311 protein-coding genes, 2 tRNA genes, 2 pseudogenes and 1 riboswitch are annotated in these 341,863 nt (G+C 67.9%); of the genes and pseudogenes, 167 read left to right on the top strand and 148 right to left on the bottom strand.

Going from position 1 to position 341,863, the window contains the following annotated elements; all coding sequences use genetic code 11:
* The first annotated feature begins 225 nt into the window (after positions 1-225).
* The 8 genes from DES41_RS25235 (at position 226) to DES41_RS25200 (ending at position 8,752) form a co-directional block, all read left to right on the top strand.
* Positions 226-894, top strand: coding sequence for an amino acid ABC transporter permease (locus tag DES41_RS25235; protein ID WP_114470408.1), 669 nt, complete (start codon positions 226-228; stop codon positions 892-894).
* Positions 891-1,463 (top strand): HutD/Ves family protein, encoded by a 573-nt coding sequence (locus DES41_RS25230; protein ID WP_114470407.1) that lies wholly within the window; start codon positions 891-893, stop codon positions 1,461-1,463. Before DES41_RS25235 ends, DES41_RS25230 begins: the two co-directional genes overlap by 4 nt.
* A gap of 8 nt (positions 1,464-1,471) precedes the next feature.
* Complete coding sequence (gene hutI / locus DES41_RS25225; RefSeq protein WP_114470406.1) at positions 1,472-2,689, top strand: imidazolonepropionase; 1,218 nt, start codon at positions 1,472-1,474, stop codon at positions 2,687-2,689.
* A complete protein-coding gene (locus DES41_RS25220; protein WP_114470405.1) occupies positions 2,686-4,071 on the top strand; it encodes a formimidoylglutamate deiminase in 1,386 nt (461 codons plus the stop codon). The genes hutI and DES41_RS25220 overlap by 4 nt, the downstream gene beginning before the upstream one ends.
* Positions 4,068-4,886 (top strand): N-formylglutamate deformylase, encoded by an 819-nt coding sequence (gene hutG, locus DES41_RS25215; protein WP_114470404.1) that lies wholly within the window; start codon positions 4,068-4,070, stop codon positions 4,884-4,886. The genes DES41_RS25220 and hutG overlap by 4 nt, the downstream gene beginning before the upstream one ends.
* 17 nt (positions 4,887-4,903) lie before the next feature.
* On the top strand, positions 4,904-6,265 hold the full coding sequence (locus DES41_RS25210) for an FAD-binding oxidoreductase (protein WP_425466394.1): 1,362 nt from the start codon (positions 4,904-4,906) through the stop codon (positions 6,263-6,265).
* Entirely contained in the window at positions 6,262-7,380 is a 1,119-nt protein-coding gene (hisC, locus tag DES41_RS25205) for a histidinol-phosphate transaminase (protein ID WP_114470402.1), read from the top strand. Before DES41_RS25210 ends, hisC begins: the two co-directional genes overlap by 4 nt.
* 280 nt (positions 7,381-7,660) lie before the next feature.
* Complete coding sequence (locus DES41_RS25200) at positions 7,661-8,752, top strand: transporter (RefSeq protein WP_114470401.1); 1,092 nt, start codon at positions 7,661-7,663, stop codon at positions 8,750-8,752.
* Positions 8,753-8,831: 79 nt separating this feature from the next.
* Here the strand turns inward: DES41_RS25200 and DES41_RS25195 are convergent, their stop codons facing one another.
* The 4 genes from DES41_RS25195 to DES41_RS25180 form a co-directional block, all read right to left on the bottom strand.
* Positions 8,832-9,875 carry an ABC transporter ATP-binding protein gene (locus DES41_RS25195; protein ID WP_114470400.1) on the bottom strand — a complete coding sequence of 348 codons (1,044 nt, stop codon included), beginning with the start codon at positions 9,873-9,875 and terminating at the stop codon, positions 8,832-8,834.
* Positions 9,872-12,088, bottom strand: coding sequence for an ABC transporter permease (locus tag DES41_RS25190; RefSeq protein WP_114470399.1), 2,217 nt, complete (start codon positions 12,086-12,088; stop codon positions 9,872-9,874). Before DES41_RS25190 ends, DES41_RS25195 begins: the two co-directional genes overlap by 4 nt.
* Positions 12,089-13,108 carry an ABC transporter substrate-binding protein gene (locus tag DES41_RS25185; RefSeq protein ID WP_114470398.1) on the bottom strand — a complete coding sequence of 340 codons (1,020 nt, stop codon included), beginning with the start codon at positions 13,106-13,108 and terminating at the stop codon, positions 12,089-12,091. It lies immediately after the preceding gene.
* 112 nt (positions 13,109-13,220) lie between these two features.
* Positions 13,221-13,448 (bottom strand): hypothetical protein, encoded by a 228-nt coding sequence (locus tag DES41_RS25180; protein WP_114470397.1) that lies wholly within the window; start codon positions 13,446-13,448, stop codon positions 13,221-13,223.
* A gap of 133 nt (positions 13,449-13,581) precedes the next feature.
* Here DES41_RS25180 and glgB point away from each other — a divergent pair, with 133 nt between their 5' ends.
* From glgB to treY, 6 genes are read left to right on the top strand one after another with little or no spacing between them, the layout of a single operon-like run.
* Complete coding sequence (glgB, locus tag DES41_RS25175; protein WP_114470396.1) at positions 13,582-15,504, top strand: 1,4-alpha-glucan branching protein GlgB; 1,923 nt, start codon at positions 13,582-13,584, stop codon at positions 15,502-15,504.
* The gene (locus DES41_RS25170) at positions 15,488-17,644 is read left to right on the top strand and encodes an alpha-1,4-glucan--maltose-1-phosphate maltosyltransferase (protein WP_425466390.1); all 2,157 of its coding nucleotides are present in this window, start codon (positions 15,488-15,490) and stop codon (positions 17,642-17,644) included. Before glgB ends, DES41_RS25170 begins: the two co-directional genes overlap by 17 nt.
* Positions 17,641-21,000, top strand: coding sequence for a maltose alpha-D-glucosyltransferase (treS, locus tag DES41_RS25165; RefSeq protein ID WP_114470395.1), 3,360 nt, complete (start codon positions 17,641-17,643; stop codon positions 20,998-21,000). The genes DES41_RS25170 and treS overlap by 4 nt, the downstream gene beginning before the upstream one ends.
* Positions 21,001-21,016: 16 nt before the next feature.
* Positions 21,017-21,715, top strand: a complete 699-nt coding sequence (locus tag DES41_RS25160) for a mechanosensitive ion channel family protein (protein WP_114470394.1) — start codon at positions 21,017-21,019, stop codon at positions 21,713-21,715.
* A 2-nt stretch (positions 21,716-21,717) separates the two neighbouring features.
* Positions 21,718-23,481: a malto-oligosyltrehalose trehalohydrolase gene (gene treZ, locus DES41_RS25155; protein ID WP_114470393.1), complete on the top strand. Its 1,764-nt coding sequence runs from the start codon at positions 21,718-21,720 to the stop codon at positions 23,479-23,481.
* The gene (gene treY / locus DES41_RS25150) at positions 23,478-26,408 is read left to right on the top strand and encodes a malto-oligosyltrehalose synthase (protein ID WP_114470392.1); all 2,931 of its coding nucleotides are present in this window, start codon (positions 23,478-23,480) and stop codon (positions 26,406-26,408) included. Before treZ ends, treY begins: the two co-directional genes overlap by 4 nt.
* Here the strand turns inward: treY and DES41_RS25145 are convergent.
* From DES41_RS25145 to clsB (DES41_RS25125), 5 genes are all read right to left on the bottom strand, one after another.
* Positions 26,398-28,416: a diguanylate cyclase domain-containing protein gene (locus tag DES41_RS25145; RefSeq protein WP_114470391.1), complete on the bottom strand. Its 2,019-nt coding sequence runs from the start codon at positions 28,414-28,416 to the stop codon at positions 26,398-26,400. The two genes, treY and DES41_RS25145, sit on opposite strands and share 11 nt — an antisense overlap.
* Before the next feature lie 82 nt (positions 28,417-28,498).
* Positions 28,499-29,923 carry an alpha,alpha-trehalose-phosphate synthase (UDP-forming) gene (locus DES41_RS25140; protein ID WP_114470390.1) on the bottom strand — a complete coding sequence of 475 codons (1,425 nt, stop codon included), beginning with the start codon at positions 29,921-29,923 and terminating at the stop codon, positions 28,499-28,501.
* Positions 29,924-29,967: 44 nt separating this feature from the next.
* Positions 29,968-30,711, bottom strand: coding sequence for a trehalose-phosphatase (gene otsB, locus DES41_RS25135; protein WP_114470389.1), 744 nt, complete (start codon positions 30,709-30,711; stop codon positions 29,968-29,970).
* Positions 30,708-31,691, bottom strand: coding sequence for a lysylphosphatidylglycerol synthase domain-containing protein (locus tag DES41_RS25130; protein WP_114470388.1), 984 nt, complete (start codon positions 31,689-31,691; stop codon positions 30,708-30,710). The genes otsB and DES41_RS25130 overlap by 4 nt, the downstream gene beginning before the upstream one ends.
* On the bottom strand, positions 31,688-32,944 hold the full coding sequence (gene clsB / locus DES41_RS25125; RefSeq protein WP_114470387.1) for a cardiolipin synthase ClsB: 1,257 nt from the start codon (positions 32,942-32,944) through the stop codon (positions 31,688-31,690). Before clsB (DES41_RS25125) ends, DES41_RS25130 begins: the two co-directional genes overlap by 4 nt.
* A gap of 223 nt (positions 32,945-33,167) precedes the next feature.
* Here clsB (DES41_RS25125) and DES41_RS25120 point away from each other — a divergent pair, with 223 nt between their 5' ends.
* Together DES41_RS25120 and DES41_RS25115 are read left to right on the top strand one after the other, a co-directional pair.
* Positions 33,168-33,485 (top strand): helix-turn-helix transcriptional regulator, encoded by a 318-nt coding sequence (locus DES41_RS25120; RefSeq protein WP_211333071.1) that lies wholly within the window; start codon positions 33,168-33,170, stop codon positions 33,483-33,485.
* Complete coding sequence (locus DES41_RS25115) at positions 33,482-34,783, top strand: type II toxin-antitoxin system HipA family toxin (RefSeq protein WP_114470385.1); 1,302 nt, start codon at positions 33,482-33,484, stop codon at positions 34,781-34,783. The genes DES41_RS25120 and DES41_RS25115 overlap by 4 nt, the downstream gene beginning before the upstream one ends.
* Here DES41_RS25115 and DES41_RS25110 read toward each other — a convergent pair.
* Positions 34,743-35,438 (bottom strand): TetR/AcrR family transcriptional regulator, encoded by a 696-nt coding sequence (locus DES41_RS25110; protein WP_170168289.1) that lies wholly within the window; start codon positions 35,436-35,438, stop codon positions 34,743-34,745. The genes DES41_RS25115 and DES41_RS25110 overlap by 41 nt on opposite strands.
* 89 nt (positions 35,439-35,527) lie before the next feature.
* Here DES41_RS25110 and DES41_RS25105 point away from each other — a divergent pair, with 89 nt between their 5' ends.
* Positions 35,528-37,462: an alpha/beta hydrolase domain-containing protein gene (locus DES41_RS25105; RefSeq protein ID WP_114470383.1), complete on the top strand. Its 1,935-nt coding sequence runs from the start codon at positions 35,528-35,530 to the stop codon at positions 37,460-37,462.
* Here the strand turns inward: DES41_RS25105 and DES41_RS25100 are convergent, their stop codons facing one another.
* A complete protein-coding gene (locus tag DES41_RS25100; protein ID WP_114470382.1) occupies positions 37,463-38,752 on the bottom strand; it encodes an aminotransferase class V-fold PLP-dependent enzyme in 1,290 nt (429 codons plus the stop codon). It lies immediately after the preceding gene.
* Positions 38,753-38,864: 112 nt separating this feature from the next.
* Here DES41_RS25100 and DES41_RS25095 point away from each other — a divergent pair, with 112 nt between their 5' ends.
* A complete protein-coding gene (locus tag DES41_RS25095; RefSeq protein ID WP_114470449.1) occupies positions 38,865-39,764 on the top strand; it encodes a LysR family transcriptional regulator in 900 nt (299 codons plus the stop codon).
* Here the strand turns inward: DES41_RS25095 and DES41_RS25090 are convergent, their stop codons facing one another.
* Entirely contained in the window at positions 39,765-40,658 is an 894-nt protein-coding gene (locus tag DES41_RS25090; protein WP_114470381.1) for an amino acid ABC transporter substrate-binding protein, read from the bottom strand.
* 120 nt (positions 40,659-40,778) lie between these two features.
* Positions 40,779-41,606, bottom strand: coding sequence for an AraC family transcriptional regulator (locus tag DES41_RS25085; RefSeq protein ID WP_114470380.1), 828 nt, complete (start codon positions 41,604-41,606; stop codon positions 40,779-40,781).
* A gap of 71 nt (positions 41,607-41,677) precedes the next feature.
* Here DES41_RS25085 and DES41_RS25080 point away from each other — a divergent pair, with 71 nt between their 5' ends.
* Complete coding sequence (locus DES41_RS25080) at positions 41,678-42,916, top strand: MFS transporter (RefSeq protein WP_114470379.1); 1,239 nt, start codon at positions 41,678-41,680, stop codon at positions 42,914-42,916.
* Entirely contained in the window at positions 42,917-43,666 is a 750-nt protein-coding gene (locus DES41_RS25075; protein WP_245965864.1) for a sulfite exporter TauE/SafE family protein, read from the top strand.
* 4 nt (positions 43,667-43,670) lie between these two features.
* Here the strand turns inward: DES41_RS25075 and DES41_RS25070 are convergent, their stop codons facing one another.
* From DES41_RS25070 to DES41_RS25015, 12 genes are all read right to left on the bottom strand, one after another.
* Positions 43,671-44,174: a 6,7-dimethyl-8-ribityllumazine synthase gene (locus DES41_RS25070; protein ID WP_114470378.1), complete on the bottom strand. Its 504-nt coding sequence runs from the start codon at positions 44,172-44,174 to the stop codon at positions 43,671-43,673.
* A gap of 91 nt (positions 44,175-44,265) precedes the next feature.
* Positions 44,266-44,448: riboswitch (FMN riboswitch) on the bottom strand.
* 63 nt (positions 44,449-44,511) lie between these two features.
* Positions 44,512-45,594, bottom strand: coding sequence for an extracellular catalytic domain type 1 short-chain-length polyhydroxyalkanoate depolymerase (locus DES41_RS25065; protein ID WP_114470377.1), 1,083 nt, complete (start codon positions 45,592-45,594; stop codon positions 44,512-44,514).
* A gap of 15 nt (positions 45,595-45,609) precedes the next feature.
* Positions 45,610-46,023, bottom strand: a complete 414-nt coding sequence (locus tag DES41_RS25060) for a CopG family transcriptional regulator (protein ID WP_114470376.1) — start codon at positions 46,021-46,023, stop codon at positions 45,610-45,612.
* Positions 46,024-46,083: 60 nt separating this feature from the next.
* Positions 46,084-46,998, bottom strand: a complete 915-nt coding sequence (locus DES41_RS25055; protein ID WP_147282957.1) for a DMT family transporter — start codon at positions 46,996-46,998, stop codon at positions 46,084-46,086.
* Positions 46,999-47,017: 19 nt separating this feature from the next.
* Positions 47,018-47,893 carry a sugar phosphate isomerase/epimerase family protein gene (locus DES41_RS25050; RefSeq protein WP_114470374.1) on the bottom strand — a complete coding sequence of 292 codons (876 nt, stop codon included), beginning with the start codon at positions 47,891-47,893 and terminating at the stop codon, positions 47,018-47,020.
* 10 nt (positions 47,894-47,903) lie between these two features.
* Entirely contained in the window at positions 47,904-48,806 is a 903-nt protein-coding gene (locus tag DES41_RS25045) for an NAD(P)-dependent oxidoreductase (protein WP_114470373.1), read from the bottom strand.
* Positions 48,803-49,504, bottom strand: coding sequence for an SDR family NAD(P)-dependent oxidoreductase (locus DES41_RS25040; protein WP_114470372.1), 702 nt, complete (start codon positions 49,502-49,504; stop codon positions 48,803-48,805). Before DES41_RS25040 ends, DES41_RS25045 begins: the two co-directional genes overlap by 4 nt.
* Positions 49,482-50,444 (bottom strand): Bug family tripartite tricarboxylate transporter substrate binding protein, encoded by a 963-nt coding sequence (locus tag DES41_RS25035; protein WP_114470371.1) that lies wholly within the window; start codon positions 50,442-50,444, stop codon positions 49,482-49,484. Before DES41_RS25035 ends, DES41_RS25040 begins: the two co-directional genes overlap by 23 nt.
* A gap of 46 nt (positions 50,445-50,490) precedes the next feature.
* A complete protein-coding gene (locus DES41_RS25030; RefSeq protein ID WP_114470370.1) occupies positions 50,491-51,672 on the bottom strand; it encodes a dihydrodipicolinate synthase family protein in 1,182 nt (393 codons plus the stop codon).
* Between the two features lie 4 nt (positions 51,673-51,676).
* The gene (locus DES41_RS25025; protein ID WP_114470369.1) at positions 51,677-52,840 is read right to left on the bottom strand and encodes a Gfo/Idh/MocA family protein; all 1,164 of its coding nucleotides are present in this window, start codon (positions 52,838-52,840) and stop codon (positions 51,677-51,679) included.
* A gap of 49 nt (positions 52,841-52,889) precedes the next feature.
* The gene (locus DES41_RS25020) at positions 52,890-53,858 is read right to left on the bottom strand and encodes a tripartite tricarboxylate transporter substrate binding protein (protein WP_114470368.1); all 969 of its coding nucleotides are present in this window, start codon (positions 53,856-53,858) and stop codon (positions 52,890-52,892) included.
* Positions 53,859-53,952: 94 nt separating this feature from the next.
* Complete coding sequence (locus DES41_RS25015) at positions 53,953-54,600, bottom strand: TetR/AcrR family transcriptional regulator (RefSeq protein ID WP_056902267.1); 648 nt, start codon at positions 54,598-54,600, stop codon at positions 53,953-53,955.
* Between the two features lie 98 nt (positions 54,601-54,698).
* Here DES41_RS25015 and DES41_RS25010 point away from each other — a divergent pair, with 98 nt between their 5' ends.
* Positions 54,699-56,399, top strand: coding sequence for a thiamine pyrophosphate-binding protein (locus DES41_RS25010; protein WP_114470367.1), 1,701 nt, complete (start codon positions 54,699-54,701; stop codon positions 56,397-56,399).
* Between the two features lie 55 nt (positions 56,400-56,454).
* Here DES41_RS25010 and DES41_RS25005 read toward each other — a convergent pair whose 3' ends face one another.
* The gene (locus DES41_RS25005) at positions 56,455-56,895 is read right to left on the bottom strand and encodes an SWIB/MDM2 domain-containing protein (protein ID WP_114470366.1); all 441 of its coding nucleotides are present in this window, start codon (positions 56,893-56,895) and stop codon (positions 56,455-56,457) included.
* Between the two features lie 357 nt (positions 56,896-57,252).
* Between DES41_RS25005 and DES41_RS25000 the strand changes: the two genes are divergently transcribed.
* On the top strand, positions 57,253-57,747 hold the full coding sequence (locus tag DES41_RS25000; RefSeq protein WP_114470365.1) for an Lrp/AsnC family transcriptional regulator: 495 nt from the start codon (positions 57,253-57,255) through the stop codon (positions 57,745-57,747).
* Here DES41_RS25000 and DES41_RS24995 read toward each other — a convergent pair.
* Positions 57,734-58,606, bottom strand: coding sequence for a DMT family transporter (locus DES41_RS24995; protein ID WP_114470447.1), 873 nt, complete (start codon positions 58,604-58,606; stop codon positions 57,734-57,736). The two genes, DES41_RS25000 and DES41_RS24995, sit on opposite strands and share 14 nt — an antisense overlap.
* 396 nt (positions 58,607-59,002) lie before the next feature.
* Between DES41_RS24995 and aceA the strand changes: the two genes are divergently transcribed.
* The 15 genes from aceA to DES41_RS24920 all read left to right on the top strand — a co-directional run bounded on the left by aceA (position 59,003) and on the right by DES41_RS24920 (position 74,592).
* Entirely contained in the window at positions 59,003-60,334 is a 1,332-nt protein-coding gene (gene aceA / locus DES41_RS24990) for an isocitrate lyase (protein ID WP_114470364.1), read from the top strand.
* Between the two features lie 265 nt (positions 60,335-60,599).
* A complete protein-coding gene (thrS, locus tag DES41_RS24985; RefSeq protein ID WP_114470363.1) occupies positions 60,600-62,507 on the top strand; it encodes a threonine--tRNA ligase in 1,908 nt (635 codons plus the stop codon).
* A gap of 98 nt (positions 62,508-62,605) precedes the next feature.
* The gene (infC, locus tag DES41_RS24980) at positions 62,606-63,205 is read left to right on the top strand and encodes a translation initiation factor IF-3 (RefSeq protein WP_114470362.1); all 600 of its coding nucleotides are present in this window, start codon (positions 62,606-62,608) and stop codon (positions 63,203-63,205) included.
* Positions 63,206-63,360: 155 nt separating this feature from the next.
* A complete protein-coding gene (rpmI, locus tag DES41_RS24975) occupies positions 63,361-63,564 on the top strand; it encodes a 50S ribosomal protein L35 (protein ID WP_056661607.1) in 204 nt (67 codons plus the stop codon).
* 26 nt (positions 63,565-63,590) lie between these two features.
* Positions 63,591-63,950 carry a 50S ribosomal protein L20 gene (rplT, locus tag DES41_RS24970; RefSeq protein ID WP_056661604.1) on the top strand — a complete coding sequence of 120 codons (360 nt, stop codon included), beginning with the start codon at positions 63,591-63,593 and terminating at the stop codon, positions 63,948-63,950.
* Positions 63,951-64,067: 117 nt separating this feature from the next.
* Positions 64,068-65,144, top strand: coding sequence for a phenylalanine--tRNA ligase subunit alpha (gene pheS / locus DES41_RS24965; RefSeq protein WP_114470361.1), 1,077 nt, complete (start codon positions 64,068-64,070; stop codon positions 65,142-65,144).
* Positions 65,145-65,176: 32 nt separating this feature from the next.
* Positions 65,177-67,603 (top strand): phenylalanine--tRNA ligase subunit beta, encoded by a 2,427-nt coding sequence (pheT, locus tag DES41_RS24960; RefSeq protein ID WP_114470360.1) that lies wholly within the window; start codon positions 65,177-65,179, stop codon positions 67,601-67,603.
* A 10-nt stretch (positions 67,604-67,613) separates the two neighbouring features.
* Positions 67,614-67,976 (top strand): integration host factor subunit alpha, encoded by a 363-nt coding sequence (locus DES41_RS24955; protein ID WP_170168288.1) that lies wholly within the window; start codon positions 67,614-67,616, stop codon positions 67,974-67,976.
* A 107-nt stretch (positions 67,977-68,083) separates the two neighbouring features.
* Positions 68,084-68,545: a MerR family transcriptional regulator gene (locus tag DES41_RS24950; protein ID WP_114470359.1), complete on the top strand. Its 462-nt coding sequence runs from the start codon at positions 68,084-68,086 to the stop codon at positions 68,543-68,545.
* 24 nt (positions 68,546-68,569) lie between these two features.
* A tRNA-Pro gene (locus DES41_RS24945) sits at positions 68,570-68,646 on the top strand.
* Between the two features lie 481 nt (positions 68,647-69,127).
* A complete protein-coding gene (gene dusA / locus DES41_RS24940; protein WP_114470358.1) occupies positions 69,128-70,132 on the top strand; it encodes a tRNA dihydrouridine(20/20a) synthase DusA in 1,005 nt (334 codons plus the stop codon).
* A gap of 41 nt (positions 70,133-70,173) precedes the next feature.
* Positions 70,174-71,112 (top strand): 2-hydroxyacid dehydrogenase, encoded by a 939-nt coding sequence (locus tag DES41_RS24935; protein WP_114470357.1) that lies wholly within the window; start codon positions 70,174-70,176, stop codon positions 71,110-71,112.
* Positions 71,113-71,155: 43 nt separating this feature from the next.
* Entirely contained in the window at positions 71,156-72,916 is a 1,761-nt protein-coding gene (locus DES41_RS24930) for a dipeptidase (protein ID WP_114470356.1), read from the top strand.
* A 102-nt stretch (positions 72,917-73,018) separates the two neighbouring features.
* Positions 73,019-74,185 carry a thiolase domain-containing protein gene (locus DES41_RS24925; protein WP_114470355.1) on the top strand — a complete coding sequence of 389 codons (1,167 nt, stop codon included), beginning with the start codon at positions 73,019-73,021 and terminating at the stop codon, positions 74,183-74,185.
* Between the two features lie 2 nt (positions 74,186-74,187).
* Positions 74,188-74,592: a Zn-ribbon domain-containing OB-fold protein gene (locus tag DES41_RS24920; protein WP_114470354.1), complete on the top strand. Its 405-nt coding sequence runs from the start codon at positions 74,188-74,190 to the stop codon at positions 74,590-74,592.
* A 23-nt stretch (positions 74,593-74,615) separates the two neighbouring features.
* On the opposite strand, the gene DES41_RS24915 is transcribed toward DES41_RS24920, so the two are convergent.
* From DES41_RS24915 to DES41_RS24885, 7 genes are all read right to left on the bottom strand, one after another.
* On the bottom strand, positions 74,616-75,224 hold the full coding sequence (locus tag DES41_RS24915) for a MarC family protein (RefSeq protein ID WP_114470353.1): 609 nt from the start codon (positions 75,222-75,224) through the stop codon (positions 74,616-74,618).
* Positions 75,224-76,147, bottom strand: a complete 924-nt coding sequence (locus tag DES41_RS24910; RefSeq protein WP_114470352.1) for a DMT family transporter — start codon at positions 76,145-76,147, stop codon at positions 75,224-75,226. The genes DES41_RS24915 and DES41_RS24910 overlap by 1 nt, the downstream gene beginning before the upstream one ends.
* A gap of 38 nt (positions 76,148-76,185) precedes the next feature.
* Complete coding sequence (locus tag DES41_RS24905; RefSeq protein WP_114470445.1) at positions 76,186-77,628, bottom strand: DcaP family trimeric outer membrane transporter; 1,443 nt, start codon at positions 77,626-77,628, stop codon at positions 76,186-76,188.
* Between the two features lie 124 nt (positions 77,629-77,752).
* Positions 77,753-78,478, bottom strand: a complete 726-nt coding sequence (locus tag DES41_RS24900; RefSeq protein ID WP_114470351.1) for an amino acid ABC transporter permease — start codon at positions 78,476-78,478, stop codon at positions 77,753-77,755.
* 78 nt (positions 78,479-78,556) lie between these two features.
* Complete coding sequence (locus tag DES41_RS24895; protein WP_114470444.1) at positions 78,557-79,312, bottom strand: ABC transporter substrate-binding protein; 756 nt, start codon at positions 79,310-79,312, stop codon at positions 78,557-78,559.
* 305 nt (positions 79,313-79,617) lie between these two features.
* Complete coding sequence (locus DES41_RS24890; RefSeq protein ID WP_114470350.1) at positions 79,618-82,671, bottom strand: FAD-binding and (Fe-S)-binding domain-containing protein; 3,054 nt, start codon at positions 82,669-82,671, stop codon at positions 79,618-79,620.
* Positions 82,672-82,680: 9 nt separating this feature from the next.
* On the bottom strand, positions 82,681-83,379 hold the full coding sequence (locus DES41_RS24885) for a GntR family transcriptional regulator (protein ID WP_114470349.1): 699 nt from the start codon (positions 83,377-83,379) through the stop codon (positions 82,681-82,683).
* Positions 83,380-83,505: 126 nt separating this feature from the next.
* On the opposite strand from DES41_RS24885, the gene DES41_RS24880 reads away from it, so the two are divergent.
* Positions 83,506-84,747, top strand: coding sequence for a pyridoxal-phosphate-dependent aminotransferase family protein (locus DES41_RS24880; RefSeq protein WP_114470348.1), 1,242 nt, complete (start codon positions 83,506-83,508; stop codon positions 84,745-84,747).
* A gap of 37 nt (positions 84,748-84,784) precedes the next feature.
* Positions 84,785-85,762, top strand: coding sequence for a Bug family tripartite tricarboxylate transporter substrate binding protein (locus DES41_RS24875; protein ID WP_114470347.1), 978 nt, complete (start codon positions 84,785-84,787; stop codon positions 85,760-85,762).
* Here the strand turns inward: DES41_RS24875 and lhpI are convergent.
* The 3 genes from lhpI to DES41_RS24860 are packed head-to-tail and all read right to left on the bottom strand — an operon-like array spanning position 85,746 to position 88,768.
* Positions 85,746-86,690, bottom strand: a complete 945-nt coding sequence (gene lhpI, locus DES41_RS24870; protein WP_114470346.1) for a bifunctional Delta(1)-pyrroline-2-carboxylate/Delta(1)-piperideine-2-carboxylate reductase — start codon at positions 86,688-86,690, stop codon at positions 85,746-85,748. The genes DES41_RS24875 and lhpI overlap by 17 nt on opposite strands.
* A 6-nt stretch (positions 86,691-86,696) precedes the next feature.
* Entirely contained in the window at positions 86,697-88,292 is a 1,596-nt protein-coding gene (locus tag DES41_RS24865; RefSeq protein WP_114470345.1) for an MFS transporter, read from the bottom strand.
* A 53-nt stretch (positions 88,293-88,345) separates the two neighbouring features.
* The gene (locus DES41_RS24860) at positions 88,346-88,768 is read right to left on the bottom strand and encodes a hypothetical protein (protein ID WP_114470344.1); all 423 of its coding nucleotides are present in this window, start codon (positions 88,766-88,768) and stop codon (positions 88,346-88,348) included.
* Between the two features lie 133 nt (positions 88,769-88,901).
* On the opposite strand from DES41_RS24860, the gene DES41_RS24855 reads away from it, so the two are divergent.
* Positions 88,902-89,729 (top strand): helix-turn-helix domain-containing protein, encoded by an 828-nt coding sequence (locus DES41_RS24855; RefSeq protein ID WP_114470443.1) that lies wholly within the window; start codon positions 88,902-88,904, stop codon positions 89,727-89,729.
* Here the strand turns inward: DES41_RS24855 and DES41_RS37975 are convergent, their stop codons facing one another.
* From DES41_RS37975 to DES41_RS24825, 7 genes are all read right to left on the bottom strand, one after another.
* Positions 89,730-89,891, bottom strand: coding sequence for a PIN domain-containing protein (locus DES41_RS37975; RefSeq protein WP_147282956.1), 162 nt, complete (start codon positions 89,889-89,891; stop codon positions 89,730-89,732).
* A 304-nt stretch (positions 89,892-90,195) separates the two neighbouring features.
* Complete coding sequence (locus DES41_RS24850) at positions 90,196-91,641, bottom strand: efflux transporter outer membrane subunit (RefSeq protein WP_114470343.1); 1,446 nt, start codon at positions 91,639-91,641, stop codon at positions 90,196-90,198.
* 2 nt (positions 91,642-91,643) lie between these two features.
* The gene (locus DES41_RS24845; protein ID WP_114470342.1) at positions 91,644-92,549 is read right to left on the bottom strand and encodes an efflux RND transporter periplasmic adaptor subunit; all 906 of its coding nucleotides are present in this window, start codon (positions 92,547-92,549) and stop codon (positions 91,644-91,646) included.
* Positions 92,546-92,764: a DUF1656 domain-containing protein gene (locus DES41_RS24840; RefSeq protein WP_114470341.1), complete on the bottom strand. Its 219-nt coding sequence runs from the start codon at positions 92,762-92,764 to the stop codon at positions 92,546-92,548. The genes DES41_RS24845 and DES41_RS24840 overlap by 4 nt, the downstream gene beginning before the upstream one ends.
* The gene (locus tag DES41_RS24835) at positions 92,761-94,791 is read right to left on the bottom strand and encodes an FUSC family protein (RefSeq protein ID WP_114470340.1); all 2,031 of its coding nucleotides are present in this window, start codon (positions 94,789-94,791) and stop codon (positions 92,761-92,763) included. Before DES41_RS24835 ends, DES41_RS24840 begins: the two co-directional genes overlap by 4 nt.
* Entirely contained in the window at positions 94,788-95,291 is a 504-nt protein-coding gene (locus tag DES41_RS24830; RefSeq protein WP_245965862.1) for a MarR family winged helix-turn-helix transcriptional regulator, read from the bottom strand. Before DES41_RS24830 ends, DES41_RS24835 begins: the two co-directional genes overlap by 4 nt.
* A gap of 121 nt (positions 95,292-95,412) precedes the next feature.
* Positions 95,413-96,477 carry a type II asparaginase gene (locus DES41_RS24825; RefSeq protein WP_114470339.1) on the bottom strand — a complete coding sequence of 355 codons (1,065 nt, stop codon included), beginning with the start codon at positions 96,475-96,477 and terminating at the stop codon, positions 95,413-95,415.
* Between the two features lie 197 nt (positions 96,478-96,674).
* On the opposite strand from DES41_RS24825, the gene DES41_RS24820 reads away from it, so the two are divergent.
* From DES41_RS24820 to DES41_RS24810, 3 genes are all read left to right on the top strand, one after another.
* Positions 96,675-97,595, top strand: coding sequence for a heme-dependent oxidative N-demethylase subunit alpha family protein (locus DES41_RS24820; RefSeq protein ID WP_170168287.1), 921 nt, complete (start codon positions 96,675-96,677; stop codon positions 97,593-97,595).
* Positions 97,596-97,666: 71 nt separating this feature from the next.
* The gene (locus DES41_RS24815) at positions 97,667-97,993 is read left to right on the top strand and encodes a hypothetical protein (RefSeq protein ID WP_114470337.1); all 327 of its coding nucleotides are present in this window, start codon (positions 97,667-97,669) and stop codon (positions 97,991-97,993) included.
* A gap of 137 nt (positions 97,994-98,130) precedes the next feature.
* On the top strand, positions 98,131-100,512 hold the full coding sequence (locus tag DES41_RS24810) for a membrane-bound PQQ-dependent dehydrogenase, glucose/quinate/shikimate family (RefSeq protein ID WP_114470336.1): 2,382 nt from the start codon (positions 98,131-98,133) through the stop codon (positions 100,510-100,512).
* 3 nt (positions 100,513-100,515) lie between these two features.
* Here DES41_RS24810 and DES41_RS24805 read toward each other — a convergent pair whose 3' ends face one another.
* Positions 100,516-100,743, bottom strand: a complete 228-nt coding sequence (locus tag DES41_RS24805) for a hypothetical protein (protein WP_114470335.1) — start codon at positions 100,741-100,743, stop codon at positions 100,516-100,518.
* Between the two features lie 63 nt (positions 100,744-100,806).
* Between DES41_RS24805 and DES41_RS24800 the strand changes: the two genes are divergently transcribed.
* Positions 100,807-101,130, top strand: a complete 324-nt coding sequence (locus DES41_RS24800; protein ID WP_114470334.1) for a DUF6172 family protein — start codon at positions 100,807-100,809, stop codon at positions 101,128-101,130.
* A 4-nt stretch (positions 101,131-101,134) separates the two neighbouring features.
* Here DES41_RS24800 and DES41_RS24795 read toward each other — a convergent pair whose 3' ends face one another.
* From DES41_RS24795 to DES41_RS24765, 7 genes are all read right to left on the bottom strand, one after another.
* Entirely contained in the window at positions 101,135-102,271 is a 1,137-nt protein-coding gene (locus DES41_RS24795) for an iron-containing alcohol dehydrogenase (protein WP_114470333.1), read from the bottom strand.
* Positions 102,272-102,355: 84 nt separating this feature from the next.
* On the bottom strand, positions 102,356-103,396 hold the full coding sequence (locus DES41_RS24790; RefSeq protein ID WP_245965861.1) for a VWA domain-containing protein: 1,041 nt from the start codon (positions 103,394-103,396) through the stop codon (positions 102,356-102,358).
* Positions 103,397-103,560: 164 nt separating this feature from the next.
* Positions 103,561-105,657 carry a carboxypeptidase regulatory-like domain-containing protein gene (locus tag DES41_RS24785; RefSeq protein ID WP_147282954.1) on the bottom strand — a complete coding sequence of 699 codons (2,097 nt, stop codon included), beginning with the start codon at positions 105,655-105,657 and terminating at the stop codon, positions 103,561-103,563.
* Between the two features lie 95 nt (positions 105,658-105,752).
* Positions 105,753-106,748 (bottom strand): Bug family tripartite tricarboxylate transporter substrate binding protein, encoded by a 996-nt coding sequence (locus DES41_RS24780; RefSeq protein WP_114470440.1) that lies wholly within the window; start codon positions 106,746-106,748, stop codon positions 105,753-105,755.
* Between the two features lie 25 nt (positions 106,749-106,773).
* Positions 106,774-109,224 carry a CaiB/BaiF CoA-transferase family protein gene (locus DES41_RS24775; protein WP_211333070.1) on the bottom strand — a complete coding sequence of 817 codons (2,451 nt, stop codon included), beginning with the start codon at positions 109,222-109,224 and terminating at the stop codon, positions 106,774-106,776.
* 5 nt (positions 109,225-109,229) lie between these two features.
* Positions 109,230-112,538, bottom strand: a complete 3,309-nt coding sequence (locus DES41_RS24770; RefSeq protein ID WP_114470331.1) for an acetyl-CoA carboxylase family protein — start codon at positions 112,536-112,538, stop codon at positions 109,230-109,232.
* Between the two features lie 34 nt (positions 112,539-112,572).
* Entirely contained in the window at positions 112,573-112,995 is a 423-nt protein-coding gene (locus DES41_RS24765; protein WP_114470330.1) for a PaaI family thioesterase, read from the bottom strand.
* A 114-nt stretch (positions 112,996-113,109) separates the two neighbouring features.
* On the opposite strand from DES41_RS24765, the gene DES41_RS24760 reads away from it, so the two are divergent.
* On the top strand, positions 113,110-114,711 hold the full coding sequence (locus DES41_RS24760) for a sigma-54 interaction domain-containing protein (protein ID WP_114470329.1): 1,602 nt from the start codon (positions 113,110-113,112) through the stop codon (positions 114,709-114,711).
* Between the two features lie 213 nt (positions 114,712-114,924).
* Here the strand turns inward: DES41_RS24760 and DES41_RS24755 are convergent, their stop codons facing one another.
* From DES41_RS24755 to DES41_RS24740, 4 genes are all read right to left on the bottom strand, one after another.
* Positions 114,925-115,980, bottom strand: a complete 1,056-nt coding sequence (locus DES41_RS24755) for an amino acid ABC transporter permease (RefSeq protein WP_114470328.1) — start codon at positions 115,978-115,980, stop codon at positions 114,925-114,927.
* On the bottom strand, positions 115,971-116,957 hold the full coding sequence (locus DES41_RS24750) for an ABC transporter permease subunit (protein ID WP_114470327.1): 987 nt from the start codon (positions 116,955-116,957) through the stop codon (positions 115,971-115,973). The genes DES41_RS24755 and DES41_RS24750 overlap by 10 nt, the downstream gene beginning before the upstream one ends.
* 53 nt (positions 116,958-117,010) lie before the next feature.
* Positions 117,011-118,048 (bottom strand): amino acid ABC transporter substrate-binding protein, encoded by a 1,038-nt coding sequence (locus DES41_RS24745; RefSeq protein ID WP_114470326.1) that lies wholly within the window; start codon positions 118,046-118,048, stop codon positions 117,011-117,013.
* 171 nt (positions 118,049-118,219) lie between these two features.
* On the bottom strand, positions 118,220-118,804 hold the full coding sequence (locus tag DES41_RS24740; protein WP_114470325.1) for a PEP-CTERM sorting domain-containing protein: 585 nt from the start codon (positions 118,802-118,804) through the stop codon (positions 118,220-118,222).
* Positions 118,805-118,920: 116 nt separating this feature from the next.
* On the opposite strand from DES41_RS24740, the gene DES41_RS24735 reads away from it, so the two are divergent.
* On the top strand, positions 118,921-119,745 hold the full coding sequence (locus tag DES41_RS24735; protein ID WP_211333069.1) for an IclR family transcriptional regulator: 825 nt from the start codon (positions 118,921-118,923) through the stop codon (positions 119,743-119,745).
* Positions 119,746-119,756: 11 nt separating this feature from the next.
* Here the strand turns inward: DES41_RS24735 and DES41_RS24730 are convergent, their stop codons facing one another.
* From DES41_RS24730 to DES41_RS24695, 8 genes are all read right to left on the bottom strand, one after another.
* On the bottom strand, positions 119,757-120,977 hold the full coding sequence (locus DES41_RS24730; RefSeq protein WP_114470323.1) for a CaiB/BaiF CoA transferase family protein: 1,221 nt from the start codon (positions 120,975-120,977) through the stop codon (positions 119,757-119,759).
* Positions 120,978-120,983: 6 nt separating this feature from the next.
* Positions 120,984-121,946 (bottom strand): Bug family tripartite tricarboxylate transporter substrate binding protein, encoded by a 963-nt coding sequence (locus DES41_RS24725; protein ID WP_114470322.1) that lies wholly within the window; start codon positions 121,944-121,946, stop codon positions 120,984-120,986.
* A 69-nt stretch (positions 121,947-122,015) separates the two neighbouring features.
* On the bottom strand, positions 122,016-123,182 hold the full coding sequence (locus DES41_RS24720) for an acyl-CoA dehydrogenase family protein (RefSeq protein WP_114470321.1): 1,167 nt from the start codon (positions 123,180-123,182) through the stop codon (positions 122,016-122,018).
* A 32-nt stretch (positions 123,183-123,214) separates the two neighbouring features.
* Positions 123,215-124,054, bottom strand: a complete 840-nt coding sequence (locus DES41_RS24715; RefSeq protein ID WP_114470320.1) for an SDR family oxidoreductase — start codon at positions 124,052-124,054, stop codon at positions 123,215-123,217.
* Between the two features lie 189 nt (positions 124,055-124,243).
* Positions 124,244-126,202, bottom strand: a complete 1,959-nt coding sequence (locus DES41_RS24710; protein WP_114470319.1) for a PhoX family protein — start codon at positions 126,200-126,202, stop codon at positions 124,244-124,246.
* 151 nt (positions 126,203-126,353) lie between these two features.
* A complete protein-coding gene (locus DES41_RS24705; RefSeq protein WP_114470318.1) occupies positions 126,354-128,255 on the bottom strand; it encodes an IlvD/Edd family dehydratase in 1,902 nt (633 codons plus the stop codon).
* Positions 128,252-129,268: a D-erythronate dehydrogenase gene (gene denD / locus DES41_RS24700; RefSeq protein WP_114470317.1), complete on the bottom strand. Its 1,017-nt coding sequence runs from the start codon at positions 129,266-129,268 to the stop codon at positions 128,252-128,254. Before denD ends, DES41_RS24705 begins: the two co-directional genes overlap by 4 nt.
* Positions 129,265-130,059: a FadR/GntR family transcriptional regulator gene (locus tag DES41_RS24695; RefSeq protein ID WP_245965858.1), complete on the bottom strand. Its 795-nt coding sequence runs from the start codon at positions 130,057-130,059 to the stop codon at positions 129,265-129,267. Before DES41_RS24695 ends, denD begins: the two co-directional genes overlap by 4 nt.
* 173 nt (positions 130,060-130,232) lie before the next feature.
* On the opposite strand from DES41_RS24695, the gene DES41_RS24690 reads away from it, so the two are divergent.
* The 5 genes from DES41_RS24690 to DES41_RS24670 all read left to right on the top strand — a co-directional run bounded on the left by DES41_RS24690 (position 130,233) and on the right by DES41_RS24670 (position 135,704).
* Positions 130,233-131,303, top strand: coding sequence for an ABC transporter ATP-binding protein (locus tag DES41_RS24690; RefSeq protein ID WP_114470316.1), 1,071 nt, complete (start codon positions 130,233-130,235; stop codon positions 131,301-131,303).
* 30 nt (positions 131,304-131,333) lie between these two features.
* Positions 131,334-132,668 carry an ABC transporter substrate-binding protein gene (locus tag DES41_RS24685; RefSeq protein WP_114470315.1) on the top strand — a complete coding sequence of 445 codons (1,335 nt, stop codon included), beginning with the start codon at positions 131,334-131,336 and terminating at the stop codon, positions 132,666-132,668.
* A gap of 69 nt (positions 132,669-132,737) precedes the next feature.
* A complete protein-coding gene (locus DES41_RS24680) occupies positions 132,738-133,637 on the top strand; it encodes a carbohydrate ABC transporter permease (protein ID WP_114470314.1) in 900 nt (299 codons plus the stop codon).
* Position 133,638: 1 nt separating this feature from the next.
* Positions 133,639-134,514 (top strand): carbohydrate ABC transporter permease, encoded by an 876-nt coding sequence (locus tag DES41_RS24675; protein ID WP_114470313.1) that lies wholly within the window; start codon positions 133,639-133,641, stop codon positions 134,512-134,514.
* Between the two features lie 134 nt (positions 134,515-134,648).
* Entirely contained in the window at positions 134,649-135,704 is a 1,056-nt protein-coding gene (locus DES41_RS24670; RefSeq protein ID WP_114470312.1) for a sensor domain-containing diguanylate cyclase, read from the top strand.
* Position 135,705: 1 nt separating this feature from the next.
* On the opposite strand, the gene DES41_RS24665 is transcribed toward DES41_RS24670, so the two are convergent.
* Positions 135,706-136,422 (bottom strand): hypothetical protein, encoded by a 717-nt coding sequence (locus DES41_RS24665; protein WP_114470437.1) that lies wholly within the window; start codon positions 136,420-136,422, stop codon positions 135,706-135,708.
* Positions 136,423-136,432: 10 nt separating this feature from the next.
* Positions 136,433-137,458 carry a TRAP transporter substrate-binding protein gene (locus tag DES41_RS24660; RefSeq protein ID WP_114470311.1) on the bottom strand — a complete coding sequence of 342 codons (1,026 nt, stop codon included), beginning with the start codon at positions 137,456-137,458 and terminating at the stop codon, positions 136,433-136,435.
* A gap of 129 nt (positions 137,459-137,587) precedes the next feature.
* Between DES41_RS24660 and DES41_RS24655 the strand changes: the two genes are divergently transcribed.
* On the top strand, positions 137,588-138,424 hold the full coding sequence (locus DES41_RS24655; protein ID WP_114470310.1) for an IclR family transcriptional regulator: 837 nt from the start codon (positions 137,588-137,590) through the stop codon (positions 138,422-138,424).
* A gap of 57 nt (positions 138,425-138,481) precedes the next feature.
* The gene (locus DES41_RS24650; protein ID WP_114470309.1) at positions 138,482-138,853 is read left to right on the top strand and encodes a YciI family protein; all 372 of its coding nucleotides are present in this window, start codon (positions 138,482-138,484) and stop codon (positions 138,851-138,853) included.
* A 128-nt stretch (positions 138,854-138,981) separates the two neighbouring features.
* Here the strand turns inward: DES41_RS24650 and DES41_RS39620 are convergent, their stop codons facing one another.
* The 5 genes from DES41_RS39620 to DES41_RS24630 form a co-directional block, all read right to left on the bottom strand.
* Positions 138,982-139,107 carry a hypothetical protein gene (locus DES41_RS39620; protein WP_281277229.1) on the bottom strand — a complete coding sequence of 42 codons (126 nt, stop codon included), beginning with the start codon at positions 139,105-139,107 and terminating at the stop codon, positions 138,982-138,984.
* A gap of 64 nt (positions 139,108-139,171) precedes the next feature.
* Complete coding sequence (locus DES41_RS24645) at positions 139,172-140,548, bottom strand: phospholipase D-like domain-containing protein (protein WP_114470308.1); 1,377 nt, start codon at positions 140,546-140,548, stop codon at positions 139,172-139,174.
* A gap of 19 nt (positions 140,549-140,567) precedes the next feature.
* A complete protein-coding gene (locus DES41_RS24640; RefSeq protein WP_114470307.1) occupies positions 140,568-141,674 on the bottom strand; it encodes a 5-methyltetrahydropteroyltriglutamate--homocysteine S-methyltransferase in 1,107 nt (368 codons plus the stop codon).
* 135 nt (positions 141,675-141,809) lie between these two features.
* The gene (locus DES41_RS24635; protein WP_114470306.1) at positions 141,810-142,706 is read right to left on the bottom strand and encodes an aldose 1-epimerase; all 897 of its coding nucleotides are present in this window, start codon (positions 142,704-142,706) and stop codon (positions 141,810-141,812) included.
* Positions 142,703-143,629 (bottom strand): SMP-30/gluconolactonase/LRE family protein, encoded by a 927-nt coding sequence (locus DES41_RS24630; RefSeq protein ID WP_114470305.1) that lies wholly within the window; start codon positions 143,627-143,629, stop codon positions 142,703-142,705. The genes DES41_RS24635 and DES41_RS24630 overlap by 4 nt, the downstream gene beginning before the upstream one ends.
* Positions 143,630-143,717: 88 nt before the next feature.
* Between DES41_RS24630 and DES41_RS24625 the strand changes: the two genes are divergently transcribed.
* Positions 143,718-144,503 carry an SDR family NAD(P)-dependent oxidoreductase gene (locus DES41_RS24625; RefSeq protein ID WP_114470304.1) on the top strand — a complete coding sequence of 262 codons (786 nt, stop codon included), beginning with the start codon at positions 143,718-143,720 and terminating at the stop codon, positions 144,501-144,503.
* Here DES41_RS24625 and DES41_RS24620 read toward each other — a convergent pair.
* Complete coding sequence (locus DES41_RS24620; protein WP_114470303.1) at positions 144,500-145,462, bottom strand: LysR family transcriptional regulator; 963 nt, start codon at positions 145,460-145,462, stop codon at positions 144,500-144,502. The genes DES41_RS24625 and DES41_RS24620 overlap by 4 nt on opposite strands.
* 142 nt (positions 145,463-145,604) lie before the next feature.
* Here DES41_RS24620 and DES41_RS24615 point away from each other — a divergent pair, with 142 nt between their 5' ends.
* From DES41_RS24615 to DES41_RS24575, 9 genes are all read left to right on the top strand, one after another.
* Positions 145,605-146,567 (top strand): ABC transporter substrate-binding protein, encoded by a 963-nt coding sequence (locus DES41_RS24615; RefSeq protein WP_114470302.1) that lies wholly within the window; start codon positions 145,605-145,607, stop codon positions 146,565-146,567.
* A 38-nt stretch (positions 146,568-146,605) separates the two neighbouring features.
* Positions 146,606-147,670, top strand: coding sequence for a multiple monosaccharide ABC transporter substrate-binding protein (gene chvE, locus DES41_RS24610; protein ID WP_114470301.1), 1,065 nt, complete (start codon positions 146,606-146,608; stop codon positions 147,668-147,670).
* Between the two features lie 13 nt (positions 147,671-147,683).
* The gene (mmsA, locus tag DES41_RS24605) at positions 147,684-149,231 is read left to right on the top strand and encodes a multiple monosaccharide ABC transporter ATP-binding protein (RefSeq protein ID WP_114470300.1); all 1,548 of its coding nucleotides are present in this window, start codon (positions 147,684-147,686) and stop codon (positions 149,229-149,231) included.
* Entirely contained in the window at positions 149,228-150,451 is a 1,224-nt protein-coding gene (gene mmsB / locus DES41_RS24600) for a multiple monosaccharide ABC transporter permease (RefSeq protein ID WP_114470299.1), read from the top strand. The genes mmsA and mmsB overlap by 4 nt, the downstream gene beginning before the upstream one ends.
* Positions 150,448-151,944, top strand: a complete 1,497-nt coding sequence (locus DES41_RS24595) for a sugar ABC transporter ATP-binding protein (protein ID WP_114470298.1) — start codon at positions 150,448-150,450, stop codon at positions 151,942-151,944. The genes mmsB and DES41_RS24595 overlap by 4 nt, the downstream gene beginning before the upstream one ends.
* Positions 151,945-152,359: 415 nt before the next feature.
* Entirely contained in the window at positions 152,360-153,364 is a 1,005-nt protein-coding gene (locus DES41_RS24590) for an ABC transporter permease (protein ID WP_114470297.1), read from the top strand.
* Positions 153,361-154,368 (top strand): galactofuranose ABC transporter, permease protein YjfF, encoded by a 1,008-nt coding sequence (yjfF, locus tag DES41_RS24585; protein ID WP_114470296.1) that lies wholly within the window; start codon positions 153,361-153,363, stop codon positions 154,366-154,368. The genes DES41_RS24590 and yjfF overlap by 4 nt, the downstream gene beginning before the upstream one ends.
* 7 nt (positions 154,369-154,375) lie before the next feature.
* Entirely contained in the window at positions 154,376-156,115 is a 1,740-nt protein-coding gene (locus tag DES41_RS24580) for an IlvD/Edd family dehydratase (protein ID WP_114470295.1), read from the top strand.
* Between the two features lie 21 nt (positions 156,116-156,136).
* Entirely contained in the window at positions 156,137-157,057 is a 921-nt protein-coding gene (locus tag DES41_RS24575; protein WP_114470294.1) for a dihydrodipicolinate synthase family protein, read from the top strand.
* A 9-nt stretch (positions 157,058-157,066) separates the two neighbouring features.
* On the opposite strand, the gene DES41_RS24570 is transcribed toward DES41_RS24575, so the two are convergent.
* Genes DES41_RS24570 through andAc form a run of 8 tightly spaced genes read right to left on the bottom strand, consistent with a single transcriptional unit; the run spans position 157,067 to position 163,850 of the window.
* Entirely contained in the window at positions 157,067-157,786 is a 720-nt protein-coding gene (locus DES41_RS24570; RefSeq protein ID WP_114470293.1) for an ABC transporter ATP-binding protein, read from the bottom strand.
* Positions 157,786-158,547 carry an ABC transporter ATP-binding protein gene (locus DES41_RS24565; protein WP_114470292.1) on the bottom strand — a complete coding sequence of 254 codons (762 nt, stop codon included), beginning with the start codon at positions 158,545-158,547 and terminating at the stop codon, positions 157,786-157,788. Before DES41_RS24565 ends, DES41_RS24570 begins: the two co-directional genes overlap by 1 nt.
* Positions 158,544-159,506, bottom strand: coding sequence for a branched-chain amino acid ABC transporter permease (locus tag DES41_RS24560; protein ID WP_211333068.1), 963 nt, complete (start codon positions 159,504-159,506; stop codon positions 158,544-158,546). The genes DES41_RS24565 and DES41_RS24560 overlap by 4 nt, the downstream gene beginning before the upstream one ends.
* 29 nt (positions 159,507-159,535) lie before the next feature.
* The gene (locus tag DES41_RS24555) at positions 159,536-160,456 is read right to left on the bottom strand and encodes a branched-chain amino acid ABC transporter permease (protein WP_114470291.1); all 921 of its coding nucleotides are present in this window, start codon (positions 160,454-160,456) and stop codon (positions 159,536-159,538) included.
* A 13-nt stretch (positions 160,457-160,469) separates the two neighbouring features.
* Entirely contained in the window at positions 160,470-161,663 is a 1,194-nt protein-coding gene (locus DES41_RS24550) for an ABC transporter substrate-binding protein (protein WP_114470290.1), read from the bottom strand.
* Between the two features lie 28 nt (positions 161,664-161,691).
* Positions 161,692-162,033, bottom strand: coding sequence for a non-heme iron oxygenase ferredoxin subunit (locus DES41_RS24545; protein WP_114470289.1), 342 nt, complete (start codon positions 162,031-162,033; stop codon positions 161,692-161,694).
* A 1-nt stretch (position 162,034) separates the two neighbouring features.
* Entirely contained in the window at positions 162,035-162,562 is a 528-nt protein-coding gene (gene andAd / locus DES41_RS24540; RefSeq protein WP_114470288.1) for an anthranilate 1,2-dioxygenase small subunit AndAd, read from the bottom strand.
* A gap of 1 nt (position 162,563) precedes the next feature.
* Complete coding sequence (andAc, locus tag DES41_RS24535) at positions 162,564-163,850, bottom strand: anthranilate 1,2-dioxygenase large subunit AndAc (protein ID WP_114470287.1); 1,287 nt, start codon at positions 163,848-163,850, stop codon at positions 162,564-162,566.
* Positions 163,851-164,023: 173 nt separating this feature from the next.
* Here andAc and andR point away from each other — a divergent pair, with 173 nt between their 5' ends.
* Positions 164,024-165,019 carry an anthranilate 1,2-dioxygenase regulatory protein AndR gene (gene andR, locus DES41_RS24530; protein WP_245965857.1) on the top strand — a complete coding sequence of 332 codons (996 nt, stop codon included), beginning with the start codon at positions 164,024-164,026 and terminating at the stop codon, positions 165,017-165,019.
* A gap of 6 nt (positions 165,020-165,025) precedes the next feature.
* Here andR and DES41_RS24525 read toward each other — a convergent pair whose 3' ends face one another.
* Complete coding sequence (locus DES41_RS24525; RefSeq protein WP_245965856.1) at positions 165,026-165,757, bottom strand: Crp/Fnr family transcriptional regulator; 732 nt, start codon at positions 165,755-165,757, stop codon at positions 165,026-165,028.
* Between the two features lie 108 nt (positions 165,758-165,865).
* Between DES41_RS24525 and DES41_RS24520 the strand changes: the two genes are divergently transcribed.
* From DES41_RS24520 to DES41_RS24490, 7 genes are read left to right on the top strand one after another with little or no spacing between them, the layout of a single operon-like run.
* Positions 165,866-166,921, top strand: coding sequence for a porin (locus DES41_RS24520; RefSeq protein ID WP_114470285.1), 1,056 nt, complete (start codon positions 165,866-165,868; stop codon positions 166,919-166,921).
* 11 nt (positions 166,922-166,932) lie between these two features.
* Positions 166,933-169,050 carry an acetate--CoA ligase family protein gene (locus tag DES41_RS24515; RefSeq protein ID WP_114470284.1) on the top strand — a complete coding sequence of 706 codons (2,118 nt, stop codon included), beginning with the start codon at positions 166,933-166,935 and terminating at the stop codon, positions 169,048-169,050.
* Positions 169,047-170,036, top strand: a complete 990-nt coding sequence (locus DES41_RS24510; RefSeq protein WP_114470283.1) for a Bug family tripartite tricarboxylate transporter substrate binding protein — start codon at positions 169,047-169,049, stop codon at positions 170,034-170,036. The genes DES41_RS24515 and DES41_RS24510 overlap by 4 nt, the downstream gene beginning before the upstream one ends.
* Positions 170,037-170,061: 25 nt before the next feature.
* The gene (locus DES41_RS24505) at positions 170,062-171,441 is read left to right on the top strand and encodes a DUF1254 domain-containing protein (RefSeq protein WP_114470282.1); all 1,380 of its coding nucleotides are present in this window, start codon (positions 170,062-170,064) and stop codon (positions 171,439-171,441) included.
* A gap of 1 nt (position 171,442) precedes the next feature.
* Complete coding sequence (locus tag DES41_RS24500; RefSeq protein WP_114470281.1) at positions 171,443-172,774, top strand: DUF1254 domain-containing protein; 1,332 nt, start codon at positions 171,443-171,445, stop codon at positions 172,772-172,774.
* On the top strand, positions 172,771-174,024 hold the full coding sequence (locus DES41_RS24495; RefSeq protein WP_114470280.1) for an alkyl sulfatase dimerization domain-containing protein: 1,254 nt from the start codon (positions 172,771-172,773) through the stop codon (positions 174,022-174,024). The genes DES41_RS24500 and DES41_RS24495 overlap by 4 nt, the downstream gene beginning before the upstream one ends.
* 23 nt (positions 174,025-174,047) lie before the next feature.
* Positions 174,048-175,046 carry a Bug family tripartite tricarboxylate transporter substrate binding protein gene (locus tag DES41_RS24490; protein WP_114470279.1) on the top strand — a complete coding sequence of 333 codons (999 nt, stop codon included), beginning with the start codon at positions 174,048-174,050 and terminating at the stop codon, positions 175,044-175,046.
* A 15-nt stretch (positions 175,047-175,061) separates the two neighbouring features.
* Here DES41_RS24490 and DES41_RS24485 read toward each other — a convergent pair whose 3' ends face one another.
* Together DES41_RS24485 and DES41_RS24480 are read right to left on the bottom strand one after the other, a co-directional pair.
* Positions 175,062-176,018 (bottom strand): PDR/VanB family oxidoreductase, encoded by a 957-nt coding sequence (locus DES41_RS24485; protein WP_114470278.1) that lies wholly within the window; start codon positions 176,016-176,018, stop codon positions 175,062-175,064.
* A gap of 1 nt (position 176,019) precedes the next feature.
* Complete coding sequence (locus tag DES41_RS24480; protein WP_114470277.1) at positions 176,020-177,075, bottom strand: aromatic ring-hydroxylating oxygenase subunit alpha; 1,056 nt, start codon at positions 177,073-177,075, stop codon at positions 176,020-176,022.
* A gap of 90 nt (positions 177,076-177,165) precedes the next feature.
* On the opposite strand from DES41_RS24480, the gene DES41_RS24475 reads away from it, so the two are divergent.
* The 6 genes from DES41_RS24475 (at position 177,166) to DES41_RS24450 (ending at position 182,653) form a co-directional block, all read left to right on the top strand.
* The gene (locus DES41_RS24475; RefSeq protein WP_114470276.1) at positions 177,166-178,011 is read left to right on the top strand and encodes a GntR family transcriptional regulator; all 846 of its coding nucleotides are present in this window, start codon (positions 177,166-177,168) and stop codon (positions 178,009-178,011) included.
* Positions 178,012-178,082: 71 nt separating this feature from the next.
* Positions 178,083-179,264, top strand: a complete 1,182-nt coding sequence (locus DES41_RS24470; RefSeq protein WP_114470275.1) for an ABC transporter substrate-binding protein — start codon at positions 178,083-178,085, stop codon at positions 179,262-179,264.
* 63 nt (positions 179,265-179,327) lie between these two features.
* The gene (locus DES41_RS24465) at positions 179,328-180,203 is read left to right on the top strand and encodes a branched-chain amino acid ABC transporter permease (protein WP_114470274.1); all 876 of its coding nucleotides are present in this window, start codon (positions 179,328-179,330) and stop codon (positions 180,201-180,203) included.
* Positions 180,200-181,168 carry a branched-chain amino acid ABC transporter permease gene (locus DES41_RS24460; protein WP_114470273.1) on the top strand — a complete coding sequence of 323 codons (969 nt, stop codon included), beginning with the start codon at positions 180,200-180,202 and terminating at the stop codon, positions 181,166-181,168. Before DES41_RS24465 ends, DES41_RS24460 begins: the two co-directional genes overlap by 4 nt.
* On the top strand, positions 181,168-181,941 hold the full coding sequence (locus DES41_RS24455) for an ABC transporter ATP-binding protein (RefSeq protein WP_114470272.1): 774 nt from the start codon (positions 181,168-181,170) through the stop codon (positions 181,939-181,941). The genes DES41_RS24460 and DES41_RS24455 overlap by 1 nt, the downstream gene beginning before the upstream one ends.
* Positions 181,934-182,653 carry an ABC transporter ATP-binding protein gene (locus DES41_RS24450; RefSeq protein ID WP_114470271.1) on the top strand — a complete coding sequence of 240 codons (720 nt, stop codon included), beginning with the start codon at positions 181,934-181,936 and terminating at the stop codon, positions 182,651-182,653. The genes DES41_RS24455 and DES41_RS24450 overlap by 8 nt, the downstream gene beginning before the upstream one ends.
* 11 nt (positions 182,654-182,664) lie before the next feature.
* On the opposite strand, the gene DES41_RS24445 is transcribed toward DES41_RS24450, so the two are convergent.
* The 3 genes from DES41_RS24445 to DES41_RS39750 are packed head-to-tail and all read right to left on the bottom strand — an operon-like array spanning position 182,665 to position 183,256.
* Positions 182,665-182,964, bottom strand: coding sequence for an addiction module antidote protein (locus DES41_RS24445; RefSeq protein WP_114470270.1), 300 nt, complete (start codon positions 182,962-182,964; stop codon positions 182,665-182,667).
* Positions 182,936-183,076 carry an addiction module toxin RelE gene (locus DES41_RS39755; RefSeq protein ID WP_342769685.1) on the bottom strand — a complete coding sequence of 47 codons (141 nt, stop codon included), beginning with the start codon at positions 183,074-183,076 and terminating at the stop codon, positions 182,936-182,938. The genes DES41_RS24445 and DES41_RS39755 overlap by 29 nt, the downstream gene beginning before the upstream one ends.
* Positions 183,077-183,109: 33 nt before the next feature.
* Positions 183,110-183,256: a type II toxin-antitoxin system RelE/ParE family toxin gene (locus tag DES41_RS39750; RefSeq protein WP_342769684.1), complete on the bottom strand. Its 147-nt coding sequence runs from the start codon at positions 183,254-183,256 to the stop codon at positions 183,110-183,112.
* A gap of 76 nt (positions 183,257-183,332) precedes the next feature.
* On the opposite strand from DES41_RS39750, the gene DES41_RS24435 reads away from it, so the two are divergent.
* From DES41_RS24435 to DES41_RS24425, 3 genes are read left to right on the top strand one after another with little or no spacing between them, the layout of a single operon-like run.
* Positions 183,333-184,307 (top strand): tripartite tricarboxylate transporter substrate binding protein, encoded by a 975-nt coding sequence (locus DES41_RS24435; protein WP_114470269.1) that lies wholly within the window; start codon positions 183,333-183,335, stop codon positions 184,305-184,307.
* Positions 184,304-184,792, top strand: coding sequence for a GNAT family N-acetyltransferase (locus tag DES41_RS24430; protein ID WP_114470268.1), 489 nt, complete (start codon positions 184,304-184,306; stop codon positions 184,790-184,792). Before DES41_RS24435 ends, DES41_RS24430 begins: the two co-directional genes overlap by 4 nt.
* Entirely contained in the window at positions 184,789-185,895 is a 1,107-nt protein-coding gene (locus DES41_RS24425) for a DUF418 domain-containing protein (RefSeq protein WP_170168285.1), read from the top strand. Before DES41_RS24430 ends, DES41_RS24425 begins: the two co-directional genes overlap by 4 nt.
* Before the next feature lie 230 nt (positions 185,896-186,125).
* Here the strand turns inward: DES41_RS24425 and DES41_RS24420 are convergent, their stop codons facing one another.
* On the bottom strand, positions 186,126-187,067 hold the full coding sequence (locus DES41_RS24420; RefSeq protein WP_114470266.1) for a 2-hydroxyacid dehydrogenase: 942 nt from the start codon (positions 187,065-187,067) through the stop codon (positions 186,126-186,128).
* A gap of 171 nt (positions 187,068-187,238) precedes the next feature.
* Between DES41_RS24420 and DES41_RS24415 the strand changes: the two genes are divergently transcribed.
* The gene (locus DES41_RS24415; protein WP_114470265.1) at positions 187,239-187,730 is read left to right on the top strand and encodes a DUF2306 domain-containing protein; all 492 of its coding nucleotides are present in this window, start codon (positions 187,239-187,241) and stop codon (positions 187,728-187,730) included.
* A gap of 34 nt (positions 187,731-187,764) precedes the next feature.
* Here the strand turns inward: DES41_RS24415 and DES41_RS24410 are convergent, their stop codons facing one another.
* Positions 187,765-188,331, bottom strand: a complete 567-nt coding sequence (locus tag DES41_RS24410) for a hypothetical protein (RefSeq protein ID WP_114470264.1) — start codon at positions 188,329-188,331, stop codon at positions 187,765-187,767.
* A gap of 240 nt (positions 188,332-188,571) precedes the next feature.
* Here DES41_RS24410 and DES41_RS24405 point away from each other — a divergent pair, with 240 nt between their 5' ends.
* Positions 188,572-189,564: a helix-turn-helix domain-containing protein gene (locus DES41_RS24405; RefSeq protein ID WP_170168284.1), complete on the top strand. Its 993-nt coding sequence runs from the start codon at positions 188,572-188,574 to the stop codon at positions 189,562-189,564.
* A gap of 10 nt (positions 189,565-189,574) precedes the next feature.
* Here DES41_RS24405 and DES41_RS24400 read toward each other — a convergent pair whose 3' ends face one another.
* Positions 189,575-190,498: a LysR family transcriptional regulator gene (locus DES41_RS24400; RefSeq protein ID WP_114470262.1), complete on the bottom strand. Its 924-nt coding sequence runs from the start codon at positions 190,496-190,498 to the stop codon at positions 189,575-189,577.
* Between the two features lie 152 nt (positions 190,499-190,650).
* Between DES41_RS24400 and DES41_RS24395 the strand changes: the two genes are divergently transcribed.
* The 7 genes and pseudogenes from DES41_RS24395 to DES41_RS24370 all read left to right on the top strand — a co-directional run bounded on the left by DES41_RS24395 (position 190,651) and on the right by DES41_RS24370 (position 196,653).
* Positions 190,651-191,679 (top strand): amidohydrolase family protein, encoded by a 1,029-nt coding sequence (locus DES41_RS24395; protein WP_114470434.1) that lies wholly within the window; start codon positions 190,651-190,653, stop codon positions 191,677-191,679.
* Positions 191,680-191,690: 11 nt separating this feature from the next.
* Positions 191,691-192,374 carry a 4-carboxy-4-hydroxy-2-oxoadipate aldolase/oxaloacetate decarboxylase gene (gene ligK, locus DES41_RS24390; protein WP_114470261.1) on the top strand — a complete coding sequence of 228 codons (684 nt, stop codon included), beginning with the start codon at positions 191,691-191,693 and terminating at the stop codon, positions 192,372-192,374.
* Positions 192,375-192,392: 18 nt separating this feature from the next.
* Positions 192,393-193,379, top strand: coding sequence for a Bug family tripartite tricarboxylate transporter substrate binding protein (locus tag DES41_RS24385; protein ID WP_114470260.1), 987 nt, complete (start codon positions 192,393-192,395; stop codon positions 193,377-193,379).
* A gap of 10 nt (positions 193,380-193,389) precedes the next feature.
* Positions 193,390-194,322 carry an amidohydrolase family protein gene (locus tag DES41_RS24380; protein ID WP_114470259.1) on the top strand — a complete coding sequence of 311 codons (933 nt, stop codon included), beginning with the start codon at positions 193,390-193,392 and terminating at the stop codon, positions 194,320-194,322.
* A 1-nt stretch (position 194,323) separates the two neighbouring features.
* Positions 194,324-194,692 (top strand): annotated as a pseudogene (gene ligA, locus DES41_RS39250) (protocatechuate 4,5-dioxygenase subunit alpha); the annotation flags it as partial.
* Between the two features lie 99 nt (positions 194,693-194,791).
* Entirely contained in the window at positions 194,792-195,700 is a 909-nt protein-coding gene (locus DES41_RS24375) for a class III extradiol dioxygenase subunit beta (protein ID WP_245965868.1), read from the top strand.
* A 2-nt stretch (positions 195,701-195,702) separates the two neighbouring features.
* On the top strand, positions 195,703-196,653 hold the full coding sequence (locus tag DES41_RS24370; RefSeq protein ID WP_114470257.1) for a Gfo/Idh/MocA family oxidoreductase: 951 nt from the start codon (positions 195,703-195,705) through the stop codon (positions 196,651-196,653).
* A gap of 23 nt (positions 196,654-196,676) precedes the next feature.
* Here DES41_RS24370 and DES41_RS24365 read toward each other — a convergent pair whose 3' ends face one another.
* Complete coding sequence (locus DES41_RS24365) at positions 196,677-197,123, bottom strand: helix-turn-helix domain-containing protein (protein WP_114470256.1); 447 nt, start codon at positions 197,121-197,123, stop codon at positions 196,677-196,679.
* A 157-nt stretch (positions 197,124-197,280) separates the two neighbouring features.
* On the opposite strand from DES41_RS24365, the gene DES41_RS24360 reads away from it, so the two are divergent.
* The 4 genes from DES41_RS24360 to DES41_RS24345 all read left to right on the top strand — a co-directional run bounded on the left by DES41_RS24360 (position 197,281) and on the right by DES41_RS24345 (position 200,961).
* Entirely contained in the window at positions 197,281-198,285 is a 1,005-nt protein-coding gene (locus DES41_RS24360; protein ID WP_114470255.1) for an aldo/keto reductase, read from the top strand.
* Between the two features lie 97 nt (positions 198,286-198,382).
* Positions 198,383-198,847, top strand: coding sequence for a Spy/CpxP family protein refolding chaperone (locus tag DES41_RS24355; RefSeq protein ID WP_114470254.1), 465 nt, complete (start codon positions 198,383-198,385; stop codon positions 198,845-198,847).
* A gap of 106 nt (positions 198,848-198,953) precedes the next feature.
* Positions 198,954-199,646: a response regulator transcription factor gene (locus tag DES41_RS24350; RefSeq protein ID WP_114470253.1), complete on the top strand. Its 693-nt coding sequence runs from the start codon at positions 198,954-198,956 to the stop codon at positions 199,644-199,646.
* 40 nt (positions 199,647-199,686) lie between these two features.
* Positions 199,687-200,961: a HAMP domain-containing sensor histidine kinase gene (locus tag DES41_RS24345; protein WP_114470433.1), complete on the top strand. Its 1,275-nt coding sequence runs from the start codon at positions 199,687-199,689 to the stop codon at positions 200,959-200,961.
* Between the two features lie 27 nt (positions 200,962-200,988).
* Here the strand turns inward: DES41_RS24345 and rpoD are convergent, their stop codons facing one another.
* The 5 genes from rpoD to DES41_RS24320 form a co-directional block, all read right to left on the bottom strand.
* The gene (rpoD, locus tag DES41_RS24340; protein ID WP_114470252.1) at positions 200,989-203,334 is read right to left on the bottom strand and encodes an RNA polymerase sigma factor RpoD; all 2,346 of its coding nucleotides are present in this window, start codon (positions 203,332-203,334) and stop codon (positions 200,989-200,991) included.
* Positions 203,335-203,585: 251 nt separating this feature from the next.
* Positions 203,586-205,427 (bottom strand): DNA primase, encoded by a 1,842-nt coding sequence (dnaG, locus tag DES41_RS24335; protein ID WP_114470251.1) that lies wholly within the window; start codon positions 205,425-205,427, stop codon positions 203,586-203,588.
* A 43-nt stretch (positions 205,428-205,470) separates the two neighbouring features.
* The gene (locus tag DES41_RS24330; protein WP_114470250.1) at positions 205,471-206,229 is read right to left on the bottom strand and encodes a 3-hydroxyacyl-CoA dehydrogenase; all 759 of its coding nucleotides are present in this window, start codon (positions 206,227-206,229) and stop codon (positions 205,471-205,473) included.
* 155 nt (positions 206,230-206,384) lie between these two features.
* Positions 206,385-207,425 (bottom strand): extracellular solute-binding protein, encoded by a 1,041-nt coding sequence (locus DES41_RS24325; protein WP_114470249.1) that lies wholly within the window; start codon positions 207,423-207,425, stop codon positions 206,385-206,387.
* Positions 207,426-207,614: 189 nt separating this feature from the next.
* Entirely contained in the window at positions 207,615-208,166 is a 552-nt protein-coding gene (locus DES41_RS24320) for a phasin family protein (RefSeq protein ID WP_114470248.1), read from the bottom strand.
* Positions 208,167-208,360: 194 nt separating this feature from the next.
* On the opposite strand from DES41_RS24320, the gene DES41_RS24315 reads away from it, so the two are divergent.
* Positions 208,361-208,816, top strand: a complete 456-nt coding sequence (locus DES41_RS24315) for an acyl-CoA thioesterase (protein WP_114470247.1) — start codon at positions 208,361-208,363, stop codon at positions 208,814-208,816.
* Positions 208,817-208,919: 103 nt separating this feature from the next.
* Here the strand turns inward: DES41_RS24315 and DES41_RS24310 are convergent.
* Both DES41_RS24310 and DES41_RS24305 read right to left on the bottom strand, forming a co-directional pair.
* A pseudogene (locus tag DES41_RS24310) lies at positions 208,920-209,306 on the bottom strand (hypothetical protein); the annotation flags it as partial.
* A gap of 50 nt (positions 209,307-209,356) precedes the next feature.
* Positions 209,357-209,581, bottom strand: a complete 225-nt coding sequence (locus DES41_RS24305) for a CsbD family protein (protein ID WP_114470246.1) — start codon at positions 209,579-209,581, stop codon at positions 209,357-209,359.
* Between the two features lie 217 nt (positions 209,582-209,798).
* Here DES41_RS24305 and pncB point away from each other — a divergent pair, with 217 nt between their 5' ends.
* From pncB to DES41_RS24280, 5 genes are read left to right on the top strand one after another with little or no spacing between them, the layout of a single operon-like run.
* Positions 209,799-210,995, top strand: a complete 1,197-nt coding sequence (gene pncB / locus DES41_RS24300) for a nicotinate phosphoribosyltransferase (protein ID WP_114470245.1) — start codon at positions 209,799-209,801, stop codon at positions 210,993-210,995.
* Positions 210,992-212,404 carry a sodium:proton antiporter gene (locus DES41_RS24295; protein ID WP_114470244.1) on the top strand — a complete coding sequence of 471 codons (1,413 nt, stop codon included), beginning with the start codon at positions 210,992-210,994 and terminating at the stop codon, positions 212,402-212,404. The genes pncB and DES41_RS24295 overlap by 4 nt, the downstream gene beginning before the upstream one ends.
* A 13-nt stretch (positions 212,405-212,417) precedes the next feature.
* The gene (locus DES41_RS24290; RefSeq protein ID WP_114470243.1) at positions 212,418-213,401 is read left to right on the top strand and encodes a 2-hydroxyacid dehydrogenase; all 984 of its coding nucleotides are present in this window, start codon (positions 212,418-212,420) and stop codon (positions 213,399-213,401) included.
* Positions 213,394-214,737 (top strand): DNA recombination protein RmuC, encoded by a 1,344-nt coding sequence (locus DES41_RS24285; RefSeq protein WP_114470242.1) that lies wholly within the window; start codon positions 213,394-213,396, stop codon positions 214,735-214,737. The genes DES41_RS24290 and DES41_RS24285 overlap by 8 nt, the downstream gene beginning before the upstream one ends.
* Positions 214,734-215,918: an MFS transporter gene (locus DES41_RS24280; RefSeq protein WP_114470241.1), complete on the top strand. Its 1,185-nt coding sequence runs from the start codon at positions 214,734-214,736 to the stop codon at positions 215,916-215,918. The genes DES41_RS24285 and DES41_RS24280 overlap by 4 nt, the downstream gene beginning before the upstream one ends.
* On the opposite strand, the gene DES41_RS24275 is transcribed toward DES41_RS24280, so the two are convergent.
* Complete coding sequence (locus tag DES41_RS24275) at positions 215,906-216,775, bottom strand: LOG family protein (RefSeq protein WP_114470240.1); 870 nt, start codon at positions 216,773-216,775, stop codon at positions 215,906-215,908. The genes DES41_RS24280 and DES41_RS24275 overlap by 13 nt on opposite strands.
* A 188-nt stretch (positions 216,776-216,963) precedes the next feature.
* Here DES41_RS24275 and DES41_RS24270 point away from each other — a divergent pair, with 188 nt between their 5' ends.
* The 3 genes from DES41_RS24270 (at position 216,964) to DES41_RS24260 (ending at position 218,410) form a co-directional block, all read left to right on the top strand.
* Complete coding sequence (locus tag DES41_RS24270) at positions 216,964-217,161, top strand: CsbD family protein (protein ID WP_114470239.1); 198 nt, start codon at positions 216,964-216,966, stop codon at positions 217,159-217,161.
* Positions 217,162-217,171: 10 nt separating this feature from the next.
* Positions 217,172-217,588 carry a BON domain-containing protein gene (locus DES41_RS24265; protein ID WP_114470238.1) on the top strand — a complete coding sequence of 139 codons (417 nt, stop codon included), beginning with the start codon at positions 217,172-217,174 and terminating at the stop codon, positions 217,586-217,588.
* A gap of 84 nt (positions 217,589-217,672) precedes the next feature.
* Positions 217,673-218,410: a metallophosphoesterase family protein gene (locus DES41_RS24260; RefSeq protein ID WP_114470237.1), complete on the top strand. Its 738-nt coding sequence runs from the start codon at positions 217,673-217,675 to the stop codon at positions 218,408-218,410.
* Here the strand turns inward: DES41_RS24260 and DES41_RS24255 are convergent.
* From DES41_RS24255 to DES41_RS24195, 13 genes are all read right to left on the bottom strand, one after another.
* Positions 218,404-218,892 carry a Crp/Fnr family transcriptional regulator gene (locus DES41_RS24255; protein ID WP_114470236.1) on the bottom strand — a complete coding sequence of 163 codons (489 nt, stop codon included), beginning with the start codon at positions 218,890-218,892 and terminating at the stop codon, positions 218,404-218,406. The genes DES41_RS24260 and DES41_RS24255 overlap by 7 nt on opposite strands.
* Positions 218,893-218,925: 33 nt before the next feature.
* Entirely contained in the window at positions 218,926-220,083 is a 1,158-nt protein-coding gene (locus DES41_RS24250; RefSeq protein ID WP_114470235.1) for a zinc-binding metallopeptidase family protein, read from the bottom strand.
* An 89-nt stretch (positions 220,084-220,172) separates the two neighbouring features.
* Positions 220,173-220,490 carry a BON domain-containing protein gene (locus tag DES41_RS24245; protein WP_114470234.1) on the bottom strand — a complete coding sequence of 106 codons (318 nt, stop codon included), beginning with the start codon at positions 220,488-220,490 and terminating at the stop codon, positions 220,173-220,175.
* Positions 220,491-220,561: 71 nt separating this feature from the next.
* Positions 220,562-221,044 (bottom strand): hypothetical protein, encoded by a 483-nt coding sequence (locus DES41_RS24240; RefSeq protein ID WP_114470233.1) that lies wholly within the window; start codon positions 221,042-221,044, stop codon positions 220,562-220,564.
* Positions 221,031-221,417 carry a hypothetical protein gene (locus tag DES41_RS24235; protein WP_114470232.1) on the bottom strand — a complete coding sequence of 129 codons (387 nt, stop codon included), beginning with the start codon at positions 221,415-221,417 and terminating at the stop codon, positions 221,031-221,033. Before DES41_RS24235 ends, DES41_RS24240 begins: the two co-directional genes overlap by 14 nt.
* Positions 221,418-221,457: 40 nt before the next feature.
* A complete protein-coding gene (locus DES41_RS24230) occupies positions 221,458-221,883 on the bottom strand; it encodes a hypothetical protein (RefSeq protein ID WP_114470231.1) in 426 nt (141 codons plus the stop codon).
* Between the two features lie 93 nt (positions 221,884-221,976).
* Complete coding sequence (locus DES41_RS24225; RefSeq protein WP_114470432.1) at positions 221,977-222,141, bottom strand: DUF1328 domain-containing protein; 165 nt, start codon at positions 222,139-222,141, stop codon at positions 221,977-221,979.
* A gap of 159 nt (positions 222,142-222,300) precedes the next feature.
* A complete protein-coding gene (locus tag DES41_RS24220; protein WP_114470431.1) occupies positions 222,301-223,641 on the bottom strand; it encodes a CHASE3 domain-containing protein in 1,341 nt (446 codons plus the stop codon).
* Between the two features lie 59 nt (positions 223,642-223,700).
* Positions 223,701-224,078 carry a response regulator gene (locus tag DES41_RS24215; RefSeq protein WP_114470230.1) on the bottom strand — a complete coding sequence of 126 codons (378 nt, stop codon included), beginning with the start codon at positions 224,076-224,078 and terminating at the stop codon, positions 223,701-223,703.
* 133 nt (positions 224,079-224,211) lie between these two features.
* Entirely contained in the window at positions 224,212-224,634 is a 423-nt protein-coding gene (locus DES41_RS24210; protein ID WP_114470229.1) for a BLUF domain-containing protein, read from the bottom strand.
* 9 nt (positions 224,635-224,643) lie between these two features.
* The gene (gene folE, locus DES41_RS24205) at positions 224,644-225,381 is read right to left on the bottom strand and encodes a GTP cyclohydrolase I (protein WP_114470430.1); all 738 of its coding nucleotides are present in this window, start codon (positions 225,379-225,381) and stop codon (positions 224,644-224,646) included.
* A 15-nt stretch (positions 225,382-225,396) separates the two neighbouring features.
* Positions 225,397-227,136 (bottom strand): ATP-dependent DNA ligase, encoded by a 1,740-nt coding sequence (locus DES41_RS24200; RefSeq protein ID WP_114470228.1) that lies wholly within the window; start codon positions 227,134-227,136, stop codon positions 225,397-225,399.
* Positions 227,133-228,137: a ligase-associated DNA damage response exonuclease gene (locus tag DES41_RS24195; protein WP_425466389.1), complete on the bottom strand. Its 1,005-nt coding sequence runs from the start codon at positions 228,135-228,137 to the stop codon at positions 227,133-227,135. Before DES41_RS24195 ends, DES41_RS24200 begins: the two co-directional genes overlap by 4 nt.
* 111 nt (positions 228,138-228,248) lie before the next feature.
* Between DES41_RS24195 and DES41_RS24190 the strand changes: the two genes are divergently transcribed.
* A complete protein-coding gene (locus DES41_RS24190) occupies positions 228,249-229,559 on the top strand; it encodes an ArgE/DapE family deacylase (protein WP_114470226.1) in 1,311 nt (436 codons plus the stop codon).
* A 9-nt stretch (positions 229,560-229,568) separates the two neighbouring features.
* Here the strand turns inward: DES41_RS24190 and clsB (DES41_RS24185) are convergent, their stop codons facing one another.
* Complete coding sequence (gene clsB / locus DES41_RS24185) at positions 229,569-230,774, bottom strand: cardiolipin synthase ClsB (RefSeq protein WP_114470225.1); 1,206 nt, start codon at positions 230,772-230,774, stop codon at positions 229,569-229,571.
* Positions 230,771-231,223, bottom strand: a complete 453-nt coding sequence (nudB, locus tag DES41_RS24180; RefSeq protein ID WP_114470224.1) for a dihydroneopterin triphosphate diphosphatase — start codon at positions 231,221-231,223, stop codon at positions 230,771-230,773. Before nudB ends, clsB (DES41_RS24185) begins: the two co-directional genes overlap by 4 nt.
* 163 nt (positions 231,224-231,386) lie before the next feature.
* On the opposite strand from nudB, the gene DES41_RS24175 reads away from it, so the two are divergent.
* Positions 231,387-232,364, top strand: coding sequence for a GMP reductase (locus tag DES41_RS24175; RefSeq protein ID WP_114470223.1), 978 nt, complete (start codon positions 231,387-231,389; stop codon positions 232,362-232,364).
* On the opposite strand, the gene DES41_RS24170 is transcribed toward DES41_RS24175, so the two are convergent.
* Positions 232,357-233,283, bottom strand: coding sequence for a PfkB family carbohydrate kinase (locus DES41_RS24170; RefSeq protein ID WP_170168283.1), 927 nt, complete (start codon positions 233,281-233,283; stop codon positions 232,357-232,359). The genes DES41_RS24175 and DES41_RS24170 overlap by 8 nt on opposite strands.
* A 198-nt stretch (positions 233,284-233,481) precedes the next feature.
* Here DES41_RS24170 and DES41_RS24165 point away from each other — a divergent pair.
* A tRNA-Lys gene (locus DES41_RS24165) sits at positions 233,482-233,557 on the top strand.
* 739 nt (positions 233,558-234,296) lie between these two features.
* Complete coding sequence (locus DES41_RS24160) at positions 234,297-235,022, top strand: DUF5677 domain-containing protein (protein ID WP_114470221.1); 726 nt, start codon at positions 234,297-234,299, stop codon at positions 235,020-235,022.
* A gap of 80 nt (positions 235,023-235,102) precedes the next feature.
* Here the strand turns inward: DES41_RS24160 and DES41_RS24155 are convergent, their stop codons facing one another.
* Positions 235,103-239,134, bottom strand: a complete 4,032-nt coding sequence (locus DES41_RS24155) for a helix-turn-helix domain-containing protein (protein ID WP_170168282.1) — start codon at positions 239,132-239,134, stop codon at positions 235,103-235,105.
* Between the two features lie 943 nt (positions 239,135-240,077).
* Between DES41_RS24155 and DES41_RS24150 the strand changes: the two genes are divergently transcribed.
* Entirely contained in the window at positions 240,078-241,022 is a 945-nt protein-coding gene (locus DES41_RS24150; protein ID WP_245965855.1) for a LysR substrate-binding domain-containing protein, read from the top strand.
* 112 nt (positions 241,023-241,134) lie between these two features.
* Here the strand turns inward: DES41_RS24150 and DES41_RS24145 are convergent, their stop codons facing one another.
* Entirely contained in the window at positions 241,135-241,479 is a 345-nt protein-coding gene (locus tag DES41_RS24145; RefSeq protein ID WP_114470218.1) for a carboxymuconolactone decarboxylase family protein, read from the bottom strand.
* Between the two features lie 49 nt (positions 241,480-241,528).
* On the bottom strand, positions 241,529-242,731 hold the full coding sequence (locus tag DES41_RS24140; RefSeq protein ID WP_114470217.1) for a mandelate racemase/muconate lactonizing enzyme family protein: 1,203 nt from the start codon (positions 242,729-242,731) through the stop codon (positions 241,529-241,531).
* A 445-nt stretch (positions 242,732-243,176) separates the two neighbouring features.
* Here DES41_RS24140 and DES41_RS24135 point away from each other — a divergent pair, with 445 nt between their 5' ends.
* Positions 243,177-244,799, top strand: coding sequence for a tannase/feruloyl esterase family alpha/beta hydrolase (locus DES41_RS24135; RefSeq protein WP_170168281.1), 1,623 nt, complete (start codon positions 243,177-243,179; stop codon positions 244,797-244,799).
* Positions 244,800-245,011: 212 nt separating this feature from the next.
* Here the strand turns inward: DES41_RS24135 and DES41_RS24130 are convergent, their stop codons facing one another.
* The 4 genes from DES41_RS24130 to DES41_RS37970 form a co-directional block, all read right to left on the bottom strand.
* Positions 245,012-246,265 (bottom strand): c-type cytochrome, encoded by a 1,254-nt coding sequence (locus DES41_RS24130; RefSeq protein WP_114470429.1) that lies wholly within the window; start codon positions 246,263-246,265, stop codon positions 245,012-245,014.
* A gap of 51 nt (positions 246,266-246,316) precedes the next feature.
* A complete protein-coding gene (locus tag DES41_RS24125) occupies positions 246,317-248,092 on the bottom strand; it encodes a GMC family oxidoreductase (protein WP_114470215.1) in 1,776 nt (591 codons plus the stop codon).
* Between the two features lie 3 nt (positions 248,093-248,095).
* Positions 248,096-248,821, bottom strand: a complete 726-nt coding sequence (locus tag DES41_RS24120; protein WP_114470214.1) for a gluconate 2-dehydrogenase subunit 3 family protein — start codon at positions 248,819-248,821, stop codon at positions 248,096-248,098.
* A gap of 225 nt (positions 248,822-249,046) precedes the next feature.
* Complete coding sequence (locus DES41_RS37970; protein ID WP_147282952.1) at positions 249,047-249,364, bottom strand: hypothetical protein; 318 nt, start codon at positions 249,362-249,364, stop codon at positions 249,047-249,049.
* A gap of 80 nt (positions 249,365-249,444) precedes the next feature.
* Here DES41_RS37970 and gcvA point away from each other — a divergent pair, with 80 nt between their 5' ends.
* Together gcvA and DES41_RS24110 are read left to right on the top strand one after the other, a co-directional pair.
* Positions 249,445-250,365: a transcriptional regulator GcvA gene (gcvA, locus tag DES41_RS24115; RefSeq protein WP_114470213.1), complete on the top strand. Its 921-nt coding sequence runs from the start codon at positions 249,445-249,447 to the stop codon at positions 250,363-250,365.
* 554 nt (positions 250,366-250,919) lie between these two features.
* The gene (locus DES41_RS24110) at positions 250,920-251,882 is read left to right on the top strand and encodes a LysR family transcriptional regulator (protein ID WP_114470212.1); all 963 of its coding nucleotides are present in this window, start codon (positions 250,920-250,922) and stop codon (positions 251,880-251,882) included.
* Between the two features lie 98 nt (positions 251,883-251,980).
* Here DES41_RS24110 and DES41_RS24105 read toward each other — a convergent pair whose 3' ends face one another.
* Both DES41_RS24105 and DES41_RS24100 read right to left on the bottom strand, forming a co-directional pair.
* Positions 251,981-252,955, bottom strand: a complete 975-nt coding sequence (locus DES41_RS24105) for a Bug family tripartite tricarboxylate transporter substrate binding protein (RefSeq protein WP_114470211.1) — start codon at positions 252,953-252,955, stop codon at positions 251,981-251,983.
* A 22-nt stretch (positions 252,956-252,977) separates the two neighbouring features.
* Positions 252,978-254,183: a M20 aminoacylase family protein gene (locus DES41_RS24100; RefSeq protein ID WP_114470210.1), complete on the bottom strand. Its 1,206-nt coding sequence runs from the start codon at positions 254,181-254,183 to the stop codon at positions 252,978-252,980.
* Positions 254,184-254,769: 586 nt separating this feature from the next.
* Between DES41_RS24100 and DES41_RS38870 the strand changes: the two genes are divergently transcribed.
* Positions 254,770-255,015, top strand: coding sequence for a hypothetical protein (locus tag DES41_RS38870; protein ID WP_211333067.1), 246 nt, complete (start codon positions 254,770-254,772; stop codon positions 255,013-255,015).
* Between the two features lie 5 nt (positions 255,016-255,020).
* Positions 255,021-255,779, top strand: coding sequence for a sulfite exporter TauE/SafE family protein (locus DES41_RS24095; RefSeq protein WP_114470209.1), 759 nt, complete (start codon positions 255,021-255,023; stop codon positions 255,777-255,779).
* A 93-nt stretch (positions 255,780-255,872) separates the two neighbouring features.
* On the opposite strand, the gene DES41_RS24090 is transcribed toward DES41_RS24095, so the two are convergent.
* Entirely contained in the window at positions 255,873-257,069 is a 1,197-nt protein-coding gene (locus tag DES41_RS24090) for a YbfB/YjiJ family MFS transporter (RefSeq protein ID WP_114470208.1), read from the bottom strand.
* 161 nt (positions 257,070-257,230) lie between these two features.
* Here DES41_RS24090 and DES41_RS24085 point away from each other — a divergent pair, with 161 nt between their 5' ends.
* The 3 genes from DES41_RS24085 (at position 257,231) to DES41_RS24075 (ending at position 260,392) form a co-directional block, all read left to right on the top strand.
* On the top strand, positions 257,231-257,719 hold the full coding sequence (locus DES41_RS24085; protein WP_342769683.1) for a Rid family detoxifying hydrolase: 489 nt from the start codon (positions 257,231-257,233) through the stop codon (positions 257,717-257,719).
* A gap of 127 nt (positions 257,720-257,846) precedes the next feature.
* Positions 257,847-259,118 (top strand): SLC5/6 family protein, encoded by a 1,272-nt coding sequence (locus DES41_RS24080; protein WP_114470206.1) that lies wholly within the window; start codon positions 257,847-257,849, stop codon positions 259,116-259,118.
* A gap of 47 nt (positions 259,119-259,165) precedes the next feature.
* Complete coding sequence (locus DES41_RS24075) at positions 259,166-260,392, top strand: MalY/PatB family protein (protein WP_211333066.1); 1,227 nt, start codon at positions 259,166-259,168, stop codon at positions 260,390-260,392.
* Here DES41_RS24075 and DES41_RS24070 read toward each other — a convergent pair.
* The 6 genes from DES41_RS24070 to DES41_RS24045 form a co-directional block, all read right to left on the bottom strand.
* A complete protein-coding gene (locus tag DES41_RS24070) occupies positions 260,319-261,362 on the bottom strand; it encodes a LysR family transcriptional regulator (RefSeq protein WP_114470205.1) in 1,044 nt (347 codons plus the stop codon). The two genes, DES41_RS24075 and DES41_RS24070, sit on opposite strands and share 74 nt — an antisense overlap.
* 214 nt (positions 261,363-261,576) lie before the next feature.
* Positions 261,577-262,152 (bottom strand): thiol:disulfide interchange protein DsbG, encoded by a 576-nt coding sequence (dsbG, locus tag DES41_RS24065; protein ID WP_114470204.1) that lies wholly within the window; start codon positions 262,150-262,152, stop codon positions 261,577-261,579.
* 109 nt (positions 262,153-262,261) lie between these two features.
* Positions 262,262-263,275 carry a YeiH family protein gene (locus tag DES41_RS24060; protein WP_114470203.1) on the bottom strand — a complete coding sequence of 338 codons (1,014 nt, stop codon included), beginning with the start codon at positions 263,273-263,275 and terminating at the stop codon, positions 262,262-262,264.
* Between the two features lie 286 nt (positions 263,276-263,561).
* The gene (locus DES41_RS24055; RefSeq protein ID WP_114470202.1) at positions 263,562-264,230 is read right to left on the bottom strand and encodes a carboxymuconolactone decarboxylase family protein; all 669 of its coding nucleotides are present in this window, start codon (positions 264,228-264,230) and stop codon (positions 263,562-263,564) included.
* Positions 264,231-264,347: 117 nt separating this feature from the next.
* Positions 264,348-265,343, bottom strand: a complete 996-nt coding sequence (locus DES41_RS24050; RefSeq protein ID WP_114470201.1) for a Bug family tripartite tricarboxylate transporter substrate binding protein — start codon at positions 265,341-265,343, stop codon at positions 264,348-264,350.
* Positions 265,344-265,750: 407 nt separating this feature from the next.
* Entirely contained in the window at positions 265,751-266,629 is an 879-nt protein-coding gene (locus DES41_RS24045) for a LysR substrate-binding domain-containing protein (protein ID WP_114470200.1), read from the bottom strand.
* 118 nt (positions 266,630-266,747) lie between these two features.
* On the opposite strand from DES41_RS24045, the gene DES41_RS24040 reads away from it, so the two are divergent.
* Complete coding sequence (locus tag DES41_RS24040; RefSeq protein ID WP_114470199.1) at positions 266,748-267,686, top strand: AEC family transporter; 939 nt, start codon at positions 266,748-266,750, stop codon at positions 267,684-267,686.
* Between the two features lie 43 nt (positions 267,687-267,729).
* On the opposite strand, the gene DES41_RS24035 is transcribed toward DES41_RS24040, so the two are convergent.
* Positions 267,730-268,629 (bottom strand): LysR substrate-binding domain-containing protein, encoded by a 900-nt coding sequence (locus DES41_RS24035; protein ID WP_114470198.1) that lies wholly within the window; start codon positions 268,627-268,629, stop codon positions 267,730-267,732.
* Positions 268,630-268,799: 170 nt separating this feature from the next.
* Between DES41_RS24035 and DES41_RS24030 the strand changes: the two genes are divergently transcribed.
* Positions 268,800-269,657, top strand: a complete 858-nt coding sequence (locus DES41_RS24030; protein WP_114470197.1) for a class II aldolase/adducin family protein — start codon at positions 268,800-268,802, stop codon at positions 269,655-269,657.
* A gap of 102 nt (positions 269,658-269,759) precedes the next feature.
* Positions 269,760-271,082 (top strand): MFS transporter, encoded by a 1,323-nt coding sequence (locus DES41_RS24025; protein ID WP_114470196.1) that lies wholly within the window; start codon positions 269,760-269,762, stop codon positions 271,080-271,082.
* 9 nt (positions 271,083-271,091) lie between these two features.
* Here the strand turns inward: DES41_RS24025 and DES41_RS24020 are convergent, their stop codons facing one another.
* Positions 271,092-271,781 carry a GntR family transcriptional regulator gene (locus tag DES41_RS24020; RefSeq protein WP_114470195.1) on the bottom strand — a complete coding sequence of 230 codons (690 nt, stop codon included), beginning with the start codon at positions 271,779-271,781 and terminating at the stop codon, positions 271,092-271,094.
* Between the two features lie 25 nt (positions 271,782-271,806).
* Between DES41_RS24020 and DES41_RS24015 the strand changes: the two genes are divergently transcribed.
* The 4 genes from DES41_RS24015 (at position 271,807) to DES41_RS24000 (ending at position 275,911) form a co-directional block, all read left to right on the top strand.
* Positions 271,807-272,208 carry a hypothetical protein gene (locus DES41_RS24015; protein ID WP_114470194.1) on the top strand — a complete coding sequence of 134 codons (402 nt, stop codon included), beginning with the start codon at positions 271,807-271,809 and terminating at the stop codon, positions 272,206-272,208.
* 21 nt (positions 272,209-272,229) lie between these two features.
* Positions 272,230-273,246 carry a ketol-acid reductoisomerase gene (gene ilvC, locus DES41_RS24010; protein ID WP_114470193.1) on the top strand — a complete coding sequence of 339 codons (1,017 nt, stop codon included), beginning with the start codon at positions 272,230-272,232 and terminating at the stop codon, positions 273,244-273,246.
* 119 nt (positions 273,247-273,365) lie between these two features.
* Positions 273,366-274,913 (top strand): Rieske 2Fe-2S domain-containing protein, encoded by a 1,548-nt coding sequence (locus DES41_RS24005; protein ID WP_114470192.1) that lies wholly within the window; start codon positions 273,366-273,368, stop codon positions 274,911-274,913.
* Positions 274,910-275,911 carry a PDR/VanB family oxidoreductase gene (locus tag DES41_RS24000; RefSeq protein ID WP_114470191.1) on the top strand — a complete coding sequence of 334 codons (1,002 nt, stop codon included), beginning with the start codon at positions 274,910-274,912 and terminating at the stop codon, positions 275,909-275,911. Before DES41_RS24005 ends, DES41_RS24000 begins: the two co-directional genes overlap by 4 nt.
* Positions 275,912-276,011: 100 nt before the next feature.
* On the opposite strand, the gene DES41_RS23995 is transcribed toward DES41_RS24000, so the two are convergent.
* Complete coding sequence (locus DES41_RS23995; RefSeq protein WP_170168279.1) at positions 276,012-276,842, bottom strand: helix-turn-helix domain-containing protein; 831 nt, start codon at positions 276,840-276,842, stop codon at positions 276,012-276,014.
* Positions 276,843-277,150: 308 nt separating this feature from the next.
* On the opposite strand from DES41_RS23995, the gene DES41_RS23990 reads away from it, so the two are divergent.
* The 5 genes from DES41_RS23990 to DES41_RS23970 all read left to right on the top strand — a co-directional run bounded on the left by DES41_RS23990 (position 277,151) and on the right by DES41_RS23970 (position 285,021).
* A complete protein-coding gene (locus DES41_RS23990; RefSeq protein WP_114470189.1) occupies positions 277,151-278,686 on the top strand; it encodes a tannase/feruloyl esterase family alpha/beta hydrolase in 1,536 nt (511 codons plus the stop codon).
* Between the two features lie 447 nt (positions 278,687-279,133).
* Positions 279,134-281,023, top strand: a complete 1,890-nt coding sequence (locus tag DES41_RS23985) for a tannase/feruloyl esterase family alpha/beta hydrolase (protein ID WP_114470188.1) — start codon at positions 279,134-279,136, stop codon at positions 281,021-281,023.
* 495 nt (positions 281,024-281,518) lie between these two features.
* Positions 281,519-282,481, top strand: coding sequence for a Bug family tripartite tricarboxylate transporter substrate binding protein (locus tag DES41_RS23980; protein ID WP_114470187.1), 963 nt, complete (start codon positions 281,519-281,521; stop codon positions 282,479-282,481).
* A gap of 142 nt (positions 282,482-282,623) precedes the next feature.
* A complete protein-coding gene (locus tag DES41_RS23975) occupies positions 282,624-283,556 on the top strand; it encodes a LysR substrate-binding domain-containing protein (protein WP_114470186.1) in 933 nt (310 codons plus the stop codon).
* 250 nt (positions 283,557-283,806) lie between these two features.
* Positions 283,807-285,021: an aminotransferase-like domain-containing protein gene (locus tag DES41_RS23970; RefSeq protein WP_114470428.1), complete on the top strand. Its 1,215-nt coding sequence runs from the start codon at positions 283,807-283,809 to the stop codon at positions 285,019-285,021.
* Between the two features lie 236 nt (positions 285,022-285,257).
* Here DES41_RS23970 and metW read toward each other — a convergent pair whose 3' ends face one another.
* Together metW and metX are read right to left on the bottom strand one after the other, a co-directional pair.
* Positions 285,258-285,842, bottom strand: coding sequence for a methionine biosynthesis protein MetW (gene metW, locus DES41_RS23965; protein WP_114470185.1), 585 nt, complete (start codon positions 285,840-285,842; stop codon positions 285,258-285,260).
* Positions 285,839-286,972, bottom strand: coding sequence for a homoserine O-succinyltransferase MetX (gene metX, locus DES41_RS23960; protein WP_114470184.1), 1,134 nt, complete (start codon positions 286,970-286,972; stop codon positions 285,839-285,841). The genes metW and metX overlap by 4 nt, the downstream gene beginning before the upstream one ends.
* Positions 286,973-287,412: 440 nt before the next feature.
* On the opposite strand from metX, the gene DES41_RS23955 reads away from it, so the two are divergent.
* Positions 287,413-288,381 carry a Bug family tripartite tricarboxylate transporter substrate binding protein gene (locus tag DES41_RS23955; protein WP_114470183.1) on the top strand — a complete coding sequence of 323 codons (969 nt, stop codon included), beginning with the start codon at positions 287,413-287,415 and terminating at the stop codon, positions 288,379-288,381.
* 214 nt (positions 288,382-288,595) lie between these two features.
* Positions 288,596-289,510 carry a LysR family transcriptional regulator gene (locus DES41_RS23950; RefSeq protein WP_114470182.1) on the top strand — a complete coding sequence of 305 codons (915 nt, stop codon included), beginning with the start codon at positions 288,596-288,598 and terminating at the stop codon, positions 289,508-289,510.
* Between the two features lie 60 nt (positions 289,511-289,570).
* Here DES41_RS23950 and DES41_RS23945 read toward each other — a convergent pair whose 3' ends face one another.
* Together DES41_RS23945 and DES41_RS23940 are read right to left on the bottom strand one after the other, a co-directional pair.
* On the bottom strand, positions 289,571-290,002 hold the full coding sequence (locus tag DES41_RS23945; protein ID WP_114470181.1) for a hypothetical protein: 432 nt from the start codon (positions 290,000-290,002) through the stop codon (positions 289,571-289,573).
* Between the two features lie 50 nt (positions 290,003-290,052).
* Complete coding sequence (locus tag DES41_RS23940; RefSeq protein WP_114470180.1) at positions 290,053-290,514, bottom strand: PaaI family thioesterase; 462 nt, start codon at positions 290,512-290,514, stop codon at positions 290,053-290,055.
* Positions 290,515-290,864: 350 nt separating this feature from the next.
* Between DES41_RS23940 and DES41_RS23935 the strand changes: the two genes are divergently transcribed.
* Positions 290,865-293,165 (top strand): molybdopterin-dependent oxidoreductase, encoded by a 2,301-nt coding sequence (locus tag DES41_RS23935; protein WP_114470427.1) that lies wholly within the window; start codon positions 290,865-290,867, stop codon positions 293,163-293,165.
* 71 nt (positions 293,166-293,236) lie between these two features.
* Positions 293,237-294,142: a LysR family transcriptional regulator gene (locus DES41_RS23930; RefSeq protein ID WP_114470179.1), complete on the top strand. Its 906-nt coding sequence runs from the start codon at positions 293,237-293,239 to the stop codon at positions 294,140-294,142.
* Between the two features lie 67 nt (positions 294,143-294,209).
* Here DES41_RS23930 and DES41_RS23925 read toward each other — a convergent pair whose 3' ends face one another.
* The gene (locus DES41_RS23925) at positions 294,210-294,800 is read right to left on the bottom strand and encodes a cysteine dioxygenase family protein (RefSeq protein WP_114470178.1); all 591 of its coding nucleotides are present in this window, start codon (positions 294,798-294,800) and stop codon (positions 294,210-294,212) included.
* 313 nt (positions 294,801-295,113) lie between these two features.
* Between DES41_RS23925 and DES41_RS23920 the strand changes: the two genes are divergently transcribed.
* From DES41_RS23920 to DES41_RS23850, 15 genes are all read left to right on the top strand, one after another.
* On the top strand, positions 295,114-296,082 hold the full coding sequence (locus tag DES41_RS23920) for a tripartite tricarboxylate transporter substrate binding protein (RefSeq protein WP_170168278.1): 969 nt from the start codon (positions 295,114-295,116) through the stop codon (positions 296,080-296,082).
* Positions 296,083-296,140: 58 nt separating this feature from the next.
* Positions 296,141-296,875: an enoyl-CoA hydratase/isomerase family protein gene (locus tag DES41_RS23915; protein ID WP_114470176.1), complete on the top strand. Its 735-nt coding sequence runs from the start codon at positions 296,141-296,143 to the stop codon at positions 296,873-296,875.
* A gap of 11 nt (positions 296,876-296,886) precedes the next feature.
* The gene (locus tag DES41_RS23910) at positions 296,887-297,348 is read left to right on the top strand and encodes a MaoC family dehydratase (protein WP_114470175.1); all 462 of its coding nucleotides are present in this window, start codon (positions 296,887-296,889) and stop codon (positions 297,346-297,348) included.
* A 31-nt stretch (positions 297,349-297,379) separates the two neighbouring features.
* Positions 297,380-298,495: an enoyl-CoA hydratase/isomerase family protein gene (locus DES41_RS23905; RefSeq protein WP_114470174.1), complete on the top strand. Its 1,116-nt coding sequence runs from the start codon at positions 297,380-297,382 to the stop codon at positions 298,493-298,495.
* Complete coding sequence (locus DES41_RS23900) at positions 298,492-299,640, top strand: acyl-CoA dehydrogenase family protein (protein ID WP_114470173.1); 1,149 nt, start codon at positions 298,492-298,494, stop codon at positions 299,638-299,640. Before DES41_RS23905 ends, DES41_RS23900 begins: the two co-directional genes overlap by 4 nt.
* Positions 299,641-299,654: 14 nt before the next feature.
* The gene (locus DES41_RS23895; protein ID WP_245965853.1) at positions 299,655-300,860 is read left to right on the top strand and encodes a CaiB/BaiF CoA transferase family protein; all 1,206 of its coding nucleotides are present in this window, start codon (positions 299,655-299,657) and stop codon (positions 300,858-300,860) included.
* A 52-nt stretch (positions 300,861-300,912) separates the two neighbouring features.
* Entirely contained in the window at positions 300,913-302,112 is a 1,200-nt protein-coding gene (locus DES41_RS23890; protein WP_114470171.1) for an acyl-CoA dehydrogenase family protein, read from the top strand.
* 99 nt (positions 302,113-302,211) lie between these two features.
* Complete coding sequence (acuI, locus tag DES41_RS23885; protein WP_114470170.1) at positions 302,212-303,195, top strand: acrylyl-CoA reductase (NADPH); 984 nt, start codon at positions 302,212-302,214, stop codon at positions 303,193-303,195.
* A gap of 10 nt (positions 303,196-303,205) precedes the next feature.
* Entirely contained in the window at positions 303,206-304,819 is a 1,614-nt protein-coding gene (locus DES41_RS23880; RefSeq protein ID WP_114470169.1) for a class I adenylate-forming enzyme family protein, read from the top strand.
* A gap of 40 nt (positions 304,820-304,859) precedes the next feature.
* Positions 304,860-305,618: an enoyl-CoA hydratase/isomerase family protein gene (locus DES41_RS23875; protein ID WP_114470168.1), complete on the top strand. Its 759-nt coding sequence runs from the start codon at positions 304,860-304,862 to the stop codon at positions 305,616-305,618.
* 378 nt (positions 305,619-305,996) lie between these two features.
* Complete coding sequence (locus DES41_RS23870) at positions 305,997-307,559, top strand: acetolactate synthase large subunit (protein WP_114470167.1); 1,563 nt, start codon at positions 305,997-305,999, stop codon at positions 307,557-307,559.
* 41 nt (positions 307,560-307,600) lie between these two features.
* Entirely contained in the window at positions 307,601-309,022 is a 1,422-nt protein-coding gene (locus tag DES41_RS23865) for an FAD-binding oxidoreductase (protein ID WP_114470426.1), read from the top strand.
* Positions 309,023-309,146: 124 nt separating this feature from the next.
* Positions 309,147-310,082 (top strand): Bug family tripartite tricarboxylate transporter substrate binding protein, encoded by a 936-nt coding sequence (locus DES41_RS23860; RefSeq protein WP_425466393.1) that lies wholly within the window; start codon positions 309,147-309,149, stop codon positions 310,080-310,082.
* Positions 310,083-310,333: 251 nt separating this feature from the next.
* The gene (locus DES41_RS23855; protein WP_114470165.1) at positions 310,334-311,329 is read left to right on the top strand and encodes a Bug family tripartite tricarboxylate transporter substrate binding protein; all 996 of its coding nucleotides are present in this window, start codon (positions 310,334-310,336) and stop codon (positions 311,327-311,329) included.
* Complete coding sequence (locus tag DES41_RS23850; protein WP_170168276.1) at positions 311,307-312,329, top strand: amidohydrolase family protein; 1,023 nt, start codon at positions 311,307-311,309, stop codon at positions 312,327-312,329. Before DES41_RS23855 ends, DES41_RS23850 begins: the two co-directional genes overlap by 23 nt.
* A gap of 111 nt (positions 312,330-312,440) precedes the next feature.
* Here DES41_RS23850 and DES41_RS23845 read toward each other — a convergent pair whose 3' ends face one another.
* The 8 genes from DES41_RS23845 to DES41_RS39245 all read right to left on the bottom strand — a co-directional run bounded on the left by DES41_RS23845 (position 312,441) and on the right by DES41_RS39245 (position 320,391).
* Positions 312,441-313,286 (bottom strand): DUF4198 domain-containing protein, encoded by an 846-nt coding sequence (locus tag DES41_RS23845; protein ID WP_114470163.1) that lies wholly within the window; start codon positions 313,284-313,286, stop codon positions 312,441-312,443.
* A gap of 18 nt (positions 313,287-313,304) precedes the next feature.
* Positions 313,305-313,637, bottom strand: coding sequence for a DUF3325 domain-containing protein (locus DES41_RS23840; protein ID WP_245965852.1), 333 nt, complete (start codon positions 313,635-313,637; stop codon positions 313,305-313,307).
* Entirely contained in the window at positions 313,634-315,301 is a 1,668-nt protein-coding gene (locus tag DES41_RS23835) for a PepSY-associated TM helix domain-containing protein (RefSeq protein ID WP_114470162.1), read from the bottom strand. The genes DES41_RS23840 and DES41_RS23835 overlap by 4 nt, the downstream gene beginning before the upstream one ends.
* Positions 315,301-315,621 (bottom strand): iron transporter, encoded by a 321-nt coding sequence (locus DES41_RS23830; protein ID WP_114470161.1) that lies wholly within the window; start codon positions 315,619-315,621, stop codon positions 315,301-315,303. Before DES41_RS23830 ends, DES41_RS23835 begins: the two co-directional genes overlap by 1 nt.
* A gap of 10 nt (positions 315,622-315,631) precedes the next feature.
* Positions 315,632-318,058, bottom strand: a complete 2,427-nt coding sequence (locus DES41_RS23825) for a TonB-dependent siderophore receptor (RefSeq protein ID WP_147282949.1) — start codon at positions 318,056-318,058, stop codon at positions 315,632-315,634.
* Between the two features lie 221 nt (positions 318,059-318,279).
* On the bottom strand, positions 318,280-319,245 hold the full coding sequence (locus tag DES41_RS23820; protein ID WP_114470159.1) for a DUF4880 domain-containing protein: 966 nt from the start codon (positions 319,243-319,245) through the stop codon (positions 318,280-318,282).
* A gap of 31 nt (positions 319,246-319,276) precedes the next feature.
* The gene (locus DES41_RS23815; protein ID WP_114470158.1) at positions 319,277-319,798 is read right to left on the bottom strand and encodes a sigma-70 family RNA polymerase sigma factor; all 522 of its coding nucleotides are present in this window, start codon (positions 319,796-319,798) and stop codon (positions 319,277-319,279) included.
* Positions 319,799-319,911: 113 nt separating this feature from the next.
* The gene (locus DES41_RS39245; RefSeq protein WP_245965867.1) at positions 319,912-320,391 is read right to left on the bottom strand and encodes an Lrp/AsnC family transcriptional regulator; all 480 of its coding nucleotides are present in this window, start codon (positions 320,389-320,391) and stop codon (positions 319,912-319,914) included.
* An 842-nt stretch (positions 320,392-321,233) separates the two neighbouring features.
* On the opposite strand from DES41_RS39245, the gene DES41_RS23805 reads away from it, so the two are divergent.
* The 5 genes from DES41_RS23805 to DES41_RS23785 all read left to right on the top strand — a co-directional run bounded on the left by DES41_RS23805 (position 321,234) and on the right by DES41_RS23785 (position 324,952).
* On the top strand, positions 321,234-322,823 hold the full coding sequence (locus DES41_RS23805; RefSeq protein ID WP_211333065.1) for a flavin monoamine oxidase family protein: 1,590 nt from the start codon (positions 321,234-321,236) through the stop codon (positions 322,821-322,823).
* A 17-nt stretch (positions 322,824-322,840) separates the two neighbouring features.
* A complete protein-coding gene (locus DES41_RS23800; RefSeq protein ID WP_114470156.1) occupies positions 322,841-323,314 on the top strand; it encodes a c-type cytochrome in 474 nt (157 codons plus the stop codon).
* Between the two features lie 33 nt (positions 323,315-323,347).
* The gene (locus DES41_RS23795) at positions 323,348-323,875 is read left to right on the top strand and encodes a RidA family protein (RefSeq protein ID WP_114470155.1); all 528 of its coding nucleotides are present in this window, start codon (positions 323,348-323,350) and stop codon (positions 323,873-323,875) included.
* 120 nt (positions 323,876-323,995) lie between these two features.
* Positions 323,996-324,460 (top strand): azurin, encoded by a 465-nt coding sequence (gene azu, locus DES41_RS23790; protein WP_114470154.1) that lies wholly within the window; start codon positions 323,996-323,998, stop codon positions 324,458-324,460.
* A 123-nt stretch (positions 324,461-324,583) separates the two neighbouring features.
* Positions 324,584-324,952, top strand: a complete 369-nt coding sequence (locus DES41_RS23785; protein ID WP_170168275.1) for a nitroreductase family protein — start codon at positions 324,584-324,586, stop codon at positions 324,950-324,952.
* On the opposite strand, the gene DES41_RS23780 is transcribed toward DES41_RS23785, so the two are convergent.
* Both DES41_RS23780 and DES41_RS23775 read right to left on the bottom strand, forming a co-directional pair.
* Positions 324,941-325,390 (bottom strand): GlcG/HbpS family heme-binding protein, encoded by a 450-nt coding sequence (locus DES41_RS23780; protein WP_211333064.1) that lies wholly within the window; start codon positions 325,388-325,390, stop codon positions 324,941-324,943. The two genes, DES41_RS23785 and DES41_RS23780, sit on opposite strands and share 12 nt — an antisense overlap.
* Positions 325,391-325,628: 238 nt before the next feature.
* Positions 325,629-326,417: an IclR family transcriptional regulator gene (locus tag DES41_RS23775; protein ID WP_114470151.1), complete on the bottom strand. Its 789-nt coding sequence runs from the start codon at positions 326,415-326,417 to the stop codon at positions 325,629-325,631.
* 592 nt (positions 326,418-327,009) lie between these two features.
* Between DES41_RS23775 and DES41_RS23770 the strand changes: the two genes are divergently transcribed.
* From DES41_RS23770 to DES41_RS23695, 16 genes are all read left to right on the top strand, one after another.
* Positions 327,010-327,456, top strand: a complete 447-nt coding sequence (locus DES41_RS23770) for a MaoC family dehydratase (protein WP_114470150.1) — start codon at positions 327,010-327,012, stop codon at positions 327,454-327,456.
* The gene (locus DES41_RS23765; protein ID WP_170168274.1) at positions 327,453-328,667 is read left to right on the top strand and encodes a CaiB/BaiF CoA transferase family protein; all 1,215 of its coding nucleotides are present in this window, start codon (positions 327,453-327,455) and stop codon (positions 328,665-328,667) included. Before DES41_RS23770 ends, DES41_RS23765 begins: the two co-directional genes overlap by 4 nt.
* Positions 328,660-329,811 (top strand): thiolase family protein, encoded by a 1,152-nt coding sequence (locus DES41_RS23760; protein WP_114470148.1) that lies wholly within the window; start codon positions 328,660-328,662, stop codon positions 329,809-329,811. The genes DES41_RS23765 and DES41_RS23760 overlap by 8 nt, the downstream gene beginning before the upstream one ends.
* Positions 329,811-330,011, top strand: coding sequence for an enoyl-CoA hydratase-related protein (locus tag DES41_RS39885; protein WP_114470147.1), 201 nt, complete (start codon positions 329,811-329,813; stop codon positions 330,009-330,011). Before DES41_RS23760 ends, DES41_RS39885 begins: the two co-directional genes overlap by 1 nt.
* A gap of 73 nt (positions 330,012-330,084) precedes the next feature.
* Positions 330,085-331,242 carry an acyl-CoA dehydrogenase family protein gene (locus DES41_RS23750; protein WP_211333063.1) on the top strand — a complete coding sequence of 386 codons (1,158 nt, stop codon included), beginning with the start codon at positions 330,085-330,087 and terminating at the stop codon, positions 331,240-331,242.
* Positions 331,242-332,312, top strand: a complete 1,071-nt coding sequence (locus DES41_RS23745) for an acyl-CoA dehydrogenase family protein (protein WP_170168273.1) — start codon at positions 331,242-331,244, stop codon at positions 332,310-332,312. Before DES41_RS23750 ends, DES41_RS23745 begins: the two co-directional genes overlap by 1 nt.
* Positions 332,309-333,526: a CaiB/BaiF CoA transferase family protein gene (locus DES41_RS23740; protein ID WP_114470145.1), complete on the top strand. Its 1,218-nt coding sequence runs from the start codon at positions 332,309-332,311 to the stop codon at positions 333,524-333,526. The genes DES41_RS23745 and DES41_RS23740 overlap by 4 nt, the downstream gene beginning before the upstream one ends.
* Entirely contained in the window at positions 333,523-334,314 is a 792-nt protein-coding gene (locus DES41_RS23735; RefSeq protein WP_114470144.1) for an enoyl-CoA hydratase/isomerase family protein, read from the top strand. Before DES41_RS23740 ends, DES41_RS23735 begins: the two co-directional genes overlap by 4 nt.
* A 12-nt stretch (positions 334,315-334,326) precedes the next feature.
* Positions 334,327-335,289: a Bug family tripartite tricarboxylate transporter substrate binding protein gene (locus DES41_RS23730; RefSeq protein WP_114470143.1), complete on the top strand. Its 963-nt coding sequence runs from the start codon at positions 334,327-334,329 to the stop codon at positions 335,287-335,289.
* Positions 335,290-335,556: 267 nt separating this feature from the next.
* Entirely contained in the window at positions 335,557-336,324 is a 768-nt protein-coding gene (locus tag DES41_RS23725) for a hypothetical protein (protein ID WP_114470142.1), read from the top strand.
* The gene (locus DES41_RS23720; protein WP_114470141.1) at positions 336,325-337,089 is read left to right on the top strand and encodes a hypothetical protein; all 765 of its coding nucleotides are present in this window, start codon (positions 336,325-336,327) and stop codon (positions 337,087-337,089) included. It abuts the gene before it with no gap.
* Complete coding sequence (locus DES41_RS23715; RefSeq protein ID WP_114470140.1) at positions 337,086-338,063, top strand: Bug family tripartite tricarboxylate transporter substrate binding protein; 978 nt, start codon at positions 337,086-337,088, stop codon at positions 338,061-338,063. The genes DES41_RS23720 and DES41_RS23715 overlap by 4 nt, the downstream gene beginning before the upstream one ends.
* A gap of 60 nt (positions 338,064-338,123) precedes the next feature.
* A complete protein-coding gene (locus tag DES41_RS23710; protein ID WP_211333062.1) occupies positions 338,124-338,915 on the top strand; it encodes a class II aldolase/adducin family protein in 792 nt (263 codons plus the stop codon).
* A 23-nt stretch (positions 338,916-338,938) separates the two neighbouring features.
* Complete coding sequence (locus DES41_RS23705; RefSeq protein WP_114470138.1) at positions 338,939-339,730, top strand: SDR family oxidoreductase; 792 nt, start codon at positions 338,939-338,941, stop codon at positions 339,728-339,730.
* A 5-nt stretch (positions 339,731-339,735) separates the two neighbouring features.
* On the top strand, positions 339,736-340,614 hold the full coding sequence (locus DES41_RS23700) for an amidohydrolase family protein (protein WP_114470137.1): 879 nt from the start codon (positions 339,736-339,738) through the stop codon (positions 340,612-340,614).
* Positions 340,615-340,642: 28 nt separating this feature from the next.
* Entirely contained in the window at positions 340,643-341,653 is a 1,011-nt protein-coding gene (locus DES41_RS23695; RefSeq protein WP_114470136.1) for a tripartite tricarboxylate transporter substrate binding protein, read from the top strand.
* Positions 341,654-341,863: the final 210 nt, after the last annotated feature.

The following is a 341,863-nucleotide window of genomic DNA, read 5'->3' as shown; positions in this document are numbered from 1 at the left end:
GGGCAACCTGCGGTGCTCGCGGCCTGGGCGCATTGCACAACTCGCACCACTCACTGCGTTCGTTCAGCTCGGACAAGTGCAATGAGTCAGTTCACGAAGCGCGAGGTTCCCCGCGCCGCCCAGGCCACTGCGCTCCTCGGCGTGGGCACAGGGGTGGGAGCGGGGTCACACACGGGCCATCGCTGCGCTCGGCCGCCGCCCTTCTTGCCGACATGGATTTTTGACATGGATCTGGACTTCTCTCCCGTCTGGGGTGGCTGGGACGCGCTCGCGCGCGGCACGCTGGTCACCATCGAGATCACGGTCTGCGCGCTGCTGCTGGGCTGCGTGCTGGGGCTGCTGGTCGGCATCGGGCGCCTGAGCCCGCAGCGGCGCTGGCTCTACGCAGCCTGCACGGCCTATGTGACTGTGGTGCGCGGCACGCCCTTGCTGGTGCAGCTCTTCATCCTGTTCTTCGGCCTGCCGCATTTCGGCCTGCTGCTGCCGGCCTTCCTGTGCGGTGTGCTGGGCTTGGGCGTGTATTCGGGCGCCTATGTGTCGGAGATCGTGCGCGGCGCCATCCAGTCGATCAACCAGGGGCAGACCCTGGCCGCGCAGTCGCTGGGCATGACGGCGCCGACCGCCATGCGCCACATCATCCTGCCGCAGGCCGTGGTGCGCATGATCCCGCCGTTGGGCAACGAGTTCATCGCGCTGATCAAGAACTCGGCCCTGGTCTCGCTCTTGACCATCCACGACGTGATGCACGAGGGGCAGAAGATCATCAGCACGTCCTACCGCTCGCTGGAGGTCTACTTGGCGATTGCGGCTGTGTACTTCGCGCTCACGGGCACCGTGATGCTGGTGCTGCGGCACTTCGAACGGCGGCTGAGCCAGGGAGGGCTGGTGCGATGAGCGCGCAGGTGCACCGTTTCGACGTGGCGGCATTGCCTGCCACGCCCTGGAAGAACGGCGGCGGCAGCACGCGCGAGATCGCGAGCTGGCCGCCCGGCGCGGGCTTCGAGGGCTTTGACTGGCGCGTGTCGATCGCCAGCATCGCCGCCAGCGGCCCGTTCTCGCAGTTCGCGGGCGTGGACCGCATCATCACGCTGCTCGAGGGCGAGGGCGTGCGCCTGCACGGCGAAGACCTGGACCACCGCCTGGGTACGCCGCTGGCACCCTTCGCGTTCAGCGGCGACGCGCGCATCGACTGCACGCTGCTGGGCGGCGCCTGCAGCGATTTCAACGTGATGACGCGGCGCGGCCGGCTGCGCGCCGTGCTGCGCGTGCTGCACCGCGCGGCCGAGCTGCCCGCGGCCCCGCACGGCCTGCTCTTGGCCTGGCGCGGCCACTGGCGCGCAGGCGGCGAGGCGCTCTCACCCGGCCAGGGCCTGTGGCGGAGCGGTGCCACCACGGGCTGGGCCCTCGACACCGCGGACGCCGATGCGGCCTTGCTGGCCGTGCAATGGCGGGCCGCCCACTAGGAGACTGCATGCCTTCCTTTGACACCCTGCCTTCGGCCGACGGGCTGTGGACCGGCCTCACCGGCCTGGACGGGCAGCCCTGCGCCATCGCCGTGCAGGGCGGCCAGATCGCCTGGACCGGTGCGCCCGATGCCGTGCCGGCCGGGCACGCCGCCCTGCCGCAGCACGCGGGGCAGGGCGCACTCGTCACGCCCGGCCTCGTGGACTGCCACACCCACCTGGTCTACGGCGGCCAGCGGGCCAATGAGTTCGCCATGCGCCTGGCCGGCGCGAGCTACGAAGAGGTGGCCCAGGCCGGCGGCGGCATCGTCTCCAGCGTGCGCGCCACGCGCGAGGCCACCGAAGAGGAACTCTTCGCCAGCGCCTCGGCGCGGCTGCAGAGCCTCTTGGCCGAGGGCGTCTGCGCCATCGAGATCAAGTCGGGCTACGGCCTCGCGCTGGAACATGAGCGCAAGCAGCTGCGCGTGGCACGGCGCTTGGCCACTGCCCACGGCGTGACGGTGCGCACCACCTTCCTGGGCGCGCACGCGCTGCCGCCCGAGTACGTGGGCCGCAGCGGCGACTACATCGACCTGGTCTGCCGCGAGATGCTGCCGGCCCTGCATGCCGAAGGGCTGGTCGACGCGGTCGACGTGTTCTGCGAGCGCATCGCGTTCTCCCTGGCCGAGACCGAGCAGGTGTTCCGCGCCGCGCAGGCGCTGGGCATCCCGGTCAAGCTGCATGCCGAGCAGCTGTCGGACATGGGTGGCGCGGCGCTCGCGGCGCGCTACGGCGCGCTGTCGTGCGACCACATCGAGCACCTCTCGCAAGAGGGCATCGACGCCATGGCGGCCGCCGGCACCGTGGCCGTGCTGCTGCCGGGCGCCTACTACACGCTGCGCGACACGCAGCTGCCGCCCATCGCGGCGCTGCGCGCGGCCGGCGTGCCCATGGCCGTCTCGACCGACCACAACCCCGGCACCTCGCCGGCGCTCTCCTTGCTCTTGATGGCCAACATGGCCTGCACGCTGTTCCGGCTCACGGTGCCCGAGGCCATCGCCGGCATCACCACGCACGCGGCGCGCGCGCTGGGGCTGCAGGCCACGCACGGTGCCATCGCAGCCGGCATGCCGGCCAACTTCGTGCTGTGGAAGCTGCAGGACGCGGCCGAGCTGGCCTACTGGTTCGGCCAGCGCCCCGTGCGCTGCGTGGTGCGGCAGGGGCGGATCGCGGAGGGCGCAGCATGACCCGGTTGTTCGCCACGGATGCGCTGCTGCCCGGCGGTTGGGCGCGCGACGTGTTGCTGCAATGGGACGACACAGGGCGACTCACCGCGGTGCAGGTCGGCATGGTCCGACCCGGCGATGTCGATGCCACCGCAGGCCCGGTGATCCCTGGCACGCCCAACCTGCACTCGCACGCCTTCCAGCGCGGCATGGCCGGCCTGACCGAGTACCGCGGCGCCGCGCAAGACAGCTTCTGGAGCTGGCGCACGCTGATGTACCGCTTCGCGGGCCGGCTCGATCCGGCCCTGCTGGAGGCCATCGCCTTCGGCCTGTACGTGGAGATGCTGGAGGCCGGCTACACCAGCGTCTGCGAGTTCCACTACGTGCACCACGACCGCGGCGGCGCGCCCTATGCCGACGATGCCGAGCTCGCGCTGGCGCTGCTGCGCGCCGCGCAGCGCGCCGGCATCGGCCTCACGCTGCTGCCCGTGCTGTACCAGACCAGCGGCTTCGGCGGCAAGCCGCCGGGGGAGGGCCAGCGCCGCTTCATCCGCTCGACCGACAACATGCTGCGCCTGCTGGAGCGGCTGCATCCGCTCTGCGCCGCGCAGGGCGCGCGCCTGGGACTGGCGCCGCACTCCTTGCGCGCGGTACCGCCCGATGCGCTGCGCGAGGCCGTAGCCGGCCTGCACGCGCTCGGCGCCACGGCGCCCGTGCACATCCACATCGCCGAGCAGACGCAGGAGGTCGACGACTGCATCGCCTGGAGCGGCCAGCGCCCGGTGGCCTGGCTGCTCGACCACGCGCCCGTGGACGCGCGCTGGTGCCTGGTGCACGCCACCCACATGGATGCCGACGAATACCGCCGCGCCGCCGCCAGCGGCGCCGTGGCCGGCCTGTGCCCCAGCACCGAGGCCAACCTGGGCGACGGCCTGTTCGACTGGCCGGCCTGGCAGGCCGCGGGCGGCGCCTGGGGCGTGGGCTCGGACAGCCATGCCTGCGTCAATGCGGCCGAGGAGCTCATGCTGCTCGAATACGGTCAGCGCCTGGCCACGCGCCGGCGCAACGTGATGGCCACGCCGGCGCAGCCGCAGGTCGCGACAGCGATGACGCTGGCGGCCGTGGCCGGCGGCGCGCAGGCGGCCGGGCGCCCGGTGGCGGGCCTGGCCGTGGGCCAGCAGGCCGACTTCGTCACGCTGGACGCCCAGCACCCGGCGCTGGCCGGCCTGCCGGCGGCCGAGATGCTGTCGGCCCATGTGTTCGCCAGCCACCGCACGAGCGCGGTGAGCGCCGTCCATGTGGCGGGCCAGGCGCGCGTGCGCGCGGCGCGCCATGCCGCGCACCAGGACGCAACCCGCGGCCTGGTCGCGGCCCGTACCCAACTCCTCAAGGACAGCCCATGAGCTTTTCCACCACCGAAGCGCCGTTCCGCTTCCGCCAGGGCACCCGCCCGCTGCTGGTTTCCATGCCCCACGTGGGCACCCATGTGCCGCCCGCGCTGGCCGCGCGCTTCACGGCCGAGGCGCGCCAGGTGCCCGACACCGACTGGCACCTGGAGCGCCTGTACGACTTCGCCGATGCGCTGGGCGCCTCGGTGCTCGTGGCCACGCACAGCCGCTATGTGATCGACCTGAACCGTCCGCCCGACGGCGCCAGCCTGTACCCCGGCCAGAACGTCACCGGCCTGTGCCCCGTCGACACCTTCGACGACACGCCCGTCTACCTGGATCCGGCCGACCATCCCGGTGAGGCCGAGATCGCCGCGCGCCGCGATGCCATCTGGCATCCCTACCACGCCAAGCTGGCCGATGAACTGGCGCGCATCAAGGCGCAGCATGGCATCGCCATGCTGTGGGATGCGCACTCCATCCGCTCGGTGCTGCCGCGCTTCTTCGAAGGCAAGCTGCCCGACCTGAACCTGGGCACCGGCAAGGGCAGCAGCTGCGATCCGGCGCTGGCCGAGACGCTGCTGGGCATCGCCAGGCAGGCCACGGGCTACACCAGCGTCCTGAACGGCCGCTTCACCGGCGGCTACATCACGCGCCACCATGGCCGCCCGCAGGAGGGCCAGCACGCCGTGCAGCTGGAGCAGACCCAGAGCAGCTACATGCAGGAGGCGCTGCCCTTCGACTACCTGCCCGCCGTGGCCGCCGGCGTCCAACCGCACCTGCAGCGCATGCTGCAGGCCGTGCTGGCCTTCGCCGAGACGCGCCGGTGAGCGGCTTCATCGAGTCTCTGCGCGCGGCGCTGGGCGATGACGCGGTCGCCACCGGCGATGCCATTGCGCCCCGCCATCTGGCCGACTGGAGTGGCGTGCCGCCCGTGCGCCCGCTCGCGCTGCTGCGCCCGCGCAGCACCGCGCAGGTCAGCGTGGCGCTCCGGCTGTGCACGCAGCACCGCGTGCCCGTCGTGCCGCAGGGTGGCATGACCGGCCTGGCCGGCGCGGCCCAGCCAATGGCGCACGGTGTGGCCTTGTCGCTGGACCGCATGCAGGCCATCGAGCAGGTGGACGCCGCCACGCGCACGTTGACCGTGCAGGCCGGTGCCACCGTGCAATCCGTCCAGGAGGCGGCCAGCGCGCAGGGCCTGCTGTTCGGCGTGGACTTCGGCGCGCGCGGCTCGGCGCAGGTCGGCGGTGCGCTGGCGACCAACGCGGGGGGCAACGGCGTGCTGCGCTTCGGCATGATGCGCGAGCAGACGCTGGGCCTGGAGGTGGTGCTGGCCGATGGCGCGGTGCTGCCCATGCTGCGCCCCATGCAGAAGAACAACACGGGCTACGACCTCAAGCAGTTCTTCATCGGTGCCGAGGGCACGCTGGGCGTGATCACGCGCGCGCTGCTGCGGCTGCATCCCGCGCCCAGCGCACGCGCCACCATGCTGGCCGCCGTGCCCGACTACGACGCCGCGCTCGCGCTGCTGTCGCGCCTGCAGGCGCGGGCCGGCGCCGGCCTGGCGGCCTTCGAACTCATGTGGCGCGACTTCGTGCAGGCTGCGCTGGGTTGGCAGCAGCTGCGCGAGCCCTTCGACGCGCTGCACCCGCTGCTGGCCCTGGTCGACCTCGACGGCCCCGACGCCACACAGTTGCAGGCCGCGCTCGAAGACGTGCTCACCCCGGCCATGCAGGATGGCCTGGTGCTGGACGCCGCCATCGCCCAGTCCGAGGCCCAGGCCCGCGCCTTCTGGAAGATCCGCGAGGCCACGGCCGAGCTGCCCACCCACATGCATCCGCCCGTCAACTTCGACGTGAGCCTGCCCATGGCCGAGATCGGCCGCTTCGCCACCGCCTGCCGCGCCGCGCTCGACGCCCGCTGGCCGGGCCATGCGAGCGTGTTCTTCGGCCACATTGGCGACAGCAACCTGCATGTCTCCACCGACGCATCGACCATCGGCGGCGACGTCGAGGGCTTGGAGCACCTGGTCTACGACCTCGTCGGCGACTTCGCGGGCAGCGTCTCGGCCGAGCACGGCATCGGCCTGCACAAGAAGCCTTTTCTCGGCCGCAGCCGCACGCCGGCCGAGCTCGCGGCGATGCGCGCCATCAAGGGCGCGCTCGATCCGCTGCACCTCATGAACCCCGGAAAGATCTTCGACCGATGAGCACCCCTGACATGCTGGGCCTGGCCCGCCCCGAGGTGCCGCCGCTGCCCGTCTACAACGCCGGCCTGTCGTCGGATGCGGTGCGCACGCGCTACGGGGTGGACCGCATCGCCCGCCTGGGCAGCAACGAGAACCCCTACGGCCCCAGCCCGCGCGTGGCCGAGTCGCTGGCCGGCCTGGCGCAGCAGGTGCTGTGGTACTCGGACGCCGACAGCCAGGCACTGCGCGAGGCGCTGGCCCGGCGCTGCGGCGCCACGCCTGCGCAGATCGTCGTAGGCAACGGCTCCGAGTCCATCCTGCAGATGCTGTGCCTGGCGCTGCTCTCTCCCGGCGAGCGCGTGCTGGCGCAGCGCCCGGCCTTCGGCCTGCACGAGATCTACCCGCGCATGATGGGTGCCGAGGTCGAACTGCTGGACCTCACGCCCGCGCTCGGCTTCGATGTGGATGCCTGGTGCGCGGCGCTCGCGCGCGGCCCGAAGATCGCGATGCTGGCGAACCCCTCGAACCCGGTCGGCTGCATGTTCGACACCGCTGGCTTCGCGCGGCTGCTGGACGCCACGCCGGCCGGCACGCTGCTGGTCGTCGACGAGGCCTATGTGGAGTACGCGCGGCTCACGCCCGGCTTTCCGGATGCGCTGCCGATGCTGCGCGACTGGGGCGGCGCCTGGATCGTCCTGCGCACCTTCTCCAAGGCCTATGGCCTGGCGGGGCTGCGCGTGGGCTACGGCATCGCGTGCGATGCCACGCTCGTGCAGCTGCTGGACCGCGTGCGCACGCCGTTCGGCGTGAACCTGGCCGCACAGCTGGCCGCGCGCGCGGCGCTTAACGACGAAGTGCACATGCGCCAGGCCGTGGCGCGCACCGTGGTGCAGCGCGATGCCATGGTCCGCGCGCTCGAGGCCATGGGCCTGCGCGTGGCGCCCTCGGCCACGAATTTCCTGTTCGTCGACCTGGGCCGGCCGAACGGCCCAGTGAACGAGGCGCTGCTGGCCGCCGGCGTGATCGTCAAGCCCTGGAAGGACGCTGGCTTCACGCAGTTCCTGCGCATCACGGTCGGCACCGAGGAAGACAACGCGCTGTGCCTGCAGGCGCTGCGCAACGCACTGGCGGCCTGAGCGAGCCGTCCTGCATCGGCAGGATGCGCGCAAGGCGGAGCCTCGCGAAGCCGAAGGCGTCCTGGCAGCGTGCCCGAAAAAGTCCGGGCGCTGGACGGCTCGGCTGCTTACATCTTGCGCCAGCGGGCCAGGCGGTTGAGCCGGATCGGCGGGGGTAGTGCGGGGAGAGGCGCCGTGGTTTGCGTGAGGGTCGTCGTGCAGCGGCGACAAGCGGTGTGACAGCTTGCAACACGGTGCTAAGGTGCCGCGCCTCCGTCGCCCGCACCCGCACGCCACCACCATGAACGCCACCGCCCAGCTCGCGCTGACCCTTGCCTGCACCCTTGCCGCAAGCTCCCTGGCGCAGGCCGGCGAAGACTTCCAGGTGCGCTACAACCTGGCCGGAAGCCTGGGCGGCGAGATCTTCGCGCCGCCCGATCTGCAAGGCCTGACCGGCGGCATCGCGCTGACGCGCGTGGACATCCACAAGATCACAGGCAACGACGGCGAGCGGCTCACCCAGACCCTGCCGGGTGGCACCTTGCCGTTGCCGGCGCCCACGCCCGCGGCCCTGTACCCGACCTATGGCCCTGCCACCGGCGTCATCGATGCGCGGGGCTCGCTGGTGCAATGGAACCTGGGCCTGGCCTGGCTCAGCGCGGCACGCTACGGCGGCGGCCGGCTGGCGCTGGCCTTCAACCTGCCGTACGGCATCAAGAAGCAGGGCTTCGGCGCGCAAGCCACCACGCCCACGCTGAACTGGAACCCCGCCGTGCCGGCCGCCACGCAGGCCGCGGCGCAGGCCGGCTTCGACAAGCAGTTCCAGGGCACCGTCGCGGCCATGGCGGCTGCCGAAGGCGGCAACGTCTCCGACATCGGCGACATGGAACTGCACGCCGGCTGGCGCCATGCGGACGACCGGCTGCGCGTGCTGGCCGGCGCCTCGCTGGTGCTTCCCACCGGCCGCTACAACCAGGCCTCGGGCCCGGACATCGGCTTCGGCAACTTCTACACGCTGCGGCCCGTGGCCCAACTGGTCTACCTGCCGCGACCCGACATCGCACTGGCGGGCCGGGTCACCGTGGGCCTGAACACGCGCAACCGCGACAACGACCTGCGCAGCGGCAACTGGGCCAGCCTGGAGGCCGCGGTGGGCACCATGACGCGGCTGGGGCCGGTGGGCGTGCACGTGGTCCATGCCCAGCAGTTCCAGGACGACAGCGGCAACCGCTGGGGCCCCAGCCGCTACCGCTCGACCAACGCCGGCCTGTTCTGGACGACGCGCATCCCGGTGGTGGACACCGTGCTCACGCTGCAGCACATGGCCACCTTGCAATCGCGCAACGCCAAGAACGGCACCTACTCGCAGGTGCGCGTCAGCAAGAGCTTCTGAGCGGGCTCGGCACCGCCTTCCTGTGCCGGGCCATCCCGGCCGGGCGATGGCCCCGGCCAAGCCCTGGCGGCCCCGCGCCTCAGGCCGGCTGCTGGACCACCGACACGCCGTGCCGGCCCAGGCCCAGCGCCGTCTCGGCACCGGGCGCGAGCACGCGCTCCAGGTCAGACGACACCACGAACACCGGCCCCAGCGGCGTCTCGAAACCGTACTCGTAGAAGCCGCCCAGGTAGGCCGCCTTGCGCAGCGTGGCGGGCAGGCCGCCCGGCGCGCCGATCTGCCAGGCCTCGGGCCGCACGGCCACCTTGACGGGGCCGGCCGCCACCGGGTGCCTGGGGGTGAGCCGCAAAGGCCCGAGCGCGACGCGGCCATCGGCCTGGGCATGGGCGGGGAACACCATGGCCTCGCCCATGAACCCGGCCACGAATTCGCTCTGCGGACGGCTGTACAGCTCCTCGGGCGTGCCGCGCTGCGCGATCACGCCGTGGTCCATCACGATGATCTGGTCCGACACCGCGAGCGCCTCGCTCTGGTCGTGCGTGACATAGGCCACCGTGAGCTTCAGGCGCTGCTGGATGGCGCGGATCTCCTCGCGCATCTCGCGGCGCAGCCGCGCGTCCAGGTTGGACAGCGGCTCGTCGAACAGCAGCACCGCTGGCTCCAGCACCAGCGCGCGGGCCAGCGCCACGCGCTGCTGCTGGCCGCCCGAGAGTTCGCTGGGCAGCCGCGCGTTGAAGCCGACCAGGCCCACACCCTTGAGTGCGTCGCTGGCGCGCGCCGTGGCCTCGGGCTTGGTGGCGCCGCCCATGCGCAGGCCGTAGGCCACGTTCTCCACCACATTCATGTGCGGAAAGAGGGCGTAGCTCTGGAACATCATCGAGACGTTGCGATCGGCCGGGCCCAGCGTGGTCACGTCGCGCCCGCCCATGACGATCTTGCCGCCGGTGGGCGACTCCAGCCCCGCGATCATGCGCAAGGTGGTCGTCTTGCCGCAGCCCGAGGGGCCGAGGATGGTGGTCAGCGTGCCCTGCGGCACCTCGAAGCTGATGCCCTTGACGGCCAGGGGCGCGCTGGCGTCCGTGCCGTAGCGCTTGGTGACGTTGTGGAACTCTATTCCGTTCATACCGATTCCATCTTGTGGTGCCCCTGGTGTGCCGGCGTTTTGCGCCGGCCCAGCTTGCGTTCGCCGACGACGAACTGGATCAGCGCGATCGCCAGCGACATCAGCACGATCAGTACCGTGCAGTAGGCCAGCGCCACGCCGTAGTCGCCGTTGCCCACGCGGCCGATGATGTAGGTGGTGGCCAGCTCGTTCTCGGCCGTGACCAGGAAGATCACGGCGCTCACGGTGGTCATGGCGCGCACGAAGCTGTAGACCAGCGCCGCCACCAGCGCCGGCTTGAGCAGCGGCAGCACCACGCGGAACAGCGTCTGCGCGGTGGAGGCGCGCAGCATCAGCGAGGCCTCGTCGAGCGAGCGGTCGAGCTGCTTGAACGCCGCCGTGCCGGCGCGCACGCCCACCGGCAGGTTGCGGAACATGAAGCACAGGATGATGATCAGCCCGCTGCCCGTGAGTTCCAGCGGCGGCACGTTGAAGGCCAGGATGTAGCTCACGCCCAGCACCGTGCCCGGGATCGCAAACGCCAGCAGCGCCGCGAACTCGAAGGCGCCCTGGCCCTTGAACTCGTTGCGCGCCAGCAGCCAGGCGATGAGCAGGCCCAGCGCCGCCGTGATCGGCGCCGAGATGCCCGCCAGCTTCAGCGTCGTGATCAGCGAGTTCCAGGCCGTGCCGGCCCAGACCAGGCCGAACTGTCCCCACTCCAGCGCGAAGGCCGTGGTGAAGTGCTTGAGCGTGGGCGTGTAGTCGCGGCCCCAGGTCTGCACGAAGCCGCCCGCGAACGCGAACAGGTAGACCACCACCGTGAACGCGATCCAGGGCAGGGCCACGCTGTAGCACGCACGGCGCACGCCATCGGGCAGCGCCATGGCGATGCCGGCATCGCCCTTGCCGCTGACCGTGGTGTAGTTCTGCTTGCCCAGCACGCCGCGCTGCAGCGCGAAAACCGCCAGCGCGAAGATGGTCAGCACCCAGGCCAGCGACGCCGCGCGGCCCGCGTCGTACTGCGCCCCGACGATCGCGAAGAAGATGTCGGTGGACAGCACGCTGTACTGGCCGCCGACGATCACCGGGTTGCCGAAGTCGGCGATGCTCTCGATGAAACCCACCAGAAAGGCGTTCGCCAGCCCGGGCTTGAGCAGCGGCAGCGTGACCGTGAAGAAGGTGCGGCGCCGGTCGGCGCGCAGCATCTGCGCCGCTTCTTCCAGGCTGGGCGCGATGCCCTGCACCACACCGCGCATGATCATGAAGGCGATGGGCGTGAAGGCGAACAGCTGCGCCGTCAGGATGCCGGGCAGGCCATAGAACCAGCGCGTGGGCTGCAGGCCGAACCAGCTCTCCAGCAGCTGGTTGACCACGCCGGCGCGGCCGAACAGGAGGATCAGCCCCAGGCTGACGACGAAGGGCGGCGTGATGATGGGCAGCAGCGCAATCACGCGCAGCGGCCCCTGCAGGCGCCGGTTGCCGCGCTCGGCCATCAACGCGATCATGGTGCCGAGGATGGTCGTGCCGGTGGCCGTCAGCAAGGCCAGCAGCAGCGTGTTCCAGGCCACGCCGCAGCTGGTGCCGCCGGCCACGCAGCCCAGGCCCCAGATGCGTTCGGTGAACACCCGCTCGAAGAAGGCGCCGAGGGACCATCCGCCGTCTTCCAGCAGGAAGGCGCCGGCCAGCGCCTTGCCCACCGGGTAGGCGATGAACAGCGCCATCAGCACCCCGCAGCCGATCACCGCGCCCGAGACGAACAGGTCGCCGCGGAAGAAGCCCAGCCGCGCGAGGCCGAAGGCCGCCAGCAGGACCAGCGCCACCAGCGCGACGAAGCCGCCCGCGCCGATGCCGAACTGGTTGGTCGCGAGTTCGCCGAATGCGGTGTTCAGCGCCGCCACGCTCCAGCCGCGCGCGCCGATGGTGAAGCCCGCGATCGCCAGGCCCGCCGCGCCGAGCAGGCCGCCGATCAGCAGCCAGCGCCCCTGGCCGCGGCCCGGCGGCTGCACCGCGCCGACCGCGCAGAGCGCGAGGCCGGCCACGCCGAACAGCAGCCAGGGGCGGTTCTGCCCGAACGCCTGCAGCAGGCCGTTGGCGGCGTCACCGGCAGAGAAGATGCCGGGCAGGGCCTCGTACCAGCTGGTGTCCTGGATGGCATACCAGGGCAGGGCGACATAGGCGAGAAGACCCGCCGCGACACAGATCCAGGCCGCGGCGTTGGGTTTGCGGGAGAGCACTTAGCGCGGCAGCGAGTTGACGTCCTTCTCCCAGCGCGCGATCAAGCGCCGCCGCTCCGCGCTCGCGCCGTACTTCTTGTAGTCGTAGTCGATCATCTTGATCTTCTTGAAGTCCGGCACGTTCGGGTCCACCGCTGTCGCCTTGTTCGATGGCAGCTGGTACTGCTTGGACGCGGCGCCGAAGGCCTGGGCGCCGGGGCTCAACGCCCACTCGTAGAACTTCTTGGCCTGCTCGAGGTTGCGCGCGCCCTTGATGATGCTCATGGAGCCGATCTCGGCACCCGTGCCCTCGCTGGGCGTGGTGGTCTCGACGGGGAAGCCCTGCATGCGCTCCTGCGGCGCGTCGTGCACGAAGCTGATGGACACCGCGGTCTCGCCGCGCGCCACGGCCTTGATCGGCCCGGTGCCCGAGCGCGTGTACTGGCCCACGTTCCTGTGCAGGCCCTTCAGGTACTCGAACGCCTTGTCCTCGCCCATCAGCTGCACCAGCGTGGCGATCATGGTGTAGGCCGTGCCGCTCGATGCCGGGTTGGCGACCTGGATGTCGCCCTTGTACTCGGGCTTGAGCAGGTCGGCCCAGGCCTTGGGCGCGGCCAGCTTTTTCTTGGCCAGCAGCTCGGTGTTGTAGCCGAAGCCCAACGGGCCGGAGTAGATGCCCACGGTCTTGAAGCCGGACTGCTGGGCCTGCTGCTGCGCCCACGGGTACAGCTGCGCCAGCGAAGGCGACTTGTACTCCAGCGTGAGGCCCTGCTCGGCGGCCTGCAGGTGCGGGTCGCCGGTGCCGCCGAACCACACGTCGGTCTTGGGGTTCTCCTTCTCGGCGATCAGCTGGGCCAGGGCCTCGCCCGAGCCCTTGAGGGCGAGGTTGATCTTCACGCCCGTGGTCTTTGCGTAGACCGTGGCGATCATGTTGCACCAGTCGGCCTGGACCGAGCAGATGACGTTGACCTGCTGGGCCGAGGCGCCCGCGCAAGCTGCCAGCAAGGCGCCGGCGAGGAAGATGTTGTGGATGGTTTTCATGGCGCTGCGGCTTGTGCGGAACAAGTGAAACGGCCCGCGGCATCAGGGCTGCGGGCCGCTGCAGAGCCTAGCAATGTGTCAGTGGTGGGACATTGGTGGCAACCCGGGCGGGTCAGCGTACCGGCCTGTCGTGCTCTTCCTCGGGGCTCAGGGGCTGCACGCCGCTCTTGCGCAGCCAGGCCCGGTACTCGCGCCGGCGCTTGCGGCGCTCTTCGTTCCGGGCGCGCCGCTTCATGCGGATGCGCCGGATGAACAAGGCCACCGTGATGGCCGCCAGCCCGCCCAGGATCAGCAGAAAGGACCAGTCGACGACAAACACCTGGCCGATGTCTTCATTCATGGGTGGCGGTGCTCAGCAGGAGGGTCGGGACCCCGGTTGTACCACCGCCGGGTGGCGGTCGCGGCCTTGGCCTACAAGGGCTGCGGCAGCTGTCCGCTCGCCGCGCGCTGCCGCGTCTCCGACAGTGTCTCGGATGCAGCACACCGCAGCCACGCTTTCCACCGACGCCGCGCTGGCGCAACATGACCTGCACTATTTTCGCGAGGGCACGCACACCGCGCTGGCCGGCCGGCTCGGTGCAACGCTGCGGCCGGGCGGGCAGGGGGCGCACTTCGTGGTCTGGGCGCCCAATGCCAGCGCCGTCAGCGTGATCGGCGAGTGGAACGGCTGGCAGGCCGGCGCCGAGCCGCTGGCGCGGCGCGAGGACGGCAGCGGCATCTGGGAGGGCGAGGCCCCCGCGGCCCGCCATGGCCAGAGCTACAAATACCGCATCGTGACGGCCACGGGCCAGCCGCTCGACAAGGCCGACCCGTATGCGCTGGCCGCCGAGCTGCCCCCGGCCACCGCGTCGCGGCTGTGGTCGCTGGAATTCGACTGGAGCGACGCTGGCTGGATGTCGGGCCGTGGCGAGCGCCAGGCCGCCGACGCGCCGATGTCCATCTACGAGGTGCACCCCGGCTCCTGGCGCCGCGACGACGGCCAGTTCCTGGGTTGGCGCGCGCTGGCCCAGGCGCTCGGCGACCATGTGCAGGCCATGGGCTTCACGCACGTGGAACTCATGCCCGTGACCGAGCACCCGTTCTACGGCTCCTGGGGCTACCAGACCACGGGCTACTTCGCGCCCACGGCGCGCTACGGCACGCCGCAGGACCTCAAGTTCTTCATCGACCACCTGCACCAGCTCGGCATCGGGGTGATCCTGGACTGGGTGCCCTCGCACTTCCCGACCGACGCGCACGGCCTGCAGGCCTTCGACGGCACGCACCTGTACGAGCATGCCGATCCGCGCCAGGGCTTCCATCCCGAGTGGAACTCCAGCATCTTCAACTACGGCCGCAACGAGGTGCGCAGCTTCCTGCTGTCGTCTGCGCTGTTCTGGCTGCGCGAGTACCACTTCGACGGGCTGCGCGTGGACGCCGTGGCCTCCATGCTCTACCTGGACTACGCACGCAAGCACGGCGAGTGGATTCCCAACCAGTTCGGCGGCCGCGAGAACTTGGAGGCCGTGCACTTCCTGCGCACGCTCAACGCGGCCGTGGCGCGCGAGCTGCCCGGTGCGCTGGTGATCGCCGAGGAATCGACCGCCTGGCCCGGCGTTTCGCACCCCGCCGATGAGGGCGGCCTGGGTTTCTCGATGAAGTGGAACATGGGCTGGATGCACGACACGCTCAAGTACTTCGGCCTGGACCCGGTCTACCGCAAGCACCACCAGGGCCAGCTCAGCTTCTCGCTGGTCTACGCCTTCCATGAGCGCTTCGTGCTGCCGCTCTCGCACGACGAGGTGGTTTACGGCAAGGGCTCGCTGCTGGGCCGCATGCCGGGCGATGCCTGGCGCAAGTTCGCCAACCTGCGCGCGCTGTTCGGCTTCATGTGGGGCCACCCGGGCAAGAAGCTGCTGTTCATGGGCGGCGAGTTCGGCCAGGGCCGCGAATGGGCGCACGAGGGCGAGCTGGATTGGGCGCAGTCGCGCGAACCCTCGCACGCCGGCGTGGCCAAGCTGGTGGGCGACTTGAACCGCCTGTACCGCGCCGAACCGGCCCTGCACCGCCTGGACTTTGCTTCCGAGGGCTTCGCCTGGGTTGCGCAGGACGACAGCCAGGCCAGCGTGTTCGCGTTCCTGCGCAAGGGAGCCGATGGCGATCCCCCCGTGCTGGTCGTCAGCAACCTCACCCCCGTGCCGCGCTATGGTTACCGGCTCGGCGTGCCGCTGCCTGGCCTGTGGCAGGAACTGCTCAACACCGACGCCCAGGATTACGGCGGTGCCGGCCTGGGCAACTACGGCGGCGTGCACGCCAGCGACGAAGGCGCGCACGGCCACGCCCATTCGCTGGCGCTGACCCTGCCGCCCCTGTCCACCCTGATGTTCCGCCCGGAACCGGATGCCCATGCCGACTGAAGCCCAAGCCGACAAGAAGCCGCGCCGCCCGCGCGCCAAGCCAGCAGCCGCGGTGCCTGCCACCGACTTGCCAGCCGCAGCTGCAGCCACACCAGCCCCAGCCGCGCCCGCCGGGCCGGTGGTGGATCTGCCCGACGAAGGGCAGGCCCGGGCCGTGATCGATGCCGTGCTGCCTCAGGTGGACGCCGGCCGCTTCGCGGTCAAGCGCGTGGTCGGCGAGGCGCTGGCCGTCACCGCGCACGCCTTCACCGACGGCCATGACAAGGTGCGGGTGAGGCTCTGCCTGCGCAAGGAAGGGGCCGACGCCTGGCAGGAAACCGAGATGCAGGCCGTGGGCAACGACGTCTGGTCGGCCGCGTGCACGCCGGATGCCCAGGGCCGCTGGCGCTACACCGTCTGCGCCTGGGTCGACCACTTCCAATCGTGGCGCGCCGAGCTGCTTCGCCGCTTGGACCTGGCCGACATCCTGATCGCCGCGCGTGTGGGCGCCGAGCTCGTGCGCCAGGCCTCCGAGCGCGCCGAGGGCGACGACCGCGCCCGGCTCGCCCGCCTGGCCGAGAACCTGCGCAGCCGTGCCGAGCAGGCCGGCCGCGCCACCATCGCCGAGATGGACTCGGTCTCGCAGGAGGTCGCTTCGATCAAGGCCGCGGCGCTCAGCGAAGACCTGGCCGCGCTGGCCGATCTCTACCCGGACCGCAGCCACGCCGTCTGGTGGAGCCCCGAGGGCCTGCCGCTGGTGGTCGACCGCGAGCGCGCCGCGTTCAGCAGCTGGTACGAGATGTTCCCGCGCTCCGCCGCGCTGGAGGAAGGCCGCCACGGCACCTTCAAGGACGTGCAGGCGCGCCTGCCCTATGTGGCCGAGATGGGCTTCGACGTGCTGTACCTGCCGCCGATCCACCCCATCGGCCGGGCGCGCCGCAAGGGACGCAACAACACGCTGGTCGCCCAGGAAGGCGACGTCGGCAGCCCCTGGGCCATCGGCGCCGAAGAGGGCGGCCACAAGGACGTGCTGCCGGCACTCGGCACGCCCGAGGACTTCCGCGAACTGGTGCGCGCCGCCAACGCGCTGGGCATCGAACTCGCTCTGGACATCGCCTTCCAGTGCGCGCCCGACCACCCCTATGTGAAAGCGCACCCGGACTGGTTCCGCAAGCGGCCGGACGGCAGCGTGCAGTACGCCGAGAACCCGCCCAAGAAGTACCAGGACATCTACCCGTTCGACTTCGAGACGCCGGACTGGCGCGCGATGTGGCTGGAACTCAAGAGCGTGTTCGACCACTGGATCGGCGAGGGCGTGCGCATCTTCCGCGTCGACAACCCGCACACCAAGGCCTTCGCGTTCTGGGAATGGGTGATCACGGCGGTCAAGGCCGAGCACCCCGACGTGCTGTTCCTGGCCGAGGCCTTCACGCGGCCCAAGGTCATGCACCGGCTGGCCAAGCTGGGCTTCTCGCAGAGCTACACCTACTTCACCTGGCGCAACGACCGCCACGAGTTGATGGAGTACTTCACCGAGCTGGCGCACGGCCCCGGTGCCGACTACTACCGCCCCAACGCCTGGCCCAACACGCCCGACATCCTCAACGAGCACCTGCACCACGGCCCAAGGGCCATCTTCATGAGCCGGCTGGTGCTGGCGGCCACGCTCTCGGCCAGCTACGGCATCTACGGCCCGCCGTACGAGCTGCTGCAGGGTGAACCGGTCAAGCCGGGCAGCGAGGAGTACATGGACTCCGAGAAGTACCAGGTGCGGCATTGGGGCGAGCTCACGCTGGACCGCCCGGACAGCATCGCCGGCTTCATCGCCACCGTGAACCGCATCCGCAAGGAGAACGCGGCGCTGCACTCCAACGCCTCGCTGCGCTTCTTCGACACCAGCAACCCCTACCTGATCGCGTACGCCAAGCGCGACGCGGACGGCCGCAACGCCGTGCTGACGGTGGTCAACATCGACGCCACCTTCACGCAGAGCGGCTGGGTCCATGTGGACGCGGCCTGGCTCGGCGCGGACGGCGGCAGCTTCGTGGCAGAAGACCTGCTGACGGGCCAGTCGTTCCAGTGGCAGGATGGCGGCAATTTCGTGATGCTGGTCCCGTCCCAGATGCCGGCACACGTGATCAAGATCAGAGGGAACGCATGAAGAACCCAGAACAGGCGGCCGCTGCCGACAGCGTCCCACACCTGCCCGAAGCGGGGCAGGGCCCGGTCACGCCCGTCACCGACGAGGCCCTGTGGTACCAGGACGCGGTGATCTACCAGCTCAACGTCAAGGCCTTCGTCGATTCGAACGCCGATGGCGTGGGCGACTTCAAGGGCGTGACGAGCAAGCTGGATTACGTCAAGGACCTGGGCGTCAACACCATCTGGCTGATGCCGTTCTATCCCTCGCCGCTGCGCGACGACGGCTACGACATCGCCAGCTACATGGACGTGCACCCGCAGTACGGCACGCTGGACGATTTCAAGGAGATGCTGGCGGAGGCGCACAAGCGCGACCTCAAGGTCATCACCGAACTCGTCATCAACCACACCTCGGACCAGCACCCCTGGTTCCAGCGTGCGCGCAAGGCGCCGCCGGGCTCGCCCGAGCGCGACTTCTACGTCTGGAGCGACACCGACCAGAAGTACCAGGGCACGCGCATCATCTTCACCGACACCGAGACCAGCAACTGGACCTACGACCCGGTTGCCAAGGCCTACTTCTGGCACCGGTTCTTCAGCCACCAGCCCGACCTGAACTTCGACAACCCGGCCGTGCTGGAGGCGGTGTTCGAGGTCATGCGCTTCTGGCTCGACCTGGGCGTGGACGGATTCCGGCTCGATGCGATTCCCTACCTGATCGAGCGCGAGGGCACGAACAACGAGAACCTGCCCGAGACGCACGCCATCCTGAAGCAACTGCGCGCGGCCATCGACGCCAAGTACACCAACCGCTTCGTGCTGGCCGAGGCCAACCAGTGGCCGGAAGACGTGCGCGAGTACTTCGGCGATGGCGACGAGTGCCACATGGCCTACCACTTCCCGCTGATGCCGCGCATGTACATGGCCATCGCGCAGGAAGACCGCTTCCCGCTGATCGAGATCATGCAGCAGACGCCGGACATCCCGCAGAGCTGCCAGTGGGCCATCTTCCTGCGCAACCACGACGAGCTGACGCTGGAGATGGTGACCAGCAAGGAGCGCGACTACATGTACAGCACGTACGCGGCCGACCCGCGTGCGCGCATCAACGTCGGCATCCGGCGGCGGCTGGCGCCGCTGATGGACAACGACAGCGACCGCATCAAGCTCATGAACAGCATGCTGCTGTCCATGCGCGGCTCGCCCATCGTCTACTACGGCGACGAGATCGGCATGGGCGACAACGTGTTCGTGGGCGACCGCAACGGCGTGCGCACGCCGATGCAGTGGAGCCCCGACCGCAACGCCGGCTTCTCGCGCGCCGACCCGCAGCGCCTGTACCTGCCGCCCATCATGGACGCCATCTACGGCTACGAGGCGCTCAACGTCGAGCAGCAGCAGCGCGAGCCCGCCTCGCTGCTCAACTGGATGCGCCGCATGCTGGCCGTGCGCGGCACCAGCAAGGCCTTCGGCCGTGGCGACATGGTGTTTCTGAAGCCCGGCAACCGCAAGATCCTGGCCTACCTCCGCGCCTATGGCGACGAGGTCATCCTGTGCGTGGTCAACCTGTCGCGCTCGGCACAGCCGGCCGAGCTCGACCTCTCCCTGTTCAAGGGCCGCGTGCCGGTGGAGATGCTGGGCCGCACCGCCTTCCCGCCCATCGGCGAGCTGCCCTACCTGATGACTATCGCGGCGCACGGCTTCTACTGGCTGCGCCTGGCCACCGACGTGGCCGTGCCCAGCTGGCACCAGGAGATGCTGCCGGCCGAAGACCGGCCCGTGCTCGTGCTGTTCGACGGCTGGGCCAGCCTGTTCCGCGACCAGGTCGTGCCCTGGCGCATCGGCATGGCGGTCAAGACGCGCCAGCAGTTCGAGAACGAGATCCTGCCGCGCCACATCGAGACGCAGCGCTGGTACGCCAGCAAGGGCACCCCTGTGCAGCGCGCCCGCATGGTGCAGCACGCCCTGTGGGAGCAGGGCGACGACGGTTGGCTGCTGCCGCTGGTGGAGCTCGACGGCCCGGCCGATTCCGTCTACTTCGCGCCGCTCGCGCTGGCCTGGGAGGAGCGTGAGGAAGAGCGCTACCGCGCGTTCGGTCCGGCAGCGGTGGCCCGCGTGCGCCAGCAGGCCGAGGTCGGCTACATGGCCGACGCCTTTGCCGACGAGCGCTTCTGCCGTGCCGTGATCGCCGCCATCGGTGCAGGCCGCGCGCTGGCCACCGGCACCGGCAGCATCCGCTTCGTGGCAACCCGTGCCTTTGCCGAACTGGCCGGTGCCGACATCGCACAGCTGCCCGTGGCGCGGCCGCAGGCGCAGAGCAGCAACACCATCGTCATGGTGGACGAGCGCCTGTTCCTCAAGGGCTACCGGCGCATCCGCAAGGGCGTCAACCCCGAGTTCGAGGTCGGCCGCTTCCTGACCGAGGTCGCGAAGTTCCCCCAGTGCGCACCCGTGGCGGGCGCCGTGGAGTTCGTCGCCGCCGACGGCAGCATCAGCACGCTGGCGCTGCTGCAGGCCCACATCGAGAACCAGGGCGATGGCTGGGCCTACCTGGTGGGCTACCTGGAGCGCCACCTGGAGGAACTGCGCACGCCCGTGGCCGCGGCCATGCCCGACGACGTGCACGGTGCCCACCTCGCGCTGATGCAGACCTTGGGCAGGCGCACCGCCGAACTGCACCTGGCGCTGGGCACGCGCAGCGGCGATGCGGCCTTCGACCCCGAGCCGCTGGCCACGGCCGACGTGGTGGCCTGGCGCGAGCAGACGCAGGCCGACCTGCAGCAAAGCCTCACCCTGCTGCAGACCGGCCTCGGCCGCCTGCCGGCCGGCGTGCAGGACGACGCGCGCGCCGTGCTGGCCTCGAGCACCGCGCTGGCGCAGCGCATCGCTGCGGGCGGCGTGCTGGAGAACGAAGGCCAGAAGATCCGCATCCATGGCGACTACCACCTGGGCCAGGTGCTGCTCACGCGCAACGACTTCGTCATCGTCGACTTCGAAGGCGAGCCGGGCCGCGAGTTCGCCGAACGCCGGGCCAAGCAGTCGCCGCTGCGCGACGTGGCCGGCATGCTGCGCTCCTTCGACTACGCGCGGGCCGTGGCGCTGCGCCAGGCCGCCCACACACCCGAGGAGGCGGCCCCCATGGCCGCGCCGGCGCGCGAGTGGGAGGCCGCCTCGCGCGCGGCCTTCCTGCAAAGCTACCGCGACACCCTGGCCGGCACGCCGCTGGCCATCTCCGACCAGGCGCTGAGCCTGCTCGCGCTGTTCGAACTCCAGAAGGCCTTGTACGAGCTGCGCTACGAGCTCGAGAACCGGCCGGACTGGGTCTCCATCCCGCTCGCGGGCATCCTGGCGCTCGCCCAGCTGCCTGCAGCCTGAACGAAAAGGCAACACCATGGACCAAATCAACGTGATGCTGGAGCCCGTGCGGGCGTTTCTGATCCAGACCGGCGCCTTCCTGCCGCGGCTGGCCATCGCACTGCTCGTGCTGGTGGCCGGCTTCCTCGTGGCCAAGGCCGTGCGCTTCGCGGTCGAGAAGGGCTTGCGCGCGATCAACTTCCACATCGTGACCAAGCGCGCCGGGCTGGACGGCTTCCTGCAGCAGGGCGGCACGCACATCGACACCATCGGCGTGCTGGGCGTGCTGGCCTATTGGGTCGTGATCCTCGCGGCGCTGATCGTGGCCTTCAACGGCCTGGGCCTCACGCATGTCACCGAGCTGCTGAGCCGCGTGATGCTGTTCGTGCCGCAGCTCATCGTGGCGCTCCTGGTGCTGGCCTTCGGCTCGTACTTCGCGCGCTTCCTGTCGAACGCGGTCGCCACCTACTGCAAGGGCGTGGGCATGCGCGACGGCCAGGCGCTGGGCCGCATCGCCTACTACGCCATCCTGGCCTTCGTGGTGATGATCGCGCTGGACCAGATGGGCGTGGGCGGCAGCCTCGTGCGCGATGCCTTCCTGCTGATCCTGGGCGGCGTGGTGCTGGCCCTGGCGCTGGCCTTCGGGCTGGGCGGCAAGGACTGGGCCGCGGCCCAACTGGAGCGTTGGTGGCCGTCCAGGGACGAGCCGCGCGATCCACCCAGCCGGCTGCGCTGACCATGGACTTCGGTGCACAGGTCCTGCCCGCGGGCGGCACGCGGTTCCGCGTCTGGGCGCCCGGTGCGCGCCAGGCCGAGGTGCTGCTGGAGCCCGGCGGCGCGCATGCCATGCAGGCGCTGGCCGACGGCTGGCACGAGGCCGTCGTCCCCGGCGCAGGCGCCGGCACGCGCTACCGCTACCGTTTCGACGGCGGTACGCCGGTGCCCGACCCGGCCTCGCGCTTCAATCCCGACGACGTGCATGGCGCCAGTGCAGTGGTCGACCCCACCGCCTACGCCTGGCAGGACGCCGCCTGGCGCGGCCGGCCCTGGCATGAAGCGGTCGTCTACGAACTGCATGTCGGCGCCTTCACACCCGAGGGCACGTTCGCGGCCGCGGCCGAGCGGCTGGCCGAACTCGCGGCGCTGGGCATCACGGCCATCGAGCTCATGCCGCTGGCGGACACGCCGGGCGGGCGCAACTGGGGCTACGACGGGGTGCTGCTGTTCGCGCCGGAGTCCAGCTACGGCACGCCCGACGACCTGCGTGCGCTGGTCGACCGGGCGCATGCGCTGGGCCTCATGGTGCTCATCGACGTGGTCTACAACCACTTCGGCCCCGACGGCAACTACCTGCATGGCTACTGCCCGCAGTTCTTCAACCCCGCGCACCAGACGCCCTGGGGCGCGGCCATCAACTACGACGGCGAGCACAGTGCGGCCGTGCGCGCGTTCTTCGTGGCCAACGCGCTGTACTGGGTGGAAGAGTTCCATTGCGACGGCCTGCGGCTGGACGCCGTGCACCAGATCCGCGACGACTCGGCCCGGCCCATCGTCGAGGAGGCCGCCCAGGCGCTCGCCCAGGGGCCGGGGCGGCAGCGCCAGGTGCACGTGGTGCTGGAGAACGAACGCAACCAGGCGCAGCGGTTGCAGCCGGCCGGCGCCGCCACGGCCCAGTGGAACGACGACCTGCACAACGCCGCCCATGTGCTGCTGACCGGCGAGACCGACGGCTACTACGCCGACTATGCGCAGGCCCCGGCCGAGCTGTTCGGGCGCGCGCTGGCCGAAGGCTATGTCTACCAGGGCCAGGTCTCGCCGCACCTGGACGCGCCGCGCGGCGAGCCCAGCGGCACGTTGCCGCCCACGGCCTTCATCTCCTTCCTGCAGAACCACGACCAGGTGGGCAACCGCGCCATGGGCGAGCGCCTGGACCGGCTGACCGATGCCCGCCGGCTCGAGGCGCTCTACGCCTGCCTGCTGCTCGCGCCGCACATTCCCATGCTGTTCATGGGCGAGGAATTCGCGGCGTCCACGCCCTTCCTGTTCTTCTGCGACTTCGAGGGCGAACTGGCCGAGGCCGTGCGCCAGGGCCGGCGCGCCGAGTTCCAGCGCTTCGCCGCCTTTGCCGACGAGGCCGCGCGCGCGCGCATCCCCGACCCCAATGCCGCGGACACCTTCGCGCAATCCAAGCTGCACTGGGCCGAGCGCGAGACCTCGCCGCACCGCGAGCGCCTGGCGCTCGTGCGGCGGCTGCTCGCGCTGCGCCACGCGCACCTGGTGCCGCGGCTGGCCGCTGCGCCGCACGGCGGCCGCGCGCTGGGCACGGGCGGCTTCGTGCACGTGGTGTGGCCGCTGGCCGGCGGTGCCCGCTGGGAACTGCAGGCCAACCTGCAGGACGAGGCCATCCAGGCACCGCTGCCCGCGGGCCAGCACATCTACAGCACCCACGCCGGGGCGGACCTCCCGCCCTGGGCCGTTCGCGTCACCCTCCATCCCGCATGACCGCCTCCATCCCCCGCGCCACCTACCGGCTGCAGCTGCACAAGGACTTCGACTTCGCAGCCGCCCAGGCCATCCTGCCCTACCTGCAGGCCCTCGGCGTGAGCCATGTCTATTGCTCGCCCATCACGCGCGCGCGGCCCGGCAGCATGCACGGCTACGACGTGGCCGACCCGCGCGAGATCAGCCCGGAACTCGGCGGCCGCGAGGGCTTCGAGCGCTTCGCGCTGGCCGCGCGCGCGCTCGGCCTGCAGTTGCTGCTGGACATCGTGCCCAACCACATGGGCGTGATCGCCAGCGACAACCCCTGGTGGTCCGACGTGCTCACGCACGGGCAGGCCTCGGCTTATGCCGGCTTCTTCGACATCGACTGGCGTCCGATGGACCCGGCCATGGCCGGCAAGGTGCTGCTGCCCGTGCTGGGCGCGCCCTATGGCGAGGTGCTGGACCAGGGCCAGCTGCAGCTGGCCTGGGAGGTGAAGGAAGAGGGGGAGGCCGGCGGCTTCGTGCTGCGCTACTTCGAGCATGGCTTTCCCACCGACCCCGGCAGCTGGGCCCCGGTGCTGCGGCTGGCCGCGGACCAGGCCGAGGACGCCGACACGGCCGAAGGCCTCACGGCGCTGGCAGACCGCGCCGACGCCGTGCCGCCGCGCGAGGACCGCGGCGCCGCCGGTGCGCGCGAGCGCGCCGTCGCTGCGGCGCGTCTGCGCCAGGGCCTGCAGGACCTGCTGGCGCAGCGCCGCGCCGCCGCCCCGGCCATCACGGCCGCGCTGGAACGCCTGAACCAGGAGCCTTGCCACGACACGCTGCACGCGTTGCTCGAGGCCCAGCCCTGGCGGCTGGGCTTCTGGCGCGTGGCGGCCGACGAGATCAACTACCGGCGCTTCTTCGACATCAACGAACTGGCCGCGCTGCGCGTGGAGTCCGAGGATGTGTTCGAGGCCACGCACGCGCTGGCGCTGGACCTCACGGCCGCCGGCGTGGTCGACGGCCTGCGCATCGACCACCCCGACGGACTGCGCGACCCGGCCCAGTACTTCGCGCGGCTGCAGGACGGCCATGCGCGCAGGCTGGCCCAGCTGCGGCCCGACGCGCCCGCGCCCGCGGACGCGCTGCCGCTTTACGTGGTGGCCGAGAAGATCACGGCAGCCCACGCCGATCTGCCCGCGGACTGGCGCCTGCACGGCACCACTGGCTACCGCTTCGGTGCGCTGCTCAACAGCCTGTTCAGCGACCGCAGCCAGGCCGCCCGCATGGAGCGCGTGTGGCGCGGCTTCACGGGCGCGGAGGGCAGCCTCGAAGACATGGTGTTCGACGCCAAGCTCGCCGTGGCCTACGGTGCCCTCGGGGCCGAACTCAACCTGCTGGCCACGCAGCTCAAGCGTGTGGCGGGGGCCAACCGGCGCACGCGCGACTACGGTTTCACGACACTGCGCACGGCGATCGCGGAGGCCGCTGCCGGCATGCCGGTCTACCGCACCTACGTGGTCGATGCGGCGAGCGAAGAAGACCGGCGCTTCGTCGACTGGGCCATCGCCCAGGCGCGCCGGCGCACGGCGATTGCCGACACCAGCGTGTTCGACTTCCTGCGCGCCTGCCTGCTGGGCGAGCCGACCGAGGGCAGCGGTGCCGACGCGCTGCTGCCGGTGCGGCGCTTCACCTGGCGCTTCCAGCAGTTCTGCGCGCCGCTGGCGGCCAAGGGCGTGGAGGACTGCGTGTTCTACCGCTACCTGCAGCTGGTCTCGCTCAACGAGGTCGGCGGCGACCCGACCGCCCAGGGCCTCACGCTGGCGGCCTTCCATGGCGCCAGCAGCGACCGCGCGGCGCGCTGGCCGCACACCATGCTGGCCACCTCCACGCACGACAACAAGCGCTCGGAAGACGTGCGCAACCGCATCGCCGTGCTGTCCGAGCGGCCGGCGCTGTGGCGGCTGGGGCTGATGCGCTGGCACCAGCTCACGCGCTCGCTGCGCCGCGAACTGCCCAGCGGCACCGCGCCCTCGCGCGACGACGAGCTGCTGCTCTACCAGGTGCTGCTGGGCGTGCTGCCGGACGGAGAGATCGACGCCGAGGCGCTGGCCGCGCTGCGCACGCGCGTGGGCCAGTACATGGGCAAGGCCGCGCGCGAGGCCAAGCTGCGCACCAGCTGGGTGCGGCCCGACGAAGAGTACGAGCAGGCCCTGCAGGCCTTCATCGACGGCCTGCTGGGCCGGCTGGCGCCCAATCCGGCGCTGTCCGACCTGCGTGCGCTGGCCAGGCAGCTGGCCTGGTTCGGCGCGCTCAACAGCCTGTCCATGGTGGTGGTGAAGTTCACCTCGCCCGGCGTGCCCGACATCTACCAGGGCAACGAGATGCAGGACCTGAGCCTCGTCGACCCGGACAACCGCCGGCCCGTGGACTACGCGCAGCGCCAGGGCACGCTGGCCGCGCACGAGGCGCTGCTGCTGGCCGCAGAACCCGACCGGCTCGCGGGCCTGGCGCGCATGTCGGCCACGCCTGCCGACGGCCGGCTCAAGCTCTGGGCCACCTGGCGGCTGCTGGCGCTGCGCCGCGAAGACCCGGCGCTGCTGTGCGATGGCGCCTACATCGCCCTGCGCGGCACCGGCCGCGCGCGCGAACACGTGGTGGCCTATGCGCGGCGCACGGCCGAGGGCTTGCTGGTGGTGCTGGCCGCGCGCCTGTTCGCGCGGCTGCTCAAGAGTGCCGACGCCGCGCCCGTGGGCGAGGCCTGCTGGGGCGATGCGAGCGTCGACCTGACACCGGCCTTCAAGGACTGGAACGGCGGTGCCGGCGATGTGACGGCACTGGAACTCATGGGCCACGTGCAGCGCCGGCTGCCGCGCGGACCGCTGCGGCTGGCCGATGCGCTGCAGGCGCTGCCGGTGGCGGTCTTCTGGGTCGACGCGCGCCAGCCGGCCGTCAGGGCATGAGCGGCTGCAAGCCGGTCGGGCGCTTCAGCGTGTCGTCGGCCGTGGCGATCTCGTAGCGCACGCGGCCCTGCTCCTTGGCGCGGTAGAGCGCGGCGTCGGCCGCCATGACGAGCTGTTCCTGCACGTGTTCGGGCTGGGGCACCAGGCTGGCCACGCCGATGCTGACGCTGATCCAGGGCGACAGCGGCGAGTCCGGGTGCGGCAGACGCGCCTGGGCGATCGCATCCAGGCAGCGCTGCGCGACGCGCGCGCCGGCATGCGCATCGGCATCGATCAGCAGCACCGCGAACTCTTCGCCGCCGTAGCGCATGAGCTTCTCCACCGGCGTGCGCAGGCAGCCCGACAGCACCTGCGCCACGGCGCGCAGCGCGGCATCGCCCTCGGGGTGGCCCAGGTGGTCGTTGTAGCGCTTGAAGTGGTCCACATCGAGCATCAGCAGCGCCAGCGGCTGGTGGTTGCGCAGGCCGCGCGCCCATTCGAGTGCCAGGGTCTGGTCGAACTGGCGGCGGTTGGCCACGCCGGTGAGGCCGTCGGTCAGCGACAGCGCGGCCAGCTGGGCGTTCATGCGTTCGAGCTCCAGCTGCGAGCGCTTGCGCTCGGAGATGTCCAGGTGCGTGCCGACCACGCGCAGCGGCTTGCCGCGGGCTGTGCGCTGCATCACCATGGCATGCGTCAGCACCCAGATCCAGTGGCCGTCGCGGTGGCGGTAGCGGTGCTCCAGCCGGTAGCTCGGGGCTTCGTTGCGCAGGTGCGCGGCGATGGCCCGCTCGGTCTCGGCCTGGTCGTCGCTGTGCAGCAGCGCGCGCCAGAACTCCGCGCTCAGCGGCTCGTCGGTGGGCGGGTAGCCCAGCATCTCCATCTCACGCGCGTTGACGGTGATGGTGTCGTCGGCCAGGTTCCACTCCCACAGGCCCAGGTCGGCGCCGCGCAGGCCGAATTCCAGCCGGCGCGCGCTTTCGCGTTCCGCCTGGGCGGCCTTGCGTTCGGTGCGCTCCTGCAGATGGCGCCGGCCCTGGTGCCAACGCAGCCAGACCGCGCTGACAGCCATGGTGAGCACCAGCAGCAGCAGTTCGGTGCGCAGCTCGGCCCACCAGGGCGCCAGCACGGCGTCGGTGTGCCGGCTCATGTAGACCACGAGCGGCCGGTCCAGCAGCAGCGCGGCCGGCTCCACGGCGCGCAGGGCCATCATGCGCATCTCGCTCTTGCCCACCATGCGGCCTTGCAGCAGGTTGTGCATGCGGCCGCTTTGCATGTGGACGCGGAACAGCGAGCCCGGCTGGTTCAGGTCGAAGCCGATGCGCGCATCCTCCAAGGGAGAGCTCATGATGATGGGCCCGTCGCCGTGTGCGATGGTGGCGCGCGCATCGGGCGCGTAGAGCAGTGCGCGCAGCACGATCTCGAAGTAGTCGACGTCGAGCGACGCGCTGATCACGCCGGAGAAGCGGCCGTCCGTGTCATGCAGCGTGCGCGACAGCACGGTGGTGAAGTTGCCGAGGACGGAGCGAAACGGCGGCGACACGTACAGGGTGTCGGGCTGGCTGCTGGCGCGCACGGTCATGAAGTAGGGCCGTGCGCTGACGTCGCGGTCCGTCAGCTCTGGCTGGCTCGCTGCCAGCACGCGGCCGTCGCGGTCGGTGATCTGCAGGCCGCGCACGCCGGGCATCGCCTCGACCAGCAGTTTCAGCGGGAACGGCACCGACGGTGCGGCGGCCAGGTCTGGCGGCAGCAGCTGGCCGGCGCCCGCCAGCGCTGCGCTGATGGCCTTCAGATGGCGGGTGAGGTGGATCTCGACGGCCTGGGCCTGCCCCTGCAGGCGCTGCATGTCCTGCGCCACGATGCGGTCGCGGGCGCGCCAGCTGACATGCCAGGCCAAGGCCAGCACGAGCAGCCAGGCGAGGGCCCACAGCATCCATTCGCGGTGGTTGCGCCGCCGCAGCAGCAGCGTCACCGGCCCGCGCTGCCGCTGGGCAGCTTCCAGAGGGGCGGAGCCGGTTTCCGGGGATTGCATTGGCCGGCGATTGTGGAATGCTCTGCGCCCGCGTCAAGCGGGGTCGCACCATGCCGTCCCCTGCTTGGCTGAGAAACGGGGCCTACAGGCGCAGCCAGTCGGGCCCGGTCGGCTCTGCGTCGGCGGTCGACAGTTCCTCCAGGAAGGCCTGGCACCACCAGTGCACGTCGAAGCGGCGGATGGTGGCCATGAGGTTCTGGTGGCGGCGCCGGCGTTCGGCCAGGGGCAGCTGCAGCGCGAACTGGATGGCATCGGCCGTGGCCGTGCTGTCGTAGGGATTGACCAGGACCGCGCCTTCGCGCATCTGCTCGACCGCGCCGGCGAAGCGCGAGAGCACGAGCACGCCGGGGTCTTCAGGGTCTTGCGCGGCGACAAATTCCTTGGCCACGAGGTTCATGCCGTCGCGCAGCGGCGTGACCAGGGCCACCCGCGCGGCGCGGTAGAGCCCGGGCAGGCGCTTGCGCGCCATGGTGCGGTGCATGTAGCGCACGGGAACCCAGTCCAGCTCGCCGAAGTCGCCGTTCATGGAGCCGGCCAGGCTTTCCAGCTCGCGCAGGATGTCGCCGTAGGCGTCCACGTCCTCGCGGCTCGGCGCGGCGATCTGGATCAGCGTGGCGCGGCGGATGTTGTCGGGGTGGCGGCGCAGCAACTCGCGGAAGGCGCGCAGGCGCTGCGGCAGGCCCTTGGAGTAGTCGAGCCGGTCCACGCCCACAAGCAGCTGGCGGCGCGAGTATTCCTCGCGCATGCGGCGGTACATCTCGGTGGCGTCGTGCGCATGGGTCAGCGCATCGAACTCCTCCACGTCGATCCCGATCGGGAAGGCGGCGGTGCGCAGCGTGCGCCCGAAGGCGCGCCAGCGGCGGCCGTCGCCATCGCGGTCCTCGGCGCGCGCCTCGGTGGAGGCGTAGCGGTTGAAGTGCTCCAGGTCGGCTTCGCTCTGGAAGCCCACGAGGTCGTAGGCGAACAAGGCCCGGGCCAGCCAGTCGTGCGCGGGGATGGCCGTGAAGATCTGCGGCGGCGGCAGCGGGATGTGCAGGAAGAAGCCGATCTTGTTGCGGCAGCCCAGCGCGCGCAGTTCGCTGGCCAGCGGGATCAGGTGGTAGTCGTGCACCCAGACGATGTCGTCTTCCTTGAGCAGCGGCATGAGCTTGGCCGCGAACAGCTGGTTCACGCGGCGGTAGCCGCCGATGTAGCCGGCGTCGAAGTCCGCCAGGTCCAGCCGGTAGTGGAACACCGGCCACAGCACGGCGTTGGAGTAGCCCAGGTAGTAGGCGTCGTGGTCCCACTGCGAGAGGTCCAGCGTGGCCAGCGTGACGTTGCCAGCCTGCTGCTGGTGCACGGGCGTCTCGGCCGGTGTGGCACCGTCCTCGGGCAGGATCTTGCCGCTCCAGCCGAACCACATGCCGCCGTTGGCCTGCAAGGCGCCGGAGAGGGCCACGGCGAGGCCGCCGGCCTCGGTCTTGCGGGGGTCGGCGACGCGGTTGGAGATGCACACGAGACGGGCCACGCGTTGTTCCTTTTCTTGGCTGGCGTTGGAGGGGATGGTGGATCTCACAGGGCGAGCCAGGCGGCCAGGCCGGCGCGCACGGCTGCGGGGCCGGCGATGCGCTGCTGCGCCAGCGTTTCGCCGGGGCCGACCTTGATGCCCACGCCGCCGAGCTGCTGCGCAACCTGGAAGCCGGGTTCGTCGGTGGTGTCGTCGCCCAGGAACACCGGCTTGCGGCCGGCGAAGGGCGGCTCCTCGAGGAAGGCGCCGAGCGCCTTGCCCTTGTTGGCCAGAGAGGACTTGGCCTCGAACACCATCTTGCCGTGCAGCAGCGTGACGCCGGGCGAGGCTGCGACAGCCGCCTCCATGGTGCGACGGCACAGGTCTTCGAGCTGCGGCGCCTGGCGGTAGTGCAGCGCCACGGCGCCGCGCTTGGGCTCCACGGCCAGGGCCGGGTGGTCGTGCAGCAGCTTCGCCGCGGCCTGCTCCACGGTGTCCAGTGAGGGCGTGGGCAGCAGCACGAGGTTGCCATCGGCGGCGCGGCGCTCGCTGCCGTGCACGCCGGCTGCGGGCAGGTCCAGCGGGTGCAGGAAGGTGTCGATGGCGCCGACGGAGCGGCCCGAGACCACCGCCAGCGCGCCGCCGAGCCTGTCGCGCAGCGCGGCCAGCAGCGACACCAGGTCGGGCGGGATCACGATGGCGTCGGGCTCGGGCGCCAGGTCGACCAGCGTGCCGTCGAAGTCCAGGAACAGCGCGGACGCGTTGGGGTCCAGCAGCGGGGCGAAGGAGAAGTCGGTGGCCTGGGTCATGCGTTGCGGGATGGGGCCTTGTGGCGGATCTCGAGGAAAAGGAAGCAGAGCACGGCCAGCGCCAGCGGCGCCAGGTAGTACAGCGCGCGGTAGGCGAGCAGCGTGCCGATCAGCTGCGCGGGCGCAAGTTGCGTGCCGAGCAGCGCGACGAACACCGCCTCCAGCACGCCGAGGCCGGCCGGCACGTGGGTCACCACGCCGGCCACGGCCGCCAGCAGCAGCACGGTGAGCACGGTCACGTAGTCCACCTGGCCCTGCAGCAGCACGAAGATGGTGCCGGCGATCAGCGACCAGTTCAGGCAGGACATGGCCAGCTGCAGCAGCGCCGTGCGGCCCGACGGCAGGGTGAAGGTGTGGCCGCGCAGCGAGAGGCTGCGCTTGCGTGAGAAGGCGCAGGCCGCCACATAGCCCAGGGCCACGGCGGCCAGCAGGCTGCCTGCGATCTGCAGCACCGCATCGCTGATGTCCCATTCGGCGGGCAGGGCCAGCGGGAACAGCGCGAACGCCAGGCCGCCCAGCAGCAGATAGCCCAGCCAGTTGGTAACCATGCTCACCGCCATGACGCGCGTGACCTGCATCTCGTCCAGCCCAAGCCGGCCGTACAGCCGGTAGCGCGAGGCGACACCGCCGACCAGGGCGCCCATGTTGAGGTTGAACGCGTAGCTGATGAAGGTGACCAGCATCACCTTGGGGGCGGGCAGGCGGTGGCCCACGGCGCGCCGGCCCAGCAGGTCGAAGGTCGAATAGAGCAGGTGGCTGGCGAAGGCGAGCCCGCCGGCAGCCAGCAGCACGGGCAGGGGCAGCTCGCGCAGGGTCTGCGCGACCTCGTCCCAGGCGATGGTGCGCGCCTGGCTGACCAGCAGGTAGCCCAGCAGCGCGAAGAAGGCCAGCCAGAAGCCCTTGCGCAGCCACGGCCACCAGGGGCGCGCGCGCAGGGCCGGGCGGCGCGGAGCCGGCTCGGCGGCGGCCACGGCGCTCATGGCGCTGCCTCGCGCGCCGGCGCGGGGCAGGCTTCGACGAGGCCATCGGTCTCCAGCGCGGGCACGAGCTTGGGGTTGTGCCGCGGCAGGCCGCCCAGCCAGCCCGGATAGCGGCGCAGCACGTGGAACACCACGTAGCTGCGCAGCAGCTGCCAGCCGCTGGGCTCGCCGATGGTGTCGCGGTCGATCTGCTGGCAGGCGTTGTCCACCAGATGGTCCAGCCGCGCGCGCAGGGTCCGGTTGAACGCCTGGTCGTGGATCAGCACGTTGGCTTCCAGGTTCAGGGCCAGGCTCAGCGGATCCAGGTTGCTCGAGCCCACGGTGGCCCAGCGGTCATCGACCACGGCCACCTTGCCGTGCAGCGGGCGTTCGCAGTATTCGTAGACCTCCACGCCCCCGCGCACGAGGTGGTGGTAGAGCATGCGGGCCGCCACCTTGACGATGGGCATGTCGGGCTCGCCCTGCAGGATGAGGCGCACCTGCACACCGCGTTGCGCCGCACGGCGCAGTTCACGGATGAGGCGGTAGCCGGGAAAGAAGTAGGCGTTGGCGATCGTCACATGCTCGCGCGCGGCGCGGATGGCGAGCCGGTAGTAGCGCTCGATGTCGTTGGTGTGCCGGGTGTTGTCGCGGGTGACCAGCATGGCCTGCGCGTCGCCGACCGGCGGCAGCGCGCGGGCGCGCTGGCGCATCATCGGCCGGTGGCGGAACCAGCGGCGCACGCCCTGCTGGTGGCGCAGGCCCTCGGCCAGCATGGCATGCACGAAGCGGTGGATGTCGCCAACCAGCGGCCCGCGGATGCGCACCGAGTAGTCCTGCTTGGCCTGCGGCCCGAAGTCCATCAGGTGGTCGGCCGAGTAGTTGATGCCGCCGATGAAGGCCACTTCGGCGTCGACCACCACGATCTTGCGGTGCATGCGCCGCAGCATGTTGGTGCGCCATTTCCAGATCCGCAGCCCGGGGTCGAACACATGCACGCGCACGCCGGCTTCGCACAGGCTGCCGATGAAGCGGTCCGACAGGTCGGGCGAGCCGAAGCCGTCGATCGTCACGTCGATCTGCACGCCGCGCTTCGCGGCGGTCAACAGCGCCTCGTGCAGGGCCAAGCCAACCTTGTCCTCGAACAGGATGAAGGTCTCCAGCACCACCTCCTGGCGGGCATTGGCAATGGCGTCGAACACCCGCGGGAAGAACTGCTCGCCGTTCTCCAGGAGTTCCAACTCGTTGCCGCTGGTCCAGCGCGTGGCGTTCATGGGTGGTGGTGTGACAAGGGACAGGCCTGAGGTGTACCTTGCCACCGTGCGCGGCCCTGTAGGACAAGGGCGGCTGGGCTTGTGACGCGACGCCCCCAATCTGTACGAAGCGAATAAAAATGCTGCACAAACTATGCTTTGGTGCGTAAATGCGTATTTAAAGGGGCATCTCCACGGCCGAGAGCTAAAATAACTACGCTTCTTCTCTCAAAAGATCATTTCCATGAGCATCGTTGCCCAGTTGACCGACGCCCGCAAACGCATGGGCATGACCCAGGCTGCCCTCGCCGAGGCGGCAGGCCTGTCGCGCATGACCGTCCAGCGCATCGAGAGCGGAGACATCGACCCGCGCCTGTCCTCGCTGCTGGAAATGGGGCGCGTGCTGGGGCTGGAGGCCCTGGCCGTGCCGTCCGTGCTGCGGCCCGAACTGGAGGCCTTCGTCCGCGCAGGGGGGCGCCTGTTGGCCCAACCCGCGGGCGCCGGCGCGCCGCCGTCGGTGGTCGACGCCATCGGCCGCCAGCACGACGGAACACCCCGGTGAGCACCGCCATCCGCTACCTGCGCATGCACCTGCACCTGCCGGACCGCAGCCGCCGGGCCATCGGCTATCTCTCGCAGTACGGCGACATCCTGCGTGCCTCGTTCGACGCCGACTACATCGCCGACCCTGCGCGCCCCACGCTCTCGCTGGCCTTGCGTGGCGAGCGCGAGGACGACACGCGCGCCATCCTTGCCGCGCCGCACGATGCGCGCCTGGTGCAGCTCGGCGGGCGCTGGCCGGCCTGGTTCGCCAACCTGCTGCCCGAGGGCCACAACCGCGAGCGGCTGGCGCGCGAACGCCGCTGCAGCCCCGACGACGAGTTCGAACTGCTGGCCGCCGCCGGCCACGACCTCATGGGTGCCATCGAGGTCGAGCCCGTGCCCGCACGCGAGGGCATTCCCGATGTGGTGCGCCACTGGCACACGGCGCTGGGCCTGGATGTGCTGGAACCCGGCTTCGTCGAGGAGCCCGTGGAGGACGCCGCCGCGCTGCCCGGCGTGGTGACCAAGTTTTCGGCCGTGCAGGACGGCCGGCGCTACGTGGTGCGCCGCCATGGCCAGGCCGGCGCCTTCATCTTGAAGCTACCGACGGCGCGGCACCCCGAGCTGGTCGCCAACGAGATGGCGGGCTACCGCTTGTGCGGGGCGCTGGGCCTGGCCTGCGCCCAGGCCCGCATCATCGCGCGCGCCGACGCCGAACTGCCCGAGCAGGTGCCGTTCGGGCAGATCCTGGCCGTGCCCCGCTTCGACCGCGGGCCCGAGGGGCAGCGCATCCACATGGAAGAGTTCGCCCAGGCGCTGCAGTACCCGCCGCAGCACAAGTACGGCCGCGAGATGGTGCGCGACTACGCCACCATGCTGCAGGTGCTGGACCGCTACTCGGCCCGGCCCGTGCCCGATGTGCGCGAGTTCATGGGGCGCTTCGTCGCGTTCATCCTGATGGGCAACACCGATGCGCACCTCAAGAACTGGGCGCTGCTGTATCCCGACGCGCGCCAGCCCGTGCTGGCGCCGCTGTACGACCCGGTCTGCGTGAGCGCGCTGTTCGCCGAGGTCGGCCCGAACGACTACGCCGTGAACCGCGCCATCGACACGCGCTTGCGCGCCTTCGGCTGGGACCAGCTGGAGGCCATGCTCAAGGCCGCGCGGCTGCTGCGCGTGCCCAACCTGCTGCGCATCGCGCGCCAGCTGGTACGCCAGGCGCAGGCCGACTGGCCTGCGCTGCTGCAGGAGGCGCCGCCCGCGGTGCGTGCGTCGGTCAGCGAGCGGCTGGCCGGCGGCGTGGCGCTGGCGGCTTGACGGCACGAGGCTTCCGGGAGGCAGGCGCCTTCTGCGCCACGCCGGCGCAGTGGTGCACCACCATGGCCGCGATGAAGCGCAGTTGCCGCGCCTCGGCATCGGCGTCGGTGCCGAAGGTGCGGCCCACGCCCAGGCCGCGCAGGCAGGACAGCAGCGTGTCCACCAGCGTCTGGCGGCCTTCGCCATCACCGGCTTCCGGGAAGGTCTCGCCGAACCGGGCGTGCAGCCGGGCGGTCATCGCATCGCGCCGCTGGCCCACATGCTGCAGCACGGTCGGCTCGTCGCTGCAGCCGAAGTAGACCGACCACGCCACGAGAAACCGCGCCGGCGCGTACGAGCGCAGCCACAGGGCCTGCACGAACGCGTGCACGCGCTCCGCGAGCGGCATGCCGGTGTCCGGCCAGATGCCGCCGTCTTCGATGGGCAGCGTGCCCAGGTGGTCGATCAGGTTCAGGATCAGGTCGGCCTTGCTCGGAAAGTGGTGCTGCACGGCGCCCGTGGTCACGCCGGCGCGCTTGGCAATCTCGAACACCGTGGCCGCCTGGAAGCTGCGCTCGCTGATCAGTGCGACGGCGGTGTCCATCACGCGTTGGCGCGTTTCGGTGGAGCGGCTGGCCTGGGTGCGGCGAGGTTTCGGTGGCAGGTCGGTGGGCATCGAACGATTGTCGGGGCCGGCCCGGCCGTTCCATGCCGGTGGCCCAACAATTGCATGTTGCATGCGACCTGTAATGTAAATTCTTTTCTATGACACACTTTCGATTTCCACTGCTGCTGTGTGCCCTGTCTGTCGCGTGGGGCCTTGCCCAAGCGCGCGTCGTCGACTTCAGGACGGTGTCGGTGAAGCCGGCCTTCGAGGGCCGCGTGTTCGGCACGACCGGCGCCTACGAACGGATCGACGCCGTGGCATCCTTCGCCGTCGATCCCAGGTCGGCCCAGCTTGCGAACATCGTGGACATCGGCCGGGCGCCGGTGAACGCGGCCGGCCTGGTCGAGTTCTCCACGCAGGTGACGGTGCTGCGCGCTGCCGATCCGGCCCGGCGCTCGGCCACGCTGCTGTACGAGGTGCCCAACCGCGGGCGCAGCCATGCCATGGTCATGCTCAACCTCGGTGCGGTCAGCAACATTCCCGGCAAGGCGGCCGAGGCGGGCGACGGCTTCCTGATGCAGCGCGGCACCACCGTGGTCTGGAGCGGCTGGCAGAGCGACATCGGGGGTCCGCTGATCAACATGCAATTGCCGGTGCTGGACAGTGTGCGCGGCACCACGCGCGAGCAGTTCGTCTTCGACAAGCCGGGCGCCACCGGCGTGGGCGAGCTGACCTATCCGGCCAGCGATCTGGACCCGGCGCGCGCCGTGCTGACCGTGCGCGCACGCGATGCGGACCTGCCGCGCGTGCTGCAGGGCGCGTTCCGCTACGTCGCGCCCAACCGCATCGAGATCACGCGGCCCGCCGACATGGATGCCGGCGCCATCTACGAATTCGTCTACCCCGCGCAGGGCGCCGTGCCGGCCGGCCTGGCCTTCGCGGCCACGCGCGATCTGGTGTCCTTCCTGCGCGGCAACCCAGGCCATGCGCTGGCCAGCCCGCTGTCGGGCATCCAGCACACGCTGGGCCTGGGCATCTCGCAGTCGGGCCGCTTCGTGCGCGACTTCATTTACGAGGGCTTCAACGCCGACGAGGGCGGGCGCCGGGTGTTCGACGGTGCCATGCCGCACATCGCGGGCTCGCGCAAGACCTACGTGAACTACCGCTTCGCGCAGCCCAGCCGCTATTCGCGCCAGCACGAGGACCACGATTTCCCGGGCGACCAGTTCCCGTTCACCTATGCCGACACCACCGACCCGGTGAGCGGCAACATCGGCAGCCTGCTGTCGGCCTGCCGCGCCACCGCCACCTGCCCGCGCATCGTGCACGTGGACTCGTCCACGGAGTTCTACCAGGCGCGCGCCTATCTGCTCAACACCACGCCGGACGGCAAGCCCGTGCCCATGCCGCCCGACGTGCGCCTGTACTTCGTGGCGGGCGCGCCGCACTTCAACCGCTGGGGCGCTGGGCCCGAGGCCGTGCCGGTCTGCGCGCGGCCGAGCAACCCCTTGAATCCCTCGCCGGTGTTGCGCGCGCTGTACGTGGCGCTGGAGGACTGGGTCGGCAGCGGCAAGGCGCCGCCGGCCAGCCGTTTCCCTTCGCTGGACGACAAGACCCTGGTGCCGCTGGCGCAGCTGCAGCTTCCGCGCATCGCGGGCAGCGTGGCGCAGCCGGCTTACAACCACCTGCAACTGATGGACACCACCGTCCAGCCACCGCTGCGCGGCAAGGCCTACCCGGCCTACGTCCCCGGCACCGATGCCGACGGCAACGACCTGGGCGGCGTGCGCCTGCCGTTCGTGCAGGCGCCGCTGGCCACCTTCACGGGCTGGAATCCGCGGGCACAGGGCTACGGTGCGGGCGACCTGTGCAACGTCTACGGCGGCTACGCCGCGCTGCCGCGCCAGGCCACGCCGGGCGACAGCCGCACGCCGCTGGCCGTGCGTTATCCCGAGGGGGCCAAGAGCTATGTAGAGCAGGTCGACGCCGCCGTCAGCCGCCTCGTGCAGGAACGCTTCATGCTCGAAGGCGACCGCGCGCTGGTGCTCGAGCGCGCGCGCGTTGAAGCTGCCACGGCATTCGCGGCACCCTGATCAGCGCGGGCCTGCAAAGGCCTGCGCGATCTCCTGCGTGACGCGCAGGAAGCGGTCCACATCGGCGGTGCCGTGGCAGTGCAGCGGCGACACGCGCACGGCACCGGCCAGCCCGAAGGACTCCAGCATGCGCTTCGAATACAGGCTGCTCGCCACGCGCTCGTAGACCACCACGCCGCGCTGCTCGTACTCGCGCACGGCCTGCGCGTATTCCAGGCCTTCGATGCCGATGGCCAGGATCAGGTCGCGCCTGGACAGGTCCGCGTGGTCCAGGAACACCTGCACGCCGCGCTGGTGGCGCAGGCCGGGCGCCGCATCGCTGCCTTCGAGCAGGCGTGCCAGCAGCGCGCGCTCGTGCAGTTCGATCTTCTCGATGCCGCGCGCGAACAGCGTGCGCCGGTCCCCGGCCGCACCGGACTGCGCGCCCAGCCAGGCGACGTAGTCGACGATCTCGCTCATGACCGCGAACTGCCAGGGCGCAGCGCTGCCCAGGTCCCAGAAGTCCGGCTTCTTGGCCGCGAGCTTGTGGTGCGGCAGCCGGGCCGCGCGGTCCGACAGCCAGGCCAGGCCCGAGCCGCGGCAGCCGAAGAACTTGTAGGGCGCGATGTTGATGCCGTCCACGGGCGTCTTCGCCAGGTCGATCAGGCCGTGCGGCGCATGCTGCACGGCGTCGACCACGATGTACAGGTCGGGTTGGATGGCGCGCGCGCGCCGCACGATCTCGGCGATGTCAAGCTTGGCGCCCGAGATGTTGGAGGCGTAGATCACGCTGAGCAGCGCGGTGTCGGCATCGACCAGGCGGCAGATGGCCTCCACGTCGACACCGCCCGTGATGGGGTTGGACGGCGCCACGCGCAGTTCGCGGCCGGTGCGCTCGGCATACAACTGCATGGCGTCGAAGGAGGAGGGGTGCTCCAGCACGGTGGTGACCATGTTGCTGCCGGGCACGTTCTCGGCGATGGCGCGCACCATGTCGAACATCGCGCCCGAGGCCGTCAGCGCCGCGTAGACGCTGCCGCCCTCGGCGTTGAGCACGGTGCGCAGGTCCTGCGTGCCCCTGGCCTGCACCTGCTGCAGGAACACGGCGGTTTCGTGGATGCGCTCGGGGTTGTCGGGCACCGCGTCGATGCGGGCGAACTGCTCGACGGCGGCCTTGAGGCGGAACGAGCCGCCCGCGTTGTCGAAGAACAGCCGCTCGCGGCCCGTGATGTCGTGGTCGACGTGCAGGAAGCGGGCCTTGATCTGCGCCTGCAGCGCGTCGGAGAAGAGTTCGCCTTGGGGGGCTGTCATGGGTGGGGTCCTGGTGGAGTCGCCAAATTCTGCGGGGCATGCAGCATTTCTAAAAGCGATATTTATGGATACGATTCAAAGAGGAAAAGTGTTCTTTCAAGGCGTGGCGATGATGACCTTCAAGCAACTCGAGGCGCTCTACTGGATCGGCGAGCTCGGCAGCTTCGCGCTCGCCGCGCACAAGCTGCACACCTCGCAGTCGGCCGTGTCCAAGCGCGTGCACGAGCTCGAGCTGGCGTTCGATACCGAACTGTTCGACCGCAGCCAGCGCTCGGCCCGGCTCACCGAGAAGGGCGAGGAGATGTTCCTGCTGGCCAAGGGGCTGCTGGACCAGCGCAACGCGGCCATCGAGCAGTTCGGCCGTGCCGAGGTCGTCGCGCGCCGCGTGCGCATGGGCGTGACCGAACTCACCGCCATGACCTGGCTGCCGCGCTGGGTCGAGCTGATCCAGGTGCACTACCCGCAGGTCACGCTGGAGCCCGACGTGGACAGCAGCGTCAACCTGCGCGAGAAGGTGCTGGCCGACGAACTCGACCTGGTGGTCGTGCCCGACGCCTTTGCCGACACGCGCATCCCGAGCAAGCGGGTCGGCCTGGTCGAGAGCGCCTGGATGTGCAAGCCCGGCCTGGTGCAGGCCGGCCGGCGCATCCGGCTGCACGAGCTGGCGCAGCACCAGCTGCTGCTGCAGGGCGCGCGCTCCGGCACGGGCCTGCTCTACGACAGCTGGATGAAGAACCTGGGCGTGCAGCCGGCCAAGCCCATCGTCGTCCACAACCTCGTGGCGCTGATCGGCCTCACCATCTCCGGCCTGGGCGTGAGCTACCTGCCGCGCGCGGCCGTGGCGCCGATGGTCGAGGGCGGGCTGCTCGCGGTGCTGGATGTCACGCCGGCGCTGCCGCCCGTGCCCTACGTGGCCATGTACAAGGGCGAGCACCGCAGTTCGCTGCTGGCGTCTGTGGTCATGCTGGCCCAGGAAAGCTGCGACTTCTCGCGCATGTTCCAGGGCGACTGATCAGACGCCGTTGTTGTTGGGGTTCCGGTAGATCTCCTTGACCGCGTCGGTCATCGGGAAGTTCAGGTTGGCGTTGGTCGGCGGGATCGGCCGCAGGAACCACTTGGCATAGATCTCGTTGATCGCACCGGAGGCCATGATCTCGGTCACGGTCTTGTCGACCAGCGCCTTGAAGGCGGGGTCGTCCTTGCGGACCATGATGCCGTAGGGCTCCTGGCGCAGCGATTCCTGCGTGAGGATCTTGAAGTCGTCGGGGTTGGGCGAGGTGGCGATCAGGCCGGCCAGTTGCACATCGTCCAGGATGTAGGCGGCCGTGCGGCCCGAGGCCATCATGAGGAAGCCGTCCGCCGTGTCCTTGGCCGCCAGGTCCTGCACCTCGATGTTGCCCGAGCGCTTGTAGCTGCGCAGCAGCTGCACGCCGGTGCTGCCGGCCACGGTGGAGACGGTCTTGCCGTTCAGGTCGGCGAAGCTGTTGATGCCCGAGTTCTTCTTGACGGCCGCCGTGATGCTGGTCACGAAGTGGCTGGGCGCGAAGGCCACCTGCTGCTGGCGCTGCACGGTGTTGGTGGTGGTGGCGCAGTCCAGGTCGACCGAGCCGTTGGTGAGCAGCGGGATGCGGTTGGTCGAGGTCAGGATCATGTAGCGCACCTCGAGCCTGGGCAACGCGAGCTGGGCCTTGACCGCATCGACGATCTTCAGGCAGATGTCGTTGGTGAAGCCGGTCGGGTCACCGCTGCCGGTGGGCTTGTACGAGAACGGGATCTGGCTGTCGCGTGCGCCGATGGTGATGGCGCCGCTCGACTTGATCTTGGCCAGCGTGTCGGACTGCGCTGCAGCGTGCCCGCAGGCGAGGGCGGCGGCCATGGCGATCGTCAGGGAGAGAAGTTGCTGCATGTCGGGGGCCTCGCGAGGGGGTTGGGGTGGGGCAAGACCGCGATTCTGGGAGCAAGCCGGTTGATCAAAAAGCGATTTAAGTTCATCGATTTCCGGTCGGAAAAGCGATGAATCACCGGCTCAGCGCCCTTGGAAGCTGCTCGGCGGCTGGCCCATGGCGGCCTTGAACATCGCCGAGAAGGCGCTCTCGCTGGCGTAGCCCGTGGCGGCTGCCACCTGCGCCACCGAGGCGCCCTGGGCCAGCAGCGGCAAGGCATGGGCCAGGGCCGCCTGCTGGCGCCACTGCTGGTAGCTGGTGCCGAGCTCGCCCTGGAACAGCCGCGCGATGGTGCGCTCGCTGGCGCCCACGTCGGCGGCCCAGCCGGCCAATGTGGTGCGTGCCGCCGGGGCCCGCACCACGGCCTCGCACAGCGCGCGCAGGCGCTTGTCGCCATGCTGCGCATGCGGCATGGGCACGGCCAGGGCCTGCGGATCGGCATGCGTGATCTCGTCGTGCACGAGCCGCATCAGCAGGGCTTCGCGCTCGGGGCGCAGCGGCTGCGCGTCCAGCCCCTGCACGAGTTCGCGCAGCAGCGCCGAGGCTACGATCATGCGGCTGCCGCTCCAGCCCGCCGGCGTGAGGCTGGCGTGCAGGTAGAGCGTGCGGAACTCCGCCGCCTCCAGCACGTCGATGCAGTGCAGCTGGCCCGGCGCGATCCACACCGCGCGCGAAGGCGGCACGATGTAGGTCAGCTCCTCGCGCCGCTCGCCTTCATCGCCCTCGGGCAGGGCGCGCACCCGCAAGGTGCCGCTGGCGCAGAAGGCCAGCTGGGCCCAGGGGTGGCGGTGCGGCTCGAAGTGGGTGTCGGCCGGCATGCTGCGCGCGCGCACGCGCACCTGGCGCGCGGCATCGGGCGTGAAGGGGTCGGTGTCGCCCACCGGTTCCAGGCGGGCGTGTCGCTGGGCCATGGTGCAGATTGTCCGGTATTCGACGAATCCTGTCCTTTCGTCGCATTTCTGCAGGCGTAGCATCTGCCTCCATGACGACGACAACAGCGGCTTCCCTGCCGGCGGGCAAGGCGGGCCTGAGACAAGACGCACACGTGATCGGCCTGGTCGGCATCGCCCACCTGGTCAGCCACTTCAGCCAGCTGCTGCTGGCGCCGCTGTTTCCCTGGCTCAAGGACGACTTCGGCGTGGGCTATGCCGAGCTCGGCTTCCTGATGACGCTGTTCTTCGTCACTTCGTGCGCGGTGCAGGCGGCCTCTGGTTTCGTGGTGGACCGCTTCGGGCCGCGGCCCGTGCTGTTCGGCGGGCTCGCGCTGCTGGGGCTGGCGGCCTTCGGCTATTCGGTGAGCACGCACTACTGGATGCTGGCCATGTTCTCGGTGGTGGCCGGCGTCGGCAACGGCGTGTTCCACCCGGTCGACTACACGCTGCTGAACCGCAAGGTCAGTGCGGCGCGGCTGGGCCACGGCTACAGCGTGCACGGCATCACCGGCAGCCTGGGCTGGGCGGTGGCGCCAGCCATGCTGGTGCCGATCGCGATCGCCACCTCGTGGCGCACGGCGCTGGTCTGCGCCGGCGTGTTCGCGTTCGCGGTGCTGGCGCTGCTGCTCTTCAACCGCGAGAAGCTGGCGCTGCCTGCAGCAGTGCCGGCAAAGCCCGGTGCCGCCGCGGCGGACAGCAGCTTCGGCTTCCTGCGCATCCCGGCGGTCTGGATGTGCTTCGGTTTCTTCTTTTTCTACGCGGTGGCATTGGGCATCGTGCAGGTGTTCGCGCCCGGCGCGGCGCGCGAGCTGCACGCCGTGCCGGTGGCACAGGCTGCGCTGTGCCTGACGGTCTACATGGTCTGCAGCGCGCTGGCCATGGTGGCGGGGGGCTTTCTGGTGTCCGACCCCACGCGCTGCGAGAAGCTGGTGGCCCTGGGCTTCGGCTTCGCGGCCTGCGTGGCGCTGGCGCTGGGGTTCATGCACCCGCCGGCCTGGATGGTGCCGGTGATGTTCGGCCTCATGGGGCTGGGGGCGGGCATCGCCGGGCCCTCGCGCGACATGATCGTCAAGCGCGCCACGCCGGCCAACGCGAGCGGCCGCGTCTACGGTGTCGTCTACTCGGGCCTGGACATCGGCCAGGCCCTGGCGCCGCTGGTGTTCGGCCCGCTGATGGACAAGGGCCAGTACGCGGCTGTGTTCATCGGCCTGGCCCTCGTGCAGGCCGTGTTGATCGCCAGCGCGTTCAACGTGGGCCGCGTGCGGCGCACGGCCCTGGCGCCGGCCTGAGTGTCGCTGGCGCTGGTCGCCTGGGTCGCCATCGGTGCGGCCCTGGCCGGTTTCGTGCAAGGCCTGTCGGGCTTTGCGTTCAGCATGGTCTCGCTGTCGGTCTGGGCCTGGACGCTGGACCCACTGCTGGGCGCATCGCTCGCGATCTTCGGCGGCTGGACCGGGCAGGTGATTGCCGCCTTCACCCAGCGCCGCATGCCCGACAAGGCCTTGCTCTGGCCCTTCGTGGTCGGCGGCCTGTGCGGCGTGCCGCTGGGCCTGTGGCTGCTGCCGCGGCTGGACGTGGTGGTGTTCAAGGCCGCGCTGGGCCTGCTGCTGGTGGTCTGGTGCCCGGCCATGCTGCTGTCGGCGCGGCTGCCGCGCATCCGGGGCGGGCGGCTGGGCGACGGCTTGGCTGGATTCGTCGGCGGCGTGATGGGCGGCATCGGCGGCCTGTCGGGCACGGTGCCCACGCTGTGGTGCACCCTGCGTGGCTACCCGCGCGACGCCCAGCGCGCCGTGGTCCAGAACTTCAACCTGGCCATGCTGAGCGTGGCGCTGGCCCTGCATGTGCTGGGCGGCCACCTGACGGCCGCCATGGTGCCGCTGCTGGCCATCGTGGCTGCGGCCGTGCTGGTGCCGGTGTTGCTGGGCGCGCGGCTCTACCAGGGCCTGTCCGAGGCGGCGTTCCGCCGCCTGGTGCTGGGTCTGTTGACGGCCTCGGGCGTGGCCATCCTGGCGTCCGCACTGCCCGAGCTGTTGCGCCGTTAGGCCGTCAAGCGGCGAGCAGCGCGTCCAGGCGCTGCAGCCCGGCGATAGTCTGCACGCAGGCCTGCGCGGCTTCCGTGCCCTTCACCGCGAAGTGCTGGTGGAAGTACTTGCGGTGTTCCACGTGTTCATGGAAGTGGTGCGGCGTCAGCACGGCCGAAATCATGGGCACCATGGTTTCCAGTTGCAGGTCCATCAGGCGGCTGACCACCGTGTTGGCGACGAACTCGTGGCGGTAGATGCCGCCGTCGACGACGAGCGCGCAGCAGACCACGGCGGCGTAGCGGCCCGACTGGGCCAGGCGCTTGGCATGCAGCGGGATCTCGAACGCGCCAGGCACGTCGAGCACGTCGATGCGCTCGCGCGCAATGCCCTGGCGCTCCATCTCGGCGAGGAAGGCGTCGCGTGCCTGGTGCACGATGTCGGAATGCCACTGCGCCTCGACGAAGGCGATGCGGCGCTGCTCGCTGCTGCTGTGGGAGGAGAGAGGAAGGTCGTTGAGCTGACTCATGGTGTTTCCTTGGAGCAAGGTTGGCCTGAATCAGGGCGCACGAGCGCATGGCCTGCGCGCGTCCATGGCGGACGCGCGCGGGATACCGCGTTCGCGCTCTCTTTCATCCGGACTTTAAGAACGTGCTCGCATCGAACACGTTCTAACCGTCGGCTCCGGGATCGCACCGGATCTGCTGACCCTCGCACCGTGCGGTGCGAGGCGCTCGCGGGCTTGTGCAGGTTGCCCCGCCATCACCGCCGGTGGGGAATTGCACCCCGCCCTGAGAACGCTTTGCGCCGGCCCGTGAAGGCCGGCGCGGAACGATTCTAGGCGGCGTGCGGCAAGCCTGTGGCGGCTAAGGACGCCTGTGCGACAGCAGGAAGCGCAGCATCTCGGCGCTGGCATCCACGCCACCCGGCGCGGTGTAACTGCCCTGGGCGCTGCCGCCCGACCAGGCATGGCCCAGGCCGTGCAGCAGCCAGTGTTCGACCTGGCTGCTGCCGTCGGCGCCGCGGTAGACGGTGTGGGTGAAGCCCTTGCCGTTGGGCGCGCGGCCCTTGGTGATGTCGGGCTGCCCGTGTTGCTGGCCGGCGCGTGCGACGGCGGCGCCGTTGGCGGGATGCACCGTGCTGTCCGCGTCGCCGTGGAACACGATCACCGGACACGCCGGCAGGTCCGCCGTGGCCGCGGCCGCGGGGCCGCTGCGCATGGCTGCCAGGGCCGAGGGCAGATCGCTCGCCGCGCCCAGCGGCAGACCGGAATGCACGCCCACGGCGGCGAACAGGTCGGCATGGTGGCGGCCCAGGATGTCGGCCATGGCGCCGCCTGCCGACAGGCCGGCCACGTAGACGCGCGCGGCATCGACCGCATGCGCCCCCATGACCTCCCGCGTCAGGGCGGCCAGCAGGGCCGGCTCGCCCTGGTCGCGCCGCTGGTGCTGGGGCTTGAACCAGTTCCAGCACTTCTGCGCGTTGGCGTGCTGGGTCTGCACGGGGTACAGCACCAGCATGCCCGCCGCGCGGGCCAGCTGGTTCATGCGCGTGCCGGCGGCGAAATCGTCCGCGTCCTGCGTGCAGCCGTGCAGCATGACGAGCAGTGGGCGCGGCGCAGGCACGGCACCGGCCGCAGTGGGCGGCACGTAGAGCTTGTAGGCCACTGTGCGGCCGCGGTGGCTGAAGCTGCCGTCCAGCCATTGCTCGGCAGCGGGCGACGCTTCGTGCGCATGGCGCGCGGCCGCGTCGGGCGGCACTTCGTCGGCGATCACGCGGCTCTCGGCATCGATGACGTTCCGCGGGTCCGGCGGCTCCTGCCTCGGTGCCGCGCCAGCCAGGCCGGCATCGCGCAGCGTGCGATGGATGAGGTCGGTGGCGGCCTGGAGTTGGCCACCCTGTGTCAGGCGCGTGGCATCGCCGAACAGCTCGGTGAACAGGTGCTTCATGGGGGAGTTCTCGTTTCAGTGGATGCGTCCGGCCAATGCGGCACGGACGGCCGGGCTCGCATGCAGCGCACCCAGTACGGTGATGGATTCGATGGTCTCCGCCGCAAGTTCTGCTGGCACATCGGGCGCGATGCTGGCCAATCCCAGCACCCTGATCTGCAGTTTCTCGCCGGCCGCGCGAACCCGTGTGAGGTCGGCTGCCGAGAACTGCTGTAGGCCGAGCACCAGCATCTTGCGCGCGACGACCTGGCGCAACGCGTCGCCATGCGTCGCCAGGTGGTTGCGGATGGCGGTGCGGATGAAATCGCTGCGGTTGGCGTAGAAGCCCTCGGCCACCAGCAGGTCGATCTGGCCCAGATCGACGTAGCCCAGGTTGATGGTCAGCTTCTCGGACTCGCTGATGCGCGCAATGGACGTGGTGTTGGTCATGAAAACATCCTCATACCATCCATATGGATGGCCGTTGGATGTTTTCAAGAGGCCTTGGCGTTATTCCTGTGCTTCGAGCGCCAGACGCTCGGCCCGTGCCGTGCGGCCGCGCTGGTCGTGCACCACGTACAGGCCCGAGCCCACCAGCAGCGCGATGCCGCACCAGGCCCAGGCGTCGGGCACGTCGCCCCAGACGACGTAGCCGAGCACCACGGCGAACAGCAAGGCCGCGTAGCGGAATGGCGCCGTCAGCGAAAGCTCGCCCTGGCGCATGCACTGGATGATCAGGAAATAGCCGGCCACCAGGAACACCGATGCGCCCGCGAGCCAGGCCAGCTGTGCCGCGGTGAAGGGCTGCCAGCCCTGCGCCAGCGATAGGGCGCCCGACAGCAGCGTGACGGCCACCGCCGTGGACAGCGTGACCACGATGGAGGGGATGGCCGGATCGATGCGGCGCGTGAGCAGGTCGCGCGTGGCATGGAACAGCGTGCCGGCCAGGCACAGCAAAGCCCAGGCATTGAATCCTTCGCTGCTGGGCTGCACCACGCACAGCACGCCGGCGAAGCCCAAGGCCACGGCCAGCCAGCGCGCTGCGCCAGGGCGCTCCTTCAGGAACCACACCGCGAACACGACCATGAACAGCGGCGCCGCAAGGTTGATGGCCGTCGCATTGCCGAGCGGCAGATGGAACAGCGAGAGCAGGTACATCACCGTGGCGCAGGCGTCCACCGCTGCGCGCGCCGCCACGCGGGGATGCAGCGCGTGGCGCAACTGCCTGCGCGCACCCAGCGCCAAGGCCATGCCCAGCACCAGCAAGGAGGCCAGCGCGCCGCGCAGGAAGATCAGCTGCGCCGAGGGCATGTCCTCGCTCACGTGCTTGACGATGGCGTCGTTGACGACGAAGCCCGCCATGGCACCGACCATCATCCAGATGCCGCGTCTGTTGGCGGCTGCGTGGGTCGTGAGAATGTGCACGGCGCGGTTTATACCGCGCTCACACCACGCTCTTGTGGCGCGCGATGCAGGTGTCGAGCACCTCGGCGCCGGGGCGTTGCCACCAATCGAGTTCCGAAAAGATCTCGACCTCGGCGAAGCCTCTGAAGCCGGCCGCTTCGACCCAGCCGCGCACCTTCTTGAGCTCGATCACGCCATCGCCCATCATGCCGCGGTCGTTCAGCAGGTCGCGCGTGGGCGTGAGCCAGTCGCAGACGTGGTAGGCCAGGAGGCGCGTGTTCTTCGCATCGCCGGCGCGTGCGATCTGCTGCTCGAGCTTGGGATCCCACCAGCAGTGGTAGACATCCATGGCCACGCCCAGCATGCCGGTCTGGCCGGGGTCGAGTGCATCGCACAGGTCCAGCGCGTGTTCCAGCGTGTTGATGCAGGCGCGCTCGGCCGCCTGCATGGGGTGCAGCGGCTCGATGGCCAGCGGCATGCCGACCTCGCGTGCGTACTCGAGCGAGGCGGCGATGCCGTCGCGCACCTCGTTGCGGGCACGTGCGATGTCGGTGTAGGCCGGCTTGCCTTGCAGCGCGCCGGGCAGCGAGCCGACCACCAGCACGAGGCATGCCGCATCCAGCGTCTTGGCCTCGTCGATGGCGCGGCGGTTGTCGTCGAGCGCCGCCGCCAGACCGGCTTTGTCGGCAGCCGGATAGAAGCCGCCGCGGCAGTAGCCGGAAAGTTGCATGCCGTGCTCTTTCAGCTGCCGGCGCGTGGCCTCCAGGCCAGCGGCGGCCACCTGGTCGCGCCAGGGGCTGATGGCGCGGATGCCGCGGCGTGCGCACGCGTCGATGATTTGCGGCAACTCCCACTGCTTGCGCACGGTGGCGGTGTTCATGGAGAGCCATTCGTGGCTGGAAGAGAAATCGCGCATGGCGGGTGTGTCAGGAAGAGGTGGGGGGAATGCGCTCGCGCCGCAACTGGCGGACGATGGCGGCGTTGTCGAGTTCGCCGTCGCCGGCGGCGATGGCCGCCCGCATGAGCGCGGCGTGGGTCTGGGACAGCGGCAGGGCCTGGCCCTGGTCTGCGGCGGCGGCCAGCATGAGGTCCACATCCTTCAGGTGCTGGCGGATGCGCGACTGCGGCGCGAAGCGCTCCTCGACCATCATGCGGCCCTTGGCCTCGGCCGCGCCAGAGCGTGCGGGCGTGGCCAGCACCAGTTCGAGGAAGGCCGCGGGCGCGATGCCCAGGCGTTCGGCGAAGACCATGCCTTCGGCCAGCACGGCGCGGTTCAGGCCCAGCACCAGATTGGTGGCCAGCTTGGCGCGCGCGCCCATGCCGGCGCCGCCCACATGCACGCGCTTGGCGGCGATGCAGTCCAGCAGCGGCGCCGCGCGGGCCAGGGTGGCCCTGTCGGTGCCGACCAGCATGGTGGCCTGGCCGGCTGCGATCTGCTCGCTGGAGCCGGACAGCGGGGCTTCGACGAAGCCCAGCCCGCGCGCGGCGAGCCGGCCGGCCAGCGCCTGCAGCTTGTCGGGGTCGCCGGTGGAGCAGTCGATGAGCAGCTGCGTGCGCGGCGCCGTGGCCGACAGCAGGCCTGCTGCGCCTTCCACGCTGTCGATCACGCCGCCCGTGTCGAAGACGGCCAGCACCACGGTCTCGCAGCGTTCGCCGAGCGCGCATGCACTGTCGGCCGCTGCGAAGCCCTGCGCCGCGAAGGCCGCGCGCGCCTCGGCCCGGATGTCGTGGCCCAGCGTGGCGATGCCGGCAGCGCGCAGGCGCTGCGCGATGGCCTGGCCCACGAGGCCCAGGCCGATGAGACCGACGGGAGATTTGGACGCCGTCATAGCGACGCGCCGCCGCAGACGCGGATGTCCTGGCCCGTGATGGGCGCCGCCGCGGGCGAGAGCAGGAAGCCCACGAGCGCGGCGATCTCATTAGGTTCGATGAGCCGGCCCATGGGCGGCAGCTTGGGTTTCTCGGCCTGGCGCGCCGGGTCGGCCAGCATGCCGGTGCGTGTGGCGGCCGGCGAGACCACGTTGACCGTGACGCCCTGGGCCACGACCTCGGCCGCCCAGCTGCGCGCGAGCGCCAGCATGGCGGCCTTGGTGGCGGCGTACTGGCTGCGCCCGGCCACGCCGCTGGCGACGCGGCTGCCGATCAACACCACGCGGCCCCGGCCTGCGCGCGCCATGGCGGGCAGCAGGATGTTGGCGATGCGGCTTGGCGCGTCCACGTGCAGCTGCCACATGCGGGCGCCATCGTCGGGCTGCAGGCTGCCCAGCGGCGCCACGCGCAGCACGCCGGCCGCGTGCACGAAAGCCTGCGCGGCTTCGACGGCACGGGCCGCAGTCTCGGTGGCGGCACCGTCGGCCAGGTCCACCTGCACGTGTTGGTAGCCCGCGTGGGCGATGGACGCTGGTGCGCGGTCCATGCCCGTCACGGCCCAGCCCTGCGCGAGCAGGGCCTGGGCGATCGCAGCACCAATGCCGGCGCTGCTGCCGGTCACGACGGCACGGGCCTCACTCGGGGCGGATGTTGGCATCGGCGATGGTCTTGAACGCGCGCGCCGTGTCGTCCTTCTGGAAGCGCGCGAATTCGTCGGGGCTGCCGCCGCCGAGCAGGATGCCCTGGCTGGTGAGCCGTTCCTTCATCTCGCCAGCCAATGCCTTGTTGACCTCGGCGTTGAGCTTGGCCGTGACCTCGGCCGGCAGCTTGGCCGGCCCCCACAGCCCGTACCAGCTGTAGAACTCGTAGCCGGGAATGGTCTCGCCGACCGTGGGCACTTCGGGCAGCGTGGGCAGGCGCGTCTTCGAGGTCACGGCGATGATCTTGAGCATGCCGCTCTTGTAGAACGAGGTGGCGCCCAGCACCGGGTCGACAAAGCCGGCGATCTGCCCGCCCACCAGGTCCTGGTAGGCCGGCGCCGAGCCCTTGTAGGGCACGATCTGCAGGTTCAGGCCGGCGCTGCTCTTGATCAGTTCGGTCGAGAAATGCCCGGCCGAGGCGATGGATCCGACGGCGAAGCTGAGCTTGCCCGGATTGGCCTTGGCATGGCTGATCAGCGACTTGACGTCGGTGATCGGCAGGTCCTTGTTGACAGAGACCGACAGCGGCGCCTTGGCCACCAGCGCGATCGGCGTGAAGTCGGTCGCAGGGTCGTAGGGCGGCGTCTTCAGGAAGTGCGTGGAAGTGGTGAAGGTCGAGGCGTTGAACAGCAGCGTGTAGCCGTCGGCCGGCGACTTGGCCACCGCGCCCGCGCCGATGGTGGCGTTGCCGCCCGGCCGGTTGTCGACGATGAAGTTCTGGCCGGTCTGCTCGCTGAGCTTTTGCGCGAGCAGGCGGCCCACGGTGTCCAGCGTGCCGCCCGGCGGGAACGGGATGATCACGCGCACGGGCTTGTTGGGATAGTCATTGGCCAGCGCGGCCGTGAAGGGCAGCGCGAGGACGAGGGCCGCCAGGGCCCGGCGAGAAACGACGTGCATGGATGTCTCCGGTTGTTGTTAGGGCCGCGGCGCGGCCCCAGTGGGCTCAATCGATGCCGTGCACGGCCAGCAGCGCGCGCATGCGCTGCACGGCGAGGTCTGGCTTTTCCAGCACGTTTGCCGCATCGGCCAGGCGGAACAGTTCAGCGAAGTGCTGCAGCGAGCGCGTGCTTTGCTGGCCGCCGACCATGCTGAAGTGCTTCTGGTGGCCGTTGAGCCAGGCCATGAACACCACGCCGGTCTTGTAGAAGCGTGTGGGCGCCGCAAAGATGTGGCGCGACAGCGGCACCGTCGGGCCGAGGATGGCGTGGAATTCTTCGAGCTTGCCCTCGGCCAGCTTGCCCAGCGCGGCGCTGGCGGCGGGTGCGATGGCGTCGAAGATGCCCAGCAGCGCATCGCTCTGGCCGTGCAGGGGCTGCTCGCCCCAACCGTCGCCCGCGATCAGTTCGGCGTAGTTGAAGTCGTCGCCCGTGTACATGCGGACTCCGGCGGGCAGGCGCCGGCGCATCGCGATCTCCTTGTCCTTGTCGAGCAGCGAGATCTTGATGCCATCGACCTTGGTCGGGTTCGCGGCGATGACGGCCAGCGCCGTGTCCATGGCGGCATCGGCGTTGTCGTTGCCCCAGTAGCCTGCGAGTGCCGGGTCGAACATCGGGCCCAGCCAGTGCAGCACCACGGGCTGCCTGGCCTGCGACAGGATGCGGCCGTACACGCGCTCGTAGTCGGCCGGGCTCTTGGCCACGCGGGCCAGCGCGCGGCTGGCCATGATGATGAGCTTGCCGCCGAGCTTCTCGATGGCGGCCATCTGCTCTTCGTAGCCGCGGATCACGTCGTCCACGGTCTTGACCGCGTCGATGTCCAGGTGGTCGGTGCCGCAGCCCGAGGCAACGATGGCGCCCGGGTGGTCCTTGGCCGCATCGAGCGAGCGGCGGATCAGTTCCAGCGAGGTGGGCCAATCCAGGCCCATGCCGCGCTGGGCCGTGTCCATGGCCTCGGCCACCCCCAGGCCCAGCGACCACAGGTGCTGGCGGTAGGCGATGGTGGCGTCCCAGTCGATGGCCGCCGTGAGCCAGGGGTCGACCGCGGCCAGCGGGTCGGCCACCACGTGCGCCGCCGAGTAGGCGATGCGGTTGAACTTCAGGCCGGCCGGCGGGCGGGCCACCGGCTGGCCGCGCAGGGCGTAGCTGGCCAGGCCTTGCGGCGTGGGGAGTTGGATGGACAGGGCCATGGCGTCAGACCTTCAACTCGGGCACGTCGACCCAGCGGCGTTCGTTGTGCGACTGCAGCGCGGCCTCGACCAGCTGCACGCCCTTGGCGCCTTCGGGCAGGGTCCAGGCATAGGGCGCGTCTTCCACCACGTGGCGGATGAAGTGCTCCCACTGGATCTTGAAGCCGTTGTCGTAGACCATCGAATCGGGCACTTCCTGCCACTGGTCGAAGAAGTTCATGGTCTGCTTGACGTCCGGGTTCCAGACCGGGCGCGGCGTGTTCACGCGGCTCTGCGCGCGGCAGTCCGACAGGCCGGCCACGGCCGAGCCGTGCGTGCCGTCGACGTGGAATGTGACCAGGTCGTCGCGGCGCACGCGCGTGGCCCAGCTCATGTTGAGCTGGGCGACGACGTCCTCGCCGCCATGGCCCTTGAGTTGGCAGGTGGCGTAGGCGGCGTCATCGGCCGTGGCGGTGTATTCCTTGCCGGCTTCGTCCCAGCGCTTGGGGATGTGCGTGGCGGCCAGGCAGGAGACCGACTGCACCTTGCCGAACAGGTTGTCCAGCACATAGCGCCAGTGGCACATCATGTCCAGGATCATGCCGCCGCCGTCTTCGGCGCGGTAGTTCCAGCTCGGGCGCTGGATCGGTTGCAGGTCGCCCTCGAACACCCAGTAGCCGAACTCCAGGCGCACCGACAGCATGCGGCCGAAGAAATCGGCGCGGCGCAGCATGTCGAGCTTGCGCAGGCCGGGCAGGAACAGCTTGTCCTGCACGGCGCCGTGCTTGAGGCCGGAGTTGCTGGCGACCTTGGAAATCTCCATGGCTTCGGCCAGGGTGGTGGCGATCGGCTTTTCGCAGTAGACGTGCTTGCCGGCGCGCAGCGCCTGCGCCAGCAGCGTCGGGCGCATCTGCGTGGTGCCGGCGTCGAAGAACACCGTGTCGTCCTTGTTCGCCAGCGCGGCTTCGAGGTTGGTGCCCCAGCGCGCGATGCCATGGGCCTTGGCCAGCGCCTCGATCTTCTCGGCGTTGCGGCCGATCAGGATCGGGTCGGGCATCACCTTGTCGCCGTTGGACAGCGTGACGCCGCCCTGGTTGCGGATGGCGACGATGGAGCGGATCAAGTGCTGGTTCATGCCCATGCGGCCGGTGACACCGTGCATGATCAGACCGAGGCGTTGGGTAGGCATAGCGAACTTCCTGCGAACGTGAAAAGGGAAACGGGAGGGCGGTCGGGGGTCAGTTGGACGGCGAGAGGCCGGCTGCCTTGACGAGCTTGGCGTTGGCCTGGATCTCGGTCTTGATGTAGGCGTCGAACTCTTCGGGCTTCATGGTCCAGGCGTCGGCGCCGAGCTTCAGGAAGCGCTCTTTCACCTCGGGGCTGGCGAGTGCCTTGAGCACTTCGTCGTGCAGGCGGTTGACGATGTCGCGCGGCGTCTTGGCCGGGGCCATCATGCCGATCCAGAAGTTGAACTCGGAGCCGGGCACGCCGCCTTCGGTGGTGGTGGGCACGTCAGGAAGGGCGCTGGCGCGCTTGGGCGAGCCCACCGCCAGGGCCAGCAGCTGGCCTTCCTTGATCTGGCCGATGACGGGCGCGATGGGCGAGAAGTAGTAGTCCACACGGCCGGCCAGCACCTCGGTGACGGCTTCTGCCGAGCCCTTGAACGGGATGTTGGTCGCATCGATGTGCGCCGCCATCTTGAATTTCTCGGCGTTCAGGTGGGTCGCGCTGCCCTGGCCGGCCGACGCGAAGTTCATCTTGCCGGGCTCGGCCTTGGCCTTGGCCACGAGTTCCTGCACCGACTTGATGCCCTTGGCCGGCGAGATCACCAGCACGTTGGGCGTGCTGGAGATCGGCGTGACGGCGGCGAAATCGCCCACGGTGTCGAACGGCAGCTTGGCGAAGGTCGAGGGGCTGACCGTGTGCGACGACGAGTGGATCATGATGGTGTAGCCGTCAGGCGCGGCCGTGGCCACGGCCTGCTGCCCGATGGTGCCGCTGGCGCCGCCGCGGTTGTCGACCACCAGCGTCTGGCCCATGCTCTGGCCCATCTTGTCGGTGATGGCGCGCGCGATGATGTCCGTGGTGCTGCCGGCCGCGAACGGCACGACGACGCGGATCGGCTTGTTGGGGTAGTTGCCCTGGGCAGCGGCGAACGCAGGCAGCAGGGCGGCGGCAAGCAGGGTGGCCAGGCGGGTCGAGGTCATGTCGGGTCTCCGGATCTTGGTGGATGTTTTCACCAAATGGTGAATTACTGCATTCTAGAAACCCGTTTGCGCCGACGTCAACGCACGCCCGTGCTCAGCTTCTAAGTACATACCCTAGGACGACCTCGCACATGTGGGAGAGGCGCTCGTGCTGCGCCTTGGGCGTCATGAGGTCGCGGCCGAACACGGCGCGCAGCGTGTGCTGGTTGGACAGGTAGAAGTACGCCATGCCGGCAATGGAGACGTACAGCTGCAACGGGTCGATGCCGCCGCGAAACAGGCCTTCGGCGCGGCCGCGCTCCAGGATCTGGGCCAGCGTGTCGATCAGCGGCGAGTTCATCTCGCGCACCCGTGCCGACTCCGCCAGGTGGGCGCCCCGGTGCAGGTTCTCGCTGTTGAGCAGGGTCAGGAACTCGGGGTGGGCGAGGTAGTAGTCCCAGGTGAACTCGGTGAGCCGGCGGATGGCCTGGGCCGGCGGCAACTCCTCCAGGTGCAGTTGCTTCTCGGCCTCGCGGATGTCCAGGTAGGTCTGCTCGAGGACGGCCAGGAACAGGCCGTCCTTGCTCTCGAAGTAGTAGTAGATCAGGCGCTTGTTGATGCCGGCGCGCTCGGCGATGCGGTCCACGCGGGCGCCGGCGAGGCCGTAGCGCGCGAACTCCTCGCGCGCGGCATCCAGGATGATCAACTGTGAGCGGTCGGCGTCGCGGGTGCGCGGCTCGAGAGGCGTGGGGGTGGCACTCATGTCCTGATAATTAACTGGGTGGTGAATAAAAGCAAGCCCGCTCGGGCCACGGCCCATAATGGCCGCCGTCTTTCGCAACAGCTTCCCACAGGAATTCCATGAGCAAACAGATCGCGGGTCATTTGTTGGTGCAGTGTCTGGTCGAGCAGGGCGTGAGCCATGTGTTCGGCGTGCCGGGCGAGAGCTATCTCGCGGCGCTGGACGGCTTCCACGCCTACGGCGACCGCATCCAGTTCGTCATCAACCGGCAAGAGGGCGGCGCCGCCTTCATGGCCGAGGCCCATGGCAAGCTCACCGGCAGGCCTGGCGTTTGCTTCGTGACACGCGGGCCCGGCGCAACGAATGCCTCCATCGGCGTGCACACGGCCTTCCAGGATTCCACGCCCATGGTGCTGTTCGTCGGCGACGTGGCCAGCGACTCGCGCGACCGCGAGGTGTTCCAGGAGGTCGACTACCAGAGCTTCTTCGGTCCCAGCACCAAGGGTTTCGCCAAGCGCGTGGAGCGCATCGACGACGCGCGGCGCATCCCCGAGTACGTGGCGCGCGCGTTCGCGACCGCCATGAACGGCCGGCCGGGCCCTGTGGTGCTGGCCCTGCCCGAGGACATGCTGGTGCAGGAGGTCGACGTGGCGCCGCTGCCGCGCGTGGAGGCGGTGCAGGCGTGGAGCGACCCGGGTGCGTTGCGCACGCTGCGCGAGATGCTGCTGGCGGCGAAGAAGCCGCTGGTGATCGCTGGCGGCAGCGGCTGGACGCCGCAGTCGGCGCAGGCGTTGCAGCGCTTTGCCGAGAACTGGAAGCTGCCGGTGGGCAACGCCTTCCGCTTCCAGGACACCTTCGACAACTGGCACGCGCAGTACGCCGGCGACATCGGCATCGGCCTCAATCCCAAGCTCGCGCAGCGCGTGAAGGACAGCGACCTGATCCTGGCCATCGGCCCGCGGCTGGGCGAGATGACGACCGGCGGCTACACGCTGATCGAGGCGCCGCGCAGCAAGCAGAAGCTCGTACACATTCACGCCAGCGCCGAGGAGCTCAACCGCGTCTATCAGGCCGACCTGGCGATCAACGCCACGATGAACGCGGCGGCGCGCTCGCTCGAGGTGTTGACGGCGCCGACCAGCCTGCCCTGGGAGGAATGGACCCAGTCGGCCAACGCCGACTACCTGGAGAACCTGAAGCCCCAGGCCCTGCCGGGCGACATCGACATGCCCGCCATCGTGGGCCTGCTGCAAAAGCACCTGCCGGCCGATGCGGTGGTGACCAACGGCGCCGGCAACTTCGCCAGCTGGATGCACCGGTTCTTCCGCCACCATGGCCTGGCCAAGGGCCACAAGACGCAGCTGGCACCGACCAACGGCGCGATGGGCTATGGGGTTCCGGCCGCGATCGCAGCCGCCATCACGACCGGCCGCACGGCCTTCACGATCGCCGGCGATGGCGACTTCCTCATGAACGGGCAGGAACTCGCCACGGCCGCGCAGTGCGGCGCCAAGAGCATCGTGCTGCTGCTCAACAACGGCATGTTCGGCACCATCCGCATGCACCAGGAACGCGAGTACCCGAAGAACGTGAGCGGTACGGCGCTGGCGAACCCCGACTTCGTGAAACTGGCCGAGGCCTATGGCTATGCCGGCGTGCGCATCACGCGGACCGACGAGTTCGAGGCGCAATTGCTGGCAGCGCTGGAGCGGCCGAACGGCACGCTGATCGAGGCGGTGCTGGACCCTGAAGTCATCACCACGCGCGGGACGCTGAGCGCGATCACGCAGGCTGCGCTGAAGAAGGTCGGCAAAGCCTGAGCACCAAAGGAAAAGGCCGGCAGAGCCGGCCTTGCAAGAGACGGCGAGGGCCGTCTTACTTGAGATGCTTGCCGATCAGGCCGGCCATCTCGAACATGGACACCTGGGCCTTGCCGAAGACTTCCTTCAGCTTGGCGTCGGCGTTGATCATGCGCTTGTTGACGCTGTCCTGCAGCTTGTTCTTCTTGATGTAGACCCACAGCTTGCTGACCACTTCGGTGCGCGGCATCGGTGCTGCACCGACCACGCCAGCCAGGGCGGCGCTGGGCGTCAAGGCCTTCATGAAGGCGGCGTTGACGGCGCGCTTCTTGGCGGGGGCGGCGGCCTTCTTGGCCGGAGCTGCCTTCTTGGCGGGGGCGGCGGCCTTCTTCGCCGGAGCCGCTGCCTTCTTGGCGGGAGCGGCGGCCTTCTTCGCTGCCGGAGCCTTCTTCGCCGCGGCCGGGGCCGCCTTCTTTGCCGGAGCCGCTTTCGCGGGCGCTTTCTTCGCAGTTGCCATGATTGAGATTCCTTTTTGGTGTTGCGTTGTCACCAGCGAAAAAAACCTTCCTCACTGGCAGAGCGGATGCTAATGGAGAAGAAACGCCTTTCCAAGAGAGAGAGACCCCTTTTTCGCTGTGTGGGCAGAGGATTTTTCGCGTGCCAACACGCTGTGCGATGCGGGCGCTGGCGAGTGCATCGCGCAGCATGCGCGAGGTGGTTTGTGGTGTGTGTTCAGGCGAGGAGCGCGTGGCGCCGCTGGCGCAGAAGCGGCGATTCGCCTGGGGCGACGTTCGCTCGGAAAAGAGAATCGTCGACGTACTAAATTCTCGATAAGTACAATTGCGATCGACTTCAATCCTCAAAAGTATTTCCGATGATTGCTGAAGCCCATGCGCTCGACGCGTACGACGACAAGATCCTTGCGGAGCTGCAGCGAGATGCCCGCATGACCATGGCCGAGCTCGGCCGCAGGGTGCATCTGAGCCAGCCTGCTGTCACGGAGCGGGTGCGCAAGCTCGAGATTGCAGGGGTCATCAAGGCCTACCGTGCCGAGCTCGATCTGTCGCGTCTTGGCTACGGTATCCGTGCGCTGGTGCGGGTCGGAAGGGCCGAGTACGCGCGCGTGGTCAAGCTCATCGAGCAGACGCCCGAGGTCATCAATGCCTTCAACGTGACCGGCGAGGACAGCTGGGTGCTGGAGATCGCCGTGATCGATGTGCCGCACCTGGATGCGGTGGTCAGCAAGTTCTGCGTGCTGGCGGACACCTCGACCTCCATCGTCCTGAACGCGCCGCGCGAGCATGCGCCAGTGCTGCCCGCGCGGCAGGAGAACGTGCGCCCCGCGGCGCACCGCCTCAAAGATCGCTGACCGCGCGCCCGGGCAGTGTGGCGAGCGCCACGCCGACCAGCGCGATGGCGAGCGCCAGCAACTCCAGGCTGCCCATGCGCTCGCCGAGCGCGAGTACACCTGTCAGCGCGGCGCTGACAGGCAGCAACACACTGAACACACCGGCCTGCGCCGCCGGGATGGACCGCAGGCCGGTCATCCAGAGCCATACGGTCCAGATGCTGGCGGCCAGCGCGTAGAACACCAGCAGGACCCAGAGCCCCGCGCTGACGGCGCCAAAGTCGAATTGCGCGGCGAAGTACAGGCCGAACGGCGTGGCAAGCACCAGCCCCCAGAGATTGATCAGTGCGCTGATGCGCTTGGGCCCCAGGCTGCCGGTCAGCTTCTTGCCGATGACTGCATATGCGGCCTCGCACAGCACCGCTGCGAACAGCAGCAGATGGCCCAGCAGGGCGTTGTCCTGCTGGCTGCTGCCGTCTGGTGCGCCATGGCTGGGCTTGGCAATGCCCAGCAGGCCGATGCCGACCACGGCGCAGGCGACGGCTGCCCAGGTGCGGCCCGTGACGCGCTCGCGCAGCAGCAGCCAGCTCGCGACAGCCACGGCGGCCGGGATGGCCGCCATGACCACGCCTGCAGACACGGCGCTGGTCATGCTGACGCCATAGATCATGCAGATGGAGAACAGGAAGTTGCCGAGGAAGGATTCCAGGAACACGAGACGGCGAATGCCGAGCGGCATCGGTGGCTCGTGGGCTGGCTTGCGCAGCCAGGGAAGCATGGCGACCGCGGCGATGCCAAACCGCAGCCACGCCAGCAGCAACACCGGGAAGGCTGCGGCGAGCGGTTTGGACAGGGCGACATAGCTGCCGACCAGGGTCATGCTGGCGGCGAGGCAGGCGCTGGCTGCCAGGCGATTGGAAGAGGGGGTCACGGGCTCATCTCGTGGGTGCGGCGTACAGCCACGCATCATGGCCCATGCGCGGTGGCGAGGGGCGGAGGCGGGCTGGCCGTCGCCGCAAGGCATGCCGCTAACTGTGCGTGGTTCAGATGGCTGCCTGCGTCATCGAGATGACGTTTCGTCATGCGGAAAGTTGTCCGCCGGCATGTTCGCATGGGTTTTCGGGATGAAGTTCTTGTTTCCTTATTGTGAAAACGAAAATCTAACTAATTGTTTTCAAAAGAATATTTTCTTGTCTTCTATAAGACACATGAGAAGAATCAGGTCTTATATAAGACATAGAATTCACGCATCCCATCAACGTTCTGGAGAACTTCCATGCCCCAATCCGTGACCGAACAACTCAGCCGTGAACAGCAGATCGCCGCCCTCGAGAAGGACTGGGCGACCAATCCGCGCTGGAAGGGTGTCAAGCGCGGATACAGCGCCGCCGACGTGGTGCGCCTGCGCGGTTCGCTGCCGATCGAATACACCTTGGCCAAGCGCGGCGCAGAGAAGCTGTGGGACAAGATCAACGGTGGCGCCAAGAAGGGCTACGTGAACGCCTTCGGCGCAATCTCTGCCGGCCAGGCCATGCAACAGGCAAAGGCAGGCCTGGAGGCCGTGTACCTGTCTGGTTGGCAAGTGGCCGCAGACGGCAACACCTCCGAGACCATGTACCCCGACCAGTCGCTGTACGCCTACGACTCGGTCCCGACCATGGTCCGCCGCATCAACAACACCTTCAAGCGCGCCGACGAGATCCAGTGGGGCCGTGGCATCGAGCCGGGCAACAAGGAGTTCATCGACTACTTCCTGCCGATCGTGGCCGATGCGGAGGCCGGTTTCGGCGGCGTGCTGAACGCTTTCGAACTCATGAAGAACATGGTCGCGGCCGGTGCCGCGGGCGTGCACTTCGAAGACCAACTGGCCGCGGTCAAGAAGTGCGGCCACATGGGCGGCAAGGTGCTGGTGCCGACGCACGAAGCCTGCGAGAAGCTCATCGCCGCGCGCTTCGCTGCCGATGTCATGGGTGTCTCCACGATCGTGCTGGCACGCACCGATGCTGAGGCGGCCAACCTGATCACCTCCGACCACGATGCCAACGACAAGCCGTTCCTGACCGGTGAGCGCACGCAGGAAGGTTTCTACCGCGTCAAGAACGGTCTGGAGCAGGCCATCAGCCGCGGCGTGGCCTACGCTCCCTACGCCGACCTGGTGTGGTGCGAGACCGGCACGCCGGACCTGGGCTTCGCCCGTGAGTTCGCGCAGGCCGTGCATGCCAAGAGCCCGGGCAAGCTGCTGTCGTACAACTGCTCGCCGTCGTTCAATTGGAGGAAGAACCTGGACGACAAGACGATCGCCAAGTTCCAGGACGAGCTGTCCGCGCTGGGCTACAAGTACCAGTTCATCACGCTGGCCGGCATCCACGTCAACTGGTACAACACCTTCAAGTTCGCCCACGCCTATGCCCGCGGCGAAGGCATGAAGCACTATGTGGAAATGGTGCAGGAGCCGGAATTCGCGGCGCGCGAGCAGGGCTACACCTTCGTGTCGCACCAGCAGGAAGTCGGCGCCGGTTACTTCGACGATGTGACCACGGTGATCCAGGGTGGTTCATCCAGCGTCAAGGCACTGACCGGGTCGACCGAAGAAGAACAGTTCCACTGATCCTGCAGGTCGAGGAGACAGGGCTCCGGCAGGAAGCTGCCGGGGCCCTTTTTCATTCGGGCCGCTAGAATGGCGGCTTTGCTTCCACGAACAAGGGCGAGAAAGGCATGCTGGTTATGACACCGCGAACTACGACGGAGACCTCCACCGGCCGTTGAGGCCGCCGTTCGCGCCTGCCTGCTTGCATCCCCCACCAGAAAAGCGCGGACGTGTTCCGCGCTTTTTTGTTGGCGCATCGTTCTCCACCCTGATGAGCATTGAATCCATGATCCACATCACGCTTCCCGACGGTTCGCAGCGCGAGTTCCCCGGTCCTGTCACGGTGGCCGAAGTCGCCGCGTCGATCGGCTCCGGCCTGGCCAAGGCGGCCTTGGCCGGCAAGATCAACGGCAAGGTCGTCGATACGAATCACCAGATCGCGGCCGACAGCGCGCTGTCCATCGTGACGGCCAAGGACGCCGATGGCCTGGAAGTGATCCGCCATTCAACGGCCCACTTGCTGGCCTATGCCGTGAAGGAGTTGTTTCCCGAGGCGCAGGTCACCATTGGTCCGGTCATCGAGAACGGCTTCTACTACGACTTCTCGTACAAGCGACCGTTCACGCCCGAGGATCTGGTGGCCATCGAGAAGAAGATGGGAGAGCTCGCCGCCAAGGACGAGCCCGTGGTGCGCCGCGTGCTGCCGCGCGACGAAGCCGTGGCCTATTTCAAGAGCTTGGGCGAGCACTACAAGGCCGAGATCATTGCCAGCATCCCGGCCAACGAAGATGTGTCGCTGTACCGCGAAGGCAAGTTTGAAGACCTGTGCCGCGGCCCGCACGTGCCCAGCACGGGCAAGCTGCGCTTCTTCAAGCTCATGAAGGTGGCCGGTGCCTACTGGCGCGGCGACCACCGCAACGAGATGCTGCAACGCATCTACGGCACGGCCTGGGCTAGCAAAGACGAACTGCAGCAGTACCTGACGATGTTGGAGGAAGCCGAAAAGCGCGACCACCGCAAGCTTGGGCGCGAACTCGACCTGTTCCACATCGACGACCACGCTCCCGGCATGGTGTTCTGGCATCCCAAGGGCTGGACGCTGTGGCAGGAGGTCGAGCAGTACATGCGCCGTGTCTACCGCGACAACGGCTACGAAGAGGTCAAGGGTCCGCAGATCTTGGACAAGGGCCTGTGGGAGAAGACGGGACACTGGGACAAGTACCGCGAGAACATGTTCGTCACGGAATCGGAGAAGCGCGACTACGCACTCAAGCCGATGAACTGCCCAGGCCACATCCTGATCTTCAAGCAGGGCATCAAGAGCTACCGTGACTTGCCGCTGCGCTATGGCGAGTTCGGCAACTGCCACCGCAACGAGCCCACGGGTGGCCTGCACGGCATCATGCGCGTGCGTGGCTTCACGCAGGACGATGGTCATATCTTCTGCACGGAGGACATGATCCAGGGCGAGGTCACGGCTTTCACGACGCTCCTGCAGAAGGTCTACAAGGATTTCGGTTTCACGGAGATCCTCTACAAGCTGTCCACGCGCCCCGAGAAACGGATCGGCACCGAGGAGAGCTGGGACAAGGCCGAGGCCGCATTGGCCGACGGTCTGCGCGCCTCCGGTTGCGAATTCGAATACCTGCCCGGCGAGGGAGCCTTTTACGGCCCCAAGATCGAGTACGTGCTGAAAGACGCGCTGGGCCGCCAGTGGCAATGCGGAACGATCCAGGTGGATCCGAACCTGCCGGAGCGGCTGGATGCCGACTTCGTGGGCGAGGACGGTGCACGCCACAGGCCCATCATGTTGCACCGGGCCATCGTCGGCAGCCTGGAGCGTTTCATCGGCATCCTGATCGAACAGCACGCTGGCGCACTGCCTGCATGGCTCGCCCCGAAGCAGGTTTCCGTCCTCAACATCACGGACGGACAGGCAGACTATGCACGGAGTGTTGCCAAAACGCTGCTGGATCAAGGGTTTAGGGTAGAGCTTGATCTGCGCAACGAGAAGATTACCCGTAAAATACGGGAGCATTCGATGCAAAAGCTTCCTTACATCCTTGTCGTGGGTGACAAAGAACGGGAAGCCGGTGCCGTCGCAGTGCGTGCCCGAGGCAATCTGGACCTCGGTGTGATGCCGCTACAAGACTTCCAAGCGAAGCTTGTCGCCGACATCGCTTCCAAGGCATGAATGCGGGGTCAGGCAAGACCCATTGTTCAGTTTTGGCCGCACGTACATGGCGGCTGTTGCTATTTTAAACATAGCGTTTGATGTTGAAGGATTGAGCCATCGCTACTGATTTTCGTGACCGTCGTCACCGCGAAGAACGCAAGCACCGCCTGAACCGGGAAATCATGGCCCCGGAGGTGCGTCTCACCGGCCCTGAGAACGAACCCTTGGGGGTCGTGAGCTTGGCTGAAGCCTTGCGCATGGCGGGCGAGCTGGACGTGGACCTCGTCGAGGTCGTCGCCGCGGCGAACCCGCCTGTCTGCCGGTTGATGGACTACGGCAAGTTCAAATACCAAGAGCAGAAGAAGGCGGCCGACGCGAAAGCCAAGCAGACGGTCATCGAGATCAAGGAAGTCAAGTTCCGTCCCGGTACGGACGATGGCGACTACAACATCAAGATGCGCAACATCCGGCGCTTTCTGGCCGAAGGTGACAAGTGCAAGATCACGCTGCGTTTTCGTGGCCGCGAGATCACGCACCAGGAATTGGGCATGGCGCTGCTGCAGCGCATCCGCAATGACCTGCAGGACCTGATCATCGTCGAGCAGTTTCCCAAGTTGGAAGGCCGCCAGATGATCATGATGATCGCGCCGGCCCGCAAGAAGCCGGTCGCGGCTGTCAAGCCCGCCGCAGAGGCTGCGCCCAGCGCAGCGCCCTGAGGCAGGCAAACCAAGAATTCAGCGCCGGCGGGTTGGTCGCCTGCAGGTGGTGAACGCGAAGGCCGCAAGGCCTTCGCAACAAAAGTGGCTCGGGGCCAACAAGTCCGGAATCGGTTTCTGGCGCCTCACGAGCACAACCAAGAAGGAGCATGCACATGCCCAAAATGAAGACCAAGAGCGCAGCGAAGAAACGCTTCCGCGTTCGTCCCGGTGGCACCGTCAAGCGCGGTCAAGCCTTCAAGCGTCACATCCTGACGAAGAAGACCACCAAGAACAAGCGCCAACTGCGTGGTGCGGTGACTGTGCACGAGACCAATATGGCCTCGATGGCGCAGATGCTGCCCGGCCGCGGCATCTGATCTAACGGACGAACAAGGAGTAATTTATGCCTCGCGTCAAACGTGGTGTTACCGCCCGCGCACGTCACAAGAAAGTTCTGAAGCTCGCCAAGGGTTTCCGCGGTCGCCGCGGTAACGTCTTCCGCATCGCCAAGCAGGCGGTGATGAAGGCGGGCCAGTACGCCTACCGTGACCGTCGTACCAAGAAGCGCGTGTTCCGTCAGCTGTGGATCGCCCGTATCAATGCCGCTGCACGTGAACTGGGCCTGACCTACAGCCAGTTCGCCAACGGCCTGAAGAAGGCTTCCATCGAGATCGACCGCAAGATGCTGGCCGACATCGCCGTGCACGACAAGGCCGCTTTTGCCGGCATCGTCGAGCAGGTCAAGGCCAAGCTGGCGGCCTGAGTGCCACGCGGGTGAACCGGCCTTCGGGCTTGGCGTTCATCCACCACCGCTCAGGACCTCAGGGGCCGGGATTTCCTGCAGGAGTCTCGGCCCCTTTTTCATTTGCCAAGAATTCCCATGAACGATTTGGATGCCATCGTCGCGCAAGCGCGCGAGGACTTCACCGCTGCCGCCACGCCGGCCGACCTGGAGAACGCCAAGGCGCGCTTCCTGGGCAAGTCCGGTCGCTTGACCGAGCTCATGAAGGGCATGGGCACGCTCAGCGTGGACGAGAAGAAGACGCGCGGCGCGGCGATCAACCAAGCCAAGCAGGCGATCGAGTCGGCGTTGGGCGCTGCGCGCCAGGGCCTGGCGGATGCCGAATTGACACTGCAGCTCAAGGCCGAGGCGCTGGACGTGACGCTGCCCGGGCGCCAGCGCGGCGCCGGCGGCCTGCATCCGGTCTCGCGCACGCTGGAGCGCATCGAGGCCATCTTCGCGAGCATGGGGTTCGACGTCGCTGACGGCCCCGAAATCGAGAGCGACTGGCACAGCTTCACCTCGCTGAACAACCCGCCCAACCACCCGGCGCGCTCGATGCAGGACACGTTCTACGTGGACATTCAGGGCGAGGACGGCATTCCCTATAACCTGCGGCCGCACACCAGCCCGATGCAGGTGCGCTATGCCCACCAGCACATCCGCAAGCATGCGGCCACCTTCGAGGCTGCAGCTGCCGACGCCAGCGGCCAGACCAAGGCGCCCGAGATCCGCGTGATCGCGCCGGGCCGCACCTACCGCGTGGACAGCGATGCCACGCACTCGCCGATGTTCCACCAGTGCGAAGGCCTGTGGCTGGGCGAGAACGTGAGCTTCAAGGACCTCAAGGTCGTGTTCACCGACTTCTGCCGCACGTTCTTCGAGAGCGACGACCTGGTGCTGCGCTTTCGCCCGAGCTTCTTCCCGTTCACCGAGCCCAGCGCCGAGATCGACATCCAGTTCCAAAGCGGCCCGCTGGCCGGCCGCTGGCTCGAGGTTGCGGGCTCCGGCCAGGTGCACCCGAACGTGGTGCGCAACATGGGCCTGGACCCCGAGCGCTACATCGGCTTCGCTTTCGGCATGGGCCCGGATCGGCTGACCATGCTGCGCTACGGCGTGAACGACCTGCGGCTGTTCTTCGACGGCGATCTGCGCTTCCTGTCGCAGTTCCAGTGACCCCGCCGCTTTCCGAATAGACGAGAACAACGATGCAATTCCCAGAGTCCTGGCTGCGCGCCTTCTGCAATCCGCCCATCGGCAGCGCTGAGCTGGCCGAAACCTTGACCATGGGCGGCCTGGAGGTCGAGGAGCGCCGCCCCGTCGCGCCGCCGTTCAGCAAGATCGTCGTCGGCGAGATCAAGGAAGCCGTCCAGCACCCGAACGCCGACCGCCTGCGCGTGTGCCAGGTGGATGTCGGCCAGCCGCAGCTGCTCAACATCGTGTGCGGTGCGCCCAACGCGCGTGTCGGCATCAAGGTGCCTTGCGCGCTGGTCGGCGCAGAGCTGCCGCCCGGTGACGGTGACCAGCCGTTCCGCATCAAGCTGGGCAAGCTGCGCGGTGTCGAGAGCCAGGGCATGCTGTGCTCGGCCCGCGAACTCCAACTGAGCGAAGACCACGGCGGCCTGCTCGAACTCGCGGAAGATGCGCCGCTGGGCCAGGACATCCGCGAGTACCTCGGCCTGGACGACATGCTGCTCACCCTCAAGCTCACGCCCAACCTGGCGCACGGCTTGTCGGTGTACGGTGTGGCGCGCGAACTGTCGGCCCTGACCGGCGCTCCGCTCACCGTGACCGAGCCCGCGGCCGTCGTTCCACGCATCGACGACCGCCTGCCCGTGCGGGTGGAGGCGCCCGAGCTGTGCGGCCGCTTCTCGGGCCGCATCGTGCGCGGGGTCAATACGGGCGCCACCACGCCGGCCTGGATGGTCGAGCGCCTGGCCCGCTGCGGCCAGCGCAGCGTCTCGCCGCTGGTGGACATCTCCAACTACGTGATGTTCGAGGCCGGCCAGCCCTCGCACATGTTCGACCTGGACAAGATCCACGGCGGCCTGGTGGTGCGCTGGGGCCGCGAAGGCGAGCAGCTCAAGCTGCTCAACGGCAACACCGTGGCGCTGGACGCCAAGGTCGGCGTGATCTCCGATGCGCAGACCGTCGAGTCGCTGGCCGGCATCATGGGTGGCGACGCCACCGCCGTGTCGGACGACACACGCAACATCTACATCGAGGCCGCCTTTTGGTGGCCGGAGGCGATCCAGGGCCGTTCGCGCCGCTTCAACTTCTCCACCGATGCGGGCCACCGTTATGAGCGCGGCGTGGACCCGAGCCGCACGGTGCAGACCATCGAGCGCATCACACAACTGGTGCTGGAGATTTGTGGCGGCGAAGCCGGCCCCATCGACGACCAGACGCTGCAGCTGCCCGCCCAAAAGCCCGTACAGCTGCGTGTGGCGCGGGCCGCGCGCGTGATCGGCATGCCACTGACGCAAGCCGACTGTGCCGCTGCGCTGCGCCGCCTCGCCTTCCCGCTGGAGGAGGGTGAGGGCGTACTGACCGTGACGCCGCCGCCGCACCGCTTCGACCTGCTGATCGAGGAAGACCTGATTGAGGAGGTGGCGCGCCTGATCGGCTACGAAAGCCTGCCGACCACGCCGCCGCTGGCGCCCATCACGGCCCGTGTTCTGCCAGAGTCGCGCAGCAGCCGTTTCGCCGTGCGCCGACGTGTGGCCGCCCTGGGCTACCAGGAAACCATCAACTTCAGCTTCGTGCAGAGTGCGTGGGAGCGCGACCTGCATGGCAACGCCAACCCGATCACGCTGCTCAATCCGATCGCGAGCCCCATGAGCGTGATGCGCTCGTCGCTGATCGGCTCGCTGCTGCAGGTGCTCAAGTTCAATCTGGACCGCCGTGCCAGTCGCGTGCGCGTGTTCGAGCTCGGTCGCGTGTTCCTGCGCGATGCGACGGTGGCCACCACCGACGCCACCGTGCAAGGCATCCACCAGCCCATGCGCGTTGCCGGTCTGGCCTTCGGCGATGCCGAGAGCATGGACTGGTCGCGAAAAGGTCAACGCGTCGACTTCTACGACGTCAAAGGCGATGTAGAGGCCTTGCTGGCGCCGCGGCGTGTGGTGTTCGAGGCCGCCGAGCATCCGGCGCTGCATCCTGGCCGTGCCGCGCGCGTGCTGCTCGATGGCCGCGCCATTGGCGTGGTCGGCGAGTTGCATCCGCGCTGGCGGCAGTCCTGGGAACTGCCACATGCGCCCGTTCTCTTCGAGCTGGAACTGGATGCCGTGCAAGCGCAGGCCGTGCCTGTCGCACAGCCGGTGCCGCGCTTCCAGGATGTGGAGCGTGACATCGCGGTGGTCGTCAAGGAGTCGGTGACGCACGCTGCGCTGATGGCCGCGATCCAGTCAGCGGCCACCGCTGGCGTGCTGCGGCATGCCGAGCTTTTCGACGTCTACCGTGCCAAGCCCGGGGCGGCCGTGCCCGCGAGCCTGGCCACCGACGAGAAAAGCCTGGCCGTGCGGCTGGTGTTGAACGGCGGAGATGCGACACTCGCCGAGGAACAGATCGAGTCATGCGTGCAGCGCGTCCTGGCCAGTTTGGGCGAACGTGTCGGCGCGCGACTCCGCACTTGAGGAGGTTCGCATGCAGGCGCAGGTTGATTTCGACGACATGGACGACGAGCGGAGAGACGCGGTGAAAATTTCCGTAGAGAGCCTGGAAACGCCTGCGTTGACGAAGGCGCAACTGGCCGAACTGCTGTTCGAACAGATCGGCCTGAACAAGCGCGAATCCAAAGAGATGATCGATGCCTTCTTCGATCTGGTCACCACCAGTCTGGTGAACGGCACCGACGTCAAGATCTCCAGCTTCGGCAATTTCCAGATCCGTGTGAAGGCGCCGCGGCCTGGCCGCAACCCGCGCACCGGTGAGGCCATTCCGATCAAGGCGCGGCGCGTCGTCACTTTCCACGCCAGCCACAAGCTGAAGGACCAGATCCAGGGCTGAGACTGGGCGTTCGGGGCTGGCACGCAGGCCTTACCCCTCCCGAGTTGCTTGGCGCATGCCCGCCGTTGGGGTAACCTTTGCGGCCCTCGCGCAGCCGTCCCCTCCTCATGGGCAACACCCTCCCTTCGATTCCCGCCAAACGCTACTTCACCATCGGTGAAGTCGGCGACCTGTGCGGCGTCAAGCCCCATGTGCTGCGCTACTGGGAGCAAGAGTTCACCCAGCTGCGGCCCATGAAACGCCGCGGGAACCGCCGGTACTACCAGCACCACGAGGTGCTGATGATCCGGCGCATCCGCGACCTCCTGTATGACCAGGGATTCACGATCAGCGGCGCGCGCAACAAGCTGCAGGAACAGCACGGGCGGCCCCAGCACGAGGATCTTGCGGGCGTCGATGTCGATGCTGCTTGCGCACAAGACGTGGACGTTTTCACGGCAAACGAGGTCGACCTCGGAGCATTCGATCACCTGCTGATCGGCGACGACGATGTCGGCGCGGCAGTGCGTCTGGCGCAGGTGCGGCGCGAACTTTTTGAAATTCGCTCGCTGCTCGCCGATATCCCCTGAATCCTCCGCTATACTCATGGGCTTCGGTGTGTGGCGCAGCCTGGTAGCGCACTTGCATGGGGTGCAAGGGGTCGAAGGTTCGAATCCTTTCACACCGACCAAAAACAAGAAACAGATCAACGGGTCAGGACCAAAAGTCCTGGCCCGTTTTTTCGTTGGGTTTGACACGTTCGAGGACTCCTGACAAAGCCCTTGTCTTCAGTCCTGACGCGCTTCCATAGCGCCGGGCGCGGGGCCCAAACAGGCGCTTGCGCCGGTAGATGCGCCTCGTCACTTTCCCGTCGTTGTGGTGCAGCAGCTGAGGTCTCCCGAAACGGCTTCGCTGGCATGGGTCGGCCTGGGTCTCGTCGGCCTCGCACCCTCGGCGCCGCAAGCAAAACCCGATCCGCTTCCTCGCCACTCCAAAGCCCGGCTACGTTTCAGGCATCCCTCGCATGGCAGCTTCGCTCCAGGGCTTGCGCACAGCGCCGTGGTCATCTCACGCCGCGCGCTGCGGTGGCAATTCTTGCCCGTGCACCTGATTGCCGAACTGCGGGGAAAATGTCCGCCGCTTCTTCCGTGTTTCCCCGTTTTCGAATCCCGATGGTTGAGAAAAATCAAGCACCCCACGTCAGCGTCGCTCCGATGCTCGATTGGACAGACCGCCATTGCCGCTACTTCCACCGCCTGCTGTCGCGGCGCGCGCGCCTGTACACCGAGATGGTGACGACCGGCGCGCTGCTGCACGGCGATGTGGCGCGGCACCTGCGGCTGGACGAGGCCGAGCACCCCGTCGCGCTGCAGCTCGGCGGCAGCGAGCCGGCCGACCTGGCGCACTGCGCCAGGCTGGGCGAAGAGTGGGGCTACGATGAGATCAACCTGAACTGCGGCTGCCCGTCCGAGCGTGTGCAGCGCGGTGCTTTCGGCGCCTGCCTGATGGCCGAGCCGCAACTGGTGGCCGATGGCGTCAAGGCCATGGTCGACGCGGTCGGCATTCCGGTTACCGTCAAGCACCGCATCGGCATCGACCGGGGCGAGGACTACGGCTTCGTGCGCGACTTCGTCGGCACCGTCAGCGAAGCCGGTTGCAACACCTTCATCGTTCATGCGCGCAATGCCTGGCTCAAGGGCCTGTCGCCCAAGGAGAACCGCGACATCCCGCCGCTGCGCTACGAACTCGTGCACCGGCTCAAGCGCGACTTTCCGCGGCTCTCCATCGTCATCAACGGCGGCCTCAAGACCACGGCGCAGGTGGGCGAGCAGCTGGCGCTGCTCGATGGCGCCATGCTGGGCCGCGAGGCCTACCACAACCCCTGGTGGCTGGCCGAATGGGACCGCGCCTTCTTCGGCCTGCCGGAGGAGCCCGCGCGCACGCGCGAGTGGGTGGAAGAAGAAATGCTGCGCTACATGGAACGCGAGGCGCGCGCCCATGGCACGCACTGGCACGCCATTGCGCGCCACATGATGGGCCTGCGCCATGGGCTGCCTGGCGCGCGGCGCTGGCGCCAGGTCTGGAGCGACCACCGCATGAAAGCGCTGCCGCCGGCCGAGGTCGCAGCGATCGCGCATGCTCCCGTATCCTCGGCGGAGCCGGCGCACGCTGCCTGAGCCGCATCCATCCTCTCTTCAACCGACCGGACCTCTGTTCCATGACCCGACCACGCATCCTCCAGATCGGCAAGTTGTTGCCCGCCACCGAGCAGGCCCTGGCCGCCCAGTACGACGTTCACCTGTTGGCGGGTGAGGCCGATCCCAAGGCTTACCTCGCGCGCGAAGGCGCCAACTTTGTCGGCGTGGCCACGAGCGCCGGCGTCGGCATCGACGGCGCGACCATCGCCGCGCTGCCGAACCTCAAAGTCATCTCCAGCTTCGGCGTGGGCTTCGACAAGGTCGATGTGGCCGCCGCCCGCGCGCGCGGCATCCCAGTGGGCTACACGCCCGACGTGCTCAACGACTGCGTGGCCGACACCGCGTTCGGCCTGGTCATCGACGCGGGCCGCCGCTTCACCGACTCCGACCGCTATCTGCGCCGCGGCGACTGGCTCAAGGGCCCGTACCCGCTGGCCACGCGCATCAGCGGCAAGAAGCTCGGCATCGTCGGCCTGGGCCGCATCGGCCGCGTGATTGCACGCCGCGCGAGTGGCTTCGACATGGAGGTGCGCTACCACAACCGCCGGCCGGTCGAGGGCGTCGAAGGCTACGAGGCCACGCTCGAAGGGCTGGCGCGCTGGGCCGATTTCCTGATCGTGGCCGCGGCTGGCGGCGCCGAATCGCGCCACCTGATCTCGCGCGAGATCCTGGCCGCGCTGGGCCCCAAGGGCTTCCTGGTCAACATCGCGCGCGGCACGGTGGTGGACGAAGAGGCGCTGATCGAAGCACTGGAAAACAAGACCATCGCTGGCGCCGGCTTGGACGTCTACGAGGACGAGCCGCGCGTTCCCGCGCGCCTGATCGCCTGCCAGAACGCGGTGCTGCTGCCACACCTGGCCAGCGGCACGCACGAGACGCGCCAAGCCATGGGCGACCTGGTGATGGAGAACCTGCGCAGCTTCTTCGCCACGGGTCAGGTGGCCGTCGCCGTGCCGTGAACTGGGTGGGGCTAAGCTCGGGTGCTTGACCCGAGGAGGCCCCATGTTCGTTCACCTTTTCCGCCTGGCAGGCATCGCCGCCGTGCTGGCCGCTGCCGGCTGTGCCACCACCACCGGCCAGGCGCCCGCCGGCCCGCTCAAGAAGCCCGAACTCGACCAGATCGCCGCCCAGCAGCAGGGCCGCGTGCCGGCTTCGTTCGCGGCTTTCCTGACGCAGGTCGCGCAAGACCGGCCGGCGCTCGCGCCCTTGGCCCAGCGCTACCAGCGGCGCGAGGCGCTGACGGCCGACGAGGCGCAGCAGGCCGCGCGCCTGCTTGGCCTGCACAACCGGCTGCTGAACCAGGCCGCCGTGATCGACACCACGGCGCGCATGGTGGCGTTGCCCACGGTGCGCGGCAGCACGCCGCCGCACGAGGACCCGCAGATCATCGCCTTCGGCCAGCTCATGGGCCGCATGGCGGCGGACTTCGGCCTGCAGTACCGCAACGTCGACAACCGCGTGTTCGAGGTCAAGCTGCCGGGCATCGGCAGCGAGGAGTTCGGCATCCTCACGCATGCCGACGTGGTGCCCGTGGTGGCCAGCGAATGGGTGCTGGAGGATGGCACCAAGCTCGACCCGTTCAAGCTCACGCGCGTGCGCGGCCCCACGGGTGACCTTCTCTACGGCCGCGGCAGCATCGACGACAAGGGCTCGATCGCCACGGTGCTCTACGCCATGAAGGCCGTGAAGGACAGCGGCCTGCCGCTGGCCCGCACCATCCGCCTCATGGTCGACACGACCGAGGAAACGGGCGGCGACGCGATCCGCTACTACCAGCAGCACACACAGCTGCCCCAGTACAACATCGTGCTCGACAGCCGTTACCCCGCCGTGGTGGCCGAGAAGGGCACGGGCGCGCTGCGCGCCGGTTTCACCGTCGCACCGGCAAGGCCGGCGGCGCCGGGCGCGGCCACCATCACGGCGCTGGCGGGCGCCGCATCGGCCAACGCGATCCCCCAGACCGCCACGGCGCGGCTGCAGGCGGCCGATCCGGCCGCGCTGGCCAGCAAGCTGCAGGCCGCCGCCGCCACCTTCGTGCCGCAGTACACGCCGCAGGGCGGCAAGTTCGCCATCGAGGTGGCGCCGCGCGCCGATGGCGTCGACCTCAAGGTCACGGGCACATCGGCCCACGGCTCGCGCCCCGAAGAAGGCGTGAACCCGCTGCCACGCCTTGCCCTGTTCCTGCAGGGCGCCGGCGTGCCGCTCGTGGACAACGGCTACGCCCAAGCCACGCGCTACATCGCCGAGCTGTTCGGCCTGGACTACCTGGGCAACAAGATGGGCCTGGCCTACGCCGATCCCTTCATGGGTCCGCTGACGGCCTCGCCCACGCTGGTGCGCGAGAACGCCGGCAAGGTCGAGGTGACGGCCAATGTGCGCATGCCGCGCGGCAACACGCCCGAGGCTCTCAGCACGGCCACGCAGGCCAAGGTACGCGCTTGGGGTGCCGCCAACGGCATCGCTGTGGACGTGGCCCACACCCAGGGCAACTGGATGGCGCGCGACCCCAAGGGCGCATGGCTGTCGACCCTGCTCAACATCTTCGGCGACACCACCGGTCTGCCGGCCGCGCCGGTCTCCACCGCGGGCAGCACCACGGCCAAGCAGATGCCCAACGCGATCAACTTCGGCCCCGCCATGCCGGGCAAGAAGTACACGGCGCACAACGCCAACGAGTTCAAGGAGATCGCGGATCTCGATGCCGACATGCAGATGTTCACCGAGATGCTGCTGCGCATCGGCAACCTGCCGCAGATGCAGTAGGCGCGACCGGCCAGGCATTGTCCCAACGGAGACGGCTGCGCCGCGCCCCCGCTGCGAAGATCCTGCGCTGCAACAAAGTCAGACCCAGGGAGAAGACGACCCATGAGCATCAAACGCCAGGCCTGCATCGTCGGGGCCTACGAACACCCCACGCGCAAGGCGCCCGACAAGACCGTGGCCCAGCTGCACGCCGAAGTGGCGCGCGGTGCGCTGCTCGATGCCGGCCTCACGCTCGGCGACGTGGACGGCTACTTCTGCGCCGGCGATGCACCCGGCCTGGGCGCGCTGAACATCGCCGACCACATCGGCCTGCACCCGCGCCATGTGGACTCGACCGACATGGGCGGCTCGTCCTACCTGGCCCACGTGGGCCATGCCGCGCAGGCCATTGCGGCCGGCAAGTGCAACGTGGCGCTGATCACGCTGGCCGGGCGCCCGCGCTCGGAAGCCTCCAGCGGCACGCAGCCGCGCAACTGGGGCCCGAACCTGCCCGACCAGCCCTTCGAGGCACCGTTCGGCCCGGTCACCGTCAACATGTACGCCATGGTGGCCATGCGCCACATGCACGACTGGGGCACCACGGCCGAGCAGCTCGCCTGGATCAAGGTGGCCATGTCCCACCACGCCCAGCACAACCCGCACGCCATGCTGCGCGACGTGGTGACGGTCGAAGACGTCGTCAACTCGCCCATGATCTCCGACCCGCTGCACAAGCTCGATTGCTGCGTGGTCAGCGACGGCGGCGGTGCGCTGGTCGTCACGCGGCCCGAGATCGCGCGCAGCCTGAAGCGCCCCATCGTCAACGTGCTCGGCGCGGGCGAGGCACTCAAGGGGCAGGAGGGCGGGAACATCGACCTGTCGTACTCGGGCGCCGTGTGGTCCGGCCCGCGCGCGTTCGAAGAGGCGGGCGTCACACCGGCCGACATCCAGTACGCCTCGATCTACGACAGCTTCACGATCACCGTGCTGATGCAGCTGGAAGACCTGGGCTTCTGCAAGCGCGGCCAGGGCGGCCGCTTCGTGGCCGACGGCAACCTGATCTCGGGCAGCGGCAAGCTGCCCGTCAACACCGATGGCGGCGGCCTGTGCAACAACCACCCTGCCAACCGCGGCGGCATCACCAAGGTCATCGAGGCGGTGCGTCAGTTGCGTGGTGAGGCGCACCCCGCCGTGCAGGTGAAGAACTGCGGCCTGGCGCTCGCGCAGGGCACGGGCGGCCTGCTGGGCTCGCGCCACGGCAGCGCCACGCTCATCATGGAAAGGGCCTGAACATGACCACGCTTGCACAAGACCGCGCCTGGCCCGCTCCCGTGGTCTACCCGGACAACGCCGAGTTCTGGGCCGGCACCGCCGCCGGCCAGCTGCTGGTGCGCCACTGCGAAGAGTGCGGCAAGCCGCATTGGTACCCGCGCACGCAGTGCCCGTTCTGCATGTCCGACCGCACGGCCTTCAAGCCCTCTGCCGGCAAGGGTGCGATCTACAGCTTCACCGTGTGCCGCCGCGTCGGCCCGGTGCCGTTCGCCATGGCCTACGTGCGGCTGGACGAGGGTGTGACGATGATGACCAACATCGTCGATTGCGACCTCGATGCGCTGGCCATCGGGCAGCGCGTGGAGCTGGTGTTCAAGGCGGCGGAAGGCGGCGCCATGCTGCCGATGTTCAAGCCGGCCGGCTGAAGCCACCACCCCGGCGCCGCGGCTCACGCATGTGGCGCGGCGGCGATCACCCGCCGCACGCCCGAGATCAGCATCTCGACCGCCATCGCGGCCAGCAGCAGGCCCATGAAGCGTTCCAGCGCCACCAGCCCCGAGGGCCCCAGCCGCCGGGACAGGCGTTGCGCCGACGCCAGCACCGCCCACACCACCACCATGGCCAGCACGATGGCGGCTGTCCACGACCAGGCCCGGTCCGGCTGGCGCGAGGCCAGCAGCACCACGGTAGCCAGCGCCGAAGGCCCCGCCAGCAGAGGGATGGCCAAGGGCACCAGCAGCGGCTCACCGTCGGGTTCGGCGCTGGCCACGGTCACGCCCATGCTCGGAAAGGCCATGCCCAGCGCGATCAGGAACAGGATCACGCCACCGGCGATCTCCAGTGCCACCTGGCTCAGCCGCATGGCCTTGAGCAGCGCATCGCCGCCCAGCATGAAGAGCAGCAGCATGACGGTGGCGATGGCGCATTCGCGCGTGATGACCCAGAGCCGGCGTTGCCGCGGCACGTCCTTGAGCAGGCTCAGCACCACCGGCACGTTGCCCAACGGGTCGGCGACGATGAGCAGCACGATGAAGGCCGAGATGAAGTCGTGTTCCATCAGGCGCTCCGCATCCGGCCAGTCCACTGCGAGACCATCACCCCCAGCACGATGACCGCAGCTCCCAGCACCGCGCGGCCCGACATGCGTTCATGGATGTAGTAGAGGGCAGTGAGTGCGGCGAAGACCGGCTCCAGGCTGTACATCAGCGCCGCTTCCACGGCGCGCACCCGGGCCTGTCCCCAGGCCTGCAGCCAGACCATGCCCGCGCTGGCCACCAGCCCGAGGTAGACCAGCGGCCATGCATGCGCGTCGGCGCGCGCCGCCAGCGTCGCCGGCGCGGCGGCTGGATGCAGGCACACCGCCGCCGCGCCCAAGCCCAGCATCAGCACGGACTGCAGCGCCGCGAGCCGCTCCGGCCGGCAGTGCTGGCCCGTCCGCGCCGTGGCCTTGCTGCATTGCTCGAAGGTCAGCACATAGGCGCCATAGCAGAACGCGCTGGCCAGCGTCAGCGTGTCGCCAAGCCCCCAGGGTGTGGCCTCGTAGAACATGGCCGACATGCCCAGCACCGACAGTGCAGCGCCGGCCAGCACGGGCCAGCCCAGCCGCTGCCCCAGTGTGCTGGCCATGATGGGCACCAGCACCACGTTCAGTCCGGTGATGAACGCATTGCGGTTGCTGCTGGTGAGCGCCAGGCCGCTGACCTGCAGCGCCGTGGCGACGAACATCAAGAGGCCCATCCAGCCGCCCCAGCGCAGCTCTTCGCCCCGCATGCCGCGCAGGAAGGGCCACAGCACAGCACAGGCCACGGCGAAGCGCAGCGCGATGATTTCCACGGCCTGCAGATCGCCTGTCATGGCCTTGATGGCCGGGAAGGTCGTGCCCCAGACCACGGTCACGAGCAGCAGCGCCGCCACGCCCCGGCGGTGCGGCGTGCCGGCCGGCGGTGGCGCGCCCGCCGGTTCAGCCGGCGGGGCTGCCATGGTGCTGCCCCGTGGCGGTGGGCCTCATGCGCGGGCGCTCAGTTGAAGGTGTAGCGGGCCAGCATGTTCAGGCGCGACAGGTCGCCCTTTTCGCCCGTCAGCGTCTTGCGCTGGCCCAGGATGTACTCCAGGCCCAGGTCCACGTTCTTCGCCGGGTTGTAGATCAGGCCCGCATGCAGCTGGTACATGCTGCGGTTGATGCCGTAGCGGCCGGTGCCCAGGCCGTTCGCCTGCGCGAAATCGGTGTAGGCGTTGTTGAAGTTGCGCTGCCAGCCGCCGACGAAGTTGAAGCGCAGGATGTCGCTGGCCTTGTACTGGTAGCCCACCACCAGGCCGCCCACGCGCTCGGTCAGCACCCTGTTACGGGCCTCGTCGAGGAAGGCGCCCTCGATGTAGTTGAAGTAGCGGCCGATGCCTTCGCCATAGGTGGCGCCCAGGCTCAGCGCATCCTGCCCGCCGCGCATCTTGATCAGCGTGGTGGCCGCCAGGCCGTACCCGCGCTTGGAGGCGTGCACGCTGTCGTTGACGACCTTGATCTGCTGCGTCATGGCGCGCACGCTGGCGGCACCCCAGTCGAAGCCCTTGTCCCAGCGCAGCACCACGTCGGGCGCTGTCGACAGGCCATCCTTCACGACAGAGCCGGTTGCGTCGTAGGCATAGCTGTCCGGGTTCTCCAGGGCCACGGTCCAGTTGCCCGTGTCGGGCGTGGCGTAGGTGTAGCGGATCAGGCCCTGGCGCATGGAGGTCGATCCGATCGGGCCGTTGAAGTCCACGGTCTCGGGCGCGTTGTCCACGTCCATGAAGGTCGACCAGGTCTGCCCGACGGTGAAGCCCGCGAAGCTGCCGTAGGCGTGGCGCAGCCGGAAGCCGTAGGAGTTGGTGGCCTGCTGCGTGAGGATGGTTTGCACGCTTTCCCCGGCGGCACTGTTGCCCAGGCGCGGGTCGTTGTTGAAGTCGCCCTCGACCTTGATGCCCAGCGGCCCATACGCGGTGGGCGTGGACGATTCGATGCCCAGGCGCGAGGTGCGCGCGTGGATCAGGGTCTGGTTCCTGCGCGCCGTCGATCCGTCCAGCGGCACGTAGGGCAGGAAGGTCGAGTAGTCGTTGCCGGAGTTGTCGCCCTTGAAGTCGTGGATGGCATTGAGTTCGACATAGCCGTAGATCTTGAGCGAGGTGTCCGAACCCGGCAGCCGGAAGCTGCCCGGGATGTCGCCCGCCACCACGGCGTCTTTCTGCCGCAGCTCGACCGCGCCAAGGCGATCGTTCAGTGCCGCATCTGCACTGGCCGATGCCGCCGGTGCTGCCACCGGGACCGCTGCCTTCTGGGCCTTGATCTCATTGAGCTCGTTGCGCAGCCGCATGACTTCGTTGCGCAGCTCCTCGAAGTCCTTGGCCGACTGGGCTGCGGCGGGCAGGCAGACCGCGGAGACAGAGACGGCGGCGGCGGCCAGGCTGCCCAGGGTCTTGATGCTTCTTTTCATGGCGATGCCTTGTTTCTCGGGAGGGAAGGGAATGGAATGCGCGCCTGGCCTGGCCTGGCCTGCGCGGCGGGCCGGGAACCGGTGCATGCGGGCGGGCACCTGGCTGGGCTGCCGGGCGCTGCGCTCATGGCCTGCGCCCTTCCACGTCATAGCGGTGCTCCAGCGCACCGGCCAGCTGCGTGAGGACAGTGGTCAGGACCAGGTAGACCAGGGCCGTGGTGACCAGCGTGGGCAATGGCTCGAAGGTGACGGCCTGCAGCCGGTTGCCCACGTTGGTCAGCTCGACCACGCCGATGGCATAGGCCAGGGACGAATCCTTGAGCAGCGACACGACGTTGTTGACCACCGAGGGCAGCGCGATCTTGATCGCCTGGGGGAACACGATGCCCGCGAAGCTGCTCCACGCGGACATGCCCAGCGACTGGGCCGCCTGCACCTGGCCCCTTGGCACCGCCTGCAGGCCGGCGCGGATCGCCTCGGCGTTGTAGGCGCCCACGTTGAGGGCCAGCGCGATGCAGGCCGATGCGAAGTCACTGAGCTTGAGGGCCGGCACCAGCGCCGGCAGTGCGAAGTACACGAACAGCACCTGCACCAGCAGCGGCGTGCCGCGCACCACCCAGATGTACAGCGCGGCCAGCCAGCGCAGCGGCGGCAGCGGTGACAGCTTGGCCAGGGCCGCCAGCAGGCCCAGCACGACGCCGGCAATGCCGGAGACCAGCGTGAGCTGCACCGTCACCCATGTTCCGTCGGCGAAGGCCTGCGCGTTGGGGCCGATCGGCTCGGGCGCCAGGGCCAGCACCTGGGCCATCAGCCACAGCAGCAGCACCAGCGCGGCGCTGGCCGCCAGCATGGTGGCGTTGCTGCGCGCAGGCCTGCTCCAGCTGGCGGGCCAGCCAGGGAGTGTCCAGGTCAAGGGATGTTCCCCGGTCTACTTGCAGCGCACGTCTTCGCCGAAGTAGCGGGCCGACAGGGCAGCGTAGCTGCCGTCGGCCATCACTTCGGCCAGCGCCTTGTTGTAGCCGGCAGCCAGCGTGGTATTGCCCTTGGCCACGGCGGCGGCGATCTGCTCGATGAACACCATGTCACCCGCCTTCAGCCCCGCGTTGGGAGCGCTCGCAAAGGCTTGCTTGACCACGAAGCGGTCGGTCACCCAGGCATCGACACGGCCGCTCACCAGGGCGGAGCGGGCGTCCGTGTCCTTGGGGAAGTTTTTCACCTCCTTGATGCCGGGCAGCTTCTTGACGCTCTCCAGGTAGGTGGTGCCGGTCTGCACGGCGACCACCTTGCCGGCCAGGTCGGCACCGGTCTTGATGGCCGCGTCCATGGCCACCACCTGGCCACCGGAGCAGTAGTGCGGGCTGGTGAAGCTCACGGCCTTGCTGCGCTCTTCCGTGATGCCATGCGAGGCGATCACGAGGTCCCAGCGGTCCTGGCGCAGGCCGGCGAGCAGTGCGTCGAAGCCCAGGGCCTTCCATTCGACGGCCAGCCCCATCTTCTTGGCCACCAGTTCGGCCAGTTCGACCTCGAAGCCGCTGAGCTTCGTGCCCTGGAAGAAGTTGAACGGCGCGAACTGCCCCTCCGTCGCGATGATGATCTTGCCGTTTTTCTGGATGTCCGCCAGCGGGCGGGCCTGCGCCGCCATCACGCCGGACAGGGCGGCTGCCACCAGCAGCACGTAACGCATCCATCGGCCAATGTTCTTCATCTTGTATGTCCTTGCTGGTAAACCCGAGTCTCCATGGGTGCCTCGAGCGTTTCTCGCATCCTCAGGCGCGGCCATCATCAGAGAAAACCGCGACGGTTCTCAAACTGTTGCAAATGTTTTCAATATTGCGTGGAAATAGGTTTGTATGCAGATTACTGCGTGGTTGAGCGCTGCCGGTGCCCGCCAGATCCACGCCCTGGTAGGCAGGTCTCCGCTGTCGATGCGGGCAGCGCTGGACAGCGCTTGTCCGACCCCAGGCGTGAAGCCTGGGGGCCATGTGCAGGTCAGGAGCGCGCTGGCAGCAGCCGGTCCAGCAGCACCGCCACGTGCACCGCTGCGCGCTGGGCGCCGTCGGCGATCTGGTGCCGGCAGCTCGTGCCGTCTGCCACCACGATGGCATCGGGCTGCCGGCGCACCGCGGGCAACAGGCTCGCCTCGGCCATCTGCATGGACACCTCGTAGTGCGAGGCTTCGTAGCCGAAGCTGCCGGCCATGCCGCAGCAGCTGCTCTCGATCAGCTCGGGCTTGGCGCCCGGGATGAGCTTCAGCACATCGAGGATCGGCGTGACGGCGCCAAAGGCCTTCTGGTGGCAGTGGCCGTGCAGCAGGATGGGCTTGCCGGCCGGCTGCAGCGCAAGGGCGAAGCGGCTCGCCTTGACCTCGCGTGCGATGAACTCCTCGAACAGCAAGGCCTGCTGTGACACGCTGACGGCCTTGTCGCCCAGGCCCATGACCAGCGCCTCGTCGCGCAGCGTCAGCAGGCACGAGGGCTCCAGGCCCACGATGGCGATGCCGGCCTCGGCCAGCGGCGCCAGCGCGTCGACCAGCGCCGATGCCTTGGCGCGCGCTTCGTCCACCATGCCGCTGGCCAGGTAGGTGCGCCCGCAGCAGTGGTGGCCGCCGGCTTTCTCCACCGTGTGCAGCAGATAGCCCGCGGCGTGCAGCACGCGTGCGGCGGCCAGCGCGTTCTCGCTCTCGAAGGTGCCGTTGAAGGTGTCGACGAACAGCACGGCGGTCTTCTGGCCGGCCTGGGCTGCGGCCAGCACGGCATCGCGGCTGGAGAACAGTGAGGCATCGCGTGCGCGCCAGAAGGTGTCGCTGCGCCAGGCCGGCAGCGAACGCTTGGCCGACAGGCCCAGCACCTTTTCGCCCAGCCAGGCCGCGCCCGGCATGCGGTTGCGCAGGTTCATGAGCCAGGGCATGCGGCTCGCCGCGTGCGCGTAGTCGGGCAGGCGCGCGATGAGGCGGTCCTTGAGCGTGTGGCCGTGCCTGTTCTTGTAGTGGGCCAGGAACTCGATCTTCATCTTCGCCATGTCCACGCCGGTCGGGCAGTCGCGCTTGCAGCCCTTGCAGCCCACGCACAGGTCCATGGTGTCGTGCATGGCGTCGCTGGTGAAGGCATCGGGGCCCAGCTGGCCCGACAGCGCCAGGCGCAGCGTGTTGGCGCGCCCGCGCGTGAGGTGCTGCTCGTCGCGCGTCACGCGGTAGCTGGGGCACATAGTGCCGGCATCGAACTTCCTGCAGTGGCCGTTGTTGTTGCACATCTCGACGGCCTTGGCGAAGCCGCCGGTGCTGTCGCCACCCGTGCCGGGGGCCGTGGTCACCTCCGTCACCGGGTCGGCCTGAACGTTCCAGGCCGACCAGTCGAGCACGGGCTTCAGTTCGATGCGCTTGTACGGGCGCGGCGATTGCGGTGGCGCAAAGCGCAGCAGCGCCGCGTCGTCCATCTTGGGCGGGTCGATGATCTTGCCGGGGTTGAACAGGCCGATCGGGTCGAGGTTCTGCTTGATCGCGCGGAAGGCCGCGTTGATCGCCGGCCCGAACTGCCATTCGATCCACTCGCCGCGGCACAGGCCGTCGCCGTGCTCGCCGCTGAACGCGCCCTTGTACTTGCGCACCAGCGCGCTGGCCTCTTCGGCGATGGCGCGCATCTTGGCGCCGCCGTCGGTGCGCATGTCCAGGATGGGCCGCACGTGCAGCGTGCCGACCGAGGCGTGCGCGTACCAGGTGCCGCGGCTGCCGTATTTGGCAAACACCTCCGTCAGCGCATCGGTGTACTCGGCCAGGTGGGCCAAAGGCACGGCGCAGTCCTCGATGAAGCTCACGGGTTTGCCGTCGCCCTTCAAGCTCATCATGATGTTGAGGCCCGCCTTGCGCACCTCCCACAGGTTCTTCTGCGGTGCGTCGTCGGGCATTTGCACCACGCTGCCGGGCAAGCCCAGGTCGCCCATGAGCTCGACCAGCCCGCGCAGTTGCGGCAGCAGCGCGGCCTTGTCGCCACCTGCGAACTCCACCAGCAGGATGGCCGCGGGCTTGCCGATCAGCGCGGTCTCCACTGTGGGGCGGAAGGCCGGGTTGGCCAGCGCCAGCTCGATCATCGTTCGGTCGACCAGCTCCACCGCCGTGGGCCCGAGCTTGACGATGTGCTGCGCCGCGTCCATGGCCGCATGGAAGCTCGGGAAGTTGACGATGCCCAGCACCTTGGCGCGCGGCAGTTCGGCGAGTTTCAGCGTGAGGCTGCGCGTGACGGCCAGCGTGCCTTCCGAGCCGATGAGCAGGTGCGCCAGGTTCACGCTGCCGTCGCTGGTGTAGGGCTTCTCGCTCTGGTTGTAGAAGATGTCCAGGTTGTAGCCCGCCACGCGGCGCATCACCTTGGGCCAGCGTGCGGCGATTTCGGCGCTGTGCTGCGCCGCGAGCTTGCGCACGTGGTCGGCGATGGCGGCTGCGCGCCCGCTGAGGCCGGCCACGGGCCCGAAGTTCACCAGCTCGCCATCCGACAGCCAGGCCTGTGCGCCCAGCACGTTGTGCACCATGTTGCCGTAGGCGATCGAGCGGGAGCCGCAAGAGTTGTTGCCGGCCATGCCGCCCAGCGTGGCCTGGGCGCTGGTCGACACGTCGACCGGATACCACAGGCCGTGCGGCTTGAGTTGTGCGTTCAGGTGGTCCAGCACCAGGCCGGGCTCCACCGTGGCGGTACGGGCCTGCACGTCCACGTCCAGCACGCGGCGCAGGTGCTTGCTGTTGTCGATGACCAGCGCCGCTCCCGTGGTCTGGCCGCACTGGCTGGTGCCGCCGCCGCGCGCGAGCACCGGCACCTTGAGGTCGCGTGCGATGTCGATGGCCAGCGCCACGTCGCGTGCGGTCTTGGGCACCAGCACACCGACCGGCATGATCTGGTAGATGGACGCGTCGGTGGCATAGCGCCCGCGCGATCCCGTGTCGAACAGCACCTCGCCCTCGGTTTCTGCGCGCAACCGGCGCGCCAGCGCCTCGCAGGTTTCGTTGGGCGGCAGCACGGTGCCGGCCGGGAGCAGGGCGCTTGCGGGTTCGATCTGCATGGGGTGTTCCTAGTTTTTCCGGGCCGCGGCGGCGATCGGATAGATCTCGCCCGCGCGCAGCAGCGCGAGCACGGTGTCGCGCTTGCGCAGCACATGGGCCACCAGCACCTGGCGCAGCCCGGCGGCGTCGCGCGCCTGCAGCGCATCGACCATCTGCTCGTGCTCCTGCACGGCGTGCTGCCACTTGGCCTCGTCCTGGTTGGTGCGAAAGCGCAGCGACTGCACGCGCGCGTTGATCGCGCGGTAGGTGCTGGCCAGCACCGGGTTGCGCGCGGCGGCGTTGATGGCCGTGTGGATCAGCGCATTGAGCCGGTAGTAGCCCGACAAATCGCGCCGCGCATGGCAGGCCAGCATCTCGTAGTGCAGGGCGCGCAGCTCGGCCAGCTCGGCATCGGTGATGCGCTGCGCCGCCAGTTCGCCCGACTGGCCCTCCAGCATGGCCAGCACCTCGAAGGTGTTCAGCACGTCCGCCTCGGTCAGCTTGACGGCCACGGCGCCGCGGTTGGGCAGCAGGTCGACCAGGCCCTCGGCCGCCAGCAGCTTGATGGCCTCGCGCAGCGGCGTGCGCGACACGCGCAGCTGCTCGCACAGCTCGCGTTCGTTGAGCTTGGCACCGGGCGCGATGCGGCCCTCCACCAGCATGGTGCGCAGCCGCGCTGCGACTTGGTCGTGCAGCGCGAGACGGGAGATTTCGATGATGTCGGCCATGCGTTTCCTCTAACGAATGGATTTTGCATTCAAATTGTTCGTTGCCGTTCAGGGGACTCCTAGGGTTATCCATGCCCTGTGAATGTTTTTTGAATGCAAAAATTCCCACAGCAACAAGGACCCGACATGCTCCAGCTCGACATCCATCCGACCGGCCGCCACTTCCTGCAAATCCCCGGCCCCAGCCCGGTGCCCGACCGCATCCTGCGGGCCATGAGCCTGCCCACCATCGACCACCGCGGCCCGGAGTTCGCCGGCCTCGGGCTCAAGGTGCTGTCAGGCATCCAGCAGATCTTCAAGACGAAACATCCTGTCGTGATCTATCCGGCCTCGGGCACCGGCGCCTGGGAGGCCGCGCTGCTCAACACGCTGAGCCCCGGCGACCACGTGCTGATGTACGAGACCGGCCACTTCGCCAGCCTGTGGAACAAGATGGCCACCAAGCTCGGCATCGCCACCGAGTTCCTGGCCTGGGAGGGCCGCGACGAGCACCTGCCCAACGCCGGCAGCTGGCGCCGCGGCGTGCAGGCCGAGCTCATCGAGGCGCGGCTGCGCAAGGACACCGAGAAGAAGATCAAGGCCGTGTGCGTGGTGCACAACGAGACCTCCACAGGCGTGACATCCGACATCGCAGCGGTGCGCCAGGCGATCGACGCGGCCGGCCATCCCGCCTTGTTGATGGTCGACAGCATCTCGGGCCTGGCCAGCGCCGACTTCCGCCATGACGAGTGGGGCGTGGACGTGACGGTCAGCGGCTCGCAGAAGGGGCTGATGCTGCCGCCCGGCATCAGCTTCAACGCCTTGTCGCCGCGCGCGCTGGAGGCGTCCAAGTCAGCGAAGCTGCCGCGCGCCTTCTTCGACTGGGCCGAGATCGTCGAGATGAACAAGACCGGCTACTGGCCCTACACGCCCAGCACCAACCTGCTGTATGGCCTGTCGGAGGCGCTGGACATGGTGCTGGGCGAAGGGCTGGAGAACGTGTTCGCACGCCACCAGCGCTGGGCCGCCGGCGTGCGCGCGGGCGTCAACGCTTGGGGCCTGCCGATCCAGTGCGCCGACCCGGCCGTCTACTCGCCCGTGCTGACGGGCGTGATCACCCCCGAGGGCGTGGACGCCGACGCGCTGCGCAAGCTGATCCACGAGCGCTTCGACCTGTCGCTGGGCACGGGCCTCGGCAAGCTCAAGGGCCGCATGTTCCGCATGGGCCACCTGGGCGACAGCAACGACCTCACGCTGGTGGCCATGGTGGCCGGCGTCGAGATGGGCTTGAAGCTGGCCGGCGTCAAGCTGGCCGGCAGCGGCGTGCAGGCCACCATGGACCACTTCGCCGGTCATCCCGCTCCCTTGCCACGCAAGAACGCCGCCTGAAGCGTTCGCGGCATCCCAACACACCCGGAGACACACGATGCAAAGACGTTCCCTGATCCAGGCCGTGGGCGCCGCGGCGGCCACGCTCGGCGCCCCCTCCCTGTTCGCGCAGGACTGGCCTTCCGGCCCGGTGCGCATCGTCGTGGGCTTCCCGCCCGGCGGCGGCACCGACGCGCTGGCGCGCGTGGTGGCGCAGAAGCTCACGGCCATGTGGGGCCAGTCGGTCATCGTCGAGAACAAGCCCGGTGTGGCCGGCGTGCTGGCGGCCGAGTACGTGTCGCAGCAGCCCAGCGACGGCAGCACGCTGCTGATGGCGCACATCAACAGCCATGCGCTGGCGCCCAGCCTGCAGCCCAAGCTGCGCTACGACGTGCAGCGCGACTTCGTGCCCATCGTCATGGTGGGCGTGACGCCCAACCTGCTGATCGCCGGCCCCGGCCAGAAGGCCACCACGCTCAAGGACATCGTGGCGCTGTGCAAGGCCGAGCCCGGCAAGGTCAGCTTCGGCTCGGCCGGTGCCGGTTCGGCCCAGCACCTGGCGCTGGAGATGTTCAAGCTGCAGGGCGGGCTGGACGCCATGCACGTGCCCTACAAGGGCAGCGGCCCGCTGCTGGCCGACCTCATGGGCAACCAGATCCAGTACAGCTTCGAGACCATGACGGCGGCCACGCCGCATGTGAAGAGCGGCAAGGTGGTGGCCGTGGCGCAGACGCGCACGCGCCGCGCCAAGGGCCACCCCGGCGTGCCGACCATGCAGGAGCAGGGCTTCGAAGGCTTCGAGGCCACCACCTGGTACGGCCTGGTCGGCCCCGGCAAGCTGCCGACGCCGATCGCCGACAAGGTCAACCGCGACGTCAACACCGTGCTAGCCATGCCCGACGTGCAGGAGCGGCTGGACACCTACGGCGCGGAAGACGGCGGCGGCACGCGCGAGAAGTTCACGCAGTTCATCGCCAGCGAGACCGCCAAGTGGGGCAAGGTGGTCCGCGACGGCAAGGTCAAGGTCGACGCGTAGCCGCGGCCTGTTCTTCCGCCTCCAGCACCGCCACGGCCGCCGCCAGGTCTTCCAAGGCGGTGCCGACGGCCTTGAACACCGTGCGCTCGCCGGCCGCGCGGCGGCCCTGGGCGCTGCCCGCCACGAGGTCGGCCAGCGTGCCGCGCACGTCCTCGGCGCGGAACACGCCGCGCGACAGCGGGCCCAACAGGTCGCCGCTTTTCTGCAGAGCCTCCGGCGTGTCGATGTAGACGCCGGCCGCGGCGAAGCAGGCGTCGTCGGCCTCGCACATCGCGGGCGAGAAGCTGCCGATCAGGTCCAGGTGGCTGCCCGGGGCCAGCCAGGCGCCTTGCACCACGGGCGTGGTGGCCAGCGTGGCGCAGCTGACGATGTCGGCGGCGGCGCAGGCGGTCGGCAGGTCGTGCGCGGCCAGCGCATCGAAGCCGTCCTCGCGCAGGCTGGCGGCCAGCGCCGTGGCCTGCGGGGACGAACGCGCCCACACCGTCACGCGGCGGATCGGGCGCACCGCGGCGAAGGCAGCGGGCAGCAGCCGCGCGAGCCGCCCCGCGCCGACCACCAGCAGGTGCTGCGCGTCCTCGCGCGCAAGGAACGAAGCGGCCAGCGCCGAGGCCGCGACGGTGCGCCGCGCGGTGATGGCGTCGCCATCGAGCAGCGCCAGCGGCACGCCCGTGGCCGCGTCGTGCAGCAGGTAGCTCGCGTGCAGGCCGGGCAGGCCCAGCGCCGCATTGCCGGGCGCGATGTTGATGACCTTGACGCCGTAGTGGCGCGCGGTCCAGGCCGGCATGATCAGTGAGGTGAAGCGCGCGTCGACCGCGTGCGTGTGGCGCAGCGGCACCATGCAGGGCGTGGCGAAGGCTGTGCGCAGCGTGTCGATGAGGTGCGCAAAGGGCAGGGCGGCGTGCACGGCCGCGGCGTCGATGAACCGCATGGAATCTCAGGCTTCGGCCAGGTAGTGCTTCATCTCCACCGCCTCGCCGGGCAGCACGAAGGCGCGCACCGTCGCTTCGAGTTCGTGGTCGGCCTGCGTGTGGCGCGCGCGCTGGTGCAGGTAGTCGGCCCAGGAGCTCACGATGAAGCGCTCCACGTAGCGCGAGGGATCGGCCAGGTCGCGGTAGACGCGCCAGAAGGTCGCGCCGTCGCGCTTGCGGTGGGCGCGCAGCAGGCTGGTGGCTTCCAGGAAGGTGGCGGCGTCCTCGGGCCGGATGCGGTAGCCGATCTCGATGGCGACGGGGCCGGCTTCGGGCGCGGGCTCCTTGGAGACGTAGAGCTCGTCCCAGGGCGTGGTCTGCGTCACGTCCTGTGCATCGCCCATGCGCAACGGGAACGGCTTGCCCAGCAGCAGGCCGGCGGCCATGGTGGCCGCGGCGACCACCAGCGTGAAGGTCAGGCCCGTGATGTCGGCCATGGCGCCCCAGAAGGCCGAGCCCAGCGCGAACGAGCCCAGCGCGCACAGCGTGTGCATGGCCACCGCGCGCGAGCGCACCCAGGGCGGCACGCTGGTCTGGGTGGCGGTGTTGAAGGTGGACATCACCGCCATCCAGGCCGCGCCGCCTGCGACGAGCGAGAGGTAGACCAGCGCCGGCCAGGGCGCGAAGGCGGCGATCAGGTTGACGGCGGCATAGACCACGCAGCCGATGGCGACGAGCTTCTCCAGGCCCACGCGGTGGCGCAGCTGGCCCACGACCAGGCCGATCAGCACGGCGCCCGTGCCCAGGCAGCCCATCAGCATGCCGTAGCCGGTGGCGCCCAGGCCCAGCTTCTGCGCGCCGATGGTCGGCAGCAGCGCCCACAGCGCCGAGCCGGCGCCGGCGTAGGCCACGGTGCGCACCAGCTGGGCCAGCACGGTCTGCGAATGCCAGGCGAAGCGCAGCGCGGCCATCATCCCGCCCCACAGGCGCTCGGCCGGCAGCCGCGAGGGCGGGTGCGGCTTGGGCGGGAAGCGCCGGATCGCCAGCGCCATCACCACCACGGCCACCACGGCCAGCGCGAAGTTCCAGGCGCCGCCCACCAGCGTGAACACCAGGCCGGCCAGCGCCGGACCGACCGCGCGCGCCGCGTTGTAGGCAATGGACACGCAGGTGATGGCCTGCGGCAGGTCCGCGCGCGTGACCGAGTCGGCGATGGTGGAGTTCCAGGCCGGCGATAGCAGCGCCGTGCAGCAGCCCGCCACGAAGATCATGAACAGCAGCGTGCCGGGGCCACCGATGCCGGCCAGCACCAGCACGGCCATCAGCGTGCCGGCGATGGCCTGCACCACCAGCGCGGTGAGGATCAACCGGCGCCGGTCGGTGATGTCGGCCAGCACGCCGGCCGGCAGCGACAGCAGGAACATGGGCAGGAACACGGCCGTCTGCACCAGGGCGGCCAGGAAGGAGGAGCCGGTCAGCTCCACCATCATCCAGGCGCCGGCCATGGTCTGCATGGCGTTGCCGATGAAGTAGACGCCGCCGCTGCTCCACAGGGCGCGGAACTGCCGGTAACGCAGCGTGGCCCAGATGGAGGGGTTGTGGGGCAGGGGCGTTGCGCTCATGGGGCGCAATTGTCCATATTTGGTTCCCCCGCCCCCGGGGGATTGGTCCGCCTTCAGGCCGAAGCGGCCAGGCCGGCACGCGGCTGGCGTGTGGCGCGCAAGCCCATCCACTGCGCCTCGGCCAGCAGCACCACGGTCACGGCCTGGGCGACGACCCAGGCCACGCCCAACGCCGTGACGGCGAAGACGCCGCTGGCCAGCAGCGCCGCGCAGGCCGCGGCCCAGCCGAAGTTGCCGACAGCCACCAGGGCGATCAGCGTGCGCGGCGGCGTGGCGCGGCGGGCCATGGCGGCGGCCGCCGCGGCGTAGGCCAGCAGAAACAGGCCGGTGCCCACCAGCAGGCCGCCGGGCAGGCCGGTGAGCCGGGCCAGCGCGTCGGTGAAACCGACCTGCAGGGCACCGGTGGCGGCGCAGGAGGCGGCATCGGCCCACATCACGCGGGACAGGAAGCGGGGCGAGGCGAAGAGGGAAGACATGGCGGAACTCCTTGGGGTTGTACGCCCTGGGACCATCCCCTGGCGTTGGACCGCATGGTTGTGCAGGCGGCGTTGCGAAGCCATGACGTCGCAGGTCATGGGCGCATGGCACCTGCGGCACCAGAATCACGCCATGCACAGCCCCTCCCATGCCCTGCGCCAGCCCGGCGCCCGCGATCCCTTCGGCCTGCACCTGCGCCATTGGCGCCAGCACCGGCGCATGAGCCAGCTGGACCTGGCCAACGAGGCCGAGATCTCCACGCGCCACCTGAGTTATGTGGAGACCGGCCGCGCCACGCCCAGCCGCGAGATGGTGCTGCGCCTGGCCGAGCGGCTGGAGGTGCCGCTGCGCGAGCGCAATGCGCTGCTGGTGGCGGCCGGCTTTGCGCCCATGTACCGGCAGCGGGGCCTGGACGACCCGGCGCTGGCGGCTGCGCGCCGCGCGGTGGATCTGGTGCTCAAGGGCCACGAGCCATACCCGGCGCTGGCGGTGGACCGGCACTGGCACCTGGTCGCGGCCAACGCCATCGTGCCGCTGCTGATGGCCGGCGCGGCGCCCGAACTGCTGCAGCCGCCCGTCAACGTGTTGCGGCTGTCGCTGCATCCGCAAGGCCTGGCCAGCCGCATCGCCAACCTCGCGCAGTGGCGCGCGCACCTGCTCGAGCGGCTGCAGCAGCAGATCGCGGCCACGGGCGACGCGGTGCTGCAGGCCCTGCACGACGAGCTGGCGGCCTATCCGGTGGGCGATGCCGGCCATGTGGCCACGGCGGGCGGTGGCGAACTGTCCAGCGTGGTGGTGCCGTTCCAGCTGCGCACCGAGGCCGGCATCCTGAGCTTCATCAGCACCACGACTATCTTCGGCACGCCGGTGGATGTGACGCTGCAGGAACTGGCGGTGGAGTCGTTCTTTCCGGCCGATGCGGCCACCGCGCAGGCGTTGGCGAGGCTGGCGGCGGGCTGATCAGTCCAGGCTGCCCAGGTGCTCACCGGCGGCTGTGACCAAGAGCTGGTCGAAAGTTGCAAGCGGGGCCTTGAGTTCGGACGCCAGCCAGAGGTAGCTGGTGTCGCAGGCGCTGAGCTGGTACCGCAGGGCCAGGGCCAATACCTGAGCCGGTTGGGCCACTGCATGCAGTTGGATGTCCAGAAGGGCAAAAGCCTGCAGGCGCTTCGAGCGCGATCTCCGCCATGCCGCGCTTGTGCTTCTTGAGCGCAACGCTGGTGATCTCCGTCACCAGCAACTGCGGGGCGTGCAGGGTGCGCCCCGCGACGATGTCGGCGGCTTGCTGCTTCCACTCTTCGTGGAACAACCTGCCTGCCAGCATGCTGCAGTCCACCACCAGCGGTGGGCGCATGAGGTAGCGCGCCGGCGGCTCGGCGACGTCCGGAAATGGAGGCGCGTCAACGGCGCTGCAGCAAGTCCCGCGCGGCTACCAGCCCCCGCCCAGCGCCAGGAACACGTTCACCTGGTCGTCGGCCAGCTGCGCATCCGATGCCGCCAGCGCGGCATCGCTGGCAGCCATCACGCGCTCGGCGTCCAGCGCGTCCAGGTAGCCGGTCTTGCCGTTCTGGTAGAGCTGGCGCGCCTGCGCGGCCACGCTGGCGCTGTCGTCGCGGGCCGCCTGCAGCGCGGCGTGGCGGTCGAGTTCGCGTGCGTAGACGGTCAGCGCGGTCTCGGTTTCGCGCAGCGCGGTCAGCACCGTGCCGTCGAAGCGCGCCAGCGCGGCGCGCGTGCTGGCCTCGGCCTGCGCGATGCGGGCCTGCGCGACGCCGGTGTTGGGCACCGTCCACGAGATCAGCGGCCCCAGGCTCCAGCTGAAGGTGTCGCTGCGTGCGAAGCCCGATGCCGCGCCGACGGAGCCGGCCGACAGGCCCAGCGTGACCTTGGGGTACAGCTCGCCCACGGCCACGCCGATGCGCGCCGTGGCCTCGGCCAGCGCGCGCTCGGCCTGGCGCACGTCGGGCCGGCGCCGCAGCAGCGCCGCGCCGTCGCCCACGGGAATGGCGCCCGCCACCTGCGGCGGCGTCTCGCAGCCGGCCACGTCGCGCGGAAAGTCCTGCGGCAGCGCGCCGGTCAGCGTGGCGAGCCGGTACAGCGCGCCCTGGCGCTCGGCCTGCAGCGGCGGCAGTGCCGCGTTCAGCTGCTGCAGCTGGGCGCGGGCGCGGGCGGCGTCGATGCTGCCGGCGCGGCCGGCCTGCTGCAGCCGCTCGGTCACGCCCAGGGCCTCGCGCTGCAACCGGACCGACTTCTGCGCGGCCTGCAGGCGCAGCCCGCTGGTGCAGGCCTGGGCGTAGGCGCGCGCCGTGGCGGCGGCCACGTTCACGCGCACCAGGTCGACGGCAGCCTGGGCACCGGCACTGCCGGCCTCGGCCGCCTCGATGGCGCGGCGGATCTGGCCGACCCAGTCGACCTGGTAAGACAGCGATGCATTGGCACCGTAGTGCACGGCATTGGGCGGCACGTGGTCCTTCTGCAGCAGCGACAGGCCAGAGACATGGCCGTACGAGGGGCCGCCGCTGAGGCCGATGCCGGGCCGGGTGGCGCCGCCCACTTCCGCTTCCAGGGCCTGCATGCGCTCCAGGTTGGCGACGGCCTGGCGCACGTCGGTGTTGTGCGCCAGCGCCTGCTCGACCAGCCGGTCGACCACGGGCGCGCGCCACAGCCGCCACCAATCCTGCGGCAGCGGTTCGGCGGAGAACGGCGCGGCCTGGGCGCCTGCGAAAGGCAGGGCGGCGGCCGGTTGGCTGGCCAGTGCCTCGGCCGGCTGGCGGTAGTCCGGCCCGACCGGGGCGGTGCTGCAGGCGGCCAGGGCCAGTGCAAGAGCGAAGGGCGCGAGTGGCGCCAGCGCGGCGCGCGGGGCGAGGTGGCGGACCATGCTCAGCTCCGGGGCGCGGCAGCGGCCTCGACGACCTGCACCGTCACGGTCTGGCCGGCGACCAGGCGCGTGCCTTCGGGCAGCGGGTCCAGGCGCACACGCACCGGCACGCGCTGGGCCAGCCGCACCCAGTTGAAGGTGGGCGTGACGCTGGGCAGCAGGTTGGCGCTGGTCGAGCGGTCGCGGTCGGCGATGCCAGCCGCCAGGCTGTCGACCGTGCCGCCCAGCACGGCGCCGCCGCCCATGGGCGTGACGCGCACGCGGTCGCCGATGTGGATGCGCGGCAGCTTGGTCTCCTCGAAGTAGCCCTCCACGTAGAGCGAGGCCGCGTCGACCAGCGCCAGCGCCGGCCGGCCGGCCGTGGCGTAGCTGCCCTGGCGCAGATCCAGGTTGGTCACGAGGCCGCCGACCGGTGCCCGCACCTCGGCGCGCGAGAGGTTGAGCTGCGCGGTGTCGCGCGTGACGGTGGCCTGCGCCACGCCGGCCTGGGCCTGCTCGACGCGCATGCGGGTCTGCTCGCGCACCTCCTGCGAGACGAGGTTGCCGAGCGCCTGGTTGCGTGCGTCCTCGCGCCTGGCCTGCGACAGCGCGACCTGTTGCGCGCCCAGCGCGGCCTGGGCCTGGCGCAGTGCGAGCTGGAAGCGCGCGCGGTCGACCTTGAACAGCAGCGTGCCGCCGGCCACGGCCTGGTTGTCGGCGACCGGCACGGCCGTGACCAGGCCCGAGACGTCGGGCGCGATCTGCACGATGTTGGCGCGCACGCGGCCGTCGCGCGTCCAGGGCGCGACCTCGTAGTGGTCCCACAGCCGCAGGCCGGCCCAGATGGCGGCGGCCGTCACGAGCAGGGTGAGGAGCACGCGGGCGCTGCCCACGGTCCAGGGGTGCTTGAAGAAGGAGGCGGTTTTCATGGTGAACCTGTTTGCAGAAAGTAGGTGGCGCGGCTGAGCCCGTGGAGCAGCAGCACGTACAGCGCCACGTCGAACAGCGCCGGATGCCAGATGTGGCGGTACAGGCCGGTCGCGGCCAGCAGGCGCCGCAGGCCCCACAGAGCAGCCAGCGCGCCGAGTGCCAGCGGCATCAGCCAGGGCATGTACAGGCCGTAGAAACTCAGCTCGCCGATCATGGTGTGGCTCCTTGCGCCAGGGGTTGTGCGCGCGGGAAGAGGTTGCGCCGCAGGCCGACCAGCGCGGCCACGGCGGCGCGCCATTCGGCTGCGCTGCGCGGTGCGGCCAGCGTGGCTTGCAGCGTGTCGTCCAGCGCCGGCAGCAGCGCGGCGGGCACGGGCGCTGCCGGCACGCGGCTGCGCGCGCCGAAGAAGCCCGCGATGCCGCCCAGCAGCCGGGCCGTCGCCGCCGCGGGCAGGTGGGCACGGGCCTGCTGCAGCGTGACGATGTCCTTGCCCACGCGCAGGTCGCGCAGCGCGTCGTTGGTGGTGGCGTCCTTGCGGCCGTCGGCATGCGTGATGCGCAGGGCCAGCAGGCCGATGCGGTCGAGCACGCGCACGGTGTAGCCATCGTCCTGCGGAGCGCGCGGGGCGGCGGCCATCTCGCCGAGTTCGCGCCAGATCGCACGCTGGATGCGGCGCGCGCTCCAGTCGGTGCCGACCGAGCGCATGAGGCCCGTGACGCAAGCCGCGGCCACCGCGCCCAGCGTCTGCGCCAGCGTGGCATTCAGGAAGCCGACGATGTCGGCGTTGCCGGTGTCGTGCATGGCCAGCGTGCCGCCGAGTCCGCCCATCAGCATCGCCATGGCGGCCAGGAAGGTGCTTGGGCGCGCCATGTAGCAGCCCAGCACCAGGAAGGCCGGCGCGCAGATCAGCACCAGCATGCCGAAATCCTGCACCAGCGGCATCAGCACCAGCACATAAAGCGCCGACAGCGGGATGGACCACAGCGTGTACTTGAGGAAGGCGTTGATCGCGGGCGCCGGGTCGTCCATCGTCGCGAAGAAGCAGCACAGCACCGCGGCCATCATGGTCGCCACCGAGCCCGAGGGCCAGCCGGTCAGGATCCAGAACGCACTGCACAGGCAGACCGCCAGCACCGCGGCAACGCCCGACCACAGCGCCATGCCCACATCGCGGTGCAGCACGCGGTGGCCCAGCGCGGCCCGGTGGCGCGCGGGCGCTGCGCCCTGCAGGCCCGCGTCGATCTCCTGGCGCAGCGCGGTGCAGGCGGCCCAGCCGTCCACCAGTTCGCCCAGGCGGCAGGCCAGCGCGATGCGCAGCGCGCGCTGCCAGTCCGTCGCAGGGGCATCACCCAGCGCATCGATGGCCGGGCGCAGCTGCGCGGCCGGGGCTGCGTGGGGCGCCTGCAGCCAGCTGCCGATGCGTTCCAGCAACTGTGTGACGTCCTCGGGCAGCGCACCGGCATCCTGTTCCAGCGCCTGCAGCCGGTCTTCCACGGCCGACAGCAGCGGCGTGAGCGCGGCCACGCGGTCCTGCATCGCACCGATGGCGCCGGCCGTCCAGCGGAAATGGGTGGTGTCGAAGGGCACGTGGGTGGACAGCAGGCGCAGCTGCGTGATGTCGGCCGCGAGCCGGCGGCGGTCCAGGTCCAGCGCCTGGCCCTTGTCCTGGTGCAGCAGGTCGGCCAGCCAGCGCCGCGCGTCGCGCAGCGTGTTGTCCAGCAAGCCCAGCACGCTGGGCGCCAGGCTCTGCGGCAGCACGATGCTGTGCACCAGCGTGGCGCAGACGATGCCGATCCAGATTTCTTCCACGCGCAGCGTGGCCGTGTCGAACAGGGTCTGCGGCGTCTCCACCGACGGGAAACCGATCAGCGCAGCCGTGTAGCCCGCCAGCATGAAGACATACGAGGCCGGCGAGCGGTCCAGCAGCGAGAAGAACAGGCAGGTGCCGACCCACAGTGCCAGCGCCAACGTCAGCAACTCGGGCGCCGAGGACAGCGCAGGCACCAGCAGCAGTGTGGCCGTGCAGCCCAGCAGCGTGCCCAGGAAGCGGTAGATGGCCTTGGAGCGCACTGCGCCGGCCAGCGGGTTGGCCACCACATAGGCCGTCAGCAAGGCCCAGAACGGGCGCGGCAGGCCGGCCCGGCTCGCGCAGTACATGGCCAGCATGGCGGCACCGAAGCTTTTCACGGAGAACACGAGTTCTCCGCGCGTGAAGCGCAGCAGCGCGGGCAACAGCGTCATGGCGCAGGCCGAGGGGAGGCCGGTGCGCGGCTGGGCATCACGCAGCCCAGGCGCTGCTCCAGCGTGGCGAACACGCGCAGGCAGGCGGCCAGATCGGCGTCGGGCACGCCCTCGAACAGGTTGGCGCGCAGCGCGCGCAGCGTGGCCTCGATCTGGGCGCGCGCGGTGGCGCCGGCGGGGGTCAGGTGCAGGGTCTTGGCGCGGCGGTCGGCCGGGTCTTCGCGGCGCTCCGCGAGGCCGGCGGCCACCAGCTGGTCGAGCGAACGCACCAGCGAGGCGGCTTCGATGCCCAGCAGCTCGGCCAGCTGGATCTGGCGCACGCCGTCGCCCTGGCGGCCGATCATCACCAGCGGCCAGGCCATGGTGGCCGACACGCCGTGGTGGGCGACGGCCTTGTCGGCCGTGGACTTGTAGGCCCGCTGCAGCACCGACAGCAGCATGGTGGTCGCCATCAGCGCGGTTTCGCGCTCGGGCAACGGGCTCAGCGGGTTGTGGGACATTTCGTTAGCGATCTATTAATTAGCTTGCTAACGATTATACGGGTTTGCCCTGATTCGTGCAGGGCGACCCGTTCTCAGCGGTGGAACAAGGCCTGCACAGTGGCAGGCCTTGGGGCGCCGATCAGTACTCCCAGAACACGCGCTGCAGGTCGGCGGCGCTCAGCGGCTTGGTCAGTGCGACCATGGCCAGGATGCGGGCCTTCTGCGGATTCAGGTCGTGTGCCACCACCCAGTCGTACTTGTCGTCGGGCTGCTCTGCGTTGCGCAGCACGAAGCCGCCGGGCACGCGCGCGCTGCGGATCACCTGCACGCCGTCGGCGCGCAGCTTCTGCAGCGTGGGCACCACGGCAGCGGCGACCGAGCCGTTGCCGGTGCCGGCGTGGATGATGGCCTTGGCACCCTTGCCCAAAGCTTCGTACGCGGTCGGCGTCACGTTGCCGTAGCTGTAGGCGATGTCGACCTGCGGCAGCGTGGTGATCTCGTCGATGTTGAACTCCGACTGCGCGGTGTGGCGCTTGACCGGTGCACGGAACCAGTAGTTCTTGCCTTCCACGATCATGCCCAACGCGCCCCATTGGCTCTTGAAGGCCTCGGTCTTGATGTTGATGGACTTGCTGACGTCGCGGCCGCTGTTGATCTCGTCGTTCATCGTGACCAGCACGCCCTTGCCCATGGCGTCCTTGCTGGCGGCCACGTTGACGGCGTCGTACAGGTTCAGCGCGCCGTCGGCCGACAGCGCCGTGCCCGGGCGCATGGAGCCGACCACCACGATGGGCTTGCTGGTGCGCACCACGAGGTTCAGGAAGTAGGCGGTCTCTTCCAGCGTGTCGGTGCCGTGCGTGACGACGATGCCGTCCACGTCGGACTGCTTGACCAGCGCCGAGACGCGCTTGGCCAGCACCAGCAGGTTGTCGTTGGTGAAGCTTTCCGAGGCGATCTGGAAGACCTGCTCGCCCTTGACATTGGCGACCTTGGAGATTTCCGGCAGGCCGGCGATCAGCTTGTCCACGGGCACCTTGGCGGCCGCGTAGGTGGCGCTGTTGGCGGCCGACGCGCCGGCGCCGGCGATGGTGCCGCCGGTCGCGAGGATCACCACATTGGGCAGTTGCTGGGCCTGGGCGATGGCGCTGGCCGCGAGCAGGGCTGCGCCGGCCGCGAGGGCGCGGATACGGGAGGGGAAGTACATGAGGGAAGCTCCTGGAATGTTGGCTTTTGTCGCCCGGTCCGGCGCTGCTGGCCGCCACGGTTTGGTGCATGGCGGCCGCGGGCGGGCCGGGGCGCGGCGGAAGATACAGGAAGCGTGCCTGCCAGGCCCAGCCGTTGCATGCCGTCTCCGCATGGGGTGATGCGGGCCCGTGGCATGGCTTCTGCGAGCATGGCCGCATGCCCTTCGATTTCGATGCCGCGGTGCAGGCGCCGTTCCGCATGCAGCCCGGCCTGCGCCGGCTGGCGCCCGGTGCCGTGCAACTGAGCCCGGTGCGGCCTGGCAGCGCGCATTGGCGTGCCAAGCTGGCTGTGCTGTCGGCGCACGCGCCCCAGGCCTTGTGCGCCACGCCCGGCTTCGATGCGACACCGGCCTTGCAGGCCCTGTGCCGCCATGCCGCCGCCGAGCATCCCGCGGCGTGGACCTGGGACGGCGCGCGGGCCCAGGCGCCCGCCCTGGGCCTGGCCGTGGCCGGCGACGCGGTGCACCCGCTCCGCAGCGCCGCCGACGCCGCGGCGCTGGCCTGCCTGCAGGCCCTGCCGCCCGGCTGGCGCCTGGCCGGGCTGCTGAGCCTGGCCTTTGCCGAGGACTTCGCGGTGCTGGACGCCGCCAGCACCACCATCCCCTGGCTGGCCGTGGCCCTGCCGTCGCATTGGGCGCCCGAGCTGAAGGTCGGCCGCCCGTTCGCCGCCGTGCATGCGCCAGTGGCCGACAACGCGCTGCTGCTGCGGGCGGCGCAGGGACTGGCCCGGCTCGTGAGCGGACCGGAGCATTGGGAGCGCTTCGTCTGGACCGTGTCCCCGCACGGCGCGCTGGCCGCCCATCCCGCGCACCTGCCGCCTGGCGGTTGGCAAGGCCTGCCCTTGGACGCAGCCTGGTGGCGCACCGAGCGGCAGACCTTCATCCCGGTGCCTGGGGTGGCGCAGGCCGTCTTCACGATCCTGGTCGAGGTGCAGCCGCTGGCCCTGGCCATCGGCACCTCGGCCCGCGCGGCGCGCCTGCATGCGGCCATCGCCAGCATGGGCGCCGAGGTGCTGGCCTACCGCGGCTTGGCCGGCGTGCACGGCCGCTTGCTCGACTGGCTGGCGGCCCGGTGCTGAAGGGCAGGGGTGTGATGCGGCTGTCACATGCGGCCCGCACCATCGATGTCTTTCCAACCGAGGAGCCTTCGATGCCGCACGCCCCCAGCTTTGCCCAGATCCTTGCCGCTGCCGACCTGGCCGACGGCTTCATCGCCGAGATCCTCGATGCCGACCCCGCTCTCCTGGTCGGCAAGGTGGCCGAGCAGGACAACAAGGACATCGCCAAGGCGGCCCGCAAGCTGGCCGAGTTCCGCAAGCACCTGATCGACGCGCTGGCTCAGCAGCCCTTGGGCGGCGTCGACGTCGACGACGACTACGCCTACGAGGAGGATGGGGAAGACGAAGAGGAGGACGAGGACCAGGAGACCGTGCAAGACCAGCCCGCCCCGGCCAAGACCCGCGGCAAGCGCGCCTGACGACCATCCGCCCCTGTCGCCAGGGCGGTCTCCCGGGGTGCCAGCATCAGGGTTAACCCCTGATTTGGCGACAATGCCGGCATCGCCGCAGCGGCCGCCGCGCCGCTGCATGCCTTGCAAGCACCCGACTTTTTCCGATGACAGACACCGAACAACCCTACCGGGGCCGCCGCTGGCCCCTCGTCGCGCTGGGCGCGCTCACGCTCCTGATGGGCGCATTCCTGGCCGTGGGCGGGGCCTGGCTCGTCGGCCTGGGCGGCAGCTGGTACTTCGTGCTGGCCGGCATCGCGCTGCTCGCCTGCGGCTTCCTGGTCATGCGGGGCCGTCCAGCCGGCGCCTGGCTGTTCGCGTTGACGCTCCTGGCCACGGCCATCTGGGCGCTGGGCGACGTGGGCCTGCGCTTCTGGCCGCTGGTCTCGCGCCTGGTGGCCTTCGGCGTGCTGGGCCTGCTGATGGCGCTGGCCTATCCGGCCTTGGTGCGTGCGGCCGGTGGCACGCCGGGCAAGGGCGCCTATGCGCTGGCCGGCGTGCTGCTGGCGGCCCTGTTGGCGACGGGCGGCTATGCCTTCGTGCCTGCGCCCGTCATCGCCGCGCAGAACCCCGACCGACCGGCCACGCCTGTGGCACCCGGCAGTGAGCAGAAGGACTGGCTGCACTGGGGCAACACCACGGCCGGCAGCCGCTTCGCCGCGCTGGAGCAGATCACGCGCGCCAACGTGGGCCAGCTGCAGGTGGCCTGGACGGCCCACACCGGCGACGTGCCGCAGAGCACCGGTTCGGGTGCCGAAGACCAGAACACGCCGCTGCAGGTGGGCGACACGGTCTATGTCTGCACCGCCTATGGCCGTGTGCTGGCACTGGACGCCGACACCGGCGCCGAACGCTGGAAGTTCGACCCGCAGGCGAAGGCGCCCAACTGGCAGCGCTGCCGTGGCCTGGGCTACTTCGACCAGGATGCCCAGGCGCCCGTCGCCGCCGCGCAGCCGGCTGCGGCCTGCCGCCAGCGCCTGTTCCTGCCGACGCTGGACGCGCGCCTGATCGCCATCGACGCGAAGACCGGCCAGCCCTGCGCCGACTTCGGCAAGGACGGCACCGTCGACCTGTCGGTCGGCATGGGCGAGATCCAGTTCGGCTGGTACCAGCAGACCTCCACGCCGCTGGTCGCTGGCCGTCTCGTGGTCGTGGGCGGCCGCGTGGCCGACAACTGGTCGGTGGACGAGCCCCCCGGCGTGGTGCGCGCCTTCGACGCCGTGACCGGCGAGCTGGCCTGGGCCTGGGATTCGGGCAACCCTGCCATCACCAAGCTGCCGCCCGAGGGCCAGACTTACACGCGTGGCTCGCCCAACGTGTGGGCCGCCATGTCGTACGACGCCAGGCTGGGCCTGGTCTACCTGCCCACCGGCAACGCCACGCCCGACTTCTGGGGCGCGCACCGCACGCCCGAGGAAGAGAAATACAGCTCGTCCATCGTCGCGCTGGAGGCCGCCACCGGCCGCGTGCGCTGGCACTTCCAGACCACGCACCACGACCTGTGGGACTTCGACCTGCCGGCCCAGCCGCTCTTGATCGACGTGCCGAACGCGCAGGGCGGCACCGACCCGGCGCTGGTGCAGGTGACCAAGCAGGGCGAGATCTTCATGTTCAACCGCGAAACCGGCGTGCCGCTGGCCGAGGTACAGGAAAAGCCGGTGCCGCAGGGCAACCTGCCCGGTGAGCGCTATGCGCCGACGCAGCCGTTCTCGGTCGGCATGCCGTCGATCGGCAACACCACGCTGGTGGAGTCCGACATGTGGGGCGCCACGCCGTTCGACGCGCTGCTGTGCCGCATCAGCTTCAAGGGCATGCGCAGCGAGGGCGTCTACACGCCACCCGGCCTGGACCACGCGCTGCAGATGCCGGGTTCGCTCGGCGGCATGAACTGGGGCAGCGTCTCGGTCGACCCGACCACGGGCACGATGTTCGTCAACGACATGCGCCTGGGCCTGGCCAACTACATGATCCCGCGCGAGAAGATGCCCAAGAACGCCAGCGGCATCGAGATGGGGGCCGTGCCGCAGCAAGGCACGCCGTATGGCGCGATGCGCCAGCGCTTCCTGTCGCAGCTGGGCATCCCGTGCCAGGCGCCGCCGTTCGGCACCCTGTCTGCCATCGACCTCAAGAGCCGCCAGCTGCTGTGGCAGGTGCCGGTCGGCACGGTGCAGGACACCGGCCCGCTGGGCATCAAGATGCGCCTGCCCATCCCCATCGGCATGCCCACGCTGGGGCCGTCGCTGGCCACGCAGTCGGGCCTGGTGTTCTTCGCCGGCACGCAGGACTACTACCTGCGCGCCTTCGACAGCGCCAGCGGCAAGGAAGTCTGGAAGGCCCGCCTGCCGGTGGGCAGCCAGGGCGGCCCGATGACCTATGTCTCGCCCAAGAGCGGGCGGCAGTACGCGCTGATCACGGCCGGCGGTGCGCGCCAGTCGCCCGACCGCGGCGACTACGTGATCGCCTACGCGCTGCCGGGCACCGCCAGGTAGGGCTCAGGGCGAGCGGTGCAGCCGCGGCGCCGAGAGCAGCGCCAGGTTTTCCGTGATGGCCGCATCCACCCGTGGATAGCGGCCCTTCATCTTCGAAATGGTCATGATGGTCTGCAGCGCCTGCAGGTCCTTGAGCGTGGGAGCGACCTTGATCTGCGCGATCGCCGCACTCTGGTTGCCCCCGTTGATCAAGGTCATCAGCTTGCTGGACCAGTCGTTTGCGCGTGCCATGTCTTCACCTGCCTTCGTCGAGGCGCCGACTGTACGGCGCCCTGCGGGGGGTTACGATCACCCATGAGAAAAACATTCCAGCTTCAGGTCGAGGGCAAGCATCCCGACCGCCTGCTCGAGGCCATCAAGCACGAGATCCGCAAGTACATCAAGCGCGAACGTGGCCATGCGCTGCCCGAAGGCGCCGACTTCTGGGACTTCGACTGCCGCTTCGGCGCGGACGAGGCATCCGCCGGCACCGTGCACCTGTCCGACATCACCGGCCTCATCGATGGCCTGGTGAAGGAAGGCGGCAAGCAGTTCTACGTCGAGATCCTGGCCAAGCCCGCCAAGCGCCAGCCGCGGCCGGCGGCGGACCCGGCGGACCCGGCCCAGGACGGCGCCTGACGCCTCACATCGCGCTGTCGAGCATCGCGCGGTAGTCCGCGCGCGAGGCCAGCCGCGGATTGGTCTTGTGGCAGTGGTCGGCCATGGCGCCGTCGATGATCTGCTCGAACAGGGCAGCGCTCACGCCCACTTCCGCCAGGCCCCTGGGCAGGCCCAGGCGCGCGTTCATGTCGCGGATCGCCTCGCCGATGTCGCCAGGCTGGTCCAGGTGCATGGCACGCGCCATGCGCTGCAGGCGCTGGTCCTTCTGCACCGATTCGGCGCCCGCGTTGAAGGCCACCACGGCCGGCAGGAACAGTGCGTTGAGCGTGCCGTGGTGCAGCCGCGGGTCGACACCGCCCAGGCTGTGCGACAGGCTGTGCACGCAGCCCAGCCCCTTCTGGAACGCCATCGCGCCCTGCATCGAAGCGCTCATGAGGTTCAGCCGCGCCTCGCGGTCGCTGCCGTCCGTGGTGGCGCGCTCGATGTGGGCCCAGGCGCGCTCCAGGCCATCGAGCGCGATGCCGTCGGCCGGCGGGTTGAAGGCGGCCGACATGAAGGTCTCCATGCAGTGCGCGATGGCGTCCATGCCGGTGGCGGCCGTGAGCTTGGGCGGCAGACCGAGCGTGAGTTCGGGGTCGCAGATGGCGGCCTTGGGCATCAGCGACCAGCTGTGGAAGCCCAGCTTGCGGTGGTCGTCCACGATGATGATGGCGCCGCGCGCCACCTCGCTGCCGGTGCCGCTGGTGGTTGGCACGGCGATCAGCGGTGCGGCTGCTTCGGTGATGCGCGGCGAGCCGCCTTCGATGGTGGCGTAGTGCGTGAGCGGCCCCTCGTGCGTGGCGGCGATGGTCACGCCCTTGGCGCAGTCGATCGAGGAGCCGCCGCCGACCGCGATCAGGCCGTCGCAGCGGCCCTTCTGGTACAGCGCGACGGCGGCGCGCACGGCGGCTTCCGTCGGGTTGGACGGCGTTTCGTCGAACACCGTGACGGGCAGATCGCCCAATGCGTCCAGCGCTTTCTGCAGGATGCCGACAGCGCGCACGCCTGCGTCGGTCACGACCAGCGGCCGCGTGATGCCGATGCGCTTGCACTCGTCCGCCAACAGGCGGATCGCGCCGAAATCGAACTGGACTTGGGTCAGGTACTGGATCAGGGCCATGGGATGTGCGTGGAAACGTGGAGGACCGGGCAATCTAGCAAGCCCGGCCTGTTTCGCGCATAGCGCCATCCCTCGGTCTGTCGTTCAGGCGACGCGCTGGCACCACAGCAGCGAGAGCAGGGCCGCGCCCGCCATCAGCAGCAGCGCACCCAGCGCCAACGGCCCGGAGAGTTCGGTCTCGCGCATCTGCACCTGCAGCCGCGCACCCATCTTCTCGTAGGCCTGCAGCAGGCTCTCGGCGCTGCCGGCGCGCAGGTAGTCGCCGTGCGTGATGCCCGTCACCTCGCGCAGCATGTCCTCGTCCAGCTGCAGCACGAGGGACCAGTCGTCCTGGTCGGCGCCGGCCGTGTCGACGGTGCCCAGGCCGACGGCGTGGATGCGCACGCCGCGCGCGGCCGCCATGTCGGCCGCCTGCAGTGGGTGCACGCCGAAATTGCTGCGCCCGTCCGTCAGCAGCACGATGGTGGCGGCCGGTTCTGCACCGTGGGTGAAGGGCTGCGCAACCGGCTTGGGCTGGGCGCGGGGTGCATGCGCGGTCAGCGGCCTGAAGGCGGCTTCCCCCAGGTCCATGGCCTCGTTCGGGAACAGCTCGGACAGCGCCGCCACGATGCCGCTGCCCATGGCCGTGCCGTGCTGCAGGTGCAGTGCGTCGATGGCGGCCAGCAGCTTCTCGCGGCTGTAGGTCGGTGGCTGCACCACCTGGGCCGTGCCCGCGAAGCTGACCAATCCCACGCGCGCGCCGTCCGGCAGCTGGCGCACGAAGGCCTTGGCGGCTTCGCGCGCGGCATCGAGCCGGCTCGGCTTGATGTCGTCGGCCTGCATGCTCAGCGACACATCCACGGCCAGCACGACGGTCGACTGTCCGGTGGGCAGCGGCAGGGCGGCCTGTGGCCGCGCCGCTGCGAACAGCAGCACGGCCAGCGCCACCAACAGCAGGGCCGGTGGCAGGTGCCGCCGCCAGACCCGGCCGGGCAGCATGGCCTGGCGCACCATGGCCACGTTGGCATAGCGCAAAGCGGGCTGGCGTCGGCGGCGCAACAGCCAGGCATAGCCCAGCACCAGGAGCGGAATGGCCCACAGCAGCCACAGCAGTTCGGGCCAGAGGAAGTGCATGGGCTGGATCATGGCGGGCTCCAAGGGTTAACCCTTGGTGTATAGCAATAAGCTTGCCCGGCCTTCGGTGCCGAATGCGGAGCGAAATCCTGGGTTCCAGACCGCTGTATCTGTGCGCTCCATGAAAAAAGGGGGCCGAAAGCCCCCTTGCAGTGCGCGGCGCGTGCCGCTCCATGTCACTGCAGCTTGTACAGCGCGGCCTTTTTGCTGACCTCGATCTGCTTGGGGCTGCGGGCCCACAGCTCGAGCAGGTTGGCGGTGGTGCCTGCGGCGTAGCGGCCTTGCCCGCCGGCATCGCAGTGCATGTCGGACACGGTCTGTGCCGAGCAGAAGATCGTGGTCTTGCGTGCTGTGCTGGCCACGCCCACGGTGTCGTTGTAGCGCGCGCCGCTCTGGCCCGCGGTGGTGCTGCCGAACGGCGCGCGGCCCAGGATGCCGACCGAGGTGGGCGCGAGGGCGCCGCTCGGAACGCGCCAGCCGTCGCCGCCGCCTTCCGTGTCGATGAAGGCCACCTCGGGCGTGTCGAACAGCACGTAGCCATTGGCCTGCGACTCCGTGATGAGCTCCGTGCGCAGCGCAGGCGTCAGTTCCGCGAACACGCGGGTGGTGCGGATCTCGCCAATGGTCTCGGCCCGCCGCACCGTGCGGTAGTACTGCACGACATTGGCGACGCTGGTGTCGGCATGGAAGAACTCGGTGGTCCAGACACCGTTGTTGTCCAGCGCGGCAATCTGCGCGTCGGTGTACTGCGGCGCGGTGTAGACCAGGTTCTCCTTCTCCTGCGGATTGCCGGCCTGCGCTTGGTCGCGGTATGCGGCGGCCAGCCGCAGCACGGGCGAGCCGGTGGGCGTCACGCCGTCCGGGGCGATCACGAGGTAGGACAGCCCGGCGGTCGGCAGCATGGTCAACGTCAGGCCAATCGGCGTGGTCACCAGCACCTTGCTGAAGACCGGCTGGCCGTTCGTGGTCCGGTTGTCGATCTGGATGTTGTAGCCCGTGGTGTAGTAGCTGAACGCCGGTGTGTTGAGCAGCTCGCGGTCTTCCGAATAGGGGCGGATCGTCACCGGGTAGGTGTTGCTGTTGCCCACCAGGCGCAGCGTGCCGTCGGCATCGGCATGCGCGGCGATCTGGTCGAAGTCCTGGTTGCCGGCGCTGTCCACCCACTTGTAGGTGACGATCATGTCGCCGTTGGCACGGAAGAACTCCACCTCGCCGGCGGTCCATTGCAGGCCCGTGGCGCCGGAGCGGAACAGGCTGGCGAAGGCCCCGCCGTTGTTGGCGTTGCGGCCCACGCCCGCCTTGTTGGAGACGAAGCTGGCTGGGTCGCTGTTCTGGAACAGGCCACGGCACACCGCCGCCTTCACGTTGCCGGCGGTGCCGGTGGCACTGGTCGTGTCGCTGGTGGCGCTGTCCACGCGCTGCGTCAGTGGCAGCGCGTAGCAGGCATTCAGCCGCGCGAACAGGTCGGCCACCTTGGAAGGCGCGGGCACCGGCGCCAGCGCAGCCACAGCGGCCGCGGAAACCGTCGGCAGGGCCGTGTCGCTGCTGCTGAACTTGAGCGGCTCCGGCTGCGCGCCTGCGCTGGCCGGGGTGGTCTTGACCGTGACTTCGATGTTGGCTGCCGTGCCGCTGGGTTGCACGGTCACGGAGATGCTGTCGAGCAGCTTGTCCTGCCCGCTGCCATCGGCCGTCAGTGCACCGGCGAGCGGGTCGATCGTCAGGCCCAGCGCGGTGAGCAGCGGTTGCAATGCGGCGATCAGGGCGGCCGACTGTGCCTGCAGCGCGGCGGCCGTCACCGACTGGGGCGAGGCGGCCAGCTTGGACGGATCACCGTTGGGCGCCAGCCGCGCGGTGATGATGGTCGTCAGCGGCGTGACGTTGGCGCGCACATCGCCCGTGGTCGCCGTGGCGCTGTAGAGCACCTGGTCGTCCTTGACGGCGCGCAGCACCAGCGGCCGCGCCACGGTGGGTGCCAGCGTGCAGCTGAAGGTGCCGTCGGAGGCCGTGGTCGTGTCGCAGACGGTCGCGCCGCTGGCATCGGTCACCTGCAGCGCAGCGCCGGCGAACGGCGCCCCGGTGGCGGCCGTGCCGCTCAGCGTCGTGGCGACCGGCACGGGTGGCAGGGGTTCGGGTTCCGGCTCGGGGTTGTCGTCGCCGCCGCCTCCGCCGCAGGCAGCCAGCGCCGCTGCCGCGCAAAGACTGGTCAACACCCAGCGCAGGCGGCTGGAAAGGGGGCTGCGGTCCGCAGCTTTTGTGGGAACACCGTTCGTCATGGTCACTCCTCCTCGCATGGATGTTGCAAAGCGTGACGGAGTGTGCGCGGCCCCGCCTGGGGGCCGCATCATGCAAATGAACGATGGCGCTGGACTCAATCCAGCGCGATGCCCTCCGCCTGGATCACCGCGCCCCAGGCCGGCACCTCGGCCGCAATGCGCTTGGCGAAGGCAGACGGCTCGCGCATCACGAGTTCGCCCTGCGCACTGAGGGCGGCCCTGGCCTTGGCGTCGTTCAAGAGACCTTGGGCGGCCGTGTTGAGCTTGGCGACGATCTGCGGCGGCGTGCCGGCGGGCGCCAGCAGGCCGATCCAGAAGGCGACATGGAAGTCGGCGATGCCGGCCTGTTCCATGGTCGGCACATCCGGCAGCTGCGCGATGCGCTGCGGCGAGGTCACGGCCAGTGCCTTGAGCTTGCCGGCCTGGATGTGCGGCACGGCCGTCAGCACGTCGAAGGAGCTGTTGAGCTCGCCCGCGATGGTCGCCAGCTGCGCCTGCGCCGTGCTCTTGTAGGGCACGTGCGTGGTGTTCACCTTGCTGCGGTTGTTCAGCATCGCGTAGCTCAGGTGGGCGATGTTGCCCGCGCCGGGCGAGCCGTAGCTGATGGCACCCGGGTTGCGGCGCGCGTACTGCACCAGGTCGGCCAGCGTGGCGATGCCGTTCTTCTGCGCCCATTCGGGGTTGGCCGTGAGGATGAAGGGCGCCTCCAGCACCATGGTCACGGGCGCCAGGTCGCTGGTCTTGTAGCTGAGCTTGCGGTAGAGCTGCGGGTTGATCGTGATGCTGCTGGAGTTGGTCAGCAGCAGCGTGTAGCCGTCGGGCGCGGAGCGCGCGGCCTCCGACACGCCGATCACGCCATTGGCGCCGACCTTGTTCTCCACGACGACGGGCTGGCCCAGCGCGCGGCCCAGGGTGTCGGACATCACGCGCGCCACGGTGTCGGTGAAGGAGCCGGCCGGGAAGGGCACGATCATGCGGATCGGCTTGCTCGGCCAGCTGTCCTGGGCATGCGCCGGCAGCGCAGCGGCGCAGGCCAGCGCGAGCGCCAGCTGCAGTGTCCGGCGACGGGCGGGGGGATGGGCTTGTTTCATCTCGGTCTCCTTGGGTTGTGTGTCTTCAGGCCGCGGCGCGGCCGGTCCGGGGCCGCGCACTGCGGCCGGTGATGCCTTGCTGTTCCAGTGCATCGAGCTGCGCGGCCGTGAGGCCCAGCCGCTCGCCCAACACCTGGGCCGTGTGCTCGCCCAGCGTGGGCGCCACCTGGCGGATGGGCAGCGGCCGGCCGTCCGCGCGGAATGGCGTGCTGCCACTCAGGTAGGCACCCACGTGCGCGCGCTCCAGCCGCTGCCAGAAGCCGCGCGCATGCAGGTGCGGGTCGTCCATGAGGCGCGGGATTGAGCGCACCACGCCGGCGCTGACGCCGGCCTGCTGCAGCTGCTGCATGGCCGCGTCGGCGCCGCGCGCCGCGGCCCAGGCCGCCATCGCCGTGTCCAGCCGCCCCTGCTGCGCGAGGCGGCCCTGCGCCTGCGCGAGGCCGGCATCGGACGCGAGGTCCGGCCGGTCGAGCACGCTGCATAGCGCCTGCCATTGGCCATCGTCGCGCACGCTCACCACGATCCAGTCGTCCGGCCCGGCGCAGCGCCAGCAGCCATGCGGGGCGTGCAACGGGTGGCTGTTGCCCGTGCGCGGGGGCACCGCGCCGTGCACCGATTGCGCGAGCACGAAGGGCGCGGCCATGGGCAGCATGGCCTCGACCTGCGAGAGGTTCAGCTGCATGCCGCGCCCGGTCTCGCGCTGCACGTGGAGCGCCAGCAGCAAAGCCGCGCCCGCGTTGAGCCCGCCGACCGGATCGCCGTAGGCGTACGAGGTCATGGCCGGCGGCCCGTCCGCATGGCCGGTGTACAGCGGCAGCCCGGTGGCCTGCTCCAGCGTGCCGCCGTAGGCGCGCGTGTCGCTCCAGGCGTTGCCGATGCCGAAGGCCGGCATGGAGACCATGACCAGGCGTTCGTTGACGGCGCGCAGCGCGGCGTCGTCCAGTCCCAGCTTGGGCAGCACCTCCGCCGAGTAGTTCTCGATCACCGCATCGGCCTGGGCCACGAGCTGCAGCAGCAGTTGCCGGCCCTCGGCACGCGCCAGGTCCAGCGTGATGCCGCGCTTGTTGCGGTTCATGAGGTTGAAGTTGGAATTCTTCTCGTACAGCCGCTCGCGGTAGAACTCCTCGGTGAAGTTCGCGCCGCGCCACCAGTCCGGGTAGACGGCGCTCTCGACCTTGATGACCTCCGCTCCCAGGTCGGCGGCCGTGCGCGCGGCCAGCGGGCCCGCCCAGCCCATGGTGAGGTCGACGATGGTGATGCCCGCCAAAGGCAGGCGCTGCGCCGTGCCCGCGGCGCGCGTCGGCATGCGCAGGAGCCCCGCGCCGCGGTAGTGCGCGTCGTCGGCACCGCGGGTGGGCGCCGCACCACCGCGCAGCGGGCCGGCCGCGCCAAGGCGCAGCGGCACGGTGGGGCCTTCGCAGCGCGCGGCGCCCGCCGTCACAGGCACGAAGGCGTGGCGCCCGCGGTGCACGTCCTGCGCCAGCAGTTCGGCCATGGTGGGCACCAGCACGGTGGGATGCTTGCGCGCGCCGAGCTCCTCGAACCACGCTTGCGCCGTGCGGGTCAGCAGCGCGGCGCGCAGCATGGCGTCGATCTCGTCGGCCCGCGCCATGCGTTCGGCGCCGTTGGCGTAGCGCGGGTCCTGCGCGAGTTCGGGCCGCCCGATGGCCTCGCACAGGGCGCCCCACTGCGCCAGCGTGTGCGTGAAGATGCCGATCCAGCCCTGCGCTGTCGCATAGATGCCGGTCGGATGCGTGCCGCAGAAGCGGTTCACGCCCAGGCGCGGCGCGTGGCGGCCATCCTGCACCATGCCGGCCTCCATCTCCACGGTGCCGAACACGGCCTCGTGCACGCTGAGCACGTAGCGGCGGCTGCCGTCCGCGCGGCCGGTCCAGGCCGCCACGGCGGCCGAGAAGGCCACCAGGCCGGCGGCGATGCCCGCCTGCAACTCGTGCGGCATGTGCGGCGGGCCCTCCACGGGGCCGCTGTTGAAGACCGCGCCCGAGAGTGCCCGGCACACGGCTTCGGAGCCTGCGTAGTGGCTGTAGGGCCCGTCCTCGCCGAACCAGGTGAAGACGATCTCCACCGGCACGGGCTGCGCGCCGGCGATGGGCCGTTCGAGCACCGCCAGGCCTTCGTCGAGGGCGCGCGCGTCCAGCACCACGTCGCAGGTCTGCGCCAGCTGCTGCAGCCAGGCGGCGTCCTGCGCGGGGTCCGCCGTCACGCTGCGCTTGTTGGTGTGCAGCCAGGCCCACAAGGCGCTGCGCGGCTCCGGGCCGTCCAGCAGCGGCGGCATGCGCTCCCAGGCGTCCGCGCCCAGGGCCTCGACCTTGACCACCTCGGCGCCGAAGTCCGCGAACAGCTTGCCCGTGTAGGCCAGCGCCGGCCCGGTGCCGATCTCCAGCACGCGCAGGCCGCGCAACGCCAGCCGGGCCGGGTCCGGCGCTTGTTCGATGCTGTCTCCCTGCGTCGCCATGGCGCTCACCACGCGTCCACGAAGCCGCGGCGTGCGCGCAGGCCGCGCAGCCTGGCCGAGGCGATGCCCTTGGCGATCCACTGGCGTGTCTGCGCCGGGTCGATCACGGCGTCGATCTCCACCGCCGCGGCGGTCGAGATCGCGTGGCCGCGCTCGTAGGCCTTGGCCACCAGGCTGTCGTACAGCGCGCGCCGCTCGGGGCCGTCGGGCACGGCCTCCAACTCCTTCTTGAAGCCCAGCGTGATCGCGCCTTCCAGCCCCATGGGCCCGAACTCGCCCGTCGGCCAGGAGACGGTGAAGCTGGCCGAGCGGAAGCCCCCGCCGGCCATGGCCATGGCGCCCAGGCCGTAGCCCTTGCGCAGCGTCACGGCCAGCAGCGCCACGCGCAGCTTGGCCGCCACCAGGAACATGCGCGAGACATGGCGCACCTGGGCCTTGGCCTCGACCTCGGGTCCGACCATGAAGCCGGGCGTGTCGATCAGCGAGACGATGGGCAGGCCATGCGCATCGCACAGCTGCATGAAGCGCGCCGCCTTGTCGGCCGCGTCGGCGTCGATGGCACCGCCCAGGTGGTGCGGGTTGTTGGCCATGATGCCCACGGGCTGGCCCTCCACGCGCGCCAGCGCCGTGTGGATGCCCAGGCCGAAGCCGCCGCGCAGCATCAGCACGCTGCCGCTGTCGGCGATGCCCTCGATGGCGCGGCGCGTGTCGTACACGCGCAGCCGGTTCTCGGGCACCACCTGACGCAGCTGCAGCGCATCGGGCGCGCTCCACTGGGCCACCGGCCCCTGGAACATCGAGAGATAGTGCTTGGCCACGTGCACCGCCTGGGCCTCGTTGTCGACCAGCACGTCGATCACGCCGTTGGCGTATTGCACGGGCGCCGGGCCCACGTCTTCGGGGCGGTAGATGCCCAGGCCGCCGCCTTCGATCATGGCCGGCCCGGCCATGCCGATGTTGACCGAGCGGTCCGCGATGATCACGTCGCAGCAGCCCAGGAAGGCCGCGTTGCCCGCAAAGCAACGGCCCGACACCACGCCGACCACGGGCACCTGGCCGCTGAGGTCGGCGAAGGCCGCGAACGAGGGCTGGTAGAGCCCCGAGACCGAGGGAAAGTCCACGTCGCCGGGCCGCCCGCCGCCGCCTTCGGCCAGCAGCACCAGCGGCAGTTCGTCGCGCAGCGCCACCTCGACGATGCGGTCGGTCTTGATGTGGTTGCGCTTGCCCTGGGTGCCGGCCAGCACGGTGGCGTCGTAGGCCATCACGGCGCTCTGCGTGCGGGTCTTGTCGATGAGCGCGCCGTTGATGCTGCCGATGCCGGTGATGAGGCCGTCGGCCGGCGTGTTGGCAATCAGGTCGGCCTGGCTGCGGCGGCTGGCCTGCGCGGCCAGCGCCAGCGCGCCGTACTCGACAAAGCTGTCGGCATCGACCAGGTCGGCCAGGTTCTCGCGGGCCGTGCGCTGGCCGCGTGCGCGCCGGCGCGCCACGGCCTCGGGGCGGGCCGCGTCGTAGAGCGGGGCATGGCGGTCCAGCACGCGCTGCAGGTCGGGGCGGATGGCGTTCGGGTCCAGCGCTTCGGTGGTCTGGACGGCGGCCGCATCGCCTTCCACCGGTTCCAGCAGCACCAGGATCTGGCCCTCGGCCGCCTGCGCGCCGGGTGCCAGCTGCACCGCCAGCACGCGGCCGCTGGCCGTGGCGGCGACGCTGTGCTCCATCTTCATGGCGTCCAGCACGGCCACGGCCTGGCCCGGCTGCACGAGCGCGCCCGGCGCCACCGAGACCTCGACCACCCGGCCGCTGAGTGGCGCGCGCACGGCCAGCGTGCCGGCCGGTGCGGCCTGCTCGGCTGGGGCGGCGGCGACGGGCGTGGCGGCGCTGGCCACGCCCAGCGCCGCATCGCGTGCGCGCTCGGCCTCGGCGATGGCGGCGGCGGCCGCCAGCAGTTCGGGCGCGATGGCCTCGAAGTGGCGCGTGTGCACGTCCTGCGCGGCGAAGTCGGGGCGCGCCACCAGCGCGCGCAGCAGGTCCAGGTTGGTCGCGATGCCGGCGATGCGGAACTCCGCCAGGCTGCGCTGCAGCCGCCGCACCGCGTCGCCGAACCGGCTGCTCTGGCTGGTCACGATGAGCTTGGCCAAGAGCGTGTCGAAGCTGGGTGGCGGCGCATAGCCGGTGCTGCCGTGGGTGTCCACGCGCACGTCCGGGCCGGCCGGCAGTTCGAAGCGCTCGAGCCGGCCGTGCGCGGGCCGGGCCTGGCCCTGGGCGTCGCTGGCCTCGGCGTTCACGCGCACCTGGATCGCGAAGCCGCGTGGCTGTGGCGGTGCGGCCGGGTCCAGGCCCAGTTCACGCAGGCTGCGGCCGGCCGCCAGGCCCAGCTGCAGCGCAACCAGGTCCACCCCCGTGACCTGCTCGGTGACCGTGTGCTCCACCTGCAGCCGCGGGTTGGCCTCGATGAAGACGAAGCCGGTCTGCGCGCCGGCCGTGTTCTCCTCGACCAGGAACTCGAAGGTGCCGAGGCTGCGGTACTGCACGCGCTGGGCCAACAGCCGCGCCGCGCCGACGATGCGCTCGCGCAGCGCGGGCAACAGCACCGGGCTGGGCGCGATCTCCACGAGCTTCTGGAAGCGCCGCTGCAGCGTGCAATCGCGCTCACCGAGCGCCACGACCTGTTCGCCGTCGCCGGCGATCTGCACCTCGATGTGGCGCGCGCGGACCACCAGGCGCTCGGCGTAGAGCGCGTCCACGCCGAAGGCGCTGGCGGCCTCGGAGCGGCAGCGCGCGTAGGCCTGCTCCAGGTCTTCGCGGCGGTTCACCACGCGCATGCCGCGCCCGCCGCCGCCGCCCACGGCCTTGATCACGATGCCGGTGCCTCCCTGGGCGTCGAAGAAGGCCGCGATCTGCTCCGGCGTGGCCGCGCCCGCCGTGGCCGGCATCACGGGCACCTCGCAGCTGCGCGCCAGCTGCAGCGCGCGGCCCTTGTCGCCGAACAGCGCGAGCTGCTCCACCGTGGGCCCGACGAAGCGGATGCCGGCGTCCGCGCAGGCCTGGGCGAAGTCGGCGCGCTCGCTCAGGAAGCCGTAGCCCGGGTGCACGGCATCGCAGCCCGTGGCGCGGGCCGCGGCCAGCATGGCGGCGATGTCGATGTAGGCGGCGGGGCCGCTGCCGGCCAGCGCATGGGCCTCGTCGGCCAGCAGGCGGTGGCGCGCGGCGGCGTCGTCCTGGGCATAGACGGCCACGGTAGCGATGCCGAGGTCGCGCGCGGCGCGCTGCACGCGCAGCGCGATCTCGCCGCGGTTGGCGATGAGCAGTTTGTTCAAGGGAGTCTCCGGTGTTGTCGTGTTGGGATGGGTGTCAGGCGGGCTGGCGCACGACCAGCTTGAAGACGGCGCGCGCGACCGCCACCACGGTGCCGGCCGTGTCGACGATCTCGCCCTCGCAGAACGCCAGCGACCTGCCGCGCCGCGTGCAGCGGCCGATCACGGTGAGGTCGGTGCGTGCGGGCTCGTAGAAGTGCGTGGTCATGTCCACGGTGATCACGCCCAGGCGCTCGGGGTCGTGCGCGCGCGCTGCCCCGCTCAGCGTGAAGTCGAACGCGCTCATGAGCGTGCCGCCATGGATGTCGCCGCGGCTGTTGACGATGTCGGGCCGCATGGCCAGCAGGGTGTGGCAGCGGTCGCTGTCCAGCAGCAGCGGGCGCAGGCCGATGTGCTGCATGAAGGGCACTTCGATGCCGAAGTAGCTGATCGCATCGGGGGAGGGCGGAGTGCTTGTCATGCACCTTGTATTGCAGCGACCGTGCCAAGGCGTCTCCCGCGGCGCTGTCGCCCGTGTTGCTGGCGAAAATGTCTTCCATGGCTACAGTTCACTGTCCTCGCTGTGTCTCCGTGTATGCCTGAAGAACAGATTTCCAGCGCGCCCCTGGGCGTGCTTGTGCGGCGCCATGGCGCCGTGGTCGCCGCGCTGGGCCTGGCGGCCGGCGACGCCGTGCAGCGGGCCCTGGCCGCGGCACTGGCCCGCGCGGGCGACCGCACCTTGTTCGAACTGCCGTTGCCACAGGGGCCGGGCATCGCCACCGCATTGCGTGCCGATGGCCTGGAGATCGTGCTGCTGCGCCCGGCCGACGCGGGCGCCACGCTGCTGGACTTCGTCGCGGCCGTGCCGTTCGCCTTCGACATCTTCGAGCAGATCCTCTCCGACCCCTACCAGGGCATCACGGTGGCCGACCACACCGGCACCATGCGCTACGTGAGCCCCGTGCACGAGAAGTTCCTGGGCCTGCAGCCGGGTGGCGGCGCGGGCAAGCCCGTGGAGCAGGTGATCCGCAACTCGCGGCTGCGTGCCGTGGTCGCGTCGGGCAAGGCCGAGATCGGCCAGCCGCTGGAGTTCGGCAATGCCGTCACGCGCGTGGTGAACCGGCGGCCGGTGCGGCGCGATGGCCAGGTCATCGGCGCGGTGGGCCAGGTCATGTTCCGCGACACCGAGGCGGTGGCCCAGATGGCCGCCGAGATGCAGCAGCTGCGCACGCAGCTGGAGTTCTACCGCCGCGAGCTCGACGGCCTGCGCGGAACCCGCGGCGCGGTGGCCGAACTCGTGGGCGAGAGCCAGGCCATGCAGCGCCTGCGCGAGGAAGTGCAGGCCGTGGCCCGGCTCGACGTGCCCGTGCTCGTGCAGGGCGAGAGCGGCACCGGAAAGGAACTCGTGGTGCGCGCCATCCATGCGCTGGGCCGGCCCGGGCAGGCCCTGGTGAGCCTGAACCTCGCGGCCGTGCCCGGCAGCCTGGTGGAGTCCGAACTGTTCGGCCATGCGGCCGGCGCCTTCACGGGCAGCGCCAAGCAGGGCCGCGCCGGCAAGTTCGAGATGGCCAACGAGGGCACGCTGTTCCTCGACGAGGTGGGCGACATCCCGATGGATGTGCAGATCAAGCTCCTGCGCGTGCTCGAGGAGCGCGTGGCCGAGCGGCTGGGCAGCCATGCCGCCAAGCGCCTGAGCTTTCGGCTGGTGTCGGCCACGCACCGCGACATCGGCGCGCTCATCGCCAGCGGCGCCTTCCGCCACGACCTCTTCTACCGCATCAGCGGCGTGACGCTGCAGGTGCCGCCGCTGCGCCATCGGCTGGAGGACATCCCGGCGCTGCTGGCGCATTTCGTGGAAGCCTTCTGCCAGCGCAACCGCCGCGCCGTGCCGCAGATCGACGCCGGTGTGGCGCGCCATCTGGCGGACCAGCCCTGGCCCGGCAACCTGCGCCAGTTGCGCCACCGCATCGAGGAGGCGCTGGTGTTCTCGCCGCCCGAGCGGCTCACGCTGGAGGCCTTCGGCCGTGGCGCTGTGCCCCAGGCCGAGGCGGCGCCGCGGCGCGAGGAGCCCGCGCGGCTCAAGGACCACGAACGCACAGCGGCCCTGAAGACGCTGGCCGACTGCGGCGGCAACAAGAAGCGCGCGGCCGAGCGGCTCGGCATCTCGCGCTCCTACCTCTACAAGCTCCTGGCGTGATCCAAGAAGCGGTCAACGAATCCCTCGCGCCCACGCGAGGCCCGCAAGCGCGAGCTGCCAGCGCCATGGCTGCGCCCTGGGCCTCGCCCTGCGGGCCGGGGCGCGACAAGCCGCATGCGGGCGTTGCAGTCCTTGCCCTGGCACCAGCCAGCGCGGCGGCCTGCGCCTACGCCTGCGACCCGCCGCACCCCGTCGTGGGCGCGATGAATCCGTTCACGGCTTCTGGGCCAGCCGCCGCTCCAGCCAGGCGCTGTAGCGCGACAGGCCGAAGCACATGCACCAGTACACGAGCGCGATGAACAGGTAGCCTTCCAGGTAGAAGGGGCGCCATGTCGGGTCACCGCCCAGCGCCAGGCTCAGCGCGCCGGTCAGCTCGAACAGGCCGACGATGGTCACGAGCGAAGTGTCCTTGAGCGTGCCCACGGCGTTGTTGGTCAGGGCCGGCACCACCATGCGCAGCGCCTGCGGCAGCACGATGTGGCGCTGCACCTGCCAGCGCGACAAGCCCATGGCCATGGCCGCATCGACCTGGCCGCTGGGCACGGCCTGCAGGCCGCCGCGGATGATCTCGGCCAGGTAGGCCGCCACGAACAGCGCCAGTCCGGCCAGCACGCGCAGCAGCACGTCGGGCCGCCAGCCGGCCGGCCACAGCAGCGGCAGCAGGTAGGAGGCCATGAACAGCACCGAGATCAGCGGCACGCCGCGCACGAGTTCGATGGTGCCCGCCGACAGCGCACGCGCCGCCCGCCAGGACGAACGCCGCGCCAGCGCCAGCACCAGCGCGAGCGGGAAGGCCAGGGCCAGGCCCACCACCGCCAGCCCGATGGTCAGCGGCAGCCCGCCCCAGCGGTTGCTGGGCACGCTGGCCAGGCCCAGCGCACCGCCGCCCATCAGCAGCACGGTCAGCGCCAGCACCGCCAGCCACAGCGGCGCCAGCCACCAGCGCCAGCTGCGCGGCCAGGCCGACAGCAGCGTGGTGGCCGACAGCAGCACCGTGGCCACGGCCGGGCGCCATTGCGCCTCGAACGGGTAGCGGCCGAACAGCAGCGGCCGCCACTTCTCTGCCACCACGCCCCAGCAGGCGCCATGCTCCAGCGCCCGGCAGGCCGCGGCATCGGGCCGGAAGATGGCCTGCAGCAGCGCCCAGTCGAGGGCGTGCCAACCGGCCCAGCCGAGCACCGCGGCCAGCGCCAGCGTGAGCAGCGTGTGCCAGGGCGAGCCGAACAGCTCAGCCCGCCAGCGTGGCGGCGCGTGCGGGCTCACCGCCACCCCCGCAGCGCCACGCGGGCGTTGTAGACGTTCATGGCGCCCGAGATGGACAGCGACAGCACCAGGTACACCGCCATCACGATGGCGATGCACTCGAAGGCCCGGCCGGTGGAGTTCAGCGAGGTGTTGGCCACCGAGACCAGTTCTGGGTAGCCCACGGCCACGGCGAGCGAGGAGTTCTTGACGAGGCTCAGCAGCTGGTTGGTCAGCGCCGGCACGATCACGCGCAGCGCTTGCGGCAGCACCACCAGGCGCAGCTGCTGGCCCGGCTGCATGCCCAGGGCCTGGGCCGCGAGTTTCTGGCCGGCCGCCACCGAGCCGATGCCGGCGCGCACGATCTCGGCCACGAAGGCGGCCGTGTAGAGCCCCAGGCCCAGCACGATGGTGAGGTACTCGGGGCTCAGCGCCGCGCCGCCGATCACGTTGAAGGCGGTGGCCTCGGGCCAGTCGAGCCGGCTGGGCCACCAGGCGCCTTCTTCGCGCACGGGCCACGGCAGCGCCAGCCCGCCCTTGCTGAGCCACCAGCCGGGCAGCAGCTGCACGGGCTCGGTGGAGTCGGGCAGCAGGTGCGTGAGCGCGAAGTACAGCATCAGGAGCTGCACGAGCAGCGGCACGTTGCGCAGCGTTTCCACATAGGCCGTGCAGAGCGCGCGCACGAGCAGGTGCGAGGTGAGCCGGCCAATGCCGAGCAAGGTGCCCAGCACCACGGCCAGCACGGCAGCCGGCACCGCCGCGCGCACGGTGTTGACGAGCCCGGCCGCGAAGGCGCGCGCATAGCTGTCACCCGAGTCGAAGGCCAGCCAGCCCTCGGCGATGCCGAACCCGGCCGGCTGCTGCAGGAAGCCGAATTGCCCGGCCAGCCAGCCCCACAGGCTGCCGACGCCAGGCACCGCACGCAGCAGCCACAGCGCGGCGGCCACCGCAGCGAACACCACCAGCGCCCACAGCGCCGCTGGCACGCGGGCCGCAGCGGACAAGGCCCCCGCGCTCCCCGCTGCGCGAGGTCTTTCGGGACGCCCCGGCGCGGCGCTCACCGCACCGGCATGGCGTACAGCAGGCCGCCCTTGTTCCACAGGTTGTTGACGCCGCGCGGGAGCTGCAGGGCCGACTTGGGGCCGACGTTGCGCTCGAACATCTCACCGTGGTTGCCCACTGCCTTGATGGCGTGGTAGGACCAGTCCTTGTCCAGCCCCAGCAATTTGCCCAGGTCGTCGCCGGTGCCCAGCAGGCGCTGCTGTGCGGGGTCCTTGCTGCCGGCGCGCAGCTGGTCGATGTTGGCCTGCGTGATGCCGAGTTCCTCGGCCTCGATCAGCGCATTGGGCACCCACTTGACGATGGCGAACCACTCGTCGTCGCCGCGCTTGACGGCCGGAGCCAGCGGCTCCTTGGAAATCAGCTCGGGGAGGATGAGGTAGTCGTCGGGGTTCGGCGCTTCCTTGTTGCGCAGGCCGGCGAGCGCGGAGGTGTCGGTCGTGAAGGCCTGGCAGCGGCCCGAGAAGAAGGCCTTGAAGGAGGCCTCGAAGCTCTCGAACACGACGGTCTTGACAGGCACGCCCTGGGCCTTGGACCACTCGGCCACATTTTTCTCGTTGGTGGTGCCGGCCTGGGTGCAGATGGTGGCGCCCTTGAGCTGCTTGGCGCTCGTGACCTTGATCTTCTTGGGCACCAGGAAGCCCTGGCCGTCGTAGTAGTTGACGGTGGTGAAGTGCAGGCCCAGCGAGGCGTCGCGCGTCATGTTCCAGGTGGTGTTGCGCGTGAGGATGTCGACCTCGCCGGCCTGCAGTGCGGCGAAGCGCTGCTGCGAGTTCAGCGGCACGAACTCGGCCTTCTTCGGATCGCCGAGCACGGCGGCGGCGATGGCGCGGCAGGTGTCCACGTCCAGGCCCGACCAGTTGCCCTGGGTGTCGGGGGCCGAGAAGCCGGCCACGCCGTTGGTCACGCCGCACTTGACGGTTCCGCGCGCCTTGACGGCGTCCAGCGTCTTGCCGGCGTGGGCGGGGGCCGAGGCCAGGCCGAGGGCGAGCAGGGCGGTGCCGGCGGCGAGTGCGAGCGGGGTGCGGATACGCATGCGGTGGTCCTCTTTCGTTCAGAACGGCCGGCGCGTCCCGGGCGCATCGGCGCACCGGGCCTGCAGGCCAAGGTGATGGCGCGGCAGTTTACGTGGCGCGCGCGAGGACGGCAGCGGTGCGCTGCGATGGGCCTGCCGGGCCGACGGCAGCGGCGGCCGCCGGGTTGCGGCTCAGCGCTGGCTGGCTGGCGCCGGCTTGCGGCGGCGTGTCCAACCCAGTGCACCCGCACCGAGCGCGAACAGTCCCAGTGCCCCGGGTTCGGGCAGCTCGCCGATCGGGCCGACCGGCTGGCCGTCGTAGAGCGCGTAGTCCATCTGCAGGTCGTAGAAGTCCGTGCCGTTCGCACCGGCTGCGTAGCCGGTCACGATGGCCTTGGCATAGTTGCCCAGGTTGGTCTTCACGGCAAAGACGCCGCCGACCCCGAGCGGGCTGGCGGCGTCCGGCGGGCCAGGGATGTCTGCAGTGCTGTAGGACAGGCCCATCAGCACGCTCTCGGTGATGGCGTCGAAATTGACGCTACCCAGCGACAGCAGCGTGGCCGAGCTCAGGAACGCGACCGTCAGCCCGCGCGTGGTGGTGCTGAACTGCTGCCACTGCACGTCGGCCCGGCTGTCGGCGCCCACCTGGATGCCGGCGTCGAAGTCGTACTGGAAGGTGCCGCCGACCGTGTCGGAGGCAACGCGGACCAGCGCGGCCTGGGCGCTCGCCCCGAGCAGCGCGCCGCACAGCAGCGCGGCAGCAGAAAGTTTGTTCATGTGGTTCTCCCTTGTGGCATTGGACCGTCCCGGCGGGTCACCGGCATGACACCGGGCCGCGGACCGGCAAGCATGCCGCGTGCCACGTGTGCAGGCGGCTCCGTATGATGGATTCGATGCCGGCCGACGCTCCCCGCTCCGTTCCTCCGTCCTCGCGCCGCCGCACGCGCGAGTCGGGCGTATTCGTGCGCGACACGCCGGGCGTGCAGTCGCTGGAGCGGGGCCTGCAGGTTCTGCGCGCGTTCCGCCCCGGCATCACCTCGCTCAGCAATGCCGAACTGGCCGAGCGCACGGGCTTCCCGCGCGCCACCGTCAGCCGCCTGGCCGCCACGCTGGTGTCGGCGGGCTTCCTCGACCACGAGGCGGCGACGGGCCTGTACCGGCTCGGCGCGCCGTTCCTGGGCCTGGGCCTGGCGGTGCGCAGCGGCTCGGCCGTGCTGCAGGCGGCGCTGCCGTTCATGCGCGAAGTCTCGGAAGGCCAGCGCATCAATGTCGGCCTGGCGCTGGCCGACGACTGCGACGTGGTCTACCTCGATTCGGTGCGCAAGAGCCAGCTGGGCATCTTCCGCCACATCATTGCCGGCACGCGGCTGCCCATGGCCGAGACGGCGCTGGGGCAGGCCTGGCTGGCCGGGCTGGCGCCGGCGGCGCGCAAGCAGATGCTGTCGGTGCTGGCACAGCGCTACGCCGACCGCTGGGGGCCCATCCGCCGCGAGATCAGCGGCGCGCTGGCCGCCATCGGCCGCGACGGCTACTGCAGCCGCGACCACCGGAGCGGTGTGATGGCGGTGGCAACGCCGCTGGCGCTGCCCGGGCACCCGCTGCATGCGCTGAACATCAGCTACCGGGCGCCCGCCGACGACAAGGCGCACGCGGCGGAATGCCGCTACGGCGAGCTGCTGCTGCAAACGGCCGAGCGCATCCGGCGCGCCGCGGCCTGAGCAGCGGCGCGTCAAGCCGCGCCCGGTTCGGCCGGCACGGTGGCGACCGCACCCAGCTGCGCCAGCCGCCCGAGTTCGGCCGCGTCGATGCCCAGGTACTCGGCCAGCACCTCACCCGTGTGTTCGCCCAGCCGCGGTTCGCGCACCAGCGCCAGCGGGTCGAAGCCGTCGAAGCGCAGCGGGCTGTTGTGCAGCACCACGTCGCCCAGCTCCGGGTGGTGGCAGTGCCGCAACATGCCGCGTGCATGCAGGTGCGGGTCGTTCACCACCTCAGCCAGGCCGCGCACCGGCGCGCAGGGAAAGTGGTGCGCCTGGGCCAGCGCCTGCAGTTCGGCCCGCGTGTGCCGTTGCGTCCAGCCTTCCACCAGCGCATCGACCTCTTCCATGAGTGCGGCGCGCGCCGCGTGGTCGGCGTAGCGCGGGTCGTCCGCCAGTTCGGCCCGGCCCATGGCGTGCACCAGCTTGCCCCAGTGGCCGGGCGTCACGCACATGATGGTCACGTAGCCATCGGATGCGCGGTAGGCGTTGTAGGGCGCCAGGCCCAGGCCGCCATGGCGGTTGCCGGTGCGCGCCTGGGCCTGCGGGTTCTCGAAGAACACGGTGAGGTTCGAGGCCATCGGCGGGTACATGGCGTCCTGCATCGCGATCTCGACCCGGCGGCCTACGCCGGTGCGCTCGCGTTCGTACAACGCCGTCATGATGGCCGCGTACAGGTGCGTGCCGCCCAGGAAGTCGGCGAACGCCGGGCCAGCCTTGACGGGCGGCCGGTCGGGCCAGCCCGTCACCTCCATCGCGCCGCTGGTGGCCTGGATCGTGAGGTCCATGGCCAGGCGGTCGCGGTCCGGCCCCCAGGTGCCATAGCCCGACGCGGATGCGTAGACCAGGCGCGGGTTGGCGGCGCGCAGCACCTCGGCGCCGATGCCCAGGCGGTCCATCACGCCGGGGGCGTAGTTCTCCAGCACCACGTCGAACTGCTGCACCAGTTCCACGAACAGGCGCCGCCCCTCGGCATGCTTGAAGTTCAGGGCGATGCCGCGCTTGTTGCCGTTGAGCATGGCCAGCGGCAGCGTGGCGGCGCGGCGGGCGCGGCCGGCCTCGCCGCCGGGCGGCTCGACCTTCACCACGGTGGCGCCGGCCATGGCCAGCAGGAAGCCGCAGTAGGGGCCCTGGTAGATCTGGCCGAGGTCGAGCACCTTGAGGCCGGCGAGGGGCGCATGCGAAGGCGTTGCCATGCGCGTTCAGCCGGCCGTGATGTTGGCCTGCCGGACGACGCGCGCCGTGCGCTCGTGGTCCAGCTGCATGTAGGCCAGCGCATCGGCCGGGCCCAGGAAGGCCGGCGGCGCACCGCCGGTGGTGACGAAGCGCTGCACCACGGCAGGGTCGGACACCACGCGCTGCGCAGCGGCGCCGAGCCTGGCCACGATGTCGGGGCCCGTCCTGGCGGGCACGAACAGCCCGGTCCAGCCCTCGATGCCGTAGCCCGGCGCCTGCTCTGCGATCGCCGGCAGGTCCGGGTAGTCGGCCTGGCGCTCGGTGTTGGTGACGGCGATGGGCCGGATCTGCCCGGCGCGCAGGAACACCGCCGCCGGCGAGCGGCTGTCGAACGCGAAGTCGATGCGCCCGCCCGCCAGGTCGGTCAGCGACTGCACGTTGCCGCGGTACGGCACGTGCACGGCCTGCACGCCGGCCAGCAGGTTGAGCATCTCGCCCGCGATGTGGGTGGAATTGCCCACGCTGCTCGACCCGAAGCTGAGCTTGCCGGGGTGGGCGCGGCCGAAGGCGATCAGCTCGGCCAGCGTCTTGAACGGCGAGTTCGCGGGCACCAGCAGCAGGAAACCGCCCATGGTGATGCGGCACACCGGCACCAGGTCGCTCATGGGCGCGTACGGCAGGTTGCGCACGACGCCGGAGATCAGGATGCTGCCGGCCGAGTACAGCTGCGTGTAGCCGTCGGGCGTGGCGCGGGCCACCGTCTGCGCGGCGATGTGGCCGCCACCGCCGGGCCGGTTCTCGACCACGATGGGCTGGCCGACCTCGGTCGACAGGCCGGGTTGCAGCAGGCGGGCGGAAATGTCGACCACGCCGCCGGCCGTCGAGGGCACGAGCATGGTGATCGACCGGCTCGGCCAGGCCTGGGCGTGCAGCCGCGCCAGCGGCCAGGCCACGGCTGCCGCGACGAAGGCGCGTCGTCTCGTGTGCATTCTTGTCTCCTGCGGTGGTGAACGGCCCGCGCGCCGGCTGCGTTGGCCGGCGCGTCGTGCGGCGGGCGGTCAGCGGAACCGCGCCAGCGTGTTGCGTGCCACCACCATGCGGTGCACTTCGGTGGGGCCTTCGTAGATGCGCATGAGGCGCACGGCATTGGCCATCTGCTGCAGCGGCAACTCCTTGGTCATGCCCATCGCGCCGAAGGTCTGCATGGCGCGGTCGATCACCTCCCAGGCCATCTCGGTGGCATAGGCCTTGACCATCGAGGTCTGCGTGCGCACGTCCATGCCGCGGTCGATGCGCCAGGCGCATTCGTAGGTCATGAGCCGGGTGGCGTGGATGCGCGTGGCGGCGTCGGCGATCCACCACTGGATCGCCTGGCGCTCGGACAGCGGCAGGCCGAAGGTCTTGCGCTGCGGCGCATAGGTGCACAGCATGTCCAGCGCGCGCTGGGCCTTGCCGATGGCCCAGGCCGCCATCTGCACGCGGCGTGCACCGAGCCGCGCCTGCATCGGCTTGAAGCCCTGGTCCTGCACGCCCAGCAGCTGGCTCTCGTGCACGCGGCAGTCCTCGAACACCACCTCCCAGGTGGCGCTGCCGCCGATCATGGGGATCTTGCGGGCCGGGATGAAGCCCGGCGTGCCCTTGTCCACGATGAAGGCCGAGATGCCGCCGCGCGAACCCGGCGTGCCCGAGGTGCGGGCCATCACGATGCCGAAGTCGGCCCGCTCCAGGTTGGAGATCCAGATCTTGCGGCCGTTGATGACCCAGTGGTCGCCGTCGCGCACCGCGCGCGTCGACAGGCCGGACGGATCGCCGCCCGCGCCGGGCTCGGAGATCACGATGGCCGACTTCATCTCGCCGCGCACATAGGGCTCCAGATAGCGCTTCTTCTGCTCGGGCGTGGCCGCCAGCATGAGCAGGCGCAGGTTGGGCGTGTCGGGCGGCAGGTAGTAGTGCACGATGCTGTGCCCCATCTCCTCGTTGACGCCGACCATGGCCGCCACCGGCAGGTCGGAGCCGCCGATGGACTCGGGCGCATCCAGCCCCCACAGGCCCAGCTCGCGCGAGCGGCGGTCGATGCGGGCGCTCTCTTCTTCCGTCAGCGAGATGCCGCCGCCCTCGGTCTCGCGCTGCAGCAGCGCGGGCTCCAGCGGGAGCAGCTCCTCGCGCACGAAGCGGGCCACGAGGTCCTTGAGCATCCGCCACTCTTCCTTGAGTTCGAATTCCATGTCTGTCTCCTTCGGTGTTCTCGGGGCCCCGTTCAGCTGCGCCGGGCGCGGTGTGCGTCCCAGTCGGCGTCGGTCCACTCGCACAGGTCTTCCGCGCCGGAGCTGCGCAGGTGCGCGCCGCCGTCGATGGCGATGGACTCGCCGTTGATGTAGGCCGCGTCCGCCGACAGCAGGAAGGCCGCCAGGCTCGTCAGCTCCTCGGGGCGGCCGGTGCGGCCCAGCGGATTGCGCAGCGTGGCCGTGCGGCCGGCGGCGCGCGACTGCGGCAGCAGCTGCCGTGTCGCGCCGGGGGTGGGAAAAGGGCCGGGCTCGATGGCCACGAGGCGGATGCCGCGCCCACCCCATTCCATCGCCAGGCTGCGCGTCATCGCCAGCACGGCGGACTTCGCCATCGCCGAGGGCACCGTGAACGGCCGGCCCGTGCGCACCGACGTCGACAGGATGCTCAGCACGCTGCCGCCGCGCCCGGCGTCGATCCAGCGCCGGCCCATGCCATGCGTGCAGTACAGCGTGCCGTGCAGCGTGGTGGCGAGGATGGCGTCCATGGCGCGCGTGGACATCCTGTGCGTCTGGGCGATGAAGTTGGCCGCGGCGTTGTTGACCAGCGCGTCGACCGGCCCCTCGCGCCAGGCCGCGTCCAGCATGGCTTCGACCGACTCGGGCTGGCGGATGTCGCAGGCCAGCACGGTCACGCTGGCGCCGCCGTCGGCGCGCAGGCGTTGCGCCGTGGCCTCCAGCACCTCGGGCCGGCGGCCGCAGAGCAGCAGCGCGGCGCCCAGGCTGGCGAAGCGGGCTGCCATCTCGGCGCCCAGGCCCGTGCCACCGCCGGTCACGAGGATGCGCTGGCCCTTCAGGAGATCGTTGCGGTACATGGTGTGTCGCCTCTGGCTGGTGGTGCAGCCATTGTTTCGTCGATGCGAAGCAGGCGGCAGCCTTCAATTCCGGAGAACGGAATTGCCTGCCAGGGGGCGACCGGGGCGGTGTTGCGCAACGGCAAGACAAAAAGGCCCGGTGGCCGGTCCTTGCAGACCGGCCGCCGGGCCCGTGCCGGGGGCTGGGGCTCAGCTGCCCAGCTTGGGCTGCTGTGGCGTGGCCGTCAGGTAGCCGACGGCGGCGCTGTGCTTGTTGCCGTAGTTGATGTTGATCAGCGCGTCGATCTGGCCCTTGAGCGTGGCGTCGAGCGCGGGGAAGCGGCTCCACTCGTCACCGGCGTGCTGGAAGTTGCTCATGATGTAGGTCCAGCCGTTGATCTCGTCCACCGCGTGCAGGCCGGTCGATTCGGCACCGGCCGGGCAGGACAGGATGCGCTCCAGCGCCTTGGTGTCCACGTTGTAGGCCCACAGGAAGTTGTTCAGGTGGTTGCCGCTGTCCTCGCCGATGAACAGGGTGCGCAGCTTCTCGGAGAACTTGAGGTTGTCGGGGCTGGCGACCTTGGCCGGGTTGGCGGTGTTGCCCAGCGCGTCGGCGGCGATGTCCTCGCCGCGCAGCAGCAGGCGCGATTGCGTGGGCACCCATTCGCTGTTGATGGCGACGGCGCCGCTGTCCTTCTGGCCGCCGGCCATGTCGTGCGCCAGCACGCCACCGGCCGTGATCTTCGGGAAGGCCACGTTGTTCGCTTCCACATAGCCCGAACCGCCCACGACCATGGAGTCCTGGATGTTGGCCAATGCCGAGTAGGCCACCTTGTCCTTGGCGTTGGCCGTCGTGCCTTCCATCTTGGTGAAGGCCATGCTGGCGCCCTTCAGCGCCGCGTAGCGGTGCGTCTCCAGGAACGCGGCGGCCTTGTCCTGCCCGGGCTTCACGCGCACCCAGGCGGTCTTCTTGTTCAGCACGATCTTGGTGTAGCTGGCGTCGCCCGGGTCGGTCGTCGTCGAGTCCATGATGTCGGTGGGCTGGATGTTCGCCACGTTCACGAGATCCTCGATCTCCTTGCTCGTCGCATGGCCCAGCTTGATCCACTGGATCCTGGCGGTCGAGGTGTCGGTCAGCTTGTCCAGGTACTTGGCCGCGTAGAGCGTGCCGGCGGACAGGTCGCGCGCGGTGTCGGCCACGAACATGAAGAAGCCGCCGTTGGTGGCGTCGTCGCCCATCAGCGCGGTGCGCTCGTCGGGCAGCACGTGGATCAGTTCGTGCGAGATGCGGCCCAGGCAGAAGTGCTTCTTGATCGTGGCCGTGCCGTCGGCCTTGACCGTGACTTCGGGCAGGTGGCCGTAGTTGTAGGCCTTGGCACCGGTCTCGTTGCCGTAGACGTTCTTGCTGTAGGCCTTGAGCGTGGCCAGGGTCTGGCCGGCCAGGCCCTGGTTGAAGGCGTCGGGCTCGTACTCCTCGCTGGACAAATGCGTGCCCCAGGGCGACAGGCTGGCGCCGCAGGTGATCCACAGGCCGTGCACGGCGGAGGTGTCCACGTTGTGGTACTTGTCCAGGCTCAGGTGGCCGTTGGCCGGGTCCTGCTTGAGCGTCAGCACCGCGATGGGCGAGGGCAGCGTGCCGTAGGTGCTGGCACCGGACTGGTCGGCCGTCGTGTACTCGAACTGGACCACGGCGAACACCGTGTTGGCCGCGGCGCCGGCCACCGTCAGCAGCGAGGTGCCGTCGGGGCAGTCGGAGAAGAACTGGCGCTCCTGGCCGGGCACGCTCTTGTCGATGATGGGCTGGTTGTTGATGTCGTAGTAGCCGCCGGCGACGACCTTGGCACCGCTGGTGCCGGTGACCAGCTGGCCCGTCAGGAAGAAGGGCTGGTAGGCCAGCTGGTAGGTCGTGCTGGTGCCGTCGCCATAGCTCACCTTGAGGCTGGAGCCCACCGTGGTGCTGGCCAGCGCGGCCGGGTTGCTGGCCGCGGGCGCAGCCATGCCCGTGAACGCGGCGGAGGAGAAGCGCAAGGTGTCGTCGTCATCACCGCCGCAGGCGGCCAGCGTGGAGGCGAGCAGGCCACCGGTACCCAGCGGCAACATGGGGGCGCCGGCCAGCAACTGGAGCATGCGGCGGCGTGACTGGACGGGAGTCGTAGGGAGGTTGGACATCGGTCTGGGCTCTACACGAGCCTGTTGTTTTGGATGGGAACGCGATGGCAGATGCCATGCAGCGCGCCGCGATCCTAGGATCGACCGATGACAGTGTTGTTACAGCGCCGTGACGCCGACCGGCGCGCGGGCGCCGGCCGGGAGCGGTGGCTCAGTGGTTGTCGCGCGGCACGCCGAAGGTGGCGTGGATCTTCTGGTACTTCACGGCCGGCTTGAGCACCATGCCGTCCGCCAGCTCGCCGACCACGGCGCGCTGGATCTCCTGCCAGGGCGTCTGGCTGGGCGGGAACTGGTAGCCGCCCTGGGCCTCCAGCGCGGCACGCCGCTTGGCCAGTTCCTCGTCGGACACCAGCATGTCGGCGCGGCGCTTCTTGAGGTCGATCCGGACCCGGTCGCCGGTCTTGAGCAGCGCCAGGTTGCCACCGGTGGCGGCCTCGGGCGAGGCGTTCAGGATGGAGGGCGAGCCCGAGGTGCCGGACTGGCGGCCATCGCCGATGCAGGGCAGGGCGGTGACACCCTTCTTGAGCAGGTAGTCCGGCGCGCGCATGTTGACGACCTCGGCCGCGCCCGGGTAGCCCACCGGCCCCACGCCGCGCATGAACAGCACGCTTTGCGCCGTGATCCTGAGCTTGGGATCGTCGATGCGCGCGTGGTAGTCCTCCGGGCCGTCGAACACCACGGCCTCGCCTTCGAAGGCCATCGGGTCGGCCGCGTTCTCCAGGTAGCGCTGGCGGAACTCGGGCGTGATCACGCTGGTCTTCATGATCGCCGAGTCGAACAGGTTGCCCTTGAAGTTGAGGAAGCCGGCGTCCTTCTTGAGCGGCTTGCTGAAGGGCAGGATCACGTCGCGGTCGCTGCTGAACTTGCCCGTGCAGTTGTCGATCAGCGTCTTGCCGTTGGCCGTGACCGCGGGCTGGATCTTGTCCTTGGCGATCAGCTCGGCCACCACGGCGGGCAGGCCGCCGGCGCGGTAGTAGTCCTCGGCCAGGTACTTGCCGGCCGGCTGCAGGTTCACGATCAGCGGCACCTTGTAGCCGTGCTTCTCCCAGTCGTCGTTGTCCAGCGGCACGCCGATGTGCTTGGCGATGGCGTTCAGGTGCACCGGCGCGTTGGTCGAGCCGCCGATGGCCGAGTTGATGACGATGGCGTTCTCGAAGGCCGCGCGCGTCATGATGTCCGAGGGCTTCAGGTCCTCGCGCACCATCTCCACGATGCGCTTGCCCGTGAGGTAGGCCATCTCCTGGCGGTCGCGGTAGGGCGCGGGAATGGCGGCGCTGCCCGGCAGCGTCATGCCCAGGGCCTCGGCCAGCGCGTTCATGGTGGACGCGGTGCCCATGGTGTTGCAGTGCCCCGTGGACGGCGCCGAGGAGGCCACCAGCTTGAGGAACTCGGGGTAGCCGATCTCGCCCGCGGCCATGAGTTCGCGCGCCTTCCACACGATGGTGCCCGAGCCCGTGCGCTCGCCCTGGAACCAGCCGTTCAGCATGGGGCCGGAGTTCAACGCAATGGCCGGGATGTCGACAGTGGCGGCGGCCATCAGCTGGGCCGGCGTGGTCTTGTCGCAGCCCGTGGTCAGCACGCAGCCGTCAATCGGGTAGCCGTACAGGATCTCGACCAGCGAGAGGTACTGCAGGTTGCGGTCCAGCGAGGCCGTGGGGCGTTTGCAGGTTTCCTGGATCGGGTGGATCGGGAACTCGAACGCGATGCCGCCGGCATCGCGGATGCCTTCCTTGACCCGGTCGGCCAGCACGATGTGGTGGCGGTTGCAGGGCGCGATGTCCGAGCCGGTCTGCGCGATGCCGATGATGGGCCGGCCCGATTGCAGTTCCTCGAACGACAGGCCGAAGTTCATGGTGCGCTCGATGTAGAGCGCCGTCATGTCGGCGTTGGACGGGTTGTCGAACCAGGCCTGCGAGCGCAGGCGTGGTCCGGTGCTGGCGGTGCGGGCGGTCTTCGCCGCTTTCGCAGCTTTCTGCGGTTTGGTCGCGTGCGCGGCTTCCGCCTTGCTGGCCGCGCTGGCCGGTGCTTTCACCGTGGTGTTCTTCTTGCTCATTGCATGCCCTTGAGAGTCTCTGCGGCGTTGGGGCCGGCCTGGCAGTCGGCGATGTACTCGCGGATGATCTCGGCGAACTGGCTGTAGGGCTTGAGCCCCAGCTTCTCGGCGCGCTTGGCGGTGCCGCCACTGGGCCAGTTGGCCACGATGGCGGCGATGCGCTCGTCGCGTTCGAAGCGCACCAGTGCGCGCACCTTGGGGCCGGCCACCTCTTCGAGCGCGGCCAGCATGTCGGCCACGCGCACGTTCAGGCCCGGCAGGTTCAGCGCCAGGCGGCCATTCAGCTGCTCGCGCGTGGCCTCGTAGACCGTGATGAGCCCGTTGACGGTCTGGGAGGGCGAGGACATCGGGTGCGACACCTCTGGGTCCACCGGGCACACCGATTCGACGCCGGCCAGAGGCTCGCGGATGATGCCGCTGAAGAACGACGAGGCCGCGCCGTTGGGCTTGCCGGGGCGCACCGTCACCGTCATCAGGCGCGCGCTGCGGCCATCCAGGTAGCCCTTGCGCGTGTAGTCGGCGATCAGGTACTCGCACATCAGCTTGTGCGTGCCGTAGGAGGTCTGCGGCGCGGGCAACGTGTCGTCGGCCACGGTGCCGGGCCAGGCGAACGAAGGATCCGGGCCGAACACCGCCACGGAACTGGAGAACACGAAGCGCGGCACCTTGGCGGTGGCGGCCGTGCGCGCACGCAATGCATCGAGCAGCGCGCGGGTGCTGTCCAGGTTGGAGCGCAGGCCCAGTTCGAAGTCGAGCTCGCATTCGCCCGAGACGGCCGAGGCCAGGTGGAACACGCCGTCGAAGTCTTCCTTGCCGATCGCCTCGGTCTGCGAGAGCAGCGTGCCCGTGCGTGCCTCGACACGGGCATCTGCCAGCAGGTCCGCCGGCGGCGGCGCGATGTCGGTCAGCACCAGGCGTTCGATCTTCTTGCCGTCGAGCTGGCCGCGGGCCAGCAGCGTGCGCGCCAGGCGCGCGCCGACGAAGCCGCCGCCGCCGGTGATGAGGAGTTTCATGAGAGTCGTCCTTGTGAGGGGGGTTGGGAAGTCTTCTTGCGCTGGCCGGTGATCACGCCGCCTTCGACCAGGCGCTGTTCGCCGTGCAGGATGTGGTCCACCGCGCAGCGCCGCGCGGCGGCCGGGTCGCGCGCCGCGATGGCATCGACCACGGCGCGGTGCTCCAGCTGCACGGCCTGCATGAAATCGGAGCGGCGGGCCTCGTTGCCGCGCGTGATGCGCATGCCTTCGCGCAGGTACTGTTCGAGAAAGCCGAGCAGCAGCCGGAACTGCGGGTTGCCCGTGGCCTCGCCGATGAGGCGGTGAAAGCCCAGGTCTTCGGCGACACCATCGCGCCCTTCGTCCACGGCCTGGTCGATGGCCTTGAGCTGGCGGCGCATGCCGGCGATCTGGCTGCGCGTGGCGCGCTCGGCCGCCAGCGCGGCGATCTCGCCCTCGAGCACGCGGCGCACCTCCACCACATGCACCACGGCCTCCACCGAACCCAGCACGCGCGGATCGAAGGCCAGCGGCTGGTGGGCAGGCGCCGTGGCCACGTACACACCCGAGCCCTGGCGCGAGACCACCAGCGCCAGCGACTTGAGCTGGTGCACGGCCTCGCGCACCACGGTGCGCGAGATCCCATGGGTCTGGGCCAGCTGCTGTTCGGTGGGCAGCCGCGCGCCCGGAAGCAGTGCACCGCTGGCGATCTGCTGCGCCAGCCGGTGGGCCAGCCGGTCGGACAGCCGATCCGCCTCCTGCCGCAGGGGTTCGGCCGCGGGCGGAGCAGGGGCTACGAGGCGGTGGGGCACGTTCGATCGGTCGTCAAAATGCGCTGTACTTTAATCGGGTCATCATACAAATTGCCGGGTTTCCGCCTACCGGATTTCCCTGATGCCAAGCGGTGCCGCCGTGCCGATACTGCGCGGGCTTCGGAGTGCTCCGACGAGTGCTCGTCCCCCCAACCAACAACAGAGCGCAGCGCATGGCCAGCGTCACGATCCAGGGTGTGAAGAAGAACTTCGGCGATGTGCCCATCCTGCACGGGGTGGACATCGACATCCAGGACGGTTCCTTCACCGTCCTGGTCGGGCCCTCGGGCTGCGGCAAATCCACGCTGCTGCGCATGATCGCGGGGCTGGAGCAGATCAACGGCGGCGAGATCCGCATCGGCGACAAGCGTGTCAACGACCTGCCGCCCAAGGAGCGGGACATCGCCATGGTGTTCCAGAACTACGCGCTGTATCCGCACATGACGGTGCGCGACAACATGGCCTTCTCGCTGGCCCTGGCCAAGACCGACAAGGCCACCATCGACACCAAGGTCAACCGCGCCGCCGAGATCCTGGCCCTGGTGCCGCTGCTGGACCGCTATCCGCGCCAGCTGTCGGGCGGGCAGCGCCAGCGCGTGGCCATGGGCCGGGCCATCGTGCGCGATCCGCAGGTCTTCCTGTTCGACGAGCCGCTGTCCAACCTGGACGCCAAGCTGCGCGTGGCCATGCGCAGCGAGATCAAGGAGCTGCACCAGCGGCTCAAGACCACCTCGGTCTACGTCACGCACGACCAGATCGAGGCCATGACCATGGGCGACAAGATCGTGGTGATGCGCGACGGCCGCATCGAGCAGACCGGCAGCCCGCTGGAGCTGTACGACCGGCCGGCCAACCAGTTCGTGGCCGGCTTCATCGGCTCGCCTTCGATGAACTTCCTGCCCGGCACGCTGCGCCATGTGGCCGGCGCCGCCGAGGTCGAACTGCGCGACGGCACACGGCTGGCCGCGCCGCTGGGCAGCGGCGGCCAGGACGGGCAGAGCGTGGTGTACGGCACGCGGCCCGAGCACCTGACGCTGGGCTCCACCGGCATTCCGTCCAAGGTGGCCGTGCTCGAGCCCACGGGCATGGACACCTTCGTCGCCTGCCGGCACGAGGGCGCCGAGCTGTCGGCCGTGTTCCGCGAGCGCCACGACTTCGCGCCCGGCACGCTGATCCATCTGCAGCCCGATCTCGCGCGGGCCCATCTGTTCGACGCGGGCACCGGCCAACGGCTGGTGGCATGAGCTTTTTCAGACCAACGCAAGGAGACAGGCATGAGTGAGTTCCAAGGACGCAGGCGCAGCATTCTCAAGGGCTCGGCCGGCGCGGCCGCCGTGGCATCCATCGGTGCCGGCGGCGTGCTGTTCTCGCCGTTCGCACGGTCGCAGACGCTGAAGTTCACGCCGGAGAAGGGCGCCAAGCTGCGCGTGCTGCGCTGGAGCCGCTTCGTGCAGGGCGACATCGACGCCTACATGGCCAACGTCAAGAAGTTCACCGAGGCCACCGGCGTCGAGGTGCGCGTGGACAACGAGGGCTGGGAAGATGTGCGCCCCAAGGCCGCCGTGGCGGCCAATACTGGCGCCGGGCCGGACATCATCCTGTCCACCAACGACGATGCCAACCTCTACCCCGAGAAGCTGCTCGATGTGACCGACTTGGCCGAGTACCTGGGCAAGAAGTACGGCGGCTGGTACCCGGCCGTGCAGCAGTACCTGCGGCCCGACGGCAAGCGCTGGCTGGGCCTGGGCCTGGGGGCATCCGGCTCGATGATCGTGTACCGCGAGAGCATGGTGAAGGCCGCTGGCTTCGACACCTTCCCCAAGGACACCGCCGGCTTCCTGAAGCTGCACCAGGCGCTCAAGGAGAAAGGCACGCCGGGTGGCTACGCGCTGGGCAACGCCACCGGCGACAGCCTGTGGACCAACTGGCTGATCTGGTCGCACGGCGGCAAGCTGGTCGACAAGACCAACAAGGTCGTGATCGACAGCCCGGAGACCATCAAGGCGCTGGAGTACGCCAAGGAGCTGTACGCCAATTTCATCCCGGGCACGCTGTCCTGGCTCGACCCGAACAACAACAAGGCCTTCCTGGACGGGCAGATCAGCGTCACCAACAACGGCATCTCGATCTACTACGCGGCCAAGAACTCGCCGGACCCCAAGATCAAGGAGATGGCGGCCGACATCAACCACGCGTCGTTCCCGATCGGCCCGGCCGGCGTGCCGACCGAGTCGCACCTGTTCTTCAACCAGATGGTGATGAAGTACACCAAGTTCCCGAATGCGGCGAAGGAGTTCCTGCGCTTCATGATGGAACGCGAGCAGTTCGACGCCTGGCTGATCGGCGCGGGCGGCTACATCGGCCAGCCGCTGGCGGCCTACGAGTCGTGCCCGATCTGGACCTCCGATCCCAAGCACACGCCGTACCGCGACTGCGTGAAGAACATGCGGCCGTCCGGCTACGAAGGCAAGCTCGGCTATGCATCGGCCGGCGCGGGCGCCGACTTCATCGTCGCCAACATGGTGGCGGAGGCCGCCAGCGGCTCGCGCAGCCCAAAGGAAGCGGCCGAACGCGCCCAGAAGCGCGCAGAGCGCTACTACAAGGTCTAGCACCTTGCCGCCTTCCGGCCTGGTGCGTGCGCTGGGCCGGAGTTTCCATGGCTCCTGTCTAGGGTCTGCATGCTCGCCCGACTGCAAAACAGCCGCAACGGTCTCGGCTTCCTGTTCATGCTGCCAGCGGCGGTGCTGCTGCTGCTGTTCCTGACCTATCCCCTGGGCCTGGGCACCTGGCTCGGCTTCACCGACACCAAGGTGGGCCGCGCCGGCGTGTGGGTCGGCCTGGAAAACTACATCTACCTCTGGAACGACTCGGTCACGCGGCTGGCGCTGTTCAACACCTTGTTCTACACGGTGGTGGCCAGCGTCCTGAAGTTCGGCCTGGGGCTGTGGCTGGCATTGCTGCTGAACAAGCACATCCGCTTCAAGACCTTCTTCCGCGCCGTCATCCTGCTGCCCTACATCGTGCCCACCGTGCTGTCGGCCATCGCCTTCTGGTGGATCTACGACTCGCAGTTCTCCATCATCAGCTGGGCGCTGGTGAAGATGGGGCTGATCGACACCTACATCGACTTCCTGGGCAACGAGTGGAACGCGCGCATCGCGGTGATCATCGCCAACGTGTGGCGCGGCGTGCCCTTCGTGGCCATCACGCTGCTGGCCGGGCTGCAGACGATCTCGCCCTCGTACTACGAGGCCTCGGCCATCGACGGCGCCTCGCGCTGGCAGCAGTTCGTGCATGTCACGCTGCCGCTGCTGACCCCCATCATCGCCGTGGTGATGACGTTCTCGGTGCTGTTCACCTTCACCGACTTCCAGCTCATCTACGTGATCACGCGCGGCGGCCCGCTGAATGCCACGCACCTGATGGCCACGCTGTCGTTCCAGCGCGCGATCTCGGGCGGTGCGCTCGGCGAAGGCGCGGCGATCGCAATTGCGATGGTGCCGTTCCTGCTGGCCTGCGTGCTGTTCAGCTTCTTCGGACTGCAACGCAGGGCATGGCAACAGGGTGGGAAAGACTGACATGAGCAAAGCCACTGATGTCGACGCCGTCGGCATGTCGTACCTGGACTCGATCCCACGCAAGCTGGTGACGGTCTACCTGCCGCTGGTCGTCTTTTTGATCGTGCTGCTGTTTCCGTTCTACTGGATGGTGATCACCTCGATCAAGCCGGATGCAGAGCTGCTGTCACGCGACGGCAACCCGTTCTGGGTGGTCAAGCCCACGCTGACGCACTTCCACAAGCTGCTGTTCGAGACCACCTACCCGCAATGGCTGTGGAACACGGTGCTGGTGTCCGTGGTCTCCACCGTGCTGTCGCTGGTGGCCTCGGTGCTGGCGGCCTACGCGATCGAGCGGCTGCGCTTCAACGGGTCGAAGAACGTCGGCCTGTCGATCTTCCTGGCCTACATGGTGCCGCCATCGATCCTGTTCATCCCGCTGGCCAACGTGGTGTTCAACCTCGGGCTGTTCGACACCCGGCTGGCGCTGATCCTGACCTACCCGACCTTCCTGATCCCGTTCTGCACTTGGCTGCTGATGGGCTACTTCCGCTCCATTCCCATGGAGCTGGAAGAGTGCGCGCTGATCGACGGCGCTACGCGCTGGCAGATCCTCATCAAGGTGGTGCTGCCGCTGGCCGTACCCGGTTTGATCTCCGCCGGCATCTTCGCGTTCACGCTGTCGTGGAACGAGTTCATCTATGCGCTGACCTTCATCTCCTCGTCCGAGGTCAAGACGGTGCCCGTGGGTGTGGTGACCGAGCTGGTGCAGGGTGACGTCTACCAATGGGGCCCGTTGATGGCCGGCGCGCTGCTGGGCTCGCTGCCGGTGGCCTTCATCTACTCGTTCTTCGTCGAGTACTACGTGTCGGGCATGACCGGCTCGGTCAAGGAGTGAAGGCGGGGCATGCCGCCTCGTCGACCGCCCATCGCCTCCGGGGAGCCGCAGGGCGGCGCGCGCTCGCCCTGGGCGCTGCGCCGCCATAGACTTCTGCGCCCCCTTTCCCACGGAGAGCCCACGCACTGTCCCGCATGGCCGACGACTTCCACCGCTTGCCCCGGCTCGTGTATCCGCTGCGCGTCATCGGCATGGGGCTGGGCGCGGTGGTGGCCATGGTGGTGCTGTACGAGCGCGATGCCGCGCCGGCGGTCTGGGCCCTGGTGGTCTGCGGCGGCTTCGTCTGGCCGCACCTGGCCTGGTGGCTGACACGGCGCAGCAGCAACCCGCAGCGGGCCGAGGTGCGCAACCTGCTGGTGGATTCGGCCATCGCGGGCGCCTTCGTGCCGCTCATGCAGTTCAACCTGTTGCCCAGCGTGCTGCTGGTCACGCTGACCATGGTGGACAAGATCAGCACCGGCATCCGCCTGCTGTGGCTGCAGTCGCTGCCCGGCATGCTGGCGGCCGGCCTGCTGGCCGCCTGGTGGATGAACGCACCCATGGCGCCCGAGAGCAGCATGCGCGTGGTGCTGGCCTGCCTGCCCATGCTGGTGATCCACACACTGGCGGTCAGCGTGTCGAGCTACCGCTTGATCCGCCAGGTCTCGCGCCAGAACCGCCTGCTCGACGAGCTGGGCCGCATCGATCCGCTGACCGGCCTGTACGGCCGCGCCTACTGGGAGCAGCAGGTGCGCGATGCGCAGCGGCTCCATGCGGAGACCGGCGCGCCGGCCTGTCTCATGATGCTGGACATCGACGGCTTCAAGCAGATCAACGACCGCCTGGGCCACACCGTGGGTGACGACGTGATCTGCACGCTGAGCCGCATCGTGCGCGGCTGCGTGCGCTCCGGCGACTGCGCGGGCCGCTACGGCGGCGACGAGTTCGCGATCCTGCTGCGCGGCGCGGACATGGACCAGGCGCAGGAGATCGCCCAGCGCATCCGGATCGAGGCGGAGAACCACCGTTTTCGCGACCATGCGGAGCTGAGCTTCACGAGCAGCATCGGCATCGCCGCGCTGCAACCCCACTATGCGAGCACGCGGGACTGGGTGGCCGCGGCCGACGCCGCGCTCTACCAGGCCAAGCGGGCCGGTCGCAACCGTGTCGAGCTGCGCCCGCCGAGCCGGCGCGCGCCGCTCTCGGCCTGAGTCAGTCCGGCTGCCGCTCGGCCACGTGGGCGACGTCGGCCACATCGGCGGGCAATGCCGCATAGGCCAGCTGGTACCTGCTGCGCTGCGCCGCACCGGCCGCCCCCATGGCCATCAGGCCGGCATCGGCCAGCGGGCCCTGCCACAGCGCCGTGACGGCCGCCTCGTCGTAGCCACAGGCCAGCAGCACCCAGTCGGCATGGCGGTCGCCCGCGCCGCGCAGTTGCTGTTCGGCAGTCTGGGCAATGGCTGGCGTCTCGTGGCGCAGCAGGTGCAGCCCGGCCAGGCCGGGCTGCAGCACGCACTCGGCGGCCAGTGTGCCGAGCGCCGCACGCAGCCGCTCGTGGGCCCCTGCAGCCGGCGACAGCCGCAGCGCCAGCAGGTGCCCGGCCGTGGCGCCGCCGCGGCTCTCCAGCACGCGGCACTGGCTGCGCACCATGGCACGGTGCTGCGGCATCAGGCGCGTGGACCAGGGCGTGGGCGCGTTGAGCCGCGCCAGGTAGGCCGGTGACGACAGCACGCCGTGGTCTTCCAGTTCGTAGAGCACGAACACGCCCTCGCCACCGTCGGCGGCGCGCCAGCGCGAGGCACGCCGAAAGCCCGGGATGCCGAGCCGCTCGGGAAAATGCTCGTGCGCATGCCAGTGCTCGAAGTCCGCACGCGCTGCGGGTGCCATGTCCCACCACATGGCCAGCGCGGCCTTGCCAAGAAGCGCCAAGGCGTTCCCCTTACTGGCCGCCGCGCAGGCGCGCCAGGTCGGCATTGACCTGCTGCACCAGCGGCTCGCCGACCTCGCGCGAGAACTTGTCGGTCACGGCCTGCACCTTCTCGCGCAGCCGCTTGATCTCCGCCGGGCTCACCTCGTTGACCTGCATGCTCCTCCTGAGCGCCTCGATCGACTCGCCTTCCTTGCGCTGCACGGCCTGACGCTCGAACTGGCGGGCTTCGTCGGCGGCCTCGCGGATCACCTTGCGCTCGGCCTCGTTGAGCGCGTCCCAGGTCTTCTTGCCCATCATGAAGGGCATGCCGGTGTAGACATGGCGCGTCAGCGAGAGGTATTTCTGCACCTCGGCGAACTTGGCCGACTCGATCACGCCGAGCGGGTTGTCCTGGCCGTCGATGGCGCGCGACTCCAGCGCGCCATAGACCTCGCCGAAGGTCATGGGCACGGGGTTGGCGCCCAGCGCGTTGAACAGGTCCAGGAAGATCGGCGAGCCGATCACGCGGATCTTGAGACCGGCGATGTCCTCGGCGCGCGCGATCGGCCGCTTGCTGTTGGTCATGTGGCGGAAGCCCAGGTCCCAGATGCCCAGGCCCACGATGCCGTGCTGCGCCAGGTCGGCCTGCAACTGCGTGCCGGCCGGGCCGTCGGCAATCGCATAGGCCTCCTGCGGCGTGTTGAACAGGAAGGGCAGGTCGAACACCATGAAGCGCTTGTCCAGCGAGGCCACGATGCCGGTGGCCATGGACGTGAAGTCCAGCGTGCCGCCGCGCACGGCCGACAGGTTCTGCATGTCGCTGCCCAGCGCGGCACCCGGGAACAGGCTCACGCGCAGCTTGCCGCCGCTGCGCTGGGCCACGGCGTCGGTGAACTTCTGCGCGCCCAGGCCGAGCGGGTGGTCCTTGGCCAGGCTGAAGGCAAAGCGCAAGGTGCGTTCGCGGATCTCCTGCGCGCGCAGGGCCGGTGCGCCGAGCAAGGCGGCGCTGGCGGCGCCGGCCACGAAGGCGCGGCGGGAACAGGACGGGTGTGGCATGGGTCTCCTCTGGATTTGGCTGCGGACCACAGTGGCGCCGCATGGTCCGATGCTGTCAAAAATCTGAACACCTTTCAAATTTTTGATAACGTTCAACTTTTGAATGCGGCAAGTCCTTGAAAGCATTGCATGAGCGGCGCCCTTGAAAAATCCTTGGCGATCCTGGAATACCTGATCGCCCACCCGGACGGCGTGCCCCTGGCGCAGATTGCCACCGAACTGGGGCAGTTGCGCAGCGGCTGCCACCGCACGCTGCAGGAGCTGATCCGCCACGGCTACGTGCGCCAGCTGCCGCAGCGCGGCGACTACGCGCTGACCACCAAGATGGCCTCGATGGGCCTGAGCTTCCTGTCCAAGTCGGGCGTGGTCGACATCGCCCAGCCGGTGATCCACCGACTGGCGCAGGCCACCGAGGAACTGGTGCGCCTGGCCATCGTCGACGGCGAGCGGCTGACCCTGGTGGCCAAGGCCCAGGGCGCGCGCTCGGGCCTGCTGTACGACCCCGACATGGGCATCGACCTGCGCCTGTCCTGCAGCGCCGCGGGCCAGGCCTGGCTCATGACGCTGCCAGAGGATGTGGCCATTGCCTACGTCACGCGCCAGGGCATGGGCCAGCCGAAGAACTTCGGGCCCAATGCGCCGGCCTCTTTCAAGGCGTTGCTGAAGGTGTTGGACGAGCACCGCAAGCGGGGCTTTTCCATCATCGAGGAGGCCTACGCACCGGGCATGAGTTCGATGGCCGCACCGATCCAGCGCAAGGGTGGGCCCGCGACCGGCGTGCTGGTGATCGCCGGGCCGTCAGCGCGGCTGCCGGCCGCACGCATGCAGCAACACGGCCCGGCGCTGCTGGCCGCTGCGGCGGAACTGGCAACGACGGGCCAGGCCTCGGCGCTGCTGAAGTCGGCCAACGTGGGCACCTGGGGGAACGTGCCGGAAAGTACCGCGCGGCGCGGACCGGTCGCGTGATTGTCGAAATCGGGCCATCGGCTTCGTCGTCAGGACATCTCCACTGCAAGGAACCCCATGAAATACCTCGGCCTCGCCTACTTCACGCCGGAGAAGTTCGCCGCGATGGCGCCGGACGATGTGAAGGCGCTGGTGCGCCAATGCCCGCCGTTGGACGAGAAGATGCGCGCGACCGGCAAGGTCCTGGTGTCTGCGTCGCTTGGCGATCTGGAAGGCTGGCGGACGCTGCGCCCGCGCGGCGGCAGGACGCTCGTCAGCGACGGGCCCTACACCGAGGCGAAGGAGGTGGTCGGCGGCCTGTTCATCATCGAAGCAGACGACCTGGAGGAGGCCTTGCGCATCGCGTCGATGCACCCGGCCGCCACGCTGGGCGAAGAAGGCGGGTGGGCGGTCGAGCTCATTCCGATGGATTTCTACCTGGCCCCATGAGGCCGCGGACGGCCTGGGAGGCGGCGTGACGGTCCAACGCATGGACAAGGTCGGCACCGCACGCACACGCACAGGCGTGACGGCCGGCACGCCGCCGTGCGCGGCCCGGTGCCGGCCCGGCGTGGTGTTCAGCGGCGCTCCGGCGGTGTGTCCTGCCGGTCGCGTGGCGGCTTCTCGCCGATGCGCTGCTTGACCAGCTTCCAGACCACGATGGCGATGAAGACGGCGAACAGCAGCCAGTTGATGGGTTCCATGGGCGAGGCAGGGCGAACGGGGCGCGCAGCTTAACGCGCTGGCCGGGCATGGCCCTGGATGGGCCTAGAGCTGGAAGGCCACTGCGAGCAGCAGGCCCTCGGCGATGTCGCGTCCCAGCCCCGGCGTTTCGGCCTGGTAGGGCCGCCCCAGCGCGCGCTGGTCTTCGATCCACTGCGCCAGCCAGCCGATCTCGGCCGCGCCGTAGAACACCACGCCGGCCTCGTGGTTCAGCAGCAGGCTGCGCAGGTCCAGGTTGATCGACCCCGCCAGCGCCAGCTGTTCGTCCACCACCACGGCCTTGGCATGCGACATGGACGGCAGCAGGTGGAAGGCCACGCCGGCCTCGGCCAGGTCGCGCATGGCACGGCTGCGGGCGAAGTCGGCCAGCCGGTGGTTGGACTCGGCGGGCAGCACGATGTCCACGGCCACGCCGCGGCGGGCGGCGCGGCGCAGGGCATCGCGCAGCGCGTCGTCGGGGATGAAGTAGGGGGTGGCCGCCAGGATGCGGTGCTCGGCGCGGTAGCAGGCGTCGATCAGCAGCGCATGGGCCGTGTCCTCGGCCTGGTCCGGGCCGCTGGGCAGGAACTGCGCGGGTCCGCCAGGGGCCATGGGCGGTGTCGGGGCCACGGTGCGCGGCGGCGATTGCCGCACGGCGCTCCAGTCGCGCTCGAACTGCCAGGCGGCGGCGCCGGCCACCGGGCCTTCGATGTCGAAGGACAGGTCGGTCCAGGCCGCGATGCCGGCATCGCCCTCGAAGTACTCGGCCGCCAGGTTGCGCCCGCCGCTCCACAGCCGGTGGTCGTCGGCGATGGACAGCTTGCGGTGGTTGCGCAGGTTGCGCGGGCCGTTGTTGCGCAGGCTCAGCAGCGGGCGGAACACGGCCACCTCGCCGCCGGCCTCGCGCAGCCGGTCGAAGTGCCGGCGCGGCAGCTGCAGCGCGCCGAAGCCGTCCAGCAGCACGCGCACCCGCACGCCGGCGCGCGCACGTTCGGCCAGCCGGTCGACCACCGCATCGCCGAAGGCGTCGCGGCCGATGATGAAGGTGCTGATGTCCAGCCGGTGCCGGGCGCCGGCGATGAGTTCCCACAGGGCCTCGCGCGCCTGCGCGCCGTCGGCATGGAAGCGCGCGCGGTTGTCGCTGGGCGGCGCGAGGTCGAAGCCATCCAGCAGGTCGGCTGCCCAGTGCGTGAAGCGCGTCGGCCGGCTGCCGCGCAGCCGCGGCCGGCCGAGCGGCCGCAACTTGCGCCGCCCGAACAGCAGGAACAACGGCAGCACGAAGTAGGGCAGCAGCGCCAGGCCCATGACCCAGGCGATCGCCGTGGTGGGCGCGCGCGGCTGGCGGCGCGCCCGGTTGGTCAGGATGTAGACGAGGACCGCCAGCGCGCCGAACAGCAGGTGCTGCGAGACGCTGGGCAGCCAGGCGATCAGGGCATGCGCCACCGGTGCGCCGGGCCCCGGCTCAGCCCCAGACTTCCTGGGCGGTCTCGATCACCAGGCGCAGCTTGTCGCGCTGGGCCTGCACGGCGATGTTGTTGCCGTGCACGGTGCTCGAAAAGCCGCACTGCGGGCTCAGCGCCAGCTGCTCGAGCGGGGCATGGCGCGCGGCCTCCTCGATGCGGCGCTTGAGGTCGTCCTTGCTCTCCATCTCGCCGAACTTGGTCGTCACCAGGCCCAGCACCACGGTCTTGCCCTTGGGCAGGTAGCGCAGCGGACGGAAGTCGCCCGAGCGGTCGTCGTCGTATTCGAGGAAGTAGGCGTCCAGGTCCATTTCCTTCAGCAGCGCCTCGGCCACCGGCTCGTAGTTGCCGGCGGCGGCGTGCGTGCTCTTGAAGTTGCCGCGGCACAGGTGCATGGCCAGCAGCATGCCCGCAGGCTTTTGCGCGACCACCTTGTTGATGAACTTCGCGTAGCGGTGCGGCAGCTCGTTCGGGTCGTCGCCGCGCTGGCGGGCCGCCTCGCGCATCTTCTCGTCGCACAGGTAGGCCAGGTTGGTGTCGTCCATCTGCACGTAGGTGCAGCCGGCCGCGGCCAGCGAACGCAGCTCGTCGCCGTACGCCTTCGCCACGTCGTCGTAGAAGTCGGGTTCCAGCTCGGGGTAGGCGTCCTTGCTGATGCCGGCACGCCCGCCGCGGAAGTGCAGCATGGTGGGCGAGGGGATGGTCACCTTGGGCGTGTTGCCCGCCGCGATTTGGCTCTTCAAATACTGGAAATCGGCCAGCTGGATGTCCTTGGCGTGGCGCACCTTGTCGACCACGCGCATCACGGGCGGCGCCAGTTCCTCGGTGCCGTCGGGCCGGCGGATGGTGACCGGAATGTCGGTCTTCACGCCGCCGATCTGCTCGAGGAAATCGATGTGGAAGTAGGTGCGGCGGAACTCGCCGTCGGTGATGCTTTTCAGCCCCACATCCTGCTGGAACTGCACGATCTCGGCGATGGCCCGGTCTTCCACCAGGCGCAGCTGTTCGGGTGTGATCTGGCCCTTGGCCTTCTGCTCACGGGCCTCCAGCAGGTAGGCGGGTCGCAGGAAGCTGCCGACATGGTCGTAGCGGGCGGGCAATGGGTGCATTGTTTCCTCCGTTGTGGTCGTGCATGGCGCAAGTGCCGGCGGCGCGCAACGGGCCTGCGGGCGGGCGCTTGCGGGGAGGCGCAGTGTAGTGCGCCTGCCGCCGCCTTTGCCTTGGAAACCGTGGGTGCTTGTGGCTCAGAAGTCTGCGAAGCGCCACTGCACGTGCAGGCGCAGCGTCTCGCCCCGTGCAAGCACGCGCAGGCCCGGGCGGCCGGGCAGGTGGAAGGCGTCGATGGGGTGCGTGATCGGCTCGAAGCACAGCGCCGGGCCATGCGGCGGCCGGTAGACCAGGCAGCACGGCGCGGATGCCGCGGGGTCGGGCGTGGTCAGCGTGAGCCGCAGCCCATGCTCGGGCCAGTCGATGCGGGCCTGGCCCTGCCAGCCGCCGTAGCCGTTGTCGATGAAGCTGCCGTGCGCGGGGATGCCGGCGTTGAGGTCCCAGTCGGCCGGCAGGGCCTGGGTGTAGCCCGTCGGGATCGGATCGTCGCCGCTGAGCCACACGCCATCGACACCGGCCTGCACGCGCATGGCCGGCGTGCGCGGAAACCAGGGGTGCAGGCCCAGGCCGTAGGGCAGGGGCTCGGCGCCCAGGTGCTGCACCTCCACGGTCTGGTCGAGCCCGCCCGGCACCAGGCGGAAGGTCTGCGTGGCCGCGTAGTCGTAGGGGTTGCCGCCGAAGTGCTGCGAACGCAGCGCCAGGCGGAAGGTGTCGGCGGCGGGCTGTTCCAGCGACCAGGCCTGCAGCCAGCCATCGCCATGGATGGGGTAGGGCTCGCCGGCGCGGTTGGGCTGCATGGCGTGCCAGCGCCCATCCTGCGTGAAGCCGCCCTGGCCGATGCGGTTGGACCAGGGCAGCATCGCGAACGAGGCCAGCTGGTAGAGGTCGGCGGTCTCGCCGTCCCAGGGGCGCCAGAGGTCGAGCGCGCTGCCGTCCGGCCGGGCGCAGCGCCAGGCCGCGACCGCGCCGCCGAGCGTGGGCACGAGGCCGAGTTCCTGGCCGGCATGGCGCAGGCAGACGATGGGGTGGGTCATGCGCGTTGTCCGAAGAGGTGGGCTGGCAGGCCGGGGCTGTCCAGCGTGACGGCGAACAGTGCACCGGCCAGCGGCTGCGCGGCGCGGGCCGCGGCATCCAGCCCGGTGGCGGCGCTGGTGATGAACAGCGTGCGCAGGTCCGGCCCGCCGAACGCGCAACTCGTGATCTGGCGTGCCGGCAGAGGGATGCGGCACAGCTCGGCCGCAGTGTCGGGGTCGTGGCAGCTCACGCAGCCGCCGCCCCAGTGCGCGATCCAGATGCGGCCGGCGGCGTCCGTGCACATGCCGTCTGGCACGCCGTCGTCGGCGGCCAGGCGCAACCAGGGCCGGCGCCCGGCGATGCGGCCGGCCGCGGCGTCGAAGTCATACGCCAGCACCTGGCCTTGCACCGTGTCGTTGAAGAACATGGTGCGGCCGTCGCGCGACCAGGTCGGGCCGTTGGTGACGGCGAATCCGGCGTCGTGCCGCGTGCAGCTGCCATCGGGGTCGAAGCGGTACAGCGCGCCCGTGGGAGCGGCGCAGTCGAAGTCCATGCTGCCGGCCCAGAAGCGGCCCTGTGCATCGCACTTGCCGTCGTTGAAACGGTTGTGCGCAGGCTCGCCGACGGGCTGGTGCAGCAGCGCCAGCCGGGCGTCCTGCGGATCGAAGCTCGCGAAGCCGTGCCGCAACGCCAGCAGCAAGCCGGTGCCGTCGGCCCGTTCGGCCACGGCCGACACCTCCTGGTCGAAGTCCCAGCTGCTGTGCGCGCCATCTGGCCACTGCCAGCGGTGCAGCCGGCGGCCCAGGATGTCGACCCACCACAGCGCCTGCGTGCGTGGCGACCACATTGCACCTTCGCCCAACTGGGCACCGGCATCCCAGACGCAAAGCGGTGCAGACAGGGGCCGCGGCGTGGCGGGCGAGGGCGTGTGTTCTTGTGGCATGGGCGGGGGGCTTGACGCGGCGCATCGTATCAAGGCACATTCATATTGGAAAGAAATGAATTTGTCGATAACTGATAGCAAAGTGAATATGAACAACACGACAGCCGGAGACAGCAGCACCTCCTACCCCAGCCTGCGCGGGCGCACTTGCTTCGTGACGGGAGGCGGCAGCGGCATCGGCGCGGCCATCGTCGCGTCACTGGCGGCTCAAGGCGCCCGTGTGGCCTTCGTCGACGTGGCCGAGGCAGCCAGCCGCGCCCTGGCCGAAGGCATTGCCCAGGCCGGCCATGGCGATGTCTGGTGGCGCACCTGCGACGTGCGCGACATCGCCGCGCTGCAGGCCGACATCGCCGATGCGCAAGCCGCGCTGGGCGACTTCTCCGTGCTCGTCAACAACGTGGCCAGCGACGACCGGCACACGCTGGAATCGGTCACGCCGGCCTACTACGACGACCGCATCGCGATCAACGAGCGGCCGGCCTTCTTCGCCATCCAGGCCGTGGTGCCCGGCATGCGCCGGCTCGGTGCCGGCTCCATCGTCAACCTGGGCTCCACCGGCTGGCAGGGCAAAGGCACGGGCTACCCGGTCTATGCGATCGCCAAGTCGTCGGTCAACGGGCTCACGCGCGGCCTGGCGCGCACGCTGGGTGCCGACCGCATCCGCATCAACACGGTGTCGCCGGGCTGGGTCATGACCGAGCGCCAGATCAAGCTCTGGCTCGACGCCGAGGGCGAAAAGGAACTGGCCCGCAACCAGTGCCTGCCCGACAAGCTGGCGCCTGACGACATCGCCGCCATGGTGCTGTTCCTGGCGTCCGACGACGCGAAGATGTGCACCGCCCAGGAGTTCACCGTCGACGCCGGCTGGGTCTAGTCGAACTTTTTGCCGTAGACCGGCAGGCAGGCGGTCTTCAGCGCCTTGAGCAGCAGCTGCGCGCCCGGCGAGAGCATGCGATCGCTGCGCGTGATGAAGCCGAAGTCGTCCATGTGGCAGGGCATCTCCAGCGGGATGATGGCCAGGATGCCGTGCGCGGCGTAGTAGCGCGCCACCTCGGCCGCCACCACGCAGAGCATGTCGCTCTGCTGCAGCATGCGCGTGATGAACAGCAGGGCGGCCGTCTCGATCACGTCCATCGGCGGCTTCAGGCCCGCCTCCTGGAACATCAGCTCGAAGCGGTGCCGCAGCACGCTGCCGGCCGGCGGCACGATCCAGCTGGCGTTCACCACGTCGGCCAGCCCCAGCCCCTGCGCGGCGGCCAGCGGGTGGCCCGGCCGCGCCACCGCGCACACCGGCTCGCCGGTCAGCGGCTCGTAGCGCAGGTTGGTCTTGTCCTCCTCGGCGAAGAAGCGCGCCACCAGGATGTCGAGCCGGCCCTGGCGCAGGTGCTCCAACAGCACCGGGCTGGTCTCGATCTCCAGCACCACGCGCAGGCTGGGCTGCTCGCGCTTGACCATGGCAATCGCCGAGGGCAGCAGCGCCAGCGCCGGCGAGGTGATGGCGCCCACGCCGACCTGGCCGAAGCGCCCGGCCTTGAGCGCCGTCAGTTCCTCGTGCGCCTGGTTCAGGCTGGCCAGCGCCTCGCGCGCATGGCGGATCATGGTCTCGCCATACCAGGTGGGGCGCATGCCGCGCGGCAGGCGTTCGAACAGCGGCACCTCCAGCATGTCCTCCAGGTCTTTCAGCAACTTGGAAGCGGCCGGCTGCGTCATGTTCAGCAGGCGCGCGGCGGCGTGGATGTTGCCCTCGTCGGCCAGCGCGACGAGCAGCAGCAACTGCCGCGTCTTGAGCCTTGCGCGCAGGAACCAGTGCGCGTGTTCGGGCGCTGCCGTCACAGGGTTTGCCCGATGCGCTTAGAGATATCGGTTTTCATCAAAATAGTATTGGATGGATACACGTTTAATTCTTACACTGCGGGCCATGCGCTGGCAACCAGCCCACCTCAGGCGTCCACGCATGCCACCAGGAGACAAACCGATGCCCATCACCCGCCGCCACGTCATCGCCGCCACCGCGGCCCTTTCCGCTGCCGCACTGCACGGCCCGCTGTTCGCCCAGAAGAAGATCGTGCTGGGCTTCAGCCAGGTCGGTGCCGAAAGCGAATGGCGCACCGCCAATACCGAATCCATCAAGGCCGCCGCCAAGGATGCCGGCATCGAACTGAAGTTCTCCGACGCGCAGCAGAAGCAGGAGAACCAGATCAAGGCCATCCGCGCCTTCATCGCCCAGAAGGTCGACGTGATCGCGTTCTCGCCGGTCGTCGAATCGGGCTGGGACAACGTGCTGCGCGAGGCCAAGGCCGCCAAGATCCCCGTCGTGCTGACCGACCGCGCCGTGAACTCCAAGGACACCTCGCTCTACGTCACCTTCATGGGCTCGGACTTCGTCGAAGAAGGCCGCAAGGCCGGCCGCTGGCTGGTCGAGAAAATGAAGGGCCAGACCGGCGAGGTGCGCATCGTCGAACTGCAGGGCACGGTGGGCTCCGCCCCGGCCATCGACCGCAAGAAGGGCTTCGAGGAAATCATCAAGGCCGACCCGAAGTTCAAGATCGTGCGCAGCCAGACTGGCGACTTCACGCGCGCCAAGGGCAAGGAGGTCATGGAAGCCTTCCTCAAGGCCGAGGGCAAGGGCATCAACGTGCTCTACGCGCACAACGACGACATGGCCATCGGCGCGATCCAGGCCATCGAGGAAGCCGGCCTCAAGCCCGCCAAGGACATCACCATCATCTCGATCGACGCCGTGAAGGGCGCCTTCGAAGCCATGATCGCCGGCAAGCTCAATGTGTCGGTCGAATGCAGCCCGCTGCTGGGCCCGCAGCTGATGGCCGCCGTGAAGGACATCCAGGCCGGCAAGACCATCCCCAAGCGCATCGAGACGGTGGAGAGCATCTTCCCGATGGAGACGGCGGCGGCGGAGTTCCCCAAGCGCAAGTACTGAGCGCCGGGCTCTCGACAACCGACAACAGGAGAATCTCCATGAAGCGCACTTTCCTCAAGACCCTCGCTGCCACCGCCGTCGTGCTGGCCCTGGCCCCCGGGGCGCAGGCCCAGGACAAAGGCATGGTGGGCATCTCGATGCCGACCAAGTCCTCGGCCCGCTGGATCGACGACGGCAACAACATGGTCAAGGTGCTGAAAGAGCGCGGCTACAAGACCGACCTGCAGTACGCCGACGACGACATCCCGAACCAGCTGGCGCAGATCGAGAACATGGTCACCAAGGGCGCCAAGGTGCTGGTGATCGCATCCATCGACGGCACCACGCTGTCCAAGGCGCTGCAGAACGCGGCCGACAAGGGCGTCAAGGTCATCGCCTACGACCGGCTGATCAAGGGCTCGAAGAACGTCGACTACTACGCCACCTTCGACAACTTCCAGGTGGGCGTGCTGCAGGCTTCCTCCATCGTCGACGCGCTGGGCCTCAAGCAAGGCAAGGGCCCCTTCAACATCGAGCTGTTCGGTGGTTCGCCGGACGACAACAACGCCTTCTTCTTCTACGACGGCGCGATGAGCGTGCTCAAGCCCTACATCGACAGCGGCAAACTGGTGGTGCGCAGCAAGCAGATGGGCATGGACAAGGTGGGCACGCTGCGCTGGGACGGCGCGGTGGCGCAGGCGCGCATGGACAACCTGCTGTCGGCCTTCTACGGCAATGCCAAGGTCGATGCCGTGCTGTCGCCCTACGACGGGCTGTCCATCGGCATCCTGTCCTCGCTCAAGGGCGTGGGCTACTGCACCAAGCAGACGCCGTGCCCCGTCGTGAGCGGGCAGGACGCCGAGGTGCAATCGGTCAAGTCCATTCTGCGCGGCGAGCAGTACTCCAGCATCTTCAAGGACACGCGCGAGCTGGCCAAGGTGGCGGCCAACATGGTGGACGCGGTGGTCTCGGGCAAGCAGCCCGAGGTCAACGACAGCAAGACCTACAACAACGGCGTGAAGGTCGTTCCGTCCTACCTGCTCAAGCCCGTCACCGTGGACAAGAGCAACTGGGAGCCCGTGCTGGTCGGCAGCGGCTACTACAAGGCCGCGCAGATCAAGTAAACGGCGAGATTTCATGCGCACGCTGCTGGAGATGCGGGCCATCCGCAAGACCTTCCCCGGCGTCGTGGCGCTGGACCGGGTCGACCTGAAGATCCGCGAGGGCGAGATCCACGCCCTGGTGGGCGAGAACGGCGCGGGCAAGTCCACGCTGATGAAGGTGCTGTCGGGCGTGTACCCGCACGGCGAGTACGAGGGCGAGATCGTCTACGACGGCCAGCCCCAGCGCTTCGGCGGCATCCACGACAGCGAGCGCGCCGGCATCATCATCATCCACCAGGAGCTGGCGCTGGTGCCGATGTTGTCGATTGCCGAGAACATCTTCCTGGGCAACGAGGTGGCCACGCGCGGCGTGATCGACTGGATCGCCGCGCACCAGCGCACGCAGGCGCTGCTGACCAAGGTGGGCCTGCGCGAATCGCCCGAGGCACCGGTCGGCAACCTGGGCATGGGCAAGCAGCAGCTGGTGGAGATCGCCAAGGCGCTGTCCAAGAAGGTGCGCCTGCTGATCCTCGACGAGCCCACGGCCAGCCTCAACGAGAACGACAGCGCGGCGCTGCTCGACTTGTTGATCGGCCTGCGCGCACAGGGCATCACCTGCATCCTGATCTCGCACAAGCTCAACGAAATCGCGCGCGTGGCCGATTCGGTCACCATCCTGCGCGACGGCAGCAGCGTGGAGACGATCGACTGCCAGGGCGCGCCGGTCAGCGAAGACCGCGTGATCCGCGGCATGGTGGGCCGCGCGATGGCCGACCGTTATCCGCCACGCACGCCCAAGATCGGCGCCGTGGGTTTCGAGGTGCGCGGCTGGTCGGCCCGGCATCCCGAGCAAGCCGACCGCGACTTCCTGCGTGGCCTCAACCTGAACGTGCGCCATGGCGAGGTGGTCGGCATCGCCGGCCTGATGGGCTCGGGCCGCACCGAGTTCGCCATGAGCGTGTTCGGCCGCAGCTGGGGCCGGCAGATCCAGGGCCAGGTGCTGCTGGACGGCGCGCCGGTCGATGTGTCCAGCGTCGGCAAGGCCATCGCGCACGGCCTGGCCTACGTCACCGAGGACCGCAAGGGCGCCGGCCTGGTGCTGGACGAGAGCATCCAGTTCAACACCTCGCTGGCCAACCTGCGCGGCGTCTCGCGCGGCGGCGTGATCTCCAGCGAGCAGGAACACGCGGTGGCCGAGCGCTACCGCAAGTCGATGCGCATCCGCACGCCCAACGTGCAGCAGAAGACGCTGAACCTTTCGGGCGGCAACCAGCAGAAGGTGGTGCTGGGCAAGTGGCTGTTCACCGAGCCCAAGGTGCTGATCCTGGACGAGCCCACGCGCGGCATCGACGTGGGGGCCAAGTACGAGATCTACGCGCTGATCGCCGAACTGGCATCGCAGGGCCGCTGCGTGGTCGTGATCTCGTCCGAGATGCCCGAACTTCTCGGCATCTCCGACCGCATCTACGTGATGAACGAGGGCCGCTTCGTGGCCGAGATGGCCACGGCCGAGGCCTCGCAGGAACGCATCATGGCCGCGATCCTGAAGGCCCATGCCCCACAACAAGAAGCCTTGACATGACAGAAGAGACATTGCCCGCGCGCGCAGCGCCAGCCGCCGCCACGCCTTCCATCGGCAGCTACCTGCGCCACAACTTCCGCGAATACGGCATGTTGTTGAGCCTCGTGGCGATCATGGTGTTCTTCCAGGTCATGACCGACGGCACGCTGATGCAGCCGCTGAACCTGACCAACCTGGTGCTGCAGAACAGCTACATCGTCATCATGGCGCTGGGCATGCTGCTGGTCATCGTGGCCGGCCACATCGACCTGTCGGTGGGCTCGGTCTGCGGCTTCGTCGGTGCCGTGGCGGCCGTGCTGATGGTGCAGTACGACTGGCCAGTGCTGCCGGCCGCGCTGGCCTGCCTGGTGGTCGGTGGGCTGATCGGCGCGGCGCAGGGCTGGTTCGTGGCCTATGCGCGCATTCCGTCCTTCATCGTCACGCTGGCCGGCATGCTGGTGTTCAAGGGGCTGGCACTGGCGGTGCTGGCCGGGCAGTCGGTGGGGCCGTTTCCCGAAGTCTTCCAGGGCCTGAGCTCGGGCTTCATTCCCGACCCGTTCGCCGCGCCGCCGACGCCGGGTCAGCAGAATCTGCGTCCGTTCACGCTGCTGCTGGGCATTGGCGCCGCACTGCTGTTCGCGTGGACGGGCTGGCGTGCACGCCAACGCCAGCGGGCGCACGGCATCACCAGCGAGCCGGGTGGCTTCTTCGTGGCGAAGACCGTGGTGTTCGCGGCGATCCTGATCGGCTTCTCGTGGCTGCTGGCCTCGTACCGCGGCCTGCCCAATGTGCTGGTGGTGATGGCCTTGCTGATCCTGCTGTTCGACTTCGTCACGCGGCGCACCACCATCGGCCGGCGCGTCTACGCACTGGGCGGCAACGAGAAGGCCGCGCGGCTGTCTGGCATCGACACCAGGCGGCTGTCGTTCCTCACCTTCGTGAACATGGGCGTGCTGGCCGCGCTGGCCGGCCTGGTGTTCGCGGCGCGGCTCAACACCGCCACGCCCAAGGCCGGCCTGGGCTTCGAGCTCGACGTGATCGCGGCCTGCTTCATCGGCGGCGCGTCGGCCTCGGGCGGGGTCGGCAAGGTCATGGGCGCGGTGATCGGCGCCTTCATCATGGGCGTGATGAACAACGGCATGTCCATCCTGGGCATCGGCATCGACTACCAGCAGGTCATCAAGGGGCTGGTGCTGCTGGCGGCGGTGTTCATCGACGTTTATCACAAGAACAAGGCATGAATCCGGTACTTGAGCTGTCCGGCATCACGAAGCGCTTCGGTGACATCGAGGTGCTGCGCGACGTGCAGTTGCGCCTGTACCCCGGCGAGATCCACGCACTGATGGGCCAGAACGGCGCCGGCAAGTCCACGCTGATCAAGGTGCTGACGGGCGTGTTCCCGGCCAGCGCGGGCGAGATCCGGCTGGGCGGCGAACTGGTGCGGCCCGACTCGCCGATCGCGGCGCAGCGGCTGGGCATCAGCACGGTCTACCAGGAGGTGAACCTGTGCCCCAACCTCTCGGTGGCGGAGAACATGTTCGCCGGGCGTTATCCGAAGCGCGGCCTGCGCATCGACTGGAAGGCCGTGCACGCCCAGGCGCGCGAGCTGCTGGCACGCATCGGCCTGTCCATCGACGTGACGCGCCTGTTGTCGAGCTACCCCGTGGCGGTGCAGCAGATGGTGGCCATCGGGCGCGCGCTGGGTGTCGAAGCCCGCGTGCTGATCCTCGACGAGCCCACTTCCAGCCTGGACGACGACGAGGTGCGCAAGCTGTTCACCGTGCTGCGCAAGCTGCGCGACGAGGGCCTGGCCATCGTCTTCGTCACGCACTTCATGAACCAGGTCTACGCGGTGTCCGACCGCATCACGGTGTTGCGCAACGGCGGATGGGTGGGCGAGTGGCCGGTGGCCGAGCTGCCGGCGCCCGCGCTGATCGCGGCCATGCTGGGGCGTGAACTTGCTGCGGCCCAGGCGCGCACGGTGCCGACGCAGGTCACGGAGGCCGGTGCCGTGCCGCTGCTGCGCGCTGAGGGACTGGGCCAGGCGGCGCAGCTGCAGCCCATCGACCTGCAGGTGCGCGCCGGCGAGGTCGTGGGCCTGGCCGGCCTGCTGGGCGCAGGCCGCACCGAACTCGCGCGCCTGCTGTTCGGGCTGGAAATGCCCGACCGCGGCACGCTGTCCATCGACGGCAACGCCGTGCGCTTCGCCAGCCCTTCGGACGCGATCGCCGCCGGCCTGGCCCTGTGCCCGGAGGAGCGCAAGACCGACGGCATCGTCGCCGAGCTGTCGGTGCGCGAGAACATCGCGCTGGCGCTGCAGGCGCGCATGGGCGTGGGCAAGTTTTTGTCGCATGCCGAGCAGACGCGGCTGGCCGAGCGCTTCGTCGCTCAGTTGGGCATCAAGACGGCCAGCGTGGAGACACCTATAGGCCTGCTCTCAGGCGGCAACCAGCAGAAGGCCGTGATCGCACGCTGGCTGGCCACGGCGCCCCGACTGCTCATCTTGGACGAGCCCACGCGCGGCATCGACGTGGCGGCCAAGCAGGAAATCATGGAGCAGATCCTGCAGCTGGCCGAGGCCGGCATGGCGGTGGTCTTCATCTCGTCGGAGATCAGCGAGGTGGTGCGCGTGGCGCACCGCATCGTGGTGCTGCGGGATCGGCGCAAGGTGGGGGAGCTGCCGGCGGGCAGCACGGAGGACGATGTGTACGAGATGATTGCGGCGGCTGTATGACCCATGTTCAGTGCGCGCGTTTGGGGGTGGACCACGCGTTGGTGCGGGACCGCGCCGACGGTGTACTCCACTCCGCGAATGTCCCCCGGCCTTGCCCGCCTTGCCGGCCTGGGGCCGTCAAGGCGGGCAAGGCCTCCTCCTTTATTTCGCTGCGTGGAGCACACCATCGTCGTGGTCTGGCAGCGTCGCGTTGCATCCGTCAGCACGACGCGACGTGTCCAAGGTCGAGGGTACTGGGTGGCCCCTGCAGCGAAATAAAGGAGGAGCCTGGGCCGCCTGCGGCCCTGGCGGGGGACATTCGCGGAAGGGGCCACCCGGTGGCCTCGGCCCGCGCGCGACCCAGTGACAGCGCACAGCCCAGTCACCGCGCGCAAGCAAGCGCCAAGCGTTGGGGGTGCACGACATGAGCCGCTGGATGCAACACCGCCTGGTCTGGCCCCTGGTCACCCTGGCCATCCTGCTCATCGTCAACGCCGCCTTCAACCCCGGCTTCCTGCGCATCGAATGGCGCGAGGGCCATCTGTACGGCAGCCTGATCGACATCTCGAACCGCGCGGCCCCGCTCATCCTGGTCTCGCTGGGCATGACGCTGGTGATCGCCACCCGCGGCATCGACATCTCGATGGGCGCCGTGGTGGCCATCAGCGCGGCGGTCGCGGCCTGGGCCATCGGCGGCAACGTGGATGGCACGGCCCGCTTCGGCCTGCCGCTGGCCATCGTGGCGGCCCTGGGCGTGGCGCTGGTCTGCGGGGTGTGGAACGGCGTGCTGGTGGCCGGCGTGGGCATGCAGCCCATCATCGCCACGCTGATCCTCATGGTGGCCGGCCGCGGCATTGCGCAGCTGATCACCGACGGGCAGATCCTCACGGTCTACCACAAGCCATTTTTCTTCCTGGGCGGCGGCTACCTGCTGGGCCTGCCGTTCTCGGTGTTCGTGGTGGCGGCGGTGTTCGCACTGCTGTACCTGGCCGCCACGCGCAGCGCACTCGGCTTGTTCATCCAGTCGGTGGGCATCAACCCCACCGCGGCCCGTGTGGCCGGGGTGCAGGCGAAGCGGCTGGTGCTGGGCGCCTACGCGGTGTGCGGCCTGTGCGCCGGCATGGCAGGCCTGTTGATCAGCTCCAACATCAAGAGCGCCGACGCCAACAACGCGGGCCAGCTCCTGGAACTCGATGCGATCCTCGCCGTCACTTTGGGTGGCACTCTGCTGACCGGCGGGCGCTTCAGCCTGGTCGGCAGCGTGATCGGCGCGCTGATCATCCAGACGCTGACCTACGCCATCTACTCGCTGGGCGTGCCGCCCGAGATCAACCTCGTTGTCAAGGCCGTCGTGGTGTTCGCCGTGATGCTGTTGCAGTCGGCCGAGTTCCGCAGCGCGCTGCGCGTGCTGGCCGTGCGGCCGGCGGGGGGCCTGCAATGAGCAGCGTGCCCGCACCGCCCCTGGCGCCCACACCTGGCGCGCCGCGCCTGGACCCGAAGTATCTTCCGCTGGCCGCCACCGTCTCGCTGTTCGTCGCCGTGGCCACGCTGGGCGGCCTGCGCTACGACGGCTTCTTCTCGGCGCAGGTGTTCCTGAACCTGCTGATCGACAACGCCTTCGTGCTGGTGGTGGCCATCGGCATGAGCTTCGTGATCCTCACGGGCGGCATCGACCTGTCGGTGGGCTCGGTCATCGCGCTGACCACCATGGTCTCGGCATCGCTGGTCGAGCGCCACGGCTGGAGCCCGCTCGCCACCATCCCCTTGGTGCTGGTGATGGGCACCTTGTTCGGCGGCTTCATGGGGCTGCTGATCGAGCGCTTCCGGCTGCAGCCCTTCATCGTCACGCTCGCCGGCATGTTCCTCGCGCGCGGGCTGTGCTACCTGATCAGCATCGATTCGATCAGCATCACCAACGAAGCCTATTCCGAGCTGGCGCAGATCCGCATCCCGCTGCCGGGCGAGACCTCGCTGTCGCTGTCGGCGGTGATCGCGCTGGTGGTGCTGGCGCTGGCCATCTATGTGGCGCACTGGACGCCGTTCGGCCGCACCGTCTACGCCATCGGCGGCAACGAGCAGTCGGCCCGGCTCATGGGGCTGCCGGTGCGTCGCACCCTCGTGGGCGTGTACGCGCTGTCGGGGCTGTGCTCGGCGCTGGCCGGCGTGCTGTTCACGTTCTACATGCTGTCGGGCTACGGCCTGCACGCGCTGGGCCTGGAGCTCGATGCGATCGCCGCGGTCGTCATCGGCGGCACGCTGCTGTCGGGCGGCGTGGGCTACCTGGCCGGCACGCTGTTCGGCGTGCTGATGCTGGGGATCATCCAGACGCTGATTTCCTTCGACGGCACGCTGAGCTCGTGGTGGACGCGCATCGTCGTGGGCGCGCTGCTGTTTGTCTTCTGCATCCTGCAGCGCTTTATCACGGCGCGCGGCCCCAACCGGTGACCTCTCCATGACCCAGAAGAAACTCCGCTCCGCCGCCTGGTTCGGCACGGCCGACAAGAACGGCTTCATGTACCGCAGCTGGATGAAGAACCAAGGCATCCCCGACCACGAGTTCGACGGCCGGCCCATCGTCGGCATCTGCAACACCTGGTCGGAGCTGACGCCCTGCAACGCGCACTTCCGCAAGATCGCCGAGCACGTCAAGCGCGGCATCTCGGAGGCGGGCGGCTTCCCGGTGGAGTTCCCCGTGTTCTCCAACGGCGAATCGAACCTGCGGCCGACCGCCATGCTCACGCGCAACCTGGCCAGCATGGACGTGGAGGAGGCCATCCGCGGCAACCCCATCGATTCCGTGGTGCTGCTGACCGGCTGCGACAAGACCACGCCCGCTCTGCTGATGGGCGCGGCCAGCTGCGACATCCCGGCCATCGTGGTCACGGGCGGGCCGATGCTCAACGGCAAGCTGGAGGGTCGCAACATCGGCTCTGGCACGGCCGTGTGGCAGCTGCACGAATCCTTGAAAGCGGGCGAGATCAACCTGCACCAGTTCCTGGCGGCCGAGGGCGGGATGTCGCGCTCGGCCGGCACCTGCAACACCATGGGCACGGCCTCTACCATGGCCTGCATGGCCGAGGCGCTGGGCACCTCGCTGCCGCACAACGCAGCGATCCCGGCGGTGGATGCCCGGCGCTACGTGCTGGCGCAGATGTCGGGCGCACGCGCCGTGGCCATGGCGCGCGAGGGCCTCAGCCTGTCCAAGATCCTCACGCGCCAGGCCTTCGAGAACGCGATCCGCGTGAACGCGGCCATCGGTGGATCGACCAACGCGGTGATCCACCTGAAGGCCATCGCGGGCCGCATCGGCGTGCCGCTGGAGCTGGAAGACTGGACACGCATCGGCGCCGGCACCCCCACGCTGGTCGACCTGATGCCCTCGGGCCGCTTCCTGATGGAGGAGTTCTACTACGCGGGCGGCCTGCCGGCCGTGCTGCGCCGCCTGGGCGAGCATGGCCTGTTGCCGCACCCCGAAGCGCTGACCGTGAACGGCCACACGCTGTGGGACAACGTGAAGGATGCGCCGAGCTACGACGACGAGGTGATTCGCCCGCTCGACAAGCCGCTGCTGCCCGACGGCGGCATGCGCATCCTGCGCGGCAACCTGGCGCCGCGCGGCGCCGTGCTCAAGCCCTCGGCCGCTACTCCGGCGTTGCTGCAGCACCGCGGCCGCGCCGTGGTGTTCGAGAACCTGGAGCACTACAAGGAGCGCATCGTCGACGAGGCACTGGAGGTGGATGCCGACTCGGTGCTGGTGCTCAAGAACTGCGGCCCCCGCGGCTACCCGGGCATGGCCGAGGTCGGCAACATGGGCCTGCCGCCCAAGCTGCTGCGCCAGGGCGTGAAGGACATGGTGCGCATCTCGGATGCGCGCATGAGCGGCACGGCCTACGGCACCGTCGTGCTGCACGTGGCGCCCGAAGCCGGCGCGGGCGGCCCATTGCTGGCCGTGCAAGACGGCGACTGGATCGAGCTGGACTGCGCCGGCGGTCGGCTGCACCTGGACATCTCGGACGAAGAACTCGCACGCCGCCTGGCCGAGCGCGCCGCGCAGGCGGCGCTAGAGGCCCAGCCCGCGCGCGGCGGCTACCAGGGCCTGTACGTGCAGCACGTGCTGCAGGCCGACGAGGGCTGCGACTTCGACTTCCTGGTCGGCTGCCGCGGCGCCGACGTGCCACGCCATTCGCATTGATCCATTGAACAGGGCCACCCCATGACCGCACCCCGCTACCAAGGCGTCTTCCCCGTCGTCCCCACCACCTTCCGCGAAGATGGCAGCCTGGACCTCGCCAGCCAGAAGCGCTGCGTCGACTTCATGATCGACGCGGGCTCGCACGGCCTCGCCATCCTGGCCAACTTCTCCGAGCAGTTCCTGATCGCCGACGACGAGCGCGAGCTGCTCACGCGTACGGTGCTGGAACACGTGGCCGGCCGCGTGCCGGTGATCGTGACCACCACGCACTTCTCCACCAAGGTCTGCGCCGAGCGCAGCCGCCGCGCGCAGGACATGGGCGCGGCCATGGTCATGGTGATGCCGCCCTACCACGGCGCCACCTTCCGCGTAGGCGAGCCGCAGGTCCACGCGTTCTACGCCGGCGTGTCCGACGCCATCTCCATTCCCATCATGGTGCAGGACGCACCGGCCGCCGGCACCCCGATGTCGGCCGCCTTCCTCGCGCGCATGGCGCAGGAGATCGAGCACCTGAGCTACTTCAAGATCGAGACCGCGGGCGCCGCCAGCAAGCTGCGCGAGCTGATCCGCCTGGGCGGCGACGCCATCGAAGGCCCGTGGGACGGCGAGGAAGCCATCACGCTGATCCCCGATCTGGACGCTGGCGCCACCGGCGCGATGACGGGCGGCGGCTACCCCGACGGCATCCGCCAGATCATGGACCCGTATGTCGCCGGCAAGCGCGACGAGGCCATCGCGCAGTACACGCGCTGGCTGCCGCTGATCAACTACGAGAACCGGCAGGCCGGCTTCCTGGCGGCCAAGGCGCTGATGCTGGAAGGCGGCGTGATCGATTGCGACCTGCCACGCAGCCCCTGGCCTGCCATGCACCCCGAGGTGCGCAAGGGCCTGCTGGAGACGGCCCGGCGGCTCGACCCGCTGGTGCTGCGCTGGGGGCGCTGAGGCGCTGCGTCACACGCCGAGGTAGCGCGCCCACACGCCGCGGTCGCCATCCAGCGCCGCGGAGCTGCCCTGCCAGACCACGCGCCCGCGCTCCAGCACCACATGGTGGTCGGCCAGCGCCAGCAGGCGGTCGATGTACTTGTCGACCACCAGCGTGGTCTGCCCGTTGGCCTTGAGCTGGGCCAGGCAGCGCCAGATTTCCTCGCGGATGACGGGCGCCAGGCCCTCGGTGGCTTCGTCCAGGATCAGAAGCCGCGGGTTGGTCGACAGCGCGCGTGCGATGGCCAGCATCTGCTGCTCGCCGCCCGAGAGCTGGTTGCCCATGTTGTTCTCCCGCTCCTTCAGGCGCGGGAACAGCGCATAGAGCCGGGCCAGATCCCAGCCGCCGCGCTGCCCGTTGCGCTGGTCGGCGAAGGCCAGCAGGTGCTCGCGCACCGTGAGGTTGGGAAAGCACTGCCGGCCCTCGGGCACGATGGCCACGCCCAGCCGCGCGATGGCGTCGGGCCGCAGGCCTGCCAGCGCCTGGCCGCCGAAGCGCACGCTGCCGCCGCGCAGCGCGAGCGCGCCGATCAGCGTCTTGATGGTCGTGCTCTTGCCCATGCCGTTGCGGCCGAGCAGGGTGATCACCTGGCCGGCCGGGATGTCGAGGTCCACGCCGAAGAGCACCTGGCTGGCGCCATAGCCGGCCTGCAGTTGCCGCGCCTGCAGCAGCGGTTCAGGGGCGGCCATCAGGCGGGTGCTCCCGTGGTGTCTTCGGTGCCCAGGTAGACGGCCTGCACCTGCGGGTTGCCGCGGATCGCCTCGACACTGCCCGAGACCAGGACCTTGCCGTAGACCAGCACCGAGATGCGGTCGGCGAGTGCGAACACGGCCTTCATGTCGTGCTCGATCAAGAGGATCGCCATGTCGCGCTTGAGTGTGTGGATCAATTCGGTCATGCGCTCGGAGTCCTCGGGGCCCATGCCGGCCATGGGTTCGTCGAGCAGCAGCAGCTTGGGATTGGCGGCCAGGGCCAGCGCCACATCGAGCTTGCGCTGGGCGCCGTGCGGCAGCGTGCCGGCCACGCGGTGCTGCTCGGCCGCCAGGCCCACGCGCTCGGCCAGCGCCTGCGCGGTGTCGGCGAGCGGGCGCTCATGCCGGCGGTCGCGCAGCATGCCGAAGCTGGAGCCGGCATGGGCCTGCGCGGCCAGCAGCAGGTTGTCGCGCACGGTGGCCTCGCGGAAGATGCTGGTGATCTGGAAGCAGCGCGACAGGCCGGCGCGCACGCGGTCGTGCATGGGCAATCGGGTGAGGTCCTGGCCATCGAGCAGCACGCGGCCGGCATCGGCCGCGAACAGGCCCGAGATCAGGTTCACGAGCGTGGACTTGCCGGCCCCGTTGGGACCGATCAGCGCGTGGATCTCGCCGGCGTCCACGCCCAGGTTCACGTGGTCCGTGGCCAGCAGCGCGCCGAACCGCTTGACCAGTCCTTCGACCTGGAACAGGCTCATGGCAATGCCTCCCGTGGGTGCAGCGCTGCGGCCTTGGGCTGGCGCCGCTCCAGCAGGCTGGCCAGCCCCTTCGGCGCCAGGAACACGATGGCGATCAACAACACGCCCAGCGGCAGGTGCCAGTACTCGGTGTGCAGCTTGACCACCTCTTCGAGCCCGATCCACACCGCAGCGCCCACCGGCCCGCCCCAGCGCCGGCCGACACCGCCGATGACGACCATCACGACCAGCGTGGCCGATTGTGTCCAGTGCATGATCTGCGGGCTCACGAAGCTGTTGTGCGAGACCAGCAGCGCGCCCGCCAGGCCTGCGAGCGCGCCGGCCAGCGCGAAGGCCGCCAGCCGCAGCCGGAACACCGGGAAGCCCATGGCCTGCATGCGCGTCTCGTTGTCGCGGATGCCCATCAGCGCATGGCCGAAGCGCGAGGTGGTGGCACGGTTCAGCAGCAGCATGACCGCCACGCACAGCGCCAGCACCACCCAGTAGAAGGTGGGCTCGTGCGTGCTGTCCAGGCCGAGGCCGAACTGCGGGCGCTCCATGAGGTTGTAGCCGTCGTCGCCGCCGTAGGCCCGCAGCGCCACCGCCACGAAGTACAGCATCTGCGCGAAGGCCAGCGTGATCATGATGAAGTACACGCCGCGCGTGCGCAGCGCCACCAGGCCGATCAGCGCGGCGGCGCCACCGGCCACCCCCATCGCGGCCGGCCACATCAGCCAGGCGGAGGTCTGGCCCGCATCGGCCAGCGCCACCAGCGTGTAGGCGCCCACGCCCACGAAGCCCATGTGGCCCAGCGCCACCAGGCCGCCGTAGCCCAGGATGAAGTTCAGGCTGGCCGCGGCCAGCGCGAAGACGAGCGCGCGGCGCACGAAGTTGATGTAGTAGTCCAGCCCCAGCAGGGGGGCCAGCAGCGGGAAGACCGCGAGCAGGGCGAACGCGGCCCAGGGCAGCCAGCGTTGCATCGGGGAAGGCGAGGAATGCATGGCGGCGTTCATCCCCGTGCGGGAAACAGGCCGGTCGGCTTGAAGGCCAGCACGCCGGCCATCAGCGCGTAGGTGGCCAGGCCGGCGATCAGCGGCGCCAGGTCGGAGACCAGCGTGGGCGGCAGCACGCTGCGCAGCGCCATCGGCACGAAGGCGCGGCCGATGGTGTCCACCAGCCCGACCAGCATGGCCGCCACGAAGGCGCCACGCACCGAGCCGATGCCACCGATGACCAGCACCACGAGCGAGGGGATCAGGATCTCCTCGCCCATGCCGACCTGCACGGCCGTGAGCGGGCCCATCAGCGCGCCCGCCAGCGCCGCGAGGGCTGCGCCGAGCAGGAAGACGAGTGAGAACACGCGGTCCACGCGCACGCCCATCCACTCGGCCATGGCGCGGTTCGAGGCGCCGGCGCGCACCAGCATGCCCACGCGCGTGTGGTTCACCAGCAGGTACAGCCCCAGCGCCACCAGCACGCCCGCCGCGATGATCACGAAGCGGTAGGCCGGGTAGGGCAGGCCCGGGATCAGCTCGATGGGGCCGGCCAGCGCCGCCGGTGCCGAGGCCATGATGGGCGAAGGCCCCCAGGCCATCTTCACGAGGTCGTCGGCAATCAGGATGATGCCGAAGGTGGCCAGCACCTGCGACAGGTGGTCGCGCCCGTAGAGCCGGCGCACCAGCAGGGCCTCGAGCGCGAGCGCCACCAGCACGGTCACCGCCAGCGCCGCGAGCAGTGCGCCGATGAAGGAGCCGGTCAGCGTGTGCACGCTGGCCGCCACGTAGGCCCCGCCCATGAAAAGCGAGCCGTGCGCCAGGTTCATGACGTCCATGATGCCGAACACCAGCGTGAGGCCGGCGGCCAGCAGGAACAGCATCAGGCCGTAGCCGATGCCGTTGAGCATCTGTTCGATGAAGAGCGTGGTCGTCATGCGGCGCGCGCGTTCACTTCATCTTGCAGAGCTGGTGGTAGGCGTCCTGGTAGCCCTTCAATGGCGTGGACAGCGTCTTGTTCGTGATGTTGCCCTCGGCGTCCTTGCCGATCACGCGCAGGTAGTAGTCCTGGACCGGGAAGTTGTTGTTGCCGTACTTGAACGGCCCGCGGATCGATTGGAAGTTGGCGGCCTTGAGGGCCTTGAGCACGGCGGCCCGGTCTTTCACGTTGCCCTTGGTGTCGCGCGCGGCGGCGTCCATGGCCATCACGGCGTCGTAGGCCTGGGCGGCATAGAAGGTCGGGTAGCGTTTGTAGGCCTTGCGGAACTCGGCGACGAACTTCTGGTTGGCCGGGTTCGGCACGTCGTGCGAGTACTGCGAGGTGGAGAACAGGCCCAGCATGGGCTCGCCGACGGCGGCGATGGTGTCCTCGTCGGCCGAGGCCGGGCCGGTCACGAGCTGGATGTCGCGCGACAGGCCGGCCGCCACGAACTGCTTGATGAAGTTGATGCCCATGGCGCCGGGCAGGAAGAAGTACACGGCCTGCGGCTTGGCCGCGCGGATCTGCGCGAGCTCGGCCGCGTAGTCGAGCTGGCCAACCTTGGTGTAGACCTCGGCCACCACCTCGCCCTTGTACAAGCGCTTGTAGCCGGTCAGGTGGTCGCGGCCCGCGGGGTAGTTGGGCGCGACGATGAACGAGCTCTTCAGACCCTTGTCGGTGGCCCACTGGCCGGCGGCCTCGTCCCAGGTGTCGTTCTGGTAGCTCTGGCCGAAGAAGTAGGGGTTGCACTGCGCGCCGGCGTACTGGCTGGGGCCGGGGTTGCTGGTGATGAAGGGCACCTTGGCCGCGAACAGGGCCGGGCCCACGGCCAGCGCCACGTTCGATGGCGTGGGGCCGGTGAAAAAGTCGATCTTGTTCTGCTGGATGAAGCGGTCGACCACCTGCTTGGCCTGGTCGGGGCTGCCAGCCGTGTCGGCCTGCAGGAACTCGGCCGGGTAGCCGCCGAGCTTGCCGTCCAAGAGCTTGATGGCCAGGTTGATGGCGTCGCGCGTCTCGGCACCGCCGGCCGCGAACGGGCCCGAGATGTCCAGCGCCAGGCCGACCTTGATCGGGTCGGCGGCCAGGGCCGGCGCGGCGGCCGCGAGCGCCAGCGTGAGGAACAGGCCGGTGTGGCGCAGGGTGGCAAGGCGAATCGGTGCGGGCATGGGAACTCCGTGGGATGGACAGATCGGATCAGGGGAGAAGCGGCGTGGCGACTTCGACGCGGCCGTCGCGCACGCGCACCGGATAGCTGCGCACGGCCTCGGTCACCGGGCCGCCGCAGGCCGCGCCGGTGCAGATGTCGAACAGGCCCTGGTGCAGCGGGCATTCGATGCGGCCGTTCTCGACGTAGCCGTCCGACAGCCGGGCGTTGCCGTGCGTGCACAGGTCGTGCAGCGCATGCAGCGACTCCCCTTGCCTGAACATAGCAATCGGCATGCCACCAGCCACGACGGGCCACACCGCGCCGTCCGGGAAGTCATCGGGCTCGCCCACGTCGGTCCAGGCCGCAGGCTGCAGGATGGTGGTGTCCATGTCAGATGGGGGTTGCCAGGAGGGTGATGACGCGCGAGGTGTCGTAGATGACCCGGCGCTCGGCGTAGCGCCAGCCTTGCGGCGTGCGCACGATGCGGTCGAGGTAGCGGCCGGCCTGGTAGACGAAGCTCTCGCCGTTGGTGCGCGTTTGCACCACCACGTAGTTCGACTCGGCGTGCACGCTGCCATCGGCCTGCGGTGCCAGCACCAGCCCGCCCGTCATGTGGCGGCAGCTGTGGTCCTCGTAGATGCTGGCGTGGCGCAGCGATACGACGCGGTCGCGCAGCATGCGCTGGTTGTTGCAGTGGATGAGGCCGATGGGCAGGCCCAGGTCGGCGTTTTCCTTGGGCACGATCTCGTACAGGCAGTCCTCGGTGAACAGCGTGGCCCATTCCTCCAGCCGGTCGTTGTCCAGCGCGGCGCAGTAGCGCTCGTGCAGCTGGTGGATCTCGAACCAGAGCAGCAGGCTGTCGATGGTGGCCGGCGCGTCAGATGTGGTGGCCGGGCGTTCTGCAAGCGTCGTCGTCATCTCAATACCCCATCAGCTGTTGGTAGCCCGTCCAGAACTTGCGGATCAGGTTCTCGGTGACCATGGTGTCCTCGCGCGTCGGGTCGGAGCGGCCCAGCTCGATGACCGAGGTGGCGTCGGCGTCGCGCGCCGTGCCGCGCTGCACCAGTTCGGTGGCCTCGGTGTCTTCCATCGAGATGTAGCCGGCCGGGCCGACCAGGTTGGCCTGCTTGATGCGCAACGCGCGCAGCTCGGGCGTGTCGTCGGCGTAGCCGAAGAAGTGGAAAACCAGCTCGAACTCGCCCGGGCCCTTGGGCAGCACCTGGCGCGCCACCAGCGTGTTGTGGATCTGCTGCAGCACCAGCTGCGGGAAGATGGTCTGGATGTGGTTGGTGCAGTCTTCGGCGAACTCGGAGACGAAGCCCAGCACCGAGTCGTCCTCCAGGTGGAAGCCTTCGTCCATCGAGCGGATGGCCTGCTGCTTGTAGGCCGTGGCGGTGTCGCTCTCGTCCACCTTGGTCGCCGTGATGATGCTGTGCAGGCCGTGCCGCACGTCGGCGATGGAGCGCGCCTTCATGCCCACGCGGAAGATGTTGAAGGTGGTGTGGAACAGGTGCAGCAGGCTGGCGTGGTAGGGGTCCTTCACGTTCTCGTAGTACAGCTTCCAGTTGGAGCGCGCGTACTGCCGTGTGCAACCGAGGTACACCACCGGTTTGTGCATCACGCGGTCGACCCAGGGCGCCATCTGCGGGCCGATGTACTCGGCCAGCGGCGGGGCCTCTGCGCTGAAGCTGGCGAACACCAGGCCGCTGTAGCTCTCGGCGCGCAGCTGGCGCAGGCCGTGGTTCTTCGGGTTGAAGTCGGCCGGCATGCCCGGTGCACCGTTTTGGCCACGCCGGAACGGCACGCCCTGCAGGTTGCCGCGGGTGTCAAAGCTCCACTGGTGGTAGACGCAGGTGTGCGATGTGGCGTTGCCGCGCGCGTTGCGGCAGACGATGGCGCCGCGGTGCGCACAGCGGTTCACCCAGGCGGCCACGCCGCCGTCCTCGGTGCGCGTGACGACCACGGGCGTGTCGCCGACGAAGGTGCTCTTGTAGTCGCCTGGGTTGGGAATCTCGGCGTCCAGCGCGACGAAGCTCCAGGTCGGGCCGCGGTAGATGCGCTCCTGTTCGCGTTCGAAAACCTCCTGCGAGCTGAAGACTTCGTAGGGCACGCGCGAGCCGTCGGCCTGCGGGAAATGCACCAGCCGGGCCGCCTCGGCCGTGGCTTTGATCGATTTCAGTGCACTGATGTCGACGGGGTGGTTCATGGGTCGGGTCCTCCTGGCATGCGCCGCACCGGGGCGGCGGGTGGGGCCATTCTTGGAAGGCCCAGGGGGCGCTGGCTATCCGCTTTGCGCGGCAGCACGGCGGGGTCGTCCGTTTTGCGCAGCCGTTTGCGGCCAGGCGCCGCTGGCGCGCTTCTTGCGCCAGAGCACCCGTGTTGCCCAGCCAGACCTTCCGTCCAGCCACGCCTTGCGCGTTCGAGCCCGCGCTGCTGCGTGCGCGCCGCCTGTTCGAATCCGACGACCTGGAAGACACGCGCGAGCGCATCTCGCGCGTGATGCAGCCGCACGGCCTGCAGCCGATCGCGCGCGCGCACGGCGGGCGTGCCCACATGGACTATCTCCGCGTGGGCGGCATCGGCATCGGCACCATCGCCTTCGGCGAGGCCATGCGCGTGGATGTCGAGCATGTGGAGGACTACCACCTGCTGATGTTCTGCCTGCGCGGCCAGGCCGACACGCTGGTCGGTGGCCAAGCGTTGCAGACGCGCGGCCTGCAGGGCCTGGCCTGCGCCCCTGGCGAGCGCTTCCTGGCTGCGCTGTCGGCCGATGCCGAACAGCTGGTGCTGCGGCTGGACCGCCGCATGCTGGAAGCCCACGCCGGCCGGCCGATCCGCTTCGACACCGCCTTCGACCTGCGCCGCCCGGCGTTGCAGGCCTGGCTGCAGCAGCTGCACCTGCTGCTCAACGCCGAGCCCATGCTGGCAGCCGTGCACGCGCATCCGCTGGTGGCGCTGGAAATGGAGCGCCTGCTGGTGCAGCTGCTGCTGGCCGGCCAGCCCTGGCAGGAGGTGCCGGCCGCGCCCGTGTTGCGGACAGGGCAGGGCGGCCGCGCCTGCGTGCGCCGCGCCGAGGCCTACATGCGCGAGTACGCCGACGAGCCGCTGCGCATGGCCGACATCGCAGGCGCCGCCGGCGTGCCGGTGCGCACGCTGCAAGAGGCCTTCCAGCAGGCGCGCGATTGCAGCCCCATGCAGTACCTGCGCGCGCTGCGGCTCGACGTGGCGCACCGCCGGCTGCGCGAACCGCAGGCCCACGCCACCGTGGCCACGGTGGCACTGGACTGCGGCTTCACGCACCTGGGCCGGTTCGCCCAGGCCTATGCGCAGCGCTTCGGCGAGGCGCCTTCGGCCACGCTGCGCGGGCGCGGCTGAGTCCGCTCAGGGCAGCGCCGCGATGCGGCGCAGTGCCTCGCCATCGACGATGGTGATGTGCTTGTACCGGCGTTCGATCACGGCCTCCTCGACCAGCCGGCCCAGCTCCTTGTTGATGGTCTGGCGCGACAGCGAGAGCATGGCCGCCAGGTCGTTCTGCGAGAGCCGAACGCGCAGGTCCAGGCCGCCCTGGTCCTGTGCACCGTAGATCTGCGCCAGGCTCAGCAGCGTGGCCGCCACGCGGGCGCGCACCGGCGCCAGCATCTGGTTCTGCAGCAGCGCGACGCTCTGGCGCTGGCGCTGCAGCGCCAGCTGGGCCACGCCCCGCCACAGCACCGGTTCCGCATCGAGCACGGCGATCACTGCGTCGCAGGGCAGGTGGACGATCACCGAGTCCTCGTGCGCGTGGTAGTCGTAGGGCAGCGGCACATCGTCGAGCAGGCGCACCAGCGGCGCCACCTGGCCCGCGCCGAGCAGCGTGTTGACGTACTTGCGGCCCTGCGCGCTGCTGCTGCTGATCTCCAGGCAGCCCGAGACCACCGCCAGCAGTTCGCGCTTGTGCCGGTCGTCGGACAGCAGCTGCGTGCGCCGCGTGTAGCGGTGCAGGCGGGCCGAGCGGATCAGTTGCGCCAGCCTCGCATCGGGCCAGGTGCTGAACAGCTGCACCAGCCGCAGCGCGCGGGTCATCAGCGCGGCACTGTCGGTGCCGTCGGCAAGGGTGGGGTCGGTCTGCGTCACAGGGTTCTCACGGGCGCCATGTTGGCAAATCTGTCAACGCGTTGACAGATTCGTTCGGCAGGCGTTTCTATCGTAGAGCCGGTCATTACAAGCACGGAGACAAGGCAGATGAACAAGACAGCCGGCGCGGTGTTCGCGCTCGCGGCGTGGGGCGGTGCGTGCGCGCAAAGCAGCGTGACGCTCTACGGCACGGCCGACCTGTACCTGTCGCGCGACAGTTCGGGCGGCCATACCACGACAGGGCTCAAGGATGGCGGACACACCGCCTCGCGCATCGGCTTTCGCGGCACCGAGGACCTCGGCGGCGGTCTCGAAGCGCATTTTCTGCTGGAGGCCGGCTACAACCCCGAAACCGGCGCCGGCACGCTGCCCGGTCCCAGCCTCGCGTTCTCGCGCCAGGCCTTCGTGGGCCTCTCCGGCGCCTGGGGCCAGCTCGACGCGGGCCGCATGTACACGCCGATGTTCTACACGCTGTTCAAGGCCGATCCCTACGGCGTGAACGCCGTGTTCTCGCCGCTGAACCTGGTGTCGGCCACCGACGCGCAGCCCGGCATCACGGCGTTTGCAGCGCGCGCCAGCGGCATGCTGCGCTACCGCACGCCCGTGGCCAGCCCCTTCGTCGCAGACATCGCCTATGCGCCGGGCAAGGCGGCCACGTCGAGCCGGCGCAGCGGGGAGTTCAAGGGCGCCGCGTTCGGCTGGCAGCGCAAACCCTGGTACGTGGGCTATGCGTTCCAGCGTGTGCGCTCCGGCTCGGCCGCGGCGCCGGTGGCAGTGCCGGCCGTCACCACCTACCACGCGCTGAGCGCGAGCTACCAGTTCACCGATCTGGCGCTGTACGCGCACGGGATGCGCACCACGGCGCGTCTGCCGGGCGTGCCGGACGCCGTGCTGTTCGCGCTCGGTGCCTCGTACCCCGTCACCCCGGTGTCCACGCTGATCGTCGAGGCGATCCGGCGCAAGGTGGACGGCAGCGCGCGCGCGCAAGTCGCCTGGACGCTGGGCTACGACCACCACCTGAGCAAGCGCACCGCGCTGTACGCGCGCTGGCTCGGCCTGGACAACCGCAGCGGCGCCTCGGCAACGCTGGCCGGCGTTCCCGTTGTTGCGGACAGCGGCGATGGCGTGCGCGTGCTCGCGGCGGGCATCCGCCACACCTTCTGAAAGCCAGGACCATGGACCTCTTCACTTCCCAGCATGCCGGCCTGTCGGCCTTGTTCGCACCGCGCTCCATCGCGGTGGTGGGCGCATCGTCCAACGCGCAGAAGATCGGTGGCATCCCGGTCGACTACCAGCGCCGCTTCGGCTTCGGCGGTGCCGTGTATCCCGTCAACCCGAAGGCCGACCGCATCCAGGACCTGCCGGCCTGGCCCAGCCTGCGCGCCATCGGCCAGCCGGTGGACCTGGCGATCCTGGCCGTGCCCGCGCCGCTGGTGGATGGTGCGTTCGACGACGCGGTGGCCGCTGGCGTCAAGGGCGTGGTGCTGTTCTCGTCGGGCTTCGCCGAGATCGGCGCGGACGGGGCGGCGGCACAGGCACGGCTGGGCGCCAGGGCGCGTGCGGCCGGCGTGCGGCTGATCGGGCCGAACTGCCTGGGCTTTATGAACGTCGCGCGCCATGTGTACGCGACCTTCTCGCCCGCGCCCAACGTGGGGCGCGTGCAGCCCGGGCGCATCGGGCTGGTCAGCCAGTCGGGTGCGTTCGGCGCCTATGCCTATGCCATGGCGCGCGAGCGCGGCGTCGGTTTGTCGCTCTGGGCCACCACTGGCAACGAGGCCGATGTGCAGTTCGCCGACTGCCTGGCCTGGCTCGCGCAGGATCCGGGCACCGACGTGATCATGGGCTACATCGAGGGCTGCCGCGACGGCCCGCGGCTGCGCGCGGCGCTGGCGCTGGCGCAGGCCGCGGGCAAGCCGGTGGTGATGGTCAAGGTCGGCAGCACCGCACTGGGTGCGCAGGCCGCTGCCTCGCACACGGCGGCTCTGGCCGGCGACGACGCGGTCTACGACGCGGTCTTCCGCCGCTACGGCGTGCTGCGCGCGCGCACGCTGACCGAGTTCTTCGACCTGGCCCACAGCGCCGCAGTGGCGGGCCGGCCGCGCGACCGCTCGATCGGGCTGTTCACGCTGTCGGGCGGCGTCGGCGCGCTGATGGCAGACGATGCCTGCGCCCAGGGCCTGGATGTGCGGCCGCTCAGCACTGCCGCGCAGGACCGCCTGCGCGACTGGGTGCCGTTCGCGGCGCCGCGCAACCCGGTCGACATCACCGGCCAGGTCACCAACGACATGACGTTGATGGAGCGCAGCGCACGCGTGATGCTGGACGACCAGCGCTTTGCATCGTGGCTGGGCTTCCTGGCGGCGGCCGGCGCGTCGGATGCGTTCTGGCCGGTGTTGCGCAGCCTCGTGGCCGCGTTGCGCGAGGCCTATCCCGACACGCTGCTGGCCATCAGCACGCTGCTGTCGCCCGCGCGGCGCGCCGAACTGGAGGCCATGCGCTGCCTGGTGTTCGCCGACCCGTCGGACGGCATCCGCACCATCGCCGCGCTGGCCGGCCTGCCCGCGCCCGGTGCGGCGGTGGCCGCTGCCGCGCCCCCGCGGGGCACCCCGGTCGTGCTGGCGCCGGGCGCCTTGTCCGAGCCGGCGGCGCTCGCGCTGCTGGCCGATGCGGGCGTGCCCGTGGTCGCTTACCGGGTGGTGCATGGCGCCGACGAGGCTGCCGCGGCGGCCGAAGCCCTGGGCGGTGCGGTGGCCCTGAAGGTCGTCAGCGCCGACATCGCGCACAAGTCCGACGTGGGCGGCGTGGCGCTGCGGCTGCAGGGCGCAGCCCAGGTGCGCGCCGCGTTCGAACGCACCCGCGTCAGCGCGCGGGCCGCGCTGCCCGGTGCGCGGCTGGACGGCGCGCTCGTGGCGCGCATGGTGGATGGCGCCGGCGTGGAGTGCATCGCCGGCGTGCACCGCGACCCGGTGTTCGGGCCCATCCTGATGTTCGGCCTGGGCGGCATCCATGTGGAGACGCTGCGCGACGTGGCGCTGCGCCCGCTGCCGCTGGCGCCGGGCGACGCGCAGGCCATGCTGCGCGAACTGCGCGGTGCCGCCATCCTGGACGGTGCGCGCGGCCGCCCGCCGGTGGACCGGGACGCCCTGGCCGCCACGCTGCAGGCGCTTGCGGACTTCGCGCTGCGCGCCGGCGACACGCTGGCCAGCGCGGAGATCAATCCGCTGATCGCGCGCCCGGCGGGCGAGGGCGGCTGCGTGGCGGTGGACGCGCTGGTCGTCGGGAGCGCCGCATGACGCGCCGCCGCCACCTGCTGGGCGGTGCATTGGCGCTGCCGTCCCTGGGTTGGCTCGGCATGGCGGGCGCGGCCGAGCCGGACTACCCGTCCAAGCCGGTCCGCATCATCGTGCAGTACCAGCCCGGCGGCTCGACCGACACGTTGGCGCGCCTGTTGGCCGAGAGGCTCTCCAGGAAGCTGGGCCAGCCCGTGGTGGTGGAGAACCGCAGCGGCGCGGGCGGCATCATCGGCACCGACCATGTGGCCAAGAGCGCGCCCGACGGCCACACGCTGCTGCTGACCACGCCGGGCCCCGTGGCCGCCAACCTCGCGCTGTACGGCAAGCTGCCGTACGACCCGCGCACCGACCTGCGCATGGTCTCCGACGTCGCCACCATGCGCACGGTGCTGGCGGTGCACCCCTCGGTGCCGGCGCAGGACGTCGGCAGCCTGGTCGCCGCGCTGAAGCAGGCACCGGGGCGCTATGCCATGGGCTCCTGGGGACCCGGCACGCAGCCGCACCAGGTCCAGGTCTACATGGACAAGACCTACGGCCTGCGCACCCTGCACGTGCCTTACAAGGGCGAGGGGCCGATGGCGATCGACCTGATCGCCGGCACCATCCAGATGACCGTGGGCTCCGTCACCACGCTGCAGCCCTATATCGCGGCCGGCAAGCTGCGTCCGCTGGCCGTGGCCGGCACGCGGCGCGCACGGGCGCTGCCCACGGTGCCGACCTTCGCCGAGCAGGGCTACCCCGACGAGGTCTACGCCCAGACCGGGCCGACCTCGCTGATGGCGCCGGCCCGCACGCCCGACGCGGTGGTGGCCAGGATCGGCCGCGCCGTGGCCGAGACCGTGCGCCAGCCCGAGGTCAGCCGCCGCATCGAAGAGCTCGGTGCCGAGCCGGTCGGGAACACGCCCGAGGAAGCCGCGGCCGCCTACCGCCAGTCGCTGCCCGTCACGCTGCGGCTGATCCAGGCCACCGGCGTCAAGCTGGACTGAAACCGTCGAACCAGGAGACCACCCCATGCATACCCCACCATCCCCGGCCGCTCTGGCCGCCGCGCGCCAGGCCCAGGCCCGCGCCATCGGCCTGTCGGCCTTCGTCTACGGCTACCCGCTGGTCGAATCCTTCCGCACCTGCCGGCTGCAGACCTCGGCGGCGGCGGCAGGCGCGGACGAGGGCTCGGACGCACGCGTGCCGATCGACCGGCTGCACCACAGCCCGCGCCCCTCGACCGACCAGGACCGCGACATCGTCACGCCGGCCAACGACCTGCTCTACAGCACGGGCTGGATCCACCTGGGCGACGGACCGCGCCTGCTGACGGTGCCGTCTTCGGCCGCGCATCGGGGCCGCTATTTCGTGCTCGCGCTGTACGACGCGTACACAGAGAACTTCGAGAACCTCGGCCCGCGCAACTGCGCGGCGGTGGGCGAGACGGTGCTGCTGGTGGGGCCGGGTGGCCAGGTGCCCGAGGCGCTGGCGGGCCACCGCGTGTTGCGCTGCCCGACCACGCTGGTCTGGCTGATCGGCCGCATCCTCGCCGGCGACGAGGCCGACTGGCCGGCCGCGCGCGCGCTGCAGGCCGGCATCGGGCTGGCGCCCGCGCCGGGCACGCTGACCGGGCGGCGGCCGCGCGGCGTCGAGAACTGGGAAGGCGCGCCCTTCGACGCGATGGCCGCCTGCTTCGAGCAGGGCCAACCCGCCGCGCAGGTGGCGCCGCCGTTCTTCGCCAACCTGTGCCGCGCGCTCGCCGACGCGCCGGGCCGCACCGAGGACCAGGGCCTCGTCGCCTGGTTCGGCCAGGCCGGGCTGGTGGCCGGTGGCAACCTGGCCTGGGACGGCATGGACGCGCCGCTGCGTGCAGGCCTGGTCGAAGGCTTCGCCGAAGGCGTCGCGCTGGTGGCCGCGGCCGCGCGCAGCCGCCGCGCCCGGCCCTGGGTGCTGGCCTCGCGCGCAGGCCGCTATGGCCACGACTACCTGGCGCGCGCGCTGACGGCCTACATCGGGCTGGGCGCCCTGGCCACGGACGAGGCGTTGTACGGTGCCGGCCATTTCGACAGCCAGGGCGCGCCGCTGGACGGGCGCCGCCGCTACACGCTGCGTTTCGCGCCCGACGAGATGCCGCCGGCCGAGGCCTTCTGGTCGGTCACGCTGTACGACGCCGACCGCTTCCTGTACCGCAACGCAGCGCGCCGGCACGCCATCGGCGACCGCACGCCGGGCCTGCAATTCGACGCCGACGGCAGCCTGCAGATCGACTTCGGCCACACGCCGCCGCCACGCACCGCGAACTGGCTGCCGACGCCGGCCGGCCCCTTCTACCTGATCCTGCGCCTGTACCACCCGCGCGAGGGCGTGCGCAGCTGGCGCATCCCGGCGCTCCAAGCGGTGGAGGCCTGAGATGGTGGCCGCGATCGCAAACCGAGCGCTGGCCGAAGAGGCCGTGGTCAGCGCCTACCCGCTCTACGAGATGGCCCGCATGCGTGCGGCCACCTCGCCGCGCCGCACCGATGGCGCCGGCGCGGCACCGGAGGGCCAGCGCTGGTGCAACGTGTTCACGCATGCGCGCGCACTGCTGGGCGCCGGCAAGAGCCGCGTGGTCACGCCCAACAACGACACGCTGTACACCAATGCCTGGCTCGACCTGGGCGCCGGGCCGCTCGTGATCGACGTGCCGGACACGGCGGGGCGCTACTACGTGCTGGGCCTGCTGGACTTCTACACCGAGCCCTTCGCCCACATCGGCCAGCGGCGCACGGGCACCCGGGCGCGCGCGTTCCTGGTCACGCCGCCGGGCTGGGCGGGCCCGCTGCCGGCCGGTTTCGACGTGCCTGGCGCGCACATCGCGGCGCCCACGCGCTGGCTGTGGATCATCGGCCGCATCCTGGTCGACGGCCCGCAGGACGTGGCCGCCGTCAACGCGCTGCAGGACGGCTTCACCGTGCGGCCGCTGGCCGACTGGCAGGCGGGCGCGGCGCCGCGCCCGCTGGCCTTCGACCCGGCCTGCGACCCGAAGGCGCCGCTCGGGGCTGCGCACTTCGTGGACCAGGTCAACCGCGCGTTGCGTGAGAACCCGCCGCCTGCGGCCGAGGCCGCGCTTTGGGCGCGTTTCGCGGCGCTGGGCATCGGCGCCGACGCCGGCCCGCCGGACGCGGCCCAGCGCGACCTGCTGCAGGCCGCGCTCGACGCGGTCCTGCCGCGCATGCGCGAGCAGCAGGCCGGCGAGGTCACGGCTTCGGGCTGGACCTTGATGCCGGTGGTGGAGGGCAGCTTCGGCGGCGACCATCTGCTCCGCGCGCTCGTGGCGCTGAAGTACATCGGCATGCTGGAAAGCCGCGAGGCGACCTACCCGATCGCCTGGCGCGACGCCGCCGGCCAGGCGCTCGACGGCAGCCGGCGCTACCGGCTGCGCTTCGCGCCCGGCGCGCTGCCGCCGGTGGATGCGTTCTGGTCGATCACGCTGTACGACAGCGGCGACTACATGCTGGTGGACAACCCGATCGACCGCTACGCCATCGGCGACCGCACGCCCGGCCTGCAGCGCGACGCCGATGGCGGGCTCACGCTGCACATCGCGCACGCGGCGCCGGCCGATGCCGCCGCGCGCGCCAACTGGCTTCCGGCGCCTGTGGGTGGCTTCTACCTGTGCCTGCGCGCCTATGTGCCGCGTGCCGAGCTGCTGGACGGCCGCTATGCGTTGCCGGCCGTGACGCGCGTTGAGGAGCTGGCATGAGCAACGCCGTCGAGGACAAGCCGTTCCTGATCGTCGGCAGCGGCACGGAGACCGTGGCGCCGGGCCTGCACATCCTGCGCGGCCAGGGCCAGTCCTTCGTCGCCGAGACCGATGCCGGCCTGGTCGTCGTGGACACCGGCCCCGGCGGCTCGGTCACGCAGGGCATGCTCGAGGCGGTGCGGCGGCTGTCCGACGCGCCGCTGCACGCGCTGTGCTTCAGCCATGGCCACATCGGCTACAACGCGGGCTTGCCGCAGTGGCTGGCGCATGCCGCCGAACGCGGCGACGCGCCGCCGCGTGTCATCGCGCACCGCAACGTGCCGCGCCGCCTGGCGCGCTACCGCGAGACGCATGCGCTGCAGCAGCGCATGGCCGAGATCCAGTTCCGGCGGCCGGCCGGCTTCTTCGCACAGCGGCTGCCGCTGCACGCGCCGGTCGAGACCTTCGACGAAGTGCTGGCGATCGGCCAGGGCGAGCGCCGCATCGAGCTGCGCTGGGCGCCATCGGAGACCGACGACGCGATCGCGCTGTGGAGCCCGGCGCAGCGCGTGCTGTACGGTGGCGCGGCGCTGATCGATTCCATCCCCAACATCGGCACGCCGTTCCGCACGCTGCGCGACACCGTGCGCTGGGCCGACACGCTGGACGCGCTGGCCGCGCTCGGCCCGCGGCTGGCGGTGCGCGAGTTCGGCCCCAGCATCGTCGGCGAAGCGGAGGTGCAGCACGTGCTCGGACACACGGCACACGCGCTGCGCTGGCTGCGCGCCGAGGTGGTGCGGCTCATGAACGAGGGCCTGGGCGAGCGCGAACTGCTGGCGCGCATCCACTTGCCGGACGAACTGTTCGGCGTCGAGTGGATGAAGCCCGCGTACGGTGATCCCAGTTACATCGTGCGGGACATCTACCGCTCGGAGAATGGCTGGTGGGACCGCAACCCGACCTCGCTGCACCCCGAGCCGCCCGAGGCCGTGGGCCGGGCGGTGGCCGACGCGATCACCGACAAGCAGGCCGTGATCGACCAGGCCAGCGCCCTGGCCGACCAGGGCCGCGTGCAGCTGGCGCTGCACGTGATCGACCTGCTGGCCACGGCCGACGGCGCGGCCGCAGAGATCGCCGAGGCCCGCCGGCTCAAGGCCGCCTGGTTGCGCCAGCGCGCGGCAGAGGTGTCCAGCTACGTGTCGCGCAACCTGTACCGGGCCAGCGCCGACATGCTTGAGCAGGGCACGCAGGCGAGGTTCAGCATCCGATGACAACGACCACACGGAGACGAGACATGCAGCACTGGTTCAAACGCTGGGCGCCGCTGGCGCTGGTGGCCTGCGCCGCTCTGGCGGCCCAAGCCGCGCAGGCCGCGCAAGGAGCAGTGGCCGACACCTATCCCGACAAGCCCGTGACCCTGGTGGTCCCCACGGCCGCGGCCGGCGGTACCGACACCATCGCGCGCGTGGTGGCCGAGGCGCTGGGCAAGCGGCTGGGCCAGAGCTTCGTGGTCGAGAACCGGCCCGGCGCCAACGGCATCCTGGGCGTGGAAGCCGGCGCGCGGGCCGCGCCCGACGGCTACCGCCTGTTGTTCGCCTACGCCGCCGCAGTGGTCGTGAATCCCAGCCTGTACAAGAAGCTGTCCTACGATCCGGCGAAGGACTTCGCGCCGGTGGCGCAGATCGGCCGCGGCGGCAACCTGCTGCTGGTGCGCAAAGACCTGCCGGTCACGACGCTGAAGGAGTTCGTCGACTACACCAGGGCCCGGCCCGACAAGCTGAGCTACTGCTCGTGGGGCGCCGGCTCGGGCGGCCACCTGGCCATGGAAAGCCTCAAGAAGCAGACCGGCATGCAGCTGGTGCACGTGCCGTACAAGGGCAGCAGCCCCTGTGTGAATGACCTGATGGGTGGGCAGGTGGATGCGGCTTTCGCCGACACGTCCACGACGGTGGAGATGGTGCGCTCTGGCAGGCTCAAGGCGCTGGCCAACAGCGGCCCTTCGCGCCTGCCGATGCTGCCCGACGTGCCGACCATGAACGAGGCCGGCTTTCCGTTCCGCAACTACGCCTGGTACGGCCTGCTTGCACCCGCGAAGACGCCCCCGGCGATCGTGAACAAGCTCAACGAAGCGGTGAACGCGGCGCTGAAGGACCCGGTCGTGGTCCAGCGCATGCGCGAGCTGAATTTCAGCGATCTGCCGCAGACCACGCCCGAGCAGTTCGCGGCCACGATCGCGCAGGACCTGCGCGACTGGGCCGCCCTCGTCAAGGAGATCGGCCTGCAGCTCGAATGAGGGTGGCGGGCCGCGCTACAAGTCCAGCACCAGCACCGCGCTCTTCGCCCGCGAGCAGCACGGCGTGAACTGGTCGTTCTTCGCCTTCTCCTCGTCTGTGAAGTACAGGTCGCGGTGCTCGCATTCGCCCTCCAGCACGCGCGTGACGCAGGTGCCGCAGACGCCTTGCTCGCAGGAGGTCAGGATCTCGATGCCATGGGCGAGCAGCGCCTGCACCACGCTCTGGTCCTTGGCCACGGTGTAGGTCTGGCCGCTGCTGGCGATGCGCACGGCGAAGCTGCCATCGCCGCTGGTGTCCTGCGGCGCGGCGCCGAAGTACTCGAGGTGCACGTTGGCCTGGTCCCATCCCTGCGCTGCGGCCGTGCCGACCACGTGGTCGATGAAGCCCGTCGGGCCGCAGACGTAGACGTGCGTGCCGGGCGCGGGCGCAGCCAGCAGGCGCGCGGCGTCGAGCTTCTGCGCCGCATCGCCATCGTCGAAATGCAGGTGCACGCGATCGGCGAAGGGCGCGGCTGCGATCTCGGCGCGGAAGGCCGTGCGCTCGGCCGAGCGCGTGCAGTAGTGCAGTTCGAAGTCTGCGCCCAGCGCCCCCAGGCGCTGCGCCATGCACAGCAGCGGCGTCACGCCGATGCCGCCAGCCAGGAGCAATGTGCGCTCGGCGCGCACCAGCGGGAAGTGGTTGCGCGGCGTGCTGATGGTCAGCACATCGCCTTCGCGCACCTGTTCGTGCATGCCTTGCGAGCCGCCGCGCGAGGCCGCATCGCGCAGCACGGCGATGCGGTAGCGGTGCGACTCCTGGTCGTCGTTGCACAGCGAGTACTGGCGGGTGAGCCCACCGGGGATCTGCACATCGATGTGCGAGCCCGCGCTGAATGCCGGCAGCGGGCCGCCATCGGCACGCGCGAGTTCGAAGCTGGCGATGTCCTGTGCCTCCTGCGTCTTGCGCAGGACCTTGACGGTGATCGTGTCCATCTCAGGCCGCCTGGGCGACAGGGCTTGCCGCCGCCTGTTCCGCCGCGACCATCTTGTCGAGCAGCTTGCGCGACTGCACGCCGCCCGCGTCGATGTTGAGCATCAGCAGCCGGCGCCCCGGGTGCAGCGAGAGATTGCGCTGCTGGGCCTCGAGCACGGCCGTGTCTTCGGCGAAGACCTTGGCCTGGCCTTCGCGGATCTGCGCCGTGAGCGCCTTGTCCTTCACGTTGAAGTTGCGCGCCATGCCCCAGAAGTACCAGTGCGAGGTCTCCGTCTCCGGCGTGATGAAGTCGACCACGATGCTGTAGACCTTCTGCTCCGCGGGCGCGTGGTAGCCGCCCTGGCCCGCGAGCGCCACGCCCACCTCGATCATGATGTGGCTGGGCGGCGTGAAGCGGCAGACCTGCCAGCGGTCCACCGGCTGGTCGTCGGGCAGGTGGTTGCCGCGCAGGTTGGCGCGCCAGAAGGGCGGGGCCATCACGTTCTCCATGAAGCGGCTGGTGACGACCTGGCCGCCCTCGACCTTGGTGCCCACGGGCGCCTCGTCGATCTCTTTCTGGCCGATGCTGCTGGCGTGCACGTAGGTCTCGTGCGTGAGGTCCATCAGGTTGTCGATCATGAGCCGGTAGTCGGCCTGGAGGTGGTACAGGCCGCCGCCGTAGGCCCAGTCGGGACTGTCGGCCCATTCGAGGTGGTGGATGGCGGCGGGGTCGGCCAGCGCGGCATCGCCCGGCCAGACCCAGATGAAGCCGTGGCGCTCGACCACCGGGAACGCGCGGATCTTCGGGAACCCCGCTGTGCGCTGGCCGGGCATGGAGACGGTCTTGCCGTCGCAGCCCATCACCAGCCCGTGGTAGCCGCAGACCAGCTGGCCTTCGCACACGCTGCCCAGCGAGAGCTTGGCGCCGCGGTGCGGGCAGAAGTCTTCCAGCGCCGCGACCTGGCCGTCGCCGGCGCGGTAGAACACGATGTGCTCGCCGCAGATCTGGCGGCCCAGGGGTTTGGCGTCGATCTCGTCGGGCGTGCAGGCGACGTACCAGGTGTTGCGCGGGAACATGCGGTCTCCGTGGGGTTTAATTAGGGTTCTAATGTATACCGCCATCCCAATTTATTGGTCAGAATCGATGTTTCATAGCGAATTACTCGGATGAATGTATACATAGACCCAGACGGTCGCGAGGCTGGCGACGTTGGCGGATCGCAGTCGTTGCGCGCCCAGCTGCGCCTGCGCGAGCTGATCCTGGCCGGCGCACTGGCGCCCGGCGCACGCATCGCCGAGGTGGCGCTGGTCGAGCGCATCGGCGTCTCGCGCACGCCGATCCGCGCTGCGCTGCTGCGCCTGGAGCAGGAAGGGCTGTTGCAGGCGCTGCCTGGCGGTGGCTACGCCGTGCGCGTGTTCTCTGAGCGTGAGGTGGCCGATGCGATCGAGCTGCGCGGCACGCTGGAAGGCCTGTCGGCGCGGCTGGCGGCCGAGCGCGGCGCGCCGGCCGAGGCGCTGGCCCAGGCCGGCGCGGCGCTGGACGAGATCGACGCGGTGCTGCGCCACAGCGCGCTCGACGATGCGCAGTGGCAGCGCTACGTGGCGGCGAACGAGTTGTTCCACCACCTGCTGCACGGCATGGCCGGCAGCGCCGTGGTGGCGCGCGAGCTCGAGCGCGTGGTGCGGCTGCCGTTCGCCTCGCCCTCGGCCTTCGTGGTGCAGCAGGCCCACGCGCCCCAGGCGCGCGACATGCTGATCGTGGCGCAGGACCAGCACCGCCAGGTGCTGGACGCGATTGCGCGGCGCGAGGGCGCACGTGCCGAGGCCATCCTGCGCGAGCACGCGCGCATCGCCCAGCGCAACCTGCGCGAGGCCATGGCCGCGCCGCTGCCGGGCCGCGCGCCGGGCGTGCGGCTGGTGGTGCCGGAGGCCACGTTGCCCGAGCCCGCGGCCGAAGCCACAGCCGCGCCGCGGCGCCGCGGCAGGCCGCGCAAAGACGCGGCGGTGCCCTGAAGCTATCGCACAATGCGCGACCGAAAGTGGCGACCAACCCGTTCGATTCCAAGACCAATGAAGGAGATGACATGCAAGCACCGACGAGCCGCCGCACGGCGCTGACCCTGGCCGCGGCCGCGCTGGCCGGCCTGGCCGCCCCGGCGATGGCCCAGGACAACGTGTTCAAGATCGGCCTGGTCCTGCCCATGACCGGGCAGCAGGCCACGACGGGCCGGCAGATCGAGGCCGCCGCGCGCCTGTACATGGCGCAGAACGGCGACACCGTGGCCGGCAAGAAGGTGCAGCTCATCGTCAAGGACGACACCAGCCTGCCCGACCAGACGCGCCGGCTCGCGCAGGAGCTCATCGTCAACGACAAGGTCAACGTGCTGGCCGGCATGGGCATCACGCCCTCGGCCCTGGCCGTCGCGCCGCTGGCCACGCAATCGAAGACGCCGCTGGTGGTAATGGCAGCCGCCACCTCCAGCATCACCGAGGCCTCGCCCTTCGTCGTGCGCACCAGCTTCACGCTGCCGCAGGCCTCGGTCGCGCTGGCCGACTGGGCGCCCAAGAACGGCATCAAGACCGTGGTCTCGCTGGTGTCCGACTATGGCCCCGGCATCGACGCCGAGAAGTTCTTCAACGCGCGCATGGTCAACAACGGCGGCAAGGTGATCGAGGCGTTGCGCGTGCCCATGCGCAACCCCGACTTCGCGCCCTTCCTGCAGAAGGTGCGTGACCTGAAGCCCGACGCACTCTTCGTGTTCGTGCCCTCGGGCGCGGGCGCGGCCGTCATGAAGCAGTTCAGCGAACGCGGCATGGACAAGGCCGGCATCAAGCTCATCGGCACCGGCGACGTGACCGACGACGACCAGCTCAACGACATGGGCGACGGCGTGCTGGGCGTGGTCACCTCGCATCACTACTCGGCCGCGCACCCGTCCGAGCTCAACAAGAAGTTCGTCGACGCCTTCCAGAAGGCCAACAAGAACCTGCGGCCCAACTTCATGGCGGTCGGCGGCTACGACGGCATGCGCGTGATCTACGAGGCGCTGCGCTCGACCAAGGGCGCGGGCGGCGGCGAGGCCCTGGTCGCGGCCATGAAGGGCCAGATCTTCGAGAGCCCGCGCGGCAAGATCTACATCGACGCGCAGACGCGCGACGTGGTGCAGGACATCTACCTGCGCAAGGTCGAGAAGAAGGACGGCCAGCTGTTCAACGTGGAGTTCGACGTCATCAAGGACGTCAAGGACCCGGGTAAAGCCAAGTAAGCCGCGCCTGAGCGGCTGGGTGGTGGCCTGCGCGGCGGGCCGCCATCCTTTTCCTTCCATTCCATGCTGACCATCCTCTTCGACGGCATCGCCTACGGCATGCTGCTGTTCATCCTGGCCGTGGGCCTGGCCGTGACCATGGGCTTGATGAACTTCATCAACCTCGCACACGGCGCCTTCGCCATGGTGGGGGGCTACACCACGGTGCTGCTGATGCAGCGCGCGGGCTGGCCTTTCCTGGCCTGCCTGCCGCTGGCCTTCATCGTGCCGGCGCTGCTGGGTGCGCTGCTGGAGCGCACGCTGTACCGCCCGCTCTACCAGCGCCCGCACCTGGACCAGGTGCTGTTCTCCATCGGCCTCGTGTTCATGGCCGTGGCGGCAGTCGATTACTTCATCGGCTCCACGCAGCAGAACATGCAGCTGCCCGAGTGGCTCAAGGGGCGCAGCGAGTTCGGCAGCGGCGCGCTCACGCTGGGCATGGGGCACTACCGGCTGTTCATCATCGTGGTCTGCGCGCTGCTGACGCTGGCCCTGCAGTACGTGCTCTCGTCCACGCGCTTCGGCAGCCGGCTGCGCGCCAGCGTGGACGACCAGCGCGTGGCGGCCGGCCTGGGCATCAACGTCAACGTCGTGTTCCTCGCCACCTTCGCGGTGGGCTCGGGCCTGGCGGGCCTGGGCGGCGCCCTGGGGGCCGAGGTGCTGGGGCTGGACCCGCAGTTCCCGCTGAAGTTCATGGTGTACTTTTTGATCGTCGTGGCGGTGGGCGGCACGGCGTCGATCACCGGCCCGCTGCTGGCCGCGCTGCTGCTGGGTGTGGCCGACGTGGCGGGCAAGTACTACATCCCCAAGATGGGGGCCTTCATCGTCTACAGCCTCATGATCGTGATCCTGATCTGGCGGCCGCAGGGGCTGTTCGTGCGCAAGGGAGCGTCCAAATGACGACCGACGCGCGCGCCTCCATCCTGCGCATCAGCCGCATGCGGCCCTGGGAGCCCGTGCTGTGGCTGCTGGCCTTCGCCATGCCGCTGCTGCTGCCCAATGCGCTGCTGGTGAACGAGGTCGCCATCGTGGCGCTGTTCGCCGTCTCGCTCGACCTGGTGCTGGGCTATGCCGGCATCGTCTCGCTGGGCCATGCGGCGTTCTTCGGCATGGGCGCGTATGCGGCCGCGCTGTTCGCCAAGCATGTGATGCCGGATCCGCTGGTGGGCCTGGCCTTCGGCATCGCCACGGCCACGGCGCTGGGGGCCGTGTGCTCGCTCACGGTGGTGCGCGGGACCGACCTCACGCGGCTGATGGTCACGCTGGGCGTGGGCATGATCATGATGGAGCTGGCCAACAAACTCGACTGGCTGACCGGCGGGGCCGACGGCTTGCAGGGCGTGGTGCTAGGCCCGGTGCTGGGCCGCTTCGAGTTCGACATGTACGGCCGCACGGCCGCCTGGTATTCGCTGGCGGTGCTGCTCGTCGGCTTCGTGCTGGCGCGCCGGCTCGTGCACTCGCCGCTGGGCGCCAGCTTCAAGGCGATCCGCGACAACCGGCTGCGCGCGGGCGCCATCGGCATCCCGGTCGCGTCGCGCATCGCCGTGGCCTACACCATCGCCGCGGCGCTGGCGGGTGCCTCGGGGGCGCTGCTGGCGCAGACCACGGGCTTCGCCTCGCTGGACGTTTTCGACTTCCACCGCTCGGCCGACGTGATGCTGATCCTCATCGTGGGCGGCACCGGCTGGCTGTACGGCGGCGTGGTGGGCGCCATCGTGTTCAAGCTCATGTACGACGTGCTGGCTTCCATCACGCCGCAGTACTGGACGTTCTGGCTGGGCCTGTTCCTGGTGGTGCTGGTGCAAGTGGGCCGCGACCGGCTGCTCAGGCCCTGGACCTGGTTCGGCAAGCGGAGGGGCGCGTGATGGGCGAGATCGCCAAGGACGTTGTTCTCTCGGCCGACAAGCTGGTCAAGCGCTTCGGTGGCATCACCGCCACCAACGACGTCACGCTGCACCTGGAGAAGGGCGCGCGCCACGCGCTGATCGGCCCCAACGGCGCGGGCAAGACCACACTGATCAACCTGCTGACAGGCGTGCTAGAGCCATCGGAGGGCCGCATCACGCTGCTGGGCGAGGACATCACGCGCATGGCGCCGCACGCCCGCGTGCAGCGCGGCATGGTGCGCACCTTCCAGATCAGCCAGCTGTTCCCCACCATGACGCCGCTGGAGACGTTGGCCATGGTGGTCTCGCAGCAGCGCGGCATCGGCGCAAGGGGGTGGCACAAGCTGGGCGCGCAGGCGGGCGTGGCCGAGCGCTGCGCCGAACTGCTGGAGCAGTTTCACCTGACGGACGTGATGAACCAGCGGACCGAGGTGCTGGCCTACGGCAAGCGCCGCCTGCTGGAGATCGCCATTGCGCTGGCCTGCGAGCCGCGCGTGCTGCTGCTCGACGAGCCCGTGGCCGGCGTGCCGCCCGGCGAGCGCGAGGAGCTGCTGCAGACCGTGGCCGCGCTGCCGGCCGATGTGTCGGTGCTGCTGATCGAGCACGACATGGACCTGGTGTTCGACTTCGCCAGGCGCATCACGGTGCTGGTGAACGGTACGCTGCTTACGGAAGGCACGCCCGAGGAGATCGCCAACGATCCGCAGGTGAAGGCGGTGTACCTGGGACACGGAGATGCCGTCCATGGCTGAGCTGCTGCATGTCGAGAACCTGTCGGCCGGCTACGGAGAAGCCGTGGTGCTGACTGGCGTGAGCCTGTCGCTGCCCGAGGGCCAGACGCTGGCGCTGCTGGGCCGCAACGGCACCGGCAAGACCACGCTCATGAACACGCTGGCCGGGGCCACGCGCCAGCATGCCGGCAGCATCCGGCTGGGCGACATCGCGTTGCACCAACTGCCCTCGCACGAGCGTGCCGCCGCCGGCATCGGCTGGGTTCCGCAGGAGCGCAACATCTTCAAGTCGCTCACGGTGCACGAGAACCTGACCGCCGTGGCGCGGCCGGCGCGCGGCCATGCGCCGCAGTGGACACCCGCGCGCGTCTACGAACTGTTTCCGCGCCTGGCCGAGCGCAAGGGCAACCTGGGCACGCAGCTGTCGGGCGGCGAGCAGCAGATGCTGGCGGTGGGCCGCGCGCTGGTGCTGAATCCGCGCCTGCTGCTGCTGGACGAGCCGCTGGAGGGCCTGGCGCCCATCATCGTGGAAGAGCTGCTCCGGGCCATCGGCCGCATCACGCGCGAGGAGGGGCTGTCGGCCATCATCGTCGAGCAGCATCCCCAGGCGATCCTTGCGATCTCCGACCACGCTGCGGTGCTGGACCGCGGCAGCGTGGTGCACCGCGGAGGGGCGGCAGAGCTGCGGGCGCAGCCGGCGCTGCTGGACCAGTTGCTGGGCGTGGTGCGTTGAGGGCGCGTGTTTCAGGAGCCGGTCTCGATGGGCGACAGGGTGATCTTCAAGCCCAGTGCATGGAGCACCTTGAACAGCGTGTCGGAACTGGGCGCGCGCTCGCCCGACAGGCTTTTGTACAGGCTCTCGCGTGACAGGCCGGTGTCGCGCGCCAGCTGCGACATGCCGCGTGCCTTGGCAACATCGCCCAACGCGGCTGCCAGCAGCGCCGGGTCTCCATCGTCGATGGCAGCCTGCAGGTAGGCGGCCATGTCGGCTTCGTCGCGCAGGTAGTGGGCTGCGTCAAACGGGCGGGTCTTGAGATTGGCCATCCGGAAGCTCCAGCACCATGGCTTTGGCGCGTTCGATGTCGCGTGCCTGCGAGGCTTTGTCGCCGCCCGCCAGCACGACGATGAGCGTCGTGCCACGCAGCGTGTAGTACAACCTCCAGCCAGGGCCGAAGTTCTCGCGCAGTTCCTATACCTGGCCGCCGACGGACTTGTGGTCCCCCAGGTTGCCGAGCATGGCCTTGCGCAGCCGCAACTGCAGCCGCGCGCGCGTGGTGCGATCCTTGAGACCCATCAGCCAGGCAGAGAACTGCTCGGTTTCGAGGACGCTGTACATCGATCGATTGTAGCCATGCGGCTACAGTGCGGCATTTCCATTTTCCATTTCAAGCTTCATCGAAGGGGGGTTCGGCATGTGGACCAAACGTGACCTACTGGCGGCATCGGCCGCCGCCATCCTGTGGCCGCTGCGCGTACGCGCCCAGGCCTTCCCCAGCAAGCCGCTCAAGATCCTCGTGCCCAACGCCGCGGGCGGCGCGGCCGACCTGACGGCGCGCACCGTGGGCCAGAAGCTGGCCGATGCGCTGGGCCAGCCCGTGGTCATCGACAACCGGCCCAGCGCGGGCGGCATCGTGGCGGGCGAGGCGCTGTCGCGGTCGCCGGCCGATGGCCACACGCTGCTGCTGGTGTCCAGCGGCACGGCGGTCAGCGCGGCGCTGTTCAAGTCGCTGCCGTTCGATACGGCCAAGGACTTCGCGCCGGTCTCGATGCTGGCCAGCTTCGACCTCGGTATCGTGGTCGCGCAGGACAGCCGCTTCAAGACGCTGGGCGAGCTCGTGGCCTATGCCAAGGCCAACCCCGGCAAGCTCAACATCGGCACGCCGCAGATCGGCACCACGCAGAACCTGGCGGCCGAGCTGTTCAAGAGCACGGCCGGCATCGACGCGCAGATCGTGCCGTTCAACGGCACGCCGCCCGTGATCACCGCGGTGCGGGGCGGCCAGCTCGACGCCATGCTCGACATCCTCGGGCCGCTGATGTCGCAGATCAACGCCAAGGCCTTGCGGCCGCTGGCGGTGCTGGGCGCCAAGCGCACCGCGCTGCTGCCGGACACGCCCGCCGCGCGCGAGACCGGCGGCAGCCTGGCGCACTTCGACGTGGCCTCGTGGAACGGCCTCGCGGTGCCGGCCGCCACGCCCAAGGACGTGGTGGCGCGGCTGAGCAAGGAAGTCAACGCAGCGTTGGCCCTGCCCGACGTGAAACAAAAGCTGCTGGACCTGAGCCTCATCGCGCAGGGCAGCACGCCGGCGCAGTTGGCCAGCCAGCTGGACCGCGAGGTCAAGCGCTGGGGCGAAGTCATTGCCCGCGCCAACATCCCCAAGCAATGAGCATGTCCGTCCGCAACGCCAGCACGGCCGACGCCGGCCTGATCCTGCATTTCATCCGCGAACTGGCGATCTACGAGAAGGCCGAGGACCAGGTCGAGGCCACGCACGAGACCTTGGCCGCGAGCCTGTTCGGCCCCGGCAGCCCGTCGCGCGCACTCATCTGCGAGCAGGACGGCCAGGCCATCGGCTTCGCCGTGTACTTCTTCAACTACTCGACCTGGCAGGCGAAGAAGGGCCTGTACCTGGAAGACCTGTTCGTGCTGCCTTCGGCGCGCGGCCAGGGCGCCGGCAAGCGCCTGCTGCAGCACCTGGCAAGCATCGCGGTGGCCGAGGGCTGCGGCCGCTTCGAATGGAGCGTGCTGGACTGGAACCAGCCGGCCATCGACTTCTATGAGTCCATCGGTGCCAGGCCGCAGAGCGAATGGGTGCGCTACCGCCTGCACGGGCAGGCGCTGCGCGACTTCGCGGCCAGCGTCTCGCCGTGAACGCTGCGCGCGCCCGCGAACAGCTTCCCGACACACTGCGCGCGATCGCCATGCTGGCCGTGCTGGTGGTGAACGCCATCGGCTATGCCGTGGCGCCCTGGGGGCCGATGCTCGGTGCGCGCAGCCCCGCCGACAGCGCCTGGGCGGCCATCGCCCAGGGCCTGGTGGGCGCACTGCTGCAGGGCAAGGGCGTGGCGATGCTGAGCTTCGTGTTCGGCATGTCGCTGTGGCTGGCGGCGCGGCGGCGTGGGCGGGCCGAGGCGCTGCAGCGCGGGCGGGTGCGCCATCGCCGCCTGCTCGGCCTGGGCATCGCGCACGGTGTCTTCGTCTACTTCGGCGACATCCTGACGCTCTATGCGCTGGTCGGCCGGCCACTGCTGCGCCGCCTGCACATGCCCTGGCGCAGCCTGCGCCGCCATCTGTGGCACGCGCTGGCCTGGGCGCTGCTGGCCAAGCTGGCGTGGGTGCTGGTCCTTGTGGGCTTCGGCGCCAATCCCGATACGGGCGATGTGCCGTCTTTCGCGTCCGTCCGGGGCGCCTGGCCGTTCCTGCAACTCAACGCGAGCACCTACGTCTTCGGGCTGGCCACGAGCCTGGTCATGGCCGGGCCGATCACCTATCTGTGCATGGTGTGCGGCGTGGCCGCGGCACGCTTGCGGCTGTTGACGCACCCGCGCTGGCGCGGGGCGCTGCGCCGCGTGCTGTGGCGCAGCGGCCCGGCCTTGCTCGCGCTGGGCGCTGTGCACGGGTGGGGATGTGCGGCCCTCGACCCTGCGGGTGCCTGGCGCCCGTGGACCGACGCGCTCGGCGACTTCATCGCCATCCCGCTCGCCGCCTGCTACCTGGCCGCATTGGCGCTGGCCTCGTGCGGGGGCAGGGCGCGCTGGTGCGGCTGGTTCAGCCCGCTGGGCCAACGCACGCTGAGCCTGTACATCGGCCACAGCCTGCTCTGCCTGGTGCTGTTCTCCGGACTGGGATGGGCGCTGGCGGCCAGCACGCTGCAGACCGTGCTCTGGTGCCTGGCCCTGTGGATGCTGGCGCTGGCAGCGGCCAGGCAGAGCCGCGGCCCCTGGCCGCTGGAGGCCTGGATGGCGCGCCGCTGATGCGGGGACTCAGAAGCTGTGAATGAATCGATCGCAGCCACGACGGGGTGTGCCAGGCCACAGGCGCAGGCACAGGCCGCCGCCCGGGCTCGTGCCCGGGCAAGGCCTGCAACGCCCGCATGTGGCCTGGCGCGCCCCGGCCCGAAGGGCGAGGCTCTGGGCGCAACGATTGCCATGCAAGCCGGCCGTCATGGGCGTCGCGTGGTCGTGAGGGATCCGTTCACAGCTTCTTAAAGCAGTGTGGGCATCGGCCTGCCGGCGAAGAAGGCCTCCAGGTTGTCCAGCACCAGCGTGACGGAACCCTGGATCGCCTCGGGCGAACGCCCGGCGATGTGCGGCGTGATGACCACGTTGGCGATGTCCAGCAGCTCGGCGGGCGGTGCCGGCTCGCTCTCGTAGACGTCGATGCCGGCCGAGGCGATGTGGCCCGCGCGCAGGGCAGTGGCCAGCGCGGCCGTGTCCACCACGCTGCCGCGCGCGATGTTGACCAGCGTGCCCTTGGGCCCGAGCGCCTGCAGCACCTCGGCGTTGACCAGGTGCCTGGTCTCTGCGCCGCCCGGGGTGGCCACGACCAGGTAGTCGGCCCACTCGGCCAGCGCGCGCACGCTGTCGAAGTAGCGGTGCGGCAGTTCGGGCTTGGCGCTGCGGCTGTGGTAGCCGACGGGCATGTCGAAGCCGGCGGCGCGCTTGGCGATCTGCTTGCCGATGTCGCCCATGCCCAGGAGGCCCATGCGCTTGCCGCTCACGGTGGGCGTGTAGACGGTGAGCTGGTCGCGCCACAGGCCGCGGCGCACGCCCACGTCCATCTGCACGATGCCCCGCACGGCCGCCAGCAGAAGGCCGAAGGCGTGGTCGGCCACGCAGGTGGCGTTGCTGCCCGCGGCATTGGCGACGGCGATGCCGCGCGACTTGGCGGCTGCCACGTCGACCTGCTCGTAGCCCACGCCCAGCGTGTGCACGACTTCCAGCGCCGGCAGCGCGGCGATCTCGAGCGCCGTCAGGCCGATGGTGCCGATCGTCAGCACCGCGCGGATGCGCGGGCCGTGCGCGGCGATGGCCTGGGCACGGCGTGCATCGTCGCCGGCTTCGATGGTCTCGAAGCGGTCGCGGAACTGTTGCATGTACTCGGCTTGCAGGGGGCACAGCACGAGCAGGGGAATGGCAGAAGACATCGTCAGCTTGCGTGGAAATCTGGAAACCGGCCAGTCTATCCGCGTGCGCCATGCGGCACCGGCGGGTCTGGCGCAAGCGCTGGGGCCGTGGCACGATGCCGGCGCAGCCACATGCCTGGTGGATTCACCGGCAGGCTGCCTCCCCACAACATCGACACAACGGAGCTGCCCATGTTCGGACTCACGCCCCTCGGCCTCGTGCACACGGCGATCAGCCTGGTTGCGCTCTGGACCGGCTTGCACAGCCTGCTGCGTGGCGGCGCGATCGACCCGCGCGGCGGGCTGGGCCGCATCTATCTCTGGGCCACGGTGCTGACATGCCTGACAAGCTTCGGCATCTTCCGCCACGGCGGCTTCAACGCAGGCCACGGCCTGGGCGTGCTGACACTGCTGGTGGTGGGCGTGGCGCTGCTGCCGCTGCGCGCCGCGTGGTGGCGGTATGCGCAGACGCTGCTGTGGACGTTGACGCTGTTCTTGCACATGGTGCCGGGCCTCAACGAGACCTTCACCCGGCTGCCCGTGGGCGCGCCGCTGTTCACCGGCCCAGACGACCCGCGCCTGCAGGCCAGCATCGGGGTGGTCTTCGTGGTGTTCGCCGTGGTCATGCTGCTGCAGCTGCTGCAGATGTGGCGCAGCCGGCCGATGGTGGCCCGTTCCGCCTGAACGCCCGGTGCTGCAGCCCGACCGGCCGGCCGCTTCACTGCCGCACGAGCGGGATCTGCAGGTTGGTGGGCCGGTTCGCCTCCGTGTCGAAGCCGCGGCCGTCGATGTGGCGAGCGCCCCAAAACAGCATGCCGTGGGCCAGGTAGACGAGGTCGTATTCCATGAAGTGGCGGCCTTGCGCCAGCCCGAAGGGCACGAAGGTTTTGCCGAAGACGCTTTGCGTGGCGCCGACCTCCCACCTGGCGTAGCCCTGGCCGGCCACCTGGTTCAGGACATCGGCGAAGCCCTGGACCAGCGGCGTGACCTCATAGCCTTCGTCGGCGACGAAATCGACCTTCTGCGCGCCCTCGGCGATGGGATGCGGCCCGCGCCAGAGCATGTGGCCCTTGATCGCGATCTTGGCCAACGGCACGGCGCCGTTGGCGTCGGCCGAGTTGACGATGCGCAACTCGAAGCGGTCGCCATCGAGGTACTTGAAGGCCCGCGTGAGGTAGAACGGCTTGAGCGTGCCGTCGGCGTTCCTGGCGGCGCTGGGGCGGATTTCGGGCGCGATGCTGGCCCAGTCGCCGACCAGCGCCTGGCGGGTGTCTTCGAGATGCATGGTGCTTTTCCGGGTGGTGGACGGTGGGGCGCTGGGCGCCGAGGCGCAGGCGGCAAGGCCGATGCACAGGGTGAGGCAGAGATGCGGGAGGATTCGGTGGAACATGGTGGTGCGGCTGTGCCGATCGGGCGAAAGCCTGCAATGGAGTCTCGGACGGAAGGGCCCGGGGGCGGTAACCCAAATCGGCAACATCCGGCGACGCAGGCCGAGCGCTGCGCTGCGACAACCCACGGCGATCCCATGCTGTCCACGGTGGCCCGGTTCGATGACTTCCACCTCTACGGTGCCTCGGCGCCCGAGTGGCACCAGCGCTACGAGCAGGTGTCTCGCGGCACGATGCGCAGCTCGATGGTGGAAGTTGCGCTGGGGCACACCCACCTGTTTCGCAAGGCCTTGAGCCAGCGCGTGCTGCAGCAGGGCTGCCTGCCTCCCGGGAAGATCTGCTTCGCCGTGGCGGCGCCCGCCGCCGCCATGGCCCGCATGCAGGGGCGGGAGGTGACGGCGCACAGCCTCTTCGTGCTGCGGGGCGGGGAGGAGTTCGTGATCCACCGGCCAGCGCAGATGGAGCTGCTGGCCGTCACGTTCGACGCGTCGCGCTTCGACGCGCTCGTGGCGCAGCAGAACGATGCCGCGGGCCTGCGCGCCGCCCTGGGCCACGGGCTGGTCGAGGTGTCGGCCAGCGGGCTGGCGGCATTGCGCGGCGCGCTGTGGTCCTGGCTCTCGGCGCAGGTGCGTCCTCGGCCGGTGGCTGGTGGCCTGCCGCCGGCGGCATGGGTGGAGGCCGCCATCGCCGCCACGGTGGTCCACGCCTTGCGGGACGGGCAAGTGCCGCAGGGCCGCGCCAAGGGAATGTCCAGCCACGCCCTGGTCGCCGAGTGCCACCGCCTGACGCTGGCCAATGTCCAGGAGCCGCTGAGCATCGACGCGCTCTGCGCGCGCCTGCGGACCAGCCGGCGCACCTTGCAGGACAGCTTCCAGAAGGTGGCCGGGACCACCCCGGTCGACTACCTGCGGTCGATGCGGTTGAACCTCGTGCGCCGCAGCTTGCACGGCACGCTGCCCGGCGAGGTCGACATCGGCGAGATTGCGACCCACGCCGGCTTCTCGCAGCTGAGCCATTTCGCACACCAGTACCGGCTGTTGTTCGGCGAGCTGCCGTCCCAGACGGCGAGGGCGGACCGCCTGCGCCGGGCGGCTGCCGGCGTGCAAGCTGCGCTGCCGCCCATCGGCTGAGGGCGGGCCGTCAGGTGGTGTACGGCGCGATGGCGCGCAGCACCACGTCCTGCAGCAGCGCGCGCGCCACCTTCTGCGTTTCGGTGGAGGGCCGGCGCGACGAGCGCACCAGCGTGAGCTGGCTGGTGGGCCGCGGCGCCTGCAGCCGGCGCACCACCAGCGCACCGCCGTGGTCGATGTTGGCCAGCGTGTAGGCCGGCAGCACGGCATGGCCGAAGCCTTCGCGCACCAGGCTCAGGATGGCGTTGAGCCCGTCCACTTCCATCGCGATGCGCAGTGCGCTGCCCAGGCGCATGGCCTCGGCCTCCAGCAGCAGGCGAAACGCATTGGGCCGGCTCGGCAGGATCAGGGGCAGGGCGGCCGCGTCGCGCAGCGCCACGGCGGTACGCGCTTTGCTGCCCTTGCTTTCCGGCACCTCTGCGCGCGGGGAGATCAGCACGAGTTCCTCCTCGTGCAGCAGGGTCTGCTCCATGTCGGGCGAGCGCTCGGGGTTGTAGAGCAGGGCCATGTCCAGGTTGCCCATGCGCAGGCTGTCGATCATGACCAGCGAGAAGCCCTCGGTCAGCGTGAGCTGGGCCTGCGGCAGCTTGGCGCGGAACGCCTGGGTCAGCGGCACCGTGATGAGGCGCGACAGGCTGGGCGGCAGGCCGATGGACACGCGCCCGGCCAGCGCCCCGCGTGCCACGCCGAGTTCCTCGCGCGCCACGGCCACCTGGTGCAGGATGCCGCGGCCGTGTTCGAGCAGCAGCTTGCCGGCTTCGGTGGGCGTGGCGCCGCGGCCGTTGCGGGCCAGCAGGTTCTGGCGCAATTCCACCTCCAGCAGGCGGATCTGGCGCGAGAGCGCGGGCTGTGCCACGTCCAGCGCAATGGCCGCGCGCGTGAAGCTGCCGAGCTCGGCCACGCGGACGAAGTACTCCAATTGCTTCAAATCCATGCTGTGAGTGTATTGAATAGCGCCGGCGGAGCTATGCCATTTCGTTCTAGCTGATAGCAGGCTTGCAAGCTAGGCGGGTATCCGCGGCGCGCGCAGAATCCGCGCACACCGCAGAGCCCAAACCGAGGAGCAACATGAGCCGCGAGAACCCCTTGATCATCGACGTGCACGGCCACTACACGACCGCGCCCAAGGCGCTGGAGAATTGGCGCAACCAGCAGATCGCCGGCATCAAGGACCCGGCGGTGATGCCGAAGGTGTCCGACCTCAAGATCAGCGACGACGAACTGCGCGAGAGCATCGAGCTGAACCAGCTGGCCAAGATGCGCGAGCGCGGCAGCGACCTCACCATCTTCAGCCCGCGCGCCAGCTTCATGGCGCACCACATCGGCGACTTCAACGTCTCGTCGACCTGGGCGGCGATCTGCAACGAGCTGTGCTACCGCGTGTCGCAGCTGTTTCCCGACAACTTCATCCCCGCCGCGATGCTGCCGCAGAGCCCGGGCGTCGACCCGGCGACCTGCATTCCCGAGCTGGAAAAGTGCGTCAAGGAGTACGGCAACGTCGGCATCAACCTGAACCCCGATCCATCGGGTGGCCACTGGACCAGCCCGCCGCTGTCGGACCGCAGCTGGTACCCCATCTACGAGAAGATGGTGGAGTACGACATCCCGGCCATGGTGCACGTCAGCACCTCGTGCAACGCCTGCTTCCACACCACGGGCGCCCACTACCTGAACGCCGACACCACGGCCTTCATGCAGTGCCTGACGTCCGACCTGTTCAAGGACTTCCCGACGCTGAAGTTCCTGATCCCGCACGGCGGCGGCGCGGTGCCCTACCACTGGGGCCGTTTCCGCGGGCTGGCGCAAGAGCTCAAGAAGCCGCTGCTGACCGAGCACCTGCTGAACAACATCTACTTCGACACCTGCGTCTACCACCAGCCCGGCATCGACCTGCTGACCAAGGTGATCCCGACCAAGAACGTGCTGTTCGCCAGCGAGATGATCGGCGCCGTGCGCGGCATCGACCCGGAGACCGGCCACTACTACGACGACACCAAGCGCTACGTGCTCGCAACGCCCAACCTGACCGATGACGACCGCTACCAGGTCTTCGAAGGCAATGCGCGCCGCGTGTTCTCGCGCCTCGACACGGCCCTCAAGGCCAAAGGCAAATAAGGAGATCTGACATGTACGAACTCGGAGTCGTCTACCGCAACATCCAGCGCACCGACGCTGCCACCGCCGATGCACTGGCTGCGCTGGGCTCGGCCACCGTGCACGAGGCCATGGGCCGCGTGGGCCTGCTCAAGCCCTACATGCGCCCGATCTTCCCGGGCGCGCAGGTGTCCGGCACGGCCGTCACGGTGCTGCTGCACCCGGGCGACAACTGGATGATGCATGTGGTGGCAGAGCAGATCCAGCCTGGCGACATCGTGGTCGCGGCCATCACGGCCGAGTGCACCGACGGCTACTTCGGCGACCTGCTGGCCACCAGCTTCCAGGCGCGTGGCGCGCGGGCGCTGGTCATCGACGCCGGCGTGCGCGACGTGAAGACGCTGAAGGAAATGAACTTCCCGGTCTGGAGCAAGGCGATCAGCAGCAAGGGCACGATCAAGGCCACCATCGGCTCGGTCAACATCCCCGTGGTCTGCGCCGGCATGCTCGTCACGCCGGGCGACGTGATCGTGGCCGACGACGACGGCGTGGTCTGCGTGCCCCGCGCCATTGCCGCCAAGACGCTGGAGGCTGCGCAAAAGCGTGAGGCCAACGAGGGCGAGAAACGCGACAAGCTGGCCTCGGGCGTGCTGGGGCTGGACATGTACAAGATGCGCGAGCCGCTGGCCGCTGCAGGCCTCAAATACATCGACTGACACGAGAGAGACACGAGCATGACCAACACTTTTCGCCGCGCGCTGCTGAGCGCCGGCCTCGCCACCGTTGCACTGGCGGCCGCCTTCGGCGCGTCGGCGCAGCAGTTCCCCACCAAGCCCGTGCGCATCATCACGCCGTTCCCGGTCGGTGGCGGGCCGGACGGCGTGGCCCGCCTGGCGGCCGACAAGCTCTCGCGCCTGTGGGGCCAGCCCGTGGTGGTGGAAAACCGCCCGGGTGGCAACGGCTTCATCGCCATCGACGCCTGGAAGCGCGGTGCCAAGGACGGCACCGACCTGCTGGTGCTGGACAACGTGCACCTGGCGGCCTACCCCGCGCTGTTCAAGAAGCTGCCCTACGACCCGCAGAAGGACTTCGACATCGCGCTGCCGCTGTTCAAGACGCACTTCTTCTTCACGGTGCCGACCAACAGCAAGTACAAGACCGTGGGCGACATCATTGCCGACGCCAAGGCCAACCCGGGCAAGCTGAACTACGGTTCCTGGTCGGTGGGCAACCCCGTGCACCTGGGCTCCGAGCTGTTCGAGAGCATGACCGGCACGCAGATGGAGCACGTGATCTTCAAGGAAACCACGCAGCTCTACACCTCGGTGGCCACCGGCGACATCGACTTCGCGCTGGGCAGCGCCGGCACCGCCGGCCCGCTGTACCGCGCCGGCAAGCTGCGCTTGCTGGCCTTTGCCGCGCCCAAGCGCTCGGCCGACTTCCCGGACATTCCGACGGTGGCCGAATCCGGCGGCCCCAAGGACTTCGAGGTCATCGGCTGGAACGTGATCGCCGTGCCGCCGGGCCTGCCCGCGGCCACCAGCGAGAAGATCCGCAAGGACCTGGCGGAGATCCTCAAGGACAAGGACTTCGTCGAGCGCTTCAAGACCTTCGGCTACGAGTCCTTCCCGACCACGCCCGAGCAGTTCCGGGCCACCGTGAAGGCGGAGACCCAGCGCTTCGGCGACGTGATCCGCAAGGCCAACATCACGCTGGATTGAGGACACGCACATGAGCAAACCCACCACAGGCCCTTTCGAGAAGACCCCCGGCTGGATGGACTGGTACACCGGCCCGGCCAAACCCAGGTTCCAGCTGCCCGCAGGTGCTGTCGACGCGCACTGCCACGTGTTCGGCCCGGGCGGCGAGTTCCCGTTCGCGCCCGAGCGCAAGTACACGCCCTGCGACGCCAGCAAGGCACAGCTGTTCGCACTGCGCGACCACCTGGGCTTTGCGCGCAACGTGGTCGTGCAGGCCACCTGCCACGGCGCCGACAACCGCGCCATGGTCGATGCCTGCAAGTCATCGAACGGCAAGGCGCGCGGCGTGGCCACGGTCAAGCGCAGCATCAGCGACGCAGAGCTGCAAGAGCTGCATGACGCCGGCGTGCGCGGCGTGCGCTTCAACTTCGTCAAGCGCCTGGTCGACTTCACGCCCAAGGATGAGCTGCTGGAGATTGCCAGCCGCATCAACAAGCTGGGTTGGCACGTGGTCATCTACTTCGAGGCGGTGGACCTGCCCGAGCTGTGGGACTTCTTCACCGCGCTGCCCACCACCGTGGTGGTGGACCACATGGGCCGGCCCGACGTGGGCAAGCCCGTGGACGGCCCCGAGTTCGCGCTGTTCGAGAAGTTCATGCGCGAGCACACCAACGTGTGGAGCAAGGTAAGCTGCCCCGAGCGGCTGTCGGTCACCGGCCCCAAGGCACTCGACGGCGAGCAGAACGCTTACCAGGATGTGATTCCGTTCGCGCGCCGCATCGTCGAGCAGTTTCCCGACCGCGTGCTGTGGGGCACCGACTGGCCGCACCCGAACCTCAAGGACCACATGCCCGACGACGGCCTGCTGGTGGACTTCATCCCGCACATCGCGACCACCGCCGAGTTGCAGAAGAAGCTGCTGGTCGATAACCCCATGCGCCTGTACTGGCCGGAAGAGGTCTGATATGGCCCTGAACAAACCCTACCTGGACGTGCCTGGCACGACCATCTTCGACGCCGACCAGAGCCGCAAGGGCTACTGGCTCAACCAGTTCTGCATGAGCCTCATGAAGGCCGAGAACCGCGCGCGCTTCAAGGCCGACGAAGACGCCTACCTGGCCGAATGGCCGATGACGGACGAGCAGCGCGCGGCCGTGCGCGCACGCGACCTGAACTGGGCCATGCGCACGGGCGGCAACATCTACTTCCTGGCCAAGCTGGGCGCCACCGACGGGCTGTCGTTCCAGCAGATGGCAGGCTCCATGACCGGCATGACCGAGCATGCCTACCGCGACATGATGATCGGCGGTGGCCGCAGCGCCGAGGGCAACCGCTACCTGGGCGAGGGCGGCAACGCCCAGGGTCCGGCGGCGCAGTCCGCGGCCTGGAAGGAATGGGAGCTGACGCACCAGGAGGCGCTGGCGGCGCAGGTCATGGGCGCGCACGCGGCGCGGCAGACCGGCGGCCAGGCAGCTGGACAAACGGCTGGCCAGGCGCGCATCACGGCCTCGGTCTACACCTCGCACGTGCCGGCCATTGGCGCGGCCATCGACCTGGGCAAGACCGAAGAGGCCTACTGGAAGCCGCTGTTCGCGGGCTACGAGCCGTCCAAGCAATGGATGCGCGAGAACAAGCCCGACGTGGTGTTCCTCGTCTACAACGACCACGCATCCAGCTTCGACCTGGGCATGATCCCGACCTTCGCCATCGGCACGGCGGACGAATTCGAGCCGGCCGACGAGGGCTACGGCCCGCGGCCCGTGCCCAAGGTGATGGGCCATCCGGACCTGGCCTCGCACATCGCGCAGTCGGTGATCCAGCAGGACTTCGACCTCACCATCGTGAACGACCTGAAGGTCGACCATGGCCTGACGGTGCCGATGAACCTGCTGTTCGGCTCGCCCGAAGCCTGGCCGGTGAAAGTGATCCCGTTCCACGTCAACGTGGTGCAGTACCCGGTGCCGAGCGGCAAACGCTGCTTCCAGCTGGGCCAGGCGATCCGCCGCGCGATCGAGTCGTACGACGAACCGCTCAAGGTGCAGATCTGGGGCACGGGCGGCATGAGCCACCAGCTGCAGGGCCCGCGCGCCGGCCTGATCAACAGGGAATGGGACAACAAGTTCCTGGACCGGCTGATCGCCGACCCGGCGGACCTGGCCGAGGTTTCGCACATCGAGTACGTGCGCGAGGCCGGCAGTGAGGGCATCGAGCTGGTGATGTGGCTGATCGCGCGCGGCGCGATGGCCGATGTGGCCGGCGGCCCCGCGCCCAAGCTCAAGCACCGCTTCTTCCATGTCCCGGCGTCCAACACCGCCGTGGGCCACCTCATCCTGGAGAACTGAACATGACGATCAAAGTAGCCCTCGCCGGTGCCGGCGCCTTCGGCATCAAGCACCTGGACGGCATCAAGAACATCGACGGCGTCGAAGTCGTCTCGCTGATCAGCCGCGATCTGGAAAAGACCAGGGAAGTGGCCGACAAGTACGGCATCCAGCATGTCACGACCGATCTGGCGGACAGCCTGGCGCTCAAGGAAGTGGATGCCGTCATCCTGTGCACGCCGACGCAGATGCACGCCGCGCAGACGCTGGCCTGCCTGAAGGCCGGCAAGCACGTGCAGGTGGAGATTCCGCTGTGCGACGTGCTGAAGGACGGCGAAGAGGTGGTGCAGGTGGCCAAGACCAGCGGGCTGGTCGCCATGTGCGGCCACACGCGCCGCTTCAACCCCAGCCACCAGTACGTGCACCAGAAGATCGTGGCCGGCGAGTTCAACATCCAGCAGATGGATGTGCAGACCTACTTCTTCCGGCGCACCAACATGAACGCGCTGGGCCAGGCACGCAGCTGGACCGACCACCTGCTGTGGCACCACGCCGCGCACACGGTGGACCTGTTCGCCTACCAGGCCGGCAGCCCGATCGTGAAGGCCAACGCCGTTCAGGGCCCGATCCATCCGACGCTGGGCATCGCCATGGACATGAGCATCCAGCTCCAGGCCGCCAACGGTGCGATCTGCACGCTCTCCCTGTCGTTCAACAACGACGGGCCGCTGGGCACCTTCTTCCGCTACATCGGCGATACGGCGACCTACATCGCACGCTACGACGACCTGGTGAACGGCAAGGAAGAGAAGATCGATGTGTCCAAGGTGGACGTGTCGATGAACGGCATCGAACTGCAGGACCGCGAGTTCTTTGCCGCCATCCGCGAAGGGCGCGAACCGAACAGCAGCGTGGCCCAGGTGCTGCCGTGCTACCAGGTGCTGCACCAGCTGGAACAGCAGCTGAACGCCTGAACGCCTGAGGCGGCGCGCCAGCCTCAGCTGGCCGCGACCGAGCCGCTCGCGGTTCTCTTGAGGATGCGCCGCACCGTCTCGCGGCTCACCGAGCCCAGGCCGAATTGCTGGCGCGCCGCGCGCTCCAGCTCCAGCAAGGTCCAGCGCTGGCGGCCTTCGGGGGGCTCGGAACTGGCCAGCGCCATCACCCGTGCCTCTGCCTCCGCGCCATAGCGGCGCGGGCGGCCCGAGCGCGCCATGTCGAAGACGGCACGCTCCACGCCCCCTTGCAAGTAAGCCGCCCGCGTGCGCCAAAGGGCCGTGCGGCCGACCCCCAGAACCTCCAGGATCTGCGCCTCGGGAATGCCGCGGTCCAGGCACCACAGCACATGGGCCCTGTTGACCTCGCGGGCGTGGTGTACGCCCTTGCTCCGGATCTCTTCGACCGTATCGCGATCTTCTGCCGTCAGTTGCAGCTCGATCTGCCTCATGAGTACATCCTGTGTGCTGTTGAACGTATTGTTTTAATGTATTCACGCGTACGCCGATTCCATCCTTGCATGGATGAAACAAATGGTTCTGGCCCCGGGCTGCGGATCAGCGTGGCCGGGGCGTGGATGCCACGGGGCTGGCGGTAAGCTTGCGCGCATGCAAACACGCACCATCGGACCCTTTACCGTCTCGGCCATCGGCCTGGGCTGCATGAACCTGAGCCACGCCTATGGCGTGCCGCCTTCGCCCGAGCAGGCCGAGCGCCTGCTGCTGGCCGCGCTGGACGCGGGCGTCACGCTGTTCGACACGGCCGCGCTGTACGGCTTCGGTGCCAACGAGGAACTGGTCGGCAGGGTGCTGAAGGCCCACCGCAGCCGCATCACACTGGCCAGCAAGGGCGGGATGGCCGGTGTGCGCGGCGAGGACGGTGTCGTGCGCCGCGTCATCGACGGCCGGCCCGAGGCCCTGCGCCGCAACTGCGAGGACAGCCTGCGCCGTCTCGGCACGGATGTCATCGACCTGTACTACCTGCACCGCTGGCACAAGGAGGTGCCGGTCGAAGACAGCGTGGGAGCGCTGTCCGACCTCGTGCGCGCGGGCAAGGTGCGCACCATCGGCCTGTCGGAGGTGTCGGCCGCCACCATCCGCAAGGCGCATGCCGTGCACCCCATCACGGCCGTGCAGACCGAGTATTCGCTCTGGACGCGCAACCCCGAGATCGCGGTGCTCGAGGCCTGCCGCGCCATCGGTGCTGCTTTCGTCGCCTTCAGCCCGCTGGCGCGGGCCTACCTGACGGACACGCTGCACGACGTGGCGACGCTGGACGCCAAGGACATCCGCCGGCCCATGCCGCGCTTCGCGCCGCAGAACTACGCGGCCAACCTGCAGCTGCTGCAGCCCTACGTGGCGTTCGCGCGCGAGGTGGGTTGCACGCCGGCTCAGCTGGCGCTGGCCTGGCTGCTGCACAAGGCGCCCCACATCGTGCCGATCCCCGGTACGACCAACCTCGCCCACCTGCAGGAGGACCTGGACGCCGCCAAGGTGCAGCTGACGCCCGCGCAGATGGCGCAGGCAGAGGCGCTGATCGGCCAGCACAACGTGGTCGGCCCGCGCTATGCGCCGCAGGCCACGGGGGAGGTCGACACCGAGAACTTCGCCTGAGATAAACCGAAACAAAGCGAAACCGCCGCGAGACCCCGGCTGGGCGGGGCGCCGGCACCATCGCTGCCATGTTCACTTCTCTTCAAGAGGCATGGCGATGAAATCCTGGATCAAGCGCAGTCTGGCGGGCGTGTTCGGCGCCGCCGTGGTGGTCGGCAGCCTGTCGGCCTGCGGGCACCGGCCGCACGATGGCGGCTGGAATGCCAGCGCCGAGCAGATGGCCGAGCGCCGCGCCAAGATGGTGGCGCGCGTGGCCGGCAAGCTCGACCTCGACGCAGCGCAGAAGGCCAAGCTCGAGGTGCTGGCCGGCAAGCTCTCCGAGCAGCGCAGTGCGCTGATGGCCGGCGCCCATCCGCGCGAGCAGGCCCAGGCCCTGGTGGCGGGCGAGAAGTTCGACCGCGCCGGCGCGCAGGCCCTGGTGGACCAGAAGACCGACGCGCTCAAGACCAAGGCGCCGGAGATCGTGACCGCGCTGGGCGACTTCTACGACAGCCTGACGCCGGCCCAGCAGCAGAAGGTGCGCGACTTCATGCAGCGCCGAAGCGGCTGGCACCGCGGATGACAATGCGGGTCATGTGGCCCCCACGTTCATCGCTTCGCGTACCGCTGCCCCTGTCACAGCCCGTGATGGGGGCGCATCAACGCCTTCGGGCGGCCGGGCGGCGTTGATGCCCCGCATCCTGCTGATCGACGACGACGCCGACCTGGGCGCTCCGCTGGCCGCGTACTTCGCGCGTTTCGAGCTGGAGCTGCTCCAGGCCCTGCACCCGGACGAGGGCCTGGCCCGCCTGCGCGCGGGGGGCTTCGACGCCGCCATCCTGGATGTGATGCTGCCCGGCATGGACGGCTTCGCGCTGTGCCGCGCGATCCGCAAGGACAGCGACCTGCCCGTGCTCATGCTGACGGCGCGCGGCGAGGTCATGGACCGCATCGTGGGCCTGGAGCTGGGCGCCGACGACTACATCCCCAAGCCCTTCGAGCCGCGCGAGCTCGTGGCGCGCGTGCAGACCGTGCTGCGCCGCCGTGTGGCGCCTGCAGCCGCCGCCGACGACGCCCGCCTGCGCTTCGAGGGGCTGGAGATCGATCCGGTCACGCGCAGCGTCTGGCGCGGTGGCCAGGCGCTGGAGCTGACCGGCACCGAGTTCGAGCTGCTGCAGCTGCTGGCGCGCGAGCCCGGACGCGTCTGGAGCCGCGACGACATCCTGAACCAGCTGCGCGGCCACGAGGCCGAGCTCTACACGCGCGCGGTCGACATCGTCATCAGCCGGCTGCGCAAGAAGCTCGAGCCGCTGGACGCGATCAAGACGCTGCGCAACGCCGGCTACGCGCTGGCACTGGCGCCGCGGCCGGGCCGTGGCTAAGGTGCGCGTGCGGGGCTGGCACCGGCGCGCGCACCGCGCCATGCGGCATTCGCTGCGGCTGCGGCTGGTCGCGCTGTTCCTGCTGCTGGCGCTGGCCATGTCGGCCAGCTTTCTCTTCGGCATGCAGCGGGCGATCTCCATGGGGTGGCGCGACGCCGTGCGTCCGCTCGCGGCCGACTACGTCGACCGGCTGGTCGCCGAGATCGGCAGCCCGCCCAGCGTGGCGCGCGCGCAGGCCCTGGCCGCGCGGCTGCCCGTCAGCGTGAGCATCTCCGGCCCGGCCATCAACTGGAAGAGCGAGCCCGACGCCGGCCGCGAGCGCTACCGAGACCGGGACACGCGCGAGCATGAATTCCTGCGCCGCACCACGGCCGATGGCCATGTGGTGGAACTGGGCCTGTCGGTCGCGGCCTGGCAGGACAAGCCGCGCCGCGTCGGCTGGGTGACGCTGTCGGTGCTGCTGGTGCTCACCATGCTGGCGTGGATCTATGTGCACCGCCTGCTGCGCCCGCTGCGCGACATCGGCGCAGGCGCGTTGCGCTTCGGCGCGGGCGACTTCGCCGAGCCGATCCCGGTGCGCCGGCACGACGAGCTCGGCCAGCTGGCCGAAGGCGTCAACACCATGGCCCAGGACATCCACGGCATGCTGGAGGCCAAGCGTGGCCTGCTGCTGGCCATCAGCCATGAGCTGCGCAGCCCGCTCACGCGCGCGCGCCTGCACACCGAGTTGCTGCCCGAGACCGCCGAACTCGCGCCCACACGCGAGGCGCTGCTGCGCGACCTTGCCGTGATGCGCGACCTGGTCACCGATCTTCTGGAGAGCGAGCGCCTGGCGGTGCGCCATGCGGCGCTGCAGCTGGAGCCGACAGACCTGGCGCTGCTGGCGCGCGAGGTGCTGCAGGGCCTGGGCGGGGAGGGCGGCCAGATGCCGCGCCTGGAGGTGGCCGAGGGGCTGCCGCAGCTGCTGCTGGACCGGGCCCGCATGCGGCTCCTGCTGCGCAACCTGCTCGGCAATGCCCTGCGCCACAGCGGCGGTGCGCCGCAGCCGCCCGAGCTGCAACTGCTGCGCGAGGGTGGCGGCATCCGCCTGTGCCTGCGCGACCACGGGCCCGGCGTGGACGAAGCCGTGCTGCCGCACCTGGCCGAGCCCTTCTACCGGCCGGATGCGGCGCGTGAGCGCAGCAGCGGTGGCGTGGGGCTGGGCTTGTACCTGTGCCGCCTGGTGGCCCTGGCGCATGGCGGGACCTGGCAGGTGCGCAATGCGCATCCGGGCCTGCTGGTGCAGGTGGACCTGCCGGCGCCGGGCCAGGCGTAAAAAAGCCCGCTGGCGCGGGCTTGGGATCTACAGCGTGTCGATGAAGCTGCGCAGCTTGTCGCTGCGGCTGGGGTGCTTCAGCTTGCGCAGCGCCTTGGCTTCTATTTGGCGGATGCGTTCACGCGTGACGTCGAACTGCTTGCCGACCTCTTCCAGCGTGTGGTCGGTCGACATCTCGATGCCGAAGCGCATGCGCAGCACCTTGGCTTCGCGCGGGGTCAGCGAATCCAGGATGTCCTTCACCACATCGCGCAGGCCGGCCTGCATGGCGGCTTCGATGGGCGCGGTGTTGGCGCTGTCCTCGATGAAGTCGCCCAGGTGGCTGTCGTCGTCGTCGCCGATCGGCGTCTCCATGGAGATCGGCTCCTTGGCGATCTTCATGATCTTGCGGATCTTGTCTTCCGGGATCTCCATGCGCTCGGCCAGGATGGACGCATCGGGCTCGAAGCCGAACTCCTGCAAGTGCTGGCGGCTGATGCGGTTCATCTTGTTGATGGTCTCGATCATGTGCACCGGGATGCGGATGGTGCGCGCCTGGTCGGCGATCGAGCGCGTGATGGCCTGGCGGATCCACCACGTGGCGTAGGTCGAGAATTTGTAGCCGCGGCGGTACTCGAACTTGTCGACGGCCTTCATGAGGCCGATGTTGCCCTCCTGGATCAGGTCCAGGAACTGCAGGCCGCGGTTGGTGTACTTCTTGGCGATGGAGATGACCAGGCGCAGGTTGGCCTCGATCATTTCCTTCTTGGCATCGCGCGACGAGGCCTCGCCCTCGTTCATGCGCTTGTTGATGTCCTTGAGCTCGTCCAGCGGCACGACCACCTGGGACTGGATGTCCATCAGCTTTTGCTGCAGGTCCTGCACCGGCGGGATGTTGCGGCCCATGATGGCCGCCCAGGGCTTGTTGGACGCCGCCTGCTTCTCGATCCACTTGAGGTCCAGCAGGTGCGAGGGAACCTTGTGGCCCATCTTGTCGCGGCCGCTGAACTCGGCGATGAACTGCTCCTGCGGGTAGCCGCACTTGTCCACGATGATGCGGCGCAGCTCACGCTCTTTCTTGCGCACGTCGTCGACCTGGCCGCGCAGCAGGTCGCACAGCTTCTCGATGGTCTTGGCCGTGAAGCGGATGGTCATCAGCTCTTCGCTGACGGCCTGCTGGGCCTTCAGGTAGTGGGCCGAGCCGTAGCCTTCCTTGTCGTAGATCTTGTGGACCTTCTCGAACAGCCCGCGCAGGCGGTCGAAACGCGTCAGCGCCTCGTTCTTGAGTTCCTCGAGTTTCTTGGTCAGTGCCTTGGAGCCGCCCTTGCCGTCGTCGTCGTCGGCCGCGTCGAACTCGTCGAAGTCTTCCTCGGCCACATAGTCATCGGCCTCGTTGGGGTCGGTGAAGCCGTCCACGATGGTGGAGATCACGACCTTGCCTTCGCGGATTTCCTCGCCCAGGCGGAACACCTCGGCCAGCGTGGCGGGGCTGGCGCTGATGGCTTCCATCATGCGCATGAGGCCGCCCTCGATGCGCTTGGCGATCTCGATCTCACCCTCACGCGTGAGCAGTTCCACCGTGCCCATCTCGCGCATGTACATGCGCACCGGGTCGGTGGTGCGGCCGAACTCGCTGTCCACGGTGGACAGCGCGGCTTCGGCGGCCTCCTCGGCTTCCTCTTCGGTGGAGCCGGTGGGCGCGTTGTCGGTGATGATCATCGACTCGGCATCCGGCGTCTGCTCGTAGACGGCCACGCCCAGGTCGTTGAGCGTGGCGATCACGACTTCCAGCGTCTCGGCATCGACCAGCTTGTCGGGCAGGTGGTCGGAGATTTCGCCGTGCGTGAGGTAGCCGCGCGTCTTGCCCAGCTTGATCAGGGCCTTCAGGCGCTGGCGGCGCTTGGCCATGTCCTCTTCGGACAGCACGGTCTCGTCCAGGCCGAATTCCTTCATCAAGGCCCGTTCCTTGGCCTTGCTGATCTTCATGCGCAGCGGCTTGACCTTTTCGACCGGGGCATCGGCCGCGGCCGCAGGCGCTGCGGGCTCCTCGGCGAACTCCTCCTCGATGTCGGACATGTCGTCGGCGACATCGTCCTCGTCCAGCGCCTTGGGCGCGGCCTTCTTGGCCGCAGCGGCAGGCTTCTTGGCCGCGGCTGCACCGGCGGCCTTGGGCGGGCGGCCGGGCTTCTTCTTGGTCAGCGTTTCATCGGCCGCGGCGGCAGCGGCGGTCTTGAGGGTCTTTTCCGAAGCGGGAGTCTTGGATGCGGGCACTGTCAGAGCTTTCGTAGGGGACTTGGCGGCGGCCTTCGCGGAGGGCGCTGGCTTGGCTGCAGCCTTTGCGGCAGGTTGGGCGACGGACTTCTTGACCGGCTTCTCGGACTTCTGGCTTGGCATGGATACACCTCGACACACGAAAAACGCAAAGGGCAAGCGCCGCGGTAACCCGGCGCGGGGGCGATGAGACCGGCCTTCCCGTCAGGAAAGGGCGGCCCATGGGCAAGATGTGGGGGCGATCATTTGGAATGCAGCCCTTGCGATGAGATTGGCCGGTCGTGCGCGCGTTGGCATCGGTTGGCCGGGCTCGGAGGTACTGCTGTCGCTCTTGCCGCGAGACAAACCCAAGAGTATAGCCGATGCGGCGGATTTCAAGCCGCGAGCGATTTCTTGAGCGCCAGTTGCTGCAGGATGAGCTCGCGTTCGCGGCCGATGCGTTCCGGGTCGGAGGCCGGCAGCGTCTGCAGGTACTTGAGTTCCTCGGCGATCACGTCGCGGTGCAGCTTGGTCAGGGTGGCCCGCACATCGGCCAGCGGCACGTCCTCGATGTCGAAGACCTGGCCCAGGGGCTGCATGTTGTCCTGCGCGACCAGCTTGCGCGCCTCGGGCTCGAAAGGCTGGCCCTGCACGCCGAGGTCCAGCGCCGCCCAGGGCTGGGCGCCATGCTCGTGCACCTGCTGGTCGACCCATCGGAACAGCTCGCCATAGGGACCTTCGAGCGCGCAGAGCAGGTCGTGGTCGGCCTGCGTCAGGCTGTCCCAGAGCCGCGTGTTGCGCAGCAGCAGCATGGCGACGTGGCTGGCGTGGGCCTGCAGCGCAGGGCGGCTGGCGCTGCGGCCGCGGCTGGGACGGGGCTGCGACGCCTCCTTGCTGGCCGGGCGGCGGCGCGGCTTGGGGGCGTCGGGCGCGGCCCGCGGCTCCCAGAGCTCGGAGAGTTCGCGCGCGTCCAGCTGCACCAGGTCGGCCAGGTCGCCGAGCAGCTGGCGCTTGAGCGCGCCGTCTGGCAGCTGGCCCCAGAGCGGCTTGGCGTTGCTGGCCAGGTGGGCCCGGCCTTCGGCGCTGCCCAGGTCGCAGCCCTCGCGCGCCACGTCCACGAGAAAGCGAGAGAGCGGCACGGCCTCGCCCACGCTGAGCGAGAAGGCCTCGGTGCCGTTCTCGCGGATGTAGCTGTCCGGGTCGTGTTCGGCCGGCAGGAACAGGAATTTCACGCTGCGCGTGTCGCTGGCATAGGGCAGGGCGCCTTCGAGCGCCTTGCGCGCGGCGCGCCGGCCGGCGGCGTCGCCGTCGAAGCTGAACACCACGGCGTCGGTGAAGCGGAACAGCTTTTGCACATGGTCGGGCGTGCACGCCGTGCCCAGCGTGGCCACGGCGTTCGGAAAACCGTGCTGGGCCAGCGCCACCACGTCCATGTAGCCTTCGGTCACCAGCACATAGCCCATCTCGCGAAGGGCTTCGCGCGCCTCGTACAGGCCATAGAGCTCGCGGCCCTTGCTGAAAACCGGAGTCTCGGGCGAGTTCAGGTACTTGGGCTTCTCGTCGCCGAGCACACGGCCGCCGAAGGCGATGCACTCGCCCTTGACGTTGCGGATGGGGAACATCAGCCGGTCGCGGAAGCGGTCGTAGCGCTTGCCGTCGTCGCTGTCCTCGTGGTGGATCACGAGGCCGCTGTCGACCAGCAGCGCGTCGTCGTAGTGCGCAAACACGCTGGCCAGATTGCGCCAGCCCTCGGGCGCATAGCCCAGGCCGAAGCGCTTGGCGATCTGGCCCGACAGGCCGCGCCGCTTGCAGTAGTCGATCGCGCGCGGCGACTGGCGCAGCTGCTTGCGCCAGGCCTCGCCCGCCTTCTCCAGCACGTCGGTCAGCGTGGCCTGGCGTTCGCGCTGCTCGGCGGCGCGCTGACGCTCCTGCGGCGTGCTGTCGTCGTCGGGCACAGCCATGCCGACCTGCTGGGCCAGGTCCTGCACGGCCTCGCGGAAGCCCGCGCCGGTGTGCTCCATGAGAAAGCCGATGGCGTTGCCGTTCTTGCCGCAGCCGAAGCAGTGGAAGAACTGCTTGCTGGGGCTGACGGTGAACGAGGGCGACTTCTCGCCGTGGAACGGGCACAGGCCCAGGAAGTTGGCGCCGCCCTTCTTGAGCTGGACATGCCGCCCCACCACCTCGACGACGTCGACGCGGGCGAGGAGTTCCTGGACGAACGACTGGGGAATGGCCACGGGGCGAGCTTACACAGGCCGCGGCCTGTCCATCGGAAGAGACTCAGCGCGGCGCCAGGCGGATGGCGCCGTCCAGGCGGATCACCTCGCCGTTGAGCATGTCGTTCTCGAAGATGTGCAGCGCCAGCCGCGCGTAATCGGCCGGCGTGCCCAGGCGCGAAGGGAAGGGCACGCTGGCGGCCAGTGCGTCCTGCACCTCCTGCGGCATGCCGAACAGCATGGGCGTGCCGAAGATGCCGGGGGCAATCGTCATGTTGCGGATGCCGGTCTTGGCCAGGTCGCGCGCGATCGGCAGCGTCATGCCGACCACGCCGCCCTTGGAAGCGCTGTAGGCCGCCTGGCCGATCTGGCCGTCATAGGCCGCCACCGAGGCGGTGGAAATCAGCACGCCGCGCTCGCCCGTGGCTTCCGGCGCGTTCTTGCCCATGGCCTCGGCCGCGAGCCGGATCATGTTGAAGCTGCCCAGCAGGTTGACCATCAGCGTCTTCTGGAAGGTCGCCAGGCCATGGGCGCCGTTCTTGCCGACCGTCTTCTCGGCCGGAGCGATGCCGGCGCAGTTCACCAGGCCCATGAGCTTGCCCAGCTCCACCGCCTTGGCCACCGCGGCCTGGCCGTCGGCCTCCTGGCTCACATCGCAGCGCACGAAGGCGCCGCCGATCTCGCGCGCCAGGGCCTCGCCCTTGTCGAGCTGCAGGTCGGCGACGACCACACGGCCTCCCTTGGCCGCCAATGCCCTGGCCGTGCCCTCGCCCAGGCCCGATGCGCCGCCCGTGACGATGAAGACCTTGCCTGCGATGTCCATGTGTGCTCCTTTGGTGGTTTGACGTTGACGTAAACGTCAATTATGGCGGCGGCGCGCGGGGGAAACAAAAGGGCCGCCCATCGAGGGCGGCCCTTTTGCCAATCGCTCCGCGGGTCGATCCCGGTGCGCGGGGCCCTCGCCCTGCTCTTCGCGCCTTACTTGAAGCCCACGCGGTCCAGCATCTGCTGCACCTTCAGCTGGTGCGCGCCCACCTGGCCGATCGGGATCGTCTCGGACTTGAAGCCGTTCGGCACCATGGCCGCCAGCGCCGGGTTGTCGACCTTCACGCCCTTGGCGGTCGGCCATTCGTTGTTGCCGTTGGCAAAGTAGTTCTGCGCATCGGGGCTGGCCAGGTATTCCAGCAGCTTGATGGCGTTGTCACGGTTCTTGGCGTACCGGGCCACCGCGCCGCCGGCGATGTTCAGGTGCGTGCCCCAGGTGCCCTGGTTGGGGAACACCACGCCGACCTTGTCGGCCACCGTGCGGTCGGCCGGGTTGGTCGAGCGCATCAGCCGCGCCAGGTAGTAGCTGTTGGTGACACCCACACCGCATTCGCCGGAGGCCACGCCCTTGATCTGGTCGGTGTCGCCACCCTTGGGGTCGCGCGCCAGGTTGGCCACGATGCCCTTGAGCCATTCCTCGGCCCGCGTCTCGCCCATGTGCTCCGTGACCGCACCGAACAGGCTGAGGTTGTAGGGGTGCGAGCCCGAGCGGATGCAGATCTTGCCCTTGAGCGCCGGCGAGGCGAGTTTCTCGTAGGTGTCGACATCGCTGGCCTTGAGCATGGCCTTGTCGTAGACGATCACGCGGGCGCGTGTGGAAAAGCCCCACCAGGCGATGCCACCATCGGCCGCCGGTTGCGCGCGCAGGTTGCTCGGGATGGCATCTTCCAAAAGCTTGGAACGGATCGGCTGGAACAGGCCGTCGACCTCGCCGCGGTAGAGGCGGGCGGCGTCCACCAGCAGGATCACGTCGGCCGGCGAGGCCGTGCCCTCGGCCTTCAGGCGGGCGATGATGTCGGCGTCGCCTGCGTCCACGCGGTTGATCTTGATGCCGGTGGCCTTCGTGAAATTGGTGTACAGCGCTTCGTCGGTGGCGTAGTGGCGCGCCGAGTACAGGTTCACGACCTGGTCCTGCGCCAGCGCGGTGCCCGCAGCCAGCAACATCACGGCCAGGGAGATGGCTTTCTTCAACATGGAGATCCTCGAGCGATGGGAGCCGGCGATGTTAAGGCCAACGCGAATCATTCTTGCGCAAAGCCCGGGCATAAAAAAAGGCCCCGCATGGCGGGGCCCTTGAAGGGGTTCCTGAATTCCGATGAACTCGAAGAAACCCGAGGAGACAACTCGCAGGAGCCGGCCCGTGCCGGTCTCCGAGAAAGCAGTTCAACGCTTCTTGGCGACGGTGGTGGCCGTCTTGGAGGCGTTCACGGCCGACGTGGCGACCGCGTTGAAGTTGGCTTCGGCCACGTCGCTGGCTTGCTTGACGGCCTTTTGCACGGATTCCAGGGCGTTGGTGCCAGCGGCCACAGCGCTCTTGAACACGGCCACGGCGGTCTCGGAACCGGCGGGGGCGTTCTTGGCGGCGGTGTCCACGGCCGACAGGAACTTCTTCTGCACGTCGCTGGCCTGGGCTTCGAAGGCCTTGCCGAATTCGGCGCCGGTGCCTTGGGCGATCTCGTAGACGTGGCGGCTGTAGGCGGCGGTCTTTTCGGCCAGGGGCTGCAGCAGGCTGGCTTGCAGGGCCAGCAGCTCTTGGGCGTCCTTCACCGACAGGGCAGCCTGGGCGGTGTCTGCGGCTTCAGCCAGGGCGGCCCGGGAAGCGGTGACGTTCAGTTCGACCAGCTTCTCGACGCCTTCAAAGGCCTTCGAGGTCAGGCCGAACAGCAGGTCGAAGTTGGCTTTGTGGGTGGCGACGATTTGGTCAGCGGTCAGCATATGAATCTCCAGTTTGAAAATGCTTGGGATCTCTGCTGCTCTCCCGCCTCATCCGTTGATGTTGCAGTGCAGCATGGAACGAATTATAGGGACGCACCGGGGCGGTGCAAGTCTTTTTTGTTGCATTGCAGCAATCTAGAGAGCGGCTTCTAAACCGGCCCGGGCTTGACGAAACCCGCTGGCAGAATGCCGCGATGCCAGCCACCCCTGCCAACGCCACGGCCCGCGCCCAGCCGCGTGGGCGCCAGGACTTCCGGTTGTTCCGTCCCATCACCACCCGCTGGGCCGACAACGACGCCTACGGTCACGTCAACAACGTCGTCTACTACAGCTGGTTCGACACGGCCGTGAACGCCTACCTGATCGAGCAGGGCGCGCTGGACATCGAGCGCAGCCCCACCATCGGCCTGGTGGTGGAGACGCAATGCCAGTACTTCGCGCCGCTGGCCTTTCCGCAGACCATCGAAGCCGGCCTGCGTGTGGCGCGCCTGGGCGCCAGCAGCGTGCGTTACGAGGTGGGCCTGTTCGCGCAGGGCGCGCCGCAAACGGCGGCCCACGGCCATTTCGTGCATGTGTATGTGGACAGGGCGAGCCGCCGGCCCGTGCCGGTGCCCGAGGCGCTGCGCGCCGCGCTCGCACCGCTCCTGTGAAAACGGGTTCGGGCCGGTGGGGCGAGATCCCAACCGGCCCGAACGGGCCTGCCGCGCACCATCGCGCGCCAACCAGGCCACAAGGGGCGCGCGATCAGCTGCGCTTGGCGTCGGCCATGGCGGCCACGTGGGCGGCCTTGGCGTCCTTCATGCACACATCCTTGGTGTTGCCAGCCAGCGCATCGCACTTCTGCTTGGCCGTGTCGTAGGCGGCGTCGGCCTTGGCCTCGGCGACCTTGGCCGTGGCCTTTGCGCCCGGCTTGTACTGCGCTTCGAGCTCGGCCTTGGCAACCTTCTCCTTGCCCTTCGCTTCGCTCTGGCACACGTCCTTCGCGTTGCCGGCCAGGCCATCGCAGCGCTGCTTGTCGGCCTTGTACTCGGCCTCGACGCGGTCTTCGGCGGCCTTGTACTCGTCGCGCGTCATGGCGCTGGCGTGGGATGCGAAGGTAAAGGTCATGGCCACGCCCAGGGCGGTCAGGGCGTGCTTGATGGTGGTGGCTTGCATGGCGGTACTCCTCGTTGTGTTGGTTTGGATCGGGTTCAGACAGACTTCTCGAAGAAGAAGTCGGGGTTGCGGCCTTCCCAGTCGCGCACCTGGCGTTCGGCTTCGTCGCGGGCAACGCCATGGCGTTCCTGGATGCGGCCCAGCAGCTGCTCGCGGCGACCTTCGATCACGTCCAGGTCGTCGTTCGTGAGCTTGCCCCACTGCTCCTGGACCTTCCCCTTGAACTGCTTCCAGTTGCCTTCGACCTTGTCGTTGTTCATGTCCTGATCTCCTTGTGAATCCGTCCGTTGCGGGTTGCTCTGGACGTGGAGTCACTGTAGGCAGGGGTGCGGCGCCGGGCGGTAGGACGCGCCGGTCTGCCCGCGTAGGCCTGAAAGCCTTGCGGCCTGCAGAAAAACCGCCTGCCGCCCCTGCGACAATGGCTTGTCATCACCCTGAAGCATCGAGCCGGAGACAAGCCCGCGCGGCCCGCCAACCATGATCCTCAGCAGCCTTCTCGACACCGACCTGTACAAGTTCACGATGATGCAGGTGGTGCTGCACCAGTTCCCCGGCGCGCAGGTGGAGTACCGCTTCAAGTGCCGCAACAGCGTCCCGCTGGCGCCCTATGTGAACGAGATCCGCGAGGAGATCCGCCACCTGTGCACGCTGCGTTTCCAGGACGCCGAACTCAACTACCTGCGCTCGCTGCGCTTCATCAAGAGCGACTTCATCGACTTCCTGGGCCTGTTCAAGCTCAACGAGAAGTACATCGAGGTCAAGGCCCTGCCGTCGGGCGACATCGACATCAGCATCCGGGGGCCCTGGCTGCACACCATCCTGTTCGAGATCCCGGTGCTGGCCATCGTCAACGAGGTCTATTTCCGCAACACGGCGCGCAACCCACCACTTGCACAGGGCCGCGAGCGGCTGGACCGCAAGATCGCGCAGCTGCAGGCGGCGGGTCTGGCGGATCTCAAGATCGCCGATTACGGCACGCGCCGGCGCTTTTCCAAGGACTGGCACGAAGAGGTGCTGCGCCACCTGGCCGACCGGCTGGGCTCCGGTCCCTCGGGCCAACTGGCCGGCACCAGCAACGTGCTGTACGCGATGAAGCTGGGGCTGACGCCGCTGGGCACGGTGGCACACGAATACCTGCAGGCCTGCCAGGCCCTCGGCCCGCGGCTGCGCGACAGCCAGGTGTTCGCCTTCGATTCCTGGGCCAAGGAATACCGTGGCGACCTGGGCATCGCGCTGTCCGATGTCTATGGCATGAACGCCTTCCTGCGCGACTTCGACATGTATTTCTGCAAGCTGTTCGACGGCGCCCGCCACGACAGTGGCGACCCCTTCAACTGGGGCGAGCGCCTGATCGAGCACTACCGCCACAACCGTGTGGACCCGCACACCAAGACGCTGATCTTCAGCGACGGCCTCACGGTGCCGCGCACCATCGAGCTGTACCAGCGTTTCCGCGGCCGCTGCCTGCTGGCCTTCGGCATCGGCACCAACCTCACCAACGACCTGGGCGACCCGCCGGACCATGTGCCGCTGCAGATCGTCATCAAGATGGTGCGCTGCAACGGCCAACCCGTGGCCAAGCTGTCGGACACGCCCTCCAAGAACATGTGCGACGACGAGAAGTACCTGGCCTACCTGCGCCAGGTGTTCGAGATCGAGCAGCCCGCCGCATGAACGCGCGCAACTGGCGCACGCTGGGTTGCGTGCTGGGGCTGGCGGTGCCGCTGGCCGGGTGGGGGGCCGAGGTCGATGGGCGCGCCCTGTCGGCCTGGTGGGGGTTGCCGTTCGCCGGCGTGCTGCTGTCGATCGCGCTGTTCCCGCTGTTCGCAGTGCGCATCTGGCACCACCACTACGGCAAGATCACCGCGGCCTGGACGCTCGCGTTCTTCGTCCCGTTCCTGCTGGCGTTCGGCCCGGGGCTGGCTGGCGCCAGCCTGGTGCACGCCCTGCTGGCCGAGTACATCCCGTTCATCGTGCTGCTGACGGCCTTGTTCGCGGTGGCCGGCGGCATCTTCATCCGCGGCAACCTGCACGGCAGCCCGGCGCTGAACACCGCCATCCTGGCCATCGGTGCCGTGCTGGCCAGCTTCATGGGCACGACGGGCGCCTCCATGCTGCTGATCCGGCCGCTGGTCCGCGCCAACGACAACCGGCGCCACAAGGCCCACGTGGTGGTGTTCTTCATCTTCATCGTCTCCAACATCGGCGGCTCGCTCACGCCGCTGGGCGACCCGCCGTTGTTCCTCGGCTTCCTGAAGGGCGTCGAGTTCTTCTGGACGCTGCGCAACATCCTGCCCGAGACGGCGTTCATGCTGGCCTGCCTGCTGGTGCTGTTCTATGTGCTGGACAGCTGGTACTACCGCCGCGAAGGCGTGCTGCCGGTCGACCCCACGCCGGACACCCAGCGCCTGGGCTTCGACGGCGGCATCAACTTCGTGCTGCTGCTGGCCGTGATCGGCCTGGTGCTGATGAGCGGCCTGTGGCAATCGTCCGTGGTGTTCGACGTGTTCGGCACGCCGCTGCCGCTGCCCTCGCTGGTGCGCGACATCGGCCTGGTGGTCGTCACCGTGCTGTCGCTCAAGCTCACCGCCCCCAAGGTGCATGCGGACAACCAGTTCTCCTGGGGGCCGATGGTCGAGGTGGCCAAGCTGTTCGCCGGCATCTTCCTGACCATCATCCCGGTGATCGCCATGCTGCGCGCCGGGGTGGACGGGCCCTTCGGTGCCGTGGTGCGCGCGGTCACCGGGCCGGACGGCCAGCCGCTGCCGGCCATGTACTTCTGGGCCACTGGCGTGTTGAGTTCCTTCCTCGACAACGCGCCGACCTACCTGGTGTTCTTCAACACCGCCGGCGGTGATGCGCAGCAGCTCATGACCACGCTGGCGCCCACGCTGGCGGCGATCTCGGCCGGTGCCGTGTTCATGGGCGCCAACTCGTACATCGGCAACGCGCCCAACCTGATGGTCAAGGCGATTGCCGAGGAGCGCGGCGTCGCCATGCCCAGCTTCTTCGGCTACATGGCCTGGTCGTGCGCCGTGCTGGTGCCGCTGTTCGTCGTGCTCACGTTCATCTTCTTCGTCTGAAAGGCGCCCAGCCATGTCCAAGCCCTCCGTCCTCGTCGCCCGTGCCGTGTTCCCCGAAGTGCTGGCCCGGCTGGCCGAGCATTTCGAGGTCAGCGACAACCAGGCCGACGCGACCTGGAGCGCCGACGAACTGTCTGCACGCCTGGCCGGCAGGCAGGGCGTGTTCACCACGGCCAGCGAGCGCATCGACGCAGCGCTGCTGGCGCGCTGCCCGGACCTCAAGATCGCGGCCAACATGGCGGTGGGCTACAACAACTTCGACCTCGACGCCATGAGCGCGCGCGGCGTGCTCGCCACCAACGCGCCCGACGTGCTGACCGAGACGACCGCCGACTTCGGCTTCGCGCTGCTGATGGCCACGGCCCGGCGCATCGCCGAGAGCGAGCATTACCTGCGTGCCGGCCAGTGGACGAAGTGGAGCTACGACCTGTTCGCCGGCAGCGACGTGCACGGCGCCACGCTCGGCATCCTGGGCATGGGCCGCATCGGCCAAGGCATCGCCAAGCGGGGCGCCCATGGCTTCGGCATGAACGTGATCTACCACAACCGCTCACGTTTGACGCCCGAGCTCGAGGCCGAATGCAAGGCCCGCTACGTCTCCAAGGACGAGCTGCTTCAGCAGGCCGACCACCTGGTGCTGGTGCTGCCGTACTCGCCGGCCTCGCACCATGCCATCGGCGCGGCCGAGCTCGCGCAGATGAAGCCCACCGCCACGCTGATCAACATCGCGCGCGGCGGCATCGTGGACGACGCGGCGCTGGCCGCGGCGCTCAAGGCCAAGCGCATCGCCGCCGCCGGGCTCGACGTGTTCGAGGGCGAGCCCTCGGTGCACCCCGAGCTGCTGCGCGTGCCCAACGTGGTGCTGACGCCGCACATCGCCAGCGCCAGCGTGCCCACGCGGCTGGCCATGGCCAACCTCGCCGCCGACAACCTGATCGGCTACCTCGTCCACGGCAAACCCCTGACGCCCTTGAACGCTGCCGCTTTGAATGCCTGAACTTCCGCTCGCCACCTGGCTGCTGCTGGGCCTGGCAGCGCTGAACGTGGTGCTGCTCGTGCTGCTGTTGACCCGCCCCGGCGCGCGCACGGCCGAATTCGACGACATGGTGCGTGCCCACGCCGAGCGCACCGAGCGCAACCTGCGCCAGGAGCTGGCCGACAGCGCACGCGGCGGCCGCCAGGAGAGCGCCCAGGCGCTGGCCACCTTCCAGCGCACGCTGCTGGCCCAGGGGGCCGAGGCCACGCGCACGCAGAACGCCCAGATCGATGCCTTGGCCCAGCAGCTGGCCGTGCTGCAGAAGTCGCTGGGCGACACGCTGGCGCAGCAGCTGCTGGGCCTGTCGGAATCGAACGCGCGCCGCCTGTCCGAGGTGCGCGCCACCATGGAGACGCAGCTGGCGCAGCTGCAGGCCAGCAACGCCGGCAAGCTCGACGAGATGCGCCGCACCGTGGACGAGAAGCTGCAGACCACGCTGGAGACGCGGCTGGGCGAAAGCTTCCGCCAGGTGGCAGAGCGGCTGGAGCAGGTCTACAAGGGCCTGGGCGAGATGCAGACCCTGGCCCAGGGCGTGGGCGACCTCAAGCACCTGCTCAGCAATGTGAAGACGCGCGGGATGTTCGGCGAGGCCCAGCTGGGTGCGTTGCTGGAACAGGTGTTCGCGCCGGCCCAGTACGCCGAGCAGGTGGCCACGCGGCCGGGCACGCGCAATGCGGTGGACTTCGCCATCCGGCTGCCCGGGCGAGGCGACGATGGCGCGCCGGTCTGGCTGCCGATCGACGCCAAGTTCCCCAACGAGGACTACGAGCGCCTGCTCGACGCCCAGCAGCGCGCCGATGCCGTGGCGGTCGACACCGCGGCGCGCGCGCTGGAAGGCCGCATCCGGCTGGAGGCGCGCGCCATCGCCGAGAAGTACGTCGAGCCGCCGCACACCACCGACTTCGCGATCCTCTTCCTGCCCACCGAGGGCCTGTACGCCGAAGTGTTGCGCCGGCCCGGCCTGGTCGAGGCCTTGCAGCGCGAGCACCGCATCACGATCGCCGGCCCGACCACCTTGCTGGCCATGCTCAACGCGCTGCAGATGGGCTTTCGCACGCTGGCGCTGGAAAAGCGCAGCAGCGAGGTCTGGCAGGTGCTGGGCGCCGTCAAGAACGAGTTCCAGAAGTTCGGCGGGGTGCTGGCCGACGTGCGCCGCCAGACCCAGACCGTGCTCAACACGCTGGACAAGGCCCAGACCCGCAGCAACGTGCTGAACCGCCACCTGCGCGATGTCGAGGCGCTGCCCGGCACCCAGGCGCTGCTGCCCGAGGACGACGAGGCCGGAGACGCCCGATGACGGGCCGCGAGCTGCTGCGCCTGATCGGGGCCCAGGTCTGCCTGCACGCCACCATGGCCGGCATGCGCCTGGCCACGCCGCTGCTGGCGCTGCAGCAGGGCCACAGCCCGGCGGCCGTGGGCGTGTTGATCGCGCTCTTCGCGTTGACCCAGGTGTTCCTGGCGCTGCCGGCCGGCCGCTTCGCCGACCGCCATGGCCTCAAGCGGCCGATGGCGCTGTCGGCCGCCGCCGCCTCGGCCGGCGTGCTGGTGGCCCTGCTGTGGCCCAGCTTCACGGCCATGTGCGTGGCTGCGCTGATGACGGGCGGTGCCACCGGCGCCACCGTGATCGCGCTGCAGCGCCACGTGGGCCGCTCGGCGCACGACAACGGGGAACTCAAGCGCGTGTTCAGCTGGCTGGCCATCGCGCCGGCAGGCGCCAACTTCCTCGGGCCGTTCGCGGCCGGGCTGCTGATCGACCACGCCGGCCGCGCGCCCGCGGACCTGCTGGCATTCAGGGTGTGCTTCGCTGTGCTGGCCCTGTTGCCGCTGGCCTGCTGGCTGCTGGTGCGGCGCGCGCAGGAGCTGCCCGCCAGCCCGCCGCCGGCCGGTGCGGCGCCCACGCGCGCCTGGGACCTGCTGCGCGAGCCCATGTTCCGCCGGCTGCTGTTCGTGAACTGGCTGCAGTCCTCCAGCTGGGACGTGCACGCCTTCGTGCTGCCGGTGCTGGGCCACGAGCGCGGCATCAGCGCGGCCGTGATCGGCACGCTGTTGGGGGCCTTCGCGATCGCCGCCGCGCTGGTGCGCGTGGCGCTGCCTGTGATTGCGGCGCGCGTGGCCGAGCGCCATGTGATCTTCACCTCCACGGTGGTCACGGCGGCGGTGTTCGCCGTCTATCCGCTGCTGCACTCGCCCTGGTCCATGGGCGCCTGTTCGGTGGTGCTGGGCGTGGCGCTGGGCGCCGTGCAGCCCATGGTCATGAGCCTGCTGCACCAGATCACGCCGCCGCACCGCCAGGGCGAGGCGCTGGGCCTGCGGCTCATGACCATCAACGCGTCCAGCGTCGCCATGCCCATGCTGTTCGGCTCGGTCGGCGCGCTGATCGGCATCGGCGGCGTGTTCTGGATCGTCGGCGGCGTGCTCGCGCTGGGCGGGCACGCCGTGCTCGGCCTACAGATCGGAGCCGGCGATCACAAGGCGTAGAAGGCCTGGATCGCGGCCCAGGCGTCCTCGGGCTGGTCCACGTAGCTGAACAGCTTGAGGTCGTCGGGCGAGATCGCGCCTTCCTCGATCAGCACGTCCAGGTTCAGCAGCCGCTTCCAGTAATTCGACCCGAACAGCACGATGGGCACGGCCTTGGCCTTGCCGGTCTGCACCAGCGTGAGCACCTCGAACAGCTCGTCCAGGGTGCCGAAGCCGCCCGGAAAGGCCACCAGCGCCTTGGCACGCATCATGAAGTGCATCTTGCGCAGCGCGAAGTAGTGGAACTTGAACGACAGACTGGGCGTGATGAAGCGGTTGCCGCTCTGCTCGTGCGGCAGCGCGATGTTCAGGCCCACGTTGGCCGCGCCGGCCTCGTGCGCGCCGCGGTTGGCCGCTTCCATGATGCCGGGGCCTCCGCCGGTGCAGATCACCAGGCGCTCGGCGGCGGGGCGGTTGGCGCTGTCGCGCGCCACCAGCGCGGCGAAGCGGCGCGCCTGGTCGTAGTACTGGGCGTTGCGCATGCGCCGTTCGGCCAGCTTGAGGGCCTTCTCGTCGCCACTGGTGCGCGCAGCGGCCATCTCCAGCTCGGCCTGCTCGGGTGCCGGAAAGCGCGCGCTGCCGAACACCACGATGGTGTTCTCCACGCCCTGGGCTTGCTGCTCCAGGTCAGGCTTGAGCATCTCCAGCTGGAAGCGGATGCCGCGCGTCTCGCGGCGCAGCAGGAATTCGGGGTCGGCGAATGCGAGACGGTAGGCGTCGGCCTGCAACGGCTGGCCCTGGTCGGCGGAAGCCTGCAACTGGGCCCAGGCCGCGGCCACGTCCACATTGCGCTTGTCGAGGGTGTCGGTGTTTTCCATGTGGCCGCAATTGTGCAGGCAAGCGGGACGGCTCGGCGTTCCCCCGGCTGGCCGGGAGCGAGGCCTGTGTCCTACGCCCGCATCGGTTCGTGCCGACAGGTCTGTGCCAACTGGCGGTCCATCATTGGACCCAGGCCACAGCGGCAGTGCCGCAGGCCTTCACCAACTGTCAGGAAAGGACATCTACCATGAACAAGAACCAAGTTTCGGGCCGCGTCGAACAAGCCAAGGGCGCCGTCAAGGAAGTTGCGGGCAAGGCCGTGGGCAATGCCAGCCTGCAAGCCGAAGGCAATGTGCAAAAGAACATGGGCAAGGCCGAGAAGCACTTCGGCGACGCCCGCGAAGACGCGAAGGACAAGGCGAAGGACGCCGTGGACAAGCTTTGAGGAGCACAGCATGAAGACCAAGCAACTCTCTGTACGGGCGGCCGGTCTGCTGGCTGCCAGCGCTCTGACCCTGGGCCTCGCGGCTTGTGGCGAGCGCGTGGACACGGCCGGCACGCAGCCGACCGAACCGACGGTGGGCCAGCGCGCTGACTCCGCCACGGAACGCAGCGCCAACGCGGCCGGCAACTTGGCCCAGAACGTCGAACGCAAGGTCGACGATGCAGCCATCACCGCCTCCGTGAATGCCAGCCTGGCCAAGGATCCGGACCTCTCGGCCATGAAGATCAACGTGGACACCAAGTCCGGTGTGGTCACACTGAACGGGCCCGCGCCCACCGCCGCCGCCAAGGACCGCGCGACCAGCCTGGCCCAGGCCGTGGATGGCGTGGCAGGCGTCAACAACAATCTGGAAGTGCGCACCGGCTGATCCGCGCCGGCCGCTGCCAGGAAGCCGCTTTCGAGCGGCTTTTTTTTGTGTCGGGCAGCGCATGGCCGCTTACAGTCGGGCGCGATGCGCATCCTGCTCACCTCCGACCTGCACTACAAGCTGCGCCAGTACGACTGGTTGTTCCAACGGGCAGAGGAGTTCGATGCGGTGGTGGTTGCGGGCGATCACCTGGACGTGGTGTCTGCCGTTCCAGCAGAGGTGCAGGTGGCCGTGTTGTCGGCCACGCTGGCGCGGCTGTCGGCGCTGGTGCCGGTGCTGGCCTGTTCCGGCAACCACGACCTCAACGCCCGCAATGCCGCAGGCGAGAAGACGGCCGACTGGCTCGACGAACTGCGCGGCCCGCGCCTGGCGGTGGATGGCGACAGCGTCTGCATCGGCGGCACGCTGTTCACCGTCTGCCCGTGGTGGGATGGCCCGCACGCCCAGGCGGCCGTGCGCCAGCAACTGGAGGCCGCCGCGCTGCGCCGCGGCGAGGCCGCATCCGGGCGCTGGGTCTGGGTCTACCATGCGCCGCCCGAGGGCGGCCTGAGCTGGACCGGACGGCGCCATTACGGCGACCCGCTGCTGCCCGAGCTGGTCGCGCGCCACAGCCCCAGCGCCGTGCTGTGCGGCCACATCCACGAGGCCCCTTTCAAGACCGGCGGCGCATGGACCGAGCGCATCGGCAGCACCTGGCTCTTCAATGCGGGCCGGCAGATCGGCGATGTGCCCGCGCGCATCGAGATTGACTTGGCGGCGGCCACGGCCACCTGGGTCTCGCTGGCCGGCGTGGAGACGCGCGCCTTGCGTGAGGTTCAGTAGTCCGGCACGTCGGCGCGTTCGGAGCCTGGCGCATGCGGCGGTTTGGGCTGCTGCTCCATGAGCCGTGCCAGCACCTGGTCCATCACCGCAAGATGGGTGCCGGTGCCGGCGTACTGCTGCTGCAGGTCGACCAGGTAGGCCGTGACGGTCTGCAGCCGACGCGCCAGCAACTGGGCGATGGCCAGCGTGAGAGCCGGGTCGCTGCGCACGGCTGCTGCGGCCGGGTGGACGACCTGGACCACGCTGTCACTGGCGGCGATGACGCTGGCGCTGGCCGGCGTGTCCAACAGCGGCGCGATCTCGCCCAGGAAGGCGCCGGGCTCGCGCACCTGCACGATGCGCACGCCGGCGCGGACGATGTCGAACGCGCCCTGGCGCAGCACGTAGAGGTGATCGCTGCGCTCGGCTTCCCGGATCAGCACGGTGCCGGCCGGAACCTCGCGCTCTGGCCAGGGGCTGGCCGTGGAAGAGGGTTGGGACATGGCCCCGATTCTGGGGCCCGCGCGCGGACAGGTCTACGCCGGCGCACCTTCCGCCTGCACCGGCGGGGCTTCGGCGGGCGCTGGCGCACTGGCCTCACCGATCACGTCGTGGACGAAGCGCAGCTTGTGCAGCGCCTGCTCGCTCAGCGCGAAGGGATAGGCGTCGTCCTGGCCGAGGCTGCGGTTCAGGCTGTTGAGCAGCAGCGTGACTGGCACCCACTGCGCGATCCATTCGTCGAAGCTGCTGCGGCCCTCCTGGAACGGATCGGCCGGCCGGCTGGGCTGCGCGCCGTCGGCACTGGGCAGCACGATGCGTGTGCGGTAAGAGGCCGCAGTCTCCAGCAGGTCCACCATGTGCAGGTAGTGGGCCCAGGTCTCGGCCCAGTCCTCCCAGGGGTGGGCGGCGGCATAGGCGCTGACGAAGCTGGGGCGCCAGTCGGGCCGGCCGTCACCGGCCGCATAGTGGGCCTGCAGGGCCTGCATGTAATCCTGGCTCTCGTCGCCGAACAGCGTGCGGAAGCCGGCCAGGCGCTGCGGATGGTCGCGCACCAACTGGTCCCAGTAGTAGTGGCCGGACTCGTGGCGCAGATGGCCCAGCAAGGTGCGGTAGGGCTCGAACAGCTGCACCCGCCGGCGCACGCGCTCGTCGTCGTCGGCCTCGGCCACGTTCAGCGTGATCACGCCGGCGGCATGGCCCGTCATGACCGGCGCCTGGCCGGGCAGGTCGGCCATGAACTGGTAGACGGGGCCTTCCTTGGCGCGCGGGTCGGCCAGGCCCAGGCGCAGTAGCGTGTAGAGCAGGCGTCGCTTGGCCGTCTCGATGCGCATCCAGCGCGGCACGTTCTCGGGCACCGACAGGTCGGGCAGGATGCGTGTCTGGCGGCATGACATGCACAGTGGGTTGGGGTCGTCGGCGGCCACGGTGAAGTTGCAAGCCTGGTAGCGCATCTGGTTCTGGCACAGCCGGTACTGCAGCGCACTGCCATCGTCGGCGCTGCGCGGCTGCCACAGCAATTCGGCCGGCGGCGCCTGCGGGTCGGGCGGGGCGGCCGGTGCTGCGCCCGGCACCGGCTCGATGGCTGTGACGGCCATGCGCTCTGGCACGAAGGCCAGCGCGCTGCCGCACTGCAGGCATTGCACGTTCTCGAAGAACACCGGATGACCGCAGTGGTCGCAACTGAAGATCTGCATGGAGTGCCTTGTTGGCCGTCGCGCGAAAAAAAGGGGCGCACACCCAAGGTGTGCGCCCATTCAGCCTTTGAAGGTCTGGGTGGTGTTGCTCAGGGCCGCACGGCCAGCGTGTTGCGCACGTCGCGCACGCCCTTCACGTCGCGTGCAAGGCGCTCGGCCTGCGCACGTTCGGTGCCGGACTTGGCGAAGCCGGACAGGTTGACGGTGCCGTTCAGCGTCTGCACGTTGATGGCGCCGGCGTCCACGGTCTTGTCTTCCACGAACTTGGCTTTCACCGCGGTGGTGATCGCGGCATCATCGACGTAGGCGCCCATGGTTTGTTGGTCGCGCACGACGGCGCAGCCGGTGATGGTGGCCACGCTGAGCGCGGCGACGAGGACGAGGGTGAGGGGGCGGAGGGTGCGCATGGTTGGCTCCTTGGGCTTGTTGTGGTGCGGAACAATGGTGGCGACAGGCTGCACGAGGCCTGGCACCGGTCTCACGCCGCGCCCGCTCGGTGGCCGGTGGCCACCGCTGCGGTCGTGCGTGGGTTTTCCTCCTCGCGAGGATCTGCGACTGCGCCCTGCGGCGCAGCGACGAACGAGCGCGCCGTGGCCTTCAGGTCGGACGATTTCATGAGAGCGAAGGCCACGCCGGTCAGCGGCAGCAGATGCCACACGCGCAGCAGCGCCAGGGCCGCGCCGGCCCCGGCAGCCATGCCGACGAGCCGGTAGGGCTTGTCTTCGGCGTAGTCCTGCAAGGCCGGCCGGGCGAAGTCGACGGCGTTGTGCATCGGGTGCGAATGCCACCAGACGCGGGCCGCGCGGCGCATGCGCGGCAGCATGCCCTGTTGCGCCAACTGCGGCTCCTCGGACGGCAGGCCGGGGCGGCGGCGGCGCACGAGTTGGCGCGCCAGCGCATTGCGGGTCATCTCGAGCCGCTCGCGCGGCGTGGGCTCGCTGGCCAGTTCAGTGGTGTCCATGGCCACCTTCTCCTGCGGTACGCAACAGGCCGATGTCGGCCGCCATTTGCCGGCGCAGCTCTGCAAAGCGCTCGCCGGGTGAGGGACGCCGGCTGGCCAGCAAGGCCACCAGCGTGATCGCGAGGGCGGTGCCCGGCACCGCCACCAGGCCCCAGTGGAACTGCCCATGCAGCAGCCCGAGCATGGCGGCCACGCCGGCGAGCAGCACGAACATCAGGCCGAACACGCCCGCCACGGCCAGTGCCAGCACGCGCAGCTTGAGGTCGCGGCCGGTGGCAGCCGCTTCCTCGCTGGCCAGGGCCACGTAAGCCGACAGGTGGTCGACCACGAGGTCGGGCCGGGAGACCACGGTGGAGAAGATGGGATGCAGCATCGTCGTGGTGGGGTGCAGCGTGGAAAGGGCGGGCCGCGGCTCAGTAGCTGCGGTGCGAGTTTTCGCGGCGCTTGCGGGCGCTGCTCGCCGCCGCCATGGCCAGGGCGGCGATCACGGCGCCCGCGGCAGCGGCGATCAGGATCGCGCGCACGGGCTGGTCGGCCACGTAGCGCTCGGTCACGGCCGCGTACTGGCGCAGGGTCTGCTGGGCGCGCGCGCCGGTCTGCGATGCGATGTCCAGGCTGCGGTGTGCGAGCTTCTGCGCGTTGCTGGCGATGTCCTCGAGCGCCGGGTCGATGCGGCCGCGTGCCCTGCGCACTGCACCGTCGGCACTGTCCAGCGCATGCTGGGCCAGGTCACGGGTGGAGTCGACCGCTTCGTGCGCCGACTGCAGCACCCGGTCGGAGAGGTGGCGGGTCATCTGGTCGGCGTCGCGGGCCAGGCCGTTGTGCGTGCGGAGGTTCATTGCAGTTTCCTTGTGTTCGTTGGGGCAGAGAGACAGGAGGACCGGCGCGCCCGGGTGCTCTGGCTGGGCGGCGGCGCCGGTGGCGTGGGGCGGCTAGTTGCGTCGCACCATGCTCACGACGAAGCCCACGATGGCCATGATGGCGAAGATGAAGAACAGGATCTTGGCGATCTCGACGGCGCCGGCTGCGATGCCGCCGAAGCCGAAGACGGCGGCGATCAGTGCAATCACCAGGAAAACGACCGAGTAGTGCAGCATGACGGACTCCTTGTGGCTGTGGATCAAGACCATCGCTGTGGTCTGGTCGCAAGCGTAAAGAGACGCGGGCGGCCAGCCGATCAGCGGCCGGCGGTTCGCACCGTCGGCTGTGGTGCGCTGGCTGCGTAGGAGGGTGCCGACCTTGCGGCCGGCGCTGGCTCAGGTGTCGGCGCGCGGCACCTGGGTGCGCACGGGCAGCGTGGCCGAAATGCGCGTGCCCTGGCCCACGGTGGAGTGGATGGCCAGCCTGCCGCCGGCCGCCTCGACGCGGTGGCGCATGCCGGCCAGGCCATGGCTGGCCGCCGGGGCGGTGCGGCTGGTGTCGAAGCCCTGGCCATCGTCCTCGACCTCCACCGTCACGTGGCTGCCGTAGTTCTGCACGCTCACGTGCACCTGCTGGGCACGCGCGTACTTGCTGATGTTGGTCAGCGACTCCTGCACCAGCCGGTAGACGGTGAGCTGGGCGGCTTCGTCGAGTTCGACCGCCTCAAGGTTGGTGGTGACCGACAGCACGGAGCGCTCGCCGAACTCGCGGGCCAGGATCTCCAGGGACGTGACCAGCCCGAGGTTGGTGAGCGAGGAGGGACGCAGGTCCTCGATGATGCGGCGCTTCAGCGCGATGCCGCTGTTGAGCGTGTCCGTCAGGTGCTGGATGCGCTGCTGCGCGTCGGGCGAGTCAGTGCCCAGGCGTGACTTGAGGCGCGCCACGTCCAGCTTGGCGGCCGTCAGCAGGGCGCCGAGCTCGTCGTGCAGCTCGCGCGCGAGGTGGCCGCGCTCGCGTTCGCGCACTTCCTGCAGATGGGTGGCCAGCTCGGCCAGGCTCGCCGTGCGTTCGTTCACCTGCTGGCCCAGCAGGTCGCGCTCACGCTGCAGGTCTTCCTGCACGCGCTGGTCCACGGCCTGCAGCCGGCGCGTCTGGCGCAGGTACATGTAGAAGGCCAGCAGGCCGACCATGGCCACCAGCGCGATGCCGATGCGCGAGAGCTGCAGCGCTTGGGTGATCTGCGACTCGCCCACCGCCTGGCGCAGCTGCGCGGCCTGCACCAGCTGCGCGGACTGCTCGCGGATCGCGTTCATGTGCTCCTGGCCGACGTCCGTGCTGAGGACGAACTTCCAGGCGTCTTCGTGGCCCTGCTTGCGCAGGCGCACGCTGACATCCATCTCGGCCAGTTTGCGCTGCACGTTGCGCGAGAGTTCGGCGAAGAGTTCCAGCTCGCGCGGGTGCTCCAGGTACAGGCCGCGCAGCGCGTCCAGGTTCTGCGCGATGACCGAGGTGGCGCTTTCGTAGGGTTCGAGGTAGCGCGCGTCGCCGGTCAGCAGGTAGCCGCGCTGGCCGGTCTCGGCGTCCAGCATGTGCTGCAGCAGCTGGGTGACGCCGCTGCGTGTCTGCTGTACCTGCGCCATGCTCGAGAGCGCGGCCATGGACCGGCTGTGGCCGGTCTCGTTGATCGCGATCAGCACGGCCGCGGCGAGGATCGCCAGCGGCAGGCTGATCGCCATCGTCGGAATGGACAGCCAGCGCGGACGTGCGAAGCGCGGCAAGCGTCAGCCCCCCGTGCTCAGGCGCGTGACGAATGCTCGACGCAAAAATCGATCAGTGCATCGATCTCGTTGGATTTGTCGAACACCGCATCCACGCCCAGCTGCGCGCAGCGCTTGCGGATGTCGGGCGTGGCGTAGTTGGAGAGCACCACGAGCTTCTGGCCCGGTGCCCGGTCCTTGCACGCGTGCAGGATGCCCAAGCCGCTGCCCTGCTTCAGGAACAGGTCGATGATGGCGAGATCCCATTGCAGGCCGTTCTCGGTGAGCCAGGCCTTGCCCTCGTTTTCGGTCTCGGCGCTGCCCACTGCCTGGATGTTCGCCAGTTCCTCCAGTGTCGCGACGAGGTTCTCGCGGATGGTGGGGTTGTCTTCGACGATGTAGGTTCTGAGCGGCACGGCAGGTGGGGTTCTGGCCGCGGGCAGAAGGATCACCCGCGCTCGAAAGATTGTGCCAGCGCGCCTTCGACCGACACGTAGGAGATTGCCTACACATCGACGGCTTCAGCGTCCGGGTATACACCCAAGGCTCTCACACGCGGCCGATGATGGAGGCGGTCGCCATGAGCTCCTCAAGCAGCGCCAGCGAGACCTTGCCGGACACGGCATAGGGATCGAGTTCGGCTCTTTCGGAGTACTTGAGCAAGATGGAATGGTTGAGCCGGCTCAGGTTGACCTGGCCCATCGTCCAGCCGCCGAAGCGTCGTTCGCTGATCTCCTCGAAGTGCAGCAGCGCGACGTCCTGGTGGCGCGGATCCTTCTGGATGTGGCCGAAGAGTTCGCTCACGGCCATGCGGCCGCCTTCGATGGCTTGCAGGAAGATGCCGCCGCCATAGCACAGGATGCCTGTGATGCCGCAGCTCGGGTTGTGTTCGCGGGCCTGGGTCAGGATGGCCTCGATGGCGCCGGGGCTGGTGTCCACGGCGCGGCTGGCATAGAGCAGACGGACAAGCATGGGCGGCCTTCAGGACTTGCGTTGGGGGATGAGGGCCAGGAATTCGCGTCGCAGGTTCGGGTCCTTGAGGAACACGCCGCGCATGACCGAGTTGATCATCTTGCTGTCCATGTCCTTCACGCCGCGCCAGGCCATGCAGTAGTGGCTGGCCTCCATCACGATGGCCAGGCCGTCGGGCTGGGTCTTGTCCATGATGAGGTCGGCCAGTTGCACCACGGCCTCTTCCTGGATCTGGGGGCGGCCCATGATCCACTCGGCCAGGCGCGCGTACTTGGACAGGCCGATCACGTTGGTGTGCTCGTTGGGCATCACGCCGATCCAGACGCGGCCGATGACCGGGCAGAAGTGGTGCGAGCAGGCGCTGCGCACCGTGATCGGGCCCACGATCATGAGCTCGTTCAAATGCTCGGCGTTGGGAAACTCGGTGATGCTGGGCGGCCTGACATAGCGGCCGCGGAACACCTCGTTGACATACATCTTGGCCACGCGGCGCGCGGTGTTGTCGGTGTTGTGGTCGCGCTCGGTGTCGATGACCATGCTGGAGAGCACGCCCTCCATCTTCTGCGTGACCTCGTCGAGCAGTTGCTCGAGTTCGCCGGGCTCGATGAACTCGGCGATGTTGTCGTTGGCGTTGAAGCGCTTCTTGGCCGCGTTCAGGCGTTCGCGGATCTTCACCGAAACAGGCGTACCTTCGTCGTCGGCGGTGGTCGTGGTGGGGGACAGCGCTGCTGCGCCTGGCGGGTGCATGAGCATCGGGGGATATTAACCCAGGGCCTTCGGCGGCGCGGGGGCGGTGGCATGCAGCAGATCCTCGAGTTCGGCCAGCGTGCCGGCTTCGTGGATGGGCTTGTCGTCGCGGATGCGCAGCATGCGCGGAAAGCGCACCGCGATGCCGCTCTTGTGGCGCGGGCTGCGCGCGATGCCCTCGAAGCCGAGCTCGAACACCAGTGAGGGCACGACGCTGCGCACAGGGCCGAACTTCTCCAGCGTGTTCTTGCGGACAATGGCATCCACGCGGCGGAACTCGGCATCCGTGAGGCCCGAGTAGGCCTTGGCGAAGGCGACCAGCTGCAGCGCACCGGGCTGGGCCGGCTCCTTGCGCGCGATGGCGTCGAGCACGGCCTGCGCCTCGGCCGCGTCCTGCGGCGCACGGTTCCAGACCGCGAAGGTGTAGTCGGTGTAGACAGAGGCACGGCGGCCATGGCCGGCCTGGGCATAGACCAGCACGGCGTCCACGGCCATGGGGTCGATCTTCCACTTCCACCACAGGCCGTCCTGCTTGGTGCGGCCGGTGCCGTAGGCGGCGTCGCGGCGCTTGAGCATGAGGCCTTCCACGGCGCGGGCGCGCGATTCGGCGCGCGCAGCGGCCAGCACAGTCCAGTCGGCGCCTGCGACCAGCGGCGACAGGCGCAGCCCGGGATGGTGTGGCAGCAGCCGCTCCAGCGCGGCGCGGCGCGTGGCTTGCGGCCGGGTGCGCTGGTCCTGGCCTGCCAGTTCGAGCAGGTCATACGCGACGAAGGACACGGGCGCATCGGCCAGCAGCTTGCGCGGCAGCGTCTTGCGGGCGATGCGCTGCTGCAGCAGCGCGAAGGGCGCGGGCTGCTCCGCTCCGGCCGGCCAGACCAGGATCTCGCCGTCCAGCACCGTGCCGTCGGGCAGGGCGCTGGCGGCGGCGACGATCTCGGGGAAGCGTTCGGTCACGAGTTCCTCGCCGCGCGACCAAAGCCAGACCTGCCCTGCGCGCTTGACGATCTGGCCGCGGATGCCGTCGTACTTCCATTCGACCTGCCAGTCGTCCACGGGGCCCAGCCGGTCGGGCAACTCGCCGAGCGGCGCGTCCAGCTGGTGCGCGAGGAAGAAGGGGTAGGGCTGGCCGGGGTCGGCCGGCGCATGCGCACTGTCCTCGTCCAATGCCGTATGGGTCAGCGCCGCGAAGCGCTCGGGCGTGGGCATGCTGCGCGTGTCGGTATAGCCCATCATGCGCTGGGCCACGCGCTTGGCATCCACGCCCGCGTGCGCGGCCAGCGCGCGTTGCACCAGCAGCTTGCTGACGCCGACGCGAAAGCCGCCGCCCACCAGCTTGATCAGCAGGAAGCGGCCCTGCGGGTCCAGCTCCTCCCAGTAGCCGCGCACGCGCGCGGCCACCTCCGGCTCGGGCAGGCCACGCAAAGGCAGCAGCCGCTCCTCGATCCAGGCGGCCAGGCCCAGCGTGCTGCCGCCACCGTCCAGCGGCAGGACGTAGGCGATGGTCTCGGCCAGGTCGCCCACGGCCTGGTAGCTTTCCTCGAACAGCCAGTCGGGGATGCCGGCCATTTCGCAGGCGATGGCCCGCAGGCTGGCCGTGCGCACCACCTGGCGCGGCTTGCCGCCCGCCAGGAAGTACACGGCCCAGGCCGCATCGGCCGGCTGCGCCTGCGCAAAATAGCGCTGCATGGCCTGCACCTTGGCGCTGGTGGAGGTGGTGGCGTCCAGCTCGCTGAACAGGCGCGCGAACAGCTTCATGCAGCCTCGGTCTCCAGCACCTCGTCCCCGTATTCGGTCTGGAAGGCGCCGGCTTGCAGCCCTTGCTCGCCCAGGTAGCGCACCATGACCGGAATGCTGCCGTGCGTCACGATCACGCGCTGCGCGCCGGTCGCGCCGATGGCCCGGTGCAGGCCGGGCCAGTCGGCGTGGTCGCTGAGCACGAAGCCGCGGTCGTAGCCGCCGCGCCGGCGTGCGCCGCGCAGCTGCATCCAGCCGCTCGCGAAGGCCGTGCCGACATCGCCGAAGCGCCGCGCCCAGGTGCTGGCGGCCGCGCTGGGCGGACACAGCACGAGCGCGCGCTTGAACACGGCGCGGTCGGTGATCTCGGTGGCCAGCTGCGTGGCGGGCAGGGCCACGCCGGCTGCGCGGTAGGCCTGGTTCAAAGGCTCGACGGCGCCGTGCACGACGATGGGGCCGATGGCCGCGTTGACGCCGGCCAGGATGCGCTGGGCCTTGCCGAAGCTGTAGCAGGCCAAGAGGCTGGCGCGGCCGAGCTCCGCATTCGCCTGCCACCAGGCGTCGATCTCGGCGAACAGCTCGGCATCGCTGCGCCAGCGGTAGATCGGCAGGCCGAAGGTCGACTCGGTGATGAACACGTCGCAGCGTTGCGGCTCGAACGGCGCGCAGGTCGGGTCGGGGGCGACCTTGTAGTCGCCGCTGGCGACCCACACCTCACCGCCATGGCTCAGCCGTACCTGGGCCGAACCCAGCACATGGCCGGCCGGGTGCAGCGAGATCTCCACGCCGTGGTGCGCGATGCGCTCGCCATAGGCCAGGGTCTGCAGCGTGATCTCGCCCAGGCGCTGGCGCAGCACGCCCTCGCCGGCGGCGGCCGCGAGGTAGTGCCCGTGGCCGGTGCGCGCATGGTCGGCGTGGGCGTGCGTGATCACGGCCCGGTCCACGGGCCGCCACGGGTCGATGTAGAAGTCGCCAGGTGGGCAGTAGAGCCCTTCGGGGCGCTGCACCACGAGTTCGGTCATGGCGCGCATTTTGCGTATAGACAAGCACTTGCTGCCGCGCGGCCGCGCACAATGGCGGCGTCGGCCGCGACGCCGCGCGTTCGACAGCCACAACCCCGCCAGCCCTTGCCCATGCACGACGACTTTGCCCGCCTCTCACGTTCCGCCCGCAGCGACGAATCCGCCATCGTGTCCGCCGCCCACGCCTTGCGCGACGACGCGGTCGCCATGCTCCAGGACCTGGTGGCCCAGCCTTCGCTGCTGGGCCAGGAGCAGGGCGCGCAGGATGTGATGGAGCGCGCCTTCCACGCGCTGGGCCTGCGCGTGGACCGCTTCGCCATCGACGAGGCGCAGTTGCGCGAGCACCCCGCCTATTCGCCGTCCATCGTTTCCTACGACGGCCGCACCAATGTGGTCGGCATCCATGCGCCGAGCGGTGCCGCCGGCGGAAAGTCGCTGATCTTCAACGGCCACATCGACGTGGTGCCGGTGGGGGCCGAGGCGCTGTGGTCGCACCCGCCGTTCCAGCCGTTCGTCGATGGCGACCGGCTCTACGGCCGCGGTGCCTGCGACATGAAGGCCGGCCTGGTGGCCTACACCATGGCCTTCAAGGCCTTGCAGTCGCTGGGGCTTGAGCCGGCCGCGCAGGTGGTGCTGCAGTCCGTGATCGAGGAGGAGTGCACCGGCAACGGCGCGCTGGCCTGCCTGGTGGCCGGCTACCGTGCCGACGCGGCCATCATTCCCGAGCCGCTGGGCGGCATCATGACCTGCCAGATGGGCGTGCTGTGGCTGCGCCTGGAGGTGCTGGGCAAGCCCGTGCATGCATCGGTCGCGCAGACCGGCGTGGGAGCGATCGATTTCTCGATGTACCTGTTCGCCAGGCTCAAGGAACTGGAGGCGCGCTGGAATGCGCCCTCCGCGCGCTACCGGTGCTTTGCCCACCACCAGCATCCGGTCAACTTCAACCTGGGCCGCATCGAGGGCGGCGAATGGGCGTCTTCGGTGCCCACGGCCTGCCGCAGCGACATCCGCATCGGCTTTTACCCGGGCATCCCGGTGGGCCAGGTCAAGGCCGAGGTCGAGGCCTTGCTGGCACAGGCCTATGCCGCCCATCCGGCCAGTGCGGCGCTGCAGTACCGCGTGGTCTACGCTGGGTTCCAGGCAGATGGCTTCGATCTGCCGCTGGACGCCCCGGTGGTCCGCACCTTGCAGCAGTGCCATGCGGACATCGCCGGCGCGCCGCTCGAGCCCAGCGCGTTCACGGGCACGACCGATGCCAAGTTCTTCAACCTGTATGGCGACACGCCGGCGGTCTGCTACGGGCCTTCCGGCGCGAGCTTCCACGGCATCGACGAGTGGGTGTCGCTGGACAGCCTCATGGAGGTCACGGCCGTGCTGGCCGTCTTCATGGCCCGCTGGTGCGGGCTGCAGCCGCGCCGCTGACCGTGGCGCTCAGTAGCGCTTGCCGGTGACCATCAGTGCCAGGCGCATGACCAGCATGGCCAGGCTCTCCTTGCAACGCTGCGGCCAGGGGCGGCGGCCATGGTGCGTGGGCTCCATGCGCTTGCCCTCTTCGCGCATGGCACGCAGCAGGCGTTCGCGCAGTTGCTGGGCGAAGGCCTTGTCCTCGATGACGACATTGGCCTCGCGCGCGAGCAACAGGCTCAGCGGGTCGAGGTTGGACGATCCCACCGTGGCCCAGTGCCCGTCGATGACAGCCACCTTGGCATGCAGGAAGCTGGGCGCGTACTCGTGGATTTCCACACCGGCTTGCATCAGCAGGCCGTAGACCGGCCGCGAGGCGTGGTACTGCATGAAGTACTCGTAGCGGCCCTGCAGCAGCAACTGCACGCGCACGCCGCGCTGGGCTGCGCGCACCAGCGCATTGCGCAGCTTGCGGCCCGGGATGAAGTAGGCGTTGGCGATCACGACCTCATGGTGCGCCGCCCCGATGGCCTTGAGGTAGGCGCGCTCGATGTGCTTGCGGTGGCGCAGGTTGTCGCGCAGCAGCAGGGCCGCGCGCGCACCGGGGCTGCCGTGCGCCATGGCCTCGCCACGGCCACTGCCGTTCTGCAGGAGGTCGTGCACGGCCTGCAGGGGCTCACGGCGGCGCAGGTCGTGCACAGCCTGCAGCCGGCGCCAGAGCAGGGCGACCGTCTGCTGCGCATCGGCCACGAGCGGACCCGTCACGCGCACGGCGAAGTCCAGGCGCGGCGCCTCCAGGGCCCCCCAGCTGGGGTCGTGAAAGTCGTCCAGCACGTTGATGCCGCCGCAGAAAGCCACCTGGCCATCGACCACGCAGAGCTTGCGGTGCAGCCGGCGCCAGCGCGTGGGCAGCAGCAGGGCCAGCGTGTTGACGGGCGAGTACACGCGCCACTGCACGCCGGCCTCGGCAAAGCGCTGCTGCCAGTCCCTGGGTGCTGCGCCGGTGCCCAAACCGTCCACGGCCACCCAGGTCTGCACCCCGCGCCGCGCAGCGCGCAGCAAAGCCTCGGCGAGTTCTGCCCCGCTGCCCGTGAAGTCGAAGATGTAGGTCTCGAAGTGGATCAGCGTGTGCGCCGCATCCATGGCCGCGATGAGTGCCGGGAAGAGCTCGCGCGTGCCCTCCAGCAGCGTGAGCTGGTGGTTGCCCTGCAGCCGGGCCGCGGCACGCGTCATGCACGGGCCGCGAAGCGCGGCAGCATCAGGATGGCCTCGGCGTTGGACGGCGAGAAGCAGGCCTCGGCCGCAGCCTCCCAGGGCAGCCACTGCAACGCCGTGTGCTCGCGCGCGTGCAGCTGCACCGGCGTGCCGGCCGGAACGGCGAGGCTGAACAGGTGTTCGGTGTTGTGCCGCACGCCAGGCGCGTAGCGGTGCAGCCACTGCGGCCAGATCTCGTAGACGTTCTCCAGGTTCCAGTCCACCAGGCCCTCGGCACAGACGATGCCGGTTTCCTCGAACACCTCGCGCCGCGCGGTCTCGCGCAGTTCCTCGGCCTCGGTGTCCTTGCTGCCTGTGACGGATTGCCAGTGCTCCTGCGCATCGGCGCGGCGGATCAGCAGCACCTCGAGCGCGGGCGTGTGGATCACGACCAGGACCGACTGCGGGATCTTGTAGGGGCGGGCCATCGGTCGGATTCTAGGAGGCTGCGTAGGGATACCCACGCGGCTAGAATCAGTCACCGGGCCCAAGTATTTGGCACCCGGTTTTTTGTTGCCCGCTGCGGTGACAGGCCGGTCCAGTCCAAGCGCTCAATTCTTAAATGCAAGCATTGATGAAAGCTGGATCGCCATGGAAATCTTCGACTACGACAACGTCCTGCTGCTGCCGCGCAAGTGCCGCGTGGAGAGCCGCTCGGAGTGCGACGCCAGCGTGACGCTGGGTGCCCGCAGCTTCCGCCTGCCGGTGGTGCCGGCCAACATGAAGACGGTGGTGGACGAGGCCACCTGCCTGTGGCTGGCGCAGCATGGCTACTTCTACGTGATGCACCGCTTCGACCTGGACAACGTGGCCTTCGTGCGCCGCATGAAGGACCAGGGCACCTTCGCTTCGATCTCGCTGGGCGTGAAGAAGCCGGACTACGACACCGTGGACCGGCTGGTGAGCGAGGGCCTCACGCCCGAGTACGTGACCATCGACATCGCCCATGGCCATGCCGACAGCGTCAAGAACATGATCGCCTACCTGAAGGACAAGCTGCCCGAATCCTTCGTGATCGCTGGCAACGTGGGCACGCCCGAGGCCATCATCGACCTGGAAAACTGGGGCGCGGACGCGACCAAGGTCGGCATCGGCCCGGGCAAGGTGTGCATCACCAAGCTCAAGACCGGCTTCGGCACGGGCGGCTGGCAGCTGTCGGCGCTCAAGTGGTGCGCGCGCGTGGCGACCAAGCCCATCATTGCGGACGGCGGCATCCGCGACCACGGCGACATCGCCAAGAGCATCCGCTTCGGCGCCTCCATGGTCATGATCGGCTCGCTGTTCGCGGGGCACGAGGAATCGCCGGGCCAGACCGTGGAAGTCGACGGCAAGCTGTTCAAGGAGTATTACGGCTCGGCCAGCGACTTCAACAAGGGCGAGTACCGCCATGTCGAAGGCAAGCGCATCCTGGAGCCGATCAAGGGCCGGCTTGCGGACACCCTGGTCGAGATGGAGCAGGACGTGCAGAGTTCCATCAGCTATGCCGGCGGCAAGAGGCTCATGGACATCCGCAAGGTGAACTACGTGATCCTGGGCGGCGACAACGCCGGCGAGCACCTGCTCATGTGAGGGCGGCGGCCTGCGCGGCGAGCATCTGCTCGACCTCCGCGCAGTCGGGCCCGTGGGCCACGCCGCCCGGGCGCTGGCACTTCAGCGCAGCGGCTGCGCAGGCAAAGCGCATGGCGTCTTCGTCGGGCAGGCTGCGCGCCACCGCCATGGCCAGCGCGGCATGGAACACGTCGCCCGCGCCGTTGGTGTCCACCGCTTGCACGGGGAAGGCCGGCAGGCTCTTCACCGGGCCGCCCGGGCGCTGCCAGCGCACACCGTGGGCACCCAGCGTCACCGCGGCCAGTTGGGCACCCGAGGCCAGCGCCGCGCCCAGGCCATCGGCCAGCGTGGCCTGTGGCGCAAAGGCCGCCAGGCCCGATTCGGAGAACACCGCCCAGTCGGCCAGCGCCGCCAGTGCCTGAAGATCCTCCGTGGGCGACAGGTCGCCATCGAGCAGCGAGGGCACGCCGGCCTGGCGCGCCCAGCGCAAGGCGGCCAGGGCGCCGGGCATCCAGCGCGGATCGGCCATCAGCACATCGCAGCCGGCCAGCACGGTGGTGTCCAGGCCGGTGGCGCGCGTGAGGGCGTCGCCGCGGTGGTTGAAGATCTGCCGCTCGCCGCGCGCGTCGATGACCACGGCCGACACCGAGGAGGCAGCGCCCGCCACGCGCTGCAACTGCCGGCAGTCCACGCCGGCTTCGCCGAGGCGCCGCACCAGGAAGTCGCCGGCATCGTCATCGCCGATCGCACCATGCAGGCGCACCGTCGCGCCCAGGCGCCCAGCCGCGATCGACGCATTGGCGGCCATGCCACCGGAGATCGCCTGGTAGTGCTGCGCCGGCGTCTTGGTCGGCGCGGGCGGGAAATCCGCGATGCTGAAGCAGTGGTCCAGTGCGGCATGGCCCACCGTGCAAAGTGTCCATGGGCTGGGTTTGCGCATGGTGTGGTCCTTGTTCTTGTGCTGGCGTCCCGCCATCTTAGTGGTGGCTTGTCGCCAAAGATTTTGAAAAATCTTGCGTCATCCACAAAAAGTAGGTTATAGTCTAGGGCTTCCGGGGAACACAAGATTTCTTGCAAAACCCGGCGATGATTGCGAAGGCGATCGGTTCGTTCGAACAGGTCGGCAGCACAAGACATCGGGCTCTTAGCTCAGTTGGTAGAGCAGCGGACTCTTAATCCGTAGGTCGAGTGTTCGAGTCACTCAGGGCCCACCAAAATTAAGTAATGAAAACAAGCACTTAGCGCAAAAGCGCTAAGTGCTTTTTTCTTTTCCAGCCTCCGTTTTCTATCCGTGTCCGACTCGTGTCCGAAAAATCCGGACATCGAGTCAGCGGTCATTTCCCGGCCGAGCGTGGGGTTTCTTCCCTGCGGCGGACCAGCTTTTTTGGCGCCATCCCGGCCTGGTCCGCAAGCCCTGCTATTCCGCCAGCGCGTACCAAGCACTGAGCCAGAATCTGTACTGCTGCGAGGACCTCCTTTGGACCCGGAACGGGCAGGTGTCTTTGACGTTGATCGTGACGATCAGCACAACACCTCACCGAGGACTGGCATGGGGTGCAAGGGTCGAAGCTTCGAATCCTTGTGCACCGACCGAAAAATTCAACGGGTTAGCTCTCAGAAGGAGCCAGCCCGTTTTTCTTGGTGCGGGCCTAGGGGTAAACCGATCTTGAGGGCTCAGGGGAAAGCAAGAAATCGTTGCGCCAAGGGGAGGGCGGTGCGCAGCCTTGGTGCGCTTGCCAGGAGAGCGCAGCGATGGATTGTTCTGGCGCGGGCGCTGGCCCGTCGGTCGGCCCCGATGTTGGACAGGACGATCCTGACCTTATTTGTGCTTGCCTTCGTCTTCCTGACCAGGCTCTGGGGCGGGCTTGCAGTGCGACGCTCTCACAGGTTCGCCTGTATCCTTTGTGGCCAACGAGCACCACTGAACAGCGCCTGGTAGGCAACTCGCTGCTGTTGTCCCAGCGCGTTGAGCGTTTCGTCGCGAAAGTGGTGACGCAACAGAAGGTGAGCCGCGACGATGCCCACCGCACACTGCTCCTCTTGATGGTGGTGCGCATGCATCGGTTCTTCCAGGCGGTCCTCCTCTTGGTCGAAGACGGGCTGTACGACTCGGCTGCTGCGCTCATGCGCTCGTTCCTGGAGCAATGGTTCGTCTTCGCCGCCGTGAGCAACGAACCCGACTTGGCGAGGCGGTATGCAGTGCAAACACAGGCCGAGTCGCGCAAAGCGCTCAGCGGCCTGAGGAGGCTTGATGCCACATGCCGAGCGCCGGAGCTGACCGAACGGGTGCTCGACGATGCAATTGCTGCGTACGGCCCAGGGGAGGGCTTCAACGTGGCCTGGTGGGCGGAGCGAACCGGCAATTTGGACACCTATCTGACGCTGTATCGCAGGCTTTCCATGCACGCCCATGGAGCGGGTGCGCCTTTGGAAGACTACGTGCAGATGGACGACCGAGGTGAGGTGGTTGGCTTGCGCGAGACGGCCGCTATTGCTGACATGCCGGGGTTTCTGATGGCGGCGAGCTCGATGCACTTCAAGGTCGCCGCTGTGCTTATGGACTGGAAGGCGACCGACAACGATCGGAGCGAGGCGCAGCGGCTGGAGCTCGAGCGCCAAGCGCTTGACGCGCAGGTAAACGAGTACTACGCCCAGTCGCCTCGATATCGGCGCGCCTGATCCTCGCGTCGACACTGCTCATATGTACGGGGTTTCGCGTGGCTGAGGCATGTCGCGGGCCCCACCCCGGTTCAACGGGCCTACAGCTCTTCTTCCATCGCTTCGCGCTGACGACGTACAGATCCGATTGAGTTCTCCGCGTCCCGTTTGAGGCTCGAATACAGCGAGTAGGCCGGATCCAGCGGCGTCAGCTGGCTGAGGACCTCTGCCGCAACACGGACCATTTGAATGTCTTCGGACGTCGGCTGGCCGGGAGTCGAGGTGCGAACGCCTGATACGGACGCGCGCCAGAAGGCGTCGTGGAGCTCCTGAACTGCAGCTTCTGAGATCGGCTCCACCTCTTCCAAGATGCGTATGACATCGGAGCTGTGCTCCACGAGCATAGAGAAAGGGCAGTGTGCGATCAGCGCTGCAGCGACCTTGGCGTGCGCTTCGGTTCCGAAGTGGAGCCAGCCGAGCACGACCTCGAGGAGGGCAACACCCGTTTGGCCGCACAGCGTCTCCGCCGCCGTTCCAAGCCTGTCTGCGAAGCCTGCGGTTTCAATGTGCTCCAAGGACCAGTTGAGCAACTCGATCAGAGCCGCCACGCCGTGATGGGTGTCCAGCAGGCCAAGCGTCTGATCGCTGCTGTTGTTGCACAAGGCCTCGGCGATCCAGTCGCGTTCTTGCGTTGTGCGTAGAAGGCGCGCCTGCACGAGGGCAACGACAGAACGAGGCTCCTGCTTAACGGACTCCTTCAGGAACTCGAGAATCCAGTAGTCGTCGAGTTCGGCAGCGGCGGCCAAGTTGGCCAGCAGCCGGTCTCGATTGGCCTTGCCGAGCGATGCTGCGGGAATCTGTCCGGTAGGGCTGAGGAGCATGAAGTATTCCTTCGTCGCGTCCTTGGCAGCCGCAAAGTCGACTCTGCAGATGAGGTCCAGCGCGAAGGCTGCGTCGAACTGCGCAACGCGCAGCATGAGATACGCTCCATGCCAGAGAACCGATGCGTCTTTTGACTCGACGATTGACCGCATGGCTCGCCTGGCGTGGGGCAATCTCCAAGCCGGCTCGCCAGCCAGCGTCAGGGCCTCCGCAAGCACCCCGAGATCCGTGGAGGAACCGCTGTTGACATAGGCGCCTATCCAGGCGTCTGGATCGGAAGACGAGGCGAGCATCGTGGCGAGCGCCTGGCTCGCATGCTCTGCCAGTGGGTGCGGCTGCGATGAGCGATGCATCGCCAAGACATGCTCGGAAAGGCTGGGGCTTGTCGCAACCAACATTCGAAGGAAACGGTGACCGCTGTCTCGCGCGGGCTTCGCCGAGTTCATCTCGTTCACGCGATCATCAAGAAAACGTGCAAGGTCCACGCTGTCCGGATACGCAGCATGGACCTGCTGCACAAGCTCGTTCAGCCATTTGTCGTTCTGTTCGGCTACAGCTCTGTAGTCGTCGTGGATGCTGTCATGCAGCTTTCCCCAAGCATCCATGAGCGCCCTGATCACCTTGGTCGGCAGGTCGCGGTCAAGTTGGGCGCACACCGCCTGGACCATGGCCTTCGCGTCCTCGCTTCTGCTGCGCGCCTGTGCCGTGATCGATTGCGCCATGCGGACCAGTACGGTTGCAGGCAACTGGCGGTGTTGGGCAACGTCCGTAGCCGCCGCGATCGCCTTCAGCGCATATGCTTCGTGCCGCTCCCTCTGTTCCTCATTGATGAAGCCATTCATCGAGCCACGAATGCACTGCGAGAGCATCGTCGCTGCACGGTACGCGAGCTGCAGGTTGGACGACGTGAGGCAGTCGATGACCGCGTCGCGAATGCGGATGCGCACATCCGACATGAGATCGAGATCCACGTGGTATCTCGTGATCAAGATCTCCGCTCGGCGGGCCGTGTGGACCCTTGATTCCAGGGCCAGGGCACTCTCGAGGACGTCGAATGGTGTTCGCGCGTGCGCCGGCTCGTTGGGCCGCTTCAAAATGCCGATGAAGAAGTCCACGACTGTGCGGACGTACTCGGCGGGTTTGCTGGGCTCGGGTGCTGCCAATTCCGACAAGATGCGCATGGCATGGTTGGCCGTGCGACCGTCCGCGGCGGGTCCGCTTCTGCCAATCTTCCAAAGCAACAGCATGGCGTCGGGCGCGTGCGCTTGGTTGTACGCAGCGTACTTGAGCATTTGCGCGACATCTCGCTCCTGGCCGTGTCCCTCTCGAATAAGGCGCGTAGCGAATGCGATGGTCTGCTGCGGCTGGTAGTAAGCCACGCCAACCGCTGCCTGTACGTGTGGGTTGATGTAGCTCGAAGACCACTTCAGCTTCGACCAGATGCCGCTCAGCAGGTCACTTGATGACGTGTCGCCACGATTGCGTCTCCAGTCAAGCCGACCGAGGTTGAGCATCAGGTTCTTCAGGTAGCTGGCCGGGGCGATGTCGAATACGCGCTCTGCATAGTTCAGCGATGCGCCCGACGGGCTGAAGCAGCACCGCTCGATGATCGAGTCGGACAGCAGGTCAGGCGCCAGGCGATAGTTGCGCCCGCGCTGGAAGAGTACTCCGGCACCCACGAGGAGATTCAAGAGCCGAACGGCCTGCGGCAGTGCGATGTCCGTGACCGCTGTGATCAGGTCCAACAGTGCCTTGTCGTCCTTCGCAACTGGTTGCACTAAGGCAATGAGCGACAGCAGCTCGGTCATACGAGCGCCATCGGCCCCGGTCGCGATTTCCTGGGTCACTACGCGTTCGAACTCGAGCTGGATCCGGTGCCGGAACTCGTCGGTGTCTGCGATGAAGTGGGGATGTAGCTTGTCCCGCGCTGCAACATGGGCGGAAAGCACCGTCAGCAAGGGGCTCTCGTGGGTGTGTTCGGCGATGGTCGGGGCGAAGTTGGACGGACCGTCGCCTTTGACGAGTACCTGCCGCGCGAGTTCGGTTGCTGCCTCCTTGGACAGGGGGCCCAGCGTTACTTGGGTCACGCTGTCGCTCTCCACGCTCAGGTGGGCGGCCTGGCGACGCACCGAGTCCAGTCCGTACGGACGAAGCGAAAGGAGCAGTCGTGAACGGCCGGAAGACGTCTCAACGTGCCGTAGTAGAAGGCCCAGATCGTCTCGGTCGTGCGCGTCATCGACGACAAACAAGGTGTCCAAGTTGCCCTGCGCTTCCAGGCTTGCAGGCGTCAGTGGAACCTGCGGGGCCAGCATCCGAACGCGGGACGGGCTTGTGGTTCGAAGGTACGCCTGGATCAGTTCAAGCAAGATCCGGCTCTTGCCTGAGCCACCGCTACCCACGAGAAAGATGTACGGCCTCTTCGGATCGTGCAAGGCATCGCTGAGCTGCCGGAGTTCAGCATCGCGCCCAACGACAAGCCAATCGTGTCCAAAGGCCTTGCCGGTCAAGAAGGGGGCAAAGAACTTCTCTGGTGTTTGCCAGGGTCCCGCTTCTTCCTGCCCCAGTAGCGCAAATCGCTGTCCACGGAAGTACCGGTCGACGATGTCGACTTGATCCTGCATAGGCAGCGCGCGGAACATGCGGGAGATGTCGTCCTGATCCCAAAGTTGCCAGTCTGTGCCTGCGAGGCTTGATCTGGCGGCCGGGCTTGCCACGCAGGACAGAAGCAGCGTCTTCTGACGCGCCTGTACGGCGCTGGCTGCGGCCATAGCTGCTTTCACGCGAGATGGGCCGAACTCCTCTCTGCGTTTGCATTGGAAAACCTGCAAGAAGCCATCGCCGTCGATGAACGAGATGTCGATGCCGTGCTGCTTGTGCCCCTCCTTGCCAGCCCGTTCCACCTTTGTGCCGGGCCCCAACCTGGACTGCAACAGGTCTGCGCAGAATCGCTCAAACGCATCCGGCGTCAGCGCGTGCAAGGGCAGTGGTCTGTCGAACGAAGCCACCACCTCGCCGCTCTTTGTGTAGCCCGCGGCTTCGTGGAGTTCGTCAACTGGCACGCGTAGCACCGCCGCAACTCGCATCAGTTCGCGTTGCCGCGGACGGGACGCGCCAGATTCCCAGCGGCTGATCGTCTGCTGCGAGCTCCCTACCTGATCCGCGAATTCGGCCTGCTTGAGGCCTGCACGAGCACGGTGCGTTGCAACGAAGTCGGCTAACGCCGAATAGGATGCCGGGGATTTGGCACTCATTTTTCGAGTTTCTGTTTGCGTACTCGTTTTAAGTGTGCCACACTCACTCATCTCAAGCAACGCAGGTTTGCGCCGTGCAACCTAAGCCGCCCCCAGGGATTCCCAGCAGCCTTACTTGGCTTTCAAGTGCGACAAACTGAGGCTCCTTGCTCTGATCGCGCGCGACATCCGCTACGTACTGCTTGCATTGCTCGGCGCATTCGGAGTGCCGGCCATCGACCGCTTGCTCGGATATTTCCTTTAGGCGTCACCTGCCCGAGGTGGCTGTGCTTGCGCGCGCCAACTTAGTGTGAAAGTCACTACCGTCGCAGTCTGTGGAGATCAGGATGGGCAGCTGTAGGCGGCGCGGCGGACGGCAGACACCCGTGACCTCGACCCTCGGGTCGCTACAGCCGCAGGTCTGAGCATCCATCCTCATAGGACCTCAGGCTCGGGAAGCCCAACGACTGCGGGCGTGGTGCCACCACGCCCGCGCAAGGGGAGGCGCATCCTCGCGGCGAGCTGTGCGGTGGCGCCACGGAAGCCCTTTCGGAAGCGCCGCGGCACTTTTGGCGCGTCGACCTTGAGTTGAATCTCAATTGCACTTGTTGTTCGGTCTTGGTCCAATGAAATGTTCGAGGCGTTGCAATCCGTCTTCGAGCGCATTTGCGAACCGCTGGCATGCGGTGTCGTGATCAGACTTGCACCATCAAGAGGATCGCGTTTCGATCAGTCAAGGTTCCCCGGCCGGGTGCTGCTTGGACGCTAGACCTTGATGTGGACGCTGCTGCAAGAACGGCTTCGCCGCGCACGTGTCGACTACTCGGGGTCCCTTTGCCGCCCAACATGGCCCAAACATTGACAGGTTTGATCGTCTAGTGACGCACAACATCAGAGACGCGCATGCTCAGGACTCCATCTTGCGTTGTTCGCATCGCGCGGTTGATAGAGAGAGGTGCTTGAAGTGACCGCAGCCAACCAGAGAAGGCTGCGCATCACTCTGCGGCAACTCGAAGTGTTCGTGGCTGTAGCCCGTGAGCGCTCCACGCGAGCAGCTGGCGCTTCGGTTGCGCGGTCGCAGTCCGCCGCCAGCAGCGCCCTTGCGGAACTCGAGTTGACGATGGGCTACCCATTGTTCGACCGCGTTGGCAAGAAGTTGATACTCAACGAGTCCGGCAGGCGCTTCCTCCCTTCCGCGCTCTCTTTGCTCGATCAAGGGGTGGAGCTTGAGAATGTGTTCAACGGGAAAGCGGCCGCGACACCACTGTTGATTGCCTCGAGCATGACGATTGGGGAGAACATTCTTCCGTCGCTCATCGCGCAATGGCGGCTAACGCACCCCCGCAATCCCGTCCGGATGCTTGTGATGAACACGGTGGAGGTGCTACATGCCATTGCCGAGCTGGAGGCGGACATCGGCTTCATTGAGGGGCCGCAGACCAAGCGGGGACTTACCCTGTCTCCATGGTTCAGTGATGAAATGGTGATCGTTGCGGCACCTCACCATCCGCTTGCGTCCGGTGTCGCTTCCAAGGCCGCTTTGAGGGAGGCCAGTTGGGCCATGCGTGAAGTCGGGTCCGGCAGCCGCGAAGCTGCGGAGCGGTGGCTTCTCGAGCAACTCGGTTCAGTGCAGATCGAGTTTGAGCTTGGCATGCCGCAAGCCGTGGCGGCCCTGGTGTCCACCGGCGCGGCGCTGGCTTGCCTGCCCCGTCATTCAGTGGCTAGGGGAGTTGCCCTTGGCGAACTCAGTATCGTTCGCCACATGCTGCCGCCGAGCCAGCGCCAGCTGACCATGGTGACGCACGCGGGACGGCGACTTGGACCATGCAGCGATGCGTTTGTCTTGCACTGCCGTGCGCAGGTCCAAGCGCAGGGACTTGCAAGGCTTCCTGCGGGCCTTGCCGTCTGAGTCCGCTTTCCTCGTGGGGCTGTCGCTGATGGCCCACCGAAGGGCCACACGCAAAGCGCCAGCGCCGGCCCGCCTCTAGGATGAAGAAGGCGGGACCGGCTTGCGGGTTCGTTCAGGCCTTCTCGAACTGCCCGAACGCTTCCATGGCGCGGACAGAGTAGACATACGCGGCGCCGGCGTTCAGGGCGATCGCGGTGCCGAGCGCATCGCTCAGTTCTGCTTCGGTCGCACCGGCGGCGCGAGCCGCGCTTGCATGCGATGCGATGCAACCGTCACAGCGGGTGGTCACGGCGACTGCCAGAGCGATGAGCTCGCGGGTCTTGGCGTCCAGCGCACCAGCGCCGTTCTGGGCAGCGTTGAGGCCCTGGAAGCCCGCAATCATCTTGGGGTTCGCCTTTGCGAGTGCGCCGGCAGCGCCGCGCAGGTTCTTGAGTTGGTCAATCCAGTTGTTCAGCATGAAATGCTCCGTAGGGGGTTGCGTTGTGGGTACTGACAGAAGCAGCCGCCTATGCGGCCCGCTTGTACTGCAGCAGCCCGCCAGTTCCTTTCGGAGGCCGCGCGCGAAGCGCCGCCTCGATTGGATCGGTACCCCAGCCTGGCCGGTCCGGCACGACAAGAGCGCCATCGCGATATTCAGGTTGGTGGGTATAGAGTTCGCCTTCCCAAGCGATCCGGTCGACGTCGGTCTCCATGATGCGAAGGTTGGGAACGGCGGCGCAGAAGTGCGCATTCATCATCGTGCAGAGATCGCCGTAGAAGTTGTGCGGAGCGATGTTCACGTCGAACGCATCGCACGCTGCGGCAATCTTCATGGACTGCAGTGCGCCATTCCAGACGAGGTCGATGATGGCCACGTCCATGGCTCGGGCCTCAAGGAACGGCAGGAACGATCTCACGCCGATCAGCGTTTCGCACGACGCGATTGGATGGGCGCTCTGGCTTCGCACGAATGCGAGCGAAGCGGCATTGCTTGTGTCGATCTCCACCCAGTAGAGGTCCAGGTCGCTCATCGCGCGAAGGAGGCGAAGCATCCCTTCGGGCTTGGCATTGAAGTTCAGATCGATGAGGATGTCCATGTCCTGACCGGCACCGGCGCGAAGCGCCTCAAGGTGGTTCATGACATTGCGAATCAGCTTTCTCTCGACGTTCAAGGCCGGCGAGAAGGGGACAGCAAAGCCGGAGCGCCACGCGTAAGCATCTCCTTCATCGTGGATGAACAGGTTGGTCTTGAGCGCCTTGAACCCCTTCTCGCGGGCTTCAGCGCCAGATTGCCGCACGCCCTCGAGATCCTTCACTTGCGGCTGGTAGTACTTCGGATGGTTGATGCGCCAGGTCGGGCAGTGCGACCAGTAGACCGGAATGGTGTCGCGCAACTTCCCGCCGAGGAGTTCGTAGCAAGGCACGTTCAACGCCTTCGCCTTCGCGTCGAGCAGGGCGTTCTCCAACGCGCCGATCGCTTGGCCGATGACACTGCCAGGTGCCGGCCTGGTCAGGCAGATCGCTTCCTGATGAAAGCGCTCGGTTGCTCGAACATCCTGGCCGACGAGCCGCTTGCTCAACTGATCGATGATGTTGCCAACACCGGGCGACCCAAATCCTTCGTCGTACTCGCTCCATCCGACGATCCCGCTGTCGGTCGTGAGTTTGACAAAGTAGTAGTTGCGCCATCCTGCATCGCAGGCAATGGTCTCGATCGAGGCGACTTTCATTTTTCCTGGGTGTCCCTGTTGGTCTTTGACTGACCCGACGTGTCTGCCGGGAGCGTTCTGCGAGTCATGCTGCGCGCAATGGTAGGAAGTCGATGAGGATCTGGGAAACGCGTTTTATCTGCGCCGCAGATCAGGAAAACCGATCGATCTGCTACGCAGAGCAACAAGCGACTCTCGCTGCAATCTAGACGCGACTGTCATCCTCGGAGGGCCTCCTCCGTGTCCTACGGCTCCGCCCTCGCTGCTTCTCCCCGCAGGGCAACGCGATCGCCAGGGCGCCCTGTCCGACCATGAGGGTGCCATGCAGAGTGTCCGTCCGTGGACAGTCTTGCGGCTCGCGGGACGCGATAGTTGCTCGAACGGGTATGCCGCGGTATGGGCAACCCGTGATCAGTGGCGCTGGTCAATGGGGCGGGGCGCCCACAACAACGTGGAGACAAAGACGATGAGGCTATTCCTGCGGGGTGCGGCATGGAGCCGCTTGTTGAGTGCGCCGATGGCCGCGTGCGGGGCGTTAGTGGTGACGGTAGCCGGTTGTGGCGGAGACGGCGGCACTGTCGATGGGTCCCTGGACATAGAGCTGGCGCGACAACGCTGCGAACAGGTGGGGCGGCTCGAGTTCGAGGGCACGGTTGTGTCGGCCGCGGAGTTCATCTCGAGCGGCACATTCACCAGGGACGGGTTGACGTCTTTCGAAGTGCCTGCGATGTGTCGTGTTGCCATGACGGTGTCCCCGCAGAATCAGTTTGAAGTCTGGCTACCAGCGCAATGGAACGAACGCTTTCTCGGCGTCGGAACCCTGGTCGACAGCCTCATGGTGCAGAACGTGCGGGCAGGATTCGCAGTTGCCGGCGGTAGCTCCGGCGTTTCGAATGGTGATCCGACCTGGCGGCGCGATGAGAACAACGAGGTATCGGCAAAGGTGCTGGACCTGATGGAGGGCTGGTCCCATCGCGCGATGCACCAGATCACGGTTCGGGCCAAGGCGACGACGAATGCGTTCTATGGGAAGGCCCCCGACTACTCGTACTTGACGGGCTGCTCTGGTCCGGGACGGCAGGTCATGTCCACGGCTCAAAGCTACCCCGAGGACTACGATGGGATCGTCGCGGCAGCTCCGGCTCTGTACTGGAGCAGATTCATACCGAGCTCCGGATGGATCCAGCTGTCGATGTACCAGGAGCTCGGCAAGCTGATGGAGTCCTGCAAGCTGGACCTCGTCAATGAGGCGGTGGTGCAGGCGTGTGACGGTCTGGATGGCGTCGCAGACGGCATTGTCGGCGACCAGCGCGCGTGCCTGTTTGACCCCCGCGCACTCATTGGCCGGGAGACGGGCTGCGGCACGTTCACCGCGGCTGATGCACGCGTGATCCAGGCCACCTGGGATGGACCTCATCATGCCGGCAGCAAGCTCTGGTACGGGCTTCCCTTGGGTGCAACTTTCAGCCATGTGTATCCAGGGGTGAGCCCGTTGGCCGCTCAGCACTTCAGGTTCGTGACGGGTCTGGATTGGGACCCAAGTAGCTCGAGCTACGACGAGTTTGCCGCGGTGTTCGCTCAAGGTGTCGAGCAATACGGAATGTGGGATGCATCGGACGCCGACCTGAGGCCCTTCGGCCGCGCCGGCGGCAAGCTGATCATGTGGCACGGGTGGTCGGATGGGATCATCGAGCCGGAGGGATCGGTCCAGTACTACGAAGAGCTCGTGAGCGCCGTGGGGCAGTCCAGTTCGGGAACTCGACGCGACCAGATTCGCGCAACGCAAGAGTTTGCGCGGCTCTTCATGGCGCCCGGCGTGGGCCACTGCGGCCCCGTCGTCGCGCCTGGAGCGCAGCCCACCAACAACCCTTGGTTGGGCATTCCCAACGCGCCCGAAGGCATTGACGCAGCACTACAGGCCGTGATGGACTGGGTCGAGAAGGGTGTGCCGCCGGACAGGCTGGCGGCGAGCAATGCTGCGCGAGGGATCACCCGACCGCTGTGTCCGTACCCGTCCTTGGCGAAATGGACTGGCCAGGGTGATGCGGCAAGCGAGGCGAACTACGTCTGCGTCCAAGCGAGCGACTAGCAGAGCCGCGCGCACGGCCGCAAGCGACAGCGCCTGCGGACCGAGGGACCTGGTGGAGGGCGACCGATCTGGCAGTTGTGTGAACTGCTGGGGACCGGCGCAGACCAAAGCTCACCACTTCTGCGTCGCCGAGCGACCCGCCCTTGCAGCGGGTCGACGCCGAACATTGCCGACGCAGGACTGGACAGGTCGCAACGTGCGCCGGGTTGCGCTTACCTTGCGGGGCCAGCGGGCACGTTTGCGTGCTTGCGAACTTTCGCGACCTGCGATGCCGTGACGCCGGGCGCGCGGTTGCCCCAGCTTTGGCGGATCAAGGTTGCAACGTCGGCCACTTCACTGTCGGTCAAGCGATCTGCGAATCCAGGCATCGCGAACTGCGTGGGTGCAGTCGTCGTGTGAGGCATCTGCGCTCCCTTGAGGATGATGTGGATCACTGAGCTTGGGTCGTCTGCATTCACAGTCGGGTTCAACGCAAGAGCAGGAAACACCTCGTCGTAGCCCTTGCCGCTGGTCCGATGGCAGGCCGCGCAGTTGTTGACGTAGGTCAATGCGCCGAGCGACTTATCGGTTCCGTTAAACATCGCTTTTGCGGCCTTGTCGTCGTACACGAGCGGAACACTCTTGCCATCTGTGGCTGGCAAGGTCTTCAGGTATGCGGCGATGGCTCCGAGATCGCTGTCGGTCATGTGCTGCGTGCTGTGTGCCACCACGTCTGCCATCGAGCCGAAGGTCGCGCCGTGGCGGTTGCGTCCGGTCTTGAGCAAGGCCTGGATGTCTGCCTCCGTCCATGAGCCGAGTCCATCGCGGTGGTCTCCGCGCAGGCTCCGCGCAAGCCATCCCTCTAGGACCGCACCAGAAAGGAAGTCGGCGCCGGCGTCAGTCGTTGCCTTCTCCTGCAGGGCCACGCCGCGCGGTGTGTGGCAGGTACTGCAATGGCCGAGGCCCGTCACAAGGTAGCGCCCCACGGCGATCCTGTCCGCATCTGGAACGGGTGTGTTGTCCGTGGTGACTTCCGGCGCGAACAGCGAACGCCACACACCGAGTGGCCAGCGCATCGACATGGGCCACGGAATCTCCGATGGCTTGTTCGCCGCTTCGACGGGCTGAACGCCCTGCATGAAGTAGACGTACATGGCCTTCACGTCGTCTGGCTTCACGTAGGCATAGGAGGTATAGGGCATCGCCGGATACAGCGTATGTCCCTGCTTGGCGATGCCGTGGCGAACCGCCTTGTCGAAGTCCTCCAGGCTGTACGTACCGATGCCGGTCTTCTTGTCCGGCGTGATGTTCGTGGAGTAGATTTTGCCGATCGGGGACTCCAAAGCGAGTCCGCCTGCGAACGGCTTGCCGCCGGGTGCCGAGTGGCAAGCGATGCAGTCGCCCACACGGGCGAGGTACTCCCCGCGCTTGAGTTCACTGGGTGATGCGCTGACGGACTGGGCATGGCCAACCAACGTCGAGGCCATCAGCGGGAGCGCCAGAAGAGATGCGATGCTGAGTTTCAAGCTTGTTCTCCTTTAAGCCTGAACCAGCGCGCCAGGGCTCTTCAAATACTGCGTGCGAATCGCGTTCACCGACCAGTACGCAAGAGCACCGACCAACCCCGTCGGGTTGTAGCCCATGTTCTGGGGGAAGGCACTGGCACCGGTCACAAACACGTTCGGCACGTCCCAGCACTGCAAGTACTTGTTCACGACGCTGTTCGTCGGATTGGTGCCCATGATGGCGCCGCCGGTGTTGTGCGTGCTCTGGTAGGCCCGTGTGTCGTAGTGGGAGCCCTTGCGTCGAATGTTCAGCTTGAACGACTCGGGGTTCATCTCCTTGGCGATCCGCTCGGCCTGGGCGCCGACGTACTTGATCATGTCGAACTCGTTGTCGTGCCAGTCGAAGGTCATGCGCAACAGCGGCATCCCGTAGGCGTCGCGGTAGGTCGGGTCAAGGTCGAGATAGGTGTCGCGGTACGACATGACAGAACCCGACATGCCGATGTTCAGGACGCGTTGGTAGCCGTCTTTCATCCCGGCTTTCCAGGCGCTGCCCCACGAGGGTGTGCCAGGCAGCGCGGAGGCTTGCTTGATGGGACGACCGCCGGTACGGGCATGGCGCACCACCGCTCCGCCGATGAAGCCGAGCGGCCCATGGTCGAACTGGTCTGCGTTGTAGTTGTCCATCGAGACGCCGGCAGCGCCTGCGCCGATGAATGGGTTCAACTGGGTGCCCTTGGGAAGGACCACGTTGACGGCGCCGTTCATCTGGTAGGCGTAGTTCTTGCCCACGACACCTTCGCCGGTCTTCGGATCGTAGGGCTTGCCGATGCCCGACAGCAGCAGCAGGCGCACGTTGTGCATCTGGTACGCGGTCAGGATGACCAGGTCGGCCGGCTGCTCCACTTCGCGCCCCTGGGAATCGACATAGAGCACACCTGTCGCTTTCTTGCCGGTGTTGTCCAGCAGCACCTTCAGCACGTGCGAGCGGGTGCGAAGCTCGAAGTTGGGCTTCTTCAGCAGGACCGGCAGGATGGTGGTCTGCGGCGAAGCCTTCGAGTACATGTAGCAGCCATAGTCCTCGCAGAAGCCACAGAAGTTGCACGGGCCAAGCTTCACGCCGTACGGGTTCGTGAATGGCTCGGAAGCGTTGGACGCGGGTAGTGGGTAGGGGTCGAAGCCGGCCGCCTTGGCCGCTTGTGCCACCAGCGATACCCCGTGCACATATTTCAGGGGCGGCGTGGGGAAGGCCTTCGAACGATTGCCTTCGAGCGGGTTGCCGCCTTCCTGGACCTTGCCGTTGAGGACACCGGCCGTTCCGGAAGTTCCGCACACATACTCGAACTTGGAGTAGAAGGGCTCCAGCTCATCGTAGGTCACGCCATGGTCCTGGATGGTCATGTCCGCGGGAATGAACTTCTTGCCGTAGCGCTCCTCGATGCGCGTGCGCAGCTGCAGTTCTTCCGGCAGGTTGCGGTAGTGCATGCCGTTCCAGTGGAAGCCAGCGCCGCCAACGCCAGTGCCGAGCAGGAACGAACCGTGCTGGCGATAAGGGACCGCCAGATCGTCGGGCTTGTGGCGGATCGTGACGGTCTCGGTCGACAGGTTCTGATAGAGCTTTCCCCGGACGGAGTAGGCCAGCTCGTCGATGACCTTCGGGTACTGCGCGTCGGTTGGCGTGTCCTGCATCGCGCCGCGCTCAAGGGCGAGGACACTGAGCCCTTCCTCGGTCAGTTCCTGGCCCATGATGGCGCCGGTCCAGCCGAAGCCGACGAGCACGACATCCACTTTTTCTTTCTTGATCGGCATGACTTAGGCGCTCTCTCCATTGATCGACACGGGGCCGTAGGGATACGGCTTGTTGGGCATCTCGACCCAGTCCATGAAGTCGGCTCGGGCGCCAGGAAAGCCGATCAGTTTCCAGCCGACCATTCCCTTGTTGCCGCCGTAGATGGGGTCTGAGAGAAAGCCCTCGCGCGTGTTGTTCAGGAGGTAGTTGAACAAGAGCTTGGCCGGCGTGTTGGGTAGCTCGATCTTTCCGGCTTCCAGTGCATGCAGGATCTCACTGCGTTGCTCGGCGTTGAGCTGCGCGAACACCTTCCCATCGCGATTGCTGCGGCACCAGGCGTCGCAGTCTGCGATGCCATGGCGGTAGATGTCGCGGGGCGACATGTTCAGCTGGTACCCGAGTTCCGGCTTCGAATCCGGATGGAAAGGGCCCTGCATGTACCAGAGCTTCCCATGGCCGTAGGGCATCTCCAGCTGACGGTCGATGAACTCGGGAACGCCGGCCTCGATGGCGCCCGGGCCGTGCTCGTCCGCGGGGATGAGCAGGGCAACGGCGGCGTTGACGAACGCCCATTCCGCGTCGTTGAAGTAGGTCGGGCTGTACTTGGCGGTGGTCCGGGCAGGCGCTTGGCCGGGCTGGTCTGAACAGCCGGTCTGCGCAACGCCAGCGCCAACTGCCACGGTCGAGGCCGGAACGATGGCGAGGACACGGCGTAGGAATCCGCGCCGCTCTTCTTGCGGCTTGATCATCGGTGGTTCGTTTTTCATAGGTTTTGCTTCGAAGTCGTGGTGCCCGACCAGCAACGAGCAGCACCATGCGCGGTCGTGCGTCGCGCCGAGTTGGATCACGCACGTGCGGTCACTTTGCGCCCGTCCGCAGACGCTCACTGCTTCGACGACATGCTGTCGTCGCACAGGCGGCTCGTTCAGGTCAAAGAAGCGCTTGGGGCTGGGGAGCTGATGGGTTTCGACGCTTCATGTCCCCGACGTGCTTTCATCGACCAGCAAAGACTGGCGACGGGGCTGGCACGTGTCCGGACGAAACGGCTCGCGGATTCTCAGGATTCGATCACTGGCGATCAACTGAGATTTAGTTTCAATGTGAGATAGGAAACCTTTGCCGAGCAGCACGCAGTGCGGCAGGATCGCCAGGCGCAACGAGCTCGGCTGCCGCATTGGTCGCCTAGGATCTGGGGGGTCGTAGGCAGGCACGAAATAAGCAAGTTCCACACAGACGCATCGCGTGACGGCTGCGACAATCGCCATGTGGATCCAGGCCGTGGCCTGGGCCAAGGAACGAACGCGAGTTGGTACCGAAGCAGTTGCAAGGAGCGCTGACTTGGCCGTACCGCACGCAAAGCAAATCTATAGCAGTGCCATCGCCCACATATCTGAACGCTCTCCGAGCGTTCGAGGCCGCTGCACGCCACCAGAGTTTTACCGGCGCTGCAATCGAGCTCAACGTTACCCCCGCCGCCGTCGGACAGATGGTTCGAGGCCTTGAAGAATGGCTTGGCGTGCCGCTTTTCAGCAGAGCGTCCGGTGGTCGGGCGCGCCTGACGGTCACCGATGGCGCACAGGGAGCGCTGCAGGACATCCGCGCGGGGTTTGATCGTCTCTGGGTTGGGCTGGACCAGTTGAAGGAGCAGTCTTCGCGCGGCGCCCTGACTGTCGCCGTCAGTTCCGCGTTCGCCGGAAAGTGGCTGCTTCCCCGCATCGACGGCTTCCGGTCGCAGTGGCCCAATCTGGACCTGCGGCTCGACACAAGCGCGTGGCTGGCGGACCCTTCGGGTCAGGGCATCGACATCGCTGTGCGTTACGGAGCAGGTGACTGGCGAGGTCTGGCGGCAGACCGCCTGATGGCGGAGGAGGTTTACCCGGTGTGCTCGCCGAGCTTCATCCGGAATGCCTCGATTCGCACGCCGGCGGATCTCCGGCTGCAGACACTCATCCACGACGTTTCGCACGACACGAGCACAGAGTTCGTGACATGGGAGAGCTGGCTCGCGGGAGCAGGTGTGCAGCGGCGACCGGTTGCGAAGGACCTGAAGATCACCAATGCCGCGGCTGTTCTCCAGGCTGCCTCAGCGGGACAAGGGGTCGCTCTGGCGCGCAGTGTGATGGCAGAGGAAGACATCGCTTCGGGAAGTCTGGTCCGGCTTTTCCCGGACAGAAAAGTTGTTTCGCCGCTGGCCTACTACGCGGTCTACAAGCCGGAGGCTGCCGCAAAGCTGCAACTGCAGGCGTTTCGCGATTGGCTGATCGCTGAGGCGCAAGGCGCTTCCTTCGCCTGACAGCCGACTTGTCGCCCCGCGCGCGTGGCGCGGCAAGTCCAGGCATTGGTCTGCTTCCACGACGGGCCAGCAGTGCGCTGCCGTCTTGAACCGATTCCTACGCATCGACCTGGCTCGCAACAGCCGAGTCGTCGCGCATGTCGCAAGTCCACGCCGCGCCATCCGGGCGGTGCCGGCTTGGTGACGCAAGGTTCCGACGACACAGGTCGCCGCACATCGGGCAGCGGACGCCGATTCTTGTACCAGGCCTTCCAGCGGAGTTGCCGCCGTACCAGTAAGCGCTTCCTGCATGCGACCGCCGACTATGTCGTGGTGCATGAAGTGGGGTGGAGTCGAAGAAATGCACCCGAAAGGTGAGAATCCGTCCAGGATGGGGCGTGGGCGCGCTTGGCATTGAAAATATATTCAATTGAGCTTGATGATTAATTCAAGATACGCTGCGCCTGCTATTGGAGACTACCCACGATGGACACAGAAAATGCAATCGACTCGACGCTCAAGTGCGATGGCCTTGTTCTTGCGTGGATACAGGCCTGTTGAACGCCTAGACCCCAATGCATTCTCTGAAGACCACCGCGACATTCTCTCAATTGAATGTCTTTGCAGCCGTGGCTGAGTCCGGAAGTTTGTCCGCCGCGGCAAAAACGCTGAACCTATCCCCCTCTGCCGTGAGTAAAAGCCTGGCGCAGCTTGAAGAGAGGCTTGGCGTACTTCTGATCAAGCGAACGACTCGAAGCATGGTTCTCACCGAAGTCGGTGAATCGATTCTCGTGCGGACCAACCATGCACTCAGCGAGGTAGAAGAGGTTGTCGACGCGGCTCGCCAGAAGAACGAAAGAATTGAGGGAGAACTGCGCATCACCTCGTCCATCGCATTTGGGAGCAGGCAACTGACTTGCGTCATTGGAAAGTACTTGGCCAGCCATCCCGGAGTTCAGGTTCATGTCGATCTCGATGACAGATTTGCAAACCTGTCTGACGAAAGCTTTGATATTGCGTTGCGGGTAACTGCGAGTACGGACTGGAATTATGCCGCTCGAAAAATCTCAACGGTGCGATGGGTTTACTGCGCTGCGCCGGAATACCTGAGACGTCACCCACCGATAGTGATTCCTCAGGATGTGGTGCGTCATCAGTGTCTCGTCGATCCAGCAATGACGGTTGGGAGATGCTGGGAGTTCGAGAATGCCGGTCTAGTCCAACAGGTCGCCATATTGCCGCGGATGACCTCCAACTCGAGCGTGGTGCTGAGATCGGCCACACTGGCTGGCAACGGGCTCGCCTGCTTGCCAACCTATCTTGTGTCTTCCGACATCGCAAGCGGAGCATTGAAAAGGGTGCTGCCGAACTTCGAACCGCCTTCAAAGCATTCGCTTTACGCGATGTACTACCGATCCCGTCATCGAAATCCCGTCATCAGAAGCTTCATTGACTTCCTGGTACGCGAGATTGGTGATCCTGCACCCTGGGATGAGTCGCTTATCGCAGCTGAGGCCGGTCAGCCGTTGGCTGCATGAGCGCTCGACAAACGAAGTTCCTGGCGCGCTCTTGAATGGCAGCTGTGCGGGCGACGATGTCGCCCGCACCCATCCTTTCAAAGGATGCCGTGGCCTGATTACGGCTTCACCAGCTTGCTGCTTTTGATTGTCTCGCCAATCCGGCGATTCTCATCCTTCAGACTGGCCACAAAAGTCGCGTGGTCTTGACCGCCGGGCAATGCCTGGAACTGCTGCAGCAAGCCGACGAAGGTCTTGTCCTTGACGGCGGCTTGCGCGGCCCGGGTCAATTCGGCAACAGCGTCGGCTGACATTTTTGCCGGCGCAAAGATGCCGTAGGTCGAGAAGAACTGGACACCCTTGAAGCCCATTTCCTCGAACGTCGGAACATTCGGCAGTGCTTGCAGACGTGCCGGCGAGGTGACCCCGATCGGCTTGATCGTGCCATTCGCGATCTGCTGCAACACCGCATCCGTGTTCAGAACCAGCAGATCGATGTTTCCACCAATCGCATCGGTGACAGCTTGATTGCTGCCCTGGTACGGCACTTGATTCAGCCGGATGCCAGCCGCCTGTTCGATCTGCGCGACGCCGATGTGGCCGACGGATCCGACGCCGGGAAATCCAATCGAGATGGCTCCGGGCTGCCGCTTTGCATGGGCCACCAATCCGGCGAAGTCATCGAACGGCGCATCACGCTTGGCAACCAGAACGCCGGGCGAGATCGCAACGCTCGCCACCGGCCGAAGATCTTCCAGCGGCTTGAACGGCAGGTTGACGAAGTAGGGGGTGATCGTAAGCGGACTGGAGGGCGTGAACAGGATGGTTCCGCCGTCCGGCTTGGCTCTGGCAACGAATCCCGAGCCGATCGTCCCGGTCGCGCCGCTCCGGTTCTGCACCACGATGGTCGTGTTCAGCTGCGTCCGCAGTGCATCGGCGAAGGCGCGCGCGATCGTGTCTGTGCTGCCTCCTGCGGGATACGGCACGACCATTTCGATGCGGTCGGTCTTCCATTGGTGCTGGGCAATCGCGCCAGTGTGAAAGGCGGGAAAGACCTGGGCCGCCAGAATGGCAACTAGGATGCGTCGTTTCATGGTATTTGAGCTGCTTTGATATTTATGCAGTTTCCTGCGGAGATTTCGGGAGGAGACTTTCAACAAGGCCGCACCAGTAGCGCACGCCAACGGGGATGGCCAAGTCGTTGAAGTCGTAGTTTGGGTTGTGCAGGGAGCAGGGCCCCAGCCCCGTGCCGTTCGCGTCTCCATTGCCGATGAAGACGAAACACCCGGGTTTCTTCTGCAGGTAATACGAGAAATCCTCCGAGCCCATCACTGGCTCGATGACCTCCACATTCGGTTCGCCGGCGATTGCACGAAGACTATGGACGGCCGCCTCGAATTCCAGTTGCGAATTGATCAGCGGTGGATACGACCGGGTGATTTCCACCTGCGCGGTGCACCGGTGCGCTTTCGCGATGCTTTCGGCGAGCTCTTGGATGCGCCCCTCGATGGTGTCGAAGACACCATCTTCGAACGCGCGGATGCTTCCGCCGAGGGATGCGGTGGCCGGGATGATGTTATGTGCAGCACCACCGGCCGCGACCTGGGTGATCGAGATGACGGCGCAATCGAGCGGACGCAGGTCGCGCGTGAGAACCGTTTGGATCGCCTGTGCCAGTGCAATCATGGGCGGAACGGGGTCCCTTGCAATATGCGGAAGGGCGGCGTGTCCTCCAGCGCCATTGATCGTGACCTTGAACTTTGCCGCGCCCGCCATCATTTTCCCGGGAACAACGCCGAACTTCCCTACCGGAAGGTCAGGCCAGTTGTGCATGCCGTAAATGGCATCCACGGGAAATTTCTCGAACAGGCCATCGTTGATCATCGCCTTCGCGCCCGCGTTTCCGTTCTCTTCCGCCGGCTGAAAGAGGAAATAAACGGTACCGTCGAAGGATTCGAGTTGTGCCAATTCTCGCGCCGCGCCGAGCAATATGGCCGTGTGTCCATCGTGTCCACACGCGTGCATCGTCTGGGCATGCTGGGACCGGTGGTCGAAAGAGTTTTCCTCTTGGATTGGGAGCGCATCCATGTCGGCGCGCAGCATGATCGCGCGCTTGGAGTTCCCTTTGCGCAGAATGCCCACGACGCCAGTTTTTCCCAGTCCGGCGTGTACTTTGATGTTCCAGGACCGAAGCGCCTTCTCCACGACCGCGGCCGTTCGAGATTCTTTGAATGCGAGCTCGGGATGTGCGTGAATATCGCGGCGTATCGCGACAATTTCGTCGTAATTGGTGTCCAGCGCTGGTAGTGGGTCGCGTGCCATAATGGGATGCAAGGAAGTTCGTGCATTCCATTATTGGCGTCATGCAGCGCTTGAGACGCTTCGATTGGAGAGAAATGGTGGATGCACTTGTGCCAATCGCTCACGAATAAATGGAGGCGAATCGGGGCGTAAGGCTCGAGCACGCGAACTGCCCTGAGGTCGATGGTCTGCGGGGCGGGCCCTCAAGGGCGTGCACTTCCAAGTTGGAGCGTTCGGCCCACGGGGAGTCTTGCGAAGGCGCGCGACAGGTGGCGGAGGGCCTACGCCTTGCGCGCGGGTCAACCGGTAGCTGGAGGATCTGGTGCGACCGCGACCCGTTCAGTTCGACCAAACCGGTCTTGCCGATCGGGCCCTTTCTGATGTCTGAGTTCGCTGCAATGCGACCTCGACGGGCAGAGCCTTTGCTCTCAGCGCACCGCTTCTGACTTACCGCATCTCTTCACCGCTCGCCACGGTTGCGCGGCGGCTGGTGTTGCGGATACCGGCGACGAACGTCTGTCTCGAATGGCTTGAGTGGATCGGCCTGCGAACCTGACCCAACGGAAAGTTTTTCTTTGGGCCAAGCAAAGAATATCCCGTTTGTCTTGTGGCGGTACTCGCCGAAGAATCGCAGTTGTCGCAACGGGGGCACTTCGTTGGTGAAGATCCCGAGGATGCAGACACCCCAACGACATTGAGGAAAGAGATGCTGCAGGACTGGATTGAAAGCCGCACGCAGTTGTTCGTGCGGATCGCCGGCCTGACGCAGCCGCCGACCGTCGAGCTGGGGCGGTCACCGCATTGGTGCGCGATGACCACCAGATCGAGCGAACCTCATTCCAGGGTTGTCTAGAGCGAATGGCAGCCCTTTTCGCGCAGGGTGGTCTGGCCGCGCACCTGACCTTCGTCTTCTTTGTGGCAGCCTCGGTGTACGTGCAGACCCTCACGGGGTTCGCGTTGTCGCTGCTGCTGCTGGGGTTCGTCGGTCTGACCAACTTGTTCCCTTTGCCTGACGCGGTGAACGCGGTGTCGTTCATCGTCGTGATGAACGCGGCGACATTCCTTCATCGCAGACGTCCTCTCAGATTCGAGCCCGCGATGAAGACGGCCGTGCTCTTCAACGTGGTGGGTTCATTCATCGGGATGGGCGTACTGGTGCTGCTGGCGGCGCACGCATTTCACCTCCTCCGGACCTTGCTCGGAGTCATCGTGATCGGCTGCGCGCTGTTGCTTTGGCGAATGGCCAAGCCGCACGAGACGACGTCGCCTCCGCGGGTCTTCGCATTCGTCGGGCTGCTGTCGGGCGTGCTCGGCGGGATGTTCTCTGCAGCCGGGCCGCCGCTGGTCTACGTGGTCTATCGGCAGCCTTGGCCTCTGGAGCGGATCCAGGAGTCCTTGATCTTCAGCTTTGGCATCGGCGCACTGTTGCGGCTCGTGGTGCTTGGGCTGAGCGGGCGAGTGGGCGCGCAGTCGTTGCTGTTGGCGGCGGAGGCAATTCCGGTGGTCCTGCTGGTGACCACCGTCACCGCGAACCGTAAGCTGCCAGTGTCTCGAGAAACCCTGAGACACATTGTTTGCGCGCTTCTCATCTGCACCGGGGTCGGAATGCTGGTCTGAGCATTGCCGCGGTCAACACCGGATGCACGTCTCGCAAGCAAGGGGAAAAGTGTGCCGCCGAGCCCGCAAGTTGCACTCGGCGAGCAGGCGCCGTCAGGCGTCCTGCTGTCGTGCAAGCAACTGCATCAGCATCAGTCCGATCGCCATCAGAAATGCGGACACGATCAAGGCGTCGTCATAGCTTCCGGTCATCTGGCCAAGGTATCCAGCGAGGGCTGGCGCAAGGATCTGAGCGACGCCGTAGCTGAGCGTCATCTTGGCCATGGCTTTCGCTGGCGCTGCCGGGAAGCGGCGGCCGACCATGCTCAGCGTAAGACTGACGATGCCTGCAAAGGTACCGCCGAAGAGAACGGCGCTTGCGAGGTTCATGGACAGATGGTGGGAGATGATGGGAAGAACCATCGCAATCGCCTGCAGTCCATATGCGAGGAGGAGGGCGCGCGCCGACCCGATCCGCTTGGCGATACGGTCCCAGAGAAATGTGGAGGGCACTGCTGCCATGCCCACACACACCCAGACCCAGCCGCCTTGTCCTTCAAGTTCGGGAAGCTTTTCCAGAATGGCCACGATGAAGGTCGCCCCGATCGCGAAGCCGAAACCCGCACAGAAGTAGGCGAGGACAGACAACCACATCCAACGCGCCGATGGCGGTGCAAGCTCCGGGCGCCGATGGGATGCAGCCTTCGTCGAGCGCGCCGGGGCAGGCATCCACGCCAAGGCTGGCACGCAGAAGAGCACGGCGATCGCGCCGAGGATCAGCCATTGCTGTCCCCAGTTCGCATGGGACGACGTGGCGGCGACAGCAAGACCCGACAGCGCGATGCCCAATCCAAGACCCGAGAAGTGGAGCCCTAGTTCCGCACGCCGTCCACTGCGCATCAGCCAGTTCAGCACAAGGCCCGACGCGAGCAGCATGCCTGCGATGCTCGACAACCCGGCGACGAAACGCAGCACGGCCCAGACGACGACACTGGTGGTCATGCCCATCGCCGCCGTGCTCAGCACGGCGACGACCAGGCCAAGGCGGTACAGGCGGTACTTCAATCGCATGTCACTGATCGCCGATGCCATGAGCACGCCGGCCATGTATCCCGCATAGTTGATCGACGCCAGCCAGCCCCCCGCCAGCTGTGAAAGGTTCGCCTGCTTGGCCATGATGGGCAACATCGGCGTGTAGGCGAAGCGGGCCAGTCCGACGGTGAGGATGAGTGCGCAGATTCCTGCAGTGATCACCCGCCAGGCGTCGGCGGAAGACTGGTCCAGGTTTGCGGTTGCGGTGGTGTTCGTCATATGGTTTTCCCTAATATGGCGATCATGGATGCAACCCGCCGCTCGCAGTCCTGCGCATCTGTGAAAAATCGGCACGCTTGGTGTGCCCAGATGTCCGGCGCCACGGACGTATCCCGTTCATACACTGCTGCTCAACCAAAGCCCTCCCTGCAGGTCGATGCGTGAACGAGCGCATCGCGCATGCGCTGCCTGCAGGCGGCTTCATCCAACAACAAGCAGCAGGAGTTCAATCCATGACCAGCGCATTGCCCGACGACGGCCGCTCGGAGATCCACCGCATTGCAACGCAGCAGGCTCCCGCCGCCATCGGCCCGTACTCGCAGGGGAGCACGTTCAAGGACCTCGTGTTTGCATCCGGTCAGCTTCCGCTCCGCGCGGATGGAAGTCTCGTCGAAGGAACTGTCGCAGAGCAGACCAAGCAGTCGATCGCGAACCTCGCCGCGGTGCTGCAGGCCGGCGGTGCAAGCCTGGCGACTGTCATCAAGACCACCGTCTTCGTGAAAGATCTGTCGACCTTCGCGGAGATGAACCAAGCCTATGCCGAGTGCTTCGGCGCCGTGGCGCCGGCGCGCTCCACGGTCGAGGTCGCGCGCCTTCCGCGCGACGTGCTCGTCGAGATCGAGGCGATCGCCCACCGCGTCGAAGCCTGAAGGCGTGACGTTCTGATCGGGCGGCCGCACTGGCCGTCCACCCCTGAAAGAAGTACTTCACACCGCTAGCGGTGTCGGAATGGTGCGCCCATTGCCGACGCCAACTCCACCTCACTGGGAGACAAGAATGACAAAGACGGCTGAGCCCATCGGCAAGGTTCCCTTCACCCGCTACGACCTGGGCTGGGTGATTCTGTGCATCGGCATGGCCATCGGGGCCGGCATCGTGTTCCTTCCGGTCCAGGTCGGCATCACCGGCGTGTGGGCCTTCGCGGCATCGGTGGCGCTTGCCTACCCGGCGCTGTACATGATGCAAAAGCTCTATCTGCAGACCTTGTCGGCAAGCGAGGAGTGCGACAGCTACGCAGGGATCATCACGCAGTACCTTGGCCGCAACTGGGGAATGTTCCTGGCGGTCGTCTACTTCTTCATGCTCGTCAAGGGCATGCTGACGTACTCGCTGGCTGTCACCTTCGACACGGCCAAGTACCTTCAGACCTTCGGGGTCACGACGCAACTGCTCTCTGACAATCCGCTGTTCTCGCTGGGGATTCTGTGCCTTCTGGTTCTGATTGCGGCGCAGGGCGAGCGCATGTTGTTCAAGGTCGCCGGTCCCCTTGTGCTGTTCAAGCTGGGCGTCGTCGTTCTGCTCGGCATCGTCATGATTCCGCACTGGGACCTGAAGAACAACCTGCCATCTCTGCCCGCGCTGAAGCAGTTCCTGATCGACACGGTCCTGACGGTACCCTTCACGCTGTTCTCGATCCTGTTCGTGCAGATCCTGAGCCCGATGAACATTGCGTTCCGCAAGGTCGAGTCCGACCCGAGGATCGCGACGTACCGGGCGCTTCGTGCCAATCGCATCGCCTACGGTGTCCTGGTCGTCTCGGTTCTGTTCTTCGCGACCTCCTTCGCGTTTGCCCTTTCGCATGAGCAGGCGTTGTCGGCGAAGGCGCAGAACATCTCCGCGCTAGCGCTGGCTGGAAGTGTCATGCCCGGAAGCGTCGTGCTCTACCTCACGACGGCGCTCAATGTGTTCGCCATCTTGACGGCCTTCCTTGGCATCTACCTTGGCTTCGAGGAATCGATCAAGGGTGTGGTGCTCAACCTCGTGTGCCGATTCATCCCCAGGGAACGGATCAGCGACCGGCTCATCTCGGTTGCGGTATGCGTGGCCATCGTGGTGGGCCTGTGGTTCTGGGTTCAGACGCGCTTCTCGATCCTGCTGCTGCAGCAGCTGGCCTCGCCGATCTACGGCATCGCGTCGTTCGTGATCCCTTGTATCCTGGTCTACAAGGTTCCAGCACTGCGCCAGTACAAGTCGCTGAAGGTCTGGTACGTGTTCTTGTTCGGCCTGATCGTCTGCCTGTCTCCGGTCCTGAAGGCGATGGGTTACTGAACCTACGTTGAGCCCTGGCGCCTGCGCGCCGCATGAGTGAGGAAATCATGAACAAAACCCCCGATGTCCTGTTCAGCGACTGCTCGGAGTTCGACTTCGACACGGTCGTCGATCGCAGCAACAGCAACTCGATGAAGTGGACGATCTCGGCGAACTCCATGTCCGCCGAGCAGGCCGCCGCCAATCCACTGCCCATGTGGGTTGCGGACATGGACTTCAAGTCGCCGGCCGAGGTAACCAGCGCTCTGCACGAAGCTGTCGCCCACGGGATCTACGGCTACAACGGCGATCCGTCGAAGGCGTATCTCGAGTCCGTCACCGGCTGGCAGCGCCGGCGGTTCGGTTGGGATGCACAAGCCGAATGGGTGGTGCCGATCGCCAGCGTTGTTGCCGCGCTCAAGACCATCATCCAGACCTGCTCGAAGGCTGGGGACTCCGTCCTCATCCAGCCGCCTGTCTACATCCACTTCCACCAGGACGTGCTCATCAATGGGCGCCACCTGGCGCTGGCACCTCTTCACTACGATGGCGAGAAGTACCGGTTCGACGCGAAGGCGTTCGAGGCGGCCATCCGTCCGAACACGAAGATCTTCATCCTCTCGAATCCGCACAACCCGACCGGCAACGTGTGGACGCCCGACGAGTTGAGGACCATGGGGGAGATCTGCCTGCGTCACGGCATCCTGGTCATCGCGGACGAGGTGCATTGCGACTTCGTCCTGGCGCATGGCGCGCGGCATACGCCCTTCGCCTCGTTGGGCCGCCAGTTCGCCGAGAACAGCATCACCTGCACGTCGGCAAGCAAGACGTTCAACCTTGCAGGGCTGCAGTGCGGGAACATGTTCATCCCCGACAAGCGCCTGCGTGCCGAAGTACTTCGGACGATCGAGCGAAACTACAACACCCGGGTCAACACCCTTGGCTTGGTCGCGACCGAGGCGGCGTTCACGCATGGTGACGCATGGGTCGACGCCCTCACGCGCTACATCGGAACGAACCAGCGGCACTTCGCGTCGCGGATCAACGCGCTGAACGCGGGTGTCTGCGCAATCGAGATGGACTCCCTGTACCTCGGCTGGATCGATTTCCGGGAGCTCGGCATGTCGCCGGCCGAGTTGGAGAACTTCCTGCTCGTGGAAGGTCGTGTTTGGCTGGACAAGGGACCGAAGTTCGGGGCCGATGGCCATGGATTCATGCGGATCAACCTTGGTTGCCCGAGGCAGGTCGTGGACCTGGCGATCCTTCGGCTGTCGCAGGCCTTGCTGAAGCGCTGAGGGCCTGCGTGCGTCCTGACCCCTCCCGTGGATTCCAAGGCACGCCGTCCTCGAACTTGTCCGCCAGGAAATCGACGAAGGCGCGCAGCGCGGGGTTGCTGTAGCGGGTCTTCGTGTAGAGCGCGTAGAGGGCGTGGCGTTGCTGGGGTGCGTAGGCCGGCAGGACCTCCACGAGGCTGCCGTCATTGAGGTAGCGGTGGGCCACATAGTCGGGGATGCATACCACGCCAGAGCCGTCCGTTGCCATCTCGGCAAGTGCCAGGCTCGAGTTGGAGACGGCTCGACAAGGCACCTTGACGTTCAGCTCCTCGCCGTCATGGAAGAACGACCACTGGCGCTTCTCGGTCATGGCCGGGTAGAGCAGGCAGCAGTGGACGGCCAGATCCTGCGGGACACGCACCGCTGGCCTTGAGGCCAAGTATCCGGGTGATGCAGCGTAGATCCATTGGATTGGAGCGAGCCGACGGCCGACATAGTCCCAGTCGTCGCGCGAGGTGATGCGCAAGGCCACGTCGTGGTCGGCGGCGGACAGGTCGGCAATCCGATCGTCCAGGTTTAGAGACAACTCGATGTCTGGGTACAGGGAGATGAATTCCCGCACCAGGCGCGAGATCTGCGTGCAGCCGAGCGCGATCGAGCAAGTCACGCGTAGCACGCCGGATGGCTTGCGGTACTGCAGCGTCGCGTGCAGCGCGGCGTCCGCCTCCTGCAGGATGGTCTTGGCACGCTCGTACAGGGTCGCACCGCCCTCCGTCAGCGACAGGTGGCGGGACGTTCGCTTGACGAGAGTCGTTCCGAGCTGGGATTCGAGCTGCGATAGCGACTTGCTGACGGCCGATGGTGTCAGCGCCAACGCGCGTGCGGCATTGGACAGACTGCCTTCATTGATGACTTTGACGAACAGCTCGAGCCGTGAGAGCGAGGTGGAGAGGCGCATGCCGGGCAAGGTGATGGAGGAGGTCTCGCGCACGGGCTGCTTGCCCGTGCGAGGCGTCTAGATCGAAGGGCGGCAGGTCCCGCTGCCATTGCAGCGGCACTGGCGTGGTCGCCCGTCGGGGCGCGGATGGTAGCGGGCCGAGCCCATGCGCTTGGCGACATGCCAGCGGCTGCCGAACGTCGTGGGCACATCGCAGATGCATGCGCCCCCAAGTATGCCGAGCCGCGTGATGAAGGAATACGCGGACTCAGCGTTCGCCCATGACGGCTTCCATTCGCTCGCTGCGGGGAAAGCCGGCGATCTTCTCGACGACACCCGCACGGTTCTTGAAGATGATCGCAGGCGTACCGCGAAAGTCCAGTTCGCGCATCAACTGCAGATTGCCGTCCAGCTTGCGCTTGGCGCTCTCGTTCACGGCGCCGGAAGGGAAGATGCCGCCGTTTCCGAACGCCTTCTCGTTCTGTTCGATTGCCGCGGCAGGGTCTTTTGAGTTCAGGATAGTCGCCGCCTTGCGAGGGCTGTCAGGCCGAATGATGCCGACCAGGAGATGACGGACCTGCACCTTGCCGGCGGCGACCCACGGTCGCGCCGCCTCCCAGAAGCGGTGGCACCAGATGCAGTTGGGATCGGTGATCACGTACACGATCTGGGGCGCCGACGCCTGGCCATCGCGAATCCACGAAGCGGCTTCGAGCTTCTTCCAGGTCGTGTCCTGCGCAGCGGTGGATTGAGCGTGCGCCGCGCCAAAGGGCGCGTTGGCGGCGAGCAGGGCGGCGCCTGACAGGGTCAGGACACGTCGGCGTGCGGCGAGTGCTTGGTGCATGGGGGCAAGGATTCCTTTCCGAGAGTGGCTGCACCGCCGTCACCATCGACCGGCATGGAGCCTGCGTTCGTGCGGAGGGGCTGGTGAAGCACTGGAGGTTGAGCTGTGGTCAAACGAAGAGGAGCGCGACCATGACGAAAGCAGCGATGAAGAGCGTCTCTCCGAGAAGCATCAATACCGGCCACCATCCCATCTTCAGCAACTCCTCGAAGGATGTCTTCACCCCGGCAGCGGCAATGGCAGTGACCAGCAGCCAGCGGGAGGCGTCGCTCGCCGCCGTCACGACCCCGGCCGGCCAGATGTTCAGGCTGGAGACGGCCACGAGTGCGATGAAGGCGATCAAGAAGAACGGGACAGCTGGGGGACGCCCGCCGCCCGTGCCCGCGCTGCTGTACCTGCGCAGCGCGACAGTGATGAGCAAGACGACCGGTACGAGCAGGAGCACCCGGAAAAGTTTCACCACGGTTGCCGCGTCGGCGGTCTCCGGTCCGAGCAGCATGCCTGCTGCCACGACTTGCGCGACGTCGTGGATGGTGCCGCCCAGGAACACACCGCGGTCGACCGCGGACAGCGGGAGGAAATGCAGCGCAAAGGGATAGAGAACCATGGCGATGGTCGAGAACACCGTGACACCGACCACCGTGAAGAGCGTGAGTCGCTCGTTCTCGCGTGTCGATGGCAGCGTGGCCGCGATTGCCATCGCGGCCGAGGCCCCGCATATCGCGACGGCTCCGCCCGACAGCAGTCCCTCTTCCATGCGGCGACGCCCAAGGCGCGCCAATGCCAGTCCGCACATGATGGTCAATGCAAGGCCGAGCGCGACGATCACGCCCGCGCGCAGCCCCAGGTGTGCGACCTGGTCCACAGTGATCCGTGCGCCGAGAAGGGCGACGCCCGTCCGCAGCAACGTCCTGGCGCAGAAGTCCACTCCCGCGGAGATCTGCGGGTTGCCGTGCAGGAAGTGGAACGCCAGGCCGATCAGCAGGGCGTACAGCAGTTGCGGGCCGCCGTAGTGCTGGGAGAGAAATGTCGCGGCGCACGCGACGGTGACGCACACCACCAGGCCGGGCCATTTCCGGGTGAGGGCTGCACGGGCAGCGGAAGCCTTGTGAACGAGGATCATCTTGGGGAACAGAATGCAAAGCGCGGGCGCCGGGGCGGGCGCAAGCGCCCACGTTCCAAGGCCGGACCCCCGGGCTTCTCGGCAGACTGGACCCCAGAGCGGTATCGGCGCCCGTGTGGGTGTCAACGACGAGCACTCGCCCGGGACCGGTGCGTGGAGTCGCTGTGCATCCTATGGATCAACACGATCACATCCAATTGAATTTGGGTTCAAGTGGATCTCGGGCGGCTGCTCGACCGACGCAGAGGCGGAGTCGATGTTGGCCGACCGCGTAGGTGCAGGCGTGTCAGTCGGCCACCGCCGCCCATTCGTGCAGCGTCGCTTCGTAGCGTGCGGCGATGGCGATGTGGACAGCGTCCGCGATTTGCTGGTCAGTGGCGCCCACTTCCTTGGCCTTGTTGCCGTGGACTTCCAGGCAGTACACGCATTGCGTCACGGTGCCGATGGCCACCGAGATCAGTTCGTGGTCCAGTGCCGAGATCACAGGACTCTTCTGGCGGGCCATCGAAAGCTTGGCCATCGCGTCGAAAGGGGCGGGGCTGGCCTTGCGCAACTTGGTCATGTACTCGCGGTCCAGCGCCATCTGCGCGCGACCGGTCCCCTCCGCCGAGGAGGCCTGCGCGGGCTCCATCAGTTTGAACACGAGGCGGCCATAGGCGATGGCCGCGCCGCTTCGGAGATGGCTTGCGGCGTTCACCGCGCCAGCGATATCCGCCGCAGAGGCGTGCTGCCTCGCGAGCTTCAGGCAGCGGCTCGCAAGGTCTTCATTCGGAATGGCCAATGCGACGGCCAGGCGCACCATCGCATGGAGGCGTGGCGTCATCGAGGCCTCCGCCGAACGTTGGACGACTTCGGCGTACTCGCGGAACGCCGAGAACAACTCGGGCGCGTTGTCCAGGAGGTCCAGTGTCAGCGCGGGCATGTCGAAGGAGGGGACGGAGGTCAAGGTGCTCATGGTTGCTGTGCAGAGGTGCGGGAGTGGGGAAGGGGAGGGGTACTGGGAGCCACGCGGCGCTTGTTGGAGCCGCGTTGGCGCACATTGGGCTGCGGCGCTGGCGTCGGCCAGCGTCGGCTACTCGAGCTTCAGGTTGGCGTCTCGGACGATCCTTTGGTTGATGGAGAAGCTCTCGCCCACGAACTTCTCGGTGTCTGCGGGAGGTAGAACGCGGGGAATGCCGCCAAAGCCCTGCGTTCCTGCAATCCATCGTGCGTCGCCTGCGACGCGCTGCAGCGCACCAACCCATCGGTTCACGGTCGCCGTGCTCATGTTGGGGGGGCCGTACAGCGCACTCCAGCCGAGCATGGCCTCGAGCTGCGGAAAGCCGGCCTCCCTGGCCGTAGGCAGGTTCGGGAACTTGTTCAGACGTTCAGGCGTCGTCGTGATCAGGGGACGGAGCTTGCCTCCGGTCAGGTTGCCCATCATCGAACTCAGATTCCCGCAGGAGAAGTCGACCTCGCGGGACATGACGGCCAGCACGGCTTCGCCACCTCCCTTGTAGGGAACGTTGATGGCCGCGCCAGGGGGCAGCCCCAGACTGCTCAGCACGAGTTGGGGTGTCAGGTTCGGAACGGTTGCGACGCCTGGGTGGCTGTAGCTGAGCTTTCCCGGCTTCGCCTGCAGGCCCGCGACGAGGTCTTGGAAGTTCTTGAACGGACTGTCAGGATGAACCGCGCAGATCACGGGATTGAGATCCAGCAGCCCCAGGAAGGTGAAGTCGTTCCAGGCATATCCGGTCGTCTGCGGCTGCAACGCCGGGAGCAGGATCTGCGGTCCCGTGCGGGCAAGCAGTAGCGTGTACCCATCGGGCTTGGCAGCCTTGACGTACTGGGATCCGATGATGCCGTTGCCGCCAGCCTTGTTGACCACGATCATCGGCTGGCCGAGGATGTCGGCCGCAGATGCGGCGAGGTTGCGCGCTGACTGGTCCGCGTCGCCGCCCGCACTGAAGGGCACCACCAGCTGAATCGGCTTTGCCGGATAGACCTCTGCGGCCGCCGCCACGCTGGCGAGCCCCGTCATCGTTGCCAGAGCGCCTGCTACGAGGCTACGCACCACGGACACGTTCATCGGTTGTCTCCTTCGATCCGGCGCAAGACCGCCTGGGACAAGGAACGGCGCAGCTCCGCTCCTGGACGCCGAATGGCATCGGATCCCTGCAGCACTGCAACTGGGAGGTGCGTGCTTGCGTCTCGTGCCTGCTTGTTGTCTGCGCGCAGCCATTTGATGGCGATGCGGCTTCATACTCAATTGAGCTGATCTTCAACACACCGTCGATGGACCAGGTGCGGCACGGGGACGCGCGCTGCCGATGGGCCCGGGCCGGCGTCTGCAGCCCCCGTTGCCCTTGTGAATTGGCGCTGTTGCTCGGTCATCCGTCTCCCGCACGGAGTGCAGGCCGGCGTGGCGTCAGCGCATGGGTCGCTCGCGCGGTCGGACCGATCCGGCAGTGCCCGATGGGACCGACCAGCTGCGGCTCATTCGACGGGGTTGGCGATGGACAGCAGGTTGTGCAGGCACGGGTTCGAGTTCGTGGCGCGCCAGATCAACTGCTGCGAGATGCTGACGGCGTCGGGAAGCGACTTGAACACGATCGCAGAAGTCTGCAGTTTGCGCATGGAGGCTGGCACCAGCGCCACGCCGACGCCTTCGGCCACCAACGTCAGGATGGTCTGCTGCAGGTGCACTTCCATGCCGATGCGAGGGACGAAGCCAGCCATCTCGCACTGCGCAAGCATGGCCTGCCGCAGGGACGGGGCGATGTCCATGGAGGCGGCGACAAAGACTTCGTCCCTGAGCGCGGCAGGGACGATCCGGCGCTGGCTGGAGAGGCGGTGCGCTCGCGGCAACGCCAGACACAGCTGCTCGCGCACCACCGTGCGCTGGTTGATTCCCTTGGGGACTGCTTGCGCCAGTACGACTGCTGCGTCAATGGTTCCATCGCTCACCTGCGCTGCGAGGTCGCTGGACAGCACCTCGCGCAGGGTCAGGTCGACCTCCGGGTACCGCGTGCTGAAGGTCTTCGCGTAGCTTGGGACGACGCTATAAGCCGCGCACATCGTGAAGCCGATGGTCAGTGCTCCGGACTCTCCGATGGCTGCGGCGCGGGCGTTGGCCTCGGCACGCGCCATCGAGGCAAGGATGTCGCGAGCGTCTGATTGAAGACGTGTGCCGGCTGGAGTGAGCACCACGTGGTGGGCGTTCCGATGGAACAGCGCGGTGCCCAGGTCCTCTTCCAGGGACGCGATCTGCCGACTCAGTGGCGGTTGAGAGATGTTCAGTCGCTCGGCAGCGCGGCCGAAGTGCAGCGCATCGGCGACCGCAAGGAAGTAGCGCAGGCGGCGTGAATCGAGCATGATGCAAAAAAGGTATTGTCAATCGACTGACAAGATATTGGACGGCATAAAGGGTAATCCCTAGGATGCGATCGAGATCCACATCCGACAAGGCCCGGCAAAGCGCCAGGCCAGCACCATGGCCATCACCCTGAACATTCTCCTGCCGCTCTTTTGCCTCATCGCCGTGGGCTACGTGGGCCGGCGCAGAGCCCTTTTCGATGCCGGTGCGGCCAGCGTTCTGAACCGATTCGTTGTGCACTTCGCACTGCCGGCGGCCTTGTTCGAAGTCGTTCTGCGCAGCAATTGGACGGCGCTGTGGCAACCCGGCTTCATCGCGACTTTCGGCATCGCCACGCTGGCCGTCTTCTTCGCCGTGCTGTTCGTTCGGACCAGGACTGGAAAACCAGTGGCCGACGCCACAGTGGACGCCGTGGCCGCGTCCTACTCGAACACGGCCTACGTCGGCCTGCCACTGTGCCTGCTGGCGTTCGGGGAGCAGGGTGTCATTGCTGCGACGCTGTCCACGCTGATCGTCGTGTGCCTGCTGTTCACCGTGGCCGTGGTTTTGGTCGAAGTTGGCCTGGCCGGACGCAGAGCCTCGGCCCATTCCATGCTCGCTGCGCTTGGCCGTTCCGTGAAGAACCCCATCATACTGGCGCCCTTGGTCGCCGCGTTGCTGTCGGTTCTCGGTGCCGAGATTCCGCAGGGCGTTGCGTCGTTCCTGCAGTTGATCGGTCAGGCTGCGACGCCCTGCGCCTTGGTCGGCTTGGGCGCCTTCCTGGCCGACCGTCCCGTCGCGCGAGGCGGCGCCAGGACCTTGCCTCTCGTGTTGACGGCGACCAAGCTCGTCGGGCTGCCGTTGCTGACCTGGTGGTTGGCACGTTCCGTGTTCCATCTGCCCCCGTCGCTGGTCAAGGCGGCCGTTCTGATGGCAGCGCTTCCGACCGGAACGGGGCCTTTAATGCTGGCCGAGTTCTACAGGCGAGAAGCAGGGCCCACCGCGACGACCACCCTCTTGACGACCGCCTGCTCGCTGGTCACCCTGAGTGCGCTGCTGCTCGTGCTGCCGGCCTGAGACGCAAGCCCTTCGCGTACTGCGGCTGCGTGCGCAGAGTGGCTCAGCGCTTCGGTGCCGATGGAAGTTGGGCGAGCAGCCATGTCCTGAACTTCTTGATCTTGTCCAGATGGCGCTCGTTCGTACGCTGTGACAGGAAGTGCGTCTCGCGCAGCACGCGCTTGAATTCCTTGCTGCCGAGCTCGACAAGCTCTCCACGCGCCAGCTCGCGCTCCGCAAGCCTGGTCGATTCGAGTGCGATCCCCAGGCCGTCGGCCGCTGCGGCGATGGACAACGCAGCACGGTCGAAGGACTGGCGGATGCGCGAGGGCAGCTGCATGCCGTTGAGCGCGAACCAGTCGCGCCAGCTCACCTGGCTGAGGGGTGAGTCGATGAGCGTCGTGCTGGTCAAGACGTCGCGCGCCGTCGCCGCTGCTGGGATCAGGGCAGGAGAGCAAAGAGGTGCGATCGTCTCCTTGCCGAGCGAGATGATCTCCACGCCGGGGCGTTGGAGCGCAAGCCCGTAGGAGATGGCGAGGTCGACCTCGCGCGCCCGCATCAGGTCCATGGGCTCTGCGCCGCTGGTCATCCGGATCGTCACCTCGGGATGCGATTTCGCGAACGACGCCAAGCGAGGGCCGAGCCACTTGACTGCGAACGTGGGCGCGCAATACACCGACAGCACCTGGCTCGAAGGCGCGAGGCTGACCTCGGCGCAGCTGGCCTCCAACGCATCCAGCACACGGGTCAGCTCGGTCGCCAGACGTCGGCCCTCGGGGGTCAGCTCGACGCGCCGGTGCAGCCGCTGGAACAGCTGCTTGCCGAAGACATCCTCCAACTCGCGCACCTGGTGGCTGATGGCAGAAGGTGTCAGGCTCAGCTCCGCGGCGGCGAGCGAGAAGCTCTCCAGGCGGGCTGCCGCCTCGAACGCTCGGAGCAGGACGAAGTTGGGGATCTTGCGCATCAAAGGCCTTTGGACGCGGAGATTGTGCCTTCATTGACATGAATGATGTTCATCTGAACATGAACATCCATCGTTTGTGCTTCAGGCGAGTCCGATTGAAGATGCGCACCCATCCAGGCAAGCGAGCGAACGCAGCGCCTGGACCCGATCCATCTCTTGAGGAGCACCACATGTCCGCCGTACTCGATCTCCCGGTCCGCCAGGATCCTGTTCTTCCCCGTCTTCCCGATGGGCGCGTTTCCATCTACCAACCGCAACAGAAGGGGCTGATCTATCCCGAGTTGCCCACGTTCAAGAACCTGGACGACCAACGCCTGCACCTCAAGAAGCGCCTCGTGGCGGCATGCCGCGCATTCGCGCTGGAGGGCTTCGACTACGGCTTCGCCGGGCACCTGACCATCCGTGATCCGGAGCATCCCGAGCTGTACTGGACCAATCCGATGTGCGTGCACTTCTCGCAGGTCAATCTGTCCAACCTCATCCTGGCCGACCACAAGGGCACGGTCGTGGAGGGCGACTACGCGCTCAATCGCGCAGGCTTCGTGCTGCACGCGGCCGTGCATGAAGCCCATCCCGACATCCTGTCGATGTGCCACGCGCACACGGTCTATGGAACGGCGTTCGCAGCGCTGGGCCGGCCCCTCGATCCGATCTCGCAGGACGCGGCCGCGTTCTTCGAGGACCACGTCGTGATCCGCGAGGAAGCCGGCCAGGTGGCGGTGGAAGAGAAGGCCGGCACGGCCGTGTGCGACTGGTTCAAGGGCGTGAAAGCCGCGATCCACCAGAACCACGGCCTGCTCACGGCCAGCCGCTACAGCATCGAGTCCGCCGCCTTCTGGTTCATGGCACTGGAGCGCTGCTGCCGCCAGCAGCTGATGGTGGAGGCCACCGGCCACAAGCCCGTGATGGTCGATGCGCAGCGCTCGCGCTACAGCCGCGAGCACGTGGGCTCGGAGTACATCGGCTGGCTGCACTTCCAGCCGATCTACGAACACCTGGCTGCGACGCAGCCCGACATGTTCGACTGACGCGCATCCGCGCTTCCTGACTCGCAACGGCCGACGGCAACGATGCCGTCGGAGGGGCGGCGCTCGGCCGCTCCATCCCCTCAAGCCCCCGGAGACAAAACAATGTATAGCGACGTCGCGACCCCACAGTCCACAACCACGGACATCGAAGCCGCCACCTATTCCAAGGTGGCCTGGCGACTGCTTCCCTTCCTGTTCCTGTGCTACGTGTGCGCCTACCTGGACCGCATCAACGTCAGCTTCGCCAAGCTGCAGATGTCGCAGGACCTCGGCTTCAGCGACGCGATCTACGGTCTCGGCGCCGGCATCTTCTTTGTCGGCTACCTGATGTTCGAGGTCCCCAGCAACCTGATCCTGCTGAAGGTGGGCGCACGTCGCTGGATTGCGCGCATCATGGTCACCTGGGGGGCCATCTCCGCCGGGATGATGTTCGTGTCGAGCCCGACGAGCTTCTACATCCTGCGTTTCCTGCTCGGGGTGGCCGAAGCCGGCTTCATCCCGGCCATCCTGCTGTACCTCACCTACTGGTTCCCTAACTCGCGCCGCAGCAAGGTCACCGCGCTGTTCCTGACCGGCATTCCGATGTCCGGCGTCATCGGCGGGCCGTTGTCGGGCTGGATGATGACCCACTTCAACGGCCACCTGGGGATGCACGGCTGGCAGTGGATGTTCCTGCTCCAGGGCCTGCCGACCGTGCTGGTGGGCGTGGTCGCCTTCTTCTTCCTCAATGACAAGGTTGCCGATGCCAAGTGGCTGACCGCGGCCGAGAAGTCGCTCATCCAGCACGACCTGGCTGCCGAGCAGCAGGGCCAGCACCTGCACTCCATCAAGGACGGCCTGACCAATCCCAAGGTGCTGTTGCTGGCGGGCATCTACTTCTTCTTCACCATGGGCCTGTACGGCGTCAGCTTCTGGCTGCCCAGCCTGGTCAAGGCCAGCGGCGTGACCGATCCGCTGGACGTGGGCTTGCTGTCCTCGATCCCCTACGCTGCAGCCGTGGTCGGCATGATCCTGATCAGCCGCAACTCGGATGCCACGGGCGAACGGCGCTGGCATCTGTCGCTGGCGGGCCTGCTGGGCGCCGCGGGCCTGTTCGCCAGCGTGCTCGTGGCGAAGGACACGACCTGGGCGTTGGTGGCGCTGACGATCGGTACCGTCGGCGTGATGGCGACGATCTCGCAGTTCTGGGTGCTGCCGGCGTCCATCCTCACCGGTGGCGCTGCAGCGGCCGGCATCGCCTTCGTCAACTCGGTGGGCAGCATCTCAGGCGTGGTCAGCCCCTATGTGATCGGCCTCGTGCAGACCGCTTCCGGGACAGCCGGTGCGGGTGTGTTCGGCCTCGCCGGGAGCCTGGTCATCGGCAGCATCCTGGTGTTCACCATTCCGGCTGCGCTCGTGAACGTGGCCAAGCGCAAGCGCGACTGAGGGATGCGTTCAGGCGCGTGGGGCGGCCACTGTCGCCAGGGGGTAGAGCTTGCGCAATTCGCCTACCAGGTTGGTGCTGGCCCGGCTGATGTGGAGGTCGCTCAGCTCGACGGCGCGCTCGGCGTCGCCCTGGGCGATCGCATCGGCAATGGACTGGTGCTCGTCCCAAAGCGTCGCCCGATGCCGGGCCACGCGATGCACGGCGCCCATGACACGTCGCAGGTGCATCCAGTGGCGCTCGGCGCTCTCCGCGATGAGCGGATTGCCCGAGGCCAAGTAGATGGCGTTGTGGAAGGCGAGGTCGGTGTCGATGATGGCCCGCAGATCGTCGCCTTCGGCCGCCCGGCGACCACGGTCCATGAGCGCGGGGTCGATGGTGCTGCGCGACTGCGCCGCGAGCCTGGCGGCCAGCGCATCCAGGGCTCCGCGCACCTGGTAGAGGTTCGCAACCCACGCAATGTCGAGTTGCGCCACTTGGACTCCTCGTCCGGGGGCGTCTTCGATGAATCCGTCCTTCTTGAGCAGACGCAACGCCTGGAGCACCGGAGATCGCGAGACATGCAGCTGTTCGGCGATCTCTTCCTGCGTCAGGCGTTCACCCGGGGCGAGAGAGCCATCCGTGATGGCGTCTACGAGGACCCGGTAGGTGGCGTCCACAAAGTCCGAGCGCGCCGGCAGCGTAGCGATGTTGAGCTTCATTCCTGCATTGTATTTTGGATACAGAGTGCAAACGCTTGACCATTCCCGCATCGATGTTGCTCTTCGCTGGATCGACGGCATCGTGCTGCTGCTGGTCCTGCACACGGCGGCCGCGACCATCCTGGGGGGAACCTTCGAGGCGGATCCATCGGCGCTCCGCTGGTATCTCATGGCTTGCCTCTACACAGGGGCGTCGTGGCTCGCGAGTCCGCATGTCGCAAGCCGCACGATCCGGCGCCTCGCCGGATTGAACCTTTTGCTGGGGGCGCACGCGTGCTTGCGCAGTGCCTACGCCGCCGGAACCGCCGTATCGGCGCCGTCAACCCTGGTGTGGTGGGCCTGGCTGGTGCTGAGCCTTTGCTTCGTCCTGAGCGCCGTGGCCCGCTGGCCATGGGCGCGCCTTCCGCACGATTCCTCCTCTTCCTGATTTCTCAACCACTGGAACACCATGAAAGTCTTCTACGACAAAGACACCGACCTCAGCCTGCTGCGGAACCGCAAGATCGCGATCATCGGCTTCGGCTCGCAGGGCCATGCCCACGCATTGAACCTGCAGGAGAGCGGCATCGACGTGCGCGTCGGGCTGCGCGAGGGGGGCGCCTCCTGGCACAAGGCCGAGAGTGTGGGCCTGCGCGTCCGTTCGGTCGACGCCGCCGTGCGCGAGGCCGACTTCGTGATGATGCTGATCCCGGACGAGGAGATCGCCGGCGTCTACGCCTACCAGGTGGAGCCGGCGCTGGCCAAGGGCGCAACCCTCGCCTTCGCGCATGGCTTCAACGTGCACTATGGCCAGGTTTCGCCACGCGAGGACCTGGACGTCGTCATGATCGCGCCCAAGGCACCGGGCCACACCGTGCGCTCCACCTACAAGGGCGGCGGCGGGGTTCCGAGTCTGATCGCCATCTGGCGCGACGCGTCCGGGCGCTCTCGCGAGACCGCGCTGGCCTACGCTGCAGCGATCGGCAGTGGCAAGGCTGGCGTGATCGAGACGGACTTCCGCGAGGAGACGGAGACCGACCTGTTCGGTGAGCAGGCAGTGCTGTGCGGCTGCGCGGTCGAGCTTGTCAAGGCCGGCTTCGAAACGCTGGTGGAGGCCGGCTACGCGCCCGAGATGGCCTACTTCGAGTGCCTGCACGAACTCAAGTTGATCGTCGACCTGATGTACGAGGGCGGGATCGCCACGATGAACTATGGCATCTCCAACAACGCCGAGTTCGGCGAGTACGTGACCGGTCCGCGCATCGTGACCGAACAGACCAAGCTGGAGATGAAGCGCGTCCTGCAAGACATCCAGACCGGCGAGTACGCCAAGGCCTTCATCCTTGAAAGCCGAGCCGGAGGGCCAACGCTGCGCTCGCGGCGCCGCCTGAATGCCGCGCATCCCATCGAGCAGGTGGGCGAGAAGCTGCGCGCCATGATGCCCTGGATCGCGCAGGGCCGCCTGGTCGACCGCGACAAGGCATGAGATGACGGAAATCAAGGGTTAACCCTCGCTGCAAACTTCTTAAATCAGCCTATTCTTTGGATACAGAGTACAGAACACCGTGCTCTGAATCTAAGCCCCCACCTTTGCGAAAGACGTCCATGACCATCAAGCAAGAAAAGCACGAGCACAAGACCACCGCGGGCGGTACCGTCCACAAGCTGATCCCCTACGGCGGTTACTTCACCAACAAGGTGCCGGGCCACGATCCGGAGCTGACCGAGGTCGGTGCCGGCACGCCGACCGGCGAATACCTGCGCCGTTTCTGGCACCCGGTCTGCATGTCCATGGAGCTGACCGACACGCCGCGCTTTCTGAAGATCCTGGGCGAGGAGCTGGTGTGTTTCCGCGACGGCAGCGGCGCCATCGGCTTGTTGCACGCCCACTGCGTGCACCGCGGCGCCTCGCTGGAGTACGGCAAGATCGAGAAGAACGGCATCTCGTGCTGCTACCACGGCATGGTCTTCGACGTGGACGGCACCTGCCTGCGCGTGCCCTTCCCCGAGGGTGAAGAGGAGGAGGGCGAGCGCTACCGCTGCTCCATCCGCCAGGGCGCTTACAAGGCCTTCGAACGCCACGGTCTGGTCTTCGCTTACATGGGGCCGCCGGCCGAGGAGCCGCCTTTCCCCGAGTGGGAATCCAACTTCACCTGCGCCGAAGGCGACGAGCTGGTGCCTTACAGCAACTTCCAGCATGCCAACTGGCTGCAGGTGCAGGACAACTCGGCCGACAACTACCACACCATGGCCTTGCACGCGAAGCGCCAGGTGACCGGCGAGCACTACCAGGGCACGACCTTCGACGAGGTCGGTGCCGCGTCGATGGAGGTGCCACCCGACATGCAGTTCATGCCCATCCACGGCGGCCGCGGCCTGGCCTGCACCGGCGCGCGCCGCTCGGACGAAGACCACATGTACATCCGCGTGCAGCACCAGGTGCTGCCCAACTTCAGCCTGCATGCCTACACGTCGGAGGACGGCCATGCGAAGAAGCTGTTCGGCCGCTTCCACATGATCCGCTGGACCGTGCCGGTGGACGACCTCAACAGCAAGATGATCGGCTGGCGTGTGATGGGCCCCGGCATCGACACGCGCGGCATCGGCGACAAGAGCATGGTCGGCTACGAGACCATCGACTTCCTGGAAGGCCAGGTCGCCATGCGCCGGCCGGAGCGCTTCGGCAAGTACAAGCTCGAGGACATGCCGCCGATCCCTGCCGACCACCGTGCGCGCGAAAACTACAAGGACTGCCAGTACGCACCGGGCGACTATGAGGCCATCATCACGCAGCGGCCCATCGCCGTGCATGCGCTGGAGAACCCCACCAAGTTCGACGCCGGCCTGTACATGTTCCGCAAGCTGCTGCGTGACGCCGTCCGTGGCACCAACCCCAACGCCGGCCCGGAGAAGTTCGCCGAGTGGCTGCGCGAATACGACGGCGCGCCCAACAGTTACTGCTCTGGCAACGTGTTCGAGCTGCCGGTGGGCCGCACCAAGGAAGAGGAAGTGACACTGCGCCGCTACCTGGCCAAGCAGGTGGTCTTCATCATCACCGAGAGCGACAAGATGAGGGGCGCGGAGCGCACCAGCTTCGTCAAGGAACGGCTGGAAGCCTTGCAGCAGGAGGTGCTCGCCCGGAGGCAGGCATGAACGCGCCCTTGCCACAGGGCGTGCTCAGCGGCTTCGTCGCCGGGGAGCCGGTGCGCCTGATGGTGCGCGGCATCCGCTGGCAGGCCGAAGGCATCCATGCCTTCGACCTGGTGCATCCCGATGGCCACGAGCTGCCGGTCGCCGAGGCAGGGGCGCATGTGGACGTGCACCTGCCGGGCGACGTGGTCCGCTCGTACTCGCTTGCCGGCGATCCGGGCGACCGGTCCCGCTGGACCCTGGGCGTGCTGCGCGAGGCCAAGGGACGGGGCGGCTCGCGCGCCATGCACGAGAGCATTCGCGTGGGGGAGTCGGTCACCATCGGCTGGCCGCGCAATGCCTTCGCACTGGCGGACGGTGCGCGCCATTCCATCCTGCTGGCGGGGGGCATCGGCATCACGCCCTTGAAGGCGATGGCGCACACGCTGGCGGCCCGTGGCGAGTCGTTCGAGCTGCACTACTGCGCGCGCACGCCACGCCACGCGGCGTTCCTGGACGAGTTGCGGGCGCTGGTGCCGGCGGACCGGCTGCACCTGCACCACGACAACGGCGAGCGCGACAAGGCATTGGACATCGCAGGCCTGCTGGCGGAGCACGCCGAAGGCACTCATGTCTACTTCTGCGGGCCGGGCGGCTTCATGGACGCCTGTGCGGCGGCCGCCAGCCACTGGCCGCAGGGCACGGTGCACAGCGAGCACTTCAAGGCCCCGGAACGGCCCAAGAACCCGGATGCGCCGGCTGGCAGCTTCGAGGTCCGGATGGCGAGAACCGGCGCCACCGTCCAGGTGCTGCCAGAGCAGACCATCGTACGGGCGCTGGAACTGGCTGGTCACAGGGTGCCGACCTCGTGCCTGTCGGGACTGTGCGGGGCCTGCAAGGTCGGCTACCTCGAGGGTGAGGTCGACCATCAGGACTTCATCCTGAACGACGAGGAAAAGACGCGGTGCCTGACCGTGTGCGTGTCGCGGGCCAAGAGTGCGTGCCTGGTCCTCGACCTCTGAGCCGCGGCGGCGCGCGCCAGTCTGAGGCATCGCGCGATGGCCTTCTGGCCGCTCGCCTCGCCGGCCCGCGCCAGCAGGCCTGGATGCAGCAACGCGAGGGCTAGACCCGGTCGCCGCCAACTGCGTCTGGGCTTCCTTTGGGCTGGTTGCTGCTGGTTGGCGACGGCAATCCCTTCGATCGGCGATAGCTGTCTGGTGTCCTGCCGAAGGTACGCCCGAACGCTGTCGTGAAATGGCTCTGGCTGGCGAAGCCGGTCTCGTAGGCGATCTCTGCCAGGGGCGTGTTCCCGCACGCGAGGAGTTCGCGCGCGCGCGCCAACCGGGCGTCCATGACGTAGCGGTGGACGCTGCGCCCGAAGGTGTTCCGAAAGCTCAGCGCGAACTGTGAAGAGGCAAGCCCAGCCTCTTTTGCCAGGGCGCCGACGCTCAGCCGATCCATGCGCTCTGTCGCGATGAGGTCCTGGGTCCGTCGTTGCTGGTGGCGGTTCAGCAGGGGACGCGAGAACATTGCTGCACCCCGCACCTCATGGGCCAACTGGCACAGCCGCGCTACCAACTCGTGGCCGAGGCATTCCGCGCGAAGCACGTCGGCGCCATCCGCCATCGCGTGTTCGTGCAGCGTGGCAAAGCAGAGATCCGACACCATGGCATCCCGGAACCACGGTGTTCGCAGCCGGCCGAGATCGGGATGCTCGGACACCGAGCCCTGCAGATCGATCGTGACGGCATCCACGGAGCCGCTGGACTCCAACTCGTTCCAGTGCTGGCCGCTCGGCAAGGCGAAGAAGCTGCCGGGCGCGAAATGGAGCTCGCGTGTCCGCGAGCCCGTCCGCACAGCAGACAGGGCCTGGCCGCGGTAGACGAACGACAGCGTGTACCCCGGAAGAAACGCATCGTCCCAGCGAATCTTGCCGCTGGTTCGCGTCAGCACCAACGGCAGTCCCCGCCAGTGTGGCGTCGCAGACGTGATCGTGCTCGGTTGCTCCACTCTGGTTGGTCCATTGCGGCGGCCGTGCGGGACGCCGGCCAGACGCGCAGAGCATGTCGGCCGGTGCTCCACATGGCAATTGCGGCATCCCCGGGGGCGAGGCCGTCGATTCTTGAAAGACGGCGGCTCGTGCGCCGCCCTACAACGGCGGCTGTGGCGCAGCGAGTGACCGACGAAGACGGTGCTGGGCCACACAGGATCGCCGGGGGCGCCTCTCGCGTTTCCAGGCGGCGTACACAACTGGAGGAAACATGGTGTTCATTTCAGGTCGGGCGCTCAAGCCAAGCGTTCTCGCGGCCGGCGTCGCGGCTCTTCTTGTGGGATGCGGAGGCGGAAGAGAACCGGAGCAAGGCGGAACGGTCGCGGAACCCGCGGCAGCCTGCGAGAAGCTCGCGGGCACCACCGTGGGTGGAGCGGAAATCGGGTCCTCGACCCTGGTGGCGGGGACCGACGATCACGGCGAGTTCTGCCGCGTGACGGGCGTGATCCACTCGAACCTCGCATTCCGCATCGACCTGCCGTCGCAGTGGAACGGCATGCTGCTGGCGCAGGGCGGCGGAGGATGGGACGGTGACATCCAAGACTATGCCTGGTCCCCCTCGGGCGCGAACGGAAACTATCTGGTCGTGCGAACCAATGGTGGCCGCAATGGCAGCGCCTTCGATGCATCGCCCTTCCTGGATGATGCCCAAGCGCGCCTGGACTTCGGCCATCTCTCGATGCACACCGCCTACACGGTTGCGATGGAGCTGTCCGCGTCGCACTACGGGACGCCCCCTGCGCGCAAGTACTTCGAAGGTTGCTCGAACGGCGGGCGCGAAGCGCTGGTCCAGGCCAGCCGCTATCCGAGCGACTACGACGGGATCGTGGTGCGCGCACCCGCGTACAACTTCACGAGCATGATGCGGCACTTCCTCGCGAACAGCCAGGCGATGGCGGTGCCAGGCGGCTATCTCTCCGACGCCCACGGCGCGGCCATCTCGAATGCGGCGCTCTCACGGTGCGACGCCCTGGATGGGGCCGTAGATGGCGTCGTCGCCAACCCGGCCGCCTGCGACTTCACCGTCGAGACGATGCGCTGCACGGGGACAACATCGGACACATGCTTGACCGATGCGCAGATGACAACGGCGCGGACGCTGTACTCGCCCTTGCGCGCCGCCGATGGGACCGAGATCTATCCCGGCTGGGGCTACGGGGGAGAGGCGACCGACTGGGCCGTGTGGCTGACCGGCTCCGCCATTGGCGGGCTGGGCTCACAGACGATCTTTGCGGATGGACTGGTCAAGTACTGGTTGGCAAGGGATCCCGCCGCGCAGCTGCTTGGGTTCGACCCCGAAGCACATGGCGCTGCACTGGCGCTCGCCTCGACCATCATCGACGTCGGGCCTGACCTTGCATCCTATTTCTCTGGCGGAGGAAAACTGATCCTTGCTCATGGCACAACGGACTGGGCCATCAGCTACAAGGCTTCGGTGAAGTACTACGAGGATGTCGGGGCCACGGTCGGCAAGGAGCAACGCGATGCGGCCATGGAGTTCTTCCTGCAACCTGGCGTGGGGCATTGTGCAGGCGGCGCGGGACCGGACAGCGTCGAGCTCCTCGACGCAGTGCGCGCGTGGGTCGAGAGCGGAACGAGGCCATCCTCGCAGCGACTGATCGCGGCGAAGAAAGACGAGGCAGGGCAGCGCACGGCGACGCGTCCGTTGTGCAGGTACCCCACCTACCCGAAGTACCTCGGAGCCGGCAGCATCACGTCTGCCGAGAGCTACGCCTGCACGGAGTAGCGACAGGCGCCGGCCACGCGGTGACCGGCTGGGAGAGCTCGCCGCGGTGACATGGGAGCGGCACGAGCCACGACACATAGCCCGGCGAACGCCGCGGCTTCTGTCCGTTCCGGTCTGCGAGGCTCGGCACGCCGGCCGCCCGGGACCGCCGCGATGTGGCGCTCGAACTGCGCTGTCGATCAGCATCGCTTGCATCGCGCATGCGCTGCCAAAGAGCGCGGCCCCATTCGACCGCGAACGCGCCCAACGCCTGGGGATCGGCGACAAGGATTCCGGTGTCTCCCACTTCGCTCGCCTCGTATCGCCTACTCCGGGAAAGCGATAGCCAATCTCGGCGGCAACTGTGCGCAGGTGGACAGTCTCGCGACGGCGCGACCACTAGGCTTGCGAGGCCGCTGCAGCCCCACGGCAGCATTGGCGGTCACTTTCGAATACTGGAGACCCTTCATGCCCCGACTTTCCGACGAACGAGACGCGACACCGCGACGCGATGCTGTGAGCTGTCCACAGCGGACGACGAACTTTCCCAAAGGCATCTCAAGCACCCGCTGCGCGGTGCTCGCACTGCCGTTGCTCGCGCTGTCTGCGTGCGGCGGCGATGACAGCGACACCGTGGCGCCGATCGCCGCCGCCTGCAGCCAGGCGTTCTTTACGGCGACTTGGGCGGCGGACCCGAGCGTCTCGGTGCTCGAGGTCAAAGACTACAAGGCCGGTGACGCGCTGCCCAATGCGGCGGCTGAGGTCGCCTTCAACCCGACGCTCTCGCAGACGGCGGTCGCGGACCTTTGCTTCGTCAAGCTCGTCGTCGGCCCCGCGCATGCAGGCCCGGCCGATGCGCCGTCCACGTCGGCCGGCGTCGGCATCGAGATCTGGCTCCCCACGAAGGAGCACTGGAACGGCCGCTTCCACGGAATGGGCTCGGGCAACTGGGGGGGCGGGAACGACTCCTTGGTGGGCAAGATCTCCGAGACCGCCACCGAGGCGGCGGACGGCACCTTCCGTTCGGCACCCAGGGTTGCCGGACAGGACGGATCAGCAACCTCCACCACCGACAAGGGCCATACCGGCGCGACGCATCTGTCGGGCGCGTTTCTCATGAACCCGGATGGATCCATCAACACGACCGGATGGGAGAACTGGTCGACGCGAGGCCTGCACCTGCAGGCGGTCAGAACGAAGGAGGCGATCAAGGCGTACTACGGCTCCGCGCAGAAGTATTCGTACTTCTCGGGGACTTCGGGGTCCGGACGCGACGCCATGGCGATCGTGCAGTACCTGCCCGAGGACTACGACGGCGTGCTCGCGCAGATGGCGGGGGGCAACTGGACAAAGTGGACGACTGCGTGGCTGTATCCTCAGATCGTCTACCAGCGCGACCTTGGCGGCCCGATCGCCGCTGGCAAGTTGACGTCGGTCTCCAAGGCTGCGATCGCCGCGTGCGACGTGGTCGGCGGGCAGCACCTCGGATACATCCTCGACCAATCGGCTTGCCGCTACGACCCCACGAAGGACGCTTCCGTCCTGTGCGCAGCGGATGGAGGATCCAACGGCACATCGGACTGCGTCTCCCAGGCCGAAGCGCGCGCGATCAACAAGGTCTGGTATGGCATGACCGCGGATGGAAGCGTGCCGGACCCTGCGGTCGACAATGGCTTCGACACGGGCCTTGCGGGCGTGCGCAAGTGGTATGGCTTCAACCGGGGGACCGACATCACCGGCATCGGGTTCGGCGCCTCCCTGATCGGCGCCGACATGGTGGCGCTTGAGCTGCAGAACTCCCAGTTCGCGGGTCCGACCTTCAAGAACGCGACAGGAAACGGGGCAGAGCTCTGGAAGTCCATGTCGTACGCGGAGCTGGCCAACGCATTCGACCTTGGGGTCGCCCTGCAACCGCAGTTCGCGAATGCGAGCGCGGGCAGCCCGGACCTTTCCGCCTTCAAAGCCAGAGGCGGCAAGCTGATCCATACGAGCGCGATGAACGACTCGGCCATCATGCCTGGGGGGCAGGATGAGTACTACCGGCAGGTCGAGAGCATGCAAGGCAGCCTGGGCGCGACCCAGACCTTCTATCGCCTGTACCAGGTCCCCGGTCAAGGGCATGCCTATGGCTCCAATGGAACGGCGAATCCGGATGCAAACAACCCTGTGTTCGGGCCCGGCGAACTCATGCCGCGTCTGATCGCGTGGGTCGAGAACGGAACAGCTCCAGAAGGCCTGCAACTGCGGACGACGAGCACGACGGCCCCCGTCCGGACGATGCCCGCATGTGCATATCCTGCGAAGCCGACGTACGTCGGCGGTGACGTCAACACCGCAAGCAGCTACGCCTGCCGTTGAACGGAGGCTGGCAAGCTCAGAAGCGGCGCCGGTGCTGTGCGCCGGCGCCGCTGGCTGCACGGCCGTTACGCCATACGCCGCGCTCGATGCGCTGAACCCGATGCCGGGTTCGCGCTCGACGGTCGCGACCGTCGCAACGCCGTGGGAGCATCAACGCCAGCTCCCGCTTCGAGAACAACGGGATGGATCCCGAACCGATCGTTCCGCTTCTCAGGGCAGGGGCCGGACCGGCGCGCGTGAGGGCATGACGCTGCGCCGCATTGCCGCGCCAATGCCCTTGCCCGAATCTGACGTCGCGGGCATGAAATCAAATTCAATTCTGCATGAAGCGGGTAGCTCATAGAGTTTGCGAGCCCCGGAGCGAACGCTGTCGCGTCAGCAGCTCATTCCAGATCTTCATGAACGCTCCATTGCGCGCTCGACCGGCTCGGTACGAGTTGCCTGGCGACAGTTCGATCCGGTGGAATCAGTCAGAGACCACATTGGAGACAACACATGAAGCTTTCCGCAATGACGTACCTGTCGTCCATCGCGCTGAGCGCCCTCGTATGGGCGCAGCCGGCGGCGGCGGACACCTGGCCTTCCAAGCCGGTGACGATCGTCGTGCCCTACACGCCGGGCGGCCTTGCAGACCAGATGGCGCGCATGAGCGCACAGCACCTGAGCAAGGCGTTCGGCCAGCCCTTCATCATCGACAACAAGCCCGGGGCCGGGACGGTGATCGGCTCGCAGTTCGTCGCGCGCGCGAAGCCGGACGGATACACGCTACTGTTGGGGGGAACGCCCAACATCTACATGACGCAGCTCTACAAGAAGGCCGCCGTCAAGAGGGAAGATCTCGCACCGGTCGCGAGCCTCATCACCGTGACCAACTACCTTGTCGTCAATCCCAAGTCCAAGTACCAGTCGCTGCAGGATGTCATCAAGCAGTCTAAGGCCGATCCCGGCTCCGTCAGCTGCGCAAACTACGGGATCGGCACCAGCGGCCACCTGTCGTGCGAACTGCTGTCCAAAGCCGCGGGGATCCAGCTGACGAACGTCGCGTACAAGGGAGGCATGCCGACCATCCAGGACACGCTGGCCGGGCAGGTCGACATGGCCGTGGTGGTCGAAGCGTTGCCGTTCATCACCGAGAAGACGCTGCGCGGCCTTGCCGTGACCACATCGTCCCGCAACCCCTATGCGCCGAGCATCCCGACACTGGCCGAGTCGTACCCCGGATTCGACGTGACCAGCTTCGAGGGCTTCTTCGCACCGGCGGGTACGCCCGTGGAGATCATGCGTCGCATCAGCGCGGAGGTGCAGGTTGCGATGAAGGATGCACACAACCTGGCGCGGATGAAGGATCTCGGTGTCGTTCCGATGAACTCCAACTACGACGACTTCGCGGCCTACTACGACCAGCAGTACCAGCGCTGGAACGAGATCCTCAAACCGATGAACATCACGCTCGACTGACCGGTCCCTTCACCTGCGCCTGTGATCGCGGACCAGACCGCGTCCAGGCCTTGGCACGGCCGCGAACGTGCGTCGGGACGGGAACCGCGGTCGTGCGGGCCATCCATGGCTCCAGCACTTCGATCGGAGATCGACACCAGGAATGCGGCGCATACGCACACCCAACATGGCGGCGCTCACCGCCTTCGAAGCCGCAGCCAGGCATGAGAGCTTCACCTTGGCGGCGCGCGAGCTCTCGCAGACCGAGAGCAACATCTCCAGGCAGATCGGGATTCTGGAGGAGCATCTGGACGTACCGCTGTTCGTGCGCGTCAAGCAGCGGGTTGTCTTGACGAAGGCGGGCCGCCTCTATGGCGAACAGGTTCGCGCCTCGCTCCGTGCGCTGGAGAGGGACACGCTGTCGGTCGCTGCGCACGGCGGGGGGCAGGGGAGCCTGGAGTTGGCCGTGATGCCGACCTTTGCCACGGAGTGGCTGATTCCCCGGCTGCCTGGCTTTTACGCGTTGCACCCGGAACTGCGCGTGAACATGGGGGTACGCAACAGCCCCTTCCAGTTCGAAGAAGAGCACTTCGAGGCGGCGATCCACCATGGCAAGCCAGTCTGGCCGCGGGCGACTTCGGAGCATCTGTTCGGCGAGCGGATGATCCCGATCGCGCGGCAGGACCTGGTGGCGGACAGCATCCGCGCGCCTGCGGACGTGCTGCGCTATCCGCTGCTGTATCAGACCATGCGGCCGTACTCATGGCGGCTTTGGCTGGAGGCCGCGGGCCTTCCTGAGGCGATGCCAGGCCACACGACGGGGTTCGAGCTTCACTCCATGCTCGTCCGTGCCGCGCAAGCCGGCCTGGGCATCGCACTGGTGCCGGAGTTCTTTGTTTCACGGGAGGCCTGGAGCCGTGGACTCGTCCAGGTGCACAGCCTGTCGATCCAGACCGAGGACGCGTACCACCTGGTCTACCCCAACGACCTGCGACACAGCCGCCCCATGGAACTCTTTCGGGCGTGGTTGCTGTCGGAGGCCTGCACGTTCAGGGTAACCGGCACGGTTGGCGTGACCCCTTGCCCGTCCACGTGAAGGGACCTGCGCCGTCGTGAGCAGCACTCGGGGACATGCTGGTCTTTCGCAGACACGCATCCCGGATGATGCGCATAACTCATCAAGCTGCAAGTATTGGTCGCTTTACCGGCGGCGGGTCTGACCGAAGAATGGGCCATCGAACGGGAGCGCACAGGCATGTGCCTGCGGCCCAAGCTGCTGGATACGCCGCATGGATGCATCGCGGCTCCTGTCGATCACTTCCCCACCCCTGGGTCAATCGACTGCCATGCACTCCTTCTCACGCGCCTTCGTCCATCCCGCCAGCTCACCCATTCGCGAGCTGTTCAAGTACCTCTCCGACCCGGAGATGATCTCCTTCGCAGGGGGATATCCCGACAAGACCCTGTTCGACGTCGAGGGCCTGCGGGAAGCGTCGGAGCGGGCCTTCCAGGACAGCGCAAGATGCCTGCAGTACGGGATGACCGACGGCATCTCGGAGATCAAGGAGCAGGCGATCAACTTCATGGCACGGCGCGGTGTGAGGGCGGCGCCCGAGAACGTCACCGTCACGACAGGATCGCAACAGGCGTTCGACCTGTTGCTGCGCGTGATGGTCAATGAAGGGGATGTGGTTCTGGTGGAGAGTCCGACCTATCCCAACAACATCCAGGCCATCCGCGTCAGCGGCGCACGCATCGTTGCCGTGCCGACGGATCGACAGGGATTGGACATCGACGCCCTCGAGCGCACCCTCGAAGACCTGCGCGCCCGGGGCGTGCGTCCCAAGCTTCTCTACACCGTCCCCACCTTCGGCAATCCCGCGGGCGTGACACTTTCGTTGGAACGTCGGCTTCGGCTTGTGGCGCTGGCGGTGCAGCATCGCTTCGTCATTGCCGAAGATGACCCTTACAGCGAGCTTCGCTTCAGCGGCGTACCCGTCGAGTCCCTTTACGCGCTCGCCCAGCGCATTGACGGCGCGGCCGACTGGGTCGTTCACATGGCGAGCCTTTCCAAGATTCTCGCGCCCGGCATCCGTGTGGCTTGGAGCGTTGCGCCCGCATCGATCGCTCACCGCTGCTATGTCGCGAAACAGAGCGCCGATGTCGGCAGCTCGCCGTGGACGCAGCGCATCGCTTCGGAATACCTGGCCAGTGGGCGACTCGAGCCTCGGCTCGAGCTGATGCGGCAGGCATACGGCGCGAAGTGTCGCGCGCTGTCCCAGGCTCTGCGTGAGCTTCTGCCCGAGGCGCTCGACTTCGACGAGCCGGAGGGCGGCATGTTCCTGTGGGCTCGCCTTGCTGCGCCAGTGGATGCCGCCGCGTTGCTGGCGAAGGGAATCGAGCACAAGGTGGTGTTCGTCCCGGGAGCAGGGTTCCATGCCGACGAGCCCGACCCGGCGACGCTGCGCGTGTCCTTCACTGCGCACTCGATACCCCGGATTCAGGAAGGCGCCGTGCGGCTGCAGCGCGCCTGGGCAGCTGCACGGTCAAGCGCGTCCTAGAGCGACTGGGGCGCGGCAGCAGTTTCGCCCGCCAGTTCAGCGGCTCTCGATCAGCCCTTGCACCCGGGGATTGGCGATGGGTGCGCGTGTGGAAGGGAATCTCTCGTCGATCCTGTGCGCGCCTCGCGTCAGCGCACAGCCCAGCAGCGGCAGCGCGGATGCGCACGGAGCGGCCCGGTAAGCCGCCGCGTGCGCAGGAGCGCTGTGTCAGGGTCGCACGTGCCGGCGTCGCCCGGTCACGACGGCTCGAAGTGGAAAAACGCCGTTGAGGCTCGCGCGTTCGGGAACACGCGGATCTCCAGGCCCGCCTGCAGACCGAACGCGTCCAGGATCCTAAGGCCGTTCTCGCGCGCCAGCGACTCGAAGTCCTTGTAGGTGCCCACGCGGATGTTGGGCGTGTCGTACCACTGGTAGGGCAGGCGGCGCGTCACCGGCATGCGCCCGCGCAGCACCGACAGCCGGTTCGGCCAGTGGGCGAAGTTGGGGAAGGCGACGATGCCGCGCCGGCCTACGCGCGCGGTCTCGCGCAGCATGGTCTCGGCATTGCGCAGGTGCTGCAGCGTGTCGATCTGCAGCACCGCGTCGAAGCTGGCGTCGTCGAACATCGCCAGGCCTTCCTCGAGGTTGAGCTGGATCACGTCGACGCCGCGCTGCACGCAGGCCAGCACGTTGGCATCCGCGATCTCGATGCCGTAGCCCGTGCAGCCGCGCGTGGCCTGCAGGTGGGCCAGCAGCGCACCGTCGCCGCAACCCAGGTCGAGCACGCGTGCGCCCTGTGGCACGAGGCGCGCGATGGTCTCCATCGTCGATTGGTCGCTCATGCCGCGACTCCTTCGGCAGCGATGCGCGCGAAGTAGGCGCGCACCACGTTGAGGTAGCGCGCATCGTCGAGCAGGAAAGCGTCGTGCCCGTGCGGCGCGTCGATCTCCGCGTAGCTGACGGCACGCTTGTTGTCGAGCAGGGCCTGCACGATCTCGCGGCTGCGCGCCGGGGCGAAGCGCCAGTCGGTCGTGAAGCTCACGAGCAGGAACTTGGCCTGGGTCTGCGCCAGCGCCTGCGCCAGGTTGCCGCCATGCGTGCGGGCCGGGTCGAAGTAGTCGAGCGCACGCGTCATGAGCAAGTAGGTGTTCCCGTCGAAGTAGCCGCTGAACTTCTCCCCCTGGTAGCGCAGGTAGCTCTCGATCTGGAACTCGATGTCCTGCGTGCTGTACTTCAAATCGATGCCTTCGCGCAGCTGGCGCCCGAACTTCTCGTTCATGACGTCGTCGCTGAGGTAGGTGATGTGGCCGATCATGCGCGCGATGCGCAGGCCGCGCTTGGGCACCACGCCCTGCGCGTAGAAGTGGCCGCCGTGGAAATCGGGGTCGGTCACGATGGCGCGGCGCGCCACCTCGTTGAAGGCGATGTTCTCGGCGTTGAGGTTGGGCGCGCTGGCCACCACCACGGCATGGCGCACGCGCTCGGGGTAGCGCAGGCTCCAGCACAGGGCCTGCATGCCGCCCAGGCTGCCGCCCATCACGGCCGCGAGCTGGCGGATGCCCAGTTCGTCGAGCAGCCGGGCCTGGGCGTCGACCCAGTCCTCCACGGTGACGACCGGGAAGTCGGCGCCGTAGACGCGGCCCGTGTCCGGATTCACGTGCATGGGGCCGGTGGAGCCGAAGCATGAGCCCAGGTTGTTCACACCGATGACGAAGAAGCGGTCGGTATCGACCGGCTTGCCGGAGCCGATCATGTTGTCCCACCAGCCTTCGGACTTGGGCTGGCCTTCGTAGACGCCCGCCACATGGTGCGAGGCGTTCAGCGCGTGGCAGATCAGCACCGCATTGCTCTTGCTGGCGTTGAGCGTGCCGTAGGTCTCGTAGCTCAGCGCGTAGTCGCGGATCGCCGCGCCGCTTTGCAGCGGCAGCGGCTGGCTGAATGGCATGGACTGAGGATGCGCAGTGAGTGGCATGGACGCAAAAACAAAAAAACCCGGCTCGCTGAAAAACGAAGCCGGGTGGGGCGTCCGTGTTTAGCTGTACTTCGGATCTACAAGGATCCGGCGCCCGCAAGCTGGGACAAATCGGCGCATGAAAAGTATAGCCACGCTCGACGGTCGATCTGCTGAAACCGACACCGCATGCATCGCTTGATGCGCTCAAAGAACCTTCGGTGTGGCATGAAAACTGCAGGTTAGTTCGCGTTGATCATCACGTCGCAACTATTAATCGCTTTACCCACTTTCAGCACCTTCAAAGAATGCGCGCCAGTCAGGGATCCACGCCGGACATGACTCGTGCCTGCTTGTCCGCGTGAGCGAACGCGCAGGAATTCTTCCATCGTCGGCAGCATCGGCTCTATGCATCGGAGCCGGTGACCGACGCCAACAAAAGCATCACCTGGGGACCGAGAATGAAAAACCGCCGCACCATCGTCGCAGCAGCCCTCGCGACCGGCACCGCATCGCTGATCGCGCCACTGAACGCGATTGCCCAGTCGAAACCATTGACCATCATCGTGCCGTATCCCCCTGGAGGCAGCGTGGATGTCATGGCGCGCATCCTGGCCGAACGGCTCAAGACCACGCTGGGACGAACGGTGATCGTTGAGAACAAGAGCGGCGCAGGCGGGCGCATTGGTCTCGCATGGCTCAAGGGTCAACAGCGCGATGGATCGACCGTCCTGCTCGGCTCGAGCGGACTGGTGATCAACTCGATCGTCTTCGAGGACTCGAGCGCCTACAACTTCAAGCGCGACTTCGTCGGCGTCGCGCAGGTCGGACGGGCACCGATGGCCTTGGCGGTGCCCTTTGGCAGCGCCGCGAACTCGATCCAGGAGTTCGTCAAGTCGGGCAAGGACAACCAGTTCACGTACGGAACGAATGGTCCCGGCTCCTTCGGCCACCTGGTCGGACTCAAGTTCGCCAAGGCAGTGAACCTGCAGGCCAATCCGGTTTCCTACCAGGGTGGCGCGCCGATGGCCAACGACCTGATGGCGGGACAGATCGAGTCGGCGATCGACGCCCAAGCCGACTTCGTCGAGCGCCATCGCGCGAAGAAGATCAAGGTCCTCGCTTCGTTCGGCAAGGAGCGCTCCACGCTCCTGCCCGATGTCCCGACCATGGCAGAGCAAGGCGTTCCAGGCATTGCTGGAGAGCTCTGGTTCGGCTTCCTTGCCGGTCGCGGCGAGTCCACCGCGTTCCTCGCGGACCTGCAGCAAGGTGTCCGCAAGGCATTGGAGGACGATGTAGCCAAGGAGAAGCTCAGCAAGCTCATGAGCGTGGAGTTCAAGGAATCCGCGGGTCTGTCAGACCTGATTGCGATGGACTTCGAGACCTGGACGCCGGTGATCGACGAGGTTGGACTGCGAAACAAGAAATAGGCACACGGAGTGTCCGCACAGCGGCGCCGGGCCGACGCCGAGCGTCGGCGGCCGTTGTGTCCTCATGGCAGCCATCGGTGCTGCGGTCGAGCGATCGCCGCCGCGCACAGTGCGTAGCGCGCAGCGCGCAGCGCGGCATCGAGGATCGCAAGGAACGCACCTCTCCGTCTTGTAAGCTTTCGTTCCAATCGCTCGAATCTCCTGGAACGACTCCATGCGTCGCATAAGAACCCCCAACATGGCCGCGCTCAGTGCATTCGAGGCGGCCGCCCGGCACGAGAGCTTCACGTTCGCTGCGCGTGAGTTGTTCCTCACGGAAAGCGCAATCTCCCGCCAGATCGCCATGCTGGAGGAGAACTTGAACGTCTCCCTGTTCGTGCGCGTGAAGCAGCGCGTCGTCCTGACCAAGGCCGGGCGGCTGTACAGCGAACAGGTCCGGGGCTCGCTTCGCGCACTCGAGCGGGACACCTTGTCGATCGCTGCGCACGGAAGCGGAAAAGGAAGCGTCGAGCTGGCGATCATGCCCACGTTTGCGAACGAGTGGCTCATCCCGAGGCTGCCGCGCTTCTACCAGCAGAACGACGGCGTGCGCGTCAACATGGGCGTGCGGAACATCCCTTTCCTCTTCGAGGAGGAGCACTTCGAAGCGGCGATCCACCATGGCAAGCCTGTGTGGCCTCGCGCTACTTCGGAGTTCCTGTTCAGCGAGACCATGGTGCCTGTGGCGCACCGCGATCTGATCGGCCGCCGGATAAAGGGCCCAGGCGATGTGCTGAAGTTTCCGCTGCTCTATCTCACGATGCGCCCCTCGTCCTGGCGACAGTGGTTCGAGGCGGCCGGCATCCCCGACGCCAGCCCGCAGAACATCGCCTGCCTTGAACTGCACTCAATGCTGATTCGTGCAGCGGAGGCGGGGCTCGGGATCGCGCTCGTCCCGGAGTTCCTGGTGCCCGAGTCGTCATGGCAGAACGGCCTGGTACGGGCGCATGGCCTGTCGATCCCCACGGTCGACTCCTACCACTTCGTGTACCCCGAGCACATGCGGCACAACCAGCCGTTCGAGCTCTTCAGGGAATGGATCCTGAGCGAGGCGCATGCATTCGAAGCCGCCCGCAAGCCACACGGCTGAAGCAGCGAGCGGCATTCCTGGCGCCCGCCCGGGACATCGCGCGGCCGGCCCTGTACGGCGTCAGTCGGTGAGCCGAAGCGAACCGGTCAGGATCGGTCTCGTCCCGGCGCCGGCCAGTGTGTAGCGATATCTGCCCGGCTGGGCAAGGCGCCAGGTAGGGAGGCTCAACGTCGAGCTTGGGCCGTGCACGCCTCGCGGGCCCCCATCCTTCGCTTCGGTGTCGGGCACGACATCGATCACCTTGCGCGCTGGCGTCGCACCGTCGTCGGCATAGACCTCAAGACGCAGCATGCCGGGCGCCGGGTTCGGCCCGTGGACAACGATGAGCCGGTAGATGCGGCAATTGCCCGGGATCACCACACCGCGCTCGGCCGACGACGCCCTCTGTGCGATGGCGACCGAGTCGGTGCATTCGGGCGGATTGCCAACAGCGGCCATCGAGCCGGCAAAGCATCCGGCGAAGGCGCAGAGGATCTCGAAGCTTGCAGGCACGGCCGTTGTGCTGTGCAGTGGGATGCTTTTGATCTTCCGATGTTTGCCTGTCAGGACTGGGCTGGCTCTTGCAGCTCGATCGCCAGCATCTCGCCGGTGGCGCACAGCTGCTCGCCGGCGTGCAGGTGAAGGGCGACCCAGACCTTGCGGCGGTCGATCGACTGGAGCGCTCCGGTGATCGTCAGCTGTGTCTCCAGTGGGGCAGGGCGCTTGAAGTCGATGCGCAGCGACGCCGTGACGCAGCGCGGCAGACCGAGCTCGGGGGTGCGGCCTCGTTGCTGGTTCAGGAAGGCAGCGGCCGATGCCGTCCCATGGCAGTCCAGGAGGGAGGCGATCATGCCCCCGTACAGCTGGTTGGGAACACCGCCGCTGTAGCAGGCTTCCGCTGTGAAATGCGCGATCGTTCGATCGCCATCGACATAGCTCTTCAAGTGGTGCCCGCCGGCATTCCGTGGGCCGCAGCCGAAGCAATGGGCGTACTCTGCCGCGTAGAGGTCCTGGATCGCCTTCATGCGCTTGTCTCCTGTTTGACCTCACCTTAGACGTCGCGCGCGTCATGACCAATTGAGATTTGGTTCAACAGCCCACCGGATTCACGCACCTTCTAGCGGTTGAACTCAAGCTCAATTGGATGTGATTGGCGATGCAAATAGACTGAACTCCAAGAAGAGCTTCGTCTGCACGGAAGACGCGCGGCGGTCCACGCAGCGCGATGCTTCGAAACGTACAAGCTCGCCCCGGGGCTACCGGTCCTCCACGGTCGCGGGGTTCGACGATGGAGACAACACTGGCGCGCACCAGGTGAAAGCCGCCCCACGATGGCCCGGCTGCCTTGGCGATGCGCATTGGCTTGGCGCACAAGATGAAGACTGTAGACCGCAGCAGGCTGACACCCCACAGCGCACATTGGGGCGTGTTCTTGGCTGGAGAAGGAGAGGACGGCAACCTCAAGGTGCTTCCTCACCCTTCCGATCCGGATCCCAATCCACTCATCCACAACTTCCCGGACGCGCTCGCGCACCGCGCACGGGTCGTGCAGCCGATGGTGCGCCAGGGTTGGCTCGAACAAGGTCCAGGGCCCGACGCACGCCGTGGCCGCGACCGCTTCATCCCCATGGAGTGGGACGCGGTGCTGGACCTGCTCGCCAAGGAGCTCAAGCGCGTCCAGGAGACCGTCGGACCCGCCGGCGTGTTCGGCGGCTCCTACGGATGGTCTAGTGCTGGTCGCTTCCACCACGCGCAGAGCCAGGTGCACCGGTTCCTGAACACGGCGATCGGAGGCTACGTGCGCTCGATCAACACGTACAGCGCCGGGGCTGCGGAGGTCATCCTTCCACACATCGCCGGTCGGGTCGATCAGGTCGCGCGCCGCAACGTCACCTGGGAGCAGATCGCCGAGCACTCCGAAGTGGTGCTGGCGTTCGGTGGCCTGGCCCTGAAGAACTCCCGCGTCGCGTCCGGCGGGGTCAGCCTGCACCTCGAACGCAACTCGATGAAGGAAGCCGCGGCGCGCGGTTGCCGGTTCGTCGGCATCTCGCCGCAACGCAGCGACATGCCAGAGGAGGCCCGCAGCGAGTGGTTCTGCGTCACGCCTGGAAGCGACACGGCGCTGATGCTTGGCCTGTCCCACACGCTTGTCAGCGCCGGCCTGCACGATCAGGCGTTCCTGGCGAGCCACTGCGATGGCTGGCTCGACTTCGAGAAGTACCTGATGGGGCGCACCGACGGCGAGCCCAAGACCGCCAAGTGGGCAGCCGAGCGCTGCGGCATCGCCGAGCACATGATCGTCGACCTGGCCCGCTCGCTCATCGGCAAGCGCGTGCTGGTCACCATTGCGCACTCGTTGCAGCGGTCCGAACATGGCGAGCAACCGGTCTGGATGGGACTGGTGCTTGCGGCCATCCTGGGCCAGATCGGCCTGCCAGGAGGCGGATACAGCTATGCGCTGGGCACGCTGGCCCACTACGGTCGCCGGAACAACGCGGTCCCCGTGGGCGCACTCAACCAGGGGCGCAACGGCATCGGTGACTTCATCCCGGTCGCGCGCATCTCCGACATGCTGCTGCATCCGAACGAGCCGTTCGAGTACAACGGACAGCACCTGCGGTATCCGGACATCCGTCTGGCGTATTGGGCCGGCGGCAACCCGTTCCACCATCACCAGGACCTCACGCGCCTGGCCGAGGCGTTCAGGCGGCTGGACACCTTCATCGTGCACGAGATCGGCTGGACGGGCACGGCGCGCCATGCGGACATCGTGCTCCCCTGCACCATGACCCTGGAGCGCGACGACATCGGTGCGGCGCAGACGGATCCCTTGATGGTGGCCATGCGCCGGTTGCGGCGGCCCAACGGGCAGGCGAAGGACGACTACGACATCTTCTGCGAGCTCTCGCGCCGCATGGGCACCTACGAGGCGTTCAGCGAGGGCCGGGACACGCTTGGTTGGCTCAAGCACATCTATGAGCCGACGCGCCAGGCGTTGGAGGAGAAGGGCTTGCCAGCACCGACGTTCGAGGAATTCTGGGAAGCCGGTGAACTGCTGCTGCCACAGGCTGCGGACGACGGGGGCATGTTCAGGGCGTTCCGCGATGAGCCCAAGGACAAGCCGCTCCCCACGCCGAGCGGGCGGATCCAGATCAGCAGCCCCGTGGTCGCGGGGTTCGGCTACGACGATTGCCCTGGCCATCCGACCTGGATCGCTCCGCGCCGCCCGCCGACCCAGTCATTCCCGCTCTGGCTGGTCGCGAACCAGCCTGCATCGCGCCTGCACAGCCAGCTCGACTTCGGCGGTCACAGCCAGAGCACCAAGGTGGACGGGCGGGAGGTCTGCAGCCTTCATCCGACGACCGCGGCAGAACGAGGCATCTCCGCTGGCGATCTCGTCAGGGTCTTCAATGCACGCGGCGCATTCCTCGCAGTCGCACGCCTGTGCTCCGACATGCATCTGGACGTGGTCCAGATCGCCACCGGCGCCTGGCTGGATCTGCGGCGGGACCTGGATGGCGGTGCGCTGTGTGTGCACGGCAACCCCAACATCCTGACTTTCGACGCAGGCACGTCACGGTTGGGACAGGGTTGCACCGGGCAGTTGTGCGTGGTGCAGGTCGAGCGCTACGAGCAGGCCGCGCCGCAGGTCCGTGCCTACGAGCCGCCTCAATGAAGCCAGCGCTTCCATCGGCGGCGCACGTCGGCATGGGTGCCAGTCGCCGGCGACCCGCGTGAGGTCATCGCATGCTTGATCGCATGGATGCAGGGGCGCCGACGCTGCGCCAGCTGGAGCTGTTCCTGACACTGGTGTCATCGGAGGGGATTGCCGGCGCCGGAGCCAAGCTGGGGATGTCGCCTTCGGCGACGAGCCACGCATTGCGTTCCCTGGAAGTTGCCCTGGGGACGAAGCTCGTCGACCGCAATGGAACCGGCATCGCACTGACCTACACCGGAGAGCAGGTGCTCCCGCACGTGCGCGACGTGTTCGCCTCGCTCCAACTGGTGCGTGCCACTGCGCTGGCGGGCGCGGAACTGAAGGCCGGGATGCTGCGGTTGGGCTCGTTCGGTGCGAGCGCGACCATCCGCGTGCTGCCCCCGCTGCTCGATGGCTTCAAGCTCCGGTATCCCGGAGTCGAGATCGTCGTGGTCGAGCAGCCCGACGAGATGACCACCCTGGACCTCATCGAGCGGCGCATCGAGCTGGCAGCTGTGACGATACCCAAGCCGGACTTTGACGTGATCCAGCTCTCGGTCGACGAGTTGGTGGCCGTGTTGCCAGTCGAACACCACCTCGCGGGATTCGACGTCGTGCCGCTTGGAGAGCTCGTTCACGACCCGTTCATCCTCACGCGCGCCGGATCGCGCGAACTCGTCAGCAAGCTGTTCAATCGCAATGAGCTGAAGCCGAGGGTGACGGTTGAGGCGCTGCAGCTGATGACCATCCTGGAGCTGGTCGCGGCAGGCAAGGGCGTCTCCGTGCTTGCGAAGCTGGCGCTACCGGACAGGTATGCGGGGGTGGTCTACCGCCCGATATCCCCGACCCTGACCCGGCGCATCGGCCTGGCCTGTCTGAACGAGCAGCGGCTGTCCCCGGCTGCACGGGCGTTCTGGCTCGCAGCCTGGCGCCAGCAGCTCAGAGACCGTAGCTAGCGGTCGCGCCGGGCGCTGGACCTGGCGCCATCGGCGAGGCCCCTCCCTGCATCGAGGGGACGTCGGCTCAGACCGGGACCCCGCTGATCTCGCGCACCACATTCGAGTAGCCGGACACGAACGGCTTGGTGGTGCTCTTGTCCGCGTCGAACACATGCCGGTGGATGCGTCCGATGTTGCCGCCGTACACATGCACGCTGATCGACACCATGTCGTCGTGCAGGTTCGAGACCTTGTGGATGTCGCCCGTCGTCGGTGACAGGGTTTCCACGTCACCGGGCTGCAGGTCCTCGATGCCGACGAACCTCATCGGCTGACCTTCATCGCTCTGAACGAAGGACTCGGCTTTCTCGCCGCCCCTGAGCATGCCGATGATGGCCCAGACCGTGTGGTTGTGGATCGGCGTCTTCTGGCCGGGACCCCACACGAAGCTGACCACCGAGAAGCGCTCCTGGGGGTCGCAGTGCAGCAGGTACTGCTGGTAGTACTGGGGATCCGGCTTGGCGAATTCCTCGGGCAGCCAGTCGTCCTGGCGGACGAGGTCGGCGACGAGCTTTCGGCCGTCGCGAAGGATGCGCGACTCGTCGCCGCTGGCCGCATCCACGACCTGTGTGAAGCCGCGGACGAAGTCCGCGAGACGGTGCTGTGTCGTGCTCATTTGACTCTCCTGGGTGTTGGGTGCGCCGCGTCCGCGGAGTGCCTTCGGTCACCTGAACGCTTCGCCTTGCACACGATTCTGAAAACGCTCCGATTCAAGTGCAATTGAATCCGGATTCAAGTTCCTGGACAACTTGCGCCTTCGAAACGCCAGGACACGGACGTGATGGCGGCGGCATGGTCGCTGGAGCTTGCCCACATGAGAAAGCGTGCGAATTTGAAAAAAAACTCAATTGAACATGCGTAGGGTGGATCGTCAAATGACCTGCATCGACGGATTTACAAGTCGCTTTTTCAACCACCCGGAGACAAGCATGATCGCACTGAACACCATCAAGGCCGCGGCGGCCTTCGGCCTTGCCGCAGCCATCGCCCCGCTGCACGCCAGCGAAGTTTTCCCCAACAAGGCCGTCCGCATCGTCGTCAACTTCGGCGCGGGAGGCTCCACCGACATCGCGAGCCGCATCGTCGCGAAACGCATGAGCCAGGAGCTCGGACAGCCGGTGGTCGTGGAGAACCGGCCCGGCGCGACCGGAACGCTCGGCCCGGCCTACGTCGCCAAGCAGCCGGCGGACGGCTACACGATCGGTCTCACGCCGTTCGGCGCGATGGTGGTGGGGCCATGGATGGTCAAGGTGTCCTACAAGACTTCCGATTTCGACTACCTCGGGGCGTTCAGCAAGTACCGCTTCGGCCTGGTCGTGAACGCGGACACGCCGTACAAGACGATCGGGGACATCCTGAGCGCAGGCAAGAAATCGAACCAGCCTTTGCTGTTCGGCACGCCCGGGCCCGCGACGAACCTCATCTTCCCGATGCTGACACGCACCAGCGGCGTCAAGTTCGAGCAGGTCATGTACAAGTCCGGCACGGAAGCGGCACTGGCTGTCGTGGCCAACCAAGTCCCCATGTCGGTCTCGGTCTCCACCGAAGTGCTCTCGCAGCTGCAGGCCGGCAAGCTGCGCCTCATCGCGTCCGTGACGTCGACGCGCTGGCCGGAGTATCCCGACGTCCCCACCGCCAAGGAAGCCGGCTTCGATGCCTTGATCGAGAGCTTCCTCGGCATGGCCGTGCCCAAGGGCACGCCCGCCGATCGGCTCGAGAAGCTGCGTGCGGCGTTCAAGACCACGATGGCCGATCCCTCGGTGAGGGATGAGCTCAACCGCGTCGGCATGGAGCCCGCCTACCTCGACGGCCCGACGTACGACCAGCTGGTCGAGGTCGAGCGCCAGAAGATGGGCGAGCAGATCCGCGCACTTGGCGTGCCGCTGCCGAGCCAATGATCCCCGATGGCGCGCCACGCCGGCGCGTCGCTCTCTGTTGAAACCTGGAAGTGAAACCATGACTTTGAAAACGTCCTCCGTTGATGGCGTCCTGCTCATCACCATCGATCGCCCGGCCCAGAAGAACGCCTTGAACAAGGCCGTCGTGCAGGGGCTCTACGAAGCCTGGCAGCAGTTCGCCACCTCGGATGACCGCGTCGCCGTGCTGACCGGAGAAGGCAATGACGCCTTCAGCGTCGGCTCCGACGTCCACGACATGCCGGGAGACATCTGGACCTCCGTTCCCAACTTCGCGGTGCCCTGCAACAAGCCCATCATCTCCGCCGTGAGCGGCCTGGTGGTCGGTGCCGGCGCAACGATCGCGCTGTACTCCGACATCGTGATCGCGTCGAGCTCGTCCCGCTTCGTGTACCCGGAGGCGAAGGTCGGACTGTTCCAGGGCGTCATGGGCGGCTTTCCGAAGAAGCTCACCTACGGTCCGGCCCTGGAGTGGGCGATCACCGGTGACTCGATGACAGCGCAGCGCGCGTACGAGATCGGCTTCGTGAACCAGGTCTGCGAGCCGGGCCAGCAGGTGGAAGCAGCCATGCAGCTGGCCCGCAAGGTCGCCGCGAATGCGCCGCTGGTCGTGCAGTCGATCAAGTCGATTGCCCTGAAGACCTTGCCAACCAGCCCGATGGAAGCCTTCTATCCGCAGAAGGCGCAGCTCGAGCGCATCGCCCAGAGCGAAGACGGCAAGGAAGGCATGCGGGCCTTCGCCGAGAAGCGCAAGCCCCAGTTCCGCGGCAAGTGAAGGTGGCATCCATGAAGGTCTTCGAGACGCTCGGCGATGTGGTCCAGTCCAAGGGGCAGGAGATCGGCCCGAGCGAGTGGGTGACGGTCACCCAGGAGATGATCAACGCGTTCGCCACGACGACTGGGGACGAGCAGTGGATCCACGTCGATCCGGAACGCGCTGCCAAAGGCCCCTTCGGACGCACCATCGCCCACGGCTTTCTTACCGTGTCGCTGATCCCGCGCTTCATCTCGACCTTGTTCGAGATCAAGCAGAAGAGCACCGGTGTGAACTACGGGCTCAACAAGGTCCGGTTCATGGCCCCCATTTTGTCGGGAAGCCGTGTACGTGCGCACGGCACCTTGGCCGAGGCGACCGAGGTGAGCGGCGGCATGCAATTCCTGTGGCAGCTGCGCGTGGAGATCGAAGGGCAGGACAAGCCTGCCTGTGTCGCCGAATGGCTGATCCGCCGCTTCCCCGTCAAAGACTAGTTCCTCATCCAACCCACACCAAGCAAGCACCATGAGCGAATCGATCATCAAATTCCGCACCATTCCCGCCGGCAAGAGCCAGTTCTTCGGCGTCGCGACGCTGAACTCTCCGGCATCGCTCAACTCACTGTCGGCCGACATGGTCACGCTGCTGACGCCTCAGCTGCGCAAGTGGGCCGATGACAAGTCGGTCGTCGGCGTGCTGTTCGACGCCGAAGGTGAGAAGGCCTTCTGCGCAGGTGGCGACATGCGCCAGCTGTACAACACGCTGCTCAAGGTCGGCCGCCAGCGCAACGAGTACGCGGAGCAGTTCTTCGGCGAGGAGTACGAGCTCGACCACCTGCTGCACAACTATCCCAAGCCTCTCATGTGCTGGGGGCACGGCATCGTGATGGGTGGCGGTGTCGGCCTGCTCGTTGGCGCTTCGCACCGCGTCGTGACGGAAGGCACCCGCCTGGCGATGCCCGAGATCAACATCGGCCTGTACCCGGACGTCGGCGGCACCTGGTTCCTTGCCCGTGCGCCCCAGCGGCTCGGCCTGTTCCTCGGCCTGACCGCAGCCCAGGTCAATGCCTCCGATGCCATCTACACGGGACTCGCGGACCATTTCGTGCCGCACGGCAAAAAGGCCGGCGTGCTGGAAAGCATCGCAGCAGCCACGTGGAGCGACGACGCCAGCGCGAACCGCGAGGTGCTGTCGGAGATCCTTCACGCTGCCGGGGTTGGCGAGAACAAACCGGCCTCCAAGCTCAAGGAGCACGAGGACACCATCAACACATTGCTGCGCGGCAACGACATCCTGGCGATCGCCAAGCGCATCAACGCGTTCACCTCCGACGACAAGTGGCTGCAGGGTGCGCTGACCGCCTTCACCAAGGGCGCACCGAGTTCCGTCGTCCTGACCTGGGAACTGTGGCGCCGCTGCCAGCGCATGTCGCTGGCCGAAGTCTTCCGCCTGGAGTACTGGGTCTCGCTCGGCTGCTGCGCGCATGCCGACCTGCCCGAAGGCATCCGGGCCGTCCTGGTGGACAAGGACCGCAATCCGAAGTGGGACCCCGCCCGCCTGGAGGACGTCACTGTCCCCTTCATCGCGGACCACTTCGAGAAGCGCGGCGAGATGCCGGAGATCCTCGCAAACCTGAAATGAGCCAGACCGTGATCTTCCAAGCTTCCGAGGACACCCGGATGGTGGCCGACAGCGTGGCCCGCTTCCTGGGCAGCCGCGTGCCATTCGAAGCCCGCCAGGCCATGGTCGACCAGGGCGTTGACAGCCATGCCGAGAACTGGGCCCAGCTCTGCGAGATCGGTGCCAGCCTGGTCCTGTTCAAGAGCGAAGAGGGCGGCCACGGCGGCGCGGGCAGTGACATCGGCGCCTTGTTCGAAGTCCTGGGCCCGACGCTGACCTTCGAACCGCTGCTCAGCTCGCTCGTGGCAGGCAAGACGCTCGTCGGCGCCGACGGTCATGGCACCGTGCTGCAGGGGCTCGTGGAGGGATCGCTTCGCGCAGGCCTTGCCTACGAAGAGGCGAACTCCTTCTACGATCCCGCCGCGGTCGAGTGTCGGGCCAGCCGCAGCGCGAACGGGTGGACGCTGCAAGGGCGGAAGATCGCGGTACCGATCGGCAAGTCCGCCGACCACATGGTTGTCTCGGCGCGCTGCGACACGGCGGGCACGCCAGGAATCTCGCTGTTCCTGCTGACACGCGAGTCGGTGGCGGCGGGCATGGAGACGCGCCGCGCCATCGATGGCGGCGTGGTGTCCACGCTGAATCTGGAAGGCGTGCAGGTGCCGGCACAGGCGCTGATCGGCCAGGCTGGACTCGGCCTCGAACGCCTGCGCCATGGCCTCATGTACGGAACCTTCGCTGTCTGCGCCGAGGTGGTCGGCCTGCTGCAGCAGGCATCGGTCCTGACGCTGGACTACCTGCGCACGCGCAAGCAGTTCGGCACCACCATCGGCAGTGCGCAGGTCCTGCAGCACCGCTACGTGGACATGATGATCAAAGTCGAGGAGGCGATCTCCGCGGTCACCAACGCGGCCGCCGCCCTCGACCGCGACGACGCGAGCGCGGAGCGTGCGGTCAGCGCGGCGAAGGCATCGCTGACCGCGATCGCCGTCGATGTCGCCCAGGAGTGCATCCACATGCACGGCGGCATTGGTCTGACGCGTGAGCTGCCGCTGGCCCAGATGGCGCGCCGGCTGGTGATGACCGAGCACGTGTTTGGCGATGCGGACTTCCATCTTGGCCGCTACGCCGAGCTTGGCCGCCCGTCGATCGGACGGTCGCAATGAACTTCGGAGAAAAAGTGCAAGACAAGAAGAGCGGTCTTCCGCTGGAGGGCGTTCGAGTCCTCGACCTGTCCCGGGTGTTGGCAGGCCCGATGTGCGCGCAGGCGCTCGGCGACCTGGGTGCCCAAGTCATCAAGGTGGAGCATCCCGAGCGTGGCGACGACACGCGCGACTGGGGGCTGCGGGCGAGTTCGGGCAACACGGCCTACTTCAACTGTGCCAACCGCAACAAGCAGTCGATCGGTGTGAACCTGCAGACCCCGCAGGGTCAGGCCATCGTGCGCGAGCTTGCCGCAAAGAGCGACGTGCTGATCCAGAACTTCAAGCACGGCGGTTTGACCAAGATGGGACTGGACTACGAGCAGCTGCAGGAGGTCAATCCCCAGCTGATCCACTGCTCGATCACGGGCTACAGGACGGACGGACCGGAAGCAGCCCGGCCGGGGTACGACCTCGTCGTGCAGGGCGAGGCCGGCCTCATGGCCCTCAACGGCGCCCTGAACCAGGGGCCGCTGAAGTTCGGCATCGCGGCCGTGGACATGTTCACGGGCATGTACGCCGCGCAGGCCGTCCTGGCGTCTCTGTACGAACGACAGCGCACCGGCCGGGGCCGCAAGGTCGAGCTCGCCCTGTACGACTGCGGCGTCATGATCACCTCTTACTACGGCATGGAGGCGCTGCTCCAGGGCAACGACCCGCCGAAGTACGGCAACGAGCACCCCTCCATCGTTCCGTACGGTGTCTTCGATGCGCAGGACGGGCCCGTCGTGATCACGGTAGGCAACAACGCCCAGTTCCAGCGCTTCTGCACGGACGTCATCGGCCGCCTCGACCTTGCGCAGGACGCCCGCTTCGCAACCAACATCGAGCGGTCCAGGAACCGCGCCGAACTGCTGCCCGAGTTGCGCCGGGAGCTGCAACGGCGTTCCCGCAAGCAGATCCTGGAAAGCCTGACCAAGGCCGGCATCCCTTGTGGCGAGGTGCTGGGGCTGCACGAAGCCTTGAGCTCTGCGCGCAGCCTGCAGGCGGGGCTCCTGACGGAGGCGCGCAACCCCAAGGGCGTCGACCAGGTTCTGGCCCCCCCGTACCGCATCGACGGCGAGCGCCTTCCGGTGCGCCTGGCGCCTCCGCTGCTGGCCCAGAGCACGGACGAGATCCTCGGCGGGATTCTGGGCATGGATGCCGGCCGCATCGGGCAACTGAAGGCCGAGGGCGTCCTGTGATCGGCCCGCGCCTCCTTCGCAAACATCGCACATCGCTCACCAGCCACAGACCATGAACATCATCCTGAGCCCGAATGAAGAGGCTTTTGCGCAGAGCATCCGCGCAGTGCTGTCGACCGAGCTGCCGGAGCGGATCCGCAGCAAGGTCTCGCGCGGCGCAACCCTGTCCAAGAAGGACATGGAGGACTGGCATGCACTGCTGAACCGCCATGGCTGGCTGGCGCAGCACTGGCCACGCGAGTACGGCGGAACCGGATGGACCCCGGCGCAGAAAACCATCCTCGAGCAGGAGATCGCCCGGGCCAACGCGCCGCGCATCACACCGTTCGGCGTGAACATGCTGGGTCCCGTCCTGATCAAGTACGGCACCGAGGCGCAGAAGCAGCACTGGCTGCCGCGCATTCTCAATGGCGCCGACTGGTGGTGCCAAGGCTACTCGGAACCCGACGCCGGCTCCGACCTGGCCGCATTGCGCACCCAGGCGGTGCGCAACCGCGACGACACGGGCGAGTACTTCCTCGTCAATGGCCAGAAGACCTGGACCACGTATGGCCACTACGCCAACATGATCTTCTGCCTCGTCCGGACGGCGAACACGGGCAAGAAGCAGGAGGGCATCAGCTTCCTGCTGATCGACATGAACACCCCTGGTGTGGAAGTGCGTCCGATCGTCATGATCGACGAGGAGCACGAGGTCAATGAGGTGTTCTTCCGCGACGTCAAGGTGCCTGTCGAGAACCTCGTCGGCGAGGAGGGGCGAGGTTGGGACTGCGCGAAGTACCTGCTGCGGTTCGAGCGCTCGGGCATTGCCGGCATCGGTCTCACGCTGACGGCGCTGGCCCAGTTGAAGTCCGTGGCCGAGCGTCGGTCCCGGCATGGCGCACCGCTCAGCGAGGACCCGGTGTTTGGCGCCGAGATCGCAAAGGCAGAGATCTCGGTGCTGAACCTTGTGACCACGAACCGGCGCGCCATCGCAGCGATGGGGAGTGGAGCTGCGACCGGTTTCGAGAGTTCGTTGCTCAAGGTCCGCGGCAGCGAGATCCGCCAACACATCTGGAGCCTGATCCGGCGCGCGATGGGCGCGCAGGCGCGAACGCTGATGCCCCCGGCCGAGTACGCGAGCCAGGACGGGCCTGCGGATCCCGGCGGTGTGGCCGCAGCGCGCTACTTCAACGCCCGCAAGCTGGCCATCTACGGCGGCTCCAACGAGATCCAGAAGAACATCGTGAGCAAGATCGTCTTCTCGACCTGACCAGGCGTGCCGCGGTGCGCTCCGCGGCTCTGGGACCTTGCTGCGGCGACCTTGCGATCGCCGAGCAGAACTTTTGCAACCGACTGATAGGAGACAAGAGTGTTCAAGGCATTGCTGCTGGACAACAGCACCGGGAAGCTGCAGGTATCGATCGCCGCGTTGGATGACGCTGCGTTGCCGGACGAGGAGGTGACGGTCCGGGTCGCCTATTCGACGATCAACTACAAGGACGCGCTCGCGATCACCGGCAGCGGCCCCATCGTGCGGCAGTTTCCGATGGTTCCGGGGATCGACCTGGCGGGCGAAGTCGAGTCCAGCCGCCATCCGGCGTTCAAGCCCGGGGACAAGGTTCTTCTGAACGGCCACGGCGTTGGCGAGCGCCATTGGGGCGGTCTGGCGCAACGCGCACGGGTGTCGGCCGCGTGGCTGCAGAAGCTGCCGGACGGGCTGACGGCCAGGGATGCGATGGCCATCGGCACGGCGGGCTACACCGCGATGCTGTGCGTGCTCGCGTTGGAGCGCCATGGAGTGGCGCCTGGTTCGGGTGAGGTCCTGGTCACGGGCGCCAACGGGGGCGTGGGCAGCTTTGCCATCGGTATTCTTTCGGCGCTGGGCCACACGGTCGTCGCATCGACCGGCCGCACCGAGTCCGCAGAGCGGCTCAAGGCGCTCGGTGCCGCCTCGGTCGTGCACCGGTCGAGCCTCGGCGAGGCGGGAAAGCCGCTGCAGAAGGAGCGTTGGGCAGCCGTCGTGGACAGCGTTGGCAGCCACACGCTTGCCAACGCCTGCGCTCAGACGCGCTACGGCGGCGCGGTGGCGGCCTGCGGCATGGCACAGGGGCTGGACTTCCCTGCGAGCGTGGCGCCCTTCATCCTGCGCGGAGTGGCGCTTCTCGGCGTGGACAGCGTCCAGGCGCCGCGCGCCCTGCGCGAGCAGACGTGGTCCAGGCTCGCGCGAGTCGGCCCTGCACTGGTCGAGGGCATTGCGAGAGAGATCGGCTTGGCGGAAGTACCCGCGGCGGCAGACAGGCTGCTGAAGGGTGGCATTGCAGGTCGGTTGGTCGTGGACGTCAACAAGGTCTGAGGCCGCACCGATGCAAGCGACATCGACGAAGCACGCGCCAGCCGGCGCGTCGGCGCTCAGCACCGCACCGGCACCGTCCTGGGAGGGCGAGGCCGATCTGCCCGCGCGCCTGGTCAGTCCCGTGTTCTCCCACGCGGCCACACACCCGCAACGCATGGCCATTGGCGACGGCGCCAGGGTCTGGTCCTATGCCGAGCTCGCGCATGCGGTGCGTTCAGGCGAGGCCTTCCTGCGCTCACAAGGGGTGCAGCGAGGCGATCGGGTCATGCTGATCGGAGAGAACGGATTGGTCCTGGCTGCGCTCATCCTGGCGTGCGGGGCGGTCAACGCCATCGCGGTGCTGGAGAACGCCCGCCGGGCTCCGCTGGAGGTCGACGCGATCAAGGCGCATGCGCAGCCTCGGGTCATCGTCTTCACCACGGACGTCTCGCCGGACGCCGCGCAGCACGCCGAGAGGGCGGGGGCGACCGAAGTAAGCCTGCCGATGATCGGCGCGCTCTCGTACGCACGCGCCACGCCGGGTCATCCGCCTCAGGAGGTGGAAGGAACCTCGGACGACGTGGGCTTCCTGATCTACACGACGGGTACCACCGGGACGCCCAAGGGCGTCATGCTGACGCACCGCAACCTGCTGTATCTCGGCGCCATGATGCTGCCGCTGCGCGGCTTCAATGCGAGCGACCGGGTGTACTGCGTCCTGCCGATCACCCACGTCATGGGCTTGGCGGTCGTCTTCGGCGCCACCATGCGCGCCGGTGGATTTCTTCGGCTGGCGGCGCGCTTCTCGGTGCAGGACTGCGTGCAGTCCCTGGCGCGCGATGGCATCACGGTGCTCCAGGGCGCACCAGCGATGTTCGCCAAGCTGGTGGACCACGCGCGGACCCACGCGGTGACCGCACCGGCGCTGCGCTACATCGGTGCTGGCGGTGCGCCGATCGACGCTGCGATCAAGGCCGACACGGAATCGCTTTTCAAGCTGCCGCTGCACAACGGCTACGGCTTGACCGAGGCGTCGGCCCTGTGCTGGACACGCCTGCAGGCACCACGCCAGGACTGCTCCGTAGGGCTTCCTCTTCCCGGTGTGGAGCTGCGAGTTCTCACGCCAGATCTGCTGGAGGCCCCGCAGGGGCAAGCCGGCGATCTCTGGGTCAGGGGGCCGAACGTGATGAAGGGCTACTACCGTGATCCAGCCCTGACGGCGAAGGTGACGCGTCCAGGAGGATGGTTCAACACGCAGGACCTGGCGCGCATCGACCTCGATGGGGCCGTACAGATCCAGGGGCGGACCAAGGACCTCATCATCGCGAGCGGGTTCAATGTCTATCCCCTGGAGGTGGAGAACGCGCTGAACAGCCATCCGGCGATCGTCCATTCTGCCGTGCTGGGTCGCGAGGTCGATGGCAACGAGCAGGTCATTGCGTTCGTCGAGCTTGCCAGCGGCGCATCCCTGTCCCTCGCCGAGCTGCAGGCCCACCTCTCCGAGCGCCTGTCGCCGTACAAGCGTCCGCGCGCGGTCTACGCCATGGACGCCATTCCAAGCTCACCGAACGGCAAGGTGCTCAAGCACAAGCTCAAGGATCTGGTCGCGACGCCAGATCCCGCGCTCGCCAGACCGCTCGCCTGAAGCCGATTCCCTTCGTACCAACCTCAGACAAGGAGACTGCATGAAACTCACGCCCAACAACGCCGTCACGTACGAGTCCTCGCAAGGCGTCGCGATCATCACGATCAACCGCCCCGAACGTCTCAATGCCATCGACGAGGAGGTCGAGCAGGGGCTGCAGGCCGCATGGCTGCAGTTCAACGCGCGCGCGGAGGATCGGGTCGCGGTGCTGACCGGATCCGGCGACCGCGCGTTCTCGGTGGGACGCGACAAATCGGTGACCGCGCCGCCAGACTATCGCCGCTTCACGCCGAATGTCGTGATCCAGGTGGACAAGCCCATCATCGGCGCGGTCGCAGGCTGGTGCGTCGGAGGCGCGGTGGTGCTCATGCAGGCCTGTGACCTGCTCATCGCTGCCGAGAACACCAAGTTCAGCTATCCCGAAGTGAAGATCGGCTTCGCCGGCGGCCTGCTGTGCGCCCTGGCCGGACGCATTCCGCACAAGGTCGCCATGGAGATGCTGCTGCTGGGCAAGGAGATCTCCGTCGAGCGCGCCTACCAGGTTGGCTTCGTCAACCGCATCGTCCCGGTTGGCGAGCAGCTCACCCAGGCGGTGGAGATGGCCCGGGAGATGGCCACGCACGCACCCATGGTGATGGGCATGCTCAAGCGCGGCGTGCAGCACGCGCTGCCCAAAAGTCCCGCGGAGGAGGGCGCGCTGGCGCTGCGCGAGACCGAGGCCGTGTTCGCGAGCGCCGACTTCCAGGAGGGGCTTGCCAGCCTGCAGGAGAAGCGGCGTCCGCAGTTCCATGGGCGCTGAAGCACTGCGGCCACTGGAAGTGTTCTGTCCCCCCGGGCCGCGACCGCCGACGGGGACGCCTTGAGTTCGATCTCAATGGCGCATGAAGGAGCCGGTGCCTACATTTTTCCCGGCACTGGCCCAGCGCGCCGGAGCGGCTCCAAGGCGGCCGAGGTGCCGCCCAACGGGCAGGTCGCAGGCGCCGAACCGGCGCCTCGACCGACCCGCGACAGAGAGAAGGGAAACATGCACATGCAGGTTCGGACTCGGCCCAAGAGCCGATCAACAGCCCACGGAGCGCGCGCAGGCTGAACCTTGCGTGTGAACGTTGCAGCACGCCGTCGCCCGGCCTCTCCCATCCCATCACAACAAGCGCCTCAACGCGCTCCATCCATCAACATGCAAGTCAAAAGAATCTACAACGGCGCCGACGCCCTTTGCTCGACCCTGCTGGCCAACGGCATCGACGTCTGCTTCACGAATCCCGGCACGTCGGAGATGCATTTCGTTGCGGCCCTGGACCGCGAGGAGGACATGCGCTGCGTGTTGGGAACCTTCGAGGGTGTCGTCACCGGCGCCGCCGATGGCTATGCGCGCATGGCCGGCAAGCCGGCGGCCACGCTGCTGCATCTCGGGCCTGGCCTCGCGAATGGCCTGGCCAACCTGCACAACGCGCGCCGCGCCGGCACCCCCATCGTCAACGTGGTCGGCGATCACGCAACCTACCATCTCCCTTACGACGCGCCGCTCACTTCCGACATCGAAAGCCTGGCCCGTCCGATGTCCGCGGCGGTGCGCCGGGTTCGCGACGCGGGCGATGTGTCGCTTGCCACTGCCGAGGCGATCGAGGCCTCGCGCCAGAATGGCGGGCAGATCGCCACGCTGATCCTGCCTGCCGATGCGGCCTGGGATCCCGCGCCGGAGACGATCCACCGTGCGGCGACGCCCACGCCCACCGTGAACATGGAGGCGGTTCAGTTGGTCGCGAAGGCGCTGCGCAACGGCAAGCGGAGCCTGATCGTGGCGGGCGGCAAGGCGCTCATGGACGATGAGTTGAAGCTTTGCAGCAGCATCTCGCACGCGACCGGCGCGCGTCTGCTGGCCGAAGGCGCGATCACGCGCATGGAGCGCGGCCAGGGGCGGGTGAAGACGGACCGCATTCCTTACGCCGTGGACCTGGCGCTCGAGAAGCTCGCCGAGGTAGAGCAGCTGATCCTCGTCGATTCGACGGCGCCGGTGGCGTTCTTCGCCTATCCCGAGAAGCCGAGCCGATTGACCGCGCCCGATTGCGAGATCCTGTCGCTCGCGCGGCCGGGCGACGACATCGCCGGGGCCCTTGCCGCGCTGTCCGATGCGCTTGGAGCGAAGGCAGCCGCTCCGACGCTGGCGACGCTGGTCGATCGCCCGGAGTTGCCCAAGGAAGGGTTCGATGCCAGCACCATCATGCGTGCAGTCGCAACGCTCTTGCCGGAGGGGGCCATCGTCTGCGACGAAGCGATCACGGCCGGGCGCCTGAACTTCGCGTTGATGGCCGGCTCCGCACAGCACGACTACCTGCAGCTGACGGGCGGCGCGATCGGGATCGGCATTCCGATGGCAACCGGGGCCGCCGTGGCGAGCCCTGACCGCAAGGTGGTGGCGCTGCAGGCCGACGGCAGCGGCATGTACACCATGCAAGGGCTGTGGACCCAGGCGCGCGAGAACCTGGATGTCCTCACGATCATCTTCGCCAACCGCAAGTACGCGATCCTCTACAACGAGCTGCGGATGATGGGCGTGGAGACGCCGGGCCACAACGCGCGGCGCATGCTCGACCTGGATTCGCCGGCGTTCGACTGGGTCAGCATGGGCAAGGCGGCAGGCGTCGAGTCGGCACGCGCCGACAACCTCGCGACCTTCATCGACCTGTTCCGGGCCGGGCTGAGCAAGCGCGGCCCCTTCCTCATCGAAGCCTGGCTGTGACCGGTGCCAGCTGCCAGCACGTCGCCGACAGGGGAGAGATCATGGGAATCGTTGACCGACTGAGGTATGTCGTTGGCGCCGCATATGTCGTGCAGGGCGACGGCGCGTCGGACGCCAATGCGGGCTGGGAGCAGGACTGGCGGCGCCGGACACGTGGCCACGGCCTGGCCCTTGTCCGACCGCAGAACACGCAGGAAGTGGCCGAGGTCGTGCGACTGTGCGCTGCGGCCGGCGTCTCCATCGTGCCGCAGGGTGGCAACACCGGGCTGGTGGAAGGCTCCATCCCCGATGGCTCAGGCACCCAGGTGGTGCTGAGCCTGAACCGGATGACTGCGGTGCGGGACCTCGATCCGTCCAACCTCACGGTCACGGTCGAAGCGGGCTGCATCCTGCAGGCGCTGCACGAGGTCGTGGAACGCGCCGGCTATCTTTTCCCCTTGAGCCTCGCCGCGAAGGGCAGCTGCACGATCGGCGGAAACCTGGCCACCAATGCCGGCGGCACGCAGGTCGTTCGCTATGGCAATGCCAGGAACCTGTGCCTGGGGCTGGAGGTCGTGACGCCGCGCGGCGAGGTCTGGCAGTCCCTGTCGGGCCTGCGCAAGGACAACACCGGCTACGACCTGCGCGACCTGTTCGTCGGCAGCGAAGGAACGCTGGGCGTGATCACTGCGGCGACGCTCCAGCTGTATCCCCAGCCGCGCGCGCGCCTGACGGCTTGGGCCGCCGTACCATCGGAATCCGCGGCACTGGAGTTGCTCGCACGTGCGCGCCGAAACCTCGGTGCGGGGCTGACCGGGTTCGAACTCATGGGCCGCTTCGCAGTGTCGATGGTGTGCTTGCACCTTCCTCAGTTGCGCGTTCCGGTGTTCCGGGGCACCGATCCCTACTTCGTTCTCATCGAACTCTCCGACTCGGAGTCCGAGCCGCACGCGCGCGAGCGGCTCGAGGCGTTGCTTGGGGAGGCACTGGAAGACGGCTGCATGAACGATGCCGTCATCGCGGAGAGTCTCGCGCAGACGCGCGAGCTGTGGGAGATCCGCGAGAGCATTCCGCTGGCGGCCTACAAGGAGGGGGTCATGGCCGCCCACGACGTCGCCCTGCCGATCTCGGCGATCCCGCGCTTCATCGCCGAGACCCAGGCGCAGCTGACCGGTGCACTGCCGGGCGTCAGGGTCGCGAACTTCGGCCATCTCGGTGATGGCAACCTGCACTACAACGTGCATGCGCCCGCAGGACGCGATGCGCCAGAGTTTCTTCGTCGCCACGAGGAACAGATCCGGCAGATCGTCTATGCGTCTGCCGTCGCGCTGGGCGGTTCCTTCTCGGCCGAGCACGGCATCGGTCGGCTGAAGCTGCACCGCATGGAAAGCCACAAGGCCCCCGTCGAGCTCGAGATGATGCGGTCGATCAAGCGTGCGCTTGATCCCATCGGGGTGATGAACCCCGGCTGCATCGTGCGCTAGCCACCCTCAACATCGGTTCCGTTTCATGGATGCCATGTGCGTCCAGGGTGTTCCTTTTTCGCTTGATAACCAACCAGGAGATGTAATGGAGTTTTCCGTTCGGAATGTTCGCGCACTGCGGTGCATGGCCGTGGTGGCGGCAATCGTTCCAGCGATGGCGCTGGCGCAGGCGCAGTGGCCGACGCGGCCGATCACGTTGGTGGTGCCGTTTCCCCCGGGCGGAGCCGGGGACCAGATGGGTCGCATGGTGGCGCACCACCTGGCGGCGACCGTGAAGCAGCCGGTCATCGTGGACAACCGGCCGGGCGCGGGCACGATCATCGGCTCGCAGCTGGTTGCGCGCGCCAAGCCCGATGGCTACACCTTCCTGCTCGGCAGCACCTCGAACGTTCTGAACCACTACTTCTACCAGAAGGTTCCGTACGACACGCGGGCCGACCTGGCGCCAGTCGCGCAACTGATCACGCTGACGAACTACATGGTCGTTCCGCCGAACTCCAAGTTCAAGTCCACAGCCGACGTCCTTCGGCAAGCCAAGGAGCGGCCCAACAGCGTGAGTTGCGCGAACTACGGCGCGGGCACAGGCGGACACCTGAGCTGTGCGCTGCTCGCGCGGATGGCCGGTGTCGAGTTCGTGAACGTGCCGTACAAGGGGGGCATGCCTGCGATCCAGGACACCATGGCGGGCCAGGTCGACATGGCGATGGTGGTGGAGGCGCTTCCGTTCGTGCAGGACAAGCGGCTCAATGCGCTGGCCGTGTCCACGGCGGAGCGCAACCCGAACGCGCCATCGATCCCGACGGTCGGCGAATCCGTGCCCGGCTTCGATGTGACGTCGTGGCTGGGCATCTTCGCGCCAGCGGGAACGCCTGATGCCATCGTGCAGCGGGTCTCTGCCGACATCCAGGCCATGTTGCAGGAGGATGCGTCGAAGGAGCAGTTCAAGACGATGGGTGTCGTTCCCGTCCTGCGCCCGACCAAGGAGTTCGGCGCCTACGTGGACCGCGAGTTCGACCGTTGGGGCAAGCTGCTCAAGCCGCTCAACATCCGCCTGGACTGAACCCGGTCCCTTCTCGAACTACGGTGCCTTCTCGAGCGCGCTCCTCGTCGCGCGTGCGCCAAGCCGACGCGCCAAACTGCGATCAACTCTGGCAGTCACGAGGGGCCCTTCAAGGCCGCCGTGGGCTCCGGGCGCGTCTCCTCGGCCTGCGTGTCCCCCATGCGACGAGGGTGGATCCGCGTCGCCGGCGCTGCGGTTGCCAGGCCCGACCGCACGCCCATAATTCCTGCCCACAACCACAGGAGACAACAATGCGTTCAGTTCCGCGCAGACCGGTCTTGCGCCGCACAGGTTTGGCCTGGCTGCTCGGCGCAGGCCTGGCGGCCACGCTCGGCAGCTTCGCCCATGCCCAGGGCTTCCCGGCCCGTCCGATCCATATCGTCGTACCGTATCCGCCGGGCGGTGCGGTGGATCAGGTGGCTCGCCTGATCGCACCCAAACTGGAGGCCGATTTGGGCAAGCCGGTGGTGGTGGAGAACAAGGCCGGCGCCGGCGGCCTCTTGGGCTCGGATGCGGTCGCGCGGGCGCCGGCCGACGGACACACGCTGGTGTTCGCGACGGTCAGCAGCCATGCCATCGCTCCGGCGGTCTACGCCAAGATGCCGTACGACCCGATCACCGACTTCGCGATGGTGTCGAACGTGGCGCTCACGCCCTACATCATCACGGTCAACCCGAACGTGCCGGCCACCACGCTGAAGGCGCTCGTCGCCTACGCCAAGACGAACGGTAGCACCCTGAACTTCGGTTCTTCCGGCAAGGGCACGACCCCCCACCTGGCTGGCGAGCTGTTCAATGCCGTGGCTGGCACGCGCATCACCCACGTGCCCTACAAGGGCAGTGCCCCGATGGTGGCGGACCTGCTGGCCAACCATGTGCAGGTGGCGTTCGACAACACCGTCATCCCCTACATCCAGGCTGGCCGCCTGATCGGGCTCGCCGTCACCGGTCCGCGCCGCCTGTCCTCGGTGCCCGACATCCCGACCGCGGCCGAAGCCGGCCTGCCAGGCTACGAGGCCGTGGGTTGGATGGGGCTGATGGCGCCGCGCGGCACGCCCGCCGCGATCACGGAGCGACTGTCGCGTGCAACGGTCCAGGCGGTGGCTGGCGCCGATGTGCGCGCGAAGCTCGATACCCTGGGTTTCCAGGGCGATGCGGGCACGCCGCAGGCCTTCGAGGCTTTCGTGCGTGCCGAGCGCACAAAATGGAGCAAGGTGGCGCACGATGCCGGCATCCAGCCCGAGTGAGCCGCGGACGGTCGACGTCCACGCCCATGTCCTGTTTCCGGAACTGATGGGCCTCGCAGGCGCGGCCGGACCGGAGATGGGCGTCGCCGACGGCCAGTCCTTCTTCCGCTCCGGAAGCTACGTGCTGCGCGGCGTGCGCTTCGTCGACTCGCCGTTCTCCGATCTTGACCGCCGAATTGACCTGATGGACCGGTTGGGCATCGACCTGCAACTGCTGTCGCCGAACCCGCTGACCTACTTTTACGGTGCACCCGTCGCCGATGCGCAGCGTTTCTGCGCCGCCCAGAACGACCTGACCGCGGCAGCCATCGCCCGCTACCCGGGCCGCTTCGGCGGCTTCGCGCAGCTGCCGATGCAGTCGCCCGAGGCGGCGGTGGACGAGCTGGAGCGCGCCGTGACGCGGCTTGGCCTCGTGGGCTCCTACATCGGTTCCTCGTTTGCCGGGGTGGCGCTGGAAGACCGGTCGCTGGAGCCGGTATGGAGCGCCCATGAGCGGCTGGGTGTGCAGGTGGTGGTGCATCCGGAACCGATCGACCTGCAGTCGCCGGCAGAGGAACGCGACCGCCGCTACGACCTGGACATCGTGATCGGGTTTGCCCACGACGAGACCGCGGCGGTCGCTCGGCTGCTGTTCGGAGGCGTGCTGGACCGTCATCCCCGGTTGCAGGTGCATGTGCCGCACGGCGGTGGAACAGCCCCGTATCTGAAGGGACGCATGCGTACCGCCATCGAGCGGCGTCCGTGGGCCAAGGGCCTGCTGACGCGTCCCTTCGATGCGCTGTGGTCGCAGCTCTCATTCGACTGCCTGCTGGGAACGGACGAAGCCCTGGACTTCCTGGTGCGCAGCGAAGGCGCGGACCGCGTGATGCTGGGCACCAACTTCGCGGGCTGGGACCAGGCCGACGACATCGTGGCGCGCGTGCAAGCGCGCTTCGATGGAAGCGTGCGCGACCGCATCCTGGCGGGCACCGCCATGACTCGGTTTCGGCGCGTGGCCTGAACTGCCCACGCGCCACACAACAGGACGCTGCGGCGGACTTTGGCGGCAGGTTTCCCGTGCTCCGAGGCAGGCTGTGGCGATCGACGAGGACGCCGTTCACCATCGGCCTGCTCAGTCGGCCCTCCGTTGGGCGGCCACGGCCGTCGACTCGGGGCGCACCTCCACCGTCGCGACGTAGCTCGCCGTGCCCTGGCTCGCGGGTGCGGTGGCGCTGCCCTGGCGGAGCGTGGCGCTGATCCAGTACATCCCCGGTGCCTTCCACTGCACCAGGACGCGGCCTTCGCTGTCGGTCTGCAGCTCCAGCGGTGCGGCCCGTGTCTGATGCTGCGCCCCGCCTTGCAGAACCTGCACCTTCACGCCAGCGGCGGGCTTGCCGTCAAGCTGGAAGCGCAGCGCGGATGTGCGGCCAGCCGTCAGCGCGTTCGGATGGGGGCCGTAGAGCGCCTCCAGTCCCGAGCCGGTCAGACGCTGTGCCGTCGGTGCCCCGAAAGTGACGAAGGTCTCGACACGGGAGGACACTTCCGATACCGAGAGCTTCTCGGCCTGGCGGGGAACCGAGCGCTCGTAGTCCTGTGCCGGCCCGCTCCAGCGCTTCGGCTTGCCGTCTTCCACCCATTCGGCGCGCAGGCCGCGCTCGACGACCGCGGCTTGCCAGGTTCCTTCCTGGGTCAATTGCCAATCGAAGACCGTGCGGTAACGAAACCTCTCCAGCTTGGTGGGCGATGACGAACTTCCGTCCGGCGAGACGATCTGCAACCCCTCGGTCGCCATCGCGTTGTGGTTGAAGCTGAACAGTTCGTTGCTGCGCGCAGCATCGACCGTGATCCAGTGGGTCTTCTGATCCGGTGTGACGACCGTGGCGGAGGGAAGAAGGAATGAGCGATGCGCGTGGCCGGTGACCGGCAGAGCGATGGCGATGGCCAGAGCCAACGTGGCACAGGGGCGGTGGATGGGCATGGACTTCCTTGAAGGGGGTTAGAGGGAGGCGTACCACGCGAGCGCGGCGGCGGCGCCTGCGAGAAGCGATGCGGGAAGAACGGTCCGGGGCAAGTAGCTCAGCAGCAGGCCCAGGGTCATGCCGGCGCAGGTGAGCGCTCCGGCCCAGAGTGCGATACCGAGCGACCAGCTGCCTTCGCGGACGCAGGGAACAAGCGACGCGCACACCAGGAGCCAACCGAGCCACCGCCACGTGCGCGAGCGTCCTGGCGAGAGCTCGCGCCCGAACACCTGTTCCTGGTGGCGGTCCATGGCAAGGCTGAGCGCCGAGAAGGCGGCAAGGGCGATTCCGATGGAGATCCACGCGTTCATGCGGACTTCTCCCGGGCCTGGGCGACCGGCACGGCGTGGCCGCCGCCTGCGCGCGTGGCGCCCTTGCGCGGCGCCGAAGCGGCCGGCTGGCGCAGCAACTTGTAGCCCACGAGGGCATGCACGGTTGCCAGGACGAGCATGGCGAGGTCGAAGCCCGCGATGGGCCAAAGTCCCTCGCGCAGGGCAATGGGCAGCGCGGCGCCACCGGTCCAGGCATTGAGAACCGGGAGCAGGGCGAACATCACCGCCGCGAGGACCATCAGCTCGGTCCACGCACGCCGATGCGAACGCAGCATGCCGAAGGCTGCGCAGGAGGCCCAGACCAGGAAGAACCCGAGGATCTCGAGGTCGGCGCGGCCTTCCAGCGCTGCGGGAATCAGCCGGTTCAGCCAGAAGTACCCGGCCGTCGCGACGGACAGGCCCGCCACCGATCCCACGTTGAGTATCTCGACCAGGCGGTGGCCGAGCGGGGTCCGGCCCAGCTTGCGCCGCTCGGGCAGCCGCTTGACGACCCACAGGACGAGCCCGGAAGCCGCCATGAAGGTGCCGAGCACGCCGGACAGGAACAGGAACCAGCGCATGGCAGGCCCGGCGAAGCGGCCCAGGTGTGCAGCCGTGACGACGTTGTACGTCGCGCTGGCGGCGGAGGGCTCGGTCGCGGTAGGGGTGGAGCGCAGCTCGCCCGTGCGGCCGTCGAACACCAGGCGCTGGCTCGCGCCGCGGTCGACCAGCGAGCGGCCGCCCTGTTCACGCAACTCCACGGTCATTCTCGCGGTCCCGGGGTTCTGCACCGTGATGCTCCCGACCTCGCGACCAGGCCAACGGACCGCTGCCTCGGCCAGCATCGGCGCCAGCGGTGCCATGGCCGCGGGCGTCTCGGACGAGGGCGCCCGCGCGGCGCGCGGTGCCGGCGGGGCGCCGCCGCCACCGCCCCCTGCACCCGTCGTTCGGCGCTCCGCGAAGTAGGCCTGGTGATCGCCGTTGTACGCGGCGTCGATGGCCCATGGCATGAGCATGAACATCAGCAACAGCAAGCCGCTGAACGTGATCATGATGTGGAACGGCAGGGCCAGCACTGCCGTGGCGTTGTGCGCGTCCAGCCAGGACCGCTGCCCTTTGCGCGGCCTGAAGGTGAAGAAGTCGGTGAAGATCTTCTTGTGGGTGACCACGCCGCTCAGGATCGCAACGAACATCATCATCGTGGCGATGCCCACCACCCAGCGCCCCCAGGTGCGTGGCATTCCATGCAGCTCGAAGTGGAAGCGGTAGAGGAAGTTGCCCCCGCGCGTCTCCCGCGAGTGGATCTGCTCGCCCGTTGCCGCATCGAGCTCGGCACGGCGTGTTCCCGCACGGCCAGCCGGCGCGCCAATGTCGCGCCAGCTCGCCTCGACCACGGTCTGCCTCTCGCCGGGCAGGACGAGCGTCCAGTTCGACGCCTTGGGCGCCAGCGTCGCCATGGCGTCCACGGCGCGCTGCGCCGTCTGAGGGCCCGGAATGGAGCGGTGCTGTTCCGGCTTCATCCAGGCATTGACCTCGTCGAGGAAGTAGCTCAGCGTCCCGGTGAAGAACACCGCGTACAGCAGCCAGCCCAGCAGCAAGCCACTCCAGGTGTGCAGCCACGACATGGATTGGCGCAGGCCCTCGGGTTTTCCGTCGACACGCATCACAGACCTCCTCGGAGCCACAGGACGGCGGCCGCGCTCAGCGCCGTGAGCGCGCCGATGCCCCACCAGGCGCGCCAGGCGCTCGCGCAGCCGAACGCCCACATGGCAGCGATGGCGTGCAGCACGAAGGCGAGCATGGTGGCGATCAGAACCGCATCGGGTCGCGCACCGCCCAGCGCGGGCAATGCCAGGCTGAGCGCCGCGGCGCAGGTGGCGGCCATGACATAGCCTCCCGCAGCGGCCGCAACGGCGCGCGAGGCGACGGCGAGGCGGTAGCGCGCAAGCCCGGTGGCCGCGCGTGCGTCGATTGCTTTGGACATCGCCTGCGCCTCAGAAGGCAAGTTGCGCGCTGAGCGCGACGCGTCGCTCGTCGCCGTACAGCACGGTGCCCATGGGGAAGCGGCGGCGGTCGTAGTAGCGCTTGTTGAGCAGGTTGGTGATGTTCAGGTTCACGCTGAGCTTTCGGCCGGCGTCCAGAGACTTCTCCCAGAAGAGTCCCGCATCCACCAGGCCATAGCCCGCGCCCCAACTCGCTGCCGGCGCATCGGGTGTACCGCTCCAGGTGCCGTGCACCTTCGACCAGGCCTTCAGGCCGGCGCCGACGTGGAACTCACCGGCGGCGTCGCTGCGGTGCACCCTGAACTTGTTCCACAGCACGAGGTTGTGCCGCGGCGTGTATTCGACCGTGCGGCCGACGTACACCGCATTGGCGTGGTCCTTGTACTTCGCCTGGGTGTAGGAGTAGCCGACCTGGGCGATCCATCCGTCCAGGATCTGCCCGCTCAGCCGCAACTCCAGGCCCTGGGCGCGGGTCAAGCCGGCCGTCACGTAGCAGGCGTCCTCTGGTTCCTCGCCGACCGCGACGGCCGATCGCCCGGGCGCGCATTCGTAGCCATCGAGCAGCCGCGCCTCGTTCTTCTTGTCCACGCGGAACAGCGCAGCGGTGAACAGGCCGCTACCGCCGAAAACATCGCGCTTGATGCCGACCTCGTACTGGACGCCTTCAACCGGCTGCGTGATGTACGCGCCGCTCGTGTCCAGGTAGCTCGTGCTGCTCTGCGGCACGAAGGACTCGCCGTAGCTGGCATAGACCGTGGTTGCATCGTTGATGTCGTGCATGGCAGCCACACGGGGGCTGACCTGGCTCAAGCGATTCACAGCCTGCGTACCCGTGCGTGGATCGCTCTCGAAGCGCGCCCAGCCCAGTCCCAGCATCACACGGGTGGCGCCGCCCGGGAGATGCAGCATGTCCTGCATGTAGAAGTTGGCGTCGGACCGCTTGGTCCCCGGCACGAGCGGATCCTCCCAGACCAGGTACTGGTATGGGTAGTCGGTGTTGGTGGGGTTGTAGATGTTGATCGGGCCCACGGGGTAGGCCCCGGTCGAGCGGGACTGCGAAGCCACGGCGCGCGCGCTGGAGCTGCTCTCGGTGGTTCCGAGACCCATGCCGACCAGCCAGTCGTGGCGCCATTGGCCGTGGCGCGCGGTGCCGCTCACGTCCAGCGAGCCCGCGACGCTCTTGCCTTCGCTCTGGCGGCCGCTGACGTAGCGTTGGACATTGCCGTCCGCGTCGGGGCCTGCGGCGGTGTTCGTGGCGCGCGTGTTCTGCCACCATTGCTCGTAGCGTTGCGCGATGATCCCGCCACGGATCTTCAGGGCCTCGGACTGGGACCAGGTGGCGTCCCAGAGCACGGTATCGGCCGTCCGCTGCACCCTGTCGTTCAGGCTCCCCCAGAAGAAATCGCGCGATACCGGGTAGTACTGCCCGGCCAATGCGCCGCTCGTGATCAGGAAGTTGTTCTCCTGCTCCGGCACCGAGTCCGTGTCGAGCCGCTCGTAGGTGAGAGTGCTCGTGAAGTCGCGGTTGGGCGCGACCGTCACCGCGGCCAGAAGGCTCTGCGGCTTGGACCAGATGTGGTCCTGGTCATCGACGCGCTTGCGCGCGCTGCCGACCAGCCGGTAGCTCACCACCTTGGCCTCGTCGACGGGGCCGGTCAGGTCGGCCATCGCGCCCAGCGAGCCCTTGTCGTCGGTGTCGAGCCGAACGACATAGGCCGGCGAGGTCCTGGGGCGCTTGTAGTTGTAGCTGATCACGCCACCCGGTTCCGCCGAACCGTAGTAGAGGCCTGCGGGGCCACGCAGCAGCTCCACCGACTCCAGGCTGTCCGTGCCGCGCAAGGTTCCGGCGGAGTCGCTGTAGACAGGGATGCCGTTGATCAAGGTCTGTCCGTTGGAGAACCCGCGGATCTGGATGGCACGGCTGAAACCGCCCCCGGCATCGCTGACCGAGCTGTTGGTGGTGAGGCCAGCGAAGCTCTCCAAGGTGGCGAAGATGTTGGTATCGCCGCGCTCCTGCATCAGTTCGCGGCTGATCTGGTCGATCGAGAAGGGCGTGAGGCGAGGCAGCAACTCGGACTTCGTGGCGACGGTCGATGGGCGGTCGGCGAGGTAGGAGGGAAGCTCGGCTGCGGCCGTGACGGTGACGGCGTTCAGCGTGGTGGCAGCCGGTGCAGCGCCTGCGGGAGTGGTCGGGGCCGTATGGAGCGGTGGTTTGCTGGTTGCCGGTTGGGGAGCGGCCTCGCGCACGCTCAGCGTCCCATTCGCGGTGACGACCAGCTCAAGCCCGGTGCCCGCCAGTGCGCGGCGCGCGGCTTCTTCCGGCGTGAACCTGCCGGCCACTGCGCTGGAGGTTCGGCCCTGCAGCAGCGAAGGAAGCGCCGAGAAGCTGACACCTGATGACCGGGCGATCGCGCGCAACGATTGGTCCAGTGGGCCGGCGGGAACATCGAAGGAGGCGCTGGAAGCGCCCGGTGCGGCCGTCTGCGACAACGCAGGGACCGAACAAAGCAAAGCGGCCACGGCAGCTGCCGTGGCGCGGGGGCGGAGAAGGAAGAGCATGGAGAAGCACCGGATGGTTGAGGTTTCGGTGCTTGTCGAACGAGAGGGTGGCGATCCCTCAGGCTGTTACAAATTAGTTGTCATGCGTGCCCGATCGCAAGAACCCAGGGTCCGAAGCGCCTCAGCGAGATCGGGATGGTCTCCGCAAGGCTGCGAAGGGCCTTCTCGGGTTCCGCGAGCGGAAGCACCGCCGTCACGCGGATCTCGGACACGCTGGGGTCCAGGCGGATGACGGCCGTCGAGTACGGACGCAATGCCTCCACGACATCGGCGAGGGGCTCGTTGTAGGCGTCCACCAAACCATCGATCCAGGCCGCGCGGAGTCTCGCGTCGGGATCGATGCGAACCCGGCCCGCCACATCGATGGACGCGCTCTGTCCCGCGGACAGCTCCGCCGTCGCGCCTGCGGCGGACACGATCCGAGCCGCGCCGGAAAGCAGGCCAAAGCGCGTCAGGCGATCGGTCTGCTGGGCGAAGCAATGGCCTGCGGAGATCCGAAGCTTCCCGTGTCTGGCATGCACCTCCCAGTCCTGCGAACCGTGCAGTGGACTGTTCAGGGAAACCTGGCCGCGAAGCAGGTGCAAATGCGCCAGTCCGTCCTGTCTGCGGACGTCTGCTGCGGAACGGGCGCCCAGTACCAGCTCGCTGTTGTCGAACAGCCGCTGGCGTCGCGTCTGCCCGGTGCCTGTCCTGCAATCGGCGAGAAGGGTACCGAGTGGACTCTGGCGGTCGACCAGCCAGGCCCCTGCGCCGCCAAGCACGGCAACGGTCAACAGGCCGGACGTCAGGCGACGGCGCGAAGGGCGGGCGTGGGTCAGCGCACGCAGGCTCGTCGCGCGGCTACCCGAACGCTTCTCTTCAGCCGCTTCGAGCTGCGCGATCGGCTCACAGAGAAGGGCCCCGACCTGAGCCCAGGCGGCACGGTGCGTCTCGTCGCGCGCGAGCCACTCGGCCAGTGCGCGGCGGTCTTCCGCTGTTGCGCTGCCTGAGTCCAGGCGCACGCGCCATGTGACGGCGCGGTGAAGGGCAGGGGAGCTGACGGTCATGCGGTGATAGATTTCCAGGTGTCGCTGCGGGTCAGGGCGTCAGCGCGGCGCTACCCGCGAGCAGGTGCAGATAGGCCTGGCGAACGTAGCGCTCGACACTCGCGATCGACACACCGAGTTCCGTCGCGATCACCTGGTGCGTGAGCCCTTCCAGTCGGTTGAGCAGGAAGGCCTGTTTGACGCGCAGCGGCAGCCCGTCGAGTTGGCGGTCGATGCTCTCCACGGCTTGGCGAACGATGGCGTAGTCCTCTGCGGACGGTGCGAACGCAGGCGGCTGCGCAGCGAGGGCGTCGAGCCAGGCCTGCTCCAGGCTTCGCCGACGCCAGAAGCTGACCAGAACGCGCTGGGCGATGGTGGTGAGGAAGGCACGTGGTTCCTCGATGGCCGAAGGTGCGGCATTGCCAAGCACGTGCACGAAGGTGTCCTGGGCAAGGTCTTCCGCCTGATGGGCGCATCCCAGCCTGCGGCGCATCCAGGCGCGCAGCCAGTGGTGATGATCCACGTAGATGGTCTGAACCGCCGCCTTGTCAGCGACGGACTGCTCTGACGCCATGCCGATAGAAACTCATGAATGAGAACCATTGGCATTCTATCGATGGAGGACCGGATGCGACCCGCTGCATCCGGCATAACTTGGAGCAACCTGCGTTCAGCGCACCCCGATGGTCAACGTCTGGTCGCGAACGGCAGCTTGCTCGAATGCTTCAGCTCCCGCATCGACAGGCTGCTGAGGATCTCCTTGACCCCGGGCAGGGCGCGCAGCCGGTTCAGCACCAGCATCGAATAGGTGTTGAAGTCCGCCGCAATCACATGCAGCAGGTAGTCGTGTTGTCCCGTGGTGTTGTGGCAGGAGACGACCTCGGGCATCGTGGTGATCGCGGCCTCGAACTGGCGGCAGGTGCGTTCGCCGTGGTCGGTCAGCGAGATGTTCACGAACGCCATCACACCGAAGCCCATCAGTTGACGGTCGAGGACGGCCTGGTAGCCGCGGATCACTCCAGTGGTCTCCAGTCTTCGCAAGCGCTTCCAGCAAGGCGAGGCGGAGAGCGAGACACGCTCGGCCAACTCCGCGTTCGTCAACCTGCCGTTGTCCTGAACGATGCTGAGGATCTTGCGATCGACCTCATCCAACTCGTGATCCTTCAATTTCTGGCACTCACACTCAAGTCCATCCTTCACAGCGGATCGGGGCCACGCTGCAACTCGCGACAGGGCCTGAGTACCGGAGAAGATTCGTTCTCGGTCCGCTGTTTGCGTGGACGAAATTTTCCCGCATCGCTGTGCCGGTTCATCTTGATAAAAACTCAAGACCTGTTGAACGGCATGTATCGGATCGTCCAAAGCATCGCCGTCTCCTCGGCGGGAACTGATCCCGATGGTGAAGCTGCGCTGCGCTCCAAAACTGTGCGCTTCGGTGGATCTGCGCACCACAACAGGGTATGCCGGATCTAGGCAGAGACCGGAGTCACGTGCTGGCGATGTGAAGTACTCGTGCGGCGACGGCGTACTCGTCCAGGGCGGCAACACGCATGCGGGCCGCGGTTCCGGGGCGCACGTCGGGATCCAGAAACTCGCTTCTGGCGCGCACCCAGCAGCGATCAAAAAAGATCTTGCAAGCAACCGATCTGCGCACAGAAGAATCTTCTGCATCGCGTTGGACCAGTGCCTCGACTTGGAAAGAAGATTTCCCAGGGTGTTTCCTAAACTTTCTTTCGTCTTGAGCACTGCCGGGAATGCACAGGTGACCCGCCCTTGAAGGCGAGTGGCCGCACGCTGACACCGCGGTTGGAGACGGGCATTGAGGCCAGCGTTCGGGATTGGTCAGCGTCGCTCTCACGAGGCGTGACGCAACGTCGAACTCTGATCCACGCACCATCTTGGGCATCGGTTCCCGAGGTCGGGCGCAGGTTCTCCTCATGGCTCGGGCCATCCATGCACTTCCTCGCATGCGCATCACGGCAACACCGATCCACATCACATCCACCTAGATGAACACACCATCAACCACGCGCAGGGAACTGCTATCGATGATCGGCAAGGCCGCAGGCGGCGCTGCGATGTACCAGGCCATGACGTCCCTGGGGCATGCCGCAGAGTCCGAGTACAGCGGGCCGATCAAGCTGAGCCCTGCAAAGAAGGGAGCGTCGGTCGTGGTGCTGGGCGCGGGGCTAGCAGGCATGGTCGCAGCGCTGGAGCTGCGGTCCGCGGGCTACTCCGTCAAGCTGCTGGAGTTCCAGAACCGCGCAGGGGGACGTTGCTGGACCTTGCGCGGCGGCGATGAGTTCAGCGAACTGGACGGCACGCGGCAGACGGTTGGCTTCGCGAAGGGCAACTACTTCAACCCGGGCCCGTGGCGCGTCCCGCACCACCACCTGGCGATGATGGACTACTACAAGCGTTTTGGCATCAAGCTCGAGGCGTTCAACCAGGTCAACCACAACGCCTTCGTGCACAACAGCAAGGCCTTCGGCGGCAAGCCGCAAAGGTTCCGCCATGTGCAGGCCGACTTCCGGGGGCACACCTCCGAATTGCTGGCGAAGGCGGCCAACCAGGGCGCTCTGAACGACGCCGTGACCCGAGAGGACACGGAGAAGCTTCTCGCCGGCTTGCGCGCGTGGGGCGTCCTGAACAAGGACAACCGGTATGTCGCCAGCGAGCGCGTCAGCGACTACCGCGGTTTCGATGTCGAGCCCGGCGGCGGCCTGATGCCGCTTGCGACGCCATCGGAGCCGATCGGGCTGCACGAGCTGCTGCAATCGGACCTGTGGTCGCAGATCAACTCCGGGAACATGTACGAGTTCCAGACGACGCTGTTCCAACCGGCCGGTGGCATGGACGCGTTGGCAAAGGCGCTCGAACGCGAGCTCAAGTGCCACATGCGCTACAACACCAAGGTCACGAAGATCGCTCAATCCGAGCGCTCGGTGACCGTGCACTTCACCGACGCGAACAAGCCCGGCGCGCAGCAGTCCGTCAGCGCGGACTGGTGTGTCTGCACCATTCCCGCATCGCTGTTGAGCCAGATGGACATCCAGGTCGGCGACGCCATGCGGTCGGCCATCGAGAGCCTTCCGTATGGCAGCTCGATCAAGGTGGGCCTGGAGTTCAAGCGTCGCTTCTGGGAAGACGACGAGCGCATCTATGGCGGCATCAGCTACACCGACCTGCCGATCCAGATGATCTCGTATCCGTCGAACGACTACATGAAGGCAGGCCCGGCGGTGCTGCTGGGCGCGTACTCGTTCGAGAACACGGACTCCTACCGGTTCGCGTCGCTGACGCCGAACGAGCGGATTCGACTGGCTCTCGCGTACGGCGGCCGCATCCATCCCCAGTACAGCGAGGAGTTCTCGAACGGCGTTTCGGTGGCCTGGCACCGCATCCCCTGGACGCAGGGCTGCCACGGGGTCTGGAGCGAGTCGCTGCGCAAGGAGCACTACAACAACCTGGCGCAGGTGGACAACCGGATCGTCCTGGCCGGCGAGCACGTTTCGCACATCCCCGCCTGGCAGGAAGGTTCGGTCCTGTCCGCGCTCGACGCGGTCAAGCGCCTGCACGCGAAAGCCATCAACGTCTAAGAACAAGGACCACCCACATGACCGCAATGACCAAGTCCAGCGCGATCGCAGCCTGCGCGCTTGCTGCCGCCCTCGGCACCACGCTTGCATACGCCGAGCCGAAGATGTCCAGTGGCACGGCAACCCAGGTGCGCGCCATCACCGAGCAACAGGCCGGCACTCTCGCGACCAACTTCTCCGCCAGCCGCGTGCAGCTGACGCAGAAGGATGGCGAGCAGATCTACCAGGCGATCTGCCAGGGCTGCCACATGGTGCAGGGCAAGGGAGCGCAGGGGGTCGGCTTCTATCCGCCGTTGGCCTCCAATCCCAAGCTGGCCGCTGCCGCATATCCGCTGACTGTCGTCATGAACGGGCTGCACGGCATGCCGGGCTTCTCGCACCGGCTAAGCAACGAGCAGGTCGCCAGCGTCGTGAACTATGTGCGCACGAGCTTCGGCAACAACTTCCAGGACAACGTGCGTCCTGAAGATGTCCAGGTGTTCCGCAAGTAGACGCCTTCCCTCAACCCAACCACCATTGAGAACATGAGAACCACCTTCTCCATCGCCGCCGTTGCCTTGGCATCCCTGCTGTCCGCGTGCGCAACGACGGCCGTCGACCCGACCGTCACGCGCTACAAGATCCCCGGATCGTCGTTCCCGATTGCCAACGCCGTGGAGGTATCCGGTGGGGCCAGCACCGTGTACCTGTCCGGCAAGGTTCCGCCGATGGTCGACAAGACCAAGCCGTCGACCGATCCAGCCGCTTATGGCGGAGATACCGAAGGGCAGACGGTTGCCGTCCTGGAGGCGATCGATGCCCAGCTCAAGTCCATGGACCTGACGATGTCCGATGTCGTCAAGATGCAGGTGTTCCTCGTCAAGGATCCGGCCAAGGGCGGAAAGATGGACTTCGCAGGGTTCATGAAAGGCTATACGAAGTACTTCGGTACGGAGAAGCAGCCCCTGCTGCCATCGCGCTCGGCGTTCGAGATCGCGGCGCTGGCCAACCCCGCCTGGTTCGTCGAGATCGAAGTCGTCGCCGTGCGTGGCGGGCGCGCGGTCGCAAAGTAGGACGCGCGACGCTCGTGCCCGGTCGCTTGTGTCCTGGGCTGAGCGCCGTCTCCACCGGCCAGCCGTGCCGGTCGCCGGCGGGCCGCCACTCAGAATCTCCCATTTCCTCCATCACCGTCCATGAAACTGATTTCCCAGATCGCCGCCACCGTCGGCGCCGTGTCCTGCCTTGCACTCGTCTCGCCTGCAATGGCGGCTGACTGCGCCACCACCGTGGAGAGCAACGACGCGATGCAGTTCAACGTGAAGAGCATTGCCGTCCCGAAGTCCTGCAAGACCTTCGCCATCACGCTCAAGCACGTCGGCAAGCTGCCGGTGGCCGCGATGGGGCACAACCTCGTGATCGCCGCCGCCAATGATCTTTCCGCCGTCGCCTCCGACGGTATTGCGGCGGGGTTGGGCAACGACTACCTCAAGGCCGGCGACAAGCGCGTCATCGCTCACACCAAGATGCTGGGCGGCGGCATGAGCGACACCCTGCAACTGCAGACCGACCAGCTCAAGGCCGGTACCGCATACTCGTTCTTCTGCTCGTTCCCCGGCCATTCGGCGCTCATGAAGGGTGCGCTCACGCTGTCCAACTGAGTTCCGATCCAGTCCTACGCGACGAACGCCAGCCTGCGCTGAACGAGGGTTGGCGACGGCGAGAATCCGGACATGCGACAGAGTCTAGAGACGGCTGCTCCCGCGTGTTCGGAGCCAAGCACATTGCACGACCGGCAAGGCTGGGCGACGCTGGCGGGGACACGCGCCTCGACTCGCCGCTTCGCGCAGCAGGAGGTGCCGCAGGACTGGATTGGGCAGATGCTGCAGGAAGCCCGGTGCGCGCCGAGCGGTGCCAATCTGCAGCCCGGTGAGTTCATCCAGGTCGTCGGCTCCGCGCGCCAGCGCTTGTCGTGCGCGCTCGGTTTGGGATCCACCAGCGATGGACGGGATCAGCCGACGGAGCGGCATGTGCGCAATGCCCGGATACTCACGATCGCCAGCGGCGTCGCGAAGCTCTTGCGCATCGAAGTGGCAAGTGCCGTGCTGAGTCTGAAGCTTCCTCAGACCCGGGAGAGATCATCAAGGCGGTAGCACGGTCGCTCGACTAAGGTCAGAGGCCGCGACTGCCTCCAGGGCTGCCTGCGCCACCTGCATGTCATCTGAGTAGTGTCCTCCGGACACGCCGATGGCGCCCACCATCTGTCCGCCTTCCATGATGGGGTAGCCGCCGCCGAAGATCACAAGTCGGGGAGTGTTCGTGATGCCATGCAGCAAGGGCGGATCGTCCTTGATGAAGTCGTACCAGGCGTGTGACGGCATGCCGAATGAAGCGGCCGTGTATGCCTTGTTCTGCGCGACGTCAATGGCCAGAAATGGGGCGCCGTCCATCCGATGAAATGCATTGAGCAATCCATCCTCATTCACGACTGCGATGCACATGGCCTTGCCCATGGCCACGGACTTCTCGACGGCTGCATAAATTGCTTTCTGTGCAGTCGAAGCGTCAATTGTCTTCTTGATCAGACTCACCAGGAACTCCTCTTAGAAGCCAACGCAAAGGGATCGACGTTCCGCGGCTGGGCCAGCCACTCGACGTGCGCCTAGACAGTGTCCACCAGTCCTCGCGGAGTCGCAGCAAGCCAGCGTAGCCATCGCTTGCTGCTGATGCCATAAAGACAGAACTGATAGCGGAATGATAGCCGCATATACGCACGATGTCACCGCAAGCCGGCAGTCGCCTGAGGCGTCAAAGGAACGGATGTAGAGGTTACGGTGGCTTGCCGGCCATGGTCCGCGTCAGCCTCTGTGCTGCTTCCACGACGCATTTGCAGTGCTTCTTGTCGTTGGCAGTAATGCGGTTGGTCGGGCCCGCGATCACCACGCCGAGCAGCAAGTCGCCATCGAAGCCGTAGACAGGCGCTGCGATGGCGCTGGCGTCTACGACCCGGTCACTGTGGGTGCGCGAAATGCCGCTGGCCACGATCGCCGCGAGTTCCTTGCGTAGGCTTGCAACGCTGGTGATCGTCGAAGGCGTGTGCGCGACAAGCGTCACCGAACGAAGGTAGTGCTCCTGCTGCGATGCAGGCATGTAGGCCAACAGCAGCTTCCCGATGGCGGTGCTGTAAAGGTCTCGTTGCTCGCCGATCGGGATCGTGTATCGAAGTGCGCTTTCGCTCTCCACCTTTTCAAGGTAGACCACCTTTTGTCGATCTGGCGTTAGCGCTCCAAGAAGTGCTGTCTCTCCGGTCTGCTCGCTGAGCCACCGCAGGGTGGGACGCGCGAGTTCCCCAAGACGCAAGTGCCCGACCACTCGCGTGGCCAGGGAGAACATTCGCGGCCCCAGGCGGTAGACGCCCGCCTCGTCGCGTCGTAGATAGCCTCCTTCGGCCATGCCGACCAGCAGACTCATCAAGCTGCTCTTGGGTGCATCCAAGCTGCGCGCCAGTTGCGCAAGACCCATGCCGGCTTCTGCCGAAGCCAATGCATCAAGGATCGAGAAGATCCGGTCCACGGACTGCGGGGCGGCTGCCTGCACGGCTAGTTTGGCGTTTTCCATAGAAGGTGGGGGCGATTGAAGTGCGTACGGTACCCCAACTTCCGATGCCTACGTGCCGGGTGTCATGGCGTGGCGAGGCAAGGCTTCACATGTTGGCAGATGCGTGAGCTCGTAAGGTGCAGCGTCGCGTGGAAGCCGCCGTGCGACCGTGCACAGCGAAGTAAGGCCGCAGGCTCCATCCGTGTAGGGCCGCAGGCGTTGACCTCGACGAAGCGGCTCGCGATCTCGTGGCGGATGGGAGCCCCGTGATCCGTCGATGTCGAAGCGACCACTCGCGATCGGATGGCGCGAACGAATCAGCAGAGCTTTGCATGCGCTCCATGGGGACGGCATGGGTGGCCTTCGTCCGCTTAGCTCCAAAGCTCAACAAAAGTATTGACGCACGGCGAAATGCAGATAGCATCGCGTCGTGCGAATTAACGCAAGGCGTACCAATATACGAACGCTGCAAGTGCTGACCGGTGTCTGGCGCTTGGATCGCCTAGGTTGCCAGCAGGTCCGCGCCCGTGGTGCGTCACATCGCGGTCGAGTGATCGACTGCGTAGTGATGAGCACGTAGTCCCTTCCATCTGTCTACGTAAGGAGAAGTAACTTGGCCCAGAAGACTTACGAAAGCTATGAAATCGGCGAGACCTTTCAGAGCTATGGCCGCACGATCACGGAAGCCGATCTCGTCAGCTACACCTGCCTTGCCGGCCTGAAGCTGCCGATGTTCATTGACGAGGAGTTCTCGAAGAAGCACAGCCTCTTCAAGACTCGCGTCGCTCCCGGCCTGTTCACGGCATCCATCGCTGCCGGCATGCTGGAGGACATTCTTGGCAAGTACACGCTTGCAGCGTTGGGGCTTGATCGCTTCAAGTTCACAGCCCCTGTCAAAGCGGGAGACACCATCCACGTGCTCATCACCGTAGAGGGCAAGAAGGACGTGTCCGATGGCCAGCGCGGTGTCCTGACGGTCCGGATCACGGTAGTCAATCAGACTGGCGCGTCCCCCCTTGAGTTCTGGGGATCGTTCATGATGCGCAAGGGGGAGGTTTGAGCCAGTTGCCCTTGACCGGCATCCGCGTCCTGGACTTCGGCCAGGGTGTGGCTGGCCCCTATTGTGGTCAGCTGCTGGCTGACCAAGGAGCGGAAGTCACAAAGGTGGAGCCCTTGCGCGGCGACTGGTCTCGCAGCATGGGGGTTGCTGGCGAAGGCGGACAGGGTGCTGTCTTTGTCAGCGTCAACCGAGGCAAGTCTGGCGTCGCTCTGGATCTCCGCCAGCGCGAGGCCCGAGAGATTGCGCAGACCCTCGCCGCTCAGTGCGACGTTGTGCTGGAAAGCTTTCGCCCTGGCGTGATGGACAAGCTGGGGCTCGGTAGGGAGCAGCTGCGCCGGGCACGACCAGACCTGATCTACTGTTCCGTTACAGGCTTTGGCTCTAGCGGGCCCAATGTGCACCTGCCGGCCGGCGACTCGACGATGCAAGCCTACGGCGGGCTCATGAGCATCGTCGGACCGCGCGACGGGGAGGCATTTCGCGTAGGTAATGTGGTCTCCGACATGCTCGCTGGGATGAACGCGTTCTCGGGGGTTCTGCTGGCGCTATTGCAGCGCCGACCTGGTGAGCCGGGCCGCGACGTCGACATCTCGTTGCTCGACTCCATCGTTGCCTTTCAGGCACCGCCCCTGACCGAGTACCTGATGACGGGGCAGCTCCCGGAGCGGATGGGCAACGATCACCCGTTGCTGTCGCCGTCCGGATCGTTCCCCACCGCGGATGGCCCGATCACGTTGACCGTCTTCGACCACCAATGGCCAGCGTTTTGCGACTCTCTGGGCTTACAGGCGATTGCCGAGGATCCACGCTTCGCCACTTCCGCGCACCGGCAGCGGAACCGAGATGCCCTGCGGGTCCAGCTCGAAGCCGTTCTTTCTACGGCAAGCCGGGACGAATGGATAGGGCGCCTGCGCAACATGGATGTCCTGTGCGCGCCGATCAATGACTACGCCCAGCTCAGAGGCGATGCGCAAGTCCGCCACAACAAGCTGTTTGGACAGATGGGTGCGGGAGATGACCGCTATCCGAGTATCCGCAACCCTACGCTGGGAGCGAGCTGCAGCGATGGTGCAGCCGCGCCACCCCGTTTAGGCCAGCACACCCGAGAGGTGTTGGCGTTGCGTTGCGGATTGTCCGAGGAAGTCATACAGCAACTGATTGATCGCGGCGTTGTGAGCGCCGTACCGGTTCAGAAGGAACAGCATGCATGAAGCCGTGATCGTCGATGCAGTCCGTACGCCCTTCGGTAGGCGTGGGGGTGCCTACGCTGGCCTGCGCCCAGACGCGCTCTTGGCTTCGTCGTTGAGCTCGCTGTTGGAGAGAACGAGTGTGGACCCTTCACGTTTGGGCGACATACTGACCGGCTGTGTGTCGCAGGCTGGGGAGCAGTCTGCCAACGTTGGTCGCCAGGCGGCGCTGTTGGCCGGTGTGCCGATCGAGGTTCCCGCCGTCACGCTGAATCGCATGTGTTCATCGGGACAAAGCACGGTCCACTTCGCTGCGCAGGCCGTCATTGCAGGTGACATGGACTACGCGGTTGCCTGCGGCGTCGAGAGCATGAGTCGAACGCCGATGTTCTTGGACGTTACGCTCGGTGCTGGTCCGTTTCGGGACTGGTCCATGCTCAATGCGGACCTGCTGGCGGCGCATGAGCTGCCTCCGCAGGCGCAGAGCGCCGAACTGATGGCAGCCAAGTGGGGCCTGACGAGAGAGGAGCTGGATGACTTTGCGGCGCAGAGCCATCGCAAGGCGATGCAACATGCCGCCAGCCTGTCGAATCCACGCGAGACGGTGCCGGTGCATGGACTTGGCTTGGTTACCGATGAGGGTGTTCGCGGCAACGTAGACCGTGCCAAGATGGCCAGTCTGGTACCTGTGACGCACCCAGATGGCGTCATCACCGCAGCCAACTCTAGCCAGATGACCGACGGCGCAGCTTCGTTGCTGGTCGGGCGCGAGGACGCGGTGCGAGCGGACGGGATGCGTGCGCGTGCACGGTTCCGCGCCCGCGTGGTTGTTGGCTCCGACCCGAGGATTCAGCTGGACGGCGTGATTCCTGCGACGCGTGCTGCGCTGGGGAAGGCAGGGCTGTCCATGTCGGACCTCCATTGGATCGAGGTCAACGAGGCATTCGCTTGTGTGCCGGTTGGATGGGCTCGCGAGCTCGCTGTTGATTTGGTGAGAGTGAATCCGTGGGGTGGTGCGATCGCCCATGGACATCCGTTAGGCGCAACTGGCGTCGGCTTGGTCGCGAAGGCGTTAGCTGGACTTGAAGCCACGGGTGGCTCGCTCGCATTGGTGGTGTTCTGCGCCGGGCACGGGTTGGCAAGTGCGACCATCCTGGAGCGCATGTGATGGATACGCCCGATCTTCGGGTCGACCGCCTCGGTGCTGTGATGCGGGTCACGCTCTGGCGTCCCGAGTCGATGAACGCCATGTCGCGTGCCATGTTGGAGGCTCTGCGCGACACCTTTGCGCGGGGTGCGACTGACGATGCCATCAGGGTCGCCGTTGTCACTGGCGCAGGAAAGCCTTCCCGGTCAGGGGGCGAGTAATGCGGCGAGACCGTTGCGCACCCGCGATGGGTGAAGCAGATGGCGAGCTCGATGCCATCTGGGAGCGTGGCGCATGATGGGCTCGGTTCTCGCCTTGCGTCCGTCACGGCCGGATGCTTCGCAGCAAGCGCTCAGGGATGAAGTGCGGGCGTTCCTGGCCCAGGAGCTAGCGACGGGTGGCTTTGTGCCGCTCGTCGACTGCTGGGTTCGTGGATCGTCGCCGGAGTTCTCTCGAAAGCTTGGTGCAAGAGGCTGGCTGGGCATGGCGTGGCCGCGGGAGTTCGGGGGACAAGGACGTTCCAACCAGGAACGGTACGTCGTGGTCGAGGAGCTCCTAGCGGCCGGTGCACCTGTTGCGGCCCACTGGGTGGCGGAGCGGCAGATCGGGCTGAGCCTCTTGCGCTTTGGCACCCCTGATCAATGCCGCGCGCACATGCCGGCCATCGCGCGCGGCGAGAGCTACTTCGGCGCCTGCTACAGCGAACCGGACGTTGGTTCTGACCTCGCCGCGGTGCGCACGAAGGCAACGCGAACATCCGACGGATGGCTCATCAGTGGCCGCAAGGTCTGGACCAGTCAGGCCCACATCGCGGACCAGTTCTTCGTGTTGGCACGCTCGCGCGTCGACGGCAAGAAGCACGACGGGCTCACGATGTTCATCGTGCCTCGCGCGGCTGCGGGTGTGCAGGTTCGGCCCTTGCTCTTGCTCAACGGGGAGCACCACTTCAACGAGGTGACGTTCGACGACGTACTTGTCTCCGATGCCGCAGTTGTCGGAGGCGAGGGCATGGGCTGGAGGGTCATTGGCGCCGAGTTGGCCATTGAACGCAGTGGGCCAGAGCGATTTCTGAGTGTCCTGCCGCTCCTGCGAGCGATGGTGGCAAGCGGCCCGACCCACACGCGACGCGAGGAAGTCGCAGCAGCGATTGGTGAGCTGGTGGCGAGGCTTCGAACACTGCGGGCGATGTCGATGGCCGTGGCGGCGGCCATCGAAGCCGGTGGACAGCCAACCGTGCAGGCGGCGCTGGTCAAGGATCTCGGCACGCGCTTCGAGTCAGATGTGGTTACGGCAGCCCGCACTCATTGGGAAGTCGAACCCCGCGGGCACGGGACAGATCGCTATGCGGACCTAGTCGCGCAAGCTGTCATGCATGCACCCACATTCACGTTGCGCGGTGGAACCAACGAAGTGCTGCGCGGCATCGTGGCCCGCGCGCTGGGACTCAGATGATGAGCGAGACGACTTCCATGGTGCGTGATGCGGTCGCCAGGTTGCTGAAGGATCGTGCATCTCCCGAAGGCACTTTGGCGTGCGAGGCCGATGGGCTGGACGCCAATCTCTGGGATCAGTTCGAGCTTCTGGGGCTGCGTGGCGACGAAACCGGGATGGACGTGGGCGACAAGGTCGCCGTGTTGGTTGAGATCGGGCGCGCAGGCGCACTGATTCCGTTTGCCGACTCCGAAATGCTTGGTCGTGCGCTGGCTCAGTCTGCCGGCCTTGCGCTAGGCCATGCCACTCTGACGGCGGTGCCCAGATGTCTGAAAGCCGCTTCGGTGGACGACGGACATGTTCAGATCGACTTTGCTGGTGCGGCTGTTCCCTGGGGACGACACGCCGAGCGGGTCCTGGCGCTGTGCACGTTGGATGGCAAGCAGTGGGTTGCGGGCATTGAAGGGGCGGCGCTGGAGTGGGTCCCCGGAAGGAATCTTGCTGGGGAGCCGCGCGATACCCTCGAAGCCTCGCTTGTTCGAGTCGCAGGCGAGCAGCTGCACCCTGCGAACTCCGGTGTTGACTCGGATCTGCTCGAAAGCATCGGCGCGCTGTGTCGTTGCGCCTCTACCGTGGGCGCGCTCGAGTCGGCCATGCATCTGTCGGTCCAGTATGCACAGGACCGCCAACAGTTCGGCAAGCCGATTGGTCACTTCCAGGTCATTCAGTCCTATTTGGCAGAGATGACCTGCGAAGTGTGCGCGGCGTCCATGGCGCTGGAGATGGCTGTCATGGCGGCAACCAGCGGGGCAAGCTGGGAAGAAGTGGCCGTCGCGAAGGTCCGCGCTGCTCAGGCCGCCAACATCGTTGCCAAGCTGGCCCACCAGGTGCACGGAGCCATCGGCATGACGCAGGAGTACTCCCTGCAAATATGGACCCGGCGCCTTTGGTCCTGGCGCGAGGAGTATGGCAACGAGATGCACTGGTCGCGGCTGCTCGGCAACCGCGTGATTGCGGCTGGCGGCGACGCGTTCTGGCCCGGGCTGAGTGATGCACGGATGTCGACGTCCGGAGTCGAGGGGGTGGTATGACGGGCGCGGGGAACCAAAGACTGCCTCGGGGCGCCCTGGATGGCGTGCGGGTCATCGACATGACGACCGTGCTGTTTGGGCCCTATGGGACGCAGTGGCTGGGAGACATGGGGGCTGACGTCATCAAGGTGGAGGGACTTGGTGGCGATAGCACGCGGATCACGGGTCCGTGCCGCAATCTTGGCATGGCGTCCATGTTTCTGGGATGCAACCGCAACAAGCGCAGTCTCGCGCTCGATGTCAAGCACCCCGCCGGACTCGAGGTCATCAAGGCCCTGATCCGCGAAGCGGATGTCTTCGTGACCAACGTACGACCCTTGGCTGTCGATCGACTGGGACTTGGCTACGCACAGTTGCAGCAGGACAGTCCACGCTTGGTCTATTGCAACGCGGTGGGGTACGGCCAGACGGGTCCCTACGCTGCGCGTCCCGCACTCGACGACACCATTCAAGCCATGAGCGGAAGTGCTGCTCTTCAAGCCGAGTTCGCGGGCGAGCCACAGTACGTTGGGTCCGCTGTCGCGGACAAGGTCAGCGGCCTGGTTCTGGCACTTGCCCTTGTAGCGGCTGTTCGCCATGCAGAGCGGACGGGGCAGGGCCAGCAGGTTGAGGTGCCGATGTACGAGACCATGGTGGCCTTCAACCTGGTCGAGCACCTCTACGGCAGCAGTTTCGTCCCGTCGATGGGTGAACCCCGGTATCCACGGGTCGTCTCCAAATTCCGCCGCCCCTATCGAACCCTGGACGGATACATCGCAGTGGTTCCGTATGGCGACATTCACTGGAAGCGATTCTTCGATCTGGTGGGCCAGCCCGATCTGATGCTGCAAGAGCGGTTCTCGACCATGGATGCTCGCACGCGGAACATCGATGTGCTGTATGGGTTGCTTGCCGACCAGATCGCCTCACGGACGACCGCCGAGTGGCTGGATCTCCTGCAGAGCGCCGACATCCCGGCCGTTCAGGTTCGCTCGCTGTCGCAGATCGTGGCTGGCGATGCGCATCTCACGGCAACCGGTTTCTTCGAGCAGGTCGAACATCCGACCGAAGGCCCCATCGTGCACTGTGCGCCCCCGGTGCGCATGAGCGGATCCCCGCTCGGGTTGCGACGGCATGCGCCCGCGCTGGGACAGGACAGCATGGAAATTCTCACGGAGCTTGGACTCAGTGGTTCCGAGATCGAGGGCCTTCGCTCCCAAGGAGTCATCACATGAGCACCGTGTCCGACGCGGAGATTCTCTATGTCGTGGAGAGCGGAGTTGCCGTCGTAACGCTGAATGCGCCTGAGCGACGCAACGCACTCACGCCGACGATGGCTGATGCGTTGGTGGCCGCCTTCGAGCAGGCCGACGCCGACCCAACGGTCGGAGCCGTCGTGATCTTCGGGGCCGGTCGCTCGTTCTGCGCCGGAGCCGAGCTGGGCTCGACGCAGAAGATGTTTCAGGATCCTCTGGATCCGCAGGTGTACGACGGAACGAGCCGTGTCTACGACGCGTTCTATCGCGCGGGTCGCCTGAAAGCGCCGGTGATTGCGGGGGTACACGGTGCAGCGGTTGGCGCAGGCATGAACCTCATGCTCGCCGCCGATGTGCGGGTTGTCGCCGACGACGCTCGCCTTCTCTCAGGATTTCTCCGCATAGGAACCCATCCTGGAGGCGGGCACATGATGCTTCTGGCCGAGCACGCGACGCTGGACGCGGCGTGCGCGATGGCGATCTTCGGCGAGGAGATCGACGGGCGACGTGCGCTTGAGCTCGGTCTCGCGTGGGCAAGCGTCCCTGCGGACCAAGTGCGGCTCAAGGCGCTGGCGATGGCTCGTTACGCTGCCAGAGATCCGGAGCTCGCGCGAGCAACTGTGCGCACCCTGCGGTTGACCGCCCGAGGCAAGGCGCGGGACTGGGCGTTGGCGCTGCAGTCCGAACGAGCAACGCAGACCTGGGCCATGCGGCGCGCGGGACGCGCGGCGATGGGTTCCACGACCTCCACTTCCACTTCCACATAACGGAGACACCTGATGAATCGAACGAAGAGACTGCTCGTTGCGCTAGTGGCATGTGCGGCCGGCACGAGCTTTGCGCAGCACTACCCCGAAAAGGCGATTCGCTTGCTGGTGCCCACATCGACGGGAACGGCATCGGATCTGACCGCGCGATTCGTCTCGGAGGAACTCGGCAAGATGCTGGGTGTCGCAGTCGCGGTGGACAACCGAGCGGGTGCCAACGGCGTGCTTGCAACCCAGACGCTGTTGGGGGCACCCGCGGATGGCCATACCCTCATGGTGATGGCATCGGGACTGTACGCCAACCCGGCGTTGTACAAGAACCTCACCTACGATCCTGGGCGCGATCAGACGATCGTGGCGCCACTCAATCAGGCCTACTTCGCGTTGGTTGCTGGGCCGAGCTTCGACGTGACCAGTGTGAAGGAACTGGTGGAACGTGCAAAGAAGCAACCAGGGGAGGTGACCTATGGCTCGGCCAGCGTGGGAAGTTCCACGCACCTCGCCCCGGAGCTGTTCGCGCTGCGTGCCGGCATCACGTTGCGTCACATCCCCTACAAGGGAGGCGCGCAGGCGATCACCGACACGGCGGGTGGACAAGTAAACATCGCGATGACGGCCGTGCCCACGGCTATTCCACTGATCACGGCTGGCAAGCTCAAGGCGCTTGCCGTGTCCGCGGCGAACCGGTCCGCGCTGCTACCGGATGTGCCGACGTTCGCCGAGTCGGGCATTCGCGGTGCGGAGTTTGTGTCGCGCCAGTCGATCGTGGTGCGGACCGGGACGCCCGAGGCGGTTGTGACAAAGCTTCGCCAAGCCATCCTGAAGATCACTTCGACGGCTGAGTACGCGAGATTCCTGAGCGCACAAGGACTGGAAAAAGAGACGGCTCCCCTGGATGCATACCTGAAGTCGGGCCCTGAAGAGACCGTGCGCTGGGCAGAGATGGTTCGGATCAGTGGTGTGAAGCAGGAGTAGCCCAGGGCGCTGCATCCACACGTGCATGGCGACTCGCCGCGAAGACGAAGAACGCCTACTGGCAAGCCGTAGAAGGTCGAGATGTCGGTCGCCAAGCATTCCAGACAGATCCGAGCCACCCATCGACGAGGGCGGTGCCTGGGACATATGGAGCCGTACCTGGCGCGATGGACACGTCCGGCGTGCCCACAGCGAGATGCGGCGAACGGGCTCAACGACGGACCAAGGCACCGGCGTGGTGGGGAACGAGTTTCCGAAGGAAAACCTATGACGCAGTCGATCACCTTCGAGGCGGCACAAAGTCGCTATCAGGACTACGTGCTTCCCAACGGTACGCATATCGCGTTGAACACGTACCTGGGGAAGAATTTGGTGTTGCTTGCCAGCGAAGGTGGCGACGCGCCAGAGGCCGTTGGATCGCTGCGGTGCTACCCAATGGCCTACTTGGTTGAGCAGGGGCGCGACAGCGAAATCCAGGCGCACTACCATCAGGCCGACCAGTTTCAGTTGTTCGTTCAGGGCACCGGGCGGATTGGTACCCATCCCCTGAGCGGCTTGGCGATCCACTACGCCAATGCGTTGTCGCCCTATGGTCCGATCGTGGCCCACCACGAGGGTCTTGAGTACGTGACCTTCCGAAATCGTTGGGATCCTGGCGCGCAGTGGATGCCTGGCGCCGCGCAACGGCTGAGGGAAACACCCGGGCGGCGCTACTTCGCTGCTTCGCATGACTTCGAGCTGCCATCCGAGGCGCTTGAGGGGCCAACCGTTTGGCAGGAGCTTGTGTCCGAGATGCTTCCGGGCTTAGGCGCTTGGCTGGTCATGCTCGGGCCGGACGAGGCGTTCCAGGGGCGGTCGCCGCTACTTGGGGCTGGGCAGTTCCTATACGTTCTACGCGGGGGGATTGACGATGGCAATCAGACGCTACCAGCGCAGAGCGTGATCTTTGTCGAGCCGCAGGAGAAGGCGGCGTCGCTTGTCGCGGGTGCACAAGGCGCGGCGCTCGTCGTCATGCAGTTCCCCAGGACCGCGTAGATGCTTGCCTTCGGCACCGAGAAGCAAGCGACCCGTCGCCGTCGCGTCGTTCGGGCGATGGGAATCGACTTCGGCAAGGCCGAGTGGATGGAGTGCGGGACGGACGCGCAACTGTCGCCCACGATTTCTCTCATTGAGCAGCCGCCCCGATCGGTGCTCGCTGCACATTTCCATCGGAACAACCAGTTTCAGCTCTTCGTGGGTGGCGGTGGGTTCATTGGCCGGACGCCGATCGAACCTGTGACGATCCACTACGCTGGTGCGTACACCGGGTACGGCCCTTTGGTGGCTGGCGACGAGGGCATCCGCTACTTCACGATACGCCCGGTCTGCGAAGCGGGGGCTCATGCTGTCGCGACTGCGCGCGATCTGATGGTGCGCGGGCCCAAACGTCACGCAACCAGTGCCCCAGTTCAGGTTCTAGAGCCTACCGTGCTCGCGTCATTGAGCGAGGTGCAGCGTGATGACGTCATCACGCACGCGCCGGACGGCCTGGGCGCGACCGTAGTCGCAGTTCCTCCCGCGGACGTCATCCCGGTGCCGTGGGTGGCCGCCGCGGATGGCATGTTTCTGCTGGTGCTGGCGGGAACGCTCGAACCGGCCTTGCACGCACCGTTGTCCGTGTGGGAAAGCATCTTTGTCTCACACCCCCAGGAGCTTCCCATGCTGCGCGCCGGTCCGCGCGGCGCGCAGATCGTGTGCGCGTTCGTTCCGGCCAAGGCAGACGCCTATCGACAAGTTCAAGCCCAGGAGACACGCACATGACGCTCGACCGTCGTTCTTTTTCGCTGTCGGCGCTGCTCGCGCCTTTCGCGGCCCTGAGCGCACGTGCGCAGCAGCCAGCGCGCTGGCCTCAGCATCCCGTCAAGTTCGTGGCGATCGCCTCTCCGGGCACGTCACTGGATGTGACCGCGCGCTATCTGGCCAATCAGCTCAGCACCAGATGGGGCAGGGCCGTCACCGTGGAAAACAAGGTTGGCGCCAACGGCATCATCGCCGCGGACTTCGTGGCCAAGGCCGCGCCGGATGGATACACCCTTTTGTTCACGGGCGCTCCGCACTACACCAACCACTGGATCGCGGAGGCACCGCTTCCATACGACACGCTCAGAGATTTTGCGCCGGTGGCCAAGGTGAACAACTCCCCGCTGGTCTTCGTCGTGCCCGCGAGCTCACCGTACAAGACGATGGCTGAACTGATCGCCGACATGAAGGCGCGGCCGAACGAGATCAAGTACTCCTCTTCCGGTACTGGAAGCACCACGCAGCTCTGTACTGTCGTGCTCAACGACATGACCAGGACCGTGGCCCGGCATATTCCGTACAAGGGCGCTACCGGGGCCATCACCGACACGGTCAGCGGTCAGGTCGACTTCTCCTGCGGGGGCACGGCGCCGACCATCCCCTTGATCAAGGGCGGGCGTCTGCGCGCGCTGGCTGTCACGAGTGCAAAGCGACTGTCCGCTCTGGCCGAGGTGCCGACCGTCGCAGAGGCGGGCGTGGCCGGCTATGACATGACGACCTGGCTGGGCGTGCTTGCGCCGGCCTCGACCCCGGCCCCCGTCGTCCAGGTGCTGTCCAAGGAGCTTGTGGCTCTCGCAGGCACGGAGGAGTTTCTCCTCTTCTGTCGTAACCAGGCGCTCAATGTTGACATCGCCGATGCACAGGCGCTTCGCGCCGAGGGCCCCCAGGAGCTCGAGCGGTGGCGGCGAATCATCGAGCTGGCCCGCAAGACTTGAGATGCGGCCGGCGCCCTCCCCAAGCCCTTTCTCAGTCTGATCCACCCCGAGGTGTTGCGCATGATCCATGGAATCCGTACCCAATCCACTCCCTCTGCCCCGGCGGGCATGGCCGCTGCCGAGTGGGAGACCCGCTGCGAGCTCGCCGCGCTCTACCGTGTCATGGCCCTCTACGGATGGGATGACTTGATCTCCAACCACATCACCGCGCGTGTACGCGGCGAGGCCAATGCGCTCCTGATCAATCCATTCGGTCTCTTGTTCGAGGAGGTGACGGCGTCCAATCTCGTCAAGATCGATGCAGCGGGTCGTGTGCTGGATGGGTCAAGCTCGGCGGTCAATCCCGCAGGCCTGATCATTCACAGCTGCGTGCATGAGGGCCGTCCGGACGTGGAGTGCGTGATCCACCTGCACACGCGCGACGGCACCGGGGTTGCCTCGCAGAAGGATGGCCTGCTGCCGCTGACCCAGCATGCGTTGGTGATCTGGTCTCAGATTGCCTACCACGAGTTCGAGGGACCGGTGTTGGATACCGCTGAGCAAGCGCGTCTTCTGGCGCACCTGGGGCGACGCAACTTGCTCATCCTGCGAAACCACGGCACGCTGGCCGTCGGGCGGACCATTGGCGAGGCTTTCGCGTCCATGTACAGGCTGGAGCGTGCCTGCCGTGTGCAACTGGCCGCCCAGAGCGGTGGTGTGGCGCTCAGCGCATTGCCGCCCGACGTCATCCAGGCAAGCGTCCAAGCCGGGGAGAGGATCTTCGATCCGGCTGGATTCATGCCTTCCGGCCAGCTTGAGTGGGCCGCGATGGTGCGCAAGCTAGATCGCCTCGATGCCTCGTTTCGAATCTAGCACCACACACTGCAGGGGGAGCCATGAACCTTGGACTCAAGGGACGCAACTGCGTCGTCAGCGCGGGAAGCCGCGGCATCGGATTTGCCAGCGCCATGCTACTGGCCGAGGAGGGGGCGAACGTTGCGCTGTGTGGGCGCAGCGAGGCCAACGCCCAGGATGCGGCGGCGCGGATTCGCGAAGCAACGGGACGAACGGCTCTGGGTTACGCCGCCGATCTCGGATCGGTGGAAGACATCAACCGGTTTGTGAGCCGAGCGGCCGCTGAGCTGGGCTCTATCGATGTTCTGATCGGAAATGCCGGGCACCCGCCCGGGCCCATGCGTCCGGCGTTGGACTTCCAGGATGAAGAGTGGCGCACCGGCTTCGAGGAGATCTTCCTCAGCGTCGTTCGGCTGACCCGTGCGGTTCTTCCGCATATGGGTTCCGGGTGGGGGCGCATGGTATTTCCGACGACGATGTCGGCCAAGCAACCTGAGCCCATGCATGCCGCTTCGGCTGCACTGCGCGCGGCAACCAACGCCTGGGCGAAATGCCTCGCAGACGAGGTGGCGGATCGCGGCATTCTGGTCAACACGATCCTCACTGGCATCATCGACACCGAACGCATGGCCGAAGTCGTCCACCTGACCATGGACAAGGCGGGAGTGAGCCGGGACGCCGCGGTGCAGCAATGGATTGGTGATGTGCCGCTGAAGCGATTTGCGCAGCCATTCGAGATTGCCAAGGTGATCGCGTTGCTCGCCTCCGACAGCAGCTACATCACGGGCCAGTCCGTTGCGGTCGATGGTGGCCGCATGCGCACCGTCTATTGAGAACGATGCCGTTACCTCTCGACCATCTGATGCGTGGCGGGAAGCCGGCCGAGCCGACTCGGCGCCTGCCGCCGGGAGCGTGCGATTGCCATGTGCATGTGTTCGAGGATGAGCTGCGCTTTCCCTTCAGCGCGGCCCGCGCCTACACGCCCGATCCCCGGTCTGTGGAGAAGTATCGTCAGACGTTCTCTGCCCGTGGGGTCGACCGCGCGATCCTTGTCCATCCGACGCCCTATGGGAGCGATCACTCTTCCTTTGAGTACCTGTTGCGAGCCAACGGCTCCTGGATGCGTGGGGTGGCGGTCGTGGGTGACTGTCATCCGGATCGCCAGCTGGAGACATGGCACGCGCTCGGTACGCGCGGGACGCGCTTGAACGTAGTGATGGATGGAGAGCCGACGCCCCATGCTCTGCGCGAGCTTGTCGCGCGTGTCTCGCCGCTTGAGTGGCACGTGCAGATGTACGCTCACATTCACGGATCAGTGTCAACAGTTCGCCAACTCGCCGAACTCGGCGTCGTGGTGGTGCTTGACCACATGGGAAGTTCTGCCGCTGACAAGGCGATGAGCAGTAGTGGGCTGAGAGACCTGCTCGCGCTAATGCGTGAGGGACGTGCATTCGTCAAGCTGTCGGCTCCGTACCGGATCAGCCATGACCCGCGGACGTTCAGCGATGTTCGCCCCCTTGTGGACGTCCTGTTGGCGGCCAACCCGCGCCAGGTGCTCTGGGGGACCGACTGGCCTCATCCGATGGCGGGCTCCTCAATGCCAACGGCGGCTGCGCTCATCGACGCGGCCTTCGAATGGTTACCTACGTCGGACCTGCGGCAAGCGGTACTGGTCGACAACCCCTCTCGCCTGTACTGGGACGCGATGCCAGCTTGAGCGCCGGTCGTGCGGCACCAAGGGTGGCTTGCTCATCAACGAAATTTTGGAGACCCTCATGACCGCTTCAAACTTTATGGCTCAGCGTCGCCAACTACTCAAGTTCGGCGTGCCACTTGCACTTGGCGGTATTGGGGGCCTTGCTGCGGCCGCCTCCTGGCAGCCTGCCGGGGTTGTGCGCATCATCGTTCCGTTCGCTGCGGGTGGTGGCGCGGACGCGCTCGCGAGGCTAGCCTCACCAGGGCTGGGTGACCGATTCCGTCAACCTGTCGTCGTCGAAAATCGTCCTGGCGCCACCGGGGCCATTGGAGCGGACTTCGTGTTTTCTGCCCCTGCCGATGGACTGACCTTGTTACTTGGAAGCGCAGACGGTTTGTCGATGTATCCGCACATTGCCAAGACGCGGTTCGATGCGACGCGGTTCACGCCCATTGCGCCTCTCGGACGAACGCCGTTCATCTTGATGGGGCGGCCGGACCTGCCAGCTGGCAACTCCAAGGAGTTGGTAGCGCTGGCCCAAAGCCGATCGTTGACCTACGCCAATGCCGGTAATGGCTCGTCCCTGCATGTCATGGCCGTAGCCTTCAAGGACGCTGCACAGATCAAGGAGGCGGTTCAGGTTCCCTACCAGGGCGCGGCGCCGGCGCTGCAGGCGTTGATGGCGAGCCAAGTCGACGTGATGATGGTGCCCGCTGGAATGGCAGGACCCTATATGTCACGCCTGAAGTCCTTCGGCGTGACGACCGCTAGTCGCTACGGCAACGTGAAGGATGTTCCCACGCTCTCCGAGCAAGGCGTCGCAGTCGTGGGCGAGTCGTGGCTCGGGATCGTCGGGCCTCCCGGCTTGTCCGCTGATGCGACCGCTTCACTGTCCGAAGCGATCCGCGAGGTGACACGGAGCACCGACTACCGCGTTCGCCTCGATCAGCTTGGACTATCGTGGGTCGACATGAGCCAGGGAGAGTTTCAGAAGTACTACCTGGATGCGTACAAGCACTGGGGCAACGTCATCGCCAAAGGCAACATCAAGCTGGAGTAGCTTGGCGACGGCGAGAATCCGGACATGCGACAGACTCTAGAGACGGCTGCTCCCGCGTATTCGGAGCCAAGCACATTGCACGACCGGCAAGGCTGGGCGACGCTGGCGGGGACACGCGCCTCGACTCGCCGCTTCGCGCAGCAGGAGGTGCCGCAGGACTGGATTGGGCAGATGCTGCAGGAAGCCCGGTGCGCGCCGAGCGGTGCCAAC

Source organism: Pseudorhodoferax soli, from assembly GCF_003337555.1.
Lineage (GTDB): Bacteria > Pseudomonadota > Gammaproteobacteria > Burkholderiales > Burkholderiaceae_C > Pseudorhodoferax > Pseudorhodoferax soli.
This window is presented reverse-complemented; position numbering and strand designations above follow the sequence as displayed.

Bases quoted from the DNA above. Each gene is read 5' to 3' on its own strand.
- DES41_RS25235 (WP_114470408.1), top strand. From the start codon at position 226: ATGGATCTGGACTTCTCTCCCGTCTGGGGTGGCTGGGACGCGCTCGCG.
- DES41_RS25230 (WP_114470407.1), top strand. From the start codon at position 891: ATGAGCGCGCAGGTGCACCGTTTCGACGTGGCGGCATTGCCTGCCACG.
- hutI (WP_114470406.1), top strand. From the start codon at position 1,472: ATGCCTTCCTTTGACACCCTGCCTTCGGCCGACGGGCTGTGGACCGGC.
- DES41_RS25220 (WP_114470405.1), top strand. From the start codon at position 2,686: ATGACCCGGTTGTTCGCCACGGATGCGCTGCTGCCCGGCGGTTGGGCG.
- hutG (WP_114470404.1), top strand. From the start codon at position 4,068: ATGAGCTTTTCCACCACCGAAGCGCCGTTCCGCTTCCGCCAGGGCACC.
- hisC (WP_114470402.1), top strand. From the start codon at position 6,262: ATGAGCACCCCTGACATGCTGGGCCTGGCCCGCCCCGAGGTGCCGCCG.
- DES41_RS25200 (WP_114470401.1), top strand. From the start codon at position 7,661: ATGAACGCCACCGCCCAGCTCGCGCTGACCCTTGCCTGCACCCTTGCC.
- DES41_RS25195 (WP_114470400.1), bottom strand. From the start codon at position 9,875: ATGAACGGAATAGAGTTCCACAACGTCACCAAGCGCTACGGCACGGAC.
- DES41_RS25185 (WP_114470398.1), bottom strand. From the start codon at position 13,108: ATGAAAACCATCCACAACATCTTCCTCGCCGGCGCCTTGCTGGCAGCT.
- DES41_RS25180 (WP_114470397.1), bottom strand. From the start codon at position 13,448: ATGAATGAAGACATCGGCCAGGTGTTTGTCGTCGACTGGTCCTTTCTG.
- glgB (WP_114470396.1), top strand. From the start codon at position 13,582: ATGCAGCACACCGCAGCCACGCTTTCCACCGACGCCGCGCTGGCGCAA.
- DES41_RS25170 (WP_425466390.1), top strand. From the start codon at position 15,488: ATGCCCATGCCGACTGAAGCCCAAGCCGACAAGAAGCCGCGCCGCCCG.
- treS (WP_114470395.1), top strand. From the start codon at position 17,641: ATGAAGAACCCAGAACAGGCGGCCGCTGCCGACAGCGTCCCACACCTG.
- DES41_RS25160 (WP_114470394.1), top strand. From the start codon at position 21,017: ATGGACCAAATCAACGTGATGCTGGAGCCCGTGCGGGCGTTTCTGATC.
- treZ (WP_114470393.1), top strand. From the start codon at position 21,718: ATGGACTTCGGTGCACAGGTCCTGCCCGCGGGCGGCACGCGGTTCCGC.
- treY (WP_114470392.1), top strand. From the start codon at position 23,478: ATGACCGCCTCCATCCCCCGCGCCACCTACCGGCTGCAGCTGCACAAG.
- DES41_RS25145 (WP_114470391.1), bottom strand. From the start codon at position 28,416: ATGCAATCCCCGGAAACCGGCTCCGCCCCTCTGGAAGCTGCCCAGCGG.
- otsB (WP_114470389.1), bottom strand. From the start codon at position 30,711: ATGACCCAGGCCACCGACTTCTCCTTCGCCCCGCTGCTGGACCCCAAC.
- DES41_RS25130 (WP_114470388.1), bottom strand. From the start codon at position 31,691: ATGAGCGCCGTGGCCGCCGCCGAGCCGGCTCCGCGCCGCCCGGCCCTG.
- clsB (WP_114470387.1), bottom strand. From the start codon at position 32,944: ATGAACGCCACGCGCTGGACCAGCGGCAACGAGTTGGAACTCCTGGAG.
- DES41_RS25120 (WP_211333071.1), top strand. From the start codon at position 33,168: ATGAGCATCGTTGCCCAGTTGACCGACGCCCGCAAACGCATGGGCATG.
- DES41_RS25110 (WP_170168289.1), bottom strand. From the start codon at position 35,438: ATGCCCACCGACCTGCCACCGAAACCTCGCCGCACCCAGGCCAGCCGC.
- DES41_RS25105 (WP_114470383.1), top strand. From the start codon at position 35,528: ATGACACACTTTCGATTTCCACTGCTGCTGTGTGCCCTGTCTGTCGCG.
- DES41_RS25100 (WP_114470382.1), bottom strand. From the start codon at position 38,752: ATGACAGCCCCCCAAGGCGAACTCTTCTCCGACGCGCTGCAGGCGCAG.
- DES41_RS25095 (WP_114470449.1), top strand. From the start codon at position 38,865: ATGACCTTCAAGCAACTCGAGGCGCTCTACTGGATCGGCGAGCTCGGC.
- DES41_RS25090 (WP_114470381.1), bottom strand. From the start codon at position 40,658: ATGCAGCAACTTCTCTCCCTGACGATCGCCATGGCCGCCGCCCTCGCC.
- DES41_RS25085 (WP_114470380.1), bottom strand. From the start codon at position 41,606: ATGGCCCAGCGACACGCCCGCCTGGAACCGGTGGGCGACACCGACCCC.
- DES41_RS25080 (WP_114470379.1), top strand. From the start codon at position 41,678: ATGACGACGACAACAGCGGCTTCCCTGCCGGCGGGCAAGGCGGGCCTG.
- DES41_RS25070 (WP_114470378.1), bottom strand. From the start codon at position 44,174: ATGAGTCAGCTCAACGACCTTCCTCTCTCCTCCCACAGCAGCAGCGAG.
- DES41_RS25065 (WP_114470377.1), bottom strand. From the start codon at position 45,594: ATGAAGCACCTGTTCACCGAGCTGTTCGGCGATGCCACGCGCCTGACA.
- DES41_RS25060 (WP_114470376.1), bottom strand. From the start codon at position 46,023: ATGACCAACACCACGTCCATTGCGCGCATCAGCGAGTCCGAGAAGCTG.
- DES41_RS25050 (WP_114470374.1), bottom strand. From the start codon at position 47,893: ATGCGCGATTTCTCTTCCAGCCACGAATGGCTCTCCATGAACACCGCC.
- DES41_RS25045 (WP_114470373.1), bottom strand. From the start codon at position 48,806: ATGACGGCGTCCAAATCTCCCGTCGGTCTCATCGGCCTGGGCCTCGTG.
- DES41_RS25040 (WP_114470372.1), bottom strand. From the start codon at position 49,504: ATGCCAACATCCGCCCCGAGTGAGGCCCGTGCCGTCGTGACCGGCAGC.
- DES41_RS25035 (WP_114470371.1), bottom strand. From the start codon at position 50,444: ATGCACGTCGTTTCTCGCCGGGCCCTGGCGGCCCTCGTCCTCGCGCTG.
- DES41_RS25030 (WP_114470370.1), bottom strand. From the start codon at position 51,672: ATGGCCCTGTCCATCCAACTCCCCACGCCGCAAGGCCTGGCCAGCTAC.
- DES41_RS25025 (WP_114470369.1), bottom strand. From the start codon at position 52,840: ATGCCTACCCAACGCCTCGGTCTGATCATGCACGGTGTCACCGGCCGC.
- DES41_RS25020 (WP_114470368.1), bottom strand. From the start codon at position 53,858: ATGACCTCGACCCGCCTGGCCACCCTGCTTGCCGCCGCCCTGCTGCCT.
- DES41_RS25015 (WP_056902267.1), bottom strand. From the start codon at position 54,600: ATGAGTGCCACCCCCACGCCTCTCGAGCCGCGCACCCGCGACGCCGAC.
- DES41_RS25010 (WP_114470367.1), top strand. From the start codon at position 54,699: ATGAGCAAACAGATCGCGGGTCATTTGTTGGTGCAGTGTCTGGTCGAG.
- DES41_RS25005 (WP_114470366.1), bottom strand. From the start codon at position 56,895: ATGGCAACTGCGAAGAAAGCGCCCGCGAAAGCGGCTCCGGCAAAGAAG.
- DES41_RS25000 (WP_114470365.1), top strand. From the start codon at position 57,253: ATGATTGCTGAAGCCCATGCGCTCGACGCGTACGACGACAAGATCCTT.
- DES41_RS24995 (WP_114470447.1), bottom strand. From the start codon at position 58,606: ATGACCCTGGTCGGCAGCTATGTCGCCCTGTCCAAACCGCTCGCCGCA.
- aceA (WP_114470364.1), top strand. From the start codon at position 59,003: ATGCCCCAATCCGTGACCGAACAACTCAGCCGTGAACAGCAGATCGCC.
- thrS (WP_114470363.1), top strand. From the start codon at position 60,600: ATGATCCACATCACGCTTCCCGACGGTTCGCAGCGCGAGTTCCCCGGT.
- rpmI (WP_056661607.1), top strand. From the start codon at position 63,361: ATGCCCAAAATGAAGACCAAGAGCGCAGCGAAGAAACGCTTCCGCGTT.
- rplT (WP_056661604.1), top strand. From the start codon at position 63,591: ATGCCTCGCGTCAAACGTGGTGTTACCGCCCGCGCACGTCACAAGAAA.
- pheS (WP_114470361.1), top strand. From the start codon at position 64,068: ATGAACGATTTGGATGCCATCGTCGCGCAAGCGCGCGAGGACTTCACC.
- pheT (WP_114470360.1), top strand. From the start codon at position 65,177: ATGCAATTCCCAGAGTCCTGGCTGCGCGCCTTCTGCAATCCGCCCATC.
- DES41_RS24955 (WP_170168288.1), top strand. From the start codon at position 67,614: ATGCAGGCGCAGGTTGATTTCGACGACATGGACGACGAGCGGAGAGAC.
- DES41_RS24950 (WP_114470359.1), top strand. From the start codon at position 68,084: ATGGGCAACACCCTCCCTTCGATTCCCGCCAAACGCTACTTCACCATC.
- dusA (WP_114470358.1), top strand. From the start codon at position 69,128: ATGGTTGAGAAAAATCAAGCACCCCACGTCAGCGTCGCTCCGATGCTC.
- DES41_RS24935 (WP_114470357.1), top strand. From the start codon at position 70,174: ATGACCCGACCACGCATCCTCCAGATCGGCAAGTTGTTGCCCGCCACC.
- DES41_RS24930 (WP_114470356.1), top strand. From the start codon at position 71,156: ATGTTCGTTCACCTTTTCCGCCTGGCAGGCATCGCCGCCGTGCTGGCC.
- DES41_RS24925 (WP_114470355.1), top strand. From the start codon at position 73,019: ATGAGCATCAAACGCCAGGCCTGCATCGTCGGGGCCTACGAACACCCC.
- DES41_RS24920 (WP_114470354.1), top strand. From the start codon at position 74,188: ATGACCACGCTTGCACAAGACCGCGCCTGGCCCGCTCCCGTGGTCTAC.
- DES41_RS24915 (WP_114470353.1), bottom strand. From the start codon at position 75,224: ATGGAACACGACTTCATCTCGGCCTTCATCGTGCTGCTCATCGTCGCC.
- DES41_RS24910 (WP_114470352.1), bottom strand. From the start codon at position 76,147: ATGGCAGCCCCGCCGGCTGAACCGGCGGGCGCGCCACCGCCGGCCGGC.
- DES41_RS24905 (WP_114470445.1), bottom strand. From the start codon at position 77,628: ATGAAAAGAAGCATCAAGACCCTGGGCAGCCTGGCCGCCGCCGCCGTC.
- DES41_RS24900 (WP_114470351.1), bottom strand. From the start codon at position 78,478: ATGCTGGCGGCCAGCGCCGCGCTGGTGCTGCTGCTGTGGCTGATGGCC.
- DES41_RS24895 (WP_114470444.1), bottom strand. From the start codon at position 79,312: ATGCGTTACGTGCTGCTGGTGGCAGCCGCCCTGTCCGGCGTGATGGCG.
- DES41_RS24890 (WP_114470350.1), bottom strand. From the start codon at position 82,671: ATGCAGATCGAACCCGCAAGCGCCCTGCTCCCGGCCGGCACCGTGCTG.
- DES41_RS24885 (WP_114470349.1), bottom strand. From the start codon at position 83,379: ATGGCCGACATCATCGAAATCTCCCGTCTCGCGCTGCACGACCAAGTC.
- DES41_RS24880 (WP_114470348.1), top strand. From the start codon at position 83,506: ATGCTCCAGCTCGACATCCATCCGACCGGCCGCCACTTCCTGCAAATC.
- DES41_RS24875 (WP_114470347.1), top strand. From the start codon at position 84,785: ATGCAAAGACGTTCCCTGATCCAGGCCGTGGGCGCCGCGGCGGCCACG.
- lhpI (WP_114470346.1), bottom strand. From the start codon at position 86,690: ATGCGGTTCATCGACGCCGCGGCCGTGCACGCCGCCCTGCCCTTTGCG.
- DES41_RS24865 (WP_114470345.1), bottom strand. From the start codon at position 88,292: ATGAGCGCAACGCCCCTGCCCCACAACCCCTCCATCTGGGCCACGCTG.
- DES41_RS24860 (WP_114470344.1), bottom strand. From the start codon at position 88,768: ATGTCTTCCCTCTTCGCCTCGCCCCGCTTCCTGTCCCGCGTGATGTGG.
- DES41_RS24855 (WP_114470443.1), top strand. From the start codon at position 88,902: ATGCACAGCCCCTCCCATGCCCTGCGCCAGCCCGGCGCCCGCGATCCC.
- DES41_RS24850 (WP_114470343.1), bottom strand. From the start codon at position 91,641: ATGGTCCGCCACCTCGCCCCGCGCGCCGCGCTGGCGCCACTCGCGCCC.
- DES41_RS24845 (WP_114470342.1), bottom strand. From the start codon at position 92,549: ATGAAAACCGCCTCCTTCTTCAAGCACCCCTGGACCGTGGGCAGCGCC.
- DES41_RS24840 (WP_114470341.1), bottom strand. From the start codon at position 92,764: ATGATCGGCGAGCTGAGTTTCTACGGCCTGTACATGCCCTGGCTGATG.
- DES41_RS24835 (WP_114470340.1), bottom strand. From the start codon at position 94,791: ATGACGCTGTTGCCCGCGCTGCTGCGCTTCACGCGCGGAGAACTCGTG.
- DES41_RS24830 (WP_245965862.1), bottom strand. From the start codon at position 95,291: ATGTCCCACAACCCGCTGAGCCCGTTGCCCGAGCGCGAAACCGCGCTG.
- DES41_RS24825 (WP_114470339.1), bottom strand. From the start codon at position 96,477: ATGTACTTCCCCTCCCGTATCCGCGCCCTCGCGGCCGGCGCAGCCCTG.
- DES41_RS24820 (WP_170168287.1), top strand. From the start codon at position 96,675: ATGCCCTTCGATTTCGATGCCGCGGTGCAGGCGCCGTTCCGCATGCAG.
- DES41_RS24815 (WP_114470337.1), top strand. From the start codon at position 97,667: ATGCCGCACGCCCCCAGCTTTGCCCAGATCCTTGCCGCTGCCGACCTG.
- DES41_RS24810 (WP_114470336.1), top strand. From the start codon at position 98,131: ATGACAGACACCGAACAACCCTACCGGGGCCGCCGCTGGCCCCTCGTC.
- DES41_RS24805 (WP_114470335.1), bottom strand. From the start codon at position 100,743: ATGGCACGCGCAAACGACTGGTCCAGCAAGCTGATGACCTTGATCAAC.
- DES41_RS24800 (WP_114470334.1), top strand. From the start codon at position 100,807: ATGAGAAAAACATTCCAGCTTCAGGTCGAGGGCAAGCATCCCGACCGC.
- DES41_RS24795 (WP_114470333.1), bottom strand. From the start codon at position 102,271: ATGGCCCTGATCCAGTACCTGACCCAAGTCCAGTTCGATTTCGGCGCG.
- DES41_RS24790 (WP_245965861.1), bottom strand. From the start codon at position 103,396: ATGATCCAGCCCATGCACTTCCTCTGGCCCGAACTGCTGTGGCTGCTG.
- DES41_RS24785 (WP_147282954.1), bottom strand. From the start codon at position 105,657: ATGACGAACGGTGTTCCCACAAAAGCTGCGGACCGCAGCCCCCTTTCC.
- DES41_RS24780 (WP_114470440.1), bottom strand. From the start codon at position 106,748: ATGAAACAAGCCCATCCCCCCGCCCGTCGCCGGACACTGCAGCTGGCG.
- DES41_RS24775 (WP_211333070.1), bottom strand. From the start codon at position 109,224: ATGGCGACGCAGGGAGACAGCATCGAACAAGCGCCGGACCCGGCCCGG.
- DES41_RS24765 (WP_114470330.1), bottom strand. From the start codon at position 112,995: ATGACAAGCACTCCGCCCTCCCCCGATGCGATCAGCTACTTCGGCATC.
- DES41_RS24760 (WP_114470329.1), top strand. From the start codon at position 113,110: ATGCCTGAAGAACAGATTTCCAGCGCGCCCCTGGGCGTGCTTGTGCGG.
- DES41_RS24745 (WP_114470326.1), bottom strand. From the start codon at position 118,048: ATGCGTATCCGCACCCCGCTCGCACTCGCCGCCGGCACCGCCCTGCTC.
- DES41_RS24740 (WP_114470325.1), bottom strand. From the start codon at position 118,804: ATGAACAAACTTTCTGCTGCCGCGCTGCTGTGCGGCGCGCTGCTCGGG.
- DES41_RS24735 (WP_211333069.1), top strand. From the start codon at position 118,921: ATGCCGGCCGACGCTCCCCGCTCCGTTCCTCCGTCCTCGCGCCGCCGC.
- DES41_RS24730 (WP_114470323.1), bottom strand. From the start codon at position 120,977: ATGGCAACGCCTTCGCATGCGCCCCTCGCCGGCCTCAAGGTGCTCGAC.
- DES41_RS24725 (WP_114470322.1), bottom strand. From the start codon at position 121,946: ATGCACACGAGACGACGCGCCTTCGTCGCGGCAGCCGTGGCCTGGCCG.
- DES41_RS24720 (WP_114470321.1), bottom strand. From the start codon at position 123,182: ATGGAATTCGAACTCAAGGAAGAGTGGCGGATGCTCAAGGACCTCGTG.
- DES41_RS24715 (WP_114470320.1), bottom strand. From the start codon at position 124,054: ATGTACCGCAACGATCTCCTGAAGGGCCAGCGCATCCTCGTGACCGGC.
- DES41_RS24710 (WP_114470319.1), bottom strand. From the start codon at position 126,202: ATGTCCAACCTCCCTACGACTCCCGTCCAGTCACGCCGCCGCATGCTC.
- DES41_RS24705 (WP_114470318.1), bottom strand. From the start codon at position 128,255: ATGAGCAAGAAGAACACCACGGTGAAAGCACCGGCCAGCGCGGCCAGC.
- denD (WP_114470317.1), bottom strand. From the start codon at position 129,268: ATGAAACTCCTCATCACCGGCGGCGGCGGCTTCGTCGGCGCGCGCCTG.
- DES41_RS24690 (WP_114470316.1), top strand. From the start codon at position 130,233: ATGGCCAGCGTCACGATCCAGGGTGTGAAGAAGAACTTCGGCGATGTG.
- DES41_RS24685 (WP_114470315.1), top strand. From the start codon at position 131,334: ATGAGTGAGTTCCAAGGACGCAGGCGCAGCATTCTCAAGGGCTCGGCC.
- DES41_RS24680 (WP_114470314.1), top strand. From the start codon at position 132,738: ATGCTCGCCCGACTGCAAAACAGCCGCAACGGTCTCGGCTTCCTGTTC.
- DES41_RS24675 (WP_114470313.1), top strand. From the start codon at position 133,639: ATGAGCAAAGCCACTGATGTCGACGCCGTCGGCATGTCGTACCTGGAC.
- DES41_RS24670 (WP_114470312.1), top strand. From the start codon at position 134,649: ATGGCCGACGACTTCCACCGCTTGCCCCGGCTCGTGTATCCGCTGCGC.
- DES41_RS24660 (WP_114470311.1), bottom strand. From the start codon at position 137,458: ATGCCACACCCGTCCTGTTCCCGCCGCGCCTTCGTGGCCGGCGCCGCC.
- DES41_RS24655 (WP_114470310.1), top strand. From the start codon at position 137,588: ATGAGCGGCGCCCTTGAAAAATCCTTGGCGATCCTGGAATACCTGATC.
- DES41_RS24650 (WP_114470309.1), top strand. From the start codon at position 138,482: ATGAAATACCTCGGCCTCGCCTACTTCACGCCGGAGAAGTTCGCCGCG.
- DES41_RS39620 (WP_281277229.1), bottom strand. From the start codon at position 139,107: ATGGAACCCATCAACTGGCTGCTGTTCGCCGTCTTCATCGCCATCGTG.
- DES41_RS24640 (WP_114470307.1), bottom strand. From the start codon at position 141,674: ATGCACCCATTGCCCGCCCGCTACGACCATGTCGGCAGCTTCCTGCGA.
- DES41_RS24635 (WP_114470306.1), bottom strand. From the start codon at position 142,706: ATGACCCACCCCATCGTCTGCCTGCGCCATGCCGGCCAGGAACTCGGC.
- DES41_RS24630 (WP_114470305.1), bottom strand. From the start codon at position 143,629: ATGCCACAAGAACACACGCCCTCGCCCGCCACGCCGCGGCCCCTGTCT.
- DES41_RS24625 (WP_114470304.1), top strand. From the start codon at position 143,718: ATGAACAACACGACAGCCGGAGACAGCAGCACCTCCTACCCCAGCCTG.
- DES41_RS24615 (WP_114470302.1), top strand. From the start codon at position 145,605: ATGCCCATCACCCGCCGCCACGTCATCGCCGCCACCGCGGCCCTTTCC.
- chvE (WP_114470301.1), top strand. From the start codon at position 146,606: ATGAAGCGCACTTTCCTCAAGACCCTCGCTGCCACCGCCGTCGTGCTG.
- mmsA (WP_114470300.1), top strand. From the start codon at position 147,684: ATGCGCACGCTGCTGGAGATGCGGGCCATCCGCAAGACCTTCCCCGGC.
- mmsB (WP_114470299.1), top strand. From the start codon at position 149,228: ATGACAGAAGAGACATTGCCCGCGCGCGCAGCGCCAGCCGCCGCCACG.
- DES41_RS24595 (WP_114470298.1), top strand. From the start codon at position 150,448: ATGAATCCGGTACTTGAGCTGTCCGGCATCACGAAGCGCTTCGGTGAC.
- DES41_RS24590 (WP_114470297.1), top strand. From the start codon at position 152,360: ATGCAACACCGCCTGGTCTGGCCCCTGGTCACCCTGGCCATCCTGCTC.
- yjfF (WP_114470296.1), top strand. From the start codon at position 153,361: ATGAGCAGCGTGCCCGCACCGCCCCTGGCGCCCACACCTGGCGCGCCG.
- DES41_RS24580 (WP_114470295.1), top strand. From the start codon at position 154,376: ATGACCCAGAAGAAACTCCGCTCCGCCGCCTGGTTCGGCACGGCCGAC.
- DES41_RS24575 (WP_114470294.1), top strand. From the start codon at position 156,137: ATGACCGCACCCCGCTACCAAGGCGTCTTCCCCGTCGTCCCCACCACC.
- DES41_RS24570 (WP_114470293.1), bottom strand. From the start codon at position 157,786: ATGGCCGCCCCTGAACCGCTGCTGCAGGCGCGGCAACTGCAGGCCGGC.
- DES41_RS24565 (WP_114470292.1), bottom strand. From the start codon at position 158,547: ATGAGCCTGTTCCAGGTCGAAGGACTGGTCAAGCGGTTCGGCGCGCTG.
- DES41_RS24560 (WP_211333068.1), bottom strand. From the start codon at position 159,506: ATGCAACGCTGGCTGCCCTGGGCCGCGTTCGCCCTGCTCGCGGTCTTC.
- DES41_RS24555 (WP_114470291.1), bottom strand. From the start codon at position 160,456: ATGACGACCACGCTCTTCATCGAACAGATGCTCAACGGCATCGGCTAC.
- DES41_RS24550 (WP_114470290.1), bottom strand. From the start codon at position 161,663: ATGCCCGCACCGATTCGCCTTGCCACCCTGCGCCACACCGGCCTGTTC.
- DES41_RS24545 (WP_114470289.1), bottom strand. From the start codon at position 162,033: ATGGACACCACCATCCTGCAGCCTGCGGCCTGGACCGACGTGGGCGAG.
- andAd (WP_114470288.1), bottom strand. From the start codon at position 162,562: ATGACGACGACGCTTGCAGAACGCCCGGCCACCACATCTGACGCGCCG.
- andAc (WP_114470287.1), bottom strand. From the start codon at position 163,850: ATGAACCACCCCGTCGACATCAGTGCACTGAAATCGATCAAAGCCACG.
- DES41_RS24520 (WP_114470285.1), top strand. From the start codon at position 165,866: ATGAACAAGACAGCCGGCGCGGTGTTCGCGCTCGCGGCGTGGGGCGGT.
- DES41_RS24515 (WP_114470284.1), top strand. From the start codon at position 166,933: ATGGACCTCTTCACTTCCCAGCATGCCGGCCTGTCGGCCTTGTTCGCA.
- DES41_RS24510 (WP_114470283.1), top strand. From the start codon at position 169,047: ATGACGCGCCGCCGCCACCTGCTGGGCGGTGCATTGGCGCTGCCGTCC.
- DES41_RS24505 (WP_114470282.1), top strand. From the start codon at position 170,062: ATGCATACCCCACCATCCCCGGCCGCTCTGGCCGCCGCGCGCCAGGCC.
- DES41_RS24500 (WP_114470281.1), top strand. From the start codon at position 171,443: ATGGTGGCCGCGATCGCAAACCGAGCGCTGGCCGAAGAGGCCGTGGTC.
- DES41_RS24495 (WP_114470280.1), top strand. From the start codon at position 172,771: ATGAGCAACGCCGTCGAGGACAAGCCGTTCCTGATCGTCGGCAGCGGC.
- DES41_RS24490 (WP_114470279.1), top strand. From the start codon at position 174,048: ATGCAGCACTGGTTCAAACGCTGGGCGCCGCTGGCGCTGGTGGCCTGC.
- DES41_RS24485 (WP_114470278.1), bottom strand. From the start codon at position 176,018: ATGGACACGATCACCGTCAAGGTCCTGCGCAAGACGCAGGAGGCACAG.
- DES41_RS24480 (WP_114470277.1), bottom strand. From the start codon at position 177,075: ATGTTCCCGCGCAACACCTGGTACGTCGCCTGCACGCCCGACGAGATC.
- DES41_RS24475 (WP_114470276.1), top strand. From the start codon at position 177,166: ATGAATGTATACATAGACCCAGACGGTCGCGAGGCTGGCGACGTTGGC.
- DES41_RS24470 (WP_114470275.1), top strand. From the start codon at position 178,083: ATGCAAGCACCGACGAGCCGCCGCACGGCGCTGACCCTGGCCGCGGCC.
- DES41_RS24465 (WP_114470274.1), top strand. From the start codon at position 179,328: ATGCTGACCATCCTCTTCGACGGCATCGCCTACGGCATGCTGCTGTTC.
- DES41_RS24460 (WP_114470273.1), top strand. From the start codon at position 180,200: ATGACGACCGACGCGCGCGCCTCCATCCTGCGCATCAGCCGCATGCGG.
- DES41_RS24455 (WP_114470272.1), top strand. From the start codon at position 181,168: ATGGGCGAGATCGCCAAGGACGTTGTTCTCTCGGCCGACAAGCTGGTC.
- DES41_RS24450 (WP_114470271.1), top strand. From the start codon at position 181,934: ATGGCTGAGCTGCTGCATGTCGAGAACCTGTCGGCCGGCTACGGAGAA.
- DES41_RS24445 (WP_114470270.1), bottom strand. From the start codon at position 182,964: ATGGCCAATCTCAAGACCCGCCCGTTTGACGCAGCCCACTACCTGCGC.
- DES41_RS39750 (WP_342769684.1), bottom strand. From the start codon at position 183,256: ATGTACAGCGTCCTCGAAACCGAGCAGTTCTCTGCCTGGCTGATGGGT.
- DES41_RS24435 (WP_114470269.1), top strand. From the start codon at position 183,333: ATGTGGACCAAACGTGACCTACTGGCGGCATCGGCCGCCGCCATCCTG.
- DES41_RS24430 (WP_114470268.1), top strand. From the start codon at position 184,304: ATGAGCATGTCCGTCCGCAACGCCAGCACGGCCGACGCCGGCCTGATC.
- DES41_RS24420 (WP_114470266.1), bottom strand. From the start codon at position 187,067: ATGTCTTCTGCCATTCCCCTGCTCGTGCTGTGCCCCCTGCAAGCCGAG.
- DES41_RS24415 (WP_114470265.1), top strand. From the start codon at position 187,239: ATGTTCGGACTCACGCCCCTCGGCCTCGTGCACACGGCGATCAGCCTG.
- DES41_RS24410 (WP_114470264.1), bottom strand. From the start codon at position 188,331: ATGCATCTCGAAGACACCCGCCAGGCGCTGGTCGGCGACTGGGCCAGC.
- DES41_RS24405 (WP_170168284.1), top strand. From the start codon at position 188,572: ATGCTGTCCACGGTGGCCCGGTTCGATGACTTCCACCTCTACGGTGCC.
- DES41_RS24400 (WP_114470262.1), bottom strand. From the start codon at position 190,498: ATGGATTTGAAGCAATTGGAGTACTTCGTCCGCGTGGCCGAGCTCGGC.
- ligK (WP_114470261.1), top strand. From the start codon at position 191,691: ATGTACGAACTCGGAGTCGTCTACCGCAACATCCAGCGCACCGACGCT.
- DES41_RS24385 (WP_114470260.1), top strand. From the start codon at position 192,393: ATGACCAACACTTTTCGCCGCGCGCTGCTGAGCGCCGGCCTCGCCACC.
- DES41_RS24380 (WP_114470259.1), top strand. From the start codon at position 193,390: ATGAGCAAACCCACCACAGGCCCTTTCGAGAAGACCCCCGGCTGGATG.
- DES41_RS24375 (WP_245965868.1), top strand. From the start codon at position 194,792: ATGGGCGCGCACGCGGCGCGGCAGACCGGCGGCCAGGCAGCTGGACAA.
- DES41_RS24370 (WP_114470257.1), top strand. From the start codon at position 195,703: ATGACGATCAAAGTAGCCCTCGCCGGTGCCGGCGCCTTCGGCATCAAG.
- DES41_RS24365 (WP_114470256.1), bottom strand. From the start codon at position 197,123: ATGAGGCAGATCGAGCTGCAACTGACGGCAGAAGATCGCGATACGGTC.
- DES41_RS24360 (WP_114470255.1), top strand. From the start codon at position 197,281: ATGCAAACACGCACCATCGGACCCTTTACCGTCTCGGCCATCGGCCTG.
- DES41_RS24355 (WP_114470254.1), top strand. From the start codon at position 198,383: ATGAAATCCTGGATCAAGCGCAGTCTGGCGGGCGTGTTCGGCGCCGCC.
- DES41_RS24350 (WP_114470253.1), top strand. From the start codon at position 198,954: ATGCCCCGCATCCTGCTGATCGACGACGACGCCGACCTGGGCGCTCCG.
- DES41_RS24345 (WP_114470433.1), top strand. From the start codon at position 199,687: ATGCGGCATTCGCTGCGGCTGCGGCTGGTCGCGCTGTTCCTGCTGCTG.
- rpoD (WP_114470252.1), bottom strand. From the start codon at position 203,334: ATGCCAAGCCAGAAGTCCGAGAAGCCGGTCAAGAAGTCCGTCGCCCAA.
- DES41_RS24330 (WP_114470250.1), bottom strand. From the start codon at position 206,229: ATGGACATCGCAGGCAAGGTCTTCATCGTCACGGGCGGCGCATCGGGC.
- DES41_RS24325 (WP_114470249.1), bottom strand. From the start codon at position 207,425: ATGTTGAAGAAAGCCATCTCCCTGGCCGTGATGTTGCTGGCTGCGGGC.
- DES41_RS24320 (WP_114470248.1), bottom strand. From the start codon at position 208,166: ATGCTGACCGCTGACCAAATCGTCGCCACCCACAAAGCCAACTTCGAC.
- DES41_RS24315 (WP_114470247.1), top strand. From the start codon at position 208,361: ATGCCAGCCACCCCTGCCAACGCCACGGCCCGCGCCCAGCCGCGTGGG.
- DES41_RS24305 (WP_114470246.1), bottom strand. From the start codon at position 209,581: ATGAACAACGACAAGGTCGAAGGCAACTGGAAGCAGTTCAAGGGGAAG.
- pncB (WP_114470245.1), top strand. From the start codon at position 209,799: ATGATCCTCAGCAGCCTTCTCGACACCGACCTGTACAAGTTCACGATG.
- DES41_RS24295 (WP_114470244.1), top strand. From the start codon at position 210,992: ATGAACGCGCGCAACTGGCGCACGCTGGGTTGCGTGCTGGGGCTGGCG.
- DES41_RS24290 (WP_114470243.1), top strand. From the start codon at position 212,418: ATGTCCAAGCCCTCCGTCCTCGTCGCCCGTGCCGTGTTCCCCGAAGTG.
- DES41_RS24285 (WP_114470242.1), top strand. From the start codon at position 213,394: ATGCCTGAACTTCCGCTCGCCACCTGGCTGCTGCTGGGCCTGGCAGCG.
- DES41_RS24280 (WP_114470241.1), top strand. From the start codon at position 214,734: ATGACGGGCCGCGAGCTGCTGCGCCTGATCGGGGCCCAGGTCTGCCTG.
- DES41_RS24275 (WP_114470240.1), bottom strand. From the start codon at position 216,775: ATGGAAAACACCGACACCCTCGACAAGCGCAATGTGGACGTGGCCGCG.
- DES41_RS24270 (WP_114470239.1), top strand. From the start codon at position 216,964: ATGAACAAGAACCAAGTTTCGGGCCGCGTCGAACAAGCCAAGGGCGCC.
- DES41_RS24265 (WP_114470238.1), top strand. From the start codon at position 217,172: ATGAAGACCAAGCAACTCTCTGTACGGGCGGCCGGTCTGCTGGCTGCC.
- DES41_RS24260 (WP_114470237.1), top strand. From the start codon at position 217,673: ATGCGCATCCTGCTCACCTCCGACCTGCACTACAAGCTGCGCCAGTAC.
- DES41_RS24255 (WP_114470236.1), bottom strand. From the start codon at position 218,892: ATGTCCCAACCCTCTTCCACGGCCAGCCCCTGGCCAGAGCGCGAGGTT.
- DES41_RS24250 (WP_114470235.1), bottom strand. From the start codon at position 220,083: ATGCAGATCTTCAGTTGCGACCACTGCGGTCATCCGGTGTTCTTCGAG.
- DES41_RS24245 (WP_114470234.1), bottom strand. From the start codon at position 220,490: ATGCGCACCCTCCGCCCCCTCACCCTCGTCCTCGTCGCCGCGCTCAGC.
- DES41_RS24240 (WP_114470233.1), bottom strand. From the start codon at position 221,044: ATGGACACCACTGAACTGGCCAGCGAGCCCACGCCGCGCGAGCGGCTC.
- DES41_RS24235 (WP_114470232.1), bottom strand. From the start codon at position 221,417: ATGCTGCATCCCATCTTCTCCACCGTGGTCTCCCGGCCCGACCTCGTG.
- DES41_RS24230 (WP_114470231.1), bottom strand. From the start codon at position 221,883: ATGAACCTCCGCACGCACAACGGCCTGGCCCGCGACGCCGACCAGATG.
- DES41_RS24225 (WP_114470432.1), bottom strand. From the start codon at position 222,141: ATGCTGCACTACTCGGTCGTTTTCCTGGTGATTGCACTGATCGCCGCC.
- DES41_RS24220 (WP_114470431.1), bottom strand. From the start codon at position 223,641: ATGGCGATCAGCCTGCCGCTGGCGATCCTCGCCGCGGCCGTGCTGATC.
- DES41_RS24210 (WP_114470229.1), bottom strand. From the start codon at position 224,634: ATGCTTGTCCGTCTGCTCTATGCCAGCCGCGCCGTGGACACCAGCCCC.
- folE (WP_114470430.1), bottom strand. From the start codon at position 225,381: ATGCACCCGCCAGGCGCAGCAGCGCTGTCCCCCACCACGACCACCGCC.
- DES41_RS24200 (WP_114470228.1), bottom strand. From the start codon at position 227,136: ATGAAGCTGTTCGCGCGCCTGTTCAGCGAGCTGGACGCCACCACCTCC.
- DES41_RS24195 (WP_425466389.1), bottom strand. From the start codon at position 228,137: ATGACCGAACTCGTGGTGCAGCGCCCCGAAGGGCTCTACTGCCCACCT.
- DES41_RS24190 (WP_114470226.1), top strand. From the start codon at position 228,249: ATGCACGACGACTTTGCCCGCCTCTCACGTTCCGCCCGCAGCGACGAA.
- clsB (WP_114470225.1), bottom strand. From the start codon at position 230,774: ATGACGCGTGCCGCGGCCCGGCTGCAGGGCAACCACCAGCTCACGCTG.
- nudB (WP_114470224.1), bottom strand. From the start codon at position 231,223: ATGGCCCGCCCCTACAAGATCCCGCAGTCGGTCCTGGTCGTGATCCAC.
- DES41_RS24175 (WP_114470223.1), top strand. From the start codon at position 231,387: ATGGAAATCTTCGACTACGACAACGTCCTGCTGCTGCCGCGCAAGTGC.
- DES41_RS24170 (WP_170168283.1), bottom strand. From the start codon at position 233,283: ATGCGCAAACCCAGCCCATGGACACTTTGCACGGTGGGCCATGCCGCA.
- DES41_RS24155 (WP_170168282.1), bottom strand. From the start codon at position 239,134: ATGAGTGCCAAATCCCCGGCATCCTATTCGGCGTTAGCCGACTTCGTT.
- DES41_RS24145 (WP_114470218.1), bottom strand. From the start codon at position 241,479: ATGCTGAACAACTGGATTGACCAACTCAAGAACCTGCGCGGCGCTGCC.
- DES41_RS24140 (WP_114470217.1), bottom strand. From the start codon at position 242,731: ATGAAAGTCGCCTCGATCGAGACCATTGCCTGCGATGCAGGATGGCGC.
- DES41_RS24135 (WP_170168281.1), top strand. From the start codon at position 243,177: ATGAGGCTATTCCTGCGGGGTGCGGCATGGAGCCGCTTGTTGAGTGCG.
- DES41_RS24130 (WP_114470429.1), bottom strand. From the start codon at position 246,265: ATGGCCTCGACGTTGGTTGGCCATGCCCAGTCCGTCAGCGCATCACCC.
- DES41_RS24125 (WP_114470215.1), bottom strand. From the start codon at position 248,092: ATGCCGATCAAGAAAGAAAAAGTGGATGTCGTGCTCGTCGGCTTCGGC.
- DES41_RS24120 (WP_114470214.1), bottom strand. From the start codon at position 248,821: ATGATCAAGCCGCAAGAAGAGCGGCGCGGATTCCTACGCCGTGTCCTC.
- DES41_RS24110 (WP_114470212.1), top strand. From the start codon at position 250,920: ATGCATTCTCTGAAGACCACCGCGACATTCTCTCAATTGAATGTCTTT.
- DES41_RS24105 (WP_114470211.1), bottom strand. From the start codon at position 252,955: ATGAAACGACGCATCCTAGTTGCCATTCTGGCGGCCCAGGTCTTTCCC.
- DES41_RS24100 (WP_114470210.1), bottom strand. From the start codon at position 254,183: ATGGCACGCGACCCACTACCAGCGCTGGACACCAATTACGACGAAATT.
- DES41_RS24095 (WP_114470209.1), top strand. From the start codon at position 255,021: ATGGCAGCCCTTTTCGCGCAGGGTGGTCTGGCCGCGCACCTGACCTTC.
- DES41_RS24090 (WP_114470208.1), bottom strand. From the start codon at position 257,069: ATGACGAACACCACCGCAACCGCAAACCTGGACCAGTCTTCCGCCGAC.
- DES41_RS24080 (WP_114470206.1), top strand. From the start codon at position 257,847: ATGACAAAGACGGCTGAGCCCATCGGCAAGGTTCCCTTCACCCGCTAC.
- DES41_RS24075 (WP_211333066.1), top strand. From the start codon at position 259,166: ATGAACAAAACCCCCGATGTCCTGTTCAGCGACTGCTCGGAGTTCGAC.
- dsbG (WP_114470204.1), bottom strand. From the start codon at position 262,152: ATGCACCAAGCACTCGCCGCACGCCGACGTGTCCTGACCCTGTCAGGC.
- DES41_RS24060 (WP_114470203.1), bottom strand. From the start codon at position 263,275: ATGATCCTCGTTCACAAGGCTTCCGCTGCCCGTGCAGCCCTCACCCGG.
- DES41_RS24055 (WP_114470202.1), bottom strand. From the start codon at position 264,230: ATGAGCACCTTGACCTCCGTCCCCTCCTTCGACATGCCCGCGCTGACA.
- DES41_RS24050 (WP_114470201.1), bottom strand. From the start codon at position 265,343: ATGAACGTGTCCGTGGTGCGTAGCCTCGTAGCAGGCGCTCTGGCAACG.
- DES41_RS24045 (WP_114470200.1), bottom strand. From the start codon at position 266,629: ATGCTCGATTCACGCCGCCTGCGCTACTTCCTTGCGGTCGCCGATGCG.
- DES41_RS24040 (WP_114470199.1), top strand. From the start codon at position 266,748: ATGGCCATCACCCTGAACATTCTCCTGCCGCTCTTTTGCCTCATCGCC.
- DES41_RS24035 (WP_114470198.1), bottom strand. From the start codon at position 268,629: ATGCGCAAGATCCCCAACTTCGTCCTGCTCCGAGCGTTCGAGGCGGCA.
- DES41_RS24030 (WP_114470197.1), top strand. From the start codon at position 268,800: ATGTCCGCCGTACTCGATCTCCCGGTCCGCCAGGATCCTGTTCTTCCC.
- DES41_RS24025 (WP_114470196.1), top strand. From the start codon at position 269,760: ATGTATAGCGACGTCGCGACCCCACAGTCCACAACCACGGACATCGAA.
- DES41_RS24020 (WP_114470195.1), bottom strand. From the start codon at position 271,781: ATGAAGCTCAACATCGCTACGCTGCCGGCGCGCTCGGACTTTGTGGAC.
- ilvC (WP_114470193.1), top strand. From the start codon at position 272,230: ATGAAAGTCTTCTACGACAAAGACACCGACCTCAGCCTGCTGCGGAAC.
- DES41_RS24005 (WP_114470192.1), top strand. From the start codon at position 273,366: ATGACCATCAAGCAAGAAAAGCACGAGCACAAGACCACCGCGGGCGGT.
- DES41_RS24000 (WP_114470191.1), top strand. From the start codon at position 274,910: ATGAACGCGCCCTTGCCACAGGGCGTGCTCAGCGGCTTCGTCGCCGGG.
- DES41_RS23990 (WP_114470189.1), top strand. From the start codon at position 277,151: ATGGTGTTCATTTCAGGTCGGGCGCTCAAGCCAAGCGTTCTCGCGGCC.
- DES41_RS23985 (WP_114470188.1), top strand. From the start codon at position 279,134: ATGCCCCGACTTTCCGACGAACGAGACGCGACACCGCGACGCGATGCT.
- DES41_RS23980 (WP_114470187.1), top strand. From the start codon at position 281,519: ATGAAGCTTTCCGCAATGACGTACCTGTCGTCCATCGCGCTGAGCGCC.
- DES41_RS23975 (WP_114470186.1), top strand. From the start codon at position 282,624: ATGCGGCGCATACGCACACCCAACATGGCGGCGCTCACCGCCTTCGAA.
- DES41_RS23970 (WP_114470428.1), top strand. From the start codon at position 283,807: ATGCACTCCTTCTCACGCGCCTTCGTCCATCCCGCCAGCTCACCCATT.
- metW (WP_114470185.1), bottom strand. From the start codon at position 285,842: ATGAGCGACCAATCGACGATGGAGACCATCGCGCGCCTCGTGCCACAG.
- metX (WP_114470184.1), bottom strand. From the start codon at position 286,972: ATGCCACTCACTGCGCATCCTCAGTCCATGCCATTCAGCCAGCCGCTG.
- DES41_RS23955 (WP_114470183.1), top strand. From the start codon at position 287,413: ATGAAAAACCGCCGCACCATCGTCGCAGCAGCCCTCGCGACCGGCACC.
- DES41_RS23950 (WP_114470182.1), top strand. From the start codon at position 288,596: ATGCGTCGCATAAGAACCCCCAACATGGCCGCGCTCAGTGCATTCGAG.
- DES41_RS23940 (WP_114470180.1), bottom strand. From the start codon at position 290,514: ATGAAGGCGATCCAGGACCTCTACGCGGCAGAGTACGCCCATTGCTTC.
- DES41_RS23935 (WP_114470427.1), top strand. From the start codon at position 290,865: ATGAAGACTGTAGACCGCAGCAGGCTGACACCCCACAGCGCACATTGG.
- DES41_RS23930 (WP_114470179.1), top strand. From the start codon at position 293,237: ATGCTTGATCGCATGGATGCAGGGGCGCCGACGCTGCGCCAGCTGGAG.
- DES41_RS23925 (WP_114470178.1), bottom strand. From the start codon at position 294,800: ATGAGCACGACACAGCACCGTCTCGCGGACTTCGTCCGCGGCTTCACA.
- DES41_RS23920 (WP_170168278.1), top strand. From the start codon at position 295,114: ATGATCGCACTGAACACCATCAAGGCCGCGGCGGCCTTCGGCCTTGCC.
- DES41_RS23915 (WP_114470176.1), top strand. From the start codon at position 296,141: ATGACTTTGAAAACGTCCTCCGTTGATGGCGTCCTGCTCATCACCATC.
- DES41_RS23910 (WP_114470175.1), top strand. From the start codon at position 296,887: ATGAAGGTCTTCGAGACGCTCGGCGATGTGGTCCAGTCCAAGGGGCAG.
- DES41_RS23905 (WP_114470174.1), top strand. From the start codon at position 297,380: ATGAGCGAATCGATCATCAAATTCCGCACCATTCCCGCCGGCAAGAGC.
- DES41_RS23900 (WP_114470173.1), top strand. From the start codon at position 298,492: ATGAGCCAGACCGTGATCTTCCAAGCTTCCGAGGACACCCGGATGGTG.
- DES41_RS23890 (WP_114470171.1), top strand. From the start codon at position 300,913: ATGAACATCATCCTGAGCCCGAATGAAGAGGCTTTTGCGCAGAGCATC.
- DES41_RS23880 (WP_114470169.1), top strand. From the start codon at position 303,206: ATGCAAGCGACATCGACGAAGCACGCGCCAGCCGGCGCGTCGGCGCTC.
- DES41_RS23875 (WP_114470168.1), top strand. From the start codon at position 304,860: ATGAAACTCACGCCCAACAACGCCGTCACGTACGAGTCCTCGCAAGGC.
- DES41_RS23870 (WP_114470167.1), top strand. From the start codon at position 305,997: ATGCAAGTCAAAAGAATCTACAACGGCGCCGACGCCCTTTGCTCGACC.
- DES41_RS23865 (WP_114470426.1), top strand. From the start codon at position 307,601: ATGGGAATCGTTGACCGACTGAGGTATGTCGTTGGCGCCGCATATGTC.
- DES41_RS23860 (WP_425466393.1), top strand. From the start codon at position 309,147: ATGGCCGTGGTGGCGGCAATCGTTCCAGCGATGGCGCTGGCGCAGGCG.
- DES41_RS23855 (WP_114470165.1), top strand. From the start codon at position 310,334: ATGCGTTCAGTTCCGCGCAGACCGGTCTTGCGCCGCACAGGTTTGGCC.
- DES41_RS23850 (WP_170168276.1), top strand. From the start codon at position 311,307: ATGCCGGCATCCAGCCCGAGTGAGCCGCGGACGGTCGACGTCCACGCC.
- DES41_RS23845 (WP_114470163.1), bottom strand. From the start codon at position 313,286: ATGCCCATCCACCGCCCCTGTGCCACGTTGGCTCTGGCCATCGCCATC.
- DES41_RS23840 (WP_245965852.1), bottom strand. From the start codon at position 313,637: ATGAACGCGTGGATCTCCATCGGAATCGCCCTTGCCGCCTTCTCGGCG.
- DES41_RS23835 (WP_114470162.1), bottom strand. From the start codon at position 315,301: ATGCGTGTCGACGGAAAACCCGAGGGCCTGCGCCAATCCATGTCGTGG.
- DES41_RS23830 (WP_114470161.1), bottom strand. From the start codon at position 315,621: ATGTCCAAAGCAATCGACGCACGCGCGGCCACCGGGCTTGCGCGCTAC.
- DES41_RS23820 (WP_114470159.1), bottom strand. From the start codon at position 319,245: ATGACCGTCAGCTCCCCTGCCCTTCACCGCGCCGTCACATGGCGCGTG.
- DES41_RS23815 (WP_114470158.1), bottom strand. From the start codon at position 319,798: ATGGCGTCAGAGCAGTCCGTCGCTGACAAGGCGGCGGTTCAGACCATC.
- DES41_RS23805 (WP_211333065.1), top strand. From the start codon at position 321,234: ATGAACACACCATCAACCACGCGCAGGGAACTGCTATCGATGATCGGC.
- DES41_RS23800 (WP_114470156.1), top strand. From the start codon at position 322,841: ATGACCGCAATGACCAAGTCCAGCGCGATCGCAGCCTGCGCGCTTGCT.
- DES41_RS23795 (WP_114470155.1), top strand. From the start codon at position 323,348: ATGAGAACCACCTTCTCCATCGCCGCCGTTGCCTTGGCATCCCTGCTG.
- azu (WP_114470154.1), top strand. From the start codon at position 323,996: ATGAAACTGATTTCCCAGATCGCCGCCACCGTCGGCGCCGTGTCCTGC.
- DES41_RS23775 (WP_114470151.1), bottom strand. From the start codon at position 326,417: ATGGAAAACGCCAAACTAGCCGTGCAGGCAGCCGCCCCGCAGTCCGTG.
- DES41_RS23760 (WP_114470148.1), top strand. From the start codon at position 328,660: ATGCATGAAGCCGTGATCGTCGATGCAGTCCGTACGCCCTTCGGTAGG.
- DES41_RS39885 (WP_114470147.1), top strand. From the start codon at position 329,811: ATGGATACGCCCGATCTTCGGGTCGACCGCCTCGGTGCTGTGATGCGG.
- DES41_RS23750 (WP_211333063.1), top strand. From the start codon at position 330,085: ATGATGGGCTCGGTTCTCGCCTTGCGTCCGTCACGGCCGGATGCTTCG.
- DES41_RS23745 (WP_170168273.1), top strand. From the start codon at position 331,242: ATGAGCGAGACGACTTCCATGGTGCGTGATGCGGTCGCCAGGTTGCTG.
- DES41_RS23740 (WP_114470145.1), top strand. From the start codon at position 332,309: ATGACGGGCGCGGGGAACCAAAGACTGCCTCGGGGCGCCCTGGATGGC.
- DES41_RS23735 (WP_114470144.1), top strand. From the start codon at position 333,523: ATGAGCACCGTGTCCGACGCGGAGATTCTCTATGTCGTGGAGAGCGGA.
- DES41_RS23730 (WP_114470143.1), top strand. From the start codon at position 334,327: ATGAATCGAACGAAGAGACTGCTCGTTGCGCTAGTGGCATGTGCGGCC.
- DES41_RS23725 (WP_114470142.1), top strand. From the start codon at position 335,557: ATGACGCAGTCGATCACCTTCGAGGCGGCACAAAGTCGCTATCAGGAC.
- DES41_RS23720 (WP_114470141.1), top strand. From the start codon at position 336,325: ATGCTTGCCTTCGGCACCGAGAAGCAAGCGACCCGTCGCCGTCGCGTC.
- DES41_RS23715 (WP_114470140.1), top strand. From the start codon at position 337,086: ATGACGCTCGACCGTCGTTCTTTTTCGCTGTCGGCGCTGCTCGCGCCT.
- DES41_RS23710 (WP_211333062.1), top strand. From the start codon at position 338,124: ATGATCCATGGAATCCGTACCCAATCCACTCCCTCTGCCCCGGCGGGC.
- DES41_RS23705 (WP_114470138.1), top strand. From the start codon at position 338,939: ATGAACCTTGGACTCAAGGGACGCAACTGCGTCGTCAGCGCGGGAAGC.
- DES41_RS23700 (WP_114470137.1), top strand. From the start codon at position 339,736: ATGCCGTTACCTCTCGACCATCTGATGCGTGGCGGGAAGCCGGCCGAG.